This window comes from Lyticum sinuosum (assembly GCF_034471385.1).
Taxonomy (GTDB): domain Bacteria; phylum Pseudomonadota; class Alphaproteobacteria; order Rickettsiales; family Midichloriaceae; genus Lyticum; species Lyticum sinuosum.
Genome location: NZ_JARGYU010000001.1, coordinates 1 through 461,373, shown reverse-complemented (window position 1 = coordinate 461,373; position 461,373 = coordinate 1). Strand labels below are relative to the sequence as shown.

At 23.4% G+C, this 461,373-nt stretch carries 349 protein-coding genes, 15 tRNA genes, 2 other RNA genes and 4 pseudogenes (1 of these 370 only partly in view); 210 read left to right on the top strand and 160 right to left on the bottom strand.

Annotated features, from left to right (window positions below; genetic code table 11):
• Both Lyticum_RS01840 and typA read left to right on the top strand, forming a co-directional pair.
• Positions 1-2,003, top strand: partial view of an ABC transporter ATP-binding protein gene (locus tag Lyticum_RS01840; protein ID WP_322498625.1) — the 3' portion only. It extends 37 nt beyond the left edge of the window; only the last 2,003 of its 2,040 coding nucleotides appear in the window; the start codon falls outside the window, past its left edge; the stop codon is at positions 2,001-2,003.
• Positions 2,004-2,161: 158 nt separating this feature from the next.
• Positions 2,162-3,961, top strand: a complete 1,800-nt coding sequence (gene typA / locus Lyticum_RS01835) for a translational GTPase TypA (protein WP_322498624.1) — start codon at positions 2,162-2,164, stop codon at positions 3,959-3,961.
• Between the two features lie 30 nt (positions 3,962-3,991).
• Here the strand turns inward: typA and Lyticum_RS01830 are convergent, their stop codons facing one another.
• Both Lyticum_RS01830 and gmk read right to left on the bottom strand, forming a co-directional pair.
• Entirely contained in the window at positions 3,992-4,999 is a 1,008-nt protein-coding gene (locus Lyticum_RS01830) for a hypothetical protein (RefSeq protein ID WP_322498623.1), read from the bottom strand.
• A 218-nt stretch (positions 5,000-5,217) separates the two neighbouring features.
• Positions 5,218-5,913: a guanylate kinase gene (gmk, locus tag Lyticum_RS01825; RefSeq protein ID WP_322498622.1), complete on the bottom strand. Its 696-nt coding sequence runs from the start codon at positions 5,911-5,913 to the stop codon at positions 5,218-5,220.
• A 144-nt stretch (positions 5,914-6,057) separates the two neighbouring features.
• Here gmk and Lyticum_RS01820 point away from each other — a divergent pair, with 144 nt between their 5' ends.
• The 5 genes from Lyticum_RS01820 to yihA all read left to right on the top strand — a co-directional run bounded on the left by Lyticum_RS01820 (position 6,058) and on the right by yihA (position 12,861).
• On the top strand, positions 6,058-7,740 hold the full coding sequence (locus Lyticum_RS01820) for a hypothetical protein (RefSeq protein ID WP_322498621.1): 1,683 nt from the start codon (positions 6,058-6,060) through the stop codon (positions 7,738-7,740).
• A gap of 208 nt (positions 7,741-7,948) precedes the next feature.
• Positions 7,949-9,427 (top strand): Npt1/Npt2 family nucleotide transporter, encoded by a 1,479-nt coding sequence (locus Lyticum_RS01815; protein WP_322498620.1) that lies wholly within the window; start codon positions 7,949-7,951, stop codon positions 9,425-9,427.
• Between the two features lie 333 nt (positions 9,428-9,760).
• Entirely contained in the window at positions 9,761-10,528 is a 768-nt protein-coding gene (locus Lyticum_RS01810; RefSeq protein WP_322498619.1) for an outer membrane protein assembly factor BamD, read from the top strand.
• 72 nt (positions 10,529-10,600) lie between these two features.
• Positions 10,601-12,148, top strand: a complete 1,548-nt coding sequence (murC, locus tag Lyticum_RS01805; protein WP_322498618.1) for a UDP-N-acetylmuramate--L-alanine ligase — start codon at positions 10,601-10,603, stop codon at positions 12,146-12,148.
• A 101-nt stretch (positions 12,149-12,249) separates the two neighbouring features.
• Positions 12,250-12,861 (top strand): ribosome biogenesis GTP-binding protein YihA/YsxC, encoded by a 612-nt coding sequence (yihA, locus tag Lyticum_RS01800; protein ID WP_322498617.1) that lies wholly within the window; start codon positions 12,250-12,252, stop codon positions 12,859-12,861.
• Positions 12,862-13,060: 199 nt separating this feature from the next.
• Here yihA and ispH read toward each other — a convergent pair whose 3' ends face one another.
• The 3 genes from ispH to Lyticum_RS01785 are packed head-to-tail and all read right to left on the bottom strand — an operon-like array spanning position 13,061 to position 16,485.
• Positions 13,061-14,038 carry a 4-hydroxy-3-methylbut-2-enyl diphosphate reductase gene (gene ispH, locus Lyticum_RS01795; RefSeq protein WP_322498616.1) on the bottom strand — a complete coding sequence of 326 codons (978 nt, stop codon included), beginning with the start codon at positions 14,036-14,038 and terminating at the stop codon, positions 13,061-13,063.
• A 43-nt stretch (positions 14,039-14,081) separates the two neighbouring features.
• Positions 14,082-15,629 (bottom strand): outer membrane protein assembly factor BamB family protein, encoded by a 1,548-nt coding sequence (locus tag Lyticum_RS01790; RefSeq protein WP_322498615.1) that lies wholly within the window; start codon positions 15,627-15,629, stop codon positions 14,082-14,084.
• A gap of 43 nt (positions 15,630-15,672) precedes the next feature.
• Positions 15,673-16,485, bottom strand: coding sequence for a uracil-DNA glycosylase (locus tag Lyticum_RS01785; RefSeq protein ID WP_322498614.1), 813 nt, complete (start codon positions 16,483-16,485; stop codon positions 15,673-15,675).
• Between the two features lie 400 nt (positions 16,486-16,885).
• On the opposite strand from Lyticum_RS01785, the gene rpmH reads away from it, so the two are divergent.
• The 21 genes from rpmH to miaA all read left to right on the top strand — a co-directional run bounded on the left by rpmH (position 16,886) and on the right by miaA (position 31,360).
• Complete coding sequence (gene rpmH / locus Lyticum_RS01780; protein WP_322498613.1) at positions 16,886-17,026, top strand: 50S ribosomal protein L34; 141 nt, start codon at positions 16,886-16,888, stop codon at positions 17,024-17,026.
• Between the two features lie 117 nt (positions 17,027-17,143).
• On the top strand, positions 17,144-17,629 hold the full coding sequence (rnpA, locus tag Lyticum_RS01775) for a ribonuclease P protein component (RefSeq protein WP_322498612.1): 486 nt from the start codon (positions 17,144-17,146) through the stop codon (positions 17,627-17,629).
• A gap of 285 nt (positions 17,630-17,914) precedes the next feature.
• A complete protein-coding gene (fusA, locus tag Lyticum_RS01770) occupies positions 17,915-19,996 on the top strand; it encodes an elongation factor G (RefSeq protein ID WP_322498611.1) in 2,082 nt (693 codons plus the stop codon).
• A gap of 207 nt (positions 19,997-20,203) precedes the next feature.
• Positions 20,204-21,382, top strand: a complete 1,179-nt coding sequence (gene tuf, locus Lyticum_RS01765; RefSeq protein ID WP_322498610.1) for an elongation factor Tu — start codon at positions 20,204-20,206, stop codon at positions 21,380-21,382.
• A gap of 53 nt (positions 21,383-21,435) precedes the next feature.
• Complete coding sequence (locus Lyticum_RS01760) at positions 21,436-21,753, top strand: 30S ribosomal protein S10 (protein ID WP_322498609.1); 318 nt, start codon at positions 21,436-21,438, stop codon at positions 21,751-21,753.
• 22 nt (positions 21,754-21,775) lie between these two features.
• A complete protein-coding gene (gene rplC, locus Lyticum_RS01755) occupies positions 21,776-22,474 on the top strand; it encodes a 50S ribosomal protein L3 (RefSeq protein ID WP_322498608.1) in 699 nt (232 codons plus the stop codon).
• A 100-nt stretch (positions 22,475-22,574) separates the two neighbouring features.
• Entirely contained in the window at positions 22,575-23,249 is a 675-nt protein-coding gene (locus Lyticum_RS01750; RefSeq protein ID WP_322498607.1) for an uL4 family ribosomal protein, read from the top strand.
• A 42-nt stretch (positions 23,250-23,291) separates the two neighbouring features.
• Positions 23,292-23,594, top strand: a complete 303-nt coding sequence (gene rplW / locus Lyticum_RS01745) for a 50S ribosomal protein L23 (protein WP_322498606.1) — start codon at positions 23,292-23,294, stop codon at positions 23,592-23,594.
• A gap of 80 nt (positions 23,595-23,674) precedes the next feature.
• Positions 23,675-24,508, top strand: a complete 834-nt coding sequence (gene rplB, locus Lyticum_RS01740; RefSeq protein ID WP_322498649.1) for a 50S ribosomal protein L2 — start codon at positions 23,675-23,677, stop codon at positions 24,506-24,508.
• A gap of 50 nt (positions 24,509-24,558) precedes the next feature.
• Entirely contained in the window at positions 24,559-24,831 is a 273-nt protein-coding gene (gene rpsS, locus Lyticum_RS01735; RefSeq protein ID WP_322498605.1) for a 30S ribosomal protein S19, read from the top strand.
• 97 nt (positions 24,832-24,928) lie between these two features.
• The gene (locus Lyticum_RS01730; protein WP_322498604.1) at positions 24,929-25,294 is read left to right on the top strand and encodes an uL22m family ribosomal protein; all 366 of its coding nucleotides are present in this window, start codon (positions 24,929-24,931) and stop codon (positions 25,292-25,294) included.
• 35 nt (positions 25,295-25,329) lie between these two features.
• Positions 25,330-26,031 carry a 30S ribosomal protein S3 gene (rpsC, locus tag Lyticum_RS01725; protein WP_322498603.1) on the top strand — a complete coding sequence of 234 codons (702 nt, stop codon included), beginning with the start codon at positions 25,330-25,332 and terminating at the stop codon, positions 26,029-26,031.
• Complete coding sequence (gene rplP, locus Lyticum_RS01720; RefSeq protein ID WP_322498602.1) at positions 26,021-26,428, top strand: 50S ribosomal protein L16; 408 nt, start codon at positions 26,021-26,023, stop codon at positions 26,426-26,428. The genes rpsC and rplP overlap by 11 nt, the downstream gene beginning before the upstream one ends.
• A gap of 32 nt (positions 26,429-26,460) precedes the next feature.
• On the top strand, positions 26,461-26,634 hold the full coding sequence (locus Lyticum_RS01715; RefSeq protein WP_322498601.1) for a hypothetical protein: 174 nt from the start codon (positions 26,461-26,463) through the stop codon (positions 26,632-26,634).
• A gap of 97 nt (positions 26,635-26,731) precedes the next feature.
• The gene (gene rpsQ, locus Lyticum_RS01710; protein ID WP_322498600.1) at positions 26,732-26,965 is read left to right on the top strand and encodes a 30S ribosomal protein S17; all 234 of its coding nucleotides are present in this window, start codon (positions 26,732-26,734) and stop codon (positions 26,963-26,965) included.
• 102 nt (positions 26,966-27,067) lie between these two features.
• A complete protein-coding gene (gene rplN, locus Lyticum_RS01705) occupies positions 27,068-27,424 on the top strand; it encodes a 50S ribosomal protein L14 (protein ID WP_322498599.1) in 357 nt (118 codons plus the stop codon).
• A gap of 86 nt (positions 27,425-27,510) precedes the next feature.
• Positions 27,511-27,903 carry a 50S ribosomal protein L24 gene (gene rplX, locus Lyticum_RS01700; protein ID WP_322498598.1) on the top strand — a complete coding sequence of 131 codons (393 nt, stop codon included), beginning with the start codon at positions 27,511-27,513 and terminating at the stop codon, positions 27,901-27,903.
• Positions 27,904-28,017: 114 nt separating this feature from the next.
• A complete protein-coding gene (locus Lyticum_RS01695) occupies positions 28,018-28,491 on the top strand; it encodes a 50S ribosomal protein L5 (RefSeq protein WP_322498597.1) in 474 nt (157 codons plus the stop codon).
• A 20-nt stretch (positions 28,492-28,511) separates the two neighbouring features.
• Positions 28,512-28,811 carry a 30S ribosomal protein S14 gene (rpsN, locus tag Lyticum_RS01690; protein WP_322498596.1) on the top strand — a complete coding sequence of 100 codons (300 nt, stop codon included), beginning with the start codon at positions 28,512-28,514 and terminating at the stop codon, positions 28,809-28,811.
• An 808-nt stretch (positions 28,812-29,619) separates the two neighbouring features.
• Positions 29,620-30,330, top strand: coding sequence for a DNA alkylation repair protein (locus Lyticum_RS01685; protein ID WP_322498595.1), 711 nt, complete (start codon positions 29,620-29,622; stop codon positions 30,328-30,330).
• A 28-nt stretch (positions 30,331-30,358) separates the two neighbouring features.
• A complete protein-coding gene (miaA, locus tag Lyticum_RS01680) occupies positions 30,359-31,360 on the top strand; it encodes a tRNA (adenosine(37)-N6)-dimethylallyltransferase MiaA (RefSeq protein WP_322498594.1) in 1,002 nt (333 codons plus the stop codon).
• Positions 31,361-31,434: 74 nt separating this feature from the next.
• Here miaA and Lyticum_RS01675 read toward each other — a convergent pair whose 3' ends face one another.
• The 5 genes and pseudogenes from Lyticum_RS01675 to Lyticum_RS01655 form a co-directional block, all read right to left on the bottom strand.
• A complete protein-coding gene (locus Lyticum_RS01675; protein ID WP_322498593.1) occupies positions 31,435-34,026 on the bottom strand; it encodes a polyribonucleotide nucleotidyltransferase in 2,592 nt (863 codons plus the stop codon).
• A 156-nt stretch (positions 34,027-34,182) separates the two neighbouring features.
• Entirely contained in the window at positions 34,183-34,452 is a 270-nt protein-coding gene (gene rpsO, locus Lyticum_RS01670) for a 30S ribosomal protein S15 (protein ID WP_322498592.1), read from the bottom strand.
• Between the two features lie 238 nt (positions 34,453-34,690).
• Entirely contained in the window at positions 34,691-35,437 is a 747-nt protein-coding gene (gene truB / locus Lyticum_RS01665) for a tRNA pseudouridine(55) synthase TruB (protein WP_322498591.1), read from the bottom strand.
• Between the two features lie 120 nt (positions 35,438-35,557).
• Positions 35,558-36,175 (bottom strand): 30S ribosomal protein S4, encoded by a 618-nt coding sequence (gene rpsD, locus Lyticum_RS01660; protein ID WP_322498590.1) that lies wholly within the window; start codon positions 36,173-36,175, stop codon positions 35,558-35,560.
• A gap of 473 nt (positions 36,176-36,648) precedes the next feature.
• Positions 36,649-37,710 (bottom strand): annotated as a pseudogene (locus Lyticum_RS01655) (acyl-CoA desaturase); the annotation flags it as partial.
• 285 nt (positions 37,711-37,995) lie between these two features.
• Here Lyticum_RS01655 and efp point away from each other — a divergent pair.
• Both efp and Lyticum_RS01645 read left to right on the top strand, forming a co-directional pair.
• Positions 37,996-38,574 (top strand): elongation factor P, encoded by a 579-nt coding sequence (gene efp, locus Lyticum_RS01650; protein ID WP_322498588.1) that lies wholly within the window; start codon positions 37,996-37,998, stop codon positions 38,572-38,574.
• 60 nt (positions 38,575-38,634) lie between these two features.
• Entirely contained in the window at positions 38,635-39,795 is a 1,161-nt protein-coding gene (locus Lyticum_RS01645) for an FAD synthetase family protein (RefSeq protein WP_322498587.1), read from the top strand.
• 40 nt (positions 39,796-39,835) lie between these two features.
• Here the strand turns inward: Lyticum_RS01645 and rpoC are convergent, their stop codons facing one another.
• The 5 genes from rpoC to Lyticum_RS01620 form a co-directional block, all read right to left on the bottom strand.
• Positions 39,836-48,370: a DNA-directed RNA polymerase subunit beta' gene (gene rpoC, locus Lyticum_RS04170; RefSeq protein WP_322498586.1), complete on the bottom strand. Its 8,535-nt coding sequence runs from the start codon at positions 48,368-48,370 to the stop codon at positions 39,836-39,838.
• A 651-nt stretch (positions 48,371-49,021) separates the two neighbouring features.
• On the bottom strand, positions 49,022-50,500 hold the full coding sequence (locus Lyticum_RS01635) for a hypothetical protein (protein WP_322498585.1): 1,479 nt from the start codon (positions 50,498-50,500) through the stop codon (positions 49,022-49,024).
• Positions 50,501-50,538: 38 nt separating this feature from the next.
• Complete coding sequence (locus Lyticum_RS01630; protein ID WP_322498584.1) at positions 50,539-51,000, bottom strand: RpiB/LacA/LacB family sugar-phosphate isomerase; 462 nt, start codon at positions 50,998-51,000, stop codon at positions 50,539-50,541.
• A 187-nt stretch (positions 51,001-51,187) separates the two neighbouring features.
• On the bottom strand, positions 51,188-52,186 hold the full coding sequence (locus tag Lyticum_RS01625; RefSeq protein ID WP_322498583.1) for an RluA family pseudouridine synthase: 999 nt from the start codon (positions 52,184-52,186) through the stop codon (positions 51,188-51,190).
• Positions 52,164-53,228: a divergent polysaccharide deacetylase family protein gene (locus tag Lyticum_RS01620; RefSeq protein ID WP_322498582.1), complete on the bottom strand. Its 1,065-nt coding sequence runs from the start codon at positions 53,226-53,228 to the stop codon at positions 52,164-52,166. Before Lyticum_RS01620 ends, Lyticum_RS01625 begins: the two co-directional genes overlap by 23 nt.
• Before the next feature lie 43 nt (positions 53,229-53,271).
• Between Lyticum_RS01620 and Lyticum_RS01615 the strand changes: the two genes are divergently transcribed.
• The 8 genes from Lyticum_RS01615 to Lyticum_RS01580 all read left to right on the top strand — a co-directional run bounded on the left by Lyticum_RS01615 (position 53,272) and on the right by Lyticum_RS01580 (position 62,226).
• Complete coding sequence (locus tag Lyticum_RS01615) at positions 53,272-54,240, top strand: biotin--[acetyl-CoA-carboxylase] ligase (RefSeq protein WP_322498581.1); 969 nt, start codon at positions 53,272-53,274, stop codon at positions 54,238-54,240.
• A gap of 758 nt (positions 54,241-54,998) precedes the next feature.
• The gene (gene rho / locus Lyticum_RS01610; RefSeq protein ID WP_322498648.1) at positions 54,999-56,276 is read left to right on the top strand and encodes a transcription termination factor Rho; all 1,278 of its coding nucleotides are present in this window, start codon (positions 54,999-55,001) and stop codon (positions 56,274-56,276) included.
• A gap of 132 nt (positions 56,277-56,408) precedes the next feature.
• Positions 56,409-57,050, top strand: coding sequence for a CADD family putative folate metabolism protein (locus Lyticum_RS01605; RefSeq protein WP_322498580.1), 642 nt, complete (start codon positions 56,409-56,411; stop codon positions 57,048-57,050).
• Positions 57,051-57,197: 147 nt separating this feature from the next.
• On the top strand, positions 57,198-58,457 hold the full coding sequence (locus Lyticum_RS01600; protein WP_322498579.1) for an MltA domain-containing protein: 1,260 nt from the start codon (positions 57,198-57,200) through the stop codon (positions 58,455-58,457).
• Positions 58,458-58,708: 251 nt separating this feature from the next.
• Positions 58,709-60,049: an MFS transporter gene (locus Lyticum_RS01595; RefSeq protein WP_322498578.1), complete on the top strand. Its 1,341-nt coding sequence runs from the start codon at positions 58,709-58,711 to the stop codon at positions 60,047-60,049.
• 9 nt (positions 60,050-60,058) lie between these two features.
• The gene (locus Lyticum_RS01590; RefSeq protein WP_322498577.1) at positions 60,059-60,685 is read left to right on the top strand and encodes a demethoxyubiquinone hydroxylase family protein; all 627 of its coding nucleotides are present in this window, start codon (positions 60,059-60,061) and stop codon (positions 60,683-60,685) included.
• 73 nt (positions 60,686-60,758) lie between these two features.
• Entirely contained in the window at positions 60,759-61,466 is a 708-nt protein-coding gene (locus Lyticum_RS01585; RefSeq protein WP_322498576.1) for a response regulator, read from the top strand.
• Positions 61,467-61,500: 34 nt separating this feature from the next.
• On the top strand, positions 61,501-62,226 hold the full coding sequence (locus tag Lyticum_RS01580) for a hypothetical protein (protein ID WP_322498575.1): 726 nt from the start codon (positions 61,501-61,503) through the stop codon (positions 62,224-62,226).
• Here the strand turns inward: Lyticum_RS01580 and Lyticum_RS01575 are convergent.
• A complete protein-coding gene (locus Lyticum_RS01575; protein ID WP_322498574.1) occupies positions 62,223-63,347 on the bottom strand; it encodes a hydroxymethylbilane synthase in 1,125 nt (374 codons plus the stop codon). The genes Lyticum_RS01580 and Lyticum_RS01575 overlap by 4 nt on opposite strands.
• 27 nt (positions 63,348-63,374) lie before the next feature.
• Positions 63,375-64,196: a 4-hydroxy-tetrahydrodipicolinate reductase gene (gene dapB, locus Lyticum_RS01570; protein ID WP_322498573.1), complete on the bottom strand. Its 822-nt coding sequence runs from the start codon at positions 64,194-64,196 to the stop codon at positions 63,375-63,377.
• Between the two features lie 228 nt (positions 64,197-64,424).
• Between dapB and Lyticum_RS01565 the strand changes: the two genes are divergently transcribed.
• Positions 64,425-66,161 carry a 30S ribosomal protein S1 gene (locus Lyticum_RS01565; RefSeq protein WP_322498572.1) on the top strand — a complete coding sequence of 579 codons (1,737 nt, stop codon included), beginning with the start codon at positions 64,425-64,427 and terminating at the stop codon, positions 66,159-66,161.
• A 309-nt stretch (positions 66,162-66,470) separates the two neighbouring features.
• Here Lyticum_RS01565 and Lyticum_RS01560 read toward each other — a convergent pair whose 3' ends face one another.
• The 3 genes from Lyticum_RS01560 to Lyticum_RS01550 form a co-directional block, all read right to left on the bottom strand.
• Entirely contained in the window at positions 66,471-67,676 is a 1,206-nt protein-coding gene (locus Lyticum_RS01560; RefSeq protein WP_322498571.1) for an LD-carboxypeptidase, read from the bottom strand.
• 25 nt (positions 67,677-67,701) lie between these two features.
• Positions 67,702-69,570, bottom strand: coding sequence for a 2,3,4,5-tetrahydropyridine-2,6-dicarboxylate N-succinyltransferase (locus tag Lyticum_RS01555; protein ID WP_322498570.1), 1,869 nt, complete (start codon positions 69,568-69,570; stop codon positions 67,702-67,704).
• Positions 69,571-69,745: 175 nt separating this feature from the next.
• On the bottom strand, positions 69,746-71,368 hold the full coding sequence (locus Lyticum_RS01550) for a hypothetical protein (RefSeq protein WP_322498569.1): 1,623 nt from the start codon (positions 71,366-71,368) through the stop codon (positions 69,746-69,748).
• 191 nt (positions 71,369-71,559) lie between these two features.
• On the opposite strand from Lyticum_RS01550, the gene Lyticum_RS01545 reads away from it, so the two are divergent.
• On the top strand, positions 71,560-73,113 hold the full coding sequence (locus tag Lyticum_RS01545; protein WP_322498568.1) for an ABC1 kinase family protein: 1,554 nt from the start codon (positions 71,560-71,562) through the stop codon (positions 73,111-73,113).
• Here Lyticum_RS01545 and gpmI read toward each other — a convergent pair.
• On the bottom strand, positions 73,079-74,695 hold the full coding sequence (gene gpmI / locus Lyticum_RS01540; protein WP_322498567.1) for a 2,3-bisphosphoglycerate-independent phosphoglycerate mutase: 1,617 nt from the start codon (positions 74,693-74,695) through the stop codon (positions 73,079-73,081). The two genes, Lyticum_RS01545 and gpmI, sit on opposite strands and share 35 nt — an antisense overlap.
• 102 nt (positions 74,696-74,797) lie before the next feature.
• Between gpmI and Lyticum_RS01535 the strand changes: the two genes are divergently transcribed.
• From Lyticum_RS01535 to Lyticum_RS01525, 3 genes are all read left to right on the top strand, one after another.
• Positions 74,798-75,349: an RNA pyrophosphohydrolase gene (locus tag Lyticum_RS01535; protein ID WP_322498566.1), complete on the top strand. Its 552-nt coding sequence runs from the start codon at positions 74,798-74,800 to the stop codon at positions 75,347-75,349.
• A gap of 56 nt (positions 75,350-75,405) precedes the next feature.
• Positions 75,406-75,831 (top strand): hypothetical protein, encoded by a 426-nt coding sequence (locus Lyticum_RS01530; RefSeq protein WP_322498565.1) that lies wholly within the window; start codon positions 75,406-75,408, stop codon positions 75,829-75,831.
• A 462-nt stretch (positions 75,832-76,293) separates the two neighbouring features.
• Positions 76,294-77,682 (top strand): porin, encoded by a 1,389-nt coding sequence (locus tag Lyticum_RS01525; protein WP_322498564.1) that lies wholly within the window; start codon positions 76,294-76,296, stop codon positions 77,680-77,682.
• 157 nt (positions 77,683-77,839) lie between these two features.
• On the opposite strand, the gene Lyticum_RS01520 is transcribed toward Lyticum_RS01525, so the two are convergent.
• Positions 77,840-79,195, bottom strand: coding sequence for a TolC family protein (locus Lyticum_RS01520; protein WP_322498563.1), 1,356 nt, complete (start codon positions 79,193-79,195; stop codon positions 77,840-77,842).
• A 325-nt stretch (positions 79,196-79,520) separates the two neighbouring features.
• Between Lyticum_RS01520 and Lyticum_RS01515 the strand changes: the two genes are divergently transcribed.
• Genes Lyticum_RS01515 through Lyticum_RS01505 form a run of 3 tightly spaced genes read left to right on the top strand, consistent with a single transcriptional unit; the run spans position 79,521 to position 81,375 of the window.
• Entirely contained in the window at positions 79,521-80,198 is a 678-nt protein-coding gene (locus Lyticum_RS01515) for a phosphatidylserine decarboxylase (protein ID WP_322498647.1), read from the top strand.
• On the top strand, positions 80,195-80,542 hold the full coding sequence (locus Lyticum_RS01510) for an aminotransferase class III-fold pyridoxal phosphate-dependent enzyme (RefSeq protein ID WP_322498646.1): 348 nt from the start codon (positions 80,195-80,197) through the stop codon (positions 80,540-80,542). The genes Lyticum_RS01515 and Lyticum_RS01510 overlap by 4 nt, the downstream gene beginning before the upstream one ends.
• Entirely contained in the window at positions 80,542-81,375 is an 834-nt protein-coding gene (locus Lyticum_RS01505) for a CDP-alcohol phosphatidyltransferase family protein (RefSeq protein ID WP_322498562.1), read from the top strand. Before Lyticum_RS01510 ends, Lyticum_RS01505 begins: the two co-directional genes overlap by 1 nt.
• Positions 81,376-81,432: 57 nt before the next feature.
• On the opposite strand, the gene dnaE is transcribed toward Lyticum_RS01505, so the two are convergent.
• The gene (gene dnaE / locus Lyticum_RS01500; protein ID WP_322498561.1) at positions 81,433-85,101 is read right to left on the bottom strand and encodes a DNA polymerase III subunit alpha; all 3,669 of its coding nucleotides are present in this window, start codon (positions 85,099-85,101) and stop codon (positions 81,433-81,435) included.
• A 257-nt stretch (positions 85,102-85,358) separates the two neighbouring features.
• Between dnaE and rplM the strand changes: the two are divergent.
• Positions 85,359-85,775 (top strand): annotated as a pseudogene (gene rplM / locus Lyticum_RS01495) (50S ribosomal protein L13); the annotation flags it as partial.
• Between the two features lie 309 nt (positions 85,776-86,084).
• Complete coding sequence (rpsI, locus tag Lyticum_RS01490; protein ID WP_322498560.1) at positions 86,085-86,615, top strand: 30S ribosomal protein S9; 531 nt, start codon at positions 86,085-86,087, stop codon at positions 86,613-86,615.
• Positions 86,616-86,939: 324 nt separating this feature from the next.
• Here the strand turns inward: rpsI and Lyticum_RS01485 are convergent, their stop codons facing one another.
• Positions 86,940-89,024 (bottom strand): M24 family metallopeptidase, encoded by a 2,085-nt coding sequence (locus Lyticum_RS01485; RefSeq protein WP_322498559.1) that lies wholly within the window; start codon positions 89,022-89,024, stop codon positions 86,940-86,942.
• A 25-nt stretch (positions 89,025-89,049) separates the two neighbouring features.
• Positions 89,050-90,387: a hypothetical protein gene (locus Lyticum_RS01480; RefSeq protein WP_322498558.1), complete on the bottom strand. Its 1,338-nt coding sequence runs from the start codon at positions 90,385-90,387 to the stop codon at positions 89,050-89,052.
• A 93-nt stretch (positions 90,388-90,480) separates the two neighbouring features.
• On the opposite strand from Lyticum_RS01480, the gene Lyticum_RS01475 reads away from it, so the two are divergent.
• The 3 genes from Lyticum_RS01475 (at position 90,481) to sppA (ending at position 94,866) form a co-directional block, all read left to right on the top strand.
• Positions 90,481-91,572: a DUF6765 family protein gene (locus Lyticum_RS01475; RefSeq protein WP_322498557.1), complete on the top strand. Its 1,092-nt coding sequence runs from the start codon at positions 90,481-90,483 to the stop codon at positions 91,570-91,572.
• A 218-nt stretch (positions 91,573-91,790) separates the two neighbouring features.
• Positions 91,791-93,794: a ribonucleoside-diphosphate reductase subunit alpha gene (locus tag Lyticum_RS01470; RefSeq protein WP_322498556.1), complete on the top strand. Its 2,004-nt coding sequence runs from the start codon at positions 91,791-91,793 to the stop codon at positions 93,792-93,794.
• A gap of 130 nt (positions 93,795-93,924) precedes the next feature.
• A complete protein-coding gene (sppA, locus tag Lyticum_RS01465) occupies positions 93,925-94,866 on the top strand; it encodes a signal peptide peptidase SppA (protein WP_322498555.1) in 942 nt (313 codons plus the stop codon).
• A gap of 132 nt (positions 94,867-94,998) precedes the next feature.
• Here the strand turns inward: sppA and Lyticum_RS01460 are convergent, their stop codons facing one another.
• Positions 94,999-96,438: an amino acid permease gene (locus tag Lyticum_RS01460; RefSeq protein WP_322498554.1), complete on the bottom strand. Its 1,440-nt coding sequence runs from the start codon at positions 96,436-96,438 to the stop codon at positions 94,999-95,001.
• A gap of 193 nt (positions 96,439-96,631) precedes the next feature.
• Complete coding sequence (gene pheT / locus Lyticum_RS01455; RefSeq protein WP_322498553.1) at positions 96,632-99,265, bottom strand: phenylalanine--tRNA ligase subunit beta; 2,634 nt, start codon at positions 99,263-99,265, stop codon at positions 96,632-96,634.
• 423 nt (positions 99,266-99,688) lie between these two features.
• On the opposite strand from pheT, the gene infC reads away from it, so the two are divergent.
• The 4 genes from infC (at position 99,689) to Lyticum_RS01435 (ending at position 103,372) form a co-directional block, all read left to right on the top strand.
• A complete protein-coding gene (gene infC, locus Lyticum_RS01450; protein WP_322498645.1) occupies positions 99,689-100,297 on the top strand; it encodes a translation initiation factor IF-3 in 609 nt (202 codons plus the stop codon).
• A 373-nt stretch (positions 100,298-100,670) separates the two neighbouring features.
• Entirely contained in the window at positions 100,671-101,684 is a 1,014-nt protein-coding gene (locus tag Lyticum_RS01445; RefSeq protein WP_322498552.1) for a CorA family divalent cation transporter, read from the top strand.
• A 194-nt stretch (positions 101,685-101,878) separates the two neighbouring features.
• Positions 101,879-102,136 carry a hypothetical protein gene (locus Lyticum_RS01440; protein WP_322498551.1) on the top strand — a complete coding sequence of 86 codons (258 nt, stop codon included), beginning with the start codon at positions 101,879-101,881 and terminating at the stop codon, positions 102,134-102,136.
• 36 nt (positions 102,137-102,172) lie between these two features.
• Positions 102,173-103,372, top strand: coding sequence for an LptF/LptG family permease (locus Lyticum_RS01435; protein ID WP_322498550.1), 1,200 nt, complete (start codon positions 102,173-102,175; stop codon positions 103,370-103,372).
• Between the two features lie 77 nt (positions 103,373-103,449).
• On the opposite strand, the gene Lyticum_RS01430 is transcribed toward Lyticum_RS01435, so the two are convergent.
• Complete coding sequence (locus tag Lyticum_RS01430) at positions 103,450-104,802, bottom strand: SAM-dependent methyltransferase (RefSeq protein ID WP_322498549.1); 1,353 nt, start codon at positions 104,800-104,802, stop codon at positions 103,450-103,452.
• Positions 104,803-104,963: 161 nt separating this feature from the next.
• Here Lyticum_RS01430 and Lyticum_RS01425 point away from each other — a divergent pair, with 161 nt between their 5' ends.
• From Lyticum_RS01425 to Lyticum_RS01385, 9 genes are all read left to right on the top strand, one after another.
• Entirely contained in the window at positions 104,964-106,391 is a 1,428-nt protein-coding gene (locus Lyticum_RS01425) for an insulinase family protein (protein ID WP_322498548.1), read from the top strand.
• A 200-nt stretch (positions 106,392-106,591) separates the two neighbouring features.
• Positions 106,592-106,676 (top strand) — tRNA-Leu (locus tag Lyticum_RS01420).
• Between the two features lie 618 nt (positions 106,677-107,294).
• On the top strand, positions 107,295-107,732 hold the full coding sequence (locus tag Lyticum_RS01415; protein ID WP_322498547.1) for a hypothetical protein: 438 nt from the start codon (positions 107,295-107,297) through the stop codon (positions 107,730-107,732).
• A 533-nt stretch (positions 107,733-108,265) separates the two neighbouring features.
• On the top strand, positions 108,266-108,397 hold the full coding sequence (locus Lyticum_RS01410) for a hypothetical protein (RefSeq protein WP_322498546.1): 132 nt from the start codon (positions 108,266-108,268) through the stop codon (positions 108,395-108,397).
• Positions 108,398-108,865: 468 nt separating this feature from the next.
• Positions 108,866-109,933, top strand: a complete 1,068-nt coding sequence (locus tag Lyticum_RS01405; protein WP_322498545.1) for a hypothetical protein — start codon at positions 108,866-108,868, stop codon at positions 109,931-109,933.
• Between the two features lie 456 nt (positions 109,934-110,389).
• On the top strand, positions 110,390-111,094 hold the full coding sequence (locus Lyticum_RS01400; RefSeq protein ID WP_322498544.1) for a hypothetical protein: 705 nt from the start codon (positions 110,390-110,392) through the stop codon (positions 111,092-111,094).
• A gap of 493 nt (positions 111,095-111,587) precedes the next feature.
• Positions 111,588-112,694 (top strand): hypothetical protein, encoded by a 1,107-nt coding sequence (locus tag Lyticum_RS01395; protein ID WP_322498543.1) that lies wholly within the window; start codon positions 111,588-111,590, stop codon positions 112,692-112,694.
• Positions 112,695-112,844: 150 nt separating this feature from the next.
• Positions 112,845-113,987: a UDP-N-acetylglucosamine--N-acetylmuramyl-(pentapeptide) pyrophosphoryl-undecaprenol N-acetylglucosamine transferase gene (locus tag Lyticum_RS01390; protein WP_322498644.1), complete on the top strand. Its 1,143-nt coding sequence runs from the start codon at positions 112,845-112,847 to the stop codon at positions 113,985-113,987.
• 230 nt (positions 113,988-114,217) lie between these two features.
• Positions 114,218-114,823: a peptidylprolyl isomerase gene (locus Lyticum_RS01385; protein ID WP_322498542.1), complete on the top strand. Its 606-nt coding sequence runs from the start codon at positions 114,218-114,220 to the stop codon at positions 114,821-114,823.
• A 473-nt stretch (positions 114,824-115,296) separates the two neighbouring features.
• On the opposite strand, the gene Lyticum_RS01380 is transcribed toward Lyticum_RS01385, so the two are convergent.
• Positions 115,297-116,544, bottom strand: coding sequence for a dicarboxylate/amino acid:cation symporter (locus Lyticum_RS01380; protein ID WP_322498541.1), 1,248 nt, complete (start codon positions 116,542-116,544; stop codon positions 115,297-115,299).
• A gap of 254 nt (positions 116,545-116,798) precedes the next feature.
• Here Lyticum_RS01380 and Lyticum_RS01375 point away from each other — a divergent pair.
• Positions 116,799-116,875, top strand: a tRNA-Arg gene (locus tag Lyticum_RS01375).
• Between the two features lie 510 nt (positions 116,876-117,385).
• Entirely contained in the window at positions 117,386-122,191 is a 4,806-nt protein-coding gene (locus tag Lyticum_RS01370; protein WP_322498540.1) for an NAD-glutamate dehydrogenase domain-containing protein, read from the top strand.
• Between the two features lie 105 nt (positions 122,192-122,296).
• Here Lyticum_RS01370 and radC read toward each other — a convergent pair whose 3' ends face one another.
• Complete coding sequence (radC, locus tag Lyticum_RS01365) at positions 122,297-122,998, bottom strand: RadC family protein (protein ID WP_322498539.1); 702 nt, start codon at positions 122,996-122,998, stop codon at positions 122,297-122,299.
• Positions 122,999-123,591: 593 nt separating this feature from the next.
• Here radC and Lyticum_RS01360 point away from each other — a divergent pair.
• Positions 123,592-124,335 carry a YebC/PmpR family DNA-binding transcriptional regulator gene (locus Lyticum_RS01360; protein ID WP_322498538.1) on the top strand — a complete coding sequence of 248 codons (744 nt, stop codon included), beginning with the start codon at positions 123,592-123,594 and terminating at the stop codon, positions 124,333-124,335.
• 331 nt (positions 124,336-124,666) lie between these two features.
• On the opposite strand, the gene Lyticum_RS01355 is transcribed toward Lyticum_RS01360, so the two are convergent.
• Positions 124,667-126,019, bottom strand: coding sequence for an FkbM family methyltransferase (locus tag Lyticum_RS01355; RefSeq protein WP_322498537.1), 1,353 nt, complete (start codon positions 126,017-126,019; stop codon positions 124,667-124,669).
• A gap of 271 nt (positions 126,020-126,290) precedes the next feature.
• Here Lyticum_RS01355 and fmt point away from each other — a divergent pair, with 271 nt between their 5' ends.
• The 5 genes from fmt (at position 126,291) to rpsG (ending at position 131,683) form a co-directional block, all read left to right on the top strand.
• Positions 126,291-127,583, top strand: a complete 1,293-nt coding sequence (gene fmt, locus Lyticum_RS01350; RefSeq protein WP_322498536.1) for a methionyl-tRNA formyltransferase — start codon at positions 126,291-126,293, stop codon at positions 127,581-127,583.
• A 279-nt stretch (positions 127,584-127,862) separates the two neighbouring features.
• Positions 127,863-128,816, top strand: a complete 954-nt coding sequence (locus tag Lyticum_RS01345) for a 5'-3' exonuclease (protein ID WP_322498535.1) — start codon at positions 127,863-127,865, stop codon at positions 128,814-128,816.
• 248 nt (positions 128,817-129,064) lie between these two features.
• On the top strand, positions 129,065-130,321 hold the full coding sequence (locus Lyticum_RS01340) for an aspartate kinase (protein ID WP_322498534.1): 1,257 nt from the start codon (positions 129,065-129,067) through the stop codon (positions 130,319-130,321).
• Positions 130,322-130,539: 218 nt separating this feature from the next.
• Positions 130,540-130,914, top strand: a complete 375-nt coding sequence (gene rpsL, locus Lyticum_RS01335) for a 30S ribosomal protein S12 (protein WP_322498533.1) — start codon at positions 130,540-130,542, stop codon at positions 130,912-130,914.
• Positions 130,915-131,167: 253 nt separating this feature from the next.
• On the top strand, positions 131,168-131,683 hold the full coding sequence (gene rpsG / locus Lyticum_RS01330; RefSeq protein WP_322498532.1) for a 30S ribosomal protein S7: 516 nt from the start codon (positions 131,168-131,170) through the stop codon (positions 131,681-131,683).
• Between the two features lie 591 nt (positions 131,684-132,274).
• Here the strand turns inward: rpsG and lpdA are convergent.
• Both lpdA and Lyticum_RS01320 read right to left on the bottom strand, forming a co-directional pair.
• Positions 132,275-133,867 carry a dihydrolipoyl dehydrogenase gene (lpdA, locus tag Lyticum_RS01325; protein WP_322498531.1) on the bottom strand — a complete coding sequence of 531 codons (1,593 nt, stop codon included), beginning with the start codon at positions 133,865-133,867 and terminating at the stop codon, positions 132,275-132,277.
• Positions 133,868-133,962: 95 nt separating this feature from the next.
• Positions 133,963-135,447 carry a dihydrolipoamide acetyltransferase family protein gene (locus Lyticum_RS01320; protein ID WP_322498530.1) on the bottom strand — a complete coding sequence of 495 codons (1,485 nt, stop codon included), beginning with the start codon at positions 135,445-135,447 and terminating at the stop codon, positions 133,963-133,965.
• A gap of 539 nt (positions 135,448-135,986) precedes the next feature.
• Between Lyticum_RS01320 and Lyticum_RS01315 the strand changes: the two genes are divergently transcribed.
• Positions 135,987-136,062: transfer RNA gene (locus Lyticum_RS01315), tRNA-Glu, on the top strand.
• A gap of 254 nt (positions 136,063-136,316) precedes the next feature.
• Positions 136,317-136,390: transfer RNA gene (locus Lyticum_RS01310), tRNA-Met, on the top strand.
• A 238-nt stretch (positions 136,391-136,628) separates the two neighbouring features.
• Here Lyticum_RS01310 and Lyticum_RS01305 read toward each other — a convergent pair.
• Positions 136,629-137,375: a (d)CMP kinase gene (locus Lyticum_RS01305; RefSeq protein ID WP_322498529.1), complete on the bottom strand. Its 747-nt coding sequence runs from the start codon at positions 137,373-137,375 to the stop codon at positions 136,629-136,631.
• Positions 137,376-137,699: 324 nt separating this feature from the next.
• Here Lyticum_RS01305 and Lyticum_RS01300 point away from each other — a divergent pair, with 324 nt between their 5' ends.
• Positions 137,700-138,635 (top strand): YihY/virulence factor BrkB family protein, encoded by a 936-nt coding sequence (locus Lyticum_RS01300; protein WP_322498528.1) that lies wholly within the window; start codon positions 137,700-137,702, stop codon positions 138,633-138,635.
• 91 nt (positions 138,636-138,726) lie between these two features.
• Positions 138,727-139,413 (top strand): HAD family hydrolase, encoded by a 687-nt coding sequence (locus Lyticum_RS01295; protein WP_322498527.1) that lies wholly within the window; start codon positions 138,727-138,729, stop codon positions 139,411-139,413.
• Positions 139,414-139,573: 160 nt separating this feature from the next.
• Here the strand turns inward: Lyticum_RS01295 and Lyticum_RS01290 are convergent, their stop codons facing one another.
• Complete coding sequence (locus Lyticum_RS01290) at positions 139,574-140,284, bottom strand: VirB8/TrbF family protein (RefSeq protein WP_322498526.1); 711 nt, start codon at positions 140,282-140,284, stop codon at positions 139,574-139,576.
• Positions 140,285-140,571: 287 nt separating this feature from the next.
• Between Lyticum_RS01290 and Lyticum_RS01285 the strand changes: the two genes are divergently transcribed.
• From Lyticum_RS01285 to Lyticum_RS01265, 5 genes and pseudogenes are all read left to right on the top strand, one after another.
• Entirely contained in the window at positions 140,572-141,303 is a 732-nt protein-coding gene (locus Lyticum_RS01285; protein WP_322498525.1) for a ribosome maturation factor RimM, read from the top strand.
• A gap of 122 nt (positions 141,304-141,425) precedes the next feature.
• The gene (locus tag Lyticum_RS01280; RefSeq protein ID WP_322498524.1) at positions 141,426-141,644 is read left to right on the top strand and encodes a hypothetical protein; all 219 of its coding nucleotides are present in this window, start codon (positions 141,426-141,428) and stop codon (positions 141,642-141,644) included.
• Positions 141,645-142,060: 416 nt separating this feature from the next.
• Complete coding sequence (gene pdhA / locus Lyticum_RS01275) at positions 142,061-143,038, top strand: pyruvate dehydrogenase (acetyl-transferring) E1 component subunit alpha (protein ID WP_322498523.1); 978 nt, start codon at positions 142,061-142,063, stop codon at positions 143,036-143,038.
• A gap of 50 nt (positions 143,039-143,088) precedes the next feature.
• Entirely contained in the window at positions 143,089-143,922 is an 834-nt protein-coding gene (locus Lyticum_RS01270; RefSeq protein ID WP_322498522.1) for a flavodoxin family protein, read from the top strand.
• 50 nt (positions 143,923-143,972) lie between these two features.
• Positions 143,973-145,052, top strand: a pseudogene (locus tag Lyticum_RS01265) (pyruvate dehydrogenase complex E1 component subunit beta); the annotation flags it as partial.
• 304 nt (positions 145,053-145,356) lie between these two features.
• On the opposite strand, the gene Lyticum_RS01260 reads toward Lyticum_RS01265, so the two are convergent.
• Positions 145,357-146,664: a hypothetical protein gene (locus tag Lyticum_RS01260; RefSeq protein ID WP_322498521.1), complete on the bottom strand. Its 1,308-nt coding sequence runs from the start codon at positions 146,662-146,664 to the stop codon at positions 145,357-145,359.
• Positions 146,665-146,860: 196 nt separating this feature from the next.
• On the opposite strand from Lyticum_RS01260, the gene Lyticum_RS01255 reads away from it, so the two are divergent.
• Positions 146,861-147,886, top strand: coding sequence for a rod shape-determining protein (locus Lyticum_RS01255; RefSeq protein ID WP_322498520.1), 1,026 nt, complete (start codon positions 146,861-146,863; stop codon positions 147,884-147,886).
• Positions 147,887-148,358: 472 nt separating this feature from the next.
• Positions 148,359-148,448, top strand: a tRNA-Ser gene (locus Lyticum_RS01250).
• 536 nt (positions 148,449-148,984) lie between these two features.
• On the opposite strand, the gene ssb is transcribed toward Lyticum_RS01250, so the two are convergent.
• On the bottom strand, positions 148,985-149,446 hold the full coding sequence (gene ssb / locus Lyticum_RS01245) for a single-stranded DNA-binding protein (protein WP_322498519.1): 462 nt from the start codon (positions 149,444-149,446) through the stop codon (positions 148,985-148,987).
• Between the two features lie 444 nt (positions 149,447-149,890).
• Here ssb and Lyticum_RS01240 point away from each other — a divergent pair, with 444 nt between their 5' ends.
• Entirely contained in the window at positions 149,891-150,565 is a 675-nt protein-coding gene (locus Lyticum_RS01240; RefSeq protein WP_322498518.1) for an MlaC/ttg2D family ABC transporter substrate-binding protein, read from the top strand.
• A 313-nt stretch (positions 150,566-150,878) separates the two neighbouring features.
• Here Lyticum_RS01240 and Lyticum_RS01235 read toward each other — a convergent pair whose 3' ends face one another.
• The gene (locus Lyticum_RS01235; protein ID WP_322498517.1) at positions 150,879-151,256 is read right to left on the bottom strand and encodes a hypothetical protein; all 378 of its coding nucleotides are present in this window, start codon (positions 151,254-151,256) and stop codon (positions 150,879-150,881) included.
• 985 nt (positions 151,257-152,241) lie between these two features.
• Here Lyticum_RS01235 and rpsF point away from each other — a divergent pair.
• From rpsF to rplI, 3 genes are all read left to right on the top strand, one after another.
• Complete coding sequence (gene rpsF, locus Lyticum_RS01230) at positions 152,242-152,595, top strand: 30S ribosomal protein S6 (protein ID WP_322498516.1); 354 nt, start codon at positions 152,242-152,244, stop codon at positions 152,593-152,595.
• Positions 152,596-152,804: 209 nt separating this feature from the next.
• Positions 152,805-153,164, top strand: a complete 360-nt coding sequence (gene rpsR / locus Lyticum_RS01225) for a 30S ribosomal protein S18 (protein ID WP_322498515.1) — start codon at positions 152,805-152,807, stop codon at positions 153,162-153,164.
• Positions 153,165-153,361: 197 nt separating this feature from the next.
• Positions 153,362-153,829, top strand: coding sequence for a 50S ribosomal protein L9 (gene rplI, locus Lyticum_RS01220; protein WP_322498514.1), 468 nt, complete (start codon positions 153,362-153,364; stop codon positions 153,827-153,829).
• 616 nt (positions 153,830-154,445) lie between these two features.
• Here the strand turns inward: rplI and fliI are convergent.
• The gene (gene fliI / locus Lyticum_RS01215) at positions 154,446-155,795 is read right to left on the bottom strand and encodes a flagellar protein export ATPase FliI (RefSeq protein WP_322498513.1); all 1,350 of its coding nucleotides are present in this window, start codon (positions 155,793-155,795) and stop codon (positions 154,446-154,448) included.
• Positions 155,796-156,042: 247 nt separating this feature from the next.
• Here fliI and Lyticum_RS01210 point away from each other — a divergent pair, with 247 nt between their 5' ends.
• The 8 genes from Lyticum_RS01210 (at position 156,043) to ruvX (ending at position 164,794) form a co-directional block, all read left to right on the top strand.
• Entirely contained in the window at positions 156,043-157,779 is a 1,737-nt protein-coding gene (locus tag Lyticum_RS01210) for a monovalent cation:proton antiporter-2 (CPA2) family protein (protein WP_322498512.1), read from the top strand.
• A gap of 25 nt (positions 157,780-157,804) precedes the next feature.
• Positions 157,805-159,004, top strand: coding sequence for a Na+/H+ antiporter NhaA (gene nhaA, locus Lyticum_RS01205; RefSeq protein WP_322498643.1), 1,200 nt, complete (start codon positions 157,805-157,807; stop codon positions 159,002-159,004).
• A gap of 45 nt (positions 159,005-159,049) precedes the next feature.
• Positions 159,050-160,303, top strand: a complete 1,254-nt coding sequence (locus Lyticum_RS01200; RefSeq protein WP_322498511.1) for a lipoprotein-releasing ABC transporter permease subunit — start codon at positions 159,050-159,052, stop codon at positions 160,301-160,303.
• Between the two features lie 12 nt (positions 160,304-160,315).
• Complete coding sequence (locus Lyticum_RS01195) at positions 160,316-160,483, top strand: hypothetical protein (RefSeq protein WP_322498510.1); 168 nt, start codon at positions 160,316-160,318, stop codon at positions 160,481-160,483.
• A 54-nt stretch (positions 160,484-160,537) separates the two neighbouring features.
• Positions 160,538-161,842 carry a tyrosine--tRNA ligase gene (gene tyrS, locus Lyticum_RS01190; protein ID WP_322498509.1) on the top strand — a complete coding sequence of 435 codons (1,305 nt, stop codon included), beginning with the start codon at positions 160,538-160,540 and terminating at the stop codon, positions 161,840-161,842.
• A gap of 87 nt (positions 161,843-161,929) precedes the next feature.
• Positions 161,930-163,276, top strand: a complete 1,347-nt coding sequence (gene bioA, locus Lyticum_RS01185; RefSeq protein ID WP_322498508.1) for an adenosylmethionine--8-amino-7-oxononanoate transaminase — start codon at positions 161,930-161,932, stop codon at positions 163,274-163,276.
• Positions 163,277-163,494: 218 nt separating this feature from the next.
• The gene (locus Lyticum_RS01180; protein WP_322498507.1) at positions 163,495-164,070 is read left to right on the top strand and encodes a hypothetical protein; all 576 of its coding nucleotides are present in this window, start codon (positions 163,495-163,497) and stop codon (positions 164,068-164,070) included.
• Positions 164,071-164,110: 40 nt separating this feature from the next.
• A complete protein-coding gene (gene ruvX / locus Lyticum_RS01175; RefSeq protein ID WP_322498506.1) occupies positions 164,111-164,794 on the top strand; it encodes a Holliday junction resolvase RuvX in 684 nt (227 codons plus the stop codon).
• A 27-nt stretch (positions 164,795-164,821) separates the two neighbouring features.
• Here the strand turns inward: ruvX and Lyticum_RS01170 are convergent, their stop codons facing one another.
• Together Lyticum_RS01170 and Lyticum_RS01165 are read right to left on the bottom strand one after the other, a co-directional pair.
• Positions 164,822-166,036 carry a TAXI family TRAP transporter solute-binding subunit gene (locus Lyticum_RS01170; protein ID WP_322498505.1) on the bottom strand — a complete coding sequence of 405 codons (1,215 nt, stop codon included), beginning with the start codon at positions 166,034-166,036 and terminating at the stop codon, positions 164,822-164,824.
• 109 nt (positions 166,037-166,145) lie between these two features.
• Positions 166,146-166,218: transfer RNA gene (locus Lyticum_RS01165), tRNA-Thr, on the bottom strand.
• A gap of 456 nt (positions 166,219-166,674) precedes the next feature.
• On the opposite strand from Lyticum_RS01165, the gene rsmH reads away from it, so the two are divergent.
• The 3 genes from rsmH to Lyticum_RS01150 all read left to right on the top strand — a co-directional run bounded on the left by rsmH (position 166,675) and on the right by Lyticum_RS01150 (position 169,899).
• Positions 166,675-167,574 carry a 16S rRNA (cytosine(1402)-N(4))-methyltransferase RsmH gene (rsmH, locus tag Lyticum_RS01160; RefSeq protein ID WP_322498504.1) on the top strand — a complete coding sequence of 300 codons (900 nt, stop codon included), beginning with the start codon at positions 166,675-166,677 and terminating at the stop codon, positions 167,572-167,574.
• A gap of 48 nt (positions 167,575-167,622) precedes the next feature.
• Positions 167,623-167,928: a hypothetical protein gene (locus Lyticum_RS01155; RefSeq protein ID WP_322498503.1), complete on the top strand. Its 306-nt coding sequence runs from the start codon at positions 167,623-167,625 to the stop codon at positions 167,926-167,928.
• Between the two features lie 78 nt (positions 167,929-168,006).
• Positions 168,007-169,899, top strand: a complete 1,893-nt coding sequence (locus Lyticum_RS01150; RefSeq protein WP_322498502.1) for a peptidoglycan D,D-transpeptidase FtsI family protein — start codon at positions 168,007-168,009, stop codon at positions 169,897-169,899.
• A 184-nt stretch (positions 169,900-170,083) separates the two neighbouring features.
• Here Lyticum_RS01150 and rplS read toward each other — a convergent pair.
• Positions 170,084-170,425, bottom strand: a pseudogene (gene rplS / locus Lyticum_RS01145) (50S ribosomal protein L19); the annotation flags it as partial.
• Positions 170,426-170,980: 555 nt separating this feature from the next.
• Between rplS and terL the strand changes: the two are divergent.
• Positions 170,981-172,819: a phage terminase large subunit gene (gene terL / locus Lyticum_RS01140; protein ID WP_322498501.1), complete on the top strand. Its 1,839-nt coding sequence runs from the start codon at positions 170,981-170,983 to the stop codon at positions 172,817-172,819.
• Positions 172,820-173,136: 317 nt separating this feature from the next.
• On the opposite strand, the gene hemF is transcribed toward terL, so the two are convergent.
• The 3 genes from hemF to Lyticum_RS01125 all read right to left on the bottom strand — a co-directional run bounded on the left by hemF (position 173,137) and on the right by Lyticum_RS01125 (position 177,517).
• Complete coding sequence (gene hemF, locus Lyticum_RS01135; RefSeq protein WP_322498500.1) at positions 173,137-174,021, bottom strand: oxygen-dependent coproporphyrinogen oxidase; 885 nt, start codon at positions 174,019-174,021, stop codon at positions 173,137-173,139.
• Between the two features lie 108 nt (positions 174,022-174,129).
• Positions 174,130-174,495 (bottom strand): HesB/IscA family protein, encoded by a 366-nt coding sequence (locus Lyticum_RS01130; RefSeq protein ID WP_322498499.1) that lies wholly within the window; start codon positions 174,493-174,495, stop codon positions 174,130-174,132.
• A 91-nt stretch (positions 174,496-174,586) separates the two neighbouring features.
• Entirely contained in the window at positions 174,587-177,517 is a 2,931-nt protein-coding gene (locus Lyticum_RS01125; protein ID WP_322498498.1) for a valine--tRNA ligase, read from the bottom strand.
• A 76-nt stretch (positions 177,518-177,593) separates the two neighbouring features.
• Here Lyticum_RS01125 and Lyticum_RS01120 point away from each other — a divergent pair, with 76 nt between their 5' ends.
• Positions 177,594-181,388 carry a hypothetical protein gene (locus Lyticum_RS01120; protein ID WP_322498497.1) on the top strand — a complete coding sequence of 1,265 codons (3,795 nt, stop codon included), beginning with the start codon at positions 177,594-177,596 and terminating at the stop codon, positions 181,386-181,388.
• Between the two features lie 25 nt (positions 181,389-181,413).
• Positions 181,414-182,940 carry a cryptochrome/photolyase family protein gene (locus Lyticum_RS01115; protein WP_322498496.1) on the top strand — a complete coding sequence of 509 codons (1,527 nt, stop codon included), beginning with the start codon at positions 181,414-181,416 and terminating at the stop codon, positions 182,938-182,940.
• 68 nt (positions 182,941-183,008) lie between these two features.
• Here the strand turns inward: Lyticum_RS01115 and Lyticum_RS01110 are convergent, their stop codons facing one another.
• The 3 genes from Lyticum_RS01110 to obgE are packed head-to-tail and all read right to left on the bottom strand — an operon-like array spanning position 183,009 to position 186,146.
• Entirely contained in the window at positions 183,009-184,391 is a 1,383-nt protein-coding gene (locus Lyticum_RS01110) for a RimK family alpha-L-glutamate ligase (RefSeq protein WP_322498495.1), read from the bottom strand.
• A 51-nt stretch (positions 184,392-184,442) separates the two neighbouring features.
• A complete protein-coding gene (locus Lyticum_RS01105) occupies positions 184,443-185,102 on the bottom strand; it encodes a GTP cyclohydrolase I (protein ID WP_322498494.1) in 660 nt (219 codons plus the stop codon).
• 18 nt (positions 185,103-185,120) lie between these two features.
• The gene (gene obgE, locus Lyticum_RS01100) at positions 185,121-186,146 is read right to left on the bottom strand and encodes a GTPase ObgE (RefSeq protein ID WP_322498493.1); all 1,026 of its coding nucleotides are present in this window, start codon (positions 186,144-186,146) and stop codon (positions 185,121-185,123) included.
• 358 nt (positions 186,147-186,504) lie between these two features.
• Here obgE and glyS point away from each other — a divergent pair, with 358 nt between their 5' ends.
• Positions 186,505-188,352, top strand: coding sequence for a glycine--tRNA ligase subunit beta (gene glyS, locus Lyticum_RS01095; RefSeq protein WP_322498492.1), 1,848 nt, complete (start codon positions 186,505-186,507; stop codon positions 188,350-188,352).
• Positions 188,353-188,426: 74 nt separating this feature from the next.
• Here glyS and Lyticum_RS01090 read toward each other — a convergent pair whose 3' ends face one another.
• Positions 188,427-188,681: an FtsB family cell division protein gene (locus tag Lyticum_RS01090; RefSeq protein WP_322498491.1), complete on the bottom strand. Its 255-nt coding sequence runs from the start codon at positions 188,679-188,681 to the stop codon at positions 188,427-188,429.
• 111 nt (positions 188,682-188,792) lie between these two features.
• On the opposite strand from Lyticum_RS01090, the gene Lyticum_RS01085 reads away from it, so the two are divergent.
• Positions 188,793-189,497, top strand: a complete 705-nt coding sequence (locus tag Lyticum_RS01085) for a ubiquinone/menaquinone biosynthesis methyltransferase (RefSeq protein WP_322498490.1) — start codon at positions 188,793-188,795, stop codon at positions 189,495-189,497.
• Between the two features lie 395 nt (positions 189,498-189,892).
• Positions 189,893-191,050 (top strand): molecular chaperone DnaJ, encoded by a 1,158-nt coding sequence (gene dnaJ / locus Lyticum_RS01080; RefSeq protein ID WP_322498489.1) that lies wholly within the window; start codon positions 189,893-189,895, stop codon positions 191,048-191,050.
• Between the two features lie 58 nt (positions 191,051-191,108).
• Here the strand turns inward: dnaJ and tilS are convergent, their stop codons facing one another.
• The 4 genes from tilS to dapE form a co-directional block, all read right to left on the bottom strand.
• On the bottom strand, positions 191,109-193,166 hold the full coding sequence (gene tilS / locus Lyticum_RS01075; protein ID WP_322498488.1) for a tRNA lysidine(34) synthetase TilS: 2,058 nt from the start codon (positions 193,164-193,166) through the stop codon (positions 191,109-191,111).
• Between the two features lie 66 nt (positions 193,167-193,232).
• Positions 193,233-194,498: a cell division protein FtsA gene (gene ftsA, locus Lyticum_RS01070; RefSeq protein WP_322498487.1), complete on the bottom strand. Its 1,266-nt coding sequence runs from the start codon at positions 194,496-194,498 to the stop codon at positions 193,233-193,235.
• A gap of 147 nt (positions 194,499-194,645) precedes the next feature.
• A complete protein-coding gene (locus tag Lyticum_RS01065; RefSeq protein ID WP_322498486.1) occupies positions 194,646-195,602 on the bottom strand; it encodes a D-alanyl-D-alanine carboxypeptidase family protein in 957 nt (318 codons plus the stop codon).
• A gap of 359 nt (positions 195,603-195,961) precedes the next feature.
• The gene (gene dapE, locus Lyticum_RS01060; protein WP_322498485.1) at positions 195,962-197,128 is read right to left on the bottom strand and encodes a succinyl-diaminopimelate desuccinylase; all 1,167 of its coding nucleotides are present in this window, start codon (positions 197,126-197,128) and stop codon (positions 195,962-195,964) included.
• Between the two features lie 318 nt (positions 197,129-197,446).
• On the opposite strand from dapE, the gene Lyticum_RS01055 reads away from it, so the two are divergent.
• On the top strand, positions 197,447-198,379 hold the full coding sequence (locus Lyticum_RS01055; RefSeq protein WP_322498484.1) for an MJ0042-type zinc finger domain-containing protein: 933 nt from the start codon (positions 197,447-197,449) through the stop codon (positions 198,377-198,379).
• Positions 198,380-198,615: 236 nt separating this feature from the next.
• Here Lyticum_RS01055 and Lyticum_RS01050 read toward each other — a convergent pair whose 3' ends face one another.
• The 3 genes from Lyticum_RS01050 to Lyticum_RS01040 all read right to left on the bottom strand — a co-directional run bounded on the left by Lyticum_RS01050 (position 198,616) and on the right by Lyticum_RS01040 (position 200,839).
• Positions 198,616-199,317 carry a flagella basal body P-ring formation protein FlgA gene (locus Lyticum_RS01050; RefSeq protein WP_322498483.1) on the bottom strand — a complete coding sequence of 234 codons (702 nt, stop codon included), beginning with the start codon at positions 199,315-199,317 and terminating at the stop codon, positions 198,616-198,618.
• Between the two features lie 77 nt (positions 199,318-199,394).
• Positions 199,395-200,438 (bottom strand): GTPase Era, encoded by a 1,044-nt coding sequence (gene era, locus Lyticum_RS01045; protein WP_322498482.1) that lies wholly within the window; start codon positions 200,436-200,438, stop codon positions 199,395-199,397.
• A gap of 327 nt (positions 200,439-200,765) precedes the next feature.
• A tRNA-Met gene (locus Lyticum_RS01040) sits at positions 200,766-200,839 on the bottom strand.
• Positions 200,840-201,168: 329 nt separating this feature from the next.
• Here Lyticum_RS01040 and Lyticum_RS01035 point away from each other — a divergent pair.
• The gene (locus tag Lyticum_RS01035) at positions 201,169-202,377 is read left to right on the top strand and encodes an acetate/propionate family kinase (protein ID WP_322498481.1); all 1,209 of its coding nucleotides are present in this window, start codon (positions 201,169-201,171) and stop codon (positions 202,375-202,377) included.
• 111 nt (positions 202,378-202,488) lie between these two features.
• Here Lyticum_RS01035 and Lyticum_RS01030 read toward each other — a convergent pair whose 3' ends face one another.
• Positions 202,489-202,956 (bottom strand): polyhydroxyalkanoate synthesis regulator DNA-binding domain-containing protein, encoded by a 468-nt coding sequence (locus Lyticum_RS01030; protein ID WP_322498480.1) that lies wholly within the window; start codon positions 202,954-202,956, stop codon positions 202,489-202,491.
• Between the two features lie 78 nt (positions 202,957-203,034).
• On the opposite strand from Lyticum_RS01030, the gene lgt reads away from it, so the two are divergent.
• Entirely contained in the window at positions 203,035-203,838 is an 804-nt protein-coding gene (gene lgt / locus Lyticum_RS01025; RefSeq protein ID WP_322498479.1) for a prolipoprotein diacylglyceryl transferase, read from the top strand.
• A 71-nt stretch (positions 203,839-203,909) separates the two neighbouring features.
• Entirely contained in the window at positions 203,910-204,704 is a 795-nt protein-coding gene (locus tag Lyticum_RS01020) for an ABC transporter substrate-binding protein (RefSeq protein WP_322498478.1), read from the top strand.
• Positions 204,705-204,856: 152 nt separating this feature from the next.
• Here Lyticum_RS01020 and Lyticum_RS01015 read toward each other — a convergent pair whose 3' ends face one another.
• From Lyticum_RS01015 to mnmG, 4 genes are all read right to left on the bottom strand, one after another.
• On the bottom strand, positions 204,857-205,498 hold the full coding sequence (locus Lyticum_RS01015; RefSeq protein ID WP_322498477.1) for a hypothetical protein: 642 nt from the start codon (positions 205,496-205,498) through the stop codon (positions 204,857-204,859).
• Positions 205,499-205,677: 179 nt separating this feature from the next.
• Positions 205,678-206,517: a ParA family protein gene (locus Lyticum_RS01010; protein WP_322498476.1), complete on the bottom strand. Its 840-nt coding sequence runs from the start codon at positions 206,515-206,517 to the stop codon at positions 205,678-205,680.
• Between the two features lie 155 nt (positions 206,518-206,672).
• Positions 206,673-207,308, bottom strand: a complete 636-nt coding sequence (rsmG, locus tag Lyticum_RS01005) for a 16S rRNA (guanine(527)-N(7))-methyltransferase RsmG (protein WP_322498475.1) — start codon at positions 207,306-207,308, stop codon at positions 206,673-206,675.
• A 17-nt stretch (positions 207,309-207,325) separates the two neighbouring features.
• The gene (mnmG, locus tag Lyticum_RS01000; protein WP_322498474.1) at positions 207,326-209,386 is read right to left on the bottom strand and encodes a tRNA uridine-5-carboxymethylaminomethyl(34) synthesis enzyme MnmG; all 2,061 of its coding nucleotides are present in this window, start codon (positions 209,384-209,386) and stop codon (positions 207,326-207,328) included.
• 263 nt (positions 209,387-209,649) lie between these two features.
• Here mnmG and Lyticum_RS00995 point away from each other — a divergent pair, with 263 nt between their 5' ends.
• The 5 genes from Lyticum_RS00995 to Lyticum_RS00975 all read left to right on the top strand — a co-directional run bounded on the left by Lyticum_RS00995 (position 209,650) and on the right by Lyticum_RS00975 (position 214,821).
• Complete coding sequence (locus tag Lyticum_RS00995) at positions 209,650-210,165, top strand: 6-pyruvoyl trahydropterin synthase family protein (protein ID WP_322498473.1); 516 nt, start codon at positions 209,650-209,652, stop codon at positions 210,163-210,165.
• 271 nt (positions 210,166-210,436) lie between these two features.
• A complete protein-coding gene (gene ribA / locus Lyticum_RS00990) occupies positions 210,437-212,029 on the top strand; it encodes a GTP cyclohydrolase II RibA (protein WP_322498472.1) in 1,593 nt (530 codons plus the stop codon).
• Between the two features lie 119 nt (positions 212,030-212,148).
• Positions 212,149-212,751: an RsmD family RNA methyltransferase gene (locus tag Lyticum_RS00985; RefSeq protein WP_322498471.1), complete on the top strand. Its 603-nt coding sequence runs from the start codon at positions 212,149-212,151 to the stop codon at positions 212,749-212,751.
• 75 nt (positions 212,752-212,826) lie between these two features.
• A complete protein-coding gene (hemH, locus tag Lyticum_RS00980; protein WP_322498470.1) occupies positions 212,827-214,134 on the top strand; it encodes a ferrochelatase in 1,308 nt (435 codons plus the stop codon).
• Positions 214,135-214,413: 279 nt separating this feature from the next.
• A complete protein-coding gene (locus Lyticum_RS00975; protein WP_322498469.1) occupies positions 214,414-214,821 on the top strand; it encodes a YraN family protein in 408 nt (135 codons plus the stop codon).
• 206 nt (positions 214,822-215,027) lie between these two features.
• Here the strand turns inward: Lyticum_RS00975 and Lyticum_RS00970 are convergent, their stop codons facing one another.
• Positions 215,028-219,326 (bottom strand): FAD-dependent oxidoreductase, encoded by a 4,299-nt coding sequence (locus Lyticum_RS00970; RefSeq protein WP_322498468.1) that lies wholly within the window; start codon positions 219,324-219,326, stop codon positions 215,028-215,030.
• 117 nt (positions 219,327-219,443) lie between these two features.
• Between Lyticum_RS00970 and tsaD the strand changes: the two genes are divergently transcribed.
• Positions 219,444-220,502, top strand: coding sequence for a tRNA (adenosine(37)-N6)-threonylcarbamoyltransferase complex transferase subunit TsaD (gene tsaD, locus Lyticum_RS00965; protein ID WP_407659025.1), 1,059 nt, complete (start codon positions 219,444-219,446; stop codon positions 220,500-220,502).
• Between the two features lie 236 nt (positions 220,503-220,738).
• On the opposite strand, the gene alr is transcribed toward tsaD, so the two are convergent.
• Complete coding sequence (gene alr, locus Lyticum_RS00960) at positions 220,739-221,926, bottom strand: alanine racemase (protein WP_322498467.1); 1,188 nt, start codon at positions 221,924-221,926, stop codon at positions 220,739-220,741.
• Positions 221,927-222,231: 305 nt separating this feature from the next.
• Here alr and dnaK point away from each other — a divergent pair, with 305 nt between their 5' ends.
• From dnaK to Lyticum_RS00945, 3 genes are all read left to right on the top strand, one after another.
• Entirely contained in the window at positions 222,232-224,136 is a 1,905-nt protein-coding gene (gene dnaK / locus Lyticum_RS00955; protein WP_322498466.1) for a molecular chaperone DnaK, read from the top strand.
• 258 nt (positions 224,137-224,394) lie between these two features.
• Positions 224,395-224,625, top strand: coding sequence for a BolA/IbaG family iron-sulfur metabolism protein (locus Lyticum_RS00950; RefSeq protein ID WP_322498465.1), 231 nt, complete (start codon positions 224,395-224,397; stop codon positions 224,623-224,625).
• 139 nt (positions 224,626-224,764) lie between these two features.
• Positions 224,765-225,436 (top strand): nucleotide exchange factor GrpE, encoded by a 672-nt coding sequence (locus Lyticum_RS00945; RefSeq protein ID WP_322498464.1) that lies wholly within the window; start codon positions 224,765-224,767, stop codon positions 225,434-225,436.
• A gap of 1,125 nt (positions 225,437-226,561) precedes the next feature.
• Here Lyticum_RS00945 and Lyticum_RS00940 read toward each other — a convergent pair.
• The 6 genes from Lyticum_RS00940 to murA form a co-directional block, all read right to left on the bottom strand.
• Positions 226,562-227,299, bottom strand: a complete 738-nt coding sequence (locus Lyticum_RS00940) for a 50S ribosomal protein L1 (RefSeq protein ID WP_322498463.1) — start codon at positions 227,297-227,299, stop codon at positions 226,562-226,564.
• Between the two features lie 144 nt (positions 227,300-227,443).
• Positions 227,444-227,896, bottom strand: a complete 453-nt coding sequence (locus tag Lyticum_RS00935; RefSeq protein WP_322498462.1) for an uL11 family ribosomal protein — start codon at positions 227,894-227,896, stop codon at positions 227,444-227,446.
• Between the two features lie 88 nt (positions 227,897-227,984).
• Entirely contained in the window at positions 227,985-228,644 is a 660-nt protein-coding gene (gene nusG, locus Lyticum_RS00930; protein WP_322498461.1) for a transcription termination/antitermination protein NusG, read from the bottom strand.
• A gap of 274 nt (positions 228,645-228,918) precedes the next feature.
• A complete protein-coding gene (gene secE, locus Lyticum_RS00925; protein WP_322498460.1) occupies positions 228,919-229,275 on the bottom strand; it encodes a preprotein translocase subunit SecE in 357 nt (118 codons plus the stop codon).
• A 202-nt stretch (positions 229,276-229,477) separates the two neighbouring features.
• A complete protein-coding gene (locus Lyticum_RS00920; RefSeq protein WP_322498459.1) occupies positions 229,478-230,137 on the bottom strand; it encodes a 50S ribosomal protein L25 in 660 nt (219 codons plus the stop codon).
• A 365-nt stretch (positions 230,138-230,502) separates the two neighbouring features.
• Positions 230,503-231,840: a UDP-N-acetylglucosamine 1-carboxyvinyltransferase gene (murA, locus tag Lyticum_RS00915; RefSeq protein WP_322498458.1), complete on the bottom strand. Its 1,338-nt coding sequence runs from the start codon at positions 231,838-231,840 to the stop codon at positions 230,503-230,505.
• Positions 231,841-232,301: 461 nt separating this feature from the next.
• On the opposite strand from murA, the gene Lyticum_RS00910 reads away from it, so the two are divergent.
• Entirely contained in the window at positions 232,302-233,021 is a 720-nt protein-coding gene (locus Lyticum_RS00910; RefSeq protein WP_322498457.1) for a CvpA family protein, read from the top strand.
• Positions 233,022-233,218: 197 nt separating this feature from the next.
• On the opposite strand, the gene rpmB is transcribed toward Lyticum_RS00910, so the two are convergent.
• On the bottom strand, positions 233,219-233,533 hold the full coding sequence (rpmB, locus tag Lyticum_RS00905) for a 50S ribosomal protein L28 (protein ID WP_322498456.1): 315 nt from the start codon (positions 233,531-233,533) through the stop codon (positions 233,219-233,221).
• A 166-nt stretch (positions 233,534-233,699) separates the two neighbouring features.
• Complete coding sequence (locus Lyticum_RS00900; protein ID WP_322498455.1) at positions 233,700-234,296, bottom strand: peroxiredoxin; 597 nt, start codon at positions 234,294-234,296, stop codon at positions 233,700-233,702.
• Positions 234,297-234,416: 120 nt separating this feature from the next.
• On the opposite strand from Lyticum_RS00900, the gene recD2 reads away from it, so the two are divergent.
• Entirely contained in the window at positions 234,417-236,591 is a 2,175-nt protein-coding gene (gene recD2 / locus Lyticum_RS00895) for an SF1B family DNA helicase RecD2 (RefSeq protein ID WP_322498454.1), read from the top strand.
• Positions 236,592-236,632: 41 nt separating this feature from the next.
• Here the strand turns inward: recD2 and Lyticum_RS00890 are convergent, their stop codons facing one another.
• Both Lyticum_RS00890 and recJ read right to left on the bottom strand, forming a co-directional pair.
• Positions 236,633-239,140, bottom strand: a complete 2,508-nt coding sequence (locus Lyticum_RS00890) for a penicillin-binding protein 1A (protein WP_322498453.1) — start codon at positions 239,138-239,140, stop codon at positions 236,633-236,635.
• A 209-nt stretch (positions 239,141-239,349) separates the two neighbouring features.
• Positions 239,350-241,287 (bottom strand): single-stranded-DNA-specific exonuclease RecJ, encoded by a 1,938-nt coding sequence (recJ, locus tag Lyticum_RS00885; RefSeq protein ID WP_322498452.1) that lies wholly within the window; start codon positions 241,285-241,287, stop codon positions 239,350-239,352.
• A 94-nt stretch (positions 241,288-241,381) separates the two neighbouring features.
• On the opposite strand from recJ, the gene lnt reads away from it, so the two are divergent.
• From lnt to Lyticum_RS00865, 4 genes are all read left to right on the top strand, one after another.
• Positions 241,382-242,950, top strand: a complete 1,569-nt coding sequence (lnt, locus tag Lyticum_RS00880) for an apolipoprotein N-acyltransferase (protein ID WP_322498451.1) — start codon at positions 241,382-241,384, stop codon at positions 242,948-242,950.
• Between the two features lie 220 nt (positions 242,951-243,170).
• The gene (locus Lyticum_RS00875) at positions 243,171-243,863 is read left to right on the top strand and encodes a ClpXP protease specificity-enhancing factor SspB (RefSeq protein WP_322498450.1); all 693 of its coding nucleotides are present in this window, start codon (positions 243,171-243,173) and stop codon (positions 243,861-243,863) included.
• Between the two features lie 129 nt (positions 243,864-243,992).
• On the top strand, positions 243,993-244,760 hold the full coding sequence (truA, locus tag Lyticum_RS00870; protein WP_322498449.1) for a tRNA pseudouridine(38-40) synthase TruA: 768 nt from the start codon (positions 243,993-243,995) through the stop codon (positions 244,758-244,760).
• Between the two features lie 110 nt (positions 244,761-244,870).
• The gene (locus tag Lyticum_RS00865; protein WP_322498448.1) at positions 244,871-245,764 is read left to right on the top strand and encodes a 7-cyano-7-deazaguanine synthase; all 894 of its coding nucleotides are present in this window, start codon (positions 244,871-244,873) and stop codon (positions 245,762-245,764) included.
• 9 nt (positions 245,765-245,773) lie between these two features.
• Here the strand turns inward: Lyticum_RS00865 and Lyticum_RS00860 are convergent, their stop codons facing one another.
• Both Lyticum_RS00860 and Lyticum_RS00855 read right to left on the bottom strand, forming a co-directional pair.
• A complete protein-coding gene (locus tag Lyticum_RS00860; RefSeq protein WP_322498447.1) occupies positions 245,774-246,436 on the bottom strand; it encodes a Maf family protein in 663 nt (220 codons plus the stop codon).
• A 120-nt stretch (positions 246,437-246,556) separates the two neighbouring features.
• A complete protein-coding gene (locus Lyticum_RS00855; protein WP_322498446.1) occupies positions 246,557-247,606 on the bottom strand; it encodes a fructose-bisphosphatase class II family protein in 1,050 nt (349 codons plus the stop codon).
• A 181-nt stretch (positions 247,607-247,787) separates the two neighbouring features.
• On the opposite strand from Lyticum_RS00855, the gene Lyticum_RS00850 reads away from it, so the two are divergent.
• The gene (locus tag Lyticum_RS00850; protein ID WP_322498445.1) at positions 247,788-249,059 is read left to right on the top strand and encodes a hypothetical protein; all 1,272 of its coding nucleotides are present in this window, start codon (positions 247,788-247,790) and stop codon (positions 249,057-249,059) included.
• Positions 249,060-249,230: 171 nt separating this feature from the next.
• On the opposite strand, the gene Lyticum_RS00845 is transcribed toward Lyticum_RS00850, so the two are convergent.
• From Lyticum_RS00845 to Lyticum_RS00825, 5 genes are all read right to left on the bottom strand, one after another.
• Complete coding sequence (locus Lyticum_RS00845; RefSeq protein WP_322498444.1) at positions 249,231-250,568, bottom strand: CCA tRNA nucleotidyltransferase; 1,338 nt, start codon at positions 250,566-250,568, stop codon at positions 249,231-249,233.
• Positions 250,569-250,610: 42 nt separating this feature from the next.
• A complete protein-coding gene (locus tag Lyticum_RS00840; protein ID WP_322498443.1) occupies positions 250,611-252,956 on the bottom strand; it encodes a hypothetical protein in 2,346 nt (781 codons plus the stop codon).
• Between the two features lie 38 nt (positions 252,957-252,994).
• Entirely contained in the window at positions 252,995-255,520 is a 2,526-nt protein-coding gene (locus tag Lyticum_RS00835) for a VirB4 family type IV secretion/conjugal transfer ATPase (RefSeq protein ID WP_322498442.1), read from the bottom strand.
• Between the two features lie 126 nt (positions 255,521-255,646).
• Complete coding sequence (gltX, locus tag Lyticum_RS00830; protein WP_322498441.1) at positions 255,647-257,005, bottom strand: glutamate--tRNA ligase; 1,359 nt, start codon at positions 257,003-257,005, stop codon at positions 255,647-255,649.
• Between the two features lie 189 nt (positions 257,006-257,194).
• Entirely contained in the window at positions 257,195-257,701 is a 507-nt protein-coding gene (locus Lyticum_RS00825) for a type II toxin-antitoxin system RatA family toxin (RefSeq protein WP_322498440.1), read from the bottom strand.
• Between the two features lie 193 nt (positions 257,702-257,894).
• Between Lyticum_RS00825 and fliD the strand changes: the two genes are divergently transcribed.
• The 5 genes from fliD to Lyticum_RS00800 all read left to right on the top strand — a co-directional run bounded on the left by fliD (position 257,895) and on the right by Lyticum_RS00800 (position 265,754).
• The gene (gene fliD, locus Lyticum_RS00820; protein ID WP_322498439.1) at positions 257,895-260,777 is read left to right on the top strand and encodes a flagellar filament capping protein FliD; all 2,883 of its coding nucleotides are present in this window, start codon (positions 257,895-257,897) and stop codon (positions 260,775-260,777) included.
• Between the two features lie 114 nt (positions 260,778-260,891).
• Positions 260,892-261,371 carry a hypothetical protein gene (locus Lyticum_RS00815; protein WP_322498438.1) on the top strand — a complete coding sequence of 160 codons (480 nt, stop codon included), beginning with the start codon at positions 260,892-260,894 and terminating at the stop codon, positions 261,369-261,371.
• Positions 261,372-261,389: 18 nt separating this feature from the next.
• A complete protein-coding gene (gene ruvB, locus Lyticum_RS00810) occupies positions 261,390-262,382 on the top strand; it encodes a Holliday junction branch migration DNA helicase RuvB (RefSeq protein WP_322498437.1) in 993 nt (330 codons plus the stop codon).
• Positions 262,383-262,891: 509 nt separating this feature from the next.
• Positions 262,892-265,294, top strand: a complete 2,403-nt coding sequence (gene topA, locus Lyticum_RS00805) for a type I DNA topoisomerase (protein ID WP_322498436.1) — start codon at positions 262,892-262,894, stop codon at positions 265,292-265,294.
• A 136-nt stretch (positions 265,295-265,430) separates the two neighbouring features.
• A complete protein-coding gene (locus tag Lyticum_RS00800; RefSeq protein WP_322498435.1) occupies positions 265,431-265,754 on the top strand; it encodes a hypothetical protein in 324 nt (107 codons plus the stop codon).
• A 98-nt stretch (positions 265,755-265,852) separates the two neighbouring features.
• On the opposite strand, the gene Lyticum_RS00795 is transcribed toward Lyticum_RS00800, so the two are convergent.
• The 6 genes from Lyticum_RS00795 to ispG form a co-directional block, all read right to left on the bottom strand.
• Positions 265,853-266,083 carry a F0F1 ATP synthase subunit C gene (locus Lyticum_RS00795; RefSeq protein WP_322498434.1) on the bottom strand — a complete coding sequence of 77 codons (231 nt, stop codon included), beginning with the start codon at positions 266,081-266,083 and terminating at the stop codon, positions 265,853-265,855.
• A gap of 199 nt (positions 266,084-266,282) precedes the next feature.
• Complete coding sequence (locus Lyticum_RS00790) at positions 266,283-267,539, bottom strand: LpxI family protein (protein ID WP_322498433.1); 1,257 nt, start codon at positions 267,537-267,539, stop codon at positions 266,283-266,285.
• A gap of 299 nt (positions 267,540-267,838) precedes the next feature.
• A complete protein-coding gene (gene lpxA / locus Lyticum_RS00785) occupies positions 267,839-268,657 on the bottom strand; it encodes an acyl-ACP--UDP-N-acetylglucosamine O-acyltransferase (RefSeq protein WP_322498432.1) in 819 nt (272 codons plus the stop codon).
• Positions 268,658-268,727: 70 nt separating this feature from the next.
• Positions 268,728-269,213, bottom strand: coding sequence for a 3-hydroxyacyl-ACP dehydratase FabZ (gene fabZ, locus Lyticum_RS00780; protein WP_322498431.1), 486 nt, complete (start codon positions 269,211-269,213; stop codon positions 268,728-268,730).
• A gap of 297 nt (positions 269,214-269,510) precedes the next feature.
• Positions 269,511-270,248 (bottom strand): SH3 domain-containing protein, encoded by a 738-nt coding sequence (locus Lyticum_RS00775; RefSeq protein ID WP_322498430.1) that lies wholly within the window; start codon positions 270,246-270,248, stop codon positions 269,511-269,513.
• An 82-nt stretch (positions 270,249-270,330) separates the two neighbouring features.
• Positions 270,331-271,542 (bottom strand): flavodoxin-dependent (E)-4-hydroxy-3-methylbut-2-enyl-diphosphate synthase, encoded by a 1,212-nt coding sequence (gene ispG / locus Lyticum_RS00770; RefSeq protein ID WP_322498429.1) that lies wholly within the window; start codon positions 271,540-271,542, stop codon positions 270,331-270,333.
• Positions 271,543-271,693: 151 nt separating this feature from the next.
• Between ispG and Lyticum_RS00765 the strand changes: the two genes are divergently transcribed.
• The gene (locus Lyticum_RS00765; protein ID WP_322498428.1) at positions 271,694-272,323 is read left to right on the top strand and encodes a hypothetical protein; all 630 of its coding nucleotides are present in this window, start codon (positions 271,694-271,696) and stop codon (positions 272,321-272,323) included.
• 61 nt (positions 272,324-272,384) lie between these two features.
• Here Lyticum_RS00765 and Lyticum_RS00760 read toward each other — a convergent pair whose 3' ends face one another.
• Together Lyticum_RS00760 and Lyticum_RS00755 are read right to left on the bottom strand one after the other, a co-directional pair.
• Positions 272,385-273,224, bottom strand: coding sequence for a glycine--tRNA ligase subunit alpha (locus Lyticum_RS00760; RefSeq protein WP_322498427.1), 840 nt, complete (start codon positions 273,222-273,224; stop codon positions 272,385-272,387).
• 45 nt (positions 273,225-273,269) lie between these two features.
• Positions 273,270-274,520 carry a thioredoxin domain-containing protein gene (locus tag Lyticum_RS00755; protein ID WP_322498426.1) on the bottom strand — a complete coding sequence of 417 codons (1,251 nt, stop codon included), beginning with the start codon at positions 274,518-274,520 and terminating at the stop codon, positions 273,270-273,272.
• Positions 274,521-274,744: 224 nt separating this feature from the next.
• Between Lyticum_RS00755 and Lyticum_RS00750 the strand changes: the two genes are divergently transcribed.
• On the top strand, positions 274,745-277,348 hold the full coding sequence (locus tag Lyticum_RS00750; RefSeq protein ID WP_322498425.1) for a UvrD-helicase domain-containing protein: 2,604 nt from the start codon (positions 274,745-274,747) through the stop codon (positions 277,346-277,348).
• A 22-nt stretch (positions 277,349-277,370) separates the two neighbouring features.
• Here the strand turns inward: Lyticum_RS00750 and Lyticum_RS00745 are convergent, their stop codons facing one another.
• The 5 genes from Lyticum_RS00745 to Lyticum_RS00725 form a co-directional block, all read right to left on the bottom strand.
• Positions 277,371-278,603, bottom strand: a complete 1,233-nt coding sequence (locus Lyticum_RS00745; protein WP_322498424.1) for a hypothetical protein — start codon at positions 278,601-278,603, stop codon at positions 277,371-277,373.
• A 60-nt stretch (positions 278,604-278,663) separates the two neighbouring features.
• Positions 278,664-279,761, bottom strand: coding sequence for a hypothetical protein (locus tag Lyticum_RS00740; protein WP_322498423.1), 1,098 nt, complete (start codon positions 279,759-279,761; stop codon positions 278,664-278,666).
• 270 nt (positions 279,762-280,031) lie between these two features.
• Complete coding sequence (locus Lyticum_RS00735; protein WP_322498422.1) at positions 280,032-281,246, bottom strand: hypothetical protein; 1,215 nt, start codon at positions 281,244-281,246, stop codon at positions 280,032-280,034.
• A 187-nt stretch (positions 281,247-281,433) separates the two neighbouring features.
• Positions 281,434-284,091 carry an alanine--tRNA ligase gene (alaS, locus tag Lyticum_RS00730; protein WP_322498421.1) on the bottom strand — a complete coding sequence of 886 codons (2,658 nt, stop codon included), beginning with the start codon at positions 284,089-284,091 and terminating at the stop codon, positions 281,434-281,436.
• Positions 284,092-284,134: 43 nt separating this feature from the next.
• Positions 284,135-285,850: a methionine--tRNA ligase gene (locus Lyticum_RS00725; protein ID WP_322498420.1), complete on the bottom strand. Its 1,716-nt coding sequence runs from the start codon at positions 285,848-285,850 to the stop codon at positions 284,135-284,137.
• 199 nt (positions 285,851-286,049) lie between these two features.
• On the opposite strand from Lyticum_RS00725, the gene Lyticum_RS00720 reads away from it, so the two are divergent.
• The gene (locus Lyticum_RS00720; RefSeq protein ID WP_322498419.1) at positions 286,050-286,988 is read left to right on the top strand and encodes a hypothetical protein; all 939 of its coding nucleotides are present in this window, start codon (positions 286,050-286,052) and stop codon (positions 286,986-286,988) included.
• Between the two features lie 35 nt (positions 286,989-287,023).
• Here Lyticum_RS00720 and Lyticum_RS00715 read toward each other — a convergent pair whose 3' ends face one another.
• Positions 287,024-288,202: a D-alanyl-D-alanine carboxypeptidase family protein gene (locus Lyticum_RS00715; RefSeq protein ID WP_322498418.1), complete on the bottom strand. Its 1,179-nt coding sequence runs from the start codon at positions 288,200-288,202 to the stop codon at positions 287,024-287,026.
• A 304-nt stretch (positions 288,203-288,506) separates the two neighbouring features.
• On the opposite strand from Lyticum_RS00715, the gene Lyticum_RS00710 reads away from it, so the two are divergent.
• The 6 genes from Lyticum_RS00710 to Lyticum_RS00685 all read left to right on the top strand — a co-directional run bounded on the left by Lyticum_RS00710 (position 288,507) and on the right by Lyticum_RS00685 (position 294,570).
• Positions 288,507-289,361: a hypothetical protein gene (locus Lyticum_RS00710; protein WP_322498417.1), complete on the top strand. Its 855-nt coding sequence runs from the start codon at positions 288,507-288,509 to the stop codon at positions 289,359-289,361.
• Between the two features lie 187 nt (positions 289,362-289,548).
• Positions 289,549-290,562 (top strand): M50 family metallopeptidase, encoded by a 1,014-nt coding sequence (locus Lyticum_RS00705; RefSeq protein ID WP_322498416.1) that lies wholly within the window; start codon positions 289,549-289,551, stop codon positions 290,560-290,562.
• Positions 290,563-290,689: 127 nt separating this feature from the next.
• Entirely contained in the window at positions 290,690-293,461 is a 2,772-nt protein-coding gene (gene bamA, locus Lyticum_RS00700; RefSeq protein ID WP_322498415.1) for an outer membrane protein assembly factor BamA, read from the top strand.
• A gap of 14 nt (positions 293,462-293,475) precedes the next feature.
• Positions 293,476-294,261, top strand: a complete 786-nt coding sequence (locus tag Lyticum_RS00695) for a 7-carboxy-7-deazaguanine synthase QueE (RefSeq protein ID WP_322498414.1) — start codon at positions 293,476-293,478, stop codon at positions 294,259-294,261.
• A 152-nt stretch (positions 294,262-294,413) separates the two neighbouring features.
• Positions 294,414-294,488: transfer RNA gene (locus tag Lyticum_RS00690), tRNA-Gly, on the top strand.
• Positions 294,489-294,494: 6 nt separating this feature from the next.
• Positions 294,495-294,570 (top strand) — tRNA-Ala (locus Lyticum_RS00685).
• A 218-nt stretch (positions 294,571-294,788) separates the two neighbouring features.
• Here Lyticum_RS00685 and gatB read toward each other — a convergent pair.
• Positions 294,789-296,231, bottom strand: coding sequence for an Asp-tRNA(Asn)/Glu-tRNA(Gln) amidotransferase subunit GatB (gene gatB / locus Lyticum_RS00680; RefSeq protein ID WP_322498413.1), 1,443 nt, complete (start codon positions 296,229-296,231; stop codon positions 294,789-294,791).
• A 198-nt stretch (positions 296,232-296,429) separates the two neighbouring features.
• On the bottom strand, positions 296,430-297,710 hold the full coding sequence (gene fabF / locus Lyticum_RS00675) for a beta-ketoacyl-ACP synthase II (RefSeq protein ID WP_322498412.1): 1,281 nt from the start codon (positions 297,708-297,710) through the stop codon (positions 296,430-296,432).
• 285 nt (positions 297,711-297,995) lie between these two features.
• On the opposite strand from fabF, the gene ychF reads away from it, so the two are divergent.
• Positions 297,996-299,087 (top strand): redox-regulated ATPase YchF, encoded by a 1,092-nt coding sequence (ychF, locus tag Lyticum_RS00670; RefSeq protein WP_322498411.1) that lies wholly within the window; start codon positions 297,996-297,998, stop codon positions 299,085-299,087.
• Between the two features lie 55 nt (positions 299,088-299,142).
• Here the strand turns inward: ychF and Lyticum_RS00665 are convergent, their stop codons facing one another.
• Both Lyticum_RS00665 and Lyticum_RS00660 read right to left on the bottom strand, forming a co-directional pair.
• Positions 299,143-299,289 (bottom strand): hypothetical protein, encoded by a 147-nt coding sequence (locus tag Lyticum_RS00665; protein WP_322498410.1) that lies wholly within the window; start codon positions 299,287-299,289, stop codon positions 299,143-299,145.
• A gap of 137 nt (positions 299,290-299,426) precedes the next feature.
• On the bottom strand, positions 299,427-300,356 hold the full coding sequence (locus Lyticum_RS00660) for a ComF family protein (protein WP_322498409.1): 930 nt from the start codon (positions 300,354-300,356) through the stop codon (positions 299,427-299,429).
• Between the two features lie 234 nt (positions 300,357-300,590).
• Here Lyticum_RS00660 and tig point away from each other — a divergent pair, with 234 nt between their 5' ends.
• The 3 genes from tig (at position 300,591) to Lyticum_RS00645 (ending at position 304,294) form a co-directional block, all read left to right on the top strand.
• Positions 300,591-302,012, top strand: a complete 1,422-nt coding sequence (gene tig / locus Lyticum_RS00655) for a trigger factor (RefSeq protein WP_322498408.1) — start codon at positions 300,591-300,593, stop codon at positions 302,010-302,012.
• A 411-nt stretch (positions 302,013-302,423) separates the two neighbouring features.
• A complete protein-coding gene (locus tag Lyticum_RS00650; RefSeq protein WP_322498407.1) occupies positions 302,424-303,401 on the top strand; it encodes a murein hydrolase activator EnvC family protein in 978 nt (325 codons plus the stop codon).
• Positions 303,402-303,535: 134 nt separating this feature from the next.
• The gene (locus Lyticum_RS00645) at positions 303,536-304,294 is read left to right on the top strand and encodes a hypothetical protein (protein WP_322498406.1); all 759 of its coding nucleotides are present in this window, start codon (positions 303,536-303,538) and stop codon (positions 304,292-304,294) included.
• On the opposite strand, the gene pth is transcribed toward Lyticum_RS00645, so the two are convergent.
• Positions 304,295-304,864 carry an aminoacyl-tRNA hydrolase gene (gene pth / locus Lyticum_RS00640; RefSeq protein WP_322498405.1) on the bottom strand — a complete coding sequence of 190 codons (570 nt, stop codon included), beginning with the start codon at positions 304,862-304,864 and terminating at the stop codon, positions 304,295-304,297.
• 256 nt (positions 304,865-305,120) lie between these two features.
• Here pth and Lyticum_RS00635 point away from each other — a divergent pair, with 256 nt between their 5' ends.
• The 4 genes from Lyticum_RS00635 (at position 305,121) to Lyticum_RS00620 (ending at position 309,117) form a co-directional block, all read left to right on the top strand.
• Positions 305,121-306,314: an FtsW/RodA/SpoVE family cell cycle protein gene (locus tag Lyticum_RS00635; RefSeq protein ID WP_322498404.1), complete on the top strand. Its 1,194-nt coding sequence runs from the start codon at positions 305,121-305,123 to the stop codon at positions 306,312-306,314.
• Positions 306,315-306,447: 133 nt separating this feature from the next.
• Positions 306,448-307,434 carry an NADH-quinone oxidoreductase subunit NuoH gene (nuoH, locus tag Lyticum_RS00630; protein ID WP_322498403.1) on the top strand — a complete coding sequence of 329 codons (987 nt, stop codon included), beginning with the start codon at positions 306,448-306,450 and terminating at the stop codon, positions 307,432-307,434.
• Between the two features lie 231 nt (positions 307,435-307,665).
• Positions 307,666-307,741 (top strand) — tRNA-Lys (locus Lyticum_RS00625).
• A gap of 221 nt (positions 307,742-307,962) precedes the next feature.
• Complete coding sequence (locus Lyticum_RS00620; RefSeq protein WP_322498402.1) at positions 307,963-309,117, top strand: efflux RND transporter periplasmic adaptor subunit; 1,155 nt, start codon at positions 307,963-307,965, stop codon at positions 309,115-309,117.
• A 101-nt stretch (positions 309,118-309,218) separates the two neighbouring features.
• Here the strand turns inward: Lyticum_RS00620 and Lyticum_RS00615 are convergent, their stop codons facing one another.
• The 7 genes from Lyticum_RS00615 to Lyticum_RS00590 form a co-directional block, all read right to left on the bottom strand.
• Positions 309,219-310,139 (bottom strand): 4-hydroxybenzoate octaprenyltransferase, encoded by a 921-nt coding sequence (locus tag Lyticum_RS00615; protein WP_322498401.1) that lies wholly within the window; start codon positions 310,137-310,139, stop codon positions 309,219-309,221.
• 115 nt (positions 310,140-310,254) lie between these two features.
• On the bottom strand, positions 310,255-310,605 hold the full coding sequence (locus Lyticum_RS00610; protein WP_322498400.1) for a hypothetical protein: 351 nt from the start codon (positions 310,603-310,605) through the stop codon (positions 310,255-310,257).
• Positions 310,606-310,721: 116 nt separating this feature from the next.
• Positions 310,722-312,491 (bottom strand): hypothetical protein, encoded by a 1,770-nt coding sequence (locus Lyticum_RS00605; RefSeq protein WP_322498399.1) that lies wholly within the window; start codon positions 312,489-312,491, stop codon positions 310,722-310,724.
• Positions 312,492-312,789: 298 nt separating this feature from the next.
• Positions 312,790-314,787 carry a hypothetical protein gene (locus tag Lyticum_RS00600; RefSeq protein ID WP_322498398.1) on the bottom strand — a complete coding sequence of 666 codons (1,998 nt, stop codon included), beginning with the start codon at positions 314,785-314,787 and terminating at the stop codon, positions 312,790-312,792.
• Positions 314,788-314,886: 99 nt separating this feature from the next.
• The gene (locus Lyticum_RS00595; RefSeq protein WP_322498397.1) at positions 314,887-315,741 is read right to left on the bottom strand and encodes a hemolysin family protein; all 855 of its coding nucleotides are present in this window, start codon (positions 315,739-315,741) and stop codon (positions 314,887-314,889) included.
• A gap of 156 nt (positions 315,742-315,897) precedes the next feature.
• On the bottom strand, positions 315,898-316,425 hold the full coding sequence (ybeY, locus tag Lyticum_RS04150) for an rRNA maturation RNase YbeY (RefSeq protein WP_407659024.1): 528 nt from the start codon (positions 316,423-316,425) through the stop codon (positions 315,898-315,900).
• A gap of 121 nt (positions 316,426-316,546) precedes the next feature.
• Positions 316,547-316,681, bottom strand: coding sequence for a ribosomal protein bL36 (locus Lyticum_RS00590; protein WP_322498396.1), 135 nt, complete (start codon positions 316,679-316,681; stop codon positions 316,547-316,549).
• Between the two features lie 528 nt (positions 316,682-317,209).
• Between Lyticum_RS00590 and fliR the strand changes: the two genes are divergently transcribed.
• Positions 317,210-317,983, top strand: coding sequence for a flagellar biosynthetic protein FliR (gene fliR / locus Lyticum_RS00585; RefSeq protein WP_322498395.1), 774 nt, complete (start codon positions 317,210-317,212; stop codon positions 317,981-317,983).
• A 757-nt stretch (positions 317,984-318,740) separates the two neighbouring features.
• Positions 318,741-319,339: RNase P RNA component class A (rnpB, locus tag Lyticum_RS00580), an RNA gene on the top strand.
• Positions 319,340-319,742: 403 nt separating this feature from the next.
• Here the strand turns inward: rnpB and Lyticum_RS00575 are convergent.
• The 5 genes from Lyticum_RS00575 to Lyticum_RS00555 all read right to left on the bottom strand — a co-directional run bounded on the left by Lyticum_RS00575 (position 319,743) and on the right by Lyticum_RS00555 (position 325,070).
• Entirely contained in the window at positions 319,743-321,197 is a 1,455-nt protein-coding gene (locus Lyticum_RS00575) for a TrbI/VirB10 family protein (protein WP_322498394.1), read from the bottom strand.
• 28 nt (positions 321,198-321,225) lie between these two features.
• Entirely contained in the window at positions 321,226-322,062 is an 837-nt protein-coding gene (locus Lyticum_RS00570; protein ID WP_322498393.1) for a TrbG/VirB9 family P-type conjugative transfer protein, read from the bottom strand.
• A 128-nt stretch (positions 322,063-322,190) separates the two neighbouring features.
• Positions 322,191-322,880, bottom strand: a complete 690-nt coding sequence (locus tag Lyticum_RS00565) for a VirB8 family type IV secretion system protein (protein WP_322498392.1) — start codon at positions 322,878-322,880, stop codon at positions 322,191-322,193.
• 407 nt (positions 322,881-323,287) lie between these two features.
• On the bottom strand, positions 323,288-324,031 hold the full coding sequence (locus tag Lyticum_RS00560; protein WP_322498391.1) for a phosphatase PAP2 family protein: 744 nt from the start codon (positions 324,029-324,031) through the stop codon (positions 323,288-323,290).
• A 223-nt stretch (positions 324,032-324,254) separates the two neighbouring features.
• Entirely contained in the window at positions 324,255-325,070 is an 816-nt protein-coding gene (locus Lyticum_RS00555; RefSeq protein ID WP_322498390.1) for a pseudouridine synthase, read from the bottom strand.
• 208 nt (positions 325,071-325,278) lie between these two features.
• On the opposite strand from Lyticum_RS00555, the gene Lyticum_RS00550 reads away from it, so the two are divergent.
• Positions 325,279-326,505: an LptF/LptG permease family protein gene (locus Lyticum_RS00550; RefSeq protein ID WP_322498389.1), complete on the top strand. Its 1,227-nt coding sequence runs from the start codon at positions 325,279-325,281 to the stop codon at positions 326,503-326,505.
• 21 nt (positions 326,506-326,526) lie between these two features.
• The gene (locus Lyticum_RS00545) at positions 326,527-327,078 is read left to right on the top strand and encodes a hypothetical protein (protein ID WP_322498388.1); all 552 of its coding nucleotides are present in this window, start codon (positions 326,527-326,529) and stop codon (positions 327,076-327,078) included.
• Between the two features lie 385 nt (positions 327,079-327,463).
• Here Lyticum_RS00545 and yidC read toward each other — a convergent pair whose 3' ends face one another.
• The gene (gene yidC / locus Lyticum_RS00540; RefSeq protein WP_322498387.1) at positions 327,464-329,230 is read right to left on the bottom strand and encodes a membrane protein insertase YidC; all 1,767 of its coding nucleotides are present in this window, start codon (positions 329,228-329,230) and stop codon (positions 327,464-327,466) included.
• A 199-nt stretch (positions 329,231-329,429) separates the two neighbouring features.
• Positions 329,430-331,922, bottom strand: a complete 2,493-nt coding sequence (locus Lyticum_RS00535; RefSeq protein ID WP_322498386.1) for an LPS-assembly protein LptD — start codon at positions 331,920-331,922, stop codon at positions 329,430-329,432.
• A gap of 113 nt (positions 331,923-332,035) precedes the next feature.
• Here Lyticum_RS00535 and rsmA point away from each other — a divergent pair, with 113 nt between their 5' ends.
• The 4 genes from rsmA (at position 332,036) to Lyticum_RS00515 (ending at position 336,482) form a co-directional block, all read left to right on the top strand.
• Complete coding sequence (gene rsmA / locus Lyticum_RS00530) at positions 332,036-333,376, top strand: 16S rRNA (adenine(1518)-N(6)/adenine(1519)-N(6))-dimethyltransferase RsmA (RefSeq protein WP_322498385.1); 1,341 nt, start codon at positions 332,036-332,038, stop codon at positions 333,374-333,376.
• A gap of 238 nt (positions 333,377-333,614) precedes the next feature.
• Positions 333,615-334,853, top strand: coding sequence for a hypothetical protein (locus Lyticum_RS00525; protein WP_322498384.1), 1,239 nt, complete (start codon positions 333,615-333,617; stop codon positions 334,851-334,853).
• A 379-nt stretch (positions 334,854-335,232) separates the two neighbouring features.
• Entirely contained in the window at positions 335,233-336,318 is a 1,086-nt protein-coding gene (locus Lyticum_RS00520) for an AAA family ATPase (RefSeq protein ID WP_322498383.1), read from the top strand.
• A gap of 2 nt (positions 336,319-336,320) precedes the next feature.
• A complete protein-coding gene (locus Lyticum_RS00515) occupies positions 336,321-336,482 on the top strand; it encodes a hypothetical protein (protein ID WP_322498382.1) in 162 nt (53 codons plus the stop codon).
• 136 nt (positions 336,483-336,618) lie between these two features.
• On the opposite strand, the gene Lyticum_RS00510 is transcribed toward Lyticum_RS00515, so the two are convergent.
• On the bottom strand, positions 336,619-337,041 hold the full coding sequence (locus Lyticum_RS00510) for a CopD family protein (protein ID WP_322498381.1): 423 nt from the start codon (positions 337,039-337,041) through the stop codon (positions 336,619-336,621).
• Between the two features lie 147 nt (positions 337,042-337,188).
• Between Lyticum_RS00510 and Lyticum_RS00505 the strand changes: the two genes are divergently transcribed.
• From Lyticum_RS00505 to Lyticum_RS00445, 13 genes are all read left to right on the top strand, one after another.
• Entirely contained in the window at positions 337,189-337,716 is a 528-nt protein-coding gene (locus Lyticum_RS00505; RefSeq protein WP_322498380.1) for a DUF721 domain-containing protein, read from the top strand.
• A 70-nt stretch (positions 337,717-337,786) separates the two neighbouring features.
• The gene (locus tag Lyticum_RS00500; RefSeq protein WP_322498379.1) at positions 337,787-338,359 is read left to right on the top strand and encodes a Smr/MutS family protein; all 573 of its coding nucleotides are present in this window, start codon (positions 337,787-337,789) and stop codon (positions 338,357-338,359) included.
• Positions 338,360-338,546: 187 nt separating this feature from the next.
• Positions 338,547-339,674 carry a methyltransferase domain-containing protein gene (locus Lyticum_RS00495; RefSeq protein WP_322498378.1) on the top strand — a complete coding sequence of 376 codons (1,128 nt, stop codon included), beginning with the start codon at positions 338,547-338,549 and terminating at the stop codon, positions 339,672-339,674.
• Between the two features lie 205 nt (positions 339,675-339,879).
• On the top strand, positions 339,880-340,524 hold the full coding sequence (gene bioD, locus Lyticum_RS00490; protein WP_322498377.1) for a dethiobiotin synthase: 645 nt from the start codon (positions 339,880-339,882) through the stop codon (positions 340,522-340,524).
• Positions 340,525-340,715: 191 nt separating this feature from the next.
• Positions 340,716-341,744, top strand: coding sequence for a UDP-N-acetylmuramate dehydrogenase (murB, locus tag Lyticum_RS00485; protein WP_322498376.1), 1,029 nt, complete (start codon positions 340,716-340,718; stop codon positions 341,742-341,744).
• Positions 341,745-342,235: 491 nt separating this feature from the next.
• Positions 342,236-342,784: a 50S ribosomal protein L10 gene (gene rplJ, locus Lyticum_RS00480; protein ID WP_322498375.1), complete on the top strand. Its 549-nt coding sequence runs from the start codon at positions 342,236-342,238 to the stop codon at positions 342,782-342,784.
• Between the two features lie 79 nt (positions 342,785-342,863).
• A complete protein-coding gene (locus Lyticum_RS00475) occupies positions 342,864-343,262 on the top strand; it encodes a ribosomal protein bL12 (protein ID WP_322498374.1) in 399 nt (132 codons plus the stop codon).
• Positions 343,263-343,623: 361 nt separating this feature from the next.
• Positions 343,624-344,193 carry a flagellar basal body-associated FliL family protein gene (locus Lyticum_RS00470; RefSeq protein WP_322498373.1) on the top strand — a complete coding sequence of 190 codons (570 nt, stop codon included), beginning with the start codon at positions 343,624-343,626 and terminating at the stop codon, positions 344,191-344,193.
• A 205-nt stretch (positions 344,194-344,398) separates the two neighbouring features.
• The gene (locus tag Lyticum_RS00465; RefSeq protein WP_322498372.1) at positions 344,399-345,400 is read left to right on the top strand and encodes a FliM/FliN family flagellar motor switch protein; all 1,002 of its coding nucleotides are present in this window, start codon (positions 344,399-344,401) and stop codon (positions 345,398-345,400) included.
• A gap of 194 nt (positions 345,401-345,594) precedes the next feature.
• A complete protein-coding gene (locus tag Lyticum_RS00460) occupies positions 345,595-345,993 on the top strand; it encodes a DUF6468 domain-containing protein (RefSeq protein ID WP_322498371.1) in 399 nt (132 codons plus the stop codon).
• 42 nt (positions 345,994-346,035) lie between these two features.
• Positions 346,036-346,962, top strand: a complete 927-nt coding sequence (locus tag Lyticum_RS00455; protein ID WP_322498370.1) for a MotE family protein — start codon at positions 346,036-346,038, stop codon at positions 346,960-346,962.
• A gap of 100 nt (positions 346,963-347,062) precedes the next feature.
• Positions 347,063-348,283: a uroporphyrinogen decarboxylase family protein gene (locus tag Lyticum_RS00450; protein WP_322498369.1), complete on the top strand. Its 1,221-nt coding sequence runs from the start codon at positions 347,063-347,065 to the stop codon at positions 348,281-348,283.
• Positions 348,284-348,372: 89 nt separating this feature from the next.
• Complete coding sequence (locus Lyticum_RS00445; RefSeq protein ID WP_322498368.1) at positions 348,373-349,800, top strand: replicative DNA helicase; 1,428 nt, start codon at positions 348,373-348,375, stop codon at positions 349,798-349,800.
• A 435-nt stretch (positions 349,801-350,235) separates the two neighbouring features.
• Here Lyticum_RS00445 and pheS read toward each other — a convergent pair whose 3' ends face one another.
• Positions 350,236-351,309, bottom strand: a complete 1,074-nt coding sequence (pheS, locus tag Lyticum_RS00440) for a phenylalanine--tRNA ligase subunit alpha (RefSeq protein ID WP_322498367.1) — start codon at positions 351,307-351,309, stop codon at positions 350,236-350,238.
• 183 nt (positions 351,310-351,492) lie between these two features.
• Positions 351,493-352,542 carry a tryptophan--tRNA ligase gene (gene trpS / locus Lyticum_RS00435; RefSeq protein WP_322498366.1) on the bottom strand — a complete coding sequence of 350 codons (1,050 nt, stop codon included), beginning with the start codon at positions 352,540-352,542 and terminating at the stop codon, positions 351,493-351,495.
• A gap of 52 nt (positions 352,543-352,594) precedes the next feature.
• Between trpS and Lyticum_RS00430 the strand changes: the two genes are divergently transcribed.
• Positions 352,595-353,749 (top strand): DUF2163 domain-containing protein, encoded by a 1,155-nt coding sequence (locus Lyticum_RS00430; RefSeq protein WP_322498365.1) that lies wholly within the window; start codon positions 352,595-352,597, stop codon positions 353,747-353,749.
• Positions 353,750-354,252: 503 nt separating this feature from the next.
• Positions 354,253-354,549 (top strand): 30S ribosomal protein S20, encoded by a 297-nt coding sequence (rpsT, locus tag Lyticum_RS00425; protein WP_322498364.1) that lies wholly within the window; start codon positions 354,253-354,255, stop codon positions 354,547-354,549.
• A gap of 726 nt (positions 354,550-355,275) precedes the next feature.
• On the opposite strand, the gene Lyticum_RS00420 is transcribed toward rpsT, so the two are convergent.
• Positions 355,276-356,499, bottom strand: a complete 1,224-nt coding sequence (locus Lyticum_RS00420; RefSeq protein ID WP_322498363.1) for a D-alanine--D-alanine ligase — start codon at positions 356,497-356,499, stop codon at positions 355,276-355,278.
• Positions 356,500-356,585: 86 nt separating this feature from the next.
• Here Lyticum_RS00420 and sucC point away from each other — a divergent pair, with 86 nt between their 5' ends.
• The 8 genes from sucC (at position 356,586) to Lyticum_RS00380 (ending at position 369,349) form a co-directional block, all read left to right on the top strand.
• Positions 356,586-357,749 carry an ADP-forming succinate--CoA ligase subunit beta gene (gene sucC / locus Lyticum_RS00415; protein WP_322498362.1) on the top strand — a complete coding sequence of 388 codons (1,164 nt, stop codon included), beginning with the start codon at positions 356,586-356,588 and terminating at the stop codon, positions 357,747-357,749.
• A 368-nt stretch (positions 357,750-358,117) separates the two neighbouring features.
• Positions 358,118-360,238: a flagellar biosynthesis protein FlhA gene (gene flhA, locus Lyticum_RS00410; RefSeq protein WP_322498361.1), complete on the top strand. Its 2,121-nt coding sequence runs from the start codon at positions 358,118-358,120 to the stop codon at positions 360,236-360,238.
• A gap of 65 nt (positions 360,239-360,303) precedes the next feature.
• The gene (gene priA, locus Lyticum_RS00405) at positions 360,304-362,502 is read left to right on the top strand and encodes a replication restart helicase PriA (RefSeq protein ID WP_322498360.1); all 2,199 of its coding nucleotides are present in this window, start codon (positions 360,304-360,306) and stop codon (positions 362,500-362,502) included.
• A 359-nt stretch (positions 362,503-362,861) separates the two neighbouring features.
• The gene (gene secG, locus Lyticum_RS00400; protein WP_322498359.1) at positions 362,862-363,245 is read left to right on the top strand and encodes a preprotein translocase subunit SecG; all 384 of its coding nucleotides are present in this window, start codon (positions 362,862-362,864) and stop codon (positions 363,243-363,245) included.
• A 63-nt stretch (positions 363,246-363,308) separates the two neighbouring features.
• Positions 363,309-363,779: a hypothetical protein gene (locus Lyticum_RS00395; RefSeq protein WP_322498358.1), complete on the top strand. Its 471-nt coding sequence runs from the start codon at positions 363,309-363,311 to the stop codon at positions 363,777-363,779.
• 158 nt (positions 363,780-363,937) lie between these two features.
• Positions 363,938-366,865 (top strand): DNA gyrase subunit A, encoded by a 2,928-nt coding sequence (gyrA, locus tag Lyticum_RS00390; RefSeq protein WP_322498357.1) that lies wholly within the window; start codon positions 363,938-363,940, stop codon positions 366,863-366,865.
• Between the two features lie 134 nt (positions 366,866-366,999).
• On the top strand, positions 367,000-368,361 hold the full coding sequence (gene tolB / locus Lyticum_RS00385; protein WP_322498356.1) for a Tol-Pal system beta propeller repeat protein TolB: 1,362 nt from the start codon (positions 367,000-367,002) through the stop codon (positions 368,359-368,361).
• Between the two features lie 130 nt (positions 368,362-368,491).
• On the top strand, positions 368,492-369,349 hold the full coding sequence (locus Lyticum_RS00380) for a VanW family protein (RefSeq protein WP_322498355.1): 858 nt from the start codon (positions 368,492-368,494) through the stop codon (positions 369,347-369,349).
• Between the two features lie 38 nt (positions 369,350-369,387).
• On the opposite strand, the gene Lyticum_RS00375 is transcribed toward Lyticum_RS00380, so the two are convergent.
• A complete protein-coding gene (locus tag Lyticum_RS00375; RefSeq protein ID WP_322498354.1) occupies positions 369,388-370,125 on the bottom strand; it encodes an SDR family oxidoreductase in 738 nt (245 codons plus the stop codon).
• A 277-nt stretch (positions 370,126-370,402) separates the two neighbouring features.
• Here Lyticum_RS00375 and Lyticum_RS00370 point away from each other — a divergent pair, with 277 nt between their 5' ends.
• The 3 genes from Lyticum_RS00370 (at position 370,403) to ileS (ending at position 375,353) form a co-directional block, all read left to right on the top strand.
• On the top strand, positions 370,403-371,545 hold the full coding sequence (locus tag Lyticum_RS00370) for a hypothetical protein (RefSeq protein WP_322498353.1): 1,143 nt from the start codon (positions 370,403-370,405) through the stop codon (positions 371,543-371,545).
• A gap of 162 nt (positions 371,546-371,707) precedes the next feature.
• The gene (locus Lyticum_RS00365) at positions 371,708-371,983 is read left to right on the top strand and encodes a flagellar biosynthetic protein FliQ (protein ID WP_322498352.1); all 276 of its coding nucleotides are present in this window, start codon (positions 371,708-371,710) and stop codon (positions 371,981-371,983) included.
• 88 nt (positions 371,984-372,071) lie between these two features.
• Positions 372,072-375,353 (top strand): isoleucine--tRNA ligase, encoded by a 3,282-nt coding sequence (gene ileS / locus Lyticum_RS00360; RefSeq protein ID WP_322498351.1) that lies wholly within the window; start codon positions 372,072-372,074, stop codon positions 375,351-375,353.
• A gap of 136 nt (positions 375,354-375,489) precedes the next feature.
• Here the strand turns inward: ileS and Lyticum_RS00355 are convergent, their stop codons facing one another.
• Entirely contained in the window at positions 375,490-379,287 is a 3,798-nt protein-coding gene (locus tag Lyticum_RS00355) for a hypothetical protein (protein ID WP_322498350.1), read from the bottom strand.
• 191 nt (positions 379,288-379,478) lie between these two features.
• On the opposite strand from Lyticum_RS00355, the gene recA reads away from it, so the two are divergent.
• Positions 379,479-380,495, top strand: a complete 1,017-nt coding sequence (gene recA, locus Lyticum_RS00350; RefSeq protein WP_322498641.1) for a recombinase RecA — start codon at positions 379,479-379,481, stop codon at positions 380,493-380,495.
• A 508-nt stretch (positions 380,496-381,003) separates the two neighbouring features.
• On the opposite strand, the gene Lyticum_RS00345 is transcribed toward recA, so the two are convergent.
• From Lyticum_RS00345 to Lyticum_RS00330, 4 genes are all read right to left on the bottom strand, one after another.
• Complete coding sequence (locus Lyticum_RS00345) at positions 381,004-381,552, bottom strand: hypothetical protein (RefSeq protein WP_322498349.1); 549 nt, start codon at positions 381,550-381,552, stop codon at positions 381,004-381,006.
• Positions 381,553-381,949: 397 nt separating this feature from the next.
• Entirely contained in the window at positions 381,950-382,153 is a 204-nt protein-coding gene (locus Lyticum_RS00340) for a hypothetical protein (RefSeq protein ID WP_322498348.1), read from the bottom strand.
• 105 nt (positions 382,154-382,258) lie between these two features.
• Positions 382,259-383,128 carry a hypothetical protein gene (locus Lyticum_RS00335; RefSeq protein ID WP_322498347.1) on the bottom strand — a complete coding sequence of 290 codons (870 nt, stop codon included), beginning with the start codon at positions 383,126-383,128 and terminating at the stop codon, positions 382,259-382,261.
• A gap of 267 nt (positions 383,129-383,395) precedes the next feature.
• Complete coding sequence (locus Lyticum_RS00330; protein WP_322498346.1) at positions 383,396-384,259, bottom strand: DMT family transporter; 864 nt, start codon at positions 384,257-384,259, stop codon at positions 383,396-383,398.
• A gap of 416 nt (positions 384,260-384,675) precedes the next feature.
• Here Lyticum_RS00330 and Lyticum_RS00325 point away from each other — a divergent pair.
• Positions 384,676-384,749: transfer RNA gene (locus tag Lyticum_RS00325), tRNA-Arg, on the top strand.
• A gap of 120 nt (positions 384,750-384,869) precedes the next feature.
• Here the strand turns inward: Lyticum_RS00325 and def are convergent.
• Positions 384,870-385,484: a peptide deformylase gene (def, locus tag Lyticum_RS00320; protein ID WP_322498345.1), complete on the bottom strand. Its 615-nt coding sequence runs from the start codon at positions 385,482-385,484 to the stop codon at positions 384,870-384,872.
• A gap of 238 nt (positions 385,485-385,722) precedes the next feature.
• On the opposite strand from def, the gene Lyticum_RS00315 reads away from it, so the two are divergent.
• Complete coding sequence (locus Lyticum_RS00315; RefSeq protein WP_322498344.1) at positions 385,723-386,103, top strand: DnaJ domain-containing protein; 381 nt, start codon at positions 385,723-385,725, stop codon at positions 386,101-386,103.
• Positions 386,104-386,162: 59 nt separating this feature from the next.
• Here Lyticum_RS00315 and Lyticum_RS00310 read toward each other — a convergent pair whose 3' ends face one another.
• A complete protein-coding gene (locus Lyticum_RS00310) occupies positions 386,163-386,987 on the bottom strand; it encodes a hypothetical protein (RefSeq protein ID WP_322498343.1) in 825 nt (274 codons plus the stop codon).
• A gap of 38 nt (positions 386,988-387,025) precedes the next feature.
• Positions 387,026-387,532, bottom strand: a complete 507-nt coding sequence (locus Lyticum_RS00305) for a DNA polymerase III subunit chi (protein WP_322498342.1) — start codon at positions 387,530-387,532, stop codon at positions 387,026-387,028.
• 350 nt (positions 387,533-387,882) lie between these two features.
• Between Lyticum_RS00305 and Lyticum_RS00300 the strand changes: the two genes are divergently transcribed.
• Positions 387,883-387,959 (top strand) — tRNA-Ile (locus tag Lyticum_RS00300).
• Positions 387,960-387,986: 27 nt separating this feature from the next.
• On the top strand, positions 387,987-388,796 hold the full coding sequence (locus tag Lyticum_RS00295; RefSeq protein ID WP_322498341.1) for a carbonic anhydrase: 810 nt from the start codon (positions 387,987-387,989) through the stop codon (positions 388,794-388,796).
• 82 nt (positions 388,797-388,878) lie between these two features.
• On the opposite strand, the gene Lyticum_RS00290 is transcribed toward Lyticum_RS00295, so the two are convergent.
• From Lyticum_RS00290 to Lyticum_RS00270, 5 genes are all read right to left on the bottom strand, one after another.
• Positions 388,879-389,379, bottom strand: coding sequence for a hypothetical protein (locus Lyticum_RS00290; protein WP_322498340.1), 501 nt, complete (start codon positions 389,377-389,379; stop codon positions 388,879-388,881).
• A 34-nt stretch (positions 389,380-389,413) separates the two neighbouring features.
• The gene (locus Lyticum_RS00285) at positions 389,414-390,004 is read right to left on the bottom strand and encodes a hypothetical protein (protein ID WP_322498339.1); all 591 of its coding nucleotides are present in this window, start codon (positions 390,002-390,004) and stop codon (positions 389,414-389,416) included.
• Between the two features lie 41 nt (positions 390,005-390,045).
• Complete coding sequence (locus tag Lyticum_RS00280) at positions 390,046-390,522, bottom strand: hypothetical protein (protein ID WP_322498338.1); 477 nt, start codon at positions 390,520-390,522, stop codon at positions 390,046-390,048.
• Positions 390,523-390,596: 74 nt separating this feature from the next.
• On the bottom strand, positions 390,597-391,211 hold the full coding sequence (locus tag Lyticum_RS00275) for a phage head-tail connector protein (protein WP_322498337.1): 615 nt from the start codon (positions 391,209-391,211) through the stop codon (positions 390,597-390,599).
• A gap of 52 nt (positions 391,212-391,263) precedes the next feature.
• The gene (locus Lyticum_RS00270) at positions 391,264-392,439 is read right to left on the bottom strand and encodes a phage major capsid protein (protein ID WP_322498336.1); all 1,176 of its coding nucleotides are present in this window, start codon (positions 392,437-392,439) and stop codon (positions 391,264-391,266) included.
• Positions 392,440-392,576: 137 nt separating this feature from the next.
• Between Lyticum_RS00270 and Lyticum_RS00265 the strand changes: the two genes are divergently transcribed.
• Positions 392,577-392,654, top strand: a tRNA-Val gene (locus tag Lyticum_RS00265).
• Between the two features lie 266 nt (positions 392,655-392,920).
• Positions 392,921-393,661: an outer membrane protein gene (locus Lyticum_RS00260; RefSeq protein ID WP_322498335.1), complete on the top strand. Its 741-nt coding sequence runs from the start codon at positions 392,921-392,923 to the stop codon at positions 393,659-393,661.
• 189 nt (positions 393,662-393,850) lie between these two features.
• Here Lyticum_RS00260 and Lyticum_RS00255 read toward each other — a convergent pair whose 3' ends face one another.
• A complete protein-coding gene (locus Lyticum_RS00255) occupies positions 393,851-394,225 on the bottom strand; it encodes a hypothetical protein (RefSeq protein WP_322498334.1) in 375 nt (124 codons plus the stop codon).
• A gap of 302 nt (positions 394,226-394,527) precedes the next feature.
• Between Lyticum_RS00255 and Lyticum_RS00250 the strand changes: the two genes are divergently transcribed.
• From Lyticum_RS00250 to Lyticum_RS00225, 6 genes are all read left to right on the top strand, one after another.
• Complete coding sequence (locus Lyticum_RS00250) at positions 394,528-395,733, top strand: NAD(P)/FAD-dependent oxidoreductase (protein WP_407659020.1); 1,206 nt, start codon at positions 394,528-394,530, stop codon at positions 395,731-395,733.
• 132 nt (positions 395,734-395,865) lie between these two features.
• On the top strand, positions 395,866-396,759 hold the full coding sequence (locus Lyticum_RS00245; protein WP_407659019.1) for a bifunctional 5,10-methylenetetrahydrofolate dehydrogenase/5,10-methenyltetrahydrofolate cyclohydrolase: 894 nt from the start codon (positions 395,866-395,868) through the stop codon (positions 396,757-396,759).
• Between the two features lie 71 nt (positions 396,760-396,830).
• Positions 396,831-398,027 (top strand): hypothetical protein, encoded by a 1,197-nt coding sequence (locus Lyticum_RS00240; protein ID WP_322498333.1) that lies wholly within the window; start codon positions 396,831-396,833, stop codon positions 398,025-398,027.
• A 71-nt stretch (positions 398,028-398,098) separates the two neighbouring features.
• Positions 398,099-400,351, top strand: a complete 2,253-nt coding sequence (locus Lyticum_RS00235; RefSeq protein ID WP_407659018.1) for an FtsK/SpoIIIE family DNA translocase — start codon at positions 398,099-398,101, stop codon at positions 400,349-400,351.
• A gap of 173 nt (positions 400,352-400,524) precedes the next feature.
• Complete coding sequence (locus Lyticum_RS00230; RefSeq protein ID WP_322498332.1) at positions 400,525-402,831, top strand: flagellar hook-basal body complex protein; 2,307 nt, start codon at positions 400,525-400,527, stop codon at positions 402,829-402,831.
• Positions 402,832-403,028: 197 nt separating this feature from the next.
• The gene (locus Lyticum_RS00225; protein WP_322498331.1) at positions 403,029-403,823 is read left to right on the top strand and encodes a flagellar hook-basal body protein; all 795 of its coding nucleotides are present in this window, start codon (positions 403,029-403,031) and stop codon (positions 403,821-403,823) included.
• Positions 403,824-404,069: 246 nt separating this feature from the next.
• Here the strand turns inward: Lyticum_RS00225 and ffs are convergent.
• Both ffs and Lyticum_RS00215 read right to left on the bottom strand, forming a co-directional pair.
• An RNA gene (ffs, locus tag Lyticum_RS00220) (signal recognition particle sRNA small type) lies at positions 404,070-404,161 on the bottom strand.
• Between the two features lie 119 nt (positions 404,162-404,280).
• Positions 404,281-404,922 (bottom strand): OmpH/Skp family outer membrane protein, encoded by a 642-nt coding sequence (locus Lyticum_RS00215; RefSeq protein WP_322498330.1) that lies wholly within the window; start codon positions 404,920-404,922, stop codon positions 404,281-404,283.
• 352 nt (positions 404,923-405,274) lie between these two features.
• On the opposite strand from Lyticum_RS00215, the gene Lyticum_RS00210 reads away from it, so the two are divergent.
• The 4 genes from Lyticum_RS00210 to Lyticum_RS00195 all read left to right on the top strand — a co-directional run bounded on the left by Lyticum_RS00210 (position 405,275) and on the right by Lyticum_RS00195 (position 409,630).
• Positions 405,275-406,732, top strand: coding sequence for a MiaB/RimO family radical SAM methylthiotransferase (locus Lyticum_RS00210; protein ID WP_322498329.1), 1,458 nt, complete (start codon positions 405,275-405,277; stop codon positions 406,730-406,732).
• 87 nt (positions 406,733-406,819) lie between these two features.
• Complete coding sequence (locus Lyticum_RS00205) at positions 406,820-407,194, top strand: hypothetical protein (RefSeq protein WP_322498328.1); 375 nt, start codon at positions 406,820-406,822, stop codon at positions 407,192-407,194.
• Between the two features lie 109 nt (positions 407,195-407,303).
• Positions 407,304-409,259: an ankyrin repeat domain-containing protein gene (locus Lyticum_RS00200; RefSeq protein WP_322498327.1), complete on the top strand. Its 1,956-nt coding sequence runs from the start codon at positions 407,304-407,306 to the stop codon at positions 409,257-409,259.
• Positions 409,260-409,288: 29 nt separating this feature from the next.
• Entirely contained in the window at positions 409,289-409,630 is a 342-nt protein-coding gene (locus tag Lyticum_RS00195; RefSeq protein ID WP_322498326.1) for a hypothetical protein, read from the top strand.
• Between the two features lie 80 nt (positions 409,631-409,710).
• Here Lyticum_RS00195 and fabG read toward each other — a convergent pair whose 3' ends face one another.
• Together fabG and fabD are read right to left on the bottom strand one after the other, a co-directional pair.
• Positions 409,711-410,466: a 3-oxoacyl-ACP reductase FabG gene (gene fabG / locus Lyticum_RS00190; protein WP_322498325.1), complete on the bottom strand. Its 756-nt coding sequence runs from the start codon at positions 410,464-410,466 to the stop codon at positions 409,711-409,713.
• Positions 410,467-410,537: 71 nt separating this feature from the next.
• The gene (gene fabD / locus Lyticum_RS00185; protein ID WP_322498324.1) at positions 410,538-411,515 is read right to left on the bottom strand and encodes an ACP S-malonyltransferase; all 978 of its coding nucleotides are present in this window, start codon (positions 411,513-411,515) and stop codon (positions 410,538-410,540) included.
• A 297-nt stretch (positions 411,516-411,812) separates the two neighbouring features.
• Here fabD and Lyticum_RS00180 point away from each other — a divergent pair, with 297 nt between their 5' ends.
• The 4 genes from Lyticum_RS00180 to Lyticum_RS00165 all read left to right on the top strand — a co-directional run bounded on the left by Lyticum_RS00180 (position 411,813) and on the right by Lyticum_RS00165 (position 416,245).
• The gene (locus Lyticum_RS00180) at positions 411,813-412,289 is read left to right on the top strand and encodes a hypothetical protein (RefSeq protein ID WP_322498323.1); all 477 of its coding nucleotides are present in this window, start codon (positions 411,813-411,815) and stop codon (positions 412,287-412,289) included.
• 210 nt (positions 412,290-412,499) lie between these two features.
• Entirely contained in the window at positions 412,500-413,492 is a 993-nt protein-coding gene (gene virB11, locus Lyticum_RS00175; RefSeq protein WP_322498639.1) for a P-type DNA transfer ATPase VirB11, read from the top strand.
• 86 nt (positions 413,493-413,578) lie between these two features.
• Positions 413,579-415,378, top strand: a complete 1,800-nt coding sequence (locus Lyticum_RS00170) for a type IV secretory system conjugative DNA transfer family protein (RefSeq protein WP_322498322.1) — start codon at positions 413,579-413,581, stop codon at positions 415,376-415,378.
• Between the two features lie 255 nt (positions 415,379-415,633).
• Entirely contained in the window at positions 415,634-416,245 is a 612-nt protein-coding gene (locus Lyticum_RS00165; protein WP_322498321.1) for a hypothetical protein, read from the top strand.
• 8 nt (positions 416,246-416,253) lie between these two features.
• Here Lyticum_RS00165 and Lyticum_RS00160 read toward each other — a convergent pair whose 3' ends face one another.
• The 6 genes from Lyticum_RS00160 to trxB all read right to left on the bottom strand — a co-directional run bounded on the left by Lyticum_RS00160 (position 416,254) and on the right by trxB (position 421,021).
• A complete protein-coding gene (locus tag Lyticum_RS00160) occupies positions 416,254-417,438 on the bottom strand; it encodes a hypothetical protein (RefSeq protein ID WP_322498320.1) in 1,185 nt (394 codons plus the stop codon).
• A gap of 39 nt (positions 417,439-417,477) precedes the next feature.
• Positions 417,478-417,948, bottom strand: coding sequence for a flagellar basal body rod protein FlgC (gene flgC / locus Lyticum_RS00155; protein ID WP_322498319.1), 471 nt, complete (start codon positions 417,946-417,948; stop codon positions 417,478-417,480).
• Between the two features lie 140 nt (positions 417,949-418,088).
• Complete coding sequence (locus Lyticum_RS00150) at positions 418,089-418,541, bottom strand: flagellar basal body rod protein FlgB (RefSeq protein WP_322498318.1); 453 nt, start codon at positions 418,539-418,541, stop codon at positions 418,089-418,091.
• Between the two features lie 66 nt (positions 418,542-418,607).
• Positions 418,608-419,273 carry a GNAT family N-acetyltransferase gene (locus Lyticum_RS00145; protein ID WP_322498317.1) on the bottom strand — a complete coding sequence of 222 codons (666 nt, stop codon included), beginning with the start codon at positions 419,271-419,273 and terminating at the stop codon, positions 418,608-418,610.
• Positions 419,274-419,376: 103 nt separating this feature from the next.
• Positions 419,377-420,027, bottom strand: a complete 651-nt coding sequence (locus tag Lyticum_RS00140; RefSeq protein WP_322498316.1) for a hypothetical protein — start codon at positions 420,025-420,027, stop codon at positions 419,377-419,379.
• 43 nt (positions 420,028-420,070) lie between these two features.
• Positions 420,071-421,021 (bottom strand): thioredoxin-disulfide reductase, encoded by a 951-nt coding sequence (trxB, locus tag Lyticum_RS00135; RefSeq protein WP_322498315.1) that lies wholly within the window; start codon positions 421,019-421,021, stop codon positions 420,071-420,073.
• 438 nt (positions 421,022-421,459) lie between these two features.
• Between trxB and Lyticum_RS00130 the strand changes: the two genes are divergently transcribed.
• Entirely contained in the window at positions 421,460-422,140 is a 681-nt protein-coding gene (locus Lyticum_RS00130; RefSeq protein WP_322498314.1) for a flagellar basal body L-ring protein FlgH, read from the top strand.
• Between the two features lie 113 nt (positions 422,141-422,253).
• On the opposite strand, the gene Lyticum_RS00125 is transcribed toward Lyticum_RS00130, so the two are convergent.
• From Lyticum_RS00125 to Lyticum_RS00100, 7 genes are all read right to left on the bottom strand, one after another.
• Entirely contained in the window at positions 422,254-423,696 is a 1,443-nt protein-coding gene (locus tag Lyticum_RS00125; RefSeq protein ID WP_322498313.1) for a hypothetical protein, read from the bottom strand.
• A gap of 184 nt (positions 423,697-423,880) precedes the next feature.
• A complete protein-coding gene (locus Lyticum_RS00120) occupies positions 423,881-424,282 on the bottom strand; it encodes a 30S ribosomal protein S8 (RefSeq protein WP_322498312.1) in 402 nt (133 codons plus the stop codon).
• A gap of 421 nt (positions 424,283-424,703) precedes the next feature.
• Positions 424,704-424,901, bottom strand: a complete 198-nt coding sequence (locus Lyticum_RS04145) for a 4'-phosphopantetheinyl transferase family protein (RefSeq protein ID WP_407659023.1) — start codon at positions 424,899-424,901, stop codon at positions 424,704-424,706.
• Positions 424,902-424,950: 49 nt separating this feature from the next.
• On the bottom strand, positions 424,951-425,361 hold the full coding sequence (locus Lyticum_RS00115) for a condensation domain-containing protein (RefSeq protein ID WP_322498311.1): 411 nt from the start codon (positions 425,359-425,361) through the stop codon (positions 424,951-424,953).
• Positions 425,362-425,363: 2 nt separating this feature from the next.
• Positions 425,364-426,173 (bottom strand): GNAT family N-acetyltransferase, encoded by an 810-nt coding sequence (locus tag Lyticum_RS00110; protein ID WP_322498310.1) that lies wholly within the window; start codon positions 426,171-426,173, stop codon positions 425,364-425,366.
• Positions 426,167-427,750, bottom strand: a complete 1,584-nt coding sequence (locus Lyticum_RS00105) for a non-ribosomal peptide synthetase (RefSeq protein ID WP_322498309.1) — start codon at positions 427,748-427,750, stop codon at positions 426,167-426,169. The genes Lyticum_RS00110 and Lyticum_RS00105 overlap by 7 nt, the downstream gene beginning before the upstream one ends.
• Before the next feature lie 2 nt (positions 427,751-427,752).
• Positions 427,753-428,823: an MFS transporter gene (locus Lyticum_RS00100; protein WP_322498308.1), complete on the bottom strand. Its 1,071-nt coding sequence runs from the start codon at positions 428,821-428,823 to the stop codon at positions 427,753-427,755.
• A gap of 116 nt (positions 428,824-428,939) precedes the next feature.
• Here Lyticum_RS00100 and Lyticum_RS00095 point away from each other — a divergent pair, with 116 nt between their 5' ends.
• Positions 428,940-429,893 (top strand): bifunctional helix-turn-helix transcriptional regulator/GNAT family N-acetyltransferase, encoded by a 954-nt coding sequence (locus tag Lyticum_RS00095; RefSeq protein WP_322498307.1) that lies wholly within the window; start codon positions 428,940-428,942, stop codon positions 429,891-429,893.
• Positions 429,894-430,215: 322 nt separating this feature from the next.
• Here the strand turns inward: Lyticum_RS00095 and Lyticum_RS00090 are convergent.
• The 6 genes from Lyticum_RS00090 to Lyticum_RS00065 form a co-directional block, all read right to left on the bottom strand.
• Positions 430,216-430,305, bottom strand: a tRNA-Ser gene (locus Lyticum_RS00090).
• A 132-nt stretch (positions 430,306-430,437) separates the two neighbouring features.
• Entirely contained in the window at positions 430,438-433,065 is a 2,628-nt protein-coding gene (locus Lyticum_RS00085; RefSeq protein WP_322498306.1) for a type IV secretion system protein, read from the bottom strand.
• Between the two features lie 37 nt (positions 433,066-433,102).
• On the bottom strand, positions 433,103-435,790 hold the full coding sequence (locus tag Lyticum_RS00080; protein WP_322498305.1) for a TrbL/VirB6 family protein: 2,688 nt from the start codon (positions 435,788-435,790) through the stop codon (positions 433,103-433,105).
• Between the two features lie 65 nt (positions 435,791-435,855).
• Complete coding sequence (locus tag Lyticum_RS00075) at positions 435,856-438,369, bottom strand: TrbL/VirB6 family protein (protein ID WP_322498304.1); 2,514 nt, start codon at positions 438,367-438,369, stop codon at positions 435,856-435,858.
• Positions 438,370-438,437: 68 nt separating this feature from the next.
• A complete protein-coding gene (locus Lyticum_RS00070; protein ID WP_322498303.1) occupies positions 438,438-440,879 on the bottom strand; it encodes a VirB4 family type IV secretion/conjugal transfer ATPase in 2,442 nt (813 codons plus the stop codon).
• Positions 440,880-440,927: 48 nt separating this feature from the next.
• A complete protein-coding gene (locus Lyticum_RS00065) occupies positions 440,928-441,224 on the bottom strand; it encodes a VirB3 family type IV secretion system protein (protein WP_322498302.1) in 297 nt (98 codons plus the stop codon).
• A gap of 318 nt (positions 441,225-441,542) precedes the next feature.
• On the opposite strand from Lyticum_RS00065, the gene Lyticum_RS00060 reads away from it, so the two are divergent.
• Both Lyticum_RS00060 and Lyticum_RS00055 read left to right on the top strand, forming a co-directional pair.
• Complete coding sequence (locus tag Lyticum_RS00060; RefSeq protein ID WP_322498301.1) at positions 441,543-444,392, top strand: hypothetical protein; 2,850 nt, start codon at positions 441,543-441,545, stop codon at positions 444,390-444,392.
• 78 nt (positions 444,393-444,470) lie between these two features.
• Entirely contained in the window at positions 444,471-444,731 is a 261-nt protein-coding gene (locus Lyticum_RS00055; RefSeq protein ID WP_322498300.1) for a SemiSWEET family sugar transporter, read from the top strand.
• A 21-nt stretch (positions 444,732-444,752) separates the two neighbouring features.
• Here Lyticum_RS00055 and Lyticum_RS00050 read toward each other — a convergent pair whose 3' ends face one another.
• From Lyticum_RS00050 to Lyticum_RS00035, 4 genes are all read right to left on the bottom strand, one after another.
• The gene (locus Lyticum_RS00050; protein WP_322498299.1) at positions 444,753-447,362 is read right to left on the bottom strand and encodes a hypothetical protein; all 2,610 of its coding nucleotides are present in this window, start codon (positions 447,360-447,362) and stop codon (positions 444,753-444,755) included.
• A 237-nt stretch (positions 447,363-447,599) separates the two neighbouring features.
• A complete protein-coding gene (locus Lyticum_RS00045; RefSeq protein WP_322498298.1) occupies positions 447,600-447,899 on the bottom strand; it encodes a hypothetical protein in 300 nt (99 codons plus the stop codon).
• A 103-nt stretch (positions 447,900-448,002) separates the two neighbouring features.
• The gene (locus Lyticum_RS00040) at positions 448,003-450,576 is read right to left on the bottom strand and encodes a hypothetical protein (RefSeq protein WP_322498297.1); all 2,574 of its coding nucleotides are present in this window, start codon (positions 450,574-450,576) and stop codon (positions 448,003-448,005) included.
• Positions 450,577-451,208: 632 nt separating this feature from the next.
• Positions 451,209-454,565: a flagellin N-terminal helical domain-containing protein gene (locus Lyticum_RS00035; RefSeq protein WP_322498296.1), complete on the bottom strand. Its 3,357-nt coding sequence runs from the start codon at positions 454,563-454,565 to the stop codon at positions 451,209-451,211.
• Between the two features lie 658 nt (positions 454,566-455,223).
• Here Lyticum_RS00035 and Lyticum_RS00030 point away from each other — a divergent pair.
• Entirely contained in the window at positions 455,224-455,643 is a 420-nt protein-coding gene (locus tag Lyticum_RS00030; RefSeq protein WP_407659022.1) for a TraR/DksA C4-type zinc finger protein, read from the top strand.
• A 112-nt stretch (positions 455,644-455,755) separates the two neighbouring features.
• Positions 455,756-455,827: transfer RNA gene (locus tag Lyticum_RS00025), tRNA-Thr, on the top strand.
• 92 nt (positions 455,828-455,919) lie between these two features.
• On the opposite strand, the gene dprA is transcribed toward Lyticum_RS00025, so the two are convergent.
• Entirely contained in the window at positions 455,920-457,257 is a 1,338-nt protein-coding gene (gene dprA, locus Lyticum_RS00020) for a DNA-processing protein DprA (protein ID WP_322498294.1), read from the bottom strand.
• A 227-nt stretch (positions 457,258-457,484) separates the two neighbouring features.
• Between dprA and dnaX the strand changes: the two genes are divergently transcribed.
• The 3 genes from dnaX (at position 457,485) to Lyticum_RS00005 (ending at position 461,194) form a co-directional block, all read left to right on the top strand.
• Positions 457,485-459,212, top strand: coding sequence for a DNA polymerase III subunit gamma/tau (gene dnaX, locus Lyticum_RS00015; protein WP_322498293.1), 1,728 nt, complete (start codon positions 457,485-457,487; stop codon positions 459,210-459,212).
• A gap of 12 nt (positions 459,213-459,224) precedes the next feature.
• Positions 459,225-459,539 (top strand): YbaB/EbfC family nucleoid-associated protein, encoded by a 315-nt coding sequence (locus Lyticum_RS00010; protein ID WP_322498292.1) that lies wholly within the window; start codon positions 459,225-459,227, stop codon positions 459,537-459,539.
• Positions 459,540-459,637: 98 nt separating this feature from the next.
• Complete coding sequence (locus Lyticum_RS00005; protein WP_322498291.1) at positions 459,638-461,194, top strand: signal recognition particle receptor subunit alpha; 1,557 nt, start codon at positions 459,638-459,640, stop codon at positions 461,192-461,194.
• The last annotated feature ends 179 nt before the right edge of the window (positions 461,195-461,373 follow it).

Below are 461,373 nucleotides of genomic sequence, written 5' to 3'. Positions count from 1 at the left end.
GTTTTTTTGTTTCTAAACAAAAATGGTCATTTTTAATTATGTTTAGTATTTGTATCATAGTTTCATTATGCCAAAATAGTCTTTGGCCCTATATAATAGGGAGTGTTGTTGACAAGCTTACTACTATTTCTAGTAGTAAAGATATAGATAAAAATATTATTATTGTAGTATTTTCTATATGGCTGTTAGTTGAGCTTGTTCAAAGAGCAAAAGGATTTATGTATGCTAAACTTTACTCAAAATTTGAAGGAGATATTCGTGTAGAAATATTTAGTTGGATTATAAAATATCCATATACATACTTTTCTGGAAAAAGATTTGGTATTATTTCTTATAGAGTTGATGATTTTCCTAGAAGTCTAAGAATTATTATTGATGTTATAATGGTTAATTTCATACCACTATTAATATCAATAATAATTTCTATATTTTTAATATATAATATTCATAAAGACCTAGCTACATTAATTATGCTATGGTTTCTTTTATATGGAATATTACTCTTTTTATTTGTATCTAAAAGCGCGTCAAAAGCTATGGAACAATCATATGCAAGAGGAAAAGTACAATCATCAATATCAGATTCTATTAATAACTATTTTGCAATTCAAACTTGTAATGGTGCAAGCTCTGAAATCAAGATCTTAAAAAAAGTACAAGATCAAGAAGTAAGATTGTATCGTAAAACGATTATGAAAATAGAAGAATCAAAATTACTTCTTGGAATATTAAATATGTATTTTGTTTATATAACATTTAATACAGCTTTAAATTTAATCTCTAATGGAGAAATTACAATTGGAAATATAGCATTCATGTTTAATACTACAATCAGTATTATGACTGGATTATGGTATGCAAGTGACGAAATAAATTATTTCATGACAGAAATAGGAACATTAAAACAAAGCATTAATATATTAAAATATGAGACGATAACACCCGATGATATTAATGAAGAACAAATAAATAATAACAAAAAGAATATAAGACATAGAGGAAAATCTAGTATAAAAAATACTATCTTAAATAAAGAAGAAAAATTAATTAATACACCAGATATAGAAAAAGCAAATATAAATGAAAAAATAAATATAAATATTAATACTATTAATAATAATGATGATATTTCAAGTGAAGATAATAATTTTGATGAATCTTTTGAAGAAGATCAAGGTTCTATTAACAGTTTCTTGAATTATAAGAAAAAAACACCTATAAATATTACAAGAGGAGAAATAGTCTTTAAAGATGTTCATTTTGGGCATAAAGAACCAAATGGTGTATTTACTGGTCTTAATGTCACTATAAAGGGAAGAGAAAAAGTTGGATTAGTTGGTTTTTCTGGCAGTGGAAAAACATCTTTTGTTTACCTAATAGTTCGTTTGTATAATTTAAATAAAGGAAATATTACAATAGATAATCAAGATATCATGCTTCACTCTATAAGTTCTATTAGAAAACAAGTTATTATCATGCAACAAGAACCAGTACTTTTTAGTAGATCAGTTAGAGATAATATTAAATATGGATGTAATGAATCAACAGATGAAGAAATGGTTGATGCTTCTATAAGAAGTCATTCTCATTCTTTTATTATGAATTTACCAGAAGGTTATGATACTATCATAGGTCCTGGCTCAAATCATCAACTATCCGGAGGACAAAAACAAAGAATAATAATTGCTAGAGCAATATTAAGAAATGCTCCAATTATAATTATGGATGAAGCAACATCAGCACTTGATAGTTCAACAGAATCTAAAATTCAAGAGAGTATTAATAACCTTATATCTAATAAAACAGTCCTTATAATTGCACATCGTTTATCAACTGTTTTAAATATGGATAGAATTTTTGTCTTTAAGAATGGAAATATTATAGAAGAAGGAACCCATAATAATCTCATAAAAAATAATAATACTCATTATTTTAAACTGTGGCAAATGCAACAAAATGGATTTTTACCTGAAAAAAATTCAATAGAAGAAGATAATAGTTAATATTATAATAGTTAATATTATTAATTAATTATTTATATAGTTAAGTATTATTTTTGACTATTTATTAATATAGATATATAATATAACTCATAATTGCTGATTTACATTAATTTTTATAAATTGTTTGTTAGCATTAATTATCTTTTAACAAATAAAAAGTGATTTCACAAAATAATATAAGGAATGTTGCCATTATTGCGCATGTTGATCATGGTAAAACAACTATTATAAGTAAAATGTATGAACAAAGTGATGGTTTGGTTTTTGGAGCATCAATAAATCTTGATAATAATACATTAGAAAAAGAAAGAGGAATAACAATTCTTGCAAAATGTACTTCAATTAATTTTGGTGGAATAAAGTATAATATTATAGATACACCTGGGCATGCTGATTTTGGTGGAGAAGTTGAACGCATATTATCAATGGTAGACGGAGCTATAATTTTAGTAGATTCATCAGAAGGTGTAATGCCTCAAACTAAATTTGTAGTTAGTAAAGCATTAAAAGCTAAAATTAAACCAATTGTTGTAATAAATAAAATTGATAGAGCAGATAGTCGTATTTCAGAAGTAATAGATGAAATATTAGGATTATTTATAGCATTAGATGCAGATGATACACAAATCGATTTTCCGATATTATATGCGGCTGGACGAGATGGATGGGCAACAAAAGAAATTGATCAAAAGACTGATAATTTAAATATTATTTTTGACACTATAAAAGATACAGTATCACCACCTAAAGTAGAGCATGATTCTCCATTTTCAATGTTAGCAACTATGCTAACATCCGATCAATATGTAGGGCGTCTTCTAATAGGAAAAATATACAGTGGATCTATTAAAGTTGGAGATTCAATAAAAACTATGAATTTATCTGGAAAAACTATAGAACAGACTAGATTAACAAAAATATTTGGTTTTCAGGGATCTAGCAGAGTACCTATAGAATCAGCAATAGCTGGAGATATTATAGCAGTTGCAGGAACTACAATAACATCTGTTTCAGATACAATATGTTCACTTCAAGTAGAAAAACCAATTGCTTCTACTGAGATTGATCCTCCAACAATGTCTATCACAATATCAGTTAATGATTCACCTTTTGCTGGAAAAGAAGGATCAAAAGTAACATCACGTACAATACTTTCTCGTCTTGAAAAAGAAATAGAAACCAATGTTGCTATATCATTAAATGTATCCTCAAATGGCGAAAAATTTGAAATAGGTGGACGTGGAGAATTACAATTAGGTATATTAATTGAAAATATGAGACGTGAAGGTTTTGAAATGTCTGTATCTCGGCCAAAAGTTCTATTTAAAGAAGATAATGGTAAAAAATTAGAACCATATGAAGAATTAATCATAGATACTGATGAAGAATTTAGTGGTATTATAATTGAAAAATTGGGAAGTAGAAGAGGAGAAATGATTGATATGCGTTCTCTTGGTACTGGAAAAACAAGATTAACTTTTGAAATACCATCGCGTTGTATTATTGGTTATCAAAGTGAATTTCGCAACGACACAAGAGGAACTGGTGTTTTAAATAGATCCTTTCTTGGATATCGAATATTTAAAGGAGAAATATCTGGTAGAAGGAATGGCTCCTTAATATCAAATTCAGATGGAGAAGCTACAGCATACTCTCTTTACAACCTAGAAGAAAGAGGTGCTATGTTTATTAGCCCAAATACTAAAGTTTACCAAGGAATGATTATTGGTGAGCACAATCGTGATAATGATTTAGATGTTAACGTTGTTCGTTCTAAGCAGCTTACGAATATAAGAGCAGCTGGATCAGATGAAAATATTAAATTAACACCTATAAAATCATTAACTTTAGAAGAAATGTTATCTTATATTCAAGATGATGAAATAGTTGAAGTTACACCTAAATCATTAAGATTACGTAAAATACATCTTGATCCTAATAAACGTAAAAGAAAATAAATATTTTATTAAAATATTAAAAAATATAAATTATTTTTTAAAGATTAATAAATAAGTAATAAATAATAAGAAATCTATTATAGATATAATTATTCCTATAATTGAGAAAACATATACAATATTCCAATCTAATATCTGATAAAAGAGTTCTCTTCCTTCTGGAGGAGCATTATCAACAGAAAATATAAAAAGTGGCATCATTATTGTCCAAAAATGAAAATAACTATTATTTTTCAATCTTAACATTTTTTCTTGGTATATAGATTTTATGTATATGCTTTTTTTTATTGAATAATTAAGATATATTCCACAAAAAGATATAACTATTGATGTAATCATTAATAATTTAGCGAGAAAAATCATTATACTTAAAATAATAAAGCTAAACTTTATATTATAAATAATTTTATAATAATTATTTATTTCATCTTTTAAGATAGTCATTTCTCCTCCTGAAGGACCTTTATAAAAAACTTCCTGTATAACAGGAATTTTACGTTTATATTGTAAGGAGGATTTATTAATCAGAGTTTTAGCCTTTAGATTATGTATGAATCCGATTTTTTGATAAAAATTTTTATCACTTAAAAAAGTAGAAAATAAAAATGAAGAACTACGTGTCCCATTATCTACAATATTTTGAGGATTAATAAAACTATTACTAGTAACTTTTATGGTATGTTGTGAATTTCCATGATCATCTAGTAAGTATTGAGGTATACTACTAACTAGTATTTCTCCAACTATGATAGTTTTTCCATCTTTATTTATAACATTAGTAATATTAATTGTAGCATTAATAGAATTATTATAATCATTACTATAATTTAAATAATTATTTTCAGATTCATTTTTTGTTGTGAAAATTAATGAATTTGAACTTGGTATTTCAACTATAATTTCAAGCAATAAAGAAATAATAATTATTGCCACAAGTAAAATAATTGTCCATGTATGTAGTGTTTTTATTGAATCATTTTTACTAAAATTATATGATTCTAAAGAAGAATAAAAATTTTTTTCTCTCAAAGTATACATTGTATTATAAGATGTTTTATACAATTTATAATAATTTTAACATATATTTTTAGTTGTGTTAAAATTATTATTTTATAATAATTGAGAAAATTTTATAGAAGCGAATAAATATTAAAAGTTTGATAAGTTTAATAAAATTAAGATATTATTATAACTAATAATATCTATTCATATATATATTTTTTCAAATTTAATGTTTAATTAAAAATTTTATATTTTTATAATAGATCTATATCTTGTTGTATAAGATTTCCCACAAAATCAGGAAGTCCTATTCTTCTTTCTTTACGTAATCTTTCTGCTCTTAATATTGATTGTATTTTAGTTAAGCTTTCTTCAATATCTCTATTTATAATTATATAATCATATTCATGCCAGTGACAAATTTCCCAATTCGCACTTTCAATACGATTACGAATGACATCAATACTATCTTTACCTCTTTTTGTGATTCTATGTATCAAATCTTCTTTACTAGGAGGTAATATAAATACACTGACAACATCTTGTCTAGCTCTTGATATTAAATTTCTATGTCCTTGCCAATCTATATCAAATAAAACATCTTCTCCAAATAAAATATTTCTTTCTACTTCTTTTTTAGGTGTACCATATAAATTATCAAAAACTTTTGCATATTCAATAAATTCATCGTTATCAATCATTTGTTTAAATTTATCTATTGAAATAAAATGATAATCTAATCCATCTATTTCTTCACTTCTCATAGGTCTAGTTGTATATGATACTGACATATGAATATGCTTATCTGTTTCTAGAAGAATTTTTGATAAAGTTGTTTTCCCTGCTCCAGATGGCGCAGAAATTACAAACATTAAGCCACGACGTTTAATATTATCATTTGGACATAAAAAAGATTTGTGATTTTGACTCTTTAGTTGAAGATTTGTCATATTAAATTTTTATATTAAATTTTTTTAGTAAAGTATAAAATAACTTATTATTTATTTTTTATAAAAAAAAATTACTCTGTGTATTTGTTAAATTCTATAGTTCAATTTTTATTTACTATTTTAAATAAAAAAACAACATTTTTTATGATCACTATAATATCTTTTATTCATATAACAAGTCTTAGTTATTTATTTATGCCAACAAATAAAGAAATGATTACTATAGGGATTGGAAGAGTATGGTTAAATGAAATCAAACAAAGATATACTGAAATTTTTAATAAAAATTGTGAAATTGATAAAAAAATCATTGATAATATTGATAATAAATATGAAATATGTATTAACGTGAATCCTTTAATTATTCCAAATGAATTTTTTCCTGGTGCTATAGCTATAACTTTAAATAATCTTAGCGAAAAAGTAGTACTTTATTATAAAAAGATTTTAAATAGAAATTTTACAGATATAGAAAATAAAATAGGTATGCAAGATTTTATTATAAAATCTAGATCCAACCTATATAATCATTTTACAGAATACGAGTATAACAATATCTATTTAAAGTTAGGTGAAAAATTTTTTCTTCATCAAAATAGATTAATTTTTAGTAGATTCATAAGTAATATTTTATGGATATTAAATGGTATTATTTTATCAATTTTGATAAAAAAAATAATAAAAAAACAATTTATATCTTCATTGTTTATTTTATTTTATAGTATAAATCCTACTATACTTGAGAATTCTGGTATCTTTTCTTCAGTTAATTTTGTTTTGACCATTGATATTATATTTATTTATATAATCATTAAATATACAAAAATATACTTATATTCTGATGTTATATCATCAATAGAAAACTTTTCTTATTCATTAATACTAGCATTAATTGCTGTTATATCTTTTTTTTCTGCAGGAATAATGTCTTTATTTCTCTTGGCAATTTCTACAATTATAAGTATTTCACTTATGAGAGGATTTTTTATTATCAATCAAAAAATCTATATAGATCAGAATTTTATAAGGAAAAATAATGAAATAAGGATTCAAAATTATATATTTTTTCTAAAATCAATGTTTACTAACTTAAGTAGTGAAGATAAAAATTATGATAATAAAAATTTTCACTCTCACTTTTTATCTTCAAAACAAGAAGTTAAAAATAGTAAATGTTGGTTTATGTTTATTTTCGCATTAATATTATTTCTTTTATTTGCATGGGCTTGTTATGGGTTTTCCTTAATTCCTAGTAGCCATAAATCTATTATAGGATTTATTATAAAAAAAGAGAATTTTTACATACCATTAAGTGAATTTTGGATTGGTATTATATCTAGGATTTTAGCAATGTCTGATGTGTTTTGGAGCTCATGTCAAATAGGAAATATGCATATGAGATGTGATGTAATTCAAGCAAGAATTTTCACTTTAATAAGTAAGTGTAGCATTTTTTTACTATTCCCATTTCTTTTATACCTTTTATACATATTAATTAATCAGAGTAACCAATACTATTCTTTTACTTTTTTCTCTCTTAGTACAATTATTATTGCATTAGTAAGTTTATGTCTTCTTAGTGGTAGAATGAAGGGAGGTGATGAAACAATACAATCTATAATTTATTTATTACTTAATATAAGTATTTTTACTTTTCTTATGATATTGCCATTAAAACAAACTATCAAAGAATATTTTTATACTATTATAATTCTTACATCATTTATTTCCACAATATGTATTTATCCATTCTATAAAAATTCTAATATTCATTTTCCATATATAAAAATTTTAATAGAAGAAGATAATATTATTCATATAAAATAATCCTATTAATTAATAATTAACTTCAAAATTAATTAATTTTGATTTTTAATTATTATGTGATATACAAATAAAAGATTTAGTTTAGAATCTTATTTACAACTTAAAATAATAAAATAAAAATTATTTATTATTTTTTTAATTTGTATAAAATATAGCTGTTCGCTATATAATAAGAATTTCTAATTATTAATACAATAATTAAAATTTTATGGAAAATAAAAGTGAAAGTAAAATAAAAAAGTTAATTCCAATAGAAAAACAAGAATTTCCCAAATTTATATACACTGCTATGATGATGCTCATAGTTGTATATGTATACAGTATATTGAGAGCTTCTAAAGATTCCCTTGTTATTTCACATATGGGTGCTGAATTGCTAAGTGCAATTAAACTTTATGGTGTTTTACCTTCTGCAGTTATATTTATGCTAATCTATGCTAAAATAGTGGATATGATGAGTAGAATAGCACTTTTTCATGTTATAAACTGGTTTTTTATAGGATTTTTTTGCATTTTTGCATTATTTCTTTATCCAAATTATACCAGTATTCACTTTGATGTTTCTAATTTGCAGAAATCATTGCCTTTTTTAAAATATTTCTTAACAATGATTGGAGGCTGGTCTTTCTCTTTATTTTATATATTGTCTGAGTTATGGGGTAGTATTATGTTATCCCTTCTTTTTTGGCAAATGGCAAACCAAATAACTTCTCTTAATGAAGCAAAAAGATTTTATCCATTATTTGGATTTGTTGCTCAAGCTGGATTAATATTAGCTGGACAATTAGGGAAATTCTTCTCAGATGCTAATGTAGCTTCAGGAAGCTGGGATAAAACATTAAATTATATTACACTTTCCATTTTATTTGCAGGAATAGGTTTATCATATTGCTTATGGAATTTACAACGTATAGTTGGAGCTGATGTTATAAATGACACTGCAAAAAAAGATACAGGGAAAAAGAAAATTAAAATGGGCTTTATTGAAAGCTTAAAATATATAGCTTCATCTAAGTCTATACTTTTAATTACATTACTTCTTCTATGTTATGGAACATCAATTAATCTTGTAGAAGGGATTTGGAAAAAATCAATGAATATGCAATTTCCTGATGGAAATTCTTACGGTAGTTATATGGGTAGCGTTCAAATATGGACCGGTATTATATCAGCTATAGCGATGCTTTCTGGTACTTATTTATTACGTGTAATATCATGGAAATACGCAGCTTTATTCACTCCAATAATTATTTTCGTTACTGGAAGTGTATTTTTCATCTTTATGATATTTCAAACACAAATGACTCCATTCTTATCAGCAATGGGTTTTACAGCTTTATATATAGCAGTATTTAGTGGTGGAGTACAAAATGTTTTTAGTAAAGGAGTTAAATACGCATTCTTTGATCCTACTAAAGAAATGGCATATATTCCACTAGATCCTGATCTAAAAACTAAAGGAAAGGCTGCTGCTGATGTCGTAGGGGCTCGTTTAGGAAAATCAAGCGGAGCATTTATACAACAAATTTCATTAATGCTTATAGTTGGATCTGATCTATTAAGCTTAACTCCAGGAATGTTTGTAATATTTCTGGTTATTATGGTAATTTGGTTTTTCGCTGTTGTTGCCTTATCAAAAGAATTTGAATATCAAAATTCAAAAAATAATGATAATAAAGAAAAATAAATTAATATAACGTTATTTTTATATTTCTGTGTATTGAGTTGTGTATTGAGTATCAGTAGAACATCTAGAAGAACCATACTTCCGCAGATCTTGATGTACTACGTCTAATAAGACGTTTACAAGCTTCTTTTTGTTTTTCTGTTAATATAAAAGGTTCTTGAACTTTCAATCCAAAATCACCGGATGCAATTTTAAGAACACCTCACTTATTTAAATTTATATATTTAATATTTATATTGAAAAAAAAATACAGACTATTAATATGTTAATTTCTTATTGATATTTAGAATATTAAAAATATTCTTTAATTCTTTATTTGTCTGTATTAAAACAATGTCATATAAAAAAAAGATAGTAAAAAATTTAGCAATATATTTTTCTATAATATTTCTTAGTTCCTGTAGTAATAATGAAAAAATAATCCCAGATACTATATCGCAAAGTGATTATGAGCTTTTTTCAGAAGGAAAAAAGATAATGTTTTCTGATCATAAAAAAGCTATAAAAGTTTTTGATAATATAGAGACATATTATCCTTCTTCAATTTACAATGAGAGATCAATAGTTCTTAAAGCATATTTATATTATATTAATTCTAAATTTGATGATGCAGAAATAACTGTAGAGAATTTTTTGGAAAATTATCCATCTAGTTCATATTGTGATTATATGCATTATCTTTTAGCAATGACACTTTGTATGCAAATTTCCGATGTTCAAAGAGATCAAAGTAATACTGTAAAATCTATAAATAAAATAAAAAATTTGATTATTAATTATCCTAATTCTGAATATTCTCAAGAATTAAAAGAAATTGTTTTATATATTCAAGATATACTTGCAAGTAAAGAGATGAATATTGGTCGTTTTTATCAAAAAAACAATGATATTATAGCTGCGTTAAAAAGATTTCAATATGTAAATGATAATTATAATAATAGTGTAGTTGCTCCTGAAGCGATGTATCGCACTATAGAAATTTATGAATCTCTAAGATTACATAAAGAAGCAGTAAAAAATTTTCATAAATTACAAAATCAATATCCACAAAGTAAGTGGACTAATTATGCTAATAAAAGAGTAAATAATTATCAGAATTAAATTAATAAATCGTCTTAAAAAATAATTCTTTTAAAATTTATGTTAATTAAATATTATAATTAATATTTAAAAATGATAAATTTCTCACACTTATGGTCTCTAATAAATTCAAGCAAAAAAATTCATATGCTTGGAATATGCGGAATTGGAGTAAGTGCATTAGCTATGTTATATTCAAGTAGAAATCTAAATGTACAAGGTAGTGACAAAGAAAAGAATTATATTACAGAAATCCTTGAAAAATATGGAATTAATGTATTTATACCTCATAATGATTCCAATATAGACAATGATACTGAATTGGTTATAGTAAGTTCTGCTATAAAAGAAGATAATATAGAATTAATCAAAGCAAAAAATAATAATATAAAAATTATATCACGTGCAGAAGCTCTTGCTGCAATAAAAACAACATTTATTAATACAATTAGTATAACAGGCACTCACGGGAAAACAACAACAACAGCTATGGTTGCTTCAGTTCTATCAATCTTCAATCCTACAGTTGTTAATGGTGGTATCATGAATAGTACTAATTGTAATTTAATTAATGGAAGTAATAAATTACTAATATTAGAATCTGATGAATCAGATGGAAGTTTTCTTATTTTAAAGGGAAATATAAATATTATTACAAATATAGAAGAAGAACATATAGATTATTATGGAAATACTGAGAATTTCATAAAAACATTTATTGATTTTATAATTTCATTGATAAATGATAGATACCATCTAATAGTATTTGGAGATGATAAATACTTTATTAAAATACAATCTTTATTAGAAGAAAAAAGAATTAATAAAAATTCATTTGAAAAAATTATTACTTATGGCTTTAATGATTATAATGATGTTATAATAAAAAAATATAGTACTAGCAATAAAGGTATTTTTTTTGAGCTTAGTATAAATAATAATCTTCTTTCAGAATTTGATTTATCTAAAGAAAATAAAATAAATGATATCATAAAATTAAACAATTCTAATTTTTTTATACCATGTTATGGATTACATAATATAGAAAATGCTACAGCTGCAATTATAGCAGGGTCTCTATCAGGTTTGGAGACAAATGAAATTTTTAATGGATTATCTCGATTTTCCGGTGTGAAACGTCGTTTTACATTCTTAGGACATTTATATAATATGACTAGTAAGAATATTAGTATTTTTGAGGATTATGCTCATCATCCAACTGAAATTAAATCTGTTGTTGAAATTACAGACACATGGAAAAAATATCATAATCAAGGAATGGGTCGAATTATACTAATAATTCAGCCACATCGCTATTCTAGATTTTCTCAATGTTATGAAAAATTTATTGAATGTATTATATCACTTAATACAGTAGATATTATTTTTATTATGCCTATTTTTGAAGCTGGAGAAAATCCATATGAATATTTCATAAATAATAATAGAATAAATAATAAAAAAGCTAGTATTTTATTAGTTAATGAAATATTAGAAAAAAAATTAAGAAAAAATGTCTTTTTTCTTGAAGAAAAAAAATTTCTAATAAATATAGAAAAAGTAATTGAACCTAATGATATTATTGTATGTACTGGAGCTGGAGATATAAATAAATATGCTAAATTACTAATAAAAAAATAAATAATATTAATTATTTATAATAAAATATAGTTATATAGCTATTTATACATATAAAATAAAGAATAATTCTAAATAATAAAATATATAATCAATTTATTAAAATGATTAATTTTCATAAAGCAACTTTTTTAGCGGGATTTTCTAAATATGAGCAGATTTTTAATAGCAATTATATAGAATTTGCTTTCTGGGGAAGATCTAACGTTGGAAAATCTAGTCTTATTAATGCTTTAACTAATAATAAAAAATTAGTTCGTGTATCAAAAAATCCTGGATGTACAAAGCAAATAAATTTATTTAACATAGATAATAAAATAGTATTTGCTGATCTCCCAGGATATGGATATTCGAAGGTTTCAAAAACTGATGTTATTTCTTGGCAAGAACTTATAATTAATTATTTTAAAATGAGAAAACAATTATTTATGATATTTCTTCTTATTGATAGTAGAAGGAGTCTACTAGAAATAGATGAAAAAATGATAGAATGGATTTTATATTATAATGTAAAATTTTTTATAATTTTAACTAAAGTTGATAAGATAACAAACTTATCTGATATAATTGATGATGTTAATCAAAAAATAGATTTAATAACTAATAAAACTATTAATACAAATAATTTTTTTAATGGTATAATAGCTGTTAGCAGTATTAATAATATTAACATTAATAAATTTCAACAAATAATTATGAATTACAGTAAAAAATAATCTTTTTAATAGTATAATAGCTGTTAGCAGTATTAATAATATTAATATCAATAAATTTCAACAAATAATTACGAATTACAGTAAAAAATAATCTTTTTAATGGTATAATAGCTGTTAGCAGTATTAATAATATTAATATCAATAAATTTCAACAAATAATTATGAATTACAGTAAAAAATAATCTTTTTATAAATATTTCTATAAATTAGTCATTTTAGGCAATTTAAAATCAATAAATTCTTTTTTTCCAGGTAAATCAATAATTTTCGATTGTGGGAAAAATGATATAATTTTTTTCATTATCTCTTGGAATAAAATTTCAGGTGCTGAGGCTCCAGCAGTGATTCCTATTTTACCTATTCCTTCAAACCATTCTATCTGAATCTGATTAATATCATCAATTAAATAAGAAGGAGTTCCATAATTTCTTGCAATCTCATAAAGTCTATTGGAATTAGAGCTATTAGTAGATCCAACAACAATAATCATATCTACAATTTTTAATAAAGTTTTTACTGCTTCTTGTCTATTTTGAGTTGCATAGCATATATCCGTAAGATCTGGACCACTAATATCTAAAAATTTTGATTTAAGCTTATTTATTATTGCAGATGTATCATCAATGCTGAGTGTTGTTTGTGTTACATAAGATATAGGTTGATTGGTATCTAAATCAAGAAGATCAACATCTTCAATCTTTTCAATTACAATAACTTTTTGATTAGTTTGACCTATTATTCCTATAACTTCAGGATGATTATGATGACCTATAATAATTATTTGTCTAATTTTATCATTTTTAGAATAATTTTCATTAATTAATCTCGAAGACTCAGTATTATAAGATTCATATCTAACAATTTGATGATGAACTTTTTTAACAAGTGGACATGTGGCATCTATAATACGTAATTCTAGATTTTTTGCTAATCTTTCTATTTTTTTTGCAACTCCATGTGCTGATAAAATAACAATAGACCCTTTAGGTATTAAATTTATATTATCAACAAAAACAACTCCTTTTTTTATAAAATCATTAACAACTCTCTTATTATGAACAATTTCATGATAAACATATATTGTTTCATGAAAAATTTCTAATGCTTCATCAACTGTTTCAATTGCTCTAATTACTCCAGCACAAAATCCCCTTGGTTGAGCTATAATTATTTCCATAATAAAGAAAGTATATAGAAATTTATAATATTTATTTAAAATTCTAATTTATATTTTCTATTATAGATATTTCTCCTATATTTTTAATGAGTATAATTTTTTTATCTATTATATAAGCTCCTATTAACTTTTTTCCAAAATTGTACTTATGAATTAATGCACCATTATTTTTATTAAAAATGTACATATCTCCACTATTTCCTTCTATAAGTAGAATATAATCTAAAAAAATCATAGGACCTTTAAGCCAATATTTTTTACCAATAAATGTACTATTGATAATACCATCAGATTTTAATAATGGTTTTATATTTATACTCCATAATAAAGAACCATTGAATTTGTTAACTGCTGTTAAAGAAGATTTATCATCATTTAAAAGATATAAATTTAAATCATCATTGCAGATCGTAGTATCAGTTTTATAATCCGATGCCCAAATTGTTTTTTGTTCTGATAAATTAAGTGCAACTACTGATCCATTAGAACTTAATGTGTATAATGTTAATTTCAATAAATCATCAGATTTCTTATCTTTATCAGAATAATCAGTAACTAGAGTATGAAATATTGGTTTTGATTGAATAAAAAACTTGGTATTAGCAAATTTTTTATTATTTATTTTCATAATTTCTTGAGGTATATTGTTCTCCATGCATGTTGTACTACTAATTATTGATGGAATTTTTTGATTTAATTTTTTATCTTTATAGTTAAAACAATGCAATTGAGGTATGTAAAATATTTTTATCTCACCATTTGACATATATTTCATAAACATATGATGGTTTTTTTGATTCAAAGATGTAGTATTATATAAATCATTTAAATCAAATATTGTATTAATATTAAAAATTTTAGGATATCCAATACTTCTTTTTCCTATATCTGACCAAAGAATTTTACCATCCATAACACTAATAATATATATAGCATCATCTGCTGTAGATAATAAGATACGATAATTATCTATATTATAGATATCAGATCTAACAATATTTCCGATTTTTATATTCCAAATAGTACTTCCTGTTTCAGCATCTAAAGCAATTAGATTATTATCCCCAGATGTAGCAACAACAATAGATCCCTCCTTAAAATCCTTATTAGTAGAAGACTTATTATTAATTAATGTTTTAGGAACAATCAATAATCTTCCTTGTTTATAAATTCTAGAGTTATTATGAAATATATTATATGGACAAGATAAACTTTTATTTTTCCAAAGAAATTTATTGTTTTCAATAGAAAATTTGTTAATTACCCCATAATGATCAATAAAATATAGATTATTATCGTATATAAGAGGTTTTTCAATGAATGGAAATAAATATTTACTATCCCATTCTATTGATCTGGTTACTGATAATTTTGGAAATGATGAATTTTCGATTGAAATATCAGATACTAAAAAAGGTTGATCTTCTTTTTCTGAAATAACATCAAAACGTTTTCCCTGTAATATGTTCGGAGAATCATTAAAAACTTTATATATTAAATTTTGACATCCGGATAAAATAATAGATGTAATAATTAAACTTGATACTTTTTTTATATATCTATTATTATATATTTTTATATATTTCATCATGTAGGCATTTGTATGTAGTTACTTATATATATTTATATCTTTATTAATTATTTTTTATTATTTCCCGATAAAACTGCATTATTTTCATCATGTCAAGTAACATGAGTTTTTTCTGCTTTGGTTGACGTAATAAATAAGAAGGGTGATATATTACTACTGTTGGAATTGGATCTTTGATATATTGATTTACATAATTATAAAAAGTACCACGTAATGTTGATAATGGTTGTTTATTATTAAGTATTGATTTAGCAGCAGTACTACCAACTAATATAATAATTTTAGGAGAAATTAATGAAATATGCTTTTCAACAAATGGTTTACATAAAATAATCTCGTCAAGAGTTGGAGGTCTATTATTTGGAGGTCTCCAAAAAATACTATTAGAAATATAAACTTTTTCTCTATTTAAATTAAATCTAAATAAAATATTGTCTAATAGCTTCCCACTTTGACCACAAAATGGTATCCCCTGAATATCTTCATTCATTCCTGGCGCTTCACCTATTAACATAATATCACTATTTGGGTTTCCATCTGAGAAAACAGTTTGAATAGCTTGATTTTTTAATGAGCAACCATCAAAATTATCTACATATTTATATAATTTTTCTACAGAATCAGCAGAATTTGCTAGATTTCTTGCTTGGTGAAAAGCATCTTTATTATCTAAGTCTTCTAAGTTTTCTTTAAGATAATTTAGATCACTAAAATTCATAGGTAACTCTTCTATTAAATTTTTATATTCATTGCTATTTTTAACAATTTTTATATTAAAAATTGGAAAAATATTAATATGCAGAATTTTTGAGATATCCTTTAAATTTTTATTATAAAAAATTTTATTAATATCCATATTTATTGATATTAGTATTATAATATACTAAATTTATATTATATAAGTATTATTATTAATTTAAAATATAAAAATTTTATATATAAAAATTAAGAATATTAAACATTAGTTGGATAATTCTTTATATTTTAATATACTATAAAAAATGATTTACATGTTTAAAATTTTCTGCATATTATTAATGCAATGCTTATTGCTTAATTTTTTATAAGTTGTAAAGAAAACTTTTATTTATATAAAAAAATAAAATTTAATACAATTTAACATAACAGAAATATATATTCATTAATAATTTATAACATATCTTTTTATTATTTGTAAATTATATCATAAAGACAATTCTTAAAATTAATAATTAAATAAAAAAAATTTAAATAAACTTTTATAAGATAACTCAAATATGTCAACTAAAAGAACTTATCAACCAAGTAAAATAGTAAGAAAAAGACGTCATGGATTTCGTTCTCGTATTTCTACACCAGGTGGACGGACAATAATTCGTAATAGAAGAGCACGTGGTCGTAAAGTACTATCAACTTAAAAAATTTAAATTATATTTTTGTGTTAATTAATTTTAACTTTTTGCATAAAATTTAAATTCACCTAAAATTATTAGATTTTTTATTATTTAATATTTTTTATAGTTTATAGTAATTTTGTGAATTTTTGGCAAAAAATATATAAAAGTAGTGAATTTCATGAAACAATGCAAAAGGGTAAAAAAAGAATATTTTCTTCTTTTATTGGTTTCTTTTATATAAAAAAAGAAAATATTATTAATGAATATAATTTTATAAATATAGATTCACAAAATATTCAAAATTTATCTTATACAAATAACCAATTTTTACACAATAAAAATATTCCAAAATGTGTAAAAATAGGAATAATAGCTAGTAAAAAAGTTGGGAAATCTGTTATAAGAAATCGATGTAAACGTCTTATTAGAAGTATTTATAGAGATATTTTTTGTAAAAATGGATTTATTGTAATAGATAAATTAAATCATGAAATTAATTATAATAACTTTTCTAATACTTGTTATATAGTTTTCATAGCAAGAAAAAATATGCTAAATATGAAATATTCAAAATTAGTTGAAGAATTTAAATATTTTTTTCAAAAATATTATTTTATAGTTTAATATCTATGCTTTATTAAATTTATTTAACTATTTCATATAAATACAGAAAATATTATTATTACTAAGATAGCTTAATATATTTTTTAATAATGAATAGTCTTTAATTTAAGCGCTTATTTAGATTTTTAAAAATCTATCTTGAGAAAATCAATAATCATACATATAATAATAATATATAGTATACATTATTAATAATTAACAATATAAATATATATTATATAAATTATATTAAAAAATCATTAAATATAAAAATTACATATAAATAAAAAATAAAATATTACATTTATGTCTGAAATAACTTTATTAGCAAAAAAAAGAAATATTGGAATATGTGCTCATATTGATGCAGGAAAAACTACTACAACTGAAAGAATTCTCTATTATACTGGAAAAAGTCATAAAATAGGAGAAGTTCATGATGGATCAGCAACTATGGATTGGATGGAACAAGAGCAAGAACGTGGAATCACTATTACATCTGCTGCAACAACTTGTGCCTGGAAAAATCATACAATTAATATCATTGATACACCAGGACATGTTGATTTTACAATAGAAGTTGAACGATCTATGCGGATTTTAGATGGAGCAGTTGCTGTATTTGATGGAGTAGCAGGTGTAGAACCACAATCGGAAACTGTCTGGCGTCAAGCTGATAAATATAAAGTTCCTAGATTATGTTTTGTTAATAAAATGGATAGAATAGGTGCTAACTTCCAGAAATGTATTGATATGCTTAAAAGTAGATTAGGTGCTAATGCTGTAGCTATCCAGATTCCTATTGGATCTGAAGATACATTCAAAGGGATAGTAGATTTAGTAGAAATGAAAGCTGTTACATGGAGTGGAGACGATTTAGGAGCAAATTACTCAGTGATAGATATACCAGATAATCTCATTGAAGATGCTAAAAATGCTAGAGAAAAAATGCTAGATTCAATTGTTGAATTTGATGATAATGTTGCAATGTCTTATCTTGATGGATCTGAGATTATAACAGATGATATAAAGAAGTGTATTCGTCTAGGTGTTATAAAAGGAAAATTATTTCCTGTAATGTGTGGTAGTGCTTTTAAGAATAAGGGTGTACAACCTATGCTTGATGCAGTTATAGATTATTTACCAAGTCCATTAGATATAGAACCAGCACCTGCACTTGATATAAGTAGAAAAGAAGAAAAACATGTGATTATTAAATCAGATCCTAATGATAAATTTGTAGGATTAGCATTTAAAGTAATGAATGATCCCTTTGTAGGATCATTAACTTTTATTCGTGTTTATAGAGGAACGCTAAAGTCTGGAACATCAGTTTTGAATTCAAGTAAGGGATCACGTGAGAGAATAGGTAGATTATTACTTATGAATGCCAATAATAGGGAAGATATAAAAGAAGCTTATGCAGGTGATATAGTTGCCGTAGCTGGTCTTAAAAATACTATAACTGGAGATACACTTCAAGATGAAAATAGTCCAGCAATTCTGTTAGAAAAAATGGAATTTCCAGAACCTGTGATTGAAATGTCAATTGAACCGAAGACTAAAGGTGATCAAGAAAAAATGGGATTAGCTATATCTCGCTTAATTGCTGAAGATCCTTCTTTAAAAGTTAAAACAAATGAAGAAAGTGGACAAGTTATTATTGCTGGAATGGGTGAACTACATCTTGAAATTATAGTAGATAGATTATACCGAGAATTTAAAGTTGAAGCTAATGTTGGAGAACCAATGGTTGCTTATCGTGAAACTATAACAAAAGCATATGAAATAGATTACACACATAAAAAACAAACAGGTGGTGCAGGTCAATTTGCTAAAGTTAAAATTTTATTTGAACAAAATGAAGAAAGTGGCTTTAAGTTTATCAATAAGGTTATTGGTGGAAATATCCCGAAAGAATATATTCCAGCAATTGAAAAAGGAATTATAGAAGCTTCAAAAAGTGGTCCTCTCGCTGGTTATCCAATGATAGATTTTAAGGCAACTCTTATTGACGGCGCTTATCATGATGTTGATTCAAGTGCTTTAGCTTTTGAAATAGCAGCAAAAGCAGCATATAGAGAAGGTACAGCTCGTGCAGGAGCAAAAATACTGGAACCTATAATGTCTGTTGAAGTTGTTACCCCAGAAGATTATATAGGTGATGTTATAGGGCACATTAATAGTCTTCGCGGTCAAATAGAGCATATGGAACCTCGTGGTAATGCTCAAGTAGTAAATGCAAAAGTTCCACTAGAAAGAATGTTTGGTTATGTAAAATCATTACGTTCTATGACTCAAGGTAGAGCACAATACACAATGATATTCAATAGTTATAACCAAGTACCACAACAAATTGCTGATATTATAATAGAAAAAAATAAATAATGATAAGTATATATCAAATATTATATTTGATATTAATAAATATAATAAAAAAATAAATTAATTAAAAAGATTTTAAGAAAAAATATTAATTAAAAACATTGCTTGACAATATAATCAAAAATATATGTTGCTTTGTTGCTAAAAATAATATAGAAAAGTAATTGAGATTGTTTTCATTTAATTAATTTTATTTGTTTATATTTTTATATGAGTTCTGGAGCAAAATTGCATATGAATGTCGGAACTATAGGACATGTTGATCATGGTAAAACAACACTAACAGCCGCTATAACTAAAGTTATGGCAGCTATGAGTTCTGCTAATAAATTTATAGATTATTCTAACATAGATAAATCAAGAGAAGAAAGAGAGCGTGGAATCACAATATCCACTGCTCATGTTGAATATGAGAGTGAAACCAGACATTATAGCCATGTTGATTGTCCTGGACATAAAGATTATATTAAAAATATGATAACAGGAGCAGCTCAAATGGATGGTGCTATACTTGTTGTTAGTGTAACAGATGGTCCAATGCCACAAACTAAAGAGCATGTTCTTTTATCAAGGCAAGTTGGTATAAAAAATTTTGTTGTTTATTTAAACAAAGCTGATGTTGTTGATGATGAGGAGCTGATTAGCTTAGTAGAAATGGAAGTGAGGGAACTCCTCTCTTTGAATGGCTATGATGGTGATAATACGCCTTTTGTTGTTGGATCTGCAACATGTGCTCTTGATGGCTCTAATGATAAATTAGGTAAGGATAGTATAATCAAACTTGTACAGCATCTTGATGAAATGCCTGTTCCTCCACGTAAAATAGATGGAGATTTTTATATGCCTATAGAAGACGTATTCACAATAGGTGGCCGTGGAACAGTTGTTACTGGTCGTATTGAATCTGGAGTAATAAAAGTTGGTGATTCAGTTGAAATCATAGGGTTTGATAAAAAAATACAAACTACTTGTACAGGTGTTGAAATGTTTAGAAAATCTCTCGAAAAAGGAGAAGCAGGTCATAATGTTGGGATTTTACTCAGAGGAGTTTCTAAAGATGATGTTTGTCGTGGTCAAGGTTTAGCAAAAGTTGGATCAGTTAAATCTCATACTGAGTTTGCAGCAGAAATCTATGTTTTATCAAAAGAAGAAGGTGGTAGACATACTCCTTTTGAATCAAATTATCGCCCTCAATTTTTTATTAGAACAACTGATGTTACTGGTGCTATTCAACTAAAACAGGATCAACTTGCTGTAATGCCTGGTGAAAATGCTGAAGTTACAGTTAAGCTCATATCTCCGGTTGTTGTGAACGAAAGTTTAAGATTTGCTGTAAGAGAAGGAGGTAAAACTGTTGCTAACGGTATAGTTACTAAAATTATCAGCTAATAATTTTAATTCTAATAGAAAATATTTTTAATTTATAAAAAAAATAATAGATAATGAGTCAAGTTATTAGATTAGAATTAAAATCATACGATCATCGTCTTTTAGACAAAGCTGTTGCTGGGATTGTTGAAATAGTTGGAGATGGTCTAAATTCTGTTGTGCCAATGCCAACCAAAATTAAAAGATTTGTTATTAATAAAGCAACTCATGCTTATGGTTATTCGAAGGAAAGATATGAGCTAAGAAAACATAAGAGGGTTTTATGGATACGACCAGATGCTGGTAGTATGTCTTCTTTGATGCGTATGGAATTACCCCATGGTATTGAAGTATACATTAAACTCGTAGGTGAGGAAAATACTAATAGTTAATAATATTATTTAATTAAAAAAAATGAATGATACTGTATCAGCTAATATACTAGGACCAGTTTTAGGCGTAAAACGTGGTATGACTAGGTTATTTAAAAATGGTCAAAGTGTTTGTGTCACTTTGGTTGAAATAAGTGATAATGCTATAATTGGTTTTAGAAATGGTACTAAATTTCTTCTTGGATGTATAAAAGCAAAAAATCCTTCTAAGATAAACAAACCACAAAGAGTTGAACTAGAAAGAATAGGATCTCTTTTATATATAAAAAGATATGAATGTAAGATTAATACGCTTGATACTTCTGATATTAATGATATCAATCACAAGTTTTTAAATAAAGTGCTTGATATTTCTTCATTTAAGGAAGATTCCATTGTAGATGTTCAAGCTATCTCTCTTGGAAAACAATTTTGTGGAGTTATAAAAAGACATGGTTTTAAGGGAAATGATAGTAATAATGCATCTCGTGTCAAAAGAGCTCATGGTTCTACAGGACAAAGACAAGATCCAGGAAAAGTTTTTAAAAACAAAAAAATGGCAGGAAAAGATGGTAATAAATTAGTTACTATAAAAAATCTCAAAATTGTTGATGTTGATTGTGAATCTCGTCTTATTGCTATTAGTGGTTCAATTCCAGGACCTAAAGGAAAAGTTATAAAAATTTATCCTTCTAAGCATTTTTTACCTTTTGGATGGAATATGTCTTTTTTAAGAATTTGACTCTAATTAATTAGATTTTAATTAAAAAAAAGTAAAAAATTCTAAAAAAAATATCATAATACTTTTACACATAAAAATTTAGAAAAAATTAAGTTTTATTATGAAAAATATAGAGAATGTTTGTAAAACTCTTTCTGTTTATAACAAAGAGTTTAATAAAATAGAGGAGATACATGATCCCTTTGATGGCAATATTAACGTAAGACTTGATATAATGCATTTGGCATATAGATATTATATTAATGCTCATAGGATTCCAAATAGGGGTATTATATTAAGAAAAGACATGAGTTTTTCTACTAAGAAAATAACTCCACAAAAAGGAAGAGGACAAGCTAGACGTGGAAGTCGTAAAGCAGCAGGTTTAAGAAAAGGGCATAAAGTACATGGTCCTAATGCTAATGTTAAATATGAAATTAAAATAAATAAAAAAGTAAAAAAAATAGCTTTAAAATCAGCGTTTTATCAGAAAATACTTTCAAATAGAATTTTTATTTTTAACAATGATGTATTTGCAGGGATAAAAAAAACAGGTGAATTTGCCAGTCTCTTAAATGGATTTCATAAAGTGATATTAAAAGATTCATTTCCAAAATTTGCTAAGAAAACTATTTTTTGTGGTGCAGAAAATTACTTTAGATATGCAAGAAACATTAAATATGTTTCATGTGCTTCAATAGAAAATATTAATATTATTACTATTATGAAACCAGATGTACTTATTTTTGATAAGACGTCATTTTCTGATTTAGTACATACATTAAAATCTTTCTGATTTTTTATTTTTTTAATTTTTGTTTTTTATTTTATTTTATTTATGGAAGATTTTTCTCAATTTTTTATAAAAAAAGTCCATATTACTCAAAAATCAACTGCTGGTGGTGATACTAGTTTGTTCAGATCTTTTATAGTTGATAAAAAAATGACGAAACATCATATTAAAAGATACTTTAAATTAATGGGAATGAATGTTATAACTGTTAATATTGTTAATATTCCTGCTAAGAAAAAAGTTTTTAATGGGAAAATAGGATTCAGGAGTAGTCGTAAAAAAGCAGTTGTAAAATTTGAAAATATTTCTGGTTTCTCTGATGAAATTGAATTACTTCCACAAAACTAATACTTTTTATTATATTATTAAATATTAATTATTTTATTAAGAATTATATTTATATTACTTGTATTTTATAAAAAAAATAAATCATGTTAAAACAAACAAACCCTATTACTTCTTCTACTAGAGGAAAAGTTTCAATATGTAGAAAAGATCTTTGGCAAGGACCACCTTTAAAATCCTTATCATACGGACTTAAAAAAACAGGAGGCAGATCTAGAGGTAAAATCACTGTGAGATCAATAGGAGGAGGTCATAAAAAAAAGTATAGGATTATTGATTTTAAACCTTATGAGTTAAATGAAGAAGCAGTTGTAACTAGAATTGAATATGATCCAAATCGTTCAGCATACATAATGTTAATACAATATGTAAAAAGTGGCGTTTTAAGATATGAAATCTCTTGTCAGAATATCAAAGTTGGAGATAAAATAACACATGTATCTGGCGAAGGTCAAAGAATTGCTCCAGGATGTTCTTTGCTTTTAAAGCATATTCCAACAGGAAGCACAATTTATAATATAGAATTAAGACCACAAAAAGGAGCTCAGTTAATAAGGTCAGCTGGTTGTTTTGCAACATTAATGGCAAAAGAAGGCAATTATTGCTTAATAAAACTAAAATCTGGTGAAGTTAGAAAAATTAATATGGATTGTAGAGCTTATCTTGGTACTGTCTCGAACTCTAATCATCAAAATATTGTTTTAGCTAAAGCAGGTGCAAGCAGGCTAAGAGGTATCAGACCTAAAGTTAGAGGTGTTGCAATGAATCCAATTGACCATCCTCATGGTGGTGGTGAAGGTAAAACATCAGGTGGTAGACATCCTTGCTCTCCTTGGGGTCAAAAAGCTAAAGGTAAAAAAACACGCAGAAATAGAGATTTTAGCATGGTTGTTGTAAAAAGAAGTCGTAAAAAATAAATAATTAAAAAAATTAACTTAATTTTGAAGATAAAAAATAAGAGAAAAGTATGGAAAAAAAAGTTAACAAAAGAAGACTGAAATTTATTAATATAAATCTCTTAAAGAAAGTAAAAAAACATAAAGATGAAAAGCGTAGAGGTGGGATTCGTGTTTATCAGAGAGCTTCTGTAATAATACCTGAATTTGTAGGAATTACATTTGATGTTTATAATGGAAAAAAAATGATCCCAGTTCATGTAACAGAACTTATGGTTGGAAGGAAATTCGGGGAGTTTTCTCCAACAAGAACTTTCAATGGACATGGTTCAAATAGAAAATAATATTGCTATTATATTCAAAAATACTATTATTTTGTTTTATTGTAACTAATTATATTATTCTTTTTTAAATTCTTATATTATTTTTAAAATTCTTAAAATGACAGATACAAAAAAAAAATTAATGCTTTGTAGTAGTCCATTAATAAAAAAAAGTGCTAAAAAGTTAAAATTTACTTGCGATTTGATAAGAGGGTTAACAGTTCAAAACGCTATTTTAAAACTCAAGTTTTCTAAGAAAAAAGAATCTAATGATATTATCAAAACCATATCATCTGCTATCTCTAATGCGGAAAACAACTATGGGTATAAAGATATATCTATGTTAAAAATTTCCCAAATTATCGTAAATCAAAAAAGAAAATTAAAAAGAATTTTAATAAAAGGAAGGGGAAGAACTGGAAAAATGAATAAAAAATATTCAATTATAAAAATTGGACTTGATTATATTGAAAATAAAGTGTAAGAATTAATTGTAAGTAATGAAATTATATATTAAATATGGGGAATAAAGTTCATCCAGCTTTGTTCAGAGGCTCTAAAAGATTGAGTTCTTGGTATGCAAATAAAGCTGTTATATACTCTTCTTTTTTACAAGAAGATTACTATTTAAGACAATTTATAACAGAATCTTTTAAAAAAGCTATTATAGATGAAATTCAGATACTTAGAAGTGGTAATGATAATAAGGTAAGAGTTGTAATAAGTTGTTCATATCCTACACATATTATTAACGCCTATAGTAAAACAAAAAATAGTGAGTCTGGAAGTGGAATAGATAAAATAAAAAAATATTTTAAATTAAAATATAGCAAGGATATTGTTGTTAGCGTTATTGAAATTGGAAGTAATGAAATCAGCGCATATATTGTTGCAAAAAGAATTGCACTTCAAATAGAAAAAAGAATTTCTGTAAAATCTGTAATACGTTCAGCTTCTCAATCTGTTATGCAACTTTCAACTAGAAATGGCGATATTAGCATAACTAACATAATTGGGGTAAAAATTATTGTTAATGGTCGCATAAATGGTGCTGAAATAGCAAGAGAGGAAAAAGTAAAAGAAGGACAGATTCCTCTTCAGACTTTAAGTGCAAATATTGATTTAGGCGCTGCAACTGCTGAAACTATATATGGTTCTGTTGGAGTGAAAGTTTATATATATAGAAAAACATTTAAAAATGATTTAAAAGATGTCATCTAAACAAAGAAAAAAAGTTCATAGAGGAAGAATAAAAGGATATAATTATCAATGCAATAAGCTTGCATTCGGTGATTTTGGACTGAAAGTTCAAGAACCTTTTATATTAACAGAAAAACAAAAAGAAGCTTGTAGACGTCTTATTAGACGTGGTACATCAAGATCTGGAGAAGTATGGTCTAGATGTTCTACTGATACTCCATACACTAAAAAACCCGTTGGAACAAGAATGGGTGGAGGTGCTAGCGCTGTTGAATATTATGGAACTAAAGTAAAACCAGGAACAATAATATTTGAGATGTATGGTGTTGATGAAAAAACAGCAAGAGAAATTTTTAGCAAAGTTGCCTACAAACTACCAATAAAAAAATTTAAATTTGTTAAAAACAATTTTGAATAAAAAAATATAATAACATTCAAAAGAATATTAACATGAATACAGATATAAAATCTATAAGAAAAAAAATATTAGAAATCAAGTCTTCTATAGTGAGTGTTAAAATTGGAAAAAAAAATGTAACTATAAAAGAATTACATCAATTAAAGTCCTCGTTGAGAGAACTTTATAAGGAATTGTCTTCTAATATTCGCAAAAGTAAAATTTAAGTAAAATTTAGTTATAATTATATTTACTCAATGAATTTTGAGAGTTGACAAAATAATATAAATTATATAAAATACCACATTGTTCAATATATAAAAAATGAAAAAATTAAACTGTATAGTTGAAAGAATCTCTTATCCAACTGCTAGAGTTAGCTTTTCTTCTTTTGTAGAAAATAAAAGATATAGAAAATTAATCAAGAAAACTAAAGTTCTACTCGTTCATATTAACAAAAGTCTTTGTGACTCTATTAAAGTTGGGGATGAGGTTGTAGTTTCTTCCTGTACAAAAATATCAAAAAAGAAGTTCTTTTTATGTGAACGTAAAATTTAATTTGTTTTATATATTTTTTATAGATATTTATTTTTTTATCACAAAATTATAAATTTTATAGCTTTTTATTATATATTTTTCTAACTGTAATAAATTTTTTATATGTGCGTTATAAAAGGGACTTTATTAAATGTTGCTGATAATACTGGAGTACACAAAGTTAAATGTATTGATGTAATAAGATCTGGAGATAGTGCTTCTGTTGGCGATCTTGTTGTTGTATCAATTAGAGATTGTTCCCCTACTTCTAAAGTTAAAAGTGGTTCAGTATGTAGAGGCGTTCTTGTAAGAACTGTAAAAGAAAAAAGAAGAACTGATGGTAGTTATATAAAGTTTGATGATAATGCTGTTGTTCTAATATCCAAAGATAATCAACCTATAGGTACTAGGGTTTTCGGTCCCGTTGCTAGAGAAGTAAAACATGCCAAAATTGTTTCTCTTGCGCCCGAAGTTATTTAAAAATTTAAAAAAATTTAAAAAATTATTTAACTTTATTAATTTTATTAATTCAAAAATTATAAAATAACTCAATAATATATTTTTATATGACTTCCGTAGTGAGAAAAATAAAAACTAAAAGAAAAATACGTAAAGGAGATAAAGTAATTGTAATATCAGGAAATCACAAAGGTAAAACTGGTATTGTTAAAGAAGTTATTTCATTTCCAGCATTTTTTTCTAAGAAAAAAATAAAGTATGATTATAAAGTTTGTATTGAAGGTGTTAATGTTATCAAAAAAAGAAAAGCTAAACAAGGAGGATCAAAACGTGAATTTGAACATGTTATGGAAGAATCAGGAATTCATATTTCTAATGTTGCTATGCTAGACCCTAAAGTTGGTAAACCTTCTAGAGTTGGCTATAAATATGATTCAACGGGAAATAAATATAGGGTTTGTTTACTATCTGGAGAAGCTGTTCCTCCGCCATTCATGTAATAAAAAAATAATTTATTTTCTTCTTTCTTAATTAAAACTTAATAATTTGCATAAATTATATTAGAATTTTAGTTATTTTTATTAGATTATATCAAATATTAAATAAGGTTTTTTATGTTAAATTTAAAAGATTCAGATCTAACACCTTCTTCTCATTCTACTAAGCTTTCTAAGTTATATTATGTTGTGCTAAGTGGAGATTATGAGGATTTGTATTTAATCTCAGGTCAAAGACCTTTGAGAACAATTGCTAAAAAAAGCATTTCCACCTTTCGTATATTTAAAGGGCAAAAAGTGGGAGCAAAGGTCACGCTTAGAAATAAAATTATGTGGTCTTTTGTCAAGAGGTTTATAAATGTTGCTTTGCTTAGAGAAAGAAATTTTTTAGGTTTTAATGAAAAATCAATTACTAAAAATGCTTTTTCTTGTGGTTTTAGTGATGTTACTATATTTCCTGAAGTTGATGATGCACGTAGTTCAATCAATGAAACTAGAGGTATAAATATTACAATGGTTTTTCGTTCTGATAGTCGCCAAAGTACTATATCTCTCTTATCTGAAATGGGAATTCCAATTAGAAAAATCTAATATTTTTATTTAAATCTTATATGGCTAAAGTTAGTAAAATTGTTTCTAACCAAAAAAAAATAAAAAAAGCAAATAAATATGATAGTATTCGTCTCTCTTTAAGAAAAAAAATAAGAGATTGTAATATACCATTAAAAAATAGAATGGAAGCGATAAAAGAGCTCCAAAATTTGGGTGTTAATTATAAACTAAGAGTTAGGAATAGATGTTGGAAAACTGGTCGCCCTAGAGGATATTTGAGATATTTTGGATTAAGTCGTATAAATTTTCGTGAGATGGCAGCAGCTGGTTGTCTACCCGGTATAAGAAAATTATCTTAATTGGCATTTTACAAAAGTTTCAATAGATAAAGATATATAAAGTAAAAAATAAGCAAAATACAAATAATAATCATTATTATATAAATAATATTATTTATATTAAAAATGATAAATAATTTTATTTTAAAAATTAGGTACATTAATTGTAATTTACATATTATTATTTTGTTCTTTTATTAATTACAAAAAATAAAATACAAATAATAAATATTCTTTTTCTTTTCTTATACTATAATATATTTAATATATTAGCAGGAAAGCTTTTAATCTTATTTATTTATTGTAAAGTGATTATTAAAAGTGTTATATTCTCTACTTTAAGTTAAAAAGTAAAATTTTAAGTAGAACAAAAAAATATTCTCAGGATATCTTACTTAAGAAAATTAGTAAGATAATAAGTTGGGAAATACTAAAGTAATTTATATCTTTACGCATTTTTCTTCTAGTTTGTATTTATTTTCACTACAAAAATCATATAACAATACGTTATTGCATTATTTTATAATTTTTTGAATTAATAAGGTTTTTAAAATTAAATATTTTAAAATTAAATAATTTTTTAAATTTTTAAATTAATTTCTGAATAAAAGAAATAATTCGCATATTTTTATATCTTCTCTAATAACAAGATTAAAAATTACACCACATTTCCTAGTACTGATTATCCTTAAATAATATTTATTTTATATACTGAAATAAAATCCAGCAAAAAAAGCTTTAAAAATAAAAAATAAAAAATTTATTTATTTTATTTTAATTAATGATAGTAATTTAATACTATTAAAACTTAAATTAATTAAAAAAATAAATGCAGAATACAATTCAAATAATAAAAAAAACTTTAAACGATTCTATAGATTCAACTCCAGAAAAAGTATCTATTTTTTTTAAAACGGGAATTGGTGAATATGCAGAAAACGATAAATTTATAGGAGTAACTGTTCCAACTTTGAGAAAAATTGCAAAAAATTTTGTCTATGATTGTTATATAGAAGATTTAGATATTCTAATAAGATCTCCTATTAATGAAGAAAGATTATTAACTCTCATGATATTAATTTATAAATATAAAACATCAATAAAAGAACAAAAAGAAGAAATTTATCAATTTTATAAAAAAAATCTATATTATATAAATAATTGGAATCTTGTAGATAGTTCTGCACATCTAATTATAGGAGCACATCTTTTTGATAAAGATCGTTCCTTACTTGAAGAATTAGCAAGATCTTCAAATTTATGGGAACGCAGAATTGCAATTATTGCAACATTATATTTTATAAGAAAATATCAACTTAAATGGACATTTAAAATAGCAAAATTATTACAAAATGATCAACATGATCTTATACATAAAGCTGTTGGTTGGATGTTAAGAGAAGCAGGGAAAAAAGATGAGATAAGGTTAGTATCATTTCTTTGTAACTATAAAGATAAAATGCCAAAAACCATGTTAAGATATGCCATGGAAAAATTTTCTACTGAACAAAAGATTTTAATAAAAAATTTTAGTATATAAATAAGAAAAAAATAATACAAAATACACAGTGGAAAAATTACCAAAAATAATAGTTGTATTTGGAGCAACATCATCTGGAAAATCAAATTTATCTGATAAAATATATAATTCTTCAAATAAAGATTTTATGATTATAAATGGAGATTCTGCACAGCTTTATCAAGAATTACCTATTCTTACTGCTATACCCTCAGATTATAAAAAATATAATTCTAATAAAATTATATCTCTTAGTAGTTTATATAGAATATGGAGTATTTTTGATAATAAAGATGATAAATCAGTTAAAAGCTGGCTTAATTTATGTATAGATAATATAGATACGTCTAGAATTAATAAAATCACTCCTGTTATAGTAGGAGGTACAGGAATGTATATTAGTAGTTTAATAGAAGGAATTAATAATATGCCAAGTCATTCTACTTGTTTGTATAGAAAATATGAAAATGATATAAATGAGAAAAAAATTAGCGTTCAAGAATTATATAATAAATTAATTTATCTAGATAAAGATTTAGCTATTAAGCTTTCGCATAATGATAAACAAAGGATAATACGTGGTTTAAGTTTTTATGAAAGTACAGGTACAAAATTATCCACATGGCAAAATCATAATCAAATATCAAATAAATACAAAGAAAATGAATTTTTATTAATATATATTGATCCACCAAAGGAAATACTACAAGAAAGAATAATATTTAGGCTTGATAAAATGATTGCAGAAGGAGTTATTGATGAAGTAGAGAATATAATGAATTTAACTCAAAAATATAAAAATGATAATAAAGAATATTCATTACCAAGAATAATAGGACTGAATGAAATAATAGATTATATAAAAGGAAAGATAGATATAAATAATATGAAAGAAAAAATAATATGCAAAACTAGGCAGTATGCAAAAAGACAAAATACTTGGTTTCGTAATAAGATCTTAAAAAAATTTCCTTCTATAACTACTATATATAGTGATAATAAAATCGATAAAATATATATCAATGATATTCTTAGTCAATTAAGACAATAGTTTAGCTTAATGCTTAATATATATTTATTAATGTAATTATGTAATTTTTTATTTTCTTATTTAAAATGATTTTTTCAAAAAAACCTCAAACGCCTTTTTTGATGCCCATTAGTATTTTTATACTGAATATTAATTTTACTTTCATTACTATTTTCTTGATTTTCTTGATTATTTATATCAACAGAAATATTAGAATTATCTATTACCTTATCAAAACTTTTATCTTGTTTTTCTTTGTATTTTATAGAATTAGAGGTATTAGAATTATTATCTAAATTTTGATAAATTTTTATTTTTTTTTCCCCTTTAGAAGAATCTACCAAATTTGCATCTTTTTCATTCTTACCAGATTTAGTTTTTTGTGTAGTATTTTGTTTTGATGAAAATTTATTTAATAATTTAGGAACTTTCTTTTTCTGTTTTGATTTTAATGAATTTTGATTAGTTATATCTATTTCTTGATTATTTATAGAATTATTATTAATAGCATTAGTAGAACAATTCACATCTTTATTTTTAGATGTTAAATTTTTGCTATCATTTTTTTCTTTATTGATATTAATATTATCGTTTATATTTAAATCATTGCAATTATCATCATTTACTATTTTTAATCTGATTTTCCCAGATTTTTCTATTTCTATAACTTTTATTTTAATTTGTTGATCTATATTAAAAATATCCGATAAAGAATCAATGTATTTATCTCCTATTTCACTAATATGAACTAACCCTTCATAAGCACGACCAAATCTTATAAAAAGGCCAAATTCTGCGATTTTTGAAATTATACCATCGCATATTAATCCTATTTTAGGCCCATCTACTAACTCCTTAATATAATCTTCAACAAATTTCATAGAATTTTGGTTTGGTGCCATAATGCTTATAATACCACTATTATTAACTTCTATTTTAGCACCGCTTTTTTCACATATATCTTTAATTACTCTTCCACCTGGACCTATTATTTTTTTAACTAATGATTCACTTATAGTAACATTTTTAACCTTAGGCGATGATTCAAAATTTATATTTGTATCTTTTCTTTCACAAGAATTCATTATATTAATTATATGTTTTAATCCATCTGACGATTGATTTATAGCACCTATAATTATACTATTATCCAAAGGAGATTTTATATCCATTTGTAATGCTGTTATTCCATCGATTGTGCCAGATATTTTAAAATCCATATCACCTAAAGAATCCTCATTTCCTGTTATATCTGATAAAATCATCATATTATCTGATTCTTTTATTAGCCCCATTGCTATACCACCAACAAGCTTTAATATTGGAACACCAGCATCACGCATTGCAAGAGAAGAAGCACAGACTGTGGCCATAGATGATGATCCATTCGAGCTTAAAACTTCTGCAACAACTCTAGTTGTATATCCAAAACGACCCTGTTCCTTTAATGGAATAAGAGATCTTAAGGATTTATATGCTAGATTTCCATGGCCTATTTCTCTTCTCCCAGGAGAACGCGCAGCCCCAATTTCATTTGTAGCAAATGAAGGGAAATTATAATGAATTATAAGATTATCGTAATATACTCCATTTAAAGAATCTTTTATTTGCTCATCTTGTGATCCACCTAAAGTCACAGCAGCAAGAACTTGAGTATCACCCCTAGTGAATATAGCAGATCCATGAGATGATGGAAGATATCCAGTAATACAAGATATGTGTCTTATCTCATGGCTTTGACGACCGTCTATTCTTTTTTTATCTTTTATAACTTTTCTTCTAACTAAATTCTTTTCAATCTTTCTAATTGCAAGGTTTACAATATTTTGATTAGCATCTGGATGAATATAAAGTATATTTTTTAATAATGCTTCTCTAATATTAATAATTTTATGATTACTATCTTTTTTACTACTATTAAATAAAACATCTTCAAAATCCTTTAAATAATCAGAATTGTTAATTAATGAAATATATTCATTACAAATCTTTTTTATTTCATCAACTTTAGATAGAAGTTTATGTTTTTGATTTCCACATTTTTGAACAAAATCATCCATCATATCCAAAATTGGTAAAAGACTAGTTTGTACATCAGATATTATATTTCTTAATATATCGATAGAAACTTCTTCTGCTGCAGCTTCAATCATAGTAATATATTCTCTAGTAGAACTTATAGTTAAATCAATTTTTGAATGTGATTTAAATTTTCCTTTTTCTATTATTTTTTTTGCTGCTACTGATTTTGTACATGGTACTCCTGAAATCTGCAATGCTAAACTACTACCAATAATAGACATTACATCTAAACTTAATGCATCTGGATCATAAGACAACACATTTACGGTTATTTGAACTTCGGCAAGATAATGATCATCTATCAGTGGCCTAAGAGAACGATCAATAATCCTTGAATATAATATATCGTTATCCGTTTTACCTTCTCTTTTGGTAAATCCACCAGGAATTTTACCAATTGCATAAGATCTTTCTTGATAATTAACACTTAAGCCTACATAATCAATAGAACCTATAAGGTTTTCATGAGAAGCTACTGCAGTAACTAAAATAACGCTTTTACCAGATTTTACAACAATAGATGCATCTGCTTGATTAGCTAAAAACCCCTTTTCAACAACTAAATTTTTATCACCTAATTTTATCTCATTTGATATAATTTTCACGTATTTTAAATATAAATAATAGAATTAACTTAATTTACTGCATTATTAATGCAATAAAATTTTTGGAATGAATTTTTAAATTTTTTTTAGATTTTACTTTATTTTTTAAAAAAATTTATAAAAAAATAAAAATATCTAATAAATATCTAATAAATATTAATTTTTTATTTTTAACCCTAATTTATTCATTAATTCTATGTATTTTTCTTTATTAGTTCTATTTAAGTATTTTAACAATTTTTTTCTTTTAGCAACTAACATTATTAATCCTCTACGAGATTGGTGATCTTTTTTATATACAAAACAATGATTAGATATTTCCTCAATTCTAGCTGTTAAAACAGCACATTGAACTTCTGTAGAACCAGTATCGTTATGATCACGTTGAAATTTTTGTATGATATCTTTTTTATTTAAATTTGTCATTTTTATATTTGTTAATTTTTATTAATTTATGACAAGTCACCTGATAATGAGATTTAATCTAATTAATCCGTCTGATATGTCGAATTCATGAAATGCAAATGATTTTTATTTTACTTCTACATGTAGATTTATAAACCTGCAACTATTTATATTAAAAGTAGAAGTAAAATACTAAACCATTGCTTAGTCATATTTATTTGATTACAATTTACTTTAAAATAAAATTATTTAACTTTCATCATTTAAATATAATATTTAATGGTTTTATATTGACATGAAACCATTGTTCAAATGTTGAAACAGAGGTAGCAGCCAATTTTATTATATATTCTAAATTATGAGAATTTTCAACTAAAAAATCACTTATTTTCGTGCGATATATTGAGATAGTATGACCATAACATCTTAAAACATCCCCCATATCCCTTGCTAAAGATCTTATATAAAATCCAGATGAACAATTTACTCTTAATTTTGTACACCTTGTTTTTATATCATGAGATATAATCTCTAATGAGTTTACTATAACATCACGAGATTTTAAACAGAATTCCTTTTTTTGTCTAGCTAACATATAAGCTCTTCTACCATTAACTCTCAGTGAAGAATATTGAGGCGGAATTTGTTTTATACTACCTTCAAATTGAGGTATAATTTTATTTATATCATTTAATTCGGGAGTTATATTACTAGCAGATATAATTACACCAGTATGATCATCAGTTGTAGTTTTTTCACCCCATTTTATCGCAAATTCATATTCTTTATTTGCATTAACAGCATATTGCATTAATTTAGTAGCTTTTCCTATTCCAACTAAAAGAAGACCAGATGCTTCAGGATCTAAAGTTCCAGCATGACCAACTTTAATTTTTGTATCAGATAGGTTATTCAAGAGTCTTTTTATAGGAAAAAGAGCCTTGAAAGAACTAATTCCAATAGGCTTATTTATTAAAAGCCATCCATCTAATCCTAAATTTTTCATCGGATATAGAAAAACGCTAAAAAATCCAAAAAAGAACTAAAAATATACTTCTAACACAATAATTCTAACATAATAATTTTTTAATCTAATTTTAATTTAAATTTAAGATTATGAAAAATATTATGAGGAGTAATATTCTATTACTTGTCCAATTTGAATAATAGAATTATTCGGAACGAATGATAAAGATGGTATATCATCAAAAGATATTGACATATTATCTCGTGATAAAGATAGATATTCAGGAATAATTCTTTCAGAGCTATCACCAGCCCTTTTAATAACTTCCAATTTTCTAGATTTATCTTTTATAGAAATTATATCTCCTACTTTTAGTTGATAACTAGGAACATTTACCTTAGAGTTATTGACTAAGAAATGCGCATGACCAACAAGCTGTCTCGCTTCATATATAGATGAAGCAAACTTACTTCTATAAATTACTGTCATTAACCTAGATTCCAACATTGCTATCATGTTTTCACCAGTATCACCTTTTTTCTTTGCTGATTTTAAATAAATGTTACGTAACTGTTTTTCGCTTATACCATACATTATTCTGAGTATTTGTTTAAATCTAAGTTGCGTTGCATAAGTAGTCAGCTTTTTAGTGTGCGAGCTTTGACCATGAACTCCAGGTGGATAATTTCTTTTATTAAAAGAATTTTTTGAACTTCCGCATATATTAACACCAAGACGACGGCTAGATCTAAATTTAGATTCTTTTATTTTTGTCACTATTGATATTTAAATTAATTTTATTTTATAGTTAGACTATCGAATAGTATAGTTTTCTATATAATATTGTCAATTATTTTTTTTGATATGTATTTATTACTATATATAATTAATTATACTGAATGAATTAATTCATAATAAAATATAATGAATTATATTATTATAATAAGATACTCTATTATGAATTATTTTTTATAAATATATTAGTAGTAAAAAATATTTTAATTAATACTGTATTGAATTCCAAGTTTTTCTGCTTCTATATTCAATTTATGCAAATATTTTAAGCTTTTTTCTAAAAAATTCAAATTTAAAGTTCTACTATTTTCGATTTTTTTACTAGCAAATTCAGCAAAATCTTTAGCTTTTTGTTGAAGATCTTCAAGAGATTTATTAACTTTATTAAATTTATTTGTTATATTGTATTTAAGTTCATCAATTTTATCAGAACTATGATGTAATAAATATTTTTTGATTTCATCAAATTCTGTATATATTATTTGATTTGCATCACAAATATTATCAGTTACATCACTTATAAACATTCTAATTTCTTTAGATCTAATAGATGCAACATTTGCTATTGCTTCAGCTGCAGCTATTAATGATTCCATTCTTGGTTTTATAGTATTTTTTTTCATTTCTATCACTGTTGCATTGATACGATCTTCTGATGTAATTACTAAATCCCAAGCCAGACCTAATTTATACATTCCCCATATTATCCATTTATGCATATCAAAATGATACCATTTGTGACCATTTCTATAATCTCTACCAAAAGCATGATGAAAATTATGCCAATTCTCACCAAGAACCATTGGTGCCATCCACCACACATCACATGAACTATCATTTGCATATTCTTTAGTACCTTTAAAGTGACATACAGAATTTACACAAAATGTCATCTGTTGTTGTAAAGCACGACCTAATCCAACAAATAAAAATCCCGCATATGCGGCATGTAAAGAATAACTATTATAAATAAACATACCCAATATCATTGGTGGTATGATATTCATAAATGTTGCAAGTTGCCAATAATATTTTAATTGAAATAATAATATTTTTCTCCTACCTAATGTAAGCATTGTAGCTTTATCAATATGTTTATTTTCATGTTCACTTACTAACATCCAACCTATATGTGCCCATAGTAATCCTTTTAATTTATTTTTATATTTTACTGGAGTATGGGGATCATTTTCACCATCAGCATAAGAATGATGGAATTTGTGATCTGATGCCCAAATTAATGCTGGACCTTGTAAACAACCAGCACTAATAATCATTAAAACTGTTTCTACCCAAGGTTTTACTTTATATGATCCATGTGCCCAAAGTCTGTGTAATCCTATACCAACAGTTATATTACAAATATAATATCCAATTGTGGCAATAATAATATCTTTCTTATCTATACCAAAAGTCTTGCTATATAGAATAGCAAGTACTATTAATAGTATAGGGTAAAAAATTAAAACAATAATTGCTGGATAATTATAAAATAGTTTTTTTGATTTGTTTTCCATTTTATTATTTTTAATAATACATTATTATATTATGAATTAATTTGTTATAAATATATTTTATCTATTTTTATAAGCATTTTATATTGACAGAAAATAGCAATGATTTACTATTTGTTATTGAATTTGTTGCATTATACTCTTACAGAATTTTATAAAAACTTGTTGATATTAAAAAATATTGGAATTAATTCTTATAAAAAAATTAAAAAGTTAATGCTCAAAAACAATCATCTCATAAAAATAACATAATTAAAATAAATATAAAATAAAAAAATAACTTGTTATATGCAAATAAATGCAAATGATATAAGAATCGGAAATATAATAGATCATGATAATCGTTTATGGCTAGTATTAAAAACTATGCATACACAACCTGGGAAAGGAGGTGCATATATGCAAGTTGAAATGAAAGATATAAAAAATGGAACAAAAATAAATATTCGTTACAGAAGTAGTGAAACTATAAGTAAAGCTGCTTTAAATCCAAAAGATTATCAAATTTTATATACTGATAATAATAATAAGATTTTTGTTGCTATGGATAATAATACTTTTGAACAAATTAATTTAAATATTGATTTAATTACAGATGAGCAACAAAGATTATTTATTGAACCGGAAATGAATATTATAGTAGAATTTTATAATAATACTCCTATAATTGTTAAATTACCTACAACAGTTATTGCTACTGTAAAGTATTGTGAAACTGTTATTAAAGGTCAAACTGCTGCTGCATCTTATAAACCTGCTACTTTAAGTAATGGAGTTAGAATAATGGTGCCACCTTTTATTGAATCTGGTGAAAGAATTATTGTTAAAATTGAAGGTTGTGAATATATTGAAAGAGTAAAAAAATAATTTTAGATATTTTAAAAAATTAGTAATTAAATCTAAGATTTAACTAAATTTTTATTTTAAATGAATAAAATTGACTTAAATCTGAAAATTTTTAAAAATAACCTTAAAATCAAATTTTTTTCTCTATTTGATCTGCAAAATAATATATCAGATGAATTTTCCTATTATTCTGTTGCTATTGGAAATTTTGATGGTGTTCATTTAGGACACAAATCTGTTATTAATTATTGCATCACTAAATCTAAAAAAAAATATAAAAAATCTAATAATCACTATATTAAATCTGTGGTTATTACTTTTTTACCACATCCCAATGAATTTAAAAGTAATTTTCACCGAGAATATAAAAATATTATATCTTTATCAGAAAAAATTATATTTATTGCGAAATTAGGAATTGATGAAATATGGTTTTTAGATTTTAACGAAGAACTAGCTAATACTCGAGCAAAAGATTTTATCAAAATACTTATTAGTAATAGAGTTATTTCAATCACTACAGGAGAAAATTTTTGTTTTGGTAAAAATAAATCTGGAAATTCTGTTTTTTTAAAAAAATACATAGATCAATATAATCAGTATAATCAGACTACTTATAATATTGAATATCATTCAATACCATGTATTAAGATTAATAATAATATAATTTCTTCTTCTAAAATAAAAGAATATATAAAATATGGAGATATAAAAACTGTTAATAAATTTTTAGGAAGAAAATATAATTTTTATTTAGATTATTTATCTAGAAATCCTAATTACAAAGATTATTTCATTAATATAGGTTATGTATTATTAAAAAAAAAGATTTTTTTTCAAATAAAATATTGCAGATGTAAAATATCTATTGATTTAATCAAATTATTTTACAAATTTATAAAATTATATGAAATAACACCTATTAAAAATATTAATTCAAAGAAATATAAAATATATTTTATACTTTTTATAAAAAAATTAAAAAAACTAAAATTATTTTTATTAACAAAAAATTTTAGATTGATTATTGACAAAAATGCATTAGTAAAAATAGAATCAAAAAATATAGAATATAGTAATAAAAGTATACAAATATATATTAATAATAATACATTTAAAATAATACATTCTTTTATAAGAAAAATAACTTACTATTTATTTAGTATTTTTCATATAAAATTGAATATATATAAAGAAAATATTATACCAATTAACTTTGAATTAATAAGTGTAAATCTATAATATCCATAAATTTTACACTTTTTAATTTTTAATGTGATTCTTAAGACGATGCAACCGAGATCTCATTATCATTTTCTAATTTATCTATTGACTCCTGCAATTTTTCATCTTTAATTTGCTCTTCTAATTTTTTTCTTACTTCTCTATCACGTATTAAAGCTTGATCTTTTACTTTCATAAAACAATATCCTGATCCTGATGGGACTAATTTTCCTACAATAACATTTTCTTTTAGTCCACGTAACTCATCTGTCTTTCCTGCTAGTGCAGCATTAGTAATAACTCTAGTTGTTTCTTGGAAAGATGCAGCTGCTAAGAAGGAGCTAGTTTGTAAAGAAGATTTAGTAATTCCTTGTAAAACCCACATACACTCTGCAGGTTCGTACCCAAGAGCAATAGTTTTTCTATTTATTTCTTCAAATTCTTCTCTGTCAACTTTTTCACCTTCTAAAAATACTGTACCATTAGGGCGGGTTATTTCTACTTTACGTAACATTTGCTTAACAATAACTTCAATGTGTATATCACTTATATTTACACCTTGTAGGCGATATACTTGTTGTACTTCTTCTACTATATGATGAGTTAAGGCTTCAACACCCATAATTCTTAATATTTCATGAGGAGATGGACTTCCTTCCATTAGTAAATAACCTCTTTTAACATAATCTCCATCTTGAACTGTTATATTGTGACCTCTTGCAATAAAATATTCTACAAAGTGATCTGGATTAGTATCAGAACGTATTATTATATGTCTTTTTGACTTATAATCTTTAGTAAATTCAACATAACCATCTATTTCACTAATAATAGAATGATCTTTAGGATAACGTGCCTCAAACATTTCAACCACACGTGGTAATCCTCCTGTGATATCGCGACTCTTTGACGATTCTTTTGGTATACGTGCAATTATATCTCCAGCATTTACATTATCTTTATCTTTTACACTTAATATTGCATTAACAGGTAAATGATATTTTGCCTCCATACCATTAGCTAAAATCAATACTTTTCCATCTTGATCTTGAAGAACAATAGATGGATGAAGATCTCCAGCTGTTTTCTTATAGCTTTTACTATCCATAACAACATAGCTGGTCATACCTGTAACTTCATCGATTACTTCTTTCACAGAAACATCTTTAATTAAATCAACAAGTGATATTATTCCAGTTTTTTCTGTTATTACTGGAATTGTAAATGGATCCCATTCTGCTAATTTTGCACCAATTTTTATATTATCATATTCATCAAATAAAAGACTTGATCCATATGGCAATTTACAACGTGTTATTTCGCAACCCTTTTCATCTATAATAATAGCTTCACAATTTCTACTCATAACAATTTTATTTTCTTTACTATCAATAACAATGTTTTTATGACTTAGTCTTAAAATACCACCATGAGCAGCAATTGCACTAGATTGTAAAACAGCTTTTTGAGCAGCACCACCAATGTGAAAGGTTCTCATAGTTAACTGTGTTCCAGGTTCCCCAATCGACTGAGCTGCAATAATACCAACAGCAGTTCCAATTTTTACTAATTTCCCATTGGATAAATCACGACCATAACACTTCACACATATACCACCTTTTGTATCACACATAATAGGAGATCTTACTTTAATAGAATCTATTCCAGCTTCTTCTAAAATATCTATCACTTTTTCATCTATAACTTCATTCTTCTTTATTACCAATTTATCTTGAATTGGATAATATATATCAATTGCAGCTACTCTACCTAATATCCGGTCTCTAAGAGGTACAACAATCTCTCCATTCTCCATTACAACCCCCACAGTTATTGATTTATCAGTATTACAATCATCTGTAATAACTATACAATCTTGTGATACATCAACTAATTTTCTGGTAAGATAACCAGAATTAGCAGTTTTTAATGCAGTATCTGCAAGTCCTTTTCTAGTACCATGTGTAGAATTAAAATATTCATAAACTGAAAGTCCTTCTCTAAAATTAGATACAATAGGAGTTTCAATAATTTCCCCAGATGGTTTAGTCATAAGACCTCTCATACCAGCAAGCTGTCTAATTTGTGCTGCTGACCCACGAGCACCAGAATCAGCCATCATAAATATACTATTTATTTCTGAAACATTTTTTATAGGATAACCATTTTTGTTTAAAGATATATACTTCAAAACATCTGAACCTATTAAATCTGTACAACGAGACCATGTATCAACAACTTTGTTATATCTTTCACCAGAAGTAATTAATCCATCCGAATATTGCATTTCATATTGCTTCACTTCCTCTTTAGCATCATTAACATGCTTTGTTTTAGTATGAGGAACAACCATATCATCTTTACCAAAAGATAATCCAGATTTACAAGCATATTTAAATCCTAATTGCATAATATTATCAGCAAATTTAACAGTATTTTTCTGCCCACTATTTTTATAAACACTTTCTATCAAATTCGATACTTCCTTCTTATTCATTTGTTTGTTTATCTGATCGAATCTTATTTTGCAATTTTCTGGAAGAGCTTCAGCAAAAATTAATCTACCAGCAGTTGTTTCTATTAATCTTGTTACATACTTTCCATCTAGATCAAGAATCTTATAACGACATTTAATTCTTGCTGAAATATCTAATAATTTGAAAAATACAGCATATTCAACTTCTGCAAAACTAGCAAATATCATTCCTTCACCTTTTTGACCAGGCAATTCTATAGTTAAATAATACAAACCCTGTATTATATCTTGACTTGGCACTATTATTGGCTTCCCATTTGCAGGAGATAAAATATTTTTAGTTGATGCCATTAATATTCTAGCTTCACTCTGTGCTTCTGGTGAAAGTGGTATATGAACAGCCATCTGATCTCCATCAAAATCAGCATTAAATGCTGTACAAACTAAAGGATGAAGTTGGATAGCCATACCATCTATAAGAATAGGCTCGAATGCCTGTATTCCCAATCTGTGTAAAGTAGGAGCACGATTTAGTAAAACAGGATGCTCTCTAGTAACTTCTCTTAAAATATCCCATACTTCAGGAGTTTCTGCTTCAACTATTTTTTTTGCAGCACTAATTGTAATTGCTATTTGACGCTTTTCAAGTCTAGCATAAACAAAAGGTTTAAATAATTCTAGTGCCATTTTTTTAGGAAGTCCACATTGATTCAACTTTAAATGCGGTCCTGCAATTATCACTGATCTTCCAGAGTAATCAACTCTTTTTCCTAAGAGATTTTGTCTAAATCTTCCTTGCTTCCCTTTTAGCATATCTGCTAATGATTTTAAAGGTCTTTTGTTAGTAGTAGTAACAGTCTTTCCTCTTCTTCCATTATCTAACAAAGCATCTACAGATTCCTGTAACATTCTCATTTCATTATGTACAATAACTTCTGGTGCTTTTAGTTCTAATAACCTTTTTAACCTATTATTACGATTTATAACTCTACGATACAATTCATTGAGATCAGATGTAGCAAATCTACCACCATCAAGCATAACTAAAGGTCTTAAATCAGGGGGAATAACTGGAAGTACAGTTAATACCATCCATTCCGGTTTTACACCAGAATCTATAAAATCTTCTATTAATCTTAATCTTCTAACAATTTTCTTTCTTTTTATTTCAGAATTACAATTAATGAGCTCTTCTCTTAAAATAGTTCTATTTTCATGAAGATTAAATTCTTCAAGCATTTTACGTATGATATTTGCACCCATTCCTGCTTCAAATGTTCCTTCTCCATATTGATTTAAAGCATTGTGGTATTCATCATCATTTATTATTTGTCCATATTGAAAATGAGATAATCCAGGATTTGAAACAATATATACATTAAAATAAAGAACTCTTTCTACATCTTTAAGAGATATATCTAATAATGTAGAAATTCTAGAAGGTAAAGAGCGTAAAAACCATATATGTACAACAGGAGAAGCTAATTTAATATGTGCCATTCTCCTGCGTCTTTTTTGAGAAACTGTTACTTCAACACCACATTTTTCACAGATTATACCTCTATATTTCATTCTCTTATACTTGCCACATAAGCACTCATAGTCTTTTATTGGTCCAAATATAGCAGCACAAAACATTCCACCCCTTTCTGGTTTAGCTGTTCTATAATTAATAGTATCAGGCAATTTTACTTCACCATGCGACCAAATTTTTTCTATAGTTTCTGGGCTAGCTAAAGAAATAGATATCGCATCTCTAGATTTTACAAAATCTTCAGGATTTTTTTCAAGATCTATAATGTTGATACTACGACGGTTACATTTTTTATGATCTACATCTTCTGAAATGAGAGTTTGATTATTATCTTGATCAATTGCTGCTGCATTAGAAATATGATCATTTGTTAAATTATTTTGATTATCTGAGTTTTCTATATCTTCTATTAGTCTATTATTAATAATAGAAACTTCTTGAATATCTATACATAAAGATCTTAATTCCATAACCATTACATGAAATGACTCAGGCCCATGTAAACTAGGAGAAATATATCCTTCCTCTTTATTACATATTTTTTCATAAATCTTTGTTCTACCAACAACATCATCTGATTTTATAGTAGATAATTCGTGTAATGTATATGCTGCACCATATGCTTCTAATGCCCAACACTCCATCTCTCCAAAACGCTGTCCACCAAAATGAGATCTACCTCCCAATGGTTGTTGTGTAACTAATCCATATGGACCAGTTGATCTCATATGCATTTTATCATAAACTAAATGATCAAGCTTAAGCATATATATATAGCCAATACTTATTGGTCTATCAAAATATTCACCAGTGCGACCATCTATTAGTTTTACTTGTCCAGAAGTATCACATCCTACATAACTTAAAATGTTATTGATATCATTTTCAGTAGCACCTGAGAATATAGGACTAGCAAAAGGAATACCATTTGTTAAATATTCACCAACCTCTAGTAATGTAGAATCACTACAAGTTTTTAAATCATTGCATATTTTATCATTATTTTTATTAATTTTTAATTCATCATATTGATTTTTATATATTTTTAGTAATTCTTCACGTAGATCGTTTAAAATTTTTTGATCATTTTGTTGATAATAATTATCAATTATTTTTCTTACTCTCTTACCAAGATTAGATGAAGCCCATCCGAGATGAGTTTCCAAGATTTGTCCTATGTTCATTCTTGAAGGAACACCTATAGGATTAAGAACTATATCAATAGGAGTTCCATCTTCCAAAAATGGCATATCTTCAATCGGTACAATTTTAGAAACAACTCCTTTGTTTCCATGACGTCCTGCCATTTTATCACCGGCTTGAATTCTTTTTTCTGTTGCAATAAAGATTTTTATCACTTGAAGAGCACCTTGTGGAATATCATCTCCACTTTGGATTCTATCTTTTTTCTTATCAAATTCTTCTTTAAATTGCTGGGCATAATTATAGTAAAAAGAATTTAAATTTTGTAATTTAATCATTAATTCTTCACTCTCAAAAACAAAATCAAAAATTTCATCTATTTTAGAATTTTCAATTAAGTTTTTTGTAACAATTACGCAATTTTTTAGTATTTTTTTTCTTAATTTGATTAATTTTTCTCCTAAAAAAATTTCAATAGCTTGATTTTTAACAAAATCAGTTAAAATTCTTATTTTATCTTCGTAATCTCTACTATATTTTTCTATTTCATCTCTTTCTAGCAGAATTGCCCTTTCATTTTTTTCTATCCCTTTTCTAGTAAAAATTCTTACCCCAATAACAGTACCACTCTCCCCAGGTGGCACTCTAAGAGAAGCATCTTTGACTTCACTTGCTTTTTCTCCAAATATTGCTTGGAGTAATTTTTCCTCTGGAGTTAATAGAGATTCTCCTTTTGGAGCAACTTTACCAACTAAGTAATCTCCACCTTTTACCTTTGCTCCTATTCTTATTATTCCACTTTCATCAAGATTACTAAGCAAATTTGCAGATGCATTTGGTATAAAAGGAGTAAATTTTTCTTGTCCAAGTCTGGTATCTCTTGCTTCAATAACATATTGTTGGATATGTATTGAAGTGAAAACATCATCTTTCACCATTCTTTCAGAAATAACTATCGCATCTTCAAAATTATATCCATTCCATGGCATAAATGCTACTAACAGATTTTTTCCTAATGCTAACTCTCCTTTTTCAGTACAGGAACCATCTGCAATAACATCACCTGCTTTAATATAATCACCAACATTAACAATAGGTATTTGATTAAGAAGAGTATTATGATTTGATTTTTGATATTTATTAAGATTATATATTTTGATTTTAGATTCAATATTAGAATCTAACGAAATAATTACTATACGATTTGCATCAACACTTTCAACTATACCATCTTCTTTAGCTAATACTACAGATCCAGAGTTTTTAGCAACAACAGATTCTGTTCCAGTACCAACTATAGGAGCTTGTGGCCTTATTAATGGAACAGCTTGTCTTTGCATATTAGCTCCCATTAAAGCACGATTTGCATCATCATGTTCTAAGAATGGAATAAGTGACGCTGCAACAGAAACAATTTGTGTTGCAGTAAGATCAATATAAGATACTTCTTCTATAGGAACAGATATAAAATCACCGTCTTTACGGCACATCACTCTTTTTTCTAAAATATATGCATTTTTATCTCTTTCAACATTTGATGCACATATCATATATTTTTGCTCTTCTATTGAAGATAAATAATGTATTTCTCCTGTGATTTTTCCATTATCTACTTTAATATATGGAGTTTCAATAAAACCATATTTATTAATTCTAGCATACATAGCTAGAGAATTTATTAATCCTACATTTGGCCCTTCTGGTGTTTCAATAGGACACATACGATTATAATGCGATGAATGGACATCTCTAGCTTCAAAACCAGCTCTATTTCTGTCTAATCCTCCAGGTCCTAATGCTGATATTCTTCTACTATGTGTGATTTCAGATAGTAAATTTGTTTGATCTACAAATTGTGATAATGGGGAAGTACTAAAAAATTCATGAATAACACCACCTAAAAGCCTTGGATTAACAAAATAATGCAGCACTGTAGAATCCGATGCTTTTTCAATTATAGAACGAACATTTCGTGATAAACATGATCTAAATAAATTTTCTATTGATTCTCCAACTGCTCTTATACGTCTATTAGAAAGACTATCTATATCATCTACCTCTCCATTTCCATCTCTGATTGCAAGTAAATTTTTAATAACTTCTATAATATCTTCATTTCTTAATACTTTTACATCTTCTGAAATGTTAACTCCATGACAAAGATTCATTTTCATACGACCTATCGCTGATAGATTATATTTAGCTGGATCAAAGAATGTTGAATACCAAGATTTCTCAGCAACTTCTAAAGAAAACTGTTCTCCTGGGCGAAGTATCCTATATATTTCAACAAGAGCTTCTTCCCTATTAGTATTTTTATCTGCTAAAACAGTAGTACGTAAATAATCACCTGTTTTTATCCCCCCCATCATTAGAACTGATATTTTTCCATCACGATTCTTAATATAATCTAAAAGATCTTTTGTTATAAGATCACCAGATTGAATAAATATATCATTATTATCTTCTATATTAATTGTAATATTATCTGCAAAATATCTTCCTAATATTTCATCCTCTGATGCATAATATTTACATCCTACTTTTTTCTTTAACTTATTAATAATTCCAGGAGTTATTCTAGTATTATCTCCTACTAAAACTTCATTATCATAACTAATAATTTCTTTATTTACTTTCATCCCAGCAAAATCAAGTATATCAAAATTACTTATCCAATGACCATCATGATAAGTATACTCTTTAATTTCATAGAATGTTTTAAAAATTTCTTCTCTTGATAACCCTAAAGCATACAATAATGTACTCAAAAGGATTTTTTTCTTTTTATCAATTCTAAAATACATATGATCTTTTGCATCATATTCCATATCAAGCCATGAACCATGATAAGGAATAATACGAGCAGAATATATATATTTTCCCAATGAATTGCTCCTACCATTATCTTTAAATATAAAAACACCTGGAGATCTATGCATTTGAGAAACTATCACTCTTTGTGAGCCATTAATAACAAAAGTGCCACTATCTGTCATTAAAGGGATATCACCCATATATACGACTTGTTCTTTTATACTATCAACTTCTTTATTCCCATTTTCATCAATTGACCATATTATCATTCTCAACATAACTTTTAACGAAGCAGAATAATCAACTCCTCTTTGTTGACATTCATATGGATCATATTTTGGATCTCCCATCTCATATCCCATATATTCTATAGTTGTTGTTTCATTAACAACTGGGAAGACTTGTTGAAATATTGATTCAATTCCTATGTTTTTTCTTTCATTTTGGGGTATATTTCTTTGCAAAAAATCATTATATGATTTCATTTGCATTGCAATTAAATATGGAATCTCATCAATTTCCCCAATATTAAATGCTCTATTAAAAAATTTTCTTGGATAAAGTAAATGTTTTTTGTTATCTAAAACAGGATTATTAATGTTTTGTTGCAGAACAATTGTCATACTTAAAATAATTATTTAATTAATTTACAACTAATTTTGTACAATAAAATTGTATATTTTTATTAAAAGTTATACTTATAACTTAATATTTTGATTTATACCAAAAATTACATTATTAATAATATAAAATTTAAAATTTGCTATTGATTACTAATAATTTTTATAAAAAATTTTTAATAAAAAAGATCATTATAATCAAAATCTTACTAATTTAGCAATATTTAAAGGATAAATAGATATAATTTATGATATATTGCTTAATTACATATAATGCTATTATTTTTATACATAATTTAAATTTTTATACATAATTCAAAGAATTATCTTAAAACTTCTTAGATGAATATTTTTATTGTTAAAATAAATATAGTAAAAATAGAGCAAAATTTTAGCAAAGAAAGCAATATTAATAAAAAACAAATTCAATTTTCTAAAAAATTGTAACATTTATAGAATGTTTTTAATATATAGAAAAAAATCTATAAAATAAAAGATTATTTTTTATAGATAAAAGATAAATACAAAATGACAAAAATTTATTTGTCAAGTCGTTTTATCATAAATAAAAAACTTTTTACATTATATTTTTCTTATTTTTCAGGATATTAAAATTCTTTATGATTTTAATATTATAATATAAATAAAGAGATATTATGATATTTCATGTGAATTTTTATCAGAAAGGCGATCAAATTTCTTTATTAAAAAAGATTTTAAATCAATGCATAAATCCTTAAAAATATTTATTGTAAAATTCACAGTTTTATAAAAATATGAAGGTATTTGTTTAATAATATTATATGAATTTTTAACCATTTTGTTTAATAATACAGAGACTTTATCTTTAAATATACTATAAAATACAAAAATTTTGACAAACTTCATATTTAATTTATCAGTACCATGATTTTTTTTAGAAGATTTTGTGCTAAAATTTTTATCAAAAATTATTCCTAGAATTTTATTTTGAATATTATTTATAATATTTATTTTTTCAGAATATTCATTACAATCTTTATCTAATTTTTTTGAAAAATCTTTTATTGCTAGAAATCCATTAACAAAAAATAATCTTTTGTTTGCAAAAAATAGATCATTATCATTTACAAAATTGCATAAATTACTTATATGAGTCTCTAATAATTGAAAATTTGCTATCGATGGATTATCCAATTTTTGAAACTCTAATATTATAAATAAGATAGAATGATAATCGCAAACAGTATTTATAATTTGATCAAAGAAAACATGCCCCATTAAATATTTCATCACTAGAATATGTAAATCACTTAAACTCCTATTATTTTCAATATCTTCTTTTATATTTTGTAAAAAATTTATTATATTATCTATAATATTATCATATTTCAAATCTTCTGAAATATTTAAATGTTTTTTTATTTGATCATGTATATACATTAAATGATATATAACTTTAGTATTATCATTATGTAAAAATTTATAAGAGCTGTTATATATATAATTTTTTTCAAAAATACATATATTTTCAATTATACGTAAAAATGATATAAAAAAATCTATTCTTGGTGAAAATACATTACTATCTATTGCTTTTATTTTAAAAATATAATCATTTGATAAACTTCTACTATCAAAAGTACAATTTACAATTATCAAATTTAGAAAATAATTAATACAAATAGGAGATTTAATCTCTCCATTAATAATATTTAAAATAGTAGAATTTATTTTTAGTAATGATAGATTAGCTTTTTCTGAGAGAAAAATATCACAACTATTAATTAAAACTAATAAAGACAATCTTAATGTAGGAAAATTAGTTGAACATTCTTGTTGTTTTAGAGATTTTACTGTTGAAGACATCTTTTGAATGATATCTTGATTATCTTGATTATCTTTATTAATTATAAGTTTAGCACCTATAAAAAAATCTAATAATGGAATAAATATTTTTAAATGAAATATATTTTCATCATTTATTCTTGATTTTAGTTCTTTACATATATCAATTGCTATTAAATTGAAATTCATATGAGTTTCAGTTATTAGTTGAATTTTATCATCTGAATTCTCGAATTTATTTATAAAATTATCTAATTCTTTATCTATTTTACTATATTGATTCTCAATATTGCTGTATTCTATCATAAGTTTTATATTAAATTTTGCGATTATTAATTTAAATTCTAATAGGTCATTTTTTTCACTCTATTATAGTATTTTTTATTGTATATAAATTCTGTTTTATAAAATAACTTATACATCGAAAAAGCTGTTTCATCTTGTATAAAATTAGATCCCAATACTAAAATATTGGCATTATTATGAGATCTAGCTAAAATAACATCTTTTTTGTTCCTACATAAAGCAGCCCTAATCCATGGAAATCTATTAGCTGATATACTCATTCCTATACCACTAGCACATATTAATATACCAAAATGAGGATACTTATTATTTTGTATTTGTTTTATTTTTTCTGCCATTAAAAATGCATAGTCTGGGTAATCGGATGGGTAATCATCACTAAATGGACCTAAATCTATAATTTTATTATAACTATCTTCAATAATTTCAGATTGTATTTTTTTTATTAGAAAGTTTTTTAATTTCAATCCTCTGTGATCAGAAGCTAAAACAGTATCCATTGTTTATCACACTTATAGTTAAGTTTATACACTTATTAAGTTTATACACTTAAATTGCACAGTCTTAAACACATTATTAGTATTTTATAGTTTATAGTAATGAATGAATATAAAACCTATTAATATTAAATAATATAAATAATAAATATTTACAAATTATTTGTTTATATACATACAATATTAATTGTTATTTACTAATTTCTTCATAAAGATCAATAATATCTTCTTCCAAAGAAGATATATATTGATAAAAATGTCCAGAAATAGGATGATAAAATTCTATTTTATATGAATGTAATGCTTGTCTTTTAATATCAGATATTAGATTATTAATTCTATTATTAGTAGAAATAAGAACTTTATGAAAATATATTTTGTCTCCTATAATCGGATGACCAATCCAATCCATATGAACTCTAATTTGATGGGTTCTTCCTGTTTCAAGACGACACTCTATTATACTAATTCCTTCTTTTTCAGCTTTAACTTTATAATGTGTAATAGCATTACGTCCTGATATTTGAGATACTCTCATTCTTTTTCTATTAGAAGAATCTCTTGATATAAGAGTTTCTATAGTTCCATTTTTCTTTAATAAATTTCCATAAACAATAGCTATATACAATCTTGATATTCTTCTTTCTTTCAATTGATTTACCATAATTTGATGTACATGATCATTTTTTGCAATGATCATCAAACCAGAAGTATCACGATCTAACCTATGAAATATTCCAGGTCTTATTGTATTAGAATAAGATAAATTTGTTCCATAACGAGCAACTAAAGCATTAACGAGCGTATCATCTTTAGTCCCTGCACCTGAATGTATTGTCAAGTTTGGTTGTTTATTAATTACAATTATATATTGATCTTCGAAAACAATTCGAATTGGTATATTATAATTTGGAATAACAATAAAATTGTTATTTTTTTCTTTAAATATATTATTATCATCACTAAAATTACAAAAAATAGTTATAATATCTCCTTTAGAAATATTAACATTATTTTTATTAACAACTTTTTGATTATTAGTTACATATCCATTCTTGATTGCTTCTTGTATAGAAGATCTTGAGTACTTATTCATATGATGAGCCAAAAATTTATCAATGCGACTCCATTCTTCATTTGCTATAAATTCTATCAAATTTTCTTTTTTATTTGTTATTGTTTTTTTCATTTCTTAAATCCATAATTGAACTCAAATTATAAAATTTAATATTATTATTATATTTATTATATTTAAGCCATTCTCGTAATACTTTTATACTCATAGGATAGCTTCTAATAACACCTATTAAAGGTTTGCCAAGATTAGTACTTTGTGCTACTATATTATTAATATTTTCAAGAGTTTTTTGTGGTTCTAACTCAGAATCAAGAATAAAATCAAACATTATTTTATTTGTTTTATTTGAGTTATCACTTTTTATAATTAAATCATCATTGACATCATTGACATCATGAAAATTCCTATATTTTGTTATTATCCAATATGCGAGATAGATGTTAGATTTTGTTAACTCTTGCATAATGACTGTTTCAAAAATATCAGTGTTTGTTATATCTTGATCTTTTGCCAAGTAAACTCCACTTACTCCTTTGCTCAAAGTAAGAATTTTCCTTAATTTTTGAAGATTTTCTTCATTACTAGAATTTTTTTTTAGTGATAAATTACCAGTATTGTTATTTTTTTGATTTAATGTACTAACCGGTAACCAAATTATTGTTTGATAACCGGAATTACTTGCATTTATAAGTAAATTTCTCAATTCACTGGCATATGGATTAAAACCTAATGTTACGTGATTTGGCAATGTAAACAGTAATTTGTTTTCATTTTTAGACATTCCAGCATCAATAATAACAAATGAAAGCATTGCTTTTTTTTGAGGTTTGTTTTCAATATCCGATATTGGAGGTATTTCTTTATTAGGATTTATTTGCTTTTGTAAATCTTCTTGAGATAATTTATTTTTTATAAAAGGATTATGAGAAATACCATTCATTTTGTTTTTCGAATCATTGTCTTTGATTAATAAATCAGCTTTATGATTATAAGATTCATTTATATTATGATTATCATTGAAATAATAAAATTTTTGCCAAAAAAAATATAATATTATAATAATAATGATAAAAGTAGATACTTTTACAAGAGAAATTTTATTTCTTATATTTTCAGAAGAACTAGTTTTTTTTATTATGGAGTGATTATTCATTTAAATTTTATAAATACTAATAAATTACAAATATTAAAAAATTATGGAGTATCAAATTTTATTAAATAAGTTTTTACCAGATGTGACTGTTTTTTTATATAAAGAAATATCTAGCACACATAAAAAAGCTAAATCAATCATAATGAACAATGAAGGTAAATCTGGACTTTGTTTAATAGCTCTTAAACAAAGTGATGGAATAGGACAATATAATAGAAAATGGTATAATTCTGAAGATAGTCAATTATCTATGACTTTGCTAATAAATTTAACATCTCAAAAAATAAATAAAAATAATAATAAAAACGAAAATATTTTATTTAACGAAAAAGAATCTATTATTCAGGATTTTAATAAGTATTTATGGCAATTATCTTATATGACATGTGTTTCAATAGGAGAATCTTTAATACTTATTGAAAAGATTAATAATTCTCAAGAATCCATTGATTTTTGCCAAAATTACAAATTTATATTAAATAAACTAAATATAAATAATAATATAGAAAATGTATTGCATATCTCAAATAATCTTTACTATAAATGGGTTAATGATATATTTTTAGGTAACTTAAAGTTAGGAGGTGTATTACATGAAGTTGTAAATAGCATAGATATTATAGATACATGGCTCTTAGTTAGTATAGGAATAAATATTAAAGGTATGCCAATAATAAGCATAAATAAACATAATAATAAAATTACTGAAAAATTAACACATGCTTCTTTTCTTGCTCAATTTGGCATCAATATTGATCCAATTAATTTAGCTTACTATATTATTCATGAATGGTTTAAACAATATAAAATATTATTAAGAAATGGATTTATAAAAATAAAAAAATCTTGGCTAAAAAGAGCTCTTTTTCTTGGTGAAAAAATTTTTATTACAAATGAATTATATAAAGAATCTGGAATTTTTATTGGTATTGATGATTACGGTAGATTAATGATACAAAATGATGAAAATGAAATAAAAACTATTATCCATGGTAGTATGTATAAATATTAATATTTACATAAATTTAATTTACATTTAATAGCTTTATTTATTATCCTATTTAATATCAACTAAAATAAATTAGATTTTTTATTGAAATTTTATTAAAAAATTATTCTATTTTTAATACTAAATAAAAGTATTTGACAAATATCTTAAAATAACTGTAGCATTAAAAATGACTGTCGCAGTTAGCTTTACTCTTTTTTTTTATATTCTTAATATTTTATACAATAAAATATATTAATAATATTAATTTATAAAAAATTTCAAAATATTTAAACTAAAGCACATCATCTTTGAACAATTTTTTAATATTTAAAGATTGTAAATATATATACGTTTAAATCATTTTTTTACTCAACTAGACTCAATACTTAACTAGATATATTTTTTAAAGATAGAATTAAAATTCTATGATAAATATCTTTATTTTTAATATTTTTTTCTAAAAAAAGAGTTTAGTTTAATATTTTAAATAATAAATATTTTATAAAAATCAATCAAATAAAAATTATATGTCCACTCAAAATTCAGAACAGAATATAGTTAGAAAAGGACAAGACATGAAACAAATAGAAAATTTAGATGAAAAACAATATCAATATAACTATAAAAGTATTAAAAAAAATTTGAAAAAAGATAGTATAAGATTAAAAGTACATGATTTTTCTTCCAGATCTTATAAAAATTCTGATAATGGAAAAATAGTCAATATAGATCTTAATTCAGAAGAAAAAATTTCTTCTTGTATTAAAGACATAAAATCAATGGAAAGTTATTCAATTCATGAAATAAAGAAAAAAACAGTAGAAGAATTATATAAATTCGCAATAGAACTAAATATATCTCATCCTGATACAATGTATAAACAGGACTTAATTTTTACAATAATGTGTCGGCTTTATGAATATGGATGCAATATTACTAGTTCTGGAATTCTTGATATAATACAAGATGGTTATGGATTTTTGCGATATAAAGAATTTAATTACTGTGCTGGTCCTTCCGATATTTATGTACCACAGGGCTTTATTAATAAAAATGGACTAAGAATGGGTGATTTTATTGAATGCTCAATTAAATCACCTTATAAAGGAGAAAGGTATTTTTCACTTAGTCGTATAAGGAGTGTTAATCATTCAAATGTTGGTGATTTTAGATTTAGACGCAATTTTGATGATTTAACTCCACTTTTTCCAAAACATCAAATAGTTCTTGAAAATACTCTTTTAAAAAATAATATAAATGGAAGATTAATTGATATTATTGCCCCAATAGGATTGGGTCAAAGAGCTTTAGTTGTTGCTCCACCACGTACTGGTAAAACATTTCTTATTCATAGCATGGCACATGCTATTACAGCCAATTATCCTGATGCGTATTTAATAGTTCTTTTAATAGGTGAGCGTCCAGAAGAAGTCACTGATATGATAAGATCAGTTAAAGGAGAAGTTGTCAGTTCTACTTTCGATGATCCATCTCAGAGACATACTCAACTTGCAGAAATAGTTATTGAAAAAGCTAAACGTTTAGTTGAAAATCAAAAGGATGTTGTAATTATTTTAGATTCTATTACCAGATTAGCTAGAGCATACAATGATGTAGCACCTTCTTCAGGTAAAATTTTAAGTGGTGGTGTTGATTCTAATGCATTACAAAAACCTAAAAGATTTTTTGGAGCAGCACGTAATATTGAAGAAGGTGGATCACTTACTATTATTGCAACAGCACTTGTTGAAACAGGCTCTCGTATGGATGAAGTAATATTTGAAGAATTTAAAGGAACTGGAAATTCTGAATTAATTCTTGATAGAAAAATATCAGATAAAAGAATCTTCCCAGCAATTGATATTATTAAATCTGGTACTAGAAGGGAAGATTTATTAGTTAATAAAGATATATTAAACAAGATATGGGTCCTAAGACGCATAGCAAGTAATATGAGCACAATAGAAGCATTGGAATTTATATTTGCAAAATTAAAAATTACAAAAGATAATATGGATTTTTTTGAACAAATGGATACACATAATCCAAGGAAATAAAATATATAATAAATATACATATTTATTAACTTGACTATTATTTTTATAAGTATCATAGTCCTACAACGGTTATTTATATTTAGCAAATATAAAAAATTTATGTAAATTCTATTACTTATTTATTAATACTCTATGAATTTTATAAATGATTTAAATAATGAACTAGAAAATTGGTTTTTACTTAAACATCCTTTTTATAATGCATTTAATCATGGAAAATTACCTAAAGAAACATTGATATTGTATGCAAAAGAGCGTTTTCATCATATATATGTATTTGCTAGATTAATTAGTCAAATTCATTCTCAATGTTGTGATATGGAGAGTAGACAAGTTTTGTTAGAAAATTTAATTGATGAGGAAAGAGGTGATAATAATCATCCAGAACTATGGAAACGTTTTATTTATGGTATATCCCCCTCAACCGAATTAGATTCATCTCCAGAACTTGAATCTACATTAAAATTAATTGATGGTTTTTTTGATTTGACAAAATCTGGATATTCTACTGGATTGGGGGCTCTTTATGCCTATGAAAGACAAACGCCATCTGTATCAAAATCTAAAATTGAAGCATTAAAAAATCATTATAATATTACTGATCCAAGCACTCTTGAATTTTTTTATGTACATGAAAAAGTAGATGTATGGCATACAGAAGAGCTTGTCGGTTTGATAAATAAACTTGATAAAGATAATAAAAATTTTGCTCGTAATGGCGCAATTGAAGGAGCAAAATTATTATGGAATTTTCTCGATGGATTTCCTATATAATTTAATATTTTTAAATTAATAGGGTTTCCTATATAATTTTTATTTTCAGAAATTAAAGAATTATTGTAAAAAAAATATTTTACGAAATATAATTAATAATATAAAATGTAAAAATTTTTAAATAAACAATATACTTTCTATATCCTGATGTTATTCACAGGACAAAAAATATTTAATATAAAAACTATTTATTATCTCTTTTTTAACTTAATTAATAATTTTTTTTATAAAAAATTTGTAGATTATTGTATATATCAAAAGATATTATTAAATCTTTTTTTAATTATATTACATACGTTAATTATATCTGGATGTAGTCGAATTCATCACAACAACATTAATGATGATTTTTCTCTCAAAAGAGTTACTTTTAATGACCTTAATAGATGGAATAAAAGTAATACTCACTATCAATCACTTCAAGTTTTTACATTATCATGTAAACCTATAAAAGCTCGCGATCCATCTTTGAATTTTTCAAAAAAAATAAAAAAATTTGGAAAAAACTATCAATGGCAAAAGTTATGTGATGTTGCTGAGGATTATATTAATAAAATCGAAAAAATAAAGAAATATAATAAATTAAATCAAAATCAAAGATATAAATTAAATAAAATTGCAAAAGAATTTTGGGAGAAAAATTTTACTCCTTATTTTATTACACATAAAAATAAAAAACGTGGAATTATTACAGGGTATTTTTCAATTGAATTAAAAGGATCGCGTTCTATGAAATCACCTTTTATATATCCAATATATAAAGTTCCAGATAATAATAAAATAAAGATATCTAGAAAAGATATAGAAAATGGAGCTATAAAAGGATCAGAAATAATATATGTTGATGATATAGCACGTAAGTATTTTCTTCATGTTCAAGGTTCTGGAAAAATTGTTTTAAATGAAGATAATTCAAATACAATAATTTTATCTTACCATAAAAGAAATGGTTTTCCTTATAGATGTATTAATGAAAAAATAATCAAATATTATCCAAAAACTAAAATTGGTAACACATCAGAGATAATAAAATGGCTAAATGAACATAAAAATATTGCACAAGAAATTATCAATCATGATCCTTCTTATATTTTTTTTAAAGAACAAAAATATAATGGTTTTATTGGGGCACAAGGTATACCTCTAACAACAGAACAATCTGCTGCTGTAGATAATACAATATATAGCTATGGGACACCTATATGGGTTGATACTATTATGAATCATAAACATTCAGTTCATAAAGTTAATAGTAAATATTCTCGTCTTCTAATTGCTCAAGATAGAGGTGGTGCAATAAATGGATCAAATAGAATAGATTTATTTTTTGGTAGTGGGAAAAATGCTGAAAGAAGAGCATCAAGTATGAGAGAATATGCTGATTTTTACATTTTATTACCACATTAAAAAATATGTTATATGTTTATTAGTTCAAATTAATTTAAATATATATGAAAATTTATTGATTTTATTTTAAATAATTTCTAAAAATTAAAATAGTTATATTTTATGTAAATTTTATATACATTTGTATGTAGAAATGGTTCTTGCTATCAAAGAATATTTGCAATATCATCTTTAATTATATGTTATTTATTATATAAATGTAGCAAAAGCTAAATAAATATAATTAGACCTCTATACAATACATTCAGAAAATGATTGATTTTATTATTCGAGGAACATTAAGTCTATGTATAAAACGTAATATAGTTATTATCGGACTTATGGGATTTTTCGCTGGATTACCGCTTTTGATGTGTGGTCCAATTCTTGCTTTTTGGTTATCTCAGTCAAATTTAGATATTTCAATAGTTAGCTTTGCAGGATTATCATCTATTCCATATGCATTAAAGTTTTTATGGGTACCATTTATTGAGTATAAATCACCACCTTTATTGAATTATATATTCAATCGTAAAAAAAAGATAAGTAATCATAAACTTTGGCTTATTTCGACTCAACTAATAATTGGTATAAGTATGATATTATTAAGTCAAATAAATCCTTTAAACAATTTAAAATTTTTAGTATTTTTAGTTTTTGTTATCAGTGTATCTGCTGCTACACAAGAAAGTATTATGTTAGCCTATGATTTATCTCGCCTTAACTCATTAGAATATAGTATGGGTGAAGCTATGAGAACAAGTGGTTATCGCTTAGGAATGCTTTGTAGTAGTGTATCATCATTATACTTATCTAGTAGTTATGGTTGGGGAGCATCTTATTTTTGTATAGGAATATTATTAATATTTGGATCGATTTTTAGTATGCTTTTAAAAGATTCATTTTTATCAAGACAAACTATAGTTTTAAACTATATAAATTCATCAGATAAAAAATATAAATTTAAAGCTTGGATTTTGCGTTCTATTATTGATCCTATTTCTGAAATAAAAAATAAAGAAGGATGGATTGCAATTTTTATACTAACCTTTATTTACAAAGCTGGTGATAATTTAGTTGGAAATCTTCATAATGTTTTTTATACATCTTTAGGTTTTTCAAAGATAGAAATAGCAGAAATATCTAAGATTTTTGGAACATTTGCAACAATAATTGGCTGCATTTTTAGTGGAGGAATGATAAATCGGATAGGTCTAGGAAAATCACTGATTTATGGTTGTTTAACACATGCCATTGCTACTTATCTATATGTTATTATGTACGGTATTGGATATAATAAATTTGCTTTATATGGCCTTATATTTTTAGAGCATTTTACAGGTGGATTCCGCACAACTGCTTTATTTACACTCCGTATGTACATATGTCAAAATAATATATATTCTGTAACTCAAATGGCTTTATTATCATCTATCAGTACTATGGGAAGAAGTTCATTTTCAATATGGTCAGGATGGATTGTAAAATACTTTGGGTGGAAAACACTGTTTACAATAGCAACACTATTATCTGTACCTGGACTTGTAATTGTTTTATATATATCTTTAAAAAAGAAATATTCTTTTTTACAGCCTAGAACATCAATTGATTGATACTTTGTAATGAAATTTCTCCCTGGTGATAAAAAATACTCTTTTTTTAATAATATTCATATAGATATAGATCTAAAATCTATTATTAGAGTGAATCATGCAGGAGAAATGGGAGCATGTCAAATATACCGTGGTCAAATATTTGCAGCTAAATTAAAAAATTTTTCAGAGGAAACTATTGATCAGCTATATGAAATGCTAGAACAAGAAATTGAGCATTTTCTTTATTTTTCTGAAAAAATTATAAATTATAAAGTAAGACCAACTTTAATGTCATGTTTTTGGAAAATTGGTGGATTTTTTATAGGATTCATTACTGCAATGATAAATGAATATTATGCTATGGCATGTACTGAGGCTGTAGAAGAAGTTATAGATATTCATTATCAAAAACAAATTATACAAATACAAGAATGCATTAAAAATATATCAGATTTAGATTCTATTTCTACTATAAATAGCTTTTTAAAAAATTTTTTAAAAAAAATTGAGCAATTTCGTCTTAATGAGATAGAACATAAGAAAATAGCAGAGAATCACAATAAATATGTAAACACAAATAAATTATTAAAGTTAATTAAACGAACAATTAAATTAATTAGTTTAGTAGCAATTTTTGTTGCAAAAAAAATATAAATTTCTATGCTGATTAATTGAGTATATTTTACTCTTAGGAATTATATTTAAAATTAAATTAATATATCAATTTATGAAAACTAAACCGCTGAAGTTTACAGTACTATTAGTTGAAGATGATTATTCAATATCAAGTATTATATCTTATATTCTTGAAAAAGAGGGTTATAAAGTTATATCTATAAGTGATGGTGGTAGTGCAGTTGAAGTTGCTTGTAAAGAATCTCCTGATTTAATTCTTCTTGATTGGATGTTACCTAGAAAATCAGGAATTGATATATGTACTGAATTAAGAGACATTAAAGAAACATCAAATATTCCAATCATAATCATATCTTCTAAAGGAGATAGTATTGATAAAGTTACAGGATTAGAACGTGGAGCAGATGATTACATGACTAAACCATTTTCTTCAATAGAGTTATTAGCTCGTATAAGAGCAGTTGTTAGAAGAATAAGACCTGCATTTGGAGATAAAAAACTAGTATTTAATGATATAGAAATGGATCTCTCATCATATTCAGTATCACGTTCTGGAAAAAATATAAAATTATCATTTATTGAATTTCAAATTTTACGACTTCTTATGGAATCACCAGAGAAGGTTTTTTCAAGAGATGATTTTATTATAAAAATATGGGATCCGAATTCTAATGTTGACTATAGAACAGTTGATGTTCACATTACTAGATTACGTAAAGCTTTAATAGATGCATGTCCAGAAAAGGGGAATGTCATAGAAACAATTAGAATGGCAGGATATAAATTAAGATCAATATAAAATAATTAATAATTTCATTCATAATTTTTATAAATTGTGTTTTCATAGTGATAAAATTAAATATAATATTCTTTATAAGAAAAAATTAATTATAATTAGTATATTATTCTTTTTTTGTATTTATTATTTTAATAATACAAAATTCTTACTAAATTATAAACAATATTTATCTTTTTTCAACTTCAAAACTTATGAACCTTTATATGCATATGAAAAAGCATATGAAAAAGTTGATGGTAAAAAAGTTAATGATAAAAAAGTTGATGATAAAAAAGTTAATGATAAAAAAGATAATGGTAAAAAAGTTAATATATCAGAATCTATTCATGCTTATGAGTTAGTTTCTCAAATAAACATTCCAGATAGTGGTACTTGGAATATTAAATCTAATAAAATAACATATAATGAAAAATCAGAAATTATTATAGTTAATTTACAAAGTTTAGAATTTGGATCAGAGAAAAATAATTCAAAGTTTATAAATCATATAAAATTTAGTTCTCCTTATACAAAGATATATGATAAAAAAGCATCATTTATGCATCCATCAGTTGTCACTACTTTAGACAATTATCAATATACTATTTATGGTGATGATGGTATTTTAGATATGAAACAAAAAATTGTTTCTATAAATAAAGCAAGAATTATATCTGATAAAATCACAATAAATTGTGAAAAATTATCAATTGATATGATAAATAACAAAACTATTATGCAAGAAAAAGTATGTATTGAATTTACAGATGAAAAATTTTAATACTTAAAATATTTTATTTTTTCTTTTAATTTTCTTCCTAATTCTGATCCTAAATTATAAGCATCTTCTACTGTATTAACAACATTACTTACTTCATCAAAAATAATTTCAGAATAGTTAATATCTGAAAGAAAACCTTTAATTTTCATAATTTTAGATTCTTTTAATATATTTTTATTATACTCTTTATTATTAAATTCACTATAACAACCAATAGGTGTATAGCAATCTCCGTTAATAATTTGTAAAGTTGCCCTTTCTGCAATAGATCTTAAATAAGTTTCTTCACAATTAATTTTTTTCAATATATTTGATAAATAATTATCTATTTCTGTATGTTTTTTTGTAACAATTGCTATTGTTCCTTGTCCTGCTGATGGTATAAATTCCCATGGTGATATTTTTATTGGAACAATATCTTTAAGATTTAAAGCAGCACTGATTCTTTCTAATCCACACTTTGCTAGAATTATAGCATCGAGATTCCCTTCAATTAATTTATTAATTCTATTATCTATATTACCTCTCATAGGAGAAATTATATATTTAGTATCTTTAAGAAAATAAGATAATAATGCTGATCTTCTTGGAGAACATGTTCCTAAAGAAAAAGGTTTATAAGGTCTATAATAATTTATTAATTTTACTATTTTATTTAAACAATATTTTGAAAATTCTTCTTTTATAGAAAAAAAACTATTTTTAATTTCAAAAAAATTATCAGTATAATTTTTTTCATAATTTATCATTATTTTAACATCTTTATCATTTATTAATTCAAATATATTACTTTTTATTAAAAATATATCTGATGGATTATGTCTTGGTAAAAAACAATTTATTTTCAATTCAGGATGATATTCTGTTGGAATATCTTTTAAAGAATGAACTGCCATATCTATATCTCCAGATAATATCTGCTCATCTATTTCTTTAACAAATAAAGACTTCCCTCCTATATCACAAAGTTGTTTATCTGATATAATATCACTTAAAGTTTTTATTTGCTTGATAAAAACATCTCCACTAAACCCCACATCTCTCATGGATTTTATAACTATTTCAGCCTGTTTTATTGCTAATTTACTAGATCTTGCACCTATTATGATATTTTTCTCCATTTTTAAGAATTTTGATTAACTATTATTTCATAGTTCTAGCACATTATCTATAGTATATAAACCTGGAGTAGCAGAAATAGATACACCATCTATACAATTTTCTGATAAATTATTTTGAAAATATAACTCTTTACATAATAACCATAAAACAGATTTTATTACTCCTTGCACAAATGCTTTACGGTCAAAAACTCTATGAGTAATTGTTATCATTTCATTATCTGTTGTGAAGTTTATGGTATGCTCACCTACAATAGATCCACTACGACAACTTAATATTGGAATTAAATTAGATGATTTATTACTATTTTTATTATTATATTTTAATTTTTCCTCTAAAGATCTTTTTAGTTCTAATGCTGTTCCAGATGGAGAATCTTTTTTATTTCTATGATGTCTCTCTAGTATATCTATATCTGAATATTCTCCGATAATTGAGGCTAATTGCAATGATATAAATTTTTGTGCAAAAGAGCCAATACTTGTGTTAGGGGCAATAATTATTGGAGTAAGATTTGAACATCTCTTCAATTTGTCAGAAAAATCATTAGGATCCCATCCTGTTGTTCCTATAATAAGTGGTTTTGGGTTATTTTCTACTGTATCTAATATTAAATTAAGAAGTGATTTATTAGAAAAATCAATAATACAATCATTACTTTCAAAAACTTCCTTTATATTAAATTTAGATGAACTACTATAACTTGGTCCTAAAGTTAATATTATTTGTTTATCTAATATAGTATAAGTAGAATTTATATTTAACTCAGATATTATTTCTTTACCCATTTTTCCTGTTGCTCCAATAATACCTATTGAATAAGATTTATAAAAATTTTTTTTATTCATGAAAATTAATAATAAAATTGGTAAAATAAAAAATATATAATATTTTTTGTCTTTCCATAAAGAATATTGTGTAGTATTAATATTAAAATATAGTGTTTGAATATTTTATGATAACATTTTTACTGTATAGAAAATAATTTATTATACATTTTTATATTATATAGTAATTAAAAAATCTATAATTCAAACTAAAATTAACCAACTAACAGATAATAATATCTCAAATAAATGAGTTTTAGTAACCTCCAAGAAATAAATTTAGAACCTAATGATCAAAATTTACAAGAAGATTATATAAAACTTCTTGAAGAACATTTTCAATCAGAAGTAAGAGAAAATACCCTTGTTAAGGGAACAGTTATTGATATAAATAATGATGCTGTCATTGTAGACGTCTCTTTTAAGAGTGCAGGTAGAATACCTATTTCAGAATTTGTTATTACAAACCAAAAAGATAAAATAAAGATTGGTGATGTTATAGATGTTTATGTGGATAAACTTGAAGGACGTGACGGTTGTATAGTTCTGAGTAGAGAAAGAGCTGTTAAAGAAAAAATTTGGCTTTATTTTGAAAATGCACATACTAATAACGAAACCGTAGATGGAATTATAATTGGACGAGTAAAAGGTGGCTTTGCTGTAGACTTAGGAGGACTTGTATCTTTCTTACCAGGTAGCCAAGTTGATATACGCCCAATAAAAGATATATCAGCACTCGGAGGAATTATTCAAAGCTTTAAGATCTTAAAAATGGATAAAACTCACGGAAATATAGTTGTATCTCGTAGAGCTATCATGGAAGAGTCACGTAAAGAAGCACGTGATGATCTCATTTCTACTATAGAAGAAGGAATGATTTTAGAAGGAGTTGTAAAAAATATCACAGGATATGGTGCATTTGTTGACCTAGGACCAATAGATGGTCTTATTCATATAAGAGATCTTGATTGGGATCGTAAATTCCATCCGTCAGAAGTTTTAACTGTTGGCCAAAAAATAAAAGTCATGGTTATAAAATATAATAAAGAAACTCAAAGAATATCATTGGGTTTAAAACAATTGACAAAAAATCCTTGGGAAGAAATTACGAAAAAATACTCTGTTGGATCTATTCATAAAGGTAAAATAACTGCTATTACAGACTATGGAGCATTTGTTATGTTAGAGCCTAATGTAGATGGATTAGTTTATCATACAGAACTCCATTGGACAGCAAGAAATGTTCATCCTTCTAAAATTGTTAGTGTAGGTCAAGAAGTCGATGTAATGGTATTAGATTTTGATCTCAGCAAACATAGAATAAGTCTTAGTGTCAAGCATTGTCAGAAAAATGCTTGGGAAGAATTTATAGAAAAACATCCTCAAGGTAGCAGACTTAGTGTTGTTGTACGTAATATATCCGATTTCGGTATATTTGTCTCAGAAGCTGATAAAATAAATGATGAGCTCTCTCTTAATCTTTTAATCCCTATTCAAGAAATTGATTGGAGCGAAACTTTACAAGAAGAAATATTACGTAAATATTCTAAAGGAGATATTATAGAATGTGTTATTATAAATGCTGATCCTCAAAGAGAAAGAATTACTGGAAGTATAAAAAGACTCTCTGAAGATAACTTACTAGGACTTGCCGAAGAAATGATGAAAAAACAATCAGTCGAAGTAATAGTAACTGATGTAAAAAGAGATGGAATTGAAGTAGAAATAAAAAATGGAATAACTGCTTATATTGATCGCTATGAATTATCAAATAGTAGAAATGAACAAAAACCTCAGAACTTTACTATAGGACAAAAAGTAAATGTAAAAGTTGTAAAATATGATAGCGATAAAAGAGTATTTAATTTATCTATAAAAGAACTTCATATAGAGAATGAACAAAAAATGAAAGAAGATTATCAAAATGCTCAAAATAATAATTTTGGTAGCGCATTAAGTGATGCTTTAAAGTTAAATGATAAATAAAATTTGCATATTACTATTTTTTTCTTTTATTAATTAAAAAAATTAGAATAATCATTGTTATATAAATATTATTCAAAATAATATTCATTACTCTTGCATATAATTATGATTATTTATTTATATTAATAATAAATAATTTTATTTTAAAAACAAACTAGGTACATTAACTTTAATCTGCATATTACTATTTTGTTCTTTTATTAATTAAAAAAATTAGAATAATCATTATTATATAAATATTACTCAAAATAATATTCATTATTTTTGCATATAATTATGATTATTTATTTATATTAATAATAAATAATTTTATTTTAAAAACAAACTAGGTACATTAACTTTAATCTGCATATTACTATTTTGTTCTTTTTCTATTATGGCATCAGCTCCATAAATCCATGGGTAATTATTATATTCATGACCAAAGCTTATAGTTTTATACACAGGAAAGTTAGCCCATTCTGCAAATTCATCAATGATTTTTTCAAAACAACTTGAATCCAGATTATTTTTATCATTCACTGTTCCAAAAACAACTGCTAAAACATTATTAAATTTACCTGCTTGAATCATATGGTTTAGATTACGAGCAAATCTGTATGAATTTATATTTGTATCTTCAAGCATCAAAATGTGATTATCAGTTTTTATTTCATATGGTGTACCTATAGTACTAATGATAATTTCTAGGTTTCCACCTGTCATTTTACCAGATATATTAAGATTATCTTTCATTTTTGTAGATATATTACCTATTGGAATAATTTTTGGAATATATATTTTTTTAACTTTTCCAGATAGTAAATTTACAATGTTTTTTATATTCATAGGATTTTTTTCTTCACCTGATTGGACAATTTGATATAGACAATCTCCATGTATATTATGCCATCCAAATAACTGATAAGTAGCAATCATAATATATGTCACATCACTAAACCCAATTATAACTTTTTTATTATTATTATTGAAATTTACTAAATTATCAGTTTTTTTAGAAGAAAAATTTTTAATTTTTAAAATATCTTTATTATTTAATAATCTAGCCGACCCATATCCTCCACGAAATGACCACAAAAATTTGATTTCTGGCAACTGCATATAACTTAATATTTCTGATTCACTATGAGAGTGAATAATCGTATCTTTAGAAATTAAATTATTATAATCGTAATTATTATATATTTTATTGAGAGAAGGAAGTATAGATTTTAGTTCATTTATTTGAGAATTCTGCAATGGAGTTGAAAATGGAACAGCAATAATTTTATTATTATAAATCATAGAATTTATAATATTTAATGTATCAACTTCAATTATATTATGTGTTTTTTCTTTATTATTTTTTGATTTATTGATTTCAAAGAGATGATTAATTTTTTTATTTATAATTGATTCATTTTGATTAGTAGTCTCAGTGATATTATTAGAATACGTAGATATATATTTTAAATATAAAGAAAAAAATATAATAAAAAAAAATATTATTAATTTTTTCCAAATCTTAATTATCATATAATAAAGATTTTTTATAAAAAAATTATTTTATAATATTTTCAATTTCTAAAGCAATATCAGTATTAGAATCACGATATTTTATAATAATAGGGCAATTAGCTTGTAACCCATTCTTATTTATCCAATCTTGAGATGTTGAGCTTCTATTTATACTTCTAGATCCTGGAACTACAAGAGCATTTTTTGGTATAATTCCTTTATATATTTTAAGTTGTGTTATATCATAAATAGGTGTTGATCCAGATAATATCACTCCTGGAGCAATCACTGCTTTTTCCTTAATTATTATTCCTTCAAGAATGATAGATCCTGCTCCTATAAATACATCATTTTCTATTATAACTGGTAAATTTCCTACAGGATCAATAACACCACCTATTTTTACACCTGCTCCTATATGAACTCTTTTTCCTATTTGAGCACAAGATCCTATAAGCACATGACTATCAACTACTGTTTCTTCATCTATATAAGATCCTATATTAATATAAGATGGTGGCATAATAACACATTTTTTTCCAATATAAACACCTTCTCGAATAGAACTACCACCTGGTACCATCCTTATATTATCTTCAGCAGTAAATTTACGTGGTAATAAAATTAATTTATCAACAAATCCTATATATTGTGAACTAAATTGATCTAAACATTCAGATTTATGATTACTAAAAATATCTAAAATTTTTTGTTTAACAAATTTATTTACATTCCAAATATCAGTTTCAATATTATATTCAGCAGATCTTATTTGGCCTTCATTGAGCATTTTTAAAAATACATCATCATCGATAGAATTAACATATGAATCTAATTCCGAGTTATTATGTATTTTTATAGATTTTTGTGTAGATTCATTTTCATTTTTTAGTTCGATACTTGATTTAGAATCACTATAATAAGATATATTTTTATTTTGTATATTTTTATTTTTTATTGATTCAAAAGAATGATTTATTATAGATTCATTTATATCTAAAAAATCAAGTGGTAAACGTACTGTCATATGTTTTATTTGCCCAAGACGGTACATTAAATATTTTATAGGTAAAGGATTTACACCAGAATTCGCTATTTCTATAGCTATATTTGTTAAAAAATCTAATGAAAAATCAATATTATTATTTTTTCTATCTTTATTATCAAATTCATAAGATTTAGATTCATTATTTATATACTCACAATAATATTTTACATAAATATGTAATTCAGATGGTAAAATATTACTTATTACAGAGATTAAACCAGAAATCTGTGTAATTTTTGTTGCTTGAGATAATAAACTATCATCTCCACAAAAAATTTCAATTTTAGGATTAATATTATTATATTCTTTCATTAAATCTAGATTTCCACCAGAATCTTTTATAGCAACTAATCTAGGATGATCTTTTAAGTTCTTAATAGTATCATGATAAAGAGGAACACCAGATCTACTTGGAATATTATATAACATACATGGTTTTTGAGTCATATTCATAATGAATTCAAACCACTTAGTTTGTCCTATAATTCCTGGTTTAGTATAAATTGGTGTTGTTAATAAATAACCGCAAATATTTGAAAAATTCTCACATATATTTATTAACTCTGCGTTATCAATAATATTAATACCAGGAATACATACAATAATAGGTAAATCTTGAACTTCAGAAGTAATTTTTATAATAGATAATTTTTCATTTAAAGATAAAGAATTTCCTTCTCCTGTACTTCCAAATATAATAACACCATTTTTAGCTTGTTTTTGATGTTTTAAAAGTATTTTCAGAGTCAAATAATCTACATTATTATCCGAAGTAAATGGTGTAATTATTGCTGTCCATAGTGATGTTATATTTGAGAATCTAAAACTCGATCCAGATAAAGAAGAACATAATAGATCATTCATATTATTTTAATGGTATTAGTATAATTAATTAATATTCTACCATTATTTATAATGATATATTATACTAATTACATAAATATATGAATGATACAATAAATTAAATTAATATTGATACATAAATCTGATATTTAATATCAAAAAATTATATAATGCATAACTAAAAATATTGTTATATTTAAGATATAACTCTTTGATTATTTACATCACTATTTATATTCAGATATTTTGTTAAATTTATATATTTATCAAATTTCTTTATCATTGACTTTAATATAATTGAAAAATTTAATAAAATTAACATAGGAAAATGCCTATTATTTATATTAAATAATATAATATTATTAGAACTATTTTCTATTATATCAAGTCTAATTTCTTGTTTTAGTTTCTCTAAGATTATTTTTTGTTCAAAAAATTCTTTATTTTGTTGATTATTTTTATGTGATTTATTTATTTGACATAATATTTTATTAATAGCAAATACTGTATCTAATTGATATTTTAAGTGTATTTTTTCGTTATGTCTATTTGAGACTAATTGTTCTATATTATTGATAGAATTATTAATATTATTTTTAAATTCTTTTTCCTGAATTTTTTTCTTATTTAAATCAATATAAGTTTTAATAACATTAATATATAGCGCAGAATTTATCAGATTTTTTTCAATATTTTTTAATAAAAGTAATTTTTTATTGTATTCTTTATCATTTATATCTAAATTACTTATTAAATCTCTAACATAAGAAAGAGATCTTATTGTAGATTCCTGATTAAGAATTATTTTATTTATATTTCCTCTTATATTAATATCTAATTTATCAATATATTCACAGTATTTAATTATATTTTTTTCTAAATATTTTAGATTATTCAAAGATTGATATTGATGATATTTTTGTTGAAATTCATTTATTATAGTATTTGCAATATTATTATCATAAGATATTGTAATTATTGGGTCAAAAAACTCATTACCCATAATAATTTTAAAATATTTTAACTCATCTTCATTTAAATTTATTCTATTATTAAGTTTTTCTTTTACTTTTAAAAGAAAAATTTCAATTTGATTAAATGCATCATTTGTATCTGTATTATTCTTTATAAATTCTAATTTTTTTAAACAAGATTCAATATTTTCAAATTCTTGTTCATTTTCAGATTCTTGTTTATTTTCGGAGTTATTTTTAGAATCTTGAATATACAAACCTTTTATGGTTGGTAAAATACTTATCACAAAATCTATTTTTGGTGAAAAACCAGAATCATATTTAAATACATCATCGATATATTCTTTTTGATGATTAAATTCAAAACCTCTAGAATCAAAAGTGCAATTTTCGACTAGTATCGACAAAAATTGATCAACATTCTCATTTTGATAACCATAAGTCATCAAAAGCATTTTAAAAAGAGATTTTATATCAGCATTACCATCACAAAATGACATTATACAACCTGATATTAAAGCTGTATTTTGATCTGCATCAAACACACTTATTATTTTAAATCTTTCTATAATTTGAGATTTATTTAAAGAATATTTTGCATCCTTAATAGATTGGAGAAGAGGAATAAATTTTTCCACTTGAAAAATATTTTCGTTATTTATTTGTGAAATAATTACTTCACATAATTTTACAGCATGATATTTTAAATCTTCATAAACATTCTGTGCAAGAGCAATTTTTGCTTCTACATCATCATTATTAAGATTTTCAACATCATTTCTAAAAATATTTATTCTATTATCTATTTTTATATTAAATTCTTTTATTATATTGTGAAATTCCATATATTTATAATTTTTTGATTTACTTTAAAGAACGCGGAGTTTATTATTATTATAAATTTTTGATGATATTTTATTTTTATTAAATAGACACTGTATCATACAATTATAGATATTTCAATAAAATATACATATATAATTTATATTAAATAAATAAATTTCAATAAAAAATATTATATATAATAAAAAATATTGTGATAAAAAAAATAAAATTTTTTTATAATTTTCTGAGAATACTTTTTATTTTAATTAGTAGTAATCTAATTTTTTCTATTTTTGGAATAATACTGAGAAAAAATAATAAAAATTCTAAATTTCCTCTCAGATTAAAAAAATTTCTCATAAGATCAGGTCCTGGATTTATAAAATTAGGGCAATTTTTAGCAACTAGACCAGATATAACTGGTCAAGATATCGCTCAAGAATTATCAACCCTTCAAGATAAAGTCGAACCAATTACACTTGATCAATTAAAAAAAAAATTACAGGATAGAGAATTTTTAGAATTATTACTCAATGAACATATAGAAATACAAGATAAACCAGTAGCAGCTGGATCTGTTGCACAAGTTTATTTTGGGATTATAAGAAATACTAAAACACCTGTTGCTGTTAAAATATTAAGACCTAAAATTAAAGATGAATTGCTGAGAGATTTATCGATATTATCTTTTTTATTAAAAATATTATTTAAGAAATTTAAGAATGAAAAATATCATAAATTACAAGATATCATTTTAGTTATTAAAAACTCTATATATATAGAGACTAATATGAGATTAGAAGCTTCTTCGTGTAAAAGATTACAAAACGAAGCTAAAAATTCAAATTTACCTATATTATTTCCAGATATTTATTGGAATTTATCAAATAATGAAATACTAACAATGAGTTGGATAGATGGATTTCATATTAATAATCAAGAAGAATTACATAAAAATAATATCAATCTGAGATTAGCATCTATTAATTTAGCTAATACATTTTTTACACAATATCATAAATATGGATTTTTTCATGCTGATATACATCCAGGAAATCTAATTATTGAATATAATACTCATAAAATTTATCTTATAGATTGTGGTATAGTAAGTTTTCTTGATAATCGTAATAAAGTAGCAATATCACAAATCTTATATGCATTTATTAATGAAGATTATGACACAGTAGCTAAAATATATTTAGAAGCTGGATATATAAACAAAGATCAGCCTCTTACAACTTTTTCATTGGCTTGTCAAGCAATATGTAGTCCTATAAAAGATCTTCCTGCTAAACAAATATCTATATCCAAATTATTAAAAGATTTGTTATCAATAATGTCTGAGTTTAAAATGGAAATCCAGCCACAACTTATATTATTACAAAAAAGTATGATTAGTTTAGAGGGAACATTACGTATACTGAGTCCTGAATTAAATATGTGGGAATTAGCTAAATCATGGTTTAAAAATTATCAAGAAAATAATAAATATTCTCATATTTCAAATTTTATAATTAATTCTATTGCTAAAAATTTTAAGTTATCAAATTATTACTTACATAATCTCAATAAAATATTTAATATACATAATATAAATCAGAATATAGATAATAATTTTAATAAAAAATCTGATAACTTAGATAATTTTATTAAAGATAATAATAATATTTATTATAATAAAATAGATTATAAAATTAGGATTTTATTTGCTATAATATCATTTTTATTTATAACTCATATTTTATATTTATTATTTCAATAATGAATTTTGCTATATCAGATAATCCAGAGGAAGGATTTTTTATAAAATACTTGTTAAATATATTTTTATATATTTTTATATTTTTTTTATCATAAAAATTCTCATCAGTATATTCTTCAGTATTTTTTTGATTTATTCTATAAAAATAATTATCATAATATATTACAGGAACATTATTAGATGTATGTGCTGTACATTTCGTATTTTCTATATAATTAAACATTTCTTCTATATTACCATGATCACTAGTTAAAATTAGCTGATAATTAGAATTATTACATTCTTTTAGTATTTTTCCAAGTTGCTTATCTAGTATTTCACAAGCTTTAATGGAAGCGTCTAGGTTTCCTGTGTGACCCACCATATCTGCATTTGCATAATTTACACAAATAAAGTGATACTTTTTACTTTTCATTTCTCTTATTAAAGTATAAGTTATCTCTTCAGCTGACATTTCTGGTTGCATATCATAGTATGGAATTTTAGGTGATGGTATTAATATTCTATCTTCATTAGGATATGGATTCTCGTTTCCTCCGTTCAAGAAAAATGTAACATGAGCATATTTTTCTGTCTCAGCAATTCTTAGTTGTTTTAATCCCAAATCGGAAATCTTTTTTCCTAAATTATCTGTAATAACTTCTGGAAAAAGTATTATATTTGAATTTATAGAATCAATTCCAGTATCACTTATAGTATATATATTATTACTTCCAAGATGATTTATAAGAGCATAAAGTAACTGTCTTATTCTATCAGATCTATAATTGAGACATAATATTAAATCTTCTTCTTTATTTATTCCATTGTAATTAATTCTTGCAGCTGGTATGATAAATTCATCGTATATACCAGAATTATAGCTATTTTTTATATAATCTGTTATTTTTTCAAAAGTATACTGATGATTAGTACTATAATTGATATTGCCATATGATATAGTTTCAAATGCTTTTTGCGTTCTATCATGTCTATTATCTCTATCCATACCATAGTATCTTCCCATTATTGATGCTATTGTTATGTTATGATTATTGTAACATAATTCTTCTATTTTAAGAGCATATTCAATAGCACTAGCGGGAGAAGTATCTCGTCCATCAGAGAAAAGATGTAATTCTATTTTAATATTATTTTGAGATAAAAAACTTGCTATTTTAATAATATGATTAATATGACCATGAACTCCTCCATCAGACATAATTGCAATTATATGCAATACTTTTTTATTAAAAAATAGATTATTTGATTTAGATAAAGTTGATTCATTGATTAATCTATTTAATAATAATTTAAAATTTGGCAATTCAAAAAAATTACCGTTTTCAATTAAAGAATTAATTTTTGGTAATTTTTGCAAAATAATTCTTCCTGCTCCAATAGTCATATGTCCTACTTCAGAATTTCCCATTTGACCATCTGATAATCCTACATGACATCCACTGGCTCCTATATAAGAATGTGGACAATTTTTTATCATTTCGTCGTAATATGGAGTATTAGCTAATTCTATTGCATTATGATAATTCTTTTTTAATAAAGATTTACCCCAACCATCCCATATACATAAAATAATAGACATTGATTATATAATTAAATTTTTAAATAAAAACTTTGTATTTTATCTGTATATTGTATATACCATATAAACGGTTAATATTATTTTAATAAAATTTTGTATTCGGTGTCAGATTTAAAAGTTTTGAATTGTAATTTAAATTCCAAATATAAGAAGTATAATCATAATAATCAATATAGATTAGGTGTTGGTGCATTTATTTTTAATAAAGAAAAAAAAGTGTTATTATGTCAAAGAAATGATAAAATTAAAACTGCTCTTCAAATGCCACAAGGAGGAATTGATGCTAATGAATCAGAAAAAGAGGCTTTATTTAGAGAATTAAAAGAAGAAATTGGTACCAATGATTTTTTAATCATAGATCAATCTAAAAAAATGTATAAATATAGATTTCCTAATTATATATTGCGACATCAAAACTATGATATATGCTATATGGGACAAAAACAAACTTGGTTTCTTTTATATTTTGCTGGATATAATCAAGCAATAAATTTATTATCTACTAATAAACCGGAGTTTTCATCTTTTATATGGTGTGAATTAAATGAAGTTCCAAGATGTGCTGTAAAATTCAAGAGGAAAATGTATAAATCTCTTGTAGCAGAATTTAGCAATAAAATTGCAAATTTTAATATAGAGAATTATATAAATTAAAAATATTTTAGTAATATTAATATTTTTTCTATTTTATCATATGAAAGTGAAATAATATGTCTAATATAAAAAATTGGAAAATTCTTGAGAGATATGTAAAAATTATTGAAAAAAAAATAGAAAATATTCAACTTTCTTTAAATAATTGTAGATGTTATATAACATCTTTGGAAAATAAAGTATATAAAATTGATCAAAATATTATTCAAGAGCAAAATTTTGTAAATATTAATGATAATAATTCATCTTTATACTTTGGTTTATTCTTAAATGAACAAAATAAAAATAAAAAAAAATTATTGTCTGATATAGAGATTCAAAGAAAAACAGAAATTCAACTGGAAAATGAGATACATGATATGTTTATAACAAAACAACAATATTCTCATATTATAAAAAACATAAAAAAAGAGATAAAAGATGAAAATGCTAATATTGAACAGAAATTTTTAGATGAATGGAAGTCATCGCCTGATATTTAATTTTTATAAAAAAAACATATAGCAAAATAACTAAATTATTTTATTTAAAATTCATCTTCAAACATATTAAATATATAAAATAGTATAAATAATTTTAAGCAATCAATATATAGTTGTAAATAATATAAAAGTACAATATAAAAGTACAATTTATTGATCAACTAATAATATAAAAAATATATATAAAAAATTACATAAATTATTAATTATAAGTAATAAAAATTATATTTTATTATCATTATTATTAGTGATTTCTAATATTTTTTAATAATTTTTATATTAAATTATTTTTCAAAAGATAGGATATATTCGTATTCTCAGTTGATTTTTAGTAAAAATTTGTTAGTAGATAACATTGGTATTTAACTTCAACATTACAGTTAAGTAATTTATCATTAATTTTTAATCACAAATTTGTTGATAAAATAAAATAAAAACAACTTTTAATCAAAAAAAAAATAAATGAAAAATAATATAAAAATTTTAACCATTTTATTATCAGTATCAATAACAACATCAATGGATTTTTTATATGCAGACTCTCAAAATACAGAAAGTCTGAATACTATTGATATTCTAAAAGACGTTATTATTACAAATAAGACTGCTGCAAATAAAACAATGTCTACAGTTGCTAATAAGGAACCACTTAATGTTAGAAACACTTCAGGTGTAGGCGTAGAAATTGGAGGAAAATTAGATATGCAATATGGATATAACTCAGTGGATAAATGCTTTAAAATAGATGGAATGTCCCAATGTGGATTATCCTCAAGCAGTTATTCCCCTAAAAAAATAGGAAATGTTACTGGATTAGGTACAGATACTAGATTTTCATTAAATATTTTCAAAAGAACAGATTCTATAGATATTTTTGGAGCATATCTTGAAATTCAAGCAGATAGAGATACTAAAAATGTTGGTAGACAATCATATATATATATCAATAGTAAAGGGGGAAGAATTGAAATTGGTAATATGGATGGTGCTAGTACCAATATGCAAGTCTCTGCTTCAACTATAGCTTTAGGAACAGGTGGAATAGATGGCGATTTAAGAGGTTGGAATAATTTTAAAGCACTTATTGTTGGATCCAACCAGTTAGCAGACAATATGTTTATAAATAAACCACGTCTTCCTATGAATTGTGTAGAGAAAAAACAAAACCGTATATCGTACTATACACCTCAAATTTATGGTCTCACATTAGGATTTTCTTATGCACCAGATCCATCAGATAGCCCAAATAAATTAGGAAGTATAACCTCAGTTTTAAGTAATAATTATTATTATGTTGATCTTTTTGATATAGGAGCAAAATACGAAAGACAAATTATGAACTCTGTCAATTTTTCTACATCATTGACAACACAATTTAGTAGACATAATACACAAATTAATACAGCGAGTTATAACGATATGTTTGCCTATGAGATAGGTGCAAAATTTGATATAGATGCTTGGAGCTTTGCTGGATCTTATGCTAATCAGAATAAATCTTTCTGTTTAAAAAATGAGACAGGAAAAAAAGATGGAAATTACTATACATTAGGAACTTCTTATAAATATAGTGATGATCTTGCTTTTAGCTTAACTTACTTTTATAGCTTGTCTCAAGCAAATGCATATCAATCTAATATAATTGGAGTATCTGCATCAAATAATGGAGAAAATAAGAGTAAAATTATATCTATTGCTACAGAATATTTATTAGTTCCTGGTATGAAATATTATGCAGAATTAAATCATTATAATTATAAAAGTGATGTTGTTAAAAGAACTAACTCTTCCTTGAAAGTAATAGGAAATAATGGATATACATTTCTAACTGGATTAAGGGTACAATTTTAACTTAATAAAATTTTATTATAAAAATTTTAATTATATTAAATTATAACAGCTTTCTATAAAAAGTTGTTATAATATTCTGAATTTACTTATAATTTTATATATTTTTTATTTATATATTTTTTTATTTTGATATTTAGTCTATAATTCATAAAAATAATTAATTATTTGAAATTTTTTTTATTTCTTCAAGATCACCAATTAAATAATGAAATCCAACTACTAATTCAATAAAGATATTTTCTTCTTGTAAAAGTCTTATTTTACTATTAAACAAATCTACTTCGCCTTTTATAACATCTATCATAGTTTTTATACCTGCCTCGTATTCTGATTTAAGTGCTTTATTTTGAGAATTTCTTGCTACAATATCAGCTTTATATGCATTGATTTTAATCTTAGATGTATTTATTGACCAGAAATAATAACGAATTTTACTTAAGATTTTTTTTCTTTCGTTATTAAGTTGAAATTTTATAGATTCTCTTTGACTTTTTGTTAATTTAATATTCGCATATTCAATTCCACCATGAAAAATAGGAATATTTACTTTAATTCCAATTCTTGTACCTCCATATATATTCTGTGCTATAACATCATTTTTACGATTAGCAACTGCATATAAATCAACTTTAGGACCTAAATTACCAAATTGTGCCTTAACATCATTTACACTTTTTTCATACAATTTTTGCAAATGTATTAATGTTTTATTTTTTTTTAATGTAATTTTTTCTATCTGATTAATTTCATCAAAATTACTAAACTCTTTTGTTAATATTATCTTTTTCATATTATTTGGTGGATTAATACCAACTATTTGCTTAAATAATTCTTCTGAATTGTTTTTTTCTTCTTCTGATGTTGCTATTTCAGCTTCTGACATTGATAATTGAGCTTTTGCTTCTTCTAGATCTGTTGTGTTTGCTAAACCATATTTCCATTTTATTTCAATATTATGAAGATTCTTTTTTAAGAGAAAATTTTGATTATTAGATAAATCAAGTTTTAAACGACTATAAATAACGTTTTGATATACATTTATCGTATTTGCAATTAAAGAGGCTTTGTCATTTTTAAATCTAGCTTTTAAAGAGTCTAAATTAGCTTGAGCACTTTTTAGGTTATATATATCAGATAAAGAATTGAAAATATTTTGTTCATAATGTAATGATCCTCCTTTAAATAAATTAATTTTATCAATTCTATAATAATTATTGTTATTAATGTATGAAGAATTATAAAGTTCTTCTCTATTATGAGTTAAATATACATTTGGTAAAAATTTTGAGATATTTGCCTGCTTTATTGCTTGGCCTGTTTTAACATTCTCTTGTGAAGATTTTATAATATCACTATTATCTAATGCTAATTCTATAGCTTTTTCTACATTTATTAAAATATTTGTATCTTGTTGCGCAAAAACATACTTTTGATAAATTATTAATAATAATATACTATATATTAAAAATTTATATAAAAATAATCTATTATTAATAAATAATAAAGTTTTCATGATGATAATTTATTCATTGATTATAAAAGATTTTAGTATAAAATACAAAGTAATTCTTAGTTTTACATTAAAACTTTAAGTGCTCAAATTTTAATGTCATTCTAATAGTAATACAATATTAATTATGATATAGTTTAATAAATATTATGATGTTTATATGAAATTCTATATATATCTAATATCATTATTTATTAATTAGCATATAAAATAATTTTTATTCTTAAGAATTTTAGAGATTCTACTAATTTTATATTCATAATATAAAGTTATATTTATTTAATAATATTGCTATTAAGCAAAAAATAAGAATATAAAAATAAATTATCTGAATTTTTTAAATGTTAAAATGATAAATATTCATAAAGAAGGATACTTGATTATCTTACTTTTCGTTGTTTTGGATTTAATATTCTTTTCTTTTTCTAATAAATTAGGATGGATAGGTATTATAGGAGTTGTATGGTGTGTTTACTTTTTCCGTGATCCTAATAGATTCACTCCACCTGGAGATAATATTATTGTCAGCCCTGCAGATGGTATAATTCAAATGATAACTACTGCTGTTCCACCAAAAGAATTAAATATGCCAGAAGTTCAAATGAATAGAATTAGTATATTTCTTAATATATTTGATGTTCATGTTAATAGAATACCATTATCTGGAAAAGTCAATGGATCTCATTATAGACCTGGTAAATTCTTTAATGCATCATTAGATAAAGCAAGCATAGATAATGAAAGACAGTCAATTTGGATAAAAGATAAATATGATCAGGATTTTGCTGTTGTACAAATAGCAGGCCTTATAGCGAGAAGAATAGTTTGTGATTTATCTATTGGTTCTGATGTCAATACAGGAGATCGTTTTGGCATCATCAGATTTGGAAGTCGAGTGGATTTATATCTTCCATTAAATATAAAACCTAAAGTTATAACTGGACAAAGAATGATAGGAGGAGAAACAATTATTGCTGAGAATATAAATATAAATAATCTTAAATAATTCTTAAAAACAAAAAGCATTTTATAAGTTTTAGTGGAGGATATCATGGTGATACATTAGGATGTATGTCATTAGGTAAGGAATCTGGATTTCATAATAATTTTACTGAATTACTTTTTGATGTATTATTTATTCCATATCCATCAACATGGAATAATGATAAAAATATAGAAATAAAAGAACAAAATTCTATATTAGTTCTAAAAGATTATATTAACAATAATACAGACTCTATTGCTGCTATTATTATTGAGCCTCTTGTACAAGGCGCAAGTGGTATGAAATTCTCAACTACTCAATTTATTAAAACAATTGTAAAATTTTTGTTAAAGTTGTTTATATAATGAAAAAAAGAAAAAAAAAATATAAAGGAAATATGCCATTACATAAGCTTTTTCCAAGTATTATTACTATGATGGGGTTATGTAGTGGTGTCACAGCTATAAAATATGCAATGGATGGTCAATTCAGTTTAGCTATAGCTTTTATTTTTTATGCAGCTCTTTTTGATATTATTGATGGTAGAATTGCCCGTATTTTAAATGTAGCATCCGAATTTGGGGCTCAACTTGATTCCCTTTGTGATCTTGTGAATTTTGGTGTTGTTCCTGCAATTGTTATTCATTCTTGGTGTGAAAAATATATAACCAACATATCTCCTATTGAAAAACATGCTTTATGGATTGGTGTTTTAGTTTATGTAAGTTGTACTGCAATGCGACTAGCAAGATTTAATATTCAATCTTCTAAAATAGATTTCTCTTCAAATAATCCTATCACAAAAATTTATCAAAAATTAATATCAGAAGGAAAATTTTTTAATGGTGTACCATCTACTATAGGAGGATTATTAGTTTTATTTCCTATAGTTGTAAGTTTTGATATTATTCCAGGTTATAAATTTTCAATTTGGATTATAATGATATACATGATATCTGTTGCTTTATTAATGGTTTCAACTATTCCTACTTTGAGTAGCAAAAAACTTGTTATTCAAAGAAAAAATGCACCTATTATAATAGTATTTATTCTATGTTTTTTTGTAATAGTATTATTAGAACCATGGATTTTAATGCCTTGTATGCAAGTTTTTTATATAATTACATTACCAATAACTTATTTTAAATGTAAAAAAATCATTAAAATTGAAAATACAAAAAATATTATTGATAATTAAATTAATCAATTAATTAAAAAGTTAAAATTAAATTCGATCTCTAAGAATTCAATAAGATTAATATCTTATATTAGTAGAAGTAAGTTTTAAATTATTAAATTCTGCAATAATATCTGAATTTAAGTATTTTTTTAAATTATCTATTTGTTTTATAGTTAATTTCCATGGTATATCTGAGCTCATAAATATGTTAGATTTGTCAATCTTTACAATAATACTAACATCACAATTATACTTATCTTCTAGATTAGAATTAATATCAGAATTTTTATTTTTTAAATCACATATTTGATTAACTAAATTAAAATCATCATAATTTTTAATTATAATATTGCATTTATAATAAGAAGAATTGACAATATCGCTAAATAGCCATACTTTATCTACTATAAGCTTCATTCCTCTATCATCATTTCGAGCATTAATTTGTAACAGAATTATACTACCTTCCTTAGTGATATAATCATATTTATTAAGAATTTCTTCTGAAAAAACAGAGCATTCTATTGTTCCATATTGATCTGCGATTTGAATAAAAGCATATTTCCCAGTTCTTTTTCCTTTTCCTGATCTAATTCTGCTGTTTGTTACAACTCCTGCTATTTTTATAATTTTCACAAAATTTATTGATTCTTTCATAATATTTTCAATATCTGATGAAAAAATGACTTTTTGACTTTTTAAAATTTGCTCATATTCCTGAAGAGGATGTTCAGTCAAGTAAAATCCAAGCGCTTCATATTCTTTTTGCAATTTATTTAATTTATTCCCTGATATTGTTTTTTTTATAATAATTTCTTCATCTTCATAAGAATTTGTATCAAATAATTTCATTTGTTTATTATTAATATCTTTAATTGATAGACGATTTTCATTACTACAATATGACATGATATTTTCGATATTATCTAAAATATCCATATTATTTTTAATAAAAGAAGAAAATACATCTGCTTTAGCTAATTGTTCAATAGCCTTTTTATTTAAACCGAAAGGCAAACATCTTTTTATAAAATTTTGAATATTGGAATAAAATCCATTTATTTCTCTTTCTTTTATTATTTCATCCATAATTTTACTTCCAATTCCTTTAATTCCTACTAATCCAAACGATATTGCATATTCTCCTTTAATATTTTTTACTAAACTGAAATGTGATTTAGATTTATTAATACATGGAGGAATAATATCTATTTTATGTGCTTTAACATCTCTACATAATGTAGAAATTTTATCACTATCATTAATATCAAGATTAATTGATGCAATGAAAAAAGCATGTGGGTAATTGGCTTTTAAGTAAGCAGTATGATATCCGATAACAGCATATGCTGTTGCATGTGATTTATTAAATCCATATCCAGCAAATTTATCAACTATATTAAATATCTCTTCAGCTCTTTTTGTATTAAATCCACGAGAAACTGCTTTTTTAATAAAAATATTACGCTGAGATTCCATTTCTTCTTTATTTTTTTTCCCCATAGCACGTCGGATAATATCAGCTTCTGCTAATGTAAATCCTGCTATAATTTGCACAATTTGCATCACTTGTTCTTGATATATAATTATACCATATGTCTCTGCAAGAGCATCTTTTAATGATGAATGAATATAATCTATTGGTTCTATTCCATGCTTTCGATTTATATAAAGAGGAATATTTTCCATTGGACCAGGACGATAAAGAGATGCAAGAGCAATTAAATCTTGTATTGTATTAGGTTTTAGTTTTTCAATAGCTGTTCTCATTCCAACTCCTTCAAATTGAAAAATACCTATTGTTTTTCCTAAGCTTAAAAGTTGATATGTTTTTTCATCATTAAATAAAGAAAAATCTAAATCTAAAGATTTTTTTTCTTCATATTCAGTATTAATAATTTTACGTGCATTATCAATCATAGTTAGTGTTTTTAATCCAAGAAAATCAAATTTCATTAGACCTGCAGCTTCTGCATATTTCATATTAAATTGAATAGCTATAATATCTTCCTCATCCGGTTTATATAATGGTACACTTTCTATTAATGGATTTGCGCTAATTACAATGCCAGCTGCATGCAAAGATGCATGTCTATTCACACCTTCTAGTTTTAATGCTATATTAAAAAGCTTTTCAACATCTGGATTTAAATTCCGCATATTTTGTAACTCTTTATCAATACGTATTGCCTCCTCGAGTGTTATAGGAAATGCTGGGTTATTTGGAATCATTTTACAAATTTTACCAACAAAAGAATATGGCATTTGTAAAACTCTCCCAACATCACGTAATACAGCCCTAGCTTGTAATTTCCCAAATGTAATAATATGTGCTACTTTATCATTGCCATATTTCTTGCGAACATACCTTATTACTTCATCTCTACGAGTTTGACAAAAATCTATATCAAAATCTGGCAAAGATACTCTATCAGGATTCAAAAATCGCTCAAATAGCAAGTTAAATACTATTGGGTCTATATCTGTAATCCCCATTGACCAAGCTATAATAGATCCTGCTCCAGATCCTCTTCCAGGTCCAACTGGAATATTGTTATCTTTACTCCATTTGATAAAATCCGATACAATTAAGAAGTATCCTGAAAATCCCATTTTTTTTATCACTTGTAATTCATAATCTAATCTCAATAAATATTTATTTCTTTCTTCTATACTTTTTATATATTTTATACGATCTTGGAGACCAGAATTACTCAAATCATTTAATAATTGATCCTCAGTATAATTACTATCGTCATTTATGAAACGTGGAAGACATGGAGTATTCCCTTTTAAAATATAATTGCATTTCTGTGCTATAATTACAGTGTTATATATTGCTTCTGGTAGATCAGAAAATAAATTTAACATTTCTTCATAGCTTTTAATATAATACTCAGGATCTACTTTGTTGCGATCCTTTACATTTATATAAGTTCCTTCTGATATACAATTAAGAGCATCACATGCATCAAAATCCTCAGAAGCTAAAAAAAAAGATGGATTAGTTGCAACTATTGGTATGCCGAACTTATAAGCAAAACTAAGTAAATTATATTCAAGATTAGAATTATTTTTTCTATTATAACGTTGTATTTCTATATAGCAATCTGCTCCACATTCGATCAATTTTTCATACATGAAAATAGCCTCATTTTCACCTAAATTATTATATATATTATTAAAAAGGCTATTTTCTTCTCCCATAAGAATAATTAGATCTTCAATATAAGAACAAAAATCATTAAAATCTATAGGACTGGGCACAGATCCCTTTACACATTCAATATGTGGTTTACTTGTTAATTTTAAAAGATTTTTATAGCCATTATGAGTTTTAGCTAACAATAAAAATGTTCCTGTGATTGATTCATCATTGTGATTTGTTTGGAATTTTATCTCAATAATAGTTCCAGATATTGGTTGAATTCCAGATTTTGTGCATTTTAATGAAAACTCTAAAGCTCCAAACATATTTCCTATATCTGTTAATGCTATAGCTGGAATTTTATTGTTTTTACAATGCTTAACAATTGTATCAATTTTATTACTACTTTTTCCAAGAGAAAATTCAGAATGTACTCTTAATGGAATAAAGATGTTATAATCTGTATAATTTTGAAATTTATTAGAAAATAAAGTTGTTTCCTTATTTTTATCAAATAATTTAGATTTTTTATTTTTTTTATGAGCTATTTTTATTATAGAATTTTCATTTGAATCGTTTTTTAACTGTTTTTCCATATCTAGATTTCTAAATTTTTTATGTATAAATTTTTATTAGTTTTCAAATGATTTATAAATCTTAATAAGAATTCTATCAATAATTATAATTAATTATAATACATATTAATTTATTGAATCTTTTTAGTTTAAGTTAAATGTATATTTATATAATAAATAATAAATGTAGATAATTAGTTGCCCTATTGACAAGAAACTATCAATTGATTTATTATTAATTTTCATACTTCTCATGATAATTTTATATATTAAATACAATGGGTAAACTAAACTCTACATTCATGGCAAACCCTAAACATATAGTAAGAAATAGTGTTGTTGTAGATATTTCTGGTATTTCTCTAGGAAGAGCTGCTGCTAGAATAGCACTTCTGTTAAGGGGAAAACATAAACCTTATTATACACCACATCAAGATTGTGGTGATTTTGTTATAATAATAAATGCTAATGATGTAAAAATCACTGGTAATAAATTAAAAAATAGAGTTTATCATTGGCATACTGGATATCCTGGTGGAATAAAAAGTCGATCTTGGGATAAAATGACTCGTGAGAGAGTTATAGAAACTGCAATAAAAAGAATGATGCCTAAAGATAGTCCTCTATCTAGAAAACAATTTGCAAGATTACGTATATATCCTGGAGAAAAACATCAGCATCAAGGTCAAAATCCTGTTTTATACAAAGTAAATACACATTCACATGGAATTTTTACAGAATCTTGTCAAATGACAGGATGTGATAGATCATTCGGAATGAAAGGATTTTCAGTATCTGCAAGTCAAAATACTTAAATCCTGATTTTTAAAATAAAAATAAAAAATAAGTAAAATGTAATCAATATATATAATATTTTTGCTATAAAAATTAATAAAATAATAATATTTTAAAAAATCTTTAAAAAATTGTAAAATTATATATAACTCTATCATAATATCAATTTAATACCGACACATTAATATTCTAACTGATTCTTTATAAAAATGACAAAAATAGAAATACCAACTGTAACACATATTAATAACAAAATAGTTGCTCCTATCAATAAGTATTCCAGAGGAGTAAGGAATTTTAAGATTTCAGAAGATTTGAAACCAAAAGTTGGAAGAAGGAAAGCATCAATAGCTAGGGTTTGGCTTATTCCTAAATCTCAAATAAATACTAAAATAGAAGAAGGAATAAAGTCAGATTTTATTATAAATGATCGTGATTTTCTATCTTTTTTCCCAATAGGAAAAAAGGATAAATTACAATCAGCTTTATATATGCCATTTAAAATAGCAGGTATCAATTCTAATGATTATGTTATTGTTGCAACAGTAAAAGGTGGTGGAACGACAGGACAAGCAGACGCTATAATTTTGGGTATAGCACGCAATTTAGCAATTATAAGTGATGGTTGTCATACTATGATGCGCAAAAATGGATATCTTACAAGAGATAGTAGATCTGTTGAGACTAAAAAATCAGGTAAACCTAAATCAAGAAAAAGTAAACAATTTTCTAAGAGGTAATTTTTCTTTAAAAAAATTAAGGAAAAAATATTTAAGTATAAATATTTTTATTGTAAATATTTTATAATCAAAATTATTACTTTAACTATTTCTTACTATTTATATTTAATAATATAAGATATTTTACTTAGGTTAAATAAAAGATTTTCTACAAATTTTTTTTATTAATAGTTATTTTTATACTTTTTTATACTTAATATTATAATTAATTTTATATGTTTTTTATTTTTTGTATATTAAAAATCATATAATTGTTGGAATTTAATTATTACTTTAACTATTTCTTACTATTTATATTTAATAATATAAGATATTTTACTTAGGTTAAATAAAAGATTTTCTACAAATTTTTTTATATTTTTTCAGCCAAATACAATCTGTTTTGGTTAAATTTTCTTTTATTATCATTTTTTCATCTATTGGAACAATCGTTAAACATTTAAATTTTAACATATTATTATACTTACATTTTTTTATTACGTATAAATTTTCAATTCTAATACCATATTTATTTTTTAAGTATAATCCTGGTTCAATTGAAACAATCATTCCATCTTCAAGAACTTCTTCTCCATATATACTTATAGAATGAGGACCTTCATGAACATTGAGAATATGCCCTACACCATGACCAGTACCATGAGAGTAATCTTCTCCAATTTCGTGTAGAAATTTTCTTGTAATTGAATCAATTTCTTTTCCATTTGTTCCATATTTAAATTTAGTACTTGCTGCAGCTATATGACAACGTAAAACAGCAGTAAAATATATTTTCTGCTCTAATGTTGGATTCCCAATAGCAATAGTACGTGTAACATCAGTTGTGCCATTAGGTCTAAAAGTATTTTTATTATTTAATTTATATTTTTTATTATTTTTGTATTTATTAGTTATGGATTTCAAAATTGATCTATTATATTTCAAATAATTAGAAGAATAATAATGTGCTCCGGAATCTATAAGTAATATATTATGAAGGCATTTATGACCTTTCTTTAAAATAATTTTATTAGTTTTTTCATTTGGAGTATAATGAATTATTGCTCCATTTTCTGCAAAAGCCATAATTGTTTTAAAGCTAGATCCAGCAAATGTTCCACAAGAAGTTTCAATTCTAAATTCTAATAATTTTTTTACAGCATTTAATTCATCAAGATCTACTAAAGCAATATCATTCTTATCAATTAAACTATTTACCCAATTAATAAATTTAGTAACCGCTATTCCATCTATTAAATGTGCATCTATAAATCCGTTTATTTCATCAATATTTTTAATTGCTTTTCTTTTTGTTAATTTATAATAAAAAATATCCGAATCGTGTTTTTTCTGTTTATTTTTTTTATCATCTTTTAATAAGTATGAGTTTTGGTAAAAACCACGAGTCAGAGTTTTTTTATCAAATAAAGTTATAACTTTATCTATTGATAGATCATATATTTCTTCTAATGGATAAATATCTATTTTTAATATATCAAAATATTCTTTATCAATATATTTTTCTTTTATTTTTAATTTCTTATCAGAAGATATACTTTTTATATTAGATTCTTGAATATTATTAATAAACAAAGTATTTATCTCATTCTTCTTAAGAAAATTATAAATATTTTTATTAATATAAAGATAATGCCTTTTATATTTATTAATTATTAAATATGATAATACAATTCCACTATAATCAATATCAGATCCTCTGATATTAAGTAACCAAGATATAAAAGAAACATCTGATATCAGTGCTGAATCAGCCCACTGTGGCATTAAATTAATAAGAAAATCTAATTTATTTAAAGAATTCTCACCAGCGATATTTGTATTAATAATCCATGGTAAATTTAACAAATCTGATTGATTAGAAGATTTTTCAAATGGTATATCTACAATATCTATATTTTCAAATAATAATTCTAATTTTTCATTACATAAAAAAGGATCACATCCTAATTTTTTTATTTTTAATAATTTTAATAAATTTTGGATAATTTTTTTATCTTTTATATCAATAACTAACCAATTTCCAAAAAGCTCATGATTTACTTGTGTTAAATATCTACTATCTGTTATAAATATATTAAAGTGATTAATTATATCAAATTTTTCAATATCTTTTGAATAATCTATATTAGATATATTAGAATTATCACAAAAAATTAATGCTATTCCATTTGATCCGGTAAATCCGGAGATAAATTTAAGATTATTGATATTAAGATTAGACCATTCATCCCAAGATGGAATTATATATCCATCTAGATTATTATTTTTTTTATAAAATAAAAATTTCTTATAGAAATTATTAAAAATTACATTATTTTCTTCAAAATAAGAATTTTTTTTATTAAAATGATTTTTTAAGATAATAATAGAATTATTACTTTCAATATCTTCTATATTTATTCTATTCATATATTTAATATATTTTTAATTAAATTTAAAAAATAAAATTTATACCGATTGCAAATCCTTGTGATAGATCTTTATTTATATGATTTTTTTTCTGTAAGGAAATATATTCTATATAAAAAATTTTTTCAATTTTATTAATTTTTCCTTTTAAAAGTTTTATTTTTTCTTGTAAAAAAGATTCTTTATTTCTGTAACGAGAATTTATTATTTTTTTAGCATGAATTTTATAGCTTCCTGTAAATGAAAATCTTTTCAAATAATTAGGATTGTAAAAATTATAATAATTTTGACTTAATTTTGCCCACATTTGTTTAGCATTGATATTAAAAGGACCAATTTCATATCCAATACCAAAACCATTACTTATTGATTTATATCCCATAGAAAATGATGTAAAGAATTCTTTACCTCTATGATGTAACAAAATATCTTGTCCAAGAATAAAATTATTAGAATTTATACCAAATAATATATTATTTTTTTTATTAAATCTTAAAGAATTCCCTATCTCAAAAGTTGTCTGTGTTATTATATTTATCCCATCTCCCATAGGTTTTGCTGTTTTTACAGCAAATCTGATAATTTCTTTTTGATCATTAATTTTCCAATATTTTTTATAATAATGATTTTTAGGAGGAAATATATTTTGGCTATAACTAATTCCTATACGATGATATTCTTTCAAAATAGGAGATAAATAATTTATAGAAATAAATTGACCAGTATGCCAAGTTTGTAATCTACCTGTGTCTGCATATTGACTTACATATGGATTTTGATGTGAAAAATTTTTTTCTATAATAGAATATTTATTGTTATATATATTTTTCTTATTGAAATCTCTATCAAGAATCATATATCCACTCAAAACTTCAGGTTCAGCGAAATTAATAAAGAATTCATCTGGTCTCGAATTTTTATTTAGTGTAATAATTCCATATATTGTTTTCATTTTTAATCCATAATTAAGTAACGGATAAAATGCTTTTTCATTAGGGTTTTGTTCATAATTCTTTATATTTCCTTTAAAATAAAGAATTATAGGATTATATTTTTTTATAATATTAATCTCTCCTATGAAATTTCCACGTATAATATTGTAATTATTTATATACAAATTTTCATATATAAAAGTATCAGAATTATTATTTTTTATATTATTTTGATTAATTTTATTACCAAAAAAATTGATTTTAAAAGTTAAATCATTATTAATGATGTTTTTGTTATTATATGGAGTAGCAATAGATTCCTCACTATAAATTAAAATAAAAGTAAATACAAATAATACCACTTTTAATTGTATATTTGTAATATTTTCTTTAAAAAAATTTTTATATTTAATTTTTTTTCTTTCTTTCATAAAAAATAATAAATTATTCTTCCTGACTATAATAGAAATTTTTATTCTATATATTTATTACAATAACTAAATTTTATTTATATAAAAAACTCTATGGATGTAGAATTTCATTATTATATAAACTTTCTAGTTGCTTCAGCAGCAGGTTTTAATCCAGAAGAAGCATATACCATTGCTTATAGTTCACAATATGTTGATGATAATACTGAATTAATAGCTGTTTTAGATGAGACCTGCAAAGATTATTGCAAAAATATTTATTGGTCACAACCAACCCAGGTATATAAATTAGATGTAAAATCAAAAATAATAGATCAAATATATTTAACTACTCATTTTATTCCAGGTAGTTGGAAAAAAGCTTCTAAGCTCCGATTAGATAAAATGGTTAATCTTTTAACTGTAACACCAAATAGTCATATTGCACAGAGTATTCTTAAAAAAGCATTAATTAATCGCAATTTATACCGCATTGGGATAGCTTCACATGCATACTGTGATACATGGGCACATCAGAATTTTGTTGGTCGTCATGATGCTTATAATATATGCAATAAACTTTCTTATCATATAGCACCATATCTTAATAAAAAATTGCTGGCAATTGGACACATCGAAGTATTAGATAATCCTGATTTAATAAATAAATGTTGGATTGATTCAAGATTAGAAAAATATCATATTAATAATAAAAAACGTTTTTATAATGCTGCTTATTGCTTATACATACAATATAGACGTCATTATTTTTATGATTATAGAAAAAGTGATTCATATAAAAAAGATAAAAAATGGAGTGAATTATCCATATGGCTAAAAAAAATAATCACAACTGAATCTATTGATCATAGATATGATATGTATAATCAATCAGTAAAAATATTATATAATACATCTCTTAGAGAATATGACAATCTCGACTGGAAAGTACGCTGCTTAAAAAAAATATCACATTACTCAATAAGTAATATATCAAATTCTATAAAAAATAATATAACCAATATAACGAATATAACAAGTTCTTTTTCTGAACTATATAACGATTGGCAAAACATTGCTATTACTAATAATAAAATCTATTGCTGGTATAATAGACATTATACTAATGATGATTGGTATCATTTTCAAGAAGCAGCACGTGATCATATTAATTATGCTTGGAATATTATAGAAAATCGTATTTGATATGTTAATTATTAAATTATCAGTATATAAATATAAATTTATAAATAAAATATATATTCTTTTTAATGAATAAATAAGTATGTTCTAGATATCCATATATTCGGCAAAAATATAATGTCAATAAAAAAATACATTATAAAAAAAAATTTATTTGTTGAATGGATCCTTATATTTAAGTTATATTCCATTCCATCCAACAACAAATATTATTTAAGAATATGAATCAGAATTTTACTAAAAAATATAATAATCTATTAAAAGAAACAAAGTATTTAATTGAATTAGATAAAAATCGTGATTCTTTGATATCAGAATTTGCTAATAATATGTTGAAAGAGAGATATGTTATACCAGGAGAAGAAGTACAAGACATGTTCTCTAGAGTTGCAACGTATTATTCTAATGATATTTATCATGCTCAAAGATTATATGATTATATGAGCCAATTATGGTTTATGCCAGCTACTCCAATACTAAGTAATGGAGGAACTAAAAGAGGACTTCCTATATCATGTTTTTTGAATGAAGTTAGTGATAGTTTAAACGGAATAGTTTCAACATGGGATGAAAATGTTTGGTTAGCTTCTGGTGGAGGTGGAATTGGAACATATTGGGGAGAAGTACGATCTATTGGTGAAAGAGTTAATGGAAATGGACAGACATCTGGAATTATACCATTTATTTGTGTTCAGGATAGTATGACATTAGCAATATCACAAGGAAATTTAAGGCGTGGTAGTTCTGCTGCATATCTACCAGTATGGCATCCAGAAATCGAAGAATTTATTGAAATGCGAAGACCTACTGGTGGTGATATAAGCCGCAAAGCTCTTAATATGCATCATGGTATTGTTATAAATGATGAGTTTATGAATGCTGTTATTAATGATACAAGTTGGGAATTAAGAAGTCCAATGACTCTAAAACCTATCAGATCTTTAAGTAAAGCTAGAGATCTTTGGATAAGAATACTGACTGCAAGATTAGAAACAGGAGAACCATATATATTATTTATTGATAATGTTAATAAATCTCTACCAGAAACTTATAAGAAATTAGGCCTTAAAATTAAAACATCAAATCTTTGTAGTGAAATAACATTAGCAACAGGATTAGACCACTTAAATGAAGAAAGAACTGCTGTATGTTGTCTTTCTTCTGTAAATTTAGAATTTTTTGATATATGGGAAAAAAATAGTGATTTTATTATAGATATAATGTTTTTTCTAGATAATGTCATAGAAGATTTTATTCAGAATGCAAATCAGAAAGAATATCGTAAAGCAATATATTCATCATATCGTGGAAGAGATGTTGGATTAGGAGCAATGGGTTTTCATACTCTTTTACAATTAAAAGGAATCCCATTTGAATCACAAGATGCCAAAATATGGAATAAAAAAATATTCAAACACATTAGGGAGAAAGTAGATATAGCATCTAAAGAAATAGCAAAGCAAAGAGGTTCTTGTCCTGATGCTCAAGATGTAGGAATACAAGAAAGATTTGTTCATAAGATTGCAATAGCACCTAATGCATCTATATCTCATATAACGGGATCATCTGCATCTATAGAACTTTTACCTGCAAATATATATATAATAAAAGGATTAAGTGGATCAAATGTAGTAAGAAATAAGAATTTAATACCAGTTTTAGAAAAATATCAAAAAAATAATGATGATATCTGGACTTCTATTATAAATAATAATGGATCTGTTCAGCATTTGGATTTTTTATCTCCTGAAGAAAAAAAAATATTTAAAACAGCATTTGAAGTTGACCAGCAATGGGTGATAGATTTAGCTGCTGAAAGAACAGAATATATATGCCAATCACAATCTCTTAATATATTTTTAAAAGCAGATATTCATAAAAAAACACTTCATGATATTCATATTAATGCTTGGAAAAATGGTGTAAAAAGCCTTTATTATTTACGTTCACAATCAATACAGCAACCAGATCGATTAACTATCGATCAAAAAAATATAACATCATCAAGTAATTCAAATAATGTAATAAAAAATATTAAAAATAGTAATGATACTAATTCATTAGTAGATGATATAGAAGAAAGTGAATTATCATTAAAAATAAATAAAAATAGCATTATTATAACTAATAATATACCTAAAAATAATATGTTATGTAATATTTACAATAATAATTATCAACAAACCACATCTAATGATTATGATGAGTGTTTGTTATGCCAATGAAAATTATTTGTTTACTGTAATGATGTTTTTCTCTAAATTAAAATTTAAATACTAATAGGTAGATAATAAAATTTATCTTATTATTAGTAGATTTAATATAATTAAATTTAATATATAAATTAATATATCAATGTATCCAAATTTTGATTTTATTCTAGAAAGAAAAATATTAAATAAAAAACTAGTTTTCTGGAGAATTATAGCGATCATAGCTATTATTATGTCTATGAGCTTTTTTATTAATAAAAATAATCTTAATATTGAGGATAGTGTTACAAATATAGTCAATAATGGTGATTATATTGCAAATATAGAAATAACTGGAGAAATTATAGATAATATGTATAATATTTCTAAAATCTCACAATTATCTAGTGATAATAACCTAAAAGCTGTAATTGTTAATATAGATAGTCCTGGAGGAGCCCCAGTACAATCAGAGCAGATTTATTTAGCTTTAAGAGAGATTTCAGATAAGAAAAAACCAGTTATTGCTCTTATTGGTGGTTTAGGAGCTTCTGGAGCATATATGGTAGCAATTGGTGCTGATCATATATTTGCATATGATATGAGTCTAGTAGGATCTGTAGGTGTTATTATGAGTACATTTGAGGTCACAGAGTTAGCAGAAAAATTAGGTATAAAACCTATTATTATGAAGAGCTCACCTCTTAAAGCATCTCCTAATTTCTTTGAAAAAGATAATCAAGAAGCAAGGTCTGCTATTATGTCTCTTATTCAAAGTATTCAATCTCATTTTATTGAAATGGTTCGGACTAGAAGATTAACAAACTTAAATAATAAGGATATTAATGATATATGTAATGGTAGGATATATTCAGGATCTCAAGCATTAAAAATGAATTTAATAGATCAAATCGGAGGAAATAAAGAAGCAAGAAAATATTTAGAAATGAAATATCAAATAAAAGAAAATACTCCTTTGAGAAAAATAAATATTCTCAAAAAAGATAAAAATAGCTTCCCTTATGAATATCTTAATAATAAAATTAATGATTTACTAAAATTATTTTTAAATAATCTTGAAAAAACCTTAAAAATAACATTATAATCAAAATAATTTATATAATAAATTATATTTATCTTTGAAAATATTTTTTATTTCTTTCTTATACAAAAAATTTTATAAATAAATATTATTCTTTGCTTAAAATAATTACTTGTTAAATATTATATTATATATTTATTTTATTTCTTTTCTTTTATTTATAGATACAATATAAATAACTAATAAGAAAAAAATAACTAATGAGATTTGCCAATAAACATTTTTATCTGGCATTGTTAATAATAAATAAAGTAACATCATAATACATGATCCTGGAATTATAGGCATTCCAGGACATTTAAATTCACGTTTAATATTAGGATAAATTTTTCTTCCTAAAATAGTAGCAAGACAAACAGATATTGTTATTAATATAATACATATATTACTTAATTGTACTAAATAGCTTAATTCTAAAAAATTAGTTACTATAATTATTAGTGATGATACAATAATAGTCAAAATATGTGGTGTTTTATATTTTGCATGGCATTTACCGAGAAATTTTGGTAATAAACAATCTTCTACCATTGCAAATAATATTCTAACAATTACGTATGTTGTAATTAAAACAACTGAGCTTAAACCGATTACTGCTCCTAATTTTATAATTATTGCAAACCAAGGCATACCCATTTTTGTCACTGCTAATGCTATTGGCTGAGCAACATTGAGATCTTTATAATTTACTAATCCAGTTAATACTAATGCACATAACATATAAGTTATAGCTGAAATAATCAAAGAACCTATAATTCCTATAGGAAGATCTCTTTGTGGATTTTTTGTTTCTTGTGCAGCACATGCGACAGCATCATATCCATTAAATGCTGTTAAGACTAAAGCTGCTCCACTTAATATCCCTGATATTCCAAATATTCCCCATTCTCCAGTATTTTCTGGAATAAATGGTCTCCAGTTACTACAATCAACATTAAAAATACCAATTGCGATAAACATAGATAATACAGTCATTTTTACAGTAACAACTATTGCATTAATTATAGCTGATAATTCTATTCCAAAATAAAGAACTATTGCTGTAGTTAAAACTAATCCAGTAGCTGGAACATTCAAGATTCCTATTAATTCATTTCCATTCTCAAGTTTTATAATACTTCCAAATGGATTAGAAAATCTATAATCTAAACTGAAACCAAATGATTCAAGAGTTGAAACAAGATAACCTGACCATCCACTTGCAACTAATGCAACAACCATTATATATCCTACAACGGCAAGAGATCCTATAAGCCATGCAGCAATTTCACCAAATATCACATAATTATAAGTATATGCTCCACCAGATAAAGGAATCATTGTTGAAAGCTCACCATAACATAAACCTGATGCCATACAACATAATCCTGCAATAAGAAAAGATAAAATAACAGCTGGACCTGCTACTGTACTAGCCGCATTACCAGTAACAACAAATATTCCTGCACCAATAATTGCACCTATTCCCATCATAATTAAATCAACAGGACCCAATACTCTTTTAAATTCTGATTGATTTGTATTAGGATTTAAATTTATATCTTTTTTTTTGAAAAATTTTTTGAAAGAACTCATTTTATAAATATATAAAGGAATTATATTTTTATATACATAATATACAAAATAATGAATATAAACTTAAATTACTATAACAAATTCATATATAAATATAAATAATAAAGTGATTTATTTTTATAGAAAATTCTAGATTTGATAATCTTTGGTATTAATAACAAAAATAATAACAAAAAGTATATAAATTTGAGAATTATTCTTTTAAAATTGCTTCAAATTTTTTATTAAAAACCATAATAATATTTCTTATAGATTTTTCTATTTCTTCATTAGTTAATGTTCTATCTTGTGCTTGTAAATAAATTCTTATTCCAATAGAGTAATTATTATTATTTTCTTTATAAAAATCAAAGATTTTTTGATCGATAATATTTTTATCTTTTATATTATTTATAGCATCAATAATTTCAATAGATTTTATTTGATTAAAAAAAATAAAAGAGAGATCTCTAACTACAATTTGATAATTATTTATTTTTATATAATTATTATTATTTAATTTTTGAAATAAGTAATAATTTGCACAAATAAATGCAATATCAAGTAAAATTTCTGCAACAATAATATTACAAGTTAAATTATATTCTTTATATAATTTTGGATGAATTTCTCCAATATATCCAACTAAAACATAATTTTTATCTAAAAATATTACTTTTTTATTAAAAAAATCAAAATTCTCAGGAATTCTTATATATATTGCTGCAGATTTCCCTGGATGATAATAAGATGGACATTTATCTAAAATCTTATAAATCGAATTATTTAAGTAAGAATTATCCAAATAACATTTATTATTATTAATAGGAATTCCAATACTTTCTAACAACAACATCACATCATCTTTTAAATCAAAATAATCCCAATTACGTTTAGGACCGTGTATATTTTCCTCTGCCTGACCTGTTCTAATAAAAGATAGTGATTTTTGTTGTGAAATTATTTTATTCAAATTTTGATTTAAATTACTACTTTTTATAGTAAAATATATATCACCTATCTCAAATAAAGATATATCTTTATTTCCTCTACTAAAATTTTTTTCTGCATTCTTAATCAATCCAGGTAATATAGTTCTTCTGAGATAAGTGAGATTATTATTAACAGGATTTGCAATTTCAATATGTTCATAATCTTTTAAATTTTCGTCTTTATAATTATTAATTTCTTTTATACTATACATAGTATAATTAATTGTTTCATTATATTGATAATTTTGTAAAAATGTACGAATATTATCAATATTTTGATCTAAATTTTTATATTTATTAATAATTAATTTATTATGTGATAAATCTGGGATAGGTTTTATGTTCTCAACACCATAAACTCTCATTATCTCTTCAGATATATCTGATACAGAATTTTCTATATTATTTATTCTCCAACTAGGAATTGAATAAGTTACATCTGAGATTTTATCTTTAATAATTTCATTTTGATTTTTTATTTCTTTTATAAATCCTAAATTTCTTAAAATAATATCTATTTTTTCATTTGAAATATCATACACACCAATTATTTTTCTTATGTCTTCATAATTAAATGATATAAATTTTTTATTATTCAAAAAATTATTTCGAAATAGATTATCTTCGAATAATACCCATTTTTCTATAAAAGACTCATTACTTATACTAAAAATTTTGTTTATTAAAGAATTAATACCATTATTAATATTATATTTATCAATTCCTGCGGAAAATCGCATTCTAGATTCTGAATATATATCTAATAATCTGCCGCTATTTATTATCTCTACTTCTGAAAAAATACCAAATTCAATTAATATATTCTTTGATTTTTCATCTATTTTACTCAATTCTCCACCAATAATACCTGCTATAGATAGAACTTTTTCATCATCAGCAATAATAATTAATCCTGATGGAAGAATATATTCTTTACCTCCCAGTGCTATAAATTTCTCACCTTCTCTTGATTTTCTAACATGTGGATTACCAATAATTTTATCTAAATCATATATATGATTAGGATATCCTAAATCATACATCACATAATTAGAAAGATTAATTAACCAATTTTTATTTAATTCTCCTAAAAGAAACAAATATTGCTCTATTTTTTTATATAAATTCGAATTAACGTTATAATTCGTGATATTTTTAATTGTGATAAAATTAATTATTTCACATCCTATTTCTTCTGAAGATATATTTTTTAATTTTTTATCTATATTTGAAATAATTTCATTATTTTCAGCAATATTACTAATATACAATTGATTAGAATCATTAGTTCTACATGATGATATATCTCTTGCAATACCATAAACGCTTGAGCAGTCACTACGTCTATTTGGTGTTAAATTAATTTCCAAGATAAAATCATCAAATCTAGCATATTCAGCGAAAGATTGACCTATTATACAATCTTCTGGTAATATAATAATACCATTATTGTTGAATCTAGGATGATTTTCTAGGCTTAATTCAGAACTAGAACAAAGCATACCATCACTGATTTCTCCTCTTATTTGAGTCTGTTTTATCGCTGTATTGCTTTCAGGGATAATACTCCCAATACTGGCAAGTATAACTTTTGCACCTATAAAAATATTATTTGCACCACAAACAACTTTTAATTGTTTTTCATTTCCAGTATTTAATATACAAATATTTAATTTATCTGCATTAGGATGCTTAATTATATCAAGTATTTCTACTATAAAAAATCCATTGTATATTTTTAATAGATCTTTAGTTTTTTCTACTTCTAATCCAATACTATTAAGCTCATTTATTACAGATTCTTTATCAATCTTGTATGTTAGATGTTCTTCAAGCCATTTTATAGTAGTTCTCATATATTAAATGTGTTAATCCAGATTTATATTACAAGTTGTGTAATAATTTTATTCTACGCAATTATATAATAGATAAAAAATTAGTAAAATTACTATTTATAATTAACATCTATTTGTACATTTACACTATTTAATAATACTAATAAATAATAATTATATAAATTATATTGTATAAATATTTGTATAAATATAGATATAGATAGAAAAAAATAGATATAGATAGAAAAGATAATTTAATGTATTAGTATGTTATTAGTAAATTCTATAGTAATAGAATTATTTAAATATATAAACCTAGATAAACTTAGATAAAATAAATATATATATTAATTTTATTAATTTTTTTTACTTATAAAGAGATTTCTTAACATAATTTTTAATATAAATTTTCATATGCAATAAAAATAAATATTGAATATTTAGATAAAATATTATAAAATTAAACGATGTAAATATAGTAATTTAAATTTTATTTATTTTAATATCACTAACATTAATAATAAAGTTTCCTCTATAAGAATAAATAATGGTATTCTTGCAAGAGAAGTTCGTGTAATAGATAAAAATGGGGAAATGCTAGGTGTTTTAAGAACAAGCGAGGCAATTGCTATGGCTGAATCAGAAGGCTTAGATCTATTGGAAATAGTAAGTAATGTTAATCCTCCTGTTTGTAAAATTGTTGATTATGGAAAATTTAGATATGAACAACAAAAAAATGCCCATAAAACCAAAGCTAAACAAAATTTAGTTCGTACTAAAGAAGTAAAAATTAGACCTAATATTGCTATTGGTGATATGGAAATAAAAATCAAAAATGCAAAGAGATTTATTGAGGATGGTGATAAAGTGAAAATTATTTTATCTTTCAGAGGTAGAGAGATAACTCATAATCAAATTGGATATGATGTAATGAATAAATTTAAAGAGGATATGTTATCTGTATCTAAAATAGAGTCTGATATTAAGATGGAAGGAAAGCATATATTTATGGTTTTAGCTCCTATTTCTAAGCGATCTTCTATTAAAAATTAAAAATATTAAATTTGTTAGGAATTATAAAAGTTATAAAGTTATTTTATATTTTATAATATTTTTCTCATAAATTATTATATTCCATTAATATAGTAAATTATTTTAATACTATCACCAATACTGCTATTATTTAGTTCTATACTATTGTTTTTATATGTATAGTATCAAATTTGTATTTTATAATATTTTATGCTTAAATGTGTTATTATTTATAAATATTCCATAATATTATATATATAAAAATATAAAATGATATTCAATATAATTAACAAAGAACTAAACTTGCTAAAAAATAAATAATATATTTTTAACTAAAATAGGGGTATTTTAGTGTTAATTATTTTATAAATATTTAATAAATTAGTAAAAATAAATGAGTATTACTGGTGCTTTTAGCAAGGATAAAAAATTAGAATGGAGAATAATAACTCCGATTTCTGATTTATCCAAAGAAGCTGTTTTTTATGATGTATTTGATCCAACTCCAGATGAGGTGAGATGTTTTACAGAAAAAACTGGAATTACTGTTCCAAGTCAACAGGATCTAGGTATGAGCGAAGTGATTAGACCTTTTTATAAAGAAAATGGTGTTTGTTATATGACTATAACTGTTATTCATCAAACAGAAAGCAGTGATTATTGGGAAAGTTCTCCTTTAGCTTTTATATTATCTGATAGATTTCTGATAATGTTATCTCACGTAAGGCTTACAATACTGCAAATATTCTTTGAGAGATCAAGGAATAATTTTGAAATTTATCTAGATCCTGATTTACTCTTAACAAGTATTATTGATGTATTAATCAATAATATAGCAGTTATTTTACAAGATGTTGGTAATGATTTAGATGATTTATTAAAAAGATTATTTGTTGATGAGAAAAATGCAAGACCTCTTTCTAGAATTACATCAAATAAATATTATGATGATATAATAGAAGAAATAGGATTAATAGGTAATGTTATTTCTAAGACTAGAGAAAGTTTAGTTAGTATAAATAGACTTATTTTATATTATGATCAAATTGAAGAGAACAAAGATATAACTCAAATAAGAGCTAGAAGAGAACAACGTTTACGATTACGTCATTTATCTAGAGAGATTAGTTCATTATCTGAATATGCTGGATTTTTATCACAACGGAATAGTTTTTTAATAGATGCTACTTTAGGTATGTTATCAGTTGAACAAAATACTATTATAAAAATGTTTACAGTGGCATCAGCAGTTCTTATGCCTCCAACTTTAATAGCAAGTATTTATGGTATGAATTTTAATATTATGCCTGAATTAACATGGAAATTTGGTTACCCATTAGCAATAATAATGATTATAATTTCAGCATTAGTTCCATATTTTTATTTTAAGAAAAAAAATTGGTTATAAAATTAAGTAATTTTATATTAAATTTAATTAACTTATTTTATAATCACTAATCATGAATTATTAGTAATAGAATTATAATCTATTATATTTTTGATCTGAAGTATTAGAATTTAAGTATTAATATTAATATTAATTATAAAAAATTATTTAATAATTTAATAAATAGTATGATTTTTAAATATAACAGTAAAATAATGAATTTACTTACAGTATGTTTTATGATGTATATGATATACGATAAATGCTCAAAAATAAATTTTTTTTCATCTATTGATAATTTAAATTTAGAGAATAGTAAACAAATGCTTAGTATTTTAGAAGAACATCAAAAAAAAGAAGGATCTCTTAGTATTCATGAATCATTAACTACTTATTTTGTAAAAAAAAGACTTGTATCGAATATAAAAGATAAAGAAGAATCAATTGAAAGTATAAAATCAGTGCAAAAATAAAGATTTTTATAATAACGCGTAGAATATTTCAACAAAATGCGTTATCTCTCACAACGTTTTAATGTTTATATAAGTAGTATTTTCATAAAATATATTTTAACAATAATTTTTTCATTCTTCTTTTTAATATTTATCGGCGATTTTATTGAAAATCTACGTAATATTTCTAATACAGGATCTATAGATATAATCACAGCTGTAAAAATGTCATTATACAAAAATTACAGTGTAATGTATAAATTATGGCCTTTAATTATATCATTTTCAACAACAATGACGTATATAAAAATTATAAGGAATGGTACTTTCATTGCTATAAAATCTTTTGGTGGAAATATTAAACAATTTTTATATCCTATAATTTTTATATGGATTGTTATATATATATTACACATTTTTATCTTATTACCAATAAGTGCAAAAATGATAAAAATGGGAATAAAAGATAAAATTGAAGTAATGAAGAAAATATTAAAAATAGATCCAAATAATCAACGTGTTATTAAATTTTTAGATAAAAATAATAAAAATTATGATTATTGGTTTAAAATCGAAGATAATAAAATAATAGAGAAATTTAATAGAAATTTCTACTTAAATTTTATAAAAGAAAAAGATTTTATAGATAAAATTATAGGAAATATATATAAATGTCATAAAAATGACAATTTTCAACAAAATCAATTAAATCAACAAAAAGATTTACAGAAATATTATATATTTAATGTAAATTATTTATGTGAATCATCATTATATATAATTCTAAAATCTAGAAAAATATATAAAATATATTCAAACGAATCTATATTAAAAAATAATAAATTACATTTATTTAATACAATTTTTTTAAATTTTCAGGATTTGTCTTCAATAAAAGATTATAAACATCAACATATAAAAGATATTACAATACCAATAAAATTACAAGAAAATGATATTTTATTACTAAATACTGATCCAAAGTTAATTAATTTATGGGAAATACCTGATTTTATATATAGAATAAAAAATAGTGGATTTTTAGTAAATTTAGTAAAATACTATTTTTTTTATTGGAAAAATATATTATTATTATTTATTAATATAATAATTATTTTAATTTCATATTTTATTGCTTTTTTTAATTTTTCTCGTAATTATTCTACATCTATTAATAAAAGAATTTTTTATACGTTTTTAGTTGGGTATTTCGGATATTCCGTACTAGATTATGGAATTTTGTTTTTATTGTTATAAATTAATTGATTATTGATTAATTAAATATTTTTAGATATTCTATAATAAAATAACATAATAATTTATTAATAATTATTTTAATTTGAATTATCTGAATTATCCCAACTTAAACATAAAAACTTAAAAAGATTACCCATTTTATTAATATCTATAAGCCTATTTTTTTGTCTTTTTAAAATAGAAATTCTATCATTATATATATTTTGTTGTGTAGAATCTACACTTAAATTTTTATTAATTTTATTAAATTTAATAAATTTATCATCAAATAATAATAATTTATTTTTTATTTGTTTAAAAAATTCATTTATTCCATATTTTAATAAAAATTCTTTCTGTGTTAAAAATAAATAATTTTTAGTATCATTATTAGTTATTTCGCTAATATCTTTAGATAAATGATCTTTATTATTTTTTATATTATATTTTTGCATTGATCCATAAAAAAATACTTGTTTTAAGCTAAAAAAATCAACTAAAGAACTAATATCTGCATTACCTAAGTAATTAAAAGGGTTTTTTAATTTTTTATGAAAATGAATAGCTTGAATTGTGCTAGCAAATAATGGATCCCAATATCCATAATCTATGCATAAAAGACTAAAAAATGGTAAAATATTATAACAAAATGATAAATTATCTATTATATAATCAGAAACAGGAGAAATTTCAACTATACCATTTTCTGGGATATTTTTATAATAATTGAAGTTTTCATTATTGTTAAATTTACTAAGAACTAAATTAAAAGATTTAGTTTTTAAGTCTGGTTTGAGCATAACCTCATGAATTTTATCAGAAGATTTATAAAATTGTTTTATAGGTAAAGCATCAAAAAATTCATTAGCAAAACCTATTGTTGGTAGTTTTATTTTTTTTAAATTATTAACAACTTCGTCGATATTACAACAATGTATAAAATTTGTTGTTGATATATTATCATATTGAGAATTATAAGATGAATTCTTATTTTTTATACAATATTCTACAATATTACGTTGTTTTTTAGCTAAAATATTACTAAATTCAAGAAATATAATATGAGATATAGAATTATGAAAACCAGGAATTTCGTATGTGTGATCCCAAATTTGTTGAAATAGCTGTCCTTCTCCAGGTCCCATTTCCAACCAGATGAACTTTTGTAATCCTTTTTGTTGTAAATAGAACCATTTTTCAACTAACCATCGAGATAATGGCAAGGAAAACAATGGTCCAAGATGTGATGCTGTAATATAATCTTCAACTATTCCTAAATCTTTTACATCAGATCTATCATCAATATAGTCTATATCTTCTTTTGCTATTTCTCTTTGACCTAATTCCGAGTAATAAATTTTTGCGGATATAGACATAGCATGATCTATAGGTATCAAACCATTATTATATTGAGCATAATTTGCTAATTTAGTAAATATATCTTCCTTCAAATTAAATTTTGTATAATTTTTATATTTTTATATTTTTTTGATGAAAAATATTGATTAAGTATATTTTTATTTATATATTATTAATATTAATTGATAAAGATAATTTTATTATTTTACCTAAAAATAGGTTATCTTAACATTTTATTTTTGTACACAAAAACATGCTACAAGAAAACGAAATATACCCATATCATATATCTACTTATACTTTATCAAATGGAATACCTTTAGTATGTTTTGAAGATCCATCTTTGTCTGATTTTATCAGTGTAGAAATAGATATTCTCCATGGATTAAGTAATGATGAAAATCAAAAAGAAGGTACAGCACATCTTCTAGAACATATTATAGCATTAAATTCAAATAATAAAGGAGAATATATATATTCTAATTATTATAATGCTTTTACAGAAAAAGATAAAACTATATATATGTCTACAATAGATCAAGAGGATTTCCCCATTTTTTTCAATAGAATTAGTAATTCAATTGCTAATCTTGAATTAGATGAAAAACTCATAAATAATGAAAAAATATCTATAAGAATAGAAGAGAAAATGAATGATGAGATAGAATATTCTCTAGCGGAAGTCGTATTATATAATCAACATGATACTATCAAATATTCACAAAGTATAAAAAATGTTACTTCTGAAGATGTGAAAAATTTTTGGGATAATTTTTATAAAGCAGATGATATAATTGTATTTATATCAACAAGTGAAAGTAATCATGAATATTTTTATGAAATTGTAAATAATTCTGAATTATCTAAAATTAATAAACATAATATTAATCCTATAGATGATTTAAAAGATTTTCATATCGAAACTATTAATAACAAAGAATTATCTGATAATATTAAAGATATTGATAAAAATCAATATAATATCAATATTATAAAAGGAAATAATAAAGATTTATACGAAATTTCATTAGATTTTGAAATAAATGAAAAATCTACATCAGAAAAAATAATAAATAAAATAACAGAGTCATGTTTAAATAATATAAGAAGCCCATTATATGAAGCTACTAGATTTTTATATGGAGGCCTATATAGTATATCAGTAGTAAATTTTGAAAACCATTTCAATATATCATGTAAAACAGAACCTGAATTTATTATACCTTTTGTAGATAAATCTATAGAAGTTTTAACTAATATCAAAAAATGTTTATATGAAGAAAATAAAGATTTTTGGGAAAAAAATGTAACAAATATTTATATTAAATCAGAATGTAATCCACCTTATTATAAGATTATAGATATTATAAAAGATCTCTTAACATCTAAAGACTCAATATCTTTTTGTAATGAAATATCTATTAATGATAGAATGGATGAAGCATTAAAAATTGTTAATAATACAATAGAAGAAAAAAATGAATTTGAAAATCATTTAAAATCTTTAGTATCAGATAAAAACAGTATATTATATCAAGATACAGTTTTAAATAAATTAAATAATGATTTTCAAGAAAATAAACCAACTCTATTTTTGCGTGGAGATATTAATTCTGATTTATCAGAAAAATACCAGACAGAATTTTCAAAAATATTAGAAAAACACTATCCTATAATTTAATATTATAAATTATTTCAATTATATAAAGCTATATTATACATAATTAATACTTTTATTTAAATTAATATTAAATATATAATATAATAACTTATATTTAATATAATACTTATCTTACAATATTATTTTATTGGATCTAATTCATTTGTAATACTTTGACTTTTATTAAAAGAAATAGTATATTTATAGAATAGTTTTTTTCTGTGGATATGGCGAAATTGGCAGACGTACCAGAATTAGAATCTGGCGCCGCAAGGCATGAGGGTTCAAGTCCCTCTATCCGCACCATCAATCCAATACAAAATATAACAAAAAGAATTAGTAATATTAGAGAAAATTTTTCTCAAAATCAGGATATTACTAAATAATAAGTTTTATTAAAAAGTTAATAAAAGTATTAAAATCTATTAAAAATTAGATTAATCTAAGATTAGTATCAAAAATCAATAAAAATAAAGAATAATATAATATAGAATTAATAAATAATAAAAATAATTAAATTAAAAAATAAATATATTAAATTTTATTAGTAAAATCTAAATCTGTAGATTTTTATTTATAGATTTTTTTTAAATCTTTCTTTGTTTTTATATTATTTTAGTAATAAATTATTATTTCTTTGTTTTTATATATTATATTATTCTATATTATTCTTTATACTATTTTATTCTTTATATAGTGCTCTTTTTTTTTATATATAAATTCTTTTATCAAAAATAGATAAAATTGTATTAAATACAATAATAAATTGTTATTTTATATATTTATATTAAATTTATATTGAATTTAATTTATTATATGTTAATATAATATTTATTAGATTAATATGTAATTTATATATATAATTATAATATTTAATATTAATTTAAGTTATAAATTATTAACTTTTTAATAAAAAAAATATTTATGCAAGATAATCAAGATAATCAAGATATTCAATTTACTAACCATGAGGTACTAGGAACAGGGAGCAATAGCACTGACCAAATTCAAGAAGGAACAAATGTTCAACTTGAGGAACTCCAACTTGATAATAGCACTAACCAAACTGAAGAAGAAACAAATGTTCAACATAGTAACAATCAGCAACATAGTGACAATCAGCAAAGAAGACCAATCATAGAAGATGAAAATCAAGTAAATCAAAGCTCTAAAAAAACATTTAATACTATAGCTATAGCTGCAGTTGCTATGATTGTTTTAGCTGCAAGCACTATTATTCTTTGTACAAAAAAAGGTATAGATACAAATTCATTAACTAAATTAGTAAAAAATATAGCAAATAAAATTACTAATGTTATTAATAATATTATAGGAAAATCTGTTAAAAATATTAGTAAATAATATTTTACTAAAAATAACTGTTATTTTTATTACTAGATAATAAGTTTTATTAAAAATAACTGTTGTTTTTATACATTTATCTTAGATAAAAGTTAAATTTAGTTTATTAAGTAATAATATTATATATCATGCTAAAAAATTAATTTTAATTTTTATAATTCTTTTAAAGCTATTAGTAAATAATATTTTACTAAAAATAATTGTTATTTTTATTACTAGATAATAAGTTTTATTAAAAATAATAAAAATATTAAAATCTATTAAAAATTAATTTTAATTTCAATAAAAAAATAAAACTGTTCTGTATTATACAACAGAATATTCAAATAAATCAAAATGATTTAAAAACATTATCATATTTAGATGCTAAATATGAAAAAATCACTAATAAATACAAGTATATTTTCTTTTTTACTCAAAATCTAATTACTTCTAGTTTTCTTGAGATAAATAAAGATGATATTATTTTAGATGATATTTATAATAATAGAGAAAATAACAAAAAAGCAATTATAGAGGATTTAATAAAAAATATGAAAGTTGCTGCTCTTATAGTAGGAGATGATATAAATAGTTATATGAAAATAAGAATATCTCAACCAATTTTTAATTTTATTAGACCTAAGAATAATATTGATAATAATTGTTATGCGAGAGAATTCTAAGAATTCAGCACAGAGGTGAATAAAGGTATAAATCTGGAAAAACACAAAGAGAATATACTAGAAAAATTTAATCAAACAGAACAAAAAAAGAATGAAAAGCGAGCAAATGAGAAACAACAATAACAGCAACAACAGGAACAGATAAGGCTAGCTAGATAATATTAAAATGGTATTCACTGCTATTTTTTGGTGTATAGCTATAGGTATTCTTAGTATTTGTACCAACAAAGTTATAAGCTTATTAAATAAAGCAATAAAAGAATACAATAAAAGAAATTGGTAATATTATAGGAAATTCCTCTAAAAATATTAGTAGATAATCATTTATTAAAATTAGATTTTACTTATAATTCATAATAACATTAAAATCTATTAAAAATAAATAATTTATTAAAAAATTGTTAATTTAATCTATTATATGTTAATATATATATTAATATTAAAAATCAATTTTAATTAAAAACTATTATGATAAAAAATGAACAAGAAATCCAAGAAGATTTAAAAATATTATTATATTTGAATGCAAAACATGCAAAACTCACTGGCAAGGAAGATCCATTTGATGTTAAAAAATATATAAATAATTTTAATATAAATACAAAAAATATTATTTTAGATGATATTTATACTGGTGATATAAACGATTCTACCAAAAAAGAAGCAATTATGGATGATTTATTATTTGATATGAAGGTATATCAAAGCATTAATAATAACACAAATAATAATCTAGAAATTAATAAGAAAGTAATGGATGAATTTCCAGGTGTTTTAACTGCTTGTTTCGGTTCAGATATTGAAGTAACAGAAGATGGTAAAATAGAATTCAATGAAACATTGTGTATGATAGACGATCAGGACTTATTAAAAGACCTCAGACTTTCTATAATTACTCTAGCTGATATAACAATATTAGCACAAAAAAATATACACCCGGAGCAAAATAAACAGACAGAGCAGAAACAACTACTACTGAAACAACAACTACTGGAACAGCAAATGAGACAGCAACAACTACTACTGAAACAACAACAGCAAAGAGTAGAAGAGCTAAAGAGACAACAACAACTGGAAGAGCAAATGAGACAACAACAACAACAACTACTACTGGAACAGCAAGGGAGACAGAAACAACTACTACTGGAAAAGCTAAAGAGACAGCAACAACAACAACCGGAACTACTGGAACAACAACAACAACTACTGGAACAACAACTACTGGAACAACAACAACCGGAACAAATACAATCGCAAGGACAACAATCAAATCTGCAACAGCAAAGACTGGAACAAATACAATCGCAAGGACAACAATCAAATCTGCAACAGCAACAACAGTATAAACAAAGAAATCTAGATATCGTTAACAAAATATTTACTGCTATTTTTTGTACTATAGGTGCAGGTGCTCTTATTCTTTGTACAAAAAAAGGTATAAATTCATTAACTAAATTAGTAAAAAATATAGCAAATAAAATTACTAATGTTATTAATAATATTATAGGAAAATCTGTTAAAAATATTACTAAATAATATTTTATTAAAAATAATTGTTATTTTTATTACTAGATAATAAGTTTTATTAAAAATAACTGTTGTTTTTATACATTTATCTTAGATAAAAGTTAAATTTAGTTTATTAAGTAATAATATTATATATCATGCTAAAAAATTAATTTTAATTTTTATAATTCTTTTAAAAATATTAGTAAATAATATTTTACTAAAAATAATTGTTATTTTTATTACTAGATAATAAGTTTTATTAAAAATAATAAAAATATTAAAATCTATTAAAAATTAGATTAGTTTTTATAATTCTTTTAAAGCTATTACTAGATAATAAGTTTTATTAAAAATAATTATTATTTTTATATATTTTATATTGAATTTAGTTTATTAAGTGTTAATATATATATTAATACAATATTAAATGCTAAAAAATTAATTTTAGTTATAAATTATTAACTTTTAATAAAAAAATTATTTATGATAAATCAAATAAACAAACAGTATCATGAAGATACTATTATATTATCATATTTGAAGGCAAAATATGAAAAGCTTACTCAACAAATAAATCCATTTCATTTCCAAAATACATCTTATTCTCAAGACAGATTTTTTCCTATAAAACAAGAAGATCTTATTTTGCAAACTGAGAGTAAAAAACAAATTCTTGAAGATTTAATAAATGATATGATAGTTATCGATAATATAAATACATATGATCATATTAGTTTTCATGTTAGTATAGAACAAAAGAAAACGATATTTTCTACAATAATAAATCTTATAATAGAAAAAAATGAAATAAAAAATACAGAAGATATAACAGAATCTCATATTAAAATAATAATGAATAATGCTCAAAATAATATGGAATCTCATAGAGCAAAAATATTATCAGAATATCAAAAAATAGTAGAACAAATAGAAGAACAACAAGAACAACAAAGAGAGCAAAGAAGACAAATAGAAGAAGAAAATAAATTACAAGTAAGAATATATAAAAATTTTAGAAAATTATTTAATAATGTTTCTCATTTCTGTAGTCTAGTTACCTCTGCTTTTATTCTTTGTACTAAAAAATGTATAAATTTATTAATTAAATTAGTAAAAAATATAGCAGATAAAATTAGTAATGTTATTAATAATATTATAGGAAAATCTGTTAAAAATATTAGTAAATAATATTTTATTTAAAAAAACTGTTATTTTTATTAGTAAATAATATTTTACTAAAAGGTAATAGTAAAAATCAATAAAAACAAAGAATAATATAATATAGAATTAATAAATAATAAAAATAATTAAATTAAAAAATAAATATATTAAATTTTATTAGTAAAATCTAAATCTGTAGATTTTTTAGATTTTTATTTATAGATTTTTTTAAATCTTTCTTTCTTTTTATATTATTATTTATATAATGTTCTTTTCTTTATATATTGTTCTCTATGTAATTCTAATTTTTCCACAATAAAACTTATTATAATAAATATTTTCTATTAAAAATAGATAATCTATAAAAAATAATTATTGTTTTTATATATTTATATTGAATTTACATTGAATTTAGTTTATTAAGTGTTAATATATATATTAATATAATATTAAATGCTAAAAAATTAATTTTAGTTATAAATTATTAATAATTATTTTTTTTAATAAAAATAAAACTTTTATGATAGAAAATTACTCAATTCAAATAAGTGATGATGATTTAAAAATATTTTCATATTTGAATGCTAAATATGAAAAACTCACTAATATAAAAAATCCATTTGGGATTTATGAATATATGTTTGAGAAAATCGAACCTTCTATTTTGAAGATAAATAAAGATTATCTTATTTTAGATAATATATATAATGATAAAGAAACAAACAGGAACGAAATTTTTGATCGGTTAAAATATGATATATTTTTTATAAAGGAAATTTTAAAAAGGAGCAAAATTATTAAGTCTTATAGGCGTGAAAATTCAATATATGGTCAAGATTCAATAGATAATTATTCTTCTACAGAAGCAGTCCCAGAACTTAAATTAGAAGATATTAAAGTTTTGTGCAATAATATTATTGAGGGAAATATTTCAGAAGACCAGGAATCAACTATAAATAAAATAGTTCAAAATACATTTACTTTTATTGAAAAACAGTTGTATGTATTGATTATAGAAGATGAACGGAAACTGATATTAGCGAAATTTGAAGAGCAACAAAGAATACAACAAATATCTTTACGAAACCAACAAATCAATCAAAATTACCAAATACAACAAATATCTTTACGAAACCAACAAATCGATCCTAGAGCAACCCTCCCAGATATAATAAATCAATCCTTACAAAACCAACAAATTGATCAAAATTACCAAATACAACAAATATCCTTACGAGATCAACAAATCGATCCTAGAGCAACCCTCCCAGATATAATAAATCAATCTTTACGAAACCAACAAATCGATCAAAATTACCAAATACAACAAATATCTTTACAAGATCAACAAATCGATCAAAACTACCAAATACAACAAATATCTTTAGGAGATCAACAAATCGATCCTAGAGCAACCCTCCCAGATATAATAAATCAATCCTTACGAGATCAACAAATTGATCTAGAAATTCCACAAAAAAAATCAATTCTTAAAACATTACTTGATGTTACTATTTCTACTTGGACTATAATTAATAAATATTTAACTAAATTAGTAAAAAATATAATAGATAAAATTAGTAATATTATAAGAAATTTTTCTCAAAATCAGGATATTAGTTTTTGAGATTAAAAATTAATAAAAACAAAAAATAAAGAATAAATTTTTTTCTTAATATATATTAAAGTACAACATATATTTTTGTTTTATAAAAAAAATAGTTTAAAGATAAATAAAATTTATATAAAATATAATATAATAATTTTACTTTAATTTATAAAAATTTTTCTGTATTTCATAAAAAAAAATAATAATGCAATAGTTATTGCAGCAGGTGGAACTGGAGGTCATGTATTTCCAGCTATAGCTTTAACGAAAATCTTATCACATCGTCATAAAGTTATTTTTTTTACTGATAAAAGAGGAGAAAAATATTTTAGTAATCAAGATATTAATAGAATTATACTTCCAATTTCTTCCTCAAATAGAAAAAACATATTACAAATCACAAAGCTTACTGTTAATTTTATAAGAAGCTTTTTTATTTCAATAATAGAAATGAAAAAGAATAAAATTAATCTTGTAATATTATTTGGGAGCTATATTGCACTTCCTGTTGCTCTAGCAGCTTTTATAATGCGAATTTCTATAGTTATACATGAACAAAATGCTATACTGGGGTTATCTAATAGTATTATATCGCACTTTGCTGATAAAATAACTGTTTCATTCAAAGAAACAATAGGTATATCTAAAAAAAATCAGAGTAAAGTTATTTTTTGCGGTATGCCTATTAGGGATAAATTTTATTCAAATTTAATAAAACATAAATATAATCATAATAACGATATTAATATTGTAATATTAGGTGGAAGTCTAGGTTCTGATATTTTATCGCTAAAGATAGCTGAAATTATATTATCATTAGATAATAAAATAAAATCACGTATTAATATTTATCACCAAGTAAAAGAAGAACATTATTCAACTATCAACAAATTATATTTAAAATCTAATCTTAAAAGTTATAAAATTTGTGTTTTTTTTAATGATCTAGAGATAATTATGTCTTTATCTGATTTAATTATATCAAGATCTGGTGCATCTTCAATAGCTGAAATTGAGTTCTTGGGTAAACCATCTATTTTAATTCCATTAAAAAATTCTGCTCGTAATCATCAATATATTAATGCGCAAGTATATTCTAATAATAATAATAGTACAATTATAATAGAAGAAGATAATTTAGAAATAAAATTAATGGAATCATTTGATAATTTATTTATAAAAGATCAAATAAAAAATTTACAAATTGAAGCACAAAAATACTGGTATAAGACTAAAGGTGCAGAAAATTTAGCAACAATTATAGGTCAGATATTAATAAATAAGCATAACTCAAGGAAAATTAAATATTAAATTAAATAATAAACTTAACAAATAAAATTTGATTTGTGTTTTTATATGTTGCTTTATTAAATTGATATAGTTATATACAGATTTGATTCTAACCTATATAATTTAATTTTTAAATTATGAAAAATTATCAAAAATGTAGTAATATTAATTATTTTATTAATAAAAATTATATTTTACATAAAATATTTTTTTTTATTTTTATTTTTAACCTATTTTTATTTTTAAATAATATGCCTTCTTATGCTGATAATTCTAAATCATCAATATCTAAGTATAGTAAAGAAAATTACATTGTTTTAAATATAGAATATGGAACTTTAGTTATTCAGTTATATCCTGATATAGCTCCAGAACATGTAAAAAGAATTCAACAACTATGTAATGAAAAATTTTATGATGGTCTAAAATTTCATCGTGCGATTCCCGGCTTTATGGTACAAACAGGAGACCCATTGGGGAATGGTACTGGTAGTAGTAATTTACCTAATCTAAAAGCTGAATTTAATAGTTTAAATCATGATAAAGGTATTGTTTCTATGGCAAGAAATTCTAATGTTAATAGCGGAAATAGTCAGTTTTTCATCATGCTTGATAAACATAGTTATCTTGATCATAATTACACAGCATTTGGTAAAGTAATATTCGGAATCAATTCTGATGGGAAAAAAACAGATGGTATGGATATTTTAAATAAAATTCATATGGGAAGAGATGATAATAATGGAGAAGTATCAGATCCTACCACAATTAATAAAATGTATTTAATGTCATCAAGTTATGATTCTGAAATGGAAAAGATTATTTGGGATAATATTGAACATAATTCTATATATTAAGTATATATTATTAAGTGTATATTAAGTTTTAATATTTATCTGAGTATACTGGATTTTTATCACAACGAAAATAAATATATCTTTTCTGTATTAGAATTTTGATTTATTTTTAAAAAATCTATAATTTTATCAGAAAAAATATAAACATTAAAATTAATATATATCTTAGTATATAAATATATCTTTTCTGTATTAGAATTTTGATTTATTTAAAAAATCTATAATTTTATCAGAAAGAATATAAACATTAAAATTAATATATATCTTAGTATATAAATATATCTTTTCTGTATTAGAATTTTGATTTATTTTTAAAAAATCTATAATTTTATCAGAAAAAATATAAACATTAAAATTAATATATTAAAAATTTTAATAATTTGATAATTATAAATATTTATAAATAAATTATATAAGTAGCTGTATAAATTTAGAATTTTACATTTAATTAATTATTTTGCATTGTGATAAATTTAAAGAATTTTCTCATTATATTTTTTATAATCTAGGCTTCCCTCTATTTTATCTACTATTAAAGTAATAGCACAATCTCCTGTGATATTTATTGTTGTGCGAACCATATCTAATATACGATCAACACCCATAATCAAAGGTATTCCATCTAATGGAAGATTTACACTTGATAAAACCATTCCTATCATAACTATACCTCCTCCAGGGAATCCAGCTGCTCCAATCGACCCAATAGTTGATGCGAATATAATTACACCATATTGACTATAATTTAAATCTACCCCTGAAATTTGAGAAAAAAATACTGTTGTTATACCAAGATATATAGCAGTTGCTGACATATTAGTTGAAGCACCTAATGGAAGAACAAAAGATGATACTTTTTTTGATACACCCATTTTTTTCTGCATTTCAGAAAGAGCAGTACTGAGTGTAGCTTTGCTACTTGATGTAGCAAAAGCTAAAGCTTGTGTGGGAATAATTTTTCTGAAAAATGGACGCGGATCTATACGAAAAAACAAAAACATTACCCAAAATGCTATATATTGCACAAGCATTGCTACTAAAACTATTAACACAAATTTACCTAAACTAAATATAACTTTAAATCCATACTCACTGACAATATGCGACATAATAGCAAAGACACCATATGGTGTAATTTTTATTACTAATTCTACCATTTTAAATACAGCATGAGCACATGAACTTATTGTGTTTCTAGCTACATATCCTTTTTCTCCTATCATCACCAATGATACACCAAAAAAGAATGCAAAAACAACAACTTGTAATGTATTGCCGTTTGCCATAGCTTGGACTGGATTTGAAGGAATAATATTTACTATAATATTAGTTAAAGTTTGATGTTCTATTTTTTTTACAGATTCTCCAATTAGTGATGGTAAATGAACTCCAACTCCTGGTTCAAAAAGAATCCCAAATCCTATTCCAAGACAAACAGCAAAAACTGTTGAAATAGTATATAATATTAAAGCACGAGACCCTAATCTTCCAAAACTACTTATATCTTCAACGCTCGTTATTCCGTATAATATGGAAAAAAATATTATTGGAATAACAATCATTTTTAACATACTTGTATACATACTTCCAACTATCTGAAGTTTATCTAATATACCTAGTGATATTATAAAGGTATTTCCTAATAATTCCTGTTGTTTTATAAAATAACCTGTTATTAACCCAAAAATCATACCTAGTATTACTTTTTGCCATAATTTCATTTTTTTATTACTTCAATAATTCTATAACAAAATAATATATATGCACTATATCAATAATAATGGATTTAATTATGAGTGCAATCTGTATATCAGAGTTTATAACAGCATTATTCAATTGTCCATCACTCACAACTTTTTAAAATTTATTATAAAGAGGCAAAAATTATAGTTGTAATTAATACAATAATAATTTATATTCAAAAAACCTATTGATAAATTTTATATTTATCAAAATAGTTATCCAAAAAAATTTTGTGCCCGTAGCTCAGCTGGATAGAGCAAGTGCCTTCTAAGCACTAGGTCAGGGGTTCGAATCCCTTCGGGCACGCCAATATTATAATAGATGTATATAATTATAATACCTTCTATCTATAGATATTTCCTATAAACTCATTAAATAAAAAACTTCTTTATATTATCAGATTTTTTAGGCTAAATATAGAGTATATTAATGTATATTAATTAATATATGGTTCAGTTGTTATATAAAATAATTGTTATATAAAATAAAATTATTTTTATTATTTACTTTAAATTTATATTGAATAATTTCCTTTTCTAAGGAATTTTCTGCAACTTCTATATCATATATTGCTTCATTGACTGTAGAATTCTGTATATAACTTTTTGTAAATATTTTGTTATAATCTTTATAAGAATTTATATTAAATATATCATATATCTTATCATATTTGTTATATAACAATTTAAATATATAAAAATACAAAGTAAAATATTTTTATATAAGTCTTCCATAAATATTTTATAATTGCTTTAATTAATTTGTACTTAGATCATAATTGGTTGTATTGCAAATTGTTTTTATTTTATATATAAAAATATGAAAAATAGAAAAGAAGATAAATTCTTAAACGAAAAAATAAGAGAGTTGATTATTAATTCAACTTGTGAAACAATAATAAATTATTTTAATAAATATCAAATTAATTCACTAAACACGATTAATTCTTCAATTAATTCTAATTTTTTAGGGAATTATTTATTAAAAATAGATAATATTAATGATAATATTATATTTGATAGTAATGCATTTAATATAGTAATAATAGCAAATTTTTCTGATTATATATTAGATTCAATTATAAGTCTCTTTGAGGATAAAAATATTATTTATATAAGTAGTAAATATTTAAGAATATATGAAAAAAATGGAGAAATTGATATTTTAACTAAAAAATATGAATCTTTATCAAAGAAACATGAATTTCCTGAAGATTTTTCTTCAATACCTAGAAAATTTAAAGAGGATGAAGTTTTTGTTATACAAATTCTAATAAAATATCATGATATTAATACACTGAGAGAAATTATCGGACATACTATAAATAAATGCATAAAAATCTTAAAAGATATTGAAAATATCAGAAAAAAAATTGATAATATTATTTCACATTTTACAAAATATATTACTTCTTCAGATTCAACAGTAAATAAAACCTATCAAGAGTATAAAGAATATATTGATTTAATTTCTTGGTTGAATCCTAAAAATTTTATATTATTAGGTTATTGCGAATCCTCAATATTAAAAAATGATGACATTTCTATCAACTCATTTGGAATAGAATTAGAAAATAGTGATATAAATCAAATAGAAAAAATAACTAGATTAGCTGCAATAAAAAATATCTCATCTGGGAAACTAAAATCTAATTTATTTAAAAATAAAGAAACAGAAGCAATTTGTATTCAATATCCCGATGATATTAACAAATCATCAATAACTATTATTGGAATTTTTACTGAAAATTCTTATAATTATATATTACAAGATATTCCTATAATAAATAATAAAATTAATAAAATATTACTACTAGAAAGTAGCACAGATAAAGAATTTTTTTCAGAGAAAATTAATAATATTCTACAATACCACCCTAGAAGAGAATTGTTTACTATAGATTATGATGATCTATTAAAAATAGTAGAAAATCTTTTAATAATTGGAAAAATATCTTCTATTTTTTTATATGAAAATAAAAATACTAAAATAACTGGTATATTTATATTTGTTCCTAAAAATGAATTTAATTCAGATATAGAAATAAAAGTCGAAAATTTTTTATCAAATAAACAAAATATAAAATATAGTGCAAAATATATAAATTTTATTAATAATTCTTTAATTAGATTATTATTTATTATCGATCAAAGAGATGATATCAATTTTTTATCTGATGATATTGTTACTGATTTAAAAGAAGAAATAAAAAGTACACTTGATTTTTGGGGAGAAAATTTCATTCAAGAATTTAAAGCAAAAAATAATATATTTAATATAAATTCTTATAAAGATTATAACAAAATATTTACAAAAAGTTATATACAGAATTTTACAGTCAATGAAGCAATATATGATATAGAAGTTGCAGAAAATTCCTTAGAAAAAGAAATTATTCAATATAAATTTAAAGTAAATAATAAAAATAATAATAAATTTGCACTAAGAATATATTCTCCTAATAAACAAATAGATTTATCTGATATTTTTTTATCTGTTAGTAATTTTGAATTAAAGATTATTAGTATTGATTATTATATTATAAAAATTCCAAATATTAATGAAAATAATAATTCTCAATCTTTTAAAAATGTATATTTATATCATGTTTTACTTAAAGTAAAAAAAATAGATAAATTAATTTTTAATGATTTTATTCGAAATATCTGTTCGAATTTAGAAGTAACAATGGCCGCTATTCATTATAAAATTCTTGATAATGATCATTTTAACTCTCTTATTATGTATGCAAATCTCAATTGGCGAGAAGTAAATATAATGAGAGCAATAGCAAGTTATATAAAAAAGAGTACTAATCATTTAAATAGTAACATAAATAGTACATCAGAAATATTACTTGAGTATTGTGATATTACTAGAGATATAATGGACTATTTTTATATAAAATTTAATCCAATAAATGAAATAAGTAATGATGAGAGATTATTAGAAATAATAAATAATATTAATGCAAAGATATCAGTCATAGAAAATAAAATAGCAAAAATAGAACTAAATAAATATGTAGATTTGATTCAATCTATATGTAGGACTAATTATATGAAACTAGATCAATATGGATATTATCCATTACATATTAGTTTTAAAATAGATACTAAAAAATTAAAATGGATTACAAATATTGAATCAAATATAAATTATGAAATATTTGTATTTTCTAAAGAGTTTGAAGGAATTCATATTCGCCTTGGTAAAACTTCTAAAGGTGAAATAATTCTTATTAATAATAATAATGATTTATATATTAATAACTTACGTAATAAAGTTATAGAATTATCTCAACAACAAATAATTAACAATTCAGATATTGTTCCTACAGGGGCAGGTGCCGGAATTATTATTAAGAATATAAATAATGATAATTCAATACAAAATAATTTATCTCATTATAAAGAATTTATTAATGCGATGATTGATATAAATGATATTATTATCAATAATAAAATTATAAAACCAACAGATGTTGTATGTTATGATCAAGATGATCCTGATTTATATCTAGATGCAAAAAATCTAATTATTTCAAATGATACGCATCAGATATCATATAAACTTAATAAATATAAAATAATTGCACAAGGAGCTTGGATATTATTAAAAAATCATTTATATAATATGAATACATGGCCTATTAATGCAATGTCTGAAGAGTTACCAATAACAATAATTGGTATTGGTAATATGTCTAATAAAACATTTGCATATGGCATGATCCTACAGAAAGAAATTAAATTAATTGCGGCTTTCGACGATAAATATATATTTTTAGATCCAAATCCAAATATTAATCAAAGTTTCATTGAAAGACAAAGATTAGCTACACTTAATTCATCGGAATGGATAGATTATAATAAAAGTATAATCTCTAAAGGTGGTGGAGTATATTTAAGAAATTCTGATGAAATAATTATCACAGAAGAAGTTCAAAAAATATTAAATATTCCAGAAAAAATTTTAAATAATAATAGAAAATTAACTCCTAATAATTTAATTAAATGCATACTACAAGCATCTGTTGATGTATTATGGATAAGTAATAATAATCTTTATGTTAAAGCTTCTTTTGAAAATATAGAAAAATATAAATTAAATTTCGATAATGATAATAAAATTGATAAAAATACTTTAGTAAATGCAAGTGATATTTCTTCTAATATTATTATTGAAGCATCTGAAAAACCTGGTTTTATCACATATTACGGATCAATAGAATATGCTAAATCTAGAAATATCAATAGATCAAACACTATTGGATCAATTAATATGCATCATATTGATAGTTCAGCTGGCCCTAATTGTATCGATTATGAAAATAATATTGAAATATTGCTTTCAATTTTAATTGAAAATAGAGAGATAAATGAAGAAGAAAAAATAGAAATTTTTAATGATATTAAAGAAAATATTGCAGAAAATATTTTATTTAATAGTTATCTTCAAGGGCAAATAATTAATATAGACTATAATCATAATATAAAACATATTGAATATTTAAAAGATGATATAGATAAAAAAATTTTCGAAAAATTAACATTAAATGATAATTTTAATAAAAATAGTTCTATAAATAGATATACTAGACCAGAAATATCTATATTGATTGCATATGCTAAAAATAGTATAAAAAAAATACTTGGTAATATTGATAATATGGTCGATAATTCTTTTTATCGACGTGAAATGTTGATGAGATATTTTACCAAAAGATTGAATTCAAAATATTCTGCATATATTAAAAATCATCCATTAGCCAATAATATTATCGCTATAATGCTAACAAATGATTTTGTTAATACTATGGGAAGTACATTCTTTCATCGTCTTATGAAAGAAGAATGTGACTCCCCAGATCTTATAATATCAAGTTTTATTATTAGTAAATATGGAACTAAAATCAATATATGTTGGAATGCTGTTCAAAATATATTTGGTAAAATTGATCAACAAGAATGCATTTTACTCTTTAAAGAGATGCAGGATATTATAATGAAAAGTATGATTTTATTATTACGTGATCAGATAGAACTAATTAGTAATGAAACTCTTGATAAAACAATTCATATGATTAATTTATATGTGGATTCTATATTAGAAAATTTATCTGTTAATAAAAATTTAGATAATAATTTAATTAATAGTAATATTTATAAAATTATTGATAAAAATGCTATAAAAATTTTATCATTTCTTAAAGAAATAGGAAAAATTTTCTCTATTAATAAAATAGCAAATATAACTAAATTAGATATAAATATAGTTATAAAAAAATATTTTCTTATAAGAAAAGAATTAAATATTGATATAGGAATAAAAATATTTGAAAAATTTAGTAATTCTCCAAAATGTGATCTTGGTACTAAAACTATTATTGATAATGCAATATATGAATTAGAAACTGAAATAGAAAAGGTATGTATAAATCAATTAACTAACTATAATCAAAATAATAATTATTATTATTCAGAGAATAGTAATACAAAAAGCTTATTTTCAGATTGTTTATTTACTGTTGAAGATTATGAATTTTGTGAAGAAACAAGATCTATTATCTTATATAATATTGCCTTATTGAAAAAACAAATAAAAAGATTAGTGAATAATTAATATATATATTAATAAAATAGTTTATAATTTTAATTTATATTCATTAAAATAAAATATTATATATTTTTATATAAAATAATAAAATAATATAAAAATTAATAATAATTATATCAAATTGGCTGAACGAAAAGAAAAATGACTATTTTTAGACACTATAATATGATCATGAACTACTACGTTTATAGATGCTAAAGCATCAACTACTTTTTGAGTCATAATTACATCCTCTTTTGAAGGAGATGAGTCTCCACTGGGATGATTATGAACCATTATAATAGCAATAGCACCATGAATAAGAGAATATCGTGCTATCTCACGAGGATATATTGTAATTCTATCTACTGTTCCTATATCAAAAAATTCATCAGCAATAAGTGTATTTTTTTTATTTAGAAAAAGAACTCTAAATACTTCTCGGGTTTTTGATCCCATTGTGAGCTGACAATAACGAAGTACAGTTACCCAATCGCTTAATATATTAATTTTTTCAGTTTCTATAGGTAAACAAACACGAATTACAATATCAGCTATTAAATGTAAATAGTCAATTGTAGCCTCACCTATACCATTTACAGTCGACAATTCTGATCTTTCAGCAAAGAAAACTCCACTCAAACTATTAAATCTTTTTAAAAGAAGTTTAGATAATATTTTTGTATCACGCCTTGCAATAACATAAAAAAGTGCAAGTTCAAGAATTTCATAATCGGAAAAACCCTTTCCTTTTGATTTTCTAAATCTTTCTTTTAAGCGTTCTCTATGACCTTTATGTTCAAGAATAGAAATATCATTATCTTTATTATGCATAAATTAGATATTAGTTAAAAATAAACGCTTATTTAAAAAAAATAAAAAATGCTATGTAAAAAATGATAGAAACCAGGATTTTATTAAAAAAATCATAATATATAATATTAATTATAAACTAATATAACAAAGAATATAATAAAAACAGTAGATTTAATAAGTAATATAAATAACTTTTCTACAAAAATATTAAAACATTATAATTCTATTAGATAAATAAATCCTTGTAAAGATTCCGATCTTAAATACTATATAAAGGTAAAATCTTAAAAAGTTATATTTTTTACAAAAAGACTTTTCACAATTAATAATTTATGTAATTATCTTGATTGTTGTTAATCATAAACAAAATAAATTTATTACATAATCCTGTTATATAAATTATAATACATGAATGTAAATATAATCATTTTTTGTTTTGATCAAAAAATCTTTTAATATGGTATTTATATAAGATTATGTAATGATATACAGTAATTATTATTAATTAGTATTTTTATTTATTTTATAATTTTATTTAATGATTTAAATAACTTTTATATTTTTTTAAGAATCTTTTTCAAAATATTTAACACTCTTCAATTAATAAAAATATGGCAGGACATTCTAAATATGCTAATATAAAACATCGCAAAGAAGCACAAGATGGAAAAAAAGCACAAATTTTCACAAAAGCAGTAAAAGAAATAATAATTGCAGCTAAAAGTGGATTACCTGATCCAAAACTGAATAATCGTCTTCGCACAGCAATATTAGAAGCGCGTAAAATTAACTTACCTAATGATAGAATTGATGCCGCAATAAAAAAAGCTAGTTCTAATGAGATAGATAGCAACTATGATGAAATAGTATATGAAGGATATGGAACATGTGGCATTGCATTTATTATTGAAGCTCAAACTAATAATAGAAATCGTACTGCAGGTGAAATTAGATCTATATTTACTAAATATGGTGGAAATTTAGGTGAAAATGGTAGTGTAAATTATTTATTTAAGCATGCTGGAGAAATTATTTATAATATAAAAAAGAATAATTTTGATAAAGATTTAATAATGAATGCAGCAATTGAATATCAATCAGAAGATTGTATTTTTGATAAAGATACATGTCACATTATAACAACTGTTCATGATTTCCATAAAATTAAAGATTCATTAGAAGAGAGATTTGGAGAACCTGAATCATCAACATTGACGTGGCTTCCATTAAATCCTAAAATTTTAGACTTAGAGGAAACACATAAGGTTTTAAAGTTTTTTTCTATTTTAGAAGATAATGAGGATGTAAAGAATATTTATGGAAATTGTACATTACAAGATATACCTCAAGATTAATATTTATTTTCTAAAAATTAATATATTTATATTTGTCTTATTTCTAAAGTTTTTATATTTTTCTTATTTTTAAAGTTTTTTCTATTTTAGAAGATAATGAGGATGTAAAGAATATTTACGGAAATTGTACATTACAAGATATACCTCAAGATTAATATTTATTTTCTAAAATATATTTATATTTTTCTTATTTCTAAAGTTTTTATATTTTTCTTATTTTTAAAGTTTTTTCTATTTTAGAAGATAATGAGGATGTAAAGAATATTTACGGAAATTGTATATTACAAGATATACCTCAAGATTAATATTTATTTTCTAAAAATTAATATATTTATATTTGTCTTGTGATTATTAAATATTTTACATTAGAATCCATAATATCTTTAACATTTTTAATTTGATTAAGACGATGATTTTTATTATCAACAGTCCATATATGAAACCCACTTCTTGAAAGTTGATAAAAAAAATCTTCAATATTAATATTATTTTTAGCTATATTTGTATTCCAAGTTGTAATAATTTTTATTTTTGGAGAATTCATTAATATCTTATTAGCGCCATATATTATATTTGCTTCGTTTCCTTTTGAATTTATAATCAAAACAGAAATATCTTTAGCATCAGGAATAATTGTATCTAAAGATGTAACTGTTTCTAGTGCCATATTATTTGTTCTATTTTCAAGTTTTATCTTAAGATTTTTTGTTTCTCCAATATTTGCAACACTAGCTTCAGCTGTTGTTGAAAAAATTATAGAATTGAAAAGATATACATTTTTTATATTATTAATAGAGAGTGATTTTTTAAGTAAGGAGCAAGTCTCTCTATCTGCTTCTATACTATATACTTTTCCATTACTACCAACTATTCTTGACATGTATATAGTATAATATCCATATCCACTACCAACTTCTATGGAAGTTTCTCCAGGTTTAAGGAATTGATATAGTAACTGACTAATATTACTATCTGTATAACCATTTTCAATTATTTGTTTTGATTCATTTTCATCATTGATATTAAGAATTAGACTATCTCCTGTATGTATTTGTGCAAGTACATATTTAGATCCAAAGCATGATTTATTATTATTAAACTGTTTATATCCTAAGTATCCTGATGTGATACCTAAAATTATAACACTTAATGATAACGAAACTAAAAGTTTTTTATTTATTGGTTCTTTTTTATCAGAATTATCATTATTTATATGATTAGATTTTTTTCTAGAAAAAAGTTTTTTAAAAAAATTTAATATTAAATTATTTTTTGTCTTTTTATCTGATATTAGATTATTAGATGATGTAACAATACTTGGTTTTTTTATGTCTTCAACAACATCCCAAGTTGCAGAATCTATTTCTTTTGATTTATTATCATTTAATGAATTATTTGAAGAAGATGTTGACTGATTATTATTATTTTCTGGCGTTTTTTCAAATAAACTCTCATATTCTTTTAAATCTTTATTATTTTCTGTAGATTTAGATTCACTTTCTTCTTTATTTTCTACATTTTTTGCCTTATCATTATCTTTATTATTAGGACCTCCAAAATGTTTCCAAAAAAGATCTTCTGCTTCTTTTTTTTTCGAAGAAACATCTTCAGAATCTTTTTCTATATCAAACCACCAGTCTACATCTTCTAGTCCGGGATCTTTTTTATTATTATTTTCAGCCATGTATCAGTAGAAAAAAATAAAGAGTTATTAACAAATTAAATAAATAGATTTTTAAATATATATTTCAGATTTTGTATATTATTCTCAATAACAAATGATAAACATTTTACGATTGATTTTACCAAAAGAGATCTTAACTTTCTATTTATTAACAGAATAAATTAAGTCTATCATACATTGTAAATTAAATAATCTCAATAAAGTATTTACAATAGTAATAATTAAAATTTTTATACATAAAAATTAATAATCATAATAAAATTAATAATCTATGAGTGATTTTATAAAAAATTCTAGTTTTTATCATAAAATTAAAATAGTTTTTATGGGAACTGGAGAATTTGCCTTACCTACTTTATATACTTTATTAGAAAATAATTCAAAAATTGATATATGTGAGATATATACTGCTATTCCTGGTAAAAAAGAAATAGGAAATAAAATAGGAAATAAAATAGGAAATAATAAATTTTCTCTTGAGCAAAAAAAAAATTTAAACCAAACGATATCAAGTGTATATGAATTTGGTATTGCAAATAATATAAATATTAAAACTCCATTACGTATAACTGAAGATGTAATTAATCATATTCGATCTATTTGTCCTGATTTGATAGTTGTTGTATCTTACGGATTAATTTTACCAGAAAATCTTTTATCTGTCCCAAAATATTATTGTATTAATCTTCATCCATCTTCTTTACCTAGATGGAGAGGAGCAGCTCCAATACAAAGAGCAATTATGGCTGGGGATAATATGACTGATATTTGTGTTATGATAATGGATAAGGGATGTGATACAGGTCCTGTCATAAAAAGAGAGAATTATAATTTAGATAATACAAAGGTTTTTGGTGAAATTAGTAAAGATATTGCAGAAATTGGAGCAAAAATGATGTTATCTGTTATTGAAGATATTATTTTATATAATGGTATAATTTTATCATCTATACAATCAAATGAAGGATCTTGTTATGCATCTAAAATTACTAAAGATGACGAAGTAATTAATTTTAAAGAAAGTGGAAGAAATATTCATTATAAAATTAAAGCCTTATCACCAAATCCCGGAGCATATTGTTTATTTAGAAATAAAAGATTAAAGCTATTAAGAAGTCATTATTTTTCACTCAAAGAAAATAATAATATAAATTTTAATCAAAATAATTTATTTTTTTTAGATGAAACAAGTTTAAATAATATTTTTTTCGATTTTTTAATATCCGCGGAAAATCAACATAACATCAAAATTGATCAAAAAAAAGATGATAATAAAATTATACAAGATAATTTAGTACTATCTGCACCTATATTTAGTCATAATAATCGTATTTTTATAATTTGTTCATCTGATGATGATATAAATTTAAATTATTACAATAACAATTATTTTTCTAATATTTTTTCTAATATGTTTAATTTTTTCTCTTTAAAAACGAAAGAAAGAGGTTTATTATGTTGTGCATTTGGAGAAATTATTGAAATAATAGAATTACAAATAGAGGGTGGAAAAATACTATCTGCAACACAATTTATAAATGGATATCTTAAATCTAAAAAGTAAAATCTAAAAAGTAGTATAAATAATATCTCACTGAAAAATAATTTTAATAATACTATTAGATATACTATATAAATATACTATATAACATATACTAGCTTCCGGACTTTAATAATTATAAAGCAGTATTAAGAAATACTTAAAACTTTATTAAAATTTTATTAACAGATTAAAATTATCGATAATAATTAAAAATTTCAATTAAAATTAATATTTTATTAAATTTTCAATATAATTAATATATATATTAGATAAAATAATATAAAACACAATATAGATAGTATGGAAAATAGTATAATAAATTCTACAATAAATGATATAAATCATCAAATTAATAAAAAATTATTCATTATAGATACAAGTGCTTTGATTTTTAGATCACATTATGCATATCCAACTTTAATTAATAAAAATGGTATGGCAATTGGCGCTACATACGGATTTATTCATAATATAATTAGATTTTTATCATCCTTTGATATAAATCAAACTAATTATATTGTTATGGCACTTGATATTGGTGGAAAAAAAACAATACGACATGAAATGTTCTCAGAATATAAAGCAAATAGACAACCATGTCCAAATGAAATTATAAACCAATTCCCTGGAATTATCAGTATAATAAATGCATTTGGAATAGCAATGGTAAAGAATGAAAAATATGAAGCTGATGATTGTATTGCAACATGTGCAAATATTGCTAAAAAAAATAAAATAGAAACATTTGTAGTAAGTGGCGATAAAGATCTTTTACAATTAGTAAATGAGACAGTAAAATGTTTTGATCCATTTAAAGATATTATAATAGACCAAGAAGGAGTAATGAAAAAATTTGGTATAAAACCATCACAACTTGCTGATTATTTAGCTTTGATGGGTGATGCTACTGATAATATTCCAGGAGCAAAAGGAATAGGACCTAAAAATGCTCAGAAACTTCTTGAAAAATATCTATCAGTTAAAGAAATATATGATAATATAGATAATATAACACCAATAAGAATCAGAGAATTATTAGAAAAATCTAAAAAAAATGTTGATTTATCATATAAATTATCTTCTCTATATTATAATGTAGATATAGAAAATTCATTAGATGATTGGTTATGGTGTGGATTTCCAAATAATGGAAATGATTTAATAGAAATATTTAAATTTCATGGATTTAAACAAATTAATAAGAGAATTGATAATTTAATTAAAAAATTCAATAAATTTTCTACAAATATATAAAATTATTTATAATAAAAAAATTTAATATATTAATATATTAATATAATATATAAATCTAATATTTTAATAAAATTATTAATATAAAAAAATATTATATAAAGCTTTTATAGTTAAATCTTTTTTAATTTTTAATCTTTTTATAGTTAAATCTTTTTTAATAAATAGATACCTAGAAAACATGCCAATAACAATAATATATGATATTAAATAATTAATTAAAATTTATTTTTAGTTATTAATTTTATACTATGTCAAAAAAAATTATTATTCAGAAATTTGGTGGAACTTCTGTAGGTAGTATAGATAAAATAAAACAAGTAGCAGAAATTATTGCTGATTCTGCAAAAGATAACATTATTTTAGTTGTTGTATCAGCTATAGGAAATACAACAGATAAATTATTAGCAAAGGCTTTAGAAATTACACATCCAAAGAGTATAGAAGAATTATCAGAATTAGATACAATTCTATCTGCTGGAGAACAAATTAGCATAGGATTATTATCTTTAGCATTAAGAAAAAATGGATTAAAAGCTAAATCATATTTAGGATGGCAATTGCCTATCATTACAGATAATTCTTTTTCAGAAGGTAAAATAATTGATATAAAATTAGAAAATATAAAAAATTCATTAGAAAATAATGAAATCCCAGTTATTGCAGGATTTCAAGGAATTTGTAATGGTAGAATTACTACTTTAGGTCGTGGTGGATCAGATACAACTGCTGTAACTATTGCTGGTGCATTACAAGCTAAATGTGAAATATATACCGATGTTGATGGTGTATATACTGCAGATCCTAGAATTGTATCTAGAGCTCGTAGATTAGAGTATTTATCATATAGCGAGATACTAGAAATGGCATCATCAGGCGCAAAAGTACTTCATCCAAGAGCTGCAGCAATAGCAATGCGTTATAGAATAGATGTACGTATATTATCAACTTTTATAAAAAATAACTTAAATTCTGGTACAACACTCGTTTTAAAAAGAAATTATATGGAAACAAATAGTATAACTGCTGTGATTAGTGATAATAATTTAACAAAAATTACATTATGTAATATTAATATAAAAAATAAAACAAATATTCTTACAAAAATTATAGAAAATATCAATGAATGTAATATTGTTATAGATCATATTTTTCATCAAGAAAATTCTACATCTCATAAAAGCGATTTTACATTAATCTTTGATAATGATCATCTTTTACGTATACAATCAGTACTAGAATCAATGAAAAATAAATATTATGATGAAATAATTATATTAAAAAATATTGCATCAATATCTATTATAGGAATTGGAATTGGGAATAATTTAAGCATTATTTCTAAAATCTTTCTTATTCTTAATGAGAATAATATAAAAATTAACAGTTTTACAACATCAGAAACCAAAATTATTTTACTAATAGATGCATTTAATAGTGAAATTGCTGTTAGAACATTACATTCAGGACTAGATCTTGATTTAACTATGTCAAATATCGATAAGTAAAATATTCTATATAATTTTATTTTTAATAAAAAATACTTGACGCTAATAAGGTATAATTTTATAATATTCAAAATCCGTTATATATCATAAAAAATTCTTATATAATAAAAAATTTTGTATAATCTATAACTACAGTCCATTTAAATTTTATTAAATGACTTATTAATTACTAGATAATTTGTAAAATGATGTATAAAAATGACTTATAAATTTATAATATGACAACAATTAATCAGCTAATAAGAAATCCTAGAACAGATAAAAAGTTTAAAACAAAATCACCAGCACTGCAATCATGTCCTTTTAAACGAGGCGTTTGTACGAAGGTTTATGTCACATCACCTAAGAAACCTAATTCAGCACTTCGTAAAGTTGCAAGAGTTAGACTTAGTAACGGATATGAAGTTATAGCATATATTCCTGGAGAAGGCCATAATCTTCAAGAACACTCAGTAGTTCTTATACGCGGAGGAAGAGTAAAAGATCTTCCTGGGGTCCGTTATCATATTGTTAGAGGTGTGCTAGATACTCAAGGAGTTAAAAAACGTGCAAAAAGAAGATCTCTCTATGGGGTAAAACGTCCAAAAAGTTAAAAATAATAAAAAAGCTGAATAAAACTAATCTTAAATATCATAATTTAATTTATTATACTAATTTCTATTAAATTTTATGACTTATAATAAAATTTGCTAAATAAGATAAAGAATTCTTTTTAAATATTAAAATTTAAAAATATGATAAAATTCCTTTATTAAATTGATATAAAATAATAGCAATTAGTATATAATTAATATATTAAATTAGTAATAATTATTAAAAACAAAAAATCAAAATTATTTTTTAAATATGTCTAGAAAAAAGAGAACAAGAAGTGATTTGTTAAAATATCAACAGGGTCATAAAAAACACTTTGCTGATCATGCCTATGGTGATGCTAATTTAGGGAAGTTTATAAATTATGTTATGTGGGATGGAAAAAAAACTATAGCTGAAAATATAGTTTATAGCGCTCTTGAAAAAGTTGCGGAAGATTTAAAATCTAATGTAATTGATATTTTTTACGATGTTTTAAATAGAATTGCTCCAGTTGTAATCCTCAAATCTCGTCGTTTTAGCGGTGCTACATATCAAGTACCAACAAGTATACGACCTGAAAGAGGTATGTCTCTTGCAATGAAATGGATTGTTAGTTTTGCACGTAAGAAAAGTCAATCTGGAAAAACAATGATAGAAGGATTAATTCTGGAATTCTCTTTGGCTCATAAAGGAGATCCTTCTAGTGGTGCATTAAAAAAAGCAGAAGAAGTAAAAAAAATGGTTGAAGCAAATAAAGCATACTCTCATTTATCTGATGTTCCATAATATCAGAAATATTGGTTATAATAATTAATATTTAATATAATTTTTAATACATATTTATATTAATAAAATTATAACGATAAATTAATGTTATGCTCTAATATTTAAGAGAATATATATATAATTGTTATATAATAAATATTATAGTTATTTTAGATATTTTTAGTAGATTTAATATTTATTTATATAATAAATATAGAGATATAGTTTTTTCACTAAAAAATAATTTGATTATAATAAAATATTTATAATATTTATAAAATACTTATATTAACTGTAAGTGTATTTACACTTATCTTACAAAATAAGTCTTTTTATTCATAATTTAGAAATTTTATAATATATTAATAAAATTATAACGATAAATTAATGTTATGCTCTAATATTTAAGAGAAATATATATAATTGTTATATAATAAATATTATAGTTGTTTTAGATATTTTTAGTAGATTTAATATTTAAATATATAATAAATATAGAGATATAGTTTTTTCACTAAAAAATAATTTTTTACAATAATTTTATAATAAAATTACAGTATTTGCAAAATACTTATCTTATAAGATAAATATTTCTATTTATAATTTATTTTATTATAAATGTATGGATCTTGAATATGCTGCCATACTTGCTTCTGGTAGCATTTCAGATATTGTTGGATGCGGGAATATACTTGAGATTAAATCATCAGATATTAGCTCTGAATTCATAGCAATAGATATACTATGAATGATTTCTGTAACTTCTTCACCAATCATATGAGCACCAAGTATTTCTCCTGTATCTTTACAAAATATCATTTTGCTCATACCAGAAATTGCAGATTTTCCTCCCATTGTTAGTGCTTTTCCATTTGCATAAGATGGAAAACGTCCAACATTTATTTTATAACCTGCTTCAATAGCTGAATCTTCTGTATGTCCTATGCTTGCAATTTGTGGAGTTGTATATGTACATGCTGGAATATTTTTCATATTAATAGAATGTGGTGGAGATTTAACTAATCCTTCTATATAACCTATATTATCTATACAATGTATAGCTTGATGGCTTGCTTTATGAGCTAAACAAGGTGGTCCAGCTACATCTCCTATAGCATATACATTATCTGCAGATGTCATACATTTTTCATTTATATTTATATAATTATTTTTATCTAATTTTATTCCTATATTTTGTAGACCTAAATCTAATGAATTTGGTGTAATTCCAACTGCAGATATTATATGTTCGCATTCTATAGTAGTCCTAATAATTTCATCATTCTTTCCATTCTTTTCATTTTTTTCATTCTTTTCATTTTTTTCATTCTTTCCATTTTTTATAGTATTTATTACTAAAGTATTATCTGTAACTTCATTAATTGTTGAATTAGTATATATTTTAATACCATTTTGTATAAAAGATTTCATTGCAATAGAACTTATTTCTTTATCTTCATTTATTAAAATTCTATCTGAAATCTCTATGATACTAACATCAACATCTAACATTGCGTAAAAACATGCAAATTCAACACCAATAGCACCACTCCCAACTATAGCAATAGATTTTGGTAGCCTCTTAGGTGTCATTGCATCACGATAATTCCATACTCTATTATTATCTATTCTTAAATTTGGTAACTCGCGTGGTTTTGCTCCAGTTGCAATAATAATATATTTTGCTTCATAAGTTGATTTATACTCCTGTTGTGTGAATTCAATATTTTTTTTGTTAACATCAATTTGATACTTTAATAAATTATAATCATTTTTCTCTGAAAATTTCTTCTCTGAACATAAATTATTATTATAATTATTTGATTTAGTAATTTTTATTACCTCTCCATTAATTATTGTAACTTTATTTTTTTTCATAAGAGTTTGTATCCCTTGATTAAGTTGACTTGATATATTTCTAGAACGCTCAACAATTTTAGATATATCAAATTCAATATCCGAACATTTTATTCCGTATTCTGCTGAGTTTTTCATTTTATGATATAATTCAGCACTACGTAATAACGCTTTTGTGGGAATACAACCCCAATTTAAACATATTCCACCTAAATTCTCTCTTTCTATAATTGCTACTGAAAAACCTAACTGAGCTGCTCTAACAGCAGCAACATATCCTCCAGGACCAGATCCTATAATAATTAAATCAAAGAATTGAGAATTATTTTGATTTGATGTAGATATCATAATTTTTTAGTATTTTTATAAAAAATATTATATTTTTTTTATTTATAAATTATTTTTTTTATTTATTAAAAATAGATTTTTTCATAAATCAATATTTAAATAAGTAATTCAATAGGATTTTCTATCATATCTTTTATATAATTAATAAATTTTGCTGCTATAGTGCCATCAATAACTCTGTGATCACAAGATATAGTTATATTCATAATTGAACAAATTATAATATCATCATTAATTACAACAGGTTGTTTTTTTATACTTCCAATCGATATAATTGATGAATGAGGTGGATTTATGATAGCTGAGAATTGATCTATACCATACATTCCTAAATTTGATATAGTTATTGCTCCACCTGTAAGATCTTGAAGATGTAATCTACCAATTTTCGCTTTTTCAGCTAATTCTTTGACCTCAGTAGATATATTCAATATACTCTTTTGATTTGCTTTTCGAACTATAGGAGTAACTAAGCCATTTGGAATTGACACTGCTACTGCAATATCAATACCATCCGTAAATCTCATCATTTTATCATCATCAACCCATATAGTCTTTGTTTCTGGAATAAGATCAGAAGATTTTGCAATAGCTTTTATGATAAAATCATTAATTGATATTTTAATATTTTGATTATTATTTCTATTATTTTCTAAATTTATTCTATTATTCTTAATCATATTTCCTATAGAAATATTCACTTCTTCTCGCAATTTTATTAAACTATCTACATTACAACTCACAGTTAAATAAAAATGTGGAATATTTCTTTTTGATTCAGTTAATCTTGAAGCAATTGTTTTACGCATACCAGAAATTGGTAATTCTTCATAAAAATTATTTTTCTCTGGTATAAATTGAGATATAGATTTATTTGTTAGAGTATTTGTATTTTTTATAGAAATATTTGCATTATCTAAATTAAGTTTTGAATTTTCAATTTCTAACAATCGATCTTGTTCTTTTATTTTACATGATTCTATAAATATATTATCAGATGTACTATCTGATTTATTATTGATCTTTCTGATCACATCATCCTTTATAATTCTTGAATTTGGACCACTACCACTAATTTTACTTATATCTATATTATGCTGTAGTGCGATTTTTTTAGCTAATGGGCTCGCTATTATTCTTTTTTGATCAGAAAGTAATTGATTACTATCAATCAAAATATTTAATCTATTTATATCTTTATTTTCTTGAGAATTATTACTAATTAAATCATTTTTTATATAATTATTATTTAATTCATCAAAATTATTATGATTCATAGAGTTTGATTCTTGTTTTACAGCATTTGGTATATATGGCAATAAATCATCTTCTGTATCATCTTCTTCTTTAAGAATTGCTATAACTTCACCTACTTTAATATGACCACTCCCAGATGGAAATAAAATTTTATAAACTTCCCCTTCATATGTAGATTCAAATTCCATTATAGCTTTATCTGTTTCTATTTCTGCTATTATCATGCCTGGTTGAATGATATCACCTTCTTTAACTGTCCATTTGACTATGCTAGCCTCAGTCATGGTTGGTGAAAGTGCTGGCATCATTATTTTTATTGACATTTTTAAAATAATTTAAATAAAAAAATAAATAGTTATATTGATTTAATATTTTGTATATTCGATATTTATTTTATATTTTATTGAATTTTCAGTAATTTTTACACTATTTACAACTTTCTGTTTTTATTCAATAACAATTAAAATTTATTATATAGAATAATATAAATTAAGCTAATATTGATTTGTATTTATCGCTTTATATGCATCTAAAACAGTAAATAAAATCATTATTGATATTTAATAATTAATTACGCATTATGATGGTCAGTCAAGTGTTTATTTATATGTTTTTAGATTATGTATCAATACTAATATTATTTTTGTTATTTTCATTTTATATCATATCTGTACTACATAAAATGCATTAAAATGACTTTAGTTATCTTAAAAGATAAAAAATATAATAATATACATTCAATATAAAAGTGGAAGTTATTAATATAAATTAATTTATATAAAAAATATAGAATCAAATAAAAAAAATGTTGCTTTATTAATATAATTTATTTATGATAATAAAAATAGGCCTTCCTATAGTTGGCCCCTTCGTCTAGAGGCCTAGGACATCACCCTTTCACGGTGGTAACACGGGTTCAAATCCCGTAGGGGTCACCATGACTAATATCATGGTTTTCTTTTTCTATATACTAAATTCTTGCAACAAGTTTTTTATATAAAAAAATAAATTCGACTAATTTTTATTATCATATTTATTATTAATATGATGATGAATTTAATATGGTTTTAATATCTTATTCTAAAATAATAATAAATTATAATGTTTTATCGATAAGTTATTTTATGAAAATAACTTAAAATATTATAAAATTATTTGCGTAAAACAAAAAAATGATTTATAGTGGTTTCATGGCAGGATAGCTCAGGTGGTTAGAGCGTCGGAATCATAACCCGTAGGTCGTGGGTTCGAATCCCACTCCTGCTACAAATTAATAAATCAGGATTTGTTTTCTCAATTAAATTAATTGTTTCTAATTTAAACTATAATGTTTAACATTGATTAATAATAAGAAATTAAATAATTAAATAAAATTTACTGTTTTTCTATAATCTTTAGATAAATCAGGTAATTATTTACTGTCTTTCTAAAATTCTCAATTAAATAATTGTTTCTAATTTAAACTATAATGTTTAACATTGATTAATAATAAGAAATTAAATAATTAAATAAAATTTACTGTTTTTCTATAATCTTTAGATAAATCAGGTAATTTTATTCTTATAATTGCAAGAATTTGCTCAATTGTTTCTTCTTGTGATATTTTACTAGTATCTATAACAATTGTATCTTTAACTATAATCATTGGATCTCTCTTTCTTGAACCATCTCTGCTATCGCGTAAAACCAAACTATCATGAACTCTTTTTTTCTTTATTTCTTCTTGGAAATCTTCTGTGAAAGTTGATCTAATTTGTTCAAATCTTCTTTGAGTTCTAACACTTCTTTCAGCTGTAATAAAAATTTTACATCCAGCATTAGGAAAAAGTACACTTCCTGTGTCTCTGCCATCAACAATACAACCAACTACTTTATTACTTCCTAGCATATCATATATAAATTTGCGCATAGCTTTGTTTAAAATTTCTCTTACCTGTGGGATCTCAGCTATAATAGAAGAAGAATCACTTATTTCTTGTGTACGAAGCAATTTTTCATCTATTAATATAGATTTTTCAACAAGATCAGGAATTTCTTTTAAAAAAACTACATTTTGATTAATTTTATTGAGATTAAAATGATTTTTGTTTATTAAAAACTCATACATTAAACCTTCATCTATAATAGTTTTAGCTATATAGCGAAAAATATTACCAGTATTAAAATAATAAAAATTTATCAAATGAGATAGACTTAATGCTATTGTTCCTTTTCCTGCTGCTGCAGGTCCATCTATAGTTATAATATTCATTATATATGAAAATTAATAAAAATTATAATTATTACTATAAGTAATTTTTAAATCCATTTTTAAATATATTGTTAAAAATTATTATTGACTTTATGATATAATAAATAAAGTTATATTAATTTTTTTAATATTTATTATTAAAATTCAAATTATACAGATAAATGGCATATAATCAATTAAATTTATTTGCAGTTAGTTTTATAAAGCTAATATTATAAAATATATAATCATAAAATATTGTTAAAAATAATAAAAAATAATAAAAATTATATTTTTATATATAATAAATGATACAAATAAATTAAAAATAAATAATATAAGTAAATGAAATTTAATTTTATTATTGATAATCTAAATAAAAAAACATTATTCTTAATAAATACTTTTTATCAAATATTTATTAAATCAATTAAAGATACAATCAAACATGATGGCATAGAACATGCCGGATACATATCTTTCTTATGTATTATATCTCTTTTTCCATTTATTATGTTTGTTACAGCAGTAGCTGGGTTGATAGGAAAGATATATGTTAATCATCATCTTAATTTAAATATTTCAGTATATTTCAAAAAAATTATCATACAAAGTGAATTTTCTCACTTTATAGATGCTTTATTACCACGTATGATAGAAATTACAAGCACACCTCCTTCTGTTCTCATGACTGTAGCAGTAGTTAGTATGATATGGTCATCGTCTTCGATATTTGAAGCTTTAAGAACTATTTTAAACCGTGCATATAGAATAAAAAAATCACCTTCATATATTTTAGGTAGATTATTAAGTATATCGAAATTTTTATTAGTTGTACTAATAATATTAATAGTAATGATTATTTTTTCAATTTTACCACACGTATTATCTTTTTTTGTATTTAATATAACTCCTACTAATATTTTATATTACATAAAAATACTAAATTATCTCACAGAAACAAATTTATATAGTAATATATTTAAGTTATTAACTTGGGGAATAATAGTTAATGCATCATATATGTATTTTTCAAGCATTAAACAATCTTTCTATGTTGGATTACCAGGGACAATTTTAGTTATAGTATTTTTTTCTATTTTTAAGAAAATATTTATGTTTTATATTGAAACTATGCCACAAATTAATCTTATTTATGGCAGTATAGGAGGGATAGTAATAGCTTTGTTATTCTTTTATTTTTGTGCTATTACTTTTATATGGGGAGCTGAATTTAATTACCATTTTGCAAATACTCTATTTAGCAAAAATATATCATAGAATTTTATTAAAGTTCCTTATTTAATATAAAAATTAATAAAAAAACTGATAAAATATAAATTATTGAAAAATAATATATCAACAAAAATAAATGAAAATATTACCACTACATCAAATAAAAAATCCTAAATCTATCATATTAGATTGGGATAATACAATAGTACAAAGTAGACATGTATTACGTAAAACAATTATTGATCTTGCTGATGAAATTGGTTTTCCTCATGAAAAAATAAAAAAAAGTGAATTATTTTCTCATTCATTTAATCGTCCTGTAGTTGAAGCATTTCCTGAGCTATTCGAAGATAAATGGCAAGAAGCATGGAAGCATTATGTTAGAATTATGAAGAAAAATCGCTTTCAAATGATGAAATTGATTGAAGGAGCACTGGAATTTATAAATTTATTATCAGAAGATAAAATTCCAATGGCAATAGTAAGTAATAAAGAAGAGGAATTTTTACATGAAGAGGTAAAACATTTTAGTATATATGATAAATTTTATAATGTAATTTCTTCAGGAAACAACAGTAAACCAAATCCAGAAGCAGCCTATAGAGCATTTTCTCCTCATCTTATTCCAGAATCAGAATATGATGATTGTATATGGTTTATAGGAGATAGCTCAGTTGATATAGAGTGTGCTAATAATTCTAAATGTGCAGGTATTTTAGTTGGTGATACTAATTATTTAAATAGCAATTTTCATGGAAAAACTGGATTTATTTTCAAGAATTTCTATGAATTAATATCTTTTTATAAAAGTTTAAAAAATTAAATTAATTATAATAATATTAATAATAAAATTTTTTTAGAAAATTAATTAAATGTAAGTTTAAAAATAATTATTACAATTTATAAAGATTTTAAACTATTATAATATTAATTTGTTTTATCAATTAAAAATTATACTTACATATTGTATTTACATACACTATTTAATCTTTAATATATTGATATCTTAGAATAGACATTTCAACTTGATGCATTTTACTCTTGATTGATATATCAAATAATATTTCTACCTGAAATTCATTTCTATCAACAATTTGATTATTTAATGTATTTTCAGTGAAGTAGTAAATAATTGCTCTATCTGGTTTAAATAAATAAGGTAAAAATTCCACTTTTTTTATCCTAATTTTTCTTGTGATAATATCACGATATTGTAAAACAGGACTTTCAGGATTGCTATTAGGGGCGATAAAATTTAAAAAATCATTATAAACTTGTCTAGACGATAATTTTTGTACTTTATTAAGATAAGTATTATAGCTACTAGAATCAGTACTAATTATTGGATTATATTCTTCACGTAGTTTGGTATAATAAGAAATAAGATAACGTGCAACAGATACTACCATGTCTTCATCTTTATCACTTAATGCTGATATCCTTGGGAATTTTGTAATAGGATCAATAGCATAAATTGAAAATGGAATTTTTTTAACCTCATAATTCATTTGAGAGGCAATAATAATCAAAGCAGAATTTATCATAAAAACAATTACAAGAATGACGGAAAAAATATGTTGTGTATAAACAAATAAGTATTTCTGAGCGAACCATTTTTGCGCATCAGAAAAATAACTCCCATCTTCAAGTTTTTGCGAAATTAAATGGTAATATTCATTATTATCATTCCTCATTATTAGTAGTTATTTAAAGTATTTTTTATATTTTTACTTAATTTAATCTTCAAAATAATTATTGTATAATTTTTTATAAATTAATACATTATTATGATTATATTTGATTTCATTTTATATTATATACATATATATAATTATATATTAAGATTAATTATTGAATCATTATATATTTTTTTACTTAAAAAAACTTTTTGATATTAAATTTTATATATAGATTATATATTTCAAATATTGTACTTAAAATGCTGCATTATTATCACTCTAACAAATTCATAATTTAACTAATGGTTTGGAATACTCATTATAGAAAAAGATACATCAATTTTGGAATTATATCAACCACACATTGTTTACAAGGAGCTGTAAAATTAAGAATATTTTCAGATCTTATAAAAAAGATAGATAGATTTTCTTTTCTAGAAAAAGAAATAGATTATAAAAAAGCTAATATAAATTTTTTTAATAAGAATTTAGAAGATAATTTTCTTTTTCAAAAAAATCCTGTTGATAATCTCAATAGTAGATTAGAATCAATATTTTTACATGAAGTGATTGATTTATCAGAAAAGGTTTTTTTTCTTGAAAAAGAAGGAATTTATAAAAATCTTGGATTTATAGTTAAAATAAAACATATAGATAATTTAGTATCAGCAAAAAAATTAATAAATAAAAAACTTTATATAGATAGAAAATATTTAGGAAATGACTTTATCAGAGCAGATTTAATTGGAATTCCTGTATATTGTGATATAAATTATTCTCAAATTGGAGTTATAGAAAATGTTGTGAACTTTAATGCATCAGATATTTTAGCTATTCAGTTAAATAACAATAAATTTTTTGATATCTCAAATAGCTCACAAAATATTAAATGTTCTACATTTTTAGATTATGATTATTTACATAAACAAGAAAAAAAAAGTGTATATTATCCTATTAATAGAAGTAAATTAGGTATAGTAGATAAAGAACTTTGTATTTTATTACAAAAAGATTACATATCTGATTCTATATAAAAATTAAGAAATATAGCATATAATAATAATAATATTTTATATTTGTATAGACAAATATTATATGATATATGATATCAAACAATTGTTATATAATATAAATAAAAATATTAATAAAATTAAGTATGATTAAATTTTTACATAAACTATTAAATACTAAAATTCCATTATTTATTATATTTTTTTGTATTTGTGGTTTATTGATTGGATGCAGCAATCAGTTAGATAAAGCTAATACTATAAATAGTAATATTAATTATACATATCCTGTTTCTCCACGTGACGAAAGAGATAATGATGGTGGTAAAGTTTTTAATGATAAATTGACTTTAAATATTGAATAATATTTTAATCGCTAAAATTGATAATAATTATTTATATTCATTATATAAATCAAAATACTAAAAATTTTAATGAAAAAATAATAAAATATATTTTAATAAACTAAAGATTATATAATATCAAAATTCAGAAAAAATACTAATAAAATTAGTAAAAAACTTAATCTTAAATTAAAATAAAAACTATTTTATTTTATTAATTTCAATTGATTAAGTTTTTAATAAAAAATCTGCATACCTAATGTAATATATATTATTATATTATTTTTATAGTGTATTTTTTTAATTTATATAATTTTTATTATATATATCTATTATAAATAATTGATTTTTTTTTATATTCCATTCAAAATAGACATTGAAACATAATATATATGTTAGCTCAATAATGCTAATATATTCATGTATAAAGTATATATATGTCAATACAAAATACAAAATTATCAAATGATGATATAATATCAGCTTATGAATTTATGCTTTTTATAAGGCGTTTTGAAGAGAAAGCTTCTGAACTATATGGACAAGGTAAAATAGGAGGTTTTTGTCATTTATATATAGGTCAAGAAGCTGTTGCATGTGGAATTAAGTATGCTAAATCAGCTAATGATAAAATTATTACAGCATATAGAGATCATGGGCTTATTTTAGCTTGTGATTGTGATCCAAAATCTGTGATGGCTGAGCTAACTGGACGTATTGATGGGACTTCATTAGGTAAAGGTGGCTCTATGCATATTTTTGATATAAAAAATAATTTTTATGGCGGACATGGTATTGTTGGAGCACAAGTCTCAATAGGTACAGGCTTAGGTTTTGCTGCTAAATATAAATCAGATAATAGTGTTTCTATAACATTAATGGGTGATGGAGCAGCTAATCAAGGACAAGTCTATGAATCATTTAATATGGCTAAACTATGGAATCTCCCAGTATTATATATTATAGAAAATAATGGGTATGCTATGGGTACATCTGTTAAGAGAAGCTCATCAACTACCAGTTTTTTTAATAGAGGTATATCATTTGAAATACCAGGTTTTGCAGTAGATGGTATGGATTTTTTTACAGTCTATGATGCAATAAGAATCTCTCTTGATAAAATAAGAAATGGCTCTGGTCCACAATTGATCGAAATTATAACATATCGTTATCGTGGTCATTCTATGTCTGATCCTGCGAAATATCGAACAAAAGATGAAGTTGAGCATTTTAAATCTAAAGATCCTATTCAAACACTTAAGAAACATATTTTAAATAATAATATTGCAAATGAAATTATATTCAAAGAAATAGATAAAAAGATTAAACAAAAAATAAATGATATTGAAAAATTTTCTTTAGAAAGCCCTCTTCCAAATGAAAATTTATTATATGAACACATTTATAGTAATTAATTTATTTAATTAATAAGTTATATTATAATATATAAAATTTTATAAAAAATATGAAAAATGATAGAGTATTTTGTAAAAAAAAAATTGTAAATCATAATAGTATTAATTTTTTATCTAACTCTGATGGTAATAATTTAGATTCTTTTTCTGATGATAATTTAGATTCTTTTTCTGGTAATAATTTAGATTCTTTTTCTGATGATAATTTAGATTCTTTTTCTGGTAATAATTTAGATTCTTTTTCTGGTGATAATTTAGATGATTCACTAGATACAATAACACAAAAATTGCATAAAAAAGTTGCAATTATATATTATAATCATCCATCTAGACGGCATTATTTAAAAAAAATTGCGTTAAAAATCTCTGAAGGATTAAAAACAGTTAATATAATACCATATCTATTTACTGTAGATGAAGCAAAAAATTATATTCATGACATAACAAATAATATGTCTGGTATTATATTCGGAAGTCCAACATATTTTGGTGGTTGTGCTAGCCAAATGAGATCATTTTTTGAATTCACAGATCAAATTTTTATTCAAAGATTATGGAAAAATAAAATATCTGCAGGATTTACTCATTCAGGAAATTTAAGTGGTGATAAATTATCTGTATTAAATGAAATATCTATTTTTGCTTTGCAACATGGTATGATTTGGACAGGTTTAGATGTTATTTCTATGTTTGAAATATTAGATAATGATGCTGAGATTACTGGAATACCTAAAAAATCAATCTTAAATAGATTAGGATCATGGATGGGTATGATGAGTAGTTCAGAGTATAATGTTGATGATTTAAATGAAATTGATTTAAATACAGCAATATATTTTGGATATCGAATTGGGAATATTGTTAAATCATTTTATATAACATAAATTTTTAATTAAAAAAGAATATATAAAAATTTAAATATAAAAATAATAAAACACATAAAAAAAATAATAATATGGAAAAAATAACAGTTAGGGAAGCATTATGTCAAGCAATAGCGGAAGAAATGCGTATCGATTCTTCTGTATTTGTTATAGGTGAAGAAGTTGCAGAATATGATGGTGCTTATAAAGTTACTAAAGGCTTATTGCAAGAATTTGGAAATCAAAGAGTTGTAGATACACCTATTACAGAACACGGTTTCGCTGGGTTAGCTGTTGGTGCTGCTTTAGCTGGATTGCGTCCAATAGTAGAATTCATGACTTTTAATTTTGCAATGCAAGCTATAGATCATATAATTAATTCTGCTGCTAAAATATACTATATGTCTGGTGGTAAAATTAATTGTCCTATAGTTTTTCGTGGACCAAATGGTATAGCATCTAGAGTAGCAGCGCAACATTCACAATGTTATGCAAGTTGGTATGGTCATATACCTGGATTAAAAGTAATATCTCCATATGATGCTTCTGATGCTAAAGGATTATTAAAATCTGCTATACGTGATCCAAATCCTGTGATATTTTTAGAACATGAATTATTATATGGAGATTCATATGAATGTGTTGTTAAAAACGAAGAAGAACTCAAGAAATATAGGTTAATACATCAAAAAGATGATGGTATTATATCTACATTCAGCGATATAGTATTACCTATAGGGAAGTCTTTACTTAGAAAAACAGGAAAAGATGTAACTATTGTAGGATTTTCAAGATCTGTAAAATTATCTTTAAAAGCTGCAGAGATACTAGAAGATATACATAAAATATCTGCAGATGTTATAGATTTAAGAACAATACGACCAATTGATATATTTACTATTATTACATCTGTGAAAAAAACAAATAGATTAGTTGTAGTTGAAGAAGGATGGCCATTTTCTGGAATATCTAGTGAAATTATATCTCAAGTCATAGAGTTGGCATTTGATGATTTGGATGCACCACCACAAAGAGTTTGTGGCAAAGATGTACCAATGCCTTATGCAGATAACTTAGAAAAAATAGCTACTCCAAGTATAGAAAATATAATTGATACAGTAAAAAGTATCTGTTTTAAAACAATATTTTAAAATAATGTATTTAGTTTGTTTTTAATTAATTTTAAAAATTAAGAGGAAAAATAATATTTCTCTAGAAAATAATCAAAATTCTATTTTTGTTATAAAACACAATTTATATTGTAATAAACAATTAAAATTATTAATATATTAATATTACACAAATATTTTATCAAAGTGCAAACTTTAATTGATAAACAATATATAAATATATAAGAATAAGAATTTATACAATCTTTTAAAAATAGAATAAATATTTTATAATTTCAGTGAAAAATCAGTGTAATTATTGTTTTATTACAACTAAATAAAGATTTTATTCTGATTCTGCTATGAGTACTATAAAAACATCATTTTCAAATGTATTTTGATATTTTAATGATGTTTTTACCAACCAAGTTAACACTTCTGTATCTTTACTACTAAGATAAAAAACCGGAGATTGAATATTATTAATATCTATATCTGGATGAATTTCAGATTTTTTTGATATAATATGAATTCTTTTTTTAAAAAAAGAAGATTTATAAAATAATTCAAGATTTATTTTATTTAAATCATCATAAATTAAAATTAATGTTTCTTTTAATAAGAATTCAGATAATAATTTTAGTTTATCTATAATAAAATCTGAGTAATTGTAAAGAACAGTATATTTTTCTTTATCAAAAAAAACTTTTTTGCTAATAATACAATCTCCAATTAGATTATTTATTATCTCATTAGATAATGAATCATAATTATCTTGATTAGAAGTTTTATTCTTATTAACTAATTTATTATTATTGTTTGAATAACTTAATGAATCGAATAATAAATCAGTTATAAAAGTAACATTATTTGTACTTAAAATCATATTAAACGTATTAAATGGAATATCATTTACTGTATTTAATAATAAATTCTCTATTTTTAATCTTTCATCTAATTTCTTTAAATTTATGGAAGAATTTTCTATACATGATATAATTCTTGCTGAATTAGATAAATTTTCTATGTTATTATCTTGTATATTCTTATTTTTTACATAATATAAAAGTTGTTGCGGCCATTTATTTTCATTAAAATTACAATTTTTTATTCTAGTATTAGTATAACTTCCGAGATTTATCTCTAAATTTTTTTGCCACCATAAGCGTTCATTAGGTTGTATGTTTACAAGCTTACTACCCATTTTATTACAATATGTATAATATGCAAACTGACAAATATCCATTATGGAAGATTGATGTACTGCACCAAAATTAGTTAAAACTCTTGATATTGGGTTTTCATTTGCGTATACATCAATATTTTCACAATTTATAAATAAATCGTAATTTTTCTCATCAGAAATCTTTTTTAATTCTACAAATTTCTCTTTTTTAAATTTATCATTGTTAAATTCAATTTTAAATATTTTCTCACAATCATTAATATTTCTTAATTTATCAATAACAAAACGATATCCATATGAGCGAAAATTATCAACCATATTTTGGCATATTTTCGACATAGAACTATCGGCCTCTAAATTTTTATGATTAACATATATTGATAGTTTTTCATTAACTAACCAACTATTTAATAATCTTGGATTAACATTTGATGGATTATTAAAAACATAATTATTACTTTTTACCATAATATTTATAATTCAATTAGTTATTATTTAATATAATTATGTATTTATTGAATTTATATAAAATTTTACTTATATAAAATAAATTTTAATGATATGGTATTGCATAATTTATATTTAACCAATATAACCACAAATAAATCTAATCTTAATAATGAGTTTACACTTATAAAAATAAATGTTCAAGTTTTATAAAAAAATGGCTAATTACTTCACACAAAATATAGCAATAGATTTAGGTACAGCAAATACTTTAATTTATACTTCAAAACGAGGAGTTGTTCTTGATCAACCATCTGTTGTAGCTTTAGTACATAATAAAGGAAATATGATCCCATATGCATTTGGAAAACAAGCAAAAATGATGGTTGGAAAAACACCTGGAGATATATCAGCTATTAGACCACTTAAAGATGGTGTAATAGCTGATTTCAAAGCAGCAGAAGAAATGATAAAATATTTTATTAAATCTGTTATAGGGAGTAGTTTTTTTTTAAGACCAATAGCTATTGTTTGTGTACCATACGGATCAACACCAGTAGAAAGAAGAGCTATTCATGATGCTGTAGAAAGTGCAGGAGCAAAAGAGGTATTTTTAATAGAAGAACCTATTGCAGCAGCAATAGGGGCTAATTTACCAATAACAGAGCCAGTAGGATCAATGATTGTAGATATAGGTGGTGGGACAACAGAAGTTGGTGTTATTTCTCTTGGTAGTATTGTAGTAGCTACATCAACTAGAGTTGGTGGTGATCTTATGGATGAGTGTATAATAAATTATATAAGGCAAAATTATAATATTCTTATTGGTGAAGTAACTGCTGAAATGATAAAGAAAAGTATTAGTAATATTGATCCTGAATTAGTAAATGATGAAACAATTGAAGTAGGAGGAAGAGATTTATTACGTGGTATTCCTAAATCTTTTAATTTAAATCAAAGAGATATAGCAACTAGTTTACAAGATCCGATAGCATCTATTATTAATACTGTAAAAAAAGTCTTAGAATGCTCTCCACCAGAATTATCTTCTGATGTATTTAAGTATGGAATAACTGTTACAGGAGGCGGTGCTCTTCTTTGTGGTATTGATAGAAAGCTAGAAACAGAAATAGGAATAAAAGTAAATGTTGCAGTTGATCCATTAAATTCTGTAGTTTTAGGAACAGGAAAAGTTTTAGAGAATTTTGATGGGTTAAAACATGTTTTATTCAAACAAGAATAAGATGTATTTATTTTAATTTTCATATTTAATATTAGAATTATAAAGCATATACTTTATGCATTTTTCTTAATATCTACTGCTTTACGAACTTCCATACCTCACTGTGAAATTCACTTTCTTAACAGAAAAACTAATATTTTTTATTGAACTAATATCTTTTATTGATATTAATACTAGATTTATTTTAAAAATTTTTATATTTTAAAGGGTTTTAATTTTTTTTGAGAATAAATTATCTAAAAGAAATTAGATTGGTAAAATTAGTCACCCAAAAATATTTTTTTATATAAATATTAAAATACTTGTATATCAACATAAATTGATATAATCTCAACACGGATATGCTTATTTTATCTAGTATATTTTTTGCATTCCTAAAGGAAAAATTATGTATTTTTTATTTTACTTGTCTGTAATTTAAGAATTACTCTAAAAAAAATATACAGTGAAATTATATTTCTGAATTAATTTAGGAAGGATGGCCGAGTGGTCTAAGGCGCACGCCTGGAAAGTGTGTTTACCAGTAATGGTAACAAGGGTTCGAATCCCTTTTCTTCCGCCATGCTATGAGTTTATATCCCATTATTTAGTGATATTTAATTCTCTTGGAATTGCTTTATTAATACAATTACGTAAGAATCTTATATTGATACATATTTATTAAAGAATAATAATACTATTTATCCCATCATTTAATGATATTTAATTCTCTTGGAATTGCTTTATTAATACAATTACGTAAGAATCTTATATTTATATTGATACATATTTATTAAAGAATAATAATACTATTTATCCCATCATTTAATGATATTTAATTCTCTTGGAATTGTTTTATTAATACAATTACGTAAGAATCTTATATTTATATTGATACATATTTATTAAAGAGTAATAATACTTAATAATACTATTTATCCCATTATTTAATGATATTTAATTCTCTTGGAATTGTTTTATTAATACAATTACGTAAGAATCTTATATTTATATTGATACATATTTATTAAAGAGTAATAAATATTGTTATATATCTATATAGATAGCACAAGGAAGTCACCTTATCTAATTTTTATTTCTAATATTTATTAGATAATATTAAAACGGTATCTCATCATTAAGAACATCACTATCTAAATCACCTGTATACGAAGAGATACGATTCTGATTATTATTATTGTTGTTATTGCTATTGTAACTGTCTCTTTCCATATTATCTAGAAAAAGAATAGTATGCATGTAAGATTGAACTACAATTTCAGTGGTATATTTATCAGTACCATTCTGATCAACCCATTTTCTAGTTTGTAATGATCCTTCAATATATATTTTACTTCCTTTTCTACAATATTTCTTAACTACTTCTATTAGCTGAGGAACAAATATAACTACTTTATGCCATTCAGTACGCTCTTTTCTTTCTCCTGTATTTTTATCTTTCCAAGATTCAGATGTTGCAACAGAGATATTTGCAATTTCATTATTATTTTGTGTTAATCTTATATCAGGATCTTTTCCTATATTTCCTATTATTATTACTTTATTTATAGTTGCAGCCATTTGATTTTTATATTTTTATTAAAAATTATTTATAATTTGATCTGATTAGTAGATAAATAAACAAAGCTTTTTATATAAGTTAAATTTTTCTATAAAAATTTTAGAACTAAATATTTCTTATAATTTATTGCAAGTAATTAAATACAAATACATAAATTTATTATTTATTTAATACTAATATTAATTTATTTAATTTTTTATAGAAATTATAGTAAATTATATCTTAGCAATATTAATACATTTTATTTATCAGATTATTTTCAATATCAAATAAGTAATAGAAATCTTTAAGTCAACTAAAAATATTAAAATATATTTAAATATTATTGCCCTTAGAGATTAATAAGGTTATTATTAACATTGAGCAAATTAATATTATAGTACATAGAATAAAAATCAATGACTTATATCAAACTGAAGTCTATCAGATATAAAAAAAAATTTATGATTACTATAAGTATGTTTTTTTTATTATATAATTTAAATATAAATAATAAAATACATAGTAATAATATTGTTTTAGCTGATGTTTACAAAAATAACAATATTGATAAACAAGAAAATAGTTATGATAATAATATTACTAATACAGATAAAAAATCAGTTGTTTTTATAGAAAAACAGCTAAAAAAAATTTATGCAATAGTTAATGATAATTCTATTCCAAAAGAAAATCAGCTTAAAAAATTACAAGATATATTAAAAAATTCTTTGGATATAGAATGGATGGCTAAGTTTGTTCTTGGTCCAAAATGGAATACTCTTAACTCAGATAAACAAAAACAATACGTTAAAGCTTACTGTAATTATCTTATGAATTCTTATGCTCCTAATTTTTTAAAATACTCTAGTCAAGAAATCACAGTTGTAGGATCAAAACCAGTATCACATGGTCAATATATAGTATTAACAAAAGTTACAGATCCTAATAATTCAAATTCTGAAATTTTAGTTTCATATCGGTGTAAGCAATATCAAGATAGTATAATGATAAGAGACGTGATAGGAGAAGGAATAAGTATGATATCAACTCAAAGATCAGAATTTTCTGATGTAATAAGGCAAGGAGGAGCTGATACCCTTATTGACACATTAAGTAAAATGCCAGCTAAAAAATGATAGTAATATAAAATTATTACAAAATTAATATAAAAAGAAAGTAATAAGAAGATTTCTTGAAAGAAACTTATAAATATTACTTTTTAATCTAAAAATAATAATCTAATAATATTTAATCTAAATAATTAATATAATTATTTAAAATTGGTTAAATAAATATAAAATTATATTTTTATTTTTAATATTTTTTTTACTATTTTTTAGTAAAATACTGATTTATTTTAGTATCATCTAAAATTCACATATAACTTAAGCATATAAAAATATGAAAAGTTTTTCTCAAAATTAGCAACTGCTAATTTTGAATGTTTTATTAAACTAAGTCTGATAAAACATCACCAAACATAGATTTAAGACTTGCAACATTTTCAAATCTATCATCTGCTACAAATCGACGATCTTTATTCCATGCTGGATGTCTATTACGATCATCAAGTACAATCTTATCATCTTTATAAGTAGATAAAACTTTTTCTTCAGTTCCATCAGGAAAAATTAGAGTTATTTCTCTCAGCTTTGGATGAAGTGGTCTTCTACCTTTTATTTTTTGTTGTTCATTAATCGCCAATGTATTTCTACTAGAGCTAGTAGTTTTTTGAAGTCCTTTCTTTGAATTCGTTGTTTTATTTGTAGACTTTATTGAATTTTTATTATTTTTATTTGGTGTCTTATTTTTTGTTTTAGATTTCATACTTTAAAATTTTATAAAAAAGTAATTTAAAATAAATATTTCTAGCTTATTTTATTGATTATTACCAGTTGAGTATTTACTATCTTAATTAAAAATTGAGATTAATTCAAATTTTAAATATTTTTAAAATATATATATATTAATTTTAAGATTCCATAATTAAAAAAATAAATTTTTAACAAAAAATCATAAATACATAAATATTATTTCTGAGAAATATTTTAAGAGTATACTAGTTAATTATAACACAACTTAGTTGAAAATAAATAATATCTTTAAGTTGTTAATAATGCAAGTCTGTATTCTATATTTACTAGAAATTTTTCTTATTTTTAGTAATTTAATATCAATCTTTTTAAAAATCTTAATCTTTGCTATTTTTTTAATTAATATTAAATTTATATCAAAAACGAATAAATAATAGTTATCGTTTAATAAAATTATAAATAATTAATAAAGATAATTTTTAAATTTATTCAAGAATACATAACTTTATGTAATAAAAATTTTAATATAATATAAATCTCTTTAATTTTTAAAAATTCTTCAAAAAATAACAATATTTATTTATTAATAGGTAATTTTTAAATTATATAAAAATATGCAATCTTATAATAATTATAAATTTCTATTCAAATAGAAAAATTTTAATTATTACTATGAATATATAAAAATTTAAATATATCAGGTTTAAGTTTATTAAAACAAAAATTAATTGAAATTATAAATAAATATATATATATTTTAATTGATTTAAAATAAATATTTTATGAATAAGATTTATAATAAATTCCATCGAATATCAATTAAGTAGTTGTTTGTTTTTTTGTCATATGTTATAAGAGAATATTGATTGGTTTTTTATAAAAAGTTTTATATGATAAACAATACCAAGTATAAATATTTTCACTACTGTGTTAATTGGTTATTTCTTATTTCATATTAAACAAAATATAAAATTTTTTACTGTAAAGTACTTATAAAAATGAAAAAATATGAAATTTTGCTAGTTTTTCATGAAATGTCTCACATGGATGCTAGTTCAATATTAAATGGATATATAAATGTAATTAACACCAACGGTGGAAAAATTATTCAAAAAGAAGATTGGGGAAATAAACAGTTTGCTTTTCCTATTAAAAGTAGAAAAAAAGGAAAAAAATATAATCGTGGATATTATAATTTTCTTATTATTGAAGGAAATGCTAATATAATTAATGAAATGCATAGCAGATTTAAAGTAAATCGAGAAAATGTATTGCGCTTTAATGTTATAGCATCTCCTCAAGAATTAACGAAAATACAACCTGCCGATGATGTCATAGAGGAATCTAATTGATTAGATTAATTTTATGAGATTAACAATTTTATAAATAATAAATAAAAACTAAATCTTAATAATTTTTAAATAAAATAAGACTATTTAATTTTTTAGATTACAATAAATAAAAATTTTTATTGATGATACTTAAGATTTAATTAATAATAATTATTTTTTTAAATTAAAACCAAATTACTAAAAATGTACATATAAAAACCTTTAACTTTATGAGTAATACACAAGATAATACAATAAAAGATAATTCTAATGAACTTTCTAATACTAATAATAATGAATTAAAAACTGAATCAGGATCACTACCATTAGTTAGTAATTCAATTTTATTCAATAAAATAGGAAACACAGAAATAACATCTGGAAAAAAGAAAAAAGGCCGTAAAAATAGAATAAAATTTAATTATAAAGATATTGATACCTTAAATCGTTATGTTTTAGAAAATGGAGGAAGAATACCACCAGCACGTATAACAAAATTGAGCAGATCAGAACAAAGATCCTTAGCAAAAGCTATAAAAATAGCTCGTCAGTTAATGTTAATGCCTCATAAATGTGCAACTGTAGTATAGTTTAAAAATCAATAATTTATATTTTTTTGCAATATTAAATTGAAAAATACTTATAAAAATTTGAATTTATATGATATTTATATCATAATATTTAATTTTTGTATTTGCAATTGCTAATTTATATTAAATTATTTTTTTACTGTATTTATATTTTTATTTATTGAAATAAATTTGAATTTTTTATTATTTATAATTTTATGGGTTTATTGAAAGTAATTTTACTAAAAAATATGAACCGTATTGGATCAATAGGAGATACTGTTCAAGTAAGAAGAGGTTATGCTAATTATCTAATAAGAATAGGATATGCTATCAGGGAAACCTTAGAAAATATCGAATTTTTCAAGGAAAAAAAAGCATTAATTGAAAAAACTGAAAATGAAGCAAGAGCTTTAGCACATTCTATAAAAGATGAAATAAATGAAAAAGTAATAGAAATGAATGTACATGCTGATGATAATGGTAACTTATATGGATCAGTAACAAGCAAGGATATTATTGAAAAATGTAAAGAATTATTTAATATTGATATTAAAACAGGAAAATTTCTTAATATTAATCGTATTAAACATATTGGAGATTTTAAGATACAAATTGAATTATATATTGGCATTATCGCGGAAATATATTTATTTTTAAGAAATGCTGATAAAAAGTATTATTAATAATAAATAATACTCAAATTTTTTAGAAGATATCAGTATTTTATTATGAAATTATATATTTATATATATAACAATATATAATATAATACTGTCTTGATTATAATAAAATTATAAGAAATTATACAAAAAACTCATCATATTCTATTGATTTAGCTAATAGATTATAGCTTTCTTGTAAAGAATTATAATCTTATAAAATCTTATAAAAAAATTATTAAAAATATAGCAAATATTTATTAATACAAACTTTTAATTAATATTTATTATTTATTCTGTATTATATTATTATTACAGAAATATATTAATAATTCACAAAAATATTTTAATTTACTGTTATTATTATTTTTTATAATAAAATTATAAGGAATTATACAAAAAATTCATCATATTCTATTGATTTAGCTAATAGGTTATAGCTTTCTTGTAAAGAATTATAATCTTATAAAATCTTATAAAAAAATTATTAAAAATATAGCAAATATTTATTAATACAAACTTTTAATTAATATTTATTATTTATTCTGTATTATATTATTATTACAGAAATATATTAATAATTCACAAAAATATTTTAATTTACTGTTATTATTATTTTTTATAATAAAATTATAAGAAATTATACAAAAAATTCATCATATTCTATTGATTTGGCTAATAGATTATAGCTTTCTTGTAAAGAGTTATAATCATCAGGAGCTTGAGTCATAAATTTACTTAAAGATTCATAATATTTTATTGATGTATCAACATCTTTATCTGATCCTTTTTTATATGCACCAATTCTGATCATATCTTCCATATCAGTATATATTGATAGATAATTTTTAGCTATTTCTATTAATTTATTTTCTTTGGGAGTATTACACCTAGGTATCATTCTTGATATACTTTCAAGAATATCTATTGCTGGATATATACCACGACTTGCTATTTTTCTTTTTAATATAATATGACCATCTAATATACCACGAACAGCATCAGCTATTGGTTCATCCATATCTCCTCCTTCTACCAAAACACTAAATAGACCTGTAATATATCCATTGACTCCTGGTCCAGCTCTTTCAAGTAATTTAGGTAATTCATTAAATACACTGGGTGTATAACCACGAGTAGTTGGAGGTTCACCACTTGCTAATCCGATATCTCTTTGTGCCATAGCAAATCGTGTTAAACTATCTAACATACATAATACATGCATATCCTGGTCTCTGAAATATTCTGCTAGTGCTAATGAAGTATATGCTGCTTGTCTACGTAAAATAGCCGATTCATCAGATGTTGCAACTATAACAATTGATCTTGCCAATCCAGTAGGACCCAAATAATCTTCTATAAATTCTTGTACTTCTCTTCCTCTTTCTCCTATAAGCCCTATAATTTTTACATCAACCTTAGCAAATTTGGCAATCATAGCTAACATCATTGATTTACCAACTCCTGATCCAGCAAATATTCCCATTCTTTGGCCTATACAACAACTTAAAAAAGTATTAATTGTTCTAATTCCCATATCTACTTTACTACCAACACGCATTCTAGTATGAGCTGGAGGTGGTGTATTATGAATAGAATATGGTTGTGTTCCAGCTAGAAGTGGACCCTTACCATCTATTGGATGTCCCAAAGCATTTATCACTCTTCCTAACCATGATATATCTGGATATATTATATGGCTTTCTCCAATTAACATAACTTCACACCCTGCAGCAATACCTATTGTATTTTGTAAAGGTATAAGAAGCGTTGTTTCATTATTAATACCAATAACTTCTGCATCAATTATTTTATTATCTCTATTTTTTATTTGACAACAAGATCCAATTGTTGCTTTTTTCTCTAAACCAACAACTTCTATTAATAATCCTTTAACACTTTTTACATAACCAAAATATAATACCGGCTTAATAAGATTAACTTGATTTATAATCTTATCTATTTTGTTATAAGTAATATTTTTACTCACTTAAATTTCTATATAACTATTATAAAATAAATACATTTAAACTACAAAAATAAACTAACTGAAATAAAATATCAAAGTGTTTAAACTGTTGTTGCAAAAAATAATATTAGTGTAATATTATTTATTAGAAATAAATCTTTAAACTTATATTATATAATTTAAATTATTAAAAATTAATATTTAATATTATAATTTTACAGCTATTACTTCAAATTAATTAATAAAATATATAAATAATACATAATAAATGCATAATCTTTATCATATCAACGATGTTTTAATACTTTTAGGTGTAGCAATATTTATTGTTGTTTTAATGTATAGGCTAAAAATTAGTCCAGTTCTTGGTTATTTAATTGCTGGAGCAGCTATGGGTAGTCATGGATTAAATATTATAGAAAATCAAGAATTTGCATTAAAAATAGCGGATTTTGGTGTTATATTTCTATTGTTTGTTATAGGAATTGAATTAACAATAGGAAGATTAATAAGTATGCGAACACATGTATTTGGTCTTGGTGGATTACAAATGTTAATATCAACTATTCTTATTGCTATTTTGGTTTTTTATTACTTCCATTTGGATAAATTAATTAGTACAATTATTGGAGCTGCATTATCTTTATCATCAACAGCAATTGTTCTTCAAGTATTATCAGAAGAAAAAAATCATTCTAATCGAATAGGTCGTATTTCATTATCTGTTCTTTTAATGCAAGATTTAGCCGTTGTACCACTTTTAGCATTAGTTCCAATATTATCACTTGATAATAAAGCGGTTTTAAGCGCAATTCTTACAACAACATTTAAAGGAATAGCAATGATTGGTATAATTATTATTGCTGGTAAGTTAATTTTACGTCCTTTTTTCTCACTTATAGTTTCTGCAAAAAAAGATGAAGTTTACGTAACAGCCGCTCTTTTCATTGTATTAGGTGCGGCTTGGATTACAGCTTATATGGGATTATCTCCTGCAATGGGTGCATTTTTAGCTGGATTATTGATTGCAGAAACTGAATACCGCCATAAGATTGAGGAAAGTATTATGCCATTTCAAGGATTATTTCTTGCTTTATTTTTTGTTACTGTAGGAATGTCAATTGACTTTAATTTTATCGTAAAAAATCGTTATTTTATTGCTATATCCTCACTTTTATTAATTACAATTAAATCTATAGTGATCTTTGCAATATGTAAAGTATTTCGTTTAAATACAGGAAGCTCAGTTAGAATATCATTACTTCTTTCACAAGGCGGAGAATTTGCATTTATCTTATTTTCGATGTTGACACATGCTCAAGTTATAACATATAGTTTCGGCCAACATCTTTTAATGATAGTTGCTTGCACAATGGCAGTTACACCAATATTAGCTATTATAGGTAAAAATTTAGAAAATATTATTAATAGAGATCAAGTCTTTGAATGTAAATCAGAAAATACAGATGCAGATCGTATACATAATCATGTTATTATTGCTGGATTTGGAAGAGTGGGTAGGCTTGTTGCTTTTATGCTTCAAGAAAATGGAATAGATTATATAGCAATAGATGGGAATTCTTCACTTGTTAAAAAAGCTCGTAAACAAGGATTTAATGTTTATCATGGTGATATATCTCGCAAAGAAGATATGGATGGAGTTAATCTTGCTAGAGCAGTTGCAACTGTAATTACAATAAGTGATACATTAACAACTGCTCGTCTAACTAAAATACTTCATCGTAAAATGCCTAAAATGCCTATGATAGTAAGAGTTGAAGACTATAGACACTCAAAAGCTATTTTAAAACTAGGTGCTACAGCAACAGTACCAATGACTGTAGAAGCTGGTATAGAAGTTGGTAATGCACTTCTAAGAACTCTTGAAATAAGTGATGAACATATGCAAGATACAATTAATAAAATAAAACGTAATCAATATTCTATAATTAGTGAGATAGAATTATTCAAAGATATAGAAGAAAACAATAATAAAAATAACTAAATAAAATATAATTAATAATTAAAATATAATAAAAAAATATGTCTATATTAAAAAAAAAAGATTAATAAATTATTCTCCTGATGATGGTTCTATAATAATATTGCTAACCATTATAGCAATTGCATTTGTTAATAGTAATTTAGATATTTTATATGAAGCTATAACTACTTTTAAGTTATTTGAAATAAAATCAATTAATTTAGAAATTAATACACTTTATATTGTAAATGAAATACTAATGAGTGTATTTTTCCTAAATATCGGAATTGAAATAAAAAAAGAATTTCTTTATGGAAGTCTGCAAACTAAAAGTCAAATGATACTTCCTATATTGAGTGCTATTGGTGGTTTTATATTTCCAATGATAATATATTATTTATTTAATTATGATGATGATGATGCAATGTATGGAATTGCAATTCCTTCTGCAACAGATATAGCATTTACAATGGCAGTAGTATTATTTTTTAGAAAGAGAATACCTATATCAATCAGAGTATTTGTTATGGCATTAGCAGTTGTTGATGATATAATGGCTATTATAGTAATAGCATTTAAATATAATAATGGGATTAGCTATATTTTTATATTTGCTAGCATTATAGTAATTTTATTTATTTATTTATTAAAATTTTCCAAGAAACAAAAAATATCATCTTATATTTTATTAGGAATTTTACTTTGGATTTTTATTGAGCTGTCTGGAATTCATGCTACAATTTCAGGTGTTATATTAGGTCTAATTATACCAACACATAAAAATAGGAAAAGAAATAAAGAAAATAATGTTGAAGATCGTGATATTGCTGAAATAATTAATCTTTATATAGAAAAACCAGTAAATCGTGTTATTCTTCCATTATTTGCATTTTTTAATGCTGGAATGAAATTAGATTGTACTTCTTATATACTAGAACCAATTACACTAGGAATAGCATTGGGATTATTATTTGGTAAACCTATTGGAATATTTCTGACATTTTTAATATTAATGCGCTTAAATTTAGTAGAAATGCCATATCAAGGAACTTATGGTAAAATGTTTGCTGCATCATGTTTTTGTGGAATTGGATTTACGATGAGTATTTTTATGTCAACATTATCTTTTGATATAGACTCAGATTTATTTTTGATGTCAAAATTAGGTATTATTCTTGGATCATCGGCATCAATAATATTAGGGACTATCAGTATAGTATGTACAAAAAAGAATATAAATATTTAAACTATTTTTCTATGTTGATTTTATAAATTTCTTTATTAAAATTGTATGTTTTTTAAAAAATGGGAAATATCTCTTGCATTACGCTATGTATTTACTTCACATAAAGATCGTTTCATTTCAGTTATAAATCTTTTTTCTCTTATTGGAATATCATTAGGAGTTGCAACACTAATTGTTGTGATGGCTGTAATGAATGGCTATGAAAGTGAACTTATTGATAAAATATTAGGATTTAAAGGTCATTTAACTATTATTACTATGAATAATAATAAATCTGATCAAAAATCTTTGTATAAACAAGAAACAGATAAAAAATTATCTAAAATAGATGATATAACTGATATCTCAGAAATTTTATTTTCTGGATATTTTACTGAATCACAATGTATAGTAGCGAGTAATAAAGCAATGAATGGTGCAATTATAAAAGGTGTAGATTCAGATTATCTGTTAAAAAAACCTGGAATTTCATCTAATATTGATATTATTTTTAAAGATGGAATAATTTTAGGAGTAGAATTAGCACGCAAATTAGGAGTAAAAGTTGGTGACGATGTAAAAATTATTAGTCCTAGTACAAATCATACAATTATAGGTAATTTACCAAAAGTTATTACTTTAAAATTAGTGAATACAATTGATTTTGGAATTTATGATTATAATGCCGGTATAGGATTTATACCTTTAAAAATATCTTATAAACTTTTTGATAATCAAAATAAAATGATAGAAATTGTTTTAAAATCAATAAATTCTACTGATAATGTAAAAAAAATATTATTAAAAAGATTTCCTGATATTAGTATAATTGATTGGCAAGAAAATAATCAGTCTTTAGTCCAAGCTATAAAAATTGAACAAAATGTTATGTTTTTAATATTATCTTTAATAATTATGATTGCTACATTTAATATTATATCTAGTTTAGTTATTTTAGTTAAAGATAAAAGTAAGAGTATTGCAATATTACGTACCATGGGTGCTACAAAATGCAGTATTATAAATATATTTATATTCACTGGTTCAATTATAGGAATCATGGGAACATCCGCTGGAATGATAATTGGTATTATTTTTACTAATAATATAGATAAAATAAAAAAATTGATTGAAAAAATATCAGGAAATGAATTATTTGATCCAATAGTTTATTTTTTAACAAAATTACCAGCTAAGATAATTTGGACAGAGATTTTTTTTATAGGAGGATTAAGTTTATTTTTTTCTTTTATTGCTACTATCTATCCTGCTATTAAAGTAGCAGAAATTGACCCAGCAAAAACATTAAGATATGACTAAAATTTCAAATCTATGAAAAATATTAATATCATAAAAAAACCTCAAATATTATCTCCTTTTTTATATGAATTGCAAGAAAGAGGCTATATTCATCAATCAACTGATCTTTTTGGATTAAATAATTATATTTTAGAGAATAAAAAAATAATCTCAGTAAAGTATTCATATATTAATCAATAAAAATATATACAATAATTAAGTATTATTAAATTAATATAATTAAATTTCAAATCTATGAAAAATATTAATATCATAAAAAAACCTCAAATATTATCTCCTTTTTTATATGAATTGCAAGAAAGAGGCTATATTCATCAATCAACTGATCTTTTTGGATTAAATAATTATATTTTAGAGAATAAAAAAATAATTGCTTATGTTGGATTTGATTGTACTGCATCGTCATTACATGTTGGAAGTTTAATGCAAATTATGATTATGAGAAAATTACAACAACATGGACATCAACCAATTATCATTTTTGGTGGTGCAACAACAATGATTGGTGATCCATCTGATAAGCAAGAAATGCGTCGTATGCTTTCAATAGAAGATATTGAAAATAATAAAAAATCTATATCTAAAGTGTTTTATAATATTCTTAAGTTTGATGGAAGCAACCCTGCTATTATACTTGATAATAGAGAATGGCTCTCATCTATAGGATATATAGAAATGCTTAGACAGTGTGGGAAATATCTCTCTGTTAATCGTATGTTAGGATTTGATAGTGTGAAGACTAGACTAGAGAGAGAACAACAATTATCATTCTTAGAGTTCAATTATATGGTTCTCCAAGCATATGACTTTGTTGAGCTATATCGTAGGCATAAGTGCATATTACAATTTGGAGGATCTGAGCAATGGGGAAATATTATTAGTGGTATAGATCTTGGACATAAAATGATGAATATTCAGTTATTTGGAATAACAACACCACTTATAACAACTAGTGATGGAAAAAAAATGGGAAAAACAGCTCAAGGAGCTGTTTGGCTGAATGCGGATATGTTATCACCATATGATTTTTGGCAATTTTGGAGAAATACAGATGATTCTGATGTAGAAAAATTTCTTAAAATATATACAGATATTCCATTAGAGGAATGTAAATTATTAGGTAAATTAGAAGGAAAAGAAATAAATGATGCTAAAATAATTTTAGCAAATGCTGTAACAACAATTTGTCATGGTAATAAGGCAACAGAAATGGCTATTCAAACTGCTGATAATTTTTTTAAAAATAGAATAGCTGGAAGTGGAATTAAAAAAATAACTATTTTTCATAATTTTCAAAAGGAATCATTATTTTTATATAAACTATTGGTTGATTGTAAACTAGCAAAATCTAATAGTTCAGCTCGTCAACTAATAAAAGGAGGAGGAGTCAGTATAAATGATATTATATATAAAGATGAATATTATAAAATTAATAAAGATTTAATTACAAAAAACGATGATAATGAAATAAAAATTATTATTGGTAAAAAAAATTGTATTATTATAGCATTTGGAAATGAAATTGAGATTTCAAATTAATATTTTCAATGTGATATTTTGATTTTATTAATTTTTTATTAATTTTATCAAATTTTTTATCAAATATTATATATTTTCATAATTATAATGAAAAATTCAGAATTAAATAATATAATGTTATCAAATCAGATATTATTTGATAGAAATAAAAAAATAATGTGGCATCCGTTTACTCAAGCTCAAACAAATACAGATATTATACCAATAAAAAAAGGGATTGGATCATATGTATATGATTATAATGATAAACCGTATCTTGATTTAATATCAAGTTGGTGGGTAACACTACATGGCCATGGACATCCAAAAATAGCAGAAGCCATTTATCAACAAGCTATTAATTTAGAACATGTTATATTTGCTGGATTTACACATGAACCTGCGATTATTTTATGTGAGGAATTACAAAAAAATCTCCCAAAAATGCTTAAAAGATTCTTTTTTTCTGATAACGGATCAACTGCTGTTGAAGTAGCAATAAAAATGGCATATCAGTATTGGAAAAATTTAGGTTATAAAAACAAAAAGCATTTTATAAGTTTTAGTGGAGGATATCATGGTGATACATTAGGATGTATGTCATTAGGTAAGGAATCAGGTTTTCATAATAATTTTACTGAATTACTTTTTGATGTATTATTTATTCCATATCCATCAACATGGAATAATGATAAAAATATAGAAATAAAAGAACAAAATTCTATATTAGTTCTAAAAGATTATATTAACAATAATACAGACTCTATTGCTGCTATTATTATTGAGCCTCTTGTACAAGGCGCAAGTGGTATGAAATTCTCAACTACTCAATTTATTAAAACAATTGTAAATATAGCAAGAAATAATAATATATTAATTATATTTGATGAAATTATGACTGGATTTTATCGTACAGGAAGCTATTTTGCATTAGATGCTATTAATATAGTTCCTGATATATTATGTCTTTCTAAAGGTATAACAGGTGGTTTTTTACCTCTTGCTCTTACTATTGCTACTGAGGAGATATATAATGCTTTTTTAGGAGAAAAATTTGAAAAAGCATTAGCTCATGGACATTCATATACTGCAAATCCATTAGCATGCAGTGCAGCGATAGCTTCTTTAAAACTTTTAGCTTCAGCAGAATGCCAAAAGTCAATATATAACATTAATCTAGCACATAAAAATAGTATTGAATTATTAGAAAATGTTAATTTTATTGAAAAGATAAGAATATTAGGAACAATATTAGCATTTGATATCAAAAATAATAGTAAAGTATGTATGTTACAATATATGACAAAATTAAAAAAACAATTTCTATTAGAAGGCTTATTATTAAGACCATTGGGAAATACTATATATATTCTGCCACCTTATTCAACATCTTATGATGATTTAATAAATAGTTATGAAAAAATCATAAAAATATTAAATAATAATAGTTTATAATGATTAATATATACAATAAGCTAATTTAATATAAAATTATATTATAATGTTCAAATCGGTAAAAAAATAATTGCTTTTATATAAAAAAATGTTAATATTTATTATATTTTTTAAATAATATTAAATTATTTTTAGATATAGTTAAAGTATTCAAATTTCTTAAGAAAAATAAAAAATAATAGATAATCAAAATAAATAACAAATAAAATTATTATTATATGAATCAATCAATAGAAAATACAACAAATCAGATTATTCCAAATGAGATTATTCAAATTAATAAAACACTTATAAATTATATAGATGTATCAACTACAATTATTGAAAATCTTAATAATAAATTAAATACAGTAGAAAAATCCAATCAAAGTTTAGTTAGAAATGAAAATGCAAGGAGATTTGCTGCAATTATTACAAAAATATGCGAAGTAGCAGTTTTAGGAGTAGCATTATTTACAGCAGGTATTTTTTTGAATAATCTTTTTAGTAATATGTTTAATTTTTCTTCTAATATCCAAAAAGCAATGGAGAAAATTGATAAATTTGGTGGAACAAAAAATATAGCTCTTTTTACAACAGGATTTTATTTATGTGGAAGTGTATTGGTAAATTATACTTCTTATTATTTGTATAAATTATTATCTATCTTTACAAAAAAATTATTTAATTCAAAGGGAAAATCTTTAGAAAATACTAATAATATAGAAACTTTAAAAAATAATGGAGTAAAACTCAAAGAGCTAATTCAAACTTATAATAGTAGAATAACATCACAACAAATTGCACCTAATTAATTAATCAATATATCAATATAATATTATTTATTAGAAAATTTTGATAAAAAATTCAAAATTACCATATTATACTACAAATTCTGAATTTGTTGATGTTATTATAAAATCTTTTGATAATATTTCTGATAATATAATTTCTAAATATTATTTATTTGGAATTGATTTAGGATTAAAAAAAACAGGTGTTGCATTTTTTAATTTTTCATCAAAAATTATATTACCTAATGGTGTTTTTGATACAAATTATTTTTTAAATGATTACAATCAATCATTAAATTTGGATAAAATATCTATACAAAAAACAAATAAAAATACAGAATATAGAAAAGAAAAACTATTAAATAAATCTATATATTATAACAAACAATTATTAATAAATAAAAAAAACAATAAAAATTATAAAAATTTTAACGAAATTTTTAATAATAAAGAAATTATTGGAATTATAGTTGGAAGTGCAAAAAAATTGGATTATAACGGCATTCCTAATATAACAGATATTGAAAATAATTCTTTTTTTATTCATATAAAATTCGCATCTTTCATTAAAAAATTATACCCTAATATTGTTTTAACTTTATATGATGAAAGATTCACAACATGTATGGCACATACTATAATGAAAGAATACGGAATTAAAAAAAGATATGAAAATGATGATGCTATAGCTGCAAGTATCATACTAGAAGGATTTTACAATTCTTATTTAAAGAATATGAAGTAAATTTTTATTATAATTTTAAATATTTATTTAATGACCTGTATTATTAGTATTAGTACTTAATTGATTTTTTTTATCTATTTCATTAATTCTTATATTTGTTGTATCTATATTTGTATTTGTTGTTATTAATTTTATCTTATTTTGTATTTTTTCTTCGTTTATAGAAGGAAAAAACTTATCAATAAATTTATTTACACCACTATGTTTAGGTGCAATTGGTTTAATTTCAAGACTTTTTTTAATAGAAAAATCTTGCAAAAATGGATATGTCATAGTGAACACATCTTGATTATCTAATAAAGCTTTAAGAATAAAAAATACCATTTCATCACTAACATCAGAATTACTGATTAAAGATGTATTAAGCGATATAGATTTAACATTAAATGGCACACCTATATATAACCCTGGTTTTATATTATTATTTTGATATTCTGAATAAGTTTGTATTAATTTATCTATAATATTATCATCAAGTGGTATTATATCTATTTCACAACTCCTACTAATATTTTTAATATATTCATTTGGATGTTCAATTAAAGCAATTGTTCCATCTATTTTATCTGTACATATATTGTTATAATGATTTTCAATTGGTGAGTCATCAATATCTTTGAATTTATTATAATTTATTCCATATAATCCTATGATTTGATCGAATAAGTAACGAGAACTAGTTTTTTGTGGTGATATTGCAATTTTTTTATCAAAAAGATCGTTTATTTTTTTGAAACCTGATGATGATTTTACTAAAATAGTTAAAGTTTCTTTATATAAAGGTATAATTGATCTTAAACTCTCAAATTTTCTATTTTTAAATAAATCAGAACCTACTAAAGCTTGTTTTTCAAAATTTTCTCCAACAATTGCAAATTGTGCATATCCGTTTTGTACAGCTATTATACTTTCTAGGTCTGAATTTGTATTTATGTTACTACATCTTCTATATTTTTTTAAAGTTACATTGTTAACATATAGACAAAGCAACATTGATATCCGGTCCTTGGATGTATTAACACCTGCAGCTGCTATTTTTATTTCCTTATCATCAATAATTAGTTTTGAAGAATCATATTGACTTCTATTTTTTATTGGTATTTTAGATTTATTATCAATTTTATCAATCGCATTATTAGATTTATTATTACTAGTAATAGTATTTAAATCATTATTACTACTTTGTGATATTGTTTGAGTTTTTGTATCTAAAGATGGTTCTTCTGCTATTACTTTAGACAAAAATCCGAAATTCAAATATATAATATATAAATGAATTGTTACAGAGATAGTGTAAAGTATATTCTTTATACTGATCATTATAGAATCTAGTGATTATAAAAAAATAGTGTGCCGAAAAGAGGGTTCGAACCTCTGACCTACTGATTACGAATCAGTTGCACTACCAACTGTGCTACTTCGACTCGATTTTAGAATAACAATTTTTAGAATAACAATCTTTAGAATAATTGTCAAAAAATTATATTTTAAGACTTTTAGATTAAATTTACACTAATAAAAATTATTTATATTAGTATTAGTATTTAATATAACTTGAAAAATTATAAAATCTGAAATATATAGTCAGTATCATATACTATTCTATTAAAATATTTTTGAATATCAATTCATTTCTAATAATACTACTACTAGTTTATAATTTTAAATAATGTTTTATATAAGTAAAATAATTTATTAAAATAAATTGAATAGAATTAAAAATTCATATCATAAATACTCTATTACATGATATAATAACATATTTATAATTTATATAATATTTTTATATAAAACACATTTAATTATGAAAGGATTTAATATTTTGATGATAAGAAAAAATAATAAAAAATAAATATATATATAAATATTATAATATAGTTATGAATATACAAAGTAATTTACATAAACCAGTTTTATTAAATGAAGTAATATCTGCTTTATCTATTTGTGATAATGGAATTTATATTGATTGTACATTTGGTGCTGGTGGTCACAGTAAAGCTATTTTAAATCATAATTCAAGTGTTTGTTTATATGCATTTGACAGAGATGAGTCTGTATGTGATATAGCATCTAGTTTTGATTCTATATATAAGGGTAGATATAAGTTTTATAATAATAAATTTAGTGATATATATAATGTTTTGAGAGATGAGGGTGTTAATTCTGTCGATGGTGTATTATTTGATATTGGATTTTCCTCAATGCAAATAGATAATCCAGAAAGAGGATTTTCATTTATGAAAGATGGTCCGCTTTTAATGACTATGGGAAAAAATGATATAACTGCATATGATGTTGTTAATTATTGGTCAAAAAATAGTTTAAAAGAGATTTTTGTATTATATGGCGATGAATCGCCAAGAAATGCTGAAAAAATTGCAGAAATGATTATAAATGAAAGGAAAAAGAAGAAAATTTCTACAACATTTCATTTATCTGAAATTATTAGTACTGCTTTAAATTTTAAAAAAAATAAAAAAATACATAAAGCAACTTTATCTTTTCAAGCAATTAGAACTGTTGTTAATAACGAATTATACGAACTTGAACATGGTATAACATCTGCAATGCAGTTACTACGCATAGGTGCTCCACTTATAATAATAAGTTTTCAAGGAATTGAAGATATAATCATCAAAAAAAAGTTTAGAGAACTAAAAAAAAATGAAGAATGTTACTTTGAAAATAAAGGAAAACCAATTTTTCCATCTGAAGATGAAATATTTTTAAATCCTAGAGCACGATCTGCAAAATTACGATGTATTTATAAAAAATAATTATTTTTATATTTTTATTGCAATTTTTAATTAAATAAGTTATTTCTTATGGAAGTTACAAATATTTTAGAAAGAAAGAGAAATAATATATTATTTTTTTTCTTTTTAAGTAGTATATCTATTTTTTTTATAGTATTTTTATTTTCATTTAAATATGAATCACATAAAATAGCAAAACAAGAAAGAATACTTCAAAATAAAATAGAAGAACGTAAGAAAATAATTCAACTACTTGAAGTAGAAATATCTCATTTAAGTAGACCTTATCGTATTAAAAAGATTTGTGAATTAGAGTTAAATTTAGAAAAAATAAATAAAGATAAAATACATTTTTATAAAATAAAACTGAAATAAAAAAATTATATAAAATTATATAAATATATTATTCATTATATAAAAATATACGAAAATATTGATAAATAATTCATTTAAATGTCGGCATTATACCATGATAATAATAAATTCAATTGCATCAAAAAAGAACGTATTACTATAGTAATATGTTTTTTTATTGTATGTTATTTTTTATTATCTTTCAGGTTGATAGAATTATCTTTATTTTCGATAGAAAAATCTGAAGATTTTTTTAAAAAAAATGATGATTTTATAAAAAGAGCAAGTATTTTTGATATTAATGGCATAGTAATAGCAAAAAATATACCAACTTCTTCTGTTTATGTACATCCATATCAAGTATCAAATATCAAAACAACAGCAGAATTATTAGGAAAAATACTAGATATAAATGAATCATCATTATATAATAAATTAAAAGAAAATAAACGATTTATTTGGATTAAAAGGCATATTTCTCCATTACAAAAAGAAAAAATTAATAATTTGGGAATAAATGGAATATATATAACAAATGATGAAAAGCGCTTTTATCCACAAGAAAATCTTTGTTCACATTTAATTGGGTATTTAGATATAGATGGTAATGGTCTTGCGGGTATTGAGCGTGGACTTGATGAAAAATTGAAAAATTATCCAAATGAACCAATAATATTATCATTGGATTTAAGAGTTCAAACAATTGTTCGTTCTGAGTTGATGAAAACAATTAATACTTATGAAGCTTTGGGTGGTTCAGCTATAGTTCTTGATTTAGAAAATAATCAAATAGTTAGTATGGTAAATCTTCCAGATTTTAATCCAAATAGAATTAAAGATGTTAAAGATCGAGCACTTTTTAATACATCTACAATGGGAATAACAGAAATGGGATCTATTTTTAAAGTTTTTACTTTAGCTATAGGATTAAATTCTGGATCTATTAAGTTAGAAGATTCTTTTAATATTTCTAAGCCATTAAAAATAGGTCGTCATACTATTAATGATTATCGTGGTAAGGGAGGAATAGTTAGTGTACCAGAAGTGTTAATGTATTCATCTAATATAGCTACAGCACAGATCGCTGATCATATAGGACATCTTAAACAAAAACAGTATATGAAAGCTCTTGGGTTGCTTGATCCAATTAAAACAGAAATAAAAGAGACTGGTCATCCTATTTTTCCTGATGAGAATAGATGGAAGGGAATTACTATGACAACTATTAGCTATGGACATGGGATTGCTGTCACACCATTACATGTAGTTCAAGCTTTTGCTTCTGTTGTTAATGGAGGTATACTTTTTCCTATCTCATTTTTAAGTGAAAAAACAAATTTTCAAAATAACGAAATTATATATAATAATGATAATAATGATTATTATTTATTAGATATAGAAGATAATAATGATTTTTTTAGAAAAATTATTAAAAATTTTGTAAATGAAAATGAAAATAAACCTGTATCATATAGTGATTGTATAAGTCAAAATAATTTTAATATTAATTCCAGTAGTATATGTAGAAAGTTGAAAAGTAAAAAAATATTTTCTACTGAAACATCAAAATTAATGAGAAAAATATTACGTCTAACAACACTACATGGTTTTGCTAGTAAATCAAATATTCCAGAATATTTTGTTGGTATGAAAACAGGAACTGCAGAAAAAGTTATCAATACAAAGAAAAATGAAAAATCAAGATTTTCTTATAGCAAAGAAAAAAACATTGTATATTGTGTAGGTGCATTCCCTATAAATGAGCCCAAATACGTTATATATATAAGTATTGATGAACCTAAAAAAAATAAACTAAATCTTGGTTTTGCAACTGGAGGAATGGTTGCAGCCCCACTTGCTGGAAAAATAATTCAACAGATAGGACCAATTTTAAATGTTGAAATACAAAACAAAGATGATTCAAAGATCATAGAAGCTATGCATCTTAACTTTAAAAATTATCATAGTATGGTAGTAAAAAAAACAGAATAATATATTAATTTTATTATTTGTTTTTTATATATAAAAACTTAAAAAATAATTAATTATTTAAATGTTTTTTATTAGATTTTTATTAATTATTTTATATTTTTTTACTATTTTGATGTTGAGATGTTTTTTGTGCTATTTGTGTAACTCCTATTATGTTTTTTCCTGTTATATTATGTTTAATAACTTCTTTAATTCTTGCTTTTTTACCACGTAATTGACGTATATAATAAAGTTTAGCTCTACGTACACGACCTCTTTTAACAACTTCTATTTTCATTATATTAGGCGAATACATAGGAAAAATCCTCTCCACGCCATATCCAAAAGATATTTTTCTTACTGTGAAACTAGATCCTGTTGATCGATTTCTTATTCTTATACAGAGTCCTTCAAAAATTTGTATTCTAGTTCCAGTATTAGTTGTTATTTTCACATGTACACGTAGAACATCGCCTGCTTTGAATTCTGGTAAAGATGATTTGACATCTTGTATAATTTTATTGTTAAAAACTTCTAATAAATTCATATTTTTCACATTAAATTTATAAAATATATATTTAGTAATAATTATAGTATACTTTGTAATATTTACTATAATTCTACATAAAACAACATACTGTCACTTAGATTAACATGTTATCTATATAACAGCAATGATATTTCTTTATACATATTATATTTTTTAGAAATTTGAAATTTTAACAAGTCATTTGTAATGAAATATTCATTAAAAAGTAAAACATAAAAAATATACAATAAATTACAATTTTATTAAAAAATAAATTAATTATTAAATAAATATTTTATATATTTATCAAAAATAAAAATAAATACAATATTATTTGTAATTTAAAAAAATTTCTTAATCAATTATATTAATCAAAGTTTTTTAATTTTATTTATATAATTTTTGTACTTATACAATATTTATAAAAATAATATAATATTATGTTTAGTCCTTCCTAATATATCCATATATCTATAGTAATACTTAATATAATATTTTGATATATATATTTATTATATATTAATCAATTTATCTTAATAAAATAATAATTCTAATATAAAATAATTAAGTATTATGAATAATATTAATAAAAAAAGTAATAATATAAATATATCTCAAAATATATCTCAAAATTTTGTTAATCAAAAAAATCTTCAACCTATAATACTTCTAATTACGGAAACTTTATTAGAGAATTCTATTCAGAAGTTTTTGATGGAAAAAAAACCATATAACATAATATTAAATCAGAGTGATAAAAATATTTCAAATTTATCTCATAATTTAAAAGATATTTTAGACTTTATTATTCAATCAGATTTTAAAAGTTTTTTACAAAAAGTATTTAATACATTACATCCTGTTGATAAATTTTCTAACAATTGGCATATAGACTTAATGTGTTCTTATCTAAAAAGAATTGAGGATGGAAAAATAACACGTCTTCTTGTTAATATTCCCCCTAGATCATTAAAATCAATATGTTTTAGTGTTGCATGGCCTGCATGGCTTTTAGGTCATAATCCAGGATTAAAAATAATTGTAGCAAGCTACAGTGATCATATTAGTTATAAACATAGTAATGATTGTCGTTATATTATGATGAGTGATTGGTATAAAAGATTATTTCCTAAAACTATCATAAAATTAGGTGAAAATCGTATTAATAAATTTATTACAAGCAAAATGGGATTTCGTTTTGCAACATCAATTAATGGATCATTAATAGGAGAAGGAGCAGATGTAATAATAGTAGATGAACCACATACACCATTACAAGTATTAAGTACTAAAATGAGAGAAAGAATTAATTTATGGTTTAAACAAACACTTTTATCGCGTCTCAATGATAAAAAAAATGGAATTATATTAGTAGCTATGCAGAGATTACATCCAGATGATCTTTGTGGTATATTATTAGATCAAAATAATAATTTTGATAATCAAGAAAATAATAATAACTTAGAAAATAATCAATGGGTCCATCTTAAAATACCATTAGTTGCAGAAAATAATGAGGAATGGAACATAGATAATTTTAAATATAAACGCAAAATTGGAGAATCTATTGATATATCTAGAGATAAAAATATATATAAAATAAAAAAAGAAGTAGGATCTTATATTTTTGCATCACAATATCAACAAGATCCATCATCCATATCAAATAAATCGTTTATAAGAAAGCAATGGATAAGATATTATGATTATGATAAACCACCACCATATTCAATCATTTATCAAAGTTGGGATTGTGCAATTAAAACAGATAATATACATGACTTTAGTGTTTGTACCACATGGGCTCAATATAATGGATATTATTATTTACTCAATGTCTTTAAAGATAGATTAGAATATCCATCTTTATTAAAAAAAATATATGAAATGGCAGAAAAATTTCACCCATGTGCTATTCTTGTAGAAGATAAAGCATCTGGTCAACAGATATTACAAAGCATAAAATCTCAGTTAATATTTAATACTAATAATAAAAATAATAAAAAAGATAACTATATTAATAGTATTAGTAAAAATTATATTAGTCAAAAAAATATTGAAAATGATTTCGATAAAAATAATTCTATTGATAATCAAATCTATAATAATGATGAATACAATCTTAAATTACCTATTATACCATTTAATCCCAAATATGATAAAAAAACACGTGTTATGCTTATAACACCATTATTTGAAGCTGGACTTATCTTTTTACCTAAAAAAGCAATATGGTATGATGATTTAGAGTATGAATTATGTAATTTTCCTAATACAAAATATGATGATCAAGTTGATTCAATCAGCCAATTTTTACTTTGGAAACAAAATAATAATACATCAAATAATACGAAATCTATAGTGAATGCTAATAATAACGATATGGAATTTTGGAAAGCTATAGAAATATAATTTATTTTTTATTATTTTATTATCTTAGTTAATTTTAAAGATTTTAAATAATTTATTTTATTATTAGCATTTTAAATATTTATTTTATTATCTTAGTTAATTTTAAAGATTTTAAATAATTTATTTTATTATTAGCATTTTAAATATTTATCTTATTATCTTAGTTAATTTTAAAGATTTTAAATAATTTATTTTATTATTAGCATTTTAAATATTTATTTTATTATTATCTTATTATCTTAATTGATTTAAAAGATTTTAAATATTTATTTTTTATTATTTTATTATCTTAGTTAATTTTAAAGATTTTAAATAATTTATTTCCCAGGCCATGTTGCAATAGGTGGTAGTGACATTAAAATAGCATCTATATTTCCTCCAGTCATTAAACCAAATCTAGTTCCTCTATCATAAAGAAGATTAAATTCAACATATCTTCCTCTTTTCTGCAATTGAATTTCTTTTTCACCTTCTGTCCATCCGAATGTCATATTTTGTTTTATAATAGAAGAATAAATGCTTAAAAAACTCTCACCTACTGCCCTATTAAATCCAAAATCATGATTCCATTTATTTGTATTTAAGTAATCATAAAATATCCCACCAGCACCTCTTGGTTCATTTCGATGGCGAATAAAAAAATATTCATCACATTCTTTTTTAAAACAATTATAATATCTACGATTATATTTATCACAAGTTTTCTTCATTGCATTATGAAAATCTTCCACAAGTTGAATATTACTTAAACATGGTGTTATATCTGCCCCACCTCCAAACCAAGATTTTTGTGTTACTATCATTCTTGTATTCATATGTGCTGTTGGAATATGAGGAGATAAAGGATGTGCAACTAATGATATTCCACTTGCCCAAAATTCTCTATTATCATTTGATGTTCCTGGTATTTCTTCTGCAAATTCTTGCGAGAATGTACCATAAACAGTAGATATATTAACACCAACTTTCTCAAATACTCTACCATTAGTTAATAAAGATATTTCACCACCACCACCTCCATTTCTTTGCCATATTTTTCTCTCAAATTCTGCTGAAGAATGAAGATCTCTTTCTAAATTGACGAAATTTCTACATATAATATCTCTCAAGTCTCTAAACCATCTTTCTGCTAAGACTTTTCTTTCTTCTATTTGGGAATAAACACTAAAATTATTTTGAAATAAACCATGAAAAATTTTCATAAAAGTAATTTATAAAATAAATATATAAATTTTAATTATTATTAACAATATCTTGTGTAGCATATAAAACAAATACACTATACAAATCTACATCATTTTATTAATAAATTATATAGAAAATGAGCTTCCACAACCACATTTTGCATTAGCATTGGGATTTGTTATATCAAAATATTCTCCTTCTAAATTTGATATATGATCTAATTTACTGCCTTTAATAAATTCAAAAGAAAGTTTATCTATGACTAATATAGATTTTTCTGAATCTTTTTCTTCATCATTAAAATTTCTATTTTGATAAAATATATAATCATTTTCTATACTATAACTATTAGAAATTATAAAATTATATTTAAACCCTGAGCATCCACCACCTAATATTTCTATTCTAAAAATTTTTGATGGATTTTGTGATATAATTTGAGATATTTTGCTCCAAGCTTTATCAGTTATATTAAATATAATATCACTCATCATACGAATTTTGTTATCAATAAATTAAAAATTATAACTAATAATAGAAAAATCTTATATAAAACATTAAATAATAATTATTATAAAATAATTAGTCATTTTCAACCTCAATTGAATAAGTACCACATTCAGATTTCAAAGAATAATGTTTAACATAAGGTAATGCGCCTTGAAATTCAATAGAATTAATACTTCCAGTATTTTTCAAATCTACTATAAATGCTTTTAAATTCATTTTTGCTTCTTCCATATCTTGATTATTAATTAAGTTTTTAAAATTCTTATTATTTTCTTGTATGTAAGTATTAATCTTTAGATAATTTTTACCAACTGATAAATCTTTATAAAATTGAGAATTTTCACTATCATCATAATTGTCATCATTTTCATAATTATAGAAATGATAATTGACATTATTATTATCATATTTATTAAAATCAAATTCTAAATTACAATTAGAACCTTTAAAAATGCATCCATATACATTTAATTTTTCTATTTGACTTTTTATTGATAACTTTTGCATTGATTTATATTTGTGTATCATCTGAAGTATTGAAATACATTCATCTCCTATTTTTTCAAATACCTTATTAATACTCTTAACTGAATAAATATCTTGAATTAAAGATGGCCAGTTTCCTCTTTTATGTATTGATTCCGGTGGATTATTACGCATTGGAGATATATAAACTTGAAATAACTCTTCTGTTATATATGGAAAAAATGGCGCCAAAAGTCTAAGTGTTGTTTCTAATACATACATTGAAATTCTTATAGGATCTGATTTTAACACTAAAGAATCTTTATTCATAAATACATCATACATGTCATTTATTGTTTCTATATTATCATCTTCATCATTATTATTTGTATGCAAATCATAAACGCGGACTTTAATTAATTCTAAATAATAATCACAAAATACTCTCCAAAAAAATGATTCAATTCTATTAAGAGCCTCAGAATACTCAAATTTATCAAAATAACTAGTAGCTACTTTAATAGTTTCATTTAGCTTTAATAAAATCCAATAATCAAATCCAACAGATTCATTCATTAAAAATTCTATATCACAATAATCTTCTTTTTTTAAATGACCAGCATGAGATGTTATAAATTTTGTTGCATTTCTAAGTTTATTTATAAACCTTTTTCCTGTCTGAAAAGATTTTTCATTATATATTGTATCATTACCAAGAGATGCATTACCTGACCAATATCGCATAGCATCTGCTCCCCACGTATTTAATAATTCATTTAGTGTGAATGTAATATTTCCCTTTGATTTAGAAATTTTCTTTTTATCATCAGATAAACACCAACCACTCAATAATATATTTTTCCATGGTTTGGTTTGTTGATGATAGAAAGATTTAACAACAGTACCAAAAGTCCATGTTCTTATTATTTCATGTGCTTGTGTTCTAATATCAAATGGAAATATTTTATCATGTATTTCTTTTGAAGAGATACTACATAAACTATTATCTAAACTATCATCTAAATTATTATCATCTTTATTTTGATTATAATTATTATTATAAGATATTTCTTCTGTTATATATCCACTTAAAAGCTGTGGAGTTAAAGCACTTGTAGCCCATGTATCCATAACATTACAATCTGCTTCAACTTCATATCTTTCATATCCTTCTGGCAAATCTACCATTGGATCAACTGGAAGCTGCTTAGGAGAAGCAATTAATATTTTACCTTCTTCTCCACTTCTTTTTGAATACCATACGGGAAATGGTACTCCTAAATAACGTTGTCTTGATATACACCATTCTTGATTCAATCCATTAATCCATGATTCATAGCGATTTTTCATATTTTTAGGATACCAATTGATATCTTGTCCTATTTTTATAAAATTATCACTATTTTCTATAATTTTAATATACCATTGATCACTAACTATAATTTCTAAAGGAAAACCAGATCTTTCACCACACTTAAGAATTTGTTTTGTAGTTTCTTTTTTATAAATTTCATCATCTAATTTACATAACATTACTTTTCTTGCTTCAATAACACTTAAATTATCAAAAACCTGTGTATTTTTCATCAGCCCATCTCTTCCTATTATATCGATAATTGGTAATTTGTGTCTACGCCACCAAACTATATCTTGAATATCACCGAATGTACAACACATCACTACTCCTGTTCCTTTTTCTGGAATAACATCTTCATCAGGTAATATTGGTACTATTTTTCCTGTAAATGGAACAACTGCTTTATATCCATTGAGATGTTTATATCTATCATCATCTGGATGATATAGTACTGCAACACATGCAGGAAGCATTTCTGGTCTTGAGGTACTTACAATTATATCATGCATTACAACATCAAAAGCATTATTTGATACTGATCTTACATACTTAAATAATATATCATACATTATACCAATTTTTTCTTTATCTTCGATTTCTCCTTGCGATAAAGCGGTATTATCTATTACATCCCAGAAAGATGGTGCAGATCTTTTTTCTATTAATCCTTTATTATAAAGATCAATAAAAGACATCTGAGATACTGATATAGATTTTTTACTGATTGTGTCATAATGTAAAGACCAGTCTATGCTCAATCCCATTAATTTAATTGTTTTTCTAAATTCTTGCTCATATTTATTTATAATTTCTCTACATTTATTTATAAAATTGGATCTTTGCATCATGTTTATATGAGTATCTAATTCCTTTTCCGTCAATCTTTCTGTTGGCAGACCGTTATTGTCATATCCTATTGGATAAAATACATTTTTTCCTATCATACGTTGATATCGTGCAATAATATCACATTGTGTATAACTAAAAAAATGACCTATATGTAGTGATCCTGATATAGTAGGTGGTGGTGAATCTATTGTAAAGTTTAATGATCTTGGTTTATTACAATCCCATTTGTAAACATTATATTTTTCCCATAATAAATTTATTTGTTCTGAATTTATTTCGTTTAAATTTGTTTGTTCTGATTGTTCTGAATTTATTATATTTGATACTTTCATAAAATTGAATTAAAAATGATTTCTAATAAATAACCGTTAATTTTTTTCAATATTCTCAATATTTATAAGGTTTGTAATGTTTTTTAATTTACCTAAAATAGTTTCTTATTCAGAAATAAACTCTATTCTGAAAAACATCTTCGATAATATAGATATAACTAATGAATCCTGGAAGTACAATTATTACTTTTATGAGAATTATTCTGAATGTGCAATGTATGTTATATTACCAGACTGGATGGTGGATAATATTAATCTAGAACAGCAAGATTTAAATTATAATAACTCAAATAATTACAAAGAATTTGAAGATTACACAAATCTAGAATTATCCAATAATAATTTGAATAATATAAAAAATAAAATATCTAATCAAGAAGTAAAAAGAAAACTATATTTTATAAATTATTCTGATTTTTTACTAAAAAAAGAATATTTACTAGATAAATTATTTCCAAATAATAATTTTAATATAAATAAATATAATTATAAAATAGCAACAGAAGATGATGAAAAAATAGCTATAGCGCAAGCTTTATTGATTATTGAAAATGATAATTTGAATAAAATAAAAGAGAGATTGAAAGAGGAAATAATTCATTTTTGTGATGAAGAATTTTTATCTTATGATCGTGATATAGAAATTAATCATGATGAAATAAACGAAATTAGGTTATTTTTAAAAGAATTTTATAGTGATATTAGAAATTTTAATGATTATGATTATAATATAGAATTCATATCTTTTACTACCAATAGCAGATTAAAACAAGCTATAATGGTAGCTGATAAAATTCTGAATCAACAAAATTTAGTATTTTCTGCAAAATACAAATGGGATGTTTTTCACAAATTTTTTTCTTCTTCACAAAATTCCAAATTTTCTCATAAGTCCAATAGTTTTGAAGAAAAATTGGTTCCAAAATTTTGTTTTATTAGTGATCCACTTTGTTCAAATCTTAGTTTTGCTCTACAAGAATTAGTTTGTAATTCTAGTATGAATTTTATTTTTTTATTTTGGGGATTAAATCATTCAATTATTAATATGATAAATGAAGATAGAATTTTATCATCAAATATAAGAAAATGGAAAAGTTCTAATATCGGGTTTTTTCTAAATTCTCAATATAAATTTAAATATAAATCAATTCCTTATCTTCAAATATATAACTGGTTTGTTATTGATAATAATAACATATTTCTTGATAAAATCGAAGATTTATCAATATCTCCATATCATAGAGATAATAATTTAAAAATGCGTTATAATTATGAGATGTTTATAACTAGTAATAATATATTTGATAATAATTATGATTATTTGAATATTATAAAATTTTTACCAGAATCTAATAGTATTATATCTTACTTATCAAATGCATTTTCATATATTTTGGAATATAGTAAAAATACAATAATATCAATAAATTCTGTTACTTTTGTTGTTCAAAAAAGAAAAGAAGATTTCAATAAATATATATTATATTTTATTGAAGATAATAAAGAATTATTTAATAAATCTGATGAAATTTATAGTGATGATATTCAAAAAACTAAATATCATAAATTAGATGATTTTCTATCTTGTTTTTTTTCAATAATAAAAAGTCCAATTCAATATATATCATTTTTATATAAAAAGATAAAATTATTGTATAATAATGATAAAAAAATAGATAATACTAAAATTGATCAATTAAATAATCTTGAAATAATAACAGATGAAGAAAATAAACATTTATTGAATTTTTTACATATATTATATACATATTCTAATTATAATAGATATTTATTAGATATTATAAATAAAATAGATTTAAATAAAAATTTTAATATATATAATTATTGGCAAGATTTAGTGATATCTGAAATATCAGAAGAAGAAGATAAATATCAGAAAGATATTGCAATATTTCTCATAAATCAATTAATAGATTTTAAGTCAAAAATTATTTTCTTTATTTCAAATATATATTTAAATAATGAACTATTTGATAGAAATAGTATCATTCAACTCTCTTATATTCATATAAATTATATCAAAGAACTAATGACAAAATTAAATTTTTTCTTTGAAGATTTTAGAATGAATAATAATGGTAAACTTTATATTAATGATAATGATAATTTTAATTTTGACGATGTAATTTTTTATTTAGAAAAAATTAATAATTTAATAAATAATTACTATTTTGATATAAATTCAGATTTAATATCTGAAAATTTTATAGTATTTTATAAATTTTTTGTTGAATTCACTTTTAATAAAATTTCTAATAAAATAGATAATAATTTTAGTCCTAATTTAAATATTTCAATTAATAATTATAATATTGATAATAAAAAAATTGATAATAAAAAAATAAATATAAATATTTTGACGATAGAAGAGTTTTTATTAAACAATCCTGAAAATAGTTCTGGTTTTAATTATAACAATAATATCAATAATGATATAAATTATACAAATAATTTAATTTTTTATTGCGATTCTTCTGAATTTACTAAAAATAAAACAATTCAAATTCAGCAAATAGATAATATTATTATATGGATGCTTAGTTATAATAATTTATATATTAATAAATGTAAAAATAATATTCCACTTCAGTTTTTTTGCCAAAAAAATAACATTAATACAGAAATATTATATAATAAAGAAAATAATGTAGAAAAAAAAGATGAAACACCACCAGCATCTGTATCACCACCTTTTTCTATGCGTCCTCTATACTTTAATTATTACAGTATATCAAAACTAATACTCAATCCTTATTTATATTATGTAGAGAATATTTTACAAATTAAATCTTCAAATATTGATAATCATAAATATATTTTTAACAAAACATTAAAAATTGCAATTTCTGAAACAAATTCATATTTAATAGATTGCATTAACTTATTCCATGAAAAACAAAATTCTTTAAAAATTTATAATTCTAATTTTATAACTAAAGATATAGATAATAATACTGATTATTCTAATAACTATTTAAAATTAAATGAGATTGAAAATCCTATTAATATCATAACAAACGATTCTATCGAAAGTATTAATGATTGTTTAGAAGAAACATATATCAATTATATTAATTCTTTAGAAACTAATTTTTATTTATTACTTGAAAAATCAACAAAATACGTTTATTTCACATGGCGTGAAAAAATTAGAAATATAGGAAAATGGATTCTTTTAATAGAAGAAAATTTTTTAAGAGATTTTAAAATACAGAAAAGTTTAGTAGAACAAAAATTTTCCTGGAAATTTGATATAATAGTACCAAATAATATTATACGAAAATCTGACGAAGAATTTAATAATGAAGATTATTTTGCTAATAAATATTTTAACAATAATTTAGAGAATAAAAATTTAATAAACAATTTGGAAAATAACGATCATTCTACTATACCGTTTAAAATATATGGATATGTAGATAGAGTAGATTATATTATAAATTCTGATAAAAATGAAATTATATTTACTAAATATAAAAATAATAATGTAAAAAAATCAGAAATAGTAGAACAATTATCATTAGCAGTGATCACAATGTTTTCTGGAGATCTTACTGCTATAGAAAATGCAAATGTTAAACTTCGTATACTTGAAATAGATTATCAAGATTTTCCTGTAGTAAAAGAGATATATGTGAAAAAACCATTGTACAAATCTTTAATATACAAAATAAGTAAATTATTAAAAATATATTATGGGGTAGTAAAAATTTTGTGGGGGATAGAAGAAAGCTTATATAAAGACCAAGATAAAGATAATGAAATGGATGGAAATATAGGTTTATATAATGATTTTTCATATAATATGACTGATAATTTATGGAAAGATGGATATTTATTGTTAACATAAAAAAATTTAAATATTTTTTAATATAATGATTAATATATTACTTTTTACATGTAATCTGAGATTATCAGACAATCATACATTAAATGAAGCATCAAAATCTAATTTACCAATATTATCTCTATATATTTATGATTTTGCTATGTATTATCCTAATTTTTTTATAGGAGAAGCTAGTAGATGGTGGTTATATAATAGTTTATTTTCTTTAAATTCTGATGATCAACTTAATGGTAAACTCAATTTTTTCTCTGGGCATTATGATATAATTATAGAAAAAATTATACAAAAATATCAAATTAATGGATTATATTGGCAAAAAGATTACTCAGAATTAGACAATAAATTAATTTCAATTGCTAAAAAAAATAATATTAGATCCAATCCTTGTATTGGAAAATTATTATGGGAACCTAATAATATAATGAATAAAAATAATGAATTTTATAAGATTTTTACACCATATAAAACACAATGTTTAAAATTTATTCCAAATAAACCAATAACAAAACCAGATTTTATTATGATTAGAGATAATCAAACATTATCTCTTGATGATTTAGATATTCTACCAAAAAATAATTGGCACAAAAAATTTGATAAAATATGGAAAGTTGGAGAAAAATCTGCACAAATTAAATTAAATAATTTTATTAATTTATATATATTGCAAAATAGCTCTATACTAAATAATTTATCTATAAAAAAAGATATAAATAAAATTAATAATATAAAAACAGAAAAAAATATCAAAAAACTCTTTGATAAAATTATATATAATAATATATATGAAGATAATATACTAGGATATAAGACATTACGAGAATACCCAGGAATTCCCGGAACATCATATTTATCTCCTCATATTCATTTCGGAGAAATATCTCCACATCAAATATGGTGGGAAATTCAAAATAAAATCTCACATGCAAATCAAAACAATATAATACATTATAATTGTTTTCTTAATGAAATAATTTGGCGTGAATTTTCATATTATTTGATATATCATTTTCCAAATCTTTATAATAAAAATTTTAACGCAAAATTTGATTTTTGGGTAGATAATTATGATAAAGTAAAAGAAAATGCTTGGAAATATGGAACAACAGGATATCCTATAATAGATGCTGGAATGCGTCAATTATGGAACACTGGATATATGCATAATCGTGTTAGAATGATTGTAAGCTCTTTTTTAGTAAAAAACTTATTTATTGATTGGAGATATGGCGCTGAATGGTTTATAGATTGCTTAGTTGATGCAGATATCGCTGTAAATAGTAATAATTGGCAATGGGTTGCAGGTTGTGGAGCAGACGCAGCACCGTATTTTAGAATTTTTAACCCTATATTACAATCAAAGAAATTTGATCCATACGGCCAATACATAAAAAAATACATACCGGAACTAAAAAATGTGTCAATAGAATTTATTCATGAACCCTGGAAAGAATATAATTCTTCATCCAATTACCCATCTCAAATAATAAATATAGATGAAACGAGAAAAATAGCATTGTCAAAATACAAATTATTAAAAAATATAAATTAATTAGAATAATAGTTTAAAATATTAATTGTTAAATTAAAGAATACAAATTAATTTAATATTAATTAGAATTATTTAGCTCTATAAGCAATATCTTTTTCAACATAATCTACAATCATTCCAGCAATATCTAAACCAGTAATTTTTTCTATACCTTCTAATCCTGGAGATGAATTCACTTCAATTACTTGTGATCCATTTTTGGACCTTACTATATCAACACCACTAATCTGCATTCCAAGAGATTTACTAGCTAATTTTGCCATAGATATTTCATCTTTTGTTAATTTTACGGATAATGCTTTTCCACCAAGATGAAGATTTGAGCGAAAATCATCGATATTTGCTTGTCTTTTCATGGAAGCAACAATTTTACCACCAATAACAAAACAACGAATATCTTCTCCATTTGCTTCTTTAACAAATCTTTGTAAAATAACACTGGCTTTGATACTTTTAAATGCATCCATAACACTTTTTGCTGATTTATGTGTATCTATAAGAACAACACCTTTACCTTGTGTTCCCTCGAGAAGCTTGAGAATAAGTGGTGTTCCATCTACAATATCAATAAGATGTTGAGTATCTAATGGAGAATTAGCAAATGCACTTACAGGAATTTTTACACCTTTTTTTGCTAATATCTGAAGAGCTTTTAATTTATTACGAGCATTTGCTACAGCCTCATCTGAATTTAAACAATAAACACCCATTGCATTAAATTGTCGTAATAAGGAACAGCCAAAAAATGTTACTGATGGACGAAATCTAGGAATAACTATATCAACATTATTAAGTTGATCACCATTGTAAAAAACGTACATACCATCAGAGCATATTTTAATATAACACTTACTCACATCAACAAATAATATATTGTGTCCACGAATCTTAAAAGCTTCAATTATCCTTTTATTAGAATAAAGATGAGGATTAGAAGCTAATAAAATTACTTTTAATTTTTTTTTATTATTCAAATTATGATTTATCTTCGATTTATACATACGATGTATTTTTTTTATACTAATATTACCTAATATAAATTTACGTGACATATCTATAAAAAATTTTTCCATTGCTTCTCTTCCTAAAAGCATACGATATTCCATATTACTTCTATTAGCTAAACTTAACTCAATAGGCCATTTTTTACCTGCCATACTAACATTCACTAATATTATAATTCTTTTTTCAGAAATTCCATTTGAGCTTTTTATAATTCTTCTACATATGATTTGAGACCTACATTTTATTTTCAGTGATTGATTATATTGAATTGGATTAATGTCAAAATGAGCATATTCTGTACCATCATTATCTATTTCTACTGATATATTATGAGCATTTATTGAAGATGTTAAAGCCCCAGAATCTATCTTCGCTTTTATCGCCATTATTCCTATATCAGGTAATGAACACCATTCTTCACAACCAACTATTATTTTATTAAGCACTTTTTTGTAAAACTTTTAATCTTGATCAGTTTAAAATCAATTTTTTAAACATTATATCTTTCTTAGAGGGAATAAATAATTTAAAGATTCTTTTTCTAAAGATCCTCTTCTAATTATTGTTCTCATTATACTATTATTTTGTTTAGGACCACTTCCAATTATGCAATGCTGCTGTGCTTCTAATAAAACAACCAATCCTTCTGGTTTTAATTCTTCATCAATAATATCTGCTATTTGTTGTGTCATCTTTTCCTGAATTTGTAGTTTTTTTGCTGCATTACAAACTAAATCACAAATACTACCTATACCAACAATAAACTCATTAGGTTTATATATTATTGTTGCATATCCATTCATAGGGGTTAAATGATGTTCACAAAGAGAATAAAAAAATATATTATCTACACAAACTAAACCATCGTATCTATCTGCAGGTATTTTTTTTCCAGATAATAATGATTTTAAAGATTGATTTTCATTTGATATAGTTTCTCTCAAGTATTCCATGACACGATATGGTGTTTTTTTCATACTTGGGATATTTTCACAATTATATCCAAAATAATTTAATATAGTGCTAATTGCATCACAACAATTATTATAATCTGAATTATTAAAATTATTATTCAATTTTGATTTTTGTAAATCTGATTGTGATAAAAATGAGTCTTTTGATATTGTTTTATTATTATTAAGATTTATATCATTCATTTTATATTATATTTTATATTAATTGGAAATATTATTGTTTTTTATAGTATTATATAAATCAAATAAATTGCTTATTAGATTTTTGATATTACTTCCTGTAACCCCAGAACAACAAAAAATATCAAATTTAGATTCTTGAGATTCGCAATATTCTTTAAGTATATTATATTTACAATATAATTCTTCTTCATTGATAAGATCGATTTTATTAAGCGCAATAATTCTTCTTTTATTAATTAAAATATCACTATATTGATGAAGTTCATTTATTATAGTATTATAATCTTTTATAATGTCATCAGATGTAATATCTATAAGGTGTAATAATATTTCACATCTTTCAATATGTTTAAGAAATCTGTGTCCTAAACCTACTCCTTCATTTGCTCCTTCTATAAGACCTGGTATATCGGCTATTACTAAATCATCATAACCCCTACTAATTATTCCAAGTTGCGGATGTAATGTAGTAAATGGGTAATCTGCTATCTTTGGTTTAGCTGCCGTGGTTATAGCTAAGAAAGTTGATTTTCCAGCATTAGGAAGACCAACTAATCCGATGTTAGATAGAACCTTAAGTTTTAATTTCACAATAATTTCTTCTCCATTTTGGCCAAGAGTTCTTTTACGAGGAGATCTATCGATAGAATTTTTAAATACAGCGTTTCCTGCTCCTCCACGTCCACCTTTAGCTATAAGAAATTTTTCTCCTTCTTTTACCATATCATAAATTATCTCATTGGAGTTATAATCATAAATTTGAGTACCTACCGGAACATCTATAATTAAATCTTCTCCTGATGCTCCAGCTCTTCTATCACCACTACCATCTTTTCCAGATTTTGCTTTATAATCTGCTTTATAACGAAAAGAGCTTAGGGTATTTATATCTTTAGTTGCATGAAAAAATAAGTCTCCTCCTTTCCCGCCATTTCCTCCATCTGGGCCTCCAAATTCAAGAAATTTTGCTCTATGAAAAGCTATAATACCATTTCCTCCTTTACCTGCTTTTAATATAACTCTAGCTTCATCAATAAAATCCATAACTGTAATTATTTATTTTAGTTAATATTTATTTTAGTTATTTTATTAGTATTTAATAATAATTTGATTTAGCTTTTTTACTAATTGTTATTAATAATGATAATTTTTTTAAAATAACAAACCATACATTCTTTTACAAGTTTCACAGTAAAAAATAAAAATTCATTTAAAAATAAAAAAATAATTAAATAATATATTTTATTAACTAGATAAAAAATTCAAAATAATATAAATATTAAAATTAGAATACGAAACTAAAATTTTTATTTTTTAATAAATCTTTAATAATATATTTTTGTTTTTTATATATTTAAAATATAATTTAACTTTATATACTAAAAATATACATTTTTAAATAATGAGTACATTAACATTAGAAATTGCATCATTAGAAATGCCATGTTTCATCCAGGAAACATCTGCTGATCAATTATTAAGTAATTTTATAAAATTTTTCAGAGGTAAATTTAAAATATATGAAATTATTTTACATAAAGCAAAATATCAATATTATTCAACACCACGTCGTATTAGTTTTGTGATAGAAGATTTAGATATATTAAGTAAAATAGATAACGAATCTGAAACACAAATTGTTTTACACAAAGGGCCAAAAATTAAATCTGATACTTCAATGTTAATTGGGTTTATGAAAAGTCATAATATAAATGAAAACCAATTAATTATAAAAGATGGAATATATTATTACATAGAAGAAACAAAAAAAATAACTTTAATAGATGCATTAGCTGAATCTATAGAATATTCTCTAACATCTATAAAATGGCCTAAAACAATGAGATGGGAAGTTACTGGTACAAAATGGATTAGACCTATAACATCAATTTTAGCTCTCCTTGATAATAGAGTGATTGATATTAATTTTGGTCATATAAAATCAGATAGAATAACTTATGGTAATAAATTTTATAAGAATGAACAGTTATTTTTAGAAAACGCAAGTAATTATACATCTTTTTTATATAATTCTCAAGTTTTACTAAAAAGAGATGATCGTTATAAAATAATTTATGATGGTGCTAAAAAAATAGCTTCTTCTTTACAACTTGAAATAATAGAAGATGATATTTTAATTCAAGAAATCGCAGATATGGTTGAATGGCCATATTTAATGTATGGAGAAATACCAAAAGAATTTATTCAAATGCCTAAAGAAATTTTAATAACATCAGCCCGTTATCATCAAAAATATATCTTACTCGAAAATAATAAAGGAGAAATAGCTCCATATTTTATTTTTGTTACAGATAAAATAATAAATGATAATAGACTATGTATAAGAGGAAATCAAAAAGTACTAAATGCTCGTCTTAATGACGCTCAATTTTTTTGGCAGCAAGATATAAATTTTGGGTTAGAAAATTATAAGAAAAAATTAAAAAATATCATATTTCATGAAAAAATAGGAAATATAGAAGAAAAAATAATAAGAATCAAAGAAATTGCTCAAAAATTATTATATATTGAATATGGAAAACATTCTACTATATACAATATTATAGACAATATAGACAACACAGAATCCAATTCAACTATTGAAGAATATTTTGAAAAAGATGATAAAAATTCCAATGAAAATTCTTCTGATGAAAATTCTTCCGACGAAAATTCTTTCAATGAAAATTCTTCCGACGAAAATTCTTTCAATGAAAATTCTTCCGACGAAAATTCTTCCGACGAAAATTCTTCCAAAAAAAATCAAAATCCATTATTATATTGTAGTAATACAAGAAATAATACAGAATATAAATCTTCATGTATGGAAATTATGTCTCAACAGCTTGATGAAGCTATTGATTTATGTAAAGCAGATTTAGCAAGTAATATTGTTAAGGAATTTCCAGAATTACAAGGTATTATAGGTGGACATTATGCTAGATATTCTGGGAAATCAGAAGTAGTATGTCATGCTATTACTAATCATTATAAACCACAAGGAATATCTGATGATATTAAAATTTCTCCAGTAACAGGAATTTTAGCTATAGCTGATAAATTAGATACAATAATAGAATTTTTTAAAATTGGAATAAAACCAACAGGATCTAAAGACCCATATGCTCTTAGAAGAGCTGCAATAGGAATACTCCGTTTAATACAAGCTAATAAATTTAAAATGATTATAGATCATATTCATTGGATTCCACAGGATGTAAAAGAATTTATTCTAAAAAGAAAATATTAGTAAATATATATATAATTAATATAACTTTTTAATATATTAAGTAATTAAGAATAAAAATAATTAAAAATTTAATTTTAATCATCAATAGTTATAATTAAAAGATTTTCATCAATTTCTCCTACCATAAAATATTTTCTTGCTAATTCATCTATAAAATCATTATTTTGTTTATTATCTTTTAATAATTCTATTTTTTTTCTTAAAATTAAAATTTTATTATCTAATTTTTTTAATATTTGTTGCTTTTTTATTAAATTTTCATTTAATATCTGTGCAGCAATAAACCCATTATTACCGTGATATAAATGATATATAAAATATGTACTCATAAAAAAAAAATTAGAATTCCAAGGAGAAAACTACGATTCTTCATAATAAAATTAATTAATAAATAAAATATTTATATAAATTCATACAATTAAAATTAATACAATAAAAAAATGAAAAAATTTTTTGTTCAAAATATTTTTAGTGAAGTAGCAAATAAATACGATTTAATGAATGACTTGATGAGTTTTGGATTTCATAGGTATTGGAAAAAAAAAGCAGCAAATTGTATTCGCTTGCATCATAAAGATAATAAAATTATAGATCTTGCTGGTGGTACTGGAGATGTTGCCAGAATTCTCGTCAATCGTGGTGCTACAGATGTAACAGTTGCTGATATTAATCAAGATATGATAAATGTTGGAAAAGATAAAGATTTAAAGAGTCATAATAGTAAATATATAAAATATATAAAATGGATACAACAAGATGCAGAAGAAATGGATAATTTTGTCGATGGAGAATTTACTCATTGTACAATGTTTTTTGGAATAAGAAATATGACTAATATATCATTAGTACTTAAAAATATACATAGAATTTTAGATGAAGATGGTCAATTTGTCTGTTTAGAGTTTTGCCCACCAAAAAGCACAATATTAGGTGGGATTTATAAATCTTATCTTAATAATTTTATTCCTTTTTTAGGAAAATTTGTTGCACATAATTATAAAGCATATAAATATCTTTCAGATAGTATTAATACATTTCCTGAGACTAATAAATTTATAGATATTTTACAAAATTCTGGATTTAATAAAATTATGGTTGAAAAAACAATACCACATGTTGCAAATATTTTTAGTTGTTATAAATAATATACAATATTTATTTAATAAGTGTGATTTTTAGATTAAATAATATTTATTAAGATTAAAATTTATAAATTTACTTAAATTATCAAATTATATAAATAGATTGCATGTTTTTATATATAAATAATAATCATAAATATAATAATTTTATTATATTAATATTATAAGTAGTAAGAAAAATTTATTCAATTTTAAGTTAAAATTTAATATTACTAAATCTAAAATATATATAAAATTATACTCAGAAAAAGTGATAAAATGAAAAATGATTATAAAATTATTCTATAAAAATTAATTTTATTATCCTTGATAAAACATATAATCGACATATATTATATAATGATTGAGTAATAATGATGTTGTAATAATAAACCTGTAGCAGTAAATATAATAAAACAATGAGTAACGAAGAAGATTTTTATAAAATTTTAGGTGTTAATAAATCAGCTAGTGATAGTGATATTAAAAAAGCTTTTCGTAAACAAGCACTAAAATATCATCCAGATCGTAATAAAGGGGATAAAACAGCTGAAGAAAAATTTAAAAAAATCAACGAAGCATATGAAACATTAAAAGATCAACAAAAACGGGCTCAATATGATTCATATGGACATCAAAGATATACTTCTGGAGGAGGAGCAGCAGGTCCTGGTCAAGGTAATCACTATTCCACAGGAGATTTTTCTGATTTTTCTGATCTTTTTGGAGATATATTTGGTGATTTCATGGGTACAAATCGGAAATCTGCACAAAATAAAAAGAATGTTGCTCAGAAAGGAGCAGATCTTCGATATGATACGACAATTAGTTTAGAAGAAGCTTTCCATGGTACAAAACACACAGTAAAATATGCTGCTGCTGCTAAATGTGATTCATGTAATGGAACTGGTGGTAAAAATGGTACCACTAATATTATTAATTGTATAAAATGCGATGGAGCAGGTCGTATTAGAGAACAACAGGGATTTTTTATAGTAGAAAAAACTTGTCATTACTGTAATGGAAGTGGTTCTTCAATAAAAGATCCTTGTATAACATGTAAAGGAGAAAGTAGAGTTAAAAAAAATAAAATGTTGAATGTAACTATTCCAGCAGGAGTTCAAAATGGATCTAAAATAAAATTATCAGGAGAAGGTGAAGCTGGATTAAGATCAGGCCCTTCTGGTGATTTATATGTATTTGTTAATGTAAAGCCTCACTCTTTATATGAAAGAGATGAACATAATTTATTTTGTAATGTACCTATAAAGATGACAACAGCTGCTCTTGGAGGAAGTATAGAAATTACAGGAATAGATGGAAAAAAAATAAAAATAGATATACCAGCTGGAATTCAAAATGGCCAACAAACTAAAATAAAAAATCAAGGTATGAGTATCATGAAATCATCTTCTAGAGGTGACTTATATGTTGTTGCACAAATAGAGATACCAGCAAATCTAACAGAAGAACAAAAAAATTTACTTAGAAAATTTGATGCAACTTTGCAAAAAAATTCTTCACCAAGATCAGAAAGTTTTTTTTCAAAAATGAAAAATTTATGGTCAGATAATTAAAATAATTATAATTATATATTTTTCTAAAAATTATACATATAATATTAAAAATATATTATCAAAAAATAATTTCTTGTAATAAACTGGATTTTATTATTATGTTATGATCGAGTATATTAATACATGTTTCTCCAAAAAATAATGGAATGGCTATAATTTGATTATTATCAAATTTATAATTTTTATGATCATTATGATATTCATCATTTGATATACAATGATTTAGTATAAAAGATATAGATTTTCCTATAAAATATAAAGGAGGTATTACTTGAAAACCTGATAAATCTATATTTATTTTTTTATATGTATTAGTACTTATATTACCTTCATTATATTTTTCATTATATTTTATATACAAAAATGGTATTGCTGTAATAAGATGTTTATCTGGATTTATTTTAAAACATTCCTCGTGTTTTATATTTAATCTATCATTCGATTCTATTTTATCCTCTAATAGTTTATTATAGATAGAAGAATTATTTTTATTATTATTCTGATTTTTATGTATTAAATTTGAGAATATATATTTTATAGTTGGAAGTGCTATTGACCATGTTTTTTCATCTAAATACCCTATATAATAAGTATGACAATAATTATGATCATAATCTAATTTATTAGTATAATTTATTGAAATATTTGTAAAATTACTATTATTATCAATATTTTTTATACTATCTGAATTTTTTATTAAGTTTATTTTGAAAAAATTATCCCAAATAACTTCTTCTTCCTGAATATTTTTTGGAATATTAATTGGTAAAAATGATCTAGATTTATTATTTGATACTTTACTATTTACTTCTCTTGTAATAAATATTTTATCTTTTTTTATAAAAAGATAGCAATTTTTTAATGTAAAAGCTTTTTTAATATTAATAATATTATTTATATTATAATAATTATATTTATTTTTGTTTTTTGCATAATAGTACATTATATTATTATATAATGATATCAATGTTTCTGATGTCAAACGTTTATTACACAATGAATTCGACATGATATTAAAACACTTAAAAAGCAATTTTATTGCAACTTCTGGATGAAGATTATAAAAATCATTTAGATTAATCTCTAACTCATAATTTATACCTAAATGACATATTTTTATAAAAGAATTATTAACAATATCATCTAAAAAATTGCTAATTCGATATGCTTTATTCGCTAAAGATGCTATTTTTAGTTGTAAAGAATCATTATCAATAGACATTATATCAGATAAATCTTTGATATATTTTCTTACTTTAACGCGATCATAGCGAATATTTTCATTGCTACTATCTTCAACCCAAGATATATCTTTAAGTTTAAGATATTTTATTATATCAGATTTTTTCCAAGAAAGAATTGGTCTTATTACTATAATTTTTTTATTATTATTAGATTGATTAGAGTTTTTCGTATTTTTATTATCATTTTTTTCATAATTATTATCTATTTTAAATAGATTAATAATCTCTTCTTCTTGATGTAGTTTATTATTATGATTGCATATATCATTATTATAATCATTTGTATTCCATTCCATCCATGGGAGAATTCCTTTTAATCCATTTATTCCAGTTCCAAAAATAATTCTCTGAAATATAGTTTCAGATTGATCTCCTAAATGATGCGCTGTACATAAAAAATTAATGTTGTTATTACTACAATACTCAGATAATAGATCATATCTAGCTTTTCTTGCTTTTGCCATTATATTAGATTTTACTATACTTTTATTATTATCCCACAGTAAAATCTCAGTCTCTATATTGAAATACTTTTTTACATAATCTTTTATAAAAAATGCCTCTTTTTCTGATTCAGGTCTAAGATTATGATTTATAATTATAGGAATTATTTTGAATTGATATTCAATAGATAAAGTATGGAGTAATGATAATAAACACATACTATCTGATCCACCAGATAGTGCAATTGCAAAAGTAATTTTATTTATCTCATTTTTTATATTAAATGAAGAAATATTAAAATTATTAAAAAATGTTCTTATAAAATGATTTTTTCTATTAAAAAGCTCATATATAATTTCTTCTAAAAAAGAAAAAAAATTATTTTTAAATTTATCATCAAAACCTTTAATTAAATCATTATTACTCATACTCTAGGTATTTAAATATATAATGGTTTTATTTATTTTTATAAATTTATTTTTATAAATTTATTTTTATAATTGTTTTTTTATAAAATAATCTTTTATTTTTTTCCAAAAAGTTAATTCTTTTTGATTATGTAAGTTATTTTCATTATTATTATAATTTCTTTTATCATTATAAGTATTTCCCTGATCCACAATATGAATTAACATTCCTAATACAACACTTAACTCTAAATTTACAGCTTGATCTAATGAATCAATTAAATATGGATACCCATGTCTAACATTACTATAAAATATTTCACTTAAAAATTCTATAGTTCCCTGAATTCGAGAACTACCTCCAGTTAGAACAATTTTTTTATTATTTGTAACATCTTGATCAGGTAATCTTTTTAAAAGTATATCAAATATTTCTTCAGTACGCGCTTTCATTATTGATACTACATCAGAACGTAAAATATATTCTATATTTTCGTTACTTTTATCATTATCAATAGAGTTTATTAAAATTTTTTCTTTATTATCATTTTCTACTATAGATATTCCACCATATAAATTTTTGATTCTTTCTGCTTCTTCCATACTGATTCCTAAACAGATAGATAAATCATTAGTAATACTATTTCCTCCGAGTGGAATACTATCACAATACGTGATGCTTCCATTTTCAAAAACAGTTAAACTAGTTGTTCCAGCTCCAAAATCTATGAGAATTGCTCCAGTTTTAATTTCATTAGGTAGTAATATTGCTAAACACATAGCATAATTACTAGCTAAGTATTGCTTTATATCAACTTTTTTATATCTTTCTAAACAATTACGATAAGTTAATAAATTATTAATTTTTGTAGATATAATATTCATAGTACATTCACATTTATCACCAAAAAGACCTAATGGAGATACAACACTCTTTCCGTCAATTTTATAATTGTATAAAAAAGTATGAATAATCTGACTATTTTGTTTATTAAAAGATTCTATTGCTGATAATACCATTTCATGTAAAGTTTTTTCTACTATTTCATTCCCCATTATATTTACATCTAATATACTCTTCTGAGAAAATAATAAACTTGGTGATATTGATATATAAAGATTTTTTATTGGTGTATATGAAGAATCTTCAGCTAAACTCATTGCTTTGTAAATACAATCTGCTGCTTCATTTAAATCTACTATAATTCCACTACGAATACCTTGTGCACCGCAATATCCTACACCCATTATTTCAAATGAACCACTAGATAAAATTGTTGCATTAATACATGCTATTTTACTAGTTCCTATATCAAGTACAGTTACCTGATTATCCCGCTTTTTAATGACCATATAATTGTAAATCTTAATTAATCATTTTGATAACTTAATCCTATAATTATAATTATAATTAAAAATATTAAGTAAAATATTATATTTTATATTAGTTTAAATAACTATTTTTTATATATTTAGTGTTATTTAAAAGAATTTTAGTATCTATCCAAATTTTTTTTGCCTTATTTTTATTTTAGGGTTTGAAACTAAAAATATTGATTTAGGATCAGAAATTGGCCTATATTTTTTTTCAATAAATTTATATGATGTATTAATCAATTCTATCATATGCTCATCACGTTGAACAGGTGTTGTACCACCCATCACAACAGCTATAATTGTTCCTATATTATTTTTTTTAACAGATGTTATTAAATTAAATCCAGAAGGCATAATATAACCTGTTTTTATTCCATCAACACCTGGATATTCTTTTAATACATTATTATGAGTAGATATAACTTGACCTCTAAATTTAAAGCTTTTTTTAGAAAACATCTTGTATTTTTTAGGGTGTGCTTTTTGTAAAGATATGCTTAATATAGCCATATCATAAGCCGTTGTGTATTGATGTGGATTATGCCAACCATGTGAATTAACAAAATTAGTATTAAACATCTTTAATTCTTTGGCCTTTTTATTCATTAATAAAACGAATTTAGATTCACTACCTGCAACTTTTTCAGCAATTGCATAACTAATATTATTAGCTGATTTTATTATTAAAGCATAAATAGCATCTTCGACTGTTATAAAATCACCAACCTTAATAGGTAATTTGCTTGGTGGAATAGAATTTGCAGATTGTGATACATATATCTGTGAATTCATTTTTATTCTACCTTTTTTTATCTCATCAAATAATATATAAAGAGTCATAATTTTTGTCAGAGAAGCAGGATACCTTCTTGCTTTATCATTTTTTTTATATAGAACTAAATTTCTACTGGTATCTACAACTATTGCAGCATATTTCTTATTTTTAGTAATATCATTATTAGTATGAGAACTCTTATTGATATTAATATTTCTATTAAATGTACTTTGAGCTGAAACTTCATTTAATGATGGTATTATTATAAATAAACAGATTACTGAGAAAATTAATATTTTATACATGAGATCATTTTATAAAACTATAAAGTTATAACTAATTTATAGTATTTAATGTTATTTTAATAAAAATTACTAAAAGAATATTATACTAATACAACTATTAACAATACAAAATTTTGTATTATAAATACTGTATTTAATAGTTTAATAGTATATTTAAAATAATATTTAATTTAATATATTATTTGATGATTGTAATTATTACAACAATTAGTTAAAAAATAATAAAACTTAATTATTATAAATCTAATAAAGTAAATATTTATAATACAAATTTTAAAATAAAAGAATTTTAATATAATATCATATAAATATAAGATAAAAATTTTTATATAAAAATAATAATATTATTATATATTAATTTATAAATATTTTTTAATAATAGTTGATATTACATTATTATAGATATTTTTTAATAAATTTAAATCATCAATTGAACAATTTTCATTTATTTGATGGGCCGTACTTCCTAATAGCCCTATTTCAATTACAGGACAATATTCTTTAATAAAACGAGCATCAGAAGTTCCTCCATAAGTACTAAATTCGGGAAATATATTACTAACCTGAAAAATAGCATTTGCTACTGATTTCAAATTATCATCTATTTGTGTAGATATAAATGAATCACCACTACTATGATATTCTAAATTTGTAAATTTAATATCTTCTCCAATTATTTCTTTTTCTATTATAGAAAATAATATTTCAGCTGTATATTTATTTCCATAACGAATATTAAACTGTGCAAAAGCCACTTCAGGTACTATATTTTCCGCACCACTATCACATTTCATAGTTGTAATCTCCAAATTAGAAGGTGAAAAATATTGATCTCCATTATCAAATTTATATAAAACTGCTCTATTTAAAATACGAATAATTCTCTTAGCAGGATTATCATTATATTCATGATAGGCTACATGGCCTTGTGTTCCTCTTACAGTAATTTTAAATGTTGCACTTCCTCTAGATCCTATTTTAATGATATCTCCAACACTGTTTTTGCTTACTGGTTCTCCAACTAAACAAAATGAGAGATTTTCACCTTGATTTTTTAAATAAGGAAGAAGTTTTTTTATTCCATTTTCTGCTATACCTTCCTCATCTGTTGTTAACATTATACTAAAAGTCATTTTTTGTTGATCAATTACAGGAAGAAATTCTTCAATCGCAGATATATAAGAAACAATTGCTCCTTTCATATCTACTATTCCCCTTCCATATAAGATATTTTTATCTATAGTAAAGTTAAAAGGGTTAAATTTCCATTTTTGGATATCTCCTGTAGGAACTACATCCACATGTCCTGCAAAACATAGATTAAATGAACCTTTTCCATATTTTGCATAAAGATTATAAACTTCTGTATGAGTATTAGATGAGTTATTATTATGATTTATATCATTAAAAGGTATTATTTGGCAAATAAAACCTAATTTTTCTAAAAATGAACATATTATATATAAACTTTTCTTCCCATTCGGTGTTATACTATTATCTTCCATTATATCTTTAAGAAGAGACATATATTTCAACGATATACTCATTTATAATTTTATATTTAAATTTATTAACTATTTATTAACTGAATATGATATTATCATATATAATTTTAGCAATACACTATAACAAGTAGAAAGTATGATTTTATTAAAAAATGAAAATTAATTGAATTAAAATAATTTATTGATTATGTTAGCTATGTTTTGCTTTTGTTAAAATTTTTGTTGATATAGTTTTTTAAGTATTACTATAAAAAATAGTATATTTATGACTTAAATAATATAGTAAATCAATAATTTTACTTAAAAATAGTATATTATAAAATCTTTAAATTTATTAAAGTGGAAGATAATAAACATTTATATAAATATGATATTAGCTGTAAAAATTGTACAGCTATTCTTACTGTTAATATATCTGATATAGGAGAATCAGGAAGATTAGTCCGTTGTTCTGAATGTGACTATGAATGGGTAGAATATAAGCCTAATTTAGCTAAAGAAGAAAAAAATTACTCAGATCATAATAGACTTGCTTGTAAAGATATAGACAAACAAATACCAAATGATCACATTATCAATAATAATGTATTTACTAAAAAGAAAAATGATATTGCTAATATAACAGATCAAATCAATAAACAAAAAAATCAATATCCTATTTTTTATCCTAATAAGTCAGCAAATAATGGAATTATAACACCAAAATCTAATACATTAAATACATCTGATAATAGATTTAAAGTGAGAAAAGGAACTCATTATCTTGAATATCATAATTTAGGTAGATCTAAATCAATAACAAAATCTTCTTCATCTTGGTTTTTCACTATTATTATTAATATTCTTGTAACAACTATAATTATATTTGGAATAATTATTTATAATTTGTTTGATAAACAACCTATGATAAACACAATTTTCGAAAAAATTGGAGTTGATTTACATAAAAAAAATAATAATATTGCTATTTATAATATTAATCGGGAAGTTAAAGTTTTACCATATAAGAGTGATATAATACATATAACTCTTATTAATAATAAGAAAAATCCTGAGATTATTAAATCACTAAATATTTATTATTATAATAGAGGAGGGATTTGTGTTGCTTCTCATAATATACTACCTAATAAGGTAATTCGCCATGATGATAAAAGAAGTTTTATATTTTTTATTCCAACAGGAACAGTTGATATGATATCAGTAAAAGTAAATGGAATAACACTGATAAAATCTATATTAATTGATGATGTTCCTTTAACTGTGAAATAAAACTTATTAAAATAATAAATTAATAAATGTTTTTTATATTATTTAATAACTTCAACTATCCCAGCTTCAATAATTCTACAATTAATAACTTTATTGCTACTTATTATAAAATAATAAATTAATAAATGTTTTTTATATTATTTAATAACTTCAACTATCCCAGTTTCAATAATTCTACAATTAATAACTTTATTACTACTTATTATAAAATAATAAATTAATAAATGTTTTTTATATTATTTAATAACTTCAACTATCCCAGTTTCAATAATTCTACAATTAATAACTTTATTGCTACTTATATTTCTTACTTTAATAATATCACCAATTGATCCAGAATCCATAGCAATAGCTTGTGTTTCTATTTTTAATACTCCTCGTCTAAATCTAAGTATCACAGGTCTACCCGATATTATATCAAAATTTTGATAAATATTATTATAATTTTTATTTTTCGAAAAATTTTGTTGATTATAATTATTTTTGCTTAATTTTGTTCTTTCATTTGATTTTACTAAAATTTTATCAGATTTTTCTTTATAAACAGTATTTCTTAATAAAAATTTATTTTTTATTGAATTATCTGGAATATTAAAATGAATATCATCATTTATATTATCATTAATGCTTTTTTTTCTATCTACGATAGAAGATTTATTATTATCATTTATTTTGATCCTCTGTAATCGTATATTATGAAGATCTCTATTATATTTTTTATTTTCATATATATTTTTTTCTGTATTATTACCAATTATATAATTTTGTAATTCATTAATATCTGAAGAACTTTTTTCACAAATAAAACAAGAAGTATCTGCAAAAATATTTTTATGTATGAAAAAATATATAAATAAATATATAAATATGTTTATAGCTAATTTTAACAAATTATTCAAAAATTTAACACTTATACAATGCATATCAATATAATGCATATTATTTTTGTATTTTATGAATTTATATACATAATATTATATTTATAATATATAATATTTAATTATTTAACTTTTTATTAATTACTTAATTGTTTTATCCAATCTGGTTTTACTTTAACAAATAAAAAAAGATCAATATTTTTATTAAATTTCAGAGAAATTTTTTCTCTAGAGCTTATACCTATTTCTTTAATTCTCTTTCCATTTTCGCCTATAACAATAACCTTTTGAGAATTTTTAATAACGCAAATAGCTTGTTTTATAACTATTTTATCTATAGTTTCATTCCACGATTCAGTATAAATATGAATACTATATGGTAATTCTTTATTTAATTGAAGATATATTTGTTCTCTTGTTATTTCTTCAGCAATTTTTTGAGGTGTAAGATCAGTCTTACAATCATAATTCCATTCTCCTTGAGGACTAATTTGGCAAAGTGAAGATATTAGATTCTCAATTCCATCACCGGAAGTTGCAGATATATTGTGTATTTCATGAAAATCTTTTTTTATATAATTAATTATTTTTAAAATATCATGTTTATTTGGATATATCGCAAAATTATTATGATTATGTTTAAGATGTTCATTATATAAATCAAATTTATTAACCGCAAAAATCAAAGGAGAATTTTTTCTATTTTTTTTCATTAATGTACGATTTATATCAATAAATTCCCTCATTTCTGGACTCTGTGGTAAATCTTTGAGTTGATTTTGATTAATATTATCTATATCTGAATGATTCTTATTAGGAGAAATATCAGTATTATTATACTGAGACTGGTTGAGATATGTTATCTCATTCCGAAATACTCTTGTTATTTGCATTATATCTAATAAAAAAACTAAAATATCTGCATATTTAATACTGTTAATAGCATTTTTAACAATATATTTCTCTAAAAGATGATCTTGTCGTGGTTCAAAAAGCCCAGGAGTATCAATTAGTACAAGTTGAGTATTTTCATAATTCAAAATACCTTTGATAGAAAAACGAGTTGTTTGAACTTTATTTGTAACAATCGATAAATTATCTTTCATAAGATAATTAAGCAAAGTAGATTTACCTGAGTTTGGTTGTCCTATTATAGCAACAACTGATGTTTTAGTATCCATTACATTAAATTAATATTTAAAGATTTTATATTATTATTTTAAAAATCATACAGATATTTTATATAATGTTATAAATTAATATATTAGATAACATAAATATTGATAATAACTTTAAATCGATCAATATTTTAATTTTTATGCTATTTATATGCAAATAAGAGTCTTATTCTGATAAATCGAGTAAAAAAGCGATATTATATAAAAAGGATAAAAAATAGAAAAACAAAAATAGGATTTTTGCAGAAAAGTCAGCTTATGCTAATACAATAAACAATTAATAGCATGTAGATATACTATTAGTAATAAGTAAGTATAAATGAGGAAGGGTTGTGAGGGTAGGATTTGAACCTACGTCCTTCAGGTTATGAGCCTGACGAGCTACCAAGCTGCTCTACCTCACGTCAATAAAGCCTACATATTCTATTGTAATACAATTTTATTAATTACATGTCAATAAATAATTATAAATTATAGTTAAATTATAGTTAATTTATTTTAATGTAATTCTATTTAAAAAACAGTAAAATTTGTTTTATTAATCAAAAAATTAAAAATATTATTATTTATAATAAAAAAACATTTTTATAAAAAAAACTTAATATTTTAAAATTATATTATTATTAATATAATATTTGCAATTTTATAATAAAAAATATAAAATTATATATAAATATCATAATTTTATTTCAAATAAAATTTTTATGTCACAAAATAATCAATATTAATTTTTATGTCACAAAATAATCAATATTTTTTAATTATTAATGCTGGTTCATCAAGCGTTAAACTATCTGCAATTCCTGAAAATATATCATATACTTATTATAAAGCATTGATTGAAATTAATAATGTCACAGGAGAGAAAATTCTTTATTGTAAGAAAAATGATACATCAAAAAATTTTTCTTATGAAATTGATGTATTTTCCATTATTTCAGAATGGATTAAAGTAAATAATCTATCAATTAAAGCAATAGGACATCGTGTAGTTCATGGTGGACGTGAATTTACTGAATTAGTTGAAGTAAATGATAATGTAATAAAAAAAATTGACAATTTATCCATATTTGCTCCATTACATAATCCACATGCAGCAAGTTATATGAGAAGTATGATACCATTTAATTCAATTCAATTTGCATATTTTGATACAGCATTTCACTCTACAATCCCAGAAATAGCACATCGCTTGGCTATAGAAGAAAGATTTTATCAATCTGGAATAAGAAGATATGGCTTTCATGGTATAGCTTACGAGAGTATATTACATATATTAAAAAATCTAAATTCAGGGTTATCGAAAAAGAGAATTGTAGCAATACATTTAGGTAATGGATGCAGTATGTGTGCTATAAATTCAGGAAAAAGTATGGATACAACTATGAGTTTTACTCCTCTTGATGGATTGGTTATGGGTACTAGATCTGGATCTTTGGACCCTAGTATTGTTAATTATATAAGTCAATATTACAATATAACACCAAATGAAGTGATAAATATCTTAAATAAAAAATCAGGACTTTTAGGAATATCTGGTAAAAGTAGTGATATGCGTGATTTGATTATAGCTGCAAAGAATGATATTAAATCTAAAATGGCTATTGATATGTTTTGCTATAGAATTAGTCATTATCTTCATGCTTTTATTGGACTTATGCAAGGTGTAGATCTTATTATATTCTCAGGAGGAATAGGAGAAAATTCGTCAGAAATAAGAAATAAAATTATTGAGTCAGTAAAATGGCTTGGGATAGAAAATATAGATTACAATGAAGAACAACCTTTAGAATTGAAATTCAAAAAGAATAATAATAATAGTAATGATAGTAATATTAGATTTATTCATACAAATAATAGTAAATCTTCAATTGCAATAGCATATATTAATGAAGAAACAGTAATTGCAGAAAAAATTAAGAAAAAATTAAAAAATAGTTAAAATTTTATACTTTAACTTTTTTTTTATAGCTATATTTATAATGTGTCTTTTATATATTTATATAATATTTTGCTAGTAATAAAATATTATAGCAAATTTATTTAAATTCTTCTAGCTAAAATGTTGTCTGGCTAAATCAATTAATTGTTGAGTAAGATTTCTATTATAATCAGATAATTTTTGTATTTGTGTAAAAGAATCTATATGTCCATAAGATTTTTTATCAGAACTTTTATAAATACGTTGAACTTCTTTTAGGTAATTAATAATCAATTTAGAGTATTCTGTTATCCAATAATTCTCATTATTAAGTATTATTTCTACAACTTCTTGTACAACATCAGAATTATCTTTAATAGCGTTAACATTACTATTATTAGAATCTTTATGATTTAAATATTCTGCTAATGCATGTAGAACAGTAGTTACTGTTATATCAACTTCTGATTGAACGTCTACTATTTTTACTTTTATTCCTTCTTTTATCATTTTTATTAGATCATTATATACAATGTAGCACCCACTGGACATGTTATATAATCTTCTATTAATATATTTTTTAATTAACACTTTATTCATTTGTGATCTAATTGGTTGTTTTGATTAAATGCTTTTGTTATAGTGTAGAAACATAACCTGAAAATCTTTGCAAGAAAAATGAATTTTTTTTTTATTATAGAAACTGATAAAAAATTTTTTTCTATATATGGCATAAATTTTTATTGGTATGGTATGTCTTATGCAATAGGGTTTCTAATTAGCATGTTTATTATAAGAATATTAAATGAAAAAAGTAGCTATGTTGAAATTACTGATAAATCCCTAGATTCCCTATTTTTCTTCCTGATAATGGGAGTAGTACTTGGTGGTAGGATTGGCTATGTCTTATTCTATAATCCACTTCATTATTTGCATAACTTTAACGAAATATATAAAACATGGGAAGGTGGTATGTCATTTCATGGCGGGCTAATAGGAACAGCTCTAGCGTTAAAATTGTTTTGTGCTAAGCAAAAAATACAGTTCTCGAAGATATCTGACTTAGTTTGTGTATCTGTACCCATATCATTATTTTTTGGGAGAATAGCGAACTTTACAAATGGTGAACTTTATGGAAAACCCACAAATCTTCCATGGGCCGTTATCTTCAAAAGTATTGATAACATTCCAAGACATCCGAGTCAACTTTATGAAGCAATTACTGAAGGATTAATATTATTTATAATAATGATTTATTTATGGAATAAAAAAAGAAAGATCTGGAAAAGTGGTACATTCTCAGGGTGTTTTTTAATTTTTTATTCTATAATGAGAATTATATGTGAAATTTTCAGAGTTCCAGACTATCAGATAGGATATATTAAAAAATATTTTACTCAGGGACAAATTTTATCAATTATAATGATACTTTTTGGATTTTATTTTATTTATATTTGTAATAAAAAACAAAATTATATCTAAAATATAAAGCAAATTTTGCTAATTTCAATATTATTATAATAATTAAATAATTAAAATTATTTATAAAAAATATGAAAAAATTATTAGAAATCGTTCCTCTTATAACTTTGATTATCTTTACAATATTTCTTTTATCTAAAAGCAATTTTGGATCAAATAGAGGAGAATATAATATAGAACATTTAATTGTTGCTATGGGAGAAGAAGATTATTTTCCATTTAAATATTATGATAAAAAATTGAAGAAAAATGTTGGATTTGATATAGATTTTGCTATGGATTTAGGAGAAGAATTGAAAAAAAAAGTTCTTATTAAGAATATGCCTTTCGCAGATATAATAAATGCAGTGCATAAAAGAAAAGCACATATTGCGATATCAGCTATTTCTCCAGATAAAAATAGATCAAAATTAGTTGATTTTTCAGATATTTATTACTCATCGCCATTTTATCTAATATTTAAAAGATCAAATAAAATGTTTACTTTAGAAGATCTAAATAATAAAAAACTTGGAGTTGAAATTGGAACAAGTATGGAAAGTTATGTTAGAAATTATGTCAAAAATTATAAAATATTAATAAATATTATTCCATATTCAAGTTCTTATAAAGCTATAAAAGATCTTAATAATAATAATATAGATGCATTTATTACTGAAGAATTTCCTGCTTTAAAAGAAGCAATTAATTCTGATAAAAATTTAGCTATTCAGAAAATTCCACAAAGCTCTGGAGGATATGCGATCGCGATGCAACATGATTGGATATTATCTCATGATATAAATATTGCTATATCTAATCTTATGAAAAACGGAAAAATGAAAAGATTATACTCTAGATATGGTCTTTTATCATTAACAGATTAATTTTTAATCAAAATTACTACTATAATCAATGAATTGTGTTCAATATTATAATCTAATTTAATTTTTAATTATTATTTAAAATAAAAATAATATAAAATAAAAGATTAATGAAAGATTAATGAAAGATAATGAAAAATGGAAAAATGAAAAGATTATAGAATATTACCACTTATTCTACTAAGTAGATCATCTAATTCCTCTATATTATTACATTCTATACTAACAATATATTTATTTAAGTCTTTTTCGATTATTTTAACATTCATTTTCAATTCTTTTGATATTATTGATGCTGTAGTTAGTAAATCATTATCTATATCTATATCTTTATCTACTATATTATTTATATTATTGTTATCTAAATTTTTAGAAGAATATTGATTTTTATTTTCATATTCAAAATTATTATTATTTTTATCATTAAAATATTCTAATTGTTGATTCACTATTATTACAGGGATTTCATTTAGATTTGCTTTAAGTGCAGCATAATAATTTTCTTTTCCTTCAATAATTTTATAATTATTTTGATTTAATCTATAAACTTTTGTTATAGATGAAATACCTAATAATTTATTAATATTATTATCTTCATGAAAAGATTTTATATCAATTTCAGATGAATCTATAGATATATCTTTTATTTTGATATAATCAACTTTACAATTATTTTTTTGATTAAATATATCTTTATTTTTATCTATATCATCAAATATCTTTGATGCTTCTGAAAAAATAGATGATAGACTACGACCTAATTTATTTTTTAATAATTTTTCATTTTTTATTGACATATTTTATTAATCTGTTTAATTTTATAATTTGCAACATAATTTTACATATTTATTAAAATTTTAATTCTAAATTTTTTATTATTTAGATTTTTTAAAATAAATATTTTATTTGATTTTTTAAATATTAAATTAGTGATAAATAATAAATAATTATTAATTTATAATTAAAAAATTAACTTTTATTTAAAATCATTAACTTTAATTTTTGATAAAAATTCTTTTGCTAACATCATATACATAAGGGATCCAGCACAATACATATCATAAATTACTCCTGGTTTTCCATGAGATGAGGCTTCAGATAATTTAATATTACGAGGTATTATTGTATCATACACTAGATCTCCTAATTCTTTTCTTATCTCATCAATTATATCATTAGAAAATTGATTTCTTTTATCATGCATTGTTATAACTATGCCACAAATTTCCAGTTTACGATTTAAAGTTGATTGAATTTTCTTTATAGTATTGATAAAGTAAGCTAATCCTTCTAAAGCTAAAAATTCACACTGTAATGGTATAAGAATATAGTTCGCAGCAACCATAGCATTTACTGTTAAAATATTTATCGCAGGAAGACAATCAATAAAAATATAATCATATTTAATATAATTTTGATTAATATCTTGTTTATTATTATGAATATTAATTAAATTATTATATTTATACATCATATTCATAATTCTATCTTTTAAAATATATTCTTTATGCTTAAAAGATAATAATTCTCCTTGAGCTGATGCTAACTGTAAATTAGAAGGAGATACAAACATATTTGGTATATTTGTTTTTAATATTGATTCATTTATATCTATTTTACCAATAAGAACATTATATATAGAATTTAATCTTTTATCCTGACTAATACCCAAACATGTGCTTGCATTTCCTTGCGGATCCATATCTATAATTAAAACTTTTTTATTTAAAGCGCATAATGAAGTTGCTAAATTGACAGTTGTTGTTGTTTTCCCTACTCCTCCTTTTTGGTTTGCTACAGCTATTATTAATGTCATTTTGAATAAAAAATATTTAAATGTATTTAAATGTATATATGTATAGTATATATGTATATAAATAATAAATTTTCTAAATTTATTGATGAATTTTATATATAATAATATGAAAATATTGTTATCGTTGTATATTAAATAATAATTATAACTTATAATTATAACTTACTTATATCAGTAATAACTAAAATTATAGATTCATATTTATGTATATTTGAAAATACTTCTAATTTAAACTTGAAATATTTTCTAGCTTCAATAATTTCATTTTTATATGAAGGTCCTTTTAATAAAATAATTTTTAATGACGGAACATTTTTTATTGATAAATAACATATTGATAATAATTTTTTACAATTAGCAACAGCTTTAGCAATAAAAACTACATTAGAACTGTTTTTAATATATAATTCTCTACAATCTTTTCTTAGAACATTAATAGGTAATTTAAGGTCTTTAATAGTATAATTTAAAAAATCAATTTTTTTTTGCGTTACATCAACTAAGTATATTGATTTTATTTCAGTTAGAATTGCTAATGGGATTCCTGGAAGCCCTGCTCCTGTACCTATATCATATATTATATTGTTTTGCTCAAGATGTTGTGTAATTCCTAAAGAATCAATAATTAACCATTGAATATCAGATTTTTTGTTTTTTCTTGAAACTAAATTAATTTTTTTATTCCATTCTTCAATTAAATGAATATATCTTTCTATAAGGGAAAATTTCTCGAATCCAACTATTTTTAATAAAATATCTTCTGGATTTTGAATATATTTTGGATTATACATGTGATTTTTTTAATAAATTACTTATTTATAATCTTAGATATATGAAGACTTATAGCAATAACAGCTGTTGGTGTAATTCCTTCAATTAATAATAAATCTGCAATACTTCTTGGTTTATACTTATTTATTTTATAAATAACTTCATTTGACAATCCAGATATAACTGATGGATCAAATTCATCTGGAATAATTTGGTTTTCATTTTGTTTTAACATTGCAATATCATTTGCTTGTCTGCGATTATAGACAGCATATAAAGCTTTGCTATAAACTTTATGACGTATATCTTCAGGATATCTTTGATAAAATTTTTCTATTAATTGTTTATCATTTTTTTGATTAAAAACATGATTTTTATCATAATTTATATTATTATCTGCAATTATATCTGAATATAATGTTATTTCTTCATATTTTTTATTAAAATCTGGATTATTATTATCATCTGGATTATTATTATCAGTATAAGTAATATTAAGCGCTGCAATATTCCAAATATCATTATGATTAATACCTGGGATAGATAATATTTCAAATAAATTTTTTAATTTACCATCTGATTTAAGTGTCTTATATCCATTTATTACTTTATGAGGATGAACTAAAATTTTTTCTAATATTGATATCAATTCCTCTGTTTTTTGCTGTGCTAATATAGCAATTTTACTTCTTTCTTCACTAATAAGACCAATTTCCAAAACATTATTTATTAATCTTTCATCAGAATTTTCAGGTCTTAAAGATAAACGAAATTCTGCCCTTGATGTCATCATTCTATATGGTTCAGATACACCATGTCTTATTAAATCATTTATCATAACACCAATATATCCTTCGGACCTACTTATAATATATTCTTTATTTTTTAACCTTAAAGCAGCATTTATCCCAGCAATTATACCTTGTCCTGCGGCTTCTTCATATCCAGTAGTTCCATTTATTTGTCCTGCTAGAAAAAGTCCAGGAAAATTTTTAAGCTCTAATGTTGGTTTTAATTGTTGTGGATTAACATAATCATATTCAATAGCATATCCAAATCGCATAACTTCGATATTTTCTAATCCAGAAATACTTTTAAGTAATGCTAATTGGACTTCTTTGGAAAGAGATGTTGATATACCATTAGGGTATACTATATCACTATCTAATCCTTCCTGTTCTAAAAATATTTGATGTCTGTTACGATGTGGAAAGCGTACTATTTTATCTTCAATTGATGGACAATATCTTGGCCCAGAAGATGATATTATGCCAGAATACATTGGTGATGTAGATAAATTTTCTCTAATAATTTGATGTGTTTTTTCATTAGTTGTAGTTATATAACAGCTAATTTGTGGAGTTTTAATTTTATTTGTCAAACTAGAAAATGGAATTATAAAATCATCTCCTTTTTGTTCTTCTAATAAGTTATAATTAATTGAATCACGATATAATCTTGGAGGTGTTCCAGTTTTAAGGCGAGATACAGATATTCCCAATTGCCGAAGTTTATATGCTAAATTATTACTAGATTTTTCATTATATCTTCCACCACTTTGCGATATATGTCCTGTATGCATAATACCAGATAGAAATGTTCCAGTTGTTAAAATTACTGAATTACAATATATAATTTCGTATTTTTCTGAATATAAATCTAAATTAGCATCATATGAACATTTTACTCCTATTACTTTATTATTATCATTAAATATAATATCATTAACTTCAGCAAACTTTACAGTTAGATTAGAATAATTAAGAATAATATTTTGCATTGCACTCTTATATAATTTTCTATCAACTTGTGCGCGTGGTCCCCATACTGCAGGACCTCTACTACTATTTAAAGTTCTATAATGTATCATAGATAGATCAGTCGCTTTTGGCATTATACCATCTAAACTATCGATTTCTTTAACTATAATTCCTTTTCCTACACCTCCAATAGATGGATTACATGATAATTCTCCAATATTATCTAAACTAAAAGTAATTAGGCAAACTGATACTCCTAATCTAGCTGCTGCTGCCGCTGCTTCACAACCAGCATGTCCAGCACCAATTACTACAACTGAATAATCATTCGAAAACATAATTTTATAATATGATATAAAAATTTATATAATAAGATTTATATAATAAGAAATGAAAATAATATATTCTTTATCTAATATATTTATTGTATCAAAAACTTTTATTTATTAAAAAATAACTAATATCCTCACTATATCATTTATATTAATATGTATAACTATTTTTATGATTTATTTATATATAATGTTTTGTATTGACTTTAATTACTATAAAAAATAATTTTTAACATTAAAAATTTCAAATCTTTATATTATAAATAAATATGCCATATTGCACTAAAATATTTGAATTTTCTGCTGCTCATAGAATATATAATCATAATGGAAAATGTCGTAATCTACATGGTCATCAATATAAAGCTGAAATCACATTTTTTAGTGATAAACTCAATCAAATGGGAATGGTTATAGATTTTGGTGATATTAAATCAAAGGTTGGTGGTTGGATTATGAAAAATTGGGATCATAATACAATTCTTGGAATAAATGATTATGACTTAGGTAAAAATATATCATCGATAACAGGACAAAATATATATTATATGTCTTGTCCACCTACTGCGGAAGCAATGGCATATCATATGCTCCACGATATAATTCCAAATTTGATAATATTTGAAGATTTTTTATGTGATAATAAAGAACTAATATATAAAAAAGAATTACCTAAAACAGGTAATAAAATTATTTCAGAAAATTTAGAAAGAAAAGTTTTTTGCTATAAAGTAAAGATTTATGAAACAAGTAGTTCTTATGCAGAGGCAGAATTAATACATTAAATAAAATAATAACCTAATAACCAAAAAACAATAATTTGTTGTAAATTTGATATGAATCCAATCTATAATTTTATTTTAATATAATTAAATATTTATAGATATTTAGTAGAATATATAATTATATATATCATTGTTTATATGATTATTTGATTGAGATCTGAGATATATAGTAGATATATAATAAAGTAAATATTGTAAATTATAAAAAAAACTATAATTAAATTATTAAAATTATTAATTATAAAATATATTAATATTAAATTTAAATAATATGAAAATATACAACACTAACTATGATATCAATATGACTATAGCAAGAGCTGTTAGTGATCTACTATTAGGAATTCCAATATATATCTCAATAAAAAATAATTTTTTTGAGATTTTGGCTATAGATTCAATATCTAATAAGACTAATGTTGATATTCATTTAAATATCAAGAATTTTTTAAAAGAGAATAAAAAAATAAATATACCTAAAGAAAATAGTAATAAAATTGCTAATGAAAAAGAATTTGACTGTTATTTTTTATGTATACCACTTGTTATTGTTAATTTAATTTTAGAATACAATAAAACAGAAGATGATATAGAAGATAAAATAAAAAATATTCTAAAAACAAATTATTTTAAAGATGTTACTTTTATTCCAATATCTCCTGAAATTGATTATGAATTAGTACTAAATTCTATAAAAATTATATTAAATCATATTTTTTCTTTTTTTAAATATAAAAATCTAAATATATCAGAGAAAAATAATATATATTGTAATAATCAGGAAAATCAGGAAAAATCTGAGATTTTTTATAATTTTGAATTTTTTAATCAAATTGTTAATAATAATTCTTATGAAAAATCTTTATGTCTTAATAATATAAATATAAATGATTTTTCAAATTTTACTAAATTTTTACATGAGATAAGTAATATTTCAGAGATAATTCCAATATTTATAGTAAAATATCTAAATAATTTTATAGATAATCCTAAAAAAGATATATATAGTAGTAATATTAATATATTATCAAATGAAAAAACTTTATCTATAGGTTCTATCGGAAAAACACATATTATTATTGATAATATTTATAATACTAATTATACCAAAGAAAATGATATAAAAAATCACAAAGATAATCTAATAAATCAAGATTTTATAGAGGATAAAGAGAAAAATTTGACATTTTTCACTAATAACTTACCAATTGAATTAATTGCTGCGACACCAATAGAATTACATAAAAGTAATCTTGAAACTATTAATATTGATTTTTTAGTATTTAGACATTTTAATAAAGAACATTATGCTATAATTATTCCACCCTCAAAATCATCATTAAATTTAGAAAATAATTCAAAAGAAAACAGTAATATTAAAACAATTAGAGTTCATTCTGCTTGTTTTACAGGTGATTTAATGTGTAGTCTGCATTGTGATTGCTACTCACAGTTACATAGTGCTATTGATCTTATATCAAATGAATCATCAGGTGGAGCAGTCATATATCTCAATCAGGAAGGCCGTGGCATAGGATTAACAAACAAAATTAGGGCATATCATATGCAACAGAAATATAATTTGAATACTGTTGATTCAAACAGAATTCTTGGATTACCTGATGATAGTAGAGATTTTTATATTGCAGCTCAAATATTAAATTATTTAAAATGGGATGAAGTAAATATTTTAACAAATAATCCTGAAAAAAAGTTAGATATAATGAAATATGGCATAAAAATTAAAAATACTCACTATCATATTAGCAATAATTCAGAAAAACTTAGAAATTATTATATATCAAAAGCAAGAGATCTTAATCAAAAAATATTAGAAAAAATAATAAATTTTAATGACGAATAAAATAATTAATTTAGATAAAAAATTTCTATTTTAATTAATATTAAATATCTAAATAATAAATAACTTATATCAGTTAATTTGTACTTTTACCAATTTAATAAAATAATATTATATAATTAATGAGTTTAACTAGAATAATCGGTGGTAGATGGAAAAATAAGATTATAAAAACTAAATATAATACAAATAAATATAATACAAATAAGCAAATATTTAGACCTACAACTAGTAAAATACGTTCTGCTATATTCAATGTACTTGAGCATGATATGAAATTTCCACCTATTGTTTCTTCAAAATTTTTAGATATTTGTTCTGGTCCTGGATCATGCGGATTAGAGGCAGCATCTAGAGGAGCAGAAATGGTTTGTTTTATAGATAAAAGCAGAATATCAATTGGCTTAGTTCAATATAATGCAGAAAAATTAGGTATGTTAAAAAATAAAGATTATAATGTGATATTGGGAAATATCACAAAAATCTCTAATTTTTATTGTAAATATAATATTATATTTATTGATCCACCATATGATGAATTTGAGTCTATTATAAACATATCAGTTGAAAATTTAATAAAAAACTCTGTTTTTAGTGATAATTCTGTTTTTATTTGTGAGACTAATAATTCAAGTGTTAATATTAATAATAACAAATTATTACAAGTTCGTTGTGATAATTATGGAAAAACTTATATTCATTACTTTTTATGGCAGAATCTATAAATAATATAAAGTAATAAAAATTAATTTATATCAACTCCGTGATATCTTATAAAATATAAAAATATCTATAAAATCATGTCTATAAATAAGAAAATTGCTGTAATTTTGTGCAATCTTGGAGGACCATCATCATTGAAAGAAGTTAATAAATTCTTATTTAACCTTTTTTATGATCCAGCGATTCTTAATTTAAGAAATCCATTACGATGGATAATAGCAAAAATAATATCAAAACTACGAACAAAAAAAGCAAAATTGATTTATCAAAAAATTAATGGTAAATCACCAATATTAGAAGAAACAAGTGCACAAGCCATATCTCTAGAAGTAATGCTAAATAGAGTTGATAATGAAAAAACTTTTGAAACTCATGATGATGAATTAAATGATAAATTAGATGAAAATAATAAAAATAATAATAAATTGGATGAAAATAATAAAAAAATAAAATTAGAAAAAAAACTATATTCAGAGATATATAATGATTATTTTAAAATTTATAATATAAATCAAGAAAAAAAAAAGAAATTATCACCATTTTTACAAAAACAAGATCCTCAAATAGATAAAGATAAAAATGTCTTTTTAAACAGAATAAATAAGCAAAAAGAAAATAACAAAAAAGAAGACTATAAAAATCACTATAAAGTATTTATTGCAATGCGTTATACAAAACCGTCTGCAAAAGATGTTATCTACAATTTATTGGAATATAATCCTGATGAAATAATTATATTACCTCTTTACCCACAATTTTCAAATTCAACTTCTGGTTCTTCTATAAAAGAATTAATTAGCTTAATTAATAAGAATTTTCATAAAAAAATATCGGTAAAAACGATTGAATGTCATTTTTGGCACCATCTTTTCATCAAATCTCATGTAAAAATTCTTTATTCTATACTGATTGAAGTTGTAAATTCTGATAAACTATGTAAATCAAAATCACTACCACTTATATTATTTTCAGCACATGGATTACCACAAAAAATGATAGATAGTGGTGACCCTTATGAAAATCAAATGAAGATGTGTATAGAATTAATTATGAAAGAATTACATAAAAAATGTAGAGAGGGAGGATATAATAAAAATTTAAATTATAAATTATGCTATCAGAGCAAAGTAGGAGCTAGTTTTGTGAAATGGCTTGGTCCTAACACAGAAGATGAAATTGTACAAGCAAGCAAAGAAAAACAAGGAATTATTATTGTTCCTATTTCATTTGTATCTGAGCATTCCGAGACATTAGTTGAATTAGATATTGATTATGCTCAAATAGCAGAAGATAATCAAATTCCTTATTATATTAGGGCTAAAACATTGAGTATAGAACCTAATTATATAAATTGTTTAATAGATCTAGTAAAAAATAGTTTTTAATAGAATTATGAATTTTGAGTTATAATCAAAAACTATTTTACTAATATTATTATATTTTTTATATATTATCTAAAATTTATATATAATATACAATCCAAATTAATATTTAATTTTATTTTATATAATAATTAATAAATAAGAAAGATAAATAAAAACAGTTATAATTATAGCAATACTTCCTATATTCTATCTATTGTAGTTGTATAAAATTTTAGGGATTTTTATTAGTATATAAGTATATATAAGAAAGTATATATAAGATTATTGATAATCGAAAATATGATAAAAAATAAAAGTAAAAAATCTATTAATTTTAAATATGGTTTAATTGCTGAAAATATTGCTGCGGAATTTTTAGAAAATAAAGGATATAAAGTATTATGTAGAAGATATAAAAAATTTGGTATCGGAGAAATAGATTTAATACTTTTTAATAATATCAAAAAAGAGTTTCTTATTGTTGAAGTAAAAGGTCGTAAAAGTCTAAATTTAAGTAAAAATCCACATGAAATCACAAATAAATTTTCTAATTTTATAGAATCAGATAAATATAATAATATAATTCATAATATAATTAGGTATAGTCAATTAAAAAAAATTTATCAATGTGCAGAAATTTTTATTTCTGAATTAAAAGAATTTATTGATAAATTATATAACGGAAAAAATCTTTATAACGATCCTTAGAATAATTAAAAATAGCATTAATATACCTAATTTTGTAACTAATTTTATTAATGAAGTAATTGCTGATGATAAGTATATTAATATAAATTTATGGTCAATACGTATTGATTTTATAGTAATTATTAATCAAACTATTGTAAAATGGATAAAAAATATAAATATGTAATATAAATAATATAAATTTAAAATAATTAATAAATATGTATTCATAATAAATTTATCCAAATTAAATTTTGTTTTTCTATAAGAGAATTCTGACTTAAGCGATTTTTAAGTAATTTAAAATCAATTCTATCTAATTTCTGATCTTGATTTATACAACTAAAAATATATTTTACTTCGTTTGAATCTGGATTATAATCTGCTTGTAAGCATTGTCCACATATTCCACCCATCATACATTGCATTGGTGAATTTACAGATGCATATGCTTCATGATTTTTCTTTAATACTGTAGATAAATATCCATTTTTCCTGGATTCAGCAACAGCACCCATCATAGATGCAGATCCTGCAACAAATATTCTATCAATATCAGTTAAGTATATTGGTAATCTAATAGATCTAGATTTTGTATCTAATTTTTGACAATATTTATGATATAATTCAATAGATTGAATAATATTTCCTTGAAATGAAATATCATTTTTATTGTTAATAGGAATAATTCCTTCTTCACAACTCCAAACTACAATATCTGCATCAATATCATATATTTTTGGTTTATCATATAATTTCCTATAACCAGAGAAATATATAATTTTACATCCATTAGATTTCATGCTTGAAGCTATAGATAAAAGAACTGCATTACCTACTCCACCACCTACTAACATCACTGTTTGATTCTTAACAATCTGAGTTGGAGTCCCACTAGGACCCATAAGAGCTACAGACTGTCCTGGTACAATATACCGACAAATACTTGATGTTGCACCAATTTGTAATATATGAAATGTTATTACTCCATTTTCTATAGCAACTCCTGTAAGAGCTAATGGTTCCATAAATAATGGATTAAAATGATCATTAGAATATGATTGTAAACGAAAAAATTGACCAGGATGAAAATTTTCTGCTGCAATAGGAGAATAAACTTTTAATTCTATAATACCATTTAAATCACTATTAAAATCATTATTGTTAATAATTTTATCATTCTTGATAATTTTTATACTTTTTACAAAACTTAATAAATTTTTATCAAAAAAAGAAAATATATTTTGAAAATTAGTTAAATTATTAGATTTCAATAAATTTGTATATGAAAATTTATGTTTGTGTGAAAAATATATTTCTAAAGCAGCTTTTTTAGCACTATTCATCGCTTTAACAACACTTCCAGTGTATAATGGATGCATATCTCCAATAATACTTGTTTTTACAGGAGATATTTCAGATAATTCAAATATTTTATTTTTTGAAAAGTTTTTTATATTAATATTATTATTGTTAATATTTTCTAAATCTATTTTATCATCAGATATTTTTGTATTATCTTTTGATATTATTCTATCTAATTGAAAGTTTTCAATACCAACAGCTATTAATATAGTCTTGCCTAAAATTGAAAATCTTATTTGATTTATATCAATACATTCTAAACCACAGCATTTTCCATACTTATTGACAGATATTTTAACTACTTCAACGTTTTCAATAAATTCTACTCCTTCTTTGATTGCTTCAAAAAGCTCTTTATGATTATACCTATACGCAGGAGAATCTATCATTCTTTTTCTATATAAAATAGAACATCCACCAAATTCTTTTAATAATTTTCTTTGTTTTTCTGGATTTTGTTTAAGTTTATTAGCATGATCAAGAAATATTGAAGATAATTGTAATTCTTCTGTATTTCTAGAATCTTCACTGTTATCTTCTGTATTTCTAGAATCTTCACTGTTATTTTCTGTATTTCTAGAATCTTCACTGTTATTTTCTGTATTTCTAGAATCTTCACTGTTATCTCCTGTATTTCTAGAATCTTCACTGTTATTTTCTGTATTTCTAGAATCTTCACTGTTATCTTCTGTATTTCTAGAATCTTCACTGTTATCTTCTGTATTTCTAGAATATTTACTGTTATTTTCTGTATTTCTAGAATATTTACTATTATCTTCTGTATTTCTAGAATATTTACTGTTATCTTCTGTATTTCTAGAATATTTGTTATTATTTTTTATATTTATATTTTTTTTTTGATTAATTATATCATTCCTTTCTGCAAATTTTTCAACTTGAAAAGCATAATAATTTAAACTTTCTGCTGCTGCATCTACTGCTGTTAATCCACCGCCAATAACTAAAATTGGTAATTCTATTTGAAGACTAGCAGTACTATTTTTATGAGTATGATTCATAGTTTGAAGACTCATCAAAAAATCTGAAGCCGTACGTACTCCGTTAGCTAAAATATTATCTAATACTTTACCTTGATATGTTGGTAATCGTGGTGTTCCTGCTCCTAATGCTAAAACTAAATGATCAAATCCTAATTCAACAATTTTTTTATAAGTTATTGTTTTTCCAAAAAAAATACTTCCATATAGACGAAAATTTTTATCTCTTTCAAGAATAATTCTAATTACTCGTAAATAATTTTTATTCCATCTGGCTGTTATACCATATTCCATAACACCACCAAAACCTTCAGGCTGACGGTCGTTTAAATTTCCAAATATTTCATTTATATTAATTATTTGATGAAATATATTATTATTTTTATCAATATCGATATTATTTGTATTAATATCAGTATTTTTATTTATATAATTATTATTATACTGATTATAATTATTATTATTATATTTATCTGGATCTATCCATTTTGATGGTAAAGGCTCTATTTTGCATCCATCAATTAGTACAACTTTTATTCCAAATCTTAATAAATAATATGCTATTGTAAAACCTGCAGGACCAGCCCCTACAACTAAAATCGTTGGTGCAGAGTCGGAGTCGTAACTTGGTAATGGTAATGGATATTTTATATTAAGAGGATTCCATCTTGTAAGTAAACTATATATCTCAAAACCCCATGGCAAATTCAAAGTATCATCGAAAATACTCGTTTCAATAAGAGGAATATCTACAGGATCTTTTGTCTGGTAAATGCAAGAATTAGTACAATCATTACATATTCTATGACCTGTTGCTGCAAGTAATGGATTATCAACCATTGCAATGGCTAAGGCACCAATAATGTTACCTTTAGTTTTCAAAAAATTCATTTCTGATATTTTTTCATCTAGAGGACATCCAAATAAATCAATACCTAACGGATTTTTCATGTATGATTTAGTAGAATTTATATTATTATTTACTGAATAATGATTATTATTTATATTTTTTGATATATTATCATTATTTTTATTATTATGTTTTATAGGTACCGTCATACCCTTTGAACATGAATCTTTTTCTCTATTATGACAAAATAAACAATGATGCGCATTCATACTTGATTTTTCATCAGTCATTTCATAATCATTATGAAAAAATCCATATCTATTATGAAGTATATTTTCTGATAAAGTTATTGTTCTAACTGAATTTAAATCATTTATGTTAGTTTCTTCATTGTTTTCTTGATTTTTAGTTCTTTTTTCATTTATGTTAGTTTCTTCATTGTTTTCTTGATTTTTAGTTCTTTTTTCATTTATGTTAGTTTCTTTATCAAAATTCCAGCTTTCTGATATTAATTCAGGAATTAATTTTTGATAATCACGAGATTTTATTAAATAAAATAATTGGCTATTTTTATGTCTTTTTTGACCATTTATATCATTTATTGCCCAGAAAGCATAACTCAAAAAATAAGGTAATTCAGAGGAATTATCAGTAAGAGATAAGGCTTTTTGTGAAAATTTCAATTCAAATTCTACGTTATTTTTTAATTTTAGCTTCTCATTTTTTGATGTATATTTTAATATATAATCAGAATTATTTTTATAATTCTCTATAATATTTTCACTAAAATCATTCCATTTTATACCCAATTCAGATAATTTTTCTTCTGATATTTGATAATCTGGTAAATTTAATTTATTAAGATATGGAACTCTTTTTTGAATAAATGTTTTTCTACACTTTTGAATTGTAGATAAATCTAGATCTCTCATAAAAAGTGCACTAATATCATTATTTATACCAAAAAGATCAGATATATATAACTCTAATAAAGGAGCTAATTTTATTAATAAATCTGATTCATCAAATAAAAATGTTTCTGATTCAAATGTATTAATACCACCAATACCACTAGTACTAATATTTTCTTGATTTAATGAAAAATTTTCTTCTTTAATTTGAAAAATTTGTTCATTATTAAATTCAGATTTTTCTTTAATTTGAGATTGAATTTTAATATATAAAAGATATAATTCAGGATTAATATCTTTAATAAATTGTAAAAAATCTTTATGTATTGATAACAATCCCTCGTAATTATATAAATCAGAGAAATTAAATTTTTTGTTATTTAAAATTTGATTATTATTCATTATCTAATTTATTTTAAAAAAAATAAATAATTAATTAAAATTAAATGCATTTATATTATAAAAGTTTATGAATGCCAATAATCTAATAACTATATTCGTATAACTTCACACTCACCTATAATAACTATACTAGGTATAGAAACAAGCTGTGATGAAACAGCAGCAGCAATTGTTCAAAGTAATAGAAAAATACTAAGTCATATTGTTCATAGTCAAAATCATCAAGAATATGGAGGAGTTGTACCTGAAATTGCAGCAAGAGATCATATGGCTAAACTTCCAGAGATTATAAATAATACTTTAATTAAAAGTGGATTAAATAGTTGGAATAATATAGATGCTATTGCAGTTACAACAGGACCTGGACTCGTTGGTGGTCTCATCACTGGTATTATGGTAGCTAAAGGTATAGCATCCGGATTATCTATACCATGTATTCCAGTAAATCACCTTGTGGGTCATGCTTTAACACCTAGATTAATTAAAAATATAAGTTTTCCATATCTTCTACTGTTAGTTTCAGGAGGACATTGTATAATTGCTGTCGTTTATTCCGCATTAAAATATCATATCTTAGGACAAACTCTTGATGATGCCGCTGGAGAAGCATTTGATAAAGTGGCAAAGATGTTAGGTCTAAATTATCCTGGAGGACCATCAGTAGAAAAAGCTGCACTCACTGGAGATACTAAATCTTATAATTTACCAGAACCATTTGCTAATACAGATCATTGTAATTTTTCGTTCTCTGGATTAAAAACAGCTGTAAATCGTATAATTATAAAAAATACTAATAATATAAATAAAAAATTTATATCTGATATTTGTGCATCATTTCAATCAACAGTTGCTAAAATTATAGTTGGAAGACTAAAAAATGCTATATTCTTAACTAAAAAAATACCTATTCAAAGCTTAGTAGTATCTGGAGGAGTTGCTGCAAATAAATATATTAGAGATGAGATACAAAATTTAGCTTACAAATACAATCTCGAATTACATATTCCACCATTATCATTATGTACAGATAATGGAGCTATGATAGCTTGGGCAGGAATAGAAATGATTTATAGTGATATTAATTATCATGAAAAGAATATTAATAATATAATTGAATTATACAAAAATTATGATTTTGCCCCTAGATCACGCTGGCCACTGGATTTAATATTTTAATTAATAATTTTTAGTTAATTAAAATTAATAATTTTATTCTTTTATATAAAAAATATTATATTTTAATATTATTAAATTTGTTTAGTTAATTAATAACTTTTGGTTAATCAATAACTTTTGGTTAATTAAAATTAATAATTTTATTCTTTTATATAAAAAATATATTATATTTTAATATTAAATTAAATAATTATTAATATAAATAAAAAAACTTATTTATTTAAGATTTTATATAATTATTCTACAATAGAATGACTTACTCTATGTGTTTGAATTGATGTTAAAATATTCCATACAATATCATTTGTATAAGAGCATATATCTTCAACTAATATATTATCATCACCCCATAAAATAACATCATCTCCTACAGATGCTTCTGGGCAATTTTCTATATCAACAGTAATCATATCCATAGAAATTCTACCTACTATTTTACATATCTTTCCTCTAATTATTATAGGAGCACCATCAGTAGTAGTAATAGGATAACCATCTCCATAACCACATGATATAGTTGCAATCCTAGATTGTTTATTTAAAATATATCTAGCCATATAACCGACTGAAGATCCTTTTTCTCTTTCTTGAATTGACATTATCCTTGATTTTAGCTTCATTACTGGCAATAAATTTAAATTATTACTTCTGACTCCTTCAATAGGACTAACACCATATAGTGCTATTCCTGGTCTAACAAAATTATAATAACTTGTAGGAAAATTAAAAATACCAGCAGAATTAGCCATACTATATTCTGTATTTTTATTTTTTATAAAATTTTCAAATAAAATTATTTGTTTTTGATTTAATTCATTATATATATCATCAGCACAAGCAAAATGTGAAATTATTCTTATAGGTTTAATAATATTAAGATTAGATAATAAATAATTATATATAACTTCTGCTTCTTCTAATTCAAACCCTATTCTTCCCATTCCAGTATTTATTTTAATCCATGCTTTTATAGCATTATCAGTATAATTATTAATGTTAGTTTTACTGTTTTTGATATCATTTTTGATATCATTTATTGTATTATTAATATCAATTTTACTTAGATAATTGAAGTATTTAAATTTAGTTTCCTGTAACCATTTTATTTGTTGATTGTTGTTAAAAACAATATGGAAACCATATTCATAAGCAATGATAATTTCATCCTTATCGAAAATTCCCTGAATTAACATAATTTCAGATTTAATACCATTTTTCTTGAGAAGAATAGCTTCATCTATCGATGAAACAGCAATAATATCAACCATATCATCGATTAAATTCCCAATTAATGCTAAAGAATGACCATAAGCATTGCATTTCAGCATAGCAATAATTTTAGATGGAAAAACAATTTCCTTAATAATATTAATATTATGATATAAGTTTTTTTTCGATATTTCAGCTTTTACTAAACGTGTCATTTAAAAATAATTTTATGATTTTTATTATTATAATGATTCAAAAAATTAAATATTTTATGCTTATATATTCTTATATATTCCAATATAGTTAAAATAAAATATATTCTAATTTCAATTTTTAGTTGTATAATTATATTTAATTAAATATTAAAAAAATTTAATTTCACTACTTGTTTTCACAACTTTTAATAATATATATATTGTGTACCAATATTAGACTAATACTTGTATACATACTTATACAGTGTGGTTAATACAATAAAAATATATATAATAAATAATAATCAATTTTTTAATATAAATTTATGAGTAAAATAATAGGAATAGACTTAGGAACTACAAATTCTTGTGTTGCTATAATGGAAAGTAAAAATAGCGCACCAAAAGTAATAGAAAATTCAGAAGGAAGAAGAACTACTCCCTCTATAGTTGCGATGACTGAAAGCGGAGAAATTTTAGTTGGTGATCCAGCTAAAAGACAAGCTGTTGTTAACCATCAAAATACTCTGTTTGCTATAAAAAGATTAATAGGACGAAATTATAATGATAATGCTATAAAATCTATTAAAGAACATGTTCCATATAAAATAGTTTCAGCAAAAAATGGCGATGCATGGGTTGAATCAAGAGGAAAAGATTATGCCCCAAGTCAAATTAGTGCAATGGTCCTCCAAAAGATGAAAGAAACTGCAGAAAATTTTCTTGGTGAAAAAATTACAAAAGCTGTAATTACAGTACCAGCTTATTTTAATGATTCACAAAGACAAGCAACCAAAGATGCAGGGAGAATAGCAGGACTTGATGTTCTTCGTATTATAAATGAACCAACAGCTGCTGCTTTGGCTTATGGATTAGATAAATCAGGAAATAAAACTATTGCTGTTTATGATTTAGGTGGAGGAACATTTGATATTTCTATATTAGAAATAGGTGATGGCGTTTTTGAGGTAAAATCAACAAATGGGGATACTTTCCTCGGAGGTGAAGATTTTGATCTTAAAATTCAACAATACTTATGTGATGAATTTAAAAAACAAAATAGTGTTGATTTAACTAAAGATCCAATGGCGCTTCAAAGATTAAAAGAAGCTTCAGAAAAAGCTAAAATTGAACTTTCAAGCACAATGGAAACAGAAATTAATCTTCCATATATAACAGCTGATGCAACAGGACCAAAACATCTTAATGTTAAAATAACACGTGCTAAATTAGAAAGCTTATGTGAAGAATTTATACAAAGAACAATAGAACCTTGCAAAGCAGCACTTAAAGATGCCGGTATTAATGCTAGTCAGATAGATGAAGTAGTAATGGTTGGTGGTATGAGTCGTATGCCTCGTGTTACTGAAGAAGTAAAGAAATTTTTTGGTAAGGAACCACATCGTGGTGTAAATCCTGATGAAGTTGTAGCTATAGGTGCAGCAATTCAAGGCGGTATTTTAAGTGGAGATGTAGGAGATGTTGTTCTGCTTGATGTTACACCTCTATCTATAGGAATAGAAACATTAGGTGGTGTTTTCACTGCTTTAATTGAAAGAAATACAACAATTCCAACTAAAAAAAGTCAAGTATTCTCAACAGCAGAAGATAATCAACCTTCAGTTACTATAAAAGTTTATCAAGGTGAACGTAAAATGGCAGCTGCAAATAAATTTTTAGGACAATTTAGTCTTGAAGGTATTCCACCAGCACCTCGTGGATTGCCTCAAATTGAAGTTACATTTGACATAGATGCAAATGGTATACTTCATGTTTCAGCAAAAGATAAAGCTAGCGGTCGCGAGCAAAGAATAACAATTCAATCTTCAGGAGGTTTAAGTGAAGAAGAAATAAAGAAAATGGTTAAAGATGCTGAAGAAAATGCAGCAGCAGATGATGCTCGTCGTGCTTTAATTGAAGCTAAAAATACAGCAGATAGCAATATTTATTCAGCAGAGAAAAATCTAAATGAATATGGAGATAAAATTAGCTCAGAAGATAAAGAATCAATTAAATATTCTATTGAACAACTTAAAAAAAGTATTGAAGGGGAAGATCTTGAAGATATAAAAAATAAGACAGATCAATTACAAAAAGCTACAATGAAAATTGGAGAAGCAATGTATGCTTCACAAAAAAATGATAATACTGATAATTCAAATAATAATACTTCTAATACTGATGAAAAAGTTGTTGATGGTGAATTTGAAAATGCAGATGCAAATAAGTAAAGAAGTAAAGAAGTAAAGTAATATAAAATTATAAATAATAATTAAAAAAATTAAAAATAGTAATCTTATATAAAATTAAGATTACTTTAATATTTTACTACTCAATACTTTACTAAAATAAATAAATAAATTAAAAAAAAATATAGTATGATATAATATAAAAATATAATAATATAAATTTTTAAGTGTAAAGAATATAAAATCTATTAATTAATATATTTTTAATAGTATTTTTTAAATATATAAAATTATAAATATATGAGCGTTATTACAACTGAAGAATTGATAAAAATACTACAAGATAAATTTCCTAATTCCGATATTGATGTAGAAGATATCGCTGGTGATAATAATCACTATAGTATATCAATTAAAAGTGTTGATTTTAAAGGATTATCTCTTGTAGATCAGCATAGATTGGTTTATAACAGATTAGGTGATCTATCAAATAAAATTCATGCATTAAAGATCAAAACAATTAATTATTAATAAAAATATATTAAATGTGTGTTTTTATATATTATTTTATATATTAATATTCATTTTAAATATACCTTAAAAATTCTTTTAATTATTATTAAATTTTAGTTATTATTAAAAATTATTAAATTTTATAATTTATAAAATTATGTCGAACAAAACTATTCAAGATATTTTACAAAAAAGAAAACATAAAAATATTTATGGACAAAAAAATCCTTCCAGTGGAAATAATAATTCATATGAAAAAGAAATTAAAAATGATAATAATAATACAGATGATAATAATATAAATAATAATATCAAAATTAATGATAATGAAATAGAAAATCATAAAAAAGATGATAATAATGATTATTATCAACAACAAATAGCAAAATTAGAAAATGACAATAAACAATTAAAAGAAGTAATTTTAAGAGAAAAAGCTGAAAATGAAAATCTTAGAAGAAGATATGAAAGAGAAATTTCTAATGCTGAAAGTTATGGAATAACAAAATTTGCGCGTGATATTGTAGAGATATTAGAAAATTTACATAGAGCAAAATCTCATATAAAGATTTCAGAAGAAAATAAATCTATTATAGAAGGATTTGAAATGAATATAAAAATTTTTGAGGAATCCATTACAAAACATGGTATAAAAAGAGTTAGTCCATTAGGAGAACAATTTGATCCTAAATACCATCAAGCTGTTGCTCATATTAATGGTACTGGTGAACAAGGATCAATAGCAGATGTAATACAAGCAGGATATATTCTAAATGATAGAATATTAAAACCAGCACTCGTTGCAGTAATTAAAAAAGATATTGTTTAATATATAATATTAAAGATCAAAAAAAAATATATTACAATATTTCTGATAAAAACAGATTGTAATATCAGAAAAAAATTTAAATTAAAAGATATTTCTGATAGAAATCTAATAATAATTAAAAAACAAGTAATTTTTAACTATTTTAATTTAATCTAGTTATATAAACATAATATAATCAAATTAAATTCTCAAATTAAATTCAAGAACTAAATAATAACATTAATGTTGAAACTAATGTTGATATAAATAATAACTAAAAAATATTTCTGATAAAAATAGATTGTAATATCAGAAAAAACTTAAATTAAAAGATATTTCTGATAGAAATCTAATAATAATTAAAAAACAAGTAATTTTTAACTATTTTAATTTAATCTAGTTATATAAACATAATATAATCAAATTAAATTCTCAAATTAAATTCAAGAACTAAATAATAACATTAATGTTGAAACTAATGTTGATATAAATAATAACTAAAAAATATTTCTGATAAAAACAGATTGTAATATCAGAAAAAAATTTAAATTAAAAGATATTTCTGATAGAAATCTAATAATAATTAAAAAACAAGTAATTTTTAACTATTTTAATTTAATCTAGTTATATAAACATAATATAATCAAATTAAATTCTCAAATTAAATTCAAGAACTAAATAATAACATTAATGTTGAAACTAATGTTGATATAAATAGTAACTAAAAAATATTTCTGATAAAAACAGATTGTAATATCAAAAAAACTTAAATTAAAAGATATTTCTGATAGAAATCTAATAATAATTAAAAAACAAGTAATTTTTAACTATTTTAATTTAATCTAGTTATATAAACATAATATAATCAAATTAAATTCTCAAATTAAATTCAAGAACTAAATAATAACATTAATGTTGAAACTAATGTTGATATAAATAGTAACTAAAAAAAATATATTACAATGCAAGCTATATTGCATTGTAAATTTTAATCAAATATTTTTTACTAATTTTTTACTATTTTATTCTTTTTATTATTTAGCAAGAATAAAACTTAGATGCAGTTAATATGCAAATATGAATAATTTTAAACAAAATAATATTAATAATATTAATTATTCTCTATTAATAGAATTATAATAATAATTATTTTTGTATTTCTAAACAAAACTGACCCTGTGTGGTTGTTAAATAACATTGACCAATTGAACCATTGCTAATTATTTTAGATAAACCATCAATAAATGCATCGAAATTAATTTTTATATCATGATGACTAAAACTAATCTTTCCTATCATGGAACGAATTCTAGAAGTTTTATCACTTTTAAGAAACACATGATTATTTATAGATTTAACAAGTGAAATTATGTCATTAGAAACAGTACCTAATTTGGGATTTGGCATTAATCCCTTAGGGCCTAATATTTTCCCAAGTTCAGAAGCTAATTTTGCCATTGTACTAGGATGAGCAATACAAACATCTATTTTTTTTCTTTTATTGGATTTTATCATCTCAATTAATGACTCATATCCTGCATATGTTGCGCCATTAGATATAACTTCATTTTTCATATCTTCATTAACAAAAGCAGCTATAATCAGATTTCTCCCAGTTCCCGCAGGTAAAGCAATAGTACCAGAAATATTCTGATCAGATTTTTTCGAGTCCAAACCCTTTAGATCAACACATATTTCAATACTTTCATCAAATTTTGTAAAATCATTTGCATATTTTTTAATCCAAGTGATAGAATCGTCGATTGACATCTTAAATATACCATTATTCTCATGACTAGACTGAGAAATATTAGTAATTTTGTCATTAATAAAATTTAAAATAGATTCTTCTATGTGTTTTTTCCTTTTTGTTTTTTTTACCATAAAATTAATATAGATATCTCTGTAAAAATATAAATTTTGAATTAATTTTGATTTAAATTAATATAAAAATAAGATGAATATAATATATAATATAATAATTTTATTTATATATTTATATGCTTGTAAAATTATCTAGAATATTTATTATTCTTCAGATCTAGATTCATCGTATATAATATTCAATCCTGCACTTTTAGCCATACCAACAACACATGCTAGAGCAGCATCTTCACTTCTTACCATCATCTCGCTCATCTTAATTTTAGCAACAGATCTCAGCTCTTCAATGCTAACATCAGGACCTTTAATTTTATTCGGAGTAGATAATCCTTTGCCGAATTTTTTAAGAACAAGATAAGAAGTAGGAGGATTTTTTATAATAAAAGTATAAGTATTATTAGTGTATGCAGTAATAACAACAACTAAAGGAGTGGTAATCTCATACATTTTAAGAGATCTTTCATTGAACTCTTTGCAAAAATTTTGAATATTCAATTTCTTTTGCGCAAGAGCAGGACCTATAGGAGGAGCTGGTGTTGCTTTCCCAGATGGTATAACCAATCTTATTGTCCCTGATATTTTCCCTTTTATTAACATATACTAATAATAATTTTTAACTTTGTAACCTCTAAAAATGCTGTCAGTGCAATTATAACAACAATTTTTTTTGTGTCAATATTTTGTATTAATAATGTTGTTCTTTTATAATGTATACTTGATTAAAATGGACTGAAATTGTAGTCTCTCTGCCAAATATTGAGACCGCAACTTTTAGGTTTTTTTTATCAAGATCAACTTCTTCTATAAGAGCTGTGAATCCTTCAAATGGACCATCTAATATTTTTACAAAATCCCCAATCTTATAAATAGATATATTCATATTTTTTATTGCCATTAATTCAACAGATTTTTTTAAAGTATTTACTTGATTTTCTGGAACTACTTTTGGCTCTTTACCACCTAAAAATCCTAGGACATCAGGAATAGAACGCAATATTGTATATATTCTTTCATCAAGATCAACATTAATCATAATATATCCAGGTAAAACTTTTTTTGAAACAAGTCTTCTGTTTCCACGAGCAATAGAAGTATAATTTTCAATAGGCATAAAAATATCATATATTTTATCATCAATACTATTCTTTATTGCTTCTTCTTTTATTAATCCAAGAATTTTACTCTCCCTGCCAGGAATCACATTTATTATATACCATTTACCTTTTAATGAGATATTATCATCTAAAGAACTATCAGTATTAACAATACTATTATCATTATTTTGATTAATACTTGTAATATTATTCTCTAAATCATTATCTGAATTTTTTAAAAAAGTTTTCATTTTTTATTATTATATTATTAATATATTAAAATATTATCAAAATAATATATATTACTAAAATTTTAACTAAAATCTGCTAAAAATAATAAAAATCATTAATAATCTTATTATATAAGCTTTTAATTATTCTATTAGTATTTTATATTAATTTTATATTTATAGGTATTTTTACTATTAAAAATAATAGTAAAACAACTCTATACTATATATAGTATAGAAAAAGAGATTATATTTATATAGATAAATTGGATATTAATATTATTTTATGTCAATATCACTTTGAAACTATAAAATAATTTATAATATTATAAGAAACATAATCAGTTAACATAAAAAATATAGATGTGAAAAAACTAACTAATCCAATTAAAAAAAATATAGAAACAACTTCATCTTTATTAGGCCAAACAACTCTTAAGTACTCAGAATAAACTTCTTTAATAAATTTTTCTATTTTTTTTCTATAAAATAAAAATTTAGTATTTTTTTCTACTTGACTACCAGTATTTACACTGTTTTTATTTGAATTTATATTTTTAGTTAAATTAGTGATATTACTTTCAGTATTTTGATTTTTTTTAACAGTATTTTTTTTTAATTTTAAATTTTTTGCTTGTTTTTTTTGAGACATATTATTAGATCTAATATTTTAGTCTATTAGTGATATTAGTTTAATTATTATATTATTATTTTAAATAAAACTAAAATTATTTATATATTAATGATATAAAAATACTAATTATTTATCAAAATAATAAAAATATATAAGAATGTAAAATAAATAATAGTAAAAATAACAGATAAAGTGAAAGATTATATAAATATAAACTCAATTAAGAAGAAGGTGTAGTAGTAGTTTTAGTATTTGCAGAAGATCTACCACTTAAACGAAATATAACTTCATCTTGATTACATAAGACTCTGACATAATCAGGTAGATTAAGATCTCTCACACGAATTATATGACCAATATCACATTTTTCTAAATCAACTTCTATAGTTGGAACAATACGATCATGAGGACAATAAAGTCTTAGTTTACGACGTACTCTATTTAATTTACCACCATGTCTTATACCTAGTGATGTAAAATAATTTTTCTCTTTAATAGGAACTTCTATTGCTATAGGTTTTTCAGATTCATTATTTAATCTTTGCAGTTCTATATGGAGTGGTTTATCTGTAACAGGATGATATTGAATAGAACGTAAGTAACATCTTTCTTCACTAATATTTATAACATCATTATTTGAAACTTTAATATTTTTAGGAGAACTTTTATCTAGATGCTGAATTATAAAAACACGATTCCTAACAGGATTCTTTTCTATATAGTCTTCAACATTTCTTGTTATAACAGATATCAGGAAATTATCTGTATTCCCACCGTATATCACACCTGGAATAAAACCTTCTTTCCTCATTTTATTTAAATCTCCTCCTGTTAATTTATTACAAATAGGCCAAGCCTTAATTTTATAATCTTCAATCATTTTTTTATAAAAAGTAAAAACTCAATCAATAATAGTTTTATATACAATTATATACAAGTATAATTGACATATTGTATTGTTACAAAACAAACATCATTCTAATAATATATACTATAAAAATAGTCAGTCAATAATGTTTTTATAATTATATATTAAATAATAAGAAATAAAGATATATTTTATATGTGGTTATATACTGTTTGTATTTTACAATTTATTATATAAATTTTTTAATATGATAAAAAATATTTCAGAAAAATTTTTATTAATTATGAATTTTAAAATATTACTAATATAAATGATATAGAATTTATAACTAAGATAAATTAATAATAATAGAATAAATATATAAAAATATATAAAGTTCATTCTGAAATTGGATAAACTTTTATTTTAAGATTAGTATTTTTTAATCTTTCTGTGAGATTTCCGTATCCACGATGAATTTGATCAGTTGCACTTAAAATAGTCTTTCCTTCAGCTACAGCAGCAGCAATTACATAAGCTAATCCTGCTCGTAGATCTGGTATTTTTATAGATTCTTTAATTGATTTTAGATGAGTTTTTCCAGCTATAATAGCACTATGCTCATGGTTTAGAGAACGATAGCGACATGGAACAGATCCTAGACAAGAAGTACTTGATTGAACATTAGCGCCTAGCTCTGTTATAACTTTTAAATAACTCATTCTATTATCATGAACAGTTTCATGAATAACAGATATCCCTTCTGCTTGTGTTAGCATGATTGCAAAAGTTTGTTGCCAGTCTGTTGCAAACCCAGGATAAACATCTGTTTCTATTGAAACAGGAGATAATTTTTTCTTACGAAAAAATTCTATAATATTATCACTAATGCAAGTATATCCACAACCTGCCATTTGATAATATGGATAAAAATTACATAGTAATCCAGGCTTTATTCCTGATACTCTAATTTTTCCATCTGATGCGCCTGCTAAGCTTGCCCAAGAAACAGCTTCAATTCTATCACCAATAATTGTAAATTCAGTACCAAAAAGCCTATCCACACCATGAATTGTTATTTCTCTATTATTACCAATAATAATAATTGCACCCATTGAAGATAGCATAGTAATGAGTTCAATAATTTCAGGTTCAATTGCAACATTTTTTATTACACTCGTTCCTTTAGCCAGAACTCCTAAAAAAATGCATGTTTCTGTTGCACCTACAGAAGGATATGGTAAATTTATATGGCTTTTTCTTAATTTCCCATTCTTTGATGCTTTATATGAGTTATCGTGATAAACAATCGAAGCACCAAAGCTTTTTAAAGCTTCTATATGAAAAGTAATATTTCTTTCTCCTATTTTATCACCACCTACATGTGGTACAACAACATGATCAAATTTTTGTAATAAAATACTTAGTAATAATATTGGAATGCGATTTGTTCTGGAATCTGGCATTAAAACATTAGCACTGTGAACTGTTTTGGGATTAATTTTCATTACATTATTTTCCCAAGATATATCAGCACCTATAGAACGAAGCATTTTAACAGTTATATCAACATCACCAATTGATGGGACATTATATAATGTTGTAGTTGATTCTCCCAGTATAGCAGCAATCATTACTTTTGTTGCAAGGTTTTTAGCTCCCATACAATGGATATCTCCATAAATTGGCTCTCCACCTGTTATCTCATAATGAAGATTATATTCCGGCATACTCATAATAAAATGCTCTTTAAACTTATTTAAAGTTATTTATTTTGTTAATTATTTAAGCCAAATGGCTTTGTTATTGATATATATTCCTTAAAATACATTAACAAAACTTTTTTATCAAATCAATTTGCTTAATTCATATTATTTAATTTTTTGTATAAAAAAAATATAAAGTGATATATAATTAGTTATTAGTTAATTTTATCTATATATATCAGAAATTATTTATATTATTTTTAATTTATTATATTATTGTTAATTTTTTATTATATAATATTATTATTTTATATTAGTGTTATATGAATGAATTCTACACCTTATAGTAAATATACTGACAAATGTATCTTTTATCTGATTTTATCTAAAGATATATATACTAAATTTATTGCTTTGTTATATTAATATATGCTTCAATCTTCATTGATAAATTGATTTGTTTTTTATTTAATTACCTTTTAAGATATTTCATGCAAGAATTAAATGAAATAGATATTGTAGTAGCATTAATAATAGTTATGTCTACTTTGAGTGGATTTTATTATGGATTTCTAAGATCGATGATAAAATTAATTGGATGGATAGGAGTTGCTTATTTTAGCTATATTTCTAAACCATATATGATGGAATTAGTAGAAAGTAAGATTCATAGTATAGTAATTGCTGGAGTTATTAGTTATACAATTGTCATTGTTATTTCCATGATTTTTTTCTCGATATTCAATAGTATCCTCATAGGATTACTATATGGATTCAGTAGATCAAGCATAGATAAAATACTTGGCTTCGGATTTGGTATTTTAAGAGGATCTTTTTTTGTAGTAGTGATTTTTACTTGTGTCAGCAGAATTTTATCTGTTTTTAATGATGGAGATGAAAAAAGTGCTTTACCTGGTATTTTATTAAGCTCTATAAGTTACCCATATTTATCTGATGCAAGAAGAAGTCTAATGGAAGATATTCTTCCTGAAAATTTTTTTCCTAATGACAACGTAGATCTTAATCTTAACGATAATATTAAAGATATAGGTAAAAATATTACCGATTCTGATAGTTCTAAAAAATCTTCTTCTTCTAAAATACAATCAAAGACTTTAAAAGAAATAGGGAATTTATCTAAAAAACCACAATCACAAAATAGTGATCAAATTAAGATATTACAAAATGCAATTAAAGAAATGCAAAAATAAACAAAAAACTAATTTCTAAAAAATATCAAAAGAATTAATATTTCATCTTAAAAAATTTCATAAATAATTAAAATAATATTAATATATGAAATATATAAGAATTTAGAATAATAAGCTATTAATATTATAAGAATTATAAAATTTTATATATTCTGAGATTTTTTTATTTATTTATAATGAATATTTATAATAAATTTTTAATTAATAGATGCATTAGATGTAGTGTTTTTATATAACATATTATATAATATTTCTTTTTTTAGTTTTCTTATAAATGGACAAATCTTTCTTGGTTTTAGTGAAAGTATATATTTATCTATTCCACCTTTAGCATCTACAATTCTCATTCCATGTGGAGTTGTTTTTATTTTCACACTTCTTTTTAAAACATCACTGTATAATCTAACATTCTGAATATTGGGTCTAAATTTCCTTTTAGTTCTTCTTTTAGAATGAGAGACTAAATTACCGCTCTGAGGAACTTTTCCTGTTATTATGCATTTTCTACTCATGTTAGTAAATTAAATTGTATAGTTTTATTAAACATCCAATTATAATTAAATAACTTATTTATAATTAAAAAGCAATGATTTTTGATATTATACTACTGTTGGTGTATATAAACAGAAAATCTTGTAAACATTTTATATAATTTCAATTACTTATATAAACTAAAAGTTATGAAGAAAAATTTTCACTTAAATATTTGCGAACACCATCTACTGTTGGTTTCATACCAGATTGTCCTTTTTTCCAATTTGCAGGACAAACTTCTCCATTCTGTTTATGAAAATCAATAGCCTCAATAATTCTAATCATTTCATCAATATTCCTTCCTAATGGAAAATCATTAACAACAGAATGTCTTATAATTTTGTCTTCATCAGCTATAAAAGTAGCACGAAGTGCAATAGATTCATCGTATAAAATACCATATTCTTTAGCAATATTTTTTTTAATATCTGACACCATGGTAAAGTTCACATTTCCTATTCCTCCATCTCTAGGATGTGTTTTTTTATAAGTTAGATGAGAAAAGTGGGAATCAACACTTATCACAATAACTGATGCATTTAGTCTATAAAATTGATCAATTTTTTCATTAAGAGAAATAATTTCAGAAGGACAAACAAATGTAAAATTTAAAGGATAAAAGAAAATAATTGTTTTTTTTCCATTTATATTTTCATAAAGATTAAAATTCTCATTAATATTATTATCTGCCATAATAGCTGGAGATGTAAAATCTATTAATTTTTTTCCTACTAATGTCATTTTAATTATTATTTTTATGATTATTGATAAACAAGTTTAAGTATATACACTTTTTATAGTATATAATCAATATGCCAAATAGCTTAAATAATTAAAAAATTCTCTAAATCTAGAAACATAATGAAACACCAGTACAAAGACGATGAGAAGAAAAATATCGATGGTATAATTCGATATCTATCTTCTGGAATAATTAGAGGGATTGGACCTAGTATAGCTCAAGAAATAGTTAAATTATTTGGATCTAAAACAATAGATATAATTGAAAATGATATTGAAAAATTAAAGTTTGTAAAAGGTATAGGATCTGCAAAATTGAAAATTATTCAAGAAAGTTGGCAAAAAAATAAAAAGTTTCATGATATTATATTATTTTTACAAGAATATGATATAAGTATCAGATATACTATAAAAATTTGGCAACATTTTAAAGAAAAAAGTATAGAAATTATAAAAAATAATCCTTATGTACTTTTTAATGAAATTAAAGGAATTGGCTTCTTAAAAGCAGATAAAATAGCAATGAAATCAGGTATTGATATAAATTCATCTTTAAGAGCAAAATCAGGAATTAATTATATTATGCAGAAAGTAATTGCTGATGGTTCTTGCTGTGAATATATATCAGTATTGATAAAAAAATGTGTAGAAGAATTAAATATAGATATCAATATTGTAATTGAAAATTTATTATCTCTTTTAAAAGAAGAGAAAATGGTTGCAGTAGATAGATTAAATTTTAATAAAATTCATTATAGTGATTTATTTAATTTAATTAAACAAAATACAAATATAACTACCGATAATAATCGAAATCTAAATAATTCTATTAATAACGATAATAATTTTAATAGTATTGTTTATAGAAATCACCAATTAGATCCATTTATTTTTAACCCTGCATATTATTATATTGAGAGATTTGTTGCACAAAAATTAATATTAATTAAAAAAAATCCTAGTTGTATAACTTCTATAATTAATACTAATAAAAAAATAAAATGGTTAGAAGATAATCATAATATAAAACTAACAGATAATCAGAAAAATGGTATTACTGCAGCTATTAATAATAAATGCTCTGTTATAACTGGAGGCCCTGGTACAGGAAAAACAACAATGGTTTATTCTCTTTTACTTATTCTAAGAAATTATTTTCCAGAACTTAAGATAAAATTAGTTGCTCCTACTGGTAGAGCAGCTAAAAGATTAAGTGATAGCACTAAAACAGAAGCTTATACAATTCATAGGCTTTTAGAATTTGACCCAATAAAAAAAGCCTTTCGTTACGATGAAAATAATTGTTTGCGATGTGATATTATGATTATAGATGAAGGGTCTATGATAGATGTAAAAATGATGTATTATTTGCTTAAAGCGCTACAATTAACTATTCATTTAATAATAATAGGTGATATTGATCAACTTCCCTCTGTAGGCTGTGGAAATATATTAAAAGATATAATAAAATCTGGAATTTTTCCTATTGTATATTTAAATCAGATTTTTCGCCAATCTAATCAAAGTAAAATAATATATTCTGCATATTGTATTAATAATGGAAAAAACCCATTAATTCCACCTATAAATAAAAATAATATTCAAGATTGTATTTTTGTTGATGTAAACAAATCTGAAAATCCAATTAATAAACTGATATCATTAATTCAAAATGAAATTCCAATTATTTATAATAAATTAATATCTAATAATGCATATTATAATAAAGAAGTTAATTTAAAATCCAATCTTAAATATAATTTACAAATTATATCACCTATGCAAAAAGGATTGCTTGGTGTTCGGAATCTTAATGCAGTTATGCAAAATCTATTCATAAATAAATCACCATCTCAATTTATTGAGTGTTTTGGGTCAAAATATTATATAGATGATAAAGTTATGCAAGTTGAAAATAACTATAATAAGAATGTTTTTAATGGAGATATAGGATATATTAAGTTTATAAATTATATCAAAAAAGAATTAAATATATTATTTGATGATAGAGAAGTATTATATCGCTTTTCAGAATTAGAACAGATAGTTCATGCTTATGCTATTACGATTCATAAATCACAAGGGTCAGAATATCCAATAGTTATTATTCCAATTGTTACTCAACATTTTATGATGTTAAATCGTAGGATTTTTTACACTGCTTTAACTAGAGCTAAAAACTTAGCAATTTTTATTGGTCAAAGAAAAGCATTAAATATTGCAATATTTAACAGAAATGAACCACAAAGAAACACTATTTTAGGAAAATTATTAGAAATAACAGATAATAATTAAAATATATTATATTATTTTTTATTTACTTATTTATTAATAATTTAATTATTAATATAATACCATTTTATCGAATCATATTTTTCATCAGGTTTTTTCCAACTATTATCATTATATATTTCAGTACTAGATGGGAATTGTGATAATGGTATTTGCGAATAATTTTTTTCTAATTTATTAATTACATCATCTGCTATAGGTAATGCTATTGTAGCACCATATTCTTTATCACCAAGAGTGTAAGGAGTATCAAATCCAACATATACTCCAATAGTAAATTGAGCTGTATACCCAATAAACCATGAATCAAAAGATGAGTTCGTACTTCCAGTTTTACCAGCAAATGGTAGCTTTGTTTTAATACCTCTGGCAGTACCCCACTTAATCGTATCAGATAGCATATTATTTATATGATTATATACTTTATTTTTTATAATTTTAGATCTACCTAATAACACTTTAGGTGGATAATATTCAGAATTACTATTATCTGGATTAATATCCTCAATATTGGAATATATATTATCTATTACTTCTTGATTGATTAATTTTTTATTTTTTTCATAATTTTCATAATCAATTTTCGATTTATAAATTAATTTTCCATCTTGAGAATAGATTTCAGATATAAGTTCTGGAGTAGTTAGAAATCCATGACTAGCTATAGAATTATAAGCATTAGCCATATTTAGTAATGTTGTTTCTTTTGTTCCAAGACCTAACGCATATTCTTTTGTATAAAAATTTATATTATTTGTATATATTTTAAATCTTTTAGCCATTTCCATAATTCTAGGAACACCAAGTGCTAATGTGAGACGGACTGTTGGTAAATTACGTGATTTTGCGAGTGCTTCTGTTAATGTAATATCTCCAAGAAAGGTTTTAGTATAATTTTTAGGAGTCCATACTCCACCAGCAGATGAACCCATATTTATTGATAAAGGTTCATCTTTAATTGTAGTGTATGGGTTCAATCCATATTCTAGCGCTACGGTATGAACTATAGGTTTAAATATTGATCCTGGTTGACGATTAGCTTGAATAACACGATTAAAATGATCACCATAATATCCACTTATCATTGCAAGTATATTTCCAGTATATGGTTCTAAGATAACGATTCCACCATTAACATTAGGAATTTGTTCTAATATCCATTCATCTTGTAATAAAAAATTTTTTTTATTACTTTTTTTATTGAATTTTTGAGAATTAATTGAAACATTAGAATATTCAGTTAGTTCAGATAATAAATTTATTTTTTTATTTCTTACCAAAATAACATCTCCAATACTTAATAAATCTTTAGGTGTTTTTATAGCTTTACCTAAATGTTGTTTAGGAAGATTTTTTCTAGCCCAACTCATATTATTGATTTTTATTACACCTTCCTGTCCGTTATTAAATCCAATTTTAACAGAATTATTATTTATTTCTATGACTATAGCAATGAGTTGACTATTTAACATACCATCTGGTTTTTCTATAGATTTAATATAAGGAAACCATATGTCATAAGGAATTTTATAATTATTATCTTTAGGTATATTTATGTTTTTATTATAGATATTTGTAATTGGTCCTCTCCATCCATGACGTCTATCATAATTATTTATTTGAGTAATAAATGCTTCATATGCTTTATTTTGTATTTCTATATCAATATTTGTAATAACTGTTAGTCCTTTTGTATAAACAATATCTTCTCCAAATAAATCAATTAGTTGACGTCTAACAGATTCTATATAATCTCTTAGTATATCATTATTATTACCAAATTTCGATGATTTATTTAAATTAATTGGTTCATTTATAGCAATTTTGCCATCTTCTTCTGATATAAAACCATCTTTAACCATTTTATTTATAACCCAATTTCTTCTTATTAGAATTTTCTCTGGATAAACCAAAGGATTAAGTTGAGATGGTGCTTTTGGTAATGATGCTAAAACGGCAATTTCAGCAATTGTTAAATCATATAATCTTTTTCCAAAATAACTTTGTGCTGCAGCTGCAACTCCATAACTATTATTTCCAAGAAATATATGATTGAGATATATTTCAAGTATTTTTTCTTTTGTATATAATTGACTTATTCTATAAGCTAGTACAATTTCTCTGATTTTTCTGTCAATATTTCGTGAATTATCTATTAAAATATTGCGAACTACTTGTTGTGTTATAGTTGATGCGCCTACCAATCTTTTATGCTTAAAAAGATTATAAATACTTTGAAATATAGCAAATCCTAATCTTTCAATATCAACTCCTTGATGAAGAAAAAAATTTTTATCTTCTGCAGCAAGAAAAGCATCAATTAATGTTTGAGGAATGTCAGTATATTTAGTTATTATTCTATTTTCACGAGCAAATTGTCCGATTTTTCTTCCAGATTTATCATAAACTCTAGTTACTGTTTGTGGAGAGTAATAGTCTATTTTATTGTATCCAGGGTGATTAGATGTTACTGAACAGAATATTTCTGTAAAAAATACAATACCTATTAATCCCAACCATACAATTGAGGATATAAAACTAAAATTAAACAATACTAATTATATAAAATTATTAATAATATAAAAATTAAAATTATCTTTATATTATTTTAATATAACCTTATAAATATAATTAAATACAACTTTAGCAATAATAATAATTGCCGAATTAATATGTATTAATATATATTTTTTTACTATTATTTTATATTATAATAAAATAAATCAACATAGCAAGAAGAGTTATAAGAATTATATATTTTTTAATGACAATTATCCATAATACCAATATCTTCTAAGATAAAATCAATCTTATCAGGAAGTTTAGGACTTTCTTGAACAGTTCCTACCATATTAACTATTGCTCCTTCATTTTGAATAAGAAATCTTCCAAACTCATTTTCACTACCTCTAAATACAACACATCGCACTACGCTGTATTCACGATTACTCTTATGATCGCTATCTATAATAAATGATCCAACATTACCACTTTTACTAACTATAGTTTTTATTATTTTTACTTTATGAAGCATAAATCTAGGTTGTGGATTCCCGTGTCCAAAAGGCATTGCTTGTTCTATTATATTTATAATACTTGCGTTATTTAAAGAGGATGCTTTTAATATTACATCTATATCTAATTTTTTTGATTCTTCTATTAAATTTTTATTATCTCTTTCCATTTTTTCTGTTTCTCTGTAAAGATATTCTTTCCATTCTTCAATTTTTTTTGAATCTATACTAAATCCACCAGCCATTGGATGTCCACCACCATCAATAAGTAATCCATCTTCTTTAGCCTTATTAAACAATGTACCAATATCAATACCTATTATTGATCTACATGATCCCTTAATAACTTTTTCATCATATATAGATGATATAACACATGGTTTATGATATCTTTCTTTAATTCTACTTGCTAATATTCCTAAAACTCCCATTGGCCAGTCTTCTCCTACTACAATTATAATTGAGTTTTTATAAAGGGAGAGTTTTTCAATCTGATTTATAACTTCTTCTTCTGTTATACGTTCTTTGATTCTTCTTTCGTTATTTAGTCTTTCCATATGTTCAACTATTTCTTTAGCTTTAACTTCATCATCAGTTGATAATAACTCGAATCCAAGCCTACTTTCATCAATTCTACCTCCAGCATTAATTCTAGGCCCTATTGTAAATCCCAGATGATGTGTTGATATCTTTTTTTCAACCCCATTATTCATCATCATATCCATAAGAGTAGATATACCTACATTACTTCTATTTCTAATAAAATGTAATCCAGATTTAACTAAAATGCGGTTTAATTTGTTTAATGGCATAACATCACATACTGTTCCTAATGCGACTAAACAAAGTAACGGCATAATATCTGGTTCTTCAATTTTATTATTATCAAACCATTTAGATCTTCTAAGTTCTTGTCTTAATCCTATTACGAATATCAACGCAACAGTCACAGCAGCTATCATTTTATATTCTGATGTATCATCAGGTCTACGAGGATTTATAAGTGCAAGTGCTGGAGGCATCTCATTACTTACAATATGATGATCTAAAATTATCACATCAATTCCTAGATCTCGTGCTAATTTTACTGGTGTGATTGCTGAACTACCACAATCTACTGTAATAATAACATTATATCCATCATCTTTAAATTTTTGAATGACTTTTGTACTCAAACTATATCCTTCAGCATTTCGATTAGGAACATAAACATCCACTTCGAAGTTAATCTGTTTAAAGAATCTATAAATTAATGCGCCTGATGTTGCCCCATCAACATCATAGTCAGAAAAAACAATTACTTTTTCGTTATTTTTTATTGCTTTTATTAGTCTATCAACTCCTTTATCCATATCTTTTAATGTAAATGGATCAGGAAATATATCTCTTAATTTAGGATTAAGATAACAATATGCATCACACACAGTGTTGATACCACGATTAACTAAAATTCTAGCTAATATTTCGCTTATTTCTAAATTTTCTGTAAGATTATGTATTGTATTAATATCTCCTTCCAATAAATTCCATTTATATCCTCTAAATGAATATCCAAGATTTATAGAATTATTTGATTCTATATTTTGATTAGAATTTTGTAAATTACCATCTAATATTTTTTTTTCTGAAATTATGTTAATATTATTGGAGATATTTGTTTCTACGTGAGAAGAAATGTACTTCATTTTAATAATGTATATTTTTATTTTTATTTTATTAAACTTTTTATATATTTAATATTGCTTTGTGTCAATAAACATAGAATAAAATGTGTAATATATGGAAGTGATCAATAGAAATATTAAAAATATATTAAAAGATATAATCCTTATAGTGTTTTTTGGTGGTATTTTAACTACTGCATTTTCTCCATTTAATATTTTTTTAACAATTTTTTTTTCATTTTACTTTTTAGTTTATATAGTTGAAAATAATATATATAAAAATTATTTATATATATTTATACTAATAATAATTTTCCTATATTCTCACTTCTACACTGGACTAAGATGGATATCATGTTCATTTGATTCTAGTTCTTCTACAAAAGAAGAATTTGGATGGGCAAAATATATAACTCAATTGGGTTTACCGCTTATTTTAGTTTGGCCACAATCAATTGGATTATTGCTTGCTTTTGGTATAACAAAATCAATTGGAAAATGTGTTAATAACATACAGAATCACAAACAAAATAGCTTCCATTACGAATATTCTTACAAAAAATGCTATTATGATAATAATTTCTCTGTTACACATTTTACAAAACAACAAAAGTATATTTTATCGATATTATTAGCTTTTTTTTGGGTTTTAGGAGAGAAATTAAGAATTAATTATATTGAACCATTTCCATGGCTATTATTGAGTCATATTAGCGTTTATCATCCTATTTTATTACAATTAATAGAAATTTTAGAAATAGAGGGTTTAGGATTTTATATTGTTATATTAGCAATAACACCATATGTAAATTGTTGCAGATGGAGTTTTGCTATAGGATTAATTTCTTCTCTTTTATTTTCATGGTCTTACTGGCGTTATCATTATATATCTTCATTAAAAATTTCATTACCACCTATATTAATTGTTCAAGCAGGAATAAAAGAACCCCCGCAAAATAATAATGAAAAAATTAAAGCATTGGAAAAAATTATTTTTTTAACACAAAATGCACAAGCTATTGCACATAAACAATATAAAAAAAGTATTATAATCATATGGCCGGAATCTGCCATGCAATTTCCAATAAATTATAATAATAAATTTATACCATTAAATTGGAGTAATAAAAACTTTGATGACATATTAATTAGTGGAGTTGATAGAATAAAAAAAAATAAAAAAAATATTTATTTTTATAATTCTTTAATTATTTTAAATAAGTCAGGATCAATTATTGGAGAATATGATAAAATTAATCTTGCACCATTTGGTGAATATATGCCATGGAAAGGATTTTTATCTAAATTAACACCATTATCAGTATCTGAATCTGATTTTGAAAAAGGTAAATTACCACAAGAAGTTTTTATTCCAATGTTTAATACCACTATTATTCCTTATATATGTTACGATATTGCTTTTGATGAAAAAAACTTATCTAAAAAAATCATAAATAATAATTCGAATAATTTTATTATACATATTGCAAATGATTCATGGTTTAGAGATAGTATTGGTTTATACCAGCATCTAGCTATGTCACAAATAAAAGCTGTACAACTAAGACGATATCTAGTAAGAGTAGCAAACATGGGTGTAAGTGGGATTATTACTCCTACAGGAGATATTATTTATAAGTTACCAGTTAATTATATTGGGGCTAAATTTTATAATATCAATTAATATACTCTAGTACATAAAAAACTAATATAATAAATATTTTTTATCAAAAAATTAATTGTAAAATTAAATAGTATTAATTATTTCATAGTGTAATTTTGGTTAAATTATTTATTTTTCAAATAAAAAAGATAAAATTAATATATAAAAAATGAGTTGTATTGATAATGATATGAATTTATTATTAATAAATAACAGCCTTAAATAGTTTTTTACAATTCATATGAACTTTAGTACTACTTTAGATTATAAATCTTTTGTGCTCAATGCACTATATTCAATTATAAAATTTGCACTTAAAAAAGTAGAAAATAATAAAAAAGATGTTGATAATTATTTTTGTATATCATTTTATTCAAATCATCATGGTGTAACTATCCCAAACTATGTTCGTGAAAAGCATCCAGGTGAAATAAATATATTTCTTCAACATCAATTCTATGATCTTAAAGTGTTTGAACATTACTTTCAAGTTAAACTGAGCTTTTACGGGGAATTAGAAGAAGTTATTATTCCATTTGATGCTATAACTTCTTTTATTGATCCAGTAGCTAATATTGAAATACAATGTAATGAGCATGCATTAGGGATAATATGCAATCAAAATAAAAAAGAAAATACAATATATGATGGAAATTATGATTCTTACGAAGATATATTATATCATAATAAAAAAAATAAATCATCTAATAATAAAAAATCATATAATTTCAATATAAAAAATGATGAAAATAATGCAAAATCTAATTTTTATTGTGAAATATGGTCTATATTAAAAGATGATATAAAAAATGATATTGATAATAAAAAAACTAGAATAGATAATAAAAATAATAATGAAAAAATAATACCTATTTCTAAATACGTAAAATATCGATCAAAACCATTTATAGATACAGATGATGATAAAATTTAGCTCAATATTTTATTTAATAATATTAAATTGTGATAATATTAACTAAATATAATAATATTTAATTTTTTTAGAATTTTATAATTTTATAAAAAATTTTATAAAAAACTAGATTTAAATCATATTATTTATATGAAATCTCAAAAAAATCGCTATAAAATAATCATTGAATATGATGGATCTGGTTTTTCTGGTTGGCAAAGTCAAAACAGTGTTAAACCTGGGGTTCAAGATGTTATAAAAAATGGTCTAGAAAAATTAGGATATTTAAATATACAAATATATGGAGCAGGGCGTACAGATAGTGGTGTTCATGCTTTAGGACAAGTTGCTCATTTTGATCTAAATGAAGAAATTATAATTAATAAATTTATAAAAAGTCTTAATTTTTTCATAAGGGATTATCCTGTAGTTATAGTAAAAGTTGAAAAAGTAGATGAAAATTTCGATGCACGTTTTTCAGCCAAAAAACGTAGATATTTATATAAAATTGCTGTTCGTAAAACATCTTCTGTAATTCAAAAAAATAGGATTTGGGATTTAGGATATGATCTTAATATAAATAAGATGAAAGAAGCAGCAAATATTATGCTAGGATATCATGACTTTAAAAATTTCCGTTTAAAATCATGTCAAGCAAAAAATTCTTGTAGAACTATAAGTCAACTCAATATTATTGAAACAAAAATAGAAGAACAAAACTTAAGATTAATTGAATTTGATATAATAGCTAAATCTTTTCTTCATAGACAAGTTAGAATTATAGTTGGTACACTATGTCAAGTAGGAAGAGGAAGAATAACTTGTGAAGATATTTCAGATTCATTAACAAAATTAACACCTATAAATACATATCACGCACCCCCATGGGGATTATATTTATATGGTGTTTATTATTAAATTATATTATATAGGAATCTACTATATACTAGATAATTATTGATTAAACATTATTTTTAAAATAATTTTATCTATTTTTATTTACTAATTATAATTTTTATAAAAATAAATTGACTTATAAAAAAGAAGACAGTGCAATTATTTTACTCAGTGGTGGTCTTGATTCATCTACTGTGTTATATTTTGCTATAAATAATGGATATAAAAAAATATATGCAATCAGCTTTATATATGGACAAAGACATCATATAGAGATTATGTATGCACAAAAAATAGCAAAATCTTTAAAAGAAAATATTATTGAACATAAATTAATTAATATAGATTTAGGGTCATTTGGTGGATCTGCTCTTGTTGATTCTAATATACAAATTCCAGATTCTCGTTTTTCAGATAATGAAAATAATTACGCTGATTTTATTCCTGTAACATATGTTCCTGCACGTAATACTATTTTTCTTTCATATGCTTTGGCATATGCAGAAGTAAAAAATATACATAATATCTTTATAGGTGTAAATGCAGTTGATTATAGTGGATATCCAGACTGTAGACCAGATTACATATCAAAATTCCAAGAATTAGCAAATTTAGCAACATATATTGGAACAAATGATTCATCTGATCATTCTTCTGATGAAAAATACAATAAAGAATCTGAAACTGAAAATTTTAATTCAAAGGATTTAAATAACAAATTTAATAATAGTAAAAAAATAAAAATTCTTACTCCTCTTATTAATTTAACAAAAGCTCAAATTATTGAAATGGGTTTAGAATTAGGAGTTGATTATAGTATGACAATTAGTTGCTATAATCCACATTATTATAATAAGAATGATTCATTTTTAAACAAATTTTTTAACAAAAAAAACAAACATAATATAGAAAACATATCTAATAACGATGATATTTGTATATCATGTGGAAAATGTGACGCATGCGTATTACGTTTAAATGGATTTTCTAAAAATGGAATAGAAGATCCAATATTATATCAATAATTGTTTTATTTAATTAGAATTAAAATAATTTAATATAGGGTATATTATGCTTAATGGAAGACCGCTAATATTACTATTTTCACTTCCTGATATCATTTTTACAAAGCATGATATCATACCCTCTATTTTATATCCCCCTGCTGTATTCATCCATTCTTTTGATTTTATATAATCATCTTTTTCTTTTGTAGATATTTGTTTTATGAGTAAAGTTGTGGTTGATATTCTATTTATGACTTGATATTTACCGGAAGGATTAATTCCAATAAAACATACTCCAGTATGTATTTTATGCCTTCTTCCTGAAATTTTATTTAAGCAAAATCTTGCATCTGTTTCATTTAATGCTTTTGGTAAAATTAATCTTCCAACCGCGCAAACTGTATCTGCTGCTAAAACAACAAGTTTTTTATTATATTTTTCAATATTTACTAGAATTTCCTTAATATTTTCATTATTAGATTCTTTATTATTTTCTTTATTACAATTCATAATTATATTATAAACTGTTTCAGCTTTTTTTTGAGCTAATCTAATTGCAACTTTATGTGGAAGTTCATTTTTAAATGGTGTCTCATCTATATTTGGAGAAATAGTATAATCAGGTGTATATCCAGTGCGATTTATTAAATTAAATCTGCTAATAGAAGAAGAAGCTAGAATAAGAAGCATTTATTAAAATTTATTAGAAAATTATATTAGTATATTATTAATATGTTAATATATTTATTTATTAATTACTTAATTGATTAAAGTTTATATTTAAATATAAATTTATAAAATGATGTAAAATCATTTAAATTGTGATCTTACATTCATAATTCCATCAAGATCAGTGCTAAAAACTACAGAATTAACTTCAAATATCGAATTAATATTATCTAATTTTAATATCTTTACACCATCAAGAATATATCCATCTGTTACACCACTAATAACAACAGTAATATTTTTACCTGGTACAAGATCATTGATATTTTTTTCATCACTAATAAAAGAAAATTCTCTATAATCTATAGAATTTATTCTTAAATTTTTAAAATCTGTATTACTACAATTATTTATTTTATTATTTATTTTATCATTTAACATTAATCTTCCTATCATAAACCCTCCTAGTATTTTAATAGCAGAAGCTGATATTACACCTTCAGGAGCCCCTCCTATACCAACATATGCATCGATACCTGTCCATGGTAGACAAGTTGCTATGCAAGCTGCTAAGTCTCCATCTGGTAATAATTTAACACGAGCATTTGAATTATATATTTGATCAATCAAAATATTGTGACGATCTCTTTCTAAAACAGCAATAGTAACTTCTGAATGTTTAATATTTTTACTATGTGCTATAATAGATATTAGATCATATATACTTAATTCAAAACTTAAGTCATCTATTATTACTTCTGGGCCAACTGCTAATTTTAACATATAAATATCAGGAGATGAGAAAATACCACCTTTTTCTGTTATTGATATTGCTGTTATAGCCCCAGGTAAATTCTTAGAACATAAATTAGTTCCTTCTAATGGATCGACAGCAATATGCCATTCTGAATGGCAATTATTTACTCCTTCAAATTCTTCTATTATATTAGTATTTTTTATAGGCTTTTTTTTTCCTAGAGTTTCTCCAATAAAAAGCATAGGAGCATTATCTCTTTCTCCTTCTCCAATTACAACTTTGAAATGAAAAGGTAATTTATTTAATTCATCTCGCATTGCAGTAACAGCAGCTCTATCTGCTTCGATATTATCACCTTTTCCAATAAATTTAGCAGAAAATATAGCTGCTTTTTGGCTAACTTTAAGAATAAATGGCCACATAATATTATTCATATTTTATTAAATTTATTAATTAATTTATTTTTTATATTTTATATAGCTTTAAGTTATCTTAGTAAATTATAAATTAAAATATTTGTATACTATTTATAAAAAATATATATAATATGGCTATATGTAATTTTTACATATAAAACTCTTTTTTAATAAAAATTAATTATAAATTTTAAATATTATGCAAATTAATACAGATTATCCAAAAAATTCTCAAATATATGTGGAAAACCAACCATATCAACAAAATTCTAATAAAAAAAGTATATTTAATTCAATAAATAATTGGTTTTCTAAAGAATATGATATTCATAGAACAATTCTCTCGCAAGTAATAATATCTTCTGCTATCGAATATGAAAAAATACAACAAAATCAAGATGGTATAAACAACAATATAGAAAAAACTCAGGAAAATGATGATGTAAACCAACAATATAATGGAAATTTCTATAGTACAAACATAAGGGAAAGATACAAAAATATACGTAACAACAGACAATCAAATCAACAACCTATAATTGTCAATAATGTAACATTTATAAAAATTTTTCATGAAAATAAATATAAAACAAGTAACCAAGAAGATAATGAAAGAAATAAAAAAAATGATGCTATACTTGTATTAATTTTTGCTATAACAGTTATGGTTGTTTCTTATAAATATTTGAAACAAAAAATTAATGAAATTTACCAAAATTGTGATGCAATGCTTTCAGGAGATGTAATTTGTTTTAATTATAATATAGAAAGTTTATTCCTATCAAGAGCTATTGAAAATAAATATAAATATGAACTCGGAAAATATAAATATAGAAAACTTTTTTCTCATATTATATTACTTTCGTTTTTTAATTCTGCTAGTTTCTTTGGTAAAAATAAACAATATGGTATGTTAACATTACTTTATGAAGCATTAAAACATATAAGTATTACTTTATTAATTTCTTCTGCAACTTTTTTAGTTTTCTATGCTTTAGCATTAATTAATGTTAGTTTATTTGTTATCCCAATAAGTCTTCTAGTTTTTAATCTTATTAAAAATTCATATAAAACTTATAAATATTATAATTCTAGAGAAAATAAACTTGATATTAATGAAAATGTGCAATCTGAATTACTAACAAGTTCAAATAATAATATGGTGAAAACTAATAATAATGAAACTTCTACTCAACAACAAGAAAATCTTATTCAAAATGCAGTTCCTATTTTATCATCTTCAATGGAGCGTGAGATAAATAATCAAAGTAGAGAAAAAAATATAATGTCTCAAAAAGAAGCATTTAAATCTGTTATTCTAGGTAGTATTTTAAGTACAACTTGTATTTTATATACTAATACTATAGGAGCTGCATGCCTACTTGCTGATATTGGACTAGGTATTACTCTGCATTCTATAAAAATAATATACAATTTTAGATCACAAGAAAGTCAAGTTAATCAATTATAATAATCAATTATTATATATAATAAAATATTAATACGTATTAGTAAACTCTACTGTGATAACAATATTTTTTATTAAAAATTTTATTTTTATCAAAAATATTAAAATTATTGATTAATATTGATTTTTTATCATTTTTATTAATATTTTAATAGTTAAAAATTAATATTATTTTTAGCAGAGATTATTTAATAAGTATTCTTTATCATTTTTTGCTTCTGATAATAACCATAATACCTTAGCTTTTTTAAGTAAAAAGCTAATTTTTTTACCATAAACTGAAAATTTATTAATGATATCTTCTCCATTTAATGGAAAAATTGGGTTTTTATTTAAGAATTCTACTTCTGATAAATATAAGCTTTTTTCATAATTAGAGATTTCATTTTGCATAACTACAGATTGTAGTATTTTATAATATTTCTCTAAGCCAATATTATAAGCTAAAAATAATCTTTTTTCTAAGTTATCAATATGATCTCTTGTAATTATATACTCTAATAGCTGTTGTCTTTCTTTTTTACTAAGTTTCCATTGTAAAGCAATTTTTTTAGCTAAAAATAATTTTTTTTCATAATTATTTTTTATATTACTTATATTACAAGTATTATTTTTAATTTTTACGCACCAATTTATAAGAGAAGCTAAGTTTAATAACCCATCATTATTAGCGAAAAGTAATTCATTCGTATTACTATATAATTTATCTAAGCATTCATCTTCATCAAATAATCCAATATATTTTAGTATATTACTCTTATACATCATAATTATAGCCTCTTTTAATATATCTTGTTGAGAATTTAAAATTTTTTGCATTTCTTTAAAAATTCTTTCTCCAGATATATTTAATAAACCACTACAATTTGATAGAAATATTTCTTCTAATTCTTTGTTTTGTGATAAATTAAGTTTACAAGAAAATCTAAAATACCGTAAAATTCTTAAATAATCTTCTTTGATTCTTTTATCTGGATTCCCAATAAATTTTAAACTATTATTCTTTATATCATTAATTCCATTAAAATAATCATAAATTATACCATCTTTATCCATACTAAGAGCATTAATTGTGAAATCTCTTCTTCTAGCATCTTCTACCCAATCAACACCAAAAACTACTTCAGCATGTCTTCCATCACATTTGACATCTTTTCTTAAAGTTGTAATTTCATATAATATATTATCTATTATAGCACCAATAGTACCATGATTTATACCTATGAGTATAGTCTTTACATTATATGTATCAAATATATTTTTAACTTCATTAGGTAGTAATTCTGTAGCAAAATCAATATCTTCATTAAATGACTTTTCTAAATTATAATTATTTTTATCAGAATTAAACATATTATGATATATAATATCCCTAATCCAACCTCCTACAACTCTCGTGTTGGGAATATAATACAATATTCTTAAAGCTGATTTTGGTAATAGATCAATTAATGAAATATTAAAATGATTTGCTATTGATAATGATTCTTGTATATTAATTTCTTTACTCATTATAGTTATTACTATAATTATTTTATAATATTTATTAAAAATTTAAGATTTAGGATTTGTTCCACTTTTTTCTAGGCATATATCTTGATATGGAGCAACTTCATTTGTTTCTTTATCGATTGGCATCATTAGTCCATTAGTACATCTTAAAGTTACATCTTGATTATTTTCTTCTGTTTTAACCCAAGATGCAATATTAGATACGCAATTATGTTCTGTATAATGAGTTTCTCCATTTTTCAGAACTTTTATTTCTTGAGAATCTAAATTATCAATTGATTTTAATCCAAGAGCTGCAATATTTTGAACATTATTAGAGATAATACATTTATTTGGTATTCCAGCACAAAGCATACTTTTAGCATATTGCTGCTTATCTGTAAATATAGAATTCCCTTGTCCAGAAATAAAATCCCATACTCCTAATGATACTAAACATATTAAATCTTGTGATTGATCACTTTCTTTTGAATCTTCACTCCCAATATAAAGTCCTGGACATACTGCAGTTTCTTTTATTATATTTTCAGATTTTTTATTTAATTTACCTTTAAATTTTGGTATATCATTATTATATTCTGCATAAATATATCCAGATGGAGTATTACTTTTAATAGAAAAATTTGGATAATAATCTGAAAATACAGATTTCTTTAGATAAAAGTAATTCTTTTCTGAAGGAGATTGAATATCATTAGGAATATCTGCAAAAACTGGCCACTTTTTATCTTCTGTATCTGTATAACAATGATCTCTATAACGAATCCCTGATCTTGGATAAAATGTCTTTGACAGTGAATATGCTGCATCATACAAGTATACATATTCTTTATCATCTTTATCTTTTTCAACTTTAACATCTAAATATAATGGAAATAAATTTTTAGAATTTGTTATAACTGCAGTCATAGTTGCATTTAAACTTGAAAGTCTACCACGTTCATCAGATATATAAAATTTCTCATTTTCTGTTATTCCCATATATAAACCATATTTAGTAGGAGATGTTGAAATTATACTTTTAGTAATATTTGCGGAAGAACTATTTTTATATATAATATCTGGTATAATAAATGATTTTAAATTAGATATTATAGTAGTTGATTGTGACATAGGGTAACAATATGACACACCATTTAAAGGACTATTATAATTTTTATCAATAAACTGACAGTCTGTATATAGTTGATTAGAATATGTTCTTGTATTTTGATAATATGTATTATAACCCAATTCATCTAAAATTATATCATTATCTCTATTTTGAACATCCCAATTATCTTTAGTAACAAATGATGTAAAATAAACTTTATCTTTTTCTAATTTTTTGCCATTATCACTTAATAAAACAGGATAAACACCATGAAATGGTAATATTTCTGATGTTCTTTGATTTGTCACATATCTATAAACTAAACTATAAGATGCTACCATAGAAAAAGAAGCATTTTGAGCAATTCCAGGAATTGGAACACATCCTACTTCTTCTTGCTCCATAAATGAATAAAAGCATATTTGATCTTTTGTATTTTTGTTAAATTGTACTGTACCAAATGTATACATCTGTCCATTTGGTGGGTAATATCCTTCAAAACTTAGGTTATCATATAATCTAATTATAGGTTTATCAAAAGATGGTTTTTTACTATCATCTTTATATTTAGCAATCCAAGATACAACATCTTCATTACCACATGATGATTTCGTACAAAATAAATCTACTTCTATAGAATGTGGATCAAATAGTGATTTTTCATATTTTAATCCTGGCCCTAATATAGCAGGTGTACATCCGGCAATAAATGGACGACCATCATGTTCTATAATTGCACATACACAATATTTTGCACTACAATGATCTCTTAATTGACTTTTTCTTGTTAATTCCTGTGAAGATTCGCCAATATACAAACATACAGTATCACCATTACTTGCAACTTTTCTTCCTATTTCACCTTCGTATTTCAAGCAACGAGGAGCGCTATTGATAAAAATACTTATAGGATCTAACTTATTAAAAATTAAAGTTTCTTTTTCTGTTCCATATCTACATCCACTTTTATCACAATTTGGAATAGAATCATCAAAAATAGTAAAATAATATTTATCACCTGAAGAAACTATTTTCTCACTTTGATCTAGTCCAGCTGCACATTCTCTACCATGAATTGTTCCTGTTCTTTCACACCATTCCTTTCCTGGTTTTTGATCCTTTGTATCTGTAAAATATCTATCTCCCATCTTCTCCCAATCTTCTAAATCTGTATCAAACCAAATTGCAAATGCTTCTTGTTTTGAAATTTGATATTTTATACCAAAAGAAAAAATAAATAGAATAATTATTAATACTTTATTCTGTTTTATCAGATATTTTATTATATTTATCATAATAAAGTTATTTTAAATAATTTTAAATATATATTTATTTATCCATTATTTGGAGTTATATTTTCTATATCTGATAAAAAATCATCATCATAAATTAATGATTTAATAATTAAACTTTCATTCCCTTTTTTAAAAAAGAATGTATTATTGTCTTGTGTATATTTTTTTATATTATATATTTCATTATCAGATAAATTAAGTATAGCACGATGTTCTCTTGTCATATACCTATCTGTTGATATAAAAAAATTTAAAAAATTACGCATTATATGACGCGCTTGAACAAAACGGAGTGATTTATCGCGATTATCTATAGAAATAATAAATATACAATTTTTATTATTTTGACAATCTTCTAAAATATTACATAGAATTGCTGTTAGAAGTGGTGGTAAATCAAATAAAAAATCAGCTTTATTAATTAAAATAATATTATTTTTATCATGATTTAGATTTTCTACTATTTTTAGTAAAACAATTATAACAGAAATATAACAATTTACTGAAGATTTTAAAAATAAATCAGAAAAATCAAAATTTAATAACTTATGACTATTTTTCAATTCTTGAATTTGATTTTCAAAAAAAGAGTTATCTAAATCTCCAAAAATTTTTTGTGTCACTTCGTTTTTAAGCCATGACTCAATTGATCTATTTCTTGCTATTCCTTTATATTCAGTTGACATAACAACATCATTGATCATTTGAGTGACAATTTGTGATATTTGAGTGATTCCAATCTGATTATCAATTGCAAAAGCTTTTTTGATAGTATTAGATATATTATTATACCAATATTCTTTTATATTTGTTTTTTTAGTTATTTTTACATCATTATTAGTATTATCAACAGTTTCATTAATTGAGTCTTCTGAATTTGATTCACTAGAAATAGTATAATCATTTGAATTAGCAATATGTTCTACAAACTGTATTATATCATCTGTTATATTCTTATGATAAGAAGGTATGTTAGCTATATCAGAAAAACTAATACAGAAGTCTTCACCAGGAATCATAAATGTTGCCTTTATTGCTTTCATAAATTTTTTATCTGTACCAGAAAGATCAAAATTAATTATATTAGGCTCTGCTTTTAAAGATCCTCCTAAAAGATGTAGTTTTATATTAGATCCATTATTTGTTTGATCTCTTGAAGAAGTAATAAAGCAATGTGATTTATTGCTTTTTAAATCGTGAAAATGAAAATAATAAGGATTGTTATTTTGAATATTGCGGAATATTACTAAGTATTCTCCCCACTTTAAATTAAATCTCTGGCCAATAGAAATTGGCCATGTATTTGTAAAAACACCCATATTAGATGTAATATTATATTTACTTCTTCTACTCAACATATGCATATTTCCTGGATATTGTGACCAAAATAAACCATTTGCTCCTATATCCTCTCTTACAATAGGCAATCCTATTTTTTTTGTAATATCTGTAAAAATCTTGATGTTTTTTTCTAAATCATCACTATTATCACCACTAATTTGAAATATGATTTGTTGTTTACAAAATGTATTATTTTTATTGTCATCAATTGACATAATATTATTTAAATTCCCAATATTGATCAATTCTAAACATTTACTTTTCTCTGCAATATCAAAATGATCTTTCCAGTTACTTATCGCTTCTTTTTTTCTAACAAATTCAATATTCTCACTAATTATTAATTTACAATTTACTTGTAATATTTTTTCTGCTGTTTCTTCATTTAAATTTGCAGAATTAGCTAAACTAAATATACTAATATATTTTCTCTTATCAGATTCTATAATTATATTATTTCTTTCATCAAATCCAACATTAATATTATTACATATCTGATTACTTGACTCTTTAATATCTACAAGAACGTCTTCTTCATCCATTTTAAGAATATAACGTAAAAAAGATAGTGGTTGACTTATATACACTCCTTCATCATTCTTAACAATTTTTAAAATAGATGAACCAAATCTATTCAAAGATCTAATAATGTTATCAGTAACTTTGTTTAATTGATGTACTGATGTTTCCAAATTTTTAAAAAAAAGCTTTTTTACAATAGAATTAAATATATTCTTCTGTACTTTATCCCACCCTATATTATTTTTATTACCACGATGTGTAATTATTATATATAAATAATTTCTCAAATAATTCAAGAAATCATTTTTTTCGTTCCATTTTTTAGATATTTCAGCTGAAATATCTCTAAATTTAATAGAATTTTTGTTTATTTCTGATGAATCATTATTAATTATATCATCAAGGCTATTACTATCACTTTGACTAATATCACCATTTTTTCTAACAATAATAAATTGTACGATAAAATCATTATTCGTAATAAATTTATCAATAACTTTTCGCAATAATTCTCTTAAATTATCATTATTATCCTTAAGATAATAATGCTCCCATCCTTTTATTTTAATAATCTGAATTAATTCTCCATTTCTAGTCAAAAGAGTTTTCTCATCATAATGACATGTAATCGTTAAATGAACATAAGGATCTATAGTAGAAAATTTTATATTATCTTTTATATCATTATTTACACTATGCATATTAATATTAATTTATATGATATCAATATTTTTAAATGTAATACTAAATTATAAGTTTAAAAAATTCAAAGTTTTAAAATTTTAAGATATGAAAAAAAATGTTTTTATATCATATAATAATATGAATTAAAATAAACGAAGTCTATATATAATCAAATCTCTGGACATAAAACTAATTAATATTTTCATTTCAGGACCTTTATCTTTACCAGAAAGTGATAATCGTAATGGCATAAATAAATTTTTACCACTACGATCAGAAAATTTTTTTATTTTTTCCATCCATATATTCCATGTTGATTTATCTGGAATACCTTCTGGTAAAAGTGATGCACATAAATCAAGAAAAATTTTTTCTTCTTTATCTTTAGGAGAATACAAAAAAACTTTTTTATTGCATATTTTTAACCACTCGTCTACTTCATTAATATTTTTAATATTATTTTTAATAAATTCCCAAAAATCATGTGTAAATTCTGGAATATTATTAAATCTTTTTTTTATTTCATTATATGATAATGATTTTATATATTTTTCATTCAAAATATCTAAATCATTTCTATTATACAAAATCCTAGATTTACTAATTTTGTTCAGATCAGAAATCATAAATAAATCTGAAATATTCTTGTATGGTTTAATATCATATGATGTTCCAATAAGTGCCATCATACTATTAATAACCATGGATTCTATTCCAGACTCTCGCAAAGATTTTATATCAAACCCTCCTCCACTTCTCTTTGATATATCTGTTTCTTTATTATAAACTAAAGGAATATGTGCTAATTTAGGATAGTTCTTTACACCTAATGCCGAGAATATTTTAATATGAGTTGCACTATTAGTCAGATGATCTTCTCCTCTAATAATATTTGTTATATTATGATCCATATCATCAACAACAGTACATATTGTGTATGTTGGATCCCCATTTTCTTTAAAAAGAATAGGATCTGATATAGTTTTTGGATCAATTTTAATTTCTCCTCTAATCATATCGTTCCATATTATATCCTCATCATAATCTATTTTAAAACGCCAGTATGGTTTTATTCCTAATGAGATTAATTCATTCTTTTTATTATTAGAAATATATTTACGAATATAAATCGGTGGTTTTCCATTTTTTCTAAGCATATTTCTTTCATTTATAAGCTCATCTTTAGTTTCAAAACATGGATATAAATAACCAGATCTTATTAATTCTTCTTTTATATCTAAATATCGGTTATTTCTTTCACTTTGACGAAAAAATAAATCCCATTCTATACCTAACCATATTAAATCTTCTATTATCTTATCCTCAAAATTTTTATTTGATCTATCTTTATCTGTATCATCAATACGTAGTATAAATTTTCCATTAAAAGATTTTGTATAAATCCAATTCAATAAAGCAATACGTATGTTTCCAATATGAAGTAATCCTGTAGGGCTTGGTGCAAATCTTGAAATTATCATAAAAATAGATATTATGATCATCGTATTTTTGAAGTATACTTTACTATATTAATTTATACAATGATGTATTAATTCTTACTAAGAAAAATTGTTCTTACTAATTCTAGAAGAAAAACTTAATTTATAACAATTTGTATAATTTACATGATATTTTATTATATATATGATAAATATTTTTTGTTTATATATAATTTATTGATTTGTTATTTATTATTTATCAATTTCTGGTTTTTTTATAGTTTGTAATGTAGATTTGGATTTTTTTTTTAAAGAAGTACTAATATAATCTACAAATGATGAGATAGTGTTTTTTACTATACTTTTTATAAGAAATTTAGATAAAGTATTTTTAATTATATTTTTAAACTTGAAATTCATTGAAAAATTAACTTCTGTTGTATTATAATCAAGTTCTGTAATAATCCAAAGAGTCTGCATATATTTAAATGGTCCATCATCGTTTGCTATGACTGCAATAGATGCATATCTATTATCAGAGTTATTATCAGTATAGTCATCTATTTTAATATGAGATCTATATGAAGTGCTGATCATTCCTATATTTGCCTGAACATCAGCTATTATATTAAATTTATCTCTAGATAAAATTTTTATTTCTTTACACCAAAATATAAATTTCGGATAAGACTCAATATCAGAAATAGTTCTTAAAATATCTTTCACGTTATAATGCACAACTTTTGTGATATTAATCATATTATTTTATATAAAAAGTTAAATACTTTATACATATAAATTTATTAATTTTAATATATTAGTATTTATTACTAAAAGAATTTCTAAAACTTTATTATTAAAGTTCCATTAATATATACATTTTAATTCTAGTATAACTCATGGTATAAAGTACGTCATAAAAAATAAAATAATTTTATTATAACTTTAAAATATGCCAAATATTCAAAATAATCCTATATACGTAAAAATTGGAGAAAAAGTTGTAGATATGAGACAATTAGGGAGTATAGAAGAAGTAGCTAAATCATCATATGATTATAATAATTCTAATAATAAATCACAAAAAATAAAAGATAATATAGATATTGACGAACAAAAAATACAAGCTTTTGGAGAAATTAATAATAGTATTAATAATCTTATTAATGTAAATGATTTTTTAACTTCAAATATTCTAAAGAAAATAGAAACTGTTTTTAATTCAAAAATTAATGTCTACAATAATGAAATAGATAATTATTTATCGATTTATTTTGGAGAAAATTTTTCAGAAAATGAAGTAAAAATAAATATAAATCAAATAGCTCAAGCAGAACAATGGCAAAGTAAAATATTTTCATCCCAATCTACGAATGTAACACAACCTATAAATGGAACAGATCCAAATTTATTTAAACCAGGAAATATTAATATTTTAAAAAATAATAATTGTAGAGTTACTAAACAAAGTTTCCCTGATAAAATATCTTCTATTGTTAGTAATACATCTACACCAGAGAAATTTAAAAGTGGAGGATTTTATTTAAATGAAATATATATATCACTTAATCATGGAGATTCAATTACAGATATCGTTAATAAAATTAATACACAAACTAAAGATCATGGAGTTATTGCATCAATCACTGATGATATAAAATTAAGACTTATTTCAAATAAAATAGGAGTAGAAAATGATTATTTAATAATTGATGAAGAAAATATATTTATTAATCTTCAAAATGACTCAAATATTTCTAATCCTATTAACAAATTTATGGATAAAAAAGAAGAATTTTGTTCTGTTAAAATAATATATGGAGATACACTTAAAATTATTGCAAATAAAATTGATACATATAAAAAAGATACAGGATTAGAAGCAAAAGTTATTTATTCAGGAATAGGAAATTACAAAATTATACTTAAATCTCAAAATACAGGAATTAATAATAAATTTACTATAATAGATAATAATATTACTATTAATGGAACAAATAGTGGATTAGTTTTAAGTGATATATTTAAAGATGGAACAGATACAGATGGTAATTTATATTCACATTCAGTAACAAGTGCTCAAGATTTATTAATGAATATTAATGGATATAATATAAATAATCCTAGTAATAGTTTCATAGATAAAAGTATTGATTTAACTATTATAGCTAAACATTTAACTCCACCACAAGGCATAAGTATAAGTATATTACCTAATTATAAGAAAATTGGAGATACAATTGAAGAATTCGTAAATAAATTAAATGATCTTAATAAATTATTAACAAAATATACATATAGAAGTTTAAATTCATCTTCTAATAAAAAATCTGTTTTATATGATAATATGGATATCAGATTATTAAAATTTACAATTGATAATACTATTTCTGATATATCTTCATTAAATATTGGAATTGATCTAGAAAATGAAATAAAAGATGTTATAGAAACAATTGATGAAAAAACAGGAAAAATTGTACAACAAAATATTAAATATAATAACTTATTAAAAATAGATAGGGATAAATTAAACCAAAATATCCATCAAAACTTTACTGAATTTCAACAGATTTTTAATTATTTTTATCAATCAAGTAATCCTAACTTCCATAAAGGATTCAAATGTGATCCAAAACTCTGGTATGGGGCTCCTACCACAATGAAAGAAGCATATTTAGATATTAATATTAATCGCTCATCTGTAAAATCATATTCATCAATTGGATTTGATTCAAATAATTTGCCAATTGTTAGCGAAAACAATGAAATATATCATTTTTCACCAGGAACTTTTTATATAAATGATGTACCTATTCTAATTGGATCAGGAGATTCTTTAAATGATATATTAAATAAAATTAATCAAAAAACACAACTGTCTCATATAGTTGGTAATATAAATAATAATAATGGAAAGTATTTTTTAACATTAACAGGAGATAATAGTAATTCAGATTATACACAAATTAAACCAAAACTCTCACTTTTTGATCCAAATAAATGTTTAAATTCTATATTTGATACATCACTTTATACTACAAATATTACTATTGAAGATTTAGGATTTGATAATAATGATCATAGTTTTATCCTAAATGGAATACCTATAGTAATACCGGGACGTAATCAACAGTCACTCTCAGAAATAATAGATGATATTAATAGTTATTCTGAATTGACAAATGTAATATCATATATTACAATGGGGGGAGTTGAGGGGGGTGTGCGGTTGTGTCTCTCCCTGTTGAATGTTAACAATAATGTTAATAGTAATATAGAATTAGATGATCCTTCCGGTGTTTTCGGTGGATGTATAATACAAAGAGAGATTTATAATAATTCAGAAAAGTTTTATGAAACCTCAGAAATAGCAAAAGCTAAATTTACAATAGGTTCTGATTTAATAGAATTCCCTAAAACAGCAACTTTCTCTTTACTGGATAGATCTGATTTAACAAAAGGAGGAATAATAACAATTAATAATTGTGATCAATCCGAATTACAAGTAACAGGATTTACTATCAATTACTTAGGACGTGGTACTGATGATAGTAGAATAGTTATTTCTAATCCTTTGATGTTAAATTTTTTTCAAACTTTATATAGTTATAATGATAATAGTGTTATTGTCAATAATATTAAACGTATTTCTGATGAAATTAAAGATTTATTTGATCAATATGGTAAAAATGAACAATCAAAAGATGAAATTCTACATAAAAAGATAGTAGAAATTAATAATATGTATGTTTCTTTTAATGCAGCTGAACAACAACAACAAATAATCTTAGATATTATAAGTGATGTGTTTGATATAGGTTCACAAAAATAATAACATATCAAATTATAAATCTTATAGCTTTAAATAAAATATTATTGTTTTTTTTATGATATTTTTAATGTAAAATATTATTTATTATTTTTTTATATTTTAAATATTGTATTGATGAGTTTACATAATATAAATGAGTTAGAATTAAATTCTAATACAGAAAATAGTTATCAGAATACATCTGATGTTACATCTAATTTATATCATAGTGTGATGAGTGATGCTGCTGCGCATAAATATTTATCCATTTTTTTTAATGGAATAAAAGATAAATTAAAAGAGTGTTTTGATATATCAAATAAACTAAAAAGTAGTGATACTATTATTAATAGAAAAACATCATCTTATCATATTATTGATACTACAAATACAATGATTAAAATTTTATCAAATATAAGTAAAGATTTTAAAAGGATATTATATGATAAAAGCGAAAAAGATGAAATAATAATGCAAATTATTGTTTCATTAGATGAATTAAAAGTCATGATCATTAGATTTCAAACAATGAGAGATGAAAAAACTCTAAAAGATATTACTAATTTGGTTAATGTATTTGAAAAAGTACTAAATCCTAATAATTATTCCTTGTAAGATAATTTTACGTCTTATATGGAGGAAAATATAGATCATAACCAGATTATTTCATTACGTCCGCAGTTCTTAAGTGATTTTATAGGTAATAAATCTATAAAAACAAATTTAAGTATTTTTATTAATGGTGCCAAGATAAGGAATGATAGTCTTGATCATGTCTTAATATTTGGTCCTCCAGGATTGGGAAAAACAACCCTTTCTCAAATTATTGCAAATGAAATGAATTCTTCTATTAAAGTAACATCAGGTCCAATCATATCAAAACCTGGAGATTTAGCAGCAATATTAAGCAATATTAAAAAAAATGATGTTATTTTTATTGATGAAATTCATCGCTTGAATCATATTGTTAAAGAGATGCTATATTCAGCTATGGAGGATTTTGCAATTGATTTCATAGTTGGTGAAGGTCCAGGAGCACGTAGTATACGTATTTCATTACCAAATTTCACCTTAATAGGCGCAACAACACGTCCAGGATTATTATCTAATCCATTTCGTGATAGATTTGGTATACAGTTACAGATAGAATTCTATAAAGAAGAAGAATTATCAATTATTATTAGCAAATATAGTGATAAAATTAAAGCTAATATTAATAATAAAGCAGCTTTAATGTTAGCACGTAGCGCTCGTGGAACCCCAAGAATAGCGTTAAGATTGTTACGTAGAGTTAGAGATTTCGCTTCTGATCACAAAACTATTGATGAAAATGTAGTCATATTAGCTCTTAATATGATGCGTATTGATAGTTTAGGATTAGATAATACAGATTATCGTTATATTCATTATATTCATTTTTATCATGATAATGGGCCAGTGGGAATTGAGACAATAACAGCTGGATTATCAGAAGATAGAGGCAATATAGAAGAGTCAATAGAACCTTATCTATTACAAATAGGGTTTTTAAGAAGAACTAATAGAGGAAGAATTATAACTGAAAATGCAATTAATTGGTTAATTGAATCAAAATTATTTTATAATTTTGTAGACAAAAATTTATAGTTAATATTTGTAATTGATAAATTTTAATGTTTATAATTTATACTCATTAGTTGATAGTAATTTTTGTAACAGTGATTTTTTGATCAATATTATATTCTTTTATTCCAAAATAAATCACTGCAGAACATATAATTATTAAAGTAAAAATTAAACATACTAATATTAGTTTACTATTTTTATTCATCAATTTGATGTATATATTTAATAAAAAACATTTATAGATAAATATATATATTTAACATAATATTTATATATAATCCATAATAATATGTATTGTATATATCTTAATTTTAAATTAATAAAATATTAAATTTAATAAATTATACTTAGTAAATAAACATAATAATATATTTTTTTATTAAGAAATTTTATGATTAGAATTTAATAGTTAAAATAATATATAATAAGTAATTTAATATAATAATTAGTTAATGAATTAACTAAAAATTAAAATTTTCTAATTATTTTTGATTATTTCTAACCAGTAAAAAGTAAAATTATAAATAATAATGTATTTAGTAATCGTTGAATCTCCATCAAAAGCAAAAACTATTAATAAGTATCTAGGAAAAAATTATGTTGTTGTTTCTTCTTATGGTCATGTACGTGGAATCCCATCTCGCAAAGGAGCAGTTGAATGCGATAAAAATTTTTTTATTCATTATGAAATTCAACAAAAATCATTAAAACATATAAATAATATTCTATTGTATGCAAGGAAAGCAGAAAAAATATATTTAGCAACAGATCCAGATAGAGAAGGAGAAGCAATATCTTGGCATATATCTCAAATTATAATAAGTGATACTAAAGAGATTTTTGATAAAATTCTGAGAATAACGTTCCAAGAAATTACAAAATTAGCTATTACTAAAGCAATATTAAATCCGAGAAATATAGATGAAAACTTAGTTTATGCACAACAAACAAGACAAGCTTTAGATTATTTAGTTGGATTTGGAATATCTCCTCTTCTTTGGGTAAAATTACCAGGTACAGTGTCTGCAGGTAGAGTTCAATCTCCAGCATTACGTTTAATATGCGAACGTGAAGAAGAAAGACGTAAATTTATAATAGAAGATTATTGGACCATTAATGCCAATTTTAATTATAAGATTCCTGAAACTTCTTCTAGTTCAACAGAATCCTTTAATTCTATTCTTATAGAGTTTAATAATCAAGAAGTTACTAGGATATTAGAAGAAAAGGAAGCTAATCTTATTTTAAAAGAAGTTAATAAGTGTCAATTTTTTGTTTCAAATATAGATTATAAGATAACAAGAAAAAATCCATCACCTCCTTTTACTACATCAACTATGATTCAATATGCTTCAAATTATTTAGGATTTACTTCAAAGAAAACTGCTAAGATCGCTCAGGAACTTTATGAAGGTATAGAGATAAAAGGAGAAAGAACTGGTTTAATCACATACATGCGTACAGATAGTGTTCACATATCATCTGAAGCTGCATTTGCAGCTTTAAAATTGATAGAAGATCAATATGGAAAAGATTATGCAATGAATAGTCCAAGAAAATTTTCTAATAAAAAAAATTCTCAAGAAGCTCACGAAGCAATACGTCCTACAAGATTAGATCTACTTCCAAACTCTCTGAAAGAATATTTAAATGATGATCAATATCAATTATATAACGCAATATGGCGTCGTTTAGTTGCAAGTCAAATGCAACCAGCAGTACTTAATAGTACTATAATTATTATAAATGCAATATCTTCAGATAGACAAAAAATAAATAATGATTCAATAGCTAAATTTAAAACAGTTGGAACAATTATTGATTTTCCTGGATATTATATTGTAATGCATGATAAAAATAATGAAGATCAACAAAATTTACCAAATATAAAATTAAATGATATAGTACTTCCTATAGATATTCTTATAAAAAAACATCAAACAAAACCTCCAGCAAGATATAATGAAGCTTCTTTGGTAAAAAAAATGGAAGATATTGGAATTGGGAGACCATCTACATATTCTTCTATAATTAATATATTATTAGATAGAAGATATGCTTCATTGGATAATAAAAAAAGATTTATTCCAGATATCAAGGGAGAAGGATTAAATGCCATGCTAACAAGTTTTTTTGATAGATATTTTTCATATGATTTTACAGCAAATTTAGAGCATAAACTTGATCTAATTGCTAAAGGAGAAAATAATTATTTAAATTTACTTGATGAATTTTGGATGAATTTTTCAAAAGATTTAGAATCTGTTTCAACAATTTCTAGAAATGAAATAGTAAGTGTTATAGAAAAAAATTTATTTAATGTATTATTTATGGATAATGGAAAATTATGCCCAAAATGCTCACAAGATTTACATTTAAAAGTAACAAAATTTGGATGGTTTATTGGATGTTCTGGTTATCCTGAATGTGATTATAGCAAAAATATTGAAATGACAAAAAATAAAGAAAATTCAGAAGATAATAATAATCATAATGTTATATTATTAAAAAATATATCTACATCATCTGATGATGTAGTACAATATCCAAAATATCTCTCTAATTATCATCAAACAAATCAACCAGTATATTTACAGAGAGGACCATATGGCTTATATATTAGAGTTGGAGAAATGAAAGATAAACGTGGAAAAAATATCGCTATACCGAAAAATATTAATTTAAATGATATAGATTCTGATTTAGCATGTGAATTGGCTTCTTTACCCAAAAAACTTGGTAAAATAGATAATTTAGATGTAATTATTAATTATGGTAAATTTGGACCATATATTTTATATAATAAAAAATATTATAGTATCAATGAATCAGCTCTTAAAGATGAAAAATATTTTTGGAGAATTTCTTTAGAAAAAGCAAAAGAAATTATATCAAAAAAAATTACATCTAAAAATGTATATAAAAAATATTAATTAAAATAATTATGATGTATTAAATCTGATATATAATATTGATTTAGTAAAAGTAGATCAGTATAATACTATTACTATGCATGAAATATAAATATAACTTTATAAAAATATATAAGATACATAATTAAATGCTAAAATGTTAAAAAAATTTAAAAGTAATGAAAATTCTTCTTTTTTATCTTTAAAATTCATACAAAAGTTAATAAAAATAACTTTATTCATGATTATCATTACTACAATTGTAAGTTGTGCTCGTCCTAACAGGAGTTGGCAAAAAAAAAGGTTTTTTGAGAAAAAACGCGATGTAACTTATAATAAATTTGTTGAGGATGGGGGATTCAGTATTAAGTATGATGATGAAGGAAATCCCATATTAAAAGATGAAAAGACTTTAAAAAGAGCTAGTGAAGATTTAGGAGTTCAAGTACCTAACTTAAAACAACATAAAAATAAAAATTAATTGATAAATACTTATCAGCTTGAATTTTTATTATATATTGATGTGTAGATTATTAAATTATTATATTTTATTTTAATTTTATTTTATTATTTTAAATTTTAATTAGATGAGAATAATAACAAAATAGCAATTAAAAAAGCAAATAATCCCATAGCTTCTGCTAAACCTGCTCCAATTAGAGCGTTTTGTACTAATGATTTTTCAACTGATGGATTACGTGATATGCTCTTTAATAAAGATGAAAATATTTGAGCTACACCTAAAGATGAACCCATCAAACCTAAAGAACATAATCCAATACCTATATATTTTAAAGAAACTAGATCCATAATAAATTCTTATATAAAAGTTTATTGATTATTAAAAAGATATATTGATTTTACACATAAAATCACCCATTTTATCTCTCGATATGCAGTGTTTTTAAATAAAACAATATAATCATTTTTATATCATAACTCTATAGTAGAATCAATAAGACATTTTTGGTAATTTCATTGAGAAAAATCTCAAGTTAAACAAATTTATTTAATATCCATAAACAAAAATACCATATTTATTTGCAAGCTCTATTGTCTCTGCATAATTAATAATTATAGATGATTTAGAAGATAATGCTATTCCAGCAATTGAGCTTTCCATACAAGAAATAATAGTATCAGGCCCTATACAAGGAAGATCCACACGTTGATCTTGATTTTTTTTACATTTTTTTACTAAAATAGTATAGCTATTTTCTACAACTAAATCTAATTCATTAATCTTTTCATTTTTTAAATATTTAAAAGATAATGGAGAAATCAAGTTATAATTTGAAATTTTATAAAAATTATTATTTATAAATTTACTTTTCGAAGAATAATTCGAATTAATATCTATATTATAAGATAATTTAATATTATTATTGATATTATAAAGTTTTGTTTTTTTATTTTGTAGATTCAGTTTTTTTCTAAAAATACAAAATTTTTCTATTAAAAATTTACAACGATGAATTAATTCTTGTGTTCCTTCAGCAGCTTCAATTCCCAAAACTAATCCACCTTTGGCAATAATTAAGCCTTGTCCTATATCATAATCAGATATAGCATCTAATATATTACATCCTTTATTAATCAATTCTATTTGTTCTATATTAGGTATAGATTTGGTTAAAAAACCTTTTGGAGTTGTAATACTATCAATGAGTGTTTGAGGAGAAACTACAATAAGATTATTTTTTTCTATTATATCTGTTATTGTATGCAAAATAGCATCGTCCGATAATCCATTTAATGTAATTTTTTTTAAAATTTCATACCCTGTTTTACTAAATATAAGTTTAGATAGATGATCTGATTTTTTAACTCTACCAACCATAATAACATGTTTTATGTTATGCGATTTAATATGGTCAATAATCTTATCAATATCATAAGCATTAAAAGATATGACTAGATTTTCAGGAATAGCATAATAATAGTCATTTTCATCATTATTAATACTATTATGATATGAAAAATTATTAAATAATAATTTTTGATTTGTATTATATTTTGATGATTTTTGTAGAATATGATTTTTAAATTCACCGCATATTCCTACGACTATAACATTAATATCTTTTTTTATACAATTATTATATATTTCAAAAGGTAGATACCCGCCTCCTGCTATTATACATATACTTTTAGGTAGTTTTTTAATTTTATTATCAAATTCTTCATTAAAAAAAATATCATTTTGTATATTATATCTATTCTGATTTTTATAACAAAAAGTAAATTTTTTAAGAAATTCTTTCATAAAATTCATATTAAATAGATATATATTATTTATATAATAATAATATTATTTTTGTTATTTTTTTATATCCTTCATTCTACTAAAATATTGGAATATTGATATGATTTGTGAAATAATTTTTTTCAAGATTATTTTTAATATACTAGATATTTTATTTGATAAATTATTATATTAAAAATTTTTGTAATATTTTCTTTAATTTTCTTTAATTTTTTAAAAAATCTAATATATCACTTTTTTCTTTATCAAGATTATTTTTTTTAGAAGAATGTTGTAATAATCATAAAATTACTAATTTTTTAATCATTATCATCCTTTTCATTGTTAGTGCACAATGATCTCAAACTTTTTTCTTGTACGAACTGTAAGATTTCTCTACCAAATTTTCCAAAATCTTCTTTTAAAGCCATTTTTATACGTTGACTAAATAGCTTAGGTTCATCATTATTAGGTTTAAAAAGAAATTTATAGAGTTTTATAGTTTTATCTATTTCACTAGTTGGGAAATTCCTTCTTCTCATTCCAACTATATTTATTCCATTTAAAGTTGATCTTAATCCATATACATTACCATATGGTATAATATCACGATTAACTAAGCTTCCACCTCCTATTATTGCATTATGACCAATTCTAACATTTTGATGAATAGCTGCTAAACCACCAATAACTGCTCCATGGCCAATTATAACATGACCTCCAATCAAAGCATTATGTGATATAATTGTATCATCTCCTATAAAACAATCATGAGCTATATGAGCAGAACCCATAATTAGGCAATTTTTACCTATATAAGTTTCCATTATTCCACCAGCAGTTCCTTTATGAACTGTAACATGTTCTCTTATAATTGTACCATTTCCAATAAAAATGCGTGATTTTTCTGATTTATATTTTAAATCTTGAGGAACTCCACCAATCACAGCAAAAGGAAAAATATTACAATCATCTCCTATTACTACATCAGAATATATAACAACATGAGATTGTATTATTGTATTCTTTCCTATTTTACAAGGTCCCTTAATTATAGAATATGGGCCTATTTCAACACCCTCATTTAATATTACATTATCATCTATGATAGCAGTGCTATGTATTTTATTGTTTTGCACTTCGTTATACTACTTATTGTATTTTAATACACTTATTAAGTTAACTTTAGATCAAAATCTGATATATGAGTTAAATTACTCTTTGTCTTTTGATCATAGCTGCCGTAAATTTAGCATTAGCAACAATTTTTTCTTCTACTTTAACACACGATACAAACTTTCTTAATACCCCACGAGTAGCGAGAATTTTTACTTCTATTGCCATACGATCTCCTGGAATTACTGGAATTCTAAAGTTAGCACATTCAACAGATGTAAAGTACACATCATATTTATCATCTTCTAAATCATGAGAATTATTCTTAATATAGTAAGAAGTAAGAATACCAGCAACTTGTGCAATAGATTCAAGTATAATCACACCAGGAACAATAGGATTACCTGGGAAATGACCAGGAAAAAATGATTCATTAATTGTTACATTTTTTATACCAATTGCTTCAATAGATGAAACTAAAGTTACTTTATCTATTAAAATAAAAGGAGCTCTATGAGGAATCAACTCCATAATATCTTGTATATTTAAAATAACATTCTTAATTTCATTTATTTCCATATTTACTACTAAAAACTTAAAATTTTGTTGATCTGTAATGAGGATGGCTTTTATATTATTTATTTTTTTATTTTATTATTTAAATATTATAGATTAATATGATAACAAAATATAATCTTATAATAAATTAAATATTTATATACTAGTATAATTAAAAACATTCCATAAATATTTATTAATTAGATAAATATATTTATTTAAATAAGTCAAGTATAGTATTTAAAGTATATTTTTATTTTAAAAATATATAATTACAATTTTTTATTATTAATTTATTTTTTAATTATATAATATAATTCAACTGATAACATGACTATAACCCCATAAACTACTACATGGTATCCATCCTTTAATATTATTTTTTTTGCTATATATTTTACACCATTTATCATTTTGATATTCTTTTATTTGTTCTACTTCAATGATAGCCCCAATTTTTATTATTGCAATTGGACGAGAATTATGACCAGCAAAACGTAATATATATGAATAATCTGAATCTTGAATATTATCAGAATTTTCAGCTCTTTTAACAGATTTAATCATTGTATCTTTAGTATTTATTCTATTATTCCAATGATTTTTATATAACTTAAAAAATATTGCTGATTTTGAATACTTTACTAGATTCTTATGAATCCAACCTTTATTATTTTTGATATCACAAACATAATACCAATTATTAGATTTATCTATGATCAAAAGTGGATAATTAACACAACAAATATTGCCTATAATTTTACTATCCTTACTAGGACCAAAACGCATGTTTGTATTATTTGATTTTGTGCTAATAAACTTATTATTTTCTTTTTTTATATTAATATATTTATTTAGTATATCTTTTTTATTGGTATTTTGTTTTAATATTTCATGATTTTTATCATGATCATTTATTTTATCAGAATTCTCTACAGTAGATTTATTATAGATAATTTGAGAATTATCCCATATTTTTGCAAATAATATAGAATTCTGAAAAAAGCATGAAAAATATAATACTATGAAAAAATAATATGATATTAAACTTTTCATGATAAGAATTGAATATAAATGTAATTAGAATATAAGTATAATTATATTTTTTTATAAAAAATATTGATTAATAAATATTTTACTAATTTATAATATTTGAAAAATTATTTTCAACATAATTATCTAAAATTTTACAAAATTCTCCCGCTATATTATCTCCACGAAGAGTATAACATTTTTTACCATTTATAAAAACTGGAGCTAAAGGATATTCACCATCTCCTGGTAAGCTAATTCCAATATCTGCATGTTTACTTTCTCCAGGGCCATTTACTATACATCCCATAACAGCTATTCTTAGATCTACAACTTTGGGATATTTTTGTCTCCAGATACTCATTTTTTCTGTTATCATATCCTCAACAGTTTGCGCTAATTTTCTAAAATAATCACTATTAGTTCTTCCACATCCTGGACATGCAGTTATTGATGGACGAGAATTACGAAGACCTAAACTCTGTAAAATGTCAAGACATAGTTGTACTTCATTAGATCTTGGTTCACCAGGACTTTGTGTCAAAGAAGCTCTAATAGTATTACCAATACCATCTTTTAATAGAATAGATAGTGCTGCAGTAGTCGATACTATACCTTTATTTCCTAATCCAGCTTCTGTTAGTCCAACATGCAGTGCATAATTACTCCGAAAATATAATTCTCTATAAATTGATATCAAATCTGGAACTCTACTTACTTTAGCTGAAATTATAATCATATGAGAAGGTAAGCCAATTTTCTCAGCATAGCTAGCATTAGATAATGCAGAAGTTATTATAGCTTCTCGTAATACTTCTTGATCTGATTTTTTATATCCAGTTTCAGCATTTTTCTTCATTAAACTATCAAGAACTGTTTTATCAAGACTACCCCAATTTACACCAATTCTAATAGGTTTTTTATAATATGATGCTATTTCTATTATTTGTTCTAGATTTTTATCTCTATTATTTCCAAAACCAACATTTCCTGGATTTATACGATATTTATCAAGAGATTTTGCACAATCACTAATTTGTTTTAAAAGTTGATGTCCATTATAATGGAAACATCCAACTAATGGTATTTTATATCCTCTACTAATTAATTTATCTTTTATAATAGGAACAGCTATAGCAGCTTTAATATTATTAACTGTAATTCTTACAATTTCTGATCCAGCATCTGCTAATTCTATGATTTCATTTACAGTTTGTTCTATATTTTGTGTAGGAGATGATGTCATGCTTTGAACAACTATTGGATAACCACGACCAATGATAACTCCACCAACATCAGCATATTTATTAGTTGGCATATTTATTATTATATTTTATATAATTATTTAATGTTATTTATTGGTTTATATATTAATTAATTTTTTTTAAAAATAAATAAACAATATTTTATAAAGTAGAAATAGTTAAGTTTTAAAAGATTAATAATTACACTGTAATATTTAAATTAATATGATTAAAAACACTAATATTCCTGAAATTAAAAATAAAAAAGGTATAATTGCATCTTATAAATTAATAAACAATAAATTTATAATAAAATGTTTTTTTGAAGAAATTGGATTAGTATCTGATATTTTTCCATGTCATTTATACAATATTAAAGAATTTAATTTTCAAGCTCCTTTATTATCTGATGTAACATTAATAGAAAATACGTATCATTTTAATTCTCCTTACTATATATTAGAGCATAGTATTGTAAATCCATTTGGAGCATTATTCATACAAAGTGCATTATCTTTGATAGATTGTTGTTTCTTAAATAATAAAAAGTATAATAAAAAAATTTGGAAAATCCTTAATTATATTATTGATAATTATCAAAATTATAATTTTAATTCAAATATAATAGAAATGTATTTAATTTTTGAAATTATTCTTTTAGAATCCAGAGGAATTATTTACAATAGCGAAACAAATCAAAAAATAACTATAAATAATACATCAATTGAAGAGAAATATGATATAAATTTCAAATCACTTTTCTTTGAAACAGAGAAATTAATAAGAAATATCTGTACAGAAATACCATTTTACCGTTTATTAATTTATAAAATTATACAAAATTACCGAAATTGATATTTTTTTATAAAGAGTAGCTAGATATATTTATTTAATAAATAGTAAAATTAATACTACTTTACTTATTAATCCATTGAGCACAACACATTCTAACTCTATGGCAAATATCTGTGATATAACGAGGTCTATCTGTTGATCCTATTACACCACGTGCATCAAGAAGATTAAACATATGCGATGCTTTTAAACAATATTCATATGCAGGTATAGTAATATTTAATTTTGCTAAGCGATCTGCTTCATTAATATAATCATTATAATGATTCATAATAATTTTTGTATCTGCATGTATAAAATTAAAATGACAATGTTGTATTTCTGATTTTGCAAATATTTCTTTATATGTTATGCCAGAATCATCCCAAACTATATCCCACATACTATCTATATTCTGTAGGTACATTGCTAATCTTTCTAAACCATATGTTATTTCTACCGGTGGGATATTACAATCTATATTTCCAATTTGCTGCATATATGTAAATTGAAGTATTTCCATACCATCACACCACATTTCCCATCCAACACCCCAAGCTCCAAGTGTGGGATTTTCCCAATCACTTTCAATAAATCTAATATCATGTTGATTTAGATCAAGCCCTAATTTTATAAGACTTTCTATACATATTTCTTGTATTTTTTCTGGAGCAGGCATCATTATTACTTGCATTTGATAAAAATGTTGAGCACGGTTAGGGTTTTCAGCATATCTACCATCAGAAGGTCTACGACTTGGTTGAACATATACAACATTCCACTTATTTCTATCTAAACATCGCAAAACTGTTGCAGTATGCGATGTTCCTGCACCAACTTCAATATCATAGGGTTGTAAACAAATACAACCCTGTTTTTGCCAAAATTCTAGTAATTTATTATTAATAGTCTGAAAATACATATTATTTCTACATATTTGTTATAATTATCAAATAATAAAAATTTTTTAATTATTGCTAAAAAAAGGCCTTTCTCCATTATTTTGTAAATGAGGTGGTGGTGTTGCTGGTGTAGGAATATTATCTAATTCTTGTTTTTTTTCTGATAAATTTTCTCCAAAAGATGAAGGAGAATTATTAAATACCTCATTATTTTCTAGATTTCGTTTATTATAAAAATTCTCTTTTAAATTAGATTTATCTTCTTTATTTAAATCTTTAGAATTTAAATTTTTATCTAATGTAAATGAATCATTATTATTTTTTACAAGATTTTTACTATCTTTTTCTGGATTTTCTGTATTCCTGACATTTCTATTTTGAAAAATTAATAAATTATCATTTTTTTGTTCTTGTTCAAAATCATTTTTTTTATTTACCATATCAATATTTTCTTTATTATTAGTATTTATATCTAAACTGTTGTTATTATAAAATACATCTTTAATATCAATAGATTTATTAGTAACTTTTTGTTCTATAATATTATATGGAACTGTTTTCCCATTTAGATTCTGAAATATATCAATACTATTTTTTATTATTTTATTAATATTTGAAGATTTATCTTCATTTTTTATAAAATCTTTAAATTTTTCATCATCAATTCCTATTTTTTTTACTAAAAACATTAATTTTTCAAGATCATAAACATTCTCTTTAAATAAATTTTCAACAAATATTAAATATTTAGTCGAATCATATAAATATACAGAAATTATGAATTTACTTACTAATACTGAAGATTGACTAATAATTGGAATCCAATGATGAATAATTTTTATAGAATCTGGATTTTTTCTAAAAATCTCAACTTCTTTAAAAAAAGTGTTTTTTGATTCTTGTGAATATGGATCTAAAAAAGAAACAATAGTTTTTTCATTAGTAATATTTTTATTGCCTAATTGAGGCAATGAGTTATCATATATTTTATACGATAATTCTAAAATTCTTTTATTATTTTTATTAATATCAGAATGTTTTTTCTTTTGATAGTAATTTTTTAATGAATTTAAAATTTGATCTGAATTATTATCAATATAATCAATTATTTCTTTTTTTATAATTAATTTATTTTCTGGATTAATTTTAATTATAGAATCATCTAATTCATCTTTTTTCTTTATAGATGATAATCCATTAGATATTAATTCATATACTTCAGAATCATTTTTTAAAACATCAATAATTTCATCTCTAACAGATGAGCTATTCTTAATTTCTATTTCTTTGCGAACATCATCTATATCTTTTTGCATATAAAAATGAGACATAAGTAATGTAAATAAAAATATTGTACCAACCAATATATATGCAATAACTATTTTATAATTCACAATATAAATAAAGTATAATTTGAATATTTTATTATGCTAGATCATATTAGCGTGCATATTATTTTTTAGCAACATAATAAATAATCTAATATTAATATTATTTTTATATAGTCATAAAATACTAATTATTTAATAAAGTATATAATATGGAAGATAATTCTCTTAGAAGAATAGCAATAAATCCAAAATATAATGTATATATAAATGCTTCTGCTGGAAGTGGTAAAACAACAATTTTAATAAAAAGAATAATTAGATTATCTCTTATAACAAATCCACAGAATATACTATGTTTGGCATATACAAATAGCGCAGCTAATGAGATTAGTGAAAGACTTTTATTAATAACTAAAACGTGGTCTTTAATGAAAGAAGAAGATTTAGTTAATGATCTCACTGATTTAGGGGAAGAAATAACAGAAAGTTTGTTACAAAAAGCTAGAAATTTATTCATGATAATAAGTCAATCTCCACCTAAAATACAGACATTACATTCATTTTGTTTATCTATATTACAAAAACATAATAAGAATATTATTAAATTAATAGATGGAATTAGATCTAAAAAGCTATTTAAAGAATTATTTTTGATTTATTGGCAAAAATTTTTTAAAAATAAAGATTTTATTAAAAAAAATCATAAAAATTACAATATAAATAAGAATGATATTGAATTATTAATGAGTAATTATTCAGAACAAACAATTATAGAATCTATATATAAAATGAGACATTATAGATCTGATGAAATAAATGAAGATAAAAATAAAAATTTTCTTAATATTATTAAAAATATAGATAAAATTAATAATTGTAATATTAATACTAATTTAGATATAATTAAAAATCAAATTTTAGAAGAAATTCTAAAATTAAAAAATATTTTTCCAATTTTTTTTAATAAAAATCTAAAAAACATAGATTTTTTATTAAAATATAATATAAATGATTTATTTTTATTGATATGTAAATTATTTTATACAGCTAATGGTGTACCAAAAATTCCAAGTAATTCTGTTTTTCAATGGAGAGAAAATATTATTAAAAATGACCTAAAACAATTATGGAATTTAATACAGGATTATACATATCAATTTAAAATAAAAACTAAACATTTATTAGAAATAACAATAAATAAAATATTTAATAATTTTATATCTATTTTTCATTATTCTAAGATAATAAATCAATATTATGAGTATGAAGATTTAATTAAAGAATCAATAAATTTATTACATTCATATGAAAATAGATTAAGTATATTACATGATCTTCATCATAAAATTGATCATATACTTATTGATGAAGTTCAAGATCTTAGTTACGAACAGTGGAAATTAATTATGCTATTAACAGATGAATTTCATACTGAAAATAATGATATTGATAAATTACAGACAATCTTCTTAGTTGGAGACTATAAACAATCAATATTTAGTTTTCAAGGAGCAAACCCTTCTTCTTTAAATTTTATTACTAATTACTATAAACAAAAATGTAAAAATTCTCAAAATTTATGGATAGAAATTGATTTAGTTATTAATTTTCGTTCAGATATAACAATTGTTAATAAAATTAATGAAGTATTTCCTGAATGGAATTTTCATCAAGGTTATAGCAATAATACTGGATTATTTATTAATTTACCGTCAAATGAACCAGAATATATTGCAAATATGATTAAAAATTGGATTTTCTCTAATAAAAAAATAGGAGAAAAAGATAATCAATTTTTTTATCAAGATAAAAAAAATTATATTAATAAATATGATAATTTAGATAAAAAATTAAGTAATGACAATAATACTATAAAATATAAAGATATTATGATTCTTGTGAGAAGAAATAATTCTTATAAAGAAAATTTGTTAAATGCGCTGTTTCGTTTAGATATACCATATAGCGGTGAACAAAATGATAATAATAATGAAAAAAAAATCACTTTATTTTTAAAGCATTTGATTTCCTTAACTAGATTTGCTGTTCATCCAGATGATGATTTAAATCTTTTTATTATATTAAAATCACAATTTTTTCATATTGATGATAAAAAATTAATGAAATTATACTCATATCTTTCTATAGAAAAAAATATTTCTTTATGGAAAAAAATTGAATTAATAGTAAATTATACTGATATTAATAATAATATACTTTGGTTAAAATTTTTATGGTATAAATTAAAAAAAGTTTTATTTTTTTACAAAAAATCGAAAACAATTGCAGAATTTTATACAAACTGTTTTATATTATTTAAAATAAATTTTTCTCAAAATAAATTTTTTTTACAAGAAATATTAGCAAAATTTGATGATTATAATATAAATTATACAAATATATCAGAAATTATTAGTTATAATAATAATATTGTTGAAGAGATTATGTATTCTATATTTGGATTAAAATCTTTGGATATAGATAATAAAGTTAGAATCTCTACTATTCATTCAGCTAAAGGATTAGAATCTCCAATAGTAATTGTTGCAGATTTTTTTGTAAAATATCGTCAGCATTCAGATATTTGTGATATAGTTAGCAAAGACGAAGTAGATGAAATACAAAATCTCAAGACTAAAAATTCATTATATACAAGAAATAATTTATATTATTTAATAATTTCTGATGAAGAATTACATCCTGAGTTTATGAATTTTAAAAAAAGAAAAAAAGAAGAAGAACAGAGGAGATTGTTTTATGTTGCAATGACAAGAGCTAAAAATGAGTTATATTTTTATGAAGGAGAAAAATAACACACTGCTTTTGTACTTTAATTTATAAACTGTTAATTATATTATTATTTAGAATATCACGAAATACATTTGGCATTTTTGTTTCATTATTAATTGCTTGTTGTATACCTTCATTTTTTGATTGTGTTAATGATTGGTATGTTTTTGATGTAATACGATTTAATTCTGGTAGATCATATGTTTTAATAAATCTACCATTATTTCGATTACCATTATTTTTTGCAGTAATAAAGTCTCTAACTTCATCAGAAAAAAGAAATTCACCTATTTTAGGCCTAATAGAATTATTAGAAATAGTTTCCCCAATTGCTTTACATAAACCATCTCCTCCAATACCTATTATTTTTTTTAACTCCATTGATTGTAATATTGTAGTATTAGTTGTTATAGCGTTGATTGTATCAGAAATTATACATTTAGTATAAATAATTGCACTTATAATAACAGTAGCAATAAAATAATATTTACATAATAAACATAATGTAGCTAAACTAATAGTAGAATATATTATCTTACTATATATTAAAATATATGGTAATTTTCTTAATTCATAAAGTTGTAATGTATAAAATAAAAAGATACAAGGACTAATATTTGTCAATACAAATATAAAAAAAAGAGCTGGAATATTCTTTATATAATTTTTTAAAAAAAGTTTTAAAAAAAGGAATATTTTTTTTAAAAAAAATAATTTGGAGAATAACTTTATAAAAAAAATATTATTTTTTAATGGAGTATTAAAAATTTTTTTATATTCGTTATATGAATTTAAACTATCATTTCCATTTCTAGGAATAAAATGATCTCCAATATGTTTAGCAATAACACCATCTTCACGGTTAGGGAAAATAGCACAAAATTCGTAACTACCATAAACACTTTTATCAATAAGAGAACAATGAGCAAGAGTACTAGATAATAGTCTAATATCATTATCATTAACTCTTGTTAATGATGAAAATAACATTAAAAAATTTATACTTACTCCATATTTATTATGAATATTTATTGCAATATTATTGAGTTTTGTTTGAAATTCGTTTGAATTATTTGATGATATTAATATACTTTTAAAATAATTTAAAGTTTCTGTTAAATTTTCTCTAGAGGAGGAAATTTCTTTTATTAATCCCAAAGTATCTACTGTTGATTTTAAGAAAAAATTTGCTTTATCTTCACTAAAATTAGAATTATTTATGATTTCACTTATAAAGCAATTATTTTTTAGACCTTCTTGAATTAAATCTTGGTTCATATTATTATTATTTATTATTATTAAAGTTTTTATAAAAAATTCTTTTTTATTAAATATTTTTTATTTATTAATTATTGGTATATTATTATTCTGTTGAGGAAGTAATTTGTCTATCATAAAAGAAAATATATTTCTATAAGTTTTATTAGGAACTACTTCTCCTATAATTTTTTCTTTTAATAAGTTATATACATGACTTGTAAGAGAATTTAATGTTGACAGATCGCATTCTTTAATAGACACATTTCTTGGAATATCATAATCAACTTTTATGCTAAAAAAATCATCGAGTTGACGAGAGAAATTTATTTTTCTTTCATCAACTAAGAATTTACGAAAAATTTTTCTAAATATCTTACATAAACCATCTCCTTGAATACTTATTCTTGTTATTTGGCTAAGATAGTCTCCAAGTAAAATATCATAATTACTTGTATCTTTACGATTATTTATCCCGATAAGCACTTTCTCATACTTATGATAACCAAGTGTAAATAATAAAAAAGCTGGTATTGAAATCTTTAAAGACAATATTAAAAATATACCAGTTACTAATATAAAGGATAATTTTCTTCTATCTTGAGCAAAAGAATAAAGAGGAAAAACAATTTTATCTGCAATAAATTCAATAAAAAGATCAAGAATATGCAGAGTTGAAATATTTATTTGAGATGCAATATTCTTGCAATGATTAAAATTATCTATTATTACAAGATTTTGTGCATAATTTCGATTACTAGTAGAAATAGTATCAAATTCTGGACTACTATAAACACTTTTATCAATAACAGAACAATGAGCAAGAGTACTGGATAATATTTGAATATTATGTTTATTAACTCTTGTTAATATTGAAAATAGCATTAAAAAATTTATACTTACTCTATATTTATTATGAATATTTATTGCAATATTATTAAGTTTTGTTTGAAACTCTTCTGTATTTTCTGATGACATTAATATATCTTTAAAATAATTTAAAGTTTTTACTAAATTTTTTTCAGAAGAGGAAATTTCTTTTATTAATCCTAAAGTATCTACTGTTGATTTTAAGAAAAAATTTTCTTTATTCTTATTAACATTAGGATTATTTACAATTTCATTTATAAAATAATTATTTTTTAGATTTTCTTCAATTAAATTAGAATTTTGATTCATATTATTATTTATTATTATTATTTATTTTAATTGATTATTAAGATTATATTTTCCAATAAATATTGTATAATATATTAAAAATAATAAATATTATCAATATATATTTATGTTTTTTTATATAATATAATGAAGTGAAGCTATTTTAGAAAAAAGTAGCCATTTTTCAGGTGATATTTCTTCAGGTCTATAATTAAGAGAGATATTAATATCTGCTGCTATTTTTCCCAATTAATATCAGGATTTATTTGCATTAATGTGTTTTTGTTAATCTTATAGTCGTATATTATTATTCTTTCGAGGAAATAATATATTTTTGATCATAAAAGAAAATGCATTTTTATAATTTGTATTAGGAACTCCTTCTCCTACAATTTTTTCTTTTAATAAGTCATGTGTACCATTTGTAAGATAATTTAATGTTGATAGATCACATTTTTCAACAAATCTATTACTTGATTTATCAAGATTAAGTTTTACAGAAATAAAATCTCTAACTTCATCAGTTAATTGAATATTTTTTTTAGATAAAACTTTATTTAAAGTTTCTCCATATGCTTTACATAGACCATCCCCACCAGCACTTATTATTCTATTAAAATCAAAATACTCTCTACGTAGTGTCTCTGCATTCATACCGTCATGAACAGAAATGAATATGTCTTTTACAATTAAGAATGTTGGTAATTTATATATTATATATATTACAGGAATGGTAAAAATAACTCCAGGAACACTCTCGTATATTTTATATAAAACATTACTAATATTTTTAAAAAGATTATATAAACAACTAGTAAGTTTTTTAAAGATTTCGTATTTATGTAAGAAATTAGCAGATTTACACAAAGAATTAGCAAATTTACACAAAGAATTAGCAGATTTACATAAGGACTTAATAAGGGTTGAAAGGAATGAATCATTACTGATGAATATTAGTGAAAAAATTCTTTTGTAATCAATAAAATTAGTAATATCATTTGATCTTGTAATATCATCTGAGATACTTTTTCTAAATAATTCAATATTATTTCGATTAATTAATTTTTGAAATCTTTTTGAAATATTTCCAGTAGAGAGAATAGCATCAAATTCCCCACTACAATAAAGAGTTTTATCAATAAGAGAGCAATGAGCAAGAATACTACATAATAGTCTAATATGATTACCATTAACTCTCGTTAATGATGAAAATAACATTAAAAAATTTATACTTACTCCATATTTATTATAAATATCTATTGTAATCTTATTAAGTTTTGCTTGAAACTCTTCTGTATTTTCTGATGACATTAATATACTTTCAAAATAATTTAAAGTTTTTACTAAATTTTTTTCAGAAGAGGAAATTTCTTTTATTAATCCTAACGTATCTACTGTTGATTTTAAGAAAAAATCTAATTTGATATCATCAACATTATGATTCATTATAATATCTTCTGTAAAACAATTATTTTTTAGACCTTCTTGAATTAAATTTTGGTTCATACTATTATTATTTATTATTATTTTTTTATTTATTAAAATCTATACTAATTTATATTAAAAAATAATAAAAATCAAAGTAAAATTTAAATTTTGATTCATATTATTATTTATTATTATTATTTATTATTATTATTTATTTTAATTTATTATTAAGATTATATTTTTAAATAAACAATGTATAATAATATTAAAAATTATTTTTAATATAATTTTCTATAAAAAGAACACATTCTTTATCATTAAGAAGTGAATTTTTAATTTGAGCAATTTGATTATTACCACCACCAATTCCAGAATAATTATCTATAATTTTTTGTGATATTAGTTTTGCAGAAAGAATTGGATATTTCTGAAGAATTTTATTTGTAATTTTAATATATATATCATTTTTGATATTTTTATCTGTATTTTTACTTAAATTATCACAAAATATAATACATATATCATCAATTGATTTTTTTGCTAATTCTTTTATGTCTTCTATGTCAATTTTATCATTATAAATTAATATTTGTATTGTTATATTTTGATTAATTTCATTAATGTTTACTATTTTAGCTTGATTTATTAAATTTTCTAGTTTTAGATTTTTAATTTTATTTTTTTGAGCCTTGTTTTCATCAACTATTTTATTGATTTTGTCATAAATACCATCTTCATTAGATTGAAAAGTATGTCCTATCAAAGAAATAATTTTGTGATGTTTCTGACTATACTCAAGTGCTTTTATACCTGTTAGTGCTTCTATACGACGAGTACCAGAAGCAATAGATTCTTGTTTGATTATGCGAAATAATCCAATGTTACCCGTATTTTTAACATGAGTTCCACCGCATAGTTCAGCAGACTCTGACATTTTAACAGTTCTAACTATATCTCCATATTTTTCACCAAATAAAGCTGTTACATTATTTCTAATTGCATCTTGATAAGAAGTATTTTCTATTAAAACAGGATTATTATCTATAATTATTTGGTTTACTAATTCTTCAATACTATAAATTTCATCAGTTGTTAATGACTTATTATGTGAAAAATCAAAACGTAATTTCTGATCATTAACTAATGAGCCTTTTTGAAAAATATGATTACCTAGTATTTTTTTTAATGCATAATGTAAAAGATGAGCTGCAGAGTGATTAGCAGCTATTTTATTACGAAGTGATTGATTTATTTCTGCTATTAAAAATATATTAATTGACAGACTTATTGGTGTAATAATTCTATGAGCAAAAATATCTCCATATTTCTGCGTATCAATAACTTCTGTCGTATAAATATGCTCATCATCCATTAAAAATGAAAATGTTCCACGATCTCCAACTTGACCTCCACTTTCCGCATAAAAAGGTGTAGTATCAATAACTATCCAACATTCACACCCAGCATCTATTTTCTCAATCTGATTATTGGTAAAATAATCAACTATAGATAATATTTTAGATTTTGATTTTATATTATTATATCCAATAAACTCAGTTTTTCCATAAATATTTGCAATATTTAACCATATATCTAAATGTTTATTTTCTCCTGATCCTTTCCAACTAATTCTAGAGCGTTGTTTTTGTTTCTCCATTTCTTGATTAAATTTAATCATATCAACTTTCATACTATGATTTTTCAAAATATCATCAATCATATCAACTGGAAATCCAAAAGTATCATATAATTTAAATGCTTCAATTCCAGAGAATAACTTAGAATTTGAATCAATTTGATCTAATTGTTTTTCTAATATATTTAATCCTCTTGCTAAAACTTCACGAAATTTATCTTCTTCATCATATAATATTGCTTCAATTGAAGATTTGGATAAAGTAAGTTCATGATAATGAGAAGACATTTCTTGAACAACAATATCAACTAATCTATACAACAATAAATCACTACTTTTAGTATAATGAACATGCCGAATAGCTCTTCTTAGTATTCTTCTTAAAACATATCCTCTTCCTTCGTTTGAGGGAATTATTCCATCAGCAATCATAAAGCAAGCAGCTCTGACATGATCTGCTATAACTTTATGAGAAGAAATATTCTCTTTTATATTTATATCTCCAGATAACTCGCGGGAAGTGTTAATAATATTTTTAAATATGTCAATATCATAATTATCATTTACTCCTTGTATAACTGCAGCTATCCTTTCCAAACCCATTCCAGTATCAATCGATTTATCTGGTAAACTGATTCTATCACTATTTTGTAATTGCTCATATTCCATAAATACTAAATTCCATATCTCCACAAAACGACTCCCATCTTGATCTGGTGTTCCTGGAAGACCTCCATAATACTTCTCTCCATGGTCATAAAATATCTCAGAACATGGACCACACGGACCACTATCACCCATAGACCAGAAATTATCTAATGTTTTTATTTTAATAATTCTAGAAGAGTCAAATCCTGTTATTTTTTTCCATATATTTTGTGCTTCATCATCATCATAATATATAGTAATATATAACTTATTTTTAGGTATTAATAAATATTCTGTAATAAATTTCCAAGCCATTTCTATGGCTAAATCTTTAAAATAATCACCAAAAGAAAAATTTCCTAACATTTCAAAGAATGTATGATGTCTAGTAGTATATCCGACATTTTCTAAATCATTATGTTTTCCTCCAGCACGCAAACATTTTTGAGCAGTTGTAATACGCTTGCTTTGAGGTATTTCTAGATGAGTAAAACAATTCTTAAATTGTACCATTCCAGAATTAGTAAAAAGAAGCGTAGGATCATTATGTGGAATTAATGGACTAGATTTAACTTCTAAATGATCATAATTTTCTGAAAAAAATTTTAGAAATATATTTCTAATTTCATTTAATTTCATAATAAATACTTATAATTAGTCAGATAGTGTAATAATAATTAATTTAATCATTAATTCTTGGGAAAATAAAATTCTTTGGTAATTTTATTTTATTATAATCTTTAATTAAAGATTCTGCATTTTCATACAAAATACAATTATTTAAATCTAGCGAATTTATTATATTATAATGTTCTTTTTTATTATAATAATTAATATCATGTTTTTTCTCATCAAATATAAAATTATTATTTTCAATTTGCTTATTAATAGCAAATTTTTTATCTATAATAAATATATTTTGTTTTATTCCAAAAATTTCTAAGATTTTTAAAGAATATATTGGCATAAATGGTTGAAAAGCTATACCAATTACTATTATTACCTCAGCCAGTATTTTTAGAATCTTATGCATTTTCAATAAATCATTTTTTAAATTCCATGGCGATTCTCTATCTATATAAATATTTGCCATTCTACCAATCATAATGATTTTTTCTAACGCTTCATGTATCTTGTATGACATAGTTAAACTATGAACATCTGTATTTAATTTACTAATTTCTAACTTTAAAGAAAACTCTAATTTATTAGATGTATCATAATCATATGATGAATTGTCAATTATACCATCAAAATATTTTACTATAAGAGATATACTTCTTTGGATCAAATTTCCAATATTATTTACTAAATCAGCATTTATACGTGTTTTTAACGATAATTCTGAGTAATTTCCATCAAGACCAAGTGGCACTTCTCTCAACATAAAATAACGTAACCAATCAGCTGGTATTGTTTTTATAATTTCTAATGGATCTATTACATTTCCTATAGATTTAGAAATTTTTTGTCCTTCATTTGTCCACCATCCATGTGCAAGAATTTGATGAGGTGGTGTAATATTTAAGGACATCAAAAATGCAGGCCAGTATACAGCATGAAACATCAATATATCTTTTCCAATTATATGTAAATTACATGGCCAAAAATACTCTTTTAATATATCAAGATCTATTGGTTTATCATCATTAAATTCATTATCATCAAATACTATATACAAAGCTGATATATAATTAAATAACGCATCTAACCAAACATATATAACATGTTTTTTTTCAGTATCTGGAACATTTATGCCCCAACTACATGATGAACGAGAAATACAAAGATCTCGCAAATTATTAACAAATTTAATTACTTCATTATAGCGTTCTTTTGGTTTAATAAAATCTGGATTTTTTTTATAAAATTCTAAAAGATCATCTTTAAATTCACTTAATTTGAAAAAATAACATTCTTCTTCTAACCATTCTACTTTTGCTCCTGTAGGTGCTCTTCCATCAATTATTTCGCTATCTTCATAAAAACATTCATCAGAATTTGCATACCAACCACTATATTTTCCCAAATATATTTTTCCACTTTTTTCCATTTCTTTCCATATTTTTTGAACAAAATTTTTATGTTTGTTATTTGTGGTTCTAATAAAGTAACTTGGATAACATGACATTAATTCTGATAACGTTTTAAAAGATGGTGCTAAATCATCAACTAATTCTTGTGGTGTAATACCTAAGGATAATGCTTTTTGCTCGACTTTTTTCCCATGTTCATCAGTTCCAGTAAGAAAGAAAACATCGTTATTGTTAATTTTAGCAGAACGAGCTAATGTATCTGCAATAATAGTTGTATATGCATGACCTATATGTGGTTTATCATTGACATAATAAATAGGGGTTGTTACATAATATTTATTGATATCTTTTTTGTACTTCATTTCTTAAGTTGATAATAAAATTATTAATAAAAACATCATTATAAATGAGTTTCTATACTTATATATGCAAATTGACAATCTAAATTATAGCTATAAGCTACTATTTATAATGCAAAAAATTATCGAAAAATTAATTAATTTAAAATTAAATTAACAGATAAAAAGTAAAAATCAACCACATTTATAAATTAATATAAAAATGGGATCAACAATAGTTCAATATAATAATATAACTCGTACCATTGAAGGTATTAATAAAAACATGAATAAAGCAATACAAAAAGCAAGCGGGCAAGATGGAGTTGAAATCAAAGATTTCATTGATGTTGATCCAATGTGTATACCAAAAAATATTGAGATGAGGTCAAAAGCTGATTTCATTAAAAATGATATTGATGAAAAAGAACAAATTATCTTTAAATTGCAAAAATATTGTGGATACATAGAACATTTATATGAAATTAGTAATAAAGTAAAAAATTTATCTTCTTTTTATTTAGATGCTAGAGGAGATACATCTTTTGTTTATATTAAATGTCAATCACTACTTGAAGAATTAGTTATAGTTTTAAATTCAAAATATGGTCATGGTTACGCATTTGGCACATCAAGAGATCATCCTCCAATTCCAGGAAAAATAGATAGACCTAATGTAAATGGTGATTATACAAATGCATATTATTATAAAGGTAATAATTCAAAGAAAAAATTATACCTTGGTGAAAATAATTTTACATATGGTATAAATGCAAATGATCCGTCTATTCAACGTTTAGTTGCATCTTTAACTTTGATAATTGATAGTTTTGATAAAAACAATTATTCTATAAATCATATTAATAATCAAAAAATTTTACAATTAGTAAATGATATTCCACAAAGAATACAAACATTATGTTCTCCTCCAGGAGAAGCAATCAACCTAATCAAAAACTATATTATTGATAGAAAAAATGAATTAAAAAGAGTTATAGAATTATACTCAAGCACACTATATAATGGTACAAGTGATATAAAAAGACAAGAAGGAGCAGTTGATATCAATCTAATCTCTAAAGAACTAGAAGTTGCAAAAGCTATTACACAACAACAAATGGCAATGTACAATAAAATGTTAAATATTTATACTAATGGTTGATTAATATCTCTGTCTTTTATAGGGAAAAAATTGTTTTAAATAAATTTAGCAACTAAAAATGATATATTTTGCGCTAAATGTTCTATAAAAGAACCTTTATTTATATTTTCATTTGCTACAACTGGTATTTTAATTTCATTACCAGCAAGCATTCTTTGTTTAAAAAGAATATATCCTAAATTATCACCAATTTTAATTGGAGCTTTGATATTTTGTTTTAAATAAAGTTCTATTAATGGATTATTTTGATTTAAAGAATTATTTTCATTTTTGCTAAATATTTTAGGTATGAAGACTGTAATATCAGATGTAATAATAGCATTTATCTTTCTTTTATTTCCATAAATAACATTTGTTTCTCCAATTATATCACCACTTTTATAAATAAATTTATGTGTAAATTGATTAAAACTAAAAGATATTAATTCAGCAGCTGACTCATGTCTTTCTTTTGCACTATTTAATCCATTTATAACTCCTATAATACGATAACCATCTTTTTTCGCACTAAATGCCACACCATAACCACCTAATTCAGTTCTTCCAGTTTTAATTCCATCTACACTTTTTATTGATAAAAGAGAATTACGATTTTGTTGAAGAATATTATTATATTTAAATTCTTTTTCACTATGATAATGATAGTATTGTGGAAAATCATGAATTAATGCTTTTGAAAGAATAGCAAGATCACGCGCAGTTGTTACTTGCTCTGGATTTGGCCAACCAGATGAATTGACAAATTTTGTATTTTTCATTCCTAATTGTTCTGCAGTAAGATTCATTTTTTCTACAAATGCAGACTCTGTCCCTGATAAATTTTCAGATAAAGCAATACATGCATCATTTCCAGACTGTACAATAATTCCTCTGATAATATCATCAACTCTAACATATGATCCTTCTTTAATAAACATTTTGGATCCATTTATAGAGGAAGCTTTTGTGCTTACTTGTAATTTTTGATCTAATGTTATTTGTTTACTATCAAGTGCTGAGAATAATAAATATGTTGTCATAATTTTTGTCATAGAAGATGGAAACATTTTTTCATCTGCATTTTTTTCATAAATAATAGCACCTGTATTATAATCCGCTAAAATTGCAAATTTTGCTTTATTTTCAGCAAAAATTTCATTTTTAAATGAAAAAAAAATTTTTAGTGATAAAATAATTACTAATACTAATGATAAATTATTCTTAACTTTGAACATACTGTAAATTATTAATCTATTGTTTAAAATAAATTTTATTTGTTGGTATAACAATTTGTATTATTTTTTTTTATATATTAAAATCGTAAAAAATAGTCATATTTTTTACATATAGAATTTGTCTATAGAAAAAACATTTAACAACATAATTCAAATTAACTATCATAAGTAGAAACTTATAACAAGAATATTAGTGAATATTATATCTTTATAAATAAGTAACAAATACTAATTTCAAATATATTAACTTTTATATTTTTTTATATGATTTTATCAATTTTGCATTATAATATATAAAAATTTTATGAAAAAATCAAAAATAAACTTGATAAAGAAACAAATATCAATAAAAAAAATAATTATTATTATTTTTTTATTTTATTTATTTTTTATACAAAATAATTATCTAAAAAAATATATATTATTTAATAAATCATTTGCAGATAATAATTTAAATATAAAAGGATCTCTTGATCAAGAAAAAATAGATGACAACACTGATTGGATGAATATCAAAAATAATAAAGAGATATTAGAGGATGATTTTTTTAAAAAAAACTTTATCGAGACAAAAAAACAAGAATCAGAGAATAAAAATAATATTAAAGTAATACAAAAAGATAAACAAAATGAAAAAAAAAATATAAATAAAAAATCTGATACTATTTTTAATATAGATGAGATTGATAAAAAAAATAATTTATCATGGCATAAATGGGAAACAAAAAAAGTAATAACATACGGGAAATGGGATGTAATCGTTAGACGAGTTGGAACAACTAAATTTACTTGTCATATTATTTCTAAACCTCTTCGTTCTGCTCTTTATTCTGGTATAAGAAATCAACCATATATTATGATTCATCATTTTGGTTACGAAAAATTTATTTTAGGTGGATCATCAGGCTTTGTAATAGAAAGTAATCCAACTATTTATATAAGCGGTATATATTATAGTATAGGACTAAATAATAATTTCTTTTATAAAGAAATTAGTAGATATAATAATATAAACATTATTAATAAAATGAGAACTGATATGGACGAAATGATTATATTATATACATCTGATATATCAGGAAATATAGCAATAGATTATTATTCTCTTAATGGTATTAATAATGCATTAAACTATATGAATAATTATTGTGTTCTATAAATGTTTACTTCAAAATTTTTTATTTTAATTTTTTTAATAGAATTATTTAACTTTATACTTTTTATTATAAAAATATATAAATTGTTTTATTTGAAATATTGTATAGTATAAATTTATATAGCATACATATAAAAATAATGATAAATAATCCAATAAAAATAAACTATACAAAAATTATAAAAAAACAATGATTATAGTATATACTATTAGTATACTTCTTATCATAATATTTATTCATGAACTTGGACATTTTATTGCAGCTAGATTGAGAAAAGTTAAAGTAAGAACATTTTCAATAGGATTTGGTAAAAAATTATATAGTTTTCATGATAAATATCAAACTGAATGGAAGATATGTATTTTTCCTTTAGGCGGATATGTTTCTTTTGACAAGGATAACTCTGATGATGAAAATGATCAAAAAAATAATGATGATACCATCGTTTTCGATTCAAGTCCTCCATTATCTAAAGCTTTAATAGCATTCGCTGGACCATTAGCTAATTATTTATTAAGTTTTATTGTTATTTTTATAGTTCTGATTTCCTATGGTAAAATGATAATTTGTCCTGAGATAACACAAGTTGAATCTAATACTATAGCAGAAAAGTTTGGGATTGTTCCTGGTGATAAAGTTGTAGAATTTAATGGTCGTAATGATTTTTTAGTACAAGAAATAATAGAACAAAAAAATAATAATATATCTATAACTATTGAGCATAAGAATGGCGAGAAGAAAAATCTAGTCTTCAATCGTGCATTAGGTAATATTGGTATCAGATTTGAAAAAGTTATAAATGAAAATATATCTTTTATAGATGCAATTACTGAAGCATTTAATGGAGTAATATCCATGAATTATCAAATGATTAATGGGATATTTGATATTATATTAGGAAAAAATTCTATTGAAATAGGTGGGCCAATAAAAATCTTTCAAATTTCTATGCAGTCAATATCTAAAGGGTTAAAGCATACTTTAGTATTTATATCTATATTATCAATAAATTTAGGATTTATAAATTTATTGCCGATTCCTGGCCTAGATGGGGGACATTTATTAATTTATATTATAGAAATGATAATCGGTAAAGGACTCAATAAACAATTATATCATAGAATTATGCAAGTTGGGTATGCCATATTGATTTTGCTAATGGTTTTTGCTATATCAAAAGACATTATTTCTCTATTTAGATGAATTTTAGATGTGTATACATCTTTTAATACCTTATAGTTTAATACATATTATATATGTATAAATTTTAAAATTTTATCAATAGAGTATAAGATCACAAATTTATCTTTCTTATTGTTTTTAGGTATACATGTTACGCTTTATATGTTTTTTAACATTATTTTGTGGTTTATTATCATTTAATTTTATAAGTGATTCTGATTCACTTCTTGCAATGCAAAATAATATTCCTTCAAATAAAAAAAATAGTCTACTAAACAAACAGAAAAAGTCTCCAAATGAGATAAAAAAAATTAATGTAAAAAAAATACAATCTAATAATATTCCTTCAAATAAAAAAAATAATCTACTAAACAAACAGAAAAAGTCTCCAAATGAGATAAAAAAAATTAATGTAAAAAAAATACAATCTAATAATATTATTAATAAAAATGATGATAAGCAAACTTCTAATAAGATTATAAAAAATATAGAAGTCATAGGTGATTCAATTTGGCCAAAAGAAAGCGTTATTTCAATAAGCAAGATATCTATAGGTAATTATTATACTGATGATGTTACAAATAATGCTATACAGAAACTCTATTCTACAGGTCATTATAATAGAATAAATATTTTATTCTTAGATGGTATTGTGAAAATAGAACTTATTGAAAATCCTGTTCTTGCTCAAGTCAGTATTGAAGGTAATAATGAGATTATAAGTAGAGTTATATATGAAACAATAAAGAGTAAGCCTTTAGATACATATAAGAAAGATATCGTACTTCAAGATGCTGTAACAATAAGTAATTTATATAAATCACGTGGATATCTTATGACAAATGTTACTCCAAAAATAATTAAGTTAGATAAAAATAGAGTAAACTTAATATTTGTTGTTAATGAATCACCTAAAATGAAAATAAATAGCATACAGTTTGTTGGTAACAATGCATTTTCTTCTTCAAAATTAAAAGATATAATAATATCTAGACAATATGCATGGTATATTTTATCACCTGTTGACTTTTTTGACCAGGCACGTTTAGAAGGGGATAAAATTATGTTAAGAAATTTTTATATGAAAAATGGATATATTGATTTTAAAATAACAAATATTGTTACTGAAATATCTCCGGATCAAAATGGTTCAGTTATAACGTTTATTTTAGATGAAGGTAAACACTATGATTGTGGTAGTATTTCTGTAAATAGTGAAATAAAAAATATTGATTTATTACCTTTAGAAAATATAATTTCAGATTATAAATTTAAATTAAATAAATCAAAAAATTCTAATTTTAACGAAGATGATATAGAAAATTTAAAAGAAAAAATAAAAAAAGAAGTTGAAAATCAAGGATATGCTTTTGTAAATATTGATAGAATAAATAAAAAGGATAAAAATGATAATGTGTTAAATACAGAATTTATTGTATTAAATCAAACTCCATATTATATCAATCGTATAAATATTGATGGAAATGTAAGAACTAAAGATGAAGTTATAAGAAGAGAGATAAGATTATCTGAAGGTGATCCGTTTAGTAGAGAAATTCTTGATTACTCAAAAATGAGAATTGATAATCTAGATTATTTTAGTGAAGTAAAATTAAAAGTTAGTCAAGCTTCATCAAAAAATTCATATTTAATTAATTTAAATGATATTAATTATAAAAATGATGATATATTATCTTATAATCTTGATAAAAATATAGAAATTAATTCTTTTTCTGATAAAAATGTAGAAAATATAAAAAATAAAAACGACGATTATCTTAAAGATAAAGTTGATATTGATATTACAGTTCAAGAAAAAGGTACAGGAACTGCAGGTATAAATATGGGATATAGTGTTAAAGATGGTTTAACTTTTGGAATATCAACCAGAGAGAGAAACATAATAGGTACTGGTAAAGAAATTGGTGTTGAACTACAGTGTGGCCCAAGAAGTAGAATTATAGGCTTTAATATAACAGATCCATATTTCATGAATAAAAATATGATACTTGGATTTGATATATCTACATCAAGCTATAAAAATTTTGTTGGTGGTACAGATAATGATGATAATTATATTTATAATCTAAATTTTGACGATAATAATATATCACGTAAAAATTATATTATTGATAAAAATTCTTCTGGTATTAATATAGGATATCATTTGAATGATAAATTATTACATAGAGTAGGTTATTCAATTAGTTTAGATCATATACAAAAATCTGATTCACAACTTTCACCATTTATCACATCACAACCAGATAAAACTTTATCATCTGTTATACATAACACTCTTATTTATAATACCATCGATAATAATGCTAATCCTAAAAAAGGCTATAAGATTTCTATAAGTCAAAGTATTTCTGGAATAGGTGGTAATAATAAATATATCCGTAATACTATAAGTGGTTCATATCATTTATCAATTGATAGCAATCAAAAATTTGTCTTTAGTTTATCAGCTAAGGCAGGTGTAATACATGGTTATGATAATAATTCCATTCGCATAGATGATTCTTATATGATGGGAATGTATGATATATGTGGATTTTCTGTCACAGGAATTGGACCACGTGATAAAAATACTGGTGATGCATTAGGTGCAAAGAAATATTATTCTGGACGTGCTGATATCACATTTCCTATAGGATTACCTAAAGAAATAGATATTAAAGGAGCTTTATTTATTGAGGCTGGAGATAGTCATGGAATCGATATTCCAAAAAATAGTGTTGGACTCAGTAAATCTATGGTATTTGACGATAAATATTTAAGAACTTCTATTGGTTTTGGGTTTATTTGGGAATCTCCATTAGGAAAAATAGGAATAGATTTTGGAAAAGTAATTAGATCTAAAAATTACGATCAAAAAGATAATCCAAGAATATCTTTTGGATATGGTATTTATTGACGTGAAATAATTATATGTTTGGTAAAAATAAAAAATTAAAACAAGAAATAACTAATGGTCAAATACTTAAAGTAAAAAAAATATTTGGGACATTGCAAGCAGAAGGACCATATACAGGATATTCTGCTGTATTTATTAGATTATCTGGATGTAATTTATCTTGTGATTTTTGTGATACAGAATTTGAGGATTATGAATTGATTGAAATATTAGAAATATATGAATTAATTAAAAAAAAATTCTCAGATTGGTATAATAAATTTGATTTATCAGAAAAATTAGATGAAAAATATAATCTTAATAATCTTCCTAAATTAATAGTTATCACAGGAGGAGAACCATTTAGACAGAACATAGGTCCTCTTTGTGAATTACTATTAAAATATCAGCATATTGTTCAAATAGAGAGTAATGGAACTTTATATTATGATATTCCAAAAAATACTGAAATAGTTTGTTCTCCAAAGATAAATAGTGGATGTTACTGGCCTATAAACAGTAAACTTGTAAATAATATAATTGCTTTTAAATTTTTAATTTGTTCTAAAAAAAACTATATAGAAATAAAGGAGAAAGCCAATCAACTAAATCAAATATATTATTATTCTGATCTAAAAATATTAAAAAAAGGGTTAGAAATTTATAAAAAACAAGTTCCTAATAGTAAAATATATTTTCAACCAATAGATGAAAATAATTCTTTAAAAAATAAAGAAAATATAAATGCAACAATTAAAGCTGTAACAGAATTCAATGGAATATTATCACTACAAATTCATAAATTATTAGAGATTGAGTAAATTTTTACATATTCATCTTTTACATATTCAGGTATAGCATATTAATTAGATAATAATACTTTGAATGTTTAATTTAATAAATATTAATTTTTAATAAAAAAACTTCTTGATTTAGTATATTATATATAATAAAATCAACAACACATAGTAGGGCGGGTGTAGCTCAGTGGTAGAGTATAACCTTGCCAAGGTTAGGGTCGAGGGTTCGATCCCCTTCACCCGCTCCAATTATGGGGGGCATAGCTCAGTTGGTAGAGCATCTGCTTTGCAAGCAGAGGGTCATCGGTTCGAATCCGTTTGTCTCCACCATTTAAATTTATGATATGTTAATCTTTTGTATTTTCATATATCGTTTAAGTGTATAATTTCTCTACATTTATTTATAAAATTGGATCTTTGCATCATGTTTATATGAGTATTTAATTCCTTTTCCGTCAATCTTTCTATTGGCAGACTGTTATTAATCTAATATATATATGACTACCTACTATTAGATTATATACTCTTATAATAGAATAGTTTGTTGGTTATTTTAATTCTATTTTTAATAGATCATTAACTAATGTAGGATTTGCCATACCTTTACTACGTTGCATAATCTGTCCTACAAAAAATCCAAATAACTTAACTCTTCCAGATCTATAATCATCAACTTCTTTTGGATGATTTAATATAACATCTTTTATAATTTTTATTATATCATCTTTATTATTAATTTGGCTTAAATTCTCCAAAGCAATTATTTCATTAGCTGATTTACATTCTATAAACATTTTCTCAAGTATAGTTTTAGCAATTTTGCCAGATATATTACCTTTATCAATTAGTATAACTAAATCAGCTAAATTCTCAGCGCTAACAGGAGAAGTATCAATATCTTTAATATAAGAAAATAATTCACTTATCATCCAATTAGCTGCATTTTTAGGTTGAGCTCCATGATATACCATTTTCTCAAAGAATATTGCATTATTTTTATCATTTGCTATTATTTTAGCTTGATCTATAGTAATACAAAAATCTTTAATGTATCTATTAATTTTATCCTTTGGCATTTCTGGTAAAGTTTGGCGAATTTTTTCTATATAATCTTGAGTCAATATTATTGGTATAAGATTTGGATCAGAAAAATATCTATAATCAGCAAGATCTTCTTTATTACGCATTGATTTTGTTATTTGTTTATCAGGATCAAAAAGCCTTGTTTCTTGTTTTACTATACCTCCAGATTCTAATATTTCAACTTGACGATGTGATTCAATTTCAATTGCTCGCATAACATTTTTTATAGAATTTAAATTTTTTAATTCTACTCTTGTTCCTAAAAAATTCGAACTATCAGGCATAACAGAAACATTTGCATCACAACGCATAGATCCCTCTTCCATATTTCCATCACATGAACCTATATAACGCATTATTATTCTTAAAGATCTTAAAAAAGCACCTGCTTCTTCTGGAGCTCGCATACTAGGTTCTGTAACTATTTCCATTAACCCAATTCCAGCTCTATTTAAGTCTATGAGAGTATGATCTAATGATTCATCATGTATATTTTTTCCTGCATCTTGTTCAATATGAATTCTATCAACTTTGATTATTTTTGTTATTCCATTTTCTAATTCTATCTCAACTTTTCCATCATTTATAATTGGATGATACATCTGAGTTATCTGATATCCTTGAGGCAAATCGGAGTAAAAATAATTTTTTCTATCAAATATAGATTTTTCATTAATTCTTGCAGATATCGCTAAACCTGTTTTAACTGCCATATCAACACACTCTGAATTAAGCCGAGGAAGAGTCCCAGGTAGAGCAACATCTATAAATGAAACTTGAGAATTGCATTCTTCCCCAAAAATAGTTTTACTCATTGGAGAGAAGAGTTTATATTTAGTGTTCATTTGAGCATGAACTTCCAAACCAATTACAACTTGCCAATTTTTTTGTTTTCCTCTAATAATCATATAAAAAATATAAAATAATTAATACAAAATGATAAAAATAATAATATAAAAATAATACTTGAGTAACACTAAGATACTTAAAAAATTAACCAAGTTACCATTATAAAAAGTAATTTGATATACTGATAATATTGTATAACACTAATAATGTGAAGTATATAAATGTAAATTTTAATAAGATTTAATAAAAATATTTTTTTATATTTTTTTAAATATTAATGAAGAATTTGTACCGCCAAAACCAAAAGAATTAGACATTACATAGTTCAATTTAGCTTTCTTTGCAACATTAGGACATAAATCGAAATCTAAAGTATTTTCTTCTGGATCGTTAAGATTAAGTGTTGGAGGAATGATATTATCTCTCATACTAAGTAAGCTAAAAATCGCTTCAACACTTCCAGATGCTCCAAGAAGATGACCAATTGAAGATTTAGTTGAAGATATAATAGGTCTATAATCTTGATTTTTATAAATATTTCTCATAGCTTTTAATTCTACCATATCACCTATAGGTGTTGATGTCCCATGTGCATTGATATAATCTATTTCTGCTGCATTTATTCCCGCTTTATCTAAAGCCATTTTCATAGCACGGTATGCACCATCTCCTGTTTCATCTGGTGCAGTTATATGGTATGCATCACTACTCAACCCATATCCTATTATTTCACCATAAATTTTAGCATTTCGAGCTTTTGCATGTTCATATTCTTCTAATATTACTATGCCAGCACCTTCTCCCATAACAAATCCATCTCTTCCTTTATCCCATGGTCTAGAAGCTTGTGTAGGTACATGATTATAGTTAGTTGATAATGCTTTAGCTGCAGTAAATCCACCAAAACCTACATATGATATTGCAGCTTCTGTACCACCAGCTATCATAACATCAGCATCATTGCATGCTATTATACGTGCTGCTTCTCCGATGCAATGAGCTCCAGTAGCACAAGCACTAACAATTGAAAAATTTACACCTTTATATCCATATTTAATAGATATATGTCCAGATGTTAAGTTAATTAAGCTTGATGGAATAAAAAAAGGACTAACACGACGAGGTCCACGATCGACAATAATATGTGAATTACATTCAATACTTATTAGTCCACCAATCCCAGATCCAACTAGTACACCAGATCGAATTTTTTTATCATAAGTATCCGGAGTATAACATGAATCTTCAACTGCTTGTTTTGTAGCTACCATTGCAAGTTGAATAAAACGATCCATTGATTTTATTTCTTTTGAAGATAACCAATCTTCAGCAGAAAAACCATTTTCTGAATCATTTTTTTTATCTGGAATATATCCAGCAATTTTACATGGTAAATCATCTAATGGAAAAAGAGTAGATGGAATAGATTTTATTCCAGATTCACCATTTATAATTTTTTCCCAACTCTTTTCTGTTTTAATGCTAAGTGGGGTAATTAATCCAACTCCTGTTATAACTACTTTACGTGTTGATCTCATTTTTTAATACATTTATTTAAATTATTTATTTAATTAATACATAATGTATAATATGTATAATATATATAAGTAATATATATAAGCAATAATCAAGATTATATAATAATGAAGAATATATATTGTATATATAATAATAATATGTAAATAATTAGTAATAACATTACTAAAGATTATTTTTATAATTTTATATTAAAAAATATCTAATAAATCTATTAATTAAAAATATATAAAATTATTAATTTAACTTAAAATAAATATTATTCATAGAATTTTTTAAATCAGTAAATGACTCTAAAATGTGGAATAGTAGGGCTACCTAATGTTGGAAAGTCTACATTATTTAATGCATTAGTTGGTAGTTCTATAGCACAAGCCGCTAACTATCCGTTTTGTACAATAGAACCTAATAATGGTATAATTGCTGTTCCTGATGAGCGCCTTAATAATCTTGCTAATATTGCATCTTCAGCAAAAATAATTCCAACTCAACTTGAGTTTGTAGATATAGCGGGACTAGTAAAAGGAGCTAGTCAGGGTGAAGGATTAGGTAATAAATTCTTAGGTCATATTAGAGAAGTTGATGCTATTGCTTATGTTCTTAGATGTTTTGAAGATGATGATGTTATTCATGTTTATGGTAAAGTTAATCCATTGCAAGATGCAGAAGTAATTAAAATGGAACTTTTATTAGCAGATCTTGATAGTTTACGCTCACGTTTACCATCTCTTGAAAAAAAAGCTAAAATTAGTCCAGAAGCTAATGATATATTAAAAATTAGCATAGATATTATATCTTGTATTGAAAATGGAAAATTATCACCACGTAGTTTAATTACAAAAGATAATGATAAAATGATAAAAAATATGCAATTATTATCTACAAAACCATTTTTTTATATATGTAATGTTGGAGAATCTGAAATAAATACTGGTAATAATTATAGTGATCTTATTAAATTTAAAGAAGAAGATATAGAGTCTGTTTTAGTATCAGCTAAAATTGAATCAGAAATTGCATCAATTAATGATTTTAATGAACGATTATCATTTATTAATGAAATGGGTATGAACTCAAGTGGTTTAGATCGTATTGCTCAATGTGCATATAAAATATTAGATCTTCAGATGTTTTTTACAATAGGACCTAAAGAAGCACGGGCTTGGACAATAAAAAGAGGGTTCTTTGCTCCACAAGCAGCAGGTATTATACATTCAGATTTTGAAAAAGGATTTATATGTGCAGAAACCATAAGTTATAATGATTATATACATTATAAAGGAGAAAATGGAGCCAAAGATGCTGGTAAAATGAGGATAGAAGGAAAACAATACATTGTACAGGATGGTGATATTATTCACTTTCGATTTAATGTATGATTCATCAAAATCCAACTTTCAGATAAATAGATAAACAATTTTTATTTTATAATATTTATTTTGTTATTTTGTTATTTTGTTCTGAATTTAGTACGTTTTTATAATTACACATTTTGTGTATACAATATGTCATTCCTAGAGCTAAAGACCCTAATAATAAGCAAGAAATTGAAAGTATTATTTTAGTTATATCAATATTCATTTCAGTATTTCAATTAATAAAATTATAAATATATATTTTTTTAGTAAAAATTAATTTTTATCAATTATATTTATTATATAGTATTTATTATTATTTTTATATTAAAATATAATTAATTATTCTTTTTGATTGAATTTTTATATTATAAATTCATTTTTTTCATGAAATGATGTTTTAGCTATCCCAACACCATATATTAAGTTAGCTCCTTTTTCTTTTAAAACTCTTGCAGCTTCATTTATAGTTGATCCACTTGTTATTACATCATCAACAAGTATTATGTTTTTTCCATTTATTAATTGATTATTACAATCAACTGAAAATATACCCCTAGCATTTTCTATACGTTCAGTTAAAGATAAATTCGCTTGTTGTTTATTATTTTTTATTCTTTTAAGAATATTATTATAATATGATAGATTTTTTAAAGAATTATAATCTTGTTCTGGCAAAAAATTATATATTTTATTAATATTATACATTATACTATTTTTCTTTGTTTTATCCATTGAAGATAAGTTAAAAAGAAGCTTATATAGTGATCTTGCTAAAATATCAGATTGATTATAACCTCTTTTTTTGAGTTTTATATTATGTAATGGAATCGCAGTAATACACCATTGTACATTTTGAGTTTTTTTACTTTGATAAAAAAAATATTCATCAAATAAATATTTATATAATTTTTGGAATATTAAAATTGCAAAAAATTTTGCATATCCTAGTTTTTTATTGTATTTAAAATCTGCTATAATATTTTTTATTTGTTTATTATAATGTAAAGGAGTTATTATTTTATCTATATAATTTAACTGAAATTTTAATGATTTTAAATATACATTTTTATAATTAATTATACGACAGATATAACAATCTTGTCCTTCTAGTAAAATTCCACATATATTGCAATACCCATCAATAAAATCTAAATCACACCAGCACTTATAACAAAGTGATTGCATATTGCTTATAATCTCTTCTTTACATATAATACATTGATATGGGTAAATAATATTCAAAATATTATTTAAAAATTTATACAAAAATTCAAAAAAATTAATTTTCATAATATTTTAAAGATTTTCTATTTTATTTTGTAGTTTCATGTAAATATCTACATTAATACTCTTTGATAATATAGAAATAAAATTAAATTTATTTTTAATAAATAAGAAATAGCCAGCTATTGATTTTTAATCTTAGAAGGTTTAATTGCTATGTACATATGAGTTTGTAAATGATAGAATTATTATTGTTAATTATTCTTAATTAATATATCTAACTTAATTAAAATCATAAAAATGGAAGATAAAGATAAAATTATAGATATAAATTCTGGTATCAATAAAGCTGAAAACCAAGTCAGTGTTAAATCTGGAACTGAAATAGAATATTCTTTAGTAAAACAGGAAGGAGATAATAAATTTGAATATAGAATTTGGACATCTGCTGATCCTATTATAGATTTAGCAGAGCAAAAAATTGAAGCTGAATCTGAAAATCTTGAAATGTCAGGATTTCAGAAAGGTAGAGTTCCAAAGAATATTGCACGTAAACATTTAGGAGAAAAAATACTGACATCTATTATAGATAGAAAAATTGCTCAAATGCTTCAGTATGTTATTAAAAAGGAAAATTTAACTATAAGTTCACCTCCAGGAATTGATGTTGAAGAGTTTGAAAAAGGAAAAAAACTAAGTTGTTATGTTAAATTTGAAATAGTTGGTGGAATCCCTCCAATAGATTTATTAGATCCTATTTTTAACGATCGTATAGAAATTCTTTCTTTAAATGTTATTGAAGACGATATCAATAAAGCAATAGAAACTCTAAAAAACATTTCAAATGATTATGTTGAAACAGATCCTGAATATCAAGCAATTGATGGCGACAAATTAATAATAGATTTTGATGGAAGAATAGATAGTAAACCATTTGATGGTGGTTCAGGTTCAGGTGTTGAATTAATAATAGGAAGCAATCAATTTATTAAAGACTTTGAGGATCAACTTATTGGTGTGAAAGTAAATGAGAGTAAAATTATCAAAGTAAGATTCCCTGATGATTATCACATTGAAGAGAATGCAGGAAAAGATTGTATATTTAAAGTAACTGTTTCTAATATAAAAAAAGCAGAGTCTACAGAATTTAATGATGAATTCGCAAGAAGTTTAGGTTTAGAAAATACTGATCAATTTAGAGAGATGATTAGTGAAAGACTTAAAGCAGATTTCACATTTTTAAGTCGTCTTTATGCTAAAAAACAGCTATTTGAAGTTTTAGATGAAATTATTAAGATGGATGATATCCCTCCTAGTATGATAGAAATAGATTTTAAATCTTTATGGTCTGAAGTAATGCCTAAAATTTCTAACGATAAAAAAGAAAATCGAGATGAAATGGCAGTAAAAATAATGAATATTGCTCGTCGCAGAGTTAAAGTTGGATTAGTTCTAGCAGAAATTGCAAAAAAATATTCAATAGAAGTAAATGATGAAGATGTTGAAGATTATAAACAGCTTGAAATATTAAGAAATCCAGGTGATTCACAAAAAATACAAGAGCAATACGAAGATAAAAAGAACTTACCTAAAATTGAAGCAACTGTGCTAGAAGAAAAAGTTATTACGTTTATTTTTGATTGTTTTAAAACAAAAGAAATTACTGTTACTAGTCAGCAATTTAATGAAGAGTATGCATCTAAGCTACAAGATATAATATAAAAAATAGTGCTAGAATTGATATTATAATAGATAATGTAACAAATTTATCTATAAAGAATTTTTAAGTTGATATTTTATTTTAAATAGATTTTATCTTGAATAAAATTTAGAAAACTCATACTATAAATAAATATTTTTGTTATACTAAAAAATAGTATAACAAATAAATTTTTATATTTATTTTTTTATTAAGATTCATAAATCTAACACTTTAATTTTTATATACAATTATTTTTATATATCAAATTTTATAATCTACTTTATTTTATAAAAATAAGTGTAATTTGATTTTTATATAAAAATATATAATATATGGTAATTTAGTAAGACATAAAAAATGCTATAAAGCATAATCTTTGATAAAATTATATATTAATTATCAAAGTAAAACTATTTTTACCTAAAATGCGAATGAAAAAGCAAAAAATTCATTTTTATTTAAAATTCTATTCAGTAATTTTTACTATTACAGTTACTTTTTCAAGTTGTAGTAGTACAACAAGAGAAAACAATGTTGTTGTTGAAAACAAAAGTAATCTTTACTACAAATACGGTGGAACTATAAATATAGAAAATAAAGATGATAATGTAGAATTTTATAGTAATAGTATAAAAAATAAAGAAGATGTAATTGAGTCTAATAATTTTCGTTCTCCAAATTTTTTACCAAAAGATCAATATTTTAATGAAAATGATATATCCAGTAATTTAAAAGAATTAAAAGAAATTGATAATAAAAAAGAAAAAAGTAATTCTACTGTAAAAGAAACTTGGGAGCTAGTTGTAAATGAACCACCTAAAATTAATGAAGAACTTAAAAGCAATACAAAAATTAATAAAAATGCTTTAAATAATAAGCCCATAAAAGAAAATACTGAGAAAAAATCTGAAGAGAAAAAATCTAATAATTCTGATAATCTAAATGTTAAAGATAATAAAAACATTCCTAATATAGAAAATTCTTCTACATCTAAATCACAAGTTCAATATTCTACAAGTAATTATAGAATTACACATCCAATAAATAATATATCTTATATTTGGCCAATTAATGGTAAAGTTATTCATCATATGGAAGAGCAGAGTGAAGATTTCTCTGAAGGGATAAGTATTGCAGCATTAGCTAACACACCTGTTAGAGCCACTGCTGATGGAATAGTAATCTATATTAACGATAATGATGAAAAATTTGGCAAAGTTTTTATAATAAAACATGCTAACAATTATAGTAGTGCATATGCACATAATAACGTTATATTAGTCAAAAAAGGAGATAAAGTAAAAAGAGGACAAATAGTTGCTAAAGTTGGAAAAACAGGAGAAGTAGATCAACCTCAATTATATTTTTCAATAGGTCATAATAACCAAGCAGTTGATCCAGAAAGTTAAGATAATATTATTATATATATTAGAAATAATATATAAATTAATATAATTATTAAATTTTTTTAAAATTATTAAAATTTTTTAATTTTATATGATATAATAGTTAATATTAACGTAATTTAATATTAATTAAAAATATGCAACAATATCTTAAAAATATCCAAGAATTAAAGATTCAATATAAAAAAAATGTCGAAAATATTGAAGATATTATAAATTTAATGAATAAAATCAATACTAAAATAAATTCAGAAGATATTACTAATAAAGAGAATTTAAAGAAATTGAGAGAATATTCAAAAAAATTTCATGAAAATATAAAGATCCTTATGGAAGAAAATAGAGTGTTACATCAACAAATAATGACAGAATTAGAAGTAATAAATCTTATTAAAGAAAAAAATATTCAACAAGAAACAGGAAACAATCAACAGAATAATATTCAACAAGAAACTAAAATACAGGAAATAAGTAAAATACAGAAAAATATTCAACAAAATAAACCTGAAATTTCAAATAAGATACCAAGTAAAGAAGTTTCTCATGTAAACCCTTATGTACAAAAGAACATAGATAAAACTAAAAAATTTTCTAATATTTTATCAGGTCAAACTCAAAATCCTCAAACAACAGTAGCTTTTCAACAAGAAACTAAAATACAGAAAAATATTCAACAAGAAATAGGAAACAATCAGCAGAATAATATTCAACAGCAAAGTAATATTAAAATTGACAATAATTTAGAGAAAGAACCACTGTTTTTTCAAAGAATTTTTAACATAATAGCTCAAAGTACATCAAAATATCTTAGTGCAATCAAAATTAGTTATAATAAATCACAAATAAAAACAAAAGAATTTTCAAATAATGGTAATAATCAACATATACAAAAGTAATTATTTAATTTTATTTAAAAATATATCTATTTTTTGATAAAATAGATGTATAATATTTTTTTTTATTTTTTCAAATAATACTGTTAGATTATTAATCTCTTGATTCGAAAAATCAGATAGAACATAATTAGATATTATTCCATTATCAGGACGACCTATTCCAATTCTTATTCTCCAATAATTATTACTTTTCAGATGTAAATCAATTGATTTTAGACCATTATGACCACCATTACCACCACCATTTTTTACTTTTATTCGACAAAATCCTAAATCTATATCATCATGTACGATAAATAAATTAGATAAATCTATTTTATAATAATGTATTAATTCTGAAATTGAATCACCAGAATTATTCATATAATCTAAAGGTTTAAAGAATAATATATTCTCTTCCTCTAAGTTTGCTTCAAAAAGTAATCCATTAAATTTTTTTTTATAAGAAAGCTGATAGTTATTAATCATATAATCTATGAATAAATAACCAACGTTATGTCTTGTTTTATTATATTTTAATCCAGGATTACCAAGACCAACTATAATTCTTTTATTAGAATTTTTACTCAAAACTACTAAAAATATAATAAGTACTATTATTAATTTAATATTTATAAAAAAAAATATATTATGTAAATTATAAATAAATATAAAATAAAGATTTTTTTAAATTTTTAAGAAATTAAAATACTTATTTTTATCTATAAAGAATTTTATATTGAAATTTATAAATTTAAGTAACTTTATCTTAATTATATATAGAACAATATTATATTTTCTAAACTTATTAAACTAATAACAGATAACTAACTATAAAGTATATAAAATGATGAAAAAAACAACATCAAAACAAATATCCTTATTATTGAGCAATATAGATCATATTCTTTTTTTACTTGTTTGTATAATGATAATATTTGGATTAATAATGTTAGCAACTGCTGGTCCTGCTAGTAGTGAGAGAATTAATATATCAAGTATGCATTTTTTCGCTAATCAAATTGTATATGCTTTCTGCTCTATATTTATAATGCTTTTTATAGCATTCTTAAAAGAAGAATATCTTATAAAAGTTGTTTATATTGGATTTATATTTAGTGTACTAGGTCTTATTCTACTTCCTTTTTTTGGTGATGTAAATAAAGGGGCTAAAAGATGGCTCAATATTATAGGCGTATCAGTACAACCATCAGAAATATTAAAACCTTTTTATTCTTTTATAATTGCAAAAATATTAAGTAATAAACAATATCTTGAAAAACAAAATAATAATCAAAATAGTTTTTTTTCTCCATTAAAAAATATCTTCATTACTGAAAATGGACGCTTTTTTTGTGTTTTTCTCATACATCTTCCAATAGCAACTTTAATTATTATTCAGCCAGATTTTGGAATGACAATTACAATAACATTATCAATATTAACTCAACTTTTTATAAGTAATTTACCATGGATATGGATTATTATTTCTTGTAGTTTAATATTAATACTATTTGTATTTTGTTATATTACTATGCCTCATGTTAATCAAAGAATAGATTTGTTTTTTAATAATGGTAATGCATTGACTTATCAAATAGAAAAATCACTTGCTTCTTATAGTAGAGGTGGAGCATTTGGTGTTGGACCAGGAGAAGGTATAGTAAAATATCATTTACCAGATTCTCATACAGATTTTATATTTGCTGTTGCTGGAGAAGAATTTGGTAGTATACCATGTCTCGTAATTATAACATTATTTGCAGCAATAGTATTGCGTAGTTTATATCTATCTTTACAAACAAAAGATGACTTCTCTTTAATATCAATAGTTGGTATAGTAACATATATAGCATTTCAATCTATATTTAATATAGGAGTAACACTTAATATTCTTCCTACAAAGGGTATGACATTACCGTTTATTAGCTACGGAGGATCAGCTTTAATTGCATCATCTTGTGGAATTGGTATTATTTTAAATCTTGTAGCAAAAACTAAGCATAATAATAGAATTAATATAATTCATATTAAATATTAATAAATTTTACTTTATTATTATTAATAGTTTATTAGATATAAAAAAATATCAATATAAAAAATAAATTTGTTAGTGTTAGAATTTTATATTATAGCAATATTATTAAATAATAGTTAATTTATAGTAATAAAAAATGGAAATATCACAAATATATAATTGTTTGATTAAAATAATATTTTTAATCATTCCTTTGATATTATCAGTTGCATATCTTACTTTTTTTGAGAGAAAGATAATTGGAGCTATGCAGCTTCGAAAAGGACCGAATGTTACTGGACCATATGGATTATTGCAACCTATTGCTGATGCATTGAAATTAATTTTCAAAGAAATAATAATTCCAGAAAAAGCTGATGTAAAGCTCTTTTTAGCTGCACCTGTGATAACATTTATTACTGCTCTAGGTGGATGGGCTGTTATACCAATAACATCTGAATTTGTTATTTCTGACATTAATATTGGTTTATTATACTTAATTGCTATTTCCTCAATAGGAGTTTACGGTATTATTATAGCAGGCTGGTCAAGTCAATCAATTTATGCCTTTCTTGGATCTATTAGAAGTGCAGCGCAAATGATATCTTATGAAATAGTAATAGGATTATGTCTTTTATCAGTTATAACAGTTCATCAGTCAATAAACTTAAGAGAAATAGTTATAAATCATGCTAGTATAACATGGCATAGTCAGATTCTTTTAATTCCTGTAAGCATCATATTTTTTATTGCTATTTTAGCCGAAACAAATAGACATCCATTTGATATTCCTGAAGCTGAAAGTGAGTTAGTGGCTGGATATCATGTTGAATATTCTTCAACTCTTTTTGCTATGTTTTTTTTAGGAGAATATGCTAATATGATTATAATGAGCGCATTGCTAGTATTGTGTTTTTTTGGTGGATGGATGCCGCCTTTTAATATAAACTTCTTACATATTATTCCAGATTTTATATGGTTTTTTAGTAAAGTCTCAATTATTATTTTTATGTTTATTTGGATTAGAGCATCATTACCAAGATATAGATACGATCAATTAATGTCATTGGGATGGAAGAAACTTTTACCAATATCTTTTATATTATTTATCATTATAGCTATAACAGAAAGAATTAATTATTAAATAATTCTTTATTAAAAAATAAATATTTAATATTGTTTAATATTGTTTTTTGTTTTTTCATATAAATTATATATGTTATTGTACTAGACATAAAAATAAAATAAAAAAGTTCTTGTATAATATCATAATTATGATACTATAAAATTATATATCGGGTTAAAATTCCTAGTTTTATCTCAGACATTTTAGACTACCAGTGAATTTTGTAGCTTAATCTGTTGTTTGTTATTAGATCCCGTAGCTCAGCTGGTAGAGCAACTGACTTTTAATCAGTAGGTCACGTGTTCAAGTCACGTCGGGATCACCACAAATTTTCTCACTCAAATTACATATTATTAATACAACAATCTAATCATTAAGATTGTTAATAGGAATAATAATATTTTTATAAAAAAATCATATAGTAATAGCGTTTATTTTTATTTGATTAAAGTATATAATTGTAATTATAAATATATTTTAATATAAATACTTAGATTATTATATTATTAAGATAGATGTATTATATAATTCATTATAAAATTAATCATGCCAATAGCACAAAAATCGCTAAAAGAGTTATTAAAAAATATAATAATAGCAATTATATTAGTTTTTTTATTATTAGTAATAAAGAATTTATTAGATAAAAAACATGATTCTAATATTCAAATACCTTCTATTAATGTTACAACACAAAAAATTATTCCAAAAGATCAAGAATTAGAATTAATATATACTGGGAGAGTTGCAGGATACAAGGATGTTGATATTCGTTCTCAAGTTACTGGAGAATTACAAAAAATTCTTTATAATGAAGGAGAGTTAATTCTTGAGAAGCAACCTATATTTGTTATTGATCCAGTTCCTTTTAAAGAAAATATAAAAAAGGCAAAAAGTAATCTTAATGATGTTACTCAAATTTTAGATTTTGCAAAAAATAATCTTAATAGATCAGAAACTCTTTTTTCTTATAATGCAATAAGTAAAGAAGAATTTGAAAAAGTAAAAACTCAATACCAAACATCTCTTTCCAATTTTCAAAAAGCAAAAGCTGATCTTTTAATAGCAGAAAAAAATCTTACATATGCAGAAATTAGATCGCCAATAACTGGAATTATTGGTGAAAAACAATATTCAGAAGGAAATTTAATAACGGCAAATTCTCAAAATGTTTTAACAAAAATACTACAAATTGATCCTGTTTATATATATTTCTCATATAGTGATAAAGATATGTCTATGTTACGTGATATGCGTACAAAAAAATTAATAGATATTCCTAAAAATTTTGAAATTGATATTTTTTTAGAGAATGGGAATAAATTTGAACATAAAGGTAAGGTTGATTATATAGATAGCAAAGTAAATCAAGATACATCATCTATTGAATTAAGAGCTGTTGTTGCTAATAAAAATTATCATTTATTACCTGGAGAATTTGTTAAAGTTTCATTACGTGGTATAAAATGGAAGGAAGCTATAACTATTCCTGATTCTGCTTTATTACATACATCTAATGGTGTTATGGTATATATATTAAATAATAAAAATATAGCAGAGATTAGACCAGTAACTATTGGTCCACTTACAAAGAATGGTAGAATAATTACAAGTGGATTACAAAATGGGGATATAATTATTAAAACAGGATTGATAAAACTTAGACCTGGCGCTCAAGTATCATCTTCAGATAATTTATAATTATATATCATATTATAATATAATGTAAGAATTTTATTTTTTAGTATTTGCAATACAACAAAAATTGTATTTATTTGCATATTTTATATTTTATTAAAATATTAAGAAAATATAAAGCCTAATGAGCTTAATATAGCAAATATTGCATTTATTCTAAAAAGTGCACCTGAATTCTTTTGATTGTTAAAATCAAAATTTTCTACTTGCCAATATAAAATATATCCAGATAAAAAAATGAATATATAAAAAATAAATCCTGCATTTTGATGTATACCTGCTGTTACCAAGCATAAAAAACAAATTCTATAAAAAAATATTATTATATGCTCTACAGATTCTCCAGTAGCAGTAACTATAGATCCATATCCTAATTTTAGATCATCATCATAATCTTGATGAGCATATATTATATCGTATCCTATTGTCCAGCATACTGAAGCTATATATAGCAAAAATGGGATGAAATTAAAATCATTTCTAATAGTTATCCAAGCTGGCCATACTCCTAAATTAAAAATAAATCCTAAAAATATTTGAGGATAATTACAAAATCTTTTTGTAATGGGATAAATGAAAATTAATGGGCCAAACATTAAAGAAATAAATAAAGCTTTATCTGAAAGAAAGATTTTTGCTATACTAATGAGTAGAATTAATAAAAAAAATAATAGTATTAAGGCATTTTTAATAGATATTTGTTCACTAGCCAATGGTCTATCTTTTGTTCTACTACAATTTTTATCAATATTTTTATCTAAAATATCATTTATAATACATCCAATACTCCTTGCAAATAAAGATAGTAATAAAAAAATAGATAAATATTTTAAAGAATGATGTGTTTCTTTTATTGAAGAACAAATAACCCATAAAATTGGTGTAAAAATCAATAAATATGGTATTGGTAAATGAATTCTCATAATTCTTAAAAAAGGTTTGTTTTTACAACATTTATCTAAGATATTATGTAATCCATTAATATAAATAATTAATTTAATAAAAATATTATCTAAAAAATTCATAAAAATATTATAAGTTTTTTTTATTTTTTATAGTATCTCTATGAATTTAGCATATGATTTTTTATAATTAAATTTATATTACTCTAATTTTGTTTATATTAATAACTTTAAAGAATTAAATAAAATTTTTTTTGTTTTGACCTTGATTTTTTTTGTTTTCTAATGGGTTGTTAAATTTTCTATCTGTGATCATTTTTTTTACTCCTTTAACTATAAGACATTGCTTTTGTGGTTCGAGCTTTTGTGGTTCAAGTTTTTGAATTCTTAAATTTTGATTTTGTAGTTTTTGTTCAATTATCGAACCTTCTTTATCTTCAATTAAGATACTTTCTTCTTGATGTAAGATATTTTGTAATTGATTATTATCATCAAATTTTTGCTCTTCGAAAAAATGTTGTGAATTATTATAATCACCACTCCATGATTCTTCTTTAATTGAATATTGTGATTGATTTTTTTGTTGCATAAAAATTTTGTTTTTTAAATTTATTCCAAATTTATTTGAAAAATAATAATTATTCTATAATAGTTATAATATTAGTAAATTATTAGATTTTTTAGAAAATATTTATATATAAAATTTTACTGTATTTGCCTTTGATTATTTTTACTCTTACTACTTAAAGCTTTAGCTATTTTATTATTAATACCTTTTATTGCTTTTATTGCTTTACTTATAACAGTTGCCATAATTTTTAGAGGAATAGTTATAATATTAAAAAGAAGCTTTCCTACAATAGGAATTTTTTTCAAAAAAGAAAAAGGAGTTTCAATATACAAGTTCATTTTTGCTTTTTTATAAACCTCTATAGAAGATTTTAGAGAAGCTTTTTTAGCTTTATAATCTATTTTTTGTTCTATTTTTGGACTTTCTATTTTTATTTGTGCTTCTTTTGCTTTTTTTAATTCATTTTTTTGAATTTGTATTTTTTTATTAATGCTTTCTATCGTTTTTATTTCTTCTTTAAAAACTTCTTTAACTCCATTAGCTACATCTTCAACTACATTTTTAACTCCATTAGCTACATCTTCAACTACATTTTTAACTCCATTAGCTACATCTTCAACTACATTTTTAGTTTTATTACCTACATTTTTAGCTACATTTTTAGTTTTATTAGCTACACTTTTAACTACTTTTTCAGTTTTATTAGCTACATTTTTAGCTGTTCCTTTGATTTTATCATAAACAAGTATATTTAATTTTTTTTGTTTAATATTTAATAATTCTTGAATATCTTCTTTCTTATTTTTACTATTAATACTAGGATTTAATAAATTTACTTCTTTAATTAATGATTTTATTTCTTTAATTAATGCTGTCATTTCTTTATTAAATAATTTTTTTGCTTCTTTATTTAATATTATTGTTTTTCCATCATTTAAATTTTTTTCCGATTTTTGCAAATCACTCAATAATTCTTCTTTTTTCTCTAATAAAGCTTTTTTTTCATTCAGTAAAATTTGAATACCTTCTGAACTTTCTAAACTTTTTATTTCAGATTCTAATTTTTCTATTTTTTCTATTTTTTTTTGATCTTTTTCTACTTTTTGCGTTCTTTCTTGTACTTTTTTTTCTAAATTATTTATTTTTTTTTCAATATCTGATGGTTTTTCTTTTTTAACTTCTGATTTTAAATTTGTTTTTTGTTTTTTTAGTTTTTTAATTTCTGATTGAGTTTGATTTTTTTGATTTAAAATTTCTGATTGATTTTCTTGATCTTTTGATTCATCTATTTTTTTAGTTCCTTGATCTTTTGATGGATCTGTTTGTTCTAATTGATCTGATGGATCTTTAGTTTCTTGTGCTAATTCTTCAAATATGTATTTTATATCTTCTAGTGGATCTGTATCTTCTAGTGGATCTGTTTTAATTTCTGGATCTTCAGTTGTTGATTGATCTTTAGTTCCTTGATCTTCTGTTTTAATTTCTGATTGATTTATTTGATCTGTTTCAGTTCCTTGTTCTTCAGTTGTTGATTGATCTTCAATTTTTGGTTGATATGTTTGTTCTAATTGATCTTGTTCTCCTTTTCCAGTTCCTTGATCTTTTGATGGATCTTTAGTTTTAATTTCTGATTGATTTAAAATTTCTGAGTTTAGATGTTGTACTTCAATTGTTGGTTGATATGTTTGTTCTAATTGATCTTGTTCTCCTTTTCCAGTTCCTTGTTCTTCAGTTGTTGATTGATTTGTTTGTTCTAATTGATCTTTTTCAGTTTCTGGATCTTTTTGTCCTCCTGTTCCAATTTTTGGATTTTTTTGATTTAGATCTTTTAGTTCAAATTCTTTTACTTGTGTTCCTTTATCTTTATTTTGAACTTCTGGGTTATCTATTTTTTCTTGTTTCATATATTTAATAATATAAATTATTTATTTCATTATAATTTATATTATACACTAAATTAGTATAAAATTACTAATTAAATAGTAAAAAAATAATAAATATAAAATATATATCATATATACCAATATAGTATTACAATACATTAGTTTTATTGTTTTTATTAAGAAATTTATTTAAAATAGAATTTAAACATAATGTTATTTTATCTTTAATATAATTACACTGTTTACTAAGAAATTTTCCTGAAGTTGTTATTAATAAATATTAAATAAATATTAAATTACAATATATTAATTTTATTGTTTATAATATATTAGTTTTATTGTTTTTATTAAGAAATTTATTTAAAATAGAATTTAAACATAATGTTATTTTATCTTTAATATAATTACACTGTTTACTAAGAAATTTTCCTGAAGTTGTTATTAAATAAAATAAAGGTTTACCTATTAATAGAATTTTTCGTATAAAAAGAAAATTATTATCAATATTGACATTTCTTGCCGTTCTTTTAAGCATTTCTAGCTCTTTTATAAATTCATTCATTTCTCTCCTCAAATTATCCAATTTACCAGATTTCAAATCTTTTTCCTTAATATTTTTAATTGTTATATTATCTGAAACATTAGTTTGAGTAGTTCTCTTCATATTTTCTTCCAATCTTATATTATATCTTATTATATCTAATTCCTTTTTTATTTGTTCTTTAAGAGATGATATTCTACATTCTACTTTATTTATTTTTTTTGATATAATTCTTTCAAACTTTCTTGTTTCTACAACCCCACTTCTTTTTTTCATAACATCTATACCAACTGAAGTTGATCTACTAAAAAATCTATTACGAATAATTTTTTTAAGAGATAAAAATAAATTATAAAAAAATATTTTTATAGATAACGAAATATTTGATATTAAAAAAGTTCTTTTTGAAATAGGATAATTATAATCAATATATAAATTATATTTTTTTCTTTCAAGGAAGTCTAATTTGTTTTTTTGTAATTTTAATCTAGCTCGAAGATCTTTTATTGTATCTTCGTTTTTATTATCCGTCTTTGATAGTTCATAATTTATTTCTTCGATTTTTGCTTTAGAGTTTTTGATTTTTTTATCATTAGTTAATAACTGATTTAGTTGAAATAATCTATTTTCACTATTTCTTATCAGATTGTTTATATTTATATTTTTTACTTCTTCTTTAAATTTTTTAATTTTTTTATCATCAGTTAATAACTGATTTAGCATAAATAATCTATTTTCATTACTTTCTATTTCTTGATTTATACTATCACGCAGTTTTTTTTCTTCATCTTTCATTGAAGATATTTCCTTCTCTAAAGATATTATATTCTCTTTTTCTATTTCTTGATTTTCTCTTGATATACTATCACGCAGTTTTTTTTGCGTGACTTTATCTTTTTTTATTAAAGGTGTTTCTTTTTCTGTTTTCTTATTAATTTCAGCATTATTATTTGATCCTACTATATGATAGTCTTGAAAATTATCTTTAAGATCTTTTATTTTATTTATTTTTTCTGTTTTTTCTATTTCTTTTTTTAATTGTAAGAAATTTTGAGCAATCAATTCCTCTTCATCGTTCACTTTTTCAGAAAAATTACTTTTTGCTGTATGAAAAGATTTTTGTCCAGAATCTACACTATAAAAGAGTTCTTCTCTATCTTTTCCTATTTCAGAAAAATTACTTTTTGCTGTATAAAAAGATTTTTGTCCAGAATCTACACTATAAGATTTTAATTCTTCTGATTTTTGAAAATCATAATTAATTTTACTCTCTTCAGGTTGTAGAAAAAGAATTTCTTTTGTTTGATCTATCTGATCTGCTTGATCTATCTGATCTGTTTGATCTGCCTTATTTAATATATCTAAAATACTAGCAAGATCATCTTGTTGATTTAAATCTTGAATAATAGAATTTTCATTTATACTATTAAGAAAGTTTGATTCATTAATTAAATTTAGATCAGATTCTGTATCTATTTTTACTATCTCATTACTATTATCTAATGTTTCATTAGTATCTGATATTTTTATATCACTATATTGATCTTGATAATCATATATATCATTATTTTTTCTTTCCTGATTTTTTTTAAGATTTTCTATTAATATTTGTTTTTCTTCTATTTTTGATGACAAATTTAATAATAATATTTTTTGACGATCTATTATATCAAAATTGTCTTTTAAGTTTTTAAGTTCTACTTCTATAAAATCTCTTTCTGATTCTATTTGGTATTTAATATCCTCTTTTATATTATTAGAGTTTTTTTTTATCATAAATTTTATCTATATTTTTTTTATATAAAAATTATTTTAATATTAATATTAAAATACATAAAATGTCAATTTATGTAAAAAATATAAATAAATATTAAATTAGTTCTCAAAAACTGTAAGACGAATCATTTTTATTTTTCTCATATCAGTATCTATAATCTCTATTTCAAACCTATTATCATCTTTAATAACTTCGCCTTTAGTAGGCATTCTACCTAAATGAGATAGAACGAATCCTCCAATTGTTTCATATTCTCCATTTTGATTGTGAAGCCAATCTATATCCTCTATACTACTCTTTATTTTTTCTATACTAGTTCTGGCATCAAGCATATAGGAATTATTGCTTATCTTATGGATTTGAATCTGTTCTGGACGCTCAATATCATGTTCATCACGAATATCTCCTACTATTTTCTCTATAAGTAGCTCAATCATTATTAATCCCTCTGTTCCACCATACTCATCTATTACAACAGAAATATGTGTTGTTTCTTTTCGCATTTTAATTAAAAGATCTATACACTTAGTAGATCTTGGAATATAAATAATTTTTCTAATGATTTTATGAATATCAAAACCTTCATTATTTCTTACATATGGTAAAAAATCTTTAAGATGAACAAAGCCTATAATTTCATCAGGTATTTTATTGTAAACTGGGATTCTAGTAAAAGAATATTCAATAAATGTATCACATAATTTCTCAAGATCTATACTACTAGGAACTACAATCATATCAGAACGAGGTATCATTATATCAGATACTCTTAAACTAACAAAATCTTCTAAATGATTTTTTATTTGGTTTTCAACAATTTTTCGTTCTTCATGTTTAGAAAAATTGATATTATAATGAAATTTATTGTTATAATATAATATTTTCTTCTTATTTATAAAGTTAATTAAGTATTGAAATACTTGATATAACCTACTTTTGTCATTAAAAAACATAAAACTATTTGTATAAAAATAGGAACCATCCTTGTATTATTATCACTTAATATGATCATATCTTAAAATATGTAAAAACCCATATAAAATATTAATAATTATCTTGAAGATTTTTTATCCCATTTTTATCTTATTATTATAATTTTTATGTTTTTTTTATAAATTTTTAATGATCGTTTTTTCAACGAATTCCATCAAATCTGCATCACTATCATTAATATGATCATATCCTAAAATATGCAAAACCCCATGTAAAACTAAAAAGGAAAAACGTTCAATAGGGCTGATTTTAAGATCATTTGCTTCATCAATTGTTTTTTCATAACTAATAATAATATCACCTAAAATATCATTAGGAAGAATAATATTTTTAGAGTTAGAGAAAATATAAGAAATATAGGATTTTTTGGATATAATATTATCCGATAAAAATTCTAGATCTGAATTATCTGTAAAAGAAGCATTATTATTTTCAATAAATTGATAAATATTCTCAATGCCTATAGGGTTTTTAAAATTAACATATGAAAATGCTAAAACATTCGTAGGATTATCCTTAAACCTATATTTATTATTGAGGAAATGAATAGTAGAATTAGATCCAAGAGAGAAATTTAACCGAGAATCGGGACTCAGAGAAATATTAATACCTAAAAAATCACATACAGAGGAAACAACTTTTATTATTAATGAATGAATATTTTTTGAACCAAAATACTCTCTCCATTTTGGAAAAGTAATTTGTATGTCTAAAAATTTTTTAATATCTTTAATATTCTGATAATTTATAGAACATTATGCTATTTTAGCTTCCTTGACGTGCTTTTAATCTAGGATTACTTTTACAAATTAAAATTAATTTTTTACCTCTTCTAATAATTTGTGCTTGACCTTCTTTAGCACGTTTTCTTTGTCCTTTTAATGAGGAAACAATTTTCATATAATAAATATGTAAAATAATAATAAAATTGATTGTATGATGTTTATCATACGAAATATAATGAAGAAATGCAATATATTATTTATTAATATAAATATAAATTTAATAAAAAAATGCAATATATTATTTATTAATACAAATATAAATTATTTATAAATCATTTATTAGAATTAAAGATTTGTGAAAATTTATTCAGAAGTTAATTCTTAGAATATCAAAATTCTACATAAAAATTTTCAAAATAAATATTTATTATTATAATCATATAATCAGTAATTAAATATATTAAAAAATTAATAAAAATTATTTTCATCATAAATAATATATTGTTTATAAAAATATAATGAAAATACTTGATATTACTTGATAATATATCAAAAAATATAATTTAAATTGTACCATAAATTTCTAATAAAACTAATAGAACTAATAGAACTAAAAAAAAAACTAATAAAACTAAAAAACTAATAAAAAATAATAAAAATAATAAAAATAATAAAACTAATAGAACTAATAAAAATAATAAAAATGCCAATTACTTCTCAAATAATAGGATTTCTTTTAGTATTTTGTCGTATTGGAAGTATTTTATCTGCTATTCCATTTTTTGGAGAAGTACAAATACCTCAAAGAATAAAAAATATATTATATGTTATAATATCTATTTCTGTATATTCAGCTATAGATAAAAGCAAAATAGATCCAATAATATCAAAAATAGATGAATCATCTCATTACTTTTTATTATTTATAATAAAAGAAATATTTATAGGTTGTATCATAGGATTTATAGTTAAAGTAATTCATAGTGCAATTCATATCGGAGGTTTTATTCTTGCAAACCAATCAGGGTTATCTAGTGCATCAATGTTTGATCCATCGCAAAAATCTGAGGGAACAATTACAAGTAATGTACTGAGTATTTTTACAATTGCATTCTTTTTACATTATGATATGCATATCATTTTTATAAGAATTTTTATATCAAGTTATAAAGCAATATCAATAGGAGTACTTGATTTTGAACTATATAATGATTTATTTTCATATATTCTTAAAATTTTTAATAAAAGTGGATTAATTGCAATTCAAATAACAGCACCTTCATTGATATCATCAATGTTATTGATGTTTGGATCAGGTATTTTATCTAGATTAATGCCACAGCTTCAGATATTTTTTATTATTATACCTTTGCAACTTTTATTAGGAATATTATGTTTGGGATTTATTGTAATTTATACAATTGCTTATTTTATTAACGAATATACCGATGCTGTAAATTTTTTATCAATACAGTAATAATCAGTAATAATATATTACACATATTAATAAAATAATTTATATTATTTCCGGTAATATAAAATAATATCAAGTTTCTCATAAAACTTGCAAAATTTATTATCAAGTTTCTCATAAAACTTGCAAAATTCAAAGGGTTAAAATGATTAATAAATCAAAATAAATAAAAATTCACAATTAAATATTTAAAAATATTTATTAAGTAAAGTTATACAATAAATCCCGTATTATAATAAATAATTAGTATTAATTACTAAATTCCTTCTTAATATTATAAGATCACTTTTTTTAATTAAAGTTATCATTATATAATATTATATAAAATAATAAACTCATTATAAATAATCACTTGTTATATGTAATCAAAATTATATATACTAAGTATTATATATTTATAGATATTTTTAATATTTAACTTATATTTTAATAATTTTATATTCATATTTATATAAATTATTATATTAATGTATTTTTTATATTTATTAATATCATCACTATTTTTATAAATTTGATAAGTTTTTATATATTGGATATTTTTTTTCATATTCTTTGAAATCATAATTAATAATTAAAAATTTATTTGTAATAATTATATAAAATAATAAATTTTATCATTATAAATCATTATAAATATATGCCTCATTACAAATACATGAATATTTATCTATATTAGTTGTATACTATGGAAGTATTTTATTTTAAAAAAATTAAAAAAAATAATTGCAAATATAAATAATTATGATAATAAATAAATTGTTCAGTAATTCGGGCAATCGCTGTGTAAACAGAGGAAAGTCTGGACTGCTAAAAGCAATGATGCCAGGTAATAACTGGCTGGATTAATTAAAATAAAAATTTGCTATTAAACGAAATTTTCAGAAAATTTACTTCCATTAAAGTAAAACTTTTATTAAATAAAAATTTAATCAGTAAAAATATTATTTTTTTTGGTCCAAGGGAAAGTGCAACAGAAATTATACCGCAAAAAATATTATATATTTCTAATTTTTATAACTGTATATATTCTTGCTAAGAAATCTGACAGTTTCTTAAGAAAAATATATGTTTTTTTTGTAAGGGTGAAATGGAGTGGTAAGAGCACACCGGGGATATAGCAATATATCTCGCAAGGCAAACCCCATCAGCAGCAAAACCAAATAGAGGTATCAGCTATTTATAATAGTCTTTTGATTTTATATGTAAGTTTCCATTAAAACCATTAAAATCATATTTCATAGCTTTTTGAAAGATACCTGGGTAGGTTGCTAGAATTTTTCAGCAATGAAAAATCAAGATAAATGATTGCCGCTTTTTGAAAAAAAAGTACAGAATCCAGCTTATAGAATTACTGAACACATGAGATATATAATATATAATAATTATTAATATAACAATTTTTTATACTATAATTAATTTATATATCATATATATTACATTTACTTTTGATAAAATTGATAAAATTAATTAAAATACTCTAAAATAGCTTATTTTTGCCGATTATTAGATTAAATATTCCTAAATATAAAGTTATTTTTTAATTTTTTTCAGCTTTAATTGTTATAATTTATAATTAATTAGTTTTAATTTTTAATTTTGATAAATATATCTTTTTGATAAAATTAACAAAGATCTTTAATAAAATTCCAATAAAATAATTTATTTTTGGATTATTCTTATTCATTATTATTTATTTCTAGGCATAAAGTTATTTTTTAATTTTTTTCAGTATTTTTGAGTATTTTTCATCTTTCTTCAGCTTTTAATTATTATAATTAACATTCGAATGATCAATAGCAGCATTTGGAAAAACTATATCTTTATTAGCTAATATTTTAATCATTGCTCCTTGATCTACACTTATAACTGTAGTATCAGGAAAACGCTGTTTTACAATATCCTCAGCAGATGTACTAAATTCATCTGTAGCATCAGATAAGATTTGAGCTCTTGCAGTTGTTGTATTACTAGTTTTTGTTCCATCATTAGAAGTCGTTATAGTATCATTACCACCACCTGTAATTTCTAATGCTCCTAATGGAATAATATAAGATATTAAAAGAGCACTTATTAATTTAGAACCAAATTTATCATCTACAAAACCAGGAACCCCAGTTCTACCAAGACGATCTGAAGCTTCTGATGCTATCTTTATATCTATTCCTTTAGGAGTAACAATTCTATCCCATACTATACTAACTCTAGTTTGACCATCTTTAACACCTCCTTGATAATTACCTATGACTCTTGATCCTTTTGGAATCAATATATTTTTTCCCTGATCTGCATAAACATCACGAGATATAGTAGCTCTTACAATGCCAGATTGCCCCATTTGTGTTGTAATTGCTGTTTCAAGAACAGCATCAATAATTTTTCCTTGAACTATTGTTCTTTGGAGATTTTTTACTTGTGTAACAGTAATAGCACCCGATGACTCATTTAAAACATCAAAATTATTATCTATATTACCACCATCAAAACCTAAAAATTTCTTACTTGCATCAACACTAGTATTAGCTTGTGTATTTTTAGCATCTTTATTTTTACCATCCGTTACAGAACCATTTTCTATATCACCACCAGTTGCTCCACCAAAAACCATTATGCTAGAACTCATAGTAGCCAATTTCTTCTGTTTTTCTTCTTTACTTTCTGTAATAAGTGGAATATTATTTATCGGTTTAATTTCCTGTGATGAATTAAAATCATTATTTAATGCTGGTATAGTAGTATTTTTAGATGATGATTTTTTTTCTAATTTAGGTTGAGGTTTAGGAATTTCTAAAGTAACAGGATTCCCAGGATCAGTAGGAGCAGGAGGTGGTGGTAATGGTATCTCTGGTTGAGACACAGTTTTTTGAACATCATTTATAGTAAAATTTTTATTCTGAATCGGAGAATATTGAGTATTATTTAAACTACTATCATCAGTAGTATAATTTTGTTTTAATGAAGAAGATTTATCAGTATTATAATCACTTAATTTCTTTTTATCGTTATCATCATCAGATGACATAAAAAAATATAACATCAATAACATAATAGCTATAAGAATAACTATTATAATTATCTTATTCTTATTTTGAAAATTATACTTAGGTTTATCAGAATCATTTAAATTTTCCTGTACATTATCATGATCATTTTCCTCAAATACATTATTATTATTTTGATCATCAATTGTATTATCTTCGTAATTTTGTTGTTCTTTCATCAGCTATTTTAACTATTTAATAAATAAATTAATATTTGGATTTGTTAGATACAACTAAAGCTCTTTTATTGTTATTAGATATAGTAAATCCTCCTCCAACCTCATTAACCATAAAATAGTTACCAATTTGTCTTACGTGTAAATTAGAACAACTAGAATGAGATTTTATTGTTGGAATAAATCCTAATATGGTTGAATATTGAAAATAAGTATTATTTCCATCATCAAATACTAATCTTGGGGCTAATTGTTTATCACCACTAATCTTATAATTAAAGTTATAAGGATTAATCTGATCAATATCAAATTTTTTAAGTTCTACTTCTAATTTATCAGATTTAATTTTGTTTGACTTTTTAGATGTTTCATTTTCATCTGGATAAAAAAAACGTATAGCATATGCTACATCACTATCCATAGCACTAACAAATGATTTTGATATCAATTCAAAATAATAACGACGCTTATTTGTTATAATTGTCATATTTGTTATTATATTCTCTTCAAGAGGTTTTATAAACATAGTTCTTCCAACAATTGAGAATTGCCAAGCGTACGTACTACCAACAGAATATGTTTGAATAACTTCGCCCTTTCCAAAATCTATAGAAGTTTGATAACCATAATGTAAAACTATTGGAAATACTTCATTTTCACTATAAATCATAGTTTTTATACGACTATCGGTAGATATTGGAGCATCATAAGCAAAAATTTTATCATTTTTTGCAAAAAAATTTAATATATCAAAATAATTATTAAAAAAAAATAAGAATAAAAATATTATTATATAATAAAATACTATTTTAAATATCTTAAAAGAATTATTAAGATTTAAATGAAAATAGTATAAAATTTTATTCATATTAAATAGAAATATTTTAATATCATTGAATTCTGTGTAAAATTTTTTCATTTTTTATTATATATAATATAAAGAAAACATTGTCTACCAAATTTATATTTTTTTAGTTTTTTATACAAATTTATAAATTATTTTATATTTTCATTCGCTATTTGATAAGATTTAACTACAAAACCAAGTGGATTTATATATCTTTCAGTCTCACTCAATGTTATATTCTCAAAACTAAAAGAAATTAAAATTATTTTATCTCCACTGAAACTTCCTGAACTATCAAGATATACTCTTACTTGAGCAGTATCTGGAGTTTGAAAAACTATTGATTTAAATTTAATTTCTATTGTCCCATTCTTATTGAGAATATTATAAGGACTATTTTTATTTTGTGGTCCAAATATTGGTCTATACTGACCATAATATATCTGTGGAGATGACATAACTTTAACAACATTATAATAATTATAAAAAAAATTATAATAAGAATAACTCTCCCTAGCTTTAATATACTGAACTATTAAAGATTCTTTTACAGCAACATTTGCAGAATATTCCTTTACATCAAGCGGCTTAATTACTGTAGGTACACCACTTTTTTGCTCTATTTCAATTACAAACGGTTCTATTGTTTGTGTATTTTTTATATATCTTATAGTCACTATAGATAATGTGATAACTAAAACACATATAAAGAAAATCAATATAAAAAAATTTCTTTGTATAAGAACACTATTATAAGAATCAACATACCATGTATTTTTATTATATTCTTCTTTAGAACTTGCTGTTTTAGTTGCTTTATTATCAACTTTATTCTTCATTGTTTTCTTATATTAACTTTTTTTTATTTAATCTAAATTTACTTTATGTATTAATATGTTAATAAAAAATTAATATTCATAGATAACTTTATCAACTTGCAAATATTTTATATGCATACTCTTAGTAATTCTTTAGTGATATTAAAAATCATTTATATCATTAAAATATATTAACAAATTTATTAATAAGCAACATACTTAAGAAGTAAATTTAATAATAAAATTATATAAAACTAAGATATTATATAGTAAGAAACATATATAATATTATTGATAATATTTAATTACCAATCGATAAGCAATACATTTATATATAGTAAATTTTAAATTTAGTATCTGTATAATTGATTAATTTTATAACTTCTTATATAAATAACCTTATATAAATAACTCTAAATGTAATGTTTTTATTTGAAAAAATTTATTGTTGTAATATTTATAAGATAAATTATTCCAAAAGTAATAAATCCAGAAAAAATTACATCACTTAAGAAATGGTAACCCATTGCTATACGTATTCCACCAAAAATAGTACCTAAAAATGTTGCAATATAAAAAATATTTTTTTTATTAAAAAATCGAAATATATATAATCTAATATACAATATAAATTTAAAGATAAAATTATTTTTTCTATATAATTTGTCTAATATATTCTTGTGATTAATCTTTTTTTTTAATTTCGAATCAATTATCCAAATAAATGAGTATAAAAAATATCCTAGTGATGCATGACTAGATGGAAAAGAACACTTATCCATACACTCTCCTTTAATATCCCATGCTTTTGTAAAATTTAATTTACCACCAAATTCAATAATATCATAAGGCCTAGGACGATGAAATATAGACTTAAAAATAATATGATTTAAGAGAATAGGTACTATAAATAGCGCTAATCCTAAATAAATTGAATGATGAAAGCTTTTTTTATTTTTATATTTTATAGCAAATAAAAAATATGAAATTATTATTAATATTAATATAAATCCAAAAATAGTAATAATCTGACATGAGATGTCTATATAACTATTTTTTTCAAAAGAAATTAATTTTGTATTAAAAAACAATTTTGAAAATTTAATATCAATTTCAGGGAAAAATCTAAATAATATAATAAAAACAATCAATAAAGATAAATATATTATCATAAAATATATGAAATGTTATTAATTTTATTATACTTAATATTCGCAATTAATTTGCTGTATTGCATATTTAATTTTTTCAAAAGAAATTAATTCTGTATTAAAAAACAATTTTGAAAATTTAATATCAATTTCAGGGAAAAATCTAAATAATATAATAAAAACAATCAATAAAGATAAATATATTATCATAAAAAATATGAAATTATTATTAATTTTATTATACTTAATATTCGCAATTAATTTGCTGTATTGCATATTTAATTTTTTCAAAAGTTACTTCCTGTAAATCACAAGGATTTGGAACAGATTTTATAGAAAAAATACCATATTGCCTACGTATTAATCTTTTAATTTTCAATCCAAAATATTCCATAATTTTACGTATTTCTCGATTTTTTCCTTCTTTTATTAAAATATCAACTTTTTGATTATTTATAGGATTAAATATTACTGAATCATAGCAAAAACCATCAATATTTAGGTTTTTTCTTGCAGAAGATATCATATCGGAATTTATATTCCCATAATATTCACATGTATAAAATCTTGGTACTTTATTTACTGGAAGTTCGAAAAATCTTGCGATATATCCACTATTAGTTATTAAGATCAGTCCTTCAGTTTGATAATCTAAACGACCTATTGTTATTACTCTTGGCATATCTTTTGGCAATAAATCGAAAATGATTTTTCTATTTTGTGGATCATAAGAACTTACTATAATATTTCGAGGCTTATGAAATAACCAAAGACGCGTTTTATTATTAGTTTTTGGATCAACTAATCCATATCCTTCAATAAAAACTGAATCTGAATCATTAATCCTGGTAGCAGGATTTATAATTAATTTTCCATTAATCTTTATTTTTTGCAATGAAAGAAGTTCTTCTGCCTTGCGTCTTGAGCAAATTCCAGATTTTGATATAAATTTAGATATTTTTATATTTTTATATTGATTGATATCATATTGATTGTTATTAGTATATTGTTTGTTTCTTAATGATTTGTCTTCAAAAGTTTTTTTAAATTTATTCTTCATATTTTATTTTTAAATTTAATTATTTAAGTATTTATTAATAATAAATATAATAAATATAATAAATATAATAAAAATGATAAAATATTAAGAACAACAAAATTATTCAACTAAGTATTATTTTAGTAAACTTATAATGATACCAATATGGTATAAGCAATTATTTAAGCTATTTCTATTAAGATTTATTAATATATGTTTACTATTTGTTGTGATAATATTATCAACACAAATAGGATTAAGCATGGAATTTGCTTTACAACATGATATTAGTATATCATTAAATTATTTATTGATTATAATATATCATATTCCTAATATATTATTTAATTTTTTACCATTTATAAGTGTTTTAAGCGCAACATCTGTCTTATTAAGTTCATATAAAAATACTTTTATATTAAATTCATTAGGATTAACAAAATCTGAAATATTTATACCATTCAAAAGAGTAGCATTTATTATTTTTATTATACATGAATCAATATCATTATGTGTTTTACCAATTTTTAATAAAGAAATAATTTTAACAGAATTAACATCGGTTGATAGATATTTGCAAGATAAAATTTCAATAAATGAAATTTTTCAAATAGAGAATAATTTAGTTATTTTCTTTTCAAAAAATATAAAAAATAAATTTTTGTCTAAAAAAATTTTAAAAGATATTCTAATATTAAATAGAAAAAATGATACTATAATAATTGCCGATAGTATATTATTTAGTACAAAATCAGAAAGTAATCCTCCAAAAAACACTTTTAAATATTATAATACAGATAATATAACAACAAATCTTGATAAGAAATCTAATATAGAAAAAAAATTAGATCAAAAAAATGAAATTATAGTTGAGTTTTTTAATGGAAAAATAATAAGTACATTAAATAATCAGATTAATCAAATTACTACATTTAAGAAAAGTAATTTAACTATAAAATTACCACAGGTAAATCAAATTTATAATAAATTTACAGATAATACTCATTTAACAGTAAAAGATCTTTATAATAAAAGTAATTTTGATAATATTATTTATAATATACAAGATTTTTATAATAAAAGTAATTTTGATAATATTATTTATAATATACAAGATTTTTATAATAAAAGTAATTTTGATACTAATTCTATTAGTAATTCAAAAAAATTAACAAATAAATATAAACTAATATTATTACATAGAATTATCTGGCCAATGTATAATATTTTCTTAGTTAATATAATGCTATCTATAATTCAAATTATAAAAAGTAATCCACGTAAAAGTAATATAATAAAGATATTTTTTGCAACTACAGTTAGTTTTATTATAATAATAATATATTTTTCTATAAATGCATTGTTGAAAAATAACAACAACGCTTTTATTATAAGCATTATAATGCAAATTTCTATTTTGCTTATAACTAAAATATTACTTATAATAAAGAAATGAGTTTAAGTAAGTATTGTTATTATGTCTTCACTGCAAATTCTTATAAATCGCTTACCAAAATACTCTCAAAATCTTGGTATAGAATTGAAAAATCTTTCTGTATGTCATTGTAATTTAACTCCTGAGCAATTTTCTGGTGCTATATTGAGCATAGCTTATGCTATAGAAAATGAACGCCTTTTAAATTATATAAAAGCATACTCTAAAACTATTATTGATGATGATTTAGTTTTAGAATGCAAAAAGGCTGTAGTAATTATAAAATCATTAAGTTTATATACTTTTAATGTAAAAATATTAGATAAATCAAATAAAAATAAAATATTTCTTGTAAATGATAAAAAAGAATCTAAAACAAAAGAATTTATATTATTTTGTTATGCTGCCAGTTTAATATTTAAAGTGAATGTACTGACAAGTGAATATGAACAAAAAATTATATCACTTGGATTTAATGAAACACAATTAGAGATGATTTATAGACTAGCTTCTGTATTAGATGGAATCGCATTAAGCCTATTTATAGAATCAATGGGAACATATGAATTCAGCGGTGAACTCACATGTTCATAACAATAATACCGAATTATTTTTTGTTTTGCTTTTAGTAGTTATAATTTGTTTGGTTGTAATTTGTTGAATTATTTTGTTTTTTGTTTTATTTTTTTTAATTAATATTAAGAATTATTCAAAATATAATCAATTTATTAAATTTTAAGATTTTTATATTTTAAAAACTTTATATAAATTTCAAAACTATTTTTCAAAATTACTTTTTATTTTTTATTTTTTGTTTTGCTTTTGGTTATAATTTGTTTAGTTGTAATTTGTTGAATTATTTTGTTTTTTTTAATTAATATTAAGAATTATTCAAAATATAATCAATTTATTAAATTTTAAGATTTTTATATTCTAAAAACTTTATATAAATTTCAAAACTATTTTTCAAAATTACTTTTTATTTTTTATTTTTTGTTTTGCTTTTAGTTATAATTTGTTTAGTTGTAATTTGTTGAATTATTTTGTTTTTTGTTTTGTTTTTGGTTATAAATTTTTTAGTTATAATTTGTTGAATTATTGAAAGTATATTACTCCAAGTCCAATATATTAATAATCCTGCTGGGAATGAAGAAACCATTATCATTACAAATAATGGCATAAATTTCATCATATAAGCTTGTGTTTGATCTGCAGGCTTAGGACTCATTTGTTGATGAATATACATTGTAATAGCCATGGTTATAGCAATTGGTCCAGTCATAAGATAATGTGGTGGTGTCCATTTTATTAATCCAAATAAGTTAAAAATAGTCAGTGGATCAGGACTTGATAGATCTTTTATCCATCCTAATATTGGTGCATGCCTCATTTCAATTGATACACAAAATACCTTGTAAAGAGCATAAAATATTGGCATTTGAATGAATATTGGAATACACCCAGAAGCAGGATTTACATTTTCCTTTTTATAAAGAGCAATTGTATGCTTTTGAATTAAATCATTTTTTCCAGCATAATTTTGCTTTATAGATTGAATTTTTGGATTTAATTCTTTAAGTTTTTCCATATTTTTTAATCCCTTGTAATTCAAAGGAAAAAGCGCAATTTTTACAAGTATAGTTAATATTAAAATTGCAATTCCAAAATTTTTAAATAATTCATAAAAATATACTAAAAGTATAAGTAATGGTTTAGTTATAAAATATAAATACCCAAAATCAACAGCATGATCAAAAAGACTAATATTGTATTTATTACTATAATCATCCAGTATTTTTATTACTTTTGGTCCAATAAAAATATAATTATCAGATAATAATGTTGTTTTTTGAGTTAAAGCTTTTTTTTGTTTTGATCCAGTTCCAAGAAAAAAATAATGATTATCTTTATCACTTGTATCATTACTATTTGTAAATTTTACAGTATTAATTTTTTCATCTTTCGTAGATATAATAGCACTCAACCAATATTTATCGCTAAAACCTGCCCAATTTATATTAGATTTATAAATAAATTCTTTATCCTCTAATTTATTAAAGTTTATTTCTGAGATTTTTTCATTTTGTACTACTAATCCACCTTCATGCACAGCAATTTTTTTACCTTTATCTTCATCAACTTTTGTTTTAGTTATATTTATATATTCCATGAATTCAGGCTCTACATTGCTCATATTTTCTATCAGATATTGCACTCTTAATAAATAATCATCAACTATTTTTAATACTATTTTAAATTTTATTTTTTGATCATTTATCCAAGTTAAAGTAACTGGATTTTCATTAGAAAGAACATTATTATCTGATTCCCATAAAGAATTTTTTCCTGGAATATCTATATTATTATATAATTTATTAATTTTTATATTAAAAGATATATAATATGGTCTTTTGGATTTATAATTTCTCAAAAGATCCATTTTTTGACTATTAATATCAGTATTTTTTTTATATTCATTTAAAACAAATTCATCAATTAAAGCTCCACGTAAATTTATTGATCCAGAAAATTTTTTCGATTCAATTTTTACCTTTTTTTCTGTGTAATCGTTTTTTGTATCAATAATAGAAGGTTTTTCAATAGGAATTATATAATTTTTTGTACTACTAATATCTTTTTTATTATTAATATTATTAATATATTTTTGAGGAAAAAAATAATTAAATACAATAATAATAATAACGCAAAGCGTTGTAGCTAATAAAATACGATTGCTTTCTTGCATCAAAATATTTTTTTTAAGATTAAAATTTCTTAATTCACATTAAGCATAATAATACTTTGATGCAAGAGTTATATTATTATATATAATATATTATTTAATATAAATTTTTAAAGATTTAACCAAACTAATTATAATTAGTGTATAAAAGTGTATAAAATTATAATATAATTAACAAAATTTTTTGAAAATATATATATCATTAAAAACCTAAAATTGGTACCCCAACATCAAAATAATAAATTAAAGATGGTTTTAAATCTCTGATTTTGATGTTGCTTTTTTTTAAGCCAAAATCAATTCTAAAACAATCAACTTGATAGCGTAATCCAATACCAGCAGTTATTATGTTTTTATCATTAGGCATATACTTATTTAACTTACCACGTGCATTAAAATTTATCCATAAATCAGAATTCATTCTACGCCAAAAATCCCCACCAATTTCATGCTCATTATGATTATAATATTTTTTACTATAAAAAGTTTTTTTTCTACTGTTTGAAAATTTTCTATTTCTTATCGGATCACCATAATAATAATTGTTATCAAAAAAAGTATAGTCAGCAATCATTATGATATTATCACTATTAATTATCCAATCAGTTTCTATATGAACAGGAGTAAGTAAATCAGGTCTTAACCATGTTCTTGCTGATATTGTATTTCTACCAATTTTAGTAGAAGCATTGATATTATATGTTGAACTAGCTTTATTTAATGGATATATACTAGATCCTGGTATTATATTATCATTCATTAAATGATATGATTTATTCAAATTACCATTGTAATTATTTAATTTTGAATTATATAATCTATAATTACCACCAAATGATATATTAAAATTAAGACTTCCATAATAATACCAATTAACTCCATAATCTAAATTAGATCCAGATTGTAATTGATCATTGATATAATAACGAAGGTTATTTGAAAGAATAGTTGGGGCTTGATATTCTAAAAATTGCCTATTAAATGGACTTACAGTTATTCTATGATATGGAGATACTTTTAATCTAACAATTGGTTCCACTACTTGTATACTTTGACCATTAAAAATAGTTAAATTTTTACTTAAAGTAAAATCAACACCAGGATAAATAATAAAACCACTCTTTTCAGATATATTTTTTGTAGATCTCATTGATAACAATGGACTAACTTCAAATATAGTATTTTTGCTATGATTATATTGTATATTATTTTGAAGTTTAAAATCAAAAGATGAAGAATGTATTGATGGATTATATTCATTTAAATAATGAATGTTAATATAACTTAAATACTGATTATTTGTATTATGATTATATTTATAATTGTATTTTTTAAAATTTGCATTATCTTTAATTTTTTCAATTATACCATCTATTTTATAAGAATATTTCCATTTACCCAATTGATATATAAAAGAATTATATATAAAAGAAGCTCTTGGAAAACTGATTAAATTTTTGTAAGGAGAATATGGACGCATATCATCTAATTCTAATGCTTCTACCATGATAAAACTTCTATCATTAGGACTATAATGACTATAAATAGTGCTGTACATAATATCATCATAATTATTCAGATATTTCTTAGCGTATGTTTTATCTTTATCAATTAGTTTATTAATATCAAATCCTAATTCTAAACTAGAATTATAATATATAAAATTTCCATGTAACTTTATCATGGCATTAACTTTTTTTTCTAACTCATTTTTAGAATTTAAGTCTTTATAGTTTTTATTATATTTATTATTATTTATATTGTATTCATGATAGAAATTTTCAAATACTGATTCTTTTTTATTTAAATTATAATCTTTAATATAGCTTGTATTAATATTACAACTGTATCCACCATTATCAAATTTATGTTTTAATTGAAATTCATAAATAATAGGTAAAAGCTTTTTTAAAGATAAATGAGGAGCTATTATAATATCAATTCTATCATTAACGTTATAGTGATATGGGATTCTGATAACAAATCCTTCATGACTTATTGAATATAATTTTGGTAAAAATAATCCTGTTGGCAACCTACCATTATTTATAGAGTAATTGAATTTAGGGATTTTTATAATATGTAATCCACATAAAGATAACTCTACATTATTAATATCAATCATATCATTCTGATAAGTTCCATCTTCTCCATAGAATTCCCATACGTATTTTCCAAAACACTTTGGAGATTGACCACAAAGAGTAATCCAAAAATTATCTAGTTTATATATTTTTTGATTATCATAAGGTTTCTGAGTATTATCTTTTTTATCATTATTTCTTGTACTAGAAACATAAATATTTTTTGCTTTTAATATTACTTTATTATCCCATAGTTGTGCATATACTTTTTTACCCAAAAAGATTTTCTCATTTTTTTTTCCAAAAAAGAAAAATTTATCCCCAAATAATTTACTTTGAGTAGAATAATCATAAATTTCAACATTTCCATCTGTAATAAAGAATTCTTTTTTGGGTACCCATAATATACTATTTGCCTTTAATGTTATTTCTTCTGTTTCATCCGTAATGTTAACATTTCCTATTGCTCTTAAAATTTCATCAGTATAAATAATATTTTCTGCTTCTAATGCAATATTCTGATTTTTTTTATCAAAAAATGGATATGTTGATAAAACTAAAAAAAAACTTAAAATATTAATAATAATTATTATTATTGGTTTTACATTCATGAATATAAAATGAATTTTCTAAAAATTTTGTTATAAGTGTTTTTATATTATAGAATTTCTATGTTATAGAGTAATATGTAAAAATCAAAAAGATTTTATTGAAGTAGTAAAATATGAAATTTCTCAAAACTAAAGAAACCTCCAATAATAATTATAAAAATAAAAAATATAAAATACCTTTAAAACCATCTATTTCCTTAAATCCTACAATAAAAAATCTTTTGAGATTAGGAAATAATAAAATTGATCATATTAATATTTATGCTAATAAAAGCCTAGGTCAACACTTTTTACTTGATAATAATATTGTAAATGAGATAGTTATTAATATTTTAAATAATAATGTTAAATCTTCAGATGAAATATCAAATATAATAGCAAAAAATAATAAAATAATTTTGGAATCAAACGTTCAGGATAATGTTTCAAACGTTCAGGATAATGTTTTGAAAGTTCAGGATAATGTTTCAAACGTTCAAGATAAGGTTTCGAAAGTTCAGGATAATGTTTCGAAAGTTCAGGATAAAGTTTCAAACGTTCAAGATAAGGTTTCAAACGTTCAGGATAAGGTTTCAAACGTTCAGGATAAAGTTCCAGAAATTGAATCAAATAAAGAATATGAAGATGTTTTTGTTGAAATTGGACCGGGCTTAGGTATTTTAACAGAATCTATAGCTAGGATTATTAGACCTAAAAATTTTATAATAATAGAGCAAGATAGCCGTTTCTCAGAACATATATCTAATATTCTGTCTAATTATCCAGAAGTAAAAGCTAAAATTATTATTGATGATGCATTAATAATAAATGAAGAAGAAATATTAAAAGATATATTAATTGAAAATTGTAATGATAATATTGATATTAAAAAAAATATTAAAAAAATTAGACTTGTCTCTAATTTACCTTACAATATAAGCACATTACTGATTTTTAAATGGTTAAAAAAAATACATTTATTTTCCGATATCACTATTATGTTGCAACAGGAAGTTGCAATGCGTTTGTTAGCTAAACCAAAAACATCTCAATATGGATGGATAAGCATCATAGTACAATTAATTTGTGATGTAGAAATGGTAATTAAAGAAATTAAACCAGATGTTTTTTGGCCAAGTCCGAAAGTAAAGTCATCAGTAATAAGACTTAAACCAAAATTTCATATTAATAATGAAGACTGTGAAAATAAATATACAGAACTTTTATACGAAAAATGGATATATTATGATCCTTTTAGTGAAAAAGATTGGATTGATTTATTAAAATTTTGTAAACCTTTATTTTATCAAAGAAGAAAAATACTTAAAAACACATTAATGCAAATAAATCCTGATATTAATTGGGAAAAAATAGCAGCAGATATTAATATCTCTCTTAATTATAGACCTGAAGAAATATCACCTGAAAAATGGTTACTTTTTTCTAGAATAGCTTCACTTCATTATATTATATAAAAAATTATAAATATATATTGATAATATTTATATTTTTAATATATTATACAATATTTATTGAAAAATATAATCTTAATAAATTTAAGATAAATAATAATAATATGAATCAAAATTCTAATTTAATCTTGATTTTTATTATTTTTTAATATAAATTAGTATAAAATTTAATAAATAAAAAAAACTTGTAATAAAAAAGAATTTTTTATAAAAACTTTAATAATAATAAATAATAATAATTATGAATCAAAATTTAATTCAAGAAAGTCTAGAAAATAATTGTTTTGCAGAGGATTTTATAGTAAGGGGGAATGTTGATGCTATCAAATTAGATTTTTTCTTAAAATCAACAATAGATACTTTAGGATTAATAGAAGAAATTTCTTCTTCTAGACAAAATTTAGCAAAAACTTTAAATTATTTTAAAGATATATTAATGTCATCAGAAAATACAGAAGAATTTCAAACAAAACTCAATGATATTTCAATAAATATTCATAATAAATATGGAGTAAGTATAAATTTTTTAATGCTATTTTCAATATTAACAAGAGTTAATGATAATGATATTAGACTATTATCTAGTATTCTTGCTCATTGTTCTCTTATTGATAAAAGTGTTTATGGTAGTCCAGAATTTAATGGTATTTTTACTTATACTACTGAAAACGCTGAGCAAAAACTTGATCTAAGAGGAAATCAAGATCAAAAAATTATTGATGAGTGTCAAAATGCTGGAAGATATTTATCCAATGATCATTTTAATAATTTCAAGCAGGATATTGTTTCTCAATTAAATTCTTTTCCTGTTCCTTCAGTTAGTATTATTGATTATTTACGTAAAATTACTAGGTCTGTTATTAATATTTTGTATAAAATTACTAGACCTGTGATTAATTTCTTACGTAAAATTACTAAGCCTATTAGTAATATTTTGTATAAAATTACTAAGTCTGTTATTAATATTTTGTATAAAATTACTAGGTCTATTATTAAATCTCCAGAATTAAAATTAATATTAGCTATTTTATTAATACAATCTCAACTTGAAATAGTTTTGATAGGAGGAATTATATTATATAATATAATTATGCTTCTCTATTCTAGATATAATATTAATAATAATAATATTAATAATGATAATGTTGATATTCGTATCGAAAACTTAAAAAAAATAATAGGTGTTGCAGGAGATGGTTTATGTAAAGCAATTGGAGATACTGTTTCTACCAATCTCTTTAATAAAGAAAATGCTGGTTGTTTTGATATAAAACTTGATAAGAATTTATCAAGTAATAGATTTGTTGAAAAATGTGATCTATCAACATTAAATTATCTTACAAAGGATACACATGACTTATTAAAAGAAAAAATTGTAGGAGAAGCAGTTCATAATGTAAATTATAGAAATATATTTTCTTCTATGATAGACGAATTACCTCCTCAACAGAATAATAATATACAACAGATACAAGTTTGATCTTAATTTTATTGTTTTTTTGTGTAAATTTTAGCTTTAAATTCGAAATTTATATGTATATCAAGTATATTAATAACTAAATATCTTATAAAAATTTTATAAAATATTATTGATATAATTATATTTCTTTTTATAATTAGTTATTGCCATATTAAATTTTGATTTTTTTATCAAAAAATATTTTTTAGAAGATTAAAATGTTTTTTTTCTAAAAGATATTTAAATTTTTTAAATTTCTTAAAAATTTTAATCAAATCTATAAAATAGAATATTCTGTTACTTATAATCTTATATAAAAACTATTTAATATTATTTCAGTATTAATAAGTCTTTTTTTAGATTTTAGATATTATATTATTTAGATATTAATATATATTCTATGGATAATACTCATCCTTTTTATCAAAAAAAATATTTTAATAATAATACAATAGATAATTTAACTAAAATCTGGAAAAAAAATAAAACATTTTATCCTAATTCTTTAATTATTTATGGTCCAGAAGGAAATAATAAATCTAGTAATATTATACAATTAATTGAAATAATACTGGAAACTAATAACTTAAACTGTGATCTGGTAAGATCATTAACACATCCAGATTTATTTTTTTGTAGTCCTTTTTATGAAATTAATTCATTTACTAAAAAAAAATCTGTTGGACAAATAACAGTTGATGAGATTAGAGAATTAAATCATTTTTCATTGAGTTATCCGTCATATAGCTATAATAAAGTTATTTATATAGATAATGCAGAGCATTTAAATATTAATGCTAGTAATGCTCTTTTGAAATTGATGGAAGAATCTTCACAAAATGTAATTATATTATTAATTACAAGTAATATAAATAAAATTACACCAACTATTATTTCTCGATGTTCAAAATGGTATTATAACCCTTTGACAAGAAAAGATTTTTACACTGCTATTTCGGATTTATATTCAGAAAATATACTTCTTAATAAGAATTATATTAATGATGATAATTACTATAATATTAATAAAATAGTTGATAATTCAGTCTTCATTGAAGATTTATATATTTTTTGCGATGCAAATTTAGAAATAGCAAGAATATTGCTAAAATATCAAATTTGGCAAAATATTATCGAAGAAATTTTAAAGAAAGATTATAAAAATGAAATAAATTTAAAAAATTTTAATTATATAAAAATATTATATAAGAATTTACTTTTTATATGCAATAAATCATTTTTCTCATATAATTCTTTTTCATTTTCAAATGAAAAAATTTTAAAAGATATCATTGCTGCTATAATGCACTTATGGAGAAAAATAATTATTATTTATGGTCCTTTTTTAACATATATCTCATTGCAAATAGAAGCGTTAAATAAATGGCGCTCCCTTGTAGAAGAAGTATTTATTAAACAAAATGATTTTCAAAATTGTTATTTTTCTCTTGCGAGTTATATAGAAGAAATATATTCTTCAATATGATAATGTTATTTTCATCATTAATAAGAATTGATAACAATGATATTAGAGTTCATCATAATAATGATATTGGAATTCATCATAATAATGATATTGGAATATTATATAGAATTCTTTTTCATTGTTCTGTTAGTAATAAAATCATTATATTTCTTCACTTAATTTAAGATTTAAAATTTAAAATCTAAAATTTAATACTTTTTTTATTGATAATTAAAAATATTGATAATTAAAAGAAATTTATCAAAATTATAAAGAAGATTTTGTAATATTAAATAAAAATAATAAATAAGAATAGAGTTTTCAATGCAATTTTACTAATAATACTATTAATATCATTAAAACAGATGGTATTTCATTAATTATTCTATAAAAAACATGAGATCTTTTATTTTCACCTTTTGCAAATTTATTTAGAGTTATTAATAACCAGCAATGCATTACTGTCATAATTAAGAAAAATGCCGCTTTCCAATGAAAATATGGTTTAGAGAAATTAGCCCATTGCAATATAGAACTTAAGAATAATCCAGTCGCATATGATGATATTATACTTGGTTGCATTATATAATGAAATAATTTATATTCCATGGTTTGAAATGTTTTATCCATTTTAGAATCTATATCAGCAGAACAATGATATACAAAAAGACGAGGTAAATATAACATTCCGGCCATCCAACATATTATAGATATTAGATGTAGTGCTTTAAGTAATTCATACATAATAAAAAATACATATATATAAATCTTAATTTAAAATAATATTATTAAATAATTTGATCAAACATTATATTTATTATTTAGTAAAATATTAAAAATATAAGAAAAAGAATTCTATGAAGAAAAATAAAATATTAAATAATAGAAAAAATGTCAAGATATGTATATAAAAAAGATAAAAATTATTATGAGAGATTTAATAATGCATTAATAAATTTAGCAACTAAAATTTGTGTAAAAAGTGGATTTATTAATATAAAAATAGTAACTGATTGGTATAAAATAGTAGGAAAAGATCTTACTTCTATTATATTTCCGCTATTTATTTATTTTCCATTTAAAGATGAGTATAATGGAACATTAGTATGTGGATTGAATAATCCATCATATGCTTTACGTATACAAATGCAAAGTAAGACTATAATACAAAAAATCAATTTTTATTTTGGATATAATGCAATTGCAAGAATAAAATGTAAATTAACTTCACAATGTAAAGAAAATAATTATAATATTAATGAAAAAAGAAATATAAATTTAAAAATTAAAATTAATTATAAAGAATGGAATAGTATTTATTTATCAATACTATCAATAAATGATGATGAGTTATCTTATAAGGTTTTAAAATTAGCAGAATCTATTTTTGATAAAAAGAATATAAATATAGATATATAAATATATATTAATATATCTCTGAATAATAATTATATCTTTTATAATAATTCACTTATATATTTAATTTTATATGAATGATTGGATAAATTATAAAAAAACTGTTACTCCTTTATCAAAATCATCCTGTAAAAACAAATTTAAATATAATTATTTATATAGTGATAATATTTCGATTTTACATCAAAAAGATAATAATTCTAATTTAAAAGATAAAAATTATCAGAATCATTACATATGTTCTAATAATAATAAAAAATCATCTTCTTTTACAGCAAGTGGTATAGGATGCCATAGTAAAAAATCTTGGAAAAAAGCTTGTGCAAAAATAAATATCACTATAGATTTGCATGGACATACTTTGATAAATGCAAAAAATATACTTTATGAAAGTATAGTCATATCTTACCAAAATAATTATAGAATGGTATTAATTATCAGTGGTAAAGGAAAAATTCTAAAAAAACCTTTTTTAAAAAAAAATAATATATCAAATGATAATGTAAATACTAATACTAATACAATTAGATCAATGATACCAGAATGGTTAAATAATTTATCTTATTATATTGTGCGTTATTCTCAAGCTAATAAAAAACATGGTGGCAGTGGAGCATGGTATGTTTACTTAAGGCAAAAAAAATAAAAGAAAGGAATATAAATAAATAAAAACAAAAAGAAAGGAATAAAAGAAAATAATATAAAAAAATAAAAACAGAAAGAAATATAAGAAAAAAAAGAAAATAATATAAATAAAAACAGAAAGAAATATAAGAAAAAAAAGAAATATAAAATTAACAATATATTTTTATATAATAATAAATATATCTAAAATGAATAATTATAAACAAATTATTGAATCAAAATTTGATTATTCTAGTAATTATTATGATTCTGTTGCTTCTGTTCAAAAGACAGTTGCAGATACACTTGTAAGTAAATTGCTAATGGTTAATCCATTAACAAATGAAAAGAAAGAAAATTTTTTATTAAAATATACTAAGAATATAATCTCAAAATGTGTTAGTAAATTTAGTAATCAAGAATTTTTTAATCAAAAAGATATACGTAAAAGAGTAATTCTGGATCTTGGTACTGGAACTGGATATGTTCCTGAGACTTTATCAAAATCTCATCCAGATGCTATATATATATTAAACGATATATCTGGGAAAATGCTTGATATATGTAAAAAGAAATTTGTTAATAATATTGATAATAATTTTCAATTTTTACATTGCGATATGTTTAATTTAATTAATCAATCTGTTGAACTTTTAGAAAAAAAAGAAATAATTAATTCTTCTAATAAAATATATTCTAATATCATAAATAATAAATATAGTAATTCTAATACTATCAATACTAATAGTAATTCTAATACTATCAATACTAATAGTAATTCTAATACTATCAATACTAGTCAAATAATTATTGATAATAATAATCAATACCCTGTTAATAAAATAACAGTTGATTATTGTGATGTAATAACAAGCAGTTTATCTTTTCAATGGGTAGAAAATTTATATCAAATAATTGAAAATTGCCATGAAATATCTAATAATTTTGCTTTTGCAACACTTTTAGAAAACACTTTTATGAAATGGTATAATTTAATTAAAGAATATGATCATAATATAATATTACCTAATTATCCAAATGTTTTTGATTTAATAAAATTTTGCTTCAGAATTAGTAAATTTAATCTTAATCAAGATAAAAATCATAATAATTCTAGATTTTATTATTGGGTAATGGATTTTCCTGTATATTTTAACGATTTACAATCTTTTATAGAATACTTAAATAAATTATCAGGATGTGCTGTGCCAAATGAAAAATTTTATCATAAAAAAAGTATTTCGTATAATAATTTGAAAGAATTTATGAAAGCAGAAAAAAATAAACCTATTAAACTATATTACAAAGTTTTTTTTGGTATATTTACAAAAGAGTAAATAAAAAAATAAATAATTTAAATAAAAAAATAAATAATAAATAATTTAAATTTTTCGTATAATAATTTGAAAGAATTTATGAAAGCAGAAAAAAATAAACCTATTAAACTATATTACAAAGTTTTTTTTGGTATATTTACAAAAGAGTAAATAAAAAAATAAATAATTTAAATAAAAAAATAAATAATAAATAATTTAAATTTTTATGAATATATTTATTTCAGGAACTAATACAGGAGTTGGAAAAACAATAATATCAGCTTGGCTTGCTATTCAGTTAAATGCTTTCTACTTTAAACCAATTCAAACAGGAAATCCAACTGATACAGAAATTATAAAATCATTATCTGATGTTAAAATATATCAAGAGATATTTAAATATGAAAATCCATTATCACCACATATAGCTGCGAGAATTGAAAATAATCCTATTAATATATCAAAAATTATATCATTTTTTAATTCCTCAATACTCTCATCAGTATCAAAACATACCATAATAGAAGGTGCAGGTGGATTATTGACACCAATAAATGAAGAATTATTTATGATAGATTTAATAGATAAACTCAATATACCAATGATATTAGTTACAACAAATGAGCTTGGAGCAATAAATCAAACACTCCTTAGTTTAGAAGCTTTGAGATTTAGGAATATTAATATATTAGGAGTTATTATAAATAATATATCAAATAATAATATTAACAATAGAGATTCTATTGAATTTTATGGAAAAATTAATATTTTAGCAGAATTTCCATATTTACAATCAATAAATAAATTAGAATTAGAAAAAATTCTACTAACAAATAATACTAATAAAATTTTTACTGCATATTATAAATAATATATCAAATAATAATATTAACAATAGAGATTCTATTGAATTTTATGGAAAAGTTAATATTTTAGCAGAATTTCCATATTTACAATCAATAAATAAATTAGAATTAGAAAAAATTCTACTAACAAATAATACTAATAAAATTTTTACTGCATATTATAATATTTAACAAAAATAGATTTTATATAAATAAAATGTCAGAAATAGATATTAAAAATATTAATACTAATGAGCTTATAAGTATTATAAGTAATTTAGGAATTATTGGAAAAATCCGAGAAAAAGCAAGATTACCTTGTTGGTTTCAAGTAGGTGGCCCAGCAGATCTATTATTTATACCAAATGATGTATCTGATTTAGAGAAATTATTGAAATTTTTAAATGGTAAAATCAAAATTGAAGTAATAGGAGTTGGATCAAATATATTAATTCGTGATGGTGGAATAAGAGGATTAGTTGTAAAGTTAGGAAAGGGATTTAATGATATTAAAAAAATTGATAATGAATATCAAATTATTGATAATGAAATATTCTTTAATAATCAAAAAATATATAAACATAATACTATTAGTCATGATATAAATACTAAAATTGTTTTTTTAAGAGTTGGAGCAAGAACATTAGATATGGATTTAGCAAATTATACTGTTGAATCTGGAATTGAAGGTTTGGAATTTTATGCTGGTATACCAGGTACAATCGGTGGTGCAATTGCTATGAATGCTGGCGCTTATAATTCAGATACATCAAAATCTTTAGTTTCTGTTCTTGGAATCAATAAAAATAATGGAAAATTAAAAAGATTCTTTAATAATGAAATAGGATTTGATTATAGATCAAATAAATTATCCAAAGAATGGATTTTTTTAGAAGCTGATTTTATGGGATTTATTTCTTCAAAAGAAATTGTATTGTCTAGAGTTTTAAATATTCAAAACACAAGAAAGGAAACACAACCTATTACAAGCAAAACTTGTGGATCTACTTTTAGTAATCCAGATAAACATAGTGCATGGAAATTGATTGATATATCAGGTTGTCGTGGTTTAAAAATAGGTGGAGCAGTAATTTCAAGTCTACATTCTAATTTTATTATAAATGAAGATAATGCATCGTCAGAAGATATAGAAAATTTAATATATTTGGTAGAGAAAAAAGTAAAAAATCTTACTAAAATAAAATTAAAGAAAGAAATAATTATATTAGGTGATAAATTATATTAAATTATATTAAAATTTATAAAATATATAATTTATGTTTATAATATATCTATTGTATTATCAAATAAATAATATAAAATATTAATGATCTATTAAATTAGATCGAAAAATAAATACTGGAAAATATAATTAATGCTTAATAAAACTAATAATATTAATATAAAAACTTATTAAACATTTTTTCTTATAAAAAATAAGAATAAAAATTTTAAACATCATATTAATTATTAATATATAAAATATATTAAAATTATTAATTTAATCAATTATTATATCCTTGCCTTTATAATATAAAATTGATATAGCTATATAATGTGTGCTATTACCACAGTTGATTATTTGTCTTTTTGTAGATTAATGGCTATTAATTCATCTTTGTGATATTGCAAACAATTCTGAATAAATACTATAAATCTACATTTACGAATTGCTTCTGATGATAAGATAAATGATCTATATGTTATTATATAAAAAGTTAAGTTATTATCCCTAAAATGGAAAAAAACAGAAAAATAAAAAAAATTGAGGGATTACAAAAAATTACTAAGTGTATATCACAATACCAGGCTATTTTTGTTCTTAAAAATAACAATATTAAGCCAACTGAGATGTGGGATTTAAAATGCAGAATTAGAAATAATAATGCAGGAGAGTGTTTTATTGAAAAGAACACAATAATGAAAATTGGCGTAAAAAATCATGGTATATACGATTATATAGATGGTTTATTAAATGGACCTAATATATTTGTTTTTATCACAGAAAATCAAATAACTGATGTTGCTAAGAGTATTTGTGAATTCTCAAAAGAAACATCAAAGGTTGAGTTATTAGGTGGATGTTTATTTACTGAAAATAAAAAACAATCATTTTCTAAACTTGATATTGAAAAAATATCTAAATTGCCTTCTAAAAATGAAATACGAGCTCAAATCTTAGGTGTAATTCAAGCTCCTCAATTAAAATTAATATCAGTAATGAGGGCTTCTAAGCGTGATATTATTTGTGTAATTAATAATTTCTTAATTAAAAGGAATACCTAATTCAATATAAAAAATTCAATATAAAATTTTTATAAAAATCTATTATTTTATTAACAATTAAAAATTATAAATAAAAAAAATGACAGAAAAATTAAAATCAATTGTAGAAAGTTTATCTGAACTTACTGTTTTAGAAATGTCAGAATTATCTAAATTATTAGAGATCAAGTGGGATGTAAAAGCTACAGCAATGGCAGTAGCTCCTATGCAAACATCTGATAATAGTGCAGCATCCAACGAAGTTGAAGAAAAAACAAGCTTCGATATAAAGGTAATTGGCTTTGATCCAGCAAAAAAATTATCTCTTATTAAAGTTGTAAGAGAAATAAACAAAGATTTGACATTGACATCTGCTAAAGAATTTGTCGAAAAATCAAGCTCTGAACAACCTCAAATGCTAATTTCAACTGATAAAGTAACATCAGAAAAACATAAAAAAGCTATTGAAGAAGCTGGGGGTAAAGTTCTTGTATCTTAAATCAAATCATAGTACATATTTTTTTATTGTATTTATTAGTAATGTTGATAAAAACAGTTGTTACTTTATAGTTGTTGATATTATAAACTAAAATTATACTATAAGATAAAATATTGCGATTAGATTTTTTATAATATGCACTTAGTGTGTATTAAGTGTGTATTGTAAATATTAAAATGCAAATAGTTTTCATATAACGTATAAATAAATTTTAATAAGTGAAATAACTGTTGTTACTGAGTATTTAAGCAGATATTGATCCTGTCCATTGCTAATTGAGTATTCAACACTAGCCATTAATCTTTTTGTTAAATACTATTAATCAATAATTATTTAAATAATATTATTGTTTTTAAAAAAAATGATGAATCAAAATAATACTGTAGAGAAAGATAAAACAACAGATCAAGAAATAGATAATCAAAAAAATTTAAACTCTGATCAAAATATCAATGATCAAAATATAGATGAAAATGTAAAAGATTCTGTTAAGAAAAGAATAATTTTTTATATTGTATCGATGTCAATAGGATTATTACTTATCTATATATATGGAAAAGATACTGATACTTGCAAAAATCAAAAAAACATTCCTGCAGCATTAAATCAAGATCCTGATTTATTAGAAGAGCAAAAAGTTTATTATGAAATGAGGGATATTATTGTTCAATTAGAAACTGATAATACTAAATTTTTAAAAATAACATTGAATGTTAAATTTTATGATAAAAAAGCTTATGAAAAAACGATAAGTATTTTGCCTCAAGTTGAAGATGTTATACAATCATATTTAAGACAAATGCAACCAGATGGTTTGAATTCTAATTTTTCAATGTATAAACTAAGAGGAGATTTATTATTAAGGATGAATACACTTATATATCCTGAAAAAATCGATGCTATATTTATCAAAGATATTTTAATAAGATAATACTTAGATAATACTTTATAAGGAAAAAAATTAATTAAGGAAGTAAATAATTTAAATTTAAAGTATTAATAAAACAATATAAAGTTGATAAAATACTAAAATAATATAATTATGATAATAAATAATTATGAGTTTAAATAATTGTATATATTGATGCAATTATTTTTATTATTAACTAGAAATAAACTTTGATTAAATATTAAAAATGTTAACAGACGATACAAGATCTTCTAAAACTGGAGGTAATACTACAAAAAAGAATTACAATCAACAGAAAAATAGTGGAATTCTAGAAATAATAAATAAACAAAGCGAAGCAACCGTAGATTCTATACCTGGCCTCAGGAATATAATGTATGCATTCTTTGAAAAGATATCAACATATGTTAGAAATTATGCTAAGAATGATATGGATCTTTCTATTTTACTGATGAAAATTGTAAAATGGAGTCATTTTTCTAATAGTGAATATATTAAAAAAGGTGTTGGTGTATCTTTTACTATTCCACAACTACATTCAGAATGTGTACTTATTTATCATAGTGATTTAGTTTATTGCTTATTAGAAAATATGTTTGGAGGAAATCCAGATAAAAATCCATTAGTCATAAAAGAAAGACAATTTAGCAGTATGGAGGCAACTATCATTGAAGATATAAGTGTTAAAATATTCAGTGGATTTATTGAAGCAATGAGTGGATTAATAGATTTATCATTTAAAATAAATAAGGTAGATACAAATTCAGAATATATAATGTATCTAGATGATAATGATAATGTCATACATATGGCTATAAGATTTACTCAAAATAATAAAAATGCAGGAATATTGCATTTTATAATGCCATTTAATGCTATTAATTATATAAGAAATTTACTAGCACAAGTTGATAAATCAAATGAAATTTCGAGTCCATCTGATGAAAAATGGCAAAAATCAATGGAAAATATAATAAATTCTAGTAATGTTATTCTTAGAGCAGAAATGAATAATACATCATTATCATTACATAATATAAGTAAACTAACTGTAGGTGATACTATAATAATTAACAGAGATGCTGAGCAAGATAGTGAGATAAAAATCTCTGGTTATTTAGTCGGATATGGAAAACTAGGAAAAATTAAAAATAATCTTGCGATACAAGTAACTAGTATATTTAATAAAGATTTGAATAAAAATGATGAAAATAACAATAAATATTAATTAATAAGTTTTTATACTAAAAACAATTATATTTATTCTCATAATTTTATTTTAATAATATTTTATATATTTTTTTTATTGATCTTTAAGAATTTAAAAATTTCTTTATAGAATCTTTTATGGATAGTTTTATATTTGTAAAAAGTATTATTATTAATAATAACAAGCATTAAAAATTTTTTAAATTTACAAAAATGTTAGAAATTATCTTAAATATTGTTATTATTGTTATTTTAGGTGTAACTATAGCATTTTGTATTCGTTTAGAGCGACGTATTAATTCTCTAAAAAATAATAAGAATGAAATAACAACAGCGCTTATGAATTTAGATAAAACACTAGGTGCGTCGCAACAAAATATTGATGATCTTAGAGAATTAGGATCCACAACTTTATATAAATTAACACAACAAAATAATTCTGCTAAAGAATTAATACATGATATAAGGTTTATAATAGATAGAGGTAATGTTCTTGCTGATAGACTTGAAGAATTAATATATAATGTTAAAGAAAGTATTAATAAAATTGAAAAAAATCCGCAGAAAAAAACTTCTGTTAAGAAAAATAAAAAAACAAATATATCAGCTTAAAAATAAATATATAATCATATAATATTTGAATAACCAGGTTATATGGGTTTACATAAAATATTTCAATACTTAATTGTTATTTTAAGTGGTTTTTGTATTATGAAAGGTATTGATTTAATTAATAGTAATATGGTCGATAAATTTTTACAATTTAATACTTTAAATATAAAAAATGTAGCTAAAAACGTTGAATCAGCTATGAAAGACAATTCTTCGAAAGTATTATCTAATACAGATTCTAGTACAGATTCTAATACAAATTCAGATAGTATGTACGAATCATCAAAATCAAATGATAATCAAAAGTCACCTATTAAAATTCTCGATGAAAATACAAAATTTAATCAAAATATTAATAATAATACAAAAATTAATACAAAAATAAGTAATGATAATCAGAATAATAATAATAATTCAGAAAATAACTTAAATAACTTAAATAAAAATATATATGACAAATTTCATAATGAAACATATGATGATTACAATGATAATATGAAAAATTATAATTATTGTATATCTGTATTATCAGATATGGAATTTTTACCGAATGAAATAAAATTATTACAAGAATTGAAGAAATATAAAGAAGATAATGATAATCAAAAAAATTGGTTGATAGATAAAGAAAAAGCTTTATTAACAATCCAAAAAGATATTAAAGACAAGATTGATATTTTAGTTAAGCAGCATGATTCATTAGAAAAATATATGCAACAGCATGGTCAAGGAGGATCGAATCGTATATTAAAGTTGGTGAAAGTTTATGAAAATATGGATCCTAAAGAAGCTGCTAATATATTTGAATCACTTAATATAGATGTACTTTTAAAAGTTGCAGAAAACATGAAAGAAAACAAACTAGCAGCAATTATATCTAAAATGAAAATAGATAAAGCTAAGTTACTTACTACATCAATGGTTAATCAAAAATTAAAACAATTTTATATTTCTGAATTAGATGAATAATTGATTTAGTAATAATTGATTTGATGATGAGTAATTGATTTGATATTTATATCATTTAAAACATTTTTGTAATATATTTATACAACTTTTATAAAACTACATGTTAATTAATAAACAATTAAAAAAAAGTATTTTTTTTAAATCTGATGAGAATAATCAAAATATAAATAAAAATATTGATATTATTTCTTCAGAAAATAATAACATTGATAATAATGATCATCAAAAAAAGCATACTGAAAATCAGATAGTAATAAAAAAAGCAGAATATTATAAACCAATTCTTGCTGTTTTAAATAGACACAAACCTAGAAGAATACCTATATGGTTTATGAGACAAGCTGGAAGATATTTACCTGAATACCGTGAATTAAGAAAGGGTTTTAAAAGTTTTATAGATATGTGTCTTAATAAGGATGCATCTGTTACTGCTGCATTGCAACCATTAGAGAGATTTGATCTCGATGGTGGGATTGTTTTTTCTGATATTATGATACTATTGTATGCTTTAGGTATTAAGGTTGATTTTATTGAAGGAGAAGGTCCTATAGTTGGTCAATTGGGAAAAGATTATCAAGTAAATGATTTTAAAAAATATAAATTAAATGATGAAGTAATAGAAAAAGTAGTAATTGCTATAAAATTATTAAGTGCTGTAATAAAATTTACTCATCCTAATGTTACTTTGATTGGATTTGCAGGAGCTCCTTGGACATTATTTTGTTATATGTTAGAAGGTAAAAAAAGTTCAAATTTTTTCAATGCTTTACGTTTTTTATATGAAAATTATGAAGATAGTATTAGTATTTTAAATATTTTATCTGATCATATTGTAAATTATTTATCTTATCAAATAGAAGCTGGAGTTGAGGTAGTAAAAATTTTTGATACTTGGGCAGGTATTGTTCCTTTTAGGTTAAGTCGTGCAGTAATATTTAATCCTATAAAAAATATTGTTTCCAAATTAAAAACACTTCATCCTAATATCCCTATTATAGTATTTCCTAAAGGCATTTCTAATCAATACACAAAGTTTTCTATGTATGAAGTAAGTGCTGTAGCAGTAGATGGTACTGCTGATGTTGAAATCAAAAATATAGCTTTTTATGATAGATGTGCAATTCAAGGAAATATTGATAATATTTTATTAACAGCAAAACATGATAATGAAACAATGATTAAAATTATTGCTCATGCGTATCATTTGCTTAAAAATGTACCTACAGATAGATTAATAGTAAATACATCGCATGGTCTTTTACCACAAACATCAATTGCAAATGTTGAATTTTTAATATCTATTGTTAGATCATACAGATAAATTATTAATTATTAGAGTATTTTATCATAAAATATAAATATAATTAAATAATATTAAAATATTTTTTATAAAATATAACTAAAAATTACATGGATAATAATTTACCTTATAATGCTGAGATTGAAAGAGAACTTTTAGGTGCTATACTAAATAATAATAGTTATTTAGCTAAAATAGATGGATTTATTGAACCTCAGCATTTTTTTTTACCAATTCATCAAAAAATATATGAAATAATAAAATTAGTTATAGACCGTGGTTATTCAGCTACTGCATTAATAATAAAATCATATTTTGATAAAGAAGAAGTCTTTAAAAATATTGAGGGTGGTAGTTATACTTATTTAACAGAGCTTATGGTACAAGCTAATTTGCTTAATGATATTGATTCATTAGCTAAAGTTATTTATGATCATTATTTACGTCGTGAACTTATAGATATTGCAAATAATATAGCTTCTTATGCTAGAAATTGTAACGATGTAGATAATCAAGTTAAAATTTGTATAGAAAATGCTGAACATAGATTATTTAATCTTGCAATTTATGGAAAATCTGATGATAAAGTATTTTCTATAAAACAAGCTGTATCTGAAACAATTACAAAAATACATAATGCACGTACTAATAATAAAGCAATTAGTGGAATTACTAGTGGTTTTACTGATTTTGATTCTATTACTGGCGGTTTTCAACCTTCGGATTTAATTATTATAGCAGCACGTCCATCTATGGGAAAAACATCATTAGCAATTAATATTGGATTAAATTCTGCAATAGATTTTCATAGAAATTATAAAGAAGGTCATATATCAAAAGAGCAATCTGTTGCAATATTTTCTCTTGAAATGTCGGCAGAACAAATCGCTAATCGTATTTTAGCAATAAGAACAAAAATAGATAGTAGTTGTTTACGTATGGGATATATACAAAAAGATGATTTTGAAGTTATATCTCGGGAAATTGGGAATATAAGTCAACTTCCTATTTACATTGATGATACTCCAGCTATAAGTATTTTTGAATTGAGAGCAAGAGCTAGGCGTCTTAAACGTCAAAAAAATATCAGTCTTTTAATTGTAGACTATTTACAACTTCTTAGAGGATCATTATCTCTTAATTACAATAATCGTGTTCAAGAAATTGGAGAGATATCTCAAGGTTTAAAAGCGATAGCTAAAGAGCTACAAATTCCTGTAATAGCTTTATCTCAACTTTCTAGAGCAGTTGAAAGCAGAGATGATAAAAGACCTTTACTTTCTGATCTTCGTGAAAGTGGAAATATAGAGCAAGATGCTGATTTAGTATCCTTTATTTATCGAGAAGAATATTATTTAGGTAGAAAAATGAATAGTGAAAAAGAAAAAAACACAGAATTGCAAGAAAAAATGATGAAAATAAAAAATACTGCAGAAGTAATCATTGCAAAACATAGAAATGGTCCTATTGGGACTGTTAACCTACATTTTGATATTAAAACTACAGGGTTTGACAATTTAGCATCTAATAATCAATAAAATAATTAATAATAAATACTAACAAAATGATTATAATTTTTTGATGAATGTGTTATTTATTTATATAAGTTTTTTTTTATGAATGTGTTATTAATATAATATTAAATTTATATAATATTAACCTATATTTTGATATTAAAACTACAGGGTTTGACAATTTAGCATCTAATAATCAATAAAATAATTAATAATAAATACTAACAAAATGATTAATAACAAATAATTAATAAAAACAAACTTAAATTTAAATTCTAACTTAATATAAAAAAAATTTTATGCATATGTATTACAATCACATATTAATATGTGTTTGTATTATTATAATGATTATACATTATGTAATTTACTGCTCTTATGTGGGATAATATTACATAACTAATAATAAAACAATTAATTATATAAAAAAATTAATCAAATTGGTAAGAAACAATTAACTTACCAGTTTTTCATTAATCTTATATCTCCTTCATATAAATGTCTGATATCTGTTATATTTTTCTTTAACATTGCCATTCTCTCTATTCCAAAACCTAAGGCAAATCCGCTCCATTCTTGAGGATTTATGTTCATATTTTGAAGAACTTTTTGATGAATTATACCAGCTCCACCTAATTCTAACCATTTATTTACATCATTTTTATTGGATGCTAATATGATGTTATTTTCGTCATCTTTTATACATCCAATATCTATTTCAATTGAAGGTTCTGTAAATGGAAAGTAACTGGTTCTGAATCTGAATATGATATCATTAATATCTTTTTCAAAAACTGAACTAATGATATGAGTACAGCAATATTTTAAATTAGCAATACTAATATCTTTATCTATATGCATCATTTCTATTTGATGAAACATTGGAGAATGAGTTTGATCGACTTCATCAGCACGATATACCCTACCAACAGATGCTATTTTTATTGGTGGTGGTACTAAGCTACCGTATTCAACTTGAACAGCTGATGTATGTGTTCTAAGTAAAGCATTAGGTATATTTTTTATATATAATGTGTCTTGCATTTGTCTTGCAGGATGGTTTTGAGGAATATTTAATGCTTCAAAATTAAAAAATTCTGAAACTATTTCATTTCCATCAACAAAATTAAATCCCAAATCTATAGCAGTTATTTTTAATATATTTATTATTTCAATAATTGGGTGTTTTGTAACATGATTTGATATTCTTCTTCCTGGTAAAGTTATATCTATTTTTTCATTTTTTAATCTTATTTCTTCTTCTTCTGCAGAAATTATTAAGAATTTTCTCTTTAAATTTGCCTCTATCTCATTTTTTAATATATTAATTAATTGACCAGTTGAACGTTTTTCCTCATGTGTCATATTACGCATTTGTTCTATAATTTGACTAATATATCCTTTTTTTCCCAAAAAAAGAACACGTATTTCTTCTAATTCTGCTGATTTTTTTACATCTGATATAGAAAATTCTACATTTTTATGAATTTCTTTTATTTTATCTAATAAAATATTATTATTTGTATTAATCATAAATTTATTTGTATTTTTATTATTTATTTATATTTTTTTGCTTTAAAAATATTTTTTTATTATATTAGTATTATATTAGTATTTATAGATTTGTAATTTATTATTACTCATAATAATATATATTTATAGATTTTTTGATAAGTTATTTATTTTTATTACTATAATTTTTATAAATTTCTTTTTTTATGAAAAATATTTTAATCCCATAGCTTCAATAACTTCATTAAGTGTTTGACGTGCTTTAAGCCTCGCTTTTTGGGTTCCATAAAATAAAATTTCTTTTATTTCTTGATTATTTATATTATTTCTTTTTTCACGAATTGGCCCTAAAATTGACTCTAAAGTTTTATATAAAATACTTTTTATAGTTGTATCACCTAAACCACCACGTTGGTAATGTTTTTTTAGTTCCTGGATTTCTTCTTGATTTTGATGAAAAGCATCCAAATATGTAAATACAACATTTCCTTCTATTTTTCCAGAATCGCCGATTTTTAGGTGATCTGGATCTGTATACATTGAATATACTTTTTTGTAAACTATTTCTGAATTATCATTTAAAAATATAGCATTATTCAAGGATTTACTAGCTTTAGCTTTCCCATTTATTCCTATAAGTCTAGGTGTTTTACTAATATATGGAGTACATTCAACAAGACAATTTGTATTATAAATTCTATTAAATTTTCTTATTATTTCATTTGTTTGTTCAATTATTGGTAATTGATCTTCTCCTACAGGAATAATTTCTCCCTTAAAAGCCGTAATATCAGCAGCTTGACTTATAGGATAACAAAAAAATCCTGCTGGCACTGATTCATTAAATTTTTTTTGTATAATTTCATTTTTCACAGTTGGATTACGTTCAAGTCTTCCTATCGTAACAAGATTCATATAATACATACATAGTTCAGATATTTCACTAACTTGTGATTGAATAAATATTGTCGATAATTCAGGATTAATTCCAATACTGATATAATCTTTAGCTACTTCATAAACATTATCAACAATTTTTTGTGGTGTAGTAAAATTATCAGTTAAAGCCTGAGTATCTGCAATCATGATATAAATTATATTCGGTTCTGAGATACTATCTTGTAGTTTTAAACGATTAGTTAATGATCCAATATAATGTCCTAAATGAAGGGGTCCTGTTGGGCGATCACCAGTTAGAACTATTTTTGAACTATTTTTTAAATTTAATTCACAATTAAAGTAATTATTTTGCATTTTGAAAAAATATTAAAATATAAAATTAAAAATAAATTTTACAGATAAAAGTATGATAAAAAATATAGATTTAATTAACCAAGAATTTATTGATAAAAAAGAAAATCTCTTTGATAATATAGATAATAATACATATCATGATATATACAAATATAATAATGAAAATGATTTGAATTATGAGGTATATGATACATATAAAATGTCTGATTCTTTTCAAAAAGAGTTTGATAATCAAAAATCACAGGAGTTAAGTGATAATCTTACAAGTCTAGTCAGATGTTGGCATATAAAAAGGAATGATGGTATAATAATAGGATTTACAGAATATGATTGTGATATAAAAATAGATGGTATAAAATATATAGCACGTAGTGGTAATAGTGCGAGTGCTTTTCTAAGTTCAATGGGATGTAAAACTGATAATATGGATATAACATGCGCTCTAAACAATGATTTAATTACAAGTGACGATATAATTGCAGGTAAATATGATTTTGCAGAAATAATATCATTTATCTTAGATTTAAAAAAATATTATAAATTTATTAATATAAATCAAAATTTTACAAAAAATAAAAGTAATATAAAAAAAAATAATACTAATTCAAATAATACTAATTCTTTTAAATTTTGTATAAAAAAAGGAATAATAGGAAAAATTGAAATACATGGACAGCAATTTATTGCTGAGGTAAAAGGGTTAACTCAAAATTTTTTATCTGATATCGGTGAAGTATATTCACCATTATGTCGTGTAAAATTCTGCGATAAAAAGTGCTCATTAAAAATAGAAAAATATTTAATATCAGATATGATTATTTCAGGTTTAGAAAGTTATTCTATCTTTAAAAGTCAGTCTTTACACGATTATTTTACAAATTTTAGTAATTTAAATACAAATAATTTTTTTAATTTAAATAATGATTCAAAAAATAAAAATTTATTAAAAATTATATCAAATGGATATATAAAATTTAAATCAGGGAAAAATATTAATATAGAATTTGAAATAAAATCTGTATCTTATAAAGGAGAAATTATGCTTCATTTAGCACCATTTCATCAAGTAAATCTAGGAGATTTATTTGATATATATTGTGGTTGTGATAAAAGTTTCTCTACTTGTAGTAAAGTATTTAATAATGCTTTAAATTTTCGTGGAGAACCACATATACCATCTCCTAATGATATTATATCATCATTTTAAAATAAAATTTATAATATTATTATTACATAAATAATAAAAAATTAAGTAATTTATTAAATTAAATTGTACATTAAATTGTACTAATACAATATAAAAAATATATAAAAAACTAAAAGAAATTTATAAAAAAATTTATAAAAGTATATTATAATTTTCCAACAACTAATGTAAAATTTTATTTACACTCTTGACTATGAAATTCATATAACATATAATAAATGTGCTGTTTTTATAATTAGATTTCAATCATTTTTTGAAAATTATAATTAATAATTATCATTGTATATAAATAAAACTAAATACTAAAACTAAAATAGTTTTTTAGTTCAATTTATTATTATTTAAATAATAATATTTACTTTATTTTTTAATAAAAAACATATTACAATAAATAATTTACTAACGATAATTCTTTATTATATTGTATCAAATATAAGTAACATTATAAAATAAAATAAATTATAAAATATAATATAAAATATAAAAATTTATAAAAAATAAAAATGACAAAAAAAGCAAAAAAAATAAAAAAAGGTATGTCATCTGCTGAGCGTGCTCATAAAAAATCATTAATAAATGCAGAACGTAATAAAAGTATTAAATCTCGTTTCTCAACTTTTATAAAAAAAGCTATAGAATCAATATCTGGTGGCAATGCATCGGTTGCATTAGAGCATGTTAGAAAAGCAGAATCGGAAATTAGAAAAGCAGTAACTAAAGGTGTTTTACATAAAAACACTGCATCACGTAAAGTTAGTAGAATCGTAAGAATGTATAAAAAATTAGAGAACGTAGCGTAATTTACACTATATTTACATTTAATATATTTTCTTACTATTTAAGTTTTTGAGTAATATTTCTATACTTTCTGGTATAAATATTATAGTTTTTATAAATTTTAATAGAAAATAATTATTTTTATATTTTAAATATTATATTTATATTATATTTTTACACTATTTTTATTTAATATATTTTCTTATTATTTAAGTTTTTGAGTAATATTTCTATACTTTCTGATATAAATATTATAGTTTTTATAAATTTTAATAGAAAATAATTATTTTTATATTTTATATATTATTATATTATATTTTTACACTATTTTTATTTAATGTATTTTCTTACTATTTAAGTTTTTGAGTAATATTTTTATACTTTCTGATATAAATATTATAGTTTTTATAAATTTTAATAGAAAATAATTATTTTTATATTTTATATATTATATTTATATTATATTTTTACACTATATTTATTTAATGTATTTTCTTACTATTTAAGTTTTTGAGTAATATTTTTATACTTTCTGGTATAAATATTATAGTTTTTATAAATTTTAATAGAAAATAATTATTTTTATATTTTATATATTATATTTATATTATATTTTTACACTATATTTACATTTAATATATTTTCTTACTATTTAAGTTTTTGAGTAATATTTTTATACTTTCTGGTATAAATATTATAGTTTTTATAGTTTTTTTATATTTCTTCGATAATTAAAATTTTCTGTAATTTTAATCCTGTAAAGGAATTGTTTTTTCAAAATCATTAATTATTTTCTTCTTTGAAAGAAAATTTTCTTTTGCTCTTTTTATCATTATTTCTATAAGATTTTCCTGAGTAATACCATCAAATTCCAGTAATTTAGGATACATACTTATTTCTGTAAATCCAGGTATAGAATTCAATTCATTAACCACTAATTCTCCATCAAGAGTTAGAAATATATCGACTCTTGCCATACTTTTTATTCCTAATATATTAACAATTTTTAATGCTAAACTCTTTATCCTTTCACTTATATTCTTATTAATTTGTGCAGGAATTTTTAATGATACACGACTATCATCTAAATATTTAGCAACATATGAATACATATTACCCTTGATAATATTTATTTCTCCAATACTACTTATAATTTTATTTTTATCATTTTTAATTAAAATTGAGCATTCAAGTTCTTTTTCTACTTTTATAAATGGTTCAACAATAACTGTATTTCCATATAAAAATGCTGTATCACATATTTCATGAAAATTTTCTTCTGATGATACATGAAAAACACCAATAGATGAACCTTGATCAGCTGTTTTAACAATTAATTCATTTACTTCAATCATATTTGATTTAGAATAAATATTCATTTTAGATAGATTTTTACATATTTCTTGAAAATTAAATTTTTTATAATCATTATTACGCAAAACTATAAAAGGAAGACACGGAATATCATATTTTTGTAAAAAAACTTTAAAAAAATATTTATTCATAATTATTGAAGATATTAATATATCTTCCCCAATATAAGGGATGTCTGCTATTTCAAGAGCACCTTGTACTGCTCCACTTTCTCCATATGGACCATGAAGTACAGGAAATACAACATCAATTTTTGCTATTATATTAAAATATATTGATTTATTTTTTTTTTCACAATTATTTATATCATTGAATTTTGTACTATTTTGATTTTCTCTTGATAAAATAAATTGATTCCACAAAATACATTCTGATCCTATTTCAGTAGAAAGATCATCATCTAAAGAATTTAACTCAAATAAAGATTTATTATCATTTAACAAATACCATTTTTTATTCTTACTTATTATAATAACAAATACTTTTTTCACAATATTGCAATTAATAGATGCTGTAAGAACATTGCGACCAGATAATATAGAAATTTCATGTTCAGCTGTTGGTCCACCAACTAAAATTAATATATTATTATTGTGCATATAATTTTTATAAGTTAATTTTTCATGTATATTTATTAAATCTAATTTGATTAATAAAAGTATTATTATATTGTTGAGAGTAAATAATGAATATTCACGAATATCAAGCAAAAAATTTAATAAAATCTTATGGTATTAATATTCCAAATGGTAAATTAGCTACTTCTGTTTATGAAGCTTTAATAGTTGGAAAGCAACTATTAAATTCTGCAGAATCTGTTGTTATAAAGGCTCAAGTACATGCAGGAGGTCGTAGTAAAGCTGGGGGTATAAAAACTGCATCTTCAGTATCAGAAGTTGCTGAAATAGCTGCTAGTATGTTAAATAAAAGACTTATAACATCTCAAACTAATAATTTTGGAAAAATTGTAAAAAAAATATATATCGAAGAAAAAGTTAATTTTACTGATGAAATATATATATCTTTTATTATAAATCATAAAGATTATTGTATTAGTCTTGCAGTTTCAGAAGAAGGTGGAATTAATATTGATAATATTATTTCTGATGAAAAAATTCATATTATTAACTTAGATCCATTAATAGGCTTTAAAAATTTTCATTTTAGAAGGCTTTTTAAAAAAAAAAGTAATTACTATAATCTTGAAAATTTAATAAGAAACTTTTATCAAATTTTTGTAGAAAAAAATTTAATGCAGCTTGAAATAAATCCTTTAGTTGTAACAAATGATAATCAATATTTACCACTTGATGCTAAAGTTATCATTGATGATAATGCTATTTATAAACACCATATTTCGTATTTAAATGATGAAGATAATATTTTTGAAAGTAAAGCTAAAATTCATAATCTATGTTACATAAGAATGAATGGGAATATAGGATGTATAGTAAATGGTGCAGGACTTGCTATGGCAACTATGGATATAATTCATTTATATGGAGGTAAAGCTGCTAATTTTTTAGATGTTGGCGGTGGTGCTGCTATAGATAAAATAATTGAAGGATTTAATATACTTATTTCAGATAAACAAATTCAAGTCATATTTGTAAATATATTTGGTGGTATAATGCGTTGTGATCTATTTGCAGAAGGGATTATTTTAGCAATAAAGAAGCATTATTTAAATTTATTAAATATTCCAATTATAGTCAGATTTAATGGATTTAATGCAGAGATTGGAAAAAAAATTTTAAATGATTTTAATGAAGAATCGCCTTCAAGTATAATACATATTATAGATGATTTTGATGAAGCAACAATTTTTGCTATTAATAAATGTATATAAATAAATGATATATAATCAGTCAAAAATAGAATATTAGTTAATAATATATAATAAATAAAGAAAAACAATCTTTATAGAAAATAAAATGATTTATATTTGAATATATATATAAATTAACAGAAAAATTAAATATAATGATATAATTAATACATTGTCGAACAATTTATTATGAGATAGATTTACCTTTAATATTTATTATTAATATTATAAAACCATATTTATTAATATTTCTTTTATTAATATTTCTTTTAAAGATTAAAACTTTATTCTACTTTTACAAGTTACTTTTTTAAAAAGATAAAATCTATAAATTAACAATAAAGTATATTTTATATGATAATTACTAAAATTTTCCTATCATGAATAATATGAATAATAAAAATTTAAAAGATTTTTTTATATTTTATGCAAATAAACTGAAAAGTTTAAATCAGTATCAGCAAGTTTTTTTTGCAACAGCGATTCTAGCTATTATAAGTGTAATGCTATTTCCTGTTCCACCATTTATTATGGATATTCTATTATGTTTTTCGATATCTATATCAGTATTAATAATGATGACAGTATTGTTCATTGATAAACCACTAGATTTTAGTTCTTTTCCTAGCTTATTACTTATTGTAACCATGCTAAGGTTGGCTTTAAATGTTTCAACCACCAGATTAATACTATCTAATGGTCATACAGGCCCAGGAGCAGCAGGGCATATTGTAAAAGCATTTGGTTATTTTGTAATGCAAGGTTCATTTATTATAGGTTCAATAATATTTATTATATTAACGATTATAAATTTTGTTGTAATAACAAAAGGTTCAGGGAGAATAGCTGAAGTTGCTGCAAGATTTAGTTTAGATGCGATGCCAGGAAAACAAATGGCTATCGACGCAGATTTATCATCTGGAGCTATAATAGAAGAAGAAGCTAGAAAAAGACGTAAAAAATTAGAAGATGAAAGTTCTTTTTATGGAAGTATGGATGGAGCTAATAAATTTGTTAGAGGAGATGCAATAGCAGGTTTATTGATAACATTTGTTAATTTTTTAGGTGGAATGATGATTGGAGTTGGACAAAAAGATATGACATTCTCAGGAGCTCTACAATCATATACTGTGCTTACTATAGGAGATGGATTAGTAAGCCAAATACCTGCACTTATTATTTCTGTTGCTGCAGGGTTGTTAGCTACAAAATCTGGATCTGATGAACCAATTGATCGTGTTATTATTCAACAATTAGTACGATATCCAAATGCTATTGCTGTGAGTTCTGGTTTACTAATGATATTTGGATTATTAGTTCCTGGAGTACCATTTATTCCTTTTGCTATAATTTCAAGTATTGGTGGTATTATATATTTTGTTCTATTCAAGAAAAAAGATAATATTTCATCGTCTTTAGAAAATGAAAATACTAAAAAATCTGATGATAATGGAGAAAAATCTGATAATCAACAATTAATACGCTCTTTGCAAGTAGATCCTATTAGAATAGAACTAGGCTACTCACTTCTAATGTTAGCAAATTCTAAATTACAAGATGATGTTAATTTTACTGACCAAATTAAAAAGTTAAGAAATCGGCTAGCTAAAGAATTAGGCTTTATTCTACCATCTGTTAGAATTACAGATAATGTTGATATTGAACCAAAGCAATATGTAATTAAGATAAAAGATGTCGCATGCGGAACTTTTCATATTGAACCAAATCATTTAATGCTTATTAATACTAAAAGAATTCCAAATATTACTATTCCAGGAATTGATACATATGAACCTGCTTTTGGTATTCCAGCACGTTGGATAAGTATTGACTTCGAAGAAGAAGCTATATTTAATAATTATACTGTTGTTGATCCTGTTACTCTTCTCATAACTCACCTTGCTGAAGTTGTAAAAGAAAATATATCAGAATTATTATCTTATAGTGATGTTCAAAATCTTATTAATGGATTATCTGATGATGTCAGAAAATTAGCAGATAGCTTTATTCCCACTCAAATTAGTATGATAATGATGCAACGCATATTGCAAAATCTTTTAAACGAAGGGATTGCAATACGTGATATTGGCACCATTCTTGAAGCAATATCTGAAATTGCTCATAAAAACCCTGGTATTAGCAGATTGGTAGAGCATGTAAGATATAGAATGTCAAGACATCTATGTAAGGCTTATGCAAATAATGATGGATATATCCTAGTTTTAGCAATATCTGCACAATGGGAGCAAATATTTATGGATAATATTATAGGTGATGGTGATGATAAATCTCTAGCAATGCCACCTAGTCGTTTAAATGATTTTATTCTCACAGTTAATCGTGAATTTGAGAATCAAGCTCGTAATGGTATAATTCCTGTTCTTCTAACATCTCCTCATTTAAGACCTTTTATAAGAAATATTATAGAAAGATTTCGCCCCAGTATAGTTGTTATGTCTCAAAGTGAAATTCATCCAAAAGCAAAAATTAAAACAGTAGGACGTATTTAAAAATAATTTTAATAATTGTTAATAATGAATAAAAAAATGTTAATAATGAATAAAAAATATAAAGCATGTATTATTATGAAATAATATTACCTATAAATATAAATTTTTATTTAACTTATTCTTTTGATGAAATATTAGAAAATGGAACTTTAGTGATTGTTGAATTACGAAATAAAAAAACGTTAGGAATAATATACAGAAGAATAACTGAAGAAACAAATGATGATAAAAATAGTAAAAATAATATATTTTCTTTTGAAAAGAACAAAATTAAATCAATATATAAAGTTATTTCTGTAATAAATAAAAAATTTATAGATTTTTTATTTTGGGTAGCTGATTACAATATTATAAATTATGGTGTAATTTACAAAATGGCTATTTCTTCTATTTTAAAAAGAGTAAAGAATTTTACAAAAGATTTAGAAGAATCGCAAAAAATATATAAATTATGTAGTAATATACAAAATTATAATAATATTTCTAAAATTAATTTAAATAATGAACAAAATTTAGTTTTTCAAAAAATAAATAATTTTGAATATCCAACTGTTCATTTATTACATGGAGTAACAGGATCAGGAAAAACAGAAGTATATCTTAAAATAATAGAAGATATTATAAAAAAAAATGGGCAAGCTTTAATTTTAGTTCCTGAAATTTTATTGACCACACAGATGTTCTCACGTTTTACTGAAGTATTAGGAAAAGTAGTAGTTTGGCACTCAGATGTTAATCCTAAACAAAAGGCATTGATTTGGCATGGTATAAAAAATAATAATATTAAAGTTGTTGTAGGAGCACGTAGTGCTTTGTTTTTATCATTTGCTAATTTACAGATAATAGTAGTTGATGAAGAGCATGATTCGTCATTTAAACAAGAAGAAGGAATTATTTATAATGCTAGAGATATGGCTGTAGTACGCTCTAAAATTGAAAATATTCCAATAATACTAGTCTCAGCAACTCCATCAATAGAAAGTGTCTATAATACCAGAATAAATAAATATATTCTTCATACTATTAATACTAGATACACTGGTGTTAAACTTCCTCAAATTCAGATTATAGATATGAAATCTGTAAGAACTGATATGTATTCATTGCAGGAATTAATTCATAATAAATCTTATAAAAAAATAGAAGATTCTTCACATTCTTATAATAAACAAAATAATAATATTGATATTGATAATATTAATAATAAAAATTTAATAAATGATTTAAAAATATTAAATAATTCAACAAATAATGATATAATAAAAAAATTACCTATTCTTCATCAAAAAACTATTTCTGAAATAAAAAAAACTCTAAATGAAAAAAAACAGTCTCTAATTTTTATAAATCGAAGAGGATATACTACAATCTTATTTTGTACCTCATGCTCAGCAAAAATACGTTGTACATATTGTGATTTTCATCTCGTTTATCATAAAAAAAATAATACTATAAATTGTCATTATTGTAATTATCATCATAATTATAATGGTCATTGTATATTATGTGGAAATAAAGATATTGAAATATTACACTATGGATATGGTGTTGAAAAAGTAGCAGAAGAAGTTCTAAATACTTTTCCAGAATCAAGAATTGCCATTCTAGCAAGCGATACTATTAATTCTGTGAAAAAATCACAAGATATAATTAATAAAATATATAATGGAGATATAGATATTATTATTGGAACTCAAATAGTTGCAAAGGGTTTAAATTTCCCTAAATTACATCTTATTGTTGTTCCTGAAGCAACTCCGAGTTATTTATCTATAGATATTAGAGTTGTAGAAAAAACTTATCAAATACTTCATCAAGTAATAGGTAGAGCAGGAAGAATGGATGTGCAAGGTAAAGTTATCTTACAAACTGAAGAACCTCAAAGTACTATCTTAAAATATATAGTATCCTATGATCAAGAATCGTTTATAGATCATGAATTAGCAATGCGAAAATTATCAAATAGTCCACCATTTTCACGTATGGCCTTAATTACTTGTTATGGATATCATGAAATTACAACTTTGAAAGCTTCTAAAATATTACGCGATAAAGCACCACAACAAAATGATAAATTAACAATTATGGGACCTAGTCCTGCTCCTTTTTACAAACTTCGTGGATATTATCGTTATCTATTTATTATTATTGCTGATAAACAACTTAATATACAATTAATCATAAAAAAATGGTTAGATTCTAGAGATTTACTACCAAAAACTGTAAGAATCAAAGTTGATATAGACCCATATAGCTTTTTTTAAATATTATATGGAAAAATCTTCTACATTATTTTTTATAAATAATATAATATTAAAACAGAATATTAAAACAGAATATTAAAACAGATATATAGACAAAATACTTTATGTATATTTATGTATACTTATTTAGTAATAAAATTATTAAAAATAATTTTTAATAGCAAATTAATAATGTAAAAAGTAATATGTAAATATTTACTATTAAAGAACTTTATCAATTTTTTTATTTAATTTCTTAATAATTATATAAAATTTATCTTGAATAAGTACTTTATTTTTAAAAAATATTAATTTATAAGTTAATATAATACATATTAATTTTATAGAAATTTCATAACGAAAAATTTTACAATAATAAAATGGAAAATGTTTTAGTAATTATACAAACAATTATAGTATTTGTTTTGATTATTATAGTTTTATTACAAAAGCCCAGTGGAGATACTGTGGCAAGTTTAGGTGGAGAGACAAATTTAGGAGCAGTAGGTAGACAAAATATTTATAGTAAAATTCCAGTAGTAGTTAAAATTACTTGGTTTTTAGTTCTTATATTTTTGTTAAATAGCATGTATATTGCTAGAGTTTCTTATCAAAAAAATATAAAATCTAAAATATTGATTGAAGAAATAGTCACTAATAATAAATTAAAAGATTCTCAAATAGAAAATTTGAAAAATCAACAAATTAATGAAGATAATAATTTTTTGAGCAAAGATGAAATTTTATCTGAAAATAAAAAATAATTCTATTCAATAATACTAACAAAATACAAAATTAATAAAATATATTCATTATCTATATATATTATGAATTTTTATGATCATATTACAAAAGATATGTTTTCAGCAAAAGTTGTTTTTTATCTCATATCTTTAATAATAATTCTTACTTTAATTTATTGTTGGTTTTTTTATCCTAGAACTGCAACAATTTTCACTTTTATGTTTTTTCCAGTAATAGTTGCTGTTATTATTGCTCTTTGCGGAAAAATTTATTGTGCAATAAATACAATAATCTTTAATTTTATATCAGTTTCTCGTTATTTGATTTATTTTGTAATAAATACAGATATAGAAGATACATCTTATTTATTAAGTCAAAATGAAAATATATCAAAGGATATAGTTATGACAAATATTGTTGGATTTTTTATATATATTGTTTTATCAAGAATTATAAAATTTTTTTTATTATATAGTGTACAAAGACAAAAAACTTATTATGTTAATAAATTAGACGAAATTGCCAAAGAGTGGGATATTTATACTAAATATTAATCCAATTAAATTTTAGTCATTTACAATATATTTTTACAATTTTTTTGAGTTCTAATATTAGTTGTATTATATAAATAAAATATAGAAAAAGTTTGCATTTTAGTGCTTATTATTTTAATAATATCTTATTCACTAAATTCAAAATTGTTAAAAATAATTTGTCAAAAAATATTGATAATAGTATTTCAGATATAGATTCTGAAAAAAATACATCTGATTTGTTAAAATTATCTTCTAATATAAAAAAAAGAAAACAAATAGAGATAAGTAATGAGATTGACAAAGTTAGCATATCTTCTATAGAAACAGAAATGAAGAAATGCTACTTAGAATACGCTATGAGTGTTATTGTTAGTAGAGCTATTCCTGATGTTCGTGATGGATGTAAACCTGTTCAACGTCGCATTCTATATACATTATATAGAATGGCAAATAAAAATCGTACTTATTTTAAATCAGCAAGAGTAGTTGGAGAAACAATGGGAAAATATCATCCTCATGGTGATTCCCCAATATATGGTGCTTTGGTTAGAATGGCACAATCGTTTTCTTTATCTGCTCCTTTGATTGATGGTCAAGGAAACTTTGGATCTATAGATGGTGATTCTCCAGCACAAATGAGGTATACTGAGGTACGCTTATCAAAATTGGCATATTCATTATTAGATGATATTGAATTTAATACAGTAGACTTTCAAGAGAATTATGATGGATCGGAGATTGAGCCTAAATATCTAGCACCACAGTTCCCTAATGTTCTAGTAAATGGAGCAAATGGTATTGCAGTAGGTATGGCTACAAATATTCCTCCATTCAACCTAGGTGAAATTATAGATGCTTGTTGCTCTTATATAGATAATCCAAATATTACTCTGGAAGAAATAATAAAAATTGTTACTATGCCTGATTTTCCAACTGGTGGAGAAATAGTTGGAATAGATAAATTAAATAGTGCAATGAGAAAAGGACAAGGAATTATTACAGTTCGTGGAAAAACTCAGATAGAGAGTGAGGATGGAAGATCTTCTATAATTATTGTTGAAATACCATATCAAGTTAATAAATCTGAATTAGTAAAAAATATAGAAATTGCATCAAAAGATAAAAGAATCGATGGAATTGTAGATATATCTGATGAAAGTAATAAATTAGGTATTAGAGTTGTTATTTCATTAAGACGTGGTACAGATCCTGAAGTAGTTTTAAATCAAATATATAAATATACACAAATGGAAACATCATTTGGTGTAAATATGTTAGTTCTTAAAGATGGGAAACCAGAAATTATGAATTGTCTTGATATTATAACTCATTTTATTAAATTCAGGGAAGAGATAGTAACAAAACGTATTAATTATTTATTAAATAAAGATAGAGATAAAACTCATTTATTAGTTGGAATGATGACAGCTATAGAAAATATTGATGATGTCATTAGAATAGTAAAAGAGACAAAAGACCCTAATAGTGCAAAAACTATTCTTATAAGTAAAAATTGGAATATTGCAGATGAAACAGTTGATATGTTGAATTTAATAAACGATGATAGAAATAAGTTTAATAATAATTTTATATCTTTAACACAAGCTCAAGCTAATTCTATTCTTGAAATGAGAATTCAGCGGTTAACAGGCATTGAGATCAAAAAAATAAATGATGAAGTAAAAGAATTAATTGATAGAATAGCATATTACATCAGTATTCTTCAATCAAAGGAAAAATTATTAAATATGATAAAAGAGGAGCTTTTAGATATAAAAAATAAATATTCTGTTCCTCGTCGTACATCGATAAGTAGTTTAGCAACTGATATTAATGAGGAAGATCTAATTAAACAAGAATCAATGGTTGTTACAATTACTCGTACTGGATATGTTAAACGTACACATCTTAATAGTTATCGTGAACAAAAAAGAGGTGGAAAAGGTAAAAGTGGAATGTCAACCCATGATGATGATGTTATAACAGATGTAATTGTTACTACAACTCATCATAGTATTATGATGTTTTCTGATTTAGGAAAAGTATATCGTATTAAAGTATATAAATTACCTCTAGGATCTCCTCATAGTAAAGGTAGAGCCCTCGTTAATCTTATACCATTAAGTAATAATGAGAAGATAAATAGCGTTCTTGCAATTGGTGATGAATATTTTAAATCTAATTTAATAAAACAAAACGATTATTTAAAAACTTCATCAACAAATGATAATATAGATATTAATTCTACTGATGATAATCAGTATGAAGATAAAGATAATGAGCATTATTTTATTTTTGCAACAGCCAATGGGTATGCACGTCGTAATCTAATAACTGATTTTAGTAATATCCCAAATAATGGAAAAATTGCAATAAAATTGGATAATGATCGTCTTATAGGAGTTGTTCTTTGTAAAAAAGATGATCATATAATATTAGCAACAAAATACGGAAAAGCTATTAGATTTCCTGTAAAAGCTATTAGAGTATTCAAAGGAAGAACATCAACCGGAGTAAGAGCAGTACGTTTAGTAAAAGAAACAGATGCCGTTGTATCTCTTTGCATGATATCAGTATTAGATGTAAGTTCTGATACTCGAGAGATTTTTTTAAGATTACCTGTTAATAACAGAATGGAATTAAATAATTTAATCAAAAAGAATAAAAAACAAGAAGATAAAGCTATATATGAAAGTACATTATTAGAAATTAAGAAATTATCTGATAATTTAGAAAAAATATCAGAAAAAAAGATTAATGCATTGGATATAATCAAGATGGTTGAAAGAGAAAAATTTATTCTTACTATTACTGAAAAAGGGTATGCAAAGCGTAGCTCTATTTACGAATATAGACCTACAGGAAGAGGTGTTCAAGGTGTAAGTAATATGACAAAACGTGGTCTTGTAGTTTCAGCATTTCCAGTTCAACAGAATGACGGAATAATGATAATTACTGATAAAGGAACTATGATTCGTGTTTCTGTTGATAATATAAGAATAACTAGCAGGAATACTATGGGAGTAAAAGTAATGAATTTGCAATCTAATGATATTATCTGCTCTGTGAGTAAAATAATTGAAGAAGATATAGATTTTAATTAAATAAAAAGAATATTTTTATAAAGTTGTAAAAATGTAAAAATCTGAATAAAATAATCTTTATTTATTAAATTTTTAATTTAAACTAAATAAAATAATAAACTATTTTATAAATATACTACAAATAATTAAGTAACATGTTAAAATTATCTTTTATTACTAATAAATTTATTTTTAATAATATTATTAAATTATTATTAATAATTTGTATATATTCTTACTTTTCATTATCTAAATGCTTTGGTATTCTTAAAATTGATGTAAATAAAGGTCATTTTGAGCCGTTACCAATAGCAATTCAAACATTCACTCCAATAAATTCTGAATCTAATGGAATAAGTTCTACTTTAACTAAAATTGTTTCTGATGATTTAGAATCATCAGGTCTTTTCAAACCTATAAATGATAGTGCATTTCCAGAGGTTGTTGATTTTAGTAATCGACCTAATTTTGAGAAATGGAGAAAAATTAATGTCAATGCTTTATTAGTTGGTAAAGTTGAAGTTATACCTCAAGAGCAAGCAGTAAAACTAATGTTTAGAATATGGGATGTATATAGTGAAAAACAACTTGAAGCAATGATATATAAAATAAAATATACCTCTTGGAGACGTTTAGCTCATAAAGTTGCAGATAAAATTCATTATAAAATTACAGGAGATTCAGGGTATTTTGATTCACATATAGTTTATATTTCTGAAACTGGATCAGGAAAAAATAGAAAAAAACGCTTAGCAATAATGGACCAAGATGGTAATAATCTAAGATATCTAAGTGACGATAATAATATTGTTATAACTCCCAGATTTGATCCAAAGAATAATCGTATAGCTTATATGTCATATTATAAACGTGTTCCACAGGTATTTGTTATAGATATATTGACAGGAATTAAAACAAAGATTGGTGATTTTCAAGGTATGTCTTTTGCTCCAAGATTCGCCCCAGATGGAAAAACAATGGCTATGTCTGTTGCAAAGAATGGTTCAACATCTATTTATGAGGTTGATATATTAAACAAAGTTAATGGTGGAGGAATGCGTCGTTTAACAAATGATAATGGAACTATAAGCACTTCCCCATCATATTCTCCAGATAGTAGTAAAATTGTTTATAGTTCTGACAGAGAAGGAAGATCACAACTATATATTATGAATAGAGATGGTACAAATTCTTATCGTATCAGCTCTGGAGATGGAACATATGCTACTCCAGTATGGTCACCTAGAGGAGATTATATTGTTTTTACTAAAATAAAATCTGGACAGTTCTTTATTGGGATTATAAAACCTGATGGTACAGATGAAAGAATTATGACATCGAGTTGGCTAGAAGAAGGGCCAGATTGGGCTCCCAATGGAAGAGCTATTATTTTTACTAGACAAGAAAGAGGAAAAGGAAGTAAGATATGCGCTATAGATATAACAGGTTATGGTGAGAGAATTATTAATACTGAGACTTCAGCTTCTGATCCAGCTTGGTCTCCGCTTTTACCATAAGAAATAGTAGAAAAAAATATTATTTTTTATAAAATTTTATAAAGTATAACACAATATACAATATAACTACTGATATAACCAAATCAGTATTGCATTAAGTATTTAATAACGCATTATTGTTTATTTTTAGATGAAATTATCATCCAATAAGAAGTTATTAAGTGAAATTTATCCTCTTGTATACTGGATTAGAGTTTGGCAGAAGAGAATTTTTAAAATAATATGCTTTGCTTTATACAGAAACAAATATGTTAGCAAATTAGATATTCAAATTGAAGTTCTTCCATATAGATATACATATCATAAATCACGTCTTATTAAAAAACATAGTTCAGATGAACTCTATAAAAAATTGCAGATTAATAAAATCAAAAATTTACAAATTGTTGTAAATAAAATTAATGGTATTATTATAAAACCAGGAAAAACATTTTCTTTTTGTAAAGTTGTTGGATTACCTACAAAAAAACGTGGTTTTGTTGAGGGAATGGAGCTTTGTAGAGGTAAGCCACGTTCAGGTACAGGTGGTGGTATTTGTCAAATTGCAAATTTATTAAATTGGATGGCATGGCATACGCCATTGGAAATTACACAAAGAAGTATACATAGTTTTGATCCATTTCCTGATAATAACCGTATTTTACCTTTTGGGAGTGGAGCAGCTATATTCTGGAATTATGTAGATTTGCAGATCACAAATAATACTGAATCTCTATTTCAAATCAAAGTTTGGATTGATGATAAAAATTTGAAAGGAGAAATCAGAACTAATTCTCTACCTCAAATAAAATACTCTATTTTTGAAAAAGAGCATTTTTTCATCAAAATTGATGATTTATGGTATAGATCAAATGAGATATGGAGAAAAGTATTTATTAAAAATAAAAATAGCTCACCAATATTTCTTAGAGAAGAAATGATGGTAAAAAATTTTAGTAAAGTATGCTATGAACCTGATTTATCAAAATATCAAGTAAAAATAATTTAAAAAATTAATTTAAAGTGTTATATTATAAATAATAGATTTTACATCCTCATTCCTCCATTAACTGCCATAACTGCACCAGTAATAAAATCAGCATTTGAGCTTGCAAGAAACATTGCCATAAAAGCTACTTCTTCTGTTGTTCCTAATCTTCCCATAGGTATTTTTTCTTTAATTTTTTCTAGTGTAGTTGGATCAATTGCACTAACCATATCAGTGTTTATGTATCCTGGAGCAATTGCATTAACATTTATTCCAAGTTTTGCATTTTCAAGAGCTAGTGCTTTAGTGAATCCTTCAATTCCAGCTTTAGAAGCTGAATAATTTGTTTGTCCAAGAGCACCATTAGCATTAACAGAACTTATACTAATAATTTTTCCATATTTTTTTTCACGCATTTTTTCAATTACACATCGTGACATATTTATCACAGATATTAGGTTAACATTAATAACATCTAACCAACCCTTTTCTTCTTGTTTATGAAGCATCTTATCTCTTGTAATTCCTGCATTATTAATTAGTATATCAATACTTTCACCAAAATATTCTTCAGATTCTGCTACAGCTTTTTGACATTCAGAATAATTTGCAACATTAGCTTTTATTGCTTTAATATCATAATTTTTACAGAGATCTGTTACATCATCATTTCCTATATAAAGAATAGCAACTTTTATACCTGATTCTCTCATTTTTATAGCTATAGTTTTGCCTATTCCTTTACTTCCTCCTGTTACGATCGCATTTTTTCCTTTAAAATTTACTATATAAGGCATATTTTTAACATTTTTTTTCTTAATATAATATTAATATTATCAACCTTTAGAAGTATTTTGTCAATTACAAATAGTAAATTATACTTTTATTTATTTGATATTTAAGAATTGCAATGCTATTGCTCTATTAAAGATAATAAATAATATTAAATATATTTTAGCATTTGATATGTTCAAATTAAAAAATAAAAAATGTAAAAAAACAATATTATATAGTATATATTTTTTTATATTATTAATTATTGTAAATTATTCTATTATTTTAGGAATAAAATATTTGTTAGAAAAAAAAATTGATAACTTTAAAAAAATTGTAGAAAATAAAAATATCATTTTATCTTATGGAGAAATAAAAACAGAAAATATATTATTTTGGAATATAGATGTTATTATTTCCCATATCAGAGTTAGTTATGGTTTTTTTGATAGAAATATATCTGTTGGAATAGAAGATATAAAAATTAAAACAAAAATATTTGATAAATCAATATATTTAAATAATATACCTCAAATTTTTATATCTTATCGTTTAAAAGATGATCAAAATTTAAATAAATTGATTCTTCTAACAAAGAAAAACATTAATAAGATTAATAAAATAAATAATTCTGATTATATAAATAATTATGCAAAATTTTCTTTTTCACAGCCATTATATAAATTTTTGTTAGAAAAAAATGGAAAATATCTTTCTGATATTGATATAAACTTTGATTATCTTAATGATAAAGATAATAAAGTAAATATTGAAGATTTATTAATAAAAGTAACTGATTTTGAATTTATAGATTTTACAGAAGAAAATAAAGCATCAGCAAAAAAAATGTTTAAAATTCAAGATGATTATATTTTTGCAGGAAATTATACTATATCTTCTAAAAATTTTGATGTTATAAAATTAACAGATGATGATTATAATCAAAAAGAATCTAAATCATTACTTAATGGATTAAATTTTTATTCTAATAACAAAAGAAAAATTATTAAAAATGAAGAAGGAGAAGTACTTAGTACAGATTTATCAGGAACATATTTTATAACTGATTGCTGTAAATTTTATATGAAAGAATATAAAGGATTAAGACAAATAATTAAAGGTAATAAAGCATTTAAAAATCGTGTTAATACAATTGATGGGAAAGTAGAAATAGAAAATTATTCAGATTTAATAAAAGGAATTGCTTATCTAAATGGATATTTACAAACCACAAAAGATATCAGATTATCTCCAAAAACACAAAGTGTTGAAAATTTTTCTAATTCTGTTACGAATATTTTAGCAAATGGTGATAAAAAAAATTTGCTATTAAATATAAAACAAACAGATGTAAACAATCTTCGTGTCAATAATTATTCTTTACAAGATTTATCAAAAAAAATGAATTTAAGAACACTACAAAGTATTATTAATGGAAAATAATAATTATATTTATTACATGAATTTTATGAATATATAAATTTATTTCGATTTAAAATATTTAATATAATAAAAAGTAAAAAAATCTATATTAATATAATTTAAACATCTTAATATCGTTAATTCTACATATACTACTAATAAACATTACTGATATAATAAAATATGATTATAAAACTATCTGAACTAATGATCATTGATATAGCACGTTCTACTATATGGCTTTTATTATCAATTTCTTTACCAATTTTACTTACTGCTCTAATTATTGGATTTATAATAGGTATAATTCAAGCAATGACTCAAATTCAAGAACCTACATTGGTTTTTGTTCCTAAATTAATCGCAGTGAGTTGTTTATTAGCATTTATGCTTCCATACATTGGAGAACAAATATCAAATTATTATAATAATATAATGTCTATTATTATTGGAATATAGTATATAAATAAAAATATAAAAACTTACAAAATACTTATAATAAATACTTATTAAATATATATAGAAAATACAAAAATAATTAAAAATTATGAAAAAAACATCTAATAAAAACAATATATTTTCAGAATATCCTATATATGAAGTTAATCCTAATTTTGCAAATGTAGAAAAAAATATAATATCGATTTGGGAAAAAAATTCTATATTTGAAAAATCCATATTAAATCCTGGTGGTAAAACACCAAAAGAAGAATATGTATTTTATGATGGTCCACCATTTGCTAATGGACTTCCACATTATGGACATCTACTTTGCGGATATATTAAAGATATAGCAGGAAGATATCATTCAATGCTTGGTAAAAGAGTAATGCGTCGTTTTGGATGGGATTGCCACGGTTTACCAGCAGAAATGGGTGTTATGAAAGAAATAGGAATATCAACAAAATTTGATATTGAAAAATATGGAATTGAGAAGTTTAATCAAGATTGTAGAAATTCGGTAATGAATTTTAGCAGAGACTGGGAAGAATACATAACACGACAAGCCCGTTGGGTAGATTATAAAAATCCATATAGAACATTAGATATAGGATATATGCAAAGTGTTATATGGGCATTTAAACAAATGTACAATAAAGGTTTGATTTATCAATCAGAAAGAATTATGCCGTATTCATGGGCATGTGAAACTCCAGTTTCTGACTTTGAAACAAAAATGGATAATTCTTATCGGGAAAAGAAAAGTAAGTCTGTAGTTGTTTTATTTAAAATAACAGAATTATCAGAAAAATTAACTGATATTGTAAAAAGTTATTCTAAAAATAAAGAAAATAATAATAAAATACAATTTTATGCTTTGGCTTGGACTACAACACCTTGGACTCTGCCATCTAACCTTGGGTTAGCAGTTGGTTCAAGTATAGAATACAGTTTAGTCTTTTCTAAAAATAGTGATATATGTTATATTATAGCTTCAGCTCTTATTGATAAATATGCTGATGAAATAGGATATGATAGTGATTCAAGCATAGTATTAAAATGCAAAGGAGAAGATATAGCACATACAAGATATCATCCACTTTTTAAATATTTTATAAAGCATAATAATGCTTTTCAAATAATGATTGCTGATTTTGTTACTATTGAAGATGGTACAGGTATAGTTCACATAGCACCTGGGTTTGGAGAAGATGATTATAATTTATGTTGTCAATATAATATTGAAATTGTTTGTCCAGTCGATTCTAGAGGAAGATTTACTTCTCCAGTGAGTGACTTTATTGGAGAACAAGTGTTTGAAACAAATGATAGAATTATAGCATATCTTAAAGAACAAGGATTATGGCTTAAAACAGAACAATATATTCATAATTATCCGCATTGTTGGAGAACAGATACACCTCTTATATATAAAGCTATATCATCATGGTATTTGAAAGTAACAGCTATAAAAGATCAGATGATTGATAATAATCAAAAAATTAACTGGGTTCCAACTCATATTAAAAACGGTATATTTGGGAAATGGATAGAAAATGCACGTGATTGGTCGATATCACGTAATAGATATTGGGGATGTCCAATTCCAGTATGGATAAGTGATGATCAAAATTATCCACATACTGAAGTTTATGGTTCAATTGAAGAATTAGAAAAATCATTTGGTGTAAAAATTTCTTCTCTTCATAGACCTGAGATAGATAATTTAGTCAAACCTAACCCATCTGATCCAACTGGGAAATCTCAGTTACGTAGAGTACCAGAAGTTTTAGATTGTTGGTTTGAAAGTGGATCTATGCCATTTGCTCATGTAAATTATCCATTTGAAAATAAAGATTGGTTTGAAAAAAACTTCCCGGCAGATCTTATTGTAGAATATATAGGTCAAACAAGAGGATGGTTTTATACTCTTATGGTAATATCAACTGCATTATTTAACAAACCACCATTCTATAACTGTATATGTCATGGAGTTGTATTAGGTGAAGGAGGAACAAAATTGTCTAAGCGTTTAAAAAATTATGCAGATCCTATGATTGTTTTTGAAGAAATAAGTAGTGATGCATTACGATGGGCAATGGTCTCCTCGCAAGCATTAAGAGGAGAAGAAATCATTATCAATAAAGATGCTGATAATGTAAAAGAGGCTCTACGTATGGTCATAAAACCATTTTGGAGTGCTTATAATTTTTTTTCAACTTATGCAAACATAGATAAAATTAATCCTACTTTTAGTTTAAATTCAGATGAGATATTAGATCATTACATAATAACAAAAACTATAATTAGTGTTAATAATGTAAAAAGATCAATGAATAATTATGATATTATCTCTGCTTGTTTAGAAATTGAAACAATTTTAGAGATAATAAATAATTGGTATATTAGAAGATCTAGAGAAAAATTTTGGCAAAATGAGTTATCTAGTATAAAACTACAAGCTTATAACACATTATATACTATACTAGATTTAATATGTAGGATATCAGCTCCTCTCTTACCATTGATTAGTGAAGCCATATATTTAGGATTACATCATGATAATAATCAAGAGAATAATAGTGTTCATTTAATATCATATCCTAATTATGATGATTATGATATAGATTGGGATATTATAACTAATATGGAGAGAATAAGATCTGCTTGTTCTACTGCACTCTCTTTACGAAATGAATATAAAATTAAAGTCAGACAGCCATTATCGTCAGTTATTTTTATTGGTATAAGTGATAATAAATTTAACGAAAAATTACAACAGCTTGTTCTTGATGAAATAAATGTCAAGAAATGGGTTAATTTAAATGCAGATCAAATAGATAAGTATGCTGATCGTAAACTTATTTTAAATTTACATATTATTGGCAAAAAAATTCCTCATAAAACAAAAGAAATAATATCAGCATTAAAGAATCAAAAATGGAAATATGAAGATAATAATTTATATATTGCTGATATTATTTTAGAAAAAGATATGTACGATTTTCAGCTTATTCCTAAAAATAATTCAGATATTGTATGTAAAGCATTACCATCTCAGGATGGACTAGTGATGATTGAGACTTTACTCAATCAAGATCTTATAGAAGAAGGAATAGCTAGAGATATTATACGTCATATTCAACAATTACGTAAAAATTCTAGATTTAATGTTATGGATCGCATTAAAGTTAAAATTTGGGTAGATGACGATAAAGATAATCAAATAATTATAAAAGCAATAAATAATTGGGATAAATATATATCATCTCAAGTTTTATCTGAAGATATTATATTAACAACAAATAAACTTGAGAATTATAAATTTTATACTATTTTTGATATAGATAAATGTAAAATTATGCTAAGTATAGATAATAATAAATAATATAATAAAAATATTATATAAAATAAAATTGTTTCTATAAAAAAATAAAAAATATAAAAAAAGTGATACTAAAAATAATTTAACTAATTTTTACAAAAAAGTTAAATATTACCTAATTATATTTTTTAATATTTTATTAGTCTGAATTATAAGTATGATTTCTAGATATTGGTACAGTTATTTGACTATTCATATCTCTAATATTAAATAATCCTCCGAAAAACCAAGGAACAATCATAGATAGTGGTCTTACTGTGAAATTAGTTACCCCATTGACTTTTTGTTCATATATAAAATTTTTAATATTTTTATCTCTATGTAGAAGGATTTTTCTTAATTTTGGAAAAAATATACCAAGTGTTAAAATTGTAGAATGAAAGAAATGATGTGGTGTAATAATTCCTTCAATATATAATTCTTCTGTATTAATTTTATAGGATGCATCAAAATCTGAATATAATGAAGGACCACTAATTATACAATCTTCTAGTTTAATAATTTCACTTTGAGGATTATAATCTAACGAACATAAGCTATGATCTATGTACAGGCCCTTACCTCCTAAAATCTGATGTAATGAACTAAATATAGAGCTTATTGAGACTAATTTTAATAAATTAGATACTGAAGGAGCATTTACCCAAGAAATTTTATCTAATTTTACAAATCCTTTATAAGAATTATCTTCAAAAGAAGATTTAATTTCGATTTGTCCATTTGAAATATCATTATTAAATCCACCAAATTGAAAAAAATGTCCTATATTATTAGATACAAAAGAAGCAACAGGATATGAATAAAAAATTGATAAATATCCATTTTTCTTTTCTAAGATTTCATTTATATTTTCATAATTTTGAATTATATTGTTTTTTACAGATTCTATATTTTTATTTTTAAAAAAACTTGAATTAAATTGAGAAGAGTAAGATAAATCACTATTTATTAAAAGAATCAATTCTTTATTTGGATGTTTCTTAATATTTAAATAAAAATTTTGCAGATTTTTATTAAAATTACCTCTAATAAAATCAGAAGTAAATAATATATTTATATATTGGTGATTATTTGTTTGTAGATTATTATACTTATATAATTTAAATAAATTCTTGAAATTTATATTAGAAAAATCTAAATAAGGAATATGTAATTTTATATTATACTTATCATTACTATTTTCTATTAATAATCTTATTTCTTTATTTGTAATAAATTTTTCATTAAAATTATAATTTTCAAACTGTAATTCATTATTATCTTCGATATTACTTACATTTAAACTCTTATTTTGATAATCATGTATATTAAATAAAATATCGATATTTTTTGTGTAATATTGAATAAGTTTTAAATTTTGTGTTTCTAATATAAAGGGTTTTTGTTCAAAAATTTCCTTTATTTTTTTTAATTTTTCTTTAAATGAAAATTCTTTTTGATGAAATAAACATGTTTCTATAGTTTTTTCATCATTAATAATAGATCCTGTACCAATAATACTAAAATTAGATGATTCAAAGAGTAAAGTATCTATATTCCAAGATTTTATTTTTTTATTATCCTGATAATCTTGATTTATCTTATCTTTTTTTATATTAGATATTATATCAATTTTTTCATTTATTTTCTTTTGTATTTTTATAAAAAAAATAGGATTTTTTCCAAAATTTTTTAATATCTTATCAGAAAATTCATCAGTATTTATAAATATTTCTATATTTTCTTTATTTGCTTCAGAAATATACTTACCAACAATCATTCCAGAATTATTATCAAATATTTTATCAAAATGATCAATTTTAGGAAAAATAAATTTTAATATCTTTTTTGGAGATTTTAAATTAAAATATACCTTTTTTTTATGTTTATGAAAAAAATCATTAAAAAGAAAATCAACTACAAGATTCTCTATTATAATATCATTTATTGCAATTTTTCCAAAAAAAATAAATTTATTATCAGTTATTTGAAAGCTTATTTTTTTTGATTTTATTTCTAATTCTTTTGTTTTTAATTTTAAATTTTCAATATTTTTTAAATTTAAATATTTAATAACATTTATATTCTCTATTATTCCATTAGAATTAATTTTTATATCAGAAAAAGATAATTCCTGCTTTAGTGGTATAGAAAAATTAATTTCTCCTGAAATTAGTCCGTTTTTTAAAGAAAAATCACTTTTATTAATTTTCCACATATCTTGCAAAAAATATATGAGATATTCAGCTTTTTCATTAATTTTTGCTTTTACTTTTAATAATTTAGATGGAATTTTTTTTAAATTACTAATATCTATTTCTACATTTGATAAAGATATTGTATCTTTATTATCATTTTGTAAAAATACTTTTGATGAATAAAGTCTTATTTTGTTATTATTGATAATAAGCTCAGCTCGAGAAGAAGTTAAACTTTTTAAATTTTTTGCAAATAAATTCATCATGTAATCTACAATATCACATTTTATTGTGAAATCATGTGTATTAAAATCAAAATCAAAATTAATTGTATTTATATATCCAGATTTAATATTTTTATCGATCCATAATCTTAAATCAGGTAATAAATTCTTTGGCCATATTTTTATTATATGTTCAATATTAAGATAATTGCTATTTAATTTATCTTTATAATAAAATAATACATTAGATTGATTTAATTTTATATTATTATCAATATTTATATTTTTTTTATAAAAATTTTTTTGATCTTTATCTTCTATAGATAAAAATGTATCAATATTACTCAATAAGTATGATAAATTATAATTATTTTTATTTAAAAAAAATGAAATAGGTATAATATCATTATTAAAATAATTATTTGTTTTATTATTAATAAAACCTTTTATAACTCGACTCTTTATATAATATTTTGCTTTTATAGCTATATTTTTAAAAGCTAGCTCATTATTTATATATAGAGGAATTAATACTATATTAATAATAGAACATTCTGATTCACAATCTAAATTTAAAGAAAATGGTATAGTATTTATAGTAAGTAAACTAGAATTATTAATAATTTTTATATTACTAGCATTAAAGTTAACAGATATCTTATTATTTTGATTTTGTATATCACTTTCTAATTTTTTATCAATAAAATTATATTTTATTAATAAATTTATATCTGTTTTACCTGATAAAATAGTATTAAAGTATTTTATTAAATAGTTATTTAAAAGTGCTAAATTAGTGTTTTTTAAATTAATTTTTAAATTGATATTATTATTATTATATTTTATATCCGCATTAAAAATAGAATCAGCGTTGTTTAAAAAAACTTTTGTTTTATTAATAATAATATTATTTAATTCTTTTTTTATTAAAATTTTTGGGAAAAAAATGTTTAATTTATTATTAACACTATATTCATCAGATATATTTGTATTGTCTAAAATATTATTATTAATTGAGATATTTAAATCATTAAAAAAAAAAGAAATATTGCTTAAAATGAATTTAATATTTATATTATTAGTCTGATGACCATTTGTATATAACTTATTTTTTATTATATTTTGTAAAAATGCAATATTTTCTTTATTAATTTTTAAATCCAATTTATTTCCATAAACTTCAATAAATTCATTGTTTTTTTTAAAAAATGAAAAAAAATCTAATGTTATTTTTAAATAACTATTATTTTGATAATTATCATGTAAATAATTTTTAGTTATATTGATTTGATTAATTGTCAAAATTATTTCAAAACATAAGCTATTTAAACTTTTTTTTACATTTAAATTATAATTTTGATTTATTTCTTTATTGACATTAATAAAAATAGGAATAATTTTTAATATTTCTTTATAATCTTTATTATTAGAAGTTATATTAAAATTTTTATCAATTCTTAATGAAAAAATTACTAATATTAAAGATATTATTAAGCTAAATAAAAAGTAATATATAGCTTTACTAAATTTTTCCATAATGATAGATTTAAACATCTATTAATAATAAAACAAAAATAATCAAGTTTTAAACAGTATAAAAATTATTTTAGTATTTTATAATATTTTTAATACTAATTTTAATACTTAATAGTAATAATTTAATTTTTACAATCATTGAACTTTAGCAGTTCATCGATGAAACTAATTTTAACTTATATAAATATATTATAATGAATTCTAGTAAAGATAAAGCTCTTGAGAATGCCATAAGTATGATCACTAAATCTTTTGGTATAGGATCTGTTATGAGATTAGGAGATAGCCAAATTATGGAGATAAATTCAATATCAACAGGGTCTTTAGGATTGGATTTAGCCTTAGGAGTAAATGGTTTTCCAAAAGGAAGAATAATAGAAATTTATGGTCCAGAAAGTTCTGGAAAGACTACTATAGCTCTACATGCAATTGCTGAAGCTCAAAAAGCTGGAGAAAATTGCATATTTATTGATGCAGAACATGCGCTAGATCCATCATATGCAGAAAAATTAGGCGTAGATATCAATAGTCTTTTAGTATCACAACCTGATAATGGTGAACAAGCATTAGAAATTGCAGATACTATGATACGTTCAGGTTCTGTTGGATTAGTTGTTGTTGATAGTGTTGCAGCATTAGTACCAAAAGCAGAGATAGAAGGCGATATGGGTGATTCTCATATGGGATTACAAGCCCGTCTTATGAGCCAAGCATTACGTAAACTTACAGCTACAATTTCTAAAAGTAATTGTATTTTAATTTTTATCAATCAAATAAGAATGAAAATAGGTGTAATGTTTGGTAATCCTGAAACAACAACTGGTGGTAATGCTTTAAAATTTTATTCATCAATTAGAATTGATGTAAGACGCATTGGAACAATTAAAGAGAAAGAAAATTCTATAGGTAGTCAAACTAGGATTAAAGTTGTGAAAAATAAAGTTGCTCCTCCATTTAAAGTTGTTGATTTCGATATAATGTATGGAGAAGGAATTTCAAAAACTGGAGAAATAATAGACTTAGGTGTCAAAACAGGTATTATAGAAAAATCAGGATCTTGGTTCTCATATGAAGAAAATAAAATAGGACAAGGAAGGGAAAATGCAAAAAAATATCTGAAAGAAAATCCTCTAGTTATGATGGATATAATTAAAAAAATTAAAGATAATCCTCATAATTTAGTAATAATTGAAGAAAACCAAGATTAAAATTAAAATATTAATTTTTATATATTTTTATTATATATCACGGTTTTGTTCTTTGCCTTGACTTTTTTGGTGATTTTTTAGCAAAATGAATGTTTGCCAAAATCCTGAACCACGATTAATACTATTAAAATATTAATTTTTATATATTTTTATTATATATCACGGTTTTGTTCTTTGCCTTGACTTTTTTGGTGATTCTTTAGCAAAATGAATGTTTGCCAAAATCCCGAACCACGATTAATACTATTAAAATATTAATTTTTATTATATACCACGGTTTTGTTCTTTACCTTGACTTTTTTGGTGATTTTTTAGCAAAATGAATGTTTGCCAAAATCCCGAACCACGATTAATACTATTAAAATATTAATTTTTATATATTTTTATTATATACCACGGTTTTGTTCTTTGCCTTGACTTTTTTGGTGATTTTTTAGCAAAATGAATGTTTGCCAAAATCCTGAACCACGATTAATACTATTAAAATATTAATTTTTATATATTTTTATTATATACCACGGTTTTGTTCTTTGCCTTGACTTTTTTGATGATTTTTTAGCAAAATGAATGTTTGCCAAAATCCTGAACCACGATTAATACTAGCTGCTTTAGCCATTAACATAAAAATATTTTTTCCCATAATAAGTCTTGTCCATTTTCCTTGAGGTTCTGCAAATCCAATAATTTTTTCTTGATCTTGACCTTGAAGTAACTGCTCTTCTGATGCTAATTGTCCAGTTTCTTGAGAATTATAATGCTCAAGTTCTGATAAATCCATATCATTTATCTGTTCTATCTTGACATTCTTATTCTTCATAACAGTTTCTCTTGCTACTTGAATTTCAGCATTCTTATCTCTTTGGTTTGGTTTTTTTGGTTTTTTATAAGTAAAAGAAGTATTATTTGAGCTATATGGAGATGTTGATTTTATAGAATTAATTTTTTTTTCTAGTGATTTTTTGTCATGTAAAGATTTTATTTTAATAACAAAAACAAGAAAAATAAATATAGCAAATAAAATAGAAAAGATAAAAAAAATTTCTACTAACTCTATCATAATAATTAATTTTTAAAGGTTTTAAGTATTATTCAAATAATATACTAATTTTATATAAAAAAGTATAAAAATATTTCTATATTTAAATAAAATATAAAAAATATTAACATTTAATATCATTATGATTATGATATAATAATATAGTAGATATATTAAAAAAGCTTCTTATATATCTAAACTATAATTAGATAAAAATATTCAAGTTTTTCAGAATAAAATGACTTTATATTATATAAATATATATAATAGCGATAACAATAAAGATATAAAAAATATTTATCTACCAATTTAAGCAACAGTATATAAAAGTTTTTATAGGGTATTAATTGATCAGTTTATAGGAATTTGTATAATATCTATAATTAATATAAAATAAAAATCTTATATATTTATGCTATTATGATAGCGGTTCTGTTTTTGCTTGACTAAAAGGTATCATATTTCCATTAGAGTCAAGAATTGGTTTTCCACTCTGATCTTGAGCTATCATAATTTTTTTTCCTTGTGCAAAAAGCATAGCAGGCTCTACTTCTTCTTTTCCTAAAAAATATTTAATCTTGGCAGATCTTTGACTGATATCATTTTTATTTTTTTTGCTCATAACTTAATAATGAGATTTAATTTTAAAATTATAACAGTCAAATTGTAGTATAAGTCTTTGTAAAAATCAATGATATAATAGTTTTATAATATTTATATATACTTATTATATTTCATTTTGTCTATTTTGTGTACTTTGTGTACTAGAAAGAAACATTCCAATTCCTAAACGATTAAATTTATCAAATGATTCTGAAATTCTTCTATCTGTACTATTTTGTGCATCAAAACATATTGCAGATACAACTATTTTAGAAATAAACACACATTTATCAATAAGTACACTGTGAAATGTTGATAGTACAGCTAAAGATATTCTAACAGTAGATAATGTTGAGTACTTTAATGCTTGCTTATATTTATTTTCTCTATTTACATGATGATTATCTTTATCAAGAACATTTTTAATAAATGTGAATGAAAAATAAATAAGTGTACAACAAATAACTCCTTTAATTCCAATTAATAAAGTAGCTGCAACAGCAATATGAGTTACACCAATATTTTTAGCATAATCCCAAATACCACCTGGAGTTACTGTTTCTTTAAATTTATTGAAGTAAATATTAACATAATTATCAATAGTATCTCTAAAAAATTGCTTATATGATGTTTTGTTAACATAATCTTTATTAAATTCATCATCACTATAAACTTTCAATAAAGGGTTGTATGTATGGGTTTTTTTAGAAGAAAATAAAAATTTATATAAAACATTTCTTTGAATCTCTGAATATTTTCCTTTGCAATATGAAATAAATTTGTTTTCTTTTCTAATAGGAATCTCTTCACAACTATCATCATCTTGTTGAGGACGTATTCTATAATTATTTCGTTGAGTGCGTATTATATTTCCTTGAGGGCGTATTGAACTCTGATTCTGACGAAATTGATTCTGAATAGATTGATCCTGACTAAATTGATCCTCACTAGATTGATCCCGACTAAATTGATCCTCTAAATTATTATTATTCATTATAAGTATTAAAAATTATTTTGATTATTATATTTATTTTATTATAGCAATGATGTTTATAAATATATAAACATATTACGTGGAAATTTACATAATATAATAATATTTGTCAAGCATATTTTAATATTTTATTATTTTTTTATCTTTTAGATAAGATATTACAGATTTTTGAATAAAAATTAAACTATATATAAATATAATCAATTATTTTTTATAGTAAACTTTGTATACATTTAAGAATTTTATATAAGAATTATTCTATTTTAATTATTCTTTGAATTTAATTATAATAGTTGCGGCTGATATTATTAAAATAATTCCTATAATATTTGATGATGTTAGATTTTCTCCTAAAAAAAAGAATCCTATTATCACTCCAAAAATTGGTTCAGAAACTGATAACAAAGATGCCCGTTCAACACTTATTAATTTAAAACTTTTAAGTAAGAGTAATATTGGCAAAACTGTTCCGAATAGTGATAATCCTGAGATATATAATAAAGCTTCTGTAATATTGTTTTCTGGCAGAAATATTGATTTCTGCTGAGAAAATATTAATAATAATGAAAATAACGCAGATCCTATGCAAACTATTAAAGTTGCTGAAATTGGTATTGATGTGGTTTTAGTAGAGTTTATACAATATAATGCATATAGAATAGAAGATAGAATTGATAGCACTATTCCTGTTATATCCATTTTTATTTCATGTAAATCTACTAGAAAAAAGATACCAATTATAATTATAGATAAGCAATACCAATATCTCCGTGAAATTTTTTTTCCATAGAAAATATAATTTATAATACTAACAAAAACTGGATATATGAAAAATATAACCATACATAAACCACTACCAATATATTCAAGCGCATAAAAATATAAAAAAGAGGATCCACAATAAAGTAAGGAATCTTTTGTTAACATATTAAATAGTTGTTTTCTTACTATTAATTTATTTTCTGCAATATATTTTATAAATATCATTAGTATTAAGGCAGATAATGAAAATCTCCAGAATGTTAATGCTAAAGGATCAATACCAAGTTTTATTAGATGAACTGCAAAATAACCTATAGATGCATATAAAAGTCCCGATATAATTGCAAAAATTTCACCAATATTATTCATATTAATTCATTACTAATGATTTATATTAATTTTTATAAATAGATACTAATTATAGTTATAAGATTATATTGTAAATAATAATTTTATACTATTATATATTTAATGTGTAATTATTTAATATAATATAAATTATATCTTTAATAAACTATTTTTTAATCTAAATACTATTTATTATGAATATTTCTTAATAAAATCTCAATAAAATTTATTACAGAAATAATTTCTAAATAATGTTTTTCTATAATGTATTTATACTGTATATACAAAATAAATCTTGATTTAAGAAGAAATCCTGATAAAATCAGAAAAGGTATGTTATTTTATAATATTCCTTATCTATTCATATCATTCTTAACGATATGAGTTTTATTGATTAATTTACAGATTTTATTATCTACTGTAATTAAAAATGCCTTGCGCCCGTAGCTCAGTTGGATAGAGCGTTAGACTACGGATCTAAAGGTCATGGGTTCGAATCCTTTCGGGCGCGCATTGCACAGACTTGTTTTTTTATGTGTTTTATTACTCAAGAATCTTATTTAGTAAAATAATACTTTATATTAAATCTTATTAATTTTAATTAGATAAAAATTAAAATATTTATTTTTATTTATATTTTTTTATTTTTTAATTTTATAGACCTTATAGATTTATTTTCTAATTGTTCTCTTTTAATTATACTTAAATGATCCCAAAAAAGAATACCGTTAGAGTGATCAATTTCATGTTGTATACATGATGAGATTAAACCAGGTCCAAACCACTCATCTCTCCAATTATTGGAATAATCCAAATATTTTACTTTAACACAACTTGGTCTCTCAATATGAGCTCCAACTTCAGGAATTGATAAACATCCTTCATAAAATACTTGATTTTCATTATTCGTTTCTAAAATCTCAGCATTTGCCATAAAGATAGGATGCCCACCGTGAACTATAGGTCTACCTTCTTTTTCATCTGATGTATTTAATATCTCACTTGGAACATTTTTTCTATCAATATCTATAACAATAATTTTTTTCATTATTCCAACTTGTACTGCAGTTAATCCTATTCCAGAGTTTAAATACATAGTGTACAGCATATTTAACATTACATTTCTTACTTCGTCATTAACTTCACTAATGGGTAAAGAACTATCATATAATAGTCTGTTAGGAATACATATTAATGGTAAAGATTTTGCATTTTTTAGTAATGTATTATTGTATTGATATGACATATTAATAAATTGATTTTTTATATAAAATTAATCACAACTTTTAGTTATATTACTTAATAAATGATATATTTATTCTATTAACTAATATAAAATATTATATATTATATTAATTTATTAGTAAATTAACTCTGCTATTGGATTACAATATAAGTAATTTAAAGATGTTGTTTTTTTATTGCAAAATGTTATTATTTTATCAAGATATATTTTTCTCTTTTTATTAATAAAGAAAAACTGAATGTACATATTTGTTCTAGCTACTGTTGCTTATATAATATATAAATCTTCTAAAAAACAAATTGGAAAAGAAGAAAATCCAATAGATAGATTATTTGAAACAGCTGAATCTACAATAAAAAATCTTAAAGATTCTATAAAAAAAATACATCATTCTATAAAAATTAACCATGAGTATAATAAAAACAAACCAAAGTCAATGAGCAAAGAAGAGGCTCTTCTTATTCTTGGTATAGAAAAAAATGCATCTCAAGATGAAGTAAATCAAGCATTTCGTAAGCTAATGCTAAGTAATCACCCAGATAAGGGTGGTAGTAAATATATAGCTTCAAAAATTATAGAAGCTAGGGACATATTAATTAATAAACAAAAGAATAATTAGTTATATAAAACTAATTTAATTATCTATCTTATTTCATAGAATTAATAAATATAAATTTATTAATAAATTATAATTTTTTCTATACAATTCATTCCATTTATCACCATAGTAGCACTTTGGCGTAAAACTATATTACATCTTGTATCAAATATTGTTTTCATTTTATTATCACTATTTTTTGTTTTATCATTAATATTTTCAGTAATATTATTATTTTTTACACTACTAATAGTAATTTCTTTAAATTTTACTGTTGCCATAAACATAAATCTATTGATTATTTTAATGTTCTCTACTTTACTTGAAATAGCATATTTTAACGGAGCTGTTATAGTTGTTGCAATATACTTTTCATATTCATCTTTATTTAAAGCTATATTTTCTTCCACTATAATTTTGTTTGGAGTATATGAATCATATAATGATGTTTTTTTTATAAACTTTGCATCTTTATCAAAATAAAAATTAATAAAAGCTTTAATCATATCTTGTTTCCTTCTATTTAACACAGCTGAAAATTGTGCTATTAAATTATGAGCTTTTTTTTGAATTTCTATATCAGGAGCGCCTGGAGATGTATCATATTCTTGTTTGATAAAATTAGTATTTATTTCATTATTTTGGTTACTAGAATTATTAGTTGTAGAACTATTGTTATTATTTAAAGAATTAAAATTTTTATTTGTAGTCACAATTGCTGGATTATTATCAGTATCAGCATTAGGTTTGATTATATTAGAATTATATATATTAAAATTTTTTAAAGAATCATCAGCAAAAATTTTTTCTGTTTTAAAATTAATATACTGATATTCAATAAAATATAGAACAATAAATAATAAAAAAATATTTATTATTCGTAAATTTGTGAGAAAAAATAACATAAATTATTTGATTTAATATTAAACTAAAAGATTTAATTTTATCCAGAAATAGTTTCTTTATTCCATTTATTTTGATTATTATCAAAATATGTTAATAATATTTTATTTACTTTATTATTATATTCACTAAATAAATTATCTAATTTTTTTTTAGCTGAAATTTTAGAAGAATCAAGTAATATTATTATAATTTTTTCATATTCTATCATAAAATCTTGCCATAATAGTTGGTTATATGAATTTAACCAACATTCTGTTATTAAAAGTATCTGATGTGATTTAGAAAATTTACTAGGATTATTAGTTATTATAATTGGTTGTTGTTCATGAAATGGATCAAGATCAATAGCATGTGGTAAAAAAGATAACTGAGAATATGTCCATAATTTATCATCCATTTCCTTAATTATATCGTCTTTTTGAATAAACCAAACAAGCTTTTTAGGAATATTTATTACTTTCTCAATTATTTTTATTGTGCTCATTATATGATTTTCATGCGAAAAAAGGCAAATTGTTAACTCATGAGTTATCAACTCTGACATAAATTTTTCAATATTTATTTTAATTGATTATTTAATATATTATTATATTCGAATATTATTAATAACTAAATAAATTTTTATTATATTGTTGATTTTTATATATTGATATTATTTTAGTATACTAATACATTAATATATAAATAATAATATTTTAATTTATAATTAGTAAATTAAACAATTTTATAATTAATTTTGTAATTATTTTAATGTTTATAATAACTTTTGTTAAATTTACGATTGATTATATTATTTAATATAGTTTATATTATTTTTAATTTATCAGAAATATATCAATATTAAAAATATACTATTGCTTTTTTTACAAAAATATATAGAATGTAATTTGATGAGGGTTCGTAGCTCAGGTGGTTAGAGCGCACGCCTGATAAGCGTGAGGTCGGAGGTTCAACTCCTCCCGGACCCACCATCTTATTATTAAATTAATAGATAAAATTTGACCGGGCATAAAAGTTTAAATTATCTGATTGAAGGGTACAAAAAATTTAAATCATCCCTTAATCAAAATGATATAAAATTCTTTAAAGAATTAGTTGAAAAGGGCCAAAAACCAAAGTTTTTGCTTATATCTTGTTCAGATTCTAGAGTAGATCCTTCATATATTATGAATTGTACGCCAGGTGATATGTTTGTAATACGGAATGTTGCAAACCTTGTACCTCCATGTGAAAATAATACAACTTATCATGGAACAAGTGCAGCTCTAGAATTTGCTATATCTCATCTTGAAGTAGAACATATAATTATATTTGGTCACAGTAATTGCGGAGGAATAAAATATTTTGTTGACCAAGTTATTAAGTCTATAAGATGTGGTTATAATTATAATGAAGAGAATATTAATAGTATAATAGATAGAAGAATAAATTATTCTGATAATTTTAATTATCTTAAAGATACTAATAAAAATGATATTAGTTATGCAAACGAAGAAAAATACTGTTTGTTAGGTAATTCTAAGTTTATAACTAAGTGGTTAGAAATAATTGATGACCTAAAAGATGAGGTTAAGAAAAATCTTAATAATATGACATATGAAAATTTAATTAATTATATTAGCCAAAAAGCAATGCTTCATTCAGCTAAATGTTTAATGTCATTTCCATGGATTAAAGAAAAAGCTGATGCAAAAAAACTCAAAATTAATATTTGGCAATTTAATCTCAAAGAACAAAGTATTCTTATTTTTAATGAAAAAACTAATACTTATACAGATATAGAAAATACAATACTATTAGATAGTTAAAATAATAAATATTATCTAATTTTATTAACTTTTTATATAGAATATTGATATTTAAAAAATATTGATTTAAAAATATAAATTCTTAAATAAGATCAATATACATCATATAACTACTACTTCTTAGCTCTATATTCAATATAGGCAGTGTATTATTATTTATAGAAATATTATAAGTTGTTATGAAAAATAGACCACAAATCATAAAAAAATCATTAATATTTATACAATATATTGAATCTTTTTGATTAAAGAATCTATCACGCATTAGTTTTGCATCATCTAAATGATGTAAGATACCTTTTAAAAATACTTTTGTACTTCGTGTTTCCATAGATGAATATATCTTTTCTCTCTGTGATCCGATGATATTTTGAGTATAAAGATTATTATTAGAATTAATACTTTCTATATTTAATCCTTTAATAGAATATCCGGATGATAGAGTATCAGAAAAATTATTCATATTTAATTCATTAAGATTAATCTTATTATCAAATGTGATTATATTATTTTTTTGATCTATTTTTTTTAAATTAAATCTATTAATAGTATTTTGTTTATTTAAATTATAGTCTTGTATCATAATTTTTAATTTTATATCAAAATTTAAATATTATTTAATAATCTATTTTATTTGTATATCCATAGATATTTATTTTCATGCTTGCTAACCAATAACAACCATCTTCATTTTGTTCGGTATTTAAGTGAGTTTCCAAAAATTCTTTACCAAGTGAAAAATAGGATATAAATTTATTATTATTACGTATTTCAGAAGTATACTGTTTTAATATTAAATTTATTTCATTAATTATAAGTAATATTTTTTTATTACTAACTCCTTCATCATAAATCCCAATATCACATAAACTATTCCATATCATAAAATTTTGATCTCCTTGAGAAGAAAATTTTTGTTCTTCAATTCTAATATAAGGATAATCTGTATCTGGTGGTATATAAGTATATATACCATTAACTAAATTTAGTAAGTTAGTATTTTTTCTAAGAATTTCCATTAATATACTAGAACTAAAATAATATATATTATCTAAATTTATATCTAATTTATTCATACCAATACTAGTTGGAAAACTAGAATATTTTATATTATTACTTGAATTATTTTTAATATTATTTATGTTTTCTATATTATTATTTATATTATTAATATTATTACTAATATTATTATTAAAAGTACTTTTCATAGGATTTATGATATTTTTTTTATTATTTATATTTTTATTATTTATCTTTTTGCATTGATTATTACATAGTTTCCATTTGTATTATTTTCATTGATATTATCTAATATTTTTATATCAGAAATATAAAATATATGATTTTTATCTGGATTACATGTCACATTGGGTAGAAATTGCATAATTCTTTGAGCATCTGAAAAACGTATTATTAGCGCAAATCTATCGATCATACTAAGTCTATGATATGCAATGCTCAAATGACTATCATAATCAATAATCTTTCCCCAAAAATTACCTATTTCTTTCCAGACTATTTCATCTGTATTAATGTAATTATCTATAGTTTTAGTACAGTTTTGATCATTGATTTGAGAATCTGAATATTCTGAATGATATGATTCAAATATACCAGAATTGAATAAAATTTTATGATTTAATCTAGGAATATATTTATTAAATTCTCTATTTTTTAAAACACAACTATATCTTAAGAAATTAAATTTAAGTTCATTATTTGACATATTTTTAAATTAATATATAAAAAATAATTAAAATTTTTAAAGATTAATATAAATCTTATAGATTTTTCAATAAATTATAAAAAGTAATTTCTCATCTTAAAAACAGAATCTGATTTTAAAATATCATCACAACTTTTACCATCATACATATTAGCTATCATATTTAGTAATATGTGTTGAATTTGAGAAGAAAATAAATTTCTATCATTGATAAAGTAATCAATATCAATATTATTATATACTGTATTGGGAATAGTATTATCATCATTAGTAATATTATTCTTACAAATATCCCCAGCAGTATAAATAATACTTAAATATGATGAATTAGGTAAACAATGAAAATAAATAACATTACCTTCTAATGTGAAATATTTTTTAGATTTTTCAATATCATTTTGAGAAAATATATAATTATAGTTGCGACATTTAATATATTTTATTGTTTGAACAGGCCCTATCGGAATACGAATATAATTATCATTGATATTTCTACAAGTGATATTCCAATCACGTATTATTATGGCTTGACTAATTTCATTCTCAAGATATTCAACTGCAGCACATGCTAAATTATCAAGTATTTTGTCATCATAATTATGATCTATTCTTAAAAAATTTTTAATAAATTGAAGATCAATCGGATTATAAGGTGGATCAACTGGTCTAATTTTTTCAATATATGTCATAAATTTTCCTTAAAATTATTTTAAGTTTTATTTATTAAATAAATTATTTTAATTATTTTTTAATGCACAATGCTCTAATTGCATCTGGATTATTAATTGTACCACCAACTCTCTTTGTGGTATAAAATTTCACATACGGTTTTTGTGTAAAAGGATCTCGTAGAACTCTAATATCTTGACGATCTATAATTTTATAACCATGTGAGAAATCACCAAAAAATACTGCTGTAATCCCTGAAATACAATTATTAGAGTTATTATTTGATTTAACTTGAGGCATATGTTGAGATACTAAAACTTCTTTTCCTAAAATAGTATCAGGTTGCCCTAATTGCATAGATGGTTGCCATAAGTATGAACCTTGATTATTTTTTAAAGTTCTTAAAATATATGCCATATCATGGCCTATGATAAACTTAGCATTATAACTATATTTACTATTTAATGAATAATAAAGCTTTGCTACATCATCGACTGATATTATATTATTATCTGTATAACATGTTTTTATTTTATCGAGATTGTTTATTAATCCATTTGGTTTACCTTTTCCATCTCCATTAATAAAGGCATTTTCTTCTGCATTACTAAAAACATCAATCAATTCTCTTGAAAACCATCCTTCTATATCTATAGAAGAATCATCTAGCATTTGTTGAGTAGCTTTTGGTTGAGCATATAATTCGTGAACTTGAACTTGTATTTTATTAATAGGAATATTTTGACTTTGATCAATTTCTTCTATCGACCATCCAGCTTTAATATTTTCTGGTAATGTTACCAAATCATATGATTCGCGAGATATACTTACTACATCTGATATTTTTCTCATTACAGACATTGATCTGAGACCATTTATGATTTCATTATTCATTGAGTTTGTTATCTTATATCCAGAATCTCTAGAATTAATATTTTGACATTGATTATGATCTTCTGGTTCTATTCCTTGTCTCAAATATCGATTGAAAGCTTTTGAATATTCGTCATCAAAATGATTTTCAATAGTTAAATTGATTGATGTCCCATACATACTATTATGTGGACGTTGTTGTTTTATTGATAAATTTTCAAAATTTTTAATAATTTGATTTTGTTCATCTATAGTTTTATTAAGATTAATAATTTGCTGTTTAATAACTGCATCTTTGTTTTCAATTTCATCAAGAGAACGAAGATTATTTGTTGTTTCTGTAATTTTTTCAAAATTTTTTTTAAGTATTGTCATAAATTTGATAAGAATTTGGTTAATTTAAATATAATTTTTTTTGATAAAAAAAATAATTTTCATATTTTTAATATTTTTCTTGCAAAAGAAGTATTTTTTTATATACAATGTTTTACGATTAAATGTGTGATTCATACGGGCAATTAGCTCAGATGGTTAGAGCATTACGTTGACATCGTAAAGGTTCAGTGGTTCGAGCCCACTATTGCCCACCACTTTTAATCTTAAAAAATACAATTCTAAAAAAATACAACTTTACTTTGATTATTAATAATTATTAATAAATAATATCTTTCGATTAATTATACTAAATAAGTTATCTTTTTGTATTAATAAAAAAATAATAGTATTTATATAATAAAATCATTTATTAATGTAATTCTTTTATAGTTTATATATTTTTTCATATTTTATTAAAGTTTATTAAAGTTTATTAAGTTTTATTTTTTATTAAAATTTTTAATTAAATTCTGATTCAAAGATGAAAAATCTTTCTTCAAAAAAATTTCTTTTACTGAAATCTTGTGCTTTTGTTGCATTTAGTTTATGTTTCTGTAACGTAAACAATTTCACATCTTATCTTCATGCCGCTGAACCTGGTAGTTTCTATGTAAAATTAGGTAGTGGATTGGTAATCAGTCCTAATATTAAAATCGAAGTTATACCTTCCGATTCAACGTTAACTAAAAATTATGATAATATTATTAACTATGGAAGTATCAATGATAAGATTTTTAGGGGTGCTATAGGATATTATGCAGATAGTGATATAAGAACCGAATTATCGCTTTCTTATTTTCAATTTCAGGATAAAATAAATGCTCCTGGCGAGGTGACTCTAAAAAATTTTGTTGGTATGTTGCATGGATATTATGATATAAATACTGAAGGTTTTTTCACACCATATATTCATGCTGGCATAGGTGCTAGACAATCAAGCGCTAAATATGTTTCTCCGACAGATGGTGTAAAAGATATTACTGGTACTACTATACCATTTTTAGTTGGTACTCTGGATTCTGGAACAAGTTATCAACTTGCATATAGCGGTGGATTTGGATTTAATCTTAATTTAACAAAAAGATTAATGGCTAGTGTTGAATACTCAATTAGCAATGGACAGGATCAAAGTGTTAAAAAACTAGATACTGAAAAAATGGAAATTAAAGCAACTAGTAGTTTACAACATAGTGTTTCAGCATCAGTAGCTTTAATATTTTAAAGATTTTGTATTTTTAACAAAAAATAACTTTAAATACAAAATAAATTACAAAATAAATAGAATACTGTTAAATTAATAAGATATCATTCATAAATAATAGTATTCTTCACGATTTTTAAGAAATTATATATAAAAAAAATATAAGAAATATATTATTATTTCTTAATGAATTATTTTTATTTTATATTATTACTTTTGATCATTTGAATTATTTTCTTCTTTATTTGAATCAGATTTTTCTTCTTCTTTTATTTCTTGAGTTTTTATATTATTTTTTTCTTCGTGATTTTTTAAATCATCTTGATTTTGATTCTCATTTTCGCTCATAATATGGCTATTATGATTTGTTTTTGCTACAGTATTTTTATCTTTAATATCTTGATTTTCGTGAGATTTTTCTTCTTTGTGCTCTTGAATAGATGAAGTATTTTTATCTTTAATATCTTGATTTTCGTGAGATTTTTCAGTTTTTACTTCATTGTTATTTTCGTCATCTTTAGAAGAATCAGAACAACCAGTAAACATTAAAGAAATAGCAAGAGTTATTATTAAATTTTTTATCATATTATTTTTATTTGAAATTTGTTTAATTATATAATGTATTAATATTTTATTTTTGATTATTACTATATATATTATCTATATTATTAAAATTTTTTAATAGTAATAAAATTTTATCTTATATATTCGTTTTTCTAATTTAAATTAGAAAATCCTCATTTTAAAGTATATAATTTTTTTGATAGAAAAACAACTATATAAAGATTAAAATTAAATAAATATCTATATTTAAATAACAATTTTTTAGTATTTTTTTATTCAAATACTCAAACTTATTTTTTTATAAAGTATAAACAGATATTGATATGTCACATATAAAAGATTTTTCATTAATAAAGGAAAAAAATATATCTGATAATAATGATCAGATATATGATATTGTTATAATAGGAGCAGGTCCATCTGGTTTATTTGCAGCTTTTCAGGCTTCTATGCTCAATTTAAAATGCGTAATTATTGATAGTCTTCCTCAACCTGGTGGACAATGCTCTGCTTTATATCCTGATAAACCTATTTACGATATTCCTGGAATACCAGAAATCAGTGGTAGTGGATTGATTTCTAATCTTTTAAATCAACTTTCTCCATTTAAAGTTGAAATTATTTGTAATGTGACAATTAATATGTGGGAATATATAGATCATAATAAGTTATGGAAAATTTCTTCACTCAAATCAAATGATAAAAAAAATAAAAAATTTGTTGAAATATCTGAAATTAATAATATAAATACAGAAAATACAAAAATTAATCCAGATAATACAGATGATATTCAAAATATAAATTTTTATGCAAAAACTATTATCATAGCTACTGGTGGTGGTCGGTTTTCTCATAATAAACCTCCTCTTAATAATTTATCTAAATTTGAAAATAATTACATTTTTTATTCTGTAGATAATATTGAAATCTTTTCAAATAAAAAGGTAATGATAGCTGGAGGTGGAGATTCTGCTGTTGATTGGGCCATAAAATTATCTGAAATTGCTGATAAAGTTACATTAATCAATCGTAGAGCTAAATTCAGGGCAATGCCTCATAGTGTTGAAAAATTACATAGTATAGCAGCAAATAATAAAATAGAAATTATCACTCCTTTTCAAATAAAATCACTTATAAGTGATTCTTTTACATCAAATAATATTGAAAAAATGTCTGGAGTAGAAATAGAAAGTTTAGATGGATTAATAAAAAAAATAGTAGATATTGATTATCTTTTATTATTTTTTGGTCTTTCTATGGATAATAATGATATTCATCAGATAAGTGGTCTTTCATGGATTGATCGTTATATAAGTGTGAATCCATCAACAATGATGACTTCCTTACATGGAGTATTTGCAATTGGAGATATATGTTATTATCCTGGAAAATTAAAACTTATTCTTACGGGATTTGCTGAAGCTGCATTGGCTTGTAATTCAGCTTATGCGATAGCTAAACCAGAAAAACCTCTTCATTTTGAATATTCTACAAGTAAAGGAATACCTAAAGCTATATCTAAAATATAGCTTCAATTATATAATATATCTTGATAATCAGATATAAAATTATAATAATAAATTAAACATTTTAGTTTAAATTTTATTAATTATATCAATTACTAATCTTTATATTTTAAATTTATAAACTATCTATAGAAAATGATAAATTCAGCAATAATAATGAATGGTAATGAAGTTGCTGGCAATATTTTAGTAAAAATTAAAGAAATAATTAAAAAAAAAGGAATTATTCCTAATCTTGCAGTAATACTAGTTGGTGATAATCCTGCTAGCTTGATTTATGTTAATAATAAAATGAGAAAAGCAAAAGATATTGGAATAGAATGTCATATTGTCCAGCTTCCATATCATACAACTCAAAAAGAATTACTATTAATAATTGAATCTTATAATAAAAAAGTAGAAATAGATGGTATAATAGTTCAAATGCCATTACCAAATCATATAAATTCAAATTTCATTATAGAAAGTATATCACCAGATAAAGATGTTGATGGATTTCATCCATATAATATTGGAAAATTAAGTGTAGCAGAATCAGGCTTTTTCAATAAATATTCTGATAATATATTATCATTAAATAAATTATTTGTTCCATGTACTGCTGCTGGTATTATGACATTATTAAAACATTATATTGGTGATTTATCTGGTAAAAACACACTTATTATAGGAAGATCAAATATAGTTGGTAAACCTACATCTATTATTTTATTAACAGAAAATGCTACTATTACAATAGCTCATTCTTATAGTAAAAATATAGAAGAATTATGCTTGAGAGCAGATATTCTAATTTGTGCTATTGGTAAGCCTTTATTTGTTAAAGGTAGTTGGATAAAACAAGGAGCATGTGTTATTGATGTTGGTATAAATAGAATTCATGATAATAAAATTATAGGAGATGTAGAGTATGATAATGCATCTAAGGTAGCAAGTTATATAACCCCTGTACCTGGTGGAGTTGGCCCCATGACAATTGCATATTTATTATATAATACTTTGCAAGCACATCTATATAATTATTTATAAGTATAAGAAAGAGTATTATTATTAAATAAAATATAAAGAAATTTTATAGTTATTAAATATATACTTTATAAATGGAATATAATTTTTTATTAATTAAAACAAATATTAATGATTCATTATCTATTGATAATGCTAGATTTATTAATAATAACAAAAATATTGATAATTTAATCAACAATGCAGCTAAGTTATTAGTGAATATTTTTAATAGTAAAGAAAATAAATTAATATTTAATAATGAATATTTAAAAATAATTATAAATCAAGATATTAATAATGATATTAATGATTATAATAGTAAATTATATGAAATTATTGATGTTATCGAAACAGCAGCTAATCTTTCTGAGAAATTTCATAGTTATTTTCATTTTGAAGAAACATATTTGCAAATAAAAATAGGTGATTATCATTTTTATAATAAAGATTATATTTATGCTATTAATTCTTATCGTCATGCAATTCAACAATATCATCAAAATCAAATTGGTTATTTAAAAATAATAAAATGTTATAATGAATTAATAAATGAATCTATTATAAAAAAAAATGTAGAAAATATAAATATTTATACTCAATCAATTCAAGACTTAAAAAAAGAAGCTGAAAAATATCAAATATGTTTAGATATTAATAATGTAAATGAAGACTTATCACAAAGACCATTCGAGAAATTTTCTGAATATTTGAAATTCTGTGAATGTGATATAAATGATTTTTCTTTAAAAAAAAACAGCTATTGGGATATTTTAGATCGTTACCCAAACCATAATAGTATGCAATATGATATTTTAACTGAAGCTACTGTTGACTTAAAAAAACGTCATGCAAATTATCATCGTAATGCAGCAATTATTTATTACAATCTTGGTCAGATTTATGCTTTAATAGCAAAATTAGTCGAAAATAAAAAAATTTATGAAGAGGAAAATGATAAAAATTTAGATAATATTAATAATTATCAAAATAATATAGAAAATGAATGTAAATTCAAAAATAATAAAATTATTTCTTTATTGATAAATAAAATTAAATTATTTTTTAATATAAAAATAAATAACTTTAGTTGTAAAACATTTAAATTTAATGAAACTATCGATATGAATAAATTTTTACCCAAAAAAACTATAAATATTATTAAAAAAGAAAATATAAAAAAAGATGATTTTTATGATATTTTATCTATTTCTAAATCATATTACATGAGGGCATTTAATATTGATATTAGTCTTGAAAAAGATATAGATAACTATAATTATTTAAAATAATTTATAATTTTGAAATAAATTCTGAACTATATAATTTAAATTCTGTAATAAATAGTATATTGGGAGAATAGATGCAAAAAATAAAAATAAATTTAAAACAAAATTATAGAAATAAAAATTATTATTTTAATATATTTTCTACTATAAAAATAATTTTTATATTAGTTTTTTTTGCTATTTTTATTATTTCATTTCTATCTTACAACGGACTTGATCCAAGTTTTCTAAATACTTATGAATCTGATAAATATCACAACATTATTGGCAAGGCTGGTGCAAATTTATCTGCTTTTTTTTTAACTAGTTTTGGTTTTATTCCTTCATTAGCAATAAGTATATATTTTTTAACAATAATTCTCTATATATCCCCTAAAAATGAAAATAAATTAATTGTTGTCATAAAAATATTTTTTTTTACAGTATTTTTGTTAATACTTTGTTTATATTTATCTGATATGATTCTTAAAGACATAACAGATATAGAAGTATACGACAATAATCAATATGTAATAGGTGCTGGAGGTTTTATAGGATATTATCTTAACACTATATTTAAATATTTATTAGAAAATTGTAATATACACATTTTTAGTAAATTTATTATCAAGATGTGTGTTTATATATTTGGTTTAATATGTTTTTTTTCTTCTATTAATTATGATTTAATTTTTTTTCTTAAAAAAATTAGAAATTTATATAAAAATAATAATATTATCTTAGATAATGATATTGAAGATACAAAAATTAATAAAAAATATGTATTTCCTTCTTTTTTCTCACAAGAAAAAAAAGATCTTGAAAAAGAGTATACTAATAAAGACTTAGATCAAAATTCTAATAGTGAAAATAAATTATGCTTTAAAACTATTAATAATATTAATATTTCTGATAAATTATATAAAGAAGAAATAAACCATTATAATAATGATAGTAATGATAATAATAAATATAATTTAAATTATAAAGAATTTCAGCGATTTTCTGATAAAAATGAGAATTATAATCAAGATAATAATTTTTTTGCTAAAAAAAATGATGAAATAAATTATATACCACTACCAGTATCTTTATTAGTAATATCAGAGAATATAAACACAAAAGAAATAATAAAAGAAGATATTTCTAAAATTTCTGAAAATCTTTCTCAGGTTCTTAAAGATTTCGGTATAAAAGGATTAATAAAAGATATTCACACTGGTCCAGTAATAAAATTATGTGAATTTATACCAGCTCCAGGGATAAAATCTTCACGTATTATTTCTTTAGCTGATGATATTGCTCGATCTATGCATTCTAAATCTGCCAGAGTAGCAATAATTTCAGGGAAAAATGCTATAGGTATTGAACTACCAAATGAACAAAGGCAATTTATACATCTAAGAGAAATGATAGATCATGATTCATATCAAAATACACAATTTAAACTTCCTTTAATCCTTGGAAAATCTATTAGTGGTGAACCGATATTAGCTGATTTAGCTAAAATGCCACATTTATTAGTTGCTGGAACAACAGGATCTGGAAAATCAGTAGCTATAAATACTATGATTATATCATTATTATATAAATATTCTCCTAAAGATTGCAGATTAATACTAATTGATCCAAAAATGCTAGAATTATCTGTTTATGATGGAATTCCGCATCTTGCAACACCAGTAGTAACAGATCCTAAAAAAGCAATTGATATATTAAGTTGGGCAATCAAAGAAATGGAATCACGGTATAGAATTATGTCGATTTTAGGAGTACGTAATATAGTAGGATATAATGATATCATGAGTAAAACAAATGATAAAAAAATTACTAAAATTATACAAACAGGATTTGATCAACAAACCAAACAACCACAATTCTCATCTATAGATATTGAAGTGATACCACTTCCATATATAGTAATAATTATAGATGAAATGGCAGATTTAATGATTATAGCAGGAAAGGAAATAGAGACTTATCTTCAAAGACTTGCCCAAATGGCAAGAGCTGCTGGTATTCATATTATAATGGCAACACAACGTCCTTCTGTTGATGTTATCACTGGAGTAATAAAAGCAAATTTTCCAACAAGAATTAGTTTTCAAGTGAGCTCAAAAATAGATAGCAGAACTATAATTGGAGATATAGGAGCAGAACAATTATTAGGGATGGGGGATATGTTATATATGATGCCTGGTGGACAAATAGAAAGATTACATGCTCCATTTGTAAATGATGATGATATAGAAAGAATTGTAAATTTTTTAAAAACACAGGGATTCCCTGTATATGTGGATCTAAATGATAAATCGACAAATTATATCAATAATACTAATGAGAATTAGTAATTTAATATGGTATAATACATTTTGTAAATTTTTATCTCTAAATAATAATATAAGAGATATACAAGATCAATAATTTATGTTTTAATTTTTTTGATTTGATAACATTAAGTTTAATTAAAACTATACTTAATATTGAAATAATTTTAATAGTAAAATAATTAAAAATAAATATGTCAACATATGATATACCTTCTGGTATGGCAGCATCACTTCTTGGTATGAAATATATGGAGGATAAAATAAGTATTTGTGCACAAAATATATCAAATATAGATACAAAAGGTTTTAAAGAAAAATATTTAATTAGTACTGAAGCTTTATATGGTGGTGTGTATGAGCAACCCAATGCTCGTATATCTGACTCTGGTACAATAGAAATACATAATTCTCAAACAGCATTAGCCGTTACAGATAGTTCTGGAATGTTTGCTGTTAAAAATATATCTGGAGAATTATTTTATACACCTACTGGAAATTTTCCACTAAATAAAAACTCAATAATGGAGCTTCAAAGTGGAGGATATTTTCTTCAAGGATGGAAGTATGATGAGGATACTCAAAAATATACAAGAACTTTATCTGATATTAAGGTTGATAATGATATAAAATCTAAACCAACTGATAGTATATTAACAAATTTTAAACTATCAAATAATAGTATAGCTGAAAGTGTTGGAGGAACATTCACAATAAATGTAAATAATACCGATTCATCTGAGCTACTAAATTTAGATTCATTTAGTCATAATTCATTTTATATAGATACTTTAAAAGAAGTAGATGGGATATCAAAAACTGAAACATTAAAATTTTTATTTGGTGGAATAAGTAAAACAACAAAAGATGGATCATCTTCTAGTATTTCAACAGCATCTCCAACAGGATCATTTGATATTATAGTTGAAGGATTATCCTTGGGAAAAATCACTGCATCAGAAATAATTAGTTCTGGGGATAATGATCAACAAGTTTTAACTAAATTACAAAATAAATTTAAATCTTTGGGATTGAGGAGTGATATTATAACCTCTAATAATAATAAAACTTTATTAGTAGCACCTAATAATGCAAATAATAGCATGAAATTTGTAGGAAATGAAAATTTATTATCAATTATAGGATTATCCCCAGAATCTACTATTGATTATGCTAATTATAGTAATCAAAATTACTATCGTTTTGCTTCAGTTAAAGAGCTTGCATCATTAATGAAAGCAAATGGTTTGGATGTTAACTATAATCCATCAAGTAAATCACAAGTAGTAGTTTCTGCTTTGAAGAATTGTTCATTAACTTTGTGTGATAATAGTGTAAATGGTAATTTATTATATGATTTAGGTATAGTATCTTCATCTAATGTTGAATGTTTACCTATCGATAGTAATTATGATTGTTATGTTCCATCTTCTGCCATTTCTAATAATCCTAATGTGGTACCAGATTTATTATCTGATTTTGTCATTTATGACTCTTTAGGTATAAAACATATAATGTATGCAGGATTTATTAGATTGAGTGGATACGATTGGGCAATGGAGGTATATGGTAATGCACAAGATATAGATGATAGTACTAATTATAGTGGAATAGTCCAGGCATCAAAATTATCTTTTAGTCCTGATGGAGATTTGGTATCTATTTCAGCTTTTCCAATTTCTAGTTATAGTAATCCACTAAAAATATCAACACCATTTGAAGAAATAGGAAGTTCTGGTGATAATTTTAATATTACTGCTGGTAATATTACTAAAAACTATGTTCAAGGAACTGATTTTACTAATATTTCTGAATTATCTAATAAAATTAATGCTGATTTTAGCAATCTAAAATCAACTATTGTTCAAAATTCTTTAGATAATAACTCATATTTGCTTAAAATAACACCTGAGAGTTCGAGTATTATAATTGAAACAAGTGGGACTGCTTCAGTATCATTAGGAATGCAACGTAGTAGGGATAATGTTTTGCCTTCTTTAAATGATGAGTTAAAAATTAAGTGGAGAGGTTTAAATGGCGCATCTCCGGAAGAAAGCTCAATAAGATTTTTTTATGAAAAAAATAACATTGATTGTATAAGTTCTACCATGCGTTGCGCCATGGAAAATAATGGATATAAAAGTGCAACACTCAATGATATTAATATTGATGATGGAGTAGTAATAGGAATATATGATAATGGAGAAAAATTAAATCTTTATAAAGTTCCATTAGCTATCTGTAATAATGTTAATAAAATGGGTGTTTTAGATAATGGTTTATTTTCTGAAACTGTAGAATCTGGAAAAGTAACAATGATTGAGAGCGAGAAAGGAGGTGCTGGCAAGATATTATCTCAAAGAATTGAAGGATCTAATGTTAATTTATCTGATAATTTAACAAACATTGCAATTACATCGCAATATCATCAAGGAATAGGAGTTGTGGCAAAGACTCAAATTGGTCTCATGGATGTTATAATTGCTTTATCAAATGCATAAATTTATAAAAATTTTAAAATAAAATAAAATTATTAATAAAAAATAATAAAAAATAATAATTTAAAAGTTATTGTATTTCTTACTTTATATAAATTTGAAATTAATATTGATTTTGATAATTAAATCAAATATTATTTTAATTACTTTATAGACTACTTATACTTTACTTTTAATTAGAATAAATAATCAAATAAAATATGTATTCATCAGCATCTTCTGGAATGAATGCCGCAATGACTCAAGTTAACGTGGTATCCCATAATATTGCAAATCAACAAAGTCCTGGTTTTAAAGAGGCAAGTCCAATATTTTCTGATCTAATATATATGAATGATCAGAGAGTAGGTGGTCCTTTATCTAGTAATAGTGATGGATTACAACCAATAGGGATACAAATTGGGACAGGAGTAAGAACATCTGCAGTAGTAAGAGATTTTCGTCAAGGAGAAACAGTTTACACTGGATCAGATCTTAATATAGCAGTAATAGGGGATGGCTTTCTACAAGTTACATTACCTGATGGTAGTATTGCTTATACAAGAGATGGAAATTTACAAATAGATCCTGTTACAAGTCAACTTGTTACAAACTCTGGGTATATTGTACAGCCTGGAATAGTTATACCTCAGAATTATAAAAAAATTATTATAAAAAGAGATGGCACTGTTCTTGCGGAAATATCAAATGAAGTTGCTCCACAGCAACTTGGTAAACTGCAACTTACTCGTTTTATAAATAATAATGGATTATATGCAAGAGGTGATAATCTTTATATAGAGACTGATGCTGCAGTTCCAATAGATGGAAATCCTGATGAAGATAGTTTTGGTTATATTTTACAAGGTTCCACAGAAGGATCAAATATAAACTCTATTAATCAAGTTATAAAACTTGTTAATGGGCGTCAATGGTATGAATTTAATGCTCAGGCATTTAAAGTATTATCAGAAATCATTGGGATAACTGTTAAGATGGCTGGCGGTGGAGTTTAAAATACTGAAATTTAACCTAAATAAAATAATTTATTACAAATAAATTATTAATAAAAAAAATATTATAAATTAACTATAATAAGTATTTTTTTGTTTTCTTTTTATTTTAAATAAATTTAGATAATAATAATCAAAGAAGATTGCAATAAAAAAGCAAAAATGTAAAAAACAATTAAAAATTTATTTTCGAAATAAAATAAATTATAGTATCAAGTTAATATATTTTTAAAAAGAAAACTTAAAATAAAAAGCCCAAGTAAAACCTAGATTACTCTGCTATGGCTGCTGTCTTTCGACCCTGACCAGGTTCACATCGTATAACTACCTCTACTTGGGTTGCATTAATTGTAACAAAATTATATATTTTATGCAACAAATAAATTTGTTTTTTTAATTATTTTTAATCTAAATTAGTTTAAAAATTGGTATTATATATATTATATTTATATATTAATTTTTATTTTTTACTACCTGTAGGTTTTTGTTCCTCTTTAGTTGTATCTTTTGTAACCGTTTTAATGTAATCTTTTATTTCTATATTATCAATTTCGGAAAAATCTATTTCAACAATAAATTTATCTTTATTAAGATTTTCAATAACTTTATCTGTGATATCTAATTTTTTATCAAAGTATTGTGATGCATTTCTATCTAAAACTAATGAATATCCAGTATCTTCCGCTATTTTACTTATAATTTTATTTAAATGCTCTATGAAAGATTTCATGACTTTCTCATAACTCTTTTGTAAAGCTTCGCGTCCAGAAACTGCTTTTTGTTGGAGATCAATAAATCCTTTATTCAAATCATCATTTTTTTTCTTCAAAGCATCTTCTGATAAGACTGATTTTTGTTTTTCTATCTCTGATAAATTTTTTCTTAGATTAGCTTCGCTTTTTCTTAACTTATCACCAAAAGAATCTGATTTTTGCTTTATTTTTGAATTTATTTCATTAAAAGCTTCAGATTTTTCAAAAACTTGACCATTATCTAAAATAGCTATTTTAATTTCTTCAGCATAACTAATGGTATTAAATATAAAAAATGATGTAAATAGAATAGGTATTATATTTTTAGCGTATAATTTAAAGATTTTCATAAAGTAATAAAAAAATGATAAAATGTATGATTAATATAATGATTTATATAAAGTAAATAACAAAATAGAGAGAGTAAACAATAAAAAATATGAAATTATACTTTTATTAATATAAATTAATATTTTTAACATTTAAAAATTATATCGAATTTTTTATAGTTTATATTTTGTAGTTATATCATAACTTAAGTTATTAACTATTTAAAAATATTTATCATATCAATTAATAATCATTATATAAAAATAATAATTATTGCAAACAATATTGTAAGTTATAGGCTAATAATGTATGAATAAAAGATAATTGTTTTAAAGATTTTTAACAAAATAGTTTTATTAGATAGATTATTAAATGACTGATTCTCTAAAAGCAGTTTATATAAAAACTTACGGGTGTCAAATGAATGTTTATGATTCTGGTAGAATGTTGGATATTATGCGTCCACATGGATTTCATCACACTGATGATATCAATACTGCTGATGTTATCATATTAAATACATGTACAATTAGGGAAAAAGCTGCTGAAAAAGTTTATTCAGAATTAGGTAGAATTCTTATTTTAAAAAATGAAAGAACAAAATTAGGAAAAGAAACTGTAATAGTTATAGCTGGATGTGTAGCACAAGCAGAGGGAAAAGAAGTTATAAGACGCGCTCCATTTGTTGATATTGTTGTTGGACCTCAATCATATCATAATCTTCCTATGTTATTAGAGCAAATAAAAAGAAATAAATCTTGGATAGTAAAATTGGATTTTGAAGAAAATAACAAATTTGATCTTCTTCCGGAAGAACTCGGAAAAGGATCTTCAATATCATTTTTATCTATACAGGAAGGATGTGATAAATTTTGCCATTTCTGTGTTGTACCTTATACACGTGGAGCAGAATTTTCTAGGCCTGTTTCTAATATTTATCGTGAAGCATTGATAATGGCAAAAAATGGAGTCAAGGAAATAATACTTCTTGGTCAAAATGTGAGTGCATATAGGGGATTACCACCAGATATTGTTGAAGATCATGATATAGATCATAAAATACATAAAGATTTAAAAAATCAAGAAAATAATACAATAATTATTTCAGATATACAAAAAAATCATAAAAAAAATGATAATTTTAATTATTGGTCACTTTCTAAATTAATAGAAAATATAGCAAATATTAAAGAAATAAAAAGAATAGGATATACGACATCACATCCCATAGATATGTTAAATGATATTAATTTAATATTTTTACATTGTACTGAAAAAAAACTTATGCCTTATTTACATTTACCAGTACAATCTGGATCAAACAAAATATTAAAATCTATGAATAGAAAACATACTAGAGAGGAATATTTTCAAATAATTAATCTATTTCGTAAATATCGTCCGGATATTGCTTTAAGTTCTGACTTCATTGTTGGATATCCTGGAGAAACTGATGATGATTTTGCTGATACAATTGATTTAGTAAAACAAATTGAGTATTCTCAAGCATTTTCTTTTAAGTATAGTGCAAGACCTGGAACTCCCGCATCTGAGATAAATAATCAGATTGATGAAAAAATAAAGGATCAAAGATTACAGATTTTGCAAGAACTATTGCGTAAACAACAAATGATATTTAATTTACAAAAAATAGGAGATGAAATGGAAGTCATTTTTGAAAAACCAGGTAAAAAGAATGGCCAAGTTATAGGTAAATCACCATATATGCAATCTGTAGTTTGTGATGGATCTTTAGATATTATTGGCGAAATAATGAATGTTAAAATTGTGGATGCAAAACAAAATAGTCTTTTTGGAAAAATAATATAATAATGTTATGTTATATAACAACATGAAAAATAAGTTGATAATATCAATCAAATAAAAAAAATTAAAATATTTTTTAATAAAAAATTAATGTCGGAAAATAATAATAAAGATTCATTAAATGATATATCTGATCAAATGAAGAATATAGAAATGATTATTAATAAATCAGATATCAAAAAAATATTAAATAATGATGTTCTAGTACTTGAAAAAAAGGAACAAAATATAGAAATGTTATCTAATTTAAAGAAAAATCTAGCTAAAAATTTTTGTAGATTAGAAGATAGTAATATAATAAGTAAATCTAATACAAATGAGATTAAAGATGAAATAAATTCAGAAAAAAATAATGAAATTAAACTGGAAACATCAACAAAATTAAAAAAATTGGAATTAGAAAATATAAAAAATGATTTAATTCGAATTTTAGAAAGAATTAATGAATTAATGTCATCTTTTTAATAAAATATTAAATATATAAAATATAAAAATGATGTTTACATATTTTTATAAAAAAAATAAAATAAAAATGAAAAAACAAAAGAAATTTTTTTTATTAAAAATTATTATAATGAATACTTTTTTTCTTGTAAATTTTTTTAATAAAGATTTGAATATATGTCTGTTAGCAGAAAATACTGATTCTATTAATGAAATTTTATCAGAATTTGAAGAAACAAACGATAAAGATATTGATATTGATATTTCTACACCTATTATTTCTGATGATTATTCAGATATAAATAAATTAGATAATTTATTAGATAATGATAATATTAAAGAAAAAAATAATATTAAAGAAAAAAATTATGTAAATTTTCCAGTTGATAATAATAATACTAATAAATCACAAGATACATCAAAATCAAATATAATAACTGATTCATCTATAGATCATAATAATAATAATATTGATACTACATCAAAAATTAATTCTAATAATAAATTTAATAAAATTTCTGATAAAATAAAACCAAATCAGTCAAATAATATTGAATCGACAGGAAAAAATATTAATTCTTTGCAAAATATAAAAAATTTGCAAAATATAAAAAATACTAAAAAAAATTCACAAGATATAACAAATATAACAGAAGTATTAAAACAAAATAATACATCTAAATCTATTTTAAATGATTCTAAATCTAATAAAACAAAACAACAAAAAAATAATAAAAATCCTAAAACATCATCAGTTATAGATATAAAACAAAATAAATCTTCAGATAAAGAAAATAAAACAACATTGTATAATAATACAAATCAAAAAAATTCTATCTCTGAAAAATCGAATATATCTTCTAATCAAAAAGTTAATAATAATATTATTATCAATAATAACTCTGTTAATAATAATTCTATAAAAAAAATAGATAATAACTCTGTAAATAATATAAAATCTTCAATTTATAAACAAAATAATAAATCTGATACAAGTAAAATATTAGAAGAAAATTCTAAAGATAAATTAAATCAAACTGATAAACAAATTATATTAACTAAATCAAAATCTGATAAAAATCAGATAAATTCAAAAAAACAACTTAATCCTTCAAAAATTCTCTCTAAATCTCCTCAAAAAAATCTAAATCCTAAAAAAAAGTTTCCACCTGAGGGATCTCCTATACCAACTTTCAGACTTCCAGAAGAAGATCTCGAAACCTTCGAAATAAAGCAATTTGATATGCTTGATGAAGTATATGACTATAATACTAAGGATTTACCAGAAGAGATGTATGGAAAGAAATATAGCGTTCAAAATCAGCATTTGCCCAAAGCAATCTACAAAGAAGATTATTTTAAAATGTTATTTAATGCAGTAGCAGCTGATGATATATCAACAATAAATTCACTTATTGAACGTAATGCTGATATTAATATTACAAAAAATGACTATACCCCTTTGATGCAAGCAACGAAAATGCGAAAATACAAAACAATGAGATATTTAATAACTAGAGGGGCCGATCTTTATCATGAAGATAAGGATGGTAAAAATGCTATGCACATAGCAGCAAAAAACAATGATTTTGAGGCTATAAGAATTTTATTAGCAGCGAAAATGGATCCTGAAATTAGCGATAAACTTGGAAAACGCCCAATAAAATATATTAATAGAAATATAGATGATATAGTAGATGCATTTGCTCAATCTTATAGTGATAAAACAAAAGCTTTAATTGATATGGTTGATATAGGATCAATTCAAGGAGCATTGCTTCTAATTAAAGATGTTAATCCAAATATTCGTGTCAGGGATAAAAGTCTTTCTGGAGATACAGCAATTATTGTTGCTGTGAGAAATCACGATATACGTATGTTATCTTTATTATTATCATATGGTGCGTCGCCATATATTAAAAATAATAATCATATTAGTGCCTTTGATTTAGCTAAACAAAAAAATTATAATGATATTTTAGATGTAATAAGAACTGTAGAAATAAGTAATGAATTAAGCAATCTTCAAAAAAATAAAACAGATTCTTTTGAAGAAACATCTTTGTTATCTTATGAAAATAAATAGATAATTAATTAATATTCGATAAAAAAATAATGGATAGTACTAGTTCAATTGATACTAATAATAGAAATTATTATAATAATTCTATAAAAGAACCATCTGCTCATAAAGCAGCAAGTGAATTTAATCAGTATATTGTGAATGGTATGTTAGAAGACTTTATGATAAAAGATAAAAATACTCTTTATGAAGAAGACAATGATAAAGATAATCCATTTTTATTTAATAGTTATGAACAAAAAGTATATAATAAATTTTTAATAAATGAAATGGCAATACAAATGACGAATAATCTTCCTAAAAGTGGTGTAGATATTGTTTATAGTTATACTAAAAATCAACTAGAAAAAGATTCTCTAAAAAATAAAAAATAAAAAAAAATATTTTTTTAAAAAAAATTTAAAATTTCAAACTAAAATTGAATATAATAATAATATAATAATTTTTCATATGATTACATATAAAGCCCACCATTAATATGAATAGTAGTTCCTGTAATATATTTTGCAGCATCAGATAATAAGAAGGCAACGGCAGCTGAAACATCTTCTGGAGTACCTAATCTTTTCATAGGTATTTTATCAGTAATTAACTTTACTCTATCTGGATTTATAGAATCTGTCATTGGTGATATTATAAATCCAGGTGCAATGCAATTGATTCTTATATTGCGTGATGCTACTTCATGAGCTAAGCTACGTGACATACCTTCAAGTCCAGCTTTACTTGCAGCATAGTTTGTCTGACCAATATTACCAGTATGTGCTATAACAGACGATATATTCACAATACTACCATGTATTTTACTTTTTAGCATTGCTTTTATTGCAGCACGATTTATTACAAAATTAGATGTTAAATTTGTTTTTATAACTTTATTCCATTCTTCATCATTCATTTTAATTCCAATATTATCAGATGTTACTCCAGCATTACAAATAACACCATCTATTTGAGATCCTAATACCTCTTGTGCTTTATCTACTAAAGAGTTTGTTGAATCAATATCATTTAAATCATGTTCTATGATATGAATATTTTTATACTTCAATTTTAAATTATCTAATACATTTTTTCTTCTTCCTGTAATACATAATATAGCATCTAAATCACTTAATAAAGATACAAGTCCTTGTCCAATACCACCAGTCGCACCTGTGATAAGGATTCTTTTTTGACTTAAATTAAATATATTTATATTTTTAATCATATTTATTTTTAATTTTATTATTAGATAATAGGTTTTTGATAATTTTTTATTATATTTATTTAATTTATAATTTAATTTTCTATTTCTAAAAGATTAAGTTCATTAAATATAATATCTATATCACGCATACATTCAATATTATAAACTTTTAAATTTGGATACATTCTTTTCGATAAATTTCCTAATACCTTGCCAGAACCTAATTCAATTATTATATTGCATTTATAATCTTTAACTATTGATTCCATAATCTCGGCCCAACGCACTCTATTTGAAATTTGTTCTATTAAATTATTTTTTATATTTTCAGGATCTTTTTGAGTTTTTGCTGTAAAGTTAGAAAATATTGGTATTTCTGGCTCTTTTATATCACTTTCCAATAAAACTTTTTTCATATCATCAGATGCCGGTCTCATTATGGAAGAATGAAATGGAGAACTTACATGAAGTTTTATTGCTTTTTTTATATCATAATTTGGGACAATCTTTAAAAGTTTTTCAATATTAGTATTTGTTCCACTGATAACTATTTGCCCATAACCATTATCATTTGCAACTTCTGTTTGAGACTCTTCAGCTATTGCACACGCTGTTTTAATATCAGTTCCAAGAAGAGCTACCATACCTCCAACATTTAAAGGTATAGCATTATTCATAAAAATTCCTCTCTTGTATACTAAATTAGATGCAGTATTTAAATTAATACTATTTGCAATACACAATGCGCTATACTCACCTAAGGAATGGCCTGCACCTACTATAAAAAAATCCGATATTGAAGTTATATTTAAATTCTTTGCTAAACATCTCCAAGCAGCTACACTCACAGCTAATAATGCAGGTTGTGCATTTTGTGTTTTTGTTAATTCTTCTATATCACCATAAAAAATTAATTTAGATAAATTATAAGATATTGCCTCATCTATTTCTTGAAATACTTCTCTTCCTTCTGGAAGAGATTTATAAAAATCATATCCCATTCCTATATGTTGAGAGCCTTGACCAGGGCATAAAAAGACAATTTTATGGTATTTACTTTTTAAATCCATTTTTAATTTTTAACTATTTTATACTTTTTTATTTTAATAATTTATTGATAAATATCTATTAATTTTTATAGTAGTATTTATACTATGAATTGTTTACTATTATTTAGTATCATAAGATTATTTTATATATTTTTTATATATTAGATATATAATATTTATATCAGATATACCAGTATAAATATAATTTATAGTGACAGCAACATATATGTAAATAAATATAAATTAATATATTTCGATAAAATTCCTAAATATAGCGTATAAATTATAAATAAATGATCTAATATAAACAAAAATAATATGCTTTATAGTATAAATTATATAAAAATCATTACAATATTAATTATCTTAACTTTAAATGTTATTTTATCTTTTATTTGGTATAAATCTTATTCTATAGTTATAAAAAGATTTAGAGAGGAAGATATTTCTGTTATAGATTCCATGAATTGTTTTAATAAAAATAATTTAGATTCAAATAATTTATCTGTGGATTTTTTTAAACAATTTACAGAAAATAATAATACTGATGATCAAGATATAGTAGATATTAAAACTAATAACAACAACTCAGAGCATAATAATGTAAAACATAAAAGCATTAAAAATAATTATAATATTAATAATGATAAAGAAAACAATCTTGATGAAGAGAACCAGGAAGTATTTCCTCTTAGAATTGAAGAAAATATGAGTAAAGATGATAATATAAAAAGTAAAGAAAATAACAAAAATGATTTTTTCTTAAAAAAGAAGAGCATATTTTCAATAGATTAAAACTGATCTTTGATAAAAAAATAAATAAATTTTTAATATCATTAATTATACTTAAAAATATTCAACAAGTATAAAATTAATAATAATTATAAATATAAATTATAAATATAATTAAGAAATAATATTTTAATATTAAAAAATATTATATATAACTGTTTTTATAAAAAAATACTATATTAACAAAATTTTAATAATAAAAAAATAATTATGATGAATTTAGCAGCTCTAGAAACATTTCTTGCTCCATTTCAAGAAATTTTTTCACAAGAAGGGGTTAATGAGGTTTGTGTTAATCGTCCAAAAGAAATATGGGTTGAAAAAAGAGGAGATATATTTAAACATGATTCACCAGATTTGGATTTTGAGCATTTAAGGGGTTTGTCTTTATTAGTTGCTAGTTCAACAGAGCAAAAAATATCTGAAGAAACACCTCTTTTATCAGCAACACTTCCAAACGGATTCAGGATACAAATAGTTATTCCTCCAGCTTGTGAGCCAGGAATCATAGGAATGGCTATTAGAAAACCATCAACAATGCAGCTTTCTTTAGAAAATTACGATAAAATGGGAGCTTTTTCTGATACGGCAACTGGTGAGACTATAGATAATGATAGTATTATTCTTGACGAATTAATTAAAAATAAAAAAATAAAAGACTTTTTATATAAATCTGTAGTAAGTCATAAAAATATTATTATAAGTGGAGGAACATCTACTGGAAAAACAACATTTACTAATGCAATGCTTAAGGCTATTCCTGAGCATGAAAGAATTATTACTTGTGAAGATGCTAGGGAGATAAATCTTTCAGATCATCCTAATCGTCTACATCTTCTTGCATCTAAAGGTGGCCAAGGAAGATCAAAAATTACAATTCAAGAATTGATAGAATCATGTTTAAGACTGCGTCCAGATAGAATAATTGTTGGAGAATTAAGAGGAGCAGAAGCTTTTAGTTTTTTACGTGCAATAAATACTGGTCATCCTGGGTCTATATCAACATTACATGCTGATAGTCCTCAGATGGCTGTTGAACAATTAAAATTAATGGTAATGCAAGCAGGTATGAATATACCTACAGATCAAGTTAAAAGTTATATTTTAAATGTTGTAGATGTTGTTGTACAGTTAAAAAGAGGTGAAAAAGGAAGAAGATATGTATCAGAAATTATGTTTAATAATAAAAATAATAAAAAAGAATAATAAAATGCAAAAAAATTAATATAAATATAATTTTAAGATAAAAATTAACAGCAATTAAAAACTAAAATAATAAAATTTTCATAAAAATGAGTAATGAAACTAATAAAAAAGATAAATTTTTTGATAAAATTAGAAATTTTGCAATTTTTGCCATATTGTTTATAACAGGATTTTATGCATGTATTCATTTAGGATCACTATTATTTATTTTATCTGAAGGAATTAATAGTACAGCTTTTAGTAGTATAATTAAAGATCCATTTGATTCAATTTTTTCATTTGCACCATCATTATTTATGGCAAGGTATGGTATATGGTGGTTTATAAATTCTGAGTCAATGAATTATCAAACATATAATTTTCTAATTGTTAGAATATTATTATGCACACTTATACCAGTAATTACATATTTTAGTATAGTGTATAAATACCGTAATAAGATATATGAATTGCGTATTTTTAAGCAAAAACAGTCTTTACACGGTGATGCTCACTGGGCATCAGAAGAAGAAATTAAGAAAGCAGGATTGCGTTCTAAAAAAGGATTACTCTTAGGTGAGAATAAAGAAGGATTCTTGATTGCTGATGGATATCAACACGTATTGTTATTTGCTCCTACTGGATCTGGTAAAGGTGTTGGATTTGCGATACCTAATCTTCTTTTTTGGGATGAATCGGCAATTATTCATGATATAAAATTAGAAAACTATGAATTAACAAGTGGATGGAGAAAAAAATGTGGACAGGAAGTATTCATTTGGAATCCTGCGAATCCAGATGGATATACTCATTGTTATAATCCTATAGATTGGGTTAGTAAAAAACCAGGACAAATGGTAGATGATGTTCAAAAAATAGGAAATCTTATTATTCCAAAAAAAGAATTTTGGGAAAATGAAGCTAGAACTCTATTTGTAGGCGTAACACTTTATCTAGTTGCTGCACCAGATAAAGTTCAATCTTTTGGAGAAGTTGTAAGAACTTTAAGAAGTAATGATGTAACTTATAACTTAGCTGTTGTTTTAGATACAATGGGTGATATTATTCATCCAGTTTCTTATATGAATCTAGCAGCATTCCTTCAAAAAGCAGATAAGGAAAGATCAGGTGTTATTTCAACACTTAACTCTGGATTAGAGCTATGGGCAAACCCACTTATTGATACAGCAACTGCAACAAGTGATTTTAATGTTCAGCAATTTAAAAAAGTAAAAACAACAGTATTTGTTGGATTAACTCCTGATAATCTACAAAGATTACAACCATTAATGCAAGTATTTTATCAACAATCAACTGAATTTTTATCACGGAGTATGCCTAGTAAAGATGAGCCATATGGAGTTTTATTTCTAATGGATGAGTTTCCAACATTGGGAAAAATGCAACAATTTATGAGTGGTATAGCTTATTTCCGTGGATATCATGTTCGTTTATTTTTAATAGTACAAGATACTCAACAACTTAAGGGAATATACGAAGATTCAGGTATGAACTCATTTTTATCTAACGCAACATATAGAATAACTTTTGCAGCTAATAATTATGAAACAGCTAATTTAATATCACAACTTTGTGGTAATCAAACAGTAGAGTCAATATCAGCTAGTAGACCAAAATTCTTAGATTTTAATCCAAGTTCAAGATCTCAGAATGTTTCACATGTGCAAAGAGCATTACTTTTACCTCAAGAAGTTATTACTTTACCTAGAGATGAACAAATAATTCTTATAGAATCAGCATCTCCTATAAGAACAAAGAAAATATTCTATTTTAAAGATAAATTTTTTACTAAAAGATTACTTAAAGCAACAGAAGTACCTGAACAACAACCATATGATCCAGAAGCAGCAAAAAATAAACTTATTAGTAAAAAAGAAGATAAATAATTAATTTTTAATATAAAATCAGTAAAAATCAATAAAAATATAATAAAAACAAAAAAAATAAAATTTTAAAACTATATAAAAAACTATATAAAAATTTATTTTAGTACTTCCATACTATTTTAGTAGTATGTAGAAACTAATTTCATAAACTTATTAGTAAAGATATGTTTTAATTTAAAAAATTATTTTTTATATGATTAGCAATCTAATTAATAAGATAAAAAATTAATTAAAACAAATAGTTTAAGGAATTTTATGAATAATATACAACCCAACAATGTAGAAAATGATATTAATGTTAATGATTTGTCATATAATCAAGATCATCAATTTAAAACAGCAAATTCATATCAAGTTATAAATAATTTACATTTACTTACACCATATCAATTCCATAAAGAATTAATAATAAATCAAAATACTTTGATTATTGATGCATTTATTAATGGAGGAGTTGAATCTTGTTCAAATTGTAATATACCACAGACAGAAGTTAAATATGGATTAAAATACATTGTTCCATATAATATCTCAAGTTCTGATTATTTTAATGAAGATATAAAAAATAATAAAAAAAATAATAATTGTATTGATAATGATTTTAATAGTAAAGAAAAAGAATATCTTTCTAATATTTCAGATAAAAACTCAGATTATAAAGATAATAGTACTAATAATACTGAGCTTAACAAAAAAAAATCTTCAAATTTGAATAAGTGGCCAATAATTTATGCAAATTACATTGCTTTATATATTGGCGATTGGTTTTTTATAAAACCAAAAATTGGATGTTTACAGTGGATACGAGATGAATCTTATCTCGCAGTTTATACAGATGAAGGATGGATTAATCAAAAATTAAAATAAATTAGATTTTATGGAATAAATATAATATTTGGATTCTGATTAGAATTCTTCATCAAGTTATTTTTCTCAATATAGTATCTAACAGAAATATAATCATTATCTGATATATTATATATACTATCAATACCATTATTTTCTTTTAATTTTTCTTCTATGTATTTTTCCTTAAAAGATTCAAACTCTTTAGATTGTTTGTCATTTTCGTTAATTATAAAATGTTTTAATATTTCTTCTTCCGCAATATTCCTCATAACCATTTGTTTTTCAAACTCTTCTCTCATATTTGCATTCAGAGGATTATGAATAAGTAATGACTCATATTCAAGTAGAAATTTTTTATACGTCATATTTTTTAAGTTATTAATTACATTATTATTTATAATAGGATCAATTATATAATTTTTGTTTTTTATACGATATTCTAAATAATGTAATCCTTTTTTTATTAATAAAAGAGATAATATGATAAATCCTAAAGATAAAATTCCAATAGATAATCCTGATATTATTTTTATTGATCCTATAGATAATCCTGTAAAATTACTAGATAAAAAGACGTATTTTTCTATACTAACAAATTTAGTAATAAATAATAACTTTTTTATAAAAAAATAATATATCAAAGATGAAGCAGAAATCCATAAAATATTAGAACACCGATATTGAACTTTGATTTCATCTACAGTGTTATTATAAGTTTCATGAAGTTTCTTCATTTGTTCTATTTTTCGCTGAAAAATTTTAAATGTATCTAAATTCTCTACATGTCGTAATTTTTCTACGTTTTTCTTAAGATAATTATTATATTGTTGATATATGTATGTATGAAAAAAGAAGTTAAATACACATGTTATTTGTCCTAACAAAATTTCCTCTTCTTCTTTTTGTGTTTCAAACTCTATACCTTCATTGATATTTAACTTAAGTCGAAATATACAAAAATATGGACGTATTAACAAGATATTATAATCAATATCAAAATTGTTATAAAATTTTCCTAATATTTCATCGATATTACGATTTTTAAAAAAATTATTTAATTTATTATTAGATATGACAGTTGAAAAATGACGTAATATTTTTTCACTATCAATATATTTTAAATCCCTAGGATTGATTATATATTGTGATTGTTTATTAAAAATATCTCCAAATAAAAAATTTCTTATTTTTGATGCATATAAATATAACATATACAAAGCTGAATTTTATTTTTTTTAGTTATTAAATATTTATTCCATGATTTTTAAAGTTTTATGAGCTAACGATTTAGAAATACCTAATGAATTAATATTTGCCGAAAAAGATCTTTCAGCTTCTTTTGCATCAACATTTTCAATAATAATATTAACATTTGGATATTTTACATATCCATTCTGATCCGCTGCAGGATGATGAGGTTCATATTTGAGAATATATGGAGATTTATCAATATCTATTTTATCTACTACTATAATCTCTGCACCAGTGTTTTGATCTATAACATTTTTAAAAAATATAATTTTTCTTCTATATGGATTATCACTAGAATCAGTCCCAGTTACTTCTGAATTCGCAATATTTTGAGATATTACTTTAAGACGATTACTTTGAGCTTGCATTCCAGATTCAGCTATTTTTATCGATGCAGTAATACTATCATCATTTATATCTCTACTATCAGTAATATAATAATGATTTTTTGCTTCCAGCGGTTGAAACATAACACTAATGATTATAATTATCAATAGTAATATATTAATAAAGTACATATTTATATTCTCTAATTGTTATTAATATTATATCTGTTAAATTTTATTCACAGAGATAGTGGTACATAAAAAAATATATATATTTAAATTTATTAATCTATTTTTTGACTGGCTGTTATAGATAAATTCTTCATTACATTATGAAAATTTATCATTTGATTATATTTTAATGCATTTAAATCTTTTTCAGCCATTTCATCTTGTAAGTTAACCATATTACCATTTGGCTTAATTTCAGTAACATTTTTGACAAATTTTTTAAATTCATTATTTTTAGGCTCAGTACTAAAATGTGCAAGATGTGTTTTTTTTAAAAAGATATCTTCTTCATCTTCTATTTTTGTATCATTTTTTAATATATCAATTGGTATATAATTAGGAGTATCGGAATTAGCAATATTTTGAGAAATTATTTTATCTCTATTAGATAAAAAATCTAAATCATTCTTAATATCATAAAAATCATAAGCATTTAGATTTGTGATAAAAATATTAATAAAAAAATTTATTAATAATATAGAGATTATTAATTGTTTTTTTTGCATAATATAATAGTAATATAAAATACTATATTAAAATTATTAAATTATTTCTCTTTGGAATTCAATCTATTACATATTTTTATTGTTTAGATCGATTTCTTCAAATTTATTTCTAATTAATAGTTCATAATCACTTTTAATTAATGAGAATAACATAATATCAACAGATTTTCCTCTTATAAACCTATATCCGCGCAATATTCCTTCTTTTTTGAATCCATGTTTTTGTAATAACATTTGAGATGGTATATTATCTATAATTGTACGTGCCTCAATACGAAAAACACTCATTCTGTTAAATACTATATTTAAGACAGCAGATAAAGCTTTAGACATAATTCCATTTCTATGATATTCAGGAAAAATATCATAACTTATTTCAGCTCTTTTATTAGATGCATAAAAGTTAACTAAGCCTATATTTCCTATCATAATATCAGTATTTTTATCTGCGATTGTCCAAAAAATTGATCTTTTATTATAAAATAAACTTCCCCAAAATTTAATAGATCTGTTTGCTTCTTCTAAACTTTTTGGCATATCTTCATCTGAATGAGCAAAATTTACTCTAGAATCAGAATATAATTCAAAGTATTTTTTGTCATCTTTTAATTTCATATCACGCATCCAGATTTTTATTTGCTTATTAGTATCAGTATCTGAATTTATATTAAAATCTCCCAAGTCAATATCAGGGAATTTACTAAAAAAACTTTCTAAAGTTACTTTTTTCATTATATAAAATTTAATATTAATAATTACATGAGATCATTACATATTTATAAATATGCTAATTATATTAAATTTTGTCAATTTAATAACTTATATTTCTGATGCATCAGAATTTATAAACTTCTCCTATTAATTCATAATTTATTAATAAGTTATTATTATTTTCTTTTTTGAATAAATATTCAATTTTTTCCCAAAAAAATTTCTCTTCTATTAGATTAATATCATTAATAGTATTTTTAATACCTAAATACTTTAAATCACTCAACAATTCATTTATTGAATTATATTTTATTAAATATGAATCTTTTTCAATAGCTAATAATTTTTCTTTTTCATACTGATTATATTTTACGTTGTATTGTACTTTATGAGTATTAATAGATGATAATTTTGGTAATGTTATAAATCTTTGATAAACACCATTATATATTTCTATATCAGTTTTAATGCATAAATCCATTAAGTTTTTTATAGTAGATTGCAAAAAATAAATATTTATAAGATACCCATTTCCATTAAAAAAATTATATATTTTACTTCTATCATTAAGTGCTAAAAAACAGTTTACACAACATAAATAATTAATATTATTAGGTAATTCATTAATAATATTACATTTTTGTATATTATTGTATTTACAATGATGTATATGATATTTATTATTTAACTTTGAATTAAAAGTTATATCAGATAATGCATCTAATATATCTTTTATAAAGATATCAATAAATTTAATAATACTACTATTATTCATAGTAATACATTAATACATATATATATAAATATAAAACCAAAGCTTATTGTTGGTATGAATTTATATAATTTTCTGCTTCTAGTGCTGCTATACAACCATTTCCTGCTGCAACAACAGCTTGTCTATACTTTTTATCACAAACATCTCCACATGCATAAATCCCATTAATATTTGTACTCATATCATTATTTACAATAATATATCCATCACTATCCATATTAATGAATCCACGAAACATATCAGTATTTGGTCTATGACCTATTGCTATAAAAATACCATCTATATCAATAGAAATTTTATTGTGATTTATTGTATCTTTAAGTATTACTTTATTAACACCTATATCTTCATTTCCTAATATATCTTCAATTTCTTTATTCCATAAGATTTCAATTTTATTATGTGACATTAATCTCTTTTGTAATGTTTTTTCTGCTTTCAAAGAGTCTTTTCTATGAATTAGTATTACTTTTGTCGCATGATTTGTAAGGTAAAGAGCTTCTTCTACAGCAGTATTACCACCACCCACTACAAGAACATTTTTTCCTCTGAAAAAAAAGCCATCACAAGTTGCGCATCCAGAAACTCCTCTTCCAAGAAATTTTTTTTCATTTTCCAAACCTAACCATTTTGCAGTAGCACCAGTGCTTAATATAATAGTTTTTGCAAGATAGATGTTATCAGATCCATCAAAAACATGAAAATTATCATTTTCATCTTTATGAAAATTTATTTTATCAGCAGATTCATCAATTATTACAGCACCGCAAGAACGAGATTGCTCAAGCATTTGTTCCATTAACCATGGTCCTTGTATTATTTTTGCAAATCCTGGGTAATTCTCTACATCTGTTGTTATTGTCAATTGACCACCTTTGGTTGAACCACATAACATTATTGGATTTAAACATGCTCTTGCTCCATATATTGCAGCAGTACATCCAGCTGGTCCAGATCCTATAATAAGCATTTTAGTTTTATATATTTGAGGCATCAGTTTAATAAATTTTATTTTTATTAGGTAATTACTTTGTATAAAATCATAAAATAATACTTAATATTTATCAATTCTTATATCAAAAATTAAATCATTATATCAGTATAGATATCAAATTTAATGTAGTAATTTTTCTTCATGTTAATATAATAATTAGTTAATACTTTAAATATATAGTATAAAAAAATACATCTAATATAAATATTTAAAAAATATACTCATTCATATCATTAATTGACAGTAATAATCATAGATGTAATACTCTGGTTTTTATTGATTGTTAAAAAAAATTTTTTTATTAAATCACAACATATTAAGTTTTTAATATTATAAAGCATGTATTATCACTATCACCGTTTTATAAAATTTAAGATAAAATTTCGTATTTTATCTGTATCAATAATTCTTATAATAAATTTATCCAGCTGTGATTTAATGAATGAAAGATTAGCTAATGTTGGTCGACCTCCAGAACTAAGTAAAGTAATGTTTTATGAAAGGGATAATGATACTTTATCAAATTACATAGGTTCTAATAATTATAATCCATTGTATAAAGCTGATAAAAAACCAGTTAAAATGAAAAATAGTGTGTGGTCTAAAAATAACCAATCTTTTTTTGAGAATTATAGAATTGGAGATATAATTTCAATTATTATATCAGTTAAAGATAAAGCTCATCTTAATAACCAAACACAAAAATCAAGAAAAAGTGATAGTACATTAGGTGTCGATAATTTTTTTGGAATTGAAAAGAGAGTTAATAAATATGATACTGGATCAATGATATCAGCAGCAGGAGGTGCAACAAGCTCAGGTAATGGAAAGATAGATAGAAGTGAAACTGTTGAAACTACAATAGCTGCGACAGTATTAAAGATATTACCTAGTGGAAATTTATATATTAAAGGATCTCAAGAAATAAGAATTAATTATGAAATACGTCAAATTACAGTGGAAGGGATTGTTAGACACAATGATATAGATGGGAATAATGCTGTAAGATTAGATAAAATTGCTGAAGCAAGAATATCATATGGAGGAAGAGGACATATATCAGAATACCAACAAGATCAATATGGTAAACAGATTGTGGATATAGTATCACCATTTTAAATGAAAAATGTTAAAATTTAAAATTAGTGATAGATTTTACAGATTTATATATTAAAATTTTTATTTTTTTTAACTTATTTTTTAATCTTCTTTATTTTTTTAATCTAAATTATTTATACCATTTCTATTTGATTATTAGATAAATTTAAATTTTTATTTATAGTTTTACAAATAAAATCTTTAATATTATTTATAGATTTATAAAGATATACTAGACAATTGTGTAATAAAATTTTAAAACAACTCTTTTTATCAAAAAAACCAAAAAAAACCTTATGTTCTTGAAAATACGATATATCATCAAAAAACTTTGAATGGTAGTCATATTTTCCATGACCATATCCTTCTCTCCTCATATTATTAATAACATCTTCAATCAAATTATTTTCTTCTTGTACATCTGTATTTTGATTAGAAAAATTTTCAATAATATTATCTGATAATATTGTAGCATATTTATAATCAAATCTTGTATGTGAAGAATATAATTTTGGTTTCATATTATAAATATCACATATATATCTAACACAATGAGATATATTATGAGTATAATACTCTTTTATACTTAAATTAAATGCTTGGTTTAGTTTTGATAAATTTGATTCTATATTTTCATAAGTAAAATTATCAGAGGTCAATTTTGAAAGAAATTTATATACTGGACTATTTAAGCAAATCTGATGTCTATACATAGATCGTTTAAAATATCTCCTAAGAGAAACGAAACTAACTTCTTGACCAGAACTTTTATATCTATTACATCTTTCAGAAAAAACATCCTCTAATGTTCCACTCCATATACGCCGGATATCATAATAGGAATAGTGTGTAATAGGTTTATTCTCATTAGAACTATTAAAATCAGAGGAATCAGAATAATAGTATCCAGGTTTAAATTTTACACCTATATTAGTAAGAAATAATCTTGTAAGTGCAACAGTGGCAGGGTGAATGCAAGGGTGAAAACAACCTACATGAACCCAATTCACTGATGTTGTATCAGGAGATTCAAATGTAAAGTGATACGGACTAATTGGCGATAAAAATGGAGATCCTTCCATCGAAGCATAACTAATAAGAACTCTTTTTACAATCGCAGGTATATGACAAAACTTTTTATTAATTTGCCTAGGACCTGGGACTGGATCATTTAATACAAGATTAATATTAATTTTTGCAGAAAGTATTTTATTTTCTGCAATCATGTTAGATATAAGCAAACAAACAACAGCGCCACGACTATGACCAATTAAGTTTATTATTATAGGGAGATCTTGAGTTATAGGAGAGTCACTATTTTCAACAATTGCATTAATTTTTTCTATGGCTTGTTTAGCTTCATCATAAACCATAGGCATTCTACCAATGATAAGCGCTTTAATTTCACTAAAAATAGAAGAGGGTAAATTATAATATATATTTTCATCTATATCATCACTTCCATAATTATTTGTTATTCTTTGACTAAGGTAATTAAACCAAGGAAAATTATTTGTTTTTGATTCTCCGGTACCACCAAAAAAAAAATTTGCTATTTTCTGATTTGATTCTTGCATTATTTCTATTTAACTTATATATTTATAAATAATAATTTTAAATAGTATATAAAATTTATAATTTCAATATTTTTATTTGAAAATTTCTCTAATTAATTATAATTTTATTTATAACTTAATTTTTTTATAAAAAGCTATTACTTTTTATAATTATTTTCTTTTATTTTTTTTCTTATGTAAAAAATTAGAATATAGAACAAATAAGTTTTCCACCTAAATTCATATTTATAGATTTTTCTAATGTTTTTATGCCTTTATTAGTAGAAACAAGAACTACACCCATAATTTTTTTATACTTAAATAAATCTTTGAATTTTGAATAAACATGTCTACTAGGAGTAGAAATCATCTTGATTTCCGTTATAACAGATCTATTGTTATAATACTTCAAAGAAACTATTATAATTTTTTTATTTGGATTGGAATCATCTAAAGCACGCTCATAATCTTTTATATAGCCTTCTTCTTTTAGTATAAAAAGAATGTCACGAATTACTTTAGTATCTTTTAATATAACTTCGTTTTTCATCACCATACATGCATTTTTTATACTGGATACAATATTACAAATCCCTAAAAAACTCATAAAAACAATTTTAATTAAAAAAATTTCCAATGAGTATTACGCTATCATATATTGTATTATTATGCAATAAGTAAATTAAACTAGGTTTATGGGAAAATATAACATTATACTTTTTTAATTTAATAATCTTAAAATTAAATAATTTTTATTTTTTTTAGAAAATTTATCCTATCAACATAAAAGTAATAATAATAAAACCTTAAAAAAATTTGCAAATACTGGGGGTTAAGAAGGTTACTAAGACTAACCTAAAAAGACGCGAGAAAAGTCATCTCTAAAAAAGGTGGCGGAGATCAGTTTACCACAACCTAACCAACTCCAAACTGGGGTGGTATAGTCATGTTTTCACTCTCTTAAACGATTATAGAGGCGTACTGAGAGATAAGATTAATAGAAAAATGTTGATTATCCTTGTGTAATATTAAGTGGTTCTACACGACCCTGTGCACAAAGAAATAGCATATTTTTTTGCTTTTATAAAAGAGTGAGTAATTGTATTTGGATATAATAATGTTTTTTTGTTTACAAATAACTCGGGAAAGCCTGCATCTGAGATGCCTTGTCCAGTATATTTTAATATAGATTCTTTTAGTGTCCAGATTTTATAGAATCTTTTGATAGAATTTTTTTCTAAAACCCATGCAATTTCTTCTTGAGAAGCAAAAAAACTAAGTAGTGGTAGATAAAGCGGAGATTTTTTCTATCACTTTACTGACAGACCAACCATCTAATAAACTATGATGAAACTGCAGCTTTAAATATTTTGTTCCGAGCTCTTCATAAATCCCAGCAACGAATAGTAAATTGTCAGTCATATCAAATGACAAATTTTCACTTGTCCAGATTGGATCTGTGAGAGATATCTTTTTTTTGAGACAATTATCCTGAAAATCATAAAAGTAAGAAAATCTTAGTGCGTCACTTGAAGCAATGATATTTGTAATAACTGATTTTATCTTTTCTATATCAGTGTTAAAGGGGATTGGCCAAGCTTCCTTGATTGTATAGATTGGTTGACCATATTTTAGTTCTGCTGAAAATAATAAATTCTCTTGTAGGTTAGTAAAAAAAGAGTTCATACCTAAATCACCATGTGTTTGTTGGAATAAACTTTGAATTTACCAAAACTTATAAAGCCCATTTTTTTATAGATGCCAATTCCATCGTTAGAGGCTTGCATACCGATAACGTGACATTTTTTTCTTTTTAAATGCTCAATAGCAATTTTTGTCATTAACGTCCCAATACCTCTTTTCTGAAAATCTGGATGGGTCACAATATCATACACCCCACCAATACCATCCGCTTTAATACAAAAACATATTGCAAATGGATTGTGATTGATATAACCAACGAACATATCTACATCAGGATCTTTTTTATAACAACCACCTATTGTTTCATAAAATATGATCGCTTCTTCATCAAAAGGTTCAAATACTGATGCCATAACATTGCCATAGTCGATAAAATCTTGAAGTGATCGGGCTTCCTTGATTTTGAAGTTATCTGGTATATTCGTCACATGTGAATCTATGTCTGAAGCTAAAGCCGCCATTCCTACCTCCGTCTCAACATGTTCTAAGCCAACAGATAAAAGGATGTCATCCACTTTATAATTTGACGAATTAGGCCCAACCCACCAAGCTAAAGGTAATTTTTGCGTATTAAAGGAGTTGATTATGGATTGCGCCTGATCTACATGTATAGTTTCTTGTAAATTTTTAGCAGAGATAATGTTAAATGTGTCTGAAGCAAATGTTGAGTTAACGGAAGAAACGCCATTTGAAAAATCAATAATCTTCATTTTTTGGCACAACCTAGGTAAAAAACGTACTTTTGAAAAAAAATTATTTTCTAAAGATAAATCAATTTTTGATTTGTTTAACATTTGCTCTCGTTGGTATTAATAATTATTTCTAATTGGTCTTTTAATACTGGGGTTATAAAAAAATCCGCCAGCTCAAAGGTAATTCCAAATTCTTTTAAATAAGCCTCTATAACCTGCAAAGCTGTAAAAGATCCGCCTCCAATACTAAAAAAATTATCCTCAGGGGCGATATTGTTGTTCCCCAATATCGCAGACCATATTGCAATAATTCGTTCTTCAGAAATACAATTTTGCTTTGATAATTTTGTGCTATAGGTGCTGATCAAGTGATCTTTATCTATTTTTCCACTTGTGTTTAAGGGCCAGATATCAATAGCAATTATAAATGCAGGAACCATGTATTCTGGGATTAGATCATTAATTGTATTTCTTAATAAATCTTGGCTTATTTTACCTTTGTAAAAACAATACAGCTCTGGATATGAAGTTTTTTGATGCTGCGCGCAAACAAAAGCAGACTGAACACCTTCTATTGATTCAATAGTGTTTTTTATTTCCTCAATAGACACTCGGTACCCTCCACGAACTTTAATCTGGTGATCTTTTCTTCCTTTAAAAATATAGCTATTGTTATGTTTTTGTACTAAGTCTCCTGTGTTAAATACACCATGATATAACGTCAAACCCTTGTCGTTTATATGACCGTATGCAACTTGCTCTCCGTAAATCACGAGCTCGTCAGATTCTGTGTCAAGATGTAATGCTTCTTTATAAAGGGGAGCTCCTAAAACAATAGCTTCACTTTTGGATTGAAATTTATGTAAAAGAACGCAAACAGTTCCTTCTGTTGGCCCATAAGCATTCCACAAATTATACTTAACAGTCCAATCTTCAAGAAAGCTGGTTTTGAAAGTATCTCCACCAATAATTAAATCTTGCAGTGTCGTATCGTTTTTTAATATGCCATTAGCTATGATCGGGGTAAGCAATGCCCTGTTTATTTTATACAAGTTAATAAAATGAGTTAATGCCGCTGTATCTAAAATTTGGTTTTCCGAGATAACAAGCGTTCCCCCAAACATTAATGTTGCAAAAATTTCCCAAATACTGGCATCAAAAGTTAAATTAGAATATTGCAGCATTATGGTGCTGGGCAAAGTGGGAATAGTCTTTTGAAGGTTACGAATAAAATGCTCAAGGTTTTTATGTGTAATCATCACTGCTTTTGGAATGCCCGTGCTTCCAGAAGTATAAATTAAATAGGCTAAATCATTGGTGTATTGTACGTAATCCTTTTGTACAATCAAATCCTTGTCTGTGATTATTAATTGTGGTTTAACCACAGAAACAATTTTTAAAAATCTTTCTTCTGGATAATCAATCGGAACATATAAAAAAGCATAGCTCATATGCATAACAGCCATCATATCAATAATTGTAAGGAGCTTTGTTTTTCTTCGAATGATTGCGATTTTGCCGGTATATTCTTCTTGCGAATCAAAAACGCTCTTTAATTCATCTGCGCGCTTACAAACTTCCTCATATAATTTTGCATATGTAAAATAGGTGTCTTTAGAAATAAGAGCGATTGAGCATCCAAAAACAGAAGCGTTTTTAACAAGAAAGTTAGCAGTCATGATTAATCATTCCCCTGTAATTTTTTGTTGTTGAATGCGTTACGAAAATAAGGATTAAAAAAAACAACCAAAACTAACGTTGATAAAAGAAATAATACGCAACCTAATTCTAAGGTTCTTCCAACATAAAAATAGCTAACTACTTCTATGCCTATTGCTGTTCCAATCAATCTAACGATATTTACAAGAGATGCCGCCTTACTTTCAGAGCCATTAAAAGATGATAATATTTTTGGATATATTACATTTACTGGCAACACCGAACTTACTGTGCAAAAACACATCAAAATAGTAATCAAAATATAATTCATTGGAGAAAAAGTCATAACAATTAAAAGAACAGATGAAAATATGATATGCAAAAACAACGATATTTTTACGCAATTAAAGTGGTTAAGTTTTCTTAAAAGCATTGGGCTTAAAAAGCTCATTGAAGCAAAGGAAGCAGCGATTACGCCTTGATACAAACCAAACTGGTTTAATGTTAGGCCCATGCCTTGCATATATATAATTGGACTCATTCCAATAAAAATCCAGTAATGCAAACAAAGAAAACAGACCATGATTGCCAAAACCCAAAATAATCTTGAGTTAATGATTTTTGAATATTCTAGAACTGAAAATGATACTTGATCATTTCTTTTGTAATCATTAGGGATGAAAAGTTGACTCATCAATAAGCAAAGGGCGCCTAGAGTAATCAAAAATATAAACCCTCCTCTCCAACCAAGGTATATATTGAGATAACTTCCTATTATTGGTGCCAAAGCCATTCCGCATGTAACAAACCCATTTAGCAATCCTAGCTTGCTCGATTGTTCTTGCTGTGAATCTCCCTCAAAATCACGTGAAGCATCGATAGTGGTACGGTAACCGCTGCTATCTAACATGTGCTCTGTACGTGTATCAATTTCCAGATACCCTTGATCCGAAGGTTGTCCACCACCTTGCGGATAAAATATTGTTTTATCTAAAATAAAGAAATGGCCTTTATCGTCCATTCCGGTATGTATAACTTCCCCATGGCCTGCAAAGCAGTACGTATCTTCAAGGTAAGCTTTAATCGTTTGCATGAATCCTCCTGCGCATTGTTCGATATACAACTATTATAACAAAATTAGTTGCAATATGCAAGCATTATTGTTATACTGTATTTGTAGATAAAAATTTAATGCGAGGCATGAGTTTTATGCAAAAAGAACAAATTGAGAAATTACGGTCTCTATCAAGAAAATTAGTAAGAGAGCTTGGAATGCTACAACTAGACCGCAGTGACTCAAGTATCACCCCAGGGCATTGGCATGCGTTAATAGAAATAGAGAAAGACCCAGGGCTTACTATATCTAAATTAGGTGCTCTATTGTTGATGTCTATTTCCAGAATATCAAGGCTAACAAGCTCTTTATCTAAAAAGGGCTTGATTGAATTTAAAGAAGGATTAGATAAACGTGAAAAATATCTTTATCTTACAGCAGAAGGGCAAGCAACCGTGAAAAGTATCGATGATTTTTCTGAAGAAAAGATAGAAGGTGCTTTTAAGTTTTTACAAGAATCAGAAATGGTAGAGATCATAAATGCTATAGACAAATACTCAAACGTACTTGAGCAAAATAGGCTACTCGGTTCAGATATTAAAATTGCTACCCTTTCAACTTCTCGGGTTATACGCAAGCAAATTATGAGTATGATTTCTGAAATACAAGAAAATGAGTTCTCTATACCAATTAATAAAGATACTAATATATGTATTTTAAAAGCAGAGCATTATTTTTATTACGATCATTCATATAATTTTTGGTATGCTGTGGCTGATAATGGGCAGATTATTGGCAGCATAGGCTTAAGAAAAATCAATGATTGTGGCGGCGAAATTAAAAAGTTTTTTGTGATAAAAGAATATAGAGGCACAGGAGTTGCCAAAAAATTAATGCTTACACTTCTCAATGCCACACTAAAGCATCACTTTAAAAAGCTATTTCTAGGCTCAGTTGATATCCTTAAAGCTGCTCATATTTTCTATAAAAGGTATGGTTTTATAAAAATAGTTCGCTCAGACCTTCCGAAAGAATTTGAGCTATGCGAGCTTGATTCTGTATTTTATGTAGGCGAGGTTGAAGAAGTAATGGAAAAGCTCAGCAAGTAATATTACCTATGCTCCATTTCGAATCTCATTCTCTACTCCGCTTTTCGTTCTCTAAAAAATGCATGAGCAAAAAACATCAATCCTCCAAAACCCAGCTAAATCCAGGCTTTAGGGACATGCGTACCTTTGACCCGAGTGTTTGCATGTATCGGAGATGGAGAGGCCAAAAACAGAGATTTTAGGGGTAAAATAGCAAAATCGGAGAAAGTGAAGTACGGGTCTAACGTTAAGCCAAAACCCTGGAAAGCTCAGAAATACTGGGGTTTCTGGATTGCTTCGCTATGCTCTGAATGATGGTGAGAAAAGTCATCTCTAAAAAAGGTGGCGGAGAGAGAGGGATTCGAACCCTCGATACAGTTTCCCGTATACTTCCTTAGCAGGGAAGCGCCTTCGACCACTCGGCCATCGCTCCTTTTATTATGAGATGTATAACAGGATTATAGACTATATATAATTACTTTTGCAAGATCTTTTCTTTTATTTATATAAAAAATTTTGAAATTTAGATTTTGATATATTTTATAGGAAAAAATTATATAATTAATTATTCAAGATCAAAATTACTTCCAATATTATCTTTGAAGTATTTATTATTTCTTTTTTTCACAGATTTAGAATAAGATTCTATTTGATTATTAATATCATTAGTATTTTGGAGAATATTTTCATCATCACCTTTATCTATTTCGTTGTTTATTCTTGTTATATTTTTTAAATTATTTTCCATTTTATTTCTTTCTTCTTGTGTAGATTGAAGTATATTAATTTTTTCATTATTTTCTGATATTTTTCTTTCTAAACTAATCATTTTATTACTTTCATTTTGAGTTATATTTTCTTTATTATATAATTCTTTATATTCTTTTATATCATTACTTCTTATTTCCACCAAATTTTTCATTTCTTGATTATTAAGTTGATCATCTTGTCCCTTAATTTTTTCAATATATTTAATATTATTATCTATATCTCCAATAATATCTTTTTGTCTTTCTTTAGTTTCCTGGCTATAGAGATTTTTTAATGGTGCATTTTTTTCGTCTTCAATTATTTTTTTCAATTCATCAATTTCTTTATCTAATTTATTTTGTGTTTCCATAGTATTATGAGTTGACTCTTGTAATCCAAAATAATCAACTTTTGTTCCACTATTAATATCATCAAAAGTCTTAATAAGAGGATTTTCTGAAGAAAAGAATTTTCCAATTTTATCACTTACAAAGTGTGACCCATTTATAAATAATTGCATACCTTTGCTATTAGAAGCCATTTTCCCTATCATATCATTTCTTTTTCTTGCAACCTTATCTATAACACTATTTAGAGGTGATAGTATACCACCATTTCGTCCATTACCCCATATAAAACGATTTGCGGTATCAAGAGCAGATCCAAAAGTATCCTCAACTCCTCCCTGGAATACACCAGTAAAATTATCTGCAATTTTCGGTATTTTATCTTGAATTTCAGAAAACATACAAACAAAAATTAAAGCTATTAAATAATTTTCAATTGATAATACGTTATTAAATACCAGACTATCTGAATTTATAGTATAATATTTAAATATCCACCAATTTTGCTCACAAACTTTATATTTAAACAAAGAAAAAAATTGATCTGACATAATATCAATCATAAAGACCATATAAACAGCTATTAAAATCAATGTCATAGATGATGAAAAAATATTTTTCAACCAGTTTTGAAATATATCTTTTGTTATATTAAAAAGAATCATTAATAAAAATATAGGTAATACTATTACAGCTAAAGTAATACGTGTATAAACCATCATTATCAGCAAAATCAGCTTAGTTAACATTACTAAAAAAATAAATATATATATATATAATAAAGGAATAAAGTAAAATTTTACTGTAAAAATTAACGCCCAGATTTTAGAATTAATTGAAGGTGAAAATACTTTTTGTAATATTTCATCAAATACAATAGTTTGCTTTAATATAGTATCTTGTGAATCATCTGATGAATTTAGTTCAATATTTTCAATATTTTCAGTATCTTTTATGTATATATAATTTAACACTTTATTTGCAACATAGTCTCCAAATCCAGGTGATCTATGATAAGTTCCATTATTATAACTTGGCTGTCCAATGAAGATATTTAGAAAATATCTTTCAATTGTATTAACATAACTAGTTTCACTGAGTAATGTAACTACAATACTCATTTTAAATAACCTAATAACCAATTCTTTATGATTTGATTGTATCAATCCCATTAAAAATAATACTGAATATGTTAAAAATGCAATATAAATAAGAGGATTAACGTATTTTTGTACATTTTGTCTAACTTTTGATCTTATCTTTGCGCTTGTTTCGTCAAGAACATTTTTATATGAATTAACAAGTTTAGATATAAATCCAATTTTATAAGCTCCTGAATCTATTCTTAATGTATAACCTCCAAAATTATCGCTATAATCAGTATCTAAAATTTTAGCATAAAGTCTTCCTGACCTTAAAGGCTGAGTAGTATTTTCTAATATCTTTCCATCTTCAGCTACTGGAACATTTAGTATTTCAAATTTTATTTCTTTACCAGAACTTTTTATATAATCACCAGATCCCATATGAAAATTTTGAAACTTTAGAGGTGAAGGAAATTTTATTTGGGATTTGACATTAGGATTTGATCCAAAGATTGATACTAAAAGATAAACACCAACACCTTTTGTTAATTTACAACTGAAATTCTCTTCACTACCTTTTATTATAATAGAGTTAGAATCTTTACTTGAATTAATACATTCATTGTCAATACCATCTATCTTTCCAAAAGGATACCAACTCTTAAAAGAAGAATTATTTGTTATCGTTATTTTTAATGGAACTGGATAACCCATAACAAAGAATTCTGTATCTATCCATTTAGCAACAAAACTACGGTGAGGATTATATCTTTCAAATGGAGAAGAATATTCATCAACAGTTATTAAATCACCATTTTCTAAATTGGCATTTAAATTAATTGAATACCCTGATCCTAGATCATCTGCTTCATAACACTTTTGTGCAAATGCTATATTTTGAAATTTTATTATATGTAAAATTAATATAATTAGATATAATCTGATAATAAAATTAAAAATTACCAATTCTTTTTTTTGAAATGGTAAATAATATTCTTTTTTATTTTTCATTGAAATACTACCAATTAATCAAAATAAATATTCATATTTATTTCCTTTTTCTTGCATTATTTTGTTCCATTTTTCCTTGCATTTGTTTGAGATCTTTTGTACGTAATCCAATAACTCCTAATGCACCACTAGATGTATTGCTAAATGCTGATCTTACACTTTCTGTAGCTTTCATTAAATCTGTACCTCCCGTTGAAGTTGTGTAAAAACTAATTATTCTATTTAATACTTCTGATGTAACAGAAACAAAGTGATACGCAGCTTGAGCAACTATAAGTATTGATACAAATGCTATAGGTGCTATAGATACTACAGAATCAGTGTTATTATGAGCATAATTTACAGGAAGCCAGACTTTTGGACACCATGAACTAAAGAAAATAGAGAAATTAAATAAACACATTTTACATATCGTAAAGTTAGTAAGTGCTTGAAGAATTAAAAAAAACATCTCTTTAAATAATATAAATGATACAGAAACTATTACAGGCTGTAAAAAATACATTAATATTTGTTTGACCCAATTATCAAAAATAGACTTTGTATAACCAAACATAATAAATGGAATAATAAGAGGAGATATTGATATCATCATACCAATCATAACTGTTGATAATAAATAAACTATTAGTATTTTTACAGATACTAAGCAGAATACAAACATTCCATAAAGAACCATTACAGATATAACTACAAATGATATTGATCCTGTTATTCCAAAGAAAAATAATGCTCCAATTTTATTCATTAAAGTATCACTAAAGACCTGTTTCCATATATCACCTATTTCTTTTATTACTGTTGGACCACCACATACACATCTTTCGAGACTTTGTGTTGTTTTTGTAAATGAAGTACTATAATTAAACATATCTATCATATCATCAATTCCATCTATAAAAATAGCGAAGCCATATTTATATAATAAAGACCAACTACCTTTTGATAATAATCCTGCTATTAATGAAAATTTAAGAGAAAATATTAGGAACTCTTTACTATTCATTGAACGTAATCCTATAGTGAAACTAAAACTTATATATAGAACATACATAAGCATCATGACTTTTATAAATGGTGTTAAACCATATAATAATATTTTATATAAATTATAAACAATCCCATCTGTTGGCGCTTCAAGACCCGATAGACTCCCAACACGACAATCACAATCTTCATTTAATCCTGTGTTAGATTGACAATATGAAGTATTAACACTACCAGATGAGTAATATTTAGCACAACCATATAGTTTATTACGAACTTTTTTTATTATATTACAAACAAAATTTTCATTAGATGAATTATTTTTTATAATTTCTATTCCAAGTCCTCCAAAAGGCGGATGTATTTCTGATATTATAGTATCTATTTTATCATTATCTAATATAACATAATCTGAAAATTTATAATCCCATTTATCCATTGTTATTCTATAGCTTCCCTCTCCAATACCTTTGAATATATAACCAGTTTCAACACTTCTTCCATATTTGCATTGTGATTCTACTAAATTATTTGCCTCATCTAGAGGACATATCTTTATATTTGAACCGGTTTTCGATAATCCAGATTTATGTGATATATATATAAAATACTTATCTAAATTAATATCTAGACGATTAATATTTACTCTTCTAAAAAAAGATTCTTCAATATTTATTTTAAATACAAAACTAGGAAATATATTATCATTGTAACACATATTATATGTACCACCATAAGATGTATTTTTTTGACAAATTTCATTTGGATATTGTGGATTATATAGAAATGAAGATGGAAAAGTATCACCAGATACTTGGCCAAAAATATCACCTATATTACTATAATAATTGATTTGGGAATTAGATTTTGCTTTATCATTTAAATAATTATCATCAACATCGGCAGGATCTACTGGTCGAATCAGAAATTCATTTTGATTAATTAAACTATTTGCTTTTAAAGGTAAAATCATTCTATATTTATCATAAATAAGAGATGCTGAATAATTATCACTATAAGATCTTCCTTTATATTCTATAATTAGTTCATCGTCTTTTTGTATACTAATTTTTCTATAAAGACTTTCTCCATCAGAAAAAAAAGAATTAGAAGACCAAGCAATCCTTCCATTTTTATAATATGGAGTTAGTATATTTTCACCAATTACATCTAGTTCAATTCCTGGATTAGATAATTTTATATCAATGAGATCGCATTTTCCTACCTCAATATCAACAAAATCTGGAGAGTTATCACCACAACTCCATTTTAAACCAACTGTTTCTGATTGTGAGAGATTTTGATTATTTCCATCAGATTCAATTATTTTTCCTTGGTATTTTATACCCATTGCACATTGATTAATACAATCTATTATTCTATTTCTATTAAGATACGCTATTTGATCTGCATTACTACTTCTAATAGCATTAGTATTTTCAGCACTTGTACTAGGTGGTTTTTCTAAGATTTTAAATAATAATCCACATTGTGTAGAGCATGCTGTTGTACACTTGCGATTTATTCTTAAGATTGGTATTGAATTTGGAAGATTTAAATCTACATCATCACTAAACTTACATTCCGATTGATAAATATATGTAGCATATATTTGATTTTTACTTGAAAATAAAATCTGTAAAATAATTACAAAAAATATACTTATAATAAATATACTAAGATAAGTACTAAGATAAATGATTATATTATTTATTTTCAATCTTAGTTCTTGTAACATATACAATTTTAAGAGATAAAAAAATAGCTACTAATAATAATTACAACCTAGAATAAATTATTTTACTACTTATTTCTTTTTCTCATTTGATTTAATTTTGAAACACCACGCCCCATAGAAGCAACATTTATTTTCTTAGCTGCAGAAATTGCCATACCACTAAAATCCCCTTTAGCTATAGAACCTAGTCCATATACCCCAGACATATATTCAAAAAACGATATCACTGATCCTGAGAAAAAATAAAATATGATAGCAAAGAACATAATATTCCACATAGGTGTCCACATTTCAGATATATATGATGATTGACCAATGTTTAAACTAAATATTATCAGATTTAATCTTTCTGTAAAAGCATTAACCATACCACTAGTTAAAATACTACAGCTTGCATCAGCTAAACTTAAGCAGGAACCATTCCTATAACATGTTTGTGCATCTAAACTTGCACGATAAGTTGCACAATATACTGATTGTGTTTCAGTGCATGGGTTTGAATTTTTACTTAAATCATCTATAGTAAATCCATAAAAGAACACATCTAAAGTTGCAATAAATAATGCTACAAAAGAAAATGTCATTCCAGGATATATTGAGTATCCTATTAATGCTTTTATCCAATTTTGAAATATTTCTTTTGTATAATCAAATAAAATAAAGCAAGCAAATATCGGAGCCATAAGACATAATATTGCTAACATAAAAGATGATAATATTACTACATGAACGAAACGAAATACAACAGACATTATAAGAATAACATATACTAACATACAAATTGCAAGTAGAAATCCTGTTACTCCAGATATTAAAGCAGATGTAAAGAACCATAATGATGGTATTTCTCCAAAATTATAACGACATGTTCCAAATGAAAGATAATTACCTAATTTACAATCTAGATAATCCCAAGGTGTTAATTCTACAAATGAACTTTTCGATGTATTTGAAGGAGTTGTAGTTCCTCCACAAGAAACACTTATTCTTCTAGAAGATAAAATATTACTACCATTATAATTTGAATAACATGCTCTAACAGGATCATTCACATTTGAGCTTTGTATAAAAATATCAGAAATTGTTTCTATAACATTTAATGCTAATGAAAACAATCCTGTGCGGCCAGTAATCTTATTATTATCATACCATATCTGTCCTGTACTGAAAACAACTACTATTACAAATTTCATAATAAACATCATCCATTCTCCTCGTTGTGGCACTTGTGGAGATGACATAATCTTTATTCCCAATATTATTATGTAAAATGTTAATACAACAAATACCAACTTTTTCATTTGATTCTGAACAAAATACATATAGGAGTTGTCAGAACTATTTGGTGATATTATTATTTTGATTAACAAATCTTGCATACAGCCAACTATTGTGCTTGTTAGATGCATATCACCTTCTAAAAATGTACGTACATCCTCAGTTATTACTCCTTGATGTAAATCAGAAGATAAATGAATTAAATCTATACGCTGACTCATAAAATAACTACACCTAGTATCACTAATCATATCGTATATTTTTTGTTCTGAATCAGTTTTTACTTCAACAGGAGGTGCAACAGGTGTACATCCATAGAGGATAGGAAATAATAAAGGTATTCCAATTGCTTTTTTTGCAGCAGCACATAATTTTACACGACCATTAGTATTAGAATAAAATATGATATCATTATCACTGTATGAGCCATTTTTTACTTGTTCTCTTGTAGCTATATTTATATCATCTTTCGGCTTAGATGGACATTTTTTATTTTTAAAAGAATCTACAAAGGATCTTTCAGCATAAACTATCATTCCTGGTGACAACTTGTCTCCAACTCCATCTGCTGCCAAATTGTTAGTAGCGTATTTTCTATTTGCAGAGTTGCAATAATATGTCCCACTCATATCACCATATTCTCTATTTGTATTAGAATTACAAGTACTTGATGAAGAATTACATGTATATAAAAATGGAACTTCATTAGGTCCAACTAGATTTTTTTTAAGTGTTATATTCCCATTACTCTCTTCACACATTTCTTCGTTATCTTTACCATATAATTTTACATTAATAAGTTCATGTGGTGCCCAAACATAAGATGTTGTACATTTTGTTAAAAAAGCAATTAATACTAATGCAAATATGACAAAAAAAGGGAAAATGATTCCTATAATCATAATTATAAGCCTTGCAACACCTTCTCCAACTGATCCAAAAAATCCACCTTTTGATTTAGGACACGATGGTTGTCCAATATTTTTTCCTATTTGATCCGGAAGACAATTATATTCAGTTTGAGAGTAGTCAAAAATTGTTTTTTTTAGGGCGCAAATATATATATATTCTATTATATTGCTAAATATACTTATTATAATGCTCAATAAATTACTTCCTTGAATATCCCCAGGTCTTGTATCTTCATAATATTCTAGAGAATTGTGTGCAGTATCAGAAAATAATCCATCTGCTAATACTTCATTACTATGTTGAGATATCATATTAAATCCTGCTACTAATATAGCAATTAAGAAAAATTTATAAAATAAAATTTTTATATTATAAAACTTGTCAATCATATTAATTTATAAAATGTAATTTAAAAATCCAAAAAATTTTTATATAAAAAATATTAATATAGTAATTTTTATTTATTTTCTTCTATTGACTTTAATTTTTTTATAAAAAGCGGAATCCATATTTCTGGATTTTCACCATTTTCTTTAAGAATTTCATTTAATACAATAACTGTATCTGCTCTTCCAGATAATACTGAAACAACATCATCCATTCCTGATAAATCAACTTTAGCAATTACAGCATCATTACCTTGTTTTATAAGAAAGAATCTAGTACTAGGATCTGTAGTTTTTATGAGAGTATATTCTCTTTCACTAAGCATAAAAGCTGTACGATAAACAGATGTTGCTTTAAGATTAGGAAGAAATATTTGAGTTGCTGTTTGTTGAATTAAAGTGTCACTAATCTGACTTTTACTTGCATCTTCAACACTTTGTGTAGCAAATACTACAAATGTGTTTAATTTTCTTAAAACTTTTAACCAATCTTTAATTTTAGGAGCGAAAACTGGGTTATCAATTAAAGCCCATGCTTCATCTAATACTATCATTGTTGGAGTTCCAGTAAGTGATATATTTATTCTGTGAAATATATAAGAAAGAACAGGAGCAAGACTAGATTTATCTCTTAATAATTCTGCCATTTCAAATCCAAATATATTCGATTTATCAAAATCTATAATATCAATATCATTATCAAAAATTAGTGCATGAGATCCATTACCATACCACATCCCAAGTCTTCCTGCTAATGTTCCTGGGCCACCTAAACCAAGAAATGGTGCAATATTTGATAATTTTCTATCTTCTTTTTTTAGTTTATAGTTTCCATTTATTGCAATAGTAAGATTACTTATATCATCTGATGTAACTATTTCTCCATTTGTTGAAACTAAATATTTTAGCCATTCTAATAAAAAAGATCTATTTTCTCCAGTATCTGGAAGTTGTAACGGATTAAATCCGCATTTCTTACCAGGATCTATAATAGTATACTCTCCCTTCATTGCTCGAATAAATATCTCTGCTCCACGATCTTTATCAAAAAAAAACAATCTACATTGAAATTTTTGTGATTGTGCACAAAAGAAATTTAATAGAACAGTTTTTCCGGCACCAGTTGGTCCTATTATCATTGTATGTCCCACATCACGTAAATGAAAGTTAAAATGATAAGGAGTTCCGGAACTAGTATCAAGAACAGTAACAGATGGACCCCAATGATTATTGCTTGCTTTTCCATATGGGTAATTATGAAAAGGAGAAAGCGAAGCAAAATTAAGGGAATTTATTTTTGTTGCTCTGGCTAATAATGTTTGATTTCCTTTAACACCATCAGGTAATTGACCCCAAAATGCTGGTTGAAGATTAATACTTTCTCTTACACCTATTCCTCCAGTATCACTAATTTCAACAGACGCTATAGAAAGATATTGATCTAGTTCTTTTTTAGTATCAGCTAAACACATAATAGTCATATGATGTTTTCCAAATGATATGCTTCCACTGGTTGCTTGGTCTAAAGCATAAGTTATTTCTTCAACTTGAGATATCGCTTTATCTCCTGATTGTTGCATTCTATTTTGTTGTAATTGCATTGCATTAATTGCTCCTCTTTTATCTATATAAACAAAAGATTGTGTTATAATAAATTCAAATTGTGCTTTTAAAAATCCATCTAGCATACCAATCCAAGTTCTTGGCGAGTATTCTTTTATACTCACAATTCCAGCAAATTTTTCTTTTCCATCATGTTTTATCATCTTAATATATTTATCATAAAACATTAAACGATAATGATTTAATTGTTTAGATAAATCCCCGGATACATGAATAATATTAGTATATTCTCCGCAATTTACTATTTGAGCAAAAAAGGATGCAATAGGAGATTGATAACCAAATTCAGATTGCATTATCTCTAATAGATGAGGCTTATATGAAGATCTTAAAGTTGCTATAACTCTTCCAGTTGTTTCTTCTAATTTTTCTAATGCCTCAGACATTTGTTTAACCCAATTATCTTCGTTTTGTGATTTTGATCCTACTTTAAATTTATTTTTTATATTTGATTTTGGTATTCCATTTTGAATAATTGTGACATACATTTCATTAACAAATGATTGTTTATTTTGATTTTTTTCAGCCCATTTTTTATCTAAATATGATGCAAATCCACTTGGCATATTAGGATCATAATAATCTTTAGGATATATTTGAATTTTTCTTCTGATTATATGAGTATAAATAGAAATTTCTGTCGAATAAGCTCCTTTTAGCATGGAATTTAACCTGTCTTTTTCTATTTCTAAATCTTCATCATCTGCTGTTTCAAAAGAAAATCCACCAACTTTAATAACTTGGACTAAATCATTGTTTTTAGTAATAACGGTATTTCTATTCCAATAGGAATAGTATGGAATCATACAACTTGCTGATGCTTCCCTTGAAAAAAGCGACCAATTTTTTGGGAAATTCCTTGAAAAATTCTTTTTTAAATATTGGCGCATTATATTAATACTTTAATATTTATAGTATAAATTACATATATTAATATATCAACTAGGATCATAAGATGAAGCTTTATGATATAATTTATTTATTCTTCCTTTTTGACATTTTGATCCAGTCATTAATAATTCTAAAAATAATACCTCTTTAGATGAGATTTTATAAAGAATAAAATGTATAAAAATAGTAAGAAGCATTATCTTTGGGTTAGATGTTATAATAAAACCTAAAAGACATGATATAAAATTTACTCCAACTGCTATATAACTTACTCCTAAAATTGTTGGTGATCTAGTTAATCCTAAAAAAAGAATATCAGAATATAGCTTACCTTCTTCTGGCATAATATTTAATATAATTCAGTTCTATTAAAGTAGATTATATGTTTTATAAAAATTAAATACAAGTTGATTTATACATACCCTTAATAAATATTAAGCTTTAAGTTTTATTTTGCAACTTATGTTTATTCTTTATTGTATTGGAAATAATAATAAAAATTTTACTGGAAAATTTCTTTTTTTATGCTATAAATTAAATATGTTATAAAATAATTAAATAAATTTTATAAATTATTGATTTGAAATTTGATTAATTAAAATATAAACAATTTATATAAAAAATTAAATAAATAACACTCATACAACTCATTCTTTACATATATGCAAGAAATAGAACAATCACAAAATTTACGCCGTCAATCATCTACTAATAGTATCTCTAGTTTATCTGATCAATTAGTTAATAATAATAATGGATATGATGAAATAATACAAAAAGGAACTTATTATAGTAATTCTGAGATTAGTTATGGTGTATTAGAGACAATTAATCTTATTGCAGGAGTAATACTAGGTCCTAATGCTTTTGTTTTTTATCCTTATAGTGAACATATCATCAAAAAACTAGAATTAAAACTTGATGCATATAATTATAAAAATAGGTTTCCTAAACTTTATAAATATAAAGAAGCATTAGGATTATTAATCTCTTTAACATCTTTCTTTGTTACACCTATAGTATTAAGTGTTATTTCATATATTCCAATTCTAAGTCTTTTTGTTACGCCTATCTTTGGTGCAGCTCTTTTTTATTCTGTATCACGTTTACCAAAAATAGTAAGAAATTTACATAATAAATATCCTAATAACTATATTTTTCGTTTCATTGACGATTTATTTATTCAAATTAAAGAAAAAAGTACTATATTAAATGATAATTTTAGTCCTTTAATGATTAAAAGTCTTATAGGAACAGTTATAGATTATATATTCAATACTGTTGAAAGCTCGAATGTTAATATAAGAAATCAAAATCTATTCTTACGTATACTAGAAGATAATATTATATCAGGATCAGATAAGACAGCATTTGACTTAATTAATAAAAACATAAAATGGGATGAAAATATAAATGATATCGAATTAACTCCAAAATTAATATTAAATAGATATACAGCATATAATCAAGATGAAAATAATAAAAGACATTCAAGTTATAACTTTTTCATTGGTACTATAAGAGGTATTTTGACATCTTCTCTAAATGTAAATAATCAAAATCAGCGCGAGAATGCAGATTCTAATGTGAACTATCAAAATCAAGATGAGAATCCAAAAATAATTGCAGTAAAATCTATATTAATACTTTTACCAGATATTATAAAAAGAAATGATCTTGAAATGTTTCATGATGTTCTTAATGAACTTGGAATTTTTCTTGAAAATATACAAGAAAATAATCCTAATGAATATAATCATATTATAAAGATTTTCTCTAAACAATTTTCAGATATTAATATTAATATTCCAAAACATAATGATGAAAATTTAGAGGTATCGATGTATTTCTCCATGTTAAAACCTCAAATTTTTGCTGCAATACCTGATTCTTTTACTCCACACTTAAAGAAAATTAAATATGTAAAAAATGAACTAAATAGTGAGATTACACCATCAAAACTTCTTATAGAAATAATTAGTGGTAAACAAAAAGTATATTCTGAAGAAATGCTTAATTTAGTTATAGATTGTTTTTTAGATAATGATGAAATTAAAAAACTTGCTGGAGCAAGTCAAGGATTAGGATTAATTTTTTCAAATGATAGCTTAACACAAAAGTTTAATCAAATATTAAAAAATGATCCTAATTATCATCAGCTACAAGAAGATATTCAACAACAAGAAGATATTCAGCAACATAGAAGTAATTTTCAACAAAATCATCTACAAGATATTGATGAAATAAGTGATATTAACGATCTAATAGAATCAAATGAAGATTCAGCGCTTTTGAAAGTATATGCTGTATTTGAAAACGAAACAATAAATATATTAAAACATATTAAAAATACAGGAAATTATCATACATTGTTAAATCTTCTAAGAACTACTTCTACTTTAATTGAAGATAATGATAATGATGCTAAAAAAAATATAATAGATGTATCTATTGCTGCAATACATAAATTTGATGAAATCTCTAATCAACAGAATATAGATCAAGAAGTTATAAATGAATATAATAGTATTAAAGGAAAATTTAAAGAATATTTCATAGAAAATATAAATTACTTGGATATTAATTCAACTATTGAAAATTTTTCTGAGAAATTTTTCTCGATTAACGGAGATGAACTTGTTAGAAGAATAAATGATTTTAATGAAGTAAATACATCTGCATTAAATAAAAAAATAGTAGAAGGGAATATAATTCTTCCATTTGGAATGGAAATTATTATTGAAATAATTGCACAAGAAATAAAAAAACCAAATTCTGATTTCATAAATAAAATAAATAATGATATTTTAATAAAAATATTAACAATTGCTATATTACATGATACAACTAATAAGAATAATCATGATAATGATTCTTATATTAACTATCTAGAAATTTTAAATGGTATTCTTAATTTATGTCAAACCAATCAACAATTGGCATCTAATTTATTTCTTCCTCTAAATGGAAATATTAGAATTAATTTAATTGATGCTATAAAATTAGGATGTATCAATACTAGATGTCGAAATTTTGGTGAGAGAATACAAGAATGTTCTTCTGAAGGAGATAATATCACTGGAAAAGACCAAAAAAAATTAAATAGCATTATTAATAATGATAATTTAATTTATAATTATAAAATCACCGAAACAAGGAGTAAGCAAAATCTACACCAAGACGAAAAAAATAGTACTAGAAGAACTTCTAAAACAAATGCTCAAGTAGCTCTTGCTAATAATCTTATAAATGAACGTATAATTCATCAATATATTAAAAACTTAGAAGAATTTAAATATGGTCAAAATTATCTAAGAAATTTGTCTAGAATTTTTGGTATCAATCAAAATAATGAAAATATAAGTAATAGTCTTTTAAATAATACTATGAATCGTACTCTAAAAGTATTCTCATATTTATCTGAGATTTTTAAAAACTTATTTATTAAATTAAAATCTTTATTTAATAAAATATTAAATAATAATCAATTATCAGAGCCTTTATTAGATTAATAAGTGAACTAATAAGTAAATTAATTTAATTTTGCTATTAATAAAAAATGCTCATTTTATATAGAAAATAAATTGAATATGTTAATTCAAGAATTTTTTGGAGGAATAGCATTTTTTACTTCATTGATAGGACTTTTACCTCAATTATGGAAATCCTATAAGATAAAATCAACTAAAGATTTATCTTTTCTAATGTTGATTAATTATTTTATAGGATCATTTTCTTGGATAATTTATGGAATCTATATAGATTCCACTTTTGTTATCTACAGTAACATATTTAGCACTTTATCAAGTATAATATCTATAATTCAAAAATTATATTATGATAATAAATAAGAATTGAATTATTTATTTTCCTTAACCTATTTGATTACCGGGATTATTGCTTTTAATTATTTCATTGTTGAGATTGCTTATCTGCTTTTCAACAAGATCTCTATTAGTAACAGCTCTTTTTAAAAAAGTCTCTTGGATGTTTCCTAAAGATTGAAAAATACCTTTAACATTACTTTGTATAATACTTGAAGTGATGTCTATCTTTTTTAGAAATGCGGATTTTTGTTTTTTTAAATCTAATAATGTTTCTTGGAGTGTCTTGAGACTATTTTCACTGAGTTGATTAGTCTTAATTTTATCTTCATCAATGTCTTGATCATCAATGTCTTGAACAATAGCATTAAATCTTCTATAAGGTTTATCTGTATTACTTAATTCATATGTAATCTTTTGATAAAGAGATGGTAAAATATTTGATTCAATTTTTTTATCTATTTCTTCCATATTTTTTTTTCGAAGTTCTTCTTTTTCTTTTAGTGATACTTTTGATTCTAAGTATTCATTGCATAAATCTGAAAATCTTTTTATCAAATCTTTATTATTTTTTGGACCATCTTTTGATTCTTTGATTTTTTCATTTAATGCTTTGATTTTTTCATTTAATGTTTCGATTCTTGTATTTAATGTTTTGATTTCTTTATCTAATGTTTCGATTTTTGTATTTAATCCTTTAAATTCTTGATTTTGATTTAATTCGTTGACTTTTTCATTAACTTCTTGATTTAATAACTCGGTTCTTCTCTTAATTATTATATTTAAGTCATTAGTTTCTTGCTTAATTTTTTGATCTAATAATTTGATTTCGTTATCAGTTTTGATTTGTTTATTAGTTTGATTATTTAGTCCTTTGATTTGATCATTAGTGTTATTTTCGGCTTGCAACTTATCTTTTAAATCATTGATTTCTTTTCGAAGTCTTATTTCTTGTGAGAGATCTACTTTATATAATTCTTCTATATTTTTTTCTTCTTGTTGATATTTTTCATTGATTGCTTTTTTTAAAGTCGTCAAGTTAGTATAATGATTATTATTTATGAGATCACTATCACCATAATTATTCAATAGATTTTCTATATAATTTGTCAAATGATCATTATTATGATCAAAAATATTTTTAATAATTCCTATTTTTTGATTTTTTTCATCCACATCAAGTTTTAATTTTTTTTGAAAATCTTTAATTGCAAGTTTTACTTCATTAATTTCTTTGTTTATATCATTTAATTTTTGCTGATGTTCTTCATAGAGCTTTTTGAATGGTATATTAATAACATCTATAATATTATAAAGATTTGAATCCATTTTGTTATTATTATCATGTGATATCACATAATTTTTATAATCCGAATATTGAATTGCAACTCTTATTAACGCACGTGCTGCCTCAAATGCAGATCCTAATACGCCCCCAGTTCCAAGATTCATTAATCCAATAAGATCATCTTTTCTATTTAATAATGTAGATAATATAGTGATATGCATTTCTGGAGTATCATTTAAAATCAATCTATCTTTTTTTAAATCATAATTAGCCTTACCATCATTTGTTGCATAAGTATTTAATACTTTAATAAAATTATGAAATTGAGGAAAATAATTCTCGTTAAGAGCATTATTAAAATCTGTTTTATTTATGCTATTTTTGTTCTCAAGCAGTTTTCCTGGACTATTATAAGATATAGGAATAGGCAATAAAAGTTTATTTTCATTAATAGAAAAAGCTTGTCCAACAATTTTCAATTTACTTTGAACTTCTAAAAAATCTTTAGTTTTTTGTGTAAATAATATATCAAAATTTTTAGTATTATTAATAATATCAAAGAATTTTTTGTCATTCGGATCAAAAATTGGAAAAATGTTTTTTGAATCATAGTCATTAAGTTTTTCTTTACGAAAAGTAAGGGGTTTTTGACGTAATAGCGCTACTTTATTGATAATATTTAATAAGTTATTTGCATTTTCACCTTCTTCGGTTGCACTATTAGTTTTTCCTATAAATGCTAATCCCCGATAACCTTCACTACTAATTATTTTTTTAAACGCGTTTTGAATTTGTGTTTTTATGCCTTGATTAATTATAAAGTCTTTATTTTTATCATTCGGAATACTATTATACTTTTCGAAAAGAGCCCATTGTACTGTTTTCATAGCAAATATTTCATCGTTAGATAATTCGTCTATTTTGTTTTTATTTATTTCTTGAATTAAATTAAGGAAATTATCAACTTCTTTAGTAAAGTCATTATTATCATAACTATTATACTTAATATCAAGTTCTTGAATGTTTTGTGCAAAATCAGAACAAGCAGTAACTAAAGGTGAAATTTGTTTTTCCTCTATTTCTTGTTTTAGTTGATTTTCAAAAAATTCTATTTGTTGATATGGTTGATTTTCCTCTATTTCTTGTTCTGGTTTTTTTTTAGAAAATTGTATTTTTTGTTCTCCTTGATTTTTCTTTTCTGGAGTGTTTAGTAAAGATTGTTTAGGATCTTTCTTTCCTGGAGTGTTTAGGAGATATTGTTGAGGATTTGGACTGTTTATGGAAGATTGTTCATCTGAACTTTCAGGTATTTTATCTGATGGATTTTGATTTAGTTTTGTTTTATTTACAAAAATCTGTTTATTATTCATATACAAAAATAAATTAAATAATTATTGTTTTTATATATTTAATTTTACTTTTTTATATAAAAATAACAATAAAATTAATTTATTGTATAAATACTTATTTTTTTTGACTTAAAATGATTATTTGGTATAATTAGTAATAAATATATTAAAAATATAAAAATTGATAGAAAATAAGATCTCTTTAGAGAAAATCACATAAGAAATTTTTATAACAAAACAAATGAAGAAAAATTAAAATTAGTAATAGTAATTTTTTATGTAAATTTCTTTATTTCCTAAATCAATAGATTCACCAAAATAGATAGAGACTTTTTTATTAGAATTAATATCTCCATCTAAATACAAAGTAACTTGTTGTCCTGGTTTTATAACTTGGAAGCTTTTATCTTCAGGAACATAGTTTTTAAATGTACCAGCTCCTTCAACTTCAAGTTCTATATAACCTTTATTAGTGCTCTTAGGATCATCACATGTGCTAAATACTGATACTTTAGTTACTTTTGAATTATCATTAAACGAATCAGATGTATATTCCACTTTTGTTATCTACAGTAACATATTTAGCACTTTATCAAGTATAATATTTATAATTCAAAAATTATATTATGATAATAAATAAGAATTGAATTATTTATTTCCCTTAACCTATTTGATTACCGGGATTATTGATTTCATTTATTTCTTTCTGAAAATTACTTTGATGATTAACTGCTTTATCAATTTTTTTTATTAGACTTATCCTCTCAAGATCTTTATACTTAAAAGCACCTGCTATCATTTTACTATTTATATTATCTAAAGAATCAATAAGATATTTTCCATAATTGTCTATATATTCTATAAATGAATTAATATAATCTTCATTTTTAGATAATTTTTCGTTTATAGTTTGTTTTTTTTCGTCTAAAGTTTGTAATGCTTCATTATTTATTTGTATAATATCATTATGAGTATAATTTTTATTTTTTAATTTTTCCTCGAATATTTTATTAACTTCTTTATAACCATAATTTTCTTTGATACTTTGAGGTTTTTTATTAAAATTCAATAGTTTGTTATTGATTCTAGCTAAGCCATATTTAGCTAATATTTTATTTTTATTTTCTACTAAATTTTTTAATTCATTTTGTTTTATTACAATTTCTGCTTCTGTTTCTTCTATAGATTTGTTTTGTAATTTTATTGCAGATTCATTAGTAACAACTTTATTTTGTAATTTTGTTAAATTTTCTTTTGCTTTTGTCAAGAGTGTTTGTGTTGTTTCTATTTTTTTCTTTATTACTTTTATTTCGTTTTCTAATTCTCCTATTCTATGTGATGGAAGCGAATTTTTTCCATCTGTTAGAATTTTTATTTGATTTTCGAAATCTTTTATATCTCTTTCTTTTCTTATTATTCCATCTTCAACTAATTTTATTGTTTTCTTAAATTCTTTTTTTATTTTTTCTAAATTTTCTAATTTACTTTTGTGTGTATTTACAATTTTAGTGAGATCTTTTATACTTTCCTCACTAGATCCTATACTTTGATTTACTAATTTCAATTTACCTTGAGTAGATTCTATTGTATTTATTGATATTGCTGAACTATTTGAATGATTTTCAAGATCTGGATTATTTATTTCAATTACATTTTTTATATATTCTAATTTTTCTACGTCATTTGTATTAGTACCGTCACTTTTTTGATAAAAAGTATCACGATACTCATATTTTTGTTCTTCTTTATAAACAGGGTCTCTATAATCAAAATCTCCTGCTATATTATATATATATTCTGCTAAATCCTTTTTATTGTCAGTTAAAGCTACATTGGCAATTTGCCTAAAAATAGAAGGATTAGAACTAACAATTATTGTTTTAAGTGTTTGAGTAAATTTATTTTTACGTTCTTTCTCTTTTTCATTCATATTATCATTTTCTTTTAGAATACTCTCCTTATTCTCTTCTTTGCTTTTAATATTATATTTTATATCTTCATTTTTATCTTTATTTTGATTATTAGTATTTTTGAGCACTTTGTTAAGAAGTTCTACAGAATTATAAGTATTTGCATTCTTTATTCCAAAATGTAATAATTCAGGATGTTTATTAGAGATAAATCCGCTCAAAAATATTGCTGCATTAGCTATAATATTAGTCACACCATACCCATTAGCTTCTACTATTTTTTTATCAGCAAAGTTAGTTATTCCATTAATCATGGGTATCAGATTATTCTGAATAGCAATTTTTATTGCGTTTTTAAGCTCTATACCATCATCTAACAAAATTCTATCTTTACTGAAATCATATTCAGGTTTACCATCTTTTGTTGCGTAAGTGTTTAATATTTTAATAAAATTATGAATTTGAGTAACATTATCCTCTTTAAAGTAATTATTAAAATGTTCTAGTTTTAATTTACCATCAGCAGTAGGAATAGGCAATAAAAGTTTATTTCCTTCAAGAGGATTATCTTTTTTAGGTGTAGAAAAAGCTTGTCCAATAATTTTTAATTTATTTTGGATTTTTGAAAATTGTTTAGCTTTATTATCAAATAATGTATCAAAATTTTCAATTTTCTTCGGATTAAAAACTGGAAAAATATTTAGTGCATCATTATGATTGAGTTTCTGCTTGAGAATATAGATTTTCTTACTTTTATATGGTAGCCCAATCTCATTCAAAATATTTAATAAATCTTTTGTATTATCATCATCTTTGTTTACATCACTAGTTTTTTCTTTAGATGCTAATTCCCGATAACCTTCACTACTAATTATTCTTTTAAACGCATTTTGAATTGGATGATCTTCAAGAAAAACAAGATTATGATAAGCATTAAAAATATTATACTTTTCGAAAAGAGCCCATTGTACTGCTTTCATGGCAAATATTTCATCGTTAGATAGTTTTCCTTTCGTATAATTTAATTGTGTTAAATTATCACAGAAGTCTTCAGTATATTTATTAATTTCTTCAGCAAAGAGATGATTATCCTTAATATCAAGTCTTTGAATGTTTTGTGCAAAAACAGAACAAGCAGTAACTAAAGCTGAACTTTGTTCTTCTTCTCGTTGTGCTATTTCTTGAAAGTCTACTATAGATTCTTTATCACTCTCTTCATCACTCTCTTCATCACTGAATTCTCCATTAAGTTTAGATTGTTTTATTTTTTCTTCAGAATCAAACGTTATTATGTCGTCTCTTTCTTGTTGTTCATTATTATTCATATACAAAAATAAATTAAATAATTATTGTTTTTATATATTTAATTTTACTTTTTTTATATAAAAAAAACAATAAAATTAATTTATTGTATAAATATTTATTTTTTTTGACTTAAAATGATTATTTGGTATAATTAGTAAAACAATTTATAAATTTTTTAAATTTATATAAATATAATGTGTATACTAAAATATCTATAGTATTTTTCTTGTTTAGAGTCAGAATTATTGTTATATAACGCAATATCCCTCTTTATATGAATTTATGTGAAAAAATAATTTATAGGAAATAATCCTGAGAAATATAAAGAGTGTAAAAACACAAAAAGCATGTATTTACATAAATAATGTATTTACATGCTAAATTTTTTAATGAAAAATTCTATGATATTAATTTATATTTTATATCATAAATTCAATTTTTAAAGATCTATATATACTATTATATACTTTATTTTAGTAGTAGTATATGTGCTATATATATGATTAAGAGAAATACTTAATATGTAAAAAAATATTAAGTTATAAGAATAATATAAGAATAAAGATACTAATATAGTACAAAAAATTAAAGTTAAATGAAGATCTTGAAATATTCTTCAGATAACTTTAACTAATTTACTAATATTAAAGCATTAAGATGCTGCTGCCCCTATTATAGTATTCATCATTTGTGTTTGTTGTTTTAAAGACTGAGCAAACATACGCATCGCCATTTGAGACTTTTGAGCATCAACAATAGAATTCTGTAGGTCTTTTCCAGTATCAGATGCTGTCATAGTTTCTGCAGCTTCTTTTAAACTTTTAGCTTGAAGTAATAACAAAGCATTAGCAGCATTTACTTGCTGTTCAGATTGTCCTACTTGTGTTAAAAGTTTTAGTGTAAATTTTTCATATTCTTTAATAAAAGCAATGGTATCATTAGTATTTTCTTTTGTTGAAAGATCAAACTTTTGTCCAGGTCTCATATTTGGAATAGCAACTTGGTATAAAGAAGAAGGATCAGCTAAATTTGTTGAAAGATAAAAAGTTAATGGTCCAGCACCACTTTTAAAAGCAGAAGACAATTGATCTTGTAATTGATTACAAATTTCTTTATTTCCTAAATCAATAGATTCACCAAAATAGATAGAGACTTTTTTATTAGAATTAATATCTCCATCTAAATACAAAGTAACTTGTTGTCCTGGTTTTATAACTTGGAAGCTTTTATCTTCAGGAACATAGTTTTTAAATGTACCAGCTCCTTCAACTTCAAGTTCTATATAACCTTTATTAGTGCTCTTAGGATCATCAGATGTGCTAAATACTGATACTTTAGTTACTTTTGAATTATCATTAAATGAATCAGATGTATATTCCACTTTTGAATATACAAGTAATGATCCATTAGGTTGATAATTCTCAATATTTCTTGTTTGTGAAAATAAAAATCCACTAAGTGTTTTTCCTAAATTAACAGAATATGCATTTGCTTGATCTTGATTCTCTATTTTAGAACCTTCTCCACCAGCAAAAGTTATTTCAAAATAACCTTTTTCTGTAGAAGAAAATCTAACTATATTATCAACAATTTGATTTGCGTAATACTCTGCTGAATAATCAACACCACCTACATTAATATTTAAAGATATTACTCCATTCCCCTTATGTGTTGCACTGATTGATGGAGAATCAATTCTTCCAACAAATCCAGAGTTATTTTGTACACCGGATACATCTATACCAGATGAAATTCCTCCTGATAATTTAAAGATACTTGGTGTAGTATCTGATATACCACTTGAGAATGAAAAACTTAATCCATTCAATGTAGATGTTGATGTTTTTCCAGATATATTGATTTCAGTAGAATTTACACCCTCACGTAACTGATAATTAAGACTATATATAGTAGGATCTATGCTTTTATTTAACACATTTACTAAATTATTTATTGTAGCTTTATAATCTATTTCTTCACCACCATCTAGTTTAACGATTTGAATTGAGTACTCAGAATTATCACTTGGAAAAGAATTAAAAGTAAAAGTTTTTTTACCTGATCCAGATCCTATTGAAAAAGTTGAGTTCTCTTTAATTTTACTTGTGTCAATTTCAACCCAATCTGTTGATGAAACTTTATCTTGAGAATTCCATTTTATAAGTGATGAAGATCCAGAAGGAGCACCAGATACAACTGTATTACTTATTCCGAGAGATCCTACTTTAGTTCTACCAAAATCACCAACTTCAAAAGATTCATCTAAAGGACGAGAAATAAAGATTTGTTCTGAAAAACCAGGTTTATTTGCATCAATAGATAATATATTATCTGTATCTTCTGTTGCAGACATAGATGAAAGAATTTTTTGAGCTCTAGGAGAAAGAGATGAATTTTGTCCAGAAAACGCTATAACATCACTAATTTTTTTTGCTATATCTGCTTTAGTTGTATCTCCAATTGATATTACTTCCCTATGATCTGCTTGAACTTTAACAGTAGAATCTGCATCAGTTTTTTGAGCTCCATATTCAATATTATCAACTATTAAATTACTTATTGATATATCAGCTGTTGCTACTGCACCATCAGTATCCATTTTAATATCATAGCTTTCTGATCCAGCAGAATCATATCTAGAAATAAATACACTACTACTATTACTAGTAGCACGGAAACCATTTGTCCCTAATGAAGAAGAATTAATTGCGTCTTTTAGCGCTACAGCTAATTCTTTTCCTGTTACACCTCTTTTTAGTGTAATAAGAGCTGCAGCATTAGCTGTAGTATCAGCTAAATTAAAACCCATTGTTCCACTTGTTCCGTCAGATTTAGTATAATTTATAGTAAATAATTTAGTTGCAGCAGCATCAATAGCATCATTCATTTTTATTTCAGCAGTTTTTGATATTGTTCCAAAGCTGTAATCAGTATCTGCATTAACTTTTTGAGTAGAAGTTGCTATAGCAGTATACACACTAGAAGTAATATCTTTATTACCTATAGACATTCCAGATATGATTTTGCTAGAATTAGCACCATATATTACATCATATGCAACATCTTCTCTTTTACTAAATGCTGTAGATCCATTAATCTTTATAGATGATCTACTAATAATAACTTTACTGGTATCATTAGCATCAATTTTTGCTGAAAATCCTTCTAATTTAGATGCTGAAACTGAAGTCTGAGTATTAATCCATGTTTTTAATTCTGCTGCAAGAGCTGTTGCATCTGCGTCAGCTTGATCAAGCTTTATACTCCCTGCTGTTGTATTTGCATTTACTGTTGCTAGTGTTGTTGCTGATGCTGTTGCTACTGTACTAAAATTAACACCATTTATATTTAAGAAATTTGTTACTACCTGGTCTTTGACAAAATTTCCTAGATCAACACTAAAAGATTCTGTTATATATCTAGAATTATAAGCCGTATTAATTGCTGATCCTGTTTTTGCAGTACTAAAATATACATCGTTAATCGAAAATATATTATCTAAGCTTGTTCCTAAATCAAAATTAATAGTGCTTTGTCCTTTACCTGATTCTATAAAATGAGAATTTCCTATAAATCCTGTAGCTGCAAGTGAACCATCTAAAAGAAGTGTTCCACTAACACCAACAGTATTATTGATAATACTATTAATTGTATTGTAATTTTGATCTAAAGTTAATTGAAAATCTTGAGTATCAGAAGTTCCTAAAGCTTTTGTTGCAGGAACTTGCATTTCTTTTGCTATTTTATATATTTCCGCCATACTTTGAGAAGCAATTGATAGGTTTTGTTTATTAACCTCATTATTCTCAGCAAAAGTATTGTTTGAAAGAGCTCTAGAACTTAAGTTTTGTGATACTTGATAACGTGTAGGATCGTCTTCAGGGGATTTTACTTTAATTCCTGTTGCAAGGCGAGCTGCTGCCGCTTGCGAATCCATATATGAAACTTTTCCTAACTCATATAGAGCATATGCTTCATTGTTATTTAATATTGATGATGATGATGACATATTTATTTATATACAAATTTTTAGTTTAGGTACTAATTCATTTGGCTACATAAAATTTTTTGTATAGGTAACCAATTACAAGTGTAATGATAACATGTATTTTTTTATTTTGTAAACTGTTATCTTTAGATTTATGGATAACAATAGATTTTTTTAAATTTGAAAAAGTTATATTTTTTATAAAAAGTTTAATATTTTAAATTATCATTTTTTTATAAAAAATAAAGAAAATGTTTTATATATATTATATTAATTATATTATTTTATATAAATTAAAAATTTTAAAATATATTATAAATAAATTATATAATTTATATTTTATAAATTTATTATATATAATTGTGTTTTTTATATTTATTTTTATTTATTGTTATAATGAATTCTTTTTTATTAATCATAATTTATTATATTTTTTTGATTATTAATACTTTTAGTATATATTAATACTCTCTTAAATTTATATTTATTAATTTAAAGTTGCATAATTTATATTTATAGATGTATAATATTTTTATTACTTGTAATGAAACATAAATTAATAAACATAATAAACTCTATGGAAAATCATTTTAATTGGTTAAATGAAAAAACGAGTCCGTTTTACCGTGCTATAGCAGATATACCTAACAATTATAAACCAAGTGAAAAAGAAGAGTATATGTGCCCAGAGCATAGAGAGTATTTTAGAAAAAAATTAATAGCTTGGAAGTTAAATATTATATATAATTTTGAAAATACTAAAAAAATTATAAAAGAAATAGAATGGAATAATCCAGATATGGAAGAAAGAGTTTTCTCAGAAAATTCAATAGAATTAGATATGAGAACTTCTGAAAGAAAAATCAGATTATTAGAAAGAATAGATGAAGCTTTAAAAAGAATCGTAGATAATAAATACGGATATTGTTCTATTACAGATGAGCCTATAGGACTCAGAAGACTTGAAGCACGCCCTATTGCAACAATGTGTATTGGAGCACAAGAACTACATGAAAAATTTGAAAGAAATCATAATAAAGATGCTTATCATAGGTATTATAGAATGGATAATGAAAATATTGCTTCTTCAGAAGGTTAATATAAATAATTATTTAAATAATGATTAAAAATAACTAGAATTATTTATAATAATTGTGTTTATACACTTGCAAAAAATTATATAAACATGTTATAATGATGAAATCTGTACAGCCGAATTAGCTCAGTGGTAGAGCAACCGCCTTGTAAGCGGTAGGTCATCTGTTCAAATCAGATATTCGGCACAGTTTTTTATGATCAATAAATTAAGTCAAAAATACAAATCTTTTACATAGATACTAGATTTAAATCGTAGTTTTATGTAAATTTTATATAATTATTCTTTATTTTCTCTTACTAAAGAGATCATATTACCATATTTTCTTTCAATTTGTCCATTAAGTTCCATTTCTGTAAGAATAATATTAATTAATTCACTTGAACTATTTTCTATATCATTACTAACATCTTTGAAGCTTGTTGGTGTAAATGAAAGTTTTGTTTTTATTGAATTTTTTATTCTGTCAATTTCTTTAGTATTCTCAAGATATTCTTGATAAGCAATTTCTAATGATGATAAGCCATTCTCATTAGTATATTCTTCAGCGTTGTGTTCATTTTGATCAATATATTGAGTATATTCTTCTAAATTTAGAGATAAATTTTTATAAACTTCTATTGGATTATTTTTTACCATTAAAGATTCATTTTTGCTTTTTTCTGGAATTATACTAGAACTCATTTTAAAAAATTTCTCTTTTTCTCTAAGAAAATATATATTATTCAATATATCATTTGTATCTTGAACTAATGTTACTCCAGCCTTAATAAGATTATTAGTTCCTTCTGAGCGATTATCTAAAGGAGAACCGGGCACAGCAAAAACTTCTCTACCTTGATCTGCAGCATATCCAGCTGTAATTAAAGTTCCTGATCTTTTACCAGCTTCAACAACAACAACACCTAGACATAAGCCTGAAATAATTCTATTTCTTTGTGGAAAAGCATCAGCTGATGGTGGTATACCAATTTGTTTCTCACTAATTATTAATCCATTTTCATACATCGCTTTATAAAGTCCTATATTATCTCTAGGATACATAAAATCAATACCACTTGCTAAAACACCTATTGTACTAGCTATATGCTCTGAACATAGGTTATATTTCTTGATATTAACAAATTGATTTAAAGCACTTTTGTGAGCTGATGCATCAATTCCTCTTGCCATTCCTGACACAACTGTTATATTATTATCTACTAGGTCTCTAGCAAGTTTTTGAGCAATAATATTTCCATTTGTAGATGAATCACGGGCTCCAACAATAGCTACACAAGGACTATTAAGTAATTCTAAACGACCTAGTATAGTTAAAAATGGAGGATTATCTTCAATATTTTTTAGCAATTTTGGATATTTATCATCACAAGAAAGAATAAGTTTTCCTTGCATTTTTTCTAAATTCGTAAGAAAAATCTCAACATCTAACTCAGAACATAAAATCAATTTATTATTATTTTTAGTGAAATTTGGTAGATTTTCTATTAATTTTGTTGGATTTTTATCAAAAATTTCTATCAAAGTATTGAAAGTTTTTGGTCCTATACCATTTGTCAGTGCTATTCTTAACCAATCAGTAATAAATTTTTTTGACATTATTTGAGTTTTAGTCATTTTTTACAATTTTATAAAATTATATTTGGTAGATAAATATTTTTAATGAAATTTTTTATAAAATTATATTAATTAAATAAAAATTAAATAAAAACAATTTTTATACTCTTTATATATTATATGAGAAATATTAATTATAATAATAAAATACAATGTATAGTTATTAAATACTCTAGGAAATATTAAAAATCAACCTATTATATATATTAATTGAATTATTATTTTATATGTCTTCTTATATTGTTTTAGCAAGAAAATATCGTCCAAAAACTATAGACGAAGTTGTAGGACAAATAGCTCCTAAAAAAATAATAAAAAATTGTTTTATAATGAATCGTCTTCCTCATGCCATTATTATAAGTGGTATTAGAGGAGTCGGAAAAACAACTTTTGCTCGCATTATAGCTCAAATATCGAATTGTATTGGTCGTAAAAACAATGATGATAAATCGTTTAACTGTTGCGAATGTAGTAATTGTATTAGTATTATCAAAGGAAATAATCCAGATGTTTTAGAAATAGATGCAGCTAGTTATACTGGCGTACAGGATATAAGAGAAATTATAGAAAATGCGCATTATTTACCTCTTAATTCTTTATATAAAATATTTATAATAGATGAGGTTCATATGCTTTCTAATAGCGCTTTTAATGCATTATTAAAAACTTTAGAAGAACCACTTCCCCATATTAAATTTATTCTTGCAACAACTGAAATAAGAAAAATACCTTTAACTATATTATCAAGATGTCAAAAGATTAATCTTAGTAGAATAAATAATTTAGATGCTATAAATCATTATAGAAATATAGTTAAAAAAGAAGGTTTTGATGTAGAAGATGGTGTTTTAGAATATGTAAGCGATATTTCTGATGGATCATTAAGAGATGGTCTTTCGATACTTGATCAATTAATGACTGTTTCTATTGTTAATCAATCAAATGATAAAAATGTAATTTGTAATTCAAATATTATAACGATTGAAATAACTAAAAAATTATTAAATATTTTTGATATAAAAATACCAAGTAAAATTTTGATATTTTTATTAACAAATAAATTAAGTGAAGCATTAAAATTATTATATCAATATTATTATGAATCATCATTAGAACTCAACTATTTATTAATAATGATACTTGATTTAATAAAAAATTTAAGTCTCTTTACACAGGATCCAAAGTTAATCAAAGAAGAATTAATTACAGATCATTTTAAAAAACTTCATAAATTAACTAATTTAACTTTTTTATTAAAAATATGGGAAATTTCTATTAAATATTTAAATGATATGAATATTTTCCATGAAAAAATTTCAATTATTGAAATCTATTTTTTGGAGATATCTAGAATATCAGTAAATGAAACTAATATTAATTCGAATAATAATTATTTAAATAACGATGAAGAACTTACAAATCTAACAAAAAATAATATATCAAATAAAAATTACTGTATTAATAAAATTTCTGAAAATTCTGAAGATGATATAAAAAATGAAAAAAAAAATTTGTCAAAAAAAATAAATGATAAAATAGATAATACGCAAAAAAATCAAGAAAAAAGTAATGATATTATTAAAACAATACAAGATATTTTAGAAAAAATAATAAAAAATAATGATATAGAATTATATAATATCATCTATAATGATATAATAATTGATAATATTGATTTAGAAAAAAAAATTATTTTCATAAAAAAAAATATATCTTCTATCTCATTATCTAATTTGAATAATCGCCTTAATATTATTTTGAAAGATAAATGGAAAATATGCCTTTCAAATGCAAAAGAAATACAAAATATAAATAAAGAGAAAAAAAATGAATATAATATAAATAATCTTATATCCTCGGAAGAGGATAATCATAAAGAAAGTTTATTGCATCATTCTCTAATTAAAGATATAATATGCGAATGGTCAATGAAAGTTGATAAAATAGAATTATAAAATTTTTTATTTATGAAAAAAGGATTAGATATAAGTGCTATTCAACAAATGCAACAAAGATTTTTTGATACTCAAAAAAAAATTGAAGATAAAAAAGTAGAAGGTCAATCGGGAGGAGGACTTGTTACTGTTATTATTAACGCTTCTGGAAATAAAATGCTTGAAATACGTATAGATGATCAATTAATATCTAAAAGCGAGAAATCAATCTTAGAAGATTTGATAGTTGCAGCATTTAATAATGCTAAAAAAAGTTCTGATTCTATTGTGTCACAAGAAATGGAAAAAATCGGTATTCCTCCAGAAATGATGAAATTTATGTCATAAAAACTTATTAAAATATATTTTTTATATTTTTTATACATATTTACGTAATATTTAATATTTACATAATTAAAATTATGTTTTTTATATTTTTTTAATAAATGCTTAGCGAATTAACAAACAAAATAGTTACAGCTGTTAAGTCTTTTGGAAAAGGTAAACCAACAGAAAATCAAGTTGATACAATACTCAGAAATATAAGAATAGCTCTTCTTGAATCAGATGTATCATTAACAGTTGTAAAAAATTTAATATCATCTCTTAAAAAGAAAATTGATAATAAAATATCTGATTTTGGCATAGTTGAATCAGAATTTATTATTGAATCACTTCATGATGAAATTTTAATGCTTTTAGGTGGATATGAAGCAGTAAAAAATAAATATAAAAAAAGAAAAACTAGTAGAAACTATGTTGAACAATCTTCTGAAAATGAAATATTAGAAGAATTAGACACGGAAAATACTAAAAAAACTAAAATAAAGCATCATCCTCTAAACCAGATTTCAAATTTTAATAAAGATCTCGAAGATATAGTTGATAAATTTAGTTTAGCAAGCAGTGATATTAAAAATGAGGTTGAAATACCAATATCAAAGACAGAAAATGGGAGTACTCCTATTATTATGATGCTAGGATTGCAAGGAAGCGGGAAAACTACTACAACAGCTAAATTAGCTTATTATTTATCTAAAACATTTAATAAAAAAATATTAGTAGTATGTCTTGATGTATATAGGCCCGCTGCTTATAAACAATTATCCATACTTTCTAAATCAGGTGGATATGAACTAATTGGTAATAATGATACTAATGATATAAATAGCATATTACAGGAATATTTTGAATTTACTGAAAAAAATAAATATGACTTTATTATTTTTGATACTGCCGGAAGAACTGTATCTGATAATAAGATGATGCTCGAATTAAAAAATATCTATGATACAGTTCATCCTACTGAATGTTTGTTAGTTATGGATAGTTTATCTGGTCAAAGTACTGTAGGCGTAGCTCAAGAATTTAATAGCATCATCAAATTAGATGGATTTATTTTAACAAGAATTGATAGTGATACTAGAGGTGGCGCTGCTTTAAGTTTAAAAGCTTGTTTAAATTTGCCGATTAAATTTATAGCAAATGGTGAAAAAATAGAAGATTTAGAGATATTCAATCCAGAGAGAATTGCATCAGTGATTGTTGGAAGAGGAGATATTGAAAATATAGTTAAAAAAACTAAAGAGAATTTTAAAAATATTAATACAGAAAAATTACAAAAAGGAAGAACTGATTTTAATGAAATATTATTACAACTACAAGGAATAAAAAAAATGGGAAATTTCAAAGGAATAGCTAGTATGCTTCCTGCAATGTCTGGGATCACAAATAAAATTAACCAATTTGATGATAATGGTGAAATCGATCGTATGATCTCAATTATAAAATCAATGACAAAAAAAGAAAGAATATATCCACCTTTGGTTATTACAAGCAAAACTAGAAGAAGAAGAATATGTATTGGATCAGGAAGAAATAATAGAGATTTTGATAAATTAATTAAATTTTATCAGAAAACAAAAGAATTAATTAGTAAAATTTCTAATATGAAAGATAAATCATCTATGAATAAAATTATTAATAATTTATTTAAAAATTAAAATTTGTATTAGTTTTGTATTAGTTATTTTATTTGGGTGTATGTAATTTTAATATGCTGATTTCTATAAATAAAATAATAAAAATAATAAAAAAAGTATAAAAAAGTAGTTGACATACCAAGAAAGATTATAATATGATATTTGTTATCGGTGGTTATTGAAATATGTGATTTCATTTT

Bases quoted from the DNA above. Each gene is read 5' to 3' on its own strand.
- Lyticum_RS01830 (WP_322498623.1), bottom strand. From the start codon at position 4,999: ATGTATACTTTGAGAGAAAAAAATTTTTATTCTTCTTTAGAATCATAT.
- gmk (WP_322498622.1), bottom strand. From the start codon at position 5,913: ATGACAAATCTTCAACTAAAGAGTCAAAATCACAAATCTTTTTTATGT.
- Lyticum_RS01820 (WP_322498621.1), top strand. From the start codon at position 6,058: ATGATCACTATAATATCTTTTATTCATATAACAAGTCTTAGTTATTTA.
- Lyticum_RS01815 (WP_322498620.1), top strand. From the start codon at position 7,949: ATGGAAAATAAAAGTGAAAGTAAAATAAAAAAGTTAATTCCAATAGAA.
- Lyticum_RS01810 (WP_322498619.1), top strand. From the start codon at position 9,761: ATGTCATATAAAAAAAAGATAGTAAAAAATTTAGCAATATATTTTTCT.
- murC (WP_322498618.1), top strand. From the start codon at position 10,601: ATGATAAATTTCTCACACTTATGGTCTCTAATAAATTCAAGCAAAAAA.
- yihA (WP_322498617.1), top strand. From the start codon at position 12,250: ATGATTAATTTTCATAAAGCAACTTTTTTAGCGGGATTTTCTAAATAT.
- ispH (WP_322498616.1), bottom strand. From the start codon at position 14,038: ATGGAAATAATTATAGCTCAACCAAGGGGATTTTGTGCTGGAGTAATT.
- Lyticum_RS01790 (WP_322498615.1), bottom strand. From the start codon at position 15,629: ATGATGAAATATATAAAAATATATAATAATAGATATATAAAAAAAGTA.
- Lyticum_RS01785 (WP_322498614.1), bottom strand. From the start codon at position 16,485: ATGGATATTAATAAAATTTTTTATAATAAAAATTTAAAGGATATCTCA.
- rpmH (WP_322498613.1), top strand. From the start codon at position 16,886: ATGTCAACTAAAAGAACTTATCAACCAAGTAAAATAGTAAGAAAAAGA.
- fusA (WP_322498611.1), top strand. From the start codon at position 17,915: ATGTCTGAAATAACTTTATTAGCAAAAAAAAGAAATATTGGAATATGT.
- tuf (WP_322498610.1), top strand. From the start codon at position 20,204: ATGAGTTCTGGAGCAAAATTGCATATGAATGTCGGAACTATAGGACAT.
- Lyticum_RS01760 (WP_322498609.1), top strand. From the start codon at position 21,436: ATGAGTCAAGTTATTAGATTAGAATTAAAATCATACGATCATCGTCTT.
- rplC (WP_322498608.1), top strand. From the start codon at position 21,776: ATGAATGATACTGTATCAGCTAATATACTAGGACCAGTTTTAGGCGTA.
- Lyticum_RS01750 (WP_322498607.1), top strand. From the start codon at position 22,575: ATGAAAAATATAGAGAATGTTTGTAAAACTCTTTCTGTTTATAACAAA.
- rplW (WP_322498606.1), top strand. From the start codon at position 23,292: ATGGAAGATTTTTCTCAATTTTTTATAAAAAAAGTCCATATTACTCAA.
- rpsS (WP_322498605.1), top strand. From the start codon at position 24,559: ATGGAAAAAAAAGTTAACAAAAGAAGACTGAAATTTATTAATATAAAT.
- Lyticum_RS01730 (WP_322498604.1), top strand. From the start codon at position 24,929: ATGACAGATACAAAAAAAAAATTAATGCTTTGTAGTAGTCCATTAATA.
- rpsC (WP_322498603.1), top strand. From the start codon at position 25,330: ATGGGGAATAAAGTTCATCCAGCTTTGTTCAGAGGCTCTAAAAGATTG.
- rplP (WP_322498602.1), top strand. From the start codon at position 26,021: ATGTCATCTAAACAAAGAAAAAAAGTTCATAGAGGAAGAATAAAAGGA.
- Lyticum_RS01715 (WP_322498601.1), top strand. From the start codon at position 26,461: ATGAATACAGATATAAAATCTATAAGAAAAAAAATATTAGAAATCAAG.
- rpsQ (WP_322498600.1), top strand. From the start codon at position 26,732: ATGAAAAAATTAAACTGTATAGTTGAAAGAATCTCTTATCCAACTGCT.
- rplN (WP_322498599.1), top strand. From the start codon at position 27,068: ATGTGCGTTATAAAAGGGACTTTATTAAATGTTGCTGATAATACTGGA.
- rplX (WP_322498598.1), top strand. From the start codon at position 27,511: ATGACTTCCGTAGTGAGAAAAATAAAAACTAAAAGAAAAATACGTAAA.
- Lyticum_RS01695 (WP_322498597.1), top strand. From the start codon at position 28,018: ATGTTAAATTTAAAAGATTCAGATCTAACACCTTCTTCTCATTCTACT.
- rpsN (WP_322498596.1), top strand. From the start codon at position 28,512: ATGGCTAAAGTTAGTAAAATTGTTTCTAACCAAAAAAAAATAAAAAAA.
- Lyticum_RS01685 (WP_322498595.1), top strand. From the start codon at position 29,620: ATGCAGAATACAATTCAAATAATAAAAAAAACTTTAAACGATTCTATA.
- rpsO (WP_322498592.1), bottom strand. From the start codon at position 34,452: ATGACAAATTTAAATAAAAAAGATATCATACAAAAATTTCAACGTGAT.
- truB (WP_322498591.1), bottom strand. From the start codon at position 35,437: ATGAAAAATTTAGGATTAGATGGATGGCTTTTAATAAATAAGCCTATT.
- efp (WP_322498588.1), top strand. From the start codon at position 37,996: ATGCAAATAAATGCAAATGATATAAGAATCGGAAATATAATAGATCAT.
- Lyticum_RS01645 (WP_322498587.1), top strand. From the start codon at position 38,635: ATGAATAAAATTGACTTAAATCTGAAAATTTTTAAAAATAACCTTAAA.
- rpoC (WP_322498586.1), bottom strand. From the start codon at position 48,370: ATGACAATTGTTCTGCAACAAAACATTAATAATCCTGTTTTAGATAAC.
- Lyticum_RS01635 (WP_322498585.1), bottom strand. From the start codon at position 50,500: ATGATAGAATACAGCAATATTGAGAATCAATATAGTAAAATAGATAAA.
- Lyticum_RS01630 (WP_322498584.1), bottom strand. From the start codon at position 51,000: ATGGATACTGTTTTAGCTTCTGATCACAGAGGATTGAAATTAAAAAAC.
- Lyticum_RS01625 (WP_322498583.1), bottom strand. From the start codon at position 52,186: ATGAAAAAAACAATAACAAATAAAAAAGAAAATTTGATAGAATTTATA.
- Lyticum_RS01620 (WP_322498582.1), bottom strand. From the start codon at position 53,228: ATGAATAATCACTCCATAATAAAAAAAACTAGTTCTTCTGAAAATATA.
- Lyticum_RS01615 (WP_322498581.1), top strand. From the start codon at position 53,272: ATGGAGTATCAAATTTTATTAAATAAGTTTTTACCAGATGTGACTGTT.
- rho (WP_322498648.1), top strand. From the start codon at position 54,999: ATGGAAAGTTATTCAATTCATGAAATAAAGAAAAAAACAGTAGAAGAA.
- Lyticum_RS01605 (WP_322498580.1), top strand. From the start codon at position 56,409: ATGAATTTTATAAATGATTTAAATAATGAACTAGAAAATTGGTTTTTA.
- Lyticum_RS01600 (WP_322498579.1), top strand. From the start codon at position 57,198: ATGTTATTCACAGGACAAAAAATATTTAATATAAAAACTATTTATTAT.
- Lyticum_RS01595 (WP_322498578.1), top strand. From the start codon at position 58,709: ATGATTGATTTTATTATTCGAGGAACATTAAGTCTATGTATAAAACGT.
- Lyticum_RS01590 (WP_322498577.1), top strand. From the start codon at position 60,059: ATGAAATTTCTCCCTGGTGATAAAAAATACTCTTTTTTTAATAATATT.
- Lyticum_RS01585 (WP_322498576.1), top strand. From the start codon at position 60,759: ATGAAAACTAAACCGCTGAAGTTTACAGTACTATTAGTTGAAGATGAT.
- Lyticum_RS01575 (WP_322498574.1), bottom strand. From the start codon at position 63,347: ATGGAGAAAAATATCATAATAGGTGCAAGATCTAGTAAATTAGCAATA.
- dapB (WP_322498573.1), bottom strand. From the start codon at position 64,196: ATGAATAAAAAAAATTTTTATAAATCTTATTCAATAGGTATTATTGGA.
- Lyticum_RS01565 (WP_322498572.1), top strand. From the start codon at position 64,425: ATGAGTTTTAGTAACCTCCAAGAAATAAATTTAGAACCTAATGATCAA.
- Lyticum_RS01560 (WP_322498571.1), bottom strand. From the start codon at position 67,676: ATGATAATTAAGATTTGGAAAAAATTAATAATATTTTTTTTTATTATA.
- Lyticum_RS01555 (WP_322498570.1), bottom strand. From the start codon at position 69,570: ATGAATGATCTATTATGTTCTTCTTTATCTGGATCGAGTTTTAGATTC.
- Lyticum_RS01550 (WP_322498569.1), bottom strand. From the start codon at position 71,368: ATGGAATTTCACAATATAATAAAAGAATTTAATATAAAAATAGATAAT.
- gpmI (WP_322498567.1), bottom strand. From the start codon at position 74,695: ATGTCTATTATTTTATGTATATGGGATGGTTGGGGTAAATCTTTATTA.
- Lyticum_RS01530 (WP_322498565.1), top strand. From the start codon at position 75,406: ATGTCTAATATAAAAAATTGGAAAATTCTTGAGAGATATGTAAAAATT.
- Lyticum_RS01525 (WP_322498564.1), top strand. From the start codon at position 76,294: ATGAAAAATAATATAAAAATTTTAACCATTTTATTATCAGTATCAATA.
- Lyticum_RS01520 (WP_322498563.1), bottom strand. From the start codon at position 79,195: ATGAAAACTTTATTATTTATTAATAATAGATTATTTTTATATAAATTT.
- Lyticum_RS01505 (WP_322498562.1), top strand. From the start codon at position 80,542: ATGAAAAAAAGAAAAAAAAAATATAAAGGAAATATGCCATTACATAAG.
- dnaE (WP_322498561.1), bottom strand. From the start codon at position 85,101: ATGGAAAAACAGTTAAAAAACGATTCAAATGAAAATTCTATAATAAAA.
- rpsI (WP_322498560.1), top strand. From the start codon at position 86,085: ATGACAAAAATAGAAATACCAACTGTAACACATATTAATAACAAAATA.
- Lyticum_RS01485 (WP_322498559.1), bottom strand. From the start codon at position 89,024: ATGAATAGAATAAATATAGAAGATATTGAAAGTAATAATTCTATTATT.
- Lyticum_RS01480 (WP_322498558.1), bottom strand. From the start codon at position 90,387: ATGAAAGAAAGAAAAAAAATTAAATATAAAAATTTTTTTAAAGAAAAT.
- Lyticum_RS01475 (WP_322498557.1), top strand. From the start codon at position 90,481: ATGGATGTAGAATTTCATTATTATATAAACTTTCTAGTTGCTTCAGCA.
- Lyticum_RS01470 (WP_322498556.1), top strand. From the start codon at position 91,791: ATGAATCAGAATTTTACTAAAAAATATAATAATCTATTAAAAGAAACA.
- sppA (WP_322498555.1), top strand. From the start codon at position 93,925: ATGTATCCAAATTTTGATTTTATTCTAGAAAGAAAAATATTAAATAAA.
- Lyticum_RS01460 (WP_322498554.1), bottom strand. From the start codon at position 96,438: ATGAGTTCTTTCAAAAAATTTTTCAAAAAAAAAGATATAAATTTAAAT.
- pheT (WP_322498553.1), bottom strand. From the start codon at position 99,265: ATGAGAACTACTATAAAATGGCTTGAAGAACATCTAACATACAAGATT.
- Lyticum_RS01445 (WP_322498552.1), top strand. From the start codon at position 100,671: ATGAGTATTACTGGTGCTTTTAGCAAGGATAAAAAATTAGAATGGAGA.
- Lyticum_RS01440 (WP_322498551.1), top strand. From the start codon at position 101,879: ATGAATTTACTTACAGTATGTTTTATGATGTATATGATATACGATAAA.
- Lyticum_RS01435 (WP_322498550.1), top strand. From the start codon at position 102,173: ATGCGTTATCTCTCACAACGTTTTAATGTTTATATAAGTAGTATTTTC.
- Lyticum_RS01425 (WP_322498548.1), top strand. From the start codon at position 104,964: ATGCTACAAGAAAACGAAATATACCCATATCATATATCTACTTATACT.
- Lyticum_RS01415 (WP_322498547.1), top strand. From the start codon at position 107,295: ATGCAAGATAATCAAGATAATCAAGATATTCAATTTACTAACCATGAG.
- Lyticum_RS01410 (WP_322498546.1), top strand. From the start codon at position 108,266: ATGAAAGTTGCTGCTCTTATAGTAGGAGATGATATAAATAGTTATATG.
- Lyticum_RS01405 (WP_322498545.1), top strand. From the start codon at position 108,866: ATGATAAAAAATGAACAAGAAATCCAAGAAGATTTAAAAATATTATTA.
- Lyticum_RS01400 (WP_322498544.1), top strand. From the start codon at position 110,390: ATGATAAATCAAATAAACAAACAGTATCATGAAGATACTATTATATTA.
- Lyticum_RS01395 (WP_322498543.1), top strand. From the start codon at position 111,588: ATGATAGAAAATTACTCAATTCAAATAAGTGATGATGATTTAAAAATA.
- Lyticum_RS01385 (WP_322498542.1), top strand. From the start codon at position 114,218: ATGCCTTCTTATGCTGATAATTCTAAATCATCAATATCTAAGTATAGT.
- Lyticum_RS01380 (WP_322498541.1), bottom strand. From the start codon at position 116,544: ATGAAATTATGGCAAAAAGTAATACTAGGTATGATTTTTGGGTTAATA.
- Lyticum_RS01370 (WP_322498540.1), top strand. From the start codon at position 117,386: ATGAAAAATAGAAAAGAAGATAAATTCTTAAACGAAAAAATAAGAGAG.
- radC (WP_322498539.1), bottom strand. From the start codon at position 122,998: ATGCATAATAAAGATAATGATATTTCTATTCTTGAACATAAAGGTCAT.
- Lyticum_RS01360 (WP_322498538.1), top strand. From the start codon at position 123,592: ATGGCAGGACATTCTAAATATGCTAATATAAAACATCGCAAAGAAGCA.
- Lyticum_RS01355 (WP_322498537.1), bottom strand. From the start codon at position 126,019: ATGGCTGAAAATAATAATAAAAAAGATCCCGGACTAGAAGATGTAGAC.
- fmt (WP_322498536.1), top strand. From the start codon at position 126,291: ATGAGTGATTTTATAAAAAATTCTAGTTTTTATCATAAAATTAAAATA.
- Lyticum_RS01345 (WP_322498535.1), top strand. From the start codon at position 127,863: ATGGAAAATAGTATAATAAATTCTACAATAAATGATATAAATCATCAA.
- Lyticum_RS01340 (WP_322498534.1), top strand. From the start codon at position 129,065: ATGTCAAAAAAAATTATTATTCAGAAATTTGGTGGAACTTCTGTAGGT.
- rpsL (WP_322498533.1), top strand. From the start codon at position 130,540: ATGACAACAATTAATCAGCTAATAAGAAATCCTAGAACAGATAAAAAG.
- rpsG (WP_322498532.1), top strand. From the start codon at position 131,168: ATGTCTAGAAAAAAGAGAACAAGAAGTGATTTGTTAAAATATCAACAG.
- lpdA (WP_322498531.1), bottom strand. From the start codon at position 133,867: ATGATATCTACATCAAATCAAAATAATTCTCAATTCTTTGATTTAATT.
- Lyticum_RS01320 (WP_322498530.1), bottom strand. From the start codon at position 135,447: ATGTCAATAAAAATAATGATGCCAGCACTTTCACCAACCATGACTGAG.
- Lyticum_RS01305 (WP_322498529.1), bottom strand. From the start codon at position 137,375: ATGAATATTATAACTATAGATGGACCTGCAGCAGCAGGAAAAGGAACA.
- Lyticum_RS01300 (WP_322498528.1), top strand. From the start codon at position 137,700: ATGAAATTTAATTTTATTATTGATAATCTAAATAAAAAAACATTATTC.
- Lyticum_RS01295 (WP_322498527.1), top strand. From the start codon at position 138,727: ATGAAAATATTACCACTACATCAAATAAAAAATCCTAAATCTATCATA.
- Lyticum_RS01290 (WP_322498526.1), bottom strand. From the start codon at position 140,284: ATGAGGAATGATAATAATGAATATTACCATTTAATTTCGCAAAAACTT.
- Lyticum_RS01285 (WP_322498525.1), top strand. From the start codon at position 140,572: ATGGTTTGGAATACTCATTATAGAAAAAGATACATCAATTTTGGAATT.
- Lyticum_RS01280 (WP_322498524.1), top strand. From the start codon at position 141,426: ATGATTAAATTTTTACATAAACTATTAAATACTAAAATTCCATTATTT.
- pdhA (WP_322498523.1), top strand. From the start codon at position 142,061: ATGTCAATACAAAATACAAAATTATCAAATGATGATATAATATCAGCT.
- Lyticum_RS01270 (WP_322498522.1), top strand. From the start codon at position 143,089: ATGAAAAATGATAGAGTATTTTGTAAAAAAAAAATTGTAAATCATAAT.
- Lyticum_RS01260 (WP_322498521.1), bottom strand. From the start codon at position 146,664: ATGGTAAAAAGTAATAATTATGTTTTTAATAATCCATCAAATGTTAAT.
- Lyticum_RS01255 (WP_322498520.1), top strand. From the start codon at position 146,861: ATGGCTAATTACTTCACACAAAATATAGCAATAGATTTAGGTACAGCA.
- ssb (WP_322498519.1), bottom strand. From the start codon at position 149,446: ATGGCTGCAACTATAAATAAAGTAATAATAATAGGAAATATAGGAAAA.
- Lyticum_RS01240 (WP_322498518.1), top strand. From the start codon at position 149,891: ATGATTACTATAAGTATGTTTTTTTTATTATATAATTTAAATATAAAT.
- Lyticum_RS01235 (WP_322498517.1), bottom strand. From the start codon at position 151,256: ATGAAATCTAAAACAAAAAATAAGACACCAAATAAAAATAATAAAAAT.
- rpsF (WP_322498516.1), top strand. From the start codon at position 152,242: ATGAAAAAATATGAAATTTTGCTAGTTTTTCATGAAATGTCTCACATG.
- rpsR (WP_322498515.1), top strand. From the start codon at position 152,805: ATGAGTAATACACAAGATAATACAATAAAAGATAATTCTAATGAACTT.
- rplI (WP_322498514.1), top strand. From the start codon at position 153,362: ATGGGTTTATTGAAAGTAATTTTACTAAAAAATATGAACCGTATTGGA.
- Lyticum_RS01210 (WP_322498512.1), top strand. From the start codon at position 156,043: ATGCATAATCTTTATCATATCAACGATGTTTTAATACTTTTAGGTGTA.
- Lyticum_RS01200 (WP_322498511.1), top strand. From the start codon at position 159,050: ATGTTTTTTAAAAAATGGGAAATATCTCTTGCATTACGCTATGTATTT.
- Lyticum_RS01195 (WP_322498510.1), top strand. From the start codon at position 160,316: ATGAAAAATATTAATATCATAAAAAAACCTCAAATATTATCTCCTTTT.
- tyrS (WP_322498509.1), top strand. From the start codon at position 160,538: ATGAAAAATATTAATATCATAAAAAAACCTCAAATATTATCTCCTTTT.
- bioA (WP_322498508.1), top strand. From the start codon at position 161,930: ATGAAAAATTCAGAATTAAATAATATAATGTTATCAAATCAGATATTA.
- Lyticum_RS01180 (WP_322498507.1), top strand. From the start codon at position 163,495: ATGAATCAATCAATAGAAAATACAACAAATCAGATTATTCCAAATGAG.
- rsmH (WP_322498504.1), top strand. From the start codon at position 166,675: ATGAATATACAAAGTAATTTACATAAACCAGTTTTATTAAATGAAGTA.
- Lyticum_RS01155 (WP_322498503.1), top strand. From the start codon at position 167,623: ATGGAAGTTACAAATATTTTAGAAAGAAAGAGAAATAATATATTATTT.
- Lyticum_RS01150 (WP_322498502.1), top strand. From the start codon at position 168,007: ATGTCGGCATTATACCATGATAATAATAAATTCAATTGCATCAAAAAA.
- terL (WP_322498501.1), top strand. From the start codon at position 170,981: ATGAATAATATTAATAAAAAAAGTAATAATATAAATATATCTCAAAAT.
- hemF (WP_322498500.1), bottom strand. From the start codon at position 174,021: ATGAAAATTTTTCATGGTTTATTTCAAAATAATTTTAGTGTTTATTCC.
- Lyticum_RS01130 (WP_322498499.1), bottom strand. From the start codon at position 174,495: ATGAGTGATATTATATTTAATATAACTGATAAAGCTTGGAGCAAAATA.
- Lyticum_RS01125 (WP_322498498.1), bottom strand. From the start codon at position 177,517: ATGAAAGTATCAAATATAATAAATTCAGAACAATCAGAACAAACAAAT.
- Lyticum_RS01120 (WP_322498497.1), top strand. From the start codon at position 177,594: ATGTTTTTTAATTTACCTAAAATAGTTTCTTATTCAGAAATAAACTCT.
- Lyticum_RS01115 (WP_322498496.1), top strand. From the start codon at position 181,414: ATGATTAATATATTACTTTTTACATGTAATCTGAGATTATCAGACAAT.
- Lyticum_RS01105 (WP_322498494.1), bottom strand. From the start codon at position 185,102: ATGAATGATATAAATCTTAATAATAATAAAACAATATCAAAAGACTCA.
- obgE (WP_322498493.1), bottom strand. From the start codon at position 186,146: ATGGATTTTATTGATGAAGCTAGAGTTATATTAAAAGCAGGTAAAGGA.
- glyS (WP_322498492.1), top strand. From the start codon at position 186,505: ATGAGTACATTAACATTAGAAATTGCATCATTAGAAATGCCATGTTTC.
- Lyticum_RS01090 (WP_322498491.1), bottom strand. From the start codon at position 188,681: ATGAGTACATATTTTATATATCATTTATATCACGGTAATAATGGGTTT.
- Lyticum_RS01085 (WP_322498490.1), top strand. From the start codon at position 188,793: ATGAAAAAATTTTTTGTTCAAAATATTTTTAGTGAAGTAGCAAATAAA.
- dnaJ (WP_322498489.1), top strand. From the start codon at position 189,893: ATGAGTAACGAAGAAGATTTTTATAAAATTTTAGGTGTTAATAAATCA.
- tilS (WP_322498488.1), bottom strand. From the start codon at position 193,166: ATGAGTAATAATGATTTAATTAAAGGTTTTGATGATAAATTTAAAAAT.
- ftsA (WP_322498487.1), bottom strand. From the start codon at position 194,498: ATGGTCATTAAAAAGCGGGATAATCAGGTAACTGTACTTGATATAGGA.
- Lyticum_RS01065 (WP_322498486.1), bottom strand. From the start codon at position 195,602: ATGTATAAAATATTAATTTTCTCAGTAATCTGTTTATTTATAATAATA.
- dapE (WP_322498485.1), bottom strand. From the start codon at position 197,128: ATGTCTCTTCTTAAAGATATAATGGAAGATAATAGTATAACACCGAAT.
- Lyticum_RS01050 (WP_322498483.1), bottom strand. From the start codon at position 199,317: ATGCATTATATTGATATGCATTGTATAAGTGTTAAATTTTTGAATAAT.
- era (WP_322498482.1), bottom strand. From the start codon at position 200,438: ATGGATACTAAAACATCAGTTGTTGCTATAATAGGACAACCAAACTCA.
- Lyticum_RS01035 (WP_322498481.1), top strand. From the start codon at position 201,169: ATGTCACAAAATAATCAATATTTTTTAATTATTAATGCTGGTTCATCA.
- Lyticum_RS01030 (WP_322498480.1), bottom strand. From the start codon at position 202,956: ATGAATAAAGTGTTAATTAAAAAATATATTAATAGAAGATTATATAAC.
- lgt (WP_322498479.1), top strand. From the start codon at position 203,035: ATGAATTTTTTTTTTATTATAGAAACTGATAAAAAATTTTTTTCTATA.
- Lyticum_RS01020 (WP_322498478.1), top strand. From the start codon at position 203,910: ATGAAAAAATTATTAGAAATCGTTCCTCTTATAACTTTGATTATCTTT.
- Lyticum_RS01015 (WP_322498477.1), bottom strand. From the start codon at position 205,498: ATGTCAATAAAAAATGAAAAATTATTAAAAAATAAATTAGGTCGTAGT.
- Lyticum_RS01010 (WP_322498476.1), bottom strand. From the start codon at position 206,517: ATGACATTAATAATAGCTGTAGCAAACCAAAAAGGAGGAGTAGGGAAA.
- rsmG (WP_322498475.1), bottom strand. From the start codon at position 207,308: ATGTATAATCCAAAATATATTCAAAATCCAGAAGATATTTTATTAAAA.
- mnmG (WP_322498474.1), bottom strand. From the start codon at position 209,386: ATGTTTTCGAATGATTATTCAGTTGTAGTAATTGGTGCTGGACATGCT.
- Lyticum_RS00995 (WP_322498473.1), top strand. From the start codon at position 209,650: ATGCCATATTGCACTAAAATATTTGAATTTTCTGCTGCTCATAGAATA.
- ribA (WP_322498472.1), top strand. From the start codon at position 210,437: ATGAAAATATACAACACTAACTATGATATCAATATGACTATAGCAAGA.
- Lyticum_RS00985 (WP_322498471.1), top strand. From the start codon at position 212,149: ATGAGTTTAACTAGAATAATCGGTGGTAGATGGAAAAATAAGATTATA.
- hemH (WP_322498470.1), top strand. From the start codon at position 212,827: ATGTCTATAAATAAGAAAATTGCTGTAATTTTGTGCAATCTTGGAGGA.
- Lyticum_RS00975 (WP_322498469.1), top strand. From the start codon at position 214,414: ATGATAAAAAATAAAAGTAAAAAATCTATTAATTTTAAATATGGTTTA.
- Lyticum_RS00970 (WP_322498468.1), bottom strand. From the start codon at position 219,326: ATGAATAATAATCAAATTTTAAATAACAAAAAATTTAATTTCTCTGAT.
- alr (WP_322498467.1), bottom strand. From the start codon at position 221,926: ATGACACGTTTAGTAAAAGCTGAAATATCGAAAAAAAACTTATATCAT.
- dnaK (WP_322498466.1), top strand. From the start codon at position 222,232: ATGAGTAAAATAATAGGAATAGACTTAGGAACTACAAATTCTTGTGTT.
- Lyticum_RS00950 (WP_322498465.1), top strand. From the start codon at position 224,395: ATGAGCGTTATTACAACTGAAGAATTGATAAAAATACTACAAGATAAA.
- Lyticum_RS00945 (WP_322498464.1), top strand. From the start codon at position 224,765: ATGTCGAACAAAACTATTCAAGATATTTTACAAAAAAGAAAACATAAA.
- Lyticum_RS00940 (WP_322498463.1), bottom strand. From the start codon at position 227,299: ATGGTAAAAAAAACAAAAAGGAAAAAACACATAGAAGAATCTATTTTA.
- Lyticum_RS00935 (WP_322498462.1), bottom strand. From the start codon at position 227,896: ATGTTAATAAAAGGGAAAATATCAGGGACAATAAGATTGGTTATACCA.
- nusG (WP_322498461.1), bottom strand. From the start codon at position 228,644: ATGAAAACTTTTTTAAAAAATTCAGATAATGATTTAGAGAATAATATT.
- secE (WP_322498460.1), bottom strand. From the start codon at position 229,275: ATGTCTCAAAAAAAACAAGCAAAAAATTTAAAATTAAAAAAAAATACT.
- Lyticum_RS00920 (WP_322498459.1), bottom strand. From the start codon at position 230,137: ATGATTGAAGATTATAAAATTAAGGCTTGGCCTATTTGTAATAAATTA.
- murA (WP_322498458.1), bottom strand. From the start codon at position 231,840: ATGAGTATGCCGGAATATAATCTTCATTATGAGATAACAGGTGGAGAG.
- Lyticum_RS00910 (WP_322498457.1), top strand. From the start codon at position 232,302: ATGCAAGAATTAAATGAAATAGATATTGTAGTAGCATTAATAATAGTT.
- rpmB (WP_322498456.1), bottom strand. From the start codon at position 233,533: ATGAGTAGAAAATGCATAATAACAGGAAAAGTTCCTCAGAGCGGTAAT.
- Lyticum_RS00900 (WP_322498455.1), bottom strand. From the start codon at position 234,296: ATGACATTAGTAGGAAAAAAATTAATAGATTTTACATCTCCAGCTATT.
- recD2 (WP_322498454.1), top strand. From the start codon at position 234,417: ATGAAACACCAGTACAAAGACGATGAGAAGAAAAATATCGATGGTATA.
- recJ (WP_322498452.1), bottom strand. From the start codon at position 241,287: ATGAAGTACATTTCTTCTCACGTAGAAACAAATATCTCCAATAATATT.
- lnt (WP_322498451.1), top strand. From the start codon at position 241,382: ATGGAAGTGATCAATAGAAATATTAAAAATATATTAAAAGATATAATC.
- Lyticum_RS00875 (WP_322498450.1), top strand. From the start codon at position 243,171: ATGAACTTTAGTACTACTTTAGATTATAAATCTTTTGTGCTCAATGCA.
- truA (WP_322498449.1), top strand. From the start codon at position 243,993: ATGAAATCTCAAAAAAATCGCTATAAAATAATCATTGAATATGATGGA.
- Lyticum_RS00860 (WP_322498447.1), bottom strand. From the start codon at position 246,436: ATGCTTCTTATTCTAGCTTCTTCTTCTATTAGCAGATTTAATTTAATA.
- Lyticum_RS00855 (WP_322498446.1), bottom strand. From the start codon at position 247,606: ATGAATAATATTATGTGGCCATTTATTCTTAAAGTTAGCCAAAAAGCA.
- Lyticum_RS00850 (WP_322498445.1), top strand. From the start codon at position 247,788: ATGCAAATTAATACAGATTATCCAAAAAATTCTCAAATATATGTGGAA.
- Lyticum_RS00845 (WP_322498444.1), bottom strand. From the start codon at position 250,568: ATGAGTAAAGAAATTAATATACAAGAATCATTATCAATAGCAAATCAT.
- Lyticum_RS00840 (WP_322498443.1), bottom strand. From the start codon at position 252,956: ATGATAAATATAATAAAATATCTGATAAAACAGAATAAAGTATTAATA.
- Lyticum_RS00835 (WP_322498442.1), bottom strand. From the start codon at position 255,520: ATGCATAGTGTAAATAATGATATAAAAGATAATATAAAATTTTCTACT.
- gltX (WP_322498441.1), bottom strand. From the start codon at position 257,005: ATGATCATAATATCTATTTTTATGATAATTTCAAGATTTGCACCAAGC.
- Lyticum_RS00825 (WP_322498440.1), bottom strand. From the start codon at position 257,701: ATGATTAATATCACAAAAGTTGTGCATTATAACGTGAAAGATATTTTA.
- fliD (WP_322498439.1), top strand. From the start codon at position 257,895: ATGCCAAATATTCAAAATAATCCTATATACGTAAAAATTGGAGAAAAA.
- Lyticum_RS00815 (WP_322498438.1), top strand. From the start codon at position 260,892: ATGAGTTTACATAATATAAATGAGTTAGAATTAAATTCTAATACAGAA.
- ruvB (WP_322498437.1), top strand. From the start codon at position 261,390: ATGGAGGAAAATATAGATCATAACCAGATTATTTCATTACGTCCGCAG.
- topA (WP_322498436.1), top strand. From the start codon at position 262,892: ATGTATTTAGTAATCGTTGAATCTCCATCAAAAGCAAAAACTATTAAT.
- Lyticum_RS00800 (WP_322498435.1), top strand. From the start codon at position 265,431: ATGTTAAAAAAATTTAAAAGTAATGAAAATTCTTCTTTTTTATCTTTA.
- Lyticum_RS00795 (WP_322498434.1), bottom strand. From the start codon at position 266,083: ATGGATCTAGTTTCTTTAAAATATATAGGTATTGGATTATGTTCTTTA.
- Lyticum_RS00790 (WP_322498433.1), bottom strand. From the start codon at position 267,539: ATGAAAGAATTTCTTAAAAAATTTACTTTTTGTTATAAAAATCAGAAT.
- fabZ (WP_322498431.1), bottom strand. From the start codon at position 269,213: ATGGAAATAAATGAAATTAAGAATGTTATTTTAAATATACAAGATATT.
- Lyticum_RS00775 (WP_322498430.1), bottom strand. From the start codon at position 270,248: ATGAAAAGTTTAATATCATATTATTTTTTCATAGTATTATATTTTTCA.
- ispG (WP_322498429.1), bottom strand. From the start codon at position 271,542: ATGCCAACTAATAAATATGCTGATGTTGGTGGAGTTATCATTGGTCGT.
- Lyticum_RS00765 (WP_322498428.1), top strand. From the start codon at position 271,694: ATGATTAAAAACACTAATATTCCTGAAATTAAAAATAAAAAAGGTATA.
- Lyticum_RS00760 (WP_322498427.1), bottom strand. From the start codon at position 273,224: ATGTATTTTCAGACTATTAATAATAAATTACTAGAATTTTGGCAAAAA.
- Lyticum_RS00755 (WP_322498426.1), bottom strand. From the start codon at position 274,520: ATGCAAAAAGATATAGATGATGTTCGCAAAGAAATAGAAATTAAGAAT.
- Lyticum_RS00750 (WP_322498425.1), top strand. From the start codon at position 274,745: ATGGAAGATAATTCTCTTAGAAGAATAGCAATAAATCCAAAATATAAT.
- Lyticum_RS00745 (WP_322498424.1), bottom strand. From the start codon at position 278,603: ATGAACCAAGATTTAATTCAAGAAGGTCTAAAAAATAATTGCTTTATA.
- Lyticum_RS00740 (WP_322498423.1), bottom strand. From the start codon at position 279,761: ATGAATCAAAATTCTAATTTAATTGAAGAAAATCTAAAAAATAATTAT.
- Lyticum_RS00735 (WP_322498422.1), bottom strand. From the start codon at position 281,246: ATGAACCAAAATTTAATTCAAGAAGGTCTAAAAAATAATTGTTTTACA.
- alaS (WP_322498421.1), bottom strand. From the start codon at position 284,091: ATGAAATTAAATGAAATTAGAAATATATTTCTAAAATTTTTTTCAGAA.
- Lyticum_RS00725 (WP_322498420.1), bottom strand. From the start codon at position 285,850: ATGAAGTACAAAAAAGATATCAATAAATATTATGTAACAACCCCTATT.
- Lyticum_RS00720 (WP_322498419.1), top strand. From the start codon at position 286,050: ATGGGATCAACAATAGTTCAATATAATAATATAACTCGTACCATTGAA.
- Lyticum_RS00715 (WP_322498418.1), bottom strand. From the start codon at position 288,202: ATGTTCAAAGTTAAGAATAATTTATCATTAGTATTAGTAATTATTTTA.
- Lyticum_RS00710 (WP_322498417.1), top strand. From the start codon at position 288,507: ATGAAAAAATCAAAAATAAACTTGATAAAGAAACAAATATCAATAAAA.
- Lyticum_RS00705 (WP_322498416.1), top strand. From the start codon at position 289,549: ATGATTATAGTATATACTATTAGTATACTTCTTATCATAATATTTATT.
- bamA (WP_322498415.1), top strand. From the start codon at position 290,690: ATGTTACGCTTTATATGTTTTTTAACATTATTTTGTGGTTTATTATCA.
- Lyticum_RS00695 (WP_322498414.1), top strand. From the start codon at position 293,476: ATGTTTGGTAAAAATAAAAAATTAAAACAAGAAATAACTAATGGTCAA.
- gatB (WP_322498413.1), bottom strand. From the start codon at position 296,231: ATGATTATTAGAGGAAAACAAAAAAATTGGCAAGTTGTAATTGGTTTG.
- fabF (WP_322498412.1), bottom strand. From the start codon at position 297,710: ATGAGATCAACACGTAAAGTAGTTATAACAGGAGTTGGATTAATTACC.
- ychF (WP_322498411.1), top strand. From the start codon at position 297,996: ATGACTCTAAAATGTGGAATAGTAGGGCTACCTAATGTTGGAAAGTCT.
- Lyticum_RS00665 (WP_322498410.1), bottom strand. From the start codon at position 299,289: ATGAATATTGATATAACTAAAATAATACTTTCAATTTCTTGCTTATTA.
- Lyticum_RS00660 (WP_322498409.1), bottom strand. From the start codon at position 300,356: ATGAAAATTAATTTTTTTGAATTTTTGTATAAATTTTTAAATAATATT.
- tig (WP_322498408.1), top strand. From the start codon at position 300,591: ATGGAAGATAAAGATAAAATTATAGATATAAATTCTGGTATCAATAAA.
- Lyticum_RS00650 (WP_322498407.1), top strand. From the start codon at position 302,424: ATGAAAAAGCAAAAAATTCATTTTTATTTAAAATTCTATTCAGTAATT.
- Lyticum_RS00645 (WP_322498406.1), top strand. From the start codon at position 303,536: ATGCAACAATATCTTAAAAATATCCAAGAATTAAAGATTCAATATAAA.
- Lyticum_RS00635 (WP_322498404.1), top strand. From the start codon at position 305,121: ATGATGAAAAAAACAACATCAAAACAAATATCCTTATTATTGAGCAAT.
- nuoH (WP_322498403.1), top strand. From the start codon at position 306,448: ATGGAAATATCACAAATATATAATTGTTTGATTAAAATAATATTTTTA.
- Lyticum_RS00620 (WP_322498402.1), top strand. From the start codon at position 307,963: ATGCCAATAGCACAAAAATCGCTAAAAGAGTTATTAAAAAATATAATA.
- Lyticum_RS00615 (WP_322498401.1), bottom strand. From the start codon at position 310,139: ATGAATTTTTTAGATAATATTTTTATTAAATTAATTATTTATATTAAT.
- Lyticum_RS00610 (WP_322498400.1), bottom strand. From the start codon at position 310,605: ATGCAACAAAAAAATCAATCACAATATTCAATTAAAGAAGAATCATGG.
- Lyticum_RS00605 (WP_322498399.1), bottom strand. From the start codon at position 312,491: ATGAAACAAGAAAAAATAGATAACCCAGAAGTTCAAAATAAAGATAAA.
- Lyticum_RS00600 (WP_322498398.1), bottom strand. From the start codon at position 314,787: ATGATAAAAAAAAACTCTAATAATATAAAAGAGGATATTAAATACCAA.
- Lyticum_RS00595 (WP_322498397.1), bottom strand. From the start codon at position 315,741: ATGTTTTTTAATGACAAAAGTAGGTTATATCAAGTATTTCAATACTTA.
- Lyticum_RS00590 (WP_322498396.1), bottom strand. From the start codon at position 316,681: ATGAAAATTGTTTCCTCATTAAAAGGACAAAGAAAACGTGCTAAAGAA.
- fliR (WP_322498395.1), top strand. From the start codon at position 317,210: ATGCCAATTACTTCTCAAATAATAGGATTTCTTTTAGTATTTTGTCGT.
- Lyticum_RS00575 (WP_322498394.1), bottom strand. From the start codon at position 321,197: ATGAAAGAACAACAAAATTACGAAGATAATACAATTGATGATCAAAAT.
- Lyticum_RS00570 (WP_322498393.1), bottom strand. From the start codon at position 322,062: ATGAATAAAATTTTATACTATTTTCATTTAAATCTTAATAATTCTTTT.
- Lyticum_RS00565 (WP_322498392.1), bottom strand. From the start codon at position 322,880: ATGAAGAATAAAGTTGATAATAAAGCAACTAAAACAGCAAGTTCTAAA.
- Lyticum_RS00560 (WP_322498391.1), bottom strand. From the start codon at position 324,031: ATGATAATATATTTATCTTTATTGATTGTTTTTATTATATTATTTAGA.
- Lyticum_RS00555 (WP_322498390.1), bottom strand. From the start codon at position 325,070: ATGAAGAATAAATTTAAAAAAACTTTTGAAGACAAATCATTAAGAAAC.
- Lyticum_RS00545 (WP_322498388.1), top strand. From the start codon at position 326,527: ATGTCTTCACTGCAAATTCTTATAAATCGCTTACCAAAATACTCTCAA.
- yidC (WP_322498387.1), bottom strand. From the start codon at position 329,230: ATGCAAGAAAGCAATCGTATTTTATTAGCTACAACGCTTTGCGTTATT.
- Lyticum_RS00535 (WP_322498386.1), bottom strand. From the start codon at position 331,922: ATGAATGTAAAACCAATAATAATAATTATTATTAATATTTTAAGTTTT.
- rsmA (WP_322498385.1), top strand. From the start codon at position 332,036: ATGAAATTTCTCAAAACTAAAGAAACCTCCAATAATAATTATAAAAAT.
- Lyticum_RS00525 (WP_322498384.1), top strand. From the start codon at position 333,615: ATGAATCAAAATTTAATTCAAGAAAGTCTAGAAAATAATTGTTTTGCA.
- Lyticum_RS00520 (WP_322498383.1), top strand. From the start codon at position 335,233: ATGGATAATACTCATCCTTTTTATCAAAAAAAATATTTTAATAATAAT.
- Lyticum_RS00515 (WP_322498382.1), top strand. From the start codon at position 336,321: ATGTTATTTTCATCATTAATAAGAATTGATAACAATGATATTAGAGTT.
- Lyticum_RS00510 (WP_322498381.1), bottom strand. From the start codon at position 337,041: ATGTATGAATTACTTAAAGCACTACATCTAATATCTATAATATGTTGG.
- Lyticum_RS00505 (WP_322498380.1), top strand. From the start codon at position 337,189: ATGTCAAGATATGTATATAAAAAAGATAAAAATTATTATGAGAGATTT.
- Lyticum_RS00500 (WP_322498379.1), top strand. From the start codon at position 337,787: ATGAATGATTGGATAAATTATAAAAAAACTGTTACTCCTTTATCAAAA.
- Lyticum_RS00495 (WP_322498378.1), top strand. From the start codon at position 338,547: ATGAATAATTATAAACAAATTATTGAATCAAAATTTGATTATTCTAGT.
- bioD (WP_322498377.1), top strand. From the start codon at position 339,880: ATGAATATATTTATTTCAGGAACTAATACAGGAGTTGGAAAAACAATA.
- murB (WP_322498376.1), top strand. From the start codon at position 340,716: ATGTCAGAAATAGATATTAAAAATATTAATACTAATGAGCTTATAAGT.
- rplJ (WP_322498375.1), top strand. From the start codon at position 342,236: ATGGAAAAAAACAGAAAAATAAAAAAAATTGAGGGATTACAAAAAATT.
- Lyticum_RS00475 (WP_322498374.1), top strand. From the start codon at position 342,864: ATGACAGAAAAATTAAAATCAATTGTAGAAAGTTTATCTGAACTTACT.
- Lyticum_RS00470 (WP_322498373.1), top strand. From the start codon at position 343,624: ATGATGAATCAAAATAATACTGTAGAGAAAGATAAAACAACAGATCAA.
- Lyticum_RS00465 (WP_322498372.1), top strand. From the start codon at position 344,399: ATGTTAACAGACGATACAAGATCTTCTAAAACTGGAGGTAATACTACA.
- Lyticum_RS00460 (WP_322498371.1), top strand. From the start codon at position 345,595: ATGTTAGAAATTATCTTAAATATTGTTATTATTGTTATTTTAGGTGTA.
- Lyticum_RS00455 (WP_322498370.1), top strand. From the start codon at position 346,036: ATGGGTTTACATAAAATATTTCAATACTTAATTGTTATTTTAAGTGGT.
- Lyticum_RS00450 (WP_322498369.1), top strand. From the start codon at position 347,063: ATGTTAATTAATAAACAATTAAAAAAAAGTATTTTTTTTAAATCTGAT.
- Lyticum_RS00445 (WP_322498368.1), top strand. From the start codon at position 348,373: ATGGATAATAATTTACCTTATAATGCTGAGATTGAAAGAGAACTTTTA.
- pheS (WP_322498367.1), bottom strand. From the start codon at position 351,309: ATGATTAATACAAATAATAATATTTTATTAGATAAAATAAAAGAAATT.
- trpS (WP_322498366.1), bottom strand. From the start codon at position 352,542: ATGCAAAATAATTACTTTAATTGTGAATTAAATTTAAAAAATAGTTCA.
- Lyticum_RS00430 (WP_322498365.1), top strand. From the start codon at position 352,595: ATGATAAAAAATATAGATTTAATTAACCAAGAATTTATTGATAAAAAA.
- rpsT (WP_322498364.1), top strand. From the start codon at position 354,253: ATGACAAAAAAAGCAAAAAAAATAAAAAAAGGTATGTCATCTGCTGAG.
- Lyticum_RS00420 (WP_322498363.1), bottom strand. From the start codon at position 356,499: ATGCACAATAATAATATATTAATTTTAGTTGGTGGACCAACAGCTGAA.
- sucC (WP_322498362.1), top strand. From the start codon at position 356,586: ATGAATATTCACGAATATCAAGCAAAAAATTTAATAAAATCTTATGGT.
- flhA (WP_322498361.1), top strand. From the start codon at position 358,118: ATGAATAATAAAAATTTAAAAGATTTTTTTATATTTTATGCAAATAAA.
- priA (WP_322498360.1), top strand. From the start codon at position 360,304: ATGTATTATTATGAAATAATATTACCTATAAATATAAATTTTTATTTA.
- secG (WP_322498359.1), top strand. From the start codon at position 362,862: ATGGAAAATGTTTTAGTAATTATACAAACAATTATAGTATTTGTTTTG.
- Lyticum_RS00395 (WP_322498358.1), top strand. From the start codon at position 363,309: ATGAATTTTTATGATCATATTACAAAAGATATGTTTTCAGCAAAAGTT.
- tolB (WP_322498356.1), top strand. From the start codon at position 367,000: ATGTTAAAATTATCTTTTATTACTAATAAATTTATTTTTAATAATATT.
- Lyticum_RS00380 (WP_322498355.1), top strand. From the start codon at position 368,492: ATGAAATTATCATCCAATAAGAAGTTATTAAGTGAAATTTATCCTCTT.
- Lyticum_RS00375 (WP_322498354.1), bottom strand. From the start codon at position 370,125: ATGCCTTATATAGTAAATTTTAAAGGAAAAAATGCGATCGTAACAGGA.
- Lyticum_RS00365 (WP_322498352.1), top strand. From the start codon at position 371,708: ATGATTATAAAACTATCTGAACTAATGATCATTGATATAGCACGTTCT.
- ileS (WP_322498351.1), top strand. From the start codon at position 372,072: ATGAAAAAAACATCTAATAAAAACAATATATTTTCAGAATATCCTATA.
- Lyticum_RS00355 (WP_322498350.1), bottom strand. From the start codon at position 379,287: ATGGAAAAATTTAGTAAAGCTATATATTACTTTTTATTTAGCTTAATA.
- Lyticum_RS00345 (WP_322498349.1), bottom strand. From the start codon at position 381,552: ATGATAGAGTTAGTAGAAATTTTTTTTATCTTTTCTATTTTATTTGCT.
- Lyticum_RS00340 (WP_322498348.1), bottom strand. From the start codon at position 382,153: ATGAGCAAAAAAAATAAAAATGATATCAGTCAAAGATCTGCCAAGATT.
- Lyticum_RS00335 (WP_322498347.1), bottom strand. From the start codon at position 383,128: ATGAATAATAATAATTTAGAGGATCAATTTAGTCGGGATCAATCTAGT.
- Lyticum_RS00330 (WP_322498346.1), bottom strand. From the start codon at position 384,259: ATGAATAATATTGGTGAAATTTTTGCAATTATATCGGGACTTTTATAT.
- def (WP_322498345.1), bottom strand. From the start codon at position 385,484: ATGTCATATCAATACAATAATACATTACTAAAAAATGCAAAATCTTTA.
- Lyticum_RS00315 (WP_322498344.1), top strand. From the start codon at position 385,723: ATGTACATATTTGTTCTAGCTACTGTTGCTTATATAATATATAAATCT.
- Lyticum_RS00310 (WP_322498343.1), bottom strand. From the start codon at position 386,987: ATGTTATTTTTTCTCACAAATTTACGAATAATAAATATTTTTTTATTA.
- Lyticum_RS00305 (WP_322498342.1), bottom strand. From the start codon at position 387,532: ATGTCAGAGTTGATAACTCATGAGTTAACAATTTGCCTTTTTTCGCAT.
- Lyticum_RS00290 (WP_322498340.1), bottom strand. From the start codon at position 389,379: ATGATACAAGACTATAATTTAAATAAACAAAATACTATTAATAGATTT.
- Lyticum_RS00285 (WP_322498339.1), bottom strand. From the start codon at position 390,004: ATGAAAAGTACTTTTAATAATAATATTAGTAATAATATTAATAATATA.
- Lyticum_RS00280 (WP_322498338.1), bottom strand. From the start codon at position 390,522: ATGTCAAATAATGAACTTAAATTTAATTTCTTAAGATATAGTTGTGTT.
- Lyticum_RS00275 (WP_322498337.1), bottom strand. From the start codon at position 391,211: ATGACATATATTGAAAAAATTAGACCAGTTGATCCACCTTATAATCCG.
- Lyticum_RS00270 (WP_322498336.1), bottom strand. From the start codon at position 392,439: ATGACAATACTTAAAAAAAATTTTGAAAAAATTACAGAAACAACAAAT.
- Lyticum_RS00260 (WP_322498335.1), top strand. From the start codon at position 392,921: ATGAAAAATCTTTCTTCAAAAAAATTTCTTTTACTGAAATCTTGTGCT.
- Lyticum_RS00255 (WP_322498334.1), bottom strand. From the start codon at position 394,225: ATGATAAAAAATTTAATAATAACTCTTGCTATTTCTTTAATGTTTACT.
- Lyticum_RS00250 (WP_407659020.1), top strand. From the start codon at position 394,528: ATGTCACATATAAAAGATTTTTCATTAATAAAGGAAAAAAATATATCT.
- Lyticum_RS00245 (WP_407659019.1), top strand. From the start codon at position 395,866: ATGATAAATTCAGCAATAATAATGAATGGTAATGAAGTTGCTGGCAAT.
- Lyticum_RS00240 (WP_322498333.1), top strand. From the start codon at position 396,831: ATGGAATATAATTTTTTATTAATTAAAACAAATATTAATGATTCATTA.
- Lyticum_RS00235 (WP_407659018.1), top strand. From the start codon at position 398,099: ATGCAAAAAATAAAAATAAATTTAAAACAAAATTATAGAAATAAAAAT.
- Lyticum_RS00230 (WP_322498332.1), top strand. From the start codon at position 400,525: ATGTCAACATATGATATACCTTCTGGTATGGCAGCATCACTTCTTGGT.
- Lyticum_RS00225 (WP_322498331.1), top strand. From the start codon at position 403,029: ATGTATTCATCAGCATCTTCTGGAATGAATGCCGCAATGACTCAAGTT.
- Lyticum_RS00215 (WP_322498330.1), bottom strand. From the start codon at position 404,922: ATGAAAATCTTTAAATTATACGCTAAAAATATAATACCTATTCTATTT.
- Lyticum_RS00210 (WP_322498329.1), top strand. From the start codon at position 405,275: ATGACTGATTCTCTAAAAGCAGTTTATATAAAAACTTACGGGTGTCAA.
- Lyticum_RS00205 (WP_322498328.1), top strand. From the start codon at position 406,820: ATGTCGGAAAATAATAATAAAGATTCATTAAATGATATATCTGATCAA.
- Lyticum_RS00200 (WP_322498327.1), top strand. From the start codon at position 407,304: ATGAATACTTTTTTTCTTGTAAATTTTTTTAATAAAGATTTGAATATA.
- Lyticum_RS00195 (WP_322498326.1), top strand. From the start codon at position 409,289: ATGGATAGTACTAGTTCAATTGATACTAATAATAGAAATTATTATAAT.
- fabG (WP_322498325.1), bottom strand. From the start codon at position 410,466: ATGATTAAAAATATAAATATATTTAATTTAAGTCAAAAAAGAATCCTT.
- fabD (WP_322498324.1), bottom strand. From the start codon at position 411,515: ATGGATTTAAAAAGTAAATACCATAAAATTGTCTTTTTATGCCCTGGT.
- Lyticum_RS00180 (WP_322498323.1), top strand. From the start codon at position 411,813: ATGCTTTATAGTATAAATTATATAAAAATCATTACAATATTAATTATC.
- virB11 (WP_322498639.1), top strand. From the start codon at position 412,500: ATGAATTTAGCAGCTCTAGAAACATTTCTTGCTCCATTTCAAGAAATT.
- Lyticum_RS00170 (WP_322498322.1), top strand. From the start codon at position 413,579: ATGAGTAATGAAACTAATAAAAAAGATAAATTTTTTGATAAAATTAGA.
- Lyticum_RS00165 (WP_322498321.1), top strand. From the start codon at position 415,634: ATGAATAATATACAACCCAACAATGTAGAAAATGATATTAATGTTAAT.
- Lyticum_RS00160 (WP_322498320.1), bottom strand. From the start codon at position 417,438: ATGTTATATTTATATGCATCAAAAATAAGAAATTTTTTATTTGGAGAT.
- flgC (WP_322498319.1), bottom strand. From the start codon at position 417,948: ATGTTTCAACCGCTGGAAGCAAAAAATCATTATTATATTACTGATAGT.
- Lyticum_RS00150 (WP_322498318.1), bottom strand. From the start codon at position 418,541: ATGCAAAAAAAACAATTAATAATCTCTATATTATTAATAAATTTTTTT.
- Lyticum_RS00145 (WP_322498317.1), bottom strand. From the start codon at position 419,273: ATGAAAAAAGTAACTTTAGAAAGTTTTTTTAGTAAATTCCCTGATATT.
- Lyticum_RS00140 (WP_322498316.1), bottom strand. From the start codon at position 420,027: ATGAATAATAGTAGTATTATTAAATTTATTGATATCTTTATAAAAGAT.
- trxB (WP_322498315.1), bottom strand. From the start codon at position 421,021: ATGCCTCAAATATATAAAACTAAAATGCTTATTATAGGATCTGGACCA.
- Lyticum_RS00130 (WP_322498314.1), top strand. From the start codon at position 421,460: ATGAATGAAAGATTAGCTAATGTTGGTCGACCTCCAGAACTAAGTAAA.
- Lyticum_RS00125 (WP_322498313.1), bottom strand. From the start codon at position 423,696: ATGCAAGAATCAAATCAGAAAATAGCAAATTTTTTTTTTGGTGGTACC.
- Lyticum_RS00120 (WP_322498312.1), bottom strand. From the start codon at position 424,282: ATGAGTTTTTTAGGGATTTGTAATATTGTATCCAGTATAAAAAATGCA.
- Lyticum_RS00115 (WP_322498311.1), bottom strand. From the start codon at position 425,361: ATGAACTCTTTTTTTACTAACCTACAAGAGAATTTATTATTTTCAGCA.
- Lyticum_RS00110 (WP_322498310.1), bottom strand. From the start codon at position 426,173: ATGTTAAACAAATCAAAAATTGATTTATCTTTAGAAAATAATTTTTTT.
- Lyticum_RS00105 (WP_322498309.1), bottom strand. From the start codon at position 427,750: ATGACTGCTAACTTTCTTGTTAAAAACGCTTCTGTTTTTGGATGCTCA.
- Lyticum_RS00100 (WP_322498308.1), bottom strand. From the start codon at position 428,823: ATGCAAACGATTAAAGCTTACCTTGAAGATACGTACTGCTTTGCAGGC.
- Lyticum_RS00095 (WP_322498307.1), top strand. From the start codon at position 428,940: ATGCAAAAAGAACAAATTGAGAAATTACGGTCTCTATCAAGAAAATTA.
- Lyticum_RS00085 (WP_322498306.1), bottom strand. From the start codon at position 433,065: ATGAAAAATAAAAAAGAATATTATTTACCATTTCAAAAAAAAGAATTG.
- Lyticum_RS00080 (WP_322498305.1), bottom strand. From the start codon at position 435,790: ATGTTACAAGAACTAAGATTGAAAATAAATAATATAATCATTTATCTT.
- Lyticum_RS00075 (WP_322498304.1), bottom strand. From the start codon at position 438,369: ATGATTGACAAGTTTTATAATATAAAAATTTTATTTTATAAATTTTTC.
- Lyticum_RS00070 (WP_322498303.1), bottom strand. From the start codon at position 440,879: ATGCGCCAATATTTAAAAAAGAATTTTTCAAGGAATTTCCCAAAAAAT.
- Lyticum_RS00065 (WP_322498302.1), bottom strand. From the start codon at position 441,224: ATGCCAGAAGAAGGTAAGCTATATTCTGATATTCTTTTTTTAGGATTA.
- Lyticum_RS00060 (WP_322498301.1), top strand. From the start codon at position 441,543: ATGCAAGAAATAGAACAATCACAAAATTTACGCCGTCAATCATCTACT.
- Lyticum_RS00055 (WP_322498300.1), top strand. From the start codon at position 444,471: ATGTTAATTCAAGAATTTTTTGGAGGAATAGCATTTTTTACTTCATTG.
- Lyticum_RS00050 (WP_322498299.1), bottom strand. From the start codon at position 447,362: ATGAATAATAAACAGATTTTTGTAAATAAAACAAAACTAAATCAAAAT.
- Lyticum_RS00040 (WP_322498297.1), bottom strand. From the start codon at position 450,576: ATGAATAATAATGAACAACAAGAAAGAGACGACATAATAACGTTTGAT.
- Lyticum_RS00035 (WP_322498296.1), bottom strand. From the start codon at position 454,565: ATGTCATCATCATCATCAATATTAAATAACAATGAAGCATATGCTCTA.
- Lyticum_RS00030 (WP_407659022.1), top strand. From the start codon at position 455,224: ATGTGCCCAGAGCATAGAGAGTATTTTAGAAAAAAATTAATAGCTTGG.
- dprA (WP_322498294.1), bottom strand. From the start codon at position 457,257: ATGACTAAAACTCAAATAATGTCAAAAAAATTTATTACTGATTGGTTA.
- dnaX (WP_322498293.1), top strand. From the start codon at position 457,485: ATGTCTTCTTATATTGTTTTAGCAAGAAAATATCGTCCAAAAACTATA.
- Lyticum_RS00010 (WP_322498292.1), top strand. From the start codon at position 459,225: ATGAAAAAAGGATTAGATATAAGTGCTATTCAACAAATGCAACAAAGA.
- Lyticum_RS00005 (WP_322498291.1), top strand. From the start codon at position 459,638: ATGCTTAGCGAATTAACAAACAAAATAGTTACAGCTGTTAAGTCTTTT.